Source organism: Pseudomonas sp. TMB3-21 (assembly GCF_054898145.1).
In genome coordinates this window covers 106,022-567,394 of the sequence record NZ_CM142718.1, presented here as the reverse complement: position 1 = coordinate 567,394, position 461,373 = coordinate 106,022, and the positions used below count along the sequence as shown (strand labels likewise).

Sequence of the window (461,373 nt, the reverse complement as noted above, 5' to 3'; positions counted from 1 at the left end):
GTGCGGATTCACATTGATGGAGTGCCGGAGGGCGTCCTGTTGGCGGCGGGAATTACGTGTACGGTGGTGGTGAAGCCGGGTGAGGGTGCGTAACCGGTGCACCGAGTCGTCGGCCTTCGCGAGCAAGCCCGCTCCCACAATTGACCGAAACCGGGCATGCATCCCCAATCTCCTGTGGGAGCGTGGCTTGCCCGCGAAGGCGTCACCTCGGTCTCACAGCTGCCCCTTCAACCCGAACCGCTTCATCAGCCCCGCTTGCAGCAAGCCCTTCGGCAGCAACGCCGCCATCAACGGCAACGCACGACTACCGTTGCCCAATCGAATCAGCCGCGGTGGCTGGCTTTGCTGCACAGCCTTGAGCAACCCCGCAGCAAATTCACTGGCCGGCGTCGGATTGTCCTGGGACGCTTTGGCCCGCGCGCGAATACCTTCACGTAGCGGAAACCAGGGCGATTGCTCGCTGATCAACTGCTCCGCCTCGTGCCCGGCATTCTTCGCGAAACTCGACGCGATGGCCCCCGGCTGCACTTCCATGACCTGAATGCCAAACGGTGCGAGCTCCATGCGCATGGCATCGCTCAAGGCATGCACCGCCGCTTTTGACGCACAGTAGGCGCCGGCAAATGGCGTGACCAGAACCCCGGAGACGCTGCCGATATTCACCACCAATCCTTTACCTCGACGCAACACCGGAAACATCGCCCGGGTCACCCCGACGATGGCGAACACATTGGTTTCAAACTGCCGCTGCATGGCCGGCACACCGCCATCGAGCAGTGGCCCCATCGCGCCATAACCGGCGTTATTGATCAGCACATCGAGGCCGCCCGTTTGCAGGTTGATCCGTTCGCTCAGTTGTTCGAGCGCAGCGCCGTCATTGACGTCCAGTTGCACCGCTGTGAATCCGACGGCGGCCAGTGCCGCCACATCTTCAGCCTTGCGGGCGCTGGCCCAGACTTCATAGCCGGCCGCTTTGAATGCATCAGCCAAGGCGCGGCCGATGCCGCTGGAACATCCAGTAATCAACGCAACGGGCATGGCGCGGTCCTTGTGCAAAAGAGGGAAAGGGATCAGTCGGAGAAACTACCCTGCAGTCGCTCAGCGCGAAACTCCAGGGTTTGCGGCCGATAACCGGGTCGTAGCGGAGGCACTGGTAAACAGTCTTGCCAATTGGCACCGGCCTGCAATTCACCGGGGCCGCGATAGCGTGGCGCGGTGTATTGATTGTCGGCCAGGTTCACGGTATCGCCGGGCGCGTAGGCGGCGATGCGCCAGCGCAGTTCGGTCAACGGCACGTCGTTGCCGTTGTTCATGGTCAATTGCAGCGGACGGTCGGCAGGGCATTGCTCGGGGGCATAAGTGATGCGCAGTTCCAGACGCGCGAGTTGCTTGACCTCGCGGTTGTCCATCCAGATCACCCAGGTTGCCACCAGGCCCAGGCCGATAGCGGCTGCCACGGAAACGGGCAAGGCCTTCGCCGGGTAACGCAGCAACAGGACTAACCAGGTGAAAACCAGCAGGACGCCGATGAACATGGAGCAGACCTCTGAACAGGGAGGAGGCCATCCTACCTGAAGTGGGGGATGAAGTTACGTCCTGCAGCCGAGATCAGTCAGGGGCTTGAGTAGAGCAAGTGCGCTATCGGGCGGCCGGTCCAGACTGTTCAGATGAAAGTTTTATGCATTTGTCGGCACTGTAACTTGTGACAGTAGTCCCGTCGCCAATTTGGGTGTTAGCTCATAAAAAGGGCGGAATAACTGATGCTGTATCTGCAGACCATACACGACAATACCCCGACTTTAGCGGCAATCGACCCGCGCGGGATGGTCGCGCGTGCTGTCCAATACGACTGTGCCGGTGCTGCTGGCACCGCGCAAACTCGAGTTGATCGCACCGTCCATGATGCGGCAGGGCATGCTGTTGAATTGTGGGATCCGCGCTTATTCGTGCTTGGGTCGGGCCCGTCTAATTTGAGCAATATCTACTCGCTGTCCGGCGCTATTTTGGCTTCGAACAGCGTGGACGCCGGGCTGCGGATCACTCTGTTTGGCGAGGCGGGTCAACCGGTGCTGGGTTGGGATGGTCGCGGTTCACAGTGCTGGATGCGATACGACGAACAACTGCGCCTCAGCGAGTTATTTGAGCAAGCCGCAGGAGGCGATTCGGTTTGCGCCGAGCGTTTGGCTTACGCGAGCAACGATCAGGCATTCGCCGACCATAACCAGTGCGGTCGACTGATACGTCATGAAGATCCAGCAGGTGTTTTGCTGTGCAACGATTATGGATTGAATGGCACGGTATCTGAGCAGGAGCGGCGTCTTTGCCCTCAAAAGATGGAGGGCTTCATTACGCACTCACAATTCAATCCACCCGGTAAGTTGATCTCCGTCACAGATGCCCGAGGTAACCAGCAGCGATTTCATCAAACCATCGATGGATCATTGCGCGCCGTGGATTTGCGCTTGAACGACACGCCCGAATGGTTGCCAATGGTGCGCACAGTCACCTATAACGCTCATGGCCAGGTCGAACAGGAAGTCGCGGGCAACGGCGTGATCACCACTCTCGAATATGGTCCCGAAGACGGGCGACTAAAACGTTTGCTGTCCCGCCTCGATACCAACGCTCCTCTGCAGGATCTGCATTACATCTACGACCCGGTCGGCAATGTACTGAGCATCGAAGATGCCGCGCTGCCCATCCGCTTTTTCGCCAATCAGCGCATCGAGCCGATCAGCCACTTTCTATACGACACGCTGTACCGATTAGTCCAAGCCACAGGTTGGGAGGCCGGTGCCGTGAAACATGGCCCGTCAGCATCTCAATCCGCCGATCCCGCAATGCCCTGCAACTACCGCCAAACCTACCGCTATGACGCCGGCAACAACCTGCTCGAACTGACCCATGTCGGCGCGCAGGATCCCGGCCACCGCCTGGTCGCCGAAATGCACAGCAATCGTTGTCTGCCGGTGCGTGATGGCGTTGAACCCTCGGAGCAGGATTTCCTGAACAGCTTCGACGCCAACGGTAACTTGCTTCAATTGCAGCCGGGGCAGACTTTGAGTTGGGACGTGCGCAATCAGTTACGAGAAGTGCGCCCGGTCGAACGCAACGGAGTCGACGACGATATCGAAAGGTATGAGTACGGCGCCGACGGCATGCGCGTGCGCAAAGTCGGTTCATCGAAAATGGGCTCACAAACCAACCTCATCGAAACCAGATATCTGCCCGGCCTGCAAATCCGCACTCACAGCGGCACCGGTGAGGAACTGCACGTCATTGAAGTGTTGACCGGGCGTGGCAGTGTTCGGGTGTTGCATTGGAAATCTGAACAACCGACAGGCATCCCCAATAACCAGCAAAGGTACAGCCTGACCGATCATTTGGAGTCGAGCACGCTGGAGCTGGATCAGGACGCCAACGTCATCACTCAGGAGCGCTATTACCCGTTTGGCGGCACGGCGTGGTCGAGCGGGGAGGCGGTGCAGGTTAGTTATAAAACGGCGCAGTATTCAGGGAAAGAGCAGGACGCGACGGGGCTTTATTACTACGGTCTGCGTTATTACATCGAGTGGAGGCAACGCTGGTTGAATCCGGATCCTGCCGGTTACGCGGCCGGTTCCAACCTCTTCGGGTTTGTACGTGGCAATCCGATGAAATACAGAGATCTTCACGGCCATGTCGAGATCGACGTGAACGCACTGACCCCGGAGCAGAGTGGTGCGGTAGGCCTGGATGGAGTGCAGGTGTCAGCCGCCGATAAATTATTTGATACAGCGGGCGGGGCCCGGCCATCCGGCAGGCTCATGCAAGTAGACGACAAGACGATGAGATCGCTCAAGGCGGCGCATGTAGCTAACCTGGTAACCAAAATGTTACTGGTGGATGGAGCTGCAAATCAGGCCGTCGATATATGGAGAGCACGCCAGGAGCCTCTAGAGGTGGCCCGGAAGCTTCGCGAGAGCCGCGGTCGCTGGTTTAACCGTGTACAAGGCGCTATTGACGGTGGGGTTGGTAATTGTCACGAACATTCGCGGATAAATTTCAATCTTCTGGCTAGCGTCAAAACCGAATATCCAGTTTTTCGGGTTTCAGCCGCCAAGGATGTGGATCACGCGTTTGTGGTCATAGGGGACCATCGTGAACTCCCTCTGGAGAAAATTGTGATCGCGGACGCGTGGCCAACATTTCCCGGCGCGCATACCGCAGAGGTAGGCAGATACGAAATTGGAGATACCTTGGAGTCAGCGACCGCCGGTTCTCACCGTTGGTACGCAATAGATGATGCAAAGCTGATTGAGCACAGTCAGATCGTATTTGAGGAAAACTGGTCACAGGCGCGTCTTAAAGACATTTGGAGAATGGACGCCCACACCGTTTACTTTTCTACTAATGAGGACTCGCTTGGCATTGATTATCATGGAGAGAGTTTTCCAAGTGGGCGATTTAATCAGCTGCCGATAACGTATGTTTTGGATCGCGTGGTGCAAATCAAAGCCTTGAACAGCATGGTGCAGATCACTAATAAGCCGTAATTGGTGGCTGCGCTCACCGACTCATCCATCGCAAGGCCTGTTCGACCAAAACAGCTATCGAAAGGCAAGCGATCCGATCTAACGGTCGGAACTGTAACTTATGGCAGTAGTCCCGCCGGCGATTTTGGTGTTAGCTCATAAAAAGGGTGGAATACCCGATGCTGAATCTGCAGACCATACACGACAATACCCCGACTTTAGCGGTGATCGACCCGCGCGGGATGGTCGCGCGCGCTGTGCAATACGACTGTGCCGGCGCTGCTGGCACCGCGCAACCTCGGGTTGATCGCACCGTCCATGATGCGGCAGGACGTGCGATTGAATTGTGGGATCCGCGGTTGTTGGTGCTTGGGTCGGGTCCGTCTAACTTGAGCAATATCTACTCGCTGTCCGGCGCTATTTTGGCTTCACGCAGCGTAGACGCCGGGCTGCGTATCAGCCTGTTTGGCGAGGCGGGGCAACCGGTCCAGGGTTGGGATGGTCGCGGCTCGCAGCGCTGGATGCGATACGACGAACAACTGCGCCTCAGCGAGTTATACGAGCAAGCCGCAGGAGGCGATGCGGTGATTGCCGAGCATTTGACTTACGGGGCAAACGATCAGGCATTCGCCGACCATAACCAGTGCGGTCGACTGATCCGTCATGAGGATCCAGCGGGTGTTTTGCTGTTCAATGATTATGGATTGAACGGCGCAGCAATTGAGCAGGAGCGGCGTTTTACCTCGCAAAAAACTGACCGTTATGTAACGCGCTCACGTTTCAGTCCATCAGGCGAATTGCGCGCTCAAACAGACGCCCGAGGCAATGAACAACGGTTTCATCAAACCCTCGATGGTACATTACGCGCTGTGGATTTGCGCTTGAACTACTCCCCCGAATTTCTGCCAATAGTGCGCACCACTGCCTACAACGCTCACGGCCTGGTCGAACAAGAAGTTGCCGGCAATGGCGTGATCACCACTCTTGAATATGGCCCCGAAGATGGACGGCTAAAACGTTTGCTGTCCCGCCTCGATGGCAATGCTCCCCTTCAGGATCTCCGTTACACCTACGACCCGGTCGGCAATGTACTGAGCATCGAAGACGCCGCGCTGCCAATCCGCTATTTCGCCAACCAGCGTATCGAGCCGATCAGTCGTTATCGTTACGACACGCTGTACCGATTGGTCGAAGCCACGGGTTGGGAGGCCAGCGCCGTCAAACATGGTCCGTCAGCATCCCAGACCGTCGATCCCGCAATGCCCTGCAACTACCGTCAAACCTACCGCTATGACGCCGGCAACAACCTGCTCGAACTGACCCAAGTCGGCGCGCAGGATCCCGGCCATCGCTTGGTTGCTGAGGCCCACAGCAATCGTTGTCTGCCGGTGCTTAACGGTGTTGAACCTACAGAAAACGATTTTCGAAACGGTTTCGATGCCAATGGAAACTTGCTTCAATTGCAGCCGGGGCAGACGTTGAATTGGAACATGCGCAACCAGTTGCGCGAAGTGCGCCCGGTGGAACGCAACGGTGTCGACGACGATATCGAAAGGTATGAATACGGTGCCGATGGCATGCGCGTGCGCAAAATCCGCTCACTGCAAACCCATACCCAAACCAACATTATCGAAACCCGTTATGTGCCCTGCCTGCAAATCCGCACTCACAGCGGCACCGGTGAGGAGCTGCACCTCATTGAAGTACAGACCGGGCGGGGCAGTGTTCGGGTGTTGTACTGGAAATCAGAACCACCAACAGGCATCCCCTACAACCAGCAACGCTACAACCTGACGGATCATTTGGGATCCAGCACGCTGGAGCTGGATCAGGGCGCTAACATCATCACTCAGGAACGTTATTACCCATTTGGCGGTACGGCTTGGTCGAATGGGGAAGCGGTGCAGGTTAGTTACAAAACGGCCAGGTATTCAGGGAAAGAGCAGGACGCGACAGGGTTTTATCACTACGGACTTAGGTATTACGCACAGTGGTTATGGCGATGGTTAAATCCTGACCCGGCCGGTTATAAAGATGGGGCAAACGTTTTTTCTTTTGTTAATGGCAATCCTCTGAGATATATCGATCATCGAGGTGCAAAAGGAATTGATATCAATGCGCTCACGTCTGACCAGCGTAAAACTATAGGGCTGGATGGGCCTCAGCGTGCGCCCGCTTTGGAATTGTACGAGGCCGGAATCGAGTTTGATACTGCACCTTTCACCGTTCATGAGGAGGTTGACGCAGATATTTTTGCTTCCTTGCAACACGCCCATACTACGAACTTGGTGACTAAAATGTTCATTGTGGACGGTGCTCCAAATCAGGTAATTGATCTTTGGAGGGCGCGTAAACCAACGGGATCTTTATTAAAAAGCCTCGGTGTGGTGCGACGTGTAAAATCAGAAAACAATCGGTTGGCTGCAATCCTGGTAGCGGGGGTGGGCAATTGTACTGAGCACTCTTGCGTAAGCTTTAATATTTTAGCAAGTGCTCAAACTAAGGAGCCGATATTCAGAGTAAGTGCCGGGCGTGGTGTCAATCATAAGTTTAATGTCATAGGTGACTATCGCGAGTTGTCACTGGACAAGCTGGTGATAGTCGATCCTTGGGCTGTTTTTCCGCAAGCTCACCTTGCAGACATCGGAGAATTTGAAATAGGGAATATTCTCGATAGTGCTTCTGCTGATGCGGACCCTAAATATCAGCTAGATGACCGGTTCCTTATAGTCAACTCTAAAGTCGTGTTTCCAGATACACCACCTGCAGAGAGAATGGCTGAGATAGTTGCTCGGCCCAAAATGTGGCTGCAGTCGTTTTCAACGCAGAGCGATTATCGAAGCATGGACTATATGTCGGAGGGGCGGAATGGCCACTTTAATGAGCTCCCGGAAAAATTTGTTCGGGATCGCGTTAAAAGTTACTCAGGCTACATAGCCGCATAACACAAGTGTAATTCAGAAAATAGCGGAACTCGCGATGCCAGATCAGTTGCAGGCTCACAGCGCTAGCCCGACGCTGACGGTAAGCGACCCGCGCGGTCTGATCGCGCGCTCAGTTCACTACTACCGGGCCGGTCCCGCTGACGATGCAGAAATTCGGGTTGATCGCACCGTTCATGACGCGGCCGGGCGGACACTTGAGCAGTGGGATCCCCGAGTGTTTGAGTGCGCGTCGGCCGCAGCTAATTTGATCAACATTTATTCGTTGTCAAAAGCGATCTTGGCATCGAACAGCGTAGACGCCGGAATGCGTTTGAGTCTGGCTGGCGAAGCAGGGCAATCAGCGCATGAATGGGATGGCCGGTGTTCGCAGCGCTGGATGCAATACGACAAGCAATTGCGCCTGTGCGAGTTATACGAGCAAGCCGCAGGAGGCGGTCCGGTAATTGCCGAGCGTTTGACTTACGCGGCCAACGATCAGGCATTTGCCGACCACAACCAGTGCGGCCGATTGATCCGTCATGAGGATTCAGCGGGTGTTTTGCTGTTTAACGATTATGGATTGAACGGCGCAGCAATTGAGCAGGAGCGGCGTTTTACCTCGCAAAAAACCGACGGTTTTGTAACGCACTCGCGCTTCAGTCCATCAGGCGAATTGCGCGCTCAAACAGACGCCCGAGGCAATGAAAAATGGTTTCATCAAACCCTCGATGGCACATTACGAGCTGTGGATTTGCGTTTGGAGGGCACGTTCGAATGGCTACCGATGGTGCGAGCAGTCACCTATAACGCTCATGGCCAGGTCGAAAAGGAAGTCGCCGGCAACGGCGTGATCACCACTCTCGAATATGGTCCCGAAGACGGGCGACTAAAACGTTTGCTTTCCTGCCTCGATACCAAAGCTACGCTGCAGAACCTGCGATACACCTACGACCCGGTCGGCAATGTACTGAGCATCGAAGACGCCGCGCTGCCGATTCGCTTTTTCGCCAACCAGCGTATCGAGCCGATCAGTCGTTATCGTTACGACACGCTGTACCGATTGGTCGAAGCCACGGGTTGGGAGGCCAGCGCCGTCAAACATGGTCCGTCAGCATCCCAGACCGTCGATCCCGCAATGCCCTGCAACTACCGTCAAACCTACCGCTATGACGCCGGCAACAACCTGCTCGAACTGACCCAAGTCGGCGCGCAGGATCCCGGCCATCGCTTGGTTGCTGAAGCCCACAGCAATCGTTGTCTGCCGGTGCGTGATGGCGTTGAACCCTCGGAGCAGGATTTCCTGAACAGCTTCGACGCCAACGGTAACTTGCTTCAATTGCAGCCGGGGCAGACTTTGAGTTGGGACGTGCGCAATCAGTTACGAGAAGTGCGCCCGGTCGAACGCAACGGAGTCGACGACGATATCGAAAGGTATGAGTACGGCGCCGACGGCATGCGTGTGCGCAAAGTTCGTTCGCTGCTAACGGGCTCACAAACCAACCTCATCGAAACCTGTTATCTGCCCGGCCTGCAAATCCGCACTCACAGCGGCACCAGTGAGGAACTGCACATCATTGAAGTGTCGATCGGGCGCGGCAGCGTTCGGGTGTTGCACTGGAAAGCAGGAAAACCGAAAGACATCCCCAACAACCAGCAACGCTACAGCCTGACTGATCACTTGGGGTCGAGCACGCTGGAGCTGGATCAGGACGCCAACGTTATCACTCAGGAACGGTATTACCCGTTTGGCGGCACGGCGTGGTCGAGCGGGGAGGCGGTGCAGGTTAGTTACAAGACAGTTCGATATTCAGGCAAAGAACAGGACGCGACAGGGCTTTATTACTATGGGTTCCGCTTTTACGTGCCTTGGGTGCAACGGTGGTTGAATCCAGATCCTGCTGGAACGATTGATGGTTTGAACGTCTTTGCTTTTATAAGCGGGAACCCATTGCGATTTATTGATGCTGATGGATTGGACGCAATTGATGTCGGTAATTTAACTAACTCCCAGGAAAATGCCTTGGGTCTCTACGGCGGATGGATCAGGCCGAGCAGAAATCCGGCCAGGTACCCCGATCCAAGGAAAAAATCCTCTAGGTTAGTGAATGTTTCAGATGAAATTTTTATAAGTCTCAAAGACGCCCAACTTTCGAATTTGATTACCAAGTCTATAATTTACAAGGGTTCAGAGAATCAAAGGCTCGACTTGTGGCGTACAGGTGAAAACTTGAATTTGGTAATGAGTTTGGTTCGGCCTGACCCTTCCGCTTACGCTTCTCTATCTTCGATTCAAGAATACGGTGTAGGTAATTGTGGTGAGCACGCTTCAGTCAATTTTCATTTGCTAGCAAGTACCGAGACGAAGAGGCCCGTTTTTCGGGTGGGCGCTGCTAATGACATAGATCATTCTTTTGTCGTGATTGGCGATCCTCGTGGTACACCAAGAAGTGAACTGGTTGTCGCGGACGCGTGGCCTTTCTTTCCTCTGGCTCATACGGCAGATCATGGGCAATTTGGCATAGGCACGATATTCGAGCAGGCGGGTGCAAACGCGGACCCGAAATACGCCGTTGACGGAGCTTTGTTGGAGCAACATAGTGCTATGACTTTTCCGGTTTTGAACAAGTCAAATCAGGAGGATCGCCAGTTTTTTGAGTGGATACAAAAAAAGCCTAAAACGTATGTCCAGGTATATTCGAGAGAAAATGAATATATAGGGGTGGACTACGTTAATGGAGAAGGGGCGCAGAGAGGAAGTCATCTTCTTCCTGAAAGTTATGTTGATGAGCGAATGGCCCACTACAAAAGTTATCTGAAGTGAGCGCGCCTTAAACTTCCCAGGCACACCGAGCAATTTCCTTGGGCAGAAAAAAGCCCCCACCCAAACCACTGCGGATGGGGGATCGCAATGGGCTGAGCAGGGGCTTCTTTTTTGCTTAACGCTTACTGCGCGATGGTTTTCACCGATACGCCACGTTCGATCGGCGTAGACCGGCCGTAGATATCTTCAAAGCGCTCGATATCGTCTTCACCGAGGTAGCTGCCCGACTGGACTTCAATGATTTCCAACGGGATCTTGCCCGGGTTGCGCAGACGGTGAACCGAAGCGATCGGAATGTACGTCGACTGGTTTTCACACAGCAGGAACACGTTTTCGTCGCAGGTTACTTCAGCGGTGCCGCTGACCACGATCCAGTGTTCGGCGCGGTGGTGGTGCATCTGCAGGGACAGGCACGCGCCCGGTTTTACCGAGATGTGCTTGACCTGGAAGCGGCCGCCCATGTCAACCGAGTCGTAGGAGCCCCACGGACGATAGACTTCGCAGTGGTTCTGGGTTTCGGTGCGGCCCATTTCGTTGAGGGTGTTGACCATCTGTTTCACGCCTTGGACCTTGTCCTTGTGCGCGATCATCATGGCGTCCTTGGTTTCAACGACGACGATGTTTTCCAGACCGATCACCGACACCAGTTTGCCGTTGCCGTGGATCATGCAGTTTTTGCTGTCCTGAATGATCACGTCGCCTTTGGTGACGTTGCCGTTTTCGTCTTTGGGGTTCACTTCCCACAGCGACGACCAGCAGCCGACATCGCTCCAGCCTGCAGTCAATGGCACAACGCAGGCGCGCTGGGTTTTTTCCATCACGGAATAGTCAATGGAGTTGTCCGGGCAGCAAGCGAAAGTCGCTTCGTCGATGGTCACCGTGTCGGCGTCCTGTTGGCTGCGCTCGAGCGTCAGCAGGCAGGTGTCGTAGATATCCGGATCGTGTTTTTTCAGCTCTTCGAGGAAGCGGCTGGCGCGGAACAGGAACATGCCGCTGTTCCAGAAGTAACCGCCAGACTGGACGTATTCAGTAGCGCGCTTCACGTCTGGTTTTTCAACGAAGTGGGAAACACGGCTGACGCCTTCCGGCAACAGCGAATCGTTGGTCGACTTGATGTAACCGTAACCGGTTTCCGGTTTGGTCGCCGGGACGCCGAACAGCACCATTTCGCCGTTTTCCGCAGCAACGGTGGCCAGGGCCAGCGCGCGTTGCAGAGCTTTCTGGTCTTCGAGAACGTGGTCAGCCGGCAGCACCAGCATCAGCTCGTCACGACCTTCGTTGACCAGCATCATCGCGGTCAGCGCGACGGCAGGCGCAGTGTTGCGACCGAACGGTTCCATCAGGATGCGCTGGGTCTGCAGTTTGCGGGCGCTCAGCTGCTCGTTGACGATGAACCGGTGGTCCTTGTTGCAGACCACGATGGGGGTGTCCATGCCTTCAAACACCAGGCGTTCCAGAGTTTGCTGGAACAGCGTGTGTTCGCCGGTCAGGGCGAGGAATTGCTTAGGGAATTGCTTACGGGAAAGCGGCCAAAGACGTGAGCCACTACCACCTGACAAGATCACCGGAATCATGTTTGTTACTCCTCGAAAATCATATGGGTTAGAGCTACTGCGTTCTGTCGTTTCACTCTTGTTTTTGTTTCGTCGCCCGACTGACACCTCAGCCCTTGTGGGAGCTAGCCAGCTAGCGATTGCATCACCTCGGTGCAGCTGTAAAATCGAGTTGCCTGCATCGCCGGCAGGCCGGCTCCCCTATGGAGCCGGGTCAACCGGGCAAATTTGTTAGCGCGTCGAAACCGGGCGTTTTACCCAGACTGGCGACAGGCTGCTGCCGGTGCCGGTAACGTAAAGCACGGCGGCCTCACCACGTTCCAGGGCAACTGGCTTCAGGTCGCTGACTTTTTTCTCGCCATCGTAAAGCGCCAGGCTGACCTTCACCGGGTTGATCTCACGCTCGCCACGGCCTTTGGCAGCGACGGTCTTGACCACTTCGGTCTTGCCATCTGCGGTCTTCAGTGTCAGTGCCTTGTCGCTCAGGTTCTGTACGCGAACCAGGGATTTCTGCTTGTTCCGGAACGGTGGCTCTTCGATCAGTTGCGGCGCGCCGCTGGCGTTGTTGACCAGGGTGTAATAGTGGTCGCCTGCGAGTTTCACCGGCAGGGTCTGGCTACCGACTTTGGCGCTGTAGTCGCCGCCCGGCATGAAGCTGAAGTCGGTGCTGGACAGCGGCGCGACGTCGGCCAGGTTGGTGCTGCCGACAGTAGCGCTGACTTCAGCGTTGGCAGCGTTGTAGACACGTACAAAGCTTGAGCCTTTCGGTGCGGTCGGGCCGTAAAGTGCTGCATCGCCGGCGAAGGCTTGCAGGGACAACACGCTCATGCCTGCAACGAGTGCGAAGGTCTTGGCGAGACGGCGAGGAGTAGTAGTGAAAGTCATGTAAGTACCTCTCTTTCAGTTTTGCGCCCGGTCGGGCGTCTCGGATTTTGTGTTTGCGGCTACGTTTTGTTGGCGCGCTCCAGCTTCTTTGAGCTCTGCGACCCAATTCGGGTCGGCGTCGCCGATATCGTTGTTCACAGGCAGATAACGTTCAGGGAACTCCCAGATCAGCACCTGTGGCGGGCTATTCTTGAAAGCATCGCTTTTCAGGTAACTGAGCATTGGCTGAATCGGGCCGTGGCCGTCTTCGGCGTAATTCACCACATCGCTGTGCAGCGCTTCTTTCAGCGCTCCGACGAAGTTCCAGTTCGGGTTGGCGCTGTAGCTTGTGCCGATCAGTGCTACGGGCACTTCGGTGTCGGCGAACATCGCGTCATCGCCAATGGCCTGACCCTCGGCAAGCACTGTGTTGCGCTTCTGCAACGGTTCGGTGGGCGGCATCATGTTTTCGAACAGCGGGTCCAGCGGCAGAAACAGACGCAGGTCACCTTTGTGAGTTACTTCCTCTACCTGCTCGGTGACAAAGCGTTGCGGCTCGCCACTGAGAGGGGTTTGTTCGGCAATGGTTTTAGCCAAGGTCTGAGCGGCGATTTGTGCGCCGTCCGGAGTCCAGTGAGTGTCGGTGCGCAGGAACACTTGCTGACCGTTGAGCTTGCCCTGTTGCAGCGGGACAAGCAGGTCAGGGGCGATGATCTTGTTGGCCGCCACATGAGCGTGGAAGTCTTGGTAAAGATTGGCGTGAATGCTCGAAGGCTTCACGTCGCCCAAGTGTTCCGGGTACAAGCGAGTCTTGGCCGGCAGGATCGCCATCACCAGTTTCACGCCTTTGTTTTTCAGTTCCTGACGGACGCCTTCTACGAGCGCGTAATTGCCTTGCAGGTTCAATTCTTCGTTAACAATCGGATCAAATTCTTCGTCGCTGAACAACCACTGATCGTGACCGAGCACGACGCCCGGACGACCTTCGTTGAACAGTTTGTAATCCAGCGCAGCCCAGAGGTTGGTGCCCAGACGTTTGATCGGAAACTCTTCGTCGTAATGCGTCTCGACGGCCTTGGCCCAGCGACCGTTGAGCACGGTCGCATCGGCGTTGGTGCTGAAGCCGAAGAAGCTGCGCGTCGACCACAGGCCGAGGACGACCAGCGTCACCATGAACAGTGCGATGTAGAAGAGGCGTAATGAGCGGGTCATGTTCAGATCCCTCAGAACTGGAAGTAAAGGAACGGCGAGAAGCTTTGCGCCGAGAGTTTGAAAATCGAGGCGATGAACAGCACCAGTACCAGCGTGCGCATCACATAACGCGACCAATCTGCAGTCCAGTAAGCCGGCTGCACGGTGGCTTCAACGCCAACGGTGTAGCCCGGTTCGTGGATGCTGGCCGGGTTGTCGCCCGGTACGGCTTTGATCATCCCAGGCGTCGCAGTGGCAGGGCCATCGGCCTCGACCTTGACGTCCGCGGTGCTCTTGGCCGGCGGCCGATTGCTGTAGAAATCACGAATGCCGAAGAACGCCAGGGTGGCGTACGCCACGAACATCGTCGCCACTTGCAGGCCGGTGAGGTTGGCCTGAGTGAGTTCCGACAGCGACCATTGGTCGAAGCTGAACATCGCGCCATACATGCGGCCGGCGACGTGCAGGTTTTCTGCGCGGAAGATTACCCAGCCCATCACCACCAAGAGGAAAGTGAAGGCCCAGCGGATCGGGTTGATGCTGCGCGGCGAGGTGTTCAGACCGACGGCTTTTTCAATCGCCAGCCACATGCCGTGCCAGGCGCCCCAGATCACATAAGTGATGTTCGCGCCATGCCACAGACCACCAAGCAACATGGTCAGGAACAGGTTGCGATAGGTCATCAGCGTCCCTTTACGGTTACCGCCCAGCGTGATGTACAGGTAGTCACGCAGCCAGGTGGAGAGGCTGATGTGCCAGCGACGCCAGAACTCGGTGATCGACTGGCTGATGTACGGCTGTTTGAAGTTTTCCATGAAACGGAAACCCATCATCAAGCCCAGGCCGATGGCCATGTCGCTGTAGCCGGAGAAGTCGAAATACAGTTGCGCGGTGTAGGCCAGGGCGCCCAGCCAGGCGTCGCCCGTGGTCGGGTTCTCCAGAGCGAAGCAATGGTCGGCCACCACCGCGAGGGTGTCGGCGATGAAGACCTTCTTGATGAAACCCTGCATGAACCGCGTGCAGCCCTCGGAGAACTTGTCGACGGTGTGGGTGCGGTTGTTGAACTGGTCGGCGAGGTCGCGGAAACGCAGAACCGGGCCGGCAATCAAGTGCGGGAAGATCGCGACGAATGCAGCGAAGTCGATCAGGTTGCGCGTTGCCGGCGTGTCACCGCGGTAGACGTCGATGATGTAGCTGATGGACTCGAAGATGTAGAACGAGATACCGATCGGCAACAGCACGTGAGTCAGGATGAACGGCGACAGGCCGACCGAGGTCATCATCGCGTTGATGCTGTCGACGCCGAAGTTGGCGTACTTGAAGTAGCCGAGAATGCACAGGTCGACGCCCACGCCGAGCAGCAGCCAGCGCTGTGCCGGTTTGGTCCGCACGCCAGCGGCGCCAACCTTCAGACCGATCCAGTAGTTCCACAGCGTGACGGCTGCGAACAGCGCAAGAAAGTCCACTCGCCACCAGGCGTAGAACACGTAGCTGGCCAGCAGCAGCAGCAGATTGCGATAGCGTATTCCGCTCAAGTAGTACATGCCGAGAAAGATCGGCAAGAACAGAAACAGGAACACGTTGGATGAAAATACCATCCCGATCTCTCCAGTTTTAACCAACAGTCAAGGGCCGCAGCCCCCCCAAACCCCCCACCGTAAAACCGGGGGGCTAACTCAAAAAACCCAAGACTTGCACTGACCCTGTGGGAGCGAGCCTGATCGCGATGGGGTGTATCAGTCGACATCATTGCTGGATATCAGACCGCAATCGCGAGCAGGCTCACTCCCACATGGGATCGTGTTCGGCGTCAGGAACCTTTGCCTTTCTCACTCGCCGGGTCGTAGACCTTGGTCAGGTCACCCCCCAGGCGGAAGGTTTTGAAGGGCTGCATCTCGTGTTTCATTTTCAGCACGTCCGGCGAGCAGGTGTAGAGCGTGCAGTACGGTTCGAGCCAGGAGAATTTAGAGTCGACTTTCAAGTCGGTCATGTCCTGTTTCTCGCCGTTTTTCTTCTCGAAATCATCCGGGTCTTCAACGCCGGAGAGCACACGCTCACCCAGACGTTTCAGTGCGCCGTTGTTTTCCTGACGCAGATCCACACCATTGACCTGAGCGAAACTGGCGATCATTGCCAGCGGCGGCAACGAGTAGTTGTGGTAGGCGAGGGCGCGTTGCTGGCGCTTCAATTCGTTCGGCAGGTAACCCTCGGCATCGACCTGATTGACGCCAACCTTGTATTCCTTCACGGCCCAGTCGAACAGGTCACGACGGTTGGTGGCGATCGACGTTGCCATCACCGACCAGGCGGCCCAGTACGAATGGTTGTTGGTTTTTTCCAACGGCAGGTTGTCCCAGTCGCTGACCACCTGATCGCCCATCTTGCTGAACCAGGCCTCGATCAGCTGCGATTCCTGCTGACGGTTCGCCAATGGATGCGATTCCGAAAACTTCAAGCGGATGTACGCAGACGCCATGCTGCCCAGCGCCCACTTGCGCATGGACTTGCCGGTGTGGTTGAACTCCTTGGACATCAACGCATCGGCCTTGGCCCAGGTGGTCAACCAGTTCAGCGTGCATTCGAGCTGTTCCGGGCGACCGTCGCGCATGAACTGCATGACGCGCTTGCTGGTGCCGCGCTCTATTTTGGTAATGTCGGCGGTGCTCTCGCGGAAGGCTTTTTCCGACTGCTTGTTCAGGGTCGAACGAGCCTTGTCGGAACCTTCGTATTTGCTGCGAAATTCCAGCGAACCGGTGTACGGCGTCGGCGTCGCGTCACAGCTGTCCTTGTGGTCGCCGGTTTTGACTTTCTCGATCGGCGCAAAGTAACCCTGTGGCGGGCGCAGTGGCGCGGCGGCCTGAGTGGCGCCGGCGAACATCGCCAGCGTCAGCAGGGAGGGCGCGAGCAATCTTTTCAAAGTTCGGGTTTGCATAGTTGCCTCATTGCCCGGCCTGAGCGGTTTTCAGCCCAGCGCCCGGGAATACGTTGCGTTTGCAGATTTTCGCTTCGACTTTCTGAGGTGCGGCACCCGGTTGCGGGCCCTGGATTTCGACAGCCAGCAGGTTCTGCGAGGCCCAGTCGGTGTCCGTACGCATCTCAAAGGCGAAACGCCCGTCAGTTTCGGAGGTTTCCGGTTTTTCCAGCTTGATGTCCTCATGGCGACCGTTCATGTACCAGAGGGTGGCTTGCAAGGTTTTCACCGATGTATCGGCGAAACGGATGTCGAGCTGATGATTGCCGTTTTGCAGGTTCAGGTTGTTGCTGTTGACCATCACTTCGTTCTTGCCCGGTTTCAAAGTCTTGCTGGCGGTCAGTTGAGCATCCTTACCCTCGCAGCCGTTATCCAGCAGCGCCATCACCTGGCGGTACATGTTTTCCTGGTCGAGGGGGTAAAGCGGCGAGAATTCCCAGATCAGAATCTTCGGCGGCTTGGTCTGGAATTCTTCACTGCCCAGGTACTGCAGCATCGAACCTGACAGGCCACCGCCGGGGAACGCCACGTTAAGGATGTCAGCGCCGATGGCCTCCTGGAGGAAACCGGCGAAGTTGTAGTTCTTGCCGCTGTGGCTGGTGCCGACCAGGGTGATTTCCGGATTGCCGGAATCACTGAACAGGTCGCCGTCGCCGGCCTCGCCTTTTGGTTCTGTGGTGAACTGGTCCATGTACTGGACCGCGTAGCTGGTGCCACAGAGTTGACCAGCCATGTTGTGCAATGTTCCGGTCTTGCCCATGCGACCCGACTTGTGGGTCTCGAATTCACGCTTGGGTATGTCAGCGAAAGCCGGAAGCTGTTTGACCTTTTCACCGACGATTTTCGCCGTGCGCTGAGCACCGTAAGGCGTCCAGTGCTGGTCGCCACGGAAGTAGAAGTCGTGGGCGGGCAGGGTTTCTGGCAGCGATTCGTTGGTCAACGGCGACAGGTCCGGCACGACATAACCCATGGCGGCCAAGCGGCCGAGCATGGTCTTGTAGTTCTTCAGTGCCTTGTCGAAATCAAAGGCAGCCTTGTCCTGAGGATTAAGCTTGTCGCGGTTCACCAGACCACGGGTCGGCTGGTAAACCAACACCAGTTCTACGCCTTTGCTCTTGAACGCATCGTGCAATTGCTGCATGCGTTTGAAGCCTTCAGGCGTGGTGTTGAACTCGGTGCGCAAGTCTTCCTGGGTACGGAACAGCCAGTCGCCCTGAGCCTGCACCAGCGTGGTGAAGTTCTGCTGATAACGCGTGGTGTAATTCTTCGCGTCGTGGGCGGCCGGGCACAGGTTGCAGCACGGCTCAGCCGTGAATTTCGGCGCCTGGACTTCATCCGCGCGAGCTCCGGTGCTGGCCGCGAGAATCCCGGCGGTCAGGGCCGACAGGCTGAGTAATTTGATCAAGTGTGGGTGCATAAAATTATCCTCAGTCCTGCAGGTCGGTCTGGCGTTCGACAGGGTCGATCAGCACGGCTTTCTGCTGGCGCACCAGCAGGTCAAGAATTTCGTCCTGACGCTCGCCAAGAATCCCGGTGAAGCTGATGCCACTGGATTTGGTCGGAGCGAGCATGGACACGCGATACAACTCGACACTCAAGGGTGAGTCGATGGACAGCGGGCCGCTGCCGTTGCCGGCCAGTTCGCCGCCAACGATGATCAACGACACCTGGGCATCGAACGGATCGAGCTTGAAGTCGCGGTCGGTGTCGCTCAGGTCTTTGATGTGGCCGTAGACGCCAGTCAGGCCGTTGGCCATGGAGAGGTTTTCGTAAAGGCGAATGTTTACGCTGTTACGAACCCGGATACCGTGGCGACGGTTGCTGATCACTTTGTTGCCGTACAGCAGGTTGTCACCACTCTCGTAGAGCGTGATGCCGTCCGTGTGGTTCTTGTAGATCTCGTTGTAGGCAATGATGTTGTTCACGCTGTTACGGTCGATCACCAGGCCCGACAACTTGTTGTCGTAGCTGCGGTTGTTGAAGATGAAGCTGTCGTTGACCTCACGGGAAATAATGATCCCGTGCTTCTTCTTGGTCCCGTAAACGGTGTTGTCGGCAATGATCAGACCGTGGGAACGGTCATGCGGGTCAATGCCATACACGATGTTGTCTTTGTAGGTGTTGCCCTTGACGATAAAGTCGCGGGTTTCGTAGCAGTAGAAGCCATACCACATGTCCGAGAACTCGGAATCGATGATCCAGCCGCTCGGGTCAGGACGCTTGAGCACCTTGGCCATGTTCGGCGTGTATTGGGAAATACTGACGCCGTAGGACTTACTGTTGGCGTAGCCGAAGCTGGCCATCTTGCTGTTGGAGATGTAGGTCTCGGTACCACCCCAGGACAGCAGAAACGGACGGAAAGCATTCGCCGACTTGAACGTCGCCGGGCCGTTGGCCTTTTCACGCCAGCCAGTGATTTTGGTATCACGCACAAACAGCTGGCCGTCGTTGACCAGGAATGAGCCGGCCTCTTCGGACAGGCGCAGTTCCTGAGTCTGCTTGTCGATTTCAAGGATACCTTTCTGGCCGACTACAATCGGCAACTTCGCCAGGAATACACCGGGCGAGGTTTCGCTGAGGTACTGCTTGGGCACCTTCTTTACGAGGTCCTTGAGGTTCATGTAGCCGTCGTCGATGAAGATCGCCTGCGGGATGCCGTGCTGACGCACTACCCATTCGGCCATCTTGTTGTCACCGCCGATGAAATCCTTGAGCGCGTTTTCCTGCATCATCCGACGCACACTGACCTTGCCGACCTTGGTGCGAACGATCTTCGCGGCGATGGCCTGGTCGGTGTAGCCCGTGATATCGGGCATGACCGGTTTCGCCAAGTCCAGCGGCGCAGTCGGAGCGCTGCTGACGGTGTACGTCTTGGCCTCTTGCAGTTCTTTTGCCATGGTAACCGGCTTCGCCGGCTCCACTTTGGCGAAGGCGGCCGAGCTTGCCAGCAGCATGGCGCCGGCCAGCAAGGTCAACGAGCCTCTCTTTGGTCTGTTCATGTGAGGAACTCCCTTCGCGGTTTGCATCAGAAGCGCCAAATCACGTCGACAAACGCGCGGTGCATGTACGAATCGACTTCTTTGCCATAAGCATCGCCCGGCTTGAACACACCGCCACGGAAGCGCACGAGGGCCGAAGGCTCATCGATCGACTGGCTCAATGCGGCTGGCAGCAGGCCTTGCTTGAAGTATTTGGTGACCACCAGGTCCACTTCCTGGCCGAGGTCTTTTTCGCCATCCTGCAGCGGCAGCGACGAGGTCGAGAGAATCGCGCCGGTTGGATCGGTGTTGTTCTCGACGGCGTTGATGCCATTGCTGCCGACCGGCTTGTTGCCGTCGACACGCCAGAACTTGTGGTAGACCAGGCTGGCGTCGTAATCGTCGTTGAGCATCCACGAACCGAACAGCGTCGCGGTTTGCATGTTGTTCATTTCGCCACGGAAGGCTTCGCCGAAACGGTGAACCCGCGAGCGAGTGCCGGTGTAGTTCGAGCGGTTGCTTTCCAGGCCGTTCTGTTGGTATTCAGCGCTGGCGCGGGCATAGGCAGCGCCGACTTGCCATTGCGGATCGAGGCGCAAACGTACGCCGATATCAGTGGCCCAGCCGTTGAGATCTTCACCACGTTTGGCTTCGGTCGGGCGCGTACCATCAGCGTTCAGCGCATTGACCGTATCGGTGTCACCACTCATGCCGGTGATGCTGCCCCAGTAATTGAGGGTGTTGGTGTTGCGGTAGTTGTAAGCATCGCTGTCGGCGGTGAGGCCGAGCCAGCTGATGTCACCGTTCTGTTTCTTGTCCAGCGAATCACCAGCAACACCCGGTTCCGGGTAGTCGAGCTTGCCGTCATCATAGGTTTGATGACCGCGAATGCCGACCCAATTGCCCGGCATCCATTGATAGGCGGCATCGGCGTAGAGGTGCAGGCGATCTTCGTCTTGCGGCGACAGCTCTTTGAGGTCTGTGCGGTATTCGCTGAAGCGTTCGGCAACACCGACGTTGGCGCGCAACAGGGTGGTGTCGAAGGTCCAGTTCAGGGCTTCGATGTTAGTGTCGCGCCATTGGCCGTCGTCATTGCGCAGGCGTTGGCGACCCAGCTTCAACTGCTCGCCCGGGTACGGGGTGAGGCCGCGATAGCCAATCCAGAATTCACGCATGGCCAAGTAGTTTTTCTTGGTCTCGCGATCGCTGTTTTGAGTGGCCTGGGTGGCACTGTCGTCAGACTGCTGCAAGGTGTCGGTTTCGATGATATCGGTCGACGTGACAGCCTGACCCATCGCGTAGGCGCTCCACGCACCACGTTCGCCGTAAATCCATGGACGCAGGTCAAGGCCGACGCCGCTGACGTCGCCGCCGCTGGCGGTGCCAAGGTCACGGTCGTCTTCGGACTGGCCGGTGATTTTCACATCCAGACCGAAATTTTTGGATTCGGTCAATGCCGCCAGGGTCGGGCACGACCACAGCAAAGCGCACGTCAGGCCGATACCGGCCTTCACAAATGGGTTCAACTTCATAGGGCTTCCTCGCCTTCTTCTTCTTTCAGGGCGTGCAGTTCCAGCGTGTTCTGGCTCGAGGTGCCACGAATGGCCTGTTCTTGTTTCAACAGGCGTTGGGCCTCGGCACGTTGGGCAGGCGGCAATTGGGCTTCAAGTGTTAGTGCAAGCTCGGTGGCCTGCGGGGTGTTCTTGGCCTTGGCCAATTGGCTGAAGACGTAGGCATTCAGCGGATTGGGCTTGGTGCCCCGGCCTTGGGAAAACAACTGGGCGAGAGCAAAGTCGGCGCTGTTCTGACCGTTGCGTGCAGCGGTCAGCAAATGATCCAGCGCTTTTTGCGGATAGACCTGACCCAGGTAACCGCGACGATAGATTTGGCCGAGGTAGTAGTCGGCGGCCACTTCGCGGCCAACGGCTTTCTGAAAATGAGCTACGGCCTGGTTGGCGTCCGCCGGTACCATTTTGCCTTCGTAGTACAGCTTGCCAAGCAACAGTTCAGCGCGCGGTTGGTCCGCAGCCCGGCCGTTGTCGAGGTACTTCATCATCTGATCGACATCGCCCAGTTCAGGGAAGTCGTAGAGCAATTGCGCCAGGCTCACCCACGAAGCGGGGTTACCCGGAGCAATGTCTTCCAGCAGCGCCTGGGCAGTTTTTTCGTCGGTCTTGCCCAGGGTGGCGTCGCCCAGCACGCGCGCGACACTGTCCACGCGTTGCGCGGAAACGGTGCCGCGGCTGTAGCCGGCCTGCATCTGCTTGATCAACTCGGCTTGCTGCTCCGGTTTGCCTTGTTTCTGGTAAACCGTGGCCAGTTCGACGTAGCAGATGTCGGTGCTGTTCAACGCGGCTTTGCAGATGGTTTCGACTTCGTCCAGATGCTGGTCGTAAGTGCCCTGGGTGCGATAGAGCAGCACCTGGGCCAGACCCGCTTCCGGCTTGCCTTCAGCGCGCCATTGGCTGATCTGCTGTTGTGCGTTGACGTTGGGGAAACTGTGTGGGTATTGCAGGTAGAGCATCGCCAGCGGGATCAGCGTGTTGCCTTCGCCTGCGGCCGAGGCTTTCTTCAACAGGCCTTCGGCTTCGTGCTGTTCGGCTTCGGTGGAACCGGGCTTGGCCACCAGCAGACGACCCAGGCGAGCCTGGGCCCGCGGCGAAACGCTGGCCGCAGCGCGGTAAGTCGCCTCAGCCTGTTTCATCTGCGCCGGGTCACGACTGTCGACCTGGATATCGGCGAGGCCCACTTGGGCCTCGCTGTAACCGAGGTCGGCCAGTTGCTGATAATTCTGCGCCGCCAGCGCGGTGTCGCCGCGCTTGAGGGCTTCGTTGGCCAGACGCTGGTCGGGCAGACCGGCGCAACCGGCCAGGCTGACGGCCAACGCCACTGCACACAACGCATAACCTTTGTGGACGCCAGTCTGCTGGCGATTCACGCGCGCAGATGCTTCAGACAGATCGCGCCGATCCCATCGCGAGCAGGCTCGCTCCCACAGGGATTGCGGTGTTCTGAGGATAAATGGAATCGTCACAGGCATGTCCTCGACTTAAAGACCGGAAGCCATGGCTTTGTCGATCAGCCAGTTCAGGTTAGGGCCGCGGTCGCTGTTCACTTCAACCGGGCGACCGGCGAACTTGCTGTCCAGTGGCTCGTCCGGCTGGATCAGGACGCGGATGTCGGAAGACAGGTCGGCGCTTTTCAGGCTGGTGCTGCTGACGATTTTGCCGGTGCGGACGGTGTCTTCGCCGGCGATCTGGAAGCTGACCGCAGAGCCTGGACGCACGTCGGCGAACTGACGGTAGGTGAAGCGGGCTTCAACGTTGGCTTCGCTGTTGCGCGGTACCAGTTGGAAGATCACGTCACCCTTGCTGGCGTATTGACCATCGGCGACCAGCTGCTGCGCCACGGTGCAATCGCACGGCGAAGTGAGGGTGCCGGTCATTTGCTTGCCGAACAGGTCTTCGACATTGGCTGGTTTCAACTGATCTTCGTTCAGATGGCCTTTGAGCACGTCGAGCATGCTGGTGCTGAAGGTCGCCAGCGGGGCGCCTTTGGCCGCAACGCCATCAGTTTTCACCAGGCTTTGCACGGTGCCGTCACGCGGCATGGTGATGTTCATGCCCGGCACGCTGACCAGACCGGCCTGAGCGTGGCTGACGAAGTACATGCCGTATACCGATTTGAAAATGAAGCCGAACGCCGCCAGACCGACCAGGAAAATCGCCAGGCTGAAGGTCACTGCACGCAGACGACCGAACGCGCTCATGCCGTGGCCGCCGTCCTTGACCTTGCGCGCTTTGGTGAAGTTGTCGCGCTGCAGAGTCGCCAGCACTTCACCCACGCTGACGACGTCGCCGGCCAGGTGCGAAGTGATCAGGTGACGCAGGGTCGAAATGTCCTGCGGCTCCAGGTTCTGGAACTGGCAACCGACACGACCGGTCGGGCGGTCAATGGAACGAACCTGCAATTCGACGTCCATGGCCAGGCCAAGGTTATCAATCACGAATTGCAGACGTGCCTTGTGCACATCGCCCTCTTTCAGCGGTAGCTGACCGGCGTTGAACGCCAGGCCACCGGCGGAAAGGTCGAGCACTTTGGCTTCAAGCGGCGTCCGGTCAGGACCGAAAAAACGCAGCTTGGCCGGAATTTTCACTCGGGCGTGCTGGCGCTGGGCTTCTGATTCGTGCACTACGTTAGCGTTGACGGCGGTATTCATAGGGGCAATTTCCTTGTTAATTCAATAAGGGGCGGTCAGACCATCATCAGCAGGACGGCGACAAAGATGCTGCCGGCGGAGAAGGTCATGGTCCGAGACGACCAGGTGTTGAACCAACGTTGAAAGCTGGCGAGATCACGGGTCAGGGTTGTGGGTTGGCGAGTCCATGATTGTTGGTCGAGGCGGAAGAACACGTAGATCTTCACCAGCGCGCCAACGATCTGGTTGTAATAGAGAATCGCCGGGTAGGCCGGGCCGATCGTGTGACCGGAGCAGGCCAGCAACAGGGTCAGGATCAGGCGGGTGATGCCGATCCACAGCAAGTAAACCAGGATGAACGCGGTGCCGTACTTGAAGGTGGCGATGATTGCCACAGTCAGGCCCAGCAGCGAGGTCCACATCGAAACGCGCTGATCGAACAGCACCACCGAGGTGAACATACCCAGACGTTTAACACCCAGGCCCAGCGCGCGAGCGTTCTGACGCAGGTTGTTGCCGTACCAGCGGAACATCAGTTTGCGACTGGCCTTGATGAAGCTTTTTTCCGGCGGGTGTTCCACGGTGTGGATCGCCGCGTCCGGCACGTAAAACGTGTCGTAGCCCAGGCGCATCAGACTGAACCAGCTCGACTTGTCGTCACCGGTCAGGAACTTGAAGCGGCCCAGGCGCCAGTGCTGCAGCGAGTCGCTCTCAACGTCGGCGATGAAGTCCGGATTGGTCACCACGGTAGCGCGGAATACCGACATCCGGCCGGTCATGGTCAGGACGCGTTTGGACAAAGCCATCGAGCACATGTTGATGTGGCGTTGAGCGAAGCGCAGTTTGTGCCACTCGCTCATGATGTAGCCGCCGCGTACTTCGCAGAACTCGTTGGTGGTCAGGCCGCCGACGTTGCCGAACATCTGGAACCACGGCACGGTCTTGAGCACGACGCCTTCAGCGAGCACGGTGTCGCCATCGACCACAGCCACAACAGCGCGGTCGTCGGGCATGTGCCGCGAGATCGCGCGGAAGCCGTAAGCCAGGCCATCGCGTTTGCCGGTGCCAGGAATGCGCACGAAGTCGAGCTTGACGCGCTCCGGTGGATTCATCCGCGACCACAGGCTTTTCACCAGCAGTTCATCGGACATTTCCACGATCGAGCACACCACCGTGGTTGGCAGGCCGCAATCGATCGCTTCACGAATCACCGAGCTGTACACCTGCGCGGTGGTCAGGGCATCGATACGGAAACTGGTGACCATCAGGAACACGTGCGACGGGTCCGCCGCTTTACCCAGCTTGCGCACTTTGCGCCGCAGGTGCGGGTAGACCACGTACAGAAACAGCATGCCGCGCAGAAAGTGCGTGGCACCCATCGAGTAGCGCCAGATACCGACGATACCGATCAGAAAAATGAAGTCCTTCGACTGAGAGTCGAACGTGGACATAGGCAACGCCATGGCGAGGCCCATTAACAAAATCAGGTAAAACAGCCAACCGGCGGCCTGTAGTAGGCCGTGCTTTAGCCTGTGCATAATCTGCATCCGTCTCGATCTCGGGCGAGCCTGTGGGGTGGCCCGATGGGGTTAAGGCAGGCGTAAAATGCCGAAGGTTGTGGCGTCCTTGGGGACGCTACCGCCCGCAAGCCGGCTCCTACAGAACCGAGTTGGTCTGTAGGAGCCGGCTCGCTGGCGATCAGCGCAAAGCGCTTACAACCTGCCGGTTACCAGCAGATGCCTTCAGTCCGGCCACTCACACTGGTGGCTTTAGACATGAAACCGACCAGGTCGATCACTTGCTTGCCTTCCGGAGCGTTCTGCGCCAGGGCGCGGAATTTCTCGTCCCGGTTGCCAAGGATGATCACGTCGGAGTTGTTGATCACTTCATCGAAGTTGGAGTTGAGCAAGGACGAGACGTGAGGAATCTTCGACTCGATGTAATCCTTGTTCGCACCGTGAACTCGGGCGTATTCAACGTTGGCGTCGTAGATGCTCAGGTCGTAGCCTTTGCCGATCAGCATTTCTGCCAGATCAACCAGCGGGCTTTCGCGCAGGTCATCGGTACCGGCCTTGAAGCTCAGGCCCAGCAGGGCAACTTTGCGCTTGTCGTGGCTGGAAACGATGTCGAACGCGTTCTGCACCTGGGATTCGTTGCTGCGCATCAGCGAGTTCAGCAGCGGCGATTCCACATCCAGAGCGCCAGCGCGGTAGGTCAGGGCGCGTACGTCTTTTGGCAGGCAAGAGCCGCCGAAGGCGAAACCAGGACGCATGTAGTACTGCGACAGGTTCAGTTGCTTGTCCTGGCAGACCACTTCCATCACTTCACGACCATCGACGCCGCAAGCTTTGGCGATGTTGCCGATCTCGTTGGCGAAGGTCACCTTGGTGGCGTGCCATACGTTGCAGGTGTACTTGATCATCTCTGCAACAGCGATGTCCTTGCGGATGACCGGTGCGTCGAGCTCTTCGTACAGCGCTTGCAGAACGTCACCGGATGCAGTGTCGAACTCGCCGATAACGGTCATCGGAGGATGATCGTAGTCAGCAATCGCGGTGCTTTCGCGCAGGAATTCAGGGTTGACGGCTACGCCGAAATCAACACCGGCCTTCTTGCCCGAGCAATCTTCGAGAATCGGGATGACGACGTTTGCGACGGTGCCCGGCAGCACGGTGCTGCGAACCACGATGGTGTGGCGGGTGGTCTTGTCACGCAGAACAAAACCGATCTCGCGGCACACGGCCTCGATGTAGTTCAGTTCCAGATCGCCGTTCTTCTTGCTCGGCGTACCAACGCAAATCATCGACACGTCGGTGTCGCGGATCGCTTCGGCGAAGTTGGTCGTACCGCGCAGTTTGCCGGTATCGATACCTTTCGCCAGAAGTTCGCCCAGACCCGGTTCAACGATTGGCGATTTGCCGGAGTTGATCATGTCGATCTTGTCTTTGGCAACATCCACGCCTACGACGTCATGGCCCCGAGCAGACAGGCAACCGGCACATACTGCACCCACGTAACCCAAACCAAATATGCTGATGCGCATCGCATTTACCTCTCGTTAATCGAAATCAAGACTGTTTTCAACAAGCCATTAGATGGCTGAAGTTATGGTGTCCAGTGGTCATAGCGCACTCGGAAGTGTGGCAAGCAAGCGCCACGGTGCCGTGTGCAGGCATCTAAGTTCCGAGTGTCCAAATAAATGCACTCAAGATGTGCGCAACTAGGCCTTATTGTTATGACTTGCCCTGTTATGCAGCTGGATCCTCTGGCCTGAGGTCCTTTGTGCAAAAATCCTGCTCGCTCGACGTCAGGCCCATCGCCCAAAAATCAAGCGGTTAGGTGCTCCGAAAAGCACGCTGTCAAAATGTCGCCTCGGCTGTGCAGGGGGTGACAATGGTGCAATCCTGCGAGTCAGCCGGCGGTGCCCGAGGCAGAGCTCATTTAGCCAAAGTTATTGTGACAACTTTGCTATGTGGGTTTCAGCCCTGCGTAAGTTATCTCGTACATGTTCAGAGATAATCGGTACCGGTGGTATGAGCTGCGAGTGTAGACATAGTTCCTGGCCGCCCATCGCGAAATTCGAAATTTTTTGAAATATTGAACTGTATGGCGGTGGTTTCAAAATGCTGGCACATCCGTCGCAGCCTTTGTAAACAGGGGTTTAGAGGTGTGAGATATTTTTGTGCCACTATCAAAAAAATTTTTTCGTGCCAGCACAAAAAAACTCGAAAGATGTCGAGTGAAATAAAAGTTAGATAAGTAGTTGTTGTTTAATTGGCGCCAAGAGCTTGGCAAACAGTAGCGGAAGTTGTTGGACAGTTTAACGAAGGCGCACTACCAAGTTTGAGTTGCAGTGCGCTAACAGGGTGCGCTACTCCGGTGCGCGGTCGCGCAGGAATACCAGGTTGTCCGGCGTGGAGTGCCCGGTGCTGTAGCGGTAGCCCTGAACATCGAACTGCTTGAGTCCCGCGTAGTCATCGATACGCTCGTCAATGACAAAGCGGCTCATCATGCCGCGAGCCTTTTTCGCGTAAAAGCTGATGATCTTGTATTGGCCGTTTTTCAGATCCTTGAACTCGGTATTAATGATGCGGGCCTTCAAGGCGCTGCGTTTGACGGCCGAGAAGTACTCGTTGGACGCCAGGTTCAGCAGCACGTTATCACCCTGATCGGCCAAGGCTTCGTTCAACCATTCGCTGATTCGCGTGCCCCAGAAGGCGTACAAATCCTTGCCGCGCGCGTTAGCCAGTTTGGTGCCCATTTCCAGACGATAGGGTTGCATCAGGTCGAGTGGGCGCAGCAGGCCGTAGAGTCCGGAGAGCATGCGCAAATGTTGTTGAGCGTAATCGAAGTCGGCTTCACTGAAGGTTTGCGCATTCAGCCCGGTGTAAACGTCGCCCTTGAAAGCGAGCAATGCCTGTTTGGCATTTTCCGGGGTGAAGGCGGGCGTCCAGCTGCCGAAACGCGCGGCGTTGAGGCCGCCGATCTTGTCGGAGACATGCATCAACTCGCTGATCTGCGCCGGGCTCAACTCGCGCAATTGCTGGATCAGCTCTTGGGAATGGTCAAGGTATTGCGGCTGAGTAAAGCGCTGGGTCGCCGGCGGTGTTTCGTAATCGAGGGTCTTGGCTGGGGAAATCACCATCAGCATGAAGTCGTCTCCTTTAAACGTGGTGGCGATTCTAGGGGGTAGAGCGTGTTGACTCCAGCTATGGGTTTCATAGGTGATCAGTGGTGTCATGCAAAAGATCGCAGCCTCGCGATGGAGGAACTCAACAGCTCCTACAGGGGCTCAAGTTTGTAGGAGCTGTCGTGCCCCCCACCGCGAGGCTGCGATCTTTTCATCTACCCGCGATATAGTGCCGCGCGGGTTTTGTTATGGAGACATCCCATTGCGTATTGTTCTTTTATTCTCGGCGTGGCTTCTAAGCTGCGGTGCCCTGGCGGCGCCGGGCGACGTGGCGACGCTTGATCGCAGCACCTGGCCGGAGCAGCTCAGCAGCCCGACGATGTTCGACGTCGCGTCGCGGGCGGAAATTCTCATGTTCGCGCGCATTCTGCTGGCCACCGAATCCCTGGATGAAACCAGCCTGGCCCAGCGCCTTAACCTGCGCACGGTCAACGTCGACTCGATCAACCGCCTGCGTCAGCGCATGTGGCAGCGTCTGCTGAGCAATTACAATTTCGCCCAACAGAGCTGCGATCAGGATGCCTCTTTCTGTTTCCTCGTCGAAGACATGGACACTTTGCGTCAGCAAGCCGCCAAGTTTCAGATCAGCGACGACAGCTATTACATCAAGTGGGCCGAACCGAGTCGTGTGTTCCACGTCCTGTACCTGGACGAACAGTTGCGTAAAGCCGCGCTGTTCCCGCAGACCAGCAGCGAAGTCGATCTTTTTGGCGACCATGAGCGCAACGGCGAGGCGATGCATGACCGGCTGTTTCTGCTGTCGTTCGACAGTGCCGCCAATGCCGCGCCGGACAATACCGCCTGGCTTGCGGATTACCTGCGCAAAGCCAACCTGAACGGCACCTTCTTCGTCCTCGGCAAGGACATTCAGGCGCGTTTGGCGCAAAGTTCGGTGGCCAGCCTGCAAGCGCTCTATTCAACGCAATGCATCGGCGTCCAAGGCTGGGAGTTCCGCTCCCACAGCCATTGGCAGGATTGGCAGGATTCGGTGCGGCGCAGCGTCGAACTGGTCAAAAGCAAATTGCCGGAGAACTTCGTGCCGCTGTTCCGTCCGCCCGATGGCCAGCGCCGTGCGGATGCTGAAGGCTTCTTCAAGGCCCAGGGTTTGCAGGTCGCGTTGTGGGACATCGATGCCCAGGACGGCGCTGGCAAGCTCAAGGCCGAGCAGAGCGCGCAACGCGTTCTGACCCTGATGCTGCTATGGCGCCACGGCGTGATCAATTTCAATGCGAAGCAGGACGGCGTGAAGACGGCAGTGCCCTGGCTGATGACGCAAACCGCGCACAGCGGAATCGGCTGGGAGGATTGTCAGGAGGCGTTTCGCTGAGTTCGACAAAGCCCGGGAACATTGGGCCAAAGGCGATTTTGAAGCAGCATTCGATGCAGGCGGACTTCCGACTTTAACGGGGTGATGGCCTACCGCCAAGTGTTATTGGTCACTCTGAAAAATAAACTTCAAAAAAACGTCAAAGTGCTTTTTCCTGTCACATGTTTTGGAGTATTACGAAAGCAGACCGCCGAAACCTGCAACACAGGTGGCGTCTCCCAAGACCCAGTTTGTGTGTGCAGTTCACTTGATCCCTTGCAGGTGAATTCGGCAGTCACTTCGAGGCGCAGCACCGCTCAGGTATTGCGTCTAATGGCTCCCACAAAGGTGACCGAGTATGGATGACCACGGACGTAGTTCTTCCTCCAACCAGCCAATCCTTTATGTACTCGATACCAACGTATTGATTCACGATCCAAACGCCCTGCTTAACTTCGAAGAACACCACGTCGCAATTCCGATGACCGTGCTGGAAGAGCTGGACAAGCTCAAGAGCGGGCATCACAGCGTGGCTGCGGAATGCCGTCAGGCGATTCGTCTGATTGACAAGACCCTGGGCGATGCCAGCCCGGAAGACGTCGAACTGGGCGTGCCGATTCAGCGCGGCAAAGGCGGGCCCAAAGGTTTGCTGTCGATTCTGATGAGCAAGCGCGCCGAGCCCAATATCATTCTGCCCGAACACCTGAACGACAACATCATCATCAACCAGTTGATCGACCTGCACGCTCGCGAGCCCAAGCTGCCCGTGGTGCTGGTCACCAAAGACATCAACATGCGCCTCAAGGCCCGCGCTTGCGGGATCGCGGCCGAGGACTACAGCACCGACCAACTGGTCGACGACGTGTCGCTGCTGCCCAATGGTTACCACAACATGGACGGGTCCTTCTGGGACCGTGTGAAGAATGTCGATACCCGTCAGGACCATGGCCGCACCTGGCACCAGGTGCAACTGATCGACAACCTGCCGGCGGTGCACATTAACGAGTTCATCATCGACGAGCAGGGGTTTGTCGGCTGGATCAAGGAAATCGAAGAAGACAGGCTGCTGATTCTCGACCTGCACCAGGAACCCTTGTTGCACCAGGAAGCCTGGGGTCTGAAACCGCGCGACATTTATCAGAGCCTGGCGTTGTACGCGCTGCTGGATCCGGACATTCACCTGGTCAACCTGACCGGCGCGGCGGGTTCCGGTAAAACCATCCTTGCCCTGGCCGCTGCGATCGAGCAGACCATGGTCAGCAAACGTTATCGCCGCATCATCGCCACGCGCAGCGTGCAGGGTCTGGACCAGGAAATCGGTTTCCTGCCCGGCACCGAAGCGGAAAAAATGGAGCCTTGGCTGGGCGCCATCACCGACAACCTCGAAGCCTTGCACATGGATGACGAGAACACCCATGGCAGCGTCGATTACATCCTCAGCAAAGTGCCGTTGCAGTTCAAATCCCTCAACTACATCCGGGGTCGCAGCTTCCAGCAGAGCCTGATTCTGATCGACGAATGCCAGAACCTCACGCCGCACCAGATGAAAACCATCATCACCCGTGCCGGCGCTGGCTCCAAAGTGGTGTGCCTGGGTAACCTGGCGCAGATAGACACTCCTTATCTGTCCGCGACCAGTTCCGGGCTGACCTACCTGACAGAGCGCTTCAAGGACTTCCCGAACGGCGTGCACATCACGTTGCAAGGGGTGCCTCGGTCGATTCTGGCTGAATACGCTGAATCGCATTTGTAACTGCATCACCCAAACCGGGTGGCCGTCACAGGTCGCCCGGTTTTTTTTGTGTTCAACACAAATCAAACTGTGGGAGCCAGCCTGCTGGCGAAGCGTAGTGTCAGCCAATATCTATGGCGACTGACACTCTGCAATCGCCAGCAGGCTGGCTCCCACAAGGGGATCTGCTGCGATCGGATAAACTTGCGTGCGGAAAATTGACCCGCAGGTTTACAATCGCCACTCCTGATCAGGAGTAACTCCGTGCTGACTCATCTCGATTCCCAAGGTCGCGCCAACATGGTCGACGTCACTGAAAAAGCCGTGACTTTCCGTGAGGCGACCGCGCAAGCGCTGGTGCGCATGCTTCCTGAAACCCTGCAGATGATTGTCAGCGGCGGTCATCCCAAGGGCGATGTGTTCGCCGTGGCGCGCATCGCCGGCATTCAGGCGGCGAAGAAAACCAGCGATCTGATTCCGCTGTGCCATCCGCTGATGCTTACCGGCGTCAAGGTCGAACTCAGCGCTGAGGGCGATGACACCGTGCGCATCGTCGCGCGTTGCAAACTGTCCGGGCAGACCGGCGTCGAGATGGAAGCGCTGACCGCCGCCAGTGTCGCGGCGCTGACGATCTACGACATGTGCAAGGCCGTCGACCGGGGCATGACCATCGAGAGCGTGCGCCTGTTGGAAAAAATCGGTGGCAAGAGCGGGCATTTTCAGGCGGATCAGGCATGAACATTACCGTGAGGTTTTTTGCCCGTTATCGTGAAGCGCTCGGTGTGGATTCACTGGAAGTTTCCGGCGATTTTGCCACCGTTGATGACGTGCGTGAGTTATTGGCCCGGCGTGACGGCGCCGTGGTGCTGACCGAGCAGAACCTGATGTGTGCGCGCAACGAAGACCTCTGCCAGCTGGGCGAACCGGTCAGCGACGGTGATGAAGTAGCGTTTTTTCCGACCGTAACCGGGGGCTGAGCCATGGCGATTCGCGTGCAACCCACGGCTTTCGACCCGGGTGCTGAAGTCAACGCCATGCATGCTGCCAATGTCGGGGTGGGTGCGGTGGTAAGTTTTGTTGGTTATGTGCGCGACTTCAATGACGGGCTCGATGTCGCCGGGATGTTTCTGGAACACTACCCGGGCATGACCGAAAAGGCCTTGGCCAGGATTGCCGCCGAGGCCGAACAGCGCTGGCCGCTGCTCAAGCTGGAAGTGCTGCATCGCATTGGCTCGCTCGAGCCGGGTGAACCGATCGTCTTCGTCGGCGCCGCCAGTGCCCATCGCCAGGCCGCGTTCGATGCCTGCGCCTTTGTCATGGATTACCTGAAAACCCGTGCGCCGTTCTGGAAAAAGGAAAACACCAGCGACGGGCCGCGTTGGGTCGAAGGTCGCGACAGTGATCATGCCGCGGCGGATCGCTGGAAGTAGATTTGCTCTGCTCTCAGGAATGCCATCGCGAGCAGGCTCACTCCTACAGGGTTCTTTATTGAACACCGAATCTGTGTTCACGCCGATCCGCTGTAGGAGTGAGCCTGCTCGCGATGAGGCCTTCACATCCACCGCTCAATCCTCCGACAACTGGCCAATCACCCAATTGACGATCAGTACGCAAAAGTCCAGTATGGAATTATAAGTACAAAAAAGATCGTCCCCCGCTTCAGCTCTTCTTCCATCTTGCCAAACCAACAACAAACCGCGAGAGAACGAACATGAAGAAACTCCCCCTCATCACCGGTCTGGCCTTCAGCCTGCTGACGTGCTCCAGCCTGTTCGCTGCTGAAAAACCGCTGCGCATCGGCGTCGAAGCCGCTTACCCGCCGTTCGCTTCGAAAACCGACAAGGGTGAAATCGTCGGCTTCGACTATGAAATCGGCAATGCGTTGTGCGCGCAGATGAAGGCGCAGTGTGTCTGGGTCGAAGGCGAATTCGACGGCCTGATCCCTTCGCTGAAGGTGAAGAAGATCGACATGGCGCTGTCGTCCATGACCATTAATGAAGACCGCAAAAAGTCGGTCGATTTCAGCCACAAATATTACTTCACCTCTTCGCGTCTGGTGATGAAGGAAGGCGCGTCCGTCGACGATCAGTACGCCAGCCTCAAAGGCAAATCCGTTGGCGTGCAACGTGCGACCACCACCGATCGTTTCGCCACCGAGGTGTTCGAGCCCAAAGGTGTCACCGTCAAGCGTTACAGCAACAACGAAGAGATCTATATGGATCTGGCTGCCGGGCGACTCGATGCCATTTTCGCCGACACCATCCCCTTGAACGACTTCCTGAGCATGCCGCGCGGCAAGGGCTATGCCTTTGTCGGGCCGGAACTCAAGGACCCGAAATACGTGGGCGAGGGCGCCGGGATTGCGGTGCGCAAGGGCAATACCGAACTGGTCAGCAAGCTGAACACGGCTATCGACGGTATTCGTGCCAGTGGTGAGTATCAGAAAATTTCCCAGAAGTATTTCAAGTCGGATATCTACGGCGACTGAGCCATCGCATCGCCAGCAGGCTGGCTCCCACAGGTAAGTGCATTCCAGAGTGGGAGCCTGCGGGCTACCCCTCGCTCAGCAATGCATCAACAGGCTGGTTCCCACTCGCGAATCCATTTAACTGTGGACCAGCCCCCGCCAGGTCTCGCCTTGGAACACGCTCAACTGTGGGAGCCAGCCTGCTGGCGATTCGATCGTGTGATCATGCAAATCTCAGGAAATAGCCCAAATTTAATCCCTTCTTAACCGCCCTGGCGTTTATTCCCCGTCATCCATTCCATGCGTCTCGGGCTCTCCAAGGTCTGGGCCAGCGTGTAAACTGGCGGGCATTCGAAATTCAGAAGGGAAACGCGATGAGCGAAGAAACAATGCGGTTGGGCCGTGAACGGCGCTATCTGGTGCTGTTGGGCATCATCTGCCTGGCGTTGATCGGCGGCGCCCTCTACATGCAAGTGGTATTGGGCGAGGCGCCGTGCCCGCTGTGCATTCTTCAACGCTACGCGCTGCTGCTGATCGCGATCTTCGCCTTCGTCGGCGCGGCCATGCGCACCCGCCGCAGCATTACCGTGCTCGAAACCCTGGTGGTGATATGCGCTATCGCCGGCGCTGCGGTCGCTGGTCATCACGTTTACACGCAATTCTATCCAGCGGTCAGCTGCGGCATCGATGTCCTGCAACCGATTGTCGACGGCCTGCCGTTGGCGAAAGTCTTCCCGCTCGGTTTCCAGGTTGATGGTTTCTGCTCCACGCCGTACCCGCCGATCCTCGGTCTGTCGCTGGCCCAGTGGGCGCTGGTCGCCTTCGTGTTGGTTATCGTGCTGGTGCCGTTGCTCACCTCGCGCAACCGCAAAGCCCTGCGCTGAGCTCAGTCGCCAAAACGGCCATCAGCTGCAAAAACGCCCCGGTCTTCGTAGAGAGCACCGGGGCGTTGTGCGTTTCAGAGCTCACGTAAAAAGTTTGTGATGTATGGCAATCGGAGGTGTGGCACATGTGCGACATGTTGTCACAGCGGTGCGGTCGTAGGGCGTTGCGAAGGCACGGATCTGTGACGACGCAGCAACCGAATCGGGTCATTCGCAGGCCTTGCGATTACAAACGTAACAATCCTGAACAGGCAGTTTTAACAGCCTTTGACAAATTGCCAGAGGCCTTGCCCGATAGGGGCTGCGGCGGTGTCGCAGGGGGCCGTAGAGCCGTGGATGCTGTCTGAATTGCGGGCGATACACCTACTGAATTTGGTGTTTTTATTGAGAATCGATTTCGATAACATGGGGTGCTTTTGCAATAACTGCGAATGATTGTTGCTGGAATGGATATAAATTATTTCGGGATGAGACGTGGTTTCTGCATCGCTACCTAACTACAATCGCCCGCACTGAATTCCCGGCACTGCTCACCTTTGAGCACTTAACAGGGCGTCGAGAAGCGCGTGTGCTTCGTGCGACTCCCGGTGTCGGTGCCTTCCCATTATCCGCACCAAATGGAATTGGTCTGTAACCAGGCCTTTGACCACGAATTCGAATAAGAACTCACCGCTGACCCAGGATTTGTCGAACAGCGTCTGACGCGCGACGGGCAGCCCTTATTCAATCAAGAGAAATGCCAACCCTTGGCAGGGTGAAGTGTTGGCGATCAAAACCCAACTGCATTGCGCAAGCTGCTTTAGAGGTCGTGAGATGAGTAAAAACAGGTACCCCAGACTACTAGGCTTATTGCCGCTGCTCAGCATGCTGTTGCTGGGAGGCTGCAACATGACCTTGCTCAATCCTACGGGCCAGGTTGGCCTGGAGCAGCGCAACCTGATCATCACCGCAACGTTGCTGATGCTGTTGGTTGTGGTCCCGGTCATCGTCATGACCTTCCTGTTCGCCTGGAAATACCGCGCGACCAACACCAACGCCGTGTACACGCCGAAGTGGTCGCACTCCACCAAGATTGAAATCGCGGTGTGGGCTGTTCCAGTGCTGATCATCATTGCCCTGGGTTACGTGACCTACGTGTCGACCCACGAACTTGACCCGTACCGTCCGCTGGAATCCGACGTCAAGCCGATCACCATCGAAGTGGTCTCGCTGGACTGGAAGTGGGTGTTCATCTACCCGGAACAGGGTATCGCCACGGTCAACAAGATCGTGTTCCCGACGAATACGCCGGTTAACTTCAAAGTGACGTCGGACTCCGTGATGAACTCGTTCTTCATCCCGGGCCTGGGCGGCCAGATCTACGCCATGGCCGGCATGCAGACCAAGTTGCACCTGATTGCCAACCGTGACGCTGAAATGGAAGGCATCTCTGCCAACTACAGCGGCGCAGGTTTCACCGGCATGAAATTCAAAGCGATCTCAACTTCTCAGGAGAATTTCGACGCCTGGGTAAGCGAAGTCAAAAAGGCACCTAAACAGCTGGAAAAAGCTGAGTACGAAGCCCTTACCAAACCAAGCCAGAACAACCCAGTCGAGCTCTACTCCTCGGTCACGCCGGGCCTGTTTCAGATCATCGTCGACAAGTACGAAGGCATGAAACCAGGCAAGCCGATGCACCACGAGAAGAAAGAGAAAGACGTGGCGCACAACATGGAAGGGATGGACATGAGTTCGCATTCAGCTGCCGGGGCAGAGGAGTAAACGATGTTTGGTAAATTAAGTTGGGAAGCGGTCCCGTTCCACGAACCGATCGTGATGATTACCATCGCCATGATCGCGCTCGGTGGCGTGGCGCTGTTCGCTGCGATCACTTACTTCAAGAAGTGGACGTACCTGTGGACTGAGTGGCTGACATCGGTCGACCACAAGAAAATCGGCGTGATGTACATCATTGTCGCCATGGTCATGCTGCTGCGCGGTTTTGCCGACGCCATCATGATGCGTACCCAGCTGGCCATGGCCACCGAGGGTTCGCCTGGCTACCTGCCGCCTGAACACTATGACCAGATCTTCACCGCTCACGGTGTGATCATGATCATCTTCATGGCGATGCCATTCTTCACCGGCCTGATGAACCTTGCAGTGCCGCTGCAGATCGGCGCGCGTGACGTTGCCTACCCGTTCCTGAACTCCTTGAGCTTCTGGCTCCTGGTGTCGGGCGTCGTGTTGATCAACCTGTCCCTGGGCGTCGGCGAATTCGCCAAGACCGGTTGGGTTGCCTATCCGCCGCTGTCGGGCCTGCAATACAGTCCGGGCGTGGGGATGGATTACTACATCTGGGCACTTCAGCTATCCGGGCTGGGTACGACGCTGACGGGGGTTAACTTCCTGGCCACCGTGCTGAAAATGCGTACCCCGGGCATGAAGCTGATGGACATGCCGATCTTCACCTGGACCTGCACCTGGGCCAACGTCCTGATCGTGGCTTCGTTCCCGATCCTGACCGCTACCCTGGCTTTGCTGACACTTGACCGTTACATGGATTTCCACATTTTCACCAATGAACTTGGTGGCAATCCAATGATGTACGTCAACCTGTTCTGGGCCTGGGGTCACCCCGAGGTGTACATCCTGATTCTGCCGGCGTTCGGGATCTTCTCCGAAGTCATCTCGACCTTCACCGGCAAGCGTCTGTTCGGTCACCACTCGATGGTCTACGCATCGGGTGCGATCTCGATCCTGGGCTTCATGGTCTGGCTGCACCACTTCTTCACCATGGGTTCGGGTGCGAGCGTCAACGCCTTCTTCGGTCTGGCGACGATGCTGATTTCGATCCCGACGGGGGTGAAGCTATTCAACTGGCTGTTCACCATTTACCAGGGCCGTCTGCGCTTCACCAGTCAGGTGATGTGGACCCTGGGCTTCATGGTCACCTTCGCCATCGGCGGCATGACCGGCGTACTGCTGGCCATTCCGGGTGCGGACTTCGTACTGCACAACAGCCTGTTCGTGATCGCTCACTTCCACAACGTGATCATCGGCGGCGCGGTATTCGGTTACATCGCAGGTTTCGCCTTCTACTTCCCGAAAGCGTTCGGCTTCAAGCTGCACGAAGGTTGGGGCAAGGCAGCGTTCTGGTTCTGGATCACCGGCTTCTTCGTCGCATTCATGCCGCTCTACGTTCTGGGCTTCATGGGCATGACCCGTCGTTTGAACGCCACCACCAACCCCGAGTGGGTGCCGTACCTGTACGTCGCCATGTTCGGTGCGGTGATGATCGCTGTGGGCATCGCCTGCCAGCTGATCCAGCTGTACGTCAGTGTGCGTGACCGCAACAAGCCGGAAAACATGTGCGAACACGGTGACCCGTGGAATGCCCATACGCTGGAATGGTCGACCTCGTCGCCACCACCGTTCTACAACTTCGCGGTACTGCCAAAAGCAGAAACCATCGATCCGTTCACCGAAGCCAAGGAAAACGGCACCGCGTACCAGGCTCCGGCCAAGTACGAGCCGATCCACATGCCAAACAACACCGCGACCGGTGTGGTCATGGGTGCTCTGTTGACCGTGTTCGGTTTCGCGATGATCTGGCACATCTGGTGGCTGGCGATCGTTAGCCTGGTGGGCACCGTGGTGTATTTCACCATCCATGCCGCCCGTGACGATCAGGGCTACATGGTGCCGGTGGATGTCATCGAGCGCATCGAAGCCGAGCAGCACAAACGTCTGGTAGCGGCCGGGAAAATTCCTGCCAATGCCACCCGTGTTGAAACCTCGTTGGAACAGGCTTAAACCATGTCGAACTTAGTGACCAATGCTGGACACACCCATGTCGATGGACATGGGCACGATGACCATCACCACGACTCGGGCGAGATCACCGTATTCGGTTTCTGGCTCTACCTGATGACCGACTGCATCCTGTTTGCGTCGATCTTCGCGGTGTACGCGGTACTGGTTAACAACGTAGCGGGCGGCCCGTCGGGCGCCGACATCTTCGAGCTGCCGTACGTACTGGGCGAAACCGCTCTGCTGCTGTTCAGCTCGATCACCTACGGCTTCGCCATGCTGGCGTTGTTCAAAGGCAAGAAGAGCCAGGTACTGGGCTGGCTGGGCATGACCTTCCTGCTCGGCGCCGGCTTCATCGCCATGGAGATCAACGAGTTTCACATCTTGATCGCCGAGGGCTACGGCCCTAGCCGCAGCGGCTTCCTGTCCGGGTTCTTCACCCTGGTCGGCACCCACGGTCTGCACGTGACCAGCGGTCTGATCTGGATGGCGATCATGATGTATCAGGTGCAGAAAAACGGCCTGACGGCGACCAACAAGACCCGTCTGAGCTGCCTGAGCCTGTTCTGGCACTTCCTGGACGTGGTGTGGATCTGCGTATTCACCGTTGTTTATCTGATGGGGACTATGTAAATGGCTAACGCTCATTCCCACGATAGCCACGACGCCGGCCACGGCAGCGTCAAGTCTTACGCTATCGGTTTCATTCTGTCGGTGATCCTGACCGTCATTCCGTTCGGCCTGGTGATGTACCCGACTCTGCCGAAAGCCATGACCCTGTGGATCGTACTGATCTTCGCAGTGGTCCAGGTGCTGGTGCACCTGGTGTACTTCCTCCATCTGGACCGCTCGGCCGCTCAGCGTAACAACGTGATCGCGTTTGTGTTCGCTGCGATCGTGATCGTCCTGTTGGTTGGCCTGTCGCTGTGGATCATGTTCAGCATCCACACCAACATGATGGCGCACTGAGGAAACTCCGAATGTCCTTTAAGCACTTTATCCAAATCACCAAACCGGGGATCATTTTCGGTAACGTGCTTTCAGTGGCAGGCGGATTTTTCCTGGCCTCCAAAGGGCATGTCGATCTGGCCATTTTCCTGGCCGCCATGATCGGCACGTCCCTGGTCGTTGCTTCCGGTTGTGTCTTCAACAACTGCATCGACCGCGACATCGACGTGAAGATGGAGCGCACCAAGAATCGCGTGCTGGTCCAGGGCCTGATCTCCCTGAAGCTGGCGCTGATCTATGCGACCGTCCTCGGCGTTGCCGGTGTTGTGCTGTTGTACAAGGTGGCCAACCCGTTGGCCGCTTTGTTCGCGGTGATCGGTTTCGTCATCTACGTCGGTTTCTACAGCCTTTACCTCAAGCGCAAGTCGGTGCACGGCACGCTGGTGGGCAGTCTTTCGGGCGCGATGCCGCCGGTGATCGGTTACGTCGCCGTCAGCAACTCGTTCGACATGGCTGCACTGACGCTGCTGGTGATGTTCAGCCTGTGGCAGATGCCGCATTCCTACGCTATTGCGATCTTCCGCTTCAACGATTACCTGGCCGCCTCCATTCCGGTGTTGCCCGTGAAGCGCGGCATCAAAGTTGCGAAGCGGCACATCCTGCTCTACATCCTGGCCTTCCTCGTGGCGACCTTGATGCTGACCTTCAGCGGCTACGCCGGCATGAGCTACCTCGCCGTCGCCGCCGCCATGGGCATGTACTGGTTGTACATGGCCTGGACCGGTTACAAGGCAGTGGATGACACGGTCTGGGCACGCAAGCTGTTCGTGTTCTCGATCTTCACCATTACCGCGTTGAGCGTGATGATGTCGCTGGATTTCAAAGTGCCGAGTGAGTTGTTGCTGACTTACGCGCCTTGAGATTGGGTTGCTGAATTGAAAAGCCCCGCCTTCGAGAGAAGAGCGGGGCTTTTTGTTGGATGATTTTTTGGAACCGGATGTTTCAGTCGCGTGCAGGCTGGCTGCCACAATTGACTCAGTGTCGCCGCGATTCTTGTGTTCGCCTCCATTCCTTTGGGAGCGAGCCTGCTCGCGATGGAAGTATTGAAGGGGGCGGAGCAGCTTGTCTGAGGGCTCATGCTGCAATTGCCAAGCTGTGAGCAAATTGCCTATAGTTTGGCCATGCAAACTGTCTTCTTTGAAACCACATCATTCACTGCCACAGTCGGCAATTATCTGACTGATGACGAGTATCGAACGCTGCAAAATCATATGCAGCTGAATCCACACGCTGGCGACGTCATGCCTCGGACGGGTGGCTTTCGCAAGCTGCGCTGGGCTGACGGTCGCAGAGGCAAAGGCAGGCGAGGTGGCTTGCGGGTAATCTATTATTGGCTTATGAATAATGGCCAATTCTGGATGTTTGCCATTTATGACAAAGACGAGCTTGAGAATCTGACGGCCGACCAGGAAAAGGCTCTCAAGAAAGCCATAGAAACAGAGTTGAAAGTACGAGGTACCCCATGAAAAAGCGCGACCTGTTTGCAGAATTGATGCAGGGCGTTGAAGAGATGGCAGCTCAACGCGAAGGCAAGATCACGCTGCGCAACACGTCGGTGGTAGATATTCCGCCTCCAGATGTTGGGGCACAAGAAATCGTCGCACTGCGGACCAAGCTACACATGTCTCAGGCTGTTTTTGCCAAGCGTATTCGGACCAGCCCGAGCACACTGAGAAACTGGGAGCAGGAAAAGTCGAAACCTAACGCCCAGGCTGCCTTGTTGATCAGGTTAGTGGAGAAGTTCCCTGACATGGTTGATCGACTGGCAACTGTATGAGCTGTATGAATGGATAGTCGAACTGCGTAGACGCACGCTCGCCGCTACGGGTCCTCGCGTTGCATGTCCAGCAACCGCAAAAACCGCTCCCGCACCTGGACGTTGTCGCTGTGCGCGACGTTGAAACGCAGGAACTGGCTGGCGTCCGGCGCTTTGCTCAGCAGGGTCCCGGGCGCCAGTACCAGGTCGATGTCCAGACCTTTCCTGGCCAGGGTTTCGGCATGAAAACCTTCCGGCAATCGCGTCCACAGAAATAACCCTTCGTGCGGCAGCGATGACAGTGAGCAGCCAGCTTCGAGAAGCCAATGGGTGACCCGGCTGCTCGACTCATAAAGGCGATCCACCGTGCGCCGGGTGTGTTTGGCATAGCTGCCGTCGCTGAGCATCGTGCAGATGATCTGCTCCGCCAGCTCCGACGTCATGCCACCGCAGGCCATTTTCAGGGTGATCATGCGGGCGGCCAGTGGCGGTGACAGCACCGCGAAGCTGACGCGGCTGTTGGCGGTCAGGGTTTTGGAGAAGCCGGAAACGTAGCTGACGTTGTCCAACCCGCCCGCAGCCAGGCGAGGGGTGCTGCGTTGTTGCAGGTCGCAATACAAATCATCTTCGACGATGTGGAAACCGTAGCGGTGGCTCAATTCCAGCAAGCGATACACCTGGGCCGGAGTGAATGAGTGCCCGGTCGGGTTGTGCAGTACGTTGTTGGTCATGTAGAGCACGGGCCGATGCACGATCAGCAATCGCTCGAAAGCCTCCAGGTCCATACCCTCCGAACCACGGGGAATGGTAATCACCTTGGCGCCGTGCAAGGCCAGATTGGTGTGCATGGTGAAATAGCACGGATCGTCGAGCAGCACCGTATCGCCGGGTTTGACCAGCAGGCGCATGAGCATATCAATGGCTTGCACCGTGTTGGCCGTGGTGACGATCTGGTCCACGGGCGCTTCGATGCCGATGGCTGCCAGTTTGACCTGCAACGCTTCGCGCAGCGGCACGTAACCGGCGGCTACGCCATATTCCCCCATGCGCAGGGAAGTCGCGCGCAAGGTGCCGCGCACGGCTTTGAGCAATTCATCGGCCGGCAGCCACGAAGAGGGCAGAAAACCCGCGCCGGGCCGTAACGCGCCGGTGTCCTGCAGCACCGCACGGCGCACCACGCTGAGGGTGTCCTGCGGTTGCAAGTCCGGGCCGGCGTCGGTTTTCAGCGTGGTGCTGGAGCGGTGCACGTAATGCCCCGAGCCCTGGCGTGAAACCACCAGGCCTTTGGCGCGTAAGCGGTCCAGCGCATCCACCACCGTCGACTTGCCCACATTCATCAGGTCAGAGAGCTCGCGAATCGGCGGCAGCTTCGCGCCGTGCGGCAACCCGCCCTGACTGATTGCCGTTGATAACTGATCGACGATCTGCTGCACCAGCGGCACTCCCGGCTGGAACTCGATCGCGGCGATCACTGCGCGCTGCACCTGCATTTTACTGGTCTCTCCGGCAGTAAACTTCGTTCGATTCTAATCAGATTTGCTCTGATCAGAACAAGCCTGTGTCTCTACCATCACCTTACAGACTTTCCCGATTGTTCGCGCTGGACGCCTGAACAATCGATGTTTCCAGAGGTGTTGCATGAGTGCTCCAACCACACTGGCGGTTGCCAAACCAGTGATCAACATCCGCCTGTTCACGATCCGGATGATCACCGCTGTTTCGCTGTTTGCAGTGCTGGGCAAGGCCAACGTCTGGCTCGATACGGCTACCAATAGCATCCTCGCCCTCGGCTATCGCGCCTTGCTGTTGTTGCTGCCGCTGACGTTGCTGGTGCTTGGCCGTCGCTCCCTGAGCGTCACGCTGATGTGCGCCGCGCTCGGGCTGGTGCTGCTGGCGGTCACGAGTAATCAGGGCATCGTCATGTTCGCTGCGGCCTTGTTCGCCTATGGCATCGCTATCGCCGGTTACCTGATCAAGAGTGAAGCCGCGCAGACCAAAGAGGGCGCCGCCTACAACCGCGTGGCCATGAACATGGGCAGCCTGGTGGCCGGGTTGATCCTTTTGTCGCCGCTGCTTACGCCAACCCTGTTCTTTCTCGGTGCCGCAGGGTTTGTCCTGCTCTGTCTGCCGATCGCCATGGGCGCGACGTTCACCACGCAGCCCTTGGTTGCCAATCCATCGAGCCATGATGGCAGCGGGTGGCGCAACAAACTGCCGTGGGTCATCGCCGGCCTGATCATGGGCATCAAGCTCTTCGGCGTGTTCTCGATTCTGCCCCAGGCGATCCTGCTGAAGACCGGCGAATTGCCCGCCTGGTATGGCTTGATGCTGATCCTCAACAGCGCGGTGGTGGTGTTCGCCCAGATGCCGGTCATGAAACTGATCGAGCGTACCGGTCGCTTCAAGGTGGTCGCGGTCATCGCCATCATCATCGGCGGCTTCCTCGTCCTTTCATCACCGGCCGCATTTCATGTGGACACACTGATCGGCGCGCTGATCTGGGTTGCATTGCTGTCCCTCGCCGAATGCGCGTTCAGCTACCTCGACTACTTCTCGGTCAAGCAGAACAACATGTTCGTCAAGGAAGTCTCGCTGGGCGTTGGCGCCGGGCTGACGGTGCTGATCATGCGCGTCGTTCCACCGCCCTACAACGCCTTGATCCTGGCCGCCATCGGTGCGGGCGGCATCCTCGCCTGGTACTGGCTCAACCGTAAGTCCAACGCGTCACTGCACGACTGAGTCATTGCGTTTGCGTTTTTACTCCATAGTTCGGAGGCTTCATGAACACCACGTCATGCGTAGTAGTGGTCGGTTACAACGGCAATCGGGTAGACGATATCCGCAAGCTGCGTGACCTCTGCAAGACACTGTACAACGCCCGGTTGATCCTGGTGGTCGATGGCATCCGGCCCGGCGACGATCAGGTAGCCGACCACGTCTGCAGCGCCTCGCTGGCGCCCGAAAGTGTGGTCGATTCCCTCGAATGGGTGGCGGGTTGCCTGAGTGCCGACTGCTGGAAGCTGATCGGTGTGTTGCCGTTTTCCGACCGTGGCGTGCTGCTCGGCGCGGCGCTGGCGACGCATTTCGGTTTGCCGGGGATCACGCCCGCCGAGGCTCGCGCGGGATTGGACAAACAGATATTTCGCCAGCTGGAAGCCCGCTCGATCAGCGCGCCGCAAGACTACCGGCCGGTATTCTCCGCGCGCGTCGAAAGCCTCGGCGAACTGCGCCAGCGAGTGGTCGAACTGGGCGGCAAAGCCTTCATCAAACCGGCGTGCGAAGGCGCGAGCCGAGGGTGCCGCGTCATCCATCATCCGTGCGAATGCGAAGAAGCCTGGCTGGCGCTCAAACCGTATCGCGCCGGCGGTATCGTCATTGAGGAGTTGATCCAGAACGCCCGCGAATACAGCTGGGATTTTGTCGCGGGCAGCACTTGGGTCACCGAGAAGACCACCACCGATGGCGCCTATCGCGCAGAAATCCAGCAGGTCGTACCGGCACCGTTGACGGCAGAGGTACAGGCGAGGCTCGCTGCGGCCGGGCAGCACATGTCGGCGCTGGTCTCGCTGGATAACGGCGCTTATCACAATGAAGTGTTCCTGCGCAGCGACGGCCTGACCTCGGCCGTCGAAACCAACATGCGCCCCGGCGGCATGCACATCTGGGACCTTGCGCGACAGGCGTTCGTCGATTTCGATCCTTGGGAGCACTGGGTCCGCTGGGCCGTGGAAGGTCAGCCGGCAGCTCATCAACCGGTGGCTCGCGGCTATTGCGGCATCCGTTTGCTGCGCGCCCCAGCCGGCGGCCTGTTGCGCGCCGCCCCCGACATTGAATTGCTCGCCCGGGAACTGGGTATCGAGCTGGTGGAAGCGGTGTACAGCCGACGCATCGGCGATTCGGTCAGCGCTGTGGTGAAAGACAACATGTCGTTCATCGGTCACATCGTCCTGTTCAACGAACACTACGCACAACTCAGCGACGACCTGCTGCGTTTGGCCGAAGCCGTTGAATCACGCATTGAAATCAACTGTCTTGCAGTACCGGCACGGGCAGCGGGCTAATTCTTCAGGAGTATGCGTCATGAGAGTACAAAGAATGTTTGCGCAAAAAATGTCCTGTGATGAACGCTTTATCGCCCTGGCGAAAGAGTTGCGTTACGACATCTACGGCGAGAACACCGCTGGCGGCCATTACGCGCCGCTCGTCAGGCATCACGATGAACTGTACATCAGCGGTATGGTGCCGCGCATGAATGGGGAAATTCAGTACCCGGGGCGAGTGGGCATGGAACTGACCCTGAGCGATGCCCAGACGGCTGCCAGTATCAGCGCCATGCGCGCGCTCGCACTGATCGTCGATGCGATCGGTTCGCTGGACAAGATCAAAGCGCTGCTGCGCGTTACCGTGTACGTCAAGTCCACGGCAGATTTTGTCGACCTCAGCGAAGTCGCCAACGGTGCGTCGGATGTGTTCAGTCATGTGCTCGGCGATGCGGGCAAACATACCCGTACCACCGTGGGCGTTTATCAGCTGCCGAAAAATGCTGCCGTCGAAGTGGATATGATTGTGGCGCTTCGCCCTTCGGCAATATGAAGGCAAGTGGCGTGACTTTAAAAGCGTTAGCTTTTGGCCCTGTGTCGAATGATCAAATGGATAATAAGCCGGTGTGTGTGCATGAATGATAGTAAAGGCGAATATTTTCCGTATCAGGAATTTCGCGAGAGTTTGAACCGGCCGCCACAAACTGCAAAAGTGTGGAGGTGTGATGAGCTTGCGCAAGTGCGCCAAAGCCTCGAGTCCAGCGATGTCGATATTGTCGCGCTGGCTCATCACAACAGCACCGATGGCTGTAACCTGATGCCAGGGATGGCGGTGTCCATGCAGTGGCTGAAGCCCGGCGGGACACTCAATGGCCATGCTCATGCCTGGTGGCACCTGTTCATCATTCAGTCCGGTAGCGGTGAGTTGACCTTAGGCGACGCCCAAGCGGTCAGCGTCAGCGTCAGCATCGGCGATGTGCTGCTTGTGCCGGCCTGGACCCGGCACGGATTCGTCAACAGCAGCGATCAGCCACTGGCGATGCTGAACATGAGCAACATGCCGCAAATGGCGCAACTCTGCAGTTCCGCCGAGGCAGTGGTTTGATCGTCCCGGAATAATTTCTCTTCGCTATAAAAAGGGAGTTTGCTTTGCAGACTCCCTTTTTTATTTCTGTCGCTTTTAATTTCTGTATCCGTCGAAACAAATAAATTCTGTATCTATTCAGCGAAAAGCCAACTCAATACGATCGTTCCCAAGCAACCTCTTGTGAGGTTAGAGCAAAGGAGCGTTCTATGGAAAGTACCAAGCTTGAGCTGTATCTAGGCGCCGATTATGTCAGCGCATTTGCAATGTCGGTATTTGTAGCGTTGAAGGAAAAACAACTTTCGTTTGAACTGGTCACGCTCGATTTAAAGGCACGCGAAAATTATCAGGCCAGTTATCGCGATATTTCCATGACGTGCAAAATTCCCACGCTGGTACATCAGGGTTTTGCCTTGTCGGAATCGTCGGCGATCGCTGAATACCTGGAAGAACTGGCGCCGGGGCACAACAAACTTTATCCGCTCGACATCCAGCAACGTGCTCGCGCCCGGCAGCTCCAGGCCTGGCTGCGCAGCGATCTGCTGGTAATTCGCAAGGAACGCCCCGCAGACCTCATCTACTTCGGCAAGAAAGACACCCCGCTGTCAGACGACGCCTTGGCGGCCGTGGGCAGACTGTTCTTCGTCGCCGATCGGCTGCTGGAAGAGGGCGCCGAGCATCTGTTCGGTGCCTGGAGCATTGCCGACACCGACCTGGCAATCATGCTCAACCGACTGCTCGCCAACGGCGACCCGATGCCCGCACGACTTGCCGACTATGTCCGCCGCCAGTGGGACCGCGACAGCGTTCGGGCATGGATGGACATCGAGCGCGCAGCGCCCCCCATTCAGTAGTCACCGCCACAACGATTCAGGAGCGTCGCTATGCAGGGACTGTCGGAGCACGAGAGATACAAGCCCTATAACTCGCGCACCATTCGCGAGACGCCTTACTGGAACAGGCTGACGCCAGCGTTGCAGGAAGCCATGAACGTCGTCGCCAGGGTCATGCCGTTTCGCACCAATGACTATGTCCTGAGCACGTTGATCGACTGGGACAATATCCCGGACGACCCGATTTTCCGCATGACCTTTCCGCACAAGGACATGCTGCTGCCGGACGAATACGCCTCGCTCAAGCAACTGATCGAGGCCGACGATGCGGTCGCGATCAAACGTCGGATCGAGGCCATCTGGCTGCGCATGAATCCGCATCCGGCCGGGCAGCTGACGCACAACGGCGCGATGTTTGAAGGAAAACTCCTGTCGGGCATTCAGCACAAGTACCGCGAGACCGTACTGTTTTTCCCAGGCGCCGGTCAGACGTGTCACGCCTATTGCACGTTCTGTTTCCGCTGGGCGCAATTCATCGGCGAGGAAGAGCTCAAGTTCAATGCGCGCGAATCGCAAGAGCTGGTGAGCTACTTGCGGGTGCACACCGAAGTCACCGACGTGCTGATCACCGGTGGCGATCCGATGATCATGAACACCCGTTCGCTGGCCGCTTACCTCGAGCCGTTGCTGTTGTTGCCTCATCTGAACAGCATCCGCATCGGCACCAAGTCCGTGGCGTACTGGCCGCAGCGCTTTGTCAGTGACAAGGACGCGCCGCAACTGTTGGCGCTGTTTAAACGGATTGTCGCGGCGGGCAAACACCTGTCGATCATGGGGCACTACAACCACCCGGTTGAGCTCCGCCAGGACATCGCCCGGCAGGCCGTCGAACGTATTCGTGCCACGGGAGCAACGCTGCGCATGCAGGCACCGGTGATTCGCCACATCAACGACAACCCGGGCGATTGGGCGGCGCTGTGGACGGAAGGGGTACGCCTCGGTGCGGTGCCTTATTACATGTTCGTCGAGCGCGACACCGGGCCCAGCCATTACTTCGCGCTGCCGCTGGCCCGTGCCTTCGAAATCTTTCAGGCGGCCTACCGCAGCGTCTCCGGGCTGGCGCGCACGGTGCGCGGGCCTTCCATGAGCACCTTCTACGGCAAGGTGTTGATCAACGGCATCGAAACCGTCGCCGGAGAAAAAGTCTTCGTGCTGCAGTTTTTGCAGGCGCGAAATCCGCAGTGGGTGTTGCGCACGTTTTATGCGCGTTTCGACCCTCACGCGACGTGGTTTGACGAGTTGCGTCCGGCCTTCGGCGAGCGGTGTTTTTTCTTTCAGACCGACTCAGTGGCAGCACCCGAATTGATACCGGTCCTGCTCGAAACGGCGTAGGACGATTCATCAGGAGATGGGGAATGAATGGCATCCCGTTTGATCAGCGAGAAGGTTTTATCTGGCTCGATGGCGAGTTCGTCGAGTGGTCGCAGGCGCGCCTGCATGTGTTGAGCCATGGTCTGCATTACGCGAGCACGGTGTATGAAGGTGAGCGCGTGTATAACGGCAAAATCTTCAAATTGCGTGAACACAGCCAGCGTCTGTATCGCTCGGCGCAACTGATGGATTTCGCCATTCCGTTCGAGCTTGCCGAGCTGGAAGAGGCGAGCCATGAACTGCTGCGGCGCAATCAGGTTGTCGACGGGTATCTGCGCCCTGTGGCGTGGCGCGGCAGTGAAATGATTGCCACCTCGGCGCGGTTTAATCGTGTGCACGTGGCCATCGCCTGCTGGCAGTGGCCGAGCTATTTCGACCCCGCCGGGCACATGGCCGGCATCCGTTTGAAAACCGCCGAGTGGCGCCGGCCGCCACCGAGCAGCAGCCCGTTCGAAGCCAAGGCTTCCGGGCATTATCAGATCGCCACACTGAGCAAACATGAAGCCGAGAACAACGGCTTTCACGATGCGCTGATGCTCGACTGGCGCGGCAACGTCGCCGAAGCCACCAGCGCCAATGTGTTCTTCGTCAAAGGCCGCGCGCTGCACACGCCGCTGCCCGATTGCTTCCTCAACGGCATCACCCGGCAAACCGTGATCCAGCTGGCCGAGGCGCTGGATTATCAAGTCGTCGAACGCACGATTCTTCCTACTGAGCTGGGCGACTTCGACGAGTGTTTTCTCACAGGCACTGCAGCCGAAATCACACCCGTGCAGAGCATTGATCATCAGCGCTATCAACCGGGCAGTGCCTGCCGCGACTTCATTGCCGCTTACACCACAACCGTCAACGCCTGATAACCGCCAGGAACTTCACCATGTCAGATCAAGGGATTGTTGCATCCAAGCCTTATGTTGCACTGGGCCACCGCCACGAAGAATTGGCGGCACAAGGCTGGGCGGTGTTGACGCCGGACGAGTTTGCCGATGATGTTGTAGGCACACTGCAAACGTTCGGTCAGATCATTCCGCAGTTCAACGGGCAAATTGCCTTCGCCATTACCCGCAAGCCGGGCTACGAAGAATTGCCGTATTCCCAGAGCATGAACGGCATCGGCCCGCACACCGAAGCGCCGGTGTACGGGCCGCCGCCGCGCTACCTGGCGTTGCATTGTCATCAACAGGCAACCTGCGGCGGCGGGCACACAGGGTTGGTCGACGGCTACCAGTTTCTACAGTTTCTGCAGCGCACCGAGCCCGCGTTGCGCGAGTGGCTTGATGACACGCCCGTGGAGTTCGTCGCTACTGCCAAACCCGGCGAGGCCGCGCAGCGTCGGGTCAAGGAGTACATCCTCACACCGACCGAGGACGGCGACATCTTCCGCTTCAGCTACAACCAGTTTCACTACGGCGATGTGAACCCGTCCAGGGCTGATTTGCAGCGCTCGAAGGTCGCTGGCAGCTCATCGCCGCTGGCTCGATTCGCGAAGCTGGGCGAAGCCTATTTTGTGCAGCACAACACGCCGGTGCTGATTCCTGATGGCTGCCTGCTGATCTGGGATAACTGGCGCATGATCCACGCCCGCAGTCGTTACACCGATCCGGCCCGGAACCTGACCCGCTATTGGCTGGCCTGATGTATCCGTCGTGCACTTTTCAATTGGCGTACCCCGTGCGGGTACGCGTCCTACAGGTAACGTGTCATGCAAACAGCAATCGAGATCGCCAAGGTCGATCATCAACTGGTCGTGCGGCTCAATCAGGCCTGGACCAAAAGGGCGACCGTGTGTTCGCCGGACAAGCTCGCAGTCAGCGAAGCATTCGATCCGGCGTTGGCGGACTACCCGGAATGCATGGTGCCGTTTTTCCACCATCCGACCTTCCAGGCGCTGAGCGATGAGCTCAAAAGCAGCGTGCTGACCTGGGGCTGGATCGGCTACAACCTGCGCACCGTCACTGCCGAGGAACATGTGGTCAACCCGGCCCTGAGCGTCATCGCCAATCAGTATCTGGGCAAGGACGACTGGCATTTTCGCGAGGCGATGCAACAGACGCTGATCGATGAGCACTACCACACGCTCATGCACCTGCGCGCCATCGAGCGAACCAGAGAGCAGCGGTCGCTTGATCAGGATCTGGACCTGCCGCCGTCGGTGACCTACCTGCGCCTGATCGCCTTGCGCGAAGAACTGCCGGAGCAATGGCAGCGTGATCTGGCGGCGATCACGTTTGCAGTGGTGGCCGAAATCAGCGTCAACGCGTACCTGGATTTGCTCGCGGATGACCACACTATCCAGCCGCAAAACCGTCGCGTGGCCGAGCTGCACAATCGCGATGAATATGCGCACAGCAAGATTCTCGCCGAGGTGGCCAAGGTCATGTACGCGAACATGCCTGACGTGCAACGCAGCTTTTTCGCACGCACCTTGTCGGTGGCGCTGAGTGCTTTTGTCGCCCAGGACTACTCGATGTGGGAAGCCATTCTGACGCAGCTTGGCGTCAAGGGCGCCGCGCAGATCATCGCTGACACGCGGGAGAGCAACAAGAACGCGACGATCATGCGTGACTACAGCGGCCTGCATCGTTTGGCGGAGGATCTGGACATTCTTGAGCAGATCGACTTCGATTTTCGACCGACCCTCAAAACCACTGCCGCAGCGTGAACCGGGAAGTGAAAATGACCATTCCTGTGTACGAAGTGTTCGCCATCCGTGTCGGCGCCAATGCCCAGCGCACCGCGCGGGAAAACTTTCTCTACGATGCCTGCTGCGGCGACCCTAACGCGTCGATGCCGCTGGATTATTACTTCTGGGTGATTCGCAACGAGCAGCGCGTCATCGTCGTGGACACCTGTTTTCAGCCGGCGACGGCGCAGCGGCGAGACCGTCAGATGTATCGCCTGCCGGAAGAATCCCTACGCTTGCTGGATATTGATCCGACGCAGGTTGATGATTTGATCCTGACGCATCTGCATTGGGATCACGCCGGTAATCTGGGCTTGTTTCCGAAAGCGACGGTGCATCTGCAGGAAGCGGAACTGCGTTTCTGCACCGGGCCGAAAATGGCCCATCGCACGGTAAACAAAACCTACGAGGTCGAGGACGTGATGTCGGCGTTGCCGCCGTTGTTCGAAGGGCGGATGCGTTTGCACAATGGCACGGTCGAGGTGCTTGCGGGCGTGTCGCTGCACTGTGTCGGCGGGCATACGCCCGGCAGCCAGGTGGTGCGTGTGCACACCGAGCGGGGCTGGATTGTGTTGGCCTCGGACGCAGCGCATTTGTGGGCGAACATCCGCCAGCGCAGCCCGTTTCCGATTCTCGATGACATGGCGCAGACGCTGGAAGGGTTCAGCCTGATCGACCGTCTGGCCGATGGCGAAAATCATGTGATCCCCGGCCACGACCCGCTGATCGCCGAGCTGTTTCCGCACTGGAACGACGATCCGCACATCATCTGCCTGCACCAGAACCCGAGCTGAAAATCACTCGAGCCCCGTGGGAGCAAAGCTTGCTCGCGAACAACGATCACGCGGTCCTTCTGAATGACCGCGTCATCGTTCATCGCGAGCAAGCTTGCTCCTACGGTTGGTGGTGATTAACGCTGGTGTTTCAGCAGTTGCCCCAACGTCGCCAGCGCTTCATCTACCTTCGGCGAATACGGTGCGCCGCAGCCGATACGTACGAAATGGTTGAAACGGTTGTCGTTGGAAAAGATATCCCCAGGCGAAATCTGGATACCGGCCTTTAACGCTTCATGAAACAGCGCCATGGACGAATACTCACGAGGCAGTTCCACCCACAGCAGCGTGCCGCCACCGGGGCGGGTGACACGGGTGCCTTCGGGAAAATACCGCAGGATTGCCGCGCTCATTTGCTCGCGTTGCCGGGTAAGCGTTTTCCGCAAACGTCGTAAGTAACGTTCGTAAGACGGCGTACTCATGAACGCACTCACGGCCAATTGCGCCAACGTCTCGCAACTGCGGGACTGCGTATGCTTGAGCATTTCCACCCGGGCATGCCACCGGCCCGCGCTGACCCAGCCCAGCCGCAGGCCTGGCGCGAGGGTTTTGTTCAGAGACGCGCAATAAATCACGTTGTCGGTGCGGTCCCAGTGCTTGAGCGTGGAACACGGCTGGTCGGTATCGACCAATTCACCGTAAGTGTCATCTTCGATCAGCACCGTGTTGTACGCCGCGCACAGTTGCACCAGCCGCGCCTTATGGGCGTCGGGCATGATGCTGCCCAGCGGATTCTGCAGGTTGGGCATAACGATCAGTGCCTTGATCCGTTCCGGGCCATTCAACAATTGTTCGAGGGCGAACAGATTGATCCCGGCGTGGGCGCTCGTCGGCACTTCCTTCACCCGCAGGTTCAGGCTTTCGATGATTTGCAGCAACCCGTGGAACGTCGGCGATTCCACCGCCACGATGTCGCCGGGCCGGGTGACCGCGCGCAACGCCAGGTTCATCGCTTCCGTCGCACCGTGGGTGATCACAATCTGCTCGGCGCTCAGGTGGGTTTTGGCGGTTAGCGCTCGTCGCGCGAGCACGGTGCGTAATGCGATGTGGCCAGCGGTTGTGCCCGTCGTGCCCAGCACTGCCGGCGCTCGGCGCAGGGCCTTGATCATGTGGTCCTGCAGGGTTTTCAACGGATAGAGTTCCGGCGCGCAGTAGGCGCTGGCGAAGTTGACCTTGATCGTCGCGCGCTGGCTCGCCCTGAGCACCAGCGACACTTGCTCGTGAATGCCCGCATAAATATCCCTGTCCAGCGGGGGAGGAGGGGCTGTCTTGGGTTTGATCAAGGTGTCGGGTTGGCGAATGTAATTGCCGGACCGCGGTCGGGCCTCCAGCACACCACAGTCCTCGAGCTCGCGGCACACCTGCACCGCCGTCGACAGGCTGACCGCGTGTTTTTCCATCATCAGCCTGATGGACGGGAACCGTTCACCGGTTTTCAAGGTGCCACTGCGGATCGCGTCGAGGTAGTGGTTGGCTAACTGACGGTATAAAGGGGTTGCGTGCATGATGACCTCAGCAATCGCACCACTGAAGTCTTGGGCTGGAAAGTGAGTTGACGCTCCCCGCAGGCGGACCCGTGGTGCTCAAGGGTTGGGGAAAGTAATTCTGGTGCCGTTACGGGACAGCGTAGCGGCGAGGATCAGAATTGACTGCTGAAGGATATGGCACTTTGCAACCACCTTTTGGCGGGTGCTTTAGGTGGTGGTTTCTGGAAAGCCTGAGGGCGCATCAAGCAGGCAATAAAAAGCCCCACGCTGCAGGGCAACGTGGGGCTTGGGTGTTTCTGCGTTATTGCGCGGTGATGCTGTACCCGTCGAACGCAGTCTGCTGCTGCAGCGCGGTGATGATGTTCTTGCGGTTGACCGCTTGCTCGGTCCCGGCATTGTCGAGGAAGGTATCGCCTTCCAGCTCTGCCTCATCGCCCTCGCCGACGAAGGTGAAGCCAAGGAACTCCAGCGCTTTACGGTCCACGTTCAATCGCGAGCGCGGCGTGCGCAGCGGCAACGTCACACTCTCGCCATCCTTGCTGATGGTGAACACTTCGGCGTCTTTCTTCGCGCGAGCCGCTTTGCTCTTGCCGCTGGTCGGGTTGCTGATCGCCTGGTGCGTTTGCTTCAACACCTTCAGCGCCAGCCCGTAAACGATTTCCTGAAACGCCGGGTCGTCCTTGAAGCTCGACAGAATGCGACTGATCGGGAACTTGCTGCTCAAGTCTTCCAGAGCGGCAATGTCCGCCGCTTCGGCGTCTTTGAGTTGCTTGAGTTCGCCCATCAACTCGTAGGCTTTATCGTCGTCGAAACCGTCATGCGCCTGACGGATGGCGGCGCGCAGTTCGCGGATCTGCTCGCTCTCACGGGTGGACTGGAACGCGTCCAGGACCATCTCGCTGATGGTCTTGGCCTGTGGCGCGTGCTGTGAAAGATTGATGGAGTTTTCGTATTCCGCTTTGGACGACAGGGTAACTACGGATTCGGCGGTATTGGAATCGGACATTGAAATTTCACTACTTCTTTTAACTTGAGTTGAGGCGAGAAAGCCTTGGGCCTTTTCAGGGCGCCTAATCTATTGGACCTTCGCGGCGTTGTCACGAATCAATGACCCTCACGCCGAAATCACATTCTTGCCCGCGACTTTCGATCGAAACAGCGCCTGATCGGCTCTGGCGAGCAGCCCGGATTGCTGTTCTTCGTCAAAGCGCTGGACCACGCCGAAGCTCAGGGTCAGGCGAAAATCACCCACCGCAGGCAGGCTTGCCAGGCAATGGCGTATTTCTTCAGCGAGCAGTCTGGCGTCGGCCAACGGCGTGTCGGGCAGAATCAGGATGAACTCGTCTCCGCCCCAGCGCGCCAGCAGATCGCCCTCGCGCACGCAGCGCCTGACGCTCTCGACCACTTGCACCAGGGCCGCATCGCCCAGGGCATGGCCGTAATGGTCGTTGATTGCCTTGAAGTCGTCGATGTCCATGGCGATCAGCGACAGTGGCTGGCGGAAACGCTGAGCACGGTCGCACTCCTGCGGCAGGGCTTTGCTCAAGAGGTAACGGTTGGCGATCGACGTCAGTGCATCGGTTTCCGCGAGTTTGCGGTTTTCTTCCAGTTGGATTTGTAACTGTTGATTAACCTGGGACAGCTCACGGGTACGTTCTTCGACGACGGCTTCAAGCGATCGATTGCGCAACTCCAGCGCCTCGAACAGACGCTTTTTGTCGTCGATGCTGCGATGCGCGCCGACCATCCGCGCCACCGAACCGTCAGGGTTGCGGGCCAGCACGTAACCACGGTCTTCGATCCAGATGTAACTGCCGTCCTGCATGCGGCAGCGGTATTCGGCTTGATAGCGGGGCACGCGCTCATTCAGATAATCATCGAAGACCGCCATCACCCGCGGGTAATCATCCGGGTGGATCACGCTTTCCCAGGTCAACACCGTGTTGTTCAGGGAGTGAGGAGGGTAGCCGAGCATCTCGTACCAGCCGGGATTGCGGTAAACGAACCCGGTGTTGGCGTTCCAGTCCCAAATCCCGTCGCTGACCAGCTCCAGAATGGTGTGCAGCATCCCTTCGTTCAGATCCGACAGATTGAGCTTCAGTGACTCAGTGTTCGAGGTCTGCACCATCACACTCTCCTTGTCGCCTTGATCACAGTGAGCTGCCAGTGGCGCAGATTAGTTCAAGGCGAGTCGGGCCCGCTAGTGGTCGCCCCATTTCTGCAGTGCAAAATCGACGAAACTGCGTAATTTTGGCAAACGGTAGCGATCCTGGGCGTACATCAAATGCATCGGCCGGCTCGGTGGCCGGTAATCTTCCATCAGGGCGACCAGTTTTCTGTCTTCGAGGTCTTGCTCCACCAAAGCATCGGGCAGCATCACGATTCCCATTCCGCTTCGCGCCGCTTGATGCAGGCCCGCCGAGCTGTTGATCAGCATCGGGCCGCTGACCGCCACGGTGACTTCACCTTCCGGCGCGTTCAGGCGCCATTCCTTCTCCATCGAATACCAGTCATCCCCGGCCGGGTAGGCGAAGGACAGGCAGTCGTGCAGTTGCAAATCGGCGGGTTGCTCGGGGATACCGCGGCGGGCCAGGTACGTCGGCGATGCGCACATGGTCAGGGTGTACGGCAGCAGCGGGCGGGCGATCAGGTTGGTCTGCTCGCTCACGCCCAGCCGAAACGCGACGTCGAAGCCGTGATCGAGCAGGTCGGGGCGGCGGTTGGTCAGCACCACGTCCAGTTTCACCCGCGGATGCAGCAGGGTGAATTCACTCAGCGCCGGCGCCAGTTTCTCGGTGCCGAAAGTCAGTGGCGCGGTGATCCGCAGCGTGCCGCTGGGTTCATCAAGTGCTTGCTCGGCGAGGCGCTCGGACTCGGCGACCAGCCCCAACACTTCGAGGCAGCGCTGATAGTAAGCGGTGCCAAATTCCGTCAAACGTTGACGGCGGGTCGTCCGGTTGAGCAGGCGCACGCCCAGGCGTTTCTCCAGTGCGCGCAGATGATTGCCCACCATGGTCGTGGACATTTCGCACGCTGCGGCGGCGCCGGTCATGCTTCCGGCTTCCACCACTTTGACGTAAACGGTCATTGCCTGGAACAGATTCATTATCAAGCTCTGCTTTTAAAAGATTGAAGTTATGCAGCGTTTATCCAGCTGAGGTGGCTAACCATACTGCAAATCACTGACCTGTGATGGAGCTTGATGTCATGACCGCCGCCTGCCTGATGAGCACTTACCAACCGCTGGCCCTGAGTTTCTGCAAAGGGCTGGGCACGCGCCTGTGGGATCAGGCCGGGCGCGAATACCTCGATGCGGTGGCCGGGGTGGCGGTGACCAATGTCGGTCATTCGCACCCCAAAATCGTCGCTGCGATCAGCGAACAGGCCGGTCTGTTACTGCACACTTCCAACCTTTACAGCATCGACTGGCAGCAACGCCTGGCGCACAAGCTGACGCAGCTGGCGGGTATGAACCGGGCGTTTTTCAACAACTCCGGCGCAGAAGCCAACGAGACTGCGTTAAAGCTGGCGCGGCTGTACGGCTGGCGCAAAGGGATCGAGCAGCCACTGGTGGTGGTCATGGAAAACGCTTTCCATGGCCGTACGCTCGGCACGTTGTCCGCCAGCGAGGGGCCGGCGGTTCGTTTGGGCTTCAGCAAACTGCCGGGGAATTTTGTCAAAGTGCCGTTCGGAGATTTGCCGGCGCTGGACCAAGTGCAGCAGGCGCACGGCTCGCGCATCGTAGCGATCATGATTGAACCGATTCAGGGCGAGAGCGGCGTGCACCTGGCTCCGCCCGGTTACCTCAAGGCCCTGCGTGAAAGGTGCACCCGGCACGGCTGGCTGTTGATGCTCGACGAAATCCAGACCGGAATCGGTCGCACCGGCGAGTGGTTTGCGTGCCAGCACGAAGGCATCGTCCCGGACGTCATGACCCTCGCTAAAGGTCTTGGCAATGGCATTCCCATCGGCGCCTGCCTGGCCCGAGGCAAAGCGGCCGAACTGTTCACCCCCGGCAGCCACGGCAGCACCTTTGGCGGCAATCCACTGGCGTGTCGCGTGGCCTGCACGGTGCTGGAGATCATCGAAGAACAGCAGCTGTTGGATAACGCCAGGCTTCAGGGCGAACGGCTGCTGGGCAGATTACGCAACGAACTGGCGGACAATCCGAATGTGCTGGCCATTCGAGGACAGGGCCTGATGATCGGCATCGAGCTCAAACAGCCCATCCGCGACCTGACCCTGATCGCCGCACGGGATCACGGCCTGTTGATCAACGTGACGCGCGGTAAAACCATCCGCCTGCTGCCGCCGCTGACGATAGATCAGCGGGAGGTCGAGCTGATTGTCAGAGGGGTTGGTCGGGCAGTCTGTGAGGGGTGATTAATTCAGTAATGGTATCTGCACAGCACCACCAGTATCTCTTCGTCCTGAACTGCATAAACCAATCGATGCTCGCCAGTAATTCGGCGTGACCAACAGCCGCTCAGGTTGTGTTTGAGCGGTTCAGGTTTTCCGATGCCTTCGAACGGCTCACGCTTAATGGCTTTGATCAGCAAATTGATTCGTTTAAGCCGTGCCTTATCGTTTTGTTGGAACCACAAATAGTCTTCCCAACCTTCAGTCGTGAACTGAATGTTCATTCTTCGATGAGTTGGCGAGTTTCAGTGTTCCCCGCACGCAGATTGGCCATCGATTTGATCAGGCGTTCAGCATTGGCGGGTGAGCGGAGCAAATAGGCGGTCTCTTCGAGCGCGTTATATTCCGCCAGGGACATCATCACGACCGGCTCGCCCTTCTGACGAGTTACCAATAACGGAGCACGGTCTTCGTTGACGCGATCCATGGTTTCGGCAAGGTGTGCACGTGCAGTGGTGTAGTTGATGGTTTGCATTGAATAGCCCTCGCTTGATGCAAGGAACGTACAGAAATGAGTACAGGATGACAAGGCGATACCTACGAGTGGTCGTTACGCAAACGGTGCATCTGCGTCTGGACTGAGTATCGTTGAAGATGCCCCGAGACGTTTCTGTGATTGTTGTAGTCCCCGCTCAACGCATCGGCGAACTGCCGCCATCCTCCTCAGGCGCGACCATCCGCGTCTTCGGCGAGCCGTCCGCATTCAACTGATAAATCTCCCGCGGCTGTCCCTTTTCATTAAAGAACACCTGCCCGACGCCTGCCGAATTCCACAACCGTTCACCTGCTTCAGCATGCTCGGGAACATGCGGAACGATGCGCATCCGCCGCCGTTTGGTCAGCCAGTTCAGTGGCGAGCGGGGCGAATACAGCCAGCGGTTCAGGCGGTCAAACCACTCCAGCAGGCTTGGCGGAAATTCGTTTTTGATGCCGCTGCTGGTCACCTGCCAGATTCTCGGGCCGGCCGTGCGGTGTCGGATCAGTACCTCGTAGACGAAGGAATAATGCACATCACCGGACAGCACCACGTAGTTCCCGGGCGTTCGCGAGTGTCGGAAAATGTTCAGGATCACCTGCGCTGCGCCGCGATGGGCCATCCAGTTTTCTGCGTCCACCAGTAACGGAAAACCGAACCAGCTGAACACCCGTTGCACGGTTTCAATCAGCTTGACGCCGAATACCGGCGCGGGCGAAACGATGATTGCCGACGGGTGATCGAGCAGCTCCTGCTGCAGTTCGCTGAGCGCTTCCCAGTCGAGCAAACCCGACGGTTGCTTCAACGTCATCTCACTGCGCCAGCGCCGGGTGCGGGTGTCGAGTACGACGACGGCCGGGCTAGTCGGCAGCACGTAATGCCAGCGCTGAAACTTCAGCAGATCATCGATCAGCTCGTCCTGCACCGGGCTATCCAGATACCGGTCGTCCCCGGTCGAAATCAGCCCGGCGGTCTTCTTCAGCAGCGTGCCGAACGCATCCGGATTGTTGCCCCAAGCCTGGCACAACATATAAGCAATCAGCGCGTTGCCGATGATGCGCTTTGAGAACGGATGGCCGTAGGCCGTTTCCTCCCATTGCGCGGAAAGATTCCAGTCGTCCGTAATATCGTGGTCATCGAAAATCATCAGACACGGGATGTGCGCAAAGGCCCGAGCCACGCCGGGCAGCCCGGCCTTGAAGTCGTCGATACGCGTCTGCTCCAGCGCATAACGCTTGCGCCGTTCGGGGATCAGTTTCGGCGGCTTCGGTGCGATCAGTGTCCACGGTGTCGGCGACCAAACCAAAAAGTACATGGCCATGACTTCGGCAAACGTCACCAAGTGATTGTCGGCGCTGCTGCTGGTGAAAATCGGCTTACGCGCGCCGCCGAAAAATCGCTCACGCAACGTCTCATTACCCTGCAGCGCGGGTAATAAATCCGCACGGTGGTAATAACTGGCGGCATGTTCGTAGAGCTTGGCGCTATCGCTGACCACGGCACCTTCAAGTTGCTCCTCGAACAGGCCAAGCCGCTCGATCAGGGCATGGATCGCGCGCAGCGTCGGGCCGGCGACATCGTCGGCGTACACCTGATCGCCGCTCATCATCAACAGCGCCGGGCGATCTTTCGCTTCGTGCTCCGCCGCCAACAGACGGTCCACACACAGCAAACCATCGGCCGCAGGGAAGTGCGGTTTGCGGCAGGAACCGTGCAGCAGCTGATCAATGTTTGAGCGAACAACCAGATTGGGCGACCGCGCCTCGCCGTACAACAGATGCGGCGCCCACTCGGCGATACCCGTCGCGGCGTCATCAATCAGCAGGTCGTATTCGATCAACGTATCGCAGGGCAGGGCGGTGTCCAGCGCCACGTCGATCAAATGAACAAACGCATGCGCGCCCACCGGAATGATCGTGCACTGCCCGGCATCCAGGCGCATATCGGCACGGTTTTGCAGACGCAACGTCAGCGACAACGCCCGCGACCCGACCAGCCACAACACCACCCGCGTTGGCTCAAGACGCCGCAACAGCGGGCCGACCAGGACGGGAGGGAGGGGGTGAGAGGCGTCGGGGAGTGGCGAAGGCATGGACATCCGATTCAAAAACCAAGTGCGAAGGCGCCAGATAATACCGCAGGTGGTGTCAACGAATTGTTGCCAATGTTGCTGGAACGCAGATGTCGGTCGTGGAAAGGGTGCAAGGTTAAATATTAAACAATTGTCTGGGGAAGCCAGCCTCATTCGGCAAGCCCAGCGCGGTGAATGGACAGCCAGGCACCTCCGGCTTGGAGTCGATGACGTCAGCTACTTGGGATATCCATTTTGAATTGGCGCCGATTGCTTTGACGAGATACCAAATAACTGCGATCAGCCCGTAGAGACGAGTGCGTGCATTTGCGTCCAGGGCGAGATGCTGAAAGTAAGGCTTCTCAGGCACGGTGGGCAGTGGGTTCGTCGAGACCTGATTCCAGATACGGCAGTGATGGGCGCAGCGGTTGCGGAGCGTGTTTATTTCCTGCAGCCATTCTTTGAGAACCTTTGCGTTCCTCAGGCCAAGCCGTTGGCTGATTCTGTTTCTATACGAGTCCTTGAGGATTTCGAAATACTTCGATGCGGTTCCGAAATCCCATGCCTCGACTACTACCCAGAAGGGCATCGCTTTACCGTGAAGTCGATGCCATTCGATGCTGTCATCGCGGCTGCGCCCTATCTGTTCTGTTTGGCGGCTGAGTCACTCATTCCAGATGTTACGCTGCCGGCCCTGCCTGTTACTAAACATCCGGGTCTGCGATGGATTGATGAATCTGCTGCTTTGGTACGCCAATGGATCGTGATAACCCACCTCGTGCGCGATCACTGAACGTACGTGCACCTCAATACGCTCTATGGCGTCAAGCATCAACTGGCGCAGTTTTTTATCAAAAAGGTAGATTTCAAACGCAGCATCAAAGTGGGTGCCTGGCGTGAAGATATTCTGTCGCAGAGGTTTTCTGCTGACATTACAGATGACCACTTGGTCATCAGCATCGCGCAAGAACTCTCGGCATGGGTACCAAAAACCGCTTAGTCGATAGTAGCCAACTTGACTGAGTTTGCGCTCGGCGCGCACTACATCGGTGATCTGCATTCCTCGCTTGATGAGGAGTGCAGAGAGTTCACGATAGGACCGGAACGGTTTCGGCGGGGCTGATTGCTGCAACATTCCATGTCCCAGAAAAAAGAAGGCCCGAACATAATGCCGGACTAGCCAGCACCAGAGGTCTGGGCGCGATTGCGGTGATTTTCGGCGACGGATCCCCTGGAGTCAATGCGATGAAGCGTGTTGGAGCGGCATTTAGGCTTAAAGTATGTAACCGGGTTTTGGCAATCATTTTCAACAATACATCATCGTCACTCGGTTCCCGATCTGACCACCTCCAACTCCCCATTCGCCACCAGCCACCGAAACACATCGCTCACCATCACCGTATGACTGCGCTCGATCCACCGCACCAGCGCCGGGCCGTAGTGTTCGGTGTAGCGGCTGAGCACCAGTTGGCGACAGTCCGGCGATAGACGCAGGGTGATTTCCCGGCAATGCAGGTTAGCCGGGTCCTGCCAGGCCACCCGTTGCTGCAGAATCAGACTTTGCTGTTCAGAAGCCATCGGCCGATGCTCCTATGCATTGCGGTTTGGTGTTATCCGGTGAGCCTTGCTTGCCATCGGCCACGAACGCCGCGCGATGCTCGGCCACCACGTTGCGCAAGGCGCTGTAATAGTCCGGCAGTTTTTGCAGGCTGTCGGTCAGCGGCAAGGCTTCTGCGCGACCGTCAATGATGCCGCCGACGGTGTTGATCGTGGACAGCGTCTCGACGGTGTCGCTGTTGCTGCCCAGGGGGTCGACCACAAAACTCAGCACTCGTCCGGCCGCATCGCGGCTGTTGGATGTGCCGAATAACGGCAACTCGAGAATCGGTCCGTTACCGATGCCCCACACGCCGAACGTCTGGCCGAAGTCTGCCTCGTGGCGCGGTATGCCGGCCATGCCCGAGACGTCGATCAAGCCGAGCACGCCGACCGTGGTGTTAAGCGCGAAGCGTCCCAGCGTGTTGACCGAACGCATTGGGTTGCCTTGCAGCACGTCGTTGATGAACACCTTTGGCTCACCGAAGTTTTCCACGAAGTTATGCACACCCGTCTGGAAAAAGTTCGGCAAGTAGCGATAGCCGCGAGCGATCGGTGCCAGGGCGTAATCGTCAACGACCCGGTTAAAGGCGAAGACCCCGCGATTGAGCGGTTCAACCGGGTCGTACACCGAATAGGCAATGTCGGCGCAATTGACCTGCGTATCCGCCGGCGACTGGCTGCTGCAACCCGCCAGTCCTGCAACCATCATGACAATCGAAGTGTTTCGGGCCAGCCAGGGAGCACAGTTGAAAGGCAGCATGGACGCAAGTCTCGGGTGGGAGGAAGTGGCCGTGATGCTGGGCCCCGAGGCTTGCGCGAAGATGTCTGGAATGTTGCGGCGCTGACGCTTTATTGCAGTGTTGAAATATATGACGCGACGCCGTTAATGGTTTTAGATGACGCTTCCATTCGGCCCTCAAGTGACCTTCGGTGAACAGCCTTTTAATTGTCGACGACGACCTCGAAGTTCTCGATCTGCTGAAAAAGTTTTTCGTGCAGCACGGCTACAGTGTCGCCGTCGCCACCGACGGCGCGTCGCTGTGGGCGGCCATCGAGGGCCAGCCGCCGGACCTGATCATTCTTGACGTGATGTTGCCCGGCGACAGCGGACTGGTCCTGTGCCAGCAATTGCGTATTCGCCACGCGATACCCGTAATCATGCTCACCGCCATGGGCGAGCTCAGTGATCGGGTCGTCGGCCTTGAACTCGGCGCCGACGATTACCTGACCAAACCTTTCGACGCCCGCGAACTGCTGGCCCGCGTGCGCGCCGTGTTGCGCCGCGTCGACGATCGTCGGCCGCTGACGCAGGAACGACCCCGGCCGCTGATCGACTTCGCCGACTGGCACCTGGACGTCACCCGCCGCGAATTACGCTCGCCCGACAACGTGATGATCCCGCTCTCGGCCGGCGAATTCGATTTGCTGCTGGTCTTCGTCGAACACCCCCAGCGCATCCTCACCCGCGAGCAACTGCTGGACCTGGCGCGCGGGCATTGCCACGACGCGTTCGATCGCAGCATCGACGTCCAGGTCAGCCGCTTGCGGCGCAAACTCGAATCCGACACCAAGCGCCCGGCGATGATTCGCACCGTGCGCAATGGCGGTTATCTGTTCACGCCCAGCGTGACCCGGCGATGAATTGGCTGAGGTGGATTCGCCGCGATACGGTGGCGCGCTGGATCGCTTTGACGATCCTCTTGGCGATGCTGATTTCGCTAGTGCTCAATGGCTTGTTTATCCAGCTGGCCGGCGTGTGGGCACGTCCTTCGCTGACGGAAATCGGCTTGCTGGAAAAGGCTGCGGCCGTCACTCGCATCATCGAAGCCGCCCCGGCAGCGTTGCGTGGCCAGTTGGCCCACGCTGCCAGCGAGGAGGGCTTCATCGTCAGTTGGCACCGTGATCGACAGGGTCTGAATCTGCCGCCCGTGGAGGACCAGATTTCCGAAGACGGCTCCAGAATTCTGCAACCCTTGCTCAATTCCGCGAACCGACGCATCGAAACCTACGAGCCCAGCGACTGGGCCGAGCCCTCGGCAGACGCGCGTTACGCGCTGCTGATAGAACTGACCGATGGCTCGTGGCTGATGTTCTCGCCGCCCGCCCGCAGTTGGGGCCTGGATGAAACGCCACGCGTGCTGATCATCATGTTGCTGGCGCTGATTTCCACGGCCCTGGTCGCACTGATTGCCACGCGCCGCCTCGCCACGCCCCTGCAACACTTTACCGAAGGCGCGCGCCGTTTCGGTGTCGACTTTCGTGCCCCACCCATCGAGCCGCTCGGCCCGCAGGAAATTCGTCAGGCCATCCTCGCCTTCAACGCCATGCAGGCCCAACTGCAACACTTCATCCGCGACCGCACGCAAATGCTCGCCGCCATCTCCCATGACCTGCGCGCGCCTTTGACGCGAATGCGACTGCGCGGCGAATTCATCGAAGATGCCGCGCAACAGCAGCGGCTTTTCAGCGACGTGGATGAAATGCAGGCGATGATCAATTCGGCGCTGGATTTTTTCCGCGACGATGCGCGACTGGAACCGGCCACCCACTTTGACCTGGCGGAACTGCTGCAAACGTTGCTGGATGATTACCGCGATCAAGGTGCCGACATTGCCTTTGAAGGGCCGGCGCGGCTGGTGTATTTCGGGCGGCCGTCCGGGCTCAAGCGCGTGATGACCAATCTGCTGGATAACGCGATCAAGTACGCCACTGAACCGGCGGTCGAACTGTTTCCCACTGCTGGGGAAGTGCGGATCAAAGTACTGGATTGTGGGCCGGGGATTCCGGAAGCCAGCCTTGAACAGGTTTTCGCACCGTTCTTCCGCCTGGAAGGCTCGCGAAACAAAAGCACCGGCGGTGTCGGTTTGGGATTATCCGCGGCGCGTGCGATTGTGTTGGAACACGGCGGCGAGTTGAGCCTGCGTAATCGGTCTATCGTTGGCCTGGAAGCGCTGGTGGTACTGCCCGTGCATTCGGCTTAGCTGTTCATTTGAAAACAGGGAATTGCAGATGATTGATTTCAACAACAAAGGCTTTTTCAAGCTCAAGCAAAACGACGAATACGCTGAGCGCGTCACCGCACTGTTGCTGGACGACGAGCGAGTTATCGACTCCTATAAATCCATGCGCGACGGCGTGGTGTTTACCAACAAGCGCATCATCGCGGTCAACGTGCAGGGCCTGACAGGCAGCAAGAAAGATTTTACTTCGCTGCCGTATAAAAACATCGTCGCGTACTCGGTCGAAACGTCCGGCACGTTTGATCTGGATTCAGAACTGGAGATCTATTTCTCGTCGCTGGGCAGAGTGAAGTTCGAGTTCACGGGCAGGACGTCGATGGTCGAGATCTCCAAATTGATCTCCCAGCATTTGCTCTGAGTCTTCTCAAACACAACCCCGGTAGGAGCGAGCCTGCTCGCGATGAGGCCAGCACATTCAACATCAATGTTGGCTGACTTGACGCCATCGCGAGCAGGCTCGCTCCCACAGTGTATGGATGCGTACTCTAGTTGGGGTTCGACCATGCCTATTGTGGTAGCGAGCCTGCTCGCGATGGGGGCATTCACCATTTCGGGTGGCTGATACAGCGTTATCGCGAGCAGGCTCACTCCCACAGGTTTCAGGCCAGGCTTGAGAGCGTCAAGCTCCCCAACCCGCCCCGCTGACTGCCTCCTGCGCCAGCGGATGCAACTCCGCGCCCTGATGCTCGGTCTGCCAGGCGAGCAATTCCTTGCGCATGCTCGGCGCCCAGAACATCTGCAGGTGATTGCGCACGCCGAGTACCGCCTGTTCATGGTCCGTCTGGCTGGCGAAGTAATTGGCGATCTGGTTGGCCATTTTGATCAGGTTGGCAGTGCTCATCGGCGTACCTCCGCTTTCGCCCCACGGGCCTGCCGGCGATCCTTGAGCAAACGGTCCTGTTCATCACTGAACGCCTGATAGCGTTTTTGCCACTCGGAAGGGTGGTAGACGCGGCTGACTTCCACAGCGGTGACCTTGTACTCGGGACAGTTGGTGGCCCAGTCGGAGTTGTCGGTGGTGATGACGTTGGCACCCGACTCCGGGAAGTGGAACGTGGTGTACACCACGCCCGGCGCGACCCGTTCGGTGATCCGCGCGCGAAGCACGGTCTGCCCGGCGCGGCTGCCGATGCCGACCCAGTCACCTTCATTGATGCCACGGCTTTCCGCATCGGTCGGGTGAATTTCCAGACGGTCTTCAGCGTGCCACGCGACGTTGTCGGTGCGCCGCGTCTGCGCGCCGACGTTGTACTGGCTGAGAATGCGCCCGGTGGTCAGCAACAGCGGATAGCGACCGTTGACCTTTTCCTCGGTGGGCACGTAGCCGGTGAGCATGAACCGTCCCTTGCCGCGCACGAATTGCTCGATGTGCATGGTCGGCGTGCCGTCTGGTGCGGCGGCGTTGCACGGCCATTGCAGGCTGCCGTGTCGCTCCAGTTCGGCGTAGCTGACGTTGCTGAAGGTCGGCGTCAGGCTGGCGATTTCATCCATGATTTGCGAAGGATGCTGGTAATTCATCGGGTAACCCAAGGCGTTGGCCAGCGCCACAGTGCCTTCCCAATCGGCCTTGCCGCCCAGCGGTTCCATGACTTTGCGCACCCGTGAAATGCGCCGCTCGGCGTTGGTGAACGTGCCGTCTTTTTCCAGAAACGAACTGCCCGGCAGAAACACGTGGGCGTACTTGGCGGTTTCGTTGAGGAAAATATCCTGCACCACCACGCATTCCATGGCCGACATCGCCGCGGTCACGTGCTGGGTATTCGGGTCGCTCTGGACGATGTCTTCGCCCTGGCAATACAAACCCTTGAAGCTGCCGCCCAGCGCTGCTTCGAACATGTTGGGAATGCGCAGCCCCGGCTCGGGTTGCAGGGTGACGTTCCACGCCTGTTCAAACTGCGTGCGCACCACCTCGTTGGAGATGTGCCGGTAGCCGGGCAACTCGTGCGGGAAGGAGCCCATGTCGCAGGAACCCTGCACGTTGTTCTGCCCGCGCAACGGGTTCACGCCGACGCCTTCGCGGCCGATGTTGCCGGTGGCCATCGCGAGGTTGGCGATGCCCATGACCGCGGTGCTGCCCTGACTGTGCTCGGTGATGCCCAGTCCGTAGTAGATCGCCGCATTGCCAGCGCCGGCATACAAACGGGCGGCGGCGCGAATGTCGGCGGGGTCGACGCCGCAGACCGGGCCGAGCATTTCCGGCGAGTTGTCGGCGCGGCTGACCATTTCACTCCAGCGAGCGAAATCGCTGCCCTCGCAGCGTTCATCAATGAAGGCCTGATTGAGCAGGCCTTCGGTGACGATGACGTGCGCCAACGCGTTGAGCATGGCGACGTTAGTGCCCGGCCGCAGCGCCAAATGCAGTTCGGCGCGGGCGTGCACCGAATCCACCAGATCAATGCGGCGTGGGTCGATGACGATCAGCCGCGCACCTTCACGCAAGCGCCGTTTCAATTGCGAAGCGAACACCGGGTGGGCGTCGCTGGGGTTGGCGCCCATCACCAGAATCACATCAGCCTGCATCACCGAGTCGAAACTCTGCGTACCGGCCGACTCGCCCAGGGTTTGTTTCAGGCCATAGCCGGTCGGCGAATGGCAGACCCGCGCACAGGTGTCGACGTTGTTGTTGCCGAACGCAGCGCGCACCAGTTTTTGCACCAGATAAGTTTCTTCATTGGTACAGCGGCTGGAGGTAATCCCACCAATCGAATCGCGACCGTAGGTTTGCTGCAGCCGACGGAATTCACTGGCGGCATAAGTCACCGCTTCGTCCCAACTGACTTCCTGCCACGGGTCGCTAATGTGTTTGCGGATCATCGGTTTGGTGATGCGATCCGGGTGAGTGGCGTAACCCCAGGCAAAGCGCCCCTTGACGCAAGAGTGGCCGTGGTTGGCCTGACCGTTTTTGTCCGGAACCATGCGCACCAGCGTGTCGCCTTTCATCTCGGCGCGGAACGAACAACCGACGCCGCAATACGCACAGGTGGTGATCACGCTGTGTTCCGGCTGACCCAGTTCCACCACGCTTTTTTCGATCAGCGTCGCGGTCGGGCAGGCTTGCACGCAGGCGCCGCAAGACACGCATTCTGACTCAAGGAAATTATCGCCACCGGCCGCCGCGATCCGCGATTCAAAACCGCGCCCGGTAATGGTCAGGGCAAACGTGCCCTGGGTTTCTTCACAGGCGCGTACGCAGCGGTTGCAGACGATGCACTTGCTCGGGTCGTAATCGAAATATGGGTTGGATGTGTCTTTGACATCGGCGAGATGGTTGTCGCCTTCGTAACCGTAACGCACCTCGCGCAAGCCAACCTGGCCGGCGACGGTTTGCAGCTCGCAGTTGCCGTTGGCCGAGCAGGTCAGGCAGTCCAGCGGGTGATCGGAGATGTACAACTCCATGACGTTGCGCCGCAGCGTCGCGAGCTTCGGCGTCTGGGTGCGCACGTTCATGCCTGCAACCACCGGCGTGGTGCAGGACGCCGGATAGCCGCGCATCCCGTCGATTTCCACCAGGCACATGCGGCAGGAACCGAACGCTTCCAGGCTGTCGGTGGCGCACAGTTTCGGAATGGTGGTGCCCATCAGAGCGGCGGCGCGCATCACCGAAGTGCCTTCGGGCACGCTGATGCTGCGGCCATCAATGTTCAACGTGATTTGCACCTGGCTGTCGCGCGCCGGAGTGCCGAGATCGATGTCGGTTTTCGGGTCGAAGAGCGTGATCATTGGTCGGCCTCCGAGGGCTGCAGACCGAAGTCGGCGGGAAAGTACTTGAGAGCGCTGGCCACCGGGAAAGGGGCCATGCCGCCCAAGGCACACAGCGAACCGTATTGCATGGTGTCGCACAGGTCCTTGAGGACCAGCGCCTGCTCGTCGCGAGCACTTTGTTCGGGCGTGGCGAGCAAGCGATCAATCACCTCGACGCCACGGGTCGAACCGATGCGGCAGGGCGTGCATTTGCCACAGGATTCCTCGGCGCAGAACTGCATCGCAAAGCGCGCCATCTGCGCCATGTCCAGACTGTCGTCCGCCACCACCACGCCGCCGTGGCCGAGCATTGCGCCGATGGCGGTGAACGCTTCGTAATCCAGCGGCGTATCGAATTGCGACGGCGGCACCCAGGTGCCGAGTGGGCCGCCGACTTGAGCAGCTTTCAGCGGACGACCACTGGCGGTGCCGCCGCCGTAGTCTTCCACCAGTTCCCGCAACGTCAGGCCGAAGGCGCGCTCCACCAGCCCGCCGTGCTTGATGTTGCCCGCGAGTTGGAAGGGCATCGTGCCCAGCGAACGGCCCATGCCGTAATCGCGATAGAACTGCGCGCCTTTGGCGAGAATCAGCGGCACCGAGGCCAGCGTTATCACGTTGTGCACCAGCGTTGGCAAACCGAACAAACCTTGCAATGCAGGAATCGGCGGCTTGGCGCGGACGATGCCGCGCTTGCCTTCGAGCGAATCCAGCAGTGCGGTTTCCTCACCGCAGATGTACGCGCCAGCACCGACGCGCACTTCCATGTCGAAGGCGTGGCCGCTGCCGCCTACGTTCGCGCCGAGATAACCGTTGGTTCGGGCGATGTGTAAAGCCTCGTTCAACGTGGCCACGGCTTGGGGATATTCCGAGCGCACGTAGATGTAGCCATAGCTGGCGCCGACGGTTATCCCCGCGATGGCCATGCCTTCGATCAGCAGGAATGGATCACCCTCCATCAGCATGCGGTCGGCGAAGGTGCCGGAGTCGCCTTCGTCGGCGTTGCACACGATGTACTTTTGCGCCGCCGGGGTAGCGCGCACCGTGCGCCATTTGATCCCCGCCGGGAACGCCGCACCGCCCCGGCCACGCAGGCCTGAATCGAAGACTTCAGTGGCGGTCTGTTCGCCGCCGATGTCGATGGCCCTTTTCAAACCCTCGAAACCTTTGTGTGCCAGGTAATCGTCCAGCGACAGAGGCCGGGTAACGCCGGCGCGGGCGAACAACAGGCGTTGTTGCGATTTGAGATACGGCAACTCTTCCACCAGACCCAGTGCCAAAGGATGCGCGGAAGGCTCGCTTTGCAACGCATCCAGCAGCGACGGCACATCGGCCGCCGTCAACGGCCCGAAGCCGATCCGGCCTTGCGGGGTGTCGACTTCCAGCAATGGCTCCAGCCAGTACAAACCGCGAGAACTGGTGCGCTGAAAGTCCAGCGGCAACTCGCGCTGCCCAGCCTGAGTGGCAAACGCCACGGCCACCTCATCGGCACCCACGGCCCGCGCAAGCGAATCACCGGGCAAATAGAAACGCGGCATCATGCGTCCTCCCGACAGGCGTCGAGCAACGCATCCAGACGCTCGGCACTCAGTCGCGCATGCACATGCCCATCCAGCTCCAACGCGGGCGAACACGCGCAAGCGCCTAGGCAATACACCGGCCGCAAACAGATGCTGCCATCGGCGCTGCTGCCGTGATCGTCCAGTTGCAAACGCTCGCGCAACTGCGCTGCCAACTGCTCGGCGCCGCGACTCTTGCACGACTCGGCGCGGCACAATCGCAGGATATGCCGGGCCGGCGGCGCAGTACGGAAGTCATGGTAAAAGCTGATCACCCCGCGAATCTCCGCCTGACTCTGATTCAGCGCGTGGGCAATTTCGGGGACGGCGGCAGCGGGGATGTAACCGATGCCCGCCTGAATCTCATGAAGAATGGGCAACAGCGCACCGGGGGCGCTTTTGTGACGCTCCAGCAGACTGCTGACCATCGGCAGGTGCAACATCTCATCAGGCATACAGCATTCCTCACGGTCACGGACAAACCAGGCGGTTGTCGTTCGTCCGAAAGTGTCGGCTGCGGCACTCACACCACGTCACGGTATCGTGGCAATTTCAGGCCGGTGGCCAGGGCACCCTGAACGGGCATCTTGTTGTGCCCGATGCGGTCTTCGCCGCACCTTGGTAAGGGCATTAAGGCAGCTTGCCATGGTGGTTTTGATTGAACGGCACCAAAGCGACGTGTTTGGTTCTGCTTGCGACTACGTATTGAGTCTAGATGAGACTGGCGGTCGGCGTTTGCTCGATGGGCTGGGGCGCTGCTCGCGTCTGGATGACCGACGTATACCCGCCATCCCAAGTGAGAAACAGCATCCGATTCGTGCGCAATCTTAGGAGCCGAGCGCTCAATGAACGCGCAGTCAATTACCGCCGCTCACCTCAAAATAACCCTGAAATTCCGGGCTACCCCCAAATGCCAGCCAACCCACAAATCCTCTGTAGGAGCTGGCTTGCCAGCGATAGCGCCCGCCCAGCCACCAGTGATCTCAAGGGTATCGCCACAACCCCTCAGCCCAACCACAGGCTCGATGCCAGCCACCGACCGACATCAACCCCATCCCACCATCATCAAACCGCTAAGCGCCAAACCCCTCCGCCGCCCACTCAGCCTTCGCCGCCGCAGAAACCCGATCCCGAGTAAGCACCTTCACCGCATCATCCACCAACGCCTTACTCAACCCCGTCAAATAATGCGCAGCCCAGGCGTGGCGGTCGGTGTCTTTGGCGTAGGCGGCATCTTCGGTGAGCTGTTTGGCGAGGGATAGGAAGTCGGAAGCCATTGATAATGCGTCGCCGAGAGGGACGCCGCGGGTGACGTGGAATAGGGCTTGATCACCGCAGTAGATAGCGGGGGTGAGGCCGATGGTTTTGAGGTCTGATTGATCGGTCACTTGCCACCTCCGATGAGGGAGATGTGGTGAGGGAGGGCGTTACGCGATTGGGGATTGCGCAGAGGGGAAAGGCAGATTTTGAGCGGATTTGTTCTGGTCATTGGCAAACTTCCTTGATTTGAGGAGCTGCCACGTTCGTTTCCACACGAATGGGTGACAGCTGTGCGCGGGGTGGAAAACCGGTAATCAAGGAAACCGGCACGCCCGAAGACGTCCCACGCACAGCCGCCATAACTCACGCTGCCGGCGTAAAAAAAGCGCCGGCAAACGTGATTGGGGCGCTGTTGCGCCTTGATTTGAGCGGGTTTCCACACCCGGTCGCTGAATTGGCAGCGACGGTGGGAGGTTATCGCGCAGCCGTCATCGCTGCAACTGCGCAATGTCAGCAAGCATTGCTCGCCGTGTCAGCATGCATAGTTTCGGTAACGGTCCTAATCTGCGCGCTGTTCTAGCTGCCGCAGGGCGGAACGATGCCAGATGCACCAATGGCACAAAAAAAATGAGGATGATGGGCAAGCTCGGTATTCTGGTGACTGCTGCTCTTGCTTCTTATCAAATCCTCAGTGCTGAAAACAAAACGAAAGAGACGGCGCGTCAAGGCATCATAATTGGAAGCGGTGCGGTGGGTGGTCTCCTTGCGGGGCTTGGAGTTAGCGCTCTCTGTGGTCCAGGTGCACCAATTTGCGCGTTTGCCGTTGTAATCGCAGGAACGATTGCTGGAGGCGTAGCAGGCGAAGCGGTAACGGACTCGCTCGATGAGGAATTAGACGAGTTTTCACATTGGGATATTCTTTGACTCAGCCTGAGTTGACAAACATCAGAGTCGCACTCTCGGACCCGTTTAATGATTTTCCGGTAGATTACGACTCAATCGCCAAGCAGGTAAGAGGCGTGGACCTTGAAACACTCTACGAAATACTTTACTCAGAAGTAGCTCCGGTTTGCTTCACCAATATTGCAGCTGCCGTTCCTACGGTATGGACGGGCTTCGATCCGGATTCCCTCAATGCCATGATTGAAGAGCGGCGGGTGGCTAGGGAGAACAATTGGTTTCGCAGGCAATTCGATAAGCTGCTTGTGCGTTGGCTGGAATATAACTACGGATATATTTGGAAGGAGATCGCTTCTAGGTTGGAAAAATAGACCTTTGCCTGTTTTTCTCAGAGATTGAATAAAACGATGCAGCGGTTGGAGGCAATGTAAAATCAATTTCCCGGGCGGTACCACTTCCCAACGACCAGAGCCGATATTTTCCGACCTGATCCGACCCTCTGAGGGAGCATTCATGTCCGTTGTAGACACGAAGATCGTCGATATAATTGCAATGCCCGAGTGGGAGCCAGACTCCGTCGTGCTCGTCATCACTGACCACCTAGAATGGGGCGACGCAGCGCAGCAAGGCGAGCACTTGCTGTTGCTTCAGGAGAAAATCAACACATACATCGCTTTCATTGAAAGCGGTGAATTGCTGGAAAGCTACTCGCCGGCCAAAGGTAAAAATCCGAAAATTCGTATTAATGGCCTGTACGCATTGCCCCAACAAGGCGAGTCCTTTATTGATCGCGTTACCGAAGTGTTGAAGGGGGCAGGTATCGAAATGGAGTTCGTGCTTAAGGCGGATGAAGCCATACGTAATATGTGATTCACGCAATTTCCGGTAGGGAGCCGGTCAAACTAGGCACCTGGCCGAGGACATCTTGCCCCGCGATCTGAAAGACCTGCTTGGCCAGATCGACCGCAAGCTTGCGCAGGCCGACACATCGTAGGAAGCACTGGAAGTGCTGAATCGCGAGGTGAAACGTAAATTCATCATCCCTAATACTTGCGAGCAGCTTAACGTTCCGTTTTTGAATACGTTTGAGTTGTTGCACAGGCTTGAAGCGCGGTTTGTTTTGCATGCATAGAATGTAAACCTAGGGAGATTCGAACTACTCCCTCGGCTGCCTCATCCCGCTGTCAGACCTGAAGCCTTAGCGTTGTGAGCAAGTGTGCTCGCGAAGGCCCTCAGGCCTCATGCCGATTCCCCAATGCACCACCACTGAACTGCGACCTCATCGTCGGGTTGAGTGACGTCATGCCCGTGCTCGATGAAATTCGCTGGTACGTGCAATGCGAGATCATGGCTGATCCGCTCTGGCATGAGCGCGTTAGCTTCACCGAGAAAACTCAGATAATAGTCTCGGTCATAGAAGACGGTTACTTCGCTCCCATAGACCCATGGCCACGTCAGCAGGCAAGCGACCCGATAGTAACCTTGTGAGTGGTCAGCGGCTTTGGACAGGTGATTAGCGGCTTCGAGGAGTTGCTGAATGCAAAAGGCCTGAACTTCGATCCTGGCTTGAGGGCCTTCGACCAAAGCCTCGTGCACCGCGATCTTCCAATGTGCGTAGCGCTCCATGCGCTCGGATCGCGGGTAAAACTCGTCGCGAAAGCTGGCGGCCCAGCGTTCCAGTGCGCGAAGGCGGCGGGGAATGCCCCTGAGTTGTTTGTTGCTGAGGGCGATCTGCCGCATTGGTACGTCCTTGTGATGCCGAATAGGTCTGTCGTTGCGGTCTGCTGACGCAATCAACAGCTGGACGGATATGTTTTCATATCCGCCAAGACCCTAGCCACTGGCTAGTCGGTGTAAAGGGTTACCAAACTTTCCATAACGTGATTATTCACTGAATAGCTTTCAAATAGTCCTTCAACGCGATCAGCGGAGCATCAAGCTGCTCCATCGTCTGCGCATTGCTGACATCAGCTGACAACCGTTGCAGTTCGCGCCCAAGCGGCGTATCAGCCCCGCCTATAGCGTCTAGAGCAATACCTGCGCAGTGCGCCACTCTAAACTGAATATTCTCGAGATCACCCCGGCGCACCAGCAAGCCAAATACCTCCCGCTCATAATCACTCATGATCGGATCATCCCGCAGAATCGGACTCGCCCCCTCCGTTTCGTAAGCGAGCTTGAGAGAGAAGAGGGCGACAGTTTCCAGCAGCAGTTCCATGGGGTGAATCCTTGAGAATTGTCGTACCAACCGAGAACGAGAAGATCAAAAGCATCGCCGGCAAGCCGGCTCCTACAGGTCGGCGGCGTGCCAGTCACTTTCCTACAGGCGAGAAAAAAGGCCTTGCAAAGCAAGACCTTTCTTAATTTTGGTGCCCGAGGGAGATTCGTGCAACCTATATAATCCGTGGCCTGCAGAGTGATTTCTCGTTCGTGATACACGCTGCTTCCTACTGGCTACCATTGGGATTCATCAAGCTACGGTAAGACTGCTACTAGCGCTTGGGATAAGTGATGATTGATAAGGGTCCCATTTCCCAGCGATCTACAAATCGAAATCCATTACGCCAGCCAGGTACCTGAATCCAGCCTAGGTGGGACTTGGTTATCGACTTCTGATAGGGTCGGTTTTCATAGATCATCATGACAAGGAGTCAGTTGTGGCAAAGCCTGCAGCACGTTTAACCGATCCGACCAGGTGCCCAATGCCTGGACATGGCGCCAAAGCTATTGCATCCGGTTCTTCTGACGTATTTTTCGATGGACTTGCCGCCGCTCGGGAGGGGGATACCTGCACATGCGGCAGCGCGTTGGTTTCAGGTGTTTCAGCGACCGTTTTCATCAATGGAAAAAACGCTGCACTCGTCGATAGCGTAGGAACACACGGTGACGTCGTAGTCGGCGGATCCGGCACCGTAATCATCGGGGATTCACATACGCCTGCTCCGTTCGTACCTCCGGTTCCTCTTGCGATCCAGAAGACCTACGGTCAAGCCTTCAGCATTACCGACAGCGAAACCGGTGCTCCGTTGGCTTTTCGCGACTTCGTGGCGAAAGTCAACGGCGTAGAGACCACGGGCGTAACCGATGCCAACGGTATTGCACACGTAAAGACGCCGACTCCCGACGCAAAGATTTCACTGCACGTCATGTTCAACGCTCCGGCTCGGACACTCCATGAACTGGCGGAGGGCGCGTAATGACTAATCCATTTGCAACTCAAGCCACCGCCCAGGAGATCAAGCCCGGCGAATTCATGTGTCCGATACCGATTACCGTGAATGATCGCGCCGCAACGCGCGAAGCGATAATCAAAAAGGTCCGTTCATTGAACACGACATTTGTAGAGCGATCATCGTGGGGAGCGGTGAAAGGCAAACCAGATATGGTGATGGATTGGGACTACGCCATGATCGCGCTGCATCACGCCGGCCGTAGCCACAGCTGTACGCCTGGTGCTGAGCAGATGCAGGAAATCCAGAAAGGCCACCTCAGCCAGAAGTACGACGATATCGGCTACCACTTCGGTATTGATTGCACAGGGCAAGTCTATGAAGGTCGCGACATTCGGCTTCAAGGTTCGAGCGTCTTGAAGTTCAATACAGGTTTGATAGGCATTGTATTGCTGGAGAACCTGACGACTCCAGAGGAGGGCGGGGATTGGGTCGCCAAGGGCCGTGCAGCGCTCGACAGCCTCGGATACAGCACTACCAACGTGATACCTGCTGCACAGATCACTGCGTTGATGCACCTGATTGATGCGTTGAAGAGTGTGTTTGTGATCAAGCATTTCGGCGGACACCGGGAATACCCAGGTCAAGCATCTGAAGGCAAGATCTGTCCCGGAAATATAGGCATGGAGTTGGTCAGGAATCTCAGGGCGAAGACACAACTACTCCCCCCTCCGGCGCCGCAAGAATGAAGAAGCTGATTGCCTCGATTGTTTTAGTTCTGGTGACTGTGCTCTACGTTGGGTATTACGAAGCGCTGGAAGATGGAGACATCGAAACCATCCTTTTCATCAAGAAGCATCCGACGTTTCAGATGAAGTTTTACAACATCCACGCCAATGACGGGGAGGTTCGTCAAGTCGAACGACTCACTGAGCAGGAGCGTAACTGGATCATCGATTACTGTAGGTATCGCCTCGGCATCGACACCGATCTGAAGGCGCATAACGACATTGAAAGTTGCAGGAAAAAATAGCTGATTGGGATAAAAAAGGGCCTCGGTTGAGGCCTTTTCTCATCGTGTGTTACTTCGCCAGCCAGCTTTGGCCGCATCGATAGCTGCAAGCGTCGTGTCTGCGAGAGGGCGGCGCTTGATGTCTGCGCGCTTCATCCTTGTATCCCAAAGTTCGGTATTTTTCTCAGGATACAAGCAGGGATACCACGGATACGGGGATGCAGGGGTAAATAGCCAGACACAAAAAAACCGGCTCAAGTGGCCGGTTTCTCTGGGTCTGAAAGTCTGGTAGAGACTTTCAGATACTGCTATATGGTGCCCCGAGGGAGACTCGAACTCCCACTTCTTGCGAAAACGGATTTTGAATCCGCCGCGTCTACCAATTCCGCCATCAGGGCTCAATGGCGGCGAAGTATAGAGATGAGATTACCGTCGGTCAATCAGGTACATAGAGAATTTTTGATATTTCCGCTAGACTTCCCGGCCCTGCTAGACGAACCCCATCATGCGCGTTGCTGACTTTACTTTCGAGCTCCCTGATTCGCTGATTGCTCGCCATCCTTTGGCCGAGCGTCGCAACAGTCGCCTGTTGACCCTTGATGGGGTCAGCGGCGCCCTGGCACACCGTCAATTCACTGATTTGCTTGAGCATTTACGCCCGGGCGATTTGATGGTGTTCAACAATACCCGGGTGATTCCGGCGCGGCTTTTTGGCCAGAAAGCTTCCGGCGGCAAGCTGGAAATTCTGGTCGAGCGGGTGCTCGACAGTCATCGCGTGCTGGCGCATGTGCGCTCCAGTAAGTCGCCGAAACCGGGGTCGAAGATCCTGATTGATGGCGGTGGCGAGGCCGAGATGCTGGCGCGTCACGATGCGTTGTTCGAACTGGGGTTTGCCGAAGAAGTGTTGCCGTTGCTCGACCGCGTCGGGCACATGCCGCTGCCTCCTTATATAGACCGCCCGGATGAAGGCTCGGATCGCGAGCGTTATCAAACCGTGTACGCCGAGCGCCTGGGCGCGGTGGCGGCGCCGACGGCGGGGCTGCATTTTGATCAGCCGCTGCTGGAGGCGATTGCCGCCAAGGGCGTCGAGACGGCGTTCGTTACGCTGCATGTCGGCGCGGGTACGTTCCAGCCGGTGCGCGTCGAGAAGCTCGAAGATCACCACATGCACACCGAATGGCTGGAAGTCGGCCAGGACGTGGTCGATGCCGTGGCCGCGTGCCGCGCTCGCGGCGGTCGCGTGGTGGCGGTGGGGACCACCAGCGTGCGTTCGCTGGAAAGTGCCGCGCGCGATGGCGTGCTCAAGCCGTTCAGTGGCGACACCGACATCTTTATCTACCCGGGCCGGCCGTTTCATGTGGTCGACGCCCTGGTCACCAACTTCCATTTGCCCGAATCCACGCTGTTGATGCTGGTTTCGGCGTTCGCCGGTTATCCCGAAGCCATGGCCGCTTATAAAGCCGCCGTGGAGAATGAATACCGCTTTTTCAGCTACGGTGATGCGATGTTTATCACCCGTAATCCCGCACCGCGTGGCCCTGAGGACAAAGAATGAGTCGCCAAAGTCGTATGTCGTTTGAGTTGCTTGCTACTGACGGCAAGGCTCGTCGCGGTCGTTTGACCTTCCCGCGCGGTACCGTCGAGACCCCGGCGTTCATGCCAGTGGGCACGTACGGCACGGTCAAGGGCATGCTGCCGCGGGACATCACCGCGACTGGCGCGGAAATGATTCTGGGCAACACGTTCCACCTGTGGCTGCGACCGGGCACCGAAGTGATCAAGAAGCATGGCGACCTGCACGATTTCATGCAGTGGAAAGGCCCGATTCTTACAGACTCCGGCGGCTTTCAGGTCTTCAGCCTGGGCGCGATGCGCAAGATCAAGGAGGAGGGCGTGACCTTCGCTTCTCCGGTCGACGGCGCCAAAGTGTTCATGGGCCCGGAAGAGTCGATGCAGGTCCAGCGCGATCTGGGCTCGGACATCGTGATGATTTTCGACGAATGCACGCCGTACCCGGCTGATGAAGACGTCGCGCGCATTTCCATGGAGTTGTCATTGCGTTGGGCCAAGCGCTCGAAAGAGGCGCATGGCGACAACACGGCGGCGCTGTTCGGCATCGTTCAGGGCGGCATGCACCAGGATTTGCGCATGCGTTCGCTGGAAGGCCTCGACAACATCGGCTTTGATGGCCTGGCCATTGGCGGTCTGTCGGTGGGCGAACCCAAGCATGAAATGATCAAGGTGCTGGATTACCTGCCGGGGCAAATGCCCGCTGACAAACCTCGTTACCTTATGGGCGTTGGCAAACCGGAAGATCTGGTTGAGGGTGTGCGCCGCGGTGTGGACATGTTCGATTGCGTGATGCCAACCCGTAATGCCCGCAATGGGCATCTGTTCATTGATACAGGCGTGCTGAAGATCCGAAACGCGTTCCATCGCCATGATGATTCGCCGCTCGATCCGACCTGCGATTGCTACACCTGCCAGAACTTCTCCCGCGCTTATCTGCATCACCTGGACAAGTGCGGCGAAATGCTGGGTAGCATGTTGAATACCATCCACAATTTGCGCCATTACCAGGTGCTTATGGCTGGTTTGCGCGAGTCTATTCAACAGGGTACATTGGCCGCCTTTGTCGATGCCTTCTACGCCAAACGCGGACTTCCCGTTCCGCCTTTGGACTGAGTTTTCTGACCCCAAGATTCAACATTTGCAACTGGAGTGCTAAATGAGCTTTTTTATCTCTAATGCCATGGCTGACGCCGCTGCACCTGCTGCTGCCGGCCCAATGGGTGGCGGTTTTGAGTGGATTTTCCTGGTCGGCTTCCTGGTCATCTTCTACCTGATGATCTGGCGTCCACAGGCCAAGCGCGCCAAAGAGCAGAAGAACCTGCTGAGCAGCCTGCAAAAAGGCGACGAAGTTGTGACCACCGGTGGTATCGCCGGCAAGATCACTAAAGTGGCTGACGACTTCGTGGTTCTGGAAGTTTCCGACACCGTCGAAATGAAATTCCAGAAAGGCGCCATCGCCGCCACGCTGCCAAAAGGCACGCTGAAAGCGATCTAAAGTTCCAACTTCTACTCAATCGACGGGGCGCGCAAGGCGCCCCGCGTCATAAGCGGGCGGCGTGATGCTGAACAAATACCCTCTGTGGAAATACATTCTGATCCTGGCAGTGCTGGCGGTCGGTCTGGTTTATTCCGCTCCCAATTTATACCCTGATGACCCGGCCATTCAGGTCAGCGGCGCAAGCACTGCGCTGCAGGTCAATCAGGCTGATCTGGACCGTGTGAGCGCAGCGCTCAAAGCGTCCGGGATCAACGTCAAGGCTGCCACGCTGGCAGAAGGCGGCAAGGGCGGTCTGATTCGCCTGACCAAGGCTGAAGACCAATTGCCAGCCAAGGATGTTGTGCGCAAGGCGTTGGGTGATGACTACGTCGTCGCACTGAACCTGGCACAAACCACGCCGCAATGGCTGCGCAGCCTCGGCGCGCACCCGATGAAGCTGGGTCTGGACTTGTCCGGTGGTGTGCACTTCCTGCTGGAAGTGGACATGGACAAAGCCCTCGACGCACGTTTGAAAGTCTACGAAGGCGACGTCAAGAGCCTGTTGCGTAAAGAGAAGCTGCGCTATCGCAGCCTGCCGCAACTCGATGGTGCCGTTCAGCTGGGCTTCACCGATGAAGCCGCTCGTGAGCAAGCACGTACGCTGATCCGCAAGAGCTTCACTGATTTCGACATTGTTCCGGCCGACCTCAATGGCCAACCGGTACTGCGTCTGGCGATGACCCCGGCCAAGCTGGCGGAAATCCGCGAATACTCCATCAAGCAGAACTTGACCACGGTACGTAACCGCGTCAACGAGCTGGGTGTTGCCGAGCCGATCGTTCAGCGTCAGGGTGCCAACCGCATCGTGGTTGAGCTGCCAGGCGTGCAGGACACTGCAGAAGCCAAGCGTATTCTCGGCAAGACGGCCAACCTCGAGTTCCGTCTGGCCGCCGAGCCAGGTGCTTCGAAAGCCACTTCCGAAAGCTTCGAGTTCCGCGAAGGCGGTCGCCCTGCGGCGCAGATCGAGCGTGGCCTGATCATCACCGGTGACCAGGTAACGGACGCCAAGGCTGGCTTCGGCGAGCAAGGCACGCCAGAAGTGAACATCCGTCTGGATGGTCACGGTGGCGAGCTGATGAACCGTGCGACGCGTAACAACGTCGGTCGCAGCATGGCGGTGATCTTCATCGAGCAACGCCCGGTGACGACTTACGTCAAGCAAGTGGTTAACGGCGTCGAGAAAGACGTTGCGGTGCAGACGTTCAAGGAAGAGAAGAAGATCATCAGCCTGGCGACCATCCAGTCGCCGCTCGGTGCTCAGTTCCGCATCACTGGCCTGAACGGTCAGGGTGAGTCGTCCGAACTGGCGCTGTTGTTGCGTGCCGGTGGTCTGGCGGCGCCGATGTACTTCGCTGAAGAGCGCACCATTGGCCCGAGCCTGGGTGCCGACAACATCACCAAGGGTATCGATGCATCGCTGTGGGGCATGCTGTTTGTCTCGCTGTTCATCATCGCCATCTACCGCTTCTTCGGCATCATTGCCACCGTCGCGCTGTCGGTGAACATGGTGTTGCTGCTGGCCCTGATGTCGCTGCTGGGTGCAACGCTGACCCTGCCGGGTATCGCCGGTATCGTCCTGACCATGGGTATGGCGGTCGACGCCAACGTGCTGATCTTTTCGCGGATTCGTGAAGAGATCGCCGCGGGCATGACCGTCCAGCGCGCCATTAACGAAGGCTTCGGCCGGGCATTCACCGCGATTCTCGACTCCAACCTGACCACATTGCTGGTCGGCGGGATTCTCTTTGCCATGGGCACCGGCCCGGTCAAAGGTTTTGCGGTGACCATGTCCCTCGGTATCTTTACCTCGATGTTCACGGCCATTCTGGTGACCCGCGCTATGGTCAACCTGATCTTCGGCGGTCGTGACTTCAAGAAGCTGTGGATTTAAGGGGCTGCCATGTTACGTACAATCAACTTTATGGGCGTTCGCAACGTTGCGTTCGGCGTCACCGTGCTCCTTACCCTGTTGGCGTTGTTCAGCTGGTTCACCAAAGGTCTGAACTACGGCCTGGACTTCACCGGCGGTACGCTCATCGAGCTGACCTACGAGCGTCCGGCCGATGTCACCAAGGTGCGCGAGCAGCTGGTTGCTTCGGGTTATCAGGACGCCGTGGTACAGAACTTCGGCGCGACCACCGATTTGCTGGTGCGCATGCCGGGTGAAGATCCGCAGCTGGGTCATCAGGTAGCGGAAGCGCTGCAGAAGGTCGGCGGCGATAACCCGGCCGTGGTCAAGCGCGTCGAGTTCGTTGGCCCGCAGGTCGGCGAAGAGCTGCGTGACCAGGGCGGCCTGGGCATGCTGATGGCGCTGGGCGGGATCATGATCTACCTCGCCTTCCGCTTTCAGTGGAAGTTCGCGGTCGGTGCCATCGTTTCGCTGATCCACGACGTGGTGGTGACGCTGGGTATCCTGTCGTTCTTCCAGATCACCTTCGACCTGACGGTTTTGGCGGCGGTGCTGGCGATCATCGGTTACTCGCTCAACGACACCATCGTCGTGTTCGACCGGGTTCGTGAGAACTTCCGCGTGCTGCGCAAGGCCACCCTGATCGAGAACATCAATATCTCGACCACGCAAACCCTGCTGCGGACCATGGCGACATCCATCTCCACATTACTGGCGATCGCTGCTCTGTTGTTCTTCGGTGGCGACAACCTGTTCGGTTTCTCGCTGGCGTTGTTCATCGGTGTTCTGGCGGGTACTTACTCGTCGATCTACATCGCCAACGTGGTGTTGATCTGGCTGAACCTGAGCACCGAGGATCTGATTCCCCCGGTGGTTGCCGATCAGGAAGTTGACGACCGCCCATAAAGGCGATTGTTTTCCAGTTGTCGGCCAAAAGGGCGCGAGTGTTGAACTCGCGCCTTTTTTTATGCTCCAAGGCTGGGAGAAGCGCGGGCTATCCCGCATGTGATGGTCAGGAGGTTCATGTGAACAAGTCGTTGCTGGTTGGTGCGGTATTGGGTGCTGTCGGTGTAACTGCCGGGGGTGCTGTTGCCACCTACAGCCTGGTTAATAGCGGCCCTGAGTATGCGCAAGTATTAGCCGTTGACCCGGTCAAGAAACAGATCAAGACGCCACGTGAAGTGTGCAAGGACGTAGCGGTGACCCGCCAGGCACCGGTCAAAGATCAACACCAGATTCTCGGCACCGCGCTTGGTGCGGTTGCGGGCGGTCTGTTGGGTAATCAAGTCGGCGGCGGCACGGGCAAGAAGATTGCCACGGTGGCGGGCGCAGTCGGCGGTGGTTACGCGGGCAACAAGGTGCAGGAGGGTATGCAGAATCGCGACACCTACACCACGACCCAGACACGCTGCAACACGGTGAATGACATCAGCGACAAGATTGTCGGCTACGACGTTCGTTATTCACTGGATGGCAAGGAAGGCAAAGTGCGGATGGATCGCGAGCCGGGTGACAAGATACCGGTCGACAAAGAAGGCAAGTTGATCCTGTCGCAGAACGAGCCGGCTCAGTAAGCCTCGATTCAAGGCATATAAAGAAGCACCCTGCGGGGTGCTTTTTTGTGTCCAGGATTTAAGCGACACAGCAAAACCCCCTGTAGGAGTGAGCCTGCTCGCGATAGCAATCCATCATTCGAAATAGGTGGTGACTGTTACATCGCTATCGCGAGCAGGCTCACTCCTACATTGGGTCTGTGGTGAGGCATGGGCAAATTTCAGGCATAAAAAAAGCACCCCGAAGGGTGCTTTTTTGTGCCCGCAAACTTAGCGTTTCAGCGAGGCCGGCAGGTGCGGCTGGATCGCCGTCAGCACTGCTTTGAAGCATTTGGTGTTGCCAGCAACGATGTGGCCCTTCTCAAGGAAATCGTGACCGCCGGTGAAGTCGCTCACCAAACCGCCGGCTTCCTGAATCAGCAGGGCGCCTGCAGCCATGTCCCACTCGGACAGGCCCGACTCCCAGAACGCATCGAAACGACCGGCTGCAACGTAAGCCAGGTCCAGGCTCGCCGAACCGGCGCGGCGGATGCCGGCGGTCTGGCCAACCAGGGCGCGGAACATGCCCAGGTAGTTGTCGAGGTTGTCCATCTGGTCGTCACGGAACGGGAAGCCGGTACCCAGCAGGGCGCCGTCAAGGCTGGTACGGCCGCTGACACGCAGACGACGACCGTTCAGTTGAGCGCCGCGACCACGGCTGGCGGTGAATTCTTCCTGGCGAACCGGGTCCAGAACAACAGCGTGTTCCAGGCGACCGCGGTATTTGCAGGCAATGCTGACAGCGAAGTGAGGAATGCCGCGCAGGAAGTTGGTGGTGCCGTCCAGTGGGTCGATGATCCACAGGTATTCTTCGCCTTCGATCCCGGTGCCGGCGTGCATGCCGGTTTCTTCACCCATGATCGAGTGATTCGGGTAAGCCTTGCGCAGCGCATCGATGATTTTCTGTTCAGCGGCGCGATCCACCTCGGATACGTAATCCTTGGCGTCTTTTTCGTCGACCTTGATGGTATCCAGGCGCTCGATGGAGCGGAAGATCAATTCACTGGCGCTGCGGGCGGCGCGCAGCGCGATATTCAGCATGGGCTGCATGGATGTGTCACCTAAGGTTGTTAAAGAAAGCCGGGCATTCTACTCAGAAAGTTTCTACAGGTGAAGGACGACGTTCGCTTTCATAGCTTAACGGTAGGTCTCGCTGTAAGATTCTGCTCCCCTTTATTGTGTTCGAGAGCGCCTCCCTTGCTGCATAACATTCGTGTCGTCCTGGTCAATACCAGCCACCCCGGCAATATCGGCGGGGTAGCGCGTGCCATGAAGAACATGGGCCTGACGCGGCTGGTGCTGGTCGAGCCGCGGTTGTTTCCGCACCACGAGGCCGATGCGCGAGCCTCGGGCGCCGGCGACATCCTTGAAAACGCTCAGGTCGTCGCCACCCTGGAAGATGCCTTGGTCGGCTGCAACCTGGTGCTCGGCACCAGCGCCCGCGACCGTCGCATTCCCTGGCCACTGCTTGATCCGCGTGAGTGCGGAACGAAAGTGGTCGAGGAAGCAGGGCAAGGCGCCGAAATTGCCTTGGTGTTCGGTCGTGAAGATTCCGGCCTGACCAATGAAGAGCTGCAGCGATGTCATTATCACGTGCACATCCCGTCAGACCCTGAGTTCAGCTCGCTGAACCTCGGGGCGGCGGTGCAGGTGTTGAGTTATGAAGTGCGCATGTCCTGGCTCGCGGCCCAAGGCCAGCCGAGCAAGGTTGAAAAGGAAGAAGTCGCCTCGACCAAGAGCGCCGAACTGGCGACCATGGACGAGCTGGAGCGATTCTATGAGCACCTGGAGCAAACCCTGGTGGCCATCGAATTCCTCGATCCGGAAAAACCCCGCCACTTGATGGCGCGCCTGCGCCGGTTGTACGGACGAAGCTCGGTCAGCCGGGCGGAAATGAACATATTGCGTGGCATCCTCACGGAAACCCAGAAAGCGGCCCGTGGCGAGCTTCTAAAGCGGAAGGATTAATAATGTTCGAGCGTTTGCGTGAAGATATCCAGAGCGTTTTCCATCGAGACCCGGCGGCGCGTAACGCTTTTGAAGTCCTGACTTGCTACCCGGGCATGCACGCCATCTGGATCCACCGATTGTCGGCGGCCCTGTGGCGCGCAGAGCTGAAGTGGCTGGCGCGGCTGGTGTCGAATTTCGGCCGCTGGTTGACCGGGATCGAGATCCATCCGGGCGCCAAGGTTGGCCGTCGGTTCTTTATCGATCACGGCATGGGCATCGTAATTGGTGAAACGGCCGAGATTGGCGACGACGTCACGCTTTATCAAGGTGTGACGCTTGGCGGCACCAGTTGGAACAAAGGCAAGCGTCACCCGACCCTGGAAGATGGCGTGGTGGTGGGTGCCGGCGCGAAAGTGCTTGGCCCGTTTACCGTGGGCGCGGGGGCGAAGGTTGGCTCGAACGCAGTCGTGACCAAGGCGGTGCCTGCCGGTGCGACCGTGGTCGGCATCCCGGGACGGATTATCGTCAAGCCTGACGAAGAGCAGGACGCCCGACGCAAAGCCATGGCAGAGAAGATCGGTTTCGATGCTTACGGCGTTGGCGAGGACATGCCTGATCCGGTGGCTCGGGCCATCAACCAATTGCTCGATCATCTGCAGGCAGTCGACGGGCGTCTGGAAGGCATGTGCGGCGCGTTGAAGGATCTGGGCAGCAATTACTGTGCGAAAGATCTGCCTGAGCTGCGCGAAGAAGACTTCGCCTGCGTGAAAGACAAGGATCAGAGCCAGGCCGGTTAACCGAGTCGACTTCATCGCGAGCAGGCTCACTCCTACATTTGAAATGCGTTTCCCTGTAGGAGTGAGCCTGCTCGCGATGAACGATAACGCGCAATCACTGGCTGCATCCCCTCGGCCTTTGCTATGATGCGGCCGCTCTTTTGCGGGTAAACCTGACTAAAGCACTAGGTCTTATAGTTGACTTAAATACTCGGGAATTGCATACTCGCCCCATTCCGAACTCCGTGGTAATTGTCCATGCGACTGACTACAAAAGGCCGATACGCCGTGACCGCCATGCTCGACCTGGCGTTGCACGCGCAGCACGGGCCGGTGTCCCTGGCCGATATCTCCGAGCGCCAAGGCATCTCCCTGTCCTACCTCGAACAGCTGTTCGCCAAGCTGCGCCGCAGCAACCTGGTTTCCAGCGTTCGCGGCCCCGGCGGCGGCTATCAGCTGTCGCGGGAAATGCAGGGCATCCAGGTGGCCCAGGTGATCGATGCAGTCAACGAATCGGTTGACGCCACCAAATGCCAGGGTCAGGGCGATTGCCATCAAGGCGACACCTGCCTGACGCACCACTTGTGGTGCGACCTGAGCCTGCAGATTCACGAATTTCTGAGCGGTATCAGCTTGGCTGATCTTGTCACTCGCCGTGAGGTGCAAGAAGTAGCCCAGCGTCAGGATCAGCGCCGTTGCAACAGCAAGGCGCCGCGCCTGGACAAGATTGAAGCGTCCGCCGTCGAATGACAGCCATAGAGCCAGCGGCACGCCAGCCAGCCTGATTTAGGAGAGAGTCCATGAAATTGCCGATTTACCTTGATTACTCTGCGACCACCCCGGTTGATCCGCGCGTCGCGCAAAAAATGAGTGAATGCCTGCTGGTCGACGGAAACTTCGGTAACCCGGCGTCCCGTTCCCACGTGTTTGGCTGGAAAGCTGAAGAGTCCGTCGAAAACGCTCGTCGTCAGGTGGCCGACCTGGTCAATGCCGACCCGCGTGAAATCGTCTGGACCTCCGGTGCCACCGAATCCGACAACCTGGCAATCAAGGGTGCGGCGCATTTCTATGCCACCAAAGGCAAGCACCTGATCACCACCAAGATTGAGCACAAGGCTGTCCTCGACACCATGCGCCAACTGGAGCGTGAAGGCTTCGAAGTCACCTACCTCGAGCCGCGCACCGATGGTCTGGTCACTCCAGAGATGATCGAAGCTGCCCTGCGTGACGACACCATTCTGGTCTCGGTCATGCACGTGAACAACGAAATCGGCACCATCAACGACATCGAAGCGATCGGCGAACTGTGCCGCTCCAAGGGCATCCTGTTCCACGTCGACGCCGCTCAGTCCACTGGCAAGGTCGACATCGACCTGCAGAAGCTGAAAGTCGACATGATGTCGTTCTCCGCCCACAAAACCTATGGCCCTAAAGGCATCGGCGCGCTGTACGTCAGCCGCAAGCCGCGTGTGCGCATCGAAGCGACCATGCACGGCGGCGGTCACGAGCGTGGCATGCGTTCCGGCACCCTGGCGACCCACCAGATCGTCGGCATGGGTGAAGCTTTCCGTGTAGCCAAGGAAGACATGGCGGCCGAGAACGTGCGCATCAAAGCCCTGAGCGACCGTTTCTTCAAGCAGGTCGAAGACCTCGAAGAGCTCTACGTCAACGGCAGCATGACCGCCCGCGTTCCACACAACCTGAACCTGAGCTTCAACTACGTTGAAGGCGAGTCGCTGATCATGGCGCTCAAGGATCTGGCGGTGTCGTCCGGTTCGGCCTGCACCTCGGCGTCGCTTGAGCCTTCTTACGTATTGCGCGCCCTGGGCCGCAACGACGAACTGGCACACAGCTCGATCCGCTTCACCTTCGGCCGTTTCACCACCGAAGAAGAAATCGACTACGCCGCGCAGAAAGTCTGCGAGGCCGTTACCAAGCTGCGCACCTTGTCGCCGCTGTGGGACATGTACAAAGACGGTGTCGACATTTCGAAAATCGAGTGGGCGGCACACTGATTTCAAGTCGCCGCAAACCGGCCCTGCCAGCCTCCGGGTGCAGGGCTCAAAGAGCGACTATCTGATGAGTGAGGATTAAGAATCATGGCTTACAGCGAAAAGGTCATCGACCACTACGAGAACCCGCGCAACGTCGGCAAGATGGACGCGGAAGATCCTGATGTCGGCACCGGCATGGTCGGCGCTCCGGCGTGCGGCGACGTGATGCGCCTGCAGATCAAGGTCAACGAAGCCGGCATCATCGAAGACGCCAAGTTCAAGACCTATGGCTGCGGTTCGGCAATCGCTTCCAGCTCCCTGGCGACCGAGTGGATGAAGGGCAAGACTCTGGATGAAGCAGAGACCATCAAGAACACTCAGCTGGCCGAAGAACTGGCTCTGCCGCCAGTGAAAATTCACTGCTCCGTGCTCGCGGAAGACGCTATCAAAGCGGCCGTTCGCGACTACAAGCAGAAGAAAGGCTTGATCTGAATTCCAGGATTTGGCGACGAGTAAGGAGTCACCGATGGCTATCAGCATGACAGAAGCGGCTGCTCGACACGTGCGGCGCTCCCTCGACGGGCGCGGCAAGGGTGAAGGGATTCGTCTGGGTGTTCGCACCACAGGCTGTTCCGGCCTTGCCTACGTGCTGGAGTTTGTCGACGAGGTGGTTGCAGAGGATCAGGTGTTCGAAAGTCACGGCGAAAAAGTGATTATCGACCCCAAGAGCCTGTCCTACCTGGACGGCACCGAGCTCGATTTCGTCAAGGAAGGGTTGAACGAAGGCTTCAAGTTCAACAACCCCAACGTACGCGGTGAGTGTGGCTGCGGCGAAAGCTTCAACATCTGAGGCTATTTGTGGGTACTCCTTGTCATTTCGCTTTATTTGAGCTGCAGCCGAGCTTCAATCTGGACCTCGACCAGCTGGCTACGCGCTACCGTGAGTTGGCGCGTGGCGTTCATCCTGACCGGTTTGCGGACGCTTCCGAGCGCGAGCAGCGGCTGGCGCTCGAGCAATCCGCGAGCCTCAACGAGGCCTACCAGACGCTCAAGAATCCCCCGAAACGCGCGCGATACCTGCTTGCGATGAATGGGGGCGAGTTGCCGCTGGAAGTTACGGTGCATGATCCGGAGTTTCTTCTGCAACAGATGGAATTGCGTGAAGAGCTCGAAGATCTGGCTGATCTGGACGGGGTTGCTGCGTTCAAGCGCCGCCTGAAGCTCGCCCAGGATGAACTCAACCAAAGTTTCGCAGCCTGTTGGGATGACGCAGCGCAACGTGAGCAGGCCGAACGCCTGATGCGACGCATGCAGTTCCTCGACAAGCTGACCTACGAAGTGCGCCAGTTAGAAGAGCGCCTCGACGATTAACCCAGTGCCGCTCCGGTCGCACGCCTGATATACAGATAAGTCCTGATCACGATGGCCCTACTGCAGATCGCCGAACCCGGCCAAAGTCCTCAACCGCACCAGCGTCGTCTGGCTGTGGGGATCGACTTGGGCACTACCAATTCGCTGGTCGCTGCGTTGCGCAGTGGTCTTTCCGAGCCTTTGGCCGACGCTGAAGGGCAGGTCATCCTGCCATCGGCTGTGCGCTATCACGCCGATCGCGTTGAGGTCGGCGAGTCCGCCAAACTGGCGGCCGCTGCCGATCCCTTGAACACTGTGCTGTCGGTCAAACGCTTGATGGGTCGTGGTTTGTCCGACGTCAAGCAATTGGGCGATCAACTGCCGTACCGCTTTGTCGGCGGTGAGTCGCACATGCCGTTCATCGACACCATTCAGGGGCCGAAAAGTCCGGTCGAAGTCTCCGCCGATATCCTCAAGGTGCTGCGTCAGCGCGCCGAAGCGGCATTGGGTGGCGAGCTGGTCGGTGCGGTGATTACCGTGCCGGCGTATTTCGACGACGCCCAGCGGCAAGCGACCAAGGACGCGGCGAAACTGGCCGGTTTGAACGTGCTGCGCTTGCTCAATGAGCCGACCGCTGCGGCAGTGGCTTATGGGCTGGATCAACATGCTGAAGGCCTCGTCGCGATTTACGACCTGGGTGGCGGCACCTTCGATATTTCGATTCTGCGCCTGACCGGCGGCGTTTTCGAAGTCCTGGCCACCGGTGGCGACAGTGCCCTGGGCGGCGATGATTTTGATCACGCCATTGCTGGCTGGATCATCGCCAGCGCCGGTTTGTCGGCCGACCTCGACCCTGGCGCGCAACGGCATCTGCTGCAAACCGCGTGTGCTGCCAAAGAAGCGCTGACCAATGCCGACTCTGTTGAAGTTATTTACGGCGACTGGAAGGCCCAGCTCACCCGCGAAGCCTTTAACGCGCTGATCGAGCCGATGGTCGCTCGCAGCCTGAAAGCCTGCCGCCGTGCGGTACGTGATTCCGGCATCGAGCTGGAAGAAGTCCACGCTGTGGTCATGGTCGGTGGTTCGACCCGTGTGCCGCGCGTTCGCGAAGCGGTGGCTGAAGCCTTCGGTCGCGAGCCGCTGACGGAAATCGATCCGGATCAAGTGGTGGCCATCGGGGCTGCGATCCAGGCTGATACGTTGGCAGGCAACAAACGCGATGGCGGCGAATTGCTTTTGCTCGATGTGATTCCGTTGTCCCTGGGACTTGAAACCATGGGCGGCCTGATGGAGAAGGTGATTCCGCGCAACACCACCATCCCCGTTGCCCGCGCCCAGGATTTCACCACGTACAAAGATGGCCAGTCGGCCATGGCGATCCACGTGTTGCAAGGCGAGCGTGAGTTGATCAGCGATTGCCGCTCTCTGGCCCGCTTCGAATTGCGCGGCATTCCGGCCATGGTGGCTGGCGCGGCGAAGATCCGTGTCACCTTCCAGGTCGATGCCGACGGTTTGCTCAGCGTTTCTGCCCGCGAGCTGGGTTCAGGCGTTGAAGCCAGCATTCAGGTCAAACCGTCTTACGGTCTGACCGACGGCGAAATCGCCAAGATGCTCAAGGATTCGTTCCAGCACGCCAACGACGACAAAGTCGCCCGTGTACTGCGCGAGCAGCAGGTCGATGCGCAGCGCTTGATCGAAGCGGTACAGGCGGCGCTCGATGTCGACGGCGAGCGCCTGCTCGACGCTGAAGAGCGCGTGGTCATCGAACTGCAGATGCAGGAACTGACCGAACTGATGAAAGGCACCGATGGTTTCGCCATCGAGCAGCAGACCAAGCGACTGTCGCAAGTGACTGATGCCTTTGCTGCCCGCCGTATGGATTTGACGGTGAAAGCCGCTCTGTCGGGGCGCAACCTGAATGAAATCGAGGATATCTGATGCCGCAGGTCATTTTTCTGCCCCACGACAAGTTTTGCCCGGAAGGCATGGTGGTCGAGGCTGAGCCCGGCACTTCCATTCTCGAACTGGCGCACGAGCACCACATCGAGATGGAAAGTGCCTGCGGCGGCGTCTGCGCCTGTACCACCTGTCACTGCATCGTACGCGAAGGGTTTGATTCGCTGGAAGAAGCGGACGAGCTGGAGGAAGATTTCCTTGATCGTGCCTGGGGTCTGGAGGCGCAATCGCGTCTGGCCTGCCAGGCGATCGTCGGGACTGAAGACCTGACCGTCGAAATTCCGAAGTACTCGCTCAACCATGCGGCCGAAGCGCCGCACTGATTCAAGGAAATGTCATGAGCCTGAAATGGGTTGATGTACAAGAAATCGCTATACAGCTTGCCGAGGAGCACCCGGAGGTTAATCCTCTGACGGTCAACTTCGTTAAACTGCGTAATCTGGTCATGGCGCTGCCCGAGTTCGACGATGTGCCGGACCGGGGCGGGGAGAAGGTTCTTGAAGCGATTCAGACCTTGTGGATCGAAGAAGCAGACTGACCCACCACCGCACGCAGTTAGGCAATACCCAAGAACCCGCGTATAATTCGCGGGTTTAATTTTTCACAAATTACCGTTTCTGGAGTTACACCATGGCTGTTCAACGTACTTTCTCCATCATCAAGCCTGACGCTGTTGCAAAAAACGTCATCGGCGAGATCACCACTCGTTTCGAAAAAGCTGGCCTGCGCGTTGTAGCTTCGAAACTCAAGCAACTGTCCAAAGCTGAAGCTGAAGGCTTCTACGCTGAGCACAGCGCTCGTGGTTTCTTCGGCGACCTGGTTGCTTTCATGATCTCCGGTCCTGTTGTCGTTCAGGTTCTGGAAGGCGAAAACGCTATCGCTCTGAACCGCGAGCTGATGGGCGCTACCAACCCTAAAGAAGCTGCTGCCGGCACCATCCGCGCTGACTTCGCTGATTCCATCGACGCCAACGCTGTGCACGGTTCGGACTCCGAAGCCGCTGCTGCTCGCGAAATCTCGTACTTCTTCGCAGCTACTGAAGTAACCACTCGCTAAGCATTGGCTTAAGAGTGAAGGTGAATCCATGACTACATCGACTGTAAAAACCAACCTGCTGGGTCTGACTCAACAGGAAATGGAAAAATTCTTCGACTCGATCGGGGAGAAGCGTTTCCGTGCCGGTCAGGTAATGAAATGGATTCACCACCTTGGCGTCGATGATTTCGACGCCATGACGAACGTCAGCAAGGCCTTGCGCGACAAGCTCAAGGCTATTGCCGAAGTTCGCGGTCCTGAAGTCGTCAGCGAGGACATCTCCACCGACGGCACCCGTAAATGGGTGGTGCGTGTGGCGTCCGGCAGCTGCGTCGAGACCGTTTACATTCCCCAGGGCAAACGCGGCACCTTGTGCGTTTCGTCCCAGGCAGGCTGTGCCCTGGATTGCAGTTTCTGCTCCACCGGCAAGCAAGGATTCAACAGCAACCTCACCGCCGCCGAAGTCATCGGTCAGGTGTGGATTGCCAATAAATCGTTCGGCAGCATCCCGGCGACCGCCGACCGTGCCATCACCAACGTGGTGATGATGGGCATGGGCGAGCCGCTGCTGAACTTCGACAACGTTGTTGCGGCCATGCACTTGATGATGGACGACCTCGGTTACGGCATTTCCAAGCGCCGTGTGACCCTGTCGACCTCCGGCGTGGTGCCGATGATCGATGAGCTGTCCAAGCACATCGACGTCTCCCTGGCGTTGTCTCTGCACGCACCAAACGACGCATTGCGTAACCAATTGGTGCCGATCAACAAGAAATATCCGCTTAAGATGCTGCTCGAGTCGTGCCAGCGCTACATGTCGTCCCTGGGCGAAAAACGCGTGCTGACCATCGAGTACACCTTGCTCAAAGACATCAACGACAAGGTCGAGCACGCGGTCGAAATGATCGAGCTGCTCAAGAACATCCCGTGCAAGATCAACCTGATTCCGTTCAACCCGTTCCCCCATTCCGGTTACGAGCGTCCGAGCAACAACGCAATCCGTCGGTTCCAGGATCAGCTTCACCATGCAGGCTTCAATGTCACCGTGCGCACCACGCGTGGTGAAGACATCGACGCTGCATGTGGTCAACTGGTAGGGCAGGTGCTGGATCGCACCCGTCGCAGCGAACGCTATATCGCCGTGCGCGAGTTGAGCGCCGAGAACGATCTGGCGCAGAACGCCGCAAACAACACGTAAGAGAGGATCTCTATGTCATTGCGCTTTGCGCTGCTTGTGCTGATGGCCAGTCTTTGTACTGGTTGTGTCCTGTCGGGCGATTTCAACCCGATGAAGACCAGCAAGGGCCGCGACGAAGCGCGTGCTGCTTACGTGCAGCTTGGCCTGGGGTACTTGCAACAAGGCATGACCGAGCGCGCCAAGGTTCCGCTGAAGAAAGCCCTGGACCTGGACAGCTCCGATCCCGACGCCAATGCCGCGCTTGGGCTGGTGTTTCAAGCGGAGATGGAACCGGAGCTGGCGGACGAGCATTTCCGCAAGGCGCTGTCTTCACGGTCCGGTGATGCACGGATTCTGAACAACTACGGCAGTTTTCTTTTCGAGCAGAAGCGTTATAAAGAAGCCTACGAGCGCTTCGAACAGGCTGCTGCCGATACCCTGTATCCCGAGCGTTCGCGAGTGTTCGAAAACCTCGGCATGACGGCTTCGAAGCTCGGTCAGCGAGATCTTGCCCAACAGCAACTGGAAAAAGCCTTGCGCTTGAACCGGCAACAGCCACGGGCATTGCTGGAAATGGCTGAGTTGTCTTATGAAGACAGGCATTATGTGCCAGCGCGTGACTATTACGACCGTTTTAGCCTGCTCACCGAACAAAATGCACGTAGTCTATTGCTCGGCGTTCGGCTGGCAAAAGTATTTGAAGATCGCGACAAGGCCGCCAGTTTTGGCCTGCAATTAAAACGACTCTATCCCGGTACGCCGGAATATCAGCAATACCTGTCGGAGCAATGATGAAAGCGGCGCATCCCGAAGTTGTAGCAGCGAATCGCGTTAACCCCGGTGAGACATTGCGCCAGGCCCGCGAAAGCAATGGCTGGTCGCTGGCCGAAGTGGCCCTCAAGCTCAACCTCACCGTCAATTCCCTGAGCAATCTGGAAGCCGGCGCTTTCGACAAGCTGCCGGGGCATACTTTCGCTCGCGGTTACATTCGCGCGTACGCCAAATTGCTCGGTATGGATCAGACCGTTCTGGTTCAGCAATTCGACCAGTCCACCGGTACCGACTCCCAGGGCAGCAGTGTTCACAGCCTGGGTCGTATCGAAGAGCCGGTTCGTGTTTCCCACACGATTCTGCGAATTGTCAGCCTGCTGTTGCTGATCGCGGTCATCGGCGGTGGTTTCTTCTGGTGGCAGGATCAAACCTCCCAGCGCGCCAAGGAAGTAACCACCCTGAGCCCGGAGCACGTTGAAGTCGAAGGCGCCGACGGCACTACCCAGATCCATCCGCTGGACGAGCCGGAAGACCAGGCCGTCGTGGAAGGTCAGGCTGAAGGCACCACTGAGCTGGCGTTGCCACAAGCCGAAACATCTGCTGAAACGCCAGCGGCTGCTGAAGCGGCCGTGCCTGTTGCGCCCACAGCACCGGCTCCGGCAGCGAGCACTGCGCCGGTTGTCGCGGCCCCGGTCACGCCAGCCCCGACTTCACCGACTGCCCCGGTCGTGCCAAACCCGCCGGCGAGCGCTTCGGTTACGCCGACCATTCCTGCTCAGGCCGCAACGGCTCCGGTTGCCGGTCAGGGCCAGGTGCAACTGCAGTTCACCGCCGATTGCTGGACGCAAGTCACCGACGGCACCGGCAAGGTGCTGTTGAGCGGCCTCAAGCGCAAAGGCGAAAACGTTTCCGTCAGCGGCAAGCCACCTTTTGCCGTGCGTCTGGGCTATGCCCGTGGCGCGCAGGTCAGCTACAACGGGCAAGTGGTTGATGTCGCTCCGTTCACCAGTGGCGAGACTGCTCGCCTGAAGTTGGGTCAATAAGTCATGCACGGCGAATCTCCAATCAAACGTCGCGAATCCCGCAAGATCTGGGTGGGTAACGTTCCTGTGGGCGGCGATGCGCCTATCGCTGTGCAGAGCATGACCAACAGCGACACCAACGATGTGGCCGCCACCGTCGCGCAGATCAACCGTCTGGAAGCCGCTGGCGTCGATATCGTTCGGATCTCCGTGCCGGACATGGACGCCGCAGAGGCGTTCGGCAAGATCAAGCAGTTGGTCAAAGTGCCGTTGGTTGCGGATATCCACTTTGACTACAAAATCGCTTTGCGAGTGGCCGAGCTGGGCGTTGATTGCTTGCGCATCAACCCGGGCAACATCGGTCGCGAAGACCGCGTTCGCGCGGTGGTAGACGCCGCCCGTGATCGCGGGATTCCAATCCGCATCGGCGTCAACGCCGGCTCCCTCGAAAAAGACCTGCAGAAGAAATACGGCGAGCCAACGCCGGCCGCATTGGTCGAGTCGGCCCTGCGCCATGTAGAGCACCTTGAGCGCCTGAATTTCCATGACTTCAAGGTCAGCGTGAAAGCTTCCGACGTGTTCATGGCCGTCGCCGCGTACCGCTTGCTGGCCAAGGAAATCGTCCAGCCGCTGCACCTGGGCATCACCGAAGCCGGTGGTCTGCGTTCAGGCACGGTGAAATCCGCCGTAGGCCTCGGTATGCTGCTCGCCGAAGGGATTGGCGATACTATCCGCATCTCGTTGGCGGCCGACCCGGTCGAGGAAGTGAAAGTCGGCTACGACATTCTCAAATCCCTGCACCTGCGTTCCCGTGGAATCAACTTCATCGCCTGCCCGAGCTGCTCGCGGCAGAACTTTGATGTGGTGAAAACCATGAACGAGCTGGAAGGGCGCCTCGAAGACCTGCTGGTGCCGCTGGATGTCGCGGTCATCGGATGCGTGGTCAACGGGCCGGGTGAAGCCAAGGAAGCCCATATCGGCTTGACCGGCGGCACGCCAAACCTGATTTATATCGACGGCAAGCCGTCGCAGAAACTGACGAATGACAATCTGGTGGATGAGCTTGAACGCTTGATCCGCCAGAAAGCGGCCGAGAAGGTCGAGGCCGACGCAGCAGTTATCGCGCGCGGCTGAGCCCTACTTAAGAGTCGAACGGCTGAAGAGCCGAACGAATAAGGATTTATAGTGAGCAAGTCTCTGCAAGCCATTCGTGGCATGAACGACATCCTGCCCGAACAGACGCCCCTGTGGCGTCACTTCGAAGGCACTGTTTCGCGTTTGCTGGATAACTACGGTTACAAGCAGATCCGCATGCCGATCGTGGAATTCACCGAGCTGTTCAAGCGCTCCATCGGTGAAGTGACCGACATCGTTGAAAAAGAGATGTACACCTTCGAGGACCGCAACGGTGATTCGCTGACCCTGCGTCCCGAAGGCACTGCCGCGTGCGTGCGTGCCGTACTCGAGCACGGCATCACCGGTGGTGGCCAGGTACAGAAACTGTGGTACATCGGGCCGATGTTCCGCCACGAACGTCCGCAGAAAGGCCGTTATCGCCAGTTTCACCAGATCGGTGTCGAGGTGTTCAACCTTGATGGTCCGGACATCGACGCCGAGCTGATCGTGCTGACCTGGCGCCTGTGGGGCGAGCTGGGCATCCGTGATGCGGTCAAGCTCGAACTCAACAGCCTGGGCACCAGCGAGTCCCGTGGCCGTTACCGCGAGGCTCTGGTCGAATTCCTGTCTGCTCACCTGGACAAGCTCGACGAGGATAGCCAGCGCCGTCTGAAAACCAACCCGCTGCGGGTATTGGACACCAAGAACGCTGACACTCAAGCGATCCTGGTCGACGCGCCGAAAATGGCCGATTACCTCGACGACGAATCCCGTGTTCATTTCGAGGGCCTCAAGGCGCGCCTTGATGCCGCGGGCATTCCTTACGTGATCAACCCGAAGCTGGTGCGCGGGCTGGATTACTACAGCAAGACCGTTTTCGAATGGGTCACCGACAAACTCGGCGCTCAAGGCACCGTGTGTGCTGGCGGCCGCTACGACGGTCTGGTAGAGCAGATGGGCGGCAAGCCGACCGCTGGCGTTGGTTTCGCCATGGGGATCGAGCGCCTGGTGCTGTTGCTGGAAACCCTGGAGCAGATCCCGCAAGAGATTTCCCGTCAGGTTGACGTCTATCTCTGTGCATTTGGCGAGGCCTCCGAGTTGGCTGCGCTGACGTTGAGCGAGAAAGTACGCGACGAATTGCCCAACCTGCGCCTGCAGATCAATGCCGGCGCCGGTAGCTTCAAAAGCCAGTTCAAGAAAGCCGACAAGAGCGGCGCGTTGTACGCGCTGATCCTCGGTGACGACGAAATGGCCCAGCAAGTGGTAGGTTTCAAACCCCTGCGTGGCCAGGGCGAACAACAAAGCATTGCCTGGGATGCGCTTGCTGCACACCTGGCCACCTGCGTCGTGCAGGGTTGAAGCTGTCAAACAGCCGATTTAGCGATTAAGGAGTATTGGGGTGTCGAATACCGAAGACGAACAGCTGGCGGATTTGAAGGACTGGTGGACACGCAACGGCAAGCCCCTGGTCACTGGCGGCCTGTTGGCGCTGGTCATCGTGTTCGGCTGGCAGGCTTGGCAGAAGTATCAGAGCAATCAGTCGCAGGGTGCGTCGATTCTCTATCAGCAGTTGCTGGAAACCACGCTGACGCCTGACGGCAAGCCTGACGCGGCCCGTGTTTCGGACCTGGCTGGCAAGCTCAACAGCGAGTTCGGCGGTACCGCGTACGCGCAGTACGGCAGCCTGTTCGTGGCGAAAGTTGCCGTCGACAGCGGCAAGCTGGACGACGCCGCCACCGAGCTGAAAGCCATTATCGCCAAACCGGCCAAACCGGCGCTGGGCGAGATCGCCCGTCAACGTCTAGCCCAGGTTCTGGCTGCACAAAGCAAGGCCGATGAAGCCCTGAAGCTGTTGGAAGGCGATGCCGACATAGCGTTCCTGGCCACTCGCGAAGAACTCAAGGGCGACCTGCTGGTGCAGTTGGGTCGTACCGACGAAGCAAACACCGCATATCAAAAAGCCAAGGCGGCACTGTCGGATGAAGCGGCGGTCGGCGGCTTACAAATCAAGCTGGACGATCTGGCCAAAGGGGATGCGTGACGTGATTCGTTGGAAACATGCAGCATTGCTGGCTCTGGCCATTTTGGCCGCGGGTTGCAGCAGCAACAGCAAAAAAGAACTGCCACCGGCCGAGCTGACCGACTTCAAAGAAGAAGTGGTTCTGCAAAAGCAGTGGAGTCGTTCGATCGGTGACGGTCAGGGCGAAACCTACAACATGCTGGTTCCGGCGATCGAGGGCGATACCATTTATGCCGCGGACGTCACCGGTGTGGTGATGGCGATGGATCGCAGCAATGGCGACGTCAAGTGGGAAAAAGATCTCGAACTGCCTGTTTCCGGCGCCGTTGGCGTGGGTTACGGTCTGGTCGTTTTCGGTACCACCAAAGGCGAGATCGTTGCGCTGGACTCCAGCAGCGGTGAAGAGAAGTGGCGCACGCGTGTGTCCAGTGAAGTACTTGCACCGCCGGCCAACAACGGTGACGTTGTCGTGGTTCAGACTCAGGACGATCGTCTGATCGGCCTGGACGCTGCCACCGGTGACCAGCGCTGGTTGTACGACAGCACGCCGGCTGTCCTGACCTTGCGTGGCACCAGTGCGCCGATCGTAACCAACCGCCTTGCGGTGGCTGGCCTGTCGACCGGTAAAGTGGTCGCGCTCGATATTTCCAACGGCGTGCCGGTGTGGGAACAGCGGGTTGCGATTCCACAAGGCCGTTCGGAACTGGAGCGTGTGGTCGATATCGACGGTGGCTTGCTGCTGTCCGGCGGTACGCTGTATGTCGCCAGCTATCAGGGTCGCGTTGCGGCACTGGACCTGGAAAGCGGTCGTCAGCTGTGGCAGCGTGATGCTTCCAGCTATGCCGGTGTTGCTCAGGGTTTCGGCAGTGTTTACGTGAGCTTGTCGTCAGGCACCGTTGAAGGTGTCGACGAGCGTTCCACCTCTGCATTGTGGAGCAATGATTCGCTGGCTCGCCGTCAGCTCTCGGCGCCGGAAGTGTTTTCCAGCTACGTAGCCGTTGGTGACATGGAAGGCTACCTGCACCTGCTGAGCCAGGTGGACGGTCGCTTCGTCGGCCGCGAACGCATCGACAGCGATGGCCTGCGTGCCCGACCGCTGGTGGTGGGTGACATGATTTATGTGTATGGCAACAGTGGCAAACTGGAAGCCCTGACCATCAAGTAAAGATTTGACTATGCTTGGGTTAAACCCCAAGCGGCTTCATCTGTGGTGATAAATGTGGGAGCGAGCCCTGCTCGCGATGGACGTCAACGATAACGTTGGCATCCTGAATAGACGCTGTGCCTTTGCGTTTTTTCGCTGGCGAACCAGCTCCCACAATTAAACACACAGTGATGCCCCGAGCACCAGCCGCTGCCTCGCAGCGGCTTTTGTATTTTCTGAAATAACGAAGTGGAGAGCCGCATGGTTCCCGTAATCGCCCTGGTGGGCCGACCGAACGTCGGCAAGTCCACCTTGTTCAACCGCCTGACCAGGACTCGTGACGCCATCGTTGGCGACTTGTCCGGTCTGACCCGTGATCGCCAATACGGTGAGGCCAAGTGGCAAGGGCGTTCCTACATTCTGGTCGACACCGGTGGTATCTCCGGTGACGAGCACGGTATGGACGAAAAAATGGCCGAGCAGTCGCTGCTGGCCATTGAAGAGGCCGATGTGGTTTTGTTTCTGGTAGATGCCAAGGCCGGTTTCACCGCCGCCGACCAGATGATCGCCGAGCATTTGCGCAAACGTAACAAGCGTTCTTACGTGGTTGCCAACAAGGTCGACAACATCGACCCTGAAATGGCCCGCGCCGAGTTCGCCCCGTTGGGCATGGGCCACGCGATTCCGATCGCCGGCGCCCACGGTCGTGGCATCACGCAGATGCTCGAAATTGCCCTGAGCACCTTCCCTAAAGACGAAGAAGAGCCAGAAGACGGCGAAGAAGAGATCGTTGCTGAAGGCGAGGAAGCCAAGCGCATTCCTGGCCCGAGCGAAAAAGACGGGATCAAGATCGCCATCATCGGCCGCCCGAACGTCGGCAAGTCGACCCTGGTCAACCGTATGCTCGGTGAAGACCGGGTCATCGTTTATGACGAGCCCGGCACCACCCGCGACAGTATCTACATCCCGTTCGAGCGTAACGACGAGAAGTACACGCTGATCGACACCGCGGGCGTGCGCAAGCGCGGCAAGATCCACGAAGAAGTTGAAAAATTCTCCGTGGTCAAAACCCTGCAGGCGATCAAAGACGCCAACGTGGTGATCTTCGTGATGGACGCCCGCGAAGGCGTGGTGGATCACGACCTCAACCTGCTGGGCTTTGCCATTGAAGCGGGTCGTGCGCTGGTTATCGCGATCAACAAGTGGGACGGCATGACGCCGGGCGAGCGAGACTTCGTCAAGGTCGAGCTGCAACGTCGACTGTTCTTCGTCGACTACGCTGACATCCACTTCATCTCGGCCCTGCACGGCACGGGCGTGGGCAACCTATACGCTTCCGTACAGAACTCGTTCAAGTCTGCGGTCACCCGCTGGCCAACCAACCGTCTGACCACGATTCTGGAAGATGCAGTTGGCGAACACGCGCCGCCGATGGTCAACAACCGCCGGATCAAGCTGCGTTATGCCCACTTGGGTGGCGCGAACCCGCCGATCATCGTGATTCACGGTAACCAGATCGAGAAGGTGCCGAAGTCTTACGTGCGTTATCTGGAAAACACTTACCGTCGTGTCCTGAAGCTGGTCGGTACGCCGATACGCATCGAGTTCAAGGGCGGCGAGAACCCGTACGAAGGCAACAAGAACTCGCTCACCGACCGTCAGGTCAACAAGAAGCGTCGCATGATGTCGCACCACAAGAAAGCCGACAAAAAGCGCCGAGATAAGCGCTGATCCACAGCCGCGCACGCCTTTGTGTGCGGGCTTTTTTGGCGAGGGAGCTTGCTCCCGTTGGGTGGCGCAGCCGCCCCAAAAATCATCCACTGCGGTTTTTCCAGATAAACCGCGGTGCAGATTTACGACTGCTGCGCAGCCGAGCGGGAGCAAGCTCCCTCGCCACAGGGTTATGGGTTGGTCGATAGTAAAAAGGGTGCCGGAAGGCGCCCTTTTTTTATGGGCGCCTGATGGGCTATCCTCAGGCTCTCCCGCGCCGCCGTTAGAGCCGGGTGTAGAGCAGGGAATCACCGATGATCACCAGTAAGCTGCCGAATGTCGGCATCACTATCTTCACGCAGATGTCTCAGCTCGCGGCGCAAACCGGCGCGATCAACCTGTCTCAGGGTTTCCCCGATTTCGATGCACCGCAGGCTCTGTGCGATGCTGTCGGTCGGCATATTGCCAGTGGCCACAACCAGTATTCACCGATGACCGGGCTGGCAGCGTTGCGTCAGCAGGTGTCGGCGAAGATTGCTCGCAGTTACGGCGTCAATGTTGACCCCGACCACGAAGTGACCATCACCCCCGGCGCGACCCAGGCGATTTTTTGCGCGATCCAGGCGGTTATCCACAGCGGCGACGAAGTGATCGTCTTCGATCCTTGCTACGACAGTTATGCACCAGCGACGGAACTGGCCGGTGGGCGCTGCGTGCACGTGCAGCTCGGTCTGGACGACTTTTCCATCGACTTCCAGAAGCTCGCCGACGCAGTCACCCCGCGCACGAAAATGATCGTCCTCAACAGCCCGCACAACCCGAGCGGTGCCCTGATCAGCCGTGCCGAACTTGATCAACTGGCGAATTTGATCCGTGATCGCGACATCTATCTGATCAGTGATGAAGTCTACGAACACCTGGTATTTGACGGCGTCGCGCACGTCAGCGTGCTGAACCACGAGGAGCTGTATCAGCGCGCGTTCGTGGTCAGCTCGTTCGGCAAGACTTACCACGTCACCGGTTGGAAAACCGGATATGTAGTCGCGCCACCGGCGCTCACGGCCGAACTGCGCAAGGTGCACCAGTACGTCAGCTTCTGCGGGGTGACGCCGCTGCAATACGCCTTGGCCGACTTCATGGCCGAGCACCCGGAACACGTTGAACAGCTGCCGGCGTTTTACCAGGCCAAGCGCGATCTGTTCTGCGATCTGCTGACACCGTCGCGCTTCAGCTTCAATCGCGTGGCCGGCACCTATTTCCAGTTGGTCGACTACTCGCAGATTCGCCCCGACCTCAACGACGTCGACATGGCGCTGTGGATGACCCGGGAACACGGCGTGGCAAGCATTCCGATTTCAGTATTTTATCAGTCGCCGCCCGAAGGCCAGCGGCTGGTGCGACTGTGCTTCGCCAAGCGCGAAGACACCCTGCGTGATGCGGCGGAGAAACTATGCGTGATCTGAGTGCACTGCCCAATCTCAAACTTGCACTGATTCAGACGACGCTGGCGTGGCATGACCGGCAGGCCAACCTCGAACATTTCGAATCCTTGCTGGAGCAGGCGCGCGGCGCCGATCTGATCATTTTGCCGGAGATGTTCACCACCGGTTTTTCCATGGAATCGCAGACGCTGGCAGAAGCTGAAAATGGCCCGACCAGCAAATGGCTGCGGGCACAGGCGGCGAAGCTGAATGCGGTGATCACCGGTAGTGTCATCGTGCAGGCCGCTGACGGCAGTCATCGCAATCGCTTGCTGTGGGCGCGGCCGGACGGTGAGGTGTTGCACTACGACAAGCGCCACCTGTTCCGCATGGCGGGCGAGCACAACCATTACACGCCGGGCGAGCGTCAGGTGCAGTTCGAGCTCAAGGGCTGGCGCGTGCGTCCGCTGATTTGCTACGACCTGCGTTTCCCGGTGTGGAGTCGCGATGCACAGGACACCGACCTGCTGCTGTACACCGCGAACTGGCCCGGTGCGCGGCGTCAGCACTGGAACCGTCTGTTGCCGGCGCGGGCCATCGAAAATCTGTGCTACGTGGCGGCGGTGAATCGCATTGGCACGGACGGCAAGGGGTTTGCGTATACCGGCGACAGCCAGGTGCTGGATTTCCAGGGTGAGACGTTGCTCAGCGCAGGGGAGGCGGACGGGGTGTTCGAGGTGGTTCTGGATGCGGCGGAACTGGCGGCGTATCGCACCCGGTTCCCGGCGAATCTGGATGCGGATACGTTTGAGTTCACCTGATATCTTCGCCGCCTGAGCGGACCCCATCGCGAGCAGGCTCGTTCCTGCAGTGGATTTGTGTTGGGAATACGATCAAATGTGGGAGCGAGCCTGCTCGCGATGGGGCCATACCGGTCAATACATAAACTACAGGCAAAAAAAGGCCCCGAGGTTCACACCCCGGGGCCTTTTGCATTTCAGCGATGGCTTACGCCGCTTTCGCTTCCGGTTGACTCAGCGAGCGGTTCAGCGCGCTGAACAGCGCTTTGAAGCTTGCGGTGGTGATGTTCTCGTCAATCCCCACACCGTGTACCGCACGCTGGCCGTCCACACGCAGTTCAATGTACGCCGCCGCTTTGGCATTCGTACCGGCGCCAATCGCGTGTTCGTTGTAGTCCATGATCTCCACCGGAATCGGCAGCCCGGCAACGAGTGCTTCCAGGGCACCGTTGCCTTTGCCACGCCAGTGCAGGTTGGTTTCGCCCTGGCCCTTGCTGGCCACTTCAACTTCGACGGCGCTGTTGCCGTTCTCTTCCTGCAGACGATGGCTGACCAGCGCGTACGGGGTGTTGGCCTGCAAGTACTCGCTGTGCAGCAAAGCGTGGATCTGCTGGGCCGTCATCTCGAGGCCCAGACGATCGGTTTCACGCTGCACCACCTGGCTGAATTCGATCTGCATGCGGCGTGGCAAGCTGATGCCATATTCCTGCTCCAGCAGGTAAGCGATACCGCCCTTGCCCGACTGGCTGTTGACGCGAATCACCGCCTCGTAGCTGCGGCCGATGTCGGCCGGGTCGATTGGCAAGTACGGCACTTCCCACAGGCCATCCGGTTTCTGCTGGGCGAAGCCCTTGCGGATCGCGTCCTGGTGCGAACCCGAGAACGCGGTATGCACCAGGTCGCCGACGTACGGATGGCGCGGGTGCACCTGGATCTGGTTGCACTCTTCGACGACTTTGCGCACACCGTCGATGTCGGAGAAATCCAGCTCAGGGTGAATGCCTTGGGTGTAGAGGTTCAACGCCACGGTCACCAGATCGACGTTGCCGGTACGTTCACCGTTGCCGAACAGGCAGCCTTCGACACGGTCGGCGCCGGCCATCAGGCCCAACTCGGTGGCAGCAACGCCAGTGCCACGGTCGTTATGGGTGTGCAGGCTGATGATCACGCTGTCACGACGGTTGATGTGACGTCCGAACCATTCGATCTGATCGGCATAGATGTTCGGGGTCGCGCACTCAACCGTAGCTGGGAGGTTGAGGATCATTTTGTGCTCGGGCGTCGGGTTCCACACTTCGATCACCGCGTCGCAGACTTCCTTGGCGAACTCCACTTCGGTGGCGCTGAAGGTCTCCGGCGAGTACTCGAAGGTCCACTCGGTGTCCGGCTGTTGCGCGGCGTATTTGACGAACAGTTTGGCCGCGTTCACGGCGATCGCTTTCACGCCTTCCTTGTCCTGATTGAAGACAATACGGCGGAAGGAAGGGGAGGTTGCGTTGTACAGGTGAACAATGGCTTTCTTCGCCCCGCGCAGGGATTCGAAAGTGCGCTCGATCAAGTCTTCACGACCCTGGGTCAGCACCTGAATGGTGGTGTCGTCCGGGATGTGGTTGCCTTCGATCAGCGTACGCACGAAGTCAAAATCGGTTTGCGAAGCGGCCGGGAACGAGGCTTCGATTTCTTTCACGCCGACTTGCACGAGGGTTTTCCAGAAGCGCAGCTTTTTCACCGCGTCCATCGGCTCGATCAGCGACTGGTTGCCGTCGCGAAGGTCGGAGCTGCACCAGATCGGCGCCGCGGTGATGGTCTTCGATGGCCATGTACGGTCCGGAATATCAATGGTCGGGAACGCGCGGTACTTCGAAGACGGGTCTTTGAGCATGCTCATCGGGAAATCCTTATTGTATTGGCCGAAAAAAGGCGGCCTGCCGGTGGATCAAATGTTCTTGGGGAAAAGCTCAGGACGAGGTACCGCGATTCAGCCCGGCAGTCGTGCACTGACGAGGCACAGACTGCGGTGCTGACGAAGCTGGATGAGGGTGTGAGAGGTTTTCATGCCTTCAACCCTAACCGCGAGGGTGAAGGTTGGCAAGCAGTCGAAAAAAATTGAGAGAAGTTCTGCTTTTATTAGTGTTTGCGAGATTTAATCGCGCGTATTTGTGCGTGATGCATTAATGATTGCGGTGATGGTTGAACGTCGGCAATTGAAGGATGGTAGTGATACGGCTGCCGCCTCCGTCGGAATGCCGCCCAGAGCAAGCTCGCTTCCACAGTGATGTGTGACACGCCGCAGACCACTGTAGGAGTGAGCCTGCTCGCGAAAAGTTCTTAAGCCTCACCAACACATTTACGGCTGAAAAGCGCCAATGAATATCGCCGGATCCACCCGCGCATCATTCAGGCTGATGTTCCAGTGCATGTGCGGCCCGGTCGCACGCCCGGTGGCACCGACTTTCCCGACCACGCCGCCTCGGGCCATCTGCTGGCCGACCTTCACGTCGATCTTCGACATGTGGCAAAACATGCTGATGAAGCCCTGGCCGTGGTCGACAAATACTGTGTTGCCATTGAAGAAATAGTTACCGATCAAAATGACTTTGCCCGCCGCCGGCGTCTTGATCGGCGTGCCTGCAGGTACGGCGAAATCCAGGCCCGAGTGCGGATTACGCTCTTCACCATTAAAGAAGCGGCGCACGCCGAACTTGCTCGACAGCGGCCCGTTGACCGGTTTGTCCAGCAGCAGGTTGCTCGGCGTGTTCGGGCTGAACAGACGGTAGGCCGCAATTTGCTCCGCCAACTCCTTCTCGATGCGCTTGAGATTGGCCGGATCAGGATTCACCTGCTGGGTGTTCTTCAGGGTAATGCGTTGCTCCGGGTACTTCTTGTTGCCCACCGTGAAACTCAGATTTCGCCCACCGCTGGTGACTTGTTGCGTGCCGGGCTTGACCGTCAGAGGTACGCCGACAATCGCCAGCCAGTTGTTCTGTTCCTTGACCACCAGCACCGGTTTGCCTTGATAGCTGGCTTTCGGCGCCTGCGCAGAAGCGCCGAGATCGACGACCGCTACACCGCCCGGCACCGGTTTGTTCAGCAGGCGAGTGATGTAACTGTCAGCGTGGGCATTGAACGTCAGGCACAGCAAGAACAACGGAGCAAGAAAACGCGGCATGGATCAATCCAGTAAAGAGAGGGTGACGGGCGTCAGGTGATTGTCTTCGACCCGAACGTGCAATTCGCCTTCGCCCAGGCGGGCTTTCAAACGCTGGCCGTTGTGGGTTTGCGCAGCGCTGCGGATCGCGTGACCGCGTTCATCAAGCAAAATGCTGTAGCCACGCGCCAATGTCGCCAGCGGGCTGACCACTTGCAGCGTCTGCACTTGACTCTGCAAGGCCAGCCGCCGCGATTTAAGCCTTTCGCGCATGGCGCGGGGCAAGCGCTCGCCGAGGCTGTCGAGGCGCTGACGAAGCATCGCCAGTTGCCGTCCCGGATGTTGCCCGGCGAGGCGGGTTTCCAGGCGGATCAGTCGTTCGCGCCGAGTGTTGAGGCTGCGCTCGAAAGCGCGGCGCATGCGCATGTCCAGATCGTCCAGACGTTGCGCCTGCTGGCGCAGACGTTCACCGGGATGCCGCAGACGTCGTGCCATGCCTTCCAGACGCAGGCGATCACGCATCAAACGGTCGCGGATGCGCATCACCAACCGGCGATGCAGGCTTTCGACCCGCCGAACCAGATCGCTGGAGTCCGGCGCGAGCAGTTCGGCGGCGGCGGACGGTGTGGGTGCGCGAACGTCGGCGACGAAATCGCTGATCGATACATCGGTTTCATGGCCCACAGCGCTGACAATCGGCGTCACGCAGGCATCCACCGCGCGGGCCACGGCTTCTTCGTTGAAACACCAAAGGTCTTCCAGCGAGCCGCCGCCACGGGCCAGGATCAGCGCATCGAAACCACGGGCATCGGCGAGTTTCAGCGCGCGGACAATCTGCGCGGTGGCTTCGCGGCCTTGCACGGCAGTCGGGATCAGCGTCAGCTGGACCTGCGGTGCCCGGCGGCGGAATACGCTGATGATGTCGCGAATCACCGCGCCAGTGGGCGAACTGATAATGCCGATGCGCTGCGGGTGCGCCGGCAGCGGCACTTTGCGTTCGGCACTGAACAGGCCTTCGGCGCTGAGCTTTTCTTTCAGCGCATCAAACGCCAGTCGCAAAGCGCCATCACCGGCAGGTTCGACGGTGTCGAGGATCAGTTGATAGTCACCGCGGCCTTCGAACAGCGAAACCTTGCCGCGAACCTTCACCGCCAGGCCGTCTTTCAGCGCCTGACGCACCCGCGCAGCGTTTTGTCGAAACAATGCGCAACGCACTTGGGCGCCGCTGTCCTTGAGCGTGAAGTACACGTGGCCGGACGCCGGGCGGGCGAGGTTGGAGATTTCGCCTTCGACCCATATATTGCTGAACACGTCTTCCAGCAACACCCGCGCGCGGCCGTTGAGCTGGCTGACGGTGAGCACTTCACGGTCCAGGCCGAGTCTTGCAAAGGGATCTTTAATCATGGGAGGCAGTTTAAAGGCATTTGGCGGTCAATCTCCATGAGCCAGCGCAAATCGCTCGCCGGTGCGGCCAAGACTTGACCCAGTTTCGTCAGCGATTAAGCTGCCGGCCGTTCTGACGCCTTCGCGAGCAGGCTCGCTCCCACAGGGGGTTGTGCCGACAGCAGACCCTGTGGGAGCGTGGCTTGCTCGCGAAGGCTTCAGACAGCGCGGCGCAGAACATCCATTTGACGTAGTAGGCTGCAGCATGAATTCGCAAAGCATCATCGTCCCGAAAATCTCCACGCTGCCGGTGCACGAGCCTCGGGCGCGGGCGATCGTGCGTTGGCTGGCGCGCAAGAACATCATCAAGGAAGAGCTGACCACTTGCGGGCGGACCGGCAATCGCATGGGCCACGCCATTGCTGACGGCGCGCGCGCGGTGGTGTTACATCCACAGGCGCTGCCGTTCGGCGAGCCGATCAATGGCCTGGAAATCATCACCAAGCGCTGCATCTATACGCCGGCCAAAGGGTTTCTGGGCGAGGCGGGCTGCGCCGAGTGCCGCAAGGAGGTCGGCGAGGCGTTGTTCGAAAGCCTGGAAGAGTGGATGCCGGGGCGCACCGACAACTTCACCTGCCCGGAATGCGGTCATGAAGATGACATCAACGGGTTTCTGTTTTTACAGGAATGCGGATTTTCCAATTTAGGCTTCATTTTCAACAACTGGGCCGAGGCGGGTTTCAAGCAGAGTTTTATCGACGAGTTTGCCGATTGGCTGGATCAGCCTGTGAGTTGGGTGAAAGTGGAGTTGTAGAAACGTGGTGCTGGTAGCAAGGAACACCCCCCTGTGGCGAGGGAGCTTGCTCCCGCCGGGCTGCGAAGTGGCCCCGGCCTTTTGGCGGTCGCTACGCAACCGAGCGGGAGCAAGCTCCCTCGCCACGTGTTCTGCGTTCGAATGGGGTGCGGTAGTTTTAGCCCCTCAATCAGTCCGGCAATAATAGACAGAGTTTTACATTGAACCCGAGGGGGTGTCTGACTATAATGGCGCGCTTCCAATTTCCCGCTCGGGAGCCCCCGCGATGCTGCGTATCAGCCAAGAAGCTCTGACATTCGACGACATTCTCCTAGTGCCCGGTTATTCCGAGGTGCTTCCTAACGAAGTCAGTCTCAAGACCCGCCTAACCCGTGGCATCGAGCTGAATATTCCTCTGGTTTCTGCCGCAATGGACACCGTCACTGAAGCCCGTCTGGCAATCGCCATGGCTCAGGAAGGTGGCATCGGCATCATCCACAAGAACATGACCATCGAGCAGCAAGCTGCCGAAGTGCGCAAGGTCAAGCGTTACGAAGCCGGCGTGGTCAAGGACCCGATCACCATCGAGGCAGATGCCACGGTGCGTGAACTGTTCGAACTGACCCGCCAGCACAACATCTCCGGCGTGCCGGTATTGCACGATGGCGACCTGGTCGGCATCGTCACCTCCCGCGACGTACGTTTCGAAAACCGTCTGGAAGCCACTGTCCGTGAAGTGATGACGCCTAAAGAGCGTCTGGTCACGGTCAAGGAGGGCGCCGACAAGAACGACGTCCGCGAGCTGTTGCACAAGAACCGCATCGAACGCGTCCTGATCGTCGACGACAAATTCGCCCTCAAAGGCATGATGACCGTCAACGACATCGAAAAAGCCAAGGCCTACCCGCTGGCCAGCAAGGACGATCAAGGTCGTCTGCGCGTCGGCGCTGCAGTCGGTACAGGTAAAGACACCGGCGACCGCGTTGCTGCACTGGTTAATGCCGGTGTTGACGTGGTGGTGGTGGACACCGCACACGGTCACTCCAAAGGCGTGATCGACCGCGTTCGCTGGGTCAAACAGAATTTCCCTGACGTACAAGTCATCGGCGGCAACATCGCCACCGGCGCTGCGGCCAAGGCCTTGGCCGAAGCGGGCGCTGACGCCGTCAAGGTCGGTATCGGCCCTGGCTCGATCTGCACCACCCGCATCGTCGCCGGTGTCGGCGTTCCGCAAATCAGTGCTATCGCCAATGTCGCCGCGGCCCTTGAAGGCACTGGCGTTCCGTTGATCGCCGATGGCGGCATCCGTTTCTCCGGTGACCTGTCCAAGGCCATCGTGGCCGGTGCTTCCTGCGTGATGATGGGCTCGATGTTTGCCGGTACTGAAGAAGCGCCAGGCGAAATCGAACTGTTCCAGGGTCGTTCGTACAAGGCTTATCGTGGCATGGGTTCGCTGGGCGCCATGTCCCAGGCTCAAGGTTCTTCCGACCGTTACTTCCAGGATTCGTCGGCCGGCGCCGAGAAACTCGTCCCGGAAGGCATCGAAGGCCGTGTTCCTTACAAGGGCACCCTGAGCGCCATCATCCATCAGCTGATGGGCGGCCTGCGTTCCTCGATGGGCTACACCGGCAGCGCCGACATCGAAGAAATGCGCACCAAGCCCGAGTTCGTGCGGATCACCGGTGCCGGCATGGCCGAATCCCACGTTCACGACGTGCAGATCACCAAAGAAGCGCCAAACTACCGCGTAGGTTGAGCCTTCAAGCAAATCGTTAAGCAACCGGGGCTGTGTTATTCAGCCCCGAGTTGTTTCTGAATCACGACTGTTTCTGAATTTCTAGACGAGACTGAATCATGGCCCTCGACATTCACGCCCACCGCATCCTGATCCTCGATTTCGGTTCCCAGTACACCCAGCTGATTGCCCGCCGCGTGCGTGAAATCGGCGTGTATTGCGAGCTGCATCCGTTCGACATGGACGACGAAGCGATCCGCGAATTCGCACCGAAAGGCGTCATCCTCGCCGGTGGTCCCGAGTCCGTGCACGAAGCCAACAGCCCTCGCTGCCCGCAAGCGGTGTTTGACCTCGGCGTACCGGTCTTCGGTATCTGCTACGGCATGCAGACCATGGCTGAACAGCTGGGTGGCAAGGTTGAAGGTTCCGAGCTGCGTGAATTCGGTTACGCCCGTGTCGATGTAGTGGGCAAGAGCCGCCTGCTGGACGGCATCGAGGACCACATCGACGCTGACGGCCTGTTCGGTCTCGACGTGTGGATGAGCCACGGCGACAAAGTCACTCGCATGCCGCAAGACTTCCACATCCTCGCCAGCACCCCGAGCTGCCCGATCGCCGGCATGTTCAGCGATGAGCGCCGCTACTACGGCGTGCAATTCCACCCGGAAGTGACCCACACCAAGCAGGGCGGCCGCATCCTGTCGCGTTTCATCCTCGACATCTGCGAGTGCGAAGCGCTGTGGACCCCGTCGAAAATCGCTGAAGACGCCATCGCCAACGTGCGCGCTCAGGTCGGTACCGACAACGTTCTGCTCGGCTTGTCCGGCGGCGTCGATTCCTCGGTGGTTGCCGCGCTGCTGCACAAAGCCATCGGCGACCAGTTGACCTGCGTCTTCGTCGACAACGGCCTGCTGCGTCTGCACGAAGGCGAGCAAGTGATGGCCATGTTCGCCGAGAACATGGGCGTCAAAGTGATCCGCGCGAATGCCGAAGACCAGTTCCTCGACAACCTGGCCGGCGAGTCCGACCCGGAGAAGAAGCGCAAGATCATCGGCCGTACCTTCATCGACGTATTCGATGCCCAGTCGAACAAACTGGACAACATCAAGTACCTCGCGCAAGGCACCATCTACCCGGACGTGATCGAGTCGGCTGGCGCGAAAAGCGGCAAGGCCCACGTGATCAAGTCGCACCACAACGTGGGCGGCCTGCCGGAAGAAATGAACCTCAAGCTGGTCGAACCACTGCGCGAGCTGTTCAAGGACGAAGTCCGTCGTCTGGGCCTGGAACTCGGCCTGCCGTACGACATGGTCTACCGTCACCCGTTCCCGGGCCCGGGCCTGGGTGTGCGGATCCTGGGTGAAGTGAAAAAGGAATACGCCGACCTGCTGCGTCGCGCCGACCACATCTTCATCGAAGAACTGCGCAAGGCTGACTGGTACCACAAAGTCAGCCAGGCCTTCGTGGTGTTCCAGCCGGTGAAATCGGTTGGCGTGGTAGGCGATGGCCGTCGTTACGCCTGGGTCGTGGCCCTGCGTGCGGTGGAAACCATCGACTTCATGACCGCACGCTGGGCACACCTGCCTTACGAATTGCTGGAAACTGTTTCCGGCCGCATCATCAATGAAATCGAAGGTATCTCGCGCGTTACTTATGACGTGTCGAGCAAGCCGCCTGCGACGATTGAGTGGGAATGACCCCGCACGCAGATTGATGACTGATTGAAATAACCCTGGCCCTGGCCAGGGTTTTTTTTCGTCCTCAGTATCCTGTTCACCTCAGCTCGGTAAGCGACTTTGTAAAGTCATACCTCGCCGTTCAAGCGCATGGGACAACATGTCCAGCGACGAGAACCGAACCTGATTGACATCGGTCCAGGACGGACGGTTGATCGAGTATCCGCCATCGGCCGAGTGTTCAACCCAAGTGCGGACGATCCCTCCGTGTTGACTACGATGGTGCAAAATAAATACATCGTCTGATTTCTCGAACAGGTACATGCCCGGGCGCGTCAGCAGTTTTTCGATTTCTAATTCGGTGCGAACCAGCAGTGGTGCTTCCATCTGAAGCAACAGATCGGCTTGCAGGGTATCGAAAGTGCCTCGCATCGGACTGGTCGCAGAGGGAACGGTAGTCACTTCCAAGCCGGGGTCTATTGCAATACGTTGCCCTTGGCCCGGGTTGACCTCTTCAATCCGTACGCCAATACCACCTTCCAGTTCGCTGATGCCGGCAAGGCCTCTGAATGTATTAGTGTTTTCAGCTCCGGTCAGCACAACCCACTTTCCATCTCCGTTGACCAGTCTGTCTGCGGCGAAAATTTCATTGGTCAAATGGTTCGCGGCCATTTGCTCCAGGTAGCCCGCTTCTGCCAGACCGGGATATTTAGAGACGGCCGCGCAGTTGGTCGCCTGAACGCGAATGCCGTGCTGCCTGGCCTCTATGACAATTTGCAGTTCATTGAATTGCCCTGAAGGATCGGTGCCGAGTGACGTCAGGTATTCCCCTAGATCGCCAGGCATAACGCCAGTCTCAAAAAACGAGTTCAGATCAGACTGAATGAAATCATTGACCAGACGGCGCATGTAAATAGTCTTCACTCCCTGCCTGGCCAGCGTCGGCAGGTTCTCGATCATGAACCGCATACTGCTGACTCGATCAAGACTTTCACCGACGACCAGCCCCGGAGCGCTCTCGAAAATCTGCTCGATAAGGCGAGACGTCGTGGTGAGTGGAGTTACTTGCGGGATGACTGGACGTGGCGGCAAGTTGGCCCAGACGAGATTCTTGTAAAAGAGTGCGGAGCCGCGCAGAAGCCTTTGTCGTACCAGGGCATAGTCCAAGCGGTAATGATCGACCGATATCAGCCGATTACTGATCGGGTCTACCCGAACCTCCACATGGGTTTGTCGCAGTCCCAGTGCCCATCTTTTCTGCGCCCATCTGGAACGAGCTGTATACGACGTAACCACAACGCGAACGTTGCGCGGGGTAGGTTCCACCTGCTCGACCTCTGCCGCTTCGCTTGCGTCGAGGTCCGCTTCCGGAATGCATGCCTTGCCTATGCACTGACCACCTGCCTTCAGCCCCAACCGAGGCATCCGTTCCCAGTCGCCTTCGGCATTCAGTCGCACCGGCAGTGAGTGTATGAATTGATTCGGTCTTGCCGGATCGACGATTGCCCAGTGTCCGCCTCCCTCAGCATCGGGGAAATAGTGAACGTTGTACGCGGTGTCGTTCATCATGATCGCGTAGGGGGGATCCGAGTCCAGCCTGTAGATACCCTGAAACTTTCCGGGCTCGTCGATCGGTGAATATCCGTCCAGCAGTTCATTAATCTGGTAGTGCCGCGCAACTTCCTCAGTTTGCGCAGTTTCAGGCGTTGTAGCGGGTAACCCTTCAATAATGGGCAGCCCTTCTTCCGGCTCTTCAGCTGTCATCAACTCCGCCGGTTGTTCTGGCGCTTCGGGTGTTTCCGGCAATTCGTTGGGTCCCAGCAAGTCAGCCATTTCAGCGGCTTCGACGGCATCGACGGATTCGCCGACTTCTGCCAATGAGCCAGTACCTTTCAAGAACGGAATATTAAACACGGCATCAATGCCGTTGAGCACCGCCCCGATAACGCCATTTTTACGCTCGGAGGCAGTCCTGCCATTCACGGCCTGATCAATGTTCAAGCCCATGTTGATCAGGCTGGCACCGATCACAGGCAACGCCACTGGCCAGCCGATCGCCGCCATCGGCCCGAATACCTTCAAACCTGCGCTCAAGTATCCGACCCACAATTTTTTTCGTAGATCGCCATTCGAGGTCAGGGACAAGTCAGCTTCCGCGAACATCGCGGTCTGGGTGGAATCGCGCAACCAGGTGAAAGCGTCGCCCGTGATGCTCTGGTCTTTTTGATTGATCAGGTGATGATCAGAGTGACCCCAGGTACTCACCAGACGATCCATCAGGTCGGAGATGTTTTCGCCGATGGCGTGGCGATCTGCCAGACGGAAATGATTCATGAAGGCTTGGCGCGGCGCTTCATCGTTCATGTGTTGCAAGGCCCACCAGTGCATATCCGCTGGTGTTTCGAGCACTTGAAACGGTTCGGCTTCACCCGGCGAATAAATGATCTGTCGACCCTTGGGGTCAACGATCCGCAGAATATTGGCCGAGACATAGCCAGCGATGTCCAGCGTGCAAATTCGCACCGCAGGATCAGCCGGGGTTTCTGCTTCAAGTTTCTGAAGGTTCACTGGCCAGGTCATCTCGCCAGTGACGGCATTGACGACAGTCTGGAAATCGTCTGTGGTCAACCGCCCGCTTTCGCAGGCGTCGATGGCTTTGCCGAGAAAATTGCACTTGGCCAACGTGCGAAAATCATCGGAAGAATCCTTCCAGAATGTTTGTAGCTTGGTGCGGTAAAGGTCGCTGAAGTTGATACTCCAGAAGTCCTTCAATACTTCATTGCCATGCAGGCGCACTTCATTGCTCTCGTTGAAATCGTCTGCCTGCGGTCCTGCGGTGTAGAACCCAGCGTAGAGGTCGAGGAGATCTGCGTTGTCCTGATCGGTAGCACGGAAGCGATGAATCACCAGTTGTGTCAGGGTCATGGACTCATAAGGTTTTTCGCGAAAGTGTTCCCAACCGGTGAAGGTCTTCGGGTTGCTTTGGGCGAGCCTGAACCGATGAAAATAAACCTGATCCGGGTCCAGGCCGGTGACCCCGTATTTTGTAAGGAGGCCGCTGGCCACTTCGTGGGCGGTGTCTTGCAGACTTGGGCAGGCCGTCACGATTCGGGCGGCGATTGCCTTCAACGTGGCTTTGTCGCTGGCATTGGGCATTGGTGCGGCGGTGATCGAGCTCATGTGTTCTCTATCCTTGAGAAATGGGCGCTCAAGATCGCCCGTTCGCTCAAGGAGTGTGCACTACATAGTTATGCCCAAAAACTGTTCTGAATCGGGTAGCCGATGGCCTGACAGGCTTTACAAAGCGCCGCGTGAAACCAGGTTTCTCGCGGCTTTTTTGTGGGTGCTTACAGCGGGCCCGTCCAGCCGGCCAGGGTCAAGCCGCTTTGGTCCAGCGCCTTGAGCAGGGCTTCGATGCTGGTGAAGCGCTTCTCATGCAGCGTGGGCCATGTCGGACGTTCGATGAAGAAACGCCCGGATTCGGCGTGAATGGTCGTGCTCACAATGAGATTGTCGCGACCGCGATGCATCAGTCGCGTGCCGCGCGGGTCGCGCTGGAGGGTGTACATGCCGGGACGGCTCAGCAATTTATCGATGTCCGGTGTTGTCTGAGCTGACCAAGGTGTTTCCATTTGCAGGCGCAGATCACTTTTAACCATCGCGGTCGGACTGTCATTGTCCTCGACATAGGTTCTGCCAGGGTCCGGTTCGGTCCCTGCGGATTTGCCCTGAGTCACATCTTCGAAGCGCAGGCCAAGGCCCTGCTCCAGCTCACTGACACCCGCCACACCGTCAAAGGTGTTGGCGTGTGAATTACCCACCAGCGCCACCCATTTGTGTGGGCCACTTGCAGACTGGTCGGCCTCGATGACCGTGTGGGCGAAGAAATTCATGATTTTCTGCCGGGATGTTTTCTGCAGGCCGCGCATGCCTTCGAGCCGGTAACTGGCCATGCAGTCGATGGCTTGAATGCGCACGCCTTGCCCGTTGGCTTCCTTGACCAGATTGAGGAAGGTGTAGCGGCCCAGCGGGTCGGTCATATGGCCCTGATCGAGGCTTTCAAGGTACAGCTCAAGATCGCGAGGCATCACTAAAGTTCTGGCGAAGTTGTCCAGCGCCGGTTGATGGAAGTCGGTGAACAGGTGCTCCATGTACAGGGTTTTCACGCCTTTGCGAGCCAGTGTCGGCATCTGCTCGATCAGCCATTGTTTGCTACCGATATCCGCATGACTTTCGCCGATCACCAAGCCATTGAATTGCTCCAGCGATTGCTCGATGAACGCCTCGGCGGTCGTAGTCGGGGCGATGGGCGAGAGGGGCGGGCGCGGCGCAAGCTGCAGCTCGGCGTAAAAGCGCGTGGTGTCTGCATGCAGTTGTTGGCGCAGGGCCTTGAATGTGTCGAGAGGCGTGTTGCCTTCAAGCGTCACGACGTTGTCCCACAGAGAACGGTCGCCTGGGCTGGATGCCCTGGCGCTAAGTTCGTTGCGAAGCTGCGATGGAATGTCGTAAGGCGAAGTAATTCGTGGCACGTCCGGAATCAACGGCGCAGGCACGGCATTGGTGTCGGGCACTGGCGCCACGGGTTCAACGGCCGTTTCACCCGGCTTGGCCGAAGGATCAATACGCACGCGCCTGAGGCTCAGGCCTTCATCCTCAAGTGCGGTGGCCAACTCATGAGCGCTGGCAAAATGACGGCCGCTGACCGTGGTCCAGCGTGGACGAACGATGAACAGGCCGCCGGCATCCTGCTGGATGTTGGTAGTGACTAGCGTCCCGTCACCGCTGCGGTGGATCAGCGTGGAGGGCTCCTGAAACAGAAACATGCCTCTTCTCGGTAAAGCCTCGTCGACGGTGCGAGCGGTGGCGGTCGCAGGCGAAGCTGTCACTTGCAGGCGCAGATCGCTTTTGATCAGGTCTACGGGGCGGCCGAACAGGTCCAGCACTTTTTTGCCGGGATCGGCCGACAGCCCGCTGGCTTTTCCCAAGGGAATTTCCTCGACGCGCAACGCCACGGCGCCCTGCCTCTCACTGATGCCGGCAACGCTATCCAGAGTACTGGCGCGTCCCTCATCCACCAGCGCTACCCAGCGATGAGTACCCCGCGCAGCCTGATCGGCGCGGATCGTCTTGTCGGAAAAATAGTTGAGCATCTTCTGGCTGCTGACCTCGGACGTTTGCTCCATGTGCGGGAAGCTGCGGCTGGCCATGCAGTCGATGGCTTGCACGCGCACATGGTTTTTCTGCGCGGTCTGCACCAGTTCGGTGTAGCTGTGGGGGCCGCTCGGGTCGGTTCCGAGCCGGGTGTCCAGGCTCTTGAGATAATCTTCCAGCGCTGGCGGCATCGTGCCGGTGGTGTGAAAGGTGTCGAGGTCCACCTGATGAAAATCAGTCAGCAGACGATCCAGATACAGGGTTCGGACTTTCTGTTTGTTTAGCACCTTGAGGTTATCGATCAGCAATTGTCGGGCGGCGATGGAGGCACTGTCCTGCCCGATCACCAGCCCCGGCGTCTCCTTGAGCAGCCGCTTGCTCGCCTCGGCGAACGGGGTGGCCGGTTTGAAGACCGGCACCGCCGGGCGCGGTGGCGTGGCGGACTCTGTGGGGGCCCTGATTGCGTCGTCGTACAGGCTGCGACGCAGTGTCTTGAAATCCTGATAAAGGCTGTCGCTGGTGGTGACGCTGTCCAGCGGGAAATCTTTGATCCTTGATTCGGCGACTGAGCGCAGTGCCTCCCTTGACGATTGCGCCACGTCATAAGGCATCGGTTGCGCCACCACCTCGGGCAAAGGATCGGCGGTGTGACCCCAGGGCCAATCGCCGAATATTTTCATCCCGCCCCGCAGACCTGGCCGGGCGGTGGGTTGCCATTTCAACGCTTCGTTCAGGCGTACCGGCACATTACGATGAAAGGAGTAAGGATTGGCCGGGTCGACGATCACCCATCCGCGCATCTGTTCAACGTAGCGCACCTGATAAAACCCGTCCGAGCCGGCGCGTCTCATGTAGATGTAAGTCCTGCCCGAGGGGGTCTGAAGGATTTCCTGAAACTGTGCACTGCCGGGTTCAATCCGCGAGTTTTCTTTGATCTCGGTCTTGAACGAGGCGAGAAAATCTTCCGGCGCGGCGGGCAATACCTGATGCGGTGCGATCTCTTCCAGGGTTGGCAACGGTGGGCGGGCAAGGGCGGCTTCGGCGAGTTTTTCTTCCTGCGCGACAAACGCCTCGGCCGCTACCTCGCCCTCGATTTCGGCAATTTCCGGTAGGTGTTCGCCGCCCTTGATGAACGTAGCGTTGAACAGCGTATCGATGGCCGCGAAAATCGCGCCGGTGACGGCTGCCTTGCGCGCCCCCGGCGTTTTGCCATTGACCGCCTGATCGATCTGCAGGCCGACGGTGGCCATGCCCGCGCCGACGACCGACAGCGCCACCGGCCAACCGACGGCAGCCATCGGGCCAAACATGCGGTTGAACGCATTGAGATAGCCGATCCACAGTTTTTTCCGCAGATCGCCGTTGGAATGCATCATGAATTCCGCATCACCGATCATGCGGATATGAAGAGCCTGAGCCAAGAAACTGAAGGCATCTCCCTCGATAGACGCGGCGGTGTGTTCGATCAGGGAATGGTCGGCGCTGTCCCAGGTACTCACGAGCAAGTCGAGCGTATGGCTGAGCCCGACGTTCTCGATATGCGGTTCGCGCGTCAGCTCGGCGATAACGCCCACGATCGGAATCAGGGCCAGCAGCCAGCGCTCTTTCGCAGCGTTGCGCCATGAGGTGTCCTCCATGATGTCGTGGTCGGACACCTGGAAATGCGCCATGAAACGTTTGCGGTCCGAGGGCTTTTTGATTTGCGACAGCACCCACCAGTGCAGATCACGTGCTGACTGCAGGGCATGCACGCCCCAGATTTCGCCGGGCACATAGAGAATTTTCCCACCTTTGCTGTCGACGATGCACAGGATGTCAGTGGCCACGAATCCGCCAATCTTAAGCAGCGTCACTTGCGGCGCCTGAGTGACCGGGCATTCGTCTTCGAGCATCTGCAGGGTCACCGGCCAGCTGACATTGCCGGCCACCGCGCGAACCACAGTCCTGAAATTGTCATCCGACAAACGACCGCTTTCACGGTCTTCCGTAGCCTTGGCCAGAAAGGTGCATTTGGCCAGCGAGCGGAACGTCTTGCCGTGCTTGCTCCAGAAAGCGCTGGTTTTCTTGCGGAAGCGATCAGCGAAATTGATCGCCCAAAATGCCTTCAGCACATCGCTGCTGTGCAGGCGCACTTCGTTGGTTTCGTTATAGGTGCCAGCGTCAGGCCCGGCGGTGTAGAAACCGGCATCGGAGTCGAGCAGGTCGGCATTGTCCTGGTCGTGCACGCTAAAACGCTGGATCACCAACTGCGGCAAGGTCATCGACTCGCGGGGTGATTCTTGCAGATGCTCCCAGCCGGTGAAGGTTTTCGAACTGCTCTGGGCCGCGTGAAACCGATGCCAGTGAACCAGTTCGGGATCCAGATGCTCGAAGCCGTGTGCGGTCAGAATTTCGCGAGCGACCGCGCAGGCCATTTCGTACATGTCGGGGCAGGCCTGAACCAGGGCGGGCACCAATGCCTTGAGTGCCAGTCGGTCGGCAGCATTGGGTAGTTCAGTGTTTTGCGGGGTGTCCACAGTCTCTCTCCTTGATCGTGGTGATGAAAATCCACGGCGATGATTTCAAGGATGAGCAGGATCGGTCTGTCAGACGGTCGGAAGAACAGCTGTGGTATCGGGCGACGGTCCGCATGGGAAAACACCCGCTGGCGGGGAATTTTTCGAACTCGTGCTCAACGCCGCGCGATATCCGAGAAGTAAAACTTGTCCAGCGTATGCCGCGACTCGGTGTATTCGAACTGCCGACCGTCCTGCAGGAAGGTCTGATTGCTGACCACAATCACGTGGCTCTGGCCGTCGAGGTCCAGGTGCTGGTGATCATCTTTGCTGCGCGGCACCGCTTCGATGGTGCGCTGTGCGTAGGCAATTTGCAGTTGCAGTTGCTGCTCGATAAAGGCATAGATCGAGTGTTCGGCAATATCCCGCGTCAGGCCCGGAATCACGTCGCTGACAAAATGGTTGATGTCGAGAATCACGCGTTTACCGTCGATCCGCCGCACCCGTTTGATCCGGGTGATCAAACTGCCTTCCTGCGCCTGAATGTGTTCGAGCAACGGGCCTTCGAGCGGCAGCTGTTCGAACTCGACCACTTCGGTGCTGACGTCATTGCCCAGCCCGGGTTCGGTTTCCTGAAAGCTGACGATGCCCCCCAGCTGAAATTCGATCGGGTTGGTCGACAGCACGAAGGTGCCTTTGCCGTGAATTTTTTGCGCGAAGCCGCGCTCCTGAAGTTGTTCGATGGCCTTGCGCACGGTGCCGCGACTCGCCTGATAGCTGTCCATCAGTTCGGTTTCGGAAGGCAACCGCGCGCCGCGTTCCAGACGTTCGGTCGTGATACTGGCAAGCAGATCGTTGTAGATCTGGTTGTATTTACTCATGGGAATGGCTCTGTGCCGGGATGCTCAAGGTGTCGAACCTTAAGGGCAGGGTAGGCAATTGTCCATGCGGGTTTTGGGTTCCTTCCCTTTTATTAGTAGGAAAAGTCATCGCGTGATTTACGCGTAATAAACAAAATCATACTCGTCTGTACCAGTTGTTGATTTAACTCGTACAGACGAGTACTTTTCACGTCGGCGTGCTGCCAATAACAAAAACCCATAGCGGAAGAACAAGCATGAGCCACGACTACCCGAACATCGTCACCGAACTGCTGCAAAGCCTCGGTGGCAGCGGCAACATCGAGCAGGCCGCGCACTGCGTCACGCGGCTTCGCCTGTCCCTCAAGGACCCGGGCCTGGTCAATAGCGCCACGCTGAACCAGGTCGATCTGGTGAAAGGGTCGTTCTTCACCGGCGGCCTGTATCAAGTGGTGATCGGCCCCGGTGAGGTGGAAAAGGTCTACGCCGAATTGCGCAGACAAACCGGTCTTGCAGCGGCGACCATTGCCGACGTCAAACAGAAGAGTGCCGACAAGATCAATGCGATGCAGCGTCTGGTGCGGGTGTTTTCCGATGTATTCATGCCGATCCTGCCCGCCCTGATCGTCGCCGGCTTGTTGATGGGCATCAACAATCTGATCGGGGCCAAGGGCATGTTCATTGACGGGCAGACCCTGCTTGAAGCCTACCCGTCGCTCGACGGGCTGTGGAGCCTGATCAACCTGATGGCCAATACTTCGTTCGTGTTTCTGCCGGCGCTGGTGGGCTGGTCGGCCGCCAAGCGCTTTGGCGGCAGTGAAATTCTCGGCATCGTTCTCGGCCTGATGCTGGTTCATCCGGATCTGCTCAACGCCTGGAACTACGGAAAGGCCGTGGCAGGGCTGGAGGGTCAGCAACTGCCGTACTTCGACATTCTGGGGCTGTTCCAGATCGAGAAGGTCGGTTATCAAGGGTAAATCCTTCCGATCCTGCTGGCCGCGTACGTCATGAGCGTCATAGAAAAATGGCTGCGGGCGCGGGTGCCGAACGCGGTCCAGTTGCTGGTGGTGCCGATTACCACCATCGTCGTCACGGGCGTGCTGGCGCTGGCCATCATTGGCCCGGTCACCCGGCATCTGGGCATTCTGATCACCGAAGGCCTGGTCACCCTGTTCGAATTGGCGCCAATGGTCGGTGGTGCGATTTTCGGTCTGTTATACGCACCGCTGGTGATCACCGGCATGCACCACATGTTCCTCGCCGTTGACCTGCAGCTTATTTCCACTGAGGGCGGGACGTTCATCTGGCCGATGATCGTGATGTCCAATCTCGCCCAGGGCAGTGCGGCACTGGCGGTGTTCTACATGGCCCGCAACGCGCGGGATAAAAGCATGGCATCGACGTCGGCGATATCCGCCTATTTCGGCATCACCGAACCGGCGATGTTCGGGGTCAACCTGCGCTACAAATTTCCGTTTTACGCAGCGCTGACCGGGTCTGCGCTGGGTTGCATTTTTCTGTCATTGAACAAGATCCAGGCGTCGGCCATTGGTGTCGGGGGCTTGCCGGGCTTCATTTCGATCATTCCTCAATACATCCCGATGTTCGTCATCGGCATGGTGATTGCCATGGTCGTACCGTTTGTACTGACCTGCGTGTTGAGCATGAAGATTGTCCGGCCCGGATACAGGGTTGCCTGAGACATCGCACTCACCCGTAGGGGTTGTGCCAAATTGAAGAAGGAATCGCGCCATGCAAGACTGGCAACGCTCGGTGATCTACCAGATCTACCCAAAGAGCTTTCACAGCCACGCCGGTAACCCCACGGGCGATCTGCTCGGCGTCGTCGCCAAACTCGATTACCTGAAGTGGCTCGGTGTCGACTGCCTGTGGCTCACACCCTTTCTGCGCTCACCGCAGCGCGATAACGGCTATGACATCAGCGACTACTACGCCATCGATCCGAGCTACGGCAGCATGGCCGATTGCGAGTTGCTGATCGCCGAGGCCGACAAGCGCGGGATCAAGCTGATGCTCGATATCGTGGTCAACCACACGTCCATCGAACATAGCTGGTTCCAGCAGGCGCGCAGCAGTCTCGACAACCCTTACCGCGACTTCTATATCTGGCGCGATCAGCCGAACAACTGGGAATCCAAGTTCGGCGGTTCGGCCTGGGAGTACGAAGCACAGACCGGTCAGTACTATCTGCATTTGTTTGATCACACCCAGGCCGACCTGAATTGGGAAAACCCGCAGGTACGCGCCGAAGTGTTCAGGATGATGCGGTTCTGGCGCGACAAAGGCGTCGGCGGTTTTCGTCTGGACGTGATCAACCTGATCTCGAAACCGATGGATTTTCCGGACGACGAAAGTGATGGCCGGCGCTTCTACACCGACGGCCCTAACGTCCATGAATATCTGCAGCAAATGCACCGCGAAGTCTTCGAAGGCCATGACCTGATCAATGTCGGCGAGATGTCATCGACCAGTCTTGAACATTGCATCCGGTATTCGCGGCCAGAGTCGAAAGAGTTGTCGATGACGTTCAACTTCCATCACTTGAAAGTCGATTATCCGAACCTGCAAAAGTGGGTTCGCGCTGACTTCGACTTTCTGGCCTTGAAGCGGATTTTCTCCGACTGGCAAACCGGTATGCAGGCTGGCGGCGGGTGGAATGCGTTGTTCTGGTGTAATCATGACCAGCCGCGCGTGGTTTCGCGTTTCGGTAACGACGGCGAGTACCGAGCACTCTCGGCGAAGATGCTCGCCACCGCGCTGCATTTCCTTCAGGGCACGCCGTTCGTTTATCAGGGTGAAGAGTTGGGCATGACCAATCCCGGTTTCGATCACATCGATCAATACCGCGATGTCGAGACGCTGAACATCTTTCGCCTCAAGCGCAACGCGGGGACCAGTGACGCCGACAACATGGCGGCGATCATGCAGAAATCCCGCGACAACGGCCGCACGCCGATGCACTGGAATGCCGAGGTGAACGCCGGTTTCAGCGTGGCGGAACCATGGATCGGCGTGCCGGCGAATGTCGCGCAGATCAACGTCGCGGCTCAACTCGATGACCCGGATTCGGTGCTGCATCACTATCGCCAATTGATCGCCTCGCGTCGCACCGAGACCCTGATGTCCGACGGCGTCTACCAGCAAATTTTGCCGGAGCACACGCAGATCTGGGCGTATGTGCGCGAGGGTCATGGAGAACGTTTGCTGGTACTGAATAATTTCTACGGCACACCTTGTGAAGTGCTACTGCCGCCTGACGTGCTCAGCGAAACGATGGCGCAACGGGTTGTCATCAGCAACTACCCGGACTGTCCACCACGTAAACGGCAGATCGTACTAAGGCCATATGAGTCTTTGGTCTTGCACATGACCGACTGATCCACCGCTAAAAAACAACAACTTCAAAAACACGCAGAACGCTGCGCGGGGGATTTTTGCGCGTCGATTTTGCTGCTGCACAGAATAAAAATAATGGAGTGGCTCATGAACAGAACAATAAAACTCGGCTTCGCTATTGCCGGCGTGTCCCTCGCAATGCCTTTTTCCGTCGAGGCGCTAGAGTTTGGCGGCTACTTGCGCAGTGGTGTCGGGACCTCCCTGAACAGCAGCAACCAGTCGTGTTTTCAACTGCCGGGGGCACAGACGAAATACCGATTGGGCAACGAATGCGAACAATACGGCGAACTCGAACTGCGCCAGGATTTATTCACCCTGGATGACGGTTCGACACTCAGCGTCGACGGAATGGCTTCGCTGTATAACCAATACGATCGCAACCTGACGTTCAAGGGCGATACCGGCTCGGTACGCATGCCGCAGTTGTTTGCGCAATGGTCAAACATGCCTGCTTTCAATGGCGGATCGTTGTGGGCCGGTCGGCGTTATTACAAGCGCAACGATATCCACATCTCCGACTTTTATTACTGGAATCAGAGCGGCACGGGTGGCGGTATCGAGGACGTACTGATCGGCGATCTGAAATACAGCTACGCCTTCTCTCGCAAGGACAACCTGTACCAGAAGGACTACATCAATCGCCACGATTTCAATGTGAGCGGTTTCGATACCAATGCCGGTGGAGAACTGGAGTTCGGCCTGAGCTACATCGACAAGCCTGACCGCCGCGATACACACCGTGGCTGGGCGATCAGCACTCAGCATGTGCAACAGGGATTTCTGGGTGGCAAGAACAAACTGGCTTTTCAATACGGCGAAGGGCCCGGCACCGGGCTGGGCTATACCGGTAATGTGCGACTGGATGACAGCAATAAGAGCTACCGGATTGTAGAGTTCTTCGATTGGCAGACAACGCCGCGATTCGGCGGACAGGTTCAGGCGGTCTATCAGAAAGACATTCGGGCGGGCGGTCGCGATCAGAACTGGATGTCCCTCGGCGTGCGTCCCACGTATGCGCTGACCGAGCAGTTCAAACTGGTCACCGAACTGGGTCATGATCAGGTCGAGGCCTCGGGTGGCACACGCAAGCTGAGCAAGTTCACCGTGGCGCCCACCTGGTCGCCAAAGGGGCCGGAATTCTGGGCGCGGCCCGAGGTACGGTTGTATTACACCTACGCCAGTTGGAACCAGGCAGCCAAGCGTGCGGCGAATGAACTGGCGAAAGGGTCGGCGTTGTCCGACACCGGCGCATTCGGCCGCGCGCGCCACGGTGCGAATGTCGGTTTGCAGGTCGAGTACTGGTGGAAATAATGACCCATCAATCAGACGCCCCGAGATCGCAAGTCTCTTCAAAGAACAGAACTCCAGGTGATGTCATGGCCATACCTCAACCCTTGCAACTGCTCGCACCATTGTCCGGCCTGCTCATGCCTCTCGACCAAGTGCCTGACCCGGTGTTCTCCGGTCGCGTGATCGGCGACGGGCTGTGCATCGATCCGACCTCGCAGACGTTGTGCGCCCCCTTGGCTGGCGTGATCAGCAATGCGCCGGCGAGTGGGCACGCCATCAGCATCACTGACGACAATGGCGTGCAGGTTTTGGTGCACGTCGGGCTCGACACGGTAAACCTGGCCGGCAACGGTTTCACGCGTCTGGTCGAGCAAGGTCAGCGGGTGAGGGCGGGCCAGGCGCTGATCGAATTTGACGCCGATTACATCGCCCTGAATGCGCGCAGCCTGCTGACCTTGATGCTGGTGGTCAGCGGCGAAGCGTTCACCTGGCTGACACCGGACGAGGGCCTGGTGGAATGTGGTCAGCCGCTGATCGGTTTGCAACCTGGGGAGCCAGTCACGCAGGTGACACTGCCGGAAGATGAAGGAGAACTGGCCTCGACACCGGTGACATTGCCCAACCCGAACGGTTTGCACGCCCGTCCGGCCGCCGTGTTCGCTCAAGCGGCGAAAGGTTTTTCAGGAAACGTCTACCTGCACAAAGGTCAACACAAGGCTAACGCCAAATCCCTGGTGGCGATCATGGCGCTGCAGACGGCTTTCAACGACATAGTGCACGTCAGCGCGATGGGGCCCGACGCCGATGTGGCCATCAAGACTCTGGTGGACCTGCTCGTTGCAGGGTGTGGTGAAGAGGCGGCCGCAGCACCGGTCGCGGTGGCGACACTCAAGGATTCATCGCCGACAGTTTTGCGCGGTATCTGTGCCTCAGCGGGTTCGGCGTTCGGCCACGTGGTGCAAATTACAGACAGTACGCTTGAGGTCAATGAGTTCGGCACAGACTTGCAGGCCGAGCGGGAGCATCTGTCCCGCGCCCTGATGGCTGCGGATATGGATTTGCAGCAGTTGGCGCAGGCAAAGACCGGAGAAGCTCAGGCCGATATTTTCAAGGCGCATCAGGAGTTGCTACAGGACCCGAGTCTGCTGGATCAGGCGCAGACCCTGATCGGCGAGGGCAAGAGCGCAGCGTTCGCCTGGCGTACGGCAACCGAGACGACGGCTGCATTGTTCATGAATCTCGGCAGCCCGTTGCTGGCCGAGCGCGCCGCCGATCTGTCGGATGTCGGTGAGCGTGTACTCAAGCTGATTCTCGGAGTGCAGGATTACGCACTGGACTTGCCGGACGGGGCGATCCTTATCGCCGAGCAACTGACACCGTCCCGGACGGCCGCACTCGACACAAGCAAAGTGCGAGGGTTCGCCACGGTCGGTGGTGGCGCCACCAGTCACGTCGCGATTCTCGCGCGGGCGGCTGGACTGCCGGCGATCTGCGGCTTGCCGGTGCACGTGCTGACGCTGGCCACCGGTACGCAAGTGTTGCTCGACGCCGACAAGGGCGAGCTGCATCTTGACCCGGAAATTGCGGCCATCGAGCAGCTTCAAGCCCAGCGTCAGCAACAACAGCAACGTCAGCAACAGGCGCTGGCCCATGCCTCGCTGCCGGCGTGTACCCGTGACGGTCATCGTATCGAAGTGACCGCCAACGTTACCTCGCTGAGCGAAACCGAACAGGCCGTCGCGCTGGGTGGTGAGGGCGTGGGTTTGTTGCGTTCGGAGTTTCTGTACCTGGACCGCAATCACGCGCCCAGCCATGCCGAACAAACTGCGACCTACGGCGCGATCGCCCGGGCATTGGGCCCGATGCGCAATCTGGTGGTGCGCACCCTGGACGTCGGCGGTGACAAGCCATTGGCCTACATGCCGATGGAGCGTGAAACCAATCCGTTTCTGGGGATGCGCGGGATTCGCCTGTGTCTTGAGCGCCCGCAGTTACTGCGTGATCAGTTCAGGGCAATCCTCGCCAGCACCCGTCTGGCCCGCTTACACATCATGTTGCCAATGATCACGCAGCTTTCGGAGCTGCGCATGGCTCGCCGGCTGCTGGAAGAGGAGGCCCAGGCGCTCGGCCTCGCGCAATTGCCGCAACTGGGGATCATGATCGAAGTACCCGCAGCCGCGCTGATGGCGGACCTGTTCGCGCCCGAAGTGGACTTCTTCTCGATCGGTACCAACGACCTGACCCAGTACACCCTGGCCATGGACCGCGATCATCCGCGCCTCGCGAGCCAGGCCGACAGTTTCCATCCCTCCGTACTGAGGTTGATCGCCGGTGCGGTAAAGGCTGCCCATGCTCACGGCAAGTGGGTGGGCGTGTGTGGCGCGCTCGCTTCGGAAACCCTGGCGACGCCGTTGTTGCTCGGGCTCGGGGTGGATGAGTTATCGGTGAGCGTGCCGCTGATTCCTGCGGTGAAAGCCGCCGTTCGCGAGGTGAATCTACTTGACTGTAAGGCTATCGCCGAGCAGGTGCTCGGCCTGGAAAGCGCCGAGCAGGTGCGCGAGGCGCTGCGGATTTATCACGAGGCAACGGTCGATACTTCACCGGTTCTGGAGGGCTGAAAATGTTCGAGAAAATGCAGCGGGCGTTCTGGAAGGCGTTGACGCCGGATCTGGTGGTGGATGAGTCGCAGGTGACCGCGCCGCCGATGTCTGGCCTCGCGCCGCAGATTGTGGCGGCGTTGGGGGGTGAAGATAACCTCAAGTCGCAGCAACCTGTGGCGCTGACCAGGGTTCGCGTGGAGTTGCGTGATGTGGCGCGGATGGATCGACAGGCTTTGAGTCTGGCCGGTGTGCCGGCAGTCATGGTGCTGAATGACGGCATTTTGCATCTGATCACCGGCCACGCGCACTGATCGTTATGCTGTGAACAGGTCTTGCTGTGGCTAAGAGGCTTGGCGAAACTTTGCAGCGTTGTGTTCGGCTGCTCGGCGGCTTGAAAACGGCTGACGCGGCTCGGCTGGAAGAATGCCGGGGGCGCTTCGCGCCCCAACGGGGGGGCAAGCCCCCTCGCCACAGTGGGTATACAGACCGATACCCTGCGGCCATCCGCCGCCCCACCCTTACTGTTTCTCAACCGCAGGTGTATCGTATTCGCCTTTTACAGGCCCTCGGGCCTGATGCTGATTCGTGAGGTAGTTGAGTTCATGTCCTTTACCCGTCGCCAAATCCTCGGTGGCCTGGCCGGTCTTGTTGTCGTTGGCGTCGGAGCGGGGGGCGCGTCGCGGTACTGGCTGGGCAAGATGGCCGATGCGGACGCCGGTCACGACTATGAACTGATCGCCGCACCGCTGGATGTCGAGCTGGTCGCCGGGCACAAGACTCCGGCATGGGCCTTCGGGCCGTCGGCGCCGGGCACCGAGTTGCGCGTGCGTCAGGGCGAATGGCTGCGGGTGCGGTTCATCAATCACCTGCCGGTCGCCACCACTATTCACTGGCACGGTATCCGCCTGCCGCTGGAAATGGACGGCGTGCCTTACGTCTCGCAGTTGCCGGTATTGCCCGGCGAATACTTTGATTACAAATTCCGCGTGCCGGACGCGGGCAGCTACTGGTATCACCCGCATGTGAACAGTAGTGAAGAACTCGGTCGCGGCTTGGTCGGCCCGTTGATCATCGAAGAGCGCGAGCCCACCGGTTTCAAGTACGAACAAACGCTGAGCCTGAAGAGCTGGCACGTCGATGAAGACGGCGCGTTTGTCGCGTTCAGCATTCCCCGTGAAGCAGCGCGGGGCGGTACGGCGGGGCGGCTGTCGACGATCAACGGTGTCTCGCAGGCGGTAATCGAATTGCCGGCCGGGCAGATCACTCGCGTTCGTTTGCTCAACCTCGACAATACCCTGACCTATCGCCTCAATATTCCCGGCGTCGAAGCGCAGATCTACGCGCTGGACGGCAACCCCGTCGAGCCGCGCCCGCTCGGCAAGGAGTACTGGCTCGGCCCCGGCATGCGCATTTGTCTGGCGATCAAGGCGCCGGCCGCTGGCGAGGAATTGTCTCTGCGTAATGGCCCGGTGCGCCTGGGTACGTTGCGCTCGGCAGCGAACAGCGATGCGCCAGCTCAATGGCCACCGGCGCTGCCGGCCAATCCCGTGGCCGAGCCGGACCTGGCCAATGCCGAGAAGCTCAACTTCAATTTCGAATGGGTCGGCTCGGTGTCGGTGAACGTCGATAACGGTCGGCCGCCGAGTCTGTGGCAGATCAACGGCCAGGCCTGGGATATCACCGACAAGACCTGCGCCGACCGCCCGATCGCTAAACTCGAGAAGGGTAAAAGCTACATTTTCGAATTGAAGAACATGACCCAGTATCAGCACCCGATTCACCTGCACGGCATGAGCTTCAAGGTCATCGCCTCGAACCGGCACAAGGTCATCCCGTATTTCACCGACACCTATTTGCTGGGCAAGAACGAGCGCGCCCAAGTCGCGTTGGTGGCGGATAACCCGGGCGTGTGGATGTTCCATTGCCATGTGATCGACCACATGGAAACCGGCCTGATGGCCGCCATCGAGGTGGCGTGATGCGGCAGATTCGACCCGCAGCGATCATTGACCGCAGCCGTGATCGCGACTTCATGCGCGAAGCGCTGGCGCTGGCGGCACAAGGCGCGGCGCTGGGCGAAGTACCGGTGGGTGCGGTGCTGGTGCAGGATGGCGAGATCATCGGTCGCGGCTTCAATTGCCCGATCAGCGGCCACGACCCGAGTGCCCATGCGGAAATGGTCGCGATTCGCGCCGCTGCGTTGGCCGCCAGCAATTACCGCCTGCCGGGCAGCACGCTCTACGTGACGCTTGAACCGTGCAGCATGTGCGCCGGGCTGATCGTGCATTCACGGATTGCGCGAGTGGTGTATGGCGCGCTGGAGCCCAAGGCCGGGATCGTGCAGAGTCAGGGGCAGTTTTTTGCCCAGGGCTTTTTGAACCACCGGGTGTTGTTTGAGGGTGGGGTGTTGGCGGAGGAGTGCGGGACGGTTTTGAGCGATTTCTTCAAGGCCCGGCGCGCCAGACCCGCAGACTAGACCTAAAACCCAATGTGGGAGCGAGCCTGCTCGCGATGCGGTGTGTCAGCCAACATTTTTGTTGGATGTGAAACAGTCATCGCGAGCAGGCTCGCTCCCACAGGGGAATCTCCATTGGTCTGGAACTCGGGGTTTACTTACGCGCCACGATCACCGCACGCATCGGCGCCGGCAAGCCCTCAATCGTCTTGCTGTGATCTTCAGGATCGAGAAAATCACTCAACGACTGAAACTTCATCCATTGCGTCCCGCGCTGTTCCTCGACCGTGGTCACGCTCACGTCGACACAGCGCACATCAGTAAACCCGGCGCGGCGCAGCCATAGCATCAGCGCCGGCACCGACGGCAGAAACCACACGTTACGCATCTGTGCATAACGGTCTTCCGGCACCAGCACCTGCTGTTGATCGCCTTCGATCACCAGGGTTTCCAGCACCAGTTCGCCGCCCTTGACCAGGCAATCCTTCAGCGCCAGCAAATGCTCGATCGGCGAACGACGGTGGTAAAACACGCCCATGGAAAACACCGTGTCGAAGCCTTCGAGTTCCGGCGGCAGGTCTTCGAACGGGAACGGCAAGTGCCAGGCGTTCGGTTCGGACAGGTAACGCTGAACCGCCTGGAACTGGCAGAAAAAAAGCCAGTTCGGATCGACGCCGATCACGCTGTCGGCCCCGGCGCCGAGCATGCGCCACATGTAATAACCGTTGCCGCAGCCGACATCGAGAATGCGTTTGCCCTGCAGATCCAGGTGCGGCGCGACGCGTGACCATTTCCAGTCCGAGCGCCATTCGGTGTCGACGTGCACGCCAAACAGATCGAACGGGCCCTTGCGCCACGGCGACAAGCCCATCAGCGCGCTGCGCATTTGCGCGCGGGTTTCATCGTCGCAATCGGTGTCCAGTGTCAGGCCGTTGAGCAGGTCGACTTCGCTTGGCTGGATCTTCGGCAGCGCGTCCAGCGCGCTTTGCCAGCGCTCCAGATCGCCGTGACCTTTTTCCATTTTTTTGTCGAGCTGCGCTTGCAGAGTGTTAGCCCAATCGGCCAGCGGTGTGCCGGCCAGACGGCGGGCGAGGGGAGACAGATCAATCATGGCAAGGCAATCAACGAGGCAAAGTTAAGACACTGGAACCACGGCACGACTTTCGAGAAACCGGCAGCCAGCAGGCGCTCGCGGTGTTCTTCTAGGCTGTCGGGTTTCATGACATTTTCGATGGCGCTGCGCTTCTGGGCAATTTCCAGTTCGCTGTAGCCGTTGGCGCGCTTGAACGCGACGTGCAGCTCGGTGAGCAGCGCCTGTTCTTCAGGGTCGGTGAAACGCAGTTTTTCCGAGAGAATCAGCGCGCCGCCGGGCAGCAGCGACTGACGGATACGCGCGAGCAACGCGGTGCGCTGATCCGGGGCGATGAATTGCAGGGTGAAATTGAGCGCCACCACCGAGGCTGGCTGGAACTGCAGGGCAAGGATGTCGCCCTCGATCACTTCAACCGGCAGCAACTCCTGGAACATCGAGTCCTGACCGTTGAGGTATTCGCGGCAGCGTTCGACCATCGCCGCCGAGTTATCCACAGCGATCACGCGGCAACCGTCGGTGCGCACGTGACGGCGCAAGGCCTGAGTCACCGCGCCCAAAGATGAACCGAGGTCGTACAGCACGCTGTTCGGCTGGGCGAATTGCGCGGCGAGCACGCCGAGGTTTTCTACGATGGTCGGGTAACCCGGCACCGAGCGTTTGATCATGTCCGGGAACACCCGCACCACGTCTTCGTTGAAGGCGAAGTCAGGCACCTGGGCCAAAGGCTGGGCGAAAAGGCGATCGGGTTCTTTGCTCACGGCGGTTCCGGCGGCGTTGGTGGAAAAGGCCGGCATTTTAGCCAAGTTGGCGCGGGGATGCGCGGGTTGTCTGATAAACCGATGGTGTCGCCCTCGTGATAACGGCGAAGTGCTGTTGTGGCGAGGGAGCTTGCTCCCGTCCGGCTGCGCAGCAGTCGTAGACCGGCCAATCAGGGATCAGATAGAACTCGTTAGCCTGGTTTTGGGCCTGCTTCGCAGCCCAGCGGGAGCAAGCTCCCTCGCCACAGGGGTTAAAGCGATTTCTGCTTGAACGCCGATGCTGCGATCGCCCATTGCCCCAACCAATAACTGAGGATTATCACGTAAGGCGCAGCATGAAACGGCGCAACAAAGCGGTCGATGCCGATCACACTGTCGGAAAATACAAATGCCAGTGCGCCCGCCGCTGCCAGCCACGCTGAACGCTTCGGCACGTCGGTGCCCAGCCGTGCCAGCGCCCGCCAGAGCATTGCGCTGATCGCCACTGCGTAAACAATCACCGGAACCAGCAATGGGCCGAGGTCATTGGCAATCAGGACACCCAGCAATAAAGCTCCGACGCCGGAAGCGATCATTAGCGGTAGCGGCGCAAGGCGCCGGCAATCACTCAAATAGGCTTTCAGGTAAGCCAGATGAGCGACCAGAAACGCTCCCAGCCCGAAGACGAATAGATCCCCCGGCCACGCCAGTAACACGTCACCCAGCAGGGAAAAGATCAGGCCGAGGCTGATCCAGCGCCGGTAATCGCTAGGCGGCGCGTCGTGCAACCAACCGAGCAATGCCAGCACCGGCAGCGGCTTTACCAGCAGGCAAAGCAGCGCGGCGTGCACGGTCAGGCCGTAGACAAAAGTCACCGCGCCCATCAACGCCAGGATCAGCCATCCCACGATCAGTTCACCGAAATGGCACAGTCGAATGTATCAACCGGCAACACTTCTGGCGCCCAGGGTTGCTGCGAGGTCAGGCGCAAACGACCGGTACCGGGGGCGAATGCCTGAAAGCGCCAGGTGGAAACCCCGGCAGCACCGACGACGCCGGCATCTTCCGGGTTGCGATAAACTTCGGGCCCCAAAGCGTGCAGCACGCCACCAGCAGAATCCTGAATAGCCCAGCGATAGCCCGTGGTCGGGTTGCTCGGCAGGGTCAGGATCAGGTTCTGACCGTTGCGCATTTTCAACGGGCAGGCGCTCTGTTTTTCCACGGTCAGGTTTTGTTTCGATTGCGAGGCACAACCCGCCAGCAAGACGAGGGCGAGGGGGACCAGCAGGCGGGTGGGGGACATGGGATCAGCGGCTCCGGATGTTCACGACGAACGGCGAGCATAACCGAAGATGAGACAAATTGTGACGGCACCTTGGTCAGGGGTGACCGCGCAGACGCCATCGCGGGCAAGCCCGGCTCCCAGAGGGATTGGCGGTGGTGGCCGTGCCCGTTTCAACTGTAGGAGCGAGCCTGCTCGCGAAAGCGGTGGGTCAGCCAATAATCAAAGCCTGATAAACCGCCATCGCGGGCAAGCCCGGCTCCCACAGGGATTGGCGGTGGAGGACCGTTCGCGTTTCAACTGTAGGAGCGAGCCTGGTCTGGGCGGCATTCCGACGAAAGCGGTGGGTCAGCCAGTAAACCAGAGCCTGACAAGCCGCCATCGCGGGCAAGCCCGGCTCCCACAGGGATTGGCGGTGGTGGCCGTTCGCGTTTCAACTGTAGGAGCGAGCCTGCTCGCGAAAGCGGTGGGTCAGCCAATAATCAAAGCCTGATAAACCGCCATCGCGGGCAAGCCCGGCTCCCACAGGGATTGGCGGTGGTGGCCGTGCCCGTTTCAACTGTAGGAGCGAGCCTGCTCGCGAAAGTGGTGGGTCAGGCAGTAAATCTGAGCCTGACAAGCCGCCATTGCGGGCAATCCCGGCTCCCACAGGGATTGGCGGTGGCGGACCATGCGCGTTTCAACTGTAGGAGCGAGCCTGGTCTGGGCGGCATTCCGACGAAAGCGGTGGGTCAGCCAATAATCAAAGCCTGACATGCCGCCATCGCGGGCAAGCCCGGCTCCCACAGGGATTGGCAGTGGCGGACCATGCGCGTTTCAACTGTAGGAGCGAGCCTGGTCTGGGCGGCATTCCGACGAAAGCTATCGAGCAGGCACTACATCACTGTCTGAACAATATCTTCGCCACATCCGCAAAGCGCTTGGCAAAGTGCACGGTTATCCCTTCCTTCAAATAATCCGGCAATTCATCAAAGCTGCCACGGTTCGGCTCCGGCAGTATTAATTCAAAGATCTTCTGCCGCCGCGCTGCAATCACTTTCTCGCGCACACCGCCAATCGGCAATACATGCCCGGTCAGCGTCAGTTCGCCCGTCATGGCCACGCCTTTTTTCGGCGCCTGGTTGCGGGCGAGGGAGAGCAGGGCGCTGGCCATGGTCACGCCGGCGCTCGGGCCGTCTTTCGGGGTGGCGCCTTCAGGAACGTGCAGGTGGACGAAGGCTTCGTCGAAGAACTTCGGATCGCCGCCGAACGATTTCAGGTTCGAGCTGACGTAGCTGTAGGCGATTTCCGCCGACTCTTTCATCACATCACCGAGTTGCCCGGTGAGCTTGAAGCCACGGTTCAAGGTGTGGATACGTGTTGCCTCGATTGGCAACGTCGCGCCGCCCATGCTGGTCCAGGCCAGACCGGTGATCACGCCGGTGCCCGACAGCACTTGCTCGTTGCGGAATACCGGGTGGCCGAGGGAGGCTTCGAGGTCTTTCGGCGCAATTTTGATCACGGCTTTCGGCTCGTCGATCAGCTTCACTACCGCTTTTCGCACCAGTTTGCCCAGCTGTTTCTCCAGCTGACGCACGCCGGCTTCACGGGCGTAACCATCGATCAAGGCTTTGAGTGCGCTGTCGCTGATTGCCAGACTGCCTTTCGAGACACCGGCTTTTTCAAGCTGCTTGGGCCACAGGTGGCGTTTGGCGATGGCGATCTTTTCTTCGGTGATGTAACCCGACAGGCGAATGATTTCCATCCGGTCGAGCAACGGCCCGGGGATCGAGTCGAGGGTGTTGGCGGTGCAGATGAACAGCACTTTCGACAGGTCCATGCGCAGGTCGAGGTAGTGGTCGAGGAATTCGACGTTCTGTTCCGGGTCGAGGGTTTCCAGCAGCGCCGAGGCCGGGTCACCCTGGTAGCTCTGGCCCATCTTGTCGATTTCGTCGAGCATGATCACCGGGTTCATCACTTCAACGTCTTTCAACGCCTGCACGAGTTTGCCCGGTTGCGCGCCGATGTAGGTGCGGCGGTGGCCCTTGATTTCGGCTTCATCGCGCATGCCGCCGAGGCTGAAGCGGTAGAACGGTCGGCCTAGGGATTCGGCGATGGACTTGCCGACGCTGGTTTTACCGACGCCAGGCGGGCCGACCAACAGCACGATGGAACCGCTGATTTCGCCTTTGTAAGCACCCACGGCAAGGAATTCAAGGATGCGGTCCTTGATGTCATCCAGGCCGGCGTGGTGTTTATCAAGCACTTTGCGCGCGTGCTTGAGGTCGAGTTTGTCGTCGCCGTAGACGCCCCACGGCACCGAGGTGGCCCAGTCGAGGTAGTTGCGGGTGACCGCGTACTCCGGGGATCCGGTTTCGAGGATCGACAGCTTGTTCTTTTCTTCTTCAATGCGTTTCTGTACCTGAGGCGACAGCACTTTACCTTCCAGGCGCTGCTCGAACTGCTCGATGTCGGCGCTGCGGTCGTCTTTGGTCAGGCCGAGCTCCTGCTGGATGACCTTAAGTTGCTCCTTGAGGAAGAATTCGCGCTGATGTTCGCCGATCTTGCGGTTCACTTCGGCGGAGATTTCTTTCTGCAGACGTGCGACTTCGACTTCCTTGCGCAGCATCGGCAAGACTTTTTCCATGCGCTTGAGCATCGGCACGCAGTCGAGCACTTCCTGCAGTTCGTTGCCGGTGGCCGAGGTGAGCGCGGCGGCGAAGTCGGTCAGCGGCGACGGATCGTTGGGGCTGAAGCGGTTGAGGTAATTCTTCAGCTCTTCGCTGTACAGCGGATTGAGCGGCAGCAGCTCCTTGATCGCGTTGATCAGCGCCATGCCGTAGGCCTTGACCTCATCGGTCGGCTCGGTGGGCTGATGAGGGTATTCGACTTCCACCAGGTACGGCGGGCGATGGTGTTTGAGCCAGGTGCGAATCCGCACGCGGGTCAGGCCCTGGGCGACGAATTGCAGTTTTCCGTTTTCGCGGCTGGCGTGGTGCACCTTGACCAGCGTGCCGTAGAGCGGCAGGGCGGAGGTGTCGAAATGGCGCGGGTCTTCCTGGGGGGTGTCCATGTAGAACAGGGCCAGGGAGTGGTGATCGGATTTGCTGACCAGGTCGAGGGTTTCGGCCCAGGGTTCTTCGTTGACGATGACCGGCAGGACCTGGGCCGGGAAGAACGGGCGATTGTGGATCGGGATGATGTAGACCTTGTCCGGCAGATTTTGGCCGGGGAGGGCCAGGCCTTTACCAGTGGAGGGATGTTCGGCGTTTTCGGGATCGGCGTATTCGCTCAGGTCTTCGGGCAATTCTTGCTGGTCGCTCATGGGGCACCTGCACAATGGAGTATGGCTCTTAGATGGGGCAGGTGGTGGGTGGTTTCAATGGCAGGGGTAATATCGATTGGTGAAGCTGGCCTTCAGCGGGCACAAAAAATGGGCGACCCCTTCACAGGAGTCGCCCATTTCAATATCTGCCGCTAAAACTTACTCCGACAGTTTGTACGCAATCACATAGTCACCTTGCTTGGTGCCCAGCGAACCATGACCGCCAGCCATGACGAGCACGTATTGCTTGCCGTCCTTGCCGGTGTAGGTCATTGGCGTGGTTTGCGCGCCGGCCGGCAGGCGGCCCTCCCAGAGTTGCTTGCCGTTTTTCATGTCGTAGGCGCGCAGGTACTGGTCGAGGGTGCCGCTGAGGAAGCCAACGCCGCTGGCGGTCATGATCGGGCCGCCCAGGCTTGGCACGCCCATGCTCAGCGGGATCGGGACTGGCGAGCTGTCACGCACGGTGCCGTTCTTGTGTTTCCACAGGACTTTCGACGTGGTCAGGTCGATGGCGGCTACGTAACCCCAGGCAGGTGCCTGGCACGGCAGGCCCATTGGCGAGAGCAGGGCTTCGAGGACGACGCCGTACGGCGCGCCTTTGTTTGGCTGCACGCCTTCGGTTTCACTTTTACGCGGACCTTGGGCGGCGATTTCGGCGGCCGGGATCATTTTCGATTTGAACGCCATGTAGCTCGGGTTCACGAAAGCGAGCTGGCGCACCGGGTCAACCGAGATGCCGCCCCAGTCGAACACACCGAAGTTGCCTGGGTAGACGATCGAACCCTGCAGCGATGGCGGCGTGAACGGGCCGTCGTAGCGCATGGATTTGAAGTCGATCCGGCAGATCAGTTGATCGAACGGGGTCACGCCCCACATGTCGCGTTCCTGCAACGGTGGCGGCATCAGGTGCAGATCGGATTTCGGTTGCGTAGGCGAGGTGTGGTCGCCTTCGACCGCGCCTTGTGGCACCGGCACTTCCTGAATCGGCACGATCGGCTGACCGTTGCTGCGGTCCAGCACGTAGATGCTGCCTTGCTTGGTGGACGCGAGCACCGCTGGCTTCACGCCGTCAGCGGTTTTCAGGTCCATCAGGGTTGGCTGGCCACCGACGTCCATGTCCCACAGGTCATGGTGGGTGAACTGCATGTGCCAGCGCACTTTGCCGGTACCGATGTCGAGGGCGGTCAGGCCGGCGGCATGCAGTTCCGATTCAGGGGTGCGCGCACCGCCGAACTGGTCCGGAGTCTGGTTGCCCATCGGCAGGTAGAGCATGCCGAGTTTTTCGTCGACGGCGAACATGGACCACATGTTCGGCGAATTGCGGGTGTAAACCTCGCCTTCGGCAATTGGCGCCGTGTCGTCCGGCTTGCCGCTGTCCCAGTTCCACACCAGTTGGCCAGTGTGCACGTCGAACGCGCGGATCACGCCGCTTGGCTCGTCGATGGAGACGTTGTCGGTGACGTGACCGCCGATCACGACCAGGTCTTTGGTGACGGCCGGTGGCGAGGTGGAGTAGTAACCACCGGCATTGAAGCCGCCGATGTTGGCGCTCAGGTCAACCTGGCCACCGTTGCCGAAGTCTTCGCACATCTTGCCGGTGTCGGCGTTCAGAGCGATCAGGCGAGTGTCGGCGGTGGGCAGGAAGATGCGACGCGGGCAAGCGTTGGCGGCCGGGGCCGGGCTGGCGGTGCCGGTCGGGCTTTGCTCGGAGGCGTAGACGGCGTCATCGTGGTACGACACGCCACGGCAGGTCATGTGCGCCCATCCCTTGAAGTTCGCCGCGTTCTGCGTGGAGAGCTTCGGATCGAAACGCCAGATTTCCTTGCCGGTGTCCGGGTCCAGTGCAATCACCTGGCTGTGCGGCGTGCACACGTAGAGCATGCCGTTGACTTTCAGCGGGGTGTTTTCGGCAGTGGTTTCGCCCGGATCGTTCGGCCCAGGGATGTCGCCGGTGCGATAGCTCCAGGCTTCCACCAGCTTGTGGGCGTTCTGCGGGGTGATCTGCGCCAGTGGCGAGTAACGATCACCGTGGGCGCTGCGGCCGTAGGAATTCCAGTCACCGTCCGCCATGGGCGGGGCGGTGTTGGTCATGCCCGGCACGCTGTCGCGGTCCAGTTGGCCCTTGATTTCGCCCGGGTTGGTGAACTGGCTGGCCAACGCGGTAACGCCGGCCAGTACCACGGCCACGCTCAGTGCGGCGGTGCCCATTTTCGCTTCGCCGCTGCGCAACAGCGGACGGCGGAACCACGGCAACAACATGACGAGGCCCAGCGCAAACAACAACGCCAGACGCGGCACCAGTTGCCACCAGTCGAGGCCGACTTCCCACAATGCCCACACCGTACTGGCGAACAGCACAATGGCGTACAGGCCCAGCGCAGCTCGGCGCGCGGCGATCAGCAGCGCACCGGTCAGCGTCAGGCCGATACCGGCCAGCAGGTAGTACAACGAGCCGCCAAGCATGCTCAGCTTGATTCCCCCGGCCAGCATGGCCAGGCCCATTAGCAGAAGCAAAATGCCGAGCAATGTCGGCAATAGACGGCTTCGACTCAAAGCACCATCAGTGCTCATAGTGTGGTTCTCCGTGACGTTTTAAGTGTTCCCGCAAAGGTTCACTGTAGATGACGATCCTGTGCGGGCATGGTTCAGATAAAAAAAGTGAAACTGTCCGCGGTCCCTGCCAACGGCCTGGAACACCGCTGGCCTGTGGGAGCAAAGCTTGCTCGCGAAGGCGTTTAGTCATTCACAGTCGTTGTCGACTGACACACCGCCATCGCGAGCAAGCTTTGCTCCTACGGGCCCGGCGGTCAGAACGACGACTGGATTTTGATCCCGCCAATCAGCGCGTCATCGACCTTGTCCACGCCACCAGGGTGGCGGATGTATTGCAGGTTCGGGCGCACGGTCAGCCAGTTCGTCACGTGCACGCCGTAATAAAGTTCAGCGCTGTATTCGGTGTCCTGCGGCGGCAGGAAGCTCGGGTCATCGTAGTCGTACACCGCGCGCGCCTGATTGGTCGCTTCTGCGTTTTTACGGAATGCCGGGTTGACGTGCACGCGAGCCATGGCGAAACCGATGTCGTCCTTGGCACGAGCATCGAACAGGCCTTTGTAAACCACCCCGGCCTGCACGTAGTTGTCGATGGCGTTGGTCTTCTTGTCGTGCATCGTCGCGTTGGCGAACACGCTCAAGCCCCGCGAGTTATCGCTGGCGCGGCTGGTCAGTTGTTGCTGCACGCCGAGCCACATGCCGTGCTTGCTCGATGCACTGCGATAAGCCTCGCCACTGAGCGCGGCGGGCTGACCATTGCTGTCTTTGTAGGCATCCGTGGCTTTCGCATTGCTGTAGTAATAACCGGCGCGGTATTCGCCCGGCAGGCCGTTGAACTTGGGCGACCAGACCAGTTCGACCGGCAGAATCGCGCCCTGAGTGCCGCTGCCGCTGAGCTTGAACCCGTTGTTGCGATCAAGGTTGGAAGGGTTTTGCTCATACACACCGACCTGCGCATACAACTCTGGCGTCAGGTGATATTTGACGCGCATTGCCCACTGGCTGACCGGCCAGTTGTACCAGATGCCACCGACCCAGTTGCCGACCTGCGAGCCGCAAAACGCCAGGTTCTGGAAGTCGCACGGGAAGCTGTTGAAGTCTTCGCCTTCGCCGAAGCGGCCGATCTTGATGTCGAGTTTCTGATCGAAGAATTTCTGCTGATACCACATCTGCGTCAGTCGCCAGGTCTGCCCGCGACCCCAGACTTCCTGGGCCGACGTGAAGCCACCGACGCGCGGGTCGTTGATGCGGTCATTGCTGATGTTGTTGCCGCTGCGCTCGGTGATCGTCAGCTGAAACTCGGCATCGTCCCAGCCGAGAATCTTCTGCAGGTCCAGGTGCGTACCCAAGCCGAACTGGTCGCTATAGCGCGCCGTACGATCGTGGTCGTAGCCACCGTGCAGATTACTGCCCATTTCGCCGGTGTAATCGAGTTTGAAGTCGTAGCCTTTTTCCGAGAGTTCGCTGCGCGTGCCGTTCCAGTCACCCAGCATCCATGGCGAGTCGCTGTCGAACGCGGGGGCCGCCTGTGCGCAGGCGGAGCAACCCAACGCGGCGAGCCCGCCGATCAGGTTGAAAGTGTTTCGACTGGCAACAGTCGTGCGGACAGCGCTGTCTCGCGAAAATGGAAAATAAGGCATAGGGAAATTAATTCTTGATCTTTTATGGGAGATGAACTGGAGCGGCGCTTTGTCGCGGGCAGAAGAAGCGTTTCAGCTTGACGGGCGCAAGGATAATGTTCTGTTACAAATAGCGAAAGCCCTTTTGCCGAGATGGATACTTTCAGATTCGGTAACAGTGCGGAGGGGGATCGATATCTGAGGCGCGAGCGATGCGGCGACCCGACTTGCCGGCGGAGGCCATTTCATCGCCGCGAAAAGATCGCAGCCTTCGGCAGCTCCTACAGAAAAACGCTTTCCAGCGTAGGAGCTGCCGAAGGCTGCGATCTTTTCAAGCTCACCTACATTTACAACAGCACTACAGATCACTTCCCCCCAACGAAGCCCTCGGCTAAGGTGCGCGGCTTCCAATCCCCACAACGCTTGAAGGCCCGGCATGACCGAACACCATGACAACCCGCTGCACGGCGTGACGCTTGAGCAGATTCTCAACGCCCTGGTTGAACATTACGAATGGTCGGGGCTGGCCGAGCGCATCGATATCCGCTGCTTCAAGAGCGACCCGAGCATCAAGTCGAGCCTGACCTTTTTGCGCAAAACCCCGTGGGCACGGGAAAAGGTCGAGCGCCTGTACGTGAAGTTGATGCGCACCAAGCGACCGGTCTGAGCATGCTCATTCAGTCGGCGGCGCGTAGTCGTTTTGTCGCCGTGGCGGCCTTTCTCGCCTGGGCAGGATTGATCATTCAGCTGTATCTGATTCTGTATTCGCGTTGGAGTATCGAGGCGAGTCTGCTCGGTGGGCTGATGAGTTTTTTCAGCTATTTCACCGTACTGAGCAACACCCTGGTGGCGACGGTACTGAGCTTTGAACTCACGGCCCGTCAATCAGCTGCGCGACGCTGGTTCTTGCAGCCTTCGGTCAGCAGTGGCATCGCCGTCAGTATCGCAGTGGTCGGCCTCGGCTATAACGTGTTGCTGCGGCATTTATGGCAACCGGAAGGCTGGCAGCGGCTGGCCGATGAATTGATGCACGTTGTCACGCCGCTGCTGTTTCTGGGCTATTGGTGGTGGTGCGTGCACAAAGGCCTTTTGCGCATCCGGCATATCGCGCTGTGGGCGATTTATCCGCTGGTGTATTTCGCCTATTCGCTGGTGCGCGGGCATGAGCTGGCGGTTTATCCGTACCCGTTCATTGATGTCGACAAGCTGGGTTATCCACAGGTGTTTATCAATGCGCTCGGCTTGCTGGTGGGGTTTGTGCTGATTGCATTGTTGGTGATCGGCGTGGATAGATGGCGCGGGAATCGGCGCCAGTAGAGTTGCTTCATTGTGGCGAGGGAGCTTGCTCCCGCTGCGCTGCGAAGCGGCGCTAAAGGGTTCAGGACTGCTCCGCAGCCCAGCGGGAGCAAGCTCCCTCGCCACATAAAGCCCAAATGTTTGCGCAATTCGAACTTCACCGTCGGTGCGGGCGTGGCTCACTCCTCGTCACTGTCATCCAGCCGCCAATAGCCGGCCGCTTTGACAAATTGCTCATCCAGCCCGTGCTCATCGAGCAACACCCGCCGGATCTGCCGCGACACTTTACTCTCGGTCGCCACCCACGCGTACAGATTGCCACTGGGGATCTGCACTTGGCGCACGGTGGTCAGCAGGTGATCCTTGCCGCCCTCACGCAGCACCCAGATCACATCGACTTCAGCAGCACTGTGCAGCACCTGCTGTTCCTTGCCGTTCTCCACTTCGACAATCACCAGCGCCCGCCGGTTGGCCGCCAGGCCTTCCAGTCGTCTTGCGATGGCGGGCAGGGCCGTTTCGTCGCCAATCAGCAGATAACTGTCGAAGATATCCGGCACGACCATCGAGCCCCGTGGCCCGCCGATGTGCAGAAACTGCCCGGGTCTGGCCTGCTCAGCCCAGGTCGAGGCAGGGCCATCGCCGTGCAACACAAAGTCGATGTCCAGCTCCAGCGTGTCCAAATCATAGCGGCGTGGCGTGTAGTCGCGCATCGCTGGCTTCGGCCCGTCGTCTTTACCCGCGCCGAGCACCAGCGTTTCCAGAGCGGCCTGTTCCGCCGCGTTCTGCGGGAACAGCAATTTTAAGTGATCGTCGGTGCCGAGACTGACGAAGCCCGCCAGCTCAGGGCCGCCCAGCGTGATGCGGCGCATGCGTGGCGTCAGGTCGACCACGCGCAGCACTTCCAGGCGACGGCGTTTGATTTCATGCATCACGCGGTGGATGGTGTGCTCGATCATTTCGGTCATTCGGCTTTCTCCTGAACAGGTTGCACCGCCGGACCGTCGACGATGGCTCTGGCGGTGTTGTTGAGCAAATCGCGGACCCGCAGGATTTCGTCCGGGCTCCAGCGACCGTGGTGCATCTGCAAGGCATGCCGCAGGTTGTGCACCGCTTCGTGAATTTCGGCGGGGCGATCATGGCCGCGCAATGAACGCTTGCTGACGTCAATCCGCATGCGCACGCCGTCCAGCGCAATCGCTTGCTCACTCAAGGAAAGACGACCGGCATCGGTCACGCTGTAACGTTTTTTGCCTCCGTCGGCGTCGCCCTGGATCATTTCGCTTTCTTCCAGAAAGGTCAGGGTGGGATAGATCACGCCGGGGCTGGGGCTGTAGGCGCCGTCGAACATGCTTTCAATCTGGCGGATCAGGTCATAGCCGTGGCAGGGCTGCTCGGCGATCAGCGCCAACAGCAACAATTTCAGATCACCGGGGGCGAATACACGGGGGCCGCGGCCGCCGCGCTCTCTGCCTTGACGCTTTTCGAAGGCGTCTCGGCTATCGCCGTGATCGCGGTGGGGGGAATGGGGGTCTCTCATTTTTTCTCTCTCTTGTCGTGTTTAGATACAACTTAAGATATATCTTGCGAAGAGATCAAGGCGTTTTTTGTCTTTGACCTGGCTGATCGGACGAGTGGGTTACGAGTGATCCAGGTGATTCCGGGGTATTTGGGTCTGACTTTTTTCAGCTCTGGAATTAGAGCTATCACACTAATATTAGTTGAGTATATATTCTAAATTCTCCCAAGTGCCCGGTTTTAAAAGTCGCTTTGACTGTATGGTTTTTTTATAAAAACTGTATGTAAGGCGCAACTTACAGGCATAGTTTGCCAGTTTGATTATTTGCACTTTTTTCCGTATTGCCTGGAGGTCATTGAACTACGCACTCATCGGAAGTTGCCTGCTTACTTTCCAGAGCGAACACTTGATCATGTCCCGGCGTTGAAAGTGCAAATAAAACGACCTGTCATCAGGCGTTATTTGTATTTTCAATGAACCGACCCTTTAAAGAAAACAGGTACTCAACGATGTTCAAGAAATTCGCAATCGCTGCCCCTCTGGCCGTCCTGGCGCTGGGTTCGTCTGCGGTGTTCGCCGCTGGCGAAGCTGCTCACTCCATCAGCATTGTTGCTCATGTGCCCTCCAAAAGCTTCTACGTGCTGCCTGTCGATCCTGACCTTGTGACCAAGGATCAGGACATGAGCTATGTAGAGTCGACCAACTCAATGAAGACAATTAACAGTTTCTTCGACCTTCATAACAGCAACGGCTCAGTACATAGCAGCCTGGCTTATATGCCAAAACTGTATGCGGGTGCCTCGGTTATCCCACTCAAAGTTGAAATGAATGGCGTCGAACTCTCGCTCACTCCGCAACAGATCGTGGGCGAAGAGGAATCCAATACCAACTATCGCGCGCCATTTAAGATCAGTGCCGTAGGTACCACATTCAATCCGGGTGATTACACCGGCACCGTGGCCATGACCTTCGATGCCGTGCTGCCAGTCGGGCCTTGATCGAGCAATTGCGCACTAAGCGCTGACGGTCCAGTTAGCGATCACCGGTGGGGCAGAGAGTTGTTTGCCCCACCGGACTTCACGTGTTCGACCCAAGAGTAAGACTTCATGTTCCCGATGACACCCATCGCGGCGGCGCTTGCGCTGCTGTTTTGTGCCAGTGCCGCGGCGGCTCCCGCTTCTTCCGCGGGTACGACACCGCGAAGTCTGCTGGCCCAGGCCAAAGGTCTGCCGGCGGATTTCGAGGAGCATTTTTTTGATGTGCCTCTGGCTGTTCGGGTAGAACTCGATCAACAGCCGCTGGGGGAGGCCATGGTGGTGTTATCGCGCGATGATCGCATCACCCTGCTCGAATTTACCGACACCAGCGAAAACCGTTTTGGCCCTGCCGAGCGAGAAAAATGGGCGAGTTTCCTCAAACCGGGCGTGCTGCTGGGCAGCTGCACTGGATCGTGTCCGGACCAGGTCCTGGCCGTGCATTACAACCTGGAGAATTCGCTGGTCTCGATCCTCACGGAAAATGCCGAGCGCGATGTCCAAGCCAAACGTTACTTCGAGCAGCCCGAGGGTGGCAGCAGTGGCCTGATGGTGCGCAACCAGCTCAACCTCAACGGTGGCCAGGACCAGGATCTCGGCGGACGCTATGGCCTGGAAGCCAGCGCCAGCCTCGGCAACTGGAGCCAGACATTCAACATGCAAATGGCCCGCCTCGGCGGCCCGGATACGCAGCTCTATCATGCAGTACATGAGCTTTACACCCAGCGCGAACTGCAAGGCAGTTTCTTCCGTCTGGGCTATTTCACCCCCAATTCCGAAGGGCTGACACGCCAACCCCGCGCGTTTGGTTCCAGCCCCGACACCGCCGTCGGCGTCATGTATGGCAGCTCGGACAGTTTGGCTATCAACACTCCGATGCCGAGCGTCTATCCGATCTATGTCACGGCCAATCGCCAAGGCTCGGTGGAGATTTACCGCGACGGCCTGCTGATCAATACCCAATCGGTGCCCGCCGGTTTGCAAACGCTGGACACCCGACCGCTGCCCGGTGGCATTTACGAGGTGGAAGTGCGTTTGGTGGAGGACGGTCAGATCACCTCTACCACCCAAGAGCTGGTGTACAAACCCGCCAATTGGCGCAACCTCGACGAGCGCTGGCGCTACAACGTGTTTGCCGGAGAAGAAAGCAAACTCTGGAGCAACTGGGACCAGCAGGCCAGCGGCAGCCTGACCGCAGGCGCCGCGGTCAATTACCTGATGCATCCGCGGGTCATTCTCGGGCTGTCGGCACGTCAGGTTCGCGAAACACTGCAGTACGGCACGTCCATCGACTGGACGCTCGCCAATCAACTCAGCCTGTACGCCAATGCCTACCAGACTCAGGACCACGGCACCGGCCTGGACCTGCAGAGCCTCTATAACTACGGCTCCGGCAGCCTGGTTATCAGCCACAACCGCAGCTGGCTGGACACCACCAATCTCTATGAAACATTGCCGGACGGGACGCGGGTGCGGCAACGCAATGTGTATATCGGCAAGACCAGCAACTCATCGCTGGCGCTCAATCACAGGATCAGCAACAAGAATTCGATCACCGCCCGGGTGTCGCACAGTGAAGGCAACGTCGAGGGTGTGGCGCTCGACCTCGGGTGGAACCAGCGCACTACCCTGTTCGGCAGCAATGGAAACTGGCGGCTGTCGTTGTTCGACCGGCCGGGCAGTTACAGCAGTGGTAATGCGCGCAACCGCGGGGTCGACCTGAGCATCAATCTGGCACTCGGCGCGCCGGGTCAGCAGATCACCGGCAGCATCGGCTCTCGTACGGCCCGAGACGGTGGCCGCGATAACAATGCTTCCCTCGGCTGGCGTCAGGACTTCAAAGATCATGTGCTGCAAAACGTCTCGGTCACTGGATTGACTGATACGTACGGGATCGGTGTGTCGAGCCTGGCTAATTTCCGCACCGATGCCATCAATGGCGATGGTTTCGTTCAGCGTTCCTCGTACAACGGTAACTTCAGCGGCGGCCTCAACCTGGACAGCACGCTGGTCCTGGGCGGTCAGCAGATGCTGCTGACCAGTCAGCATGAAATGCGCGGCGCCGGGATGATCGTCGACGTGGAGTCGGACATCGATGACATCGCTCTGCGCGCCGACGACTACAGCGGCGGCAGTGCGGCGCTCAAGCCGGGGCGCAACTTCATTCCCATCACCGCCTACCAGAACAGTTCGGTGAGTTTCGACTTTCAAGGCAATAACGTGCCGGCGGCCACCATCGAGCCGGCACGGACCCGCTATCACCTGAACAAGGGCGGTGTGGAGTACCGCAAGATCCGCGTGATGAAAACCCTGACCGTGCTCGGGCGGCTGGTCGATGAGCACGGCCGACCGCTCAAAGGGCATCACGTAATCAATCACGCCAGCCGCGGCGTTACCGAAGTCGACGGGTTCTTCTCGATGGAAATGAACGCGGGCTCGCCGACGCTCGAGGTGCGCCAAGGCAATCAGTTGCTCTGCCAGTTCCGTCTGGAGGCTAGCCGCCATCGCCTTGAAAACAATGTACTGATGATCGGTGATCTGCGGTGCACACCGGACACTTTGGCCGACGTCACCTTTACCGACCAGAAGGCGGGTTAACCATGAAGAAGTACATGTGCTGGCTGGGTCTGTTGGCGGTGTTGATCGCACCCCCGGCGCACGCGGTCAACCAGGAAATCCGCGCACTGTTCCGGCCGGACCCGGCGCAACCGAACAAGAACGTGTTTGTGAACCAGACCCCCAACAGCGGGTACTGCGCAGATTATCCCGGCGAGTGTGCCAGCAACGGTATGTTCAGTATCCAGTTGCCGCTTAGCTTTACGTCCAGTCGGCCACTCAATCTGGGCGCCGGTGTTTTGATATTGGTGCCGGTCAGCTGGAAATCGCTGACGGTGACCAATGTCGAGACGCTGAAAACCGAAACCGTCGAGGTGCGTTTTGTCGGCGTCGGCTCCACATATGTACTGAGTGATTCCGCTGTCAGTCTGACAGGCGCGGCGAATGATCGCGAAGGCCACCAGAAACTATGGATCGGCAGCAGCTGGAATTACGCGCCTGCCCCTTGTCAGTACAGTGGAATGGGGGCTTTTAGCGCCAATACGTACCGGTTTTTCTGGAAGACGCCGCAGCACGCACATTGCGGCAAGCGGAACTACGTGACCATTCCGGGCATCTCTTTCGAGAACCTCGACTTCGCGTATGAATTGCGCACGCCCAATCCGTTGGGCATGAGAAACGGCCTTTACAAAGGCTCGTTGACCTACAGCGTCGCGCATGGCGGTGACATCGATCTGGGACCGGTATTGGTGCCCAGTGACAGCAGCCTGACCCTGGACTTCGTCCTTGAAGTTCAGCACACCCTCAAGGTCGAGCTGCCACCCGGCGGCAACAGAGTGGTGCTTGAGCCTGCAGGTGGATGGCAGCCGTGGATCGAAGGCGGACGCAAACCTGACAGGATTTATCGGGCAGCGCCGTTCTACATTTCAGCGTCGACACCCTTCAAAGTCAGCATGCTCTGCGAGTCCTCCAGCAGCAGTCGTTGCAATTTACGCAGCCCGAGCGGGAACGTCACTCAGGTCGGCGTCAAAATCAGAATGCCACCCGGGTTCGGCTTGCCAGACGACTATGAACAGCCGTTGGCGATCCACGCCTGGTTCAATTATTGGCCTTCCCAGTACGTGGACAGACAAGAAGGCGCGGTGATTTTCGAGATGCCCAAGGACGTTATCGACAAGCTTTTGGTGCCTGGATTCAGTGACACGTTCTACGGCGATATCACCATTATCTGGGACTCGGAAGCATGAGCTCCGGGGCCGTCCATTTTCATTTTTCATTGGGGTTGAGGACGATGAACCGTCTGTTTTTACTAGTGCTGTTGTGCATGTCTGGCGTTCCGGTTCAAGCCGGACCGCAAATCAATGTCGGCACGGTGTACGACTATCTGGATGCCGATAAAAGTACCTACTTGAAGCGAGTATTCAACAGTGGCGACAGCACCGCGTTCGTCAAGGTCAATGTGCTGGAAATCGTCTATGACAGCGACGGTAAGTCGCAGGAAATCCCGGTTGTCGCTGCCGCCAACGGTGTGTCGCGCAACGGCCTGATGGCCAGCCCTGCCCGGTTGATCGTGCCGGCTCAGGGCATGCAGGGTACACGGCTGCTGTACATGGGCGCGCGAGATCGGGAACGCTACTTTCGCGTGCGTTTTGTGCCTGTGGTGCCGGAAAAGGAAGATGAGTTTGCGGTTTCCGTTGATGAACGCGAGGACTACAAAAAGAACCTGTCGGCCGGGGTCAACGTGATGACCGGTTTCGGCACGATCTTTTTCGTACGACCCAAGGACGCTCGTTTCGAGACAGCCATCAATGAATCCGACAGCCGTTACGAGCTGCGCAATAACGGCAACACGGTCATCGTCATTGACGAGTTCAAAAACTGCTCATTGACTGACGAGACCGATTGCGGTGCGACCCTCAAACACCACGTCATGGCGGGCAAGACGTTTGGCTTTGATAAGGACAAAGGACGCGAATACCGTTTCAAACTGATTGAAGGCGAGCAGAAAAAAGACCTGAAAGTCGTGAGCCGATAAGCGAGATTTCCATTGACGCGGTGGGTAGTAAACATGATCAAGCAATGCGCCATCGTCGCCATGATGGCTATCACTTTATTGACGGGCGCAATGGTCTGGGCCGCCCGCGAAGAACACACCTTCGAAGTGTCCCTGACTGTTCCCAATCGCTCCTTTTATCTGTTGCCGACAGAGCCTGGCTGGATTCACCAGGCTCAGCAACTCGAGTGGGATTATCCTACATCGACCCTGGGTAGCCTTCGGAAAAGCTTCGACGTTCGGCACGATACCAGTGCGATCGAAGCGCGCATGGAGACATCCCCTTATTTGTCCAATGGCAAGCCTGCCGGCATCATTGAACTTTGGGTGCGCTTCAATGGGGTGACGCTGATCGGGGGCATGCCTGCACGGGAAGTGGTGTCGGCGGAGGACGCGACGGTCGGCAAGCGCGTGTGGCTCGAGATTACGCCGTTAAAACCAATCCATGGCTATCAACCGGGGGATTACAGCGGCAACGTGCTGTTGGTGTTCAATGCAAAGGCACCGGGGGCTTGAGTGCTCGCCCATGTGACCAGTACGCCCTGAAGACTGCCCACCCGGCCAGTCTTCAGGGTCGCTTCGATTACAGGCCGGCTCTCGCTAACGCTTCACGCGTCAGCCTTCGAGCCAGGTCATCGCGCTGATAACCCAGTTCCGATACCCTATGGTCGTAGTTCTCTTTGCTCATTTCTTCGCCGCTGAACACTTCGCTTTGTGCAACATTCAATTTGCCGGCCAGGTCTTCCATCTTGCGTTTGAGCGGGCCCAGGTCCTTGACGTTTTTGGTTGTGGCCCACTCTTTCTGAGCATCACGCAAGTCTTCAAGCCACTCCAGCTTCTGCTCAAAAACGCGATAGTTTTCGGCAAATTCCGCTGGGTAGATGGTGCGCAGGTAGTGGTCCCAAAACGGAACTTCAACCAGGCCGAGCATTCTGTTGGCCAGTCCATCACCTTTTTCACGATCGATCACTGTCTCGAAAGCGGTGTCGATCTTGGCATCGGTGACCCCCGATCGTGGTCGGTACAGTTGCCTGTCGGAATGCCACGGCAAATCCAGCCGCTCGCCAAGTCCCGTCTCGAAAGCCAGGTGCACAACGATGTCATCGGGTGGGTTTTTCAACGGATCGGCCTGGTGAGCTTTCCTCTGGCTGATAATCTCCTCCCTGGCAATGTCCCCCACAATTTCCAGACGCGCCGCGCCACGTGCAAGTTTGACCAGCGTGCTTTCCAGTTGAACCGCATTGGCTGATTCTATCGGAGCCCGCGCCACCAAGACCCTCAAGCCCATGTTATTGAACCGTTGCGCGCCGGCGTCCGCGCAGGTCTGTGGTTCTCTGGCCCGTTCGAACAGTTCCTGGCGCAACTCGGTGTCCAGGGCGGCGGCCTCGATCATTTGCCAGACGCGGCTGGTCAGTTGGCGGCGCGCTTCGGCGTTCTGAAAATCCGCGGTTTGCCGCTGTTGGCGAATGACTTTGAAAAAATCACCCGAACCGGGTTCCGCCATCAAATCCTGCCAAAATTCTTCCCGGTCCAGGGTGTATTTTGCCGAGGGACTGAACACCGACCGCTGATCATCCGGAGCCTGCGGCCAGTGACGGATCTCGTCTGCCGCTGCCGGAAGGAAGACCTGCTCACGGGCCAAACCGACGGACTCGCGATAGTCGCCGAAACGAATCTTGTCGGCTGCCGACAACGCGGTCGTGCTCATACGAGCGCGAGCCACAATGAAGGCCTGATCGGAACCCGCAGTCACCTCGGGCAGGTTTTTAATCGGACAGTCGCGCAGATCGAGATAAAAATCACGAGGGCGACGTTTCGCTCCAGCACTGTCGCTGACCAGGCCGGCCGGCCAGTCTTCGAGACCGGTATTGGCCAGGCGCAGTACGGTCAGATTGGGCAACGCGCTGACATCCGGGGGATGGCTCAGTGGATTGCCGTCCAGTCTCAGGGTTTTCAACCGGCTCAAGTCCTTCCACGGGTCAGCGGAGTCAGCCGTCAGGCGAATGTTGTTGTCGGTCAGGCTCAGCGATTCCAGCGCGTGCATTTTGCCGATGCCGGGCGGCACCTCGGTCAGCCCGCTGCTGACGATCGACAACTTGCGCAGGTTCGCGAAGTCGCTCAACAGGCCTTCGGTATCCGGCGTGAAACGAGCGTTATCCAGATGCAGTGTGCTGATTTGATCGAGGTATTTTTCCATCGCAGGATAGTCCCGCAGATCCTCCCACCACCTGTCGAGGTCTGGCCCCAGCAAGTCCGAAGACAGGTTCAGCGTGTAGCCACCATCGGGGTGATTGTCGCCCCCTTCGAATCCCTGACTTTTGCGCTGGAAGCAATCAAGGAGTCGCTCTTTGATGAAGCTTCCACCGTTTTGCAGGAAATCGAATCGGTCGTCGAGAGCGCTGGAGTCGTCCGAATCTCCATCGGGAAACTGGTTCTCCTCCCAGGCATTCAGCGTTGCTCGCAAGCCGTCGAGTTCTTCCTCCAGCACTTTGATGCCTTGCTCCAGATCGCCTTTGGCGCGCAGGGCTTCGACAAAGCGTTCCACCTCCACATCACTCAGCTGCGGATACAGGTTTCGAATCCTGCCTTCCGGGGTCTTCGGTGCCTTGGATAACATCGGGCCGCGTAACAAAGTGAGGGTTTCAATGCTGGCCGCAGGGCGAACGGGTGGTTCTGCCAGCAATGTCCGCCGTTCGCCCGCAGGCGCGCTGAGTTCCATGATCCACAGTTTGAGCAGGCTGCCTTGACCGTGTTGATAGCCCAGTTGCGCACGTTTCTCTTCGGGCAGGCTGCGCAGAATCGCTTCATAAAAATCGCCGGCCTTATGCAGCTGCTTGTTGTCGCCATCGAGCACTTCGTACAGGCCATGTTCATTCCTGATCAGCCGCCGAACCGTCGAGGCGTTCTCCGCGCCGACTCCGCAGCGCAGCGTGCCGTCATGGGTGCCGTCACGCGTTTCAATGCGCAGGTCAGCGAACGTGTCGGTGTAGAGTCTCAGCGTTTTGAGCGCCAGCCGCTCTGTGTCCGGAACCACGCTTTGATCTCGATAAAAACCGTCGTAGGCCCGAGCGGCGCCCGCTTCGAAATCCAGTTCTCTTGCCTGGGTCTTCATCCGTAACGGCAGGCGATTTTCATCGTTCATTATTTTAAGTTCGTCAGACTTGGCGTTGCTCAGGACTTTTTCAGTGAGCGCGAGGGGTATGTCCGGGAATGTCTGTTTCAGCAAATGCACTTGCGCTTTGTCTGAACGCTCTGTTGCCTGATAAATGCGAAGGGATATTTCGCCCTGTCGCTCTTCGACGGTGTCCGCGAGCAAATTGCGTAAAAGCTGGACGCGTTCTGCGGCGGGTGCATCGCGACCGAGCAAGGTCGCCAGTTCGGCGTCGTTCAAAAAGGCCACGGTGCGGTCAGGTAATTGGCCAGACGTGATGTCGGCAATGCTTATGCTCAGCGTGTCAGCCGCCGTTGCATTGGCATTGCCGTAAGTGCGCGAAGATCCCGTCAAATCAGCCTTTTCATAGACTTTCACCGCCCGTTCGGCAGGCCAGCCGGGGAGCCCGGTCAATATCGGTTCAAACCAGACCGATGTCGCGTCTATCGCTCGCCCGGTGCGGATATTTGCACTCGCCAGTTTGACCTCGTCATAGGCCCTGAAACGCTTGATCGTGTCGGCAAGCAGGGGCGGGGTCGGCGCATTCTCAACGTACATGCGGCGCAGCGCATCCTCCTGCGTACCGCTGCTTATACGGATATGTTCAAGCTCAATGGTCTCGAAACGATCAACGCTGTGGCCGAGGCGTTGCATCAACGTTGCGCCTTCCCAGTTCGCCGGGTTCTCCGCTTCGTGCACCCAGGCCCCGCTACCGTTGTGTTCGACCTTGGGCCAGTAGGCGTTGGGGCGGGAAGGGTGCTTGACCCGATGGGTGCGCGAGGTCGGCTGTTTCGACGCTTTTTCGACGGCGTAAAGTTTGCCTTCCAGACGCAAAATGTTCTGGTCAGCGTGTCGGTGCAGGCCCTGTTCATCGGGTCTGGCATCCGTCGCCAGGGTGAGATTTTTTTGTTGGTAAGGTTCGAGGTCGGGATGCCACAGCGTCTTTCTGCCATCGGCCAGTTTAACCGGCTTCATGCCCTCGACCAGCTGCGACACTTTCAGTCGAAACAGCTCGCCAATGTCGGTGCCCGCTTTGAACGCCACCAGTTGAATGACATCCGTGACCACGCTGAACACATGCTCGGCCGCTTGCTGACCCAGGCCTTCAGCCAGATCGACGAGGCCTTCGATCACATCGCTGGTCAGTTGGTAAACGGTGTAAGCCATCATCAGCTCACCCAGTCCGGGCACGAACGGTGTTGCGACCAACAGGGCGACGTTGAAGATATCCGAGACGATTTTCTTGAAATTGTCCCACCAGGCCCAGCGCTCCTTGGTGTCGGTATCCGCGGTGGACACGGCGATGACGCGTGCATCGTTGAGGATCTTGTTAAGTTGTTGCTGGTAGGCGTGCTTCCAGTAATCCACAGGCACCGACAATCGCTCGAATTGCAGGTGAGGGTTGGTACGGGGTTCCTTGCGCCAGGTTGGACGCTGATCGGTGGGATCATCTTTTGTATGGTGTTTTGTCTCGAAAAGACGACTTTCCAGCTCCGCGAAAAAATGCCCGCGCTGCTGATGGTCGACGAACTGACTGAAGAACTGCCGATAACTTTGCTGGGTCGATGCGCCGACTTTGTCCTCGCGCAACTGCCGCGCCAGTTCCGTCATGAACGCATTCGGCGACTCGTACTCCTTCAACGGGTGATCCGGATCATGCGGCACATACACGATAATTCTGCCGATGCCTTTGGCGTCCAGTTTCATCGGCGCAACCAGCATGATGCCGGTCAACTCGGTAGCCATCATGGACAGGCCGCCGCAGCCCATTGTCTTTCCATTCAGCAGCAGCTCAGGTTTGCCTTCGATCAGCGCGAGTATCAATTTGTAGGCGTCGTACTGGAGATTGCCGGTGGTCAACGCCAGTTGCGCGGCGACCGCGAGCGCGTCTTTCTGGCTGGTGACGACTTTCTGTTCCAGTACGGCTTTGACCACCGGTTCGTCGGATAACAAATGGCTGTCGAGGTGCTGTTTGTACAGCGCGCCGATATCCAGTTCACGGCAAAGTGTCTGGAATTGCTGGATGCTCATTTTGTCTTTGATCGGCACGACGTCGAAGTGCTGGCGCTCGTCGGGGTGGGTGATGTATTGCGAGTTGGCATGCGCCTGTTCGCTCTTCGCGAAGTTGTGCAGTGCCGCGTCCAGAAGCGAAACAGTTCGGGACGAGAAACCCGGCAAGTTCTCACGCGCATACCAGGGCAATTCCTTGGGCATGTACAGGCGCAGGTAAGTGGTCTTTACGTCATCTTCGACGCCGTATTCATCCTTGAGTTTTTTCTGCAGCAGAGGTGCGGCAAACGAATGAACGTCTTGCAGGTCTTTGAGGTGTTCGTCGACCTGATTCTGTGAAGTCCAGGCCTTGAGGTTGGCTGCTTTGAGTTTGTCGTGGTGAGCATCGGCGGCAGTTGCGTACCACGGTTCAATCTTCAGTTTAGCGGCCGCCAGAGATTGGCCTCGGCGAACGGAGGCGTTTTTGAACGGGTCGCTGAGGGTGTCCTTGATGAACGCGTAGTGCCGGCCTTTATCGGCATCTTCGGCAGGCGTGGAGGGGGCAGACATGATCATCATCCTTGATTGATTTAAGAATGATCAGCCTACCTGTAGGGGTTCAAAACAAAAGCCTGAATATCATCGCTGAATCGGTGTTTTTGCCGGTTAAACCTTTGGATATTCGAATCGGAAAAATAACTAAATACCACCTGCTGCAGGAAACTTCTGCAGCGCTATATGGATTTGGCTGTTGCCAGCGATGTACGTTCTACCGGGTGGCATTGTGTGGTGCTGCCCGGTTGCAGATATGGGGTCAGAATCGGCGCCATGCCCTTGAGTACCTGTACCGGCAATGCCGAGGTAAATTTGAAGGTTTCTGCGGAGCGACCGGGCACGAACGCGGTCATGGTGCCGAAGTGGGTATCGCCAATGAAGAACACGAACGTTGCCGTGCGGTTGATCGATTTCGAACTGAGGATCCGGCCACCCGAGCCCACGGCTTCGATACGGTTGTCGCCGGTACCGGTCTTGCCACCCATGGCCAAAGGGTGGCCATCGGGGGTGATGAAACTGCCCGACACGCGCTTCGCAGTGCCGGCATCAACCACCTGCGACAGAGCTTCGCGCATGGCCGTGGCGACTTCGGATGGCATCACCCGTTTGCCGACATCCGGGTCGTTCACAAGGCGGGTTTCATAGGGGGTATTTGCCGCGAAGTGCAGGGTGTCGATGCGCAAGGTCGGCATGCGCACGCCGTCATTCAGAATGGTGCCGATCAGTTCCGCGAGGGCTGCCGGGCGATCACCCGAACTGCCAATGGCGGTGGCCAATGACGGGACCAGGTGATCGAACGGGTAGCCGACTTTCTGCCAGCGTTGATGGATGTCGAGGAATGCTTCGATCTCGAGCATGGTGCGGATGCGGCTGTCGCGAGCGCCTTTGTGCCGGCTTTTGAACAGCCAGCTGTAGACTTCCTGACGTTCGAAACGGCTGGCTTTGACCACCTGGCTGAACTTGGCGTCGGGGTTGTTCAGCAGGTAGCCGATCAGCCACAGGTCCAGCGGGTGAACCTTGGCGATGAAGCCTTGATCGGGCAGGTCGTAGGCGCCTGGACGGTAATTTTCATAGAGCCGTTCGAGGCGTTCATCCGTGAGTTTTTCGCTGAGCTTGGCGCCCTTGAGGTGCGAGCGCACGAAGGTATTGAAGCTTTCCTGGCTGGCCTGAGGCAGTAAATAGCGATGCACTGCAGCGAGGCGAATCGGTGTCGGCCGCATGCCGTCGAGGAAGGTTTCGAGCCGCGCCTGGGTGTCCTTGGTTTTGTACTTTTTCCAGAATTTGAGCAGGAACGAGGTGCCTTCGCGGTCGGCGAACGAAGCGAGGTATTCCTGGCGTCGCGGGTCGCGATCATCCTTGAGCAGCTCGGCACTGTTGCTGGGCCCGGAGTAGGTGGTGTAGCGAACAATGTCGCGCATCAGCCGAATGAACGGCAGGTTGATCGACTCGCGCAGGGAATCGCGCAGGGTCGGCAAGCGACCGTTGTCTTCCTTGCGAAAGTTGACGAAGGTGTGCAGCCCGCCGCCGGTGAAAAAGGCTTCACCGGGGCTCGCCGAGTATTTGCGATCGAGTGCGGCACCGAGCATGGGTTGCAGATTGCGATCCTTGTTCTGAATCAGGTAATCCACGGCCCAGCGGCTGAGGCGGTCCTGATCCGGGACGTCGACTTTTTTCAATTCGGGGACGGTCATCCCGGCGTACTTTTCATGCAGCTCGGCGATGATTTGCAGGTAGGTGGTCATCACGCGCATTTTCGCGGTAGAGCCCAGTTCCAGTTTGCTGCCTTCGTTTATGTCGAACGGCTGATCGGTGCTGTCGGTTTGCACCCGCACGCGCGCGCCGTCCGGGGTGCGCTCGAACAGCGTGAAGCTGTAACGCACCTGAGCCGTGCTGGTTGGGGTCAGCAAGCGTTCGCCCATCAGACCGATCTGCGTCGCGAACGCCGGGTCGGCCAGTTGCTTGAGGTAATCGGTGGCCTGGGTTTGCAGTTCGCCTTGCAAGGTACTGGTGGCCGAGAGGTCGAGACGGTCGAGGTCGTACAGCGGGCGATTGAGCAATCCGGCCAGACGACTGCGCGCGACGCTGATGCCCTTGTTGGTTTCGATCGGCTGGATGGTCGGCTGAGTCGCCCAGTCGCGATAGGTCACTTTGCTGGCCAATGACGCGGCGGCGAGAGGCGCGTCGATGATACCGTTTTGCGCGAGCAGGCGAATGTGGCTGTCGGTCAGGCTGGCCAGTTCATCTCGGCCTTTGGTCAGGTAGTGGGAAGGGCGGCGCTGGGCGATCATCAGCGAGAGCATTTCTCGCAGGGCCAGACCTTTGTCTGCCATGGTTTTCGCATCTGTCTGCGGGCTGGCCAGACGTTCATTGGCCTTGTTGAAATCGGCGCCGTACCAGACGCGTAAACCTTCGGCCATGCCATGCACTTCACCGTGGCCGGGCACGGCGGACAACGGCACGCTGTTGAGGTAATCGCGCACGACATTCTGCCGCGCCACAAGCGTGTCCGGCCCGGCCTGATAAGCGCGGACGGTGGCGGAGAACATCTGCCGCAGTTTCTCTGCGCCTGACACGGTGAGGCCGTCCGGGGAGTGCCGATATTTTTCCAGTTGCGTCGCCAGGGTGCTGCCACCGGCGGACTGGCCGGGCAAATGCAGCAGCTTGGCCACTTGCGACCACGCCGCCATGCCGAATCGCGGCCAGTCTACTGCAGGGTTGGCCTGGGGTTGCCTGGGGTCGAGCAGGAAACGGTTCTCGATGAACAACAGGCTTTTTACAACGACTGGCGGGATCGAATTGAAGTCTGAATAAAGCTGCTGCGGGTAGTGAAACTGATACAGCGGCGCCGCTCGGCAATCGGTGATTGACAGGCCGGCCTGGATCTTCTCGGCGTAGGGCACGAAAAAACCGTTGTCGTTGTAGTCCATCAGGCCTTTCGAGAAGCGTGTCTGTGCCGCAATCACGTAGTCGCGCTTGAGCAGGCGCGGCAGGAATTCGTCCATCGAGCTGTAACCCAGACGCAAATCGAAAGGCCCGGCGCCGGGGTATCGAATGGCGTCGCTGGGGCCGGGTTGCATGTCGTAGGTCAGGGTGGCGGCGAACTTGCTGATTTCCCGGGATTGAAACTGCGCGGTACGCATTTCCTTGGCAGCCGCCAGCCCCACGACAATCGCGATAATCACCAGCAACAACCAGAACGCGCCCCAGCCGTGCCGGGAACGACCAGGTTTTTCAGGTAAAGGCGCTTCATCCACTCGTTCAGTCGGAACCACAATTTTACTCGAATCGGTTTGCCACAAAGCGCCCATAGTCGATTGATCCATTCACGCAGATTGATCGGACTTGTTTGAAGCTTAGCCGGTGGTTGGGTTTGGTGAAAAAATTGTGAAGAGGGAATTGCCTCTTTTCTTGTGCGGCGAAACTTTTACTGTGGTGAGAGGATTCATCTGTGGTGAGGAGGTTTATCTGTGGTGAGGAGGTTTATCTGTGGTGAGGAGGTTTATCTGTGGTGAGGGGATTTATCCCCGTTCGGCTGCGCAGCAGCCGTAATACCTGCGCACGCGGTGCAGCAGAAAGAACGCGGTCACTAAATCAGGGCGGCTGCGCCCCCCAACGGGGATAAATCCCCTCACCACAATCAGAGTCAGGCGCTACATCCAGCAGGTATCCAACGGGGATAAATCCCCTCACCACAATCAGAGTCAGGCGCTACATCCAGCAGGTATCCAAAGGGGATAAATCTCCTAACACAATCGGTGTTTGGCACTACAGCCAGCAGGCATCCCACAATGGGTAATCGCCGATTTTTTCCACCAATCCTGCGCGCAGAGGGTTGGCAACAATGTACCGCGCGAACGGCAGAAGGTCTTCGCCATCACGTATTGCCCGATCGTGGAACCCCGTTTGCCACAATGGGCCGTGCCGACCGGTGAGTTTGTTAATAGCGTGGCTGCAGCGTGCCTTGGTGGCGCCGATGACCCTGCCAAGGTTGCTGCCCTGAAGTTGCATCAACCAATGAAAGTGGTCAGGCATCACCACCCAGGCGATTGAGTCCACAGATCCCTCTTCCTGAGCGCGCCGAAATTCTGAAACCAGCAGACGTCCCATTCGCCAGTCGGAAAATATGGGCTGGCGGTTGTGAACGACAGCGGTGACGAGATAAGCGCGACCGGGCTCGGAATGTCGGCCAAAGCGCAGACGGTGGGAGTTAGGTTGAGTTGGCAATCCATTGCTTCCTTGCAAGGGGTTAATTGATGCTTTCAGGCTAGTAGGCAGTGACCTTCAAGGATGCTAAGACTGTTGAGTGAAATGTCTGATTCCTGTGCAAGATCCAGCGAAGTGACCAGCAGAGGCGTTTCCGCGAAGGCATGCCAGTGGCGAGGGGACCTTTGTGCCAAGCGGGCTTGATGTGGCGAGGGGGCTTGCCCCCGTTGGATTGCGCAGCAGTCCCCCCTCAAAACTGCGACGTTGAGCAAGACGTCTGCTGCGCAGCCGTACGGGGGCAAGCCCCCTCGCCACAGAAAGCCCAGTCACCACATGAAGCCCTCTCCCCACAAAACTCCAACCGCGTGCTACCAGCCATTACCAATCCCTCCACACACCCATGACGATGCACCAATGCTGTGCAATAATCCGCGCCGTTTCAACTGCGAAAAATCCTACGCGTCACAGGTAATGCCCCTCCGCAAACCGCTGTTTCCCCGAGACTTCTCGCTGAATGTTGTGGTTTATAGAGTGAAAAACCCTGTGCGAAGCTTTTTATACTGCTCGCCCCGCTGATCTTGCAGGCTTTGTCCTACAAGACGGTGCTGCCCACGAAGCAGCACCGGTTTCACACAGGCACATGGCTTACCGGCCTGCACCTGGACACTCGGTGGTCATATCCAATAACAAGACGAGGTTGTACCCCTATGCCAGTCGGCAATCATCTGCCCCAAGGCGAGACCGCTCAGGGCGGCCCGCTTAAACGCGAACTCGGCGAACGGCATATACGCTTGATGGCGCTTGGTGCCTGTATCGGTGTCGGTCTGTTTCTGGGTTCGGCCAAAGCCATCGAAATGGCCGGCCCGGCCATCATGCTGTCCTACATCATCGGCGGTCTGGCGATCCTGGTGATCATGCGCGCCCTCGGCGAAATGGCCGTGCACAATCCGGTCGCCGGCTCGTTCAGCCGTTACGCTCAAGACTACCTCGGCCCTTTGGCCGGTTTCCTCACCGGCTGGAATTACTGGTTCCTGTGGCTGGTGACATGTGTCGCCGAGATCACGGCAGTCGCGGTGTACATGGGCGTGTGGTTCCCCGATGTGCCGCGCTGGATCTGGGCACTCGCCGCCTTGATCAGCATGGGCTCGATCAACCTGATCGCGGTAAAGGCCTTCGGTGAGTTCGAATTCTGGTTCGCCCTGATCAAAATCGTCACTATCATTGCGATGGTCATCGGTGGTATCGGCGTGATCGCATTCGGCTTCGGCAACGACGGTGTTGCCTTGGGGATTTCCAACCTCTGGGCCCACGGCGGCTTCATGCCCAACGGCGTGCAAGGCATATTGATGTCCCTGCAAATGGTTATGTTCGCCTACCTCGGCGTCGAAATGATCGGCCTGACCGCCGGTGAAGCAAAGAATCCGCAGAAAACCATCCCGAACGCTATCGGCTCGGTGTTCTGGCGGATTCTGTTGTTCTATGTCGGCGCGCTGTTTGTCATTCTTTCGATCTATCCGTGGAACGAGATCGGCACCTCCGGCAGTCCGTTCGTGATGACCTTCGAACGTCTGGGCATCAAGACCGCGGCCGGCATCATCAACTTCGTGGTGATCACGGCTGCACTGTCTTCCTGCAACGGCGGCATTTTCAGCACCGGGCGCATGCTTTACAGCCTGGCGCAAAACGGCCAGGCCCCAGCCGGTTTTGCCACGACTTCCAGCAATGGCGTACCACGTCGCGCACTCCTGCTGTCGATTGGCGCCCTGCTGCTGGGCGTGCTGCTCAACTATCTGGTCCCGGAAAAAGTCTTCGTCTGGGTGACTGCAATCGCCACCTTCGGCGCGATCTGGACCTGGGTGATGATCCTGCTCGCCCAGCTCAAATTCCGCAAAGGCCTTAGCGCCAGTGAACGTGCCGGCCTCACCTATAAGATGTGGCTCTACCCGGTCAGCTCGTATCTGGCGCTGGCGTTCCTGGTGGTAGTGGTTGGCCTGATGGCGTACTTCCCGGACACCCGTGTGGCGCTGTATGTCGGCCCCGGTTTCCTGGTGCTGCTGACAGTGTTGTTTTACGTGTTCAAGTTGCAGCCGACCAATGTTGCGCAAGGTGCGGTGCGTTCGGCTTCGTAAATTGAAGTGTTGAAATGCAAAAAGCCCCGGTCGTCGTGACCGGGGCTTTTGTGTTTCTAGCGGGGGGAGGTGTGGTGTGACGAAGGGTTCAACCCGTTCTTATGGGTACTTACGCTTGTCCGGCGCCGGCGGGAAATACTGATACAACCAGGTTTCGCTCAGCGTCCGGTCATTGGTGCGGATGAACAGGCGCATTTCCACCGGCTCGACGCTGTCGCTGGTCGGGTACCAGTCGAACAGAATCCGGTAGCCCTTGATGTCATCGAGCACCAGTACGCTGAAATCCTTGACCTCGCCGTGGGAGCAGGTCACCACCGGTTCAATGCCCGTACCCTCCGGCAGGCGGTCCAGACCACCGCCATTGAAATCGACGGCAAAGCGGCGCGCCCAGACCGGCGGATAATGCTCGCCCGGGGCCCAACCTTCGATAAAGCCGCCCATCCCGGAACGGGTAGCGTTGACTCGGGCCAGCGGTGTACTGACCGGCGGCAACGCGCTCCAGTAAAGCTTGTAACCGTAGTTCAGGGAATCGCCTGCGGCGACCGGTTTCTTCGGCGTCCAGAACGCGACAATGTTATCCATCGTCTCGCCGGTTGTAGGAATTTCCAGCAAATCGATAGAGCCTTCGCCCCACGCGGTTGTAGGTTCTACCCACAGGCTCGGACGTTTGCTGTACCAGTCGACCGTGTCCTGATAACTGGCGAATTCGTGATCGGTCTGCACCAGACCGAAACCTTTAGGGTCGGTGTCGGCGAAGGCGTTGAATTGCAGGGTGGCCGGGTTGTTCAGCGGGCGGCAGATCCACTCACCGTTGCCGCGCCACATCGCCAGACGATCCGAGTCGTGGATCTGCGGGTGAATCGTGTCGCACATGCGCCGTTCGTGCGTGCCGCAACTGAACATACTGGTCATCGGCGCAATGCCCAATTGATCGATCGCGGTACGCGCATTGATGTGGGCGTCGATGGCCATGACCACCTGGCTGGCCTGGCAATCGATATCGAAACGGTAAGCGCCGGTCGCGCTCGGTGAGTCGAGCAAGGCATATACGACAAAACGGGTGCTGTCCTTGTCCGGGGTCTCGAACCAGAACTTGGTGAAGTCGGGGAATTCCTCACGCTTTTTGGCGTACGTGTCGATCGCCAGACCACGGGCCGACAGGCCATATTGGCCAGTGGCATCGACTGCCCGGAAATAACTCGCGCCGAGGAAGGACAGCACATCATGCCGGTCCAGCTCCGGGGCCTTGAACAGCTTGAACCCGGCAAAACCCAGGTCACCCTTGAGCTGTTTGGTGTCGACTGTGGTTTTTTCATAATTGAACAGGGAAGGGCGAAAGTGCACTTCGCGAGACTGACGCGTCTTCGGATCGACGCTGTACATGCGCACCGGCTGCTTGAAGCCCATGCCGACGTGGAAAAACTGCACATCCAGCTGACCTTTCAAATCCTTCCACAGGGAGTGATTGCCGTCGTAGCGAATCGCGTTGAAGTTCTGCGGCGTCATGGTTGCCAGCGTCGGCGGCAACACCTGCTTGGTGTCCAGATAACCCTTGCCGGCAAGCTCCTTGGCCTGGGACTTGAGCGTTTCGAAGTCAAACAAATGCGCCTCGCCATCGGCGGTTTTATCACCGGCCCAAGCGCGTGCTGCAAGCAGGCCGGAGGCCGACAAACCGGTGTAGGCAGCGATGGCCATGGAAGCTTTGAGCAAATTCCTGCGGTGCATAAGTACAACCTGTCGTGAACAATCCCGCGCCGTTCCTGGCACGTGCTGGATCAGAAATGGAGGTTCGGACATGCCTTCGGCCAAACGCAACGGACTTTAAACAGATGCCAAATAGCTTAAACGGTTCGCTTGGGGAGAAAAATTGGTTGATGGCTGGATGATAGCGTAGCAATGAAACAAGACATTTCCGGGTAACGTTTCTGACAGCCTCTTCTGATTTTGAGGGCATTTCTGCTTTTTTTGACTAATTACTCTAAAAACTCCTTTTCAGCGCTGGGATAGTTCCTATTCTATGGGCATGACCGGTTTCTGCCCTCAGACCGGTGGGGTTCAGTTGGCACGAGGTCGCTGCTGAAAAATGGAAGGGCGATGCGGTATTGGAAGTCATCTTTAACGGATAGAAGGACATCGTCCATGTCAAAAGTACAAGGCTTCACCCAGATGTTAGGAATTTTGCCCTGCCTGGCGACCGCTCGGCGAAGGCGCAGTTTGAATTCAGAGGAAGCGAAGCTGCTTGAGCGCTATCGCGAGTTATCGGAGAGCGACCAGATAGCGATGCGCTATCTGGTCGACGCAATGCGCAGTGTTTCGCGCTTCTGAGGCGTAAAGGGCACTGGCCGCGACGAGCGTCGCGGCCAACACTTGAAATGGCGCTTGCTGCGTCAGCCGATCTCTCCGACCGCGCGATACGCTTCATCGATTGCTGCATGCGCATACGCGCTCCACGCGGCATCCGAGTTGGCAATGCTCACGCGCCCAACCGGCTTACGCGCCAGGTTCATCAATCTTTCGCTTTCATCGGAGTCGTCGTACAGGCTGTTGGAAAAGTACGCATAGCCGTGCGACCAGCGGTTGACCGTAATAGCCAGAATGTCGGTTTCGTGTTTGAAGCCGCCAGGGCCGAGCATCCGTTGCAACTGGTCGCGCAGTTGCGCTTCCAGCTGTTCAAAGGACTGACCGTAAAGGCGACCACGTCCGGCACGGGCCTGATCGCGGGCGTTCATGCCGCTGTTAGGGCTGGTCGGCACGTAAACCATGTGCAAGCCGATTGGCTGTTTCGGATCACGCGGGTGATCGTAACCGCCCATGCTCACCGGATAGTCGAGCTTGATGCGGCTGTACGGCTGGGTCGCCGCGTAGATCTCGTGAACGCCCAGTTTCTGGAACGACTCCCAGTTACGGATCACCACTTTGGTGTACACCAGCGGGAATTTCACGTTCTGGCTCAGAGCATGGGACTGCTCGGCGGACAGGTCGCGCAGCAGGTACGGGATGATCATGTTGTAGCAAGCCATGATGCAGTGTTTGCCGCGCACTTGGCTGAGCTGGCCGCCACGGCTGTAGCCGACGTTTACGCCGCTGCCGACGTTGCGCACGCTGACCGCGGTGCTGTTAAGGCGGATGCGCACGGGCGCATTCGGCTGATCCAGCCTGGCGTAATCGAATGCAGCGAGCACGACATCGTCCATCGTGTGCCCCGGTGCCACCGACGGGATCAGGCTGCGCACCAACAGGCGAGCGAGCGAGGCATTGCCGTCGGGGAAGTGGTAGATGTAGGGCTCTTCCATTTCTGCCCGGGCTTCTTCACTGATCGGCTCCAGATTCATCGCACTGAAGCCTGGGAAACCGAACGAATAAGCGTCGGCCGCGGCGACGGCATCAATGCTCAGCGCCATGAAGTCATTGGTACGGCTTTGAAAATACTTCACGGCCTGAGCCGAAAGTCCTACGTCCTTGAGCAGGAAGTCCTGGTAACTGGTGGACTCCAGGTGAGTGTTTTTTTCCTCGATGGTTTTGCCGGCGAGGTAATCCTTGGGCGCGGTGTGCAATGCGATCAGGGCAGCGCGATCGCTTTGCGGCAACGGGAAATCGTTGATGAAATCGGTGATCGAGCGAGCGTGCAGTTGATCGGGTGCGATGTCGTCAGCCACCATCAGCGTGGGGTCGCCGCTGACGAGTTTGTCTTCGCCGAAGTTTTCTTTGTCGAAGAATACTGCGCGCGACAGGCCCAGGTCGGGGTAGAACTGGCGGTCGAAGGCCGTCTCGAAGCGGTTGATGTTGACGCCGAGATTTTTCAGCAGGCCGTTCACTTCTTTGCTGAAAAGATGAGTCGGTGACTGAAAGGCTTCACTGCCGCCGTAGCCGATGATCGTGCGGCCGCCGGCAGAGAATTCGTTGCGCTTGGCATGACCGCCGAAATCGTCATGGTTTTCCAGAATCAGAATGCGCGCTTTCGGGTGTTTCTCACGGTAAAACCAGGCGGCTGACAAACCGCTGAGACCGCCGCCGACCACCACCAGGTCATATTCATCACTGATTGGCAGCTTGTCGGTATCAAAGACCTTCTTTTCCCAGCCGAGCTGGTGAGAGATTTCGAACGAGCCGACGTGGCTGCCACGCAAGCCGGTGAGCGCGGGTGGGTAATAACGCCCATCGGGCGCGGCCTGAAGAATCTGCAGCGGGGTCATGCCCGCAGCGATGGTGACTGCAACGCCGTTGAGGAAGTCGCGGCGGGTGATATCCATGTTCAATCCTTGTGGGTGTCTTGGGTCGCTTTGGTGCCGGAGGGACGCCATCGCCGGCAAGCCGGCTCCTACAGGTGCGGAGTCGAATAGCAATCATCTGAACGACACCAACCCTGTGGGAGCGAGCTTGCTGTGGGAGCTGAGCTTGCTCCGGGCGGCGTTCCGACGATGCTGTTGCTTTCTTGCAGCTCAACACTTGCCGCTTGCAGCTTTCTTCAATGCTTGAACATCACATGCCGAACCACGGTGTAATCCTCCAGCCCATACATCGACATGTCCTTCCCGTACCCGGAAGATTTCTGACCGCCGTGGGGCATTTCGCTGACCAGCATGAAATGCGTATTCACCCACGTGCAACCATACTGCAGCCGCGCCGACAGGCGATGCGCGCGACCGACATCGGCGGTCCACACCGACGACGCCAGGCCGTAATCGGAATCGTTGGCCCAGCCCAGCACCTGCGCTTCATCGTTGAACCTGGTCACCGACACCACCGGCCCGAACACTTCGCGGCGAACGATTTCGTCGTCCTGCTGCGCATCCGCCAGCACGGTTGGTTCGAAGAAAAACCCGTTGCCTTCGACCGCTTTGCCGCCAGTTACCAGACGGATGTGAGACTGCGCCACGGCGCGTTCGACAAACCCGGCCACACGGTCGCGGTGTTGCGCGGTGATCAACGGACCAAGCTCGGTGGTCGGGTCGTCCTGCAAACCGTATTTGATGCTGCTGACCGCTTCACCCAGTTTCTCGACGAATTTCTCGTAGATACCAGCCTGCGCGTAGATGCGGCATGCGGCGGTGCAATCCTGCCCGGCGTTGTAGAAACCAAAGACGCAGGGCGGTCAGCGGGGTTTGTTCCGACGATAGATTCGCTCAAGTGTATATCTTTTTATTCGAACGACTGGCCCCCACCTTTATTAGCTATCAAGGAACGAGCAACATCTGGAAGCACACTCGACGGCAGCGTCAGGGCACTTCGCACTAGGCTGATGGCCTGATGATCCAGTTACCTTTCGTGGAGACAGCAAAATGAATACGCGTGGCTTGCTTGATCAACTGCTTAAATCCGGCCAGGACCTGTTGCAGAACAAGGCCGGCGGCTCACAGAACAAATCCTCCAGCAGCGGCCTCGGCGGGTTGCTCGGCGGCGTCGGCAAATCCGGTGGCTTGGGCGGACTGCTTTCCGGCGCGGGTGGGGGTGCGCTGTCGGCCGGTGCTATCGGTCTGCTACTGGGCAACAAAAAGGCGCGCAAGATGGGCGGCAAGGTCGCCATCTACGGCGGCCTCGCGGCGCTGGGCGTGATTGCCTACAAGGCGTACGGCAACTGGCAGGCTCAGCAAGGCAACGTCTCGAACATCGAACCTCAAACTGTCGACCGTCTGCCACCGGCCCAGGTTGAAGAGCACAGTCAGGCGATTCTCAAGGCGCTGGTCGCAGCGGCCAAGGCTGATGGCCACGTCGATGAGCGCGAGCGCGAATTGATCGAAGGCGAGTTCACCAAACTCGACAACGATCAGGAATTGAAGCAATGGCTGCACGCTGAACTCAACAAGCCGCTCGACCCTGCCGATGTCGCGCGCGCCGCCAGCACCCCGGAAATGGCTGCCGAAATGTACATCGCCAGCGTGATGCTGGTGGACGAAGAGAACTTCATGGAAAAGTCCTATCTGGATGAGCTGGCGCGCCAGTTGAAGCTCGAGCCAGGGTTGAAGGCCGAGCTGGAGAAGCAGGTTCGTCAGGCCTCCGTTTAAGGCAGGAAATCGCTATCGCGAGCAAGCTTGCTCCTACGATTTTGGGTCGATCACACATTTCGTGATCCACTCCTGTAGGCGCCGAGCTTGCTTGCGATGGCACCATCCCTCACACCACTCATCTTCAGGCCAGCCCAAATTTTCCGCCAAAGATGAGACCTGCCCCACATCCGCTCTAAATTTGAAACACGCCCCTCGGCTATACTCCCCAGCATTTGAAACAGCCCCGAGGATTGACTGTGAAGAACTGGACGTTGCGCCAACGGATTTTGGCGAGCTTTGCGGTGATCATCGCCATCATGCTGCTGATGGTCGTTGCGTCTTATTCGCGGCTGTTGAAGATAGAAGAAAACGAAACCAGCGTTCGTGAAGATGCGTTGCCGGGGCTTTATTACAGCTCAATGCTTCGCAGCGCCTGGGTTGACACTTACCTGCACACTCAGGAAATGCTCGGACTGAAAGAAGGGCAAGGGTTCAGCGCCGAAGAGGCCGAAAGCTTCAAAGGGTATGCCCAGCGCGTGCAAGAGCAGATGGCCAACTACCAGCACACGGTGACCACCGAAGAAGATCGGGTCGAATACGCGCTCTTCGAGAAGATTCACGAGCAATACAACAAGGTCCTCGCGTCGGTGCTCGACCTGCGCAAACAGAATCAGGACGCCGAAGCGATCAAGTTGTTCCATGAACAACTCACGCCGGCCTGGACCGCCGGGCGCATGAAGCTCAATGACATCACGCGAGTAAATAAAGCAGTCGCGGATCAGGATGTCACGGCCATCTTTGACGCAGTCATCTCCGCCAAAGCCGTCATGGGCGTGTCTCTGCTGGTTGCGGTGCTGGCCGCAGGTCTCTGTGGTCTGCTACTGATGCGCGCGATCATGGCGCCGATGAACCGCATCGTGGAAATCCTCGAGATCATGCGCACCGGCGACCTCAGCGGTCGCTTGAATCTGGAGCGCAAGGACGAATTTGGCGCCGTTGAAACCGGCTTCAACGACATGATGGCCGAGTTGACTTCACTGGTTTCGCAAGCGCAGCGCTCCTCGGTGCAGGTCACCACCTCCGTCACCGAAATCGCCGCCACCTCCAAACAGCAGCAGGCCACCGCTACCGAAACCGCTGCCACCACCACGGAAATCGGCGCGACGTCCCGTGAGATCGCCGCCACTTCCCGTGACCTTGTGCGCACCATGATTGAAGTCTCCACCGCTGCCGACCAGGCCTCGGTCGCCGCCGGCTCAGGGCAACAGGGCCTTGCGCGGATGGAAGAGACCATGCATTCGGTGATGGGCGCAGCGGACCTGGTCAACGCCAAACTGGCGATCCTCAACGAAAAGGCCGGCAACATTAATCAGGTGGTGGTGACCATCGTCAAAGTTGCCGACCAGACCAATCTGTTGTCACTGAACGCCGCCATCGAGGCCGAGAAGGCCGGTGAATACGGTCGCGGTTTTGCCGTGGTCGCCACCGAAGTGCGACGTCTGGCCGATCAGACCGCCGTCGCCACTTACGACATTGAGCAGATGGTGCGCGAGATCCAGTCGGCCGTGTCGGCCGGGGTCATGGGCATGGACAAGTTCTCCGAAGAAGTGCGTCGTGGCATGTCGGAAGTGCAGCAGGTCGGCGAGCAGCTGTCGCAGATCATTCACCAGGTCCAGGCGCTGGCACCGCGCGTGTTGATGGTCAACGAAGGCATGCAGGCGCAGGCTACCGGCGCCGAGCAGATCAACCACGCGCTGGTGCAGTTGGGTGATGCCAGCAGCCAGACCGTCGAATCCTTGCGCCAGGCCAGTTTTGCCATCGACGAATTGAGCCAGGTCGCCGTAGGGCTGCGTGGCGGCGTTTCGCGATTCAAAGTCTGATGAGCGAGATCACCCTCAAGCGCAGTGCCGTGAAGTCGGCTATGCAGGTGTTGTTTCTGCTGTTTCGCATCGGCAAAGAGCGCTACGCCTTGCCGGCCACCGAAGTGGCGGAAGTGCTGCCGCGGTTACCGCTGAAACCGATCGCCCACGCGCCGGATTGGGTCGCGGGGGTGTTCGCCTACCGAGGCGTCGTGGTGCCCGTCATCGACCTCGGCGCATTGACCTTTGGCGAGCCGGCGCAGGCGCGCACCAGCACGCGTCTGGTGTTGGTGCATTACCGTCCGGCCCCCACCGGGAAGGCGCAATTGCTCGGGCTGATTCTTGAACAGGCCACCGACACGCTGCGCTGCAATCCTTCGGAATTTCAGCCGTATGGCCTGGACAATCGCCAGGCACGTTACCTTGGTCCCGTGCGTGAAGATGCCCATGGGCTGCTGCAATGGGTGCGCGTAGCCGATTTGCTCGATGAGCAGGTTCGCGGGCTGTTGTTCCCCTCACCGCCACGGGATCCTGCGTCGCTCGAGGAGCGCCCATGAGCAGTGATCAGCGTTTTTTCGATTTCCTCAAAGAGCGCATTGGCCTGGACGTGACGTCGGTCGGCCCGGCGATCATCGAGCGCGCCGTGCGCCAGCGCTCGACCGCATCACAGGCACAAACGGCGGATGAGTACTGGCATACGCTGCAAGGTTCGTCCGATGAGCAGCAGGCGCTGATCGAAGCGGTGATCGTTCCCGAGACCTGGTTTTTTCGCTACCCGGAGTCGTTCGCCACCCTGACGAAACTGGCTGCGAAGCGCCTCGACGACATCAACCACTTGCGCGCGCTGCGCATCCTCAGCCTGCCGTGTTCCACCGGTGAAGAACCCTATTCGATAGCGATGGCGTTGCTCGATGGCGGTTTCAAACCGCATCAGTTCAAGGTCGACGGCATGGACGTCAGCCCGCTCTCGGTGGAAAAGGCCAGGCGAGCGCTGTACGGCAAGAATTCATTTCGCGGTCAGGACCTCAGCTTTCGCGAGCGTTACTTCAGCGCCGAAGGTGACGGCTATCGGCTCAGCGAACGCGTGCTTGAGCAAGTGCGATTGCAGGTCGGCAATCTGCTCGATCCGACCTTGCTTGCGAACGAGCCACCGTACGACTTTGTGTTCTGCCGCAACCTGCTGATCTATTTCGATCAGCCAACCCAGCAGCAAGTTTTCGCAGTGCTCAAGCGCCTGACCCATGTCGACGGTGTACTGTTTATCGGCCCGGCAGAGGGCAGTTTGCTTGGGCTTCTGGGCATGCGTTCAATCGGCATCGCGCAGTCTTTCGCGTTCAGTCGGCAGCGTGCGCCCGAACCTGTTGCGGCGTTCGCTGCAACGCCGCTGCCGGTGCGCCAGCCGTTGCCGGCAAAACCTTTCGCCAGCAGTGCGCCACCTACCGTGCGCCGACCCTTCGCACCGGTCACGCCGCTGCCGCGGGCGAAAAAAGCCGCCAGCCCGGACGCGGCCACGTTACTGGCGAACATTGCCGCGCTGGCCAACGAAGGCAAAAGTGCCGAGGCCCGTGTGGCGTGTGAGCAATACTTGCGTAGCCACGAACCCGTGGCCCAAGTGTTTTACTGGCTGGGATTGCTCAGCGATGTCGCCGGCAGCACCCTCGAAGCCCAGGGTTTTTACCGCAAGGCGTTGTACCTCGACCCGCAACATGGCGAAGCACTGATGCATTTGGCGGCTTTGTTGCAGTCGCAGGGCAACGCGGCCGGAGCCCGACGTTTGCAAGAGCGCGCAGCGCGCACCGCCGACAGCGAGCGTAAACGATGACTGGGGCCGACAGCTTTAGCCTGATTCATGAAGATGCCCAGGCCATCGACGATTGCTGGAACCGCATCGGCATCCATGGCGACAAATCCTGCCCGTTGCTGGGCGAGCACATTCATTGCCGCAATTGCGCGGTGTACGGCGCCGCGGCCACGCGCCTGCTCGATCGCTACGCCTTGCAGCAGGAGGACCGCGGGCAGATCGCGGTCGAACTGCAAAGCGACGTCAAAACCCGTTCACTGTTGATGTTTCGTCTCGGCGAAGAATGGCTCGCTCTGGCCACGCGCAGCCTGGTCGAAGTGGCACCCCTGCAGGCCATTCACTCGCTGCCGCATCAGCGCTCGCGAGCCTTGCTCGGCGTGGCGAACGTGCGCGGCGCGCTGGTGGCGTGCCTGTCATTGGCCGATCTTCTGGGCCTGGACAGTGCGAGCAGCGTCACACCCGGAGCGCGCGTGACGCCACGCATGCTGATCATCGCCGCGCAGGGCGGGCCGGTGGTGGTGCCGGTGGACGAGGTGGATGGCATTCACGCCATCGACGAACGCCTGCTCGACGCGGCGTCCCGCTCGGGCAGCCACGCCAGCGCCAGATTCACCCGGGGCGTGTTGTCATTCAAGGGCCGCAGCCTGCGTTGGCTGGATGAAGAACAACTGTTGTCCGCCGTGTCCCGGAGCCTCACATGACCCCCGAGCAAATGCGCGACGCCTCGTTGTTCGAGCTGTTCAGCCTGGAAGCCGAGGCCCAGACACAGGTGCTCAGTGCTGGTCTGCTGGCGCTGGAGCGCGATCCGACTCAAGCCAATCATCTTGAATCGTGTATGCGCGCAGCCCATTCACTCAAAGGCGCCGCGCGGATCGTCGGGGTCGAGGCCGGTGTCAGCGTCGCCCATGTGATGGAAGATTGCCTGGTCAGTGCGCAGGAAGGGCGCCTGTACCTGCGGCCCGAGCACATCGACGCGTTGCTGCAGGGCACCGATATGTTGATGCGCATCGCCACGCCGAACGCTGCGCCGACGCCTGCCGACATCGAACACTATGTGGCGCTGATGGCAAAGTTGCTGGACCCTCTGGCACTGGCGGCGCCGATCAGCACGCCGATCGCGCCATTTATGGCCGAGTCGCAAGAGGCGGTGATCGAAGTGCCGGTGCCCGTAGTCGAGCCGCCGACTGTCGCGCCGGTCGTTCCTGTCGATCCGCCGCGCAAAACCAGACGCACTACCGAAAATGGCGAGCGTGTATTGCGCGTTACGGCCGAGCGCTTGAACAGCCTGCTCGATCTGTCGAGCAAGTCGCTGGTGGAAACCCTGCGGCTCAAACCGCACCTGGCGACCATGCAGCGTTTGAAGCGCATGCAGGGCAACGGTCTGCGCGCACTGGAAAATCTCAACGTGCAGCTCAAGGAAATGACCTTGAGCCTGGAGGCGCGGGAAGCCCTCGAAGATGCGCGCCGTCTGCTGACGGAATCCCAGCAGTTGCTGGTGGAGAAAAATGCCGAGCTGGATGAGTTTGCCTGGCAGGCCAGCCAGCGCGCGCAGGTGCTCTACGATACGGCGCTGGCCTGTCGCATGCGCCCGTTTGCCGATGTGTTGAGCGGACAGGTGCGCATGGTTCGCGACCTCGGTCGCAGTCTCGGCAAACAGGTGCGCCTGGAGATTGAGGGCGAGAAAACCCAGGTTGATCGCGACGTCCTTGAAAAGCTCGAAGCGCCGCTCACGCACCTGTTGCGCAATGCTGTGGATCACGGCATCGAATCTTCCGAGCAACGGCTGCTGGCCGGCAAACCCGCCGAGGGCGTGATTCGCCTGCGTGCCTCACATCAGGCAGGCCTGCTGGTGCTGGAATTGAGCGATGACGGCCAGGGTGTCGATCTGGAGAAGGTGCGCCGCAGCGTCATCGAACGTCAGCTGTCCCCCGCCGAAACAGCTGCGCAGTTGAGCGAAGATGAACTCCTGACGTTTCTGTTTCTGCCGGGTTTCAGCCTGCGCGACAAGGTCACAGAAGTGTCCGGTCGCGGCGTCGGCCTGGACGCAGTCCAGCACATGGTGCGGCAACTGCGCGGCGCGGTGGTGCTGGAACAGACGGCGGGCGAGGGCAGCCGCTTCCATCTCGAAGTACCGCTGACACTGTCGGTGGTGCGCAGCCTGGTGGTAGAGGTCGGCGACGAGGCGTATGCCTTTCCGCTGGCGCACATCGAACGCATGTGCGATCTCGAACCTGCAGACATTGTTCAGCTCGAGGGCCGGCAGCATTTCTGGTACGAAGGCCGGCATGTTGGCCTGGTGGCCGCGAGCCAGCTGCTGCAACGCCCGGCGAGCCAGCATAACCAGCCCACGCTCAAAGTCGTGGTGATCCGCGAGCGCGAGGCGATTTACGGTGTGGCGGTGGAGCGCTTCATTGGCGAACGCACGCTGGTAGTCTTGCCGTTGGACGAGCGTCTGGGCAAAGTGCAGGACATCTCCGCCGGTGCGCTGCTCGACGACGGCTCGGTGGTGTTGATCGTCGATGTTGAAGACATGCTGCGTTCGGTCGATAAGCTACTCAATACCGGGCGCCTCGAACGGATCGCACGGCACAGCAATCAAGCGGTGGAAGCGGCGCGCAAACGGATTCTGGTGGTGGACGATTCGCTCACTGTGCGCGAATTGCAGCGCAAGCTGTTGCTCAATCGCGGTTATGACGTGGCCGTCGCGGTGGACGGTATGGATGGCTGGAACGCGCTGCGTTCGGAGGATTTCGACCTGTTGATCACCGACATTGATATGCCGCGCATGGACGGTATCGAGCTGGTATCGCTATTGCGCCGCGACAACCGCCTGCAATCGCTGCCGGTGATGGTCGTGTCCTACAAGGACCGCGAGGAAGATCGGCGGCGTGGCCTGGACGCCGGCGCCGACTATTATCTGGCCAAAGCCAGTTTTCATGACGACGCCCTGCTTGATGCAGTGGTCGAGCTAATTGGAGGCCCGCGCTCATGAAAATCGCCATCGTCAACGACATGCCCATGGCGGTCGAGGCTTTGCGCCGCGCCGTGGCATTCGAGCCGGCACACGAAGTGGTCTGGGTCGCCGTCAATGGCGCCGAGGCGGTGCAGCGTTGCGCCGAGAACACCCCGGATCTGATCCTGATGGACCTGATCATGCCAGTCATGGATGGCATCGAAGCGACGCGGCGCATCATGGCTGAGACTCCGTGCGCCATCGTCATCGTCACTGTCGACCGTCAGCAGAACGTGCACCGGGTGTTCGAGGCCATGGGCCACGGTGCGCTGGATGTGGTCGACACGCCGGCACTGGGTGCCGGCAACGCTCAGGAAGCTGCCGCGCCGCTGTTGCGCAAAATCATGAACATCGGCTGGCTGATCGGCGACCGTGCTCAGCGCGAGCGGCCCGCGCCCAGCTCTCTGCGCAGTTCCGCTTCGCGTCAGCGGCTGATTGCCATCGGCTCGTCCGCTGGCGGACCGGCGGCGCTGGAAGTCCTGCTCAAGGGTTTGCCACGGGATTTTTCCGCAGCCATCGTGTTGGTGCAGCATGTTGATCAGGTGTTCGCTGCCGGCATGGCCGAGTGGCTCGCCAGCGCCAGCGGCCTCGACGTGCGTCTGGCCCGGGAAGGCGAGCCGCCGCAACCCGGCACGGTCCTGCTGGCTGGCACCAATCACCACATCCGTTTGTTGAAGAACGGCACGCTGGCCTACACCGCCGAGCCGATCAACGAAATTTATCGACCGTCGATCGACGTGTTTTTCGACAGCATAGCCCATCACTGGAACGGCGATGCCGTTGGCGTTTTGCTTACGGGCATGGGCCGGGACGGTGCGCAGGGGCTCAAACTCATGCGCCAACGGGGTTACCTGACCATCGCTCAGGATCAACAAAGCAGTGCGGTATATGGCATGCCGAAAGCGGCTGCGGCCATCGACGCCGCCATGGAGATTCGCCCACTGGACAAGATCGCACCACGATTGCTGGAGATTCTCGGCCAATGACTACTTTAGGCAGCAATCCTGGCCCAAGCACCACTCAGGTGATCGCACATGAATGATCTGCAATTCGACGGCATCAAGACTGACGAAAACGCCGCCATGGTGTTGCTGGTGGACGACCAGGCCATGATCGGCGAAGCGGTGCGCCGCGGGCTGGCGAGCGAAGCCAATATCGATTTCCATTTTTGCGCTGATCCGCATCAGGCGGTGGCGCAGGCGATTCGCATCAAGCCGACGGTGATTCTGCAAGACCTGGTGATGCCCGGGCTCGATGGCCTGAGCCTGGTGCGCGAGTACCGCAACCACCCGGCGACCAAGGACATTCCGATCATCGTTCTGTCGACCAAGGAAGACCCGCTGATCAAGAGCGCGGCGTTCTCGTCCGGGGCCAATGATTATCTGGTTAAACTGCCGGACAACATCGAGCTGGTGGCGCGCATCCGTTATCACTCGCGTTCCTACATGACCCTTTTGCAGCGAGATGCGGCTTACCGCGCGTTGCGGGTCAGCCAGCAGCAGTTGCTCGACACCAATCTGGTGCTGCAACGCCTGATGAACTCGGATGGCCTGACCGGGCTGTCGAACCGCCGGCATTTCGACGAATACCTGGAGCTGGAATGGCGCCGCGCCTTGCGCGACCAGAGTCAGTTGTCATTGCTGATGATCGACGTGGATTATTTCAAATCCTATAACGACAGTTTTGGCCATCTCGAAGGCGATGAGGCGTTACGTAAAGTGGCGACCGCCATTCGCGACGCCAGCGCACGGCCGTCGGATTTGCCGGCGCGTTATGGCGGCGAAGAGTTTGCGCTGGTCTTGCCCAATACCTCGCCGGGTGGCGCCCGGTTGGTGGCTGAGAAGTTACGCCAGTCGGTGGCGGCGCTGAAGATTCCGCATATTTCGCCGATTGAAGGATCCAGCCTGACCATCAGCATCGGCCTCTCGACGATCGTCCCGCAACAGGGCAGCGACTGCCGGCAGCTGATTTCGGCGGCGGACAAGGGGCTGTACCTGGCCAAGCATAATGGGCGCAATCAGGTGGGCATTGCCTAAGGCACTTGGAATGCGCCTTTGAACGCGCCCTTGTGAATGCGCATTTGTGAATGCGCCCGTATGTAGCAGCTGCCGAGCCTGCGAGGCTGCGTTCGAGGACGCAGTCCTCGCCAATCCTGTACACGCGGTTTGCCTGGGAGACCGTAGTGTCTGGTTTTACGACTGCTTCGCAGCCGACGCAGCCTCGCGGGCTCGGCAGCTGCTACAAGTTGAACGCAGCCTCGCGGGCTCGGCAGCTGCTACAAGAGCATCGTCGCTCGCTCGAATCCATTCGCTGGTAAAGCCGCCAGGCGGGCTGCCGTGACAGCTTGATTACGGTATACTCGCCGGCTTTCAAAAGTTCGCCAACGAGTGCTGCCCGCCATGGAAATCAACCCGATCCTTAACAGTATCAAGGACCTGTCCGAGCGCTCCGAAACTATTCGGGGGTATCTTTGACTACGATCAAAAGCATGAGCGTCTGACTGAAGTCAATCGCGAGCTTGAAGATCCGGCTGTCTGGAACAACCCGTCGTACGCTCAGGAACTGGGCCGCGAGCGGTCGCTGCTGGCACAGATCGTCGATACCCTCGACGAAATGCACAGCGGTCTGGCCGACGCCAAAGATTTGCTGCTGATGTCCGCCGAAGAAGAAGACCAGGCCGCCGTCGATGACGTCGCTGCCGAAGTCGAACGTCTGCGCGAGTCGCTGGAAAAACTCGAATTCCGGCGCATGTTCAGCGGCGAGATGGACGCCAACAACGCCTACCTGGACATCCAGGCCGGCTCTGGCGGTACCGAGGCTCAGGACTGGGCCAACATCCTGTTGCGCATGTATTTGCGCTGGGCTGACAAACGCGGTTTTGACGCGACCATCATGGAACTGTCGGCCGGTGAAGTCGCCGGTATCAAAGGCGCCACCGTGCACATCAAGGGCGAGTACGCCTTTGGCTGGCTGCGTACCGAAATCGGCGTGCACCGTCTGGTCCGCAAGAGTCCGTTCGACTCCGGCAACCGTCGTCACACCTCGTTCTCGGCCGTTTTCGTGTCGCCGGAAATCGATGACAACATCGAAATCGACATCAACCCGTCGGACCTGCGCATCGACACCTACCGCTCCTCCGGTGCCGGTGGTCAGCACGTAAACACCACCGACTCGGCCGTACGGATCACCCACGTACCGACCAACACCGTGGTCAGCTGCCAGAACGAACGCTCCCAGCACGCCAACAAAGACACCGCGATGAAAATGTTGCGGGCGCGCCTGTTCGAGCAGGAAGTGCAGAAACGCAACGCCGCCTCGCAAGCGCTGGAAGACACCAAGTCGGACATCGGCTGGGGTCACCAGATCCGTTCGTACGTGCTTGATGCCTCGCGGATCAAGGATCTGCGCACCAACATCGAACGCAGCGACTGTGACAAGGTGCTCGACGGCGATATCGACGAATACCTGGTGGCAAGCCTGAAACAAGGCCTGTAACCCACACATCGATCCCCCCTGTAGGAGCCGGCTTGCTGGCGATCCCCGGCCACAGGCCGGGGACAACGAACCTGATGGATATTTAAAGACATGAGCGACCTAGAACTCGACCCGCAAGCCCTGCAACAGGAAGAAAACTCCCTGATCGCCCTGCGCAAGGAAAAGCTGGCTGCCGAGCGCGCCAAGGGCAATGCCTTCCCGAACGACTTCCGCCGCGAAAACTACTGCAGTCAGTTGCAGAAACAGTACGCGGACAAGACCAAGGAAGAGCTTGCGGAAGCTGCAATCCCGGTCAAGGTTGCCGGTCGCATCATGCTCAACCGTGGCTCGTTCATGGTGATCCAGGACATGACCGGGCGCATCCAGGTTTACGTCAACCGCAAGACCCTGTCCGAAGAAACCCTGGCCTCGGTGAAAACCTGGGACATGGGCGACATCATTGCCGCCGAAGGCACTCTGGCGCGCTCCGGCAAGGGCGACCTGTACGTTGAAATGACCAACGTGCGCCTGCTGACCAAATCCCTGCGCCCGTTGCCGGACAAGCACCACGGCCTGACCGACACCGAACAGCGCTACCGCCAGCGTTACGTCGACCTGATCGTCAACGAAGACGTGCGTCAGACTTTCCGCGTCCGTTCGCAAGTCATCGCCCACATCCGCAGCTTCCTGATGCAGCGCGACTTCCTCGAAGTCGAAACACCGATGCTGCAGACCATCCCCGGTGGCGCGGCGGCCAAGCCGTTCGAGACTCACCACAACGCGCTGGACATGGAAATGTTCCTGCGCATCGCGCCTGAGCTGTACCTCAAGCGGCTTGTGGTTGGCGGTTTTGAAAAAGTGTTCGAGATCAACCGCAACTTCCGTAACGAAGGCGTTTCGACTCGTCACAACCCTGAATTCACCATGTTGGAGTTCTATCAGGCGTACGCCGATTATGAAGACAACATGGACCTCACCGAAGAACTGTTCCGTGAACTGGCGCAGCTGGTGTTGGGCAGCACCGACGTGCCTTACGGCGACAAAGTGTTCCACTTCGGCGAGCCGTTCGTGCGTCTGTCGGTGTTCGACTCGATCCTCAAGTACAACCCTGAGCTTACCGCCGACGACCTGACTGACATCGACAAGGCTCGCGCCATCGCCAAGAAGGCCGGCGCCAAGGTGCTGGGCTTCGAAGGTCTGGGCAAATTGCAGGTGATGATTTTCGAAGAACTGGTCGAGCACAAACTCGAGCAGCCGCACTTCATCACCCAGTACCCATTCGAAGTGTCGCCATTGGCGCGCCGCAACGACGAGAACCCGAACGTCACCGACCGCTTCGAGTTGTTCATCGGCGGCCGTGAAATCGCCAACGCCTACTCCGAGTTGAACGACGCGGAAGATCAGGCAGAACGCTTCATGGCGCAGGTGGCCGACAAGGATGCCGGTGATGACGAGGCGATGCACTACGACGCCGATTTCGTCCGCGCACTCGAATACGGCATGCCGCCAACCGCCGGTGAAGGCATCGGCATCGACCGTCTGGTAATGCTGCTGACCAACTCCCCGTCGATTCGCGACGTGATCCTGTTCCCGCACATGCGGCCGCAAGCGTAAGTGTTTCAAACAAAAAGCCGCCTATAACAGGCGGCTTTTTATTGCGCGTCTGGTACAAACGTATCAATTGGTTACTTTTGAAGTTGAGAGAGGGATAGCGGTCGTGAACCTTGCAATTGCTCAAGAAGGTGCAGCAGGCATCGCCACTGCGGTCGCTGAAAGTGTTCAGTACCAGGGTCGCAAGGCCAGCCGACAGGGCAGCGAGCAGCGGCGACAGGATATTCTCGATGCCGCCATGCGGATCGTCGTGCGTGATGGCGTGCGCGCCGTGCGCCACCGTGCGGTAGCTGCCGAAGCCGCTGTGCCGCTGTCGGCAACGACTTACTATTTCAAGGATATCGATGACTTGCTCACCGATACCTTCGCCCAATATGTTGAGCGCAGCGCAGCCTATATGGCCAAGTTGTGGGTGAACAACGAAGGCCTGCTGCGCGAGATGGTGGTCAGCGGCGATGGCAGCCCCGAGTCGCGGTCGCGTTTGGCGGACGACATTGCGCAGCTGATGGCGGACTATGTGCACCGGCAGTTGATCAGCCGGCGCGAGCACTTGATGGCCGAACAGGCGTTCCGTCAGGAAGCGCTGCTGAACCCGCGTCTGGCACTGTTGGTGCGTTCACATCAGCAAATTTTGCTGCAGGGCACGTGTCAGCTGTTTCAGGTATTGGGCTCCCGGGAGCCACAACAGGATGCCAAGGTGTTGACGGCGATAATCGGTCGGATGGAATATCAGGGCCTGCTCAATGACGCCGAGCCTGGGGCCGAAGCGGAAATGCTCGGCACTCTCACGCGTTATATGCACCTGGTGCTGGCGTCGGTATAAGTTGAGCGAGATCCATGTAGCAGCTGCCGAAGGCTGCGTTCGGCCGCGCTGCGGTCGCAATCTGAATATTGGATCAACCAGCGCGGACGCAGGTTTATGACGACTTCGTCGCCGAACGCAGCCTTCGGCAGTTGCTACAGGTTCATGTGAGTTGGCGTCGTGTTCATAGGGAGTAAAGAATGAAAACCTGGCGTGTCGCTGTGATCGCCCTGTCGTTCCTGCTGCTCAGTGGCTGTCTGGTGACCTTTCGCGAGCCGTTGCCCGCCAGCGACCCCGCGCCCAAAGGTTTGCTCGGCCAGTGGACCAGCACCAACGCCTGGGGCGAGCCGATGAATCTTGAACTGACGCGCACTGGCGACAATCGCTACCAGGCCGTCAGTTACTTCAGAGCCAAACCCAAAGAGCGCGAAGCCTATCCCTTCACCGTTTCGCGCCACGGCAATCGCTGGTATCTGTCGGCGAAGGTTCCGGCGCAGTTCGGCGGGCACTTCACGATTGCCGGTTTCGAACTCACTGACAAGCAGGAACTGGTGGTCTACAACCTCGACCTCGAGCAGATCAATCAGGCCATGGGGCAGAACGTCCTCAGCGGCGAAGGCTTTCAGACCGACGACGGCGACGGCGTACTGGTCAACACCGCGATGGATCAGGTTTTCGCGTACCTCGACAACCCGGCCAATTCCGACGTGTTCGTTGAAGCCGTGCGCTATCAGCGCCAGACCAAAGCCAAATAACGGTTTTTCTACAGGAGTTTCGGGTGGACGATTACCAGCAGACGATACGCATTTTGTCCGATCGCATTGTGCTGGCACAGACGCCGATACGCGTCCTCGACGCGGTCAAATGGGATGACAGCATCCGCAAGGGTTTCCTCAAGGCCAAGGGCAAGGAAATGCCGGCTGTCGACCGCGATTACTACCTCAACCGTCCTCTGGCGTTCGACTCCAGCAAAGTGAAACTGGAATTTCAGAACATCGAGCGTGACATCACCCGTCAGCTTGGCCAGTTTAACCCGGTCGGCCAGATCATGCGGCGCATGTGCAAGGAATACCGGATGGTGGTGCGCATGCTCGAAGCGCGCGGCACGGAAGATTTCGGCCTGATCTCTCAAGAGTTGTACGGCGCTGCTTCCGATGCGTTTCATGCCGGCGATCCGACGCTGTCCGACCTGGGCCTGATGCTTTCCGATTACCTCAATAACATCGACGGTCGCGGCGATTTGAAGGACGAGCCGAAAATCCTCACTGCCAAGGACGCCGTGAATATGTTGCAGACCCGCTTGAGTAGGGTGTTCGGGGAGGCGGAAGAGACCATTCGCGTGTTCGAGTCTGACGGTATCGTCGCCGACGCGGCGGCCGGTGCCGACTACATCAAGATTCGCACCGACGCGATGTTCAACGAGCGCGACGTCCGCGCCCTCGAAGTCCACGAAGGGCTGGTGCATGTCGGCACCACGCTGAACGGTTTGAATCAACCGATCTGCACCTTCCTGTCCAAAGGGCCGCCATCCTCGACGGTGACCCAGGAAGGCCTGGCCATCCTGATGGAAATCATCACCTTCGCCTCGTACCCGAGTCGCTTGCGCAAACTCACCAACCGCACCCGCGCCATTCACATGGTCGAGGAGGGCGCAGACTTCCTGCAGATCTTCGAATTCTTCCGCGAGCAGGGTTTTGAAATGGCGGAAAGCTACGGAAACGCCAGTCGGGTTTTCCGCGGTTCGGTGCCGACCGGTCTGCCATTCACCAAAGACTTGTCCTACCTCAAAGGCTTTATCATGGTTTACAACTACATTCAGTTGGCCGTACGTAAGGGCAAACTGGAGCAGGTGCCGCTGCTGTTCTGCGGCAAGACCACACTGGAAGACATGCGCACGTTGCGCCAGTTGGTCGATGAAGGTCTGGTGGTGGCGCCCAAGTACCTGCCGGAACAATTCCGCGACATGAACGCGCTGTCGGCGTGGATGTGCTTCTCCAACTTCCTCAACCACCTGAGCCTGGACCGGATCGAAGCGGATTATTCCAACATTTTGTAAAACACAAATCACCCTGTAGGAGCGAGCCTGCTCGCGATAGCGGACTGACATTCAATATTGATGTTGCCTGATACACCGCTATCGCGAGCAGGCTCGCTCCTACAGGGAGTTGTATTTCAGTTCATCTTCTTGCGAGGTTTCACCGGATGAGAATCCTCGGCATCCTCTGCCTATTCCTGACCTTGAGCGGCTGCAGCTCGCTGCTGTTCTACCCCGAGCCCGGCCAACTCTTCACTCCCGCGAAAGCCAAACTCGAATACCGCGAAGTCACCCTGATCACCGCTGACGGCCTCAAGCTCAACGCCTGGTGGCTGCCAGCCAAACAAGGCGTCGACGTCAAAGGCACGGTCCTGCACCTGCACGGCAACGGCGGTAATCTGCCGATGCACCTGGGCGGCAGTGGGTGGTTGCCGGAAGAAGGCTATCAGGTGTTGCTGATTGATTATCGCGGTTACGGTTTGTCCGAAGGCCAACCGAGCTTGCCGGCGATTTATCAGGACATCGACGCGGCCTTCAAATGGCTCGATGAGGCGCCGCAGGTCAAAGGCAAACCGCTGATCCTGCTCGGCCAGAGCCTTGGCGGTTCGATGGCCGTGCACTACCTGGTGCAGCACCCGCAACGGCAAAAGCAACTCAAGGCGTTCGTGCTCGATGGCGTCCCGGCCAGTTACCGCAGCATCGGTCGTTTCGCCCTGAGCAATTCCTGGCTGACCTGGCCACTGCAAGTGCCGCTGTCCTGGCTGGTGCCGGACGGCGACAGCGCGATCAATTCCATGGCGCAGCTCAACGGCGTGCCGAAACTGATCTACCACAGCATCGACGATCCGATCGTGCCCCTTTCCAATGGCATCCGTCTGTATCAAGCTGCGCCGCCCCCGCGAGTGCTGCAACTGACCCGTGGCGGTCATGTGCAAACATTCGCCGACCCGGTCTGGCGCAAAGTCATGCTGCGTTATCTCGACGATCCGCAGCACTTCGACGGTTTGCGCCGACTGGGTGAAATCCCCAATTACCCGGCGCCATCGAATCCTGTAAACGAATCACCAGAGAGTCCGCAATGACTGAAGAACGCAACGCCATCCCGCTGATCATCACCGGTATCTGCAGCATCCTCGGCACCGTCGGTGCCCTGTGGTTTTACGGTTACCTGCACTTTGCCAAGCCTGAAGACGCGCTGTTGCTCAGCGACTTCACCATGCTCAAGACCGTGCCGGGCGAAGACTACAAAGTATCTGTGGAGCCGGCGGCACAAGTGGCGCAATGCGTCGATGGCGTGCTGGTGATGTTCGACACTGAACAGAAAGGGCTGAGCGGCGTGTTGATCAACAACAAGAAAAGAGCCGTGCGCTGCATGGGCGAAGAAACCCCGCAGAAGTTGCAACCCTAGCGCGGCCGAAAAGATCGCAGCCTCGTTTCACTCGACAGCTCCTACAGGAGAACGCAATCCAATGTAGGAGCTGTCGAGTGAAACGAGGCTGCGATCTTTTGATCATGACAAAAAGCCCCGCCTGATCGACTCAGGCGGGGCTTTTGTGTTCCAGCGTGGAGCTTAGTTCGAGCTAACAGACGAACGCGGCGCCACGGGCTGGTTGTCGTTGGAAATGGTCACTTCTACACGACGGTTCATTGCACGACCCGAAACGCTGCTGTTTTCAGCAACCGGGTATTCCTTGCCGTAACCCTGAGCAACGATGCGCGCTGGATCAACGCCCATTTTCACCAGAGCCATGCGCACGGAGTTTGCGCGGCGCTCAGACAGCGACTGGTTGTACGAAGCCGCGCCGGTGCTGTCGGTATAGCCTTCGACAATCACTTTGCGGTCCGGGTTTTCCTGAAGGAATTGCGCCAGTTTGTTGATATTCACCAGACCGCTGGATTTCAGGTCAGCCTTGTTGGTGGCGAACAGTACGTCACCGAAAGTCACCACGGTACCGCGATCGGTCTGCTTGGCGTTCAGACTGTCCTGCAGCTGCTTGATCTGCTGATCACGAGCGTCCAGACGCGCCTGGGCACGTTGCGCCGATGCATCCTTCAAGTTGGCTTCTGCGGTGCGCAGGGCGATGGTCTGTTTCGCCACTTCTACGCGCTGATTGGTCAGATAAGCCAGTTGATCAACTTTGTACTCGTCTTCTTTGTTCAGATAAGCCTTGTCGGCCTTGTCCAGATAATCGCTGGCATCTTTGGTTTCCAGCGCCGCAACTTTGCTCGCCTGCGGGTTGGCTTGCAGACCGCTGTAGTTGGTACGGGCCTGTTCCAGATTCTGGTTAGGCGGCGTCGAGCAGGCAGCCAGTGCAACACTTGCGGCCAGCAGGGCAGGGATCATCAATTGTTTACGCATGTTGGTTTCGTCCTTTTAAGTCGAATAAGAAGTACGTCGCAGCAGAGCGCTTATTGCACGGTGCGCTGGCTTTCCTGACGCAGTTCCTGAACCCCTTTCTGGGAATCCTTCACAGCCTGTTCGGCTTTCATCGCTTGAGCTTTGCGCTCGGCAACGCGAGCGTCCCACTCAGCCTGTTCGGCCAGAATGCGCGCTTGTTCGTAATCCTTGTCGTGCATGGCCAGTTCGGCCTGCTTGAGTTTGTCCTGAGCGGATTTCATTTCCACCGCTGCAAACTCGGTACCGCCAGCGCTGACGGCGCTGTTGACTGCCGATTGGGTGACAGCGTATTGCTCGCTCGGCGGGTTGCCGGCGCAACCGGCCAGTACGAAGGTGCTGCCGAGTGCCAAGGCTGCCAGCTTCAAACCGCGCAGTGAAGTAAACGAGGATTTGGCAGTTGGGGTCTTCATGGTTTTCAACTCCATTGTGATAACTCCTGAAAAACAAAAAATCCATCCTGGGTGTGGAGCCGCAACCGTTATTTTCCGGGGTATTTTGAAACGGTCGTCCCAGGCGTGGTTAATGGCTGTGACCCGAGACGTTTTTCAAAAGTTCAGCAAGTATGGCCAATCGCCTGAAAAAAATTCCGACCAACTGGACAAGGCCCTATGTCGGGAACTTTGACGATGGGAAGGGGTACGCGCGGGGAAATTCGAGTGAGATTTTTGGGCGATCACACACCCCTGCAGGAGCAAGCTCGCTCCTACAATTGAGGTCGGACGCAATCAGTGCTTCTAATCGTCCCCCGACACCAAATCATGCAGATGCCGACGGGACAGCGCGAGAAAACGCGGCGTCGGACCGACGTCTTCGTACAGCGGATCGCCTTCCTCATCAGTGGCTACAACCGTCGAACCCTTCACATACGGAAAGCTTTTTTCCAGCTCTTCCAGCGCCGCGCCGATCAATTCGCCGAGCAGTTCTTCCGGGTGTCGCTTGGGGTACATCTCGGTAATGGCCGCCAGCCGGGCAGCCGCTTCCATGTCCAGATGAATCGTGTACCCGGTGTCGGTCAATCGACCCTTGGCGTTTTCTTCCCAATGCTGGGCAAGTTCGCGGATTTTCATAATGACCTCATGGCGCTCCTGCTCGTGGCAGGCCCTGTGAATGTCCGGCATCTGGCCGGCTAAAGCCGTTGTGTGGCTTACCCTTGAGACTAGCTTTAACGCCAAGGGTTTAAAGTCCCTTCGTCGTTTGCTTGTAAGAAGCGGCCCGGGACGGCACTCTTTGAGGTCTTGGCTGACCGGATTTTTCGCTGGAGAACTGCTGATGACCGATATTGACGCACGCTTGCGCGAGGACGTTCACCTGCTGGGTGAGCTGTTGGGCAATACCATTCGTGAACAGTACGGGGATGGCTTTCTCGACAAGATCGAGCAGATCCGCAAGGGCGCCAAGGCGGACCGTCGTGGTTCGATGGACGCGGAGCTGAGCGCCAGCCTCAATCAACTGAGCGAGGAAGAATTGCTGCCGGTCGCGCGTGCGTTCAACCAGTTCCTCAACCTGGCCAATATCGCCGAGCAGTATCAATTGATTCACCGGCGCGAAGAGTCGCAGCCGGCGCCGTTCGAAACGCGCGTGTTGCCGGAGCTGCTCGCGCGTCTGCTGGCCGAGGGGCATAAACCCGAGTCGCTGGCCCGGCAATTGGGGCGACTGGAAATCGACCTGGTGCTGACTGCGCATCCGACTGAAGTGGCGCGTCGCACGCTGATCCAGAAATATGACGCCATCGCCGCGCAACTCGCCGCGCAGGATCATCGCGACCTCACCAGCGCCGAACGCGAGCAGATCCAGACAAAGCTGCAGCGCTTGATTGCAGAAGCGTGGCACACCGAAGAAATCCGCCGCACCCGGCCGACTCCGGTCGATGAAGCCAAATGGGGTTTTGCGGTGATCGAGCATTCGTTGTGGCAGGCGATCCCGAACTATTTGCGCAAGGCCGACAAGGCCCTGCACGACGCTACCGGTCTGCACTTGCCCATGGAGGCGGCGCCGATTCGCTTTGCCTCGTGGATGGGCGGCGACCGTGACGGCAACCCGAACGTGACTGCTGCCGTTACCCGTGAAGTCCTGCTGCTGGCGCGGTGGATGTCCGCCGATTTGTTCGTGCGCGATATCGATCACCTGGCGGCCGAATTATCGATGCAGCAGGCCAGCGACGCGCTCAAAGCCAAGGCCGGGGACAGCGCCGAGCCCTACCGCGCGGTACTCAAACAGCTGCGCGAACGCCTGCGCGCCACGCGTAGCTGGGCTCACGCCTCCCTGAGCACAGCCACCGCCGTCAGCGCCGATGTGCTGCAAGACAATCGCGACCTGCTTGATCCACTCGAGCTGTGTTACCAGTCGCTGCACGAATGCGGCATGGGCGTGATCGCGGACGGACCGCTGCTCGATTGCTTGCGTCGGGCTGTGACGTTTGGCCTGTTCCTGGTGCGCCTCGATGTGCGCCAGGATTCGACTCGACACTGCGCCGCCATGACCGAAATCACCGACTATCTGGGGCTGGGTCGCTACGAAGACTGGAGCGAAGAGCAGCGCATCGACTTCCTATCGCGCGAACTGAATAACCGTCGGCCATTGCTGCCGGCGTATTTCAAACCGTCTGCCGATACCGCGGAAGTGCTCGCCACCTGCCGCGAAATCGCAGCGGCACCCGCTGCATCGCTGGGTTCCTACGTGATTTCCATGGCGGGCGCCGCTTCCGATGTGCTGGCCGTGCAACTGCTGCTCAAAGAGTCCGGCGTATTGCGACCGATGCGCGTGGTGCCATTGTTCGAGACCCTCGCCGACCTCGATAACGCGGGCCCGGTTATCGAGAAACTGTTGCTGCTGCCGGGGTATCGCACGCGTCTGCAGGGGCCGCAGGAAGTGATGATCGGTTACTCGGATTCGGCCAAGGACGCCGGCACCACGGCGGCGGCGTGGGCGCAGTACCGGGCGCAGGAGCGTCTGGTCGATATTTGCCGCGAGCAGCAAGTCGAACTGCTGCTGTTCCACGGTCGCGGCGGCACCGTGGGTCGTGGTGGCGGTCCGGCACACGCGGCGATTCTGTCGCAGCCACCGGGTTCGGTCGCGGGGCGTTTCCGCACCACCGAGCAAGGGGAAATGATTCGTTTCAAATTTGGCCTGCCGGACATCGCCGAGCAGAACCTCAATCTTTACCTGGCGGCCGTCCTTGAAGCGACGCTCTTGCCGCCGCCGCCACCCGAGCCGGAATGGCGGCATCTGATGGACGAATTGGCGGCAGACGGTGTCAGCGCTTACCGCGCCGTGGTGCGGGAAAATTCGCAATTCGTCGAGTATTTCCGCCAGTCGACGCCCGAGCAGGAGTTGGGGCGCTTGCCACTTGGCAGTCGTCCGGCGAAGCGTCGCGCGGGCGGCATCGAGAGCTTGCGGGCGATCCCGTGGATTTTCGGCTGGACCCAGACTCGCTTGATGCTGCCGGCCTGGCTCGGCTGGGAAGCGGCGCTGAGCAAGGCGCTGGACCGCGGTGAAGGCGAACTGCTGGGGCAGATGCGCGAGCAGTGGCCGTTCTTCCGCACGCGCATCGACATGCTGGAAATGGTCCTGGCCAAAGCCGACGCCGATATCGCACAGTCCTACGATGAGCGTCTGGTCGAGCCGGAACTGCTGCCTTTAGGTGCGCATTTACGCGACCTATTGTCGCAGGCGTGCGCTGTCGTGCTTGGGCTGACTGGCCAGTCGCAACTGCTCGCGCACAGTCCCGACACCCTGGAATTCATCCGCCTGCGCAACACCTACCTCGACCCGCTTCATCTATTGCAGGCTGAGTTGCTGGCGCGGTCGCGGCAGCAGGAAGTCGCGCAGGGCAGCCCCGTGGAACAGGCGTTGCTGGTGTCTGTGGCGGGGATTGCCGCTGGATTGCGAAATACCGGCTAAGGTTTCGCTGGGCGCGCGCGGCACTCGGTAATGGGCTCAAGTGCCGTTTTCAATTGGCGCGGGAAGTACTGCCAAGCGACAGTTAATGATGGGGTTGCGACTTGGTGCACCCCCTCGCAAGGTCACGCAAGGCGCGGGTTTCTCCGACTTTCGGCGGCTTGTGTGGTCCGGGCCTGCTGTGTATCTTGATCAGCCTTTGGCCGTTTGGGCGGTCACGACCCTGTTTTTTTAGATTCGCCCCACGAGGCGAATCCGTTGTTATCTATATAAAAATTTGAGGAGCACATCGATGCGCGTCATTCTGCTGGGAGCTCCCGGGGCCGGAAAAGGTACTCAGGCAAAGTTCATCACCGAAAAGTTCGGCATCCCGCAAATCTCCACCGGCGACATGCTGCGTGCTGCGGTCAAGAACGGCACCGAGCTGGGCATCAAGGCCAAGAGCATCATGGATGCCGGTGGTCTGGTCTCCGACGATCTGATCATTGCACTGGTCAAGGACCGTATCGCTCAGTCCGACTGCGCCAATGGTTTCCTCTTCGACGGTTTCCCGCGCACCATTCCGCAGGCCGAAGCGCTGGTTGATGCCGGTGTGGAGCTGGACCACGTTGTCGAAATCGCCGTCGATGACGAAGAAATCGTTCAGCGCATCGCCGGTCGTCGTGTGCACGAAGCCAGCGGTCGCGTTTACCATACCGTCTACAACCCGCCGAAACTGGCCGGCAAAGACGACATCACGGGTGAAGCACTGGTGCAGCGCAAGGACGACACTGAAGAAACCGTGCGTCATCGCTTGTCGGTCTATCACTCGCAGACCAAACCGCTGGTTGAGTTCTACCAGAAGCTCTCCGCTGCGACTGATGGCAAGCCGAAGTACAGCCACATTGCAGGCGTCGGCTCCGTTGAAGCGATCACCGGCAAGGTGCTCGAAGCGCTGAGCTGAATATCGCTTGATCTTCTACGGCCCGCTTGCGGGCCGTAGTTGTTTATACTGGCGCACTTTTTCTGACCTTTCTTGTGGAAACATCGATGAGCACCTTGCTGGCCCTGGACACCGCGACTGAAGCTTGCTCCGTTGCCTTGCTGCATGACGGCAAGGTTACGAGCCATTACGAGGTGATCCCGCGCCTGCACGCGCAGAAGTTGTTGCCGATGATCCAGCAACTGCTCGCCGACGCTGGCACCACATTGCAGGCGGTGGATGCGATTGCATTCGGCCGTGGACCGGGCGCGTTTACCGGGGTGCGAATTGCGGTTGGCGTGGTGCAAGGGCTGGCGTTCGCGCTGGATCGTCCGGTTCTTCCGGTATCAAACCTTGCCGTGCTGGCGCAGCGGGCTTATCGCGAACACGGTGTCAGCCAGGTCGCTGCCGCCATCGATGCGCGCATGGATGAAGTGTATTGGGGCTGCTACCGCGAAACGGACGGGGAAATGCGTCTGGTCGGCAATGAAGCAGTGTTGCCACCGGAAGCGGCAGGACTGCCCGCCGATACCAGCGGCGAATGGTTCGGTGCGGGCACCGGTTGGGGGTATGCCGAACGCATCGCCGTCAATCTGAGTGGCCAGGATGCAGCGATGTTGCCGCATGCCGAAGACTTGCTGACCCTGGCGCGATTTGCCTGGGAGCGCGGCGAAGCGATCGTCGCAGATGACGCTCAGCCGGTTTATCTGCGCGATAAAGTGGCAACCCCGAAAGCGCGTTGATCTGGCAGACCGAGTCGGCCCCATCGCGGGCAAGCCCGCTCCCACAGGTTTCGAGTCGACCGCAAATTGGTGAACGACACAGACCTTGTGGGAGCGGGCTTGCCCGCGATGGCGGACTCACATCCAACGCCAATCGTCAGTTTCTCCCCCCGTTTTTAAACCTTTTCGTATTTCTGTGTTCTAGTTATCACTCGGCTGTTTGCGAAGTGTGCTGCGCGCCACTAAACTGCCATCATTGATACCGAGCCTTGACGTTATGCGTATAGACGGCCTTTCCTCCCAGTCCTACCCCATCAAGCGCAAGCCTGCCAGAGGGCGTGTGGTCGAGGACGACTCCATTGATATCGATGGCGAACTGGAATTTCCCTCCGAAGAGCAAATGGCCGCTCGTGCCGCCAAGGCTTCCGCGCAACGCCTGAGCAACCTCCCGGCCCGTCAGCAAGACATGCTTTATCACCGCGCCATGAGCAAGAGCGTCGCGATGGCACTGGCCAGCTACCTCAGCACCGCCGGTTTTGTCGATTGGGATGCGGATGTGCTGGGTCTCGACCTGTACATCTGACGGTGCTGCCTTACTTCCTCGGCTGCCCGTCGTGGAGTGAAAACGCATGGCGTGATTACCTTTATCCGCCTGATGCAAAGCCTGCAGAATTCCTCGGTTTCTATTCGCAAATATTCAATGCCGTGGAAGGCAATACGACTTTCTACGCGAGCCCGGCTGCGTCCACCGTGCAGCGTTGGGCCGAGGTCATGCCGGAGCATTTTCGCTTTACCGCCAAGTTTCCCCGCGACATCAGCCACGGCGGAGATTTGCGCGAACAAATGACCGCCGCCGAAACATTCCTTAACTTGCTCAGTCCACTGGGCGCTCGCGTGTCGCCGCTGTGGTTGCAGCTGTCGAAAGGCTTCACGCCGCAACGCTTGCCCGAACTGGCGGCGTTCATCGAAGCCGTTGACCGACCCCTGGCCGTCGAAGTACGCCACGATGAATTTTTCGCCAAGGGTGACGCCGAGCGCGCGCTAAATCGGCTGTTGCTTGAGCGTGGCGTCGAACGCATTTGCCTGGACCCGCGCGCACTGTTCAGCTGCACATCGACCGACGCCGCCGTGCTGCACGCGCAATCACAGAAACCCCGAGTGCCGCCACGTCCGGCGGCCTTCACGCAGTTTCCGCAGGTGCGCTTCATCGGCCATCCGCAGCTGGAAGCCAATGATCCATTCCTCGAGCCCTGGCTGCAGAAATTCGCCGAATGGATCGAAGAGGGGCGCACGCCTTACATCTTCCTGCACACCTCCGACAATCTGTTCGCAGCGAAACTCGCGCAACGTTTCCACGCACAACTGATGCTGCGTTTGCCTGGCCTGCCGCCGCTGCCTGAGTTATACAGAGAGCCCGCCGCCGAACAACTTGGCTTGCTCTGAGGCGTCCCCGTCCCTTCTTCAGGAGCCTGCCAATGGATGCGCAAACCCTTCGAGCCCAAGCGTTCAAAGCCCTGCACGAGCGCGACGGGGCATTTGTCATTCCCAACCCGTGGGACGCCGGCTCGGCAAAAATGCTCGCCAGCCTTGGCTTCGAGGCATTGGCGACCACTAGCGCCGGCTACGCCTTTTCTCAGGGCAGACCAGATGGCGGCCTGACGCTGGACGACACGTTGGCCAATGTTCGGGCCATCGTCGCCGCCACCGATCTGCCGGTGGCAGTCGATCTGGAAAACGGCTTCGCCGATGACCCGGCGCAATGCGCACAGAGTATCTTGCGCGTTGCGGATGCAGGGGCCGTTGGCGGTTCGATCGAAGACGCCACGGGCCGCGAAGACGCACCGATCTACTGTTTCGAGCACGCCGTTGCGCGCATCGAAGCCGCCGTCGCCGCCGCCCGCAGCTTGCCATTGCCCTTTACGCTAACGGCGCGGGCCGAGAATTTCCTGCACGGCAATCCTGATCTGGACGACACCATTCGCCGCTTGCTGGCATTTGCCGACGCCGGCGCTGATGTGTTGTACGCGCCGGGGCTGCGAAGTGCTGAAGATGTTTTGGCGGTCGTGCGTGCCGTGGCACCCAAACCGGTCAACGTGCTGATGTCCGGCGGGCTGAAACTGACGGTCGAGCAGTTGAGTGAAATGGGCGTCAAACGAATCAGCGTCGGGTCTGCGTTTGCGCTGGCCGCGTATGGCGAGTTCTTTCGCGCCGCCCAAGAGGTCAAGACGTCCGGCACCTTCGGCTTCACCTCGCGCTCAATGCCTTTCGCGCAGGCCAATCAATTGTTCAAGGGCTGAAGATGCGGTTTCGTTGGGGCCTATGGCTGATGGTATTGATCATTGGCGGCGCAACATTGAGCGTCTGGCGAGGCTGGGTCACGCTGCCGCCGCAGTGGAATCCGTGGGCACCGCTGGACGTCAGGGCGGATCCTAACTTTCTGACGCGCTACAAATTGATGCGGCTGCGCGCCGACCCGCAACTGTGCGATCAGGTCCTGAGCACGGCCGGGTTACGCGTGTCCCGTCAGGCCGACAGCCCTGACGCGAAATGCCCGTTGATTAACACGTTGCGCGTGCAGGGAGGCGAGGTCGGGCTGAGCAGCAGCTTCCTTGCCAGCTGCCGCCTGGCGGTGTCGTTTGCGCTGTTCGAACGTCACGCCCTGCAACCGGCGGCTCAAGCTGTTTACGGCCAATCGGTGAGCCGTGTCGATCATCTGGGCAGCTTCGCCTGCCGCAACGTTTACGGTCGTGAGAACGGCCGGCGCAGTCAGCATGCCAGCGCGGACGCATTGGACATCGCCGGTTTTCGCCTGGCCGACGGCCGCGTTATCAATGTGCTGAAGGACTGGCCGAAGGATAATCAGGACGCGAAGTTTCTACGCCAGGTTCGCCAAGGCGCCTGTGACACGTTCAGTGTGGTGCTGAGCCCGGATTACAACGCCGCTCATCGCAATCACTTTCATCTCGATGTCGGGCCGTGGTCGGTCTGTCGTTGAGGTTCAGGCGGCGATGCGCAGGTTCTGCAGCACGATCGGGCGCGCCCAGCCGATGTCGAAATCGAAGTTCTTCTGTTGTTCCACCAGTTCTTCGGACGAGAACGGCGGGAACGGCTTGTCGAGCAGATCCAGTTCGAATTCTGCGATCGGCAGGTGCAGCGAACGTGGTTGCGGTGCCGCGCCAGGTACTGGCATTGGCTGGCCGTGAGTGAGCACGATCGGGCGAACCCAGCTGCTTTCGAAGTCCTGTTGCTTCTGTTGAGCAACGATCTCGTCGGCCGGGAACGGTGGGAAAGGCTTGTCGGCCAGGTCCATCTCAAATTCGGCAATTGGCAGGAACAACGGCTCAGGCGGCTTGACCGGGGTTTCGGTCACGTTACATTCGCGTTGCGAAACGATATGCGCCAGCAACTCGCTGCCGACGGTGGGTTCTTGCGGACTTTCAACATCAACGGGCGGAAAGTTCAGCGATTTGGGCAGCACATCCCCCGACTGCTCGGCCAGCGCCCGGGCAAAGAAATCTTGCCACAGGTGACTGACACCGCTCAGTGCTTGGGTATTTCGCAGGCTGTAATCGCCGTAGGGCGAAATGAAGCCTGTGAATGTTGGTTGAATGTCTGACATTTTTATCGGTCGACGCCCAGCTCTGGCAAAATGCTCGTTAGTTTTGTTATCGGCCGTTTTTGCCGATCATTAATTTTTTGAGCGTGTTTTCCCATGATTGAGCAACCGGCGGCTTGCCGCATCCATGTCGAAGCCCTGAGCGCGGCATTTCAGCCCCAGGCCGAGCAGTGGGCCGCGTGCCTGAATCTGCCGCTGCAGGTCGCCGATAGCGAATTTGCCTTGCAGGTGGGTGAGCAGGGTTTGCAACTGCAGCAACTGGGACCGGACGCCCCGGGGCCGGTGCGGGTGGACTTCGTCGAGGGTGGCGCGGCGCATCGACGATTGTTCGGCGGTGGCACCGGGCAGATGATTGCCAAAGCTGTCGGCATCGCGCAGGGCGTGCGTCCAAGGGTGCTGGATGCTACGGCGGGGCTAGGCAAAGATGCGTTCGTGCTGGCGAGTCTCGGTTGCGAGATGAGCCTGATCGAGCGTCAGCCACTGATCGGTGCTTTGCTCGAAGACGGGTTGGCGCGCGGCGCCGAAGATTTCGAGGTGGCGTCGATCGTGGCGCGGATGCGTTTGCTCAAGGGCAATTCGATCGAGGTGATGCGCAACTGGCAAGGGGAGCCGCCGCAGGTGATCTACCTCGATCCGATGTTCCCGCACCGTGAGAAAACTGCGCTGGTGAAGAAGGAAATGCGCCTGTTTCGACCGCTGGTGGGCGATGACCCGGACGCGCCGGCCTTGCTTGAAGCTGCGCTGGCGCTGGCCAGCCACCGAGTGGTAGTCAAGCGACCGCGCAAGGCGCCGTGCATTGCCGGGCCGAAACCGAGCCATGCGCTGGATGGCAAATCCAGTCGGTATGATATTTATCCGAAGAAGGCGCTGAAGCCCTGAGACCGCGTCGCCTCCCTCGTCGGAACGCCGCCCGGAGCAGGCTCGCTCCCACACTGGATGTGTGTCGAGTGAAGATCAAATGTGGGAGCGAGCCTGCTCGCGAAGGGGCCAGCCGGGACGACCGAAAGTTATTAGGCTGACGCTGGTCGATAAGCCCGCATAAACAACCACACCACTTCCTGTACATGGCTCTCGGCCGCCGCCCCGGTCAACGGTTCGCCGCAGCCATACAACAAGCGAAAATTCGCCGCACCCTTGAGCAGGCAAAAGAAATGTTCGGCAGCGTTGTGCGGCTTGTCGATGCTCAGCGCGCCAATCTGATCAACCTTGCTCAGTAGCCGCTCCATGCCCTGCAGCATGCGCTGGGGCCCCGCCTCGAAAAAAATCTGCGACAGCTTCGGATCCTGGCTACCCAAGGCCATCATCAACCGATGCAGGTTCACCGATTCGTCGCTGTTGATCAGCTGGTGAAAGCCTCGGGCGATATTGATCAGCACCGCTTCCACGCTGATCCCGTCGGGCAATTCGAAGAACAACTTAGGCAATTGCTCCTCGCACTTGGCAACAACTGCGGCTGAGAACAAGGTCTCCTTGTCGTTGAAATGGCTGTAGACGGTCAGCTTCGACACGCCGGCCTCGGCGGCGACGGCATCCATGCTGGTGCTCGCATAACCCTTGGTCAGAAAGAGAATTTTCGCCGCATCGAGGATCGCCTGGCGCTTGGCCAGATCCTTGGGGCGTCCCGGACCATTCGAGGTTGGAAGATTGTTCGACATTATTCGCTTTTAATACTGGACTGGTGAGTTTGCTATTAATAACATACTGGCCAGTATAATTATTCCAAGCACCATTAGCGAAAGGTCCGTCACCATGTTCCGCTATGCCTCGCCCCTCGCGTTGCCAGTCGGTCTGGCTTTTTTATTGTCTGCGTGCGGGCATGAGGAGGCACCTCAGGTCAGCGTCCGACCGGCAATGGTGGTGCAACCGGAGCCGTCCGCCCAGGCGATGGAAAGTTTCCCCGGTGAAGTGCGAGCGCGCTATGAGCCGGAACTGGCCTTCCGCATCGGTGGCAAAGTAAGCCGACGGCTGGTCGAAGAGGGGCAACGGGTAAAGGCCGATCAGCCGTTGGCCGAACTCGATCCGCAGGACGTACGCCTGCAACTGGAAGCGACCCGTGCGCAGGTCACCGCTGCCGAAGCCAACTTGAGCCTGGTGCGGGCCGAGCGGGACCGTTATAAAACGCTGATGGACCGTCAGATGGTCAGCCGTTCGCTGTACGACAATGCCGAAAACCTTTACCGCTCCGGTGAAGCGCGCCTCAAGCAAATCAAAGCCGAATTCAATGTCTCGACCAACCAGGCCAGTTACGCCGTGCTGCGTGCCCCTCAGGACGGTGTGGTGGCCAAACGTGCGGTTGAAGTCGGGCAAGTGGTGGCCGCCGGGCAAACGGTGTTTACCTTGGCCACCGACGGTGAGCGTGAAGTGCTGATCAGTTTGCCGGAGCAGAGTTTCGGTCGCTTCAAAGTCGGCCAGGCAGTCACTGTGGAATTGTGGACGCAACCTGATCAGCGCTTCGCCGGGCGCATCCGCGAGTTGTCGCCCGCGGCCGATCCGAAGTCGCGCACGTTCGCTGCGCGTATCACCTTCACCGCCGGCAAGGTGCCTGCCGAGCTCGGTCAGAGCGCTCGGGTTTTCATCCAGACCGCCGAGGTGATTGCCCTCTCGGTTCCGCTATCCGCCGTTACCGCTGAAAACGGTGCCACTTTTGTCTGGGTGCTCGGGGCCAACAACACGTTGAAGAAAGTCCCGGTTCGGGTCGGTGCCTTCGGCGAAAAAACCGTGCCGGTGCTCGAAGGCCTGAACGCCAGTGACTGGGTGGTAGCCGCCGGGGTTCATGTGCTTCTCGAAGGACAACAGGTGCGACCGGTGGATCGCTCCAACCGCGTGGTCAATCTGGCGGACAAGGAGTAATTCCCGATGGGTTTCAATCTTTCCGAATGGGCGCTACGTAATCGCCAGATTGTACTGTTCCTGATGATCCTGCTCGCGGTTGTTGGCGCACTTTCCTACACCAAGCTTGGACAAAGTGAAGATCCGCCGTTCACCTTCAAAGCCATGGTCGTGCGCACGATCTGGCCGGGGGCGACCGCGGAAGAAGTCTCGCGGCAGGTCACCGAGCGCATCGAAAAGAAGCTGATGGAAACCGGCGAGTACGAACGCATTGTCTCGTTCTCGCGCCCCGGTGAATCGCAAGTGACGTTTATTGCCCGCGATTCCATGCATTCGGTGGACATCCCCGAGCTCTGGTATCAGGTCCGCAAGAAGGTCAGCGACATCCGTCACACCCTGCCGCCCGGGGTGCAAGGGCCGTTTTTCAACGATGAATTCGGCACCACGTTCGGCAACATCTACGCGTTGACCGGCGACGGTTTTGACTACGCCGTGCTCAAGGACTACGCCGACCGAGTGCAGATCCAGCTGCAACGGGTGAAGGATGTCGGCAAGGTCGACCTGTTGGGGCTGCAGGACGAGAAGATCTGGGTCGAACTGTCCAACGTCAAACTGGCCACCCTTGGTTTGCCACTGGCGGCAGTGCAGCAGGCGCTGCAGGAACAGAATGCAGTGTCGACGGCGGGCTTTTTCGAAACCACCAGCGAACGATTGCAGCTACGGGTGTCGGGCAATTTTCAGACAGTTGAAGAGATAAAAAACTTCCCGATCCGCGTCGGCGATCGCACGTTCCGTATCTCCGATGTCGCCAATGTGCGGCGCGGTTTCAACGATCCCCCTGCGCCACGCATGCGTTTCATGGCAGAGGACGCGATCGGTCTGGCCGTCGCCATGAAGGACGGTGGCGACATTCTGGTACTGGGCAAGGCGCTGGAAGTCGAGTTCGCGCGGATCCAGAAAAACCTGCCGGCGGGCATGCAACTGCGCAAAGTCTCCGATCAGCCGGCGGCGGTGAAAACCGGAGTCGGAGAATTCGTCCAGGTGCTGGTGGAGGCCTTGGCGATTGTGTTGCTGGTGAGCTTCTTCTCACTCGGCGTGCGCACCGGCATGGTGGTGGCGCTGGCGATTCCGCTGGTGCTGGCGATGACCTTTGCCTGCATGTATTACCTCGGCATCGGCCTGCACAAGATTTCTCTCGGCGCGCTGGTGCTGGCGTTGGGGTTGCTGGTGGACGACGCGATCATTGCGGTGGAAATGATGGCGATCAAAATGGAGCAGGGCTTCGACCGGGTGAAAGCCGCGAGTTACGCCTGGACCAGCACCGCGTTTCCGATGCTCACCGGTACGCTGATCACTGCCGCCGGTTTCCTGCCGATCGCCACTGCGCAGTCGGGCACCGGGGAATACACCCGTTCGATCTTCCAGGTGGTGACCATCGCGCTGCTGGCATCGTGGGTGGCAGCGGTGGTTTTTGTACCGTATCTGGGGGAAAAACTCCTGCCCGATCTGGCGAAAATTCACGCCGCCAAACACGGTACCGCCAACGGCGAGTTCGACCCTTATGGCACGCCGTTTTATCAGCGTGTGAGGCGACTGGTGGAGTGGTGCGTGCGACGCCGCAAAACCGTGATCGTGCTGACCGTTGCGTTGTTCGTTGCGTCGGTCGTGCTGTTCCGGTTTGTCCCACAACAGTTCTTCCCGGCATCCGGTCGTCTTGAATTGATGGTTGACTTGAAACTGGCCGAGGGCGCGTCCCTGAGCAACACCGCCGTTGAGGTCAAGCGCCTGGAAGCGCTGCTCAAGGACCATGCCGGCATCGACAACTATGTGGCCTATGTCGGCACCGGTTCTCCGCGATTTTACCTACCGCTCGATCAGCAACTTCCTGCGGCGAGCTTCGCCCAGTTTGTCGTCCTGGCCAAAACCATCGAAGAGCGCGAGACGCTGCGCCTGTGGCTGATCGAAACGCTCAATGAGCAATTCCCGACCCTGCGTTCGCGGGTCACTCGACTAGAGAACGGCCCGCCCGTGGGGTATCCGGTGCAGTTTCGGGTGACCGGTGAGCACATCGAGGAAGTGCGCGCGCTGGCAAGAAAAGTCGCCGCCAAGGTTCGCGAGAATCCGCATGTGGTCAATGTCCACCTCGATTGGGAAGAACCGAGCAAGGTCGTCTATCTGAATGTCGATCAGGACCGCGCGCGGGCGCTCGGCGTGAGCACGGCGAACCTGGCGAAGTTTCTTCAGAGTTCGCTCACGGGGTCGAGCGTCAGTCAGTATCGCGAAGACAACGAGTTGATCGAGATTCTGCTGCGCGGCACCCTGCATGAGCGCACCGAATTATCGTTGCTGCCGAGTCTCGCGGTGCCCACTGACAACGGTCGCAGCGTGGCCTTGTCGCAAATCGCCACGCTCGAATATGGCTTTGAAGAGGGCATCATCTGGCATCGCAATCGGCTGCCTAACGTCACGGTCCGCGCCGATATTTATGGCAAGCAGCAACCGGCGACGCTGGTGCAGCAGATCATGCCGACGCTGGATCCGATTCGCGCGCAACTGCCGGATGGCTATTTGCTGGACGTGGGTGGCACGGTGGAGGACTCGGCGCGCGGGCAGAATTCGGTGAAGGCCGGGGTGCCGCTGTTTATCGTGGTGGTGCTGACGTTGCTGATGCTGCAACTGCGAAGTTTCTCACGCACGGTGATGGTGTTTCTGACGGCGCCACTGGGGTTGATCGGGGTGACGTTGTTTCTGATGGTGTTTCGTCAACCTTTCGGGTTCGTGGCGATGCTGGGGACGATTGCGCTGTCGGGGATGATCATGCGTAATTCGGTGATTCTGGTGGATCAGATCGAGCAGGACATCGCGGCGGGGCTGAAGCCTTGGCAGGCGATTATCGAGGCGACAGTGCGACGCTTCCGCCCGATCGTTTTGACGGCGCTGGCGGCTGTGCTGGCGATGATTCCGCTGTCACGCAGCGTGTTTTTCGGGCCGATGGCGGTGGCGATCATGGGCGGGTTGATCGTGGCCACCGCGTTGACGTTGTTGTTTTTGCCGGCGTTGTATGCGGCCTGGTTTCGGGTTCAGCGGGAAGCGTAGTGTTGAAAGAAGAGGGCTTTACGCGTGACATACGTATCGCCCTCGAGACTGCGACCAGTCCTGACTCCTACAAAATTTTCGGACCTGTCCGATATTGAGTGAGGCCCCCGTGGATGCTGTACTCATAGCTCATTTCCAGAAAATTTCTTATGAGAAAGCCTCCATCACTGACGGGCAGATCCGACCCGGTGTTTGACCTGTTGATAAGGTCGCCGCACAAAGAGCGGCTTGCGGATTATCTCGCGCTGTTGAAGCCGCTGGATGACCAGGGCCGCTACCTGCCGTTCGATAAATTGCGTTTTCGGTGGGGTTCCGGGCTGGATCCGCATTTGTGTTGGGCAATGGTCAGGAAAGCACGAACTGCGCAGCACCTGAGTCTTCTGCCTCTGGGAGAACCGCTTCAGTGGGGACGGTTCATGTGGACTCCACTGGCGCAGAAAGCCATTTCTGCAGTGGATCGGCAGACGACCACAGCGGCACTCGAGTACATGACGGGCCAGATCGGCGAGCGTGCCCATTTCAGCTATCTGTTGAATGATCTGATCGAAGACGAAGCCATCAGCAGCAGTCAGCTTGAAGGCGCGGCTACCACCACGCGGGTAGCCAAGGACATGCTCAAACGTCATCGGCTGCCACGCACCCCCGATGAGCGGATGGTCATCGGTAATTTCAAAATGATGACTTTTGCTTGGGAGCAGCGCTACGAACCCTTGAGTCCAGAGCTGATTACTGCGATGCATCGCGTGGGTGTAGAAGGTATAGACGATGCGCAGTATTCGCCCGGAACATTGCGGTGCAATGATGAAGTGGTGGTTCAGGATCACGAGGGCAATACCGTGCACATGCCGCCTCCCGCTGCCGGGGTCCGCTCACGGCTGAAGTTGCTGGCAGACTGGATCAATCAGTCTCATGGCGACCCGGCTCAAGCCAGTTACCTTCATCCACTGATCAAGGCCATTGCCTTGCATTTTGCGCTGGGCTACGAACATCCGTTCCGCGATGGCAACGGTCGAGTGGCGCGGGCGCTGTTCTACTGGTTCATGTTCAAGAACGATTACTCAGCGTTTCGCTACATCGCGATCAGCATCCTGCTGCGCAATGCCCCGGTGAAATACGCGCGCTCTTATCTGGATAGCGAAGCAGATGATCTGGATCTGACGTATTTCATCGATTTCCAGTGCTCAGTGGTGCTGCGCGCCGTGGGGGGATTTACCGAGGTCTACCGCAGAAGTCTGGCGGAGGTGGACCGCTTTGACCGGTGGCTGCTGGCATCCGGTTTTCTTGATCGCCTTACAGAGAAACAACGAGCCGTGTTTCAGGTGGCGAAGAGTGGCATGGCGAAAGAGTTTACGGCGAGCAATGTGCAGGAGAACCTGGGCTGCTCCTACAACACCGCGTCGGCAACACTGAATGGACTGGTGGCCGTCAATGTGTTCGAGAAACGCAAGATGGGCCGTGAATGGGTGTACTTCCTGCGGGCGCAAAGCCCCGATTTGTAGGAGCAGAGCTTGCTCGCGAAGGCGGCGCACCCGTCATGAACGTGTGTTCTGACACCCCGCCATCGCGAGCAAGCTTTGCGCCTACCGCAGAATCAAAGCGTACCGAACACTTTCTTCGCCAGACTGGTCGCTGCAGCCGCCGGGTTCTGGCGGATGGTTTCTTCCTGTTTGCCGATCATTTCAAACAGGCCATTCAGCGCCTGTTCCGTCACATAACCTTCAATATTGGCGCTCTTCGTATCGACGACACCAAAGGCGGCCGCCTGTCCGGCAAACGAGTTGTACTGCCTGGCCAGACCGACCTGATCAGTGGCTTTTTTGACGATCGGCAGGAATTTCAGGCGGATCTGTTCACGGCTGGTCTGGCTCAGGTATTGCGTAGCCGAGTCGTTGCCGCCGCTGAGGATGCCTTTGGCATCTTCTACGGTCATTTTTTTCACCGCGTCGACGAGGATTGGCTGGGCCTGAATCACGGCGGCCTCGGCGGCCTTGTTCATACTGGTTTCCAGTTGATCGACTTGAGCGCCCATGCCGAACGCTTTCATCTTGCTGGCGACTTTGCCCAGTTTGCCCGGCAGTTCGATTTTCACCTCGGGATTGTTGCTGAAGCCGCCCGGTGCGCCGAGTTGTTTGACGGCCAGTTGTGCACTTTGCGTCAGTGCATCTTTCAATCCGCCGGTAGCATCCTTTTGCGACAGGTCATTGAGCGACAGTGCAAGCGCGCTGGCGGAAATCATCAGGCCTGCGCACAGGCCGGCAAAGCGTAGGGTAGGGCGGAGCATGGCGGCTTCCTCTCAACAAAAACGGATGGGGCAGCGGTTGTACACCGCTGCTTTTGAATCAGGCCTCGGGCGGTACGGCGGGCAGGTCCGCCGCATCTTCACTGCGATGCAGCGCCACCTGACGGATCGACAAACGAATTTCCGCCGGCAGTACCCGTTTGGCCGCACCCTCGGCGAGTTCGCCAAGCAACGGGTGATAACTCAACTTGCCCGCTTCATCGCGCCGGAGCACATCGAGGTCGAGCAGCGTCTGGATGAAGTGGCGGAACAGGCTCTTGTCGAAAAATTCCGGTGCGTTCAGACCATGCAGGATCGACAGGCGCTGGGCCATGACCGTGCACAAGTCTTCCAGTTCTTCGGCGCTGAGGCTGTTCTGGCCGCTGTTGAGCAGCAGCGACACGGTCATGTAGAAGCGCTGCAAGGTTTGCGCAATGCTTTTCGAGAGCAGCGTCAGCAACACGAAATGCCGCGAGCTTGGCGCCGGACGCAAATAGACATCGTTTTCGAAACGCAGCAGGCCTTGTTCGACGAAAGCTTCGAGCCACTGATCGACCACCGCATCCAGTTCGTCCAGCGACCAGCGAATGAACAGCTCCGATTGCAGGTACGGATACAGCGCCCGGGTGTACCGCAGGATCTGTTCACGGCTCATGCGCGACGTGCTCTGGAAGAAGCTCGCCAGCAGCGCGGGCAACGCGAAAATGTGCAGCACGTTGTTGCGGTAATACGTCATCAGGACCGCATTCTGCTCATCCAGATACAGAATCTTGCCCAGGGCATCGTTCTGTTCAGACAGCAGATCCATGTCCTTCACGTGTTCTATCAATGCTCGGCCATCACCCTCCGGCAGCGTGGTGTGCGGCGAGTACGGCACCTTGCGCAGCAGCGCCAGGTAGAGATCGAGCACCCGCGCCATGGCGCGATCATCCAGGGCCAGACGCGTGGTGGACAACAGCGCCAGCGCGACCAGATTGACCGGGTTGATCGCCGCCGCTTCGTTCAGATGCTGCGCGACTTTCTCGCCCAAGCGGTTGGTGGTTTCGTTGAGCCAGGCCGGTTTGAACTGCGGGCCGAGTTCCTGCTGGCGCCAGTCGGGCTGTTCGCTGTCGAGGAATTCAGCCAGCTTGATCGGCTCGCCGAAGTTCACCGCGACTTGACCAAAACGCTGCTTCAACGCGCCGATGACTTTGAAGATGTCGAAGATCGATTCTTTCTTCTTGGTGGCGCCGCGCAGTTCGCCGAGATAAGTCCGCCCTTCAAGCACGCGTTCATAACCGATATATACCGGGATGAACACAATCGGCATCCGCGAGGAGCGCAAGAAGCTGCGCAGGGTGATCGCCAGCATCCCGGTTTTCGGTTGCAGCATGCGCCCGGTGCGCGAGCGGCCACCCTCGACGAAGTACTCGACCGGAAAACCTTTGGTGAACAGGGTGTGCAGGTATTCGTTGAACACCGAGGTGTACAGCGGATTGCCCTTGAAGGTGCGACGCATGAAGAACGCACCGCCGCGCCGCAGCAGGCTGCCGATCACCGGCATGTTGAGGTTGATGCCGGCGGCAATGTGCGGCGGTGTCAGGCCGTTGCGGAACAGCAGATAGGACAGCAGCAGGTAGTCGATGTGGCTGCGGTGACACGGTACATAGATGACCTCGTGACCCTGGGCGACCTTCTGCACGCCTTCGATGTGGTTGACCTTGATCCCGTCGTAAATCTTGTTCCAGAACCAGCTCAACACCACTTCGAGAAAGCGGATCGCGGTGTAGGTGTAATCCGATGCGATTTCGTTGCCATAGCGCAGCGCCTGGGCCTTGGCTTTCTCGGGGGAAATGTTCTCGCGCTCGGCCTCATCAAGGATCGCTTGCCTGACCAGCGGTTGATTGAGCAGACCTTTGACCAGGTTGCGACGGTGAGAAATGTCGGGGCCGATCACGGCGGCTTTGAGGTTGCGGAAGTGTACGCGCAGGATGCGCTGGGCCATGCGCACGGTGCGCTCGTGGCCCTTGTTGTGATCGATCAGCTCGCGCAGATGGATCGGCGCGGAGAACTGCACGCGGGTCTTGCGCCCCAGCACGATGATGCTGAGCAACCGGCGCAACCGCCCGGTGACCGCCCAGCTGTCGGCGAAGAGCAGTTTCCACGGGCTCGATTCGCTGTCGGGCGACTGGCCCCAGAACACGCTGACCGGGATGATCTGCGCATCTTCGGCGGCGTTCTGGCTCAGGGCGCTGACCAGACGGGTCAGGGTCGGCGGTGCGCCGCGTTTGTCCTGACGACCGAGCCAGTCGGGCTCGGGCGTCAGGTAGAAAAACGCAGCGGGTTCGAGCAGTGTCCCCACTGACACCGGCAATACCGGCCGGGGCAGGCCGGCCTTGGTGCATTCGGTATCGACCACGGCAAGGTCGGTCATTGAAGGGTTTTGCAGGACGTAGAACACCGGGCGGCTGCGGTCGAGGTTGAGGGTGAACGACGACTGATTGATCGTCTCCGAGCGAACCCAGAGGTACAACAGCCGGCGCAGGGTGCCAAACACAAGACGACGGAACGGGGAGCGGGTCATACGGCTTCTGCGTGAGTGAATAAAACCGAGCGTTTGCTCGGGGTGCGACAGTGTGCCGTATTCGCCGAAAATCGGCAAAAAAGCGCGGAAGTAAAGTTGAGTTGAGAGATTACGGGGCTGACCTATACTCGCCCGCTCAACAATAAAAACAAGGGGCAGCAACTTATGGCTACGCGCGTAACCGGCAATGTGAAGTGGTTCAACGATGCCAAGGGCTATGGCTTCATTCAGCGTGATGACGGGGTGGACGTGTTTGTGCATTACCGCGCGATCCGCGGTGAAGGGCATCGCTCGCTGGCTGAGGGTCAGCAGGTTGAGTACGCTGTGGTGACGGGGGAGAAGGGGTTGCAGGCTGAGGATGTTGTGGGTTTGTAACTCACTCCTCAGATCACCCATAACACCTGTAGGAGCGAGCCTGCTCGCGATGACTGACCGGCATTCAACATTGATGTTGACTGAAAGGGCGCTATCGCGAGCAGGCTCACTCCTACAGTTGATCGGGGTACAGCCTTTATGCAGTTTTCCAGGTGATCTCTTCTTCACCATCAGCACTGATCCGCATCCAGCGATCGGCTGTTTCTTCACCTTCTTCCTCGACCCAACTCCCCGGCGCGCAACGCACTTCGACATTCAGTGCGGCAAACGCGGCGCGGGCGCAGGCGATGTCGTCTTCCCACGGCGTCTGGTCGCTTTCCAGGTACAGGCTGTTCCATTTTCCTACAGCCTTGGGCAGCCAGGTCACCGGCACGCTACCCGCCTTGCATTTGTACGTTTGGCCTTTCTGCACCCAGTCAGTGCACGGACCCAACGCGGTGCTGAGCCAGGCTGCGACGGCCTTGTAGTCGGCGTCGGCGTCTTTCAGGTAAATCTCGATATCGGGTTGGCGCATGGATGTCCTCACTGCGGGTCTGAAAAATCCATTCGCGGATTTAGCCGGCTTCAAGCGGTCGCTCAAGGCCATAAATTATTGAAGTACGAAGTAATCGTAACGCATCGACACGGTCACCTCGAACGGCTCCGCCTGCTCGATCACCGCCGCCCGTCGTTCGGCACTGGCGCGCCAGCCGTGAGGCGTCATCGCCAGCAGGTTGGCGCGATCCTGGCCGCTTGCCAGCGTCAGTTTGAATTCAAGCGTCTCGCTGTGTTGCAACGCCATGCCTTCGGGCACCAGCGCCAAATGCTTGTCATCCGTGTACTCACGCACTTCGTCGTAAAGACGTTCGCGCAATTCCATCAAATGGCCGCTGGTGGGACCGACTTTCATCAGGCCGCCACCGGGGCTGAGCAGACGTTTGGCTTCTTCCCAGTCCAGAGGGCTGAAGACGCTGGCGAGAAACTGGCAACTGCCGGACGCCAATGGCACGCGCGCCATGCTGGCGATCAACCAGGTCAGCTGCGGATCACGTTTGCAGGCGCGTTTGACCGCTTCCCGCGAGATGTCCAGCGCGTAGCCATCCGCCTGCGGCAAGGCTTCGGCGATTTGCGCCGTGTAGTAACCCTCGCCACAACCGATGTCGAGCCAGCGTTGCGGCGCGTATCCGGCCGCCAGTTCGGCGAGACGTTTGGCCACCGGTGCGTAGTGCCCGGCGTTCAGAAAGTCACGGCGGGCTTCGACCATCGCCAGGTTATCCCCAGGGTCGCGGCTGTTTTTGTGCTGCACCGGCAGCAGGTTCAGATAACCCTGACGCGCGCGGTCGAAACGATGCCCGGCGGGGCAGGCCACGCCATTGTCGACCGCATTCAGCGGTTCACTGCAGATCGGGCAAGCGAGCATCAGGCGAGCAACTTGATCAGGGTCTGGTAGTAGATTTCGGTCAGCACATCGAGGTCTGCAGCGAGGACGCGTTCGTTGACCTGATGGATCGTCGCGTTGACCGGGCCCAGTTCGACCACTTGCGTGCCCATGGTCGCGATGAAGCGTCCGTCAGACGTGCCGCCGCTGGTGGATGCTTTGGTTTCCCGCCCGGTGATGTCCTTGATGCTCGACGCCACGGCGTCCAGCAAGGCGCCCGGCTCGGTCAGAAACGGCAGCCCGGACAGCGCCCAGTCGATGTGCCAGTCCAAACCATGTTTATCGAGGATGTCGGCGACGCGTTTCTGCAGACCTTCCACCGTGGATTCAGTGGAGAAACGGAAGTTGAACACCGCCACCAGATCACCCGGGATCACGTTGGTTGCGCCGGTGCCGGAATTGACGTTGGAGATCTGGAAACTGGTCGGCGGGAAGAAATCGTTGCCGTGGTCCCAGTGTTCGGCGGCGAGTTCGGTCAGCGCCGGGGCGGCGAGGTGGATCGGGTTTTTCGCCAGGTGCGGGTAGGCCACATGGCCCTGGATACCGCGCACGGTCAGTTTGGCCCCGAGCGATCCGCGACGCCCGTTCTTGACCACATCGCCCACCAGGGTGGTGCTCGACGGCTCGCCGACGATGCACCAGTCCAGACGTTCCTTGCGCGCAGCGAGACGTTCGATCACCGCTTTGGTGCCGTGGTGCGCCGGGCCTTCTTCGTCGCTGGTGATCAGGAAAGCGACCTTGCCCTTGTGGTCCGGGTAGTCGGTGACGAAGCGTTCGGCGGCCACGGTCATCGACGCGAGACTGCCTTTCATGTCCGCGGCGCCACGGCCGCAGAGCATGCCGTGTTCGTCGATGACCGCGTTGAACGGGTCGATTTGCCATGCCGTAACGGGACCGGTCGGGACCACATCGGTGTGACCGGCGAAGCACAGCACCGGACCGTCATGTTTGCCGTGGGTCGCCCAGAAGTTATCCACATCTTCGATGCGCATCGGCTCGAGCTGAAAGCCGGCATCGCCCAGGCGCTGCATCATCTGCTTCTGGCAATCGGCGTCGACCGGCGTCACGGAGGGACGGCGGATCAGGTCGATGGCGAGTTGAAGGGTCGGCGAAAGGTCGGCGTGGGCCGTCATGGAAAACTCCGGAAATCATGAATGTGGGCGCGGACTAATTGTGGGAGCCAGCCTGCTGGCGATGGCGGTGAGGCAGTCAACATAAACCGGGATTGTTACGTTGCCATCGCGAGCAGGCTCGCCCCCACAGGGATGGATATCACGCCAAGCCCTGCAAAATGGCGGTTATCTTAAAGCAAAACGGCGACCATTGGCCGCCGTTTAGTGCATCTGTACAGATTTAGACTGCCGGTGCCGTCTGCGCTTCGAGTGCCGGTTTCGGCAGCGAAGACAGGAACGCCATGATCAGCGCCGCCAGATACGGCAGCGACTGCACCAGCAACATGATGACCCAGAAGCGCATGTCATTGCTTGGCATGCCGTTCACCAGATAAATCCCCAGCGCCGCGCCCCACAGCAGCAGCATGATGAACACTTCTTCGCGGGCCTCCGAGATCGCCACCCAGAAACCGTGGTTATCGGCGTTCTTCGGTGTGCGGAAAAACGGAATGCTCGTGGTGAAGAAACCGTACAGCACCGCTTTGGCGATGGTGTGCGACAACGCCAGACCGGCGAGTGCGGCGCAGAAAGCATCTTTCAGATTGACGCCCACCGCGCGACGGTACAAGAAGATGATCTTGCCGACCTTGAACACGAACAGCGCCAGCGGCGGGATTGCGAAGATCAGCAACGGCGGATCGACCCGCTGCGGCACGATGATCATCGCCGCCGACCACAACAGTGCGCCGACGGTAAAGAAGATGTTCATGCCATCGGCGACCCACGGCAACCAGCCCGCGAGGAAGTGATAGCGCTGGCCACGGGTGAGCTCCGAACCCTTGCCGCGCAACAGGCTCGCAGTGTGACGCTTGATGATCTGAATCGCCCCGTAGGCCCAGCGGAATCGCTGTTTCTTGAAGTCGATAAACGTATCGGGCATCAGGCCTTTGCCATAACTGGTGTGGTAGTACGCAGCCGACAGACCTTTCTCGAACACACGCAATCCCAGCTCCGCATCTTCACAGATGCACCAGTCGGCCCAGCCGAGTTCCTCGAGCACTGAGCGACGGGTCATCGTCATGGTGCCGTGCTGGATGATTGCGTCGCGGTCGTTGCGGGTGACCATGCCGATGTGGAAGAAGCCTTTGTATTCCGCATAGCAGAGCTTTTTGAAGGTGCTTTCGTTCTGGTCGCGATAGTCCTGCGGCGACTGCACCACGGCGATTTTCGGATCGGCGAAGTGCGGCACCATGTGCTTCAGCCAGTTTGGATCGACGCAGTAGTCCGAGTCGATCACGGCAATGACTTCGGCATCCTTGGCGGTGTGCGGAATCAGGTAATTCAACGCGCCACCCTTGAAACCTGCCAGCGGTGCGACGTGGAAGAACTTGAAGCGCGGGCCGAGGGTTTCGCAATAATCGCGCACCGGTTCCCAGACCGCCGGGTCCTTGGTGTTGTTGTCGATGATCAGGACTTCGAAGTCCGGATAGTCAAGCTTGGCCAGCGCGTTGAGAGTCTGTTTAACCATCTCCGGCGGCTCGTTGTAACAAGGCACGTGAATCGATACTTTTGGCCTGTAGTCTGAATCGCCCTCCACGGGCAGGAATTCCCGACGCCGCTTGTGGGTCCAGACCGCTTCGGCCAGTTCATGTGCCTCGGTCAGCAGGACGATAAATACCCCGAGTGCACCAAGGGCCAGCAGTATTCCTACAGTCAGGCTGAACCAGGTGCTGTATTGCAGGCTGTAGTCATAACCGATCCACACCAGGACCGAACCGCAAAGAAACGCGATAAAGGTCAGGAAGGTGCGGCCACGTTGACGCAGGGCAGAGCCGTCGATCATCAGCAGGGTCAGCGACAGCAGCGCCAGCACCACAGAACCGACCGCCAGTACGCGCCATTGCGGAATGGCCACGACTGGCCCTTCGAAATTGAATTTCTGCTGGCGTGCAGCGTTGAACACGCCCCAATAAGCGCCCACCGAACCTTCATCGCTGGCCTTCCACGGCTGGTCAAACGCTTCGATCACGAAGTAGTTGAAGCCTTGGCGATTGAGCTTGTTAACCAGCGTGCGCAGGTAGATCGCCTGATCGGCTGGCGACGCATCCGCACCACCGCGCATGCGACCGTTGCTCGGCCAGCCGACCTCCGACAGCAGCAGGGGCTTTTTCGGGAACATTTTCTTCAGATCGCGAGCGCGATCGAGGACGAATTGGCCCGATTGCTCCATGGGCACGTGTTCCCAGTAAGGCAGCACGTGGGCAGCGATCAGGTCAACGTGCTTGGCCAGGCTCGGGTTCTCTTCCCAGATGTGCCACTGCTCGGACGTGGTCACCGGCACTTTCACGGCGGCGCGAACGCGGTCGAGAATGATGCTGAGCTCGGCAGCGGTAATTTCCTTACGGAAAATCGCCTCGTTGCCTACAACCACGCGAACCACACTACGTGAGCTGTTGGCAATTTCGATGGCTTTGAGGATTTCCCGTTCGTTGCGCTCCTCGTCCGGGCTGATCCAGATGCCCAGTGTTACCCGCAGACCGAATTCTTCAGCCAGTTTGGGGATGTTGCCCAACGGGCCGTCGACCGAGTAAGTCCGGATGTTGTCCGTGAGCTTGCTCATGATCTCCAGGTCGCGACGCATTTCATCGTCACTCGGGTACTGATCTTTTTGCGGGTATTGGCCTTGCTGAAAAGGCGAATAGGAAAAGCCGGAGATTTGTTCAGGCCAATTGGGGGCGGTGACCGGGCGATTGATCAGCGCCCAGAAGCCGGTAAACAAGGCAGCGATGGCGAGCACCACGACCAGGTTGAGTCCAAATTTACGCGATGACATAACTTTTTCGGGTTCCAGGGGCTGCTGAACGAAGGAACGGTCGGCGGCTGACTGCCTAGGGGCATGGGGCGCGCATCCTACACTGGGCGTTCACTGACCGTACAGCGGACAGGGAAAAGCCCGACATTGGGCACTCGAACTTACCGTAAGTTCTTAGCTTGGACCTTGTAGGACAATTCTTGGTTCTGTCTTGCCTGAATAAAGCCGTTCATACACCAAAGATGCTCTTGGCCGCTGACGGCCCTATAATGCGCGCCGGTTTTTTAGGTAATGGTCATGAGCACAGAAGATCCGCGGTTTGCAGGCATCGCCCGGTTGTACGGCATCGAAGGTCTAGAACGCTTGCGCGCCGCGCACGTGGCGATCGTCGGTGTCGGCGGCGTTGGTTCCTGGGCGGCGGAAGCCATCGCACGGTGTGGTGTGGGCGAAATTTCGCTATTCGATCTGGACGATGTCTGCGTCAGTAACGCCAACCGTCAGTTGCACGCGTTGGACAGCACCGTCGGCAAACCCAAGGTCGAAGTCATGGCCGAGCGCTTGCGCGGCATCAATCCAGACTGCACGGTGCACGCGGTGGCGGATTTCGTCACGCGCGAGACCATGGCCGAGTACATCACGACGAACATTGATTGCGTGATTGACTGCATCGACAGCGTCAATGCCAAGGCCGCGCTGATCGCCTGGTGCAAACGCCGCAAGATTCAGATCATCACCACCGGCGGCGCGGGCGGCCAGATCGACCCGACACTGATCCAGGTCTGCGATCTGAACCGAACGTTCAACGATCCGCTGGCCTCGAAAGTGCGCTCGACCTTGCGCCGCGATTACAACTTCTCTCGCACCGTGACTCGCCACTACAGTGTGCCCTGCGTTTTTTCCACCGAACAACTGCGCTACCCGAAACCGGATGGCAGCATTTGTTTGCAGAAGAGTTTTGTCGGTGATGGTGTGAAGCTTGACTGCGCCGGCGGGTTTGGCGCGGTGATGATGGTGACGGCGACCTTCGGCATGGTCGCGGCGACCAAGGCTGTGGATAAGATTGTGGCAGGCGTGCGGCGGCCGGCAGATCGGGTCAAGCCGGCGGTTTAATGATTGTGGCAGCAGACGCCATCGCGAGCAGGCTCGCTCCCACATTTGGAATGCGTTTCACCTGTGGGAGTGAGCCTGCTCGCGATGGCGATCAACCCGCCAACTCATTCATCCGCTGAAGCACCGCATTCAGCCCATTACTGCGCGAAGGCGACAACTGCCGACTCAGCCCCAATTGGCTAAACCATTCCGGCAAATCCACCGCACGCAATTCGCTCGCCGACAACCCGTTGACCCGCACCAGCAACAACGCCACCAATCCGCGAATCAACCGCGCGTCGCTACTGGCGGCGAATTGCCAATGTCCATCCGTCAGCGAGCCGATGAGCCACACCTGACTTTCACAGCCATGCACGCGATTGGCTTCAACCTTGTCGGCGTCGCTTAACGCTGGCAGCCGATCCCCCCACTGCATCAGCAGGCGCGCGCGTTGTTCCCAACCCGCCGCATTCTGAAATACATCCAGTGCCGCAACCGCCTCGGCAGGCAAACTCATCGCAACAGCTCCAGGGCCTGATCCAGCGCTTCAAAAAATCGTTCGAGGTCTTGCGAATCGTTGTACAACGCCAGCGACACCCGAATCGCTCCCGCCAGTTCGAAGCTTTTCAGTAATGGCATGGCGCAGTGATGACCGGCACGCACGGCGATGCCTTGTTCGGTCAGCAAGTGTGCAAGATCGGAGTTATGCACACCCTCGACGACAAAGCTGACCAACGCCAAACGCGGTTTGCCTAATAAGCGGATGCCGTTGCGCGCCCGAAGGCCCTTGAGCAGGTAGTCGTGCAGCGCTGCTTCATGGGAAGACACGGCGTCCTGATCCAGTCCCGCCAGATAATCCAGCGTCGCACCAAACCCGATCGCACTGGCAATCGGCGGCGTGCCGGCCTCGAACCCCAGCGGCGCCGGGCGGAAGCGAGCGCTGTGATAGTCCGCGTCCAGCACCATTTCGCCGCCGAACTGCCAATGATGCAATTCCTTCAGGGCCTCATTGCGAGCGAACACCACGCCCAGCCCATCCGGCCCGTACAGCTTATGGCTGGAAAACACATAGAAGTCACACCCCAGCGCCTGCACGTCGTGCCGCCCGTGGACCACTCCTTGCGCGCCATCAACCACGCTCAGTGCGTCATGAGCTTTGGCCATCGCCAGCAGTGCCGGCAGAGGTTGCCACGCGCCGAGCACGTTGGATAGCTGACTGACTGCCAGTAAACGGGTGCGCGGCCCGATCAACGCTGCGGCAGAATCAAGGTCGATCAAGCCGTCGGGATCCAGCGGCAGAATCACCAGTTTCACGTCGCGACGGTGGGCCAGTTGCTGCCATGGCAGCAGGTTGGCGTGATGCTCCAGGGCGCTGATGGCGATTTCATCGCCCGGATTGAATAAATGCTCCAGGCCGTAGGCGAGGAGATTCAGTGCAGAGGTCGCGCCGTGGGTAAAGATGATCTGCCCGCTTTCGCCTGCATTCAACCATTGTGCGACTTTGCTCCGGCTGTTCTCGAACGCTTGAGTCGCATGGGCGCCGGGCAAGTGCTGCGCCCGGTGCACGTTGGCTGCGCCATTGGCGTAGTAGTGCGTGAGCGCATCTATCAGGGCTTGCGGTTTTTGCGTGGTGGCGGCGTTGTCCAGATAGGTCTGGTCTTGCCGTTGCAGCGCGGCGATAGCTGGAAAATCGGCGCGCCAGGGGGAGGGAATCATCATGGAATGCGGCCCTGGTGAACATGGGCGAGGGGAACGCCTGACCTTGACCTTGTGGGAGCGAAGCTTGCTCGCGAAGCTTTTGGCGGCCTCAAGGGCCCCTTCGCGAGCAAGCTTCGCTCCTACAGGTGATCGTGTGACGCTGTCAGCAGCAAACTGTGCTTAGTTGTGAGCGTGAAGCGCTTCGTTCAGTTCGATAGCCGATTTGTGGGTTTTGCATTCCACCGCACCGGTCTCCGAATTGCGACGGAACAGCAGGTCCGGCTGACCGGCCAGCTCACGCGCCTTGACCACTTTGACCAGCGCATTGTTTTCGTCCAGCAGCGCGACTTTGGTGCCGGCGGTGACGTACAGGCCCGACTCGACGGTGTTGCGGTCGCCCAATGGGATGCCGATACCCGCGTTGGCACCGATCAGGCAGCCTTCGCCGACCTTGATCACAATGTTGCCGCCGCCCGACAGGGTGCCCATGGTCGAGCAGCCGCCGCCCAGGTCCGAACCCTTGCCGACGAACACGCCCGCAGACACACGGCCTTCGATCATGCCAGGGCCTTCGGTGCCGGCGTTGAAGTTGACGAAACCTTCGTGCATCACGGTGGTGCCTTCACCCACGTAAGCGCCCAGGCGCAGACGGGCAGCATCGGCGATACGCACGCCGGCCGGGACCACGTAGTCGGTCATTTTCGGGAATTTGTCGACCGAGAACACTTCCAGCAGATCGCCACGCAGACGAGCTTCCAGTTGACGCTCGGCGACCTCGGCCAGGTCTATCGCACCCTGGCTGGTCCAGGCGACGTTCGGCAGCAAAGGGAAAATCCCGGCGAGGTTCAGGCCGTGCGGCTTGACCAGACGATGGGACAGCAGGTGCAGTTTGAGGTAAGCCTCTGGGGTCGACGACAATTGCGCGTCATCAGCCAGCAAAGTCGCGACCAGCGGCTTGTGGCTTTCGGCCAGGCGGGTCAGCAGCGCGGCCTGAACGGAGTCGACGCCTTTCAGCGCGTCAGCCATCTGCGAGGCCTGGGTGGTGGTGAACGTGATGGCCTGGTTGCCTTCGCTGTAACCCAGAACAGGCGCTACGGCCGCAACCAATTCGGCCGACGGATTGAGCAGTGGCTGCGCGTAAAACACTTCCAGCCATGCGCCTTGACGGTTTTGCGTGCCGACACCAAAGGCCAGGCTGAACAGGGTAGTGGACATGTGAATACCTCTAACAAATTGAACGGGCTGCTTACTTGAGGGCGGCCGCGTAGATATCTGGCTTGAAGCCAATCAGGGTTCGGTCACCGAGATCAAGTACCGGGCGCTTGATCATCGAGGGTTGGGCGAGCATCAACTCGATGGCTTTCGACTGGTCGAGATCGGCTTTGCGTTCGTCTTCGAGCTTGCGAAAGGTCGTGCCTGCACGGTTCAACACCACTTGCCAGCCGTGCTCGTTGCACCATTGGATCAAGTGTTGACGGTCGATTCCGGCCGTTTTGTAATCATGAAAGTCATAGCTGACAGCGTGTTCATCGAGCCAGGTGCGCGCCTTTTTCATGGTGTCGCAAGCTTTGATGCCGAAAAGGTGCAACGTTTTGCTTGAAACGGTCAAGGAATTGCCCCCTTTACAGGTGCTGAAAAAAAAGGTGAAGGATTATGCCATGGCCTGCCGGTTAGCGGATAAAACCTGTGCCAGCCGGTTTGCTCGCGACAGCGAAAATTCAGTCAGCCTGGGCGCTGGCTAACACATCGCCTTCGCGAGGAGGCTCGCTCCCACCGGGGTCTTGGCTGCGTGCGACATTGGTGTAAAGGCCAGTGAGCAGTGTAAGCGGCTAATATGGCACTTCATGTTGCCGACACTGCGGAACCTCGCTTTATGCAAACTGCCTACACCGTCCTGATTCTGTTGATGCTGGTCAGCGTCTCGCGTTTGGTCGGACGAGTGATTCCGTTGCCGTTGCCGCTGGTGCAGATTGCGGCGGGCGCGTTGCTCGCGTGGCCGACCTTGGGCCTGCATGTTGCCCTCGATCCGGAACTGTTCCTTTTCCTGTTCCTGCCACCGCTGCTGTTTTCCGATGGCTGGCGCATGCCCAAGCGCGAATTGTGGCGTCTGCGCGGGCCGATCCTGACGCTCGCGGTAGGGCTTGTGCTGTTCACGGTGGTCGGCGCCGGGTATTTCATTCACTGGCTGATTCCGAGCATTCCGCTGCCGGTGGCGTTTGCTCTGGCGGCGGTGTTGTCGCCAACGGATGCCGTGGCCTTATCGGCGATTTCGCAAAACCGTCTGCCGACCCCGCTGATGCACATGCTGCAGGGCGAGGCCTTGATGAACGACGCCTCGGGCCTGGTGACTTTCAAATTTGCCTTGGCGGCCGCGGTCACCGGGGTGTTTTCTCTGGCCAATGCCAGCGTGACGTTCGTGCTGGTGGCCGTCGGCGGTCTGGCGGTTGGGGTTGTGTTGAGCTGGCTGGTCGGGCGCTTGCGCTCGTGGATGGTTGCGCGCGGCTGGGACGATCCGGCGACCCACGTAGTGTTCATGTTGCTGCTCCCGTTTGCCGCCTATGTGCTGGCCGAACGCCTCGGCGCCTCCGGCATTCTTTCAGCCGTCGCCGCCGGCATGATGCAGAGCTGGCTCGATTTGCTGCCGCGTCAGACCAGCACCCGACTACTGAATCGCAGCGTCTGGTCGCTGCTGGAATTCGCTTTCAACGGCCTTATCTTCCTGCTGCTGGGCCTGCAATTACCGGACATCATCAAAGCGGTGGTCAGCCACGAAACGTCCTTGTGGCCGACATTGCTCCACCGCTGCCTGGATGTGGTGGCGATTTTTCTAGTGCTGCTGGTATTGCGATTCGTCTGGGTGCAAAGCATCTGGCGCCTCTCGGGGCTGCTGCGACGCCTGCGTGGCAAGGGGCAGATGACCCAAGTGCCGACTGCGCGCTCGTGCTGGTTGCTGACCGTGGGCGGCGTGCGCGGAGCGGTGACGTTGGCCGGCGTCTTGTCGGTGCCGATGTTGATGGGCGGCGCTGCGTTTCCTGAACGTGATTTGCTGATTTTCATCGCAGCCGGAGTGATTCTGCTGTCCTTGATTGCGGCCTGTATCGCGTTGCCGCTGTTGCTGCGCGGCATCCAGAAAAGCCCGGACGACCAGCGGCGCGGTGAAGTGCGCGATGCCTGGCGCAAGACTGCCGAAGCTGCGATTCATGCATTGGAAGCCGAGGAGGCCAAACCCCAGGATGCCGCCGAGGCCGCGTTGGCCACAGAACTCAAGGCTCGGATCATGTCCGAATATCGGCATCAACTGGAGGTGTTCAACGATTCGGCCGAAGCCCAGGCGCTGGCGTTCCAGATGGATTTGCTGGAACGGCGCCTGCGACTCAAAGCGCTGCGGGCGCAGCGCCTGGAGTTATACAAACTCAGCCGACTCCATCAGATTGGTGATGATGTGTTAAGGGAAGTGTTGGGTGAACTTGATTTGAGCGAGGCGAATTTGGGGGCGGTCAAATAATCGCGAGTTGATTGCCTGCAGCCGAATCAATCGCTCTCCGTTGGAGGGTAAGGATAAACCTCCGCCATAAAGGCTTTGTCCTTATCACTGAGTACCCAGTTAAGGTCGACTTTGAAGTCGCCATGCGTCCATTCCTGCCGGACAACATAATGCATGATCGACCGAGGATCGTAGGGCGAGTTTTTTACTTCATTTGCGTCAAGCAGGTTGAAATAACGATCGTCCACAGTTTGACGAGTGAGACTATCCTGGCCGGTATCTTCGTCAGGATCTTCGGGCAGCCAATGCGATGCATAAACAGCTGGCTTGTTCCAGGGGATATTTGCCGCAGGATTTAGTTGTTCATGTTGCGCCCCAAGTACATGGCCAAATTCGTGCGTGGCATTGGCGACGAAGTATTTTTTTGAATGTTGATAGTCCGTTGCCAAGGCCATGGTTGGAAGGCTTTGATCTGTCACTGTCAAAGCGTCGGTGCCAATGTAGGACCAATAAACTCCCTGCTGACACCTGATGCGAATATCGCCTTCTGTTCCTTCAACAAACTCTAAGTTCAAATTGATATGGGGCTGCCAGTTTTCAACAGCACTCTTGACGGCTTCCTTGAATTCTTGATCGCCGTTCAGAAATGCAACGCGCAACGTGCGACCTGGTGCCCAGAAGCGAGCGTGTTTGCCAACGGCGCGTTTTTTGCGGCCGGGTGCGGAGTCAGAGCGATTGGCAGGGTTCTCGGCGATGGCCACTTGGTAAGCAGCATCAGGGTCCAGCGGGGTTTTAACTTGGCAGCATGATTCAATGTCCATAAAAAACATCCATTGTTTTTATCGTTTAAATTAGTGTTTTTAAGTTTGTGCGCGAACTTTATAAAAGTGTAGATGCGCAATTAAGAATAAGCTCATTGCTCGCCGAAAGTGAAGTCGGAAGTAAGTTGGTGATATTACTTTATGTTTGTTGGTGCCGCACAGCATTGCGCCGTGCGGCTATTCAATTTCAGAGACGTTGGCGAATGATATATTCGCGTATACGTTCTGCCGCCTCAACACATTCCGCCAACGGTGCAACCAGCGCCAGGCGCACGCGGCCGGCACCGGGGTTAAACCCGTCAACTTCGCGGGAGAGGTAAGAGCCCGGCACGACCGTCACATGTTCTTCAACAAACAGATCACGGCAAAACGCTTCGTCATCGCCATTCACATTCGGCCATAGATAAAAACCGCCGTCCGGTCGCTGCACGTCCATCACCGGGCTGAGAATTTCCAGCACGGCGTCGTATTTCTCGCGGTACAGGTCACGGTTGGCGCGCACGTGTTCTTCATCATTCCACGCGGCCACGCTGGCCAGTTGCGTCTGCACTGGCATCGCGCAGCCGTGGTAGGTGCGGTAAAGCAGGAAGCCTTTGAGAATGTCGGCATCGCCTGCAACAAAGCCCGAGCGCAGGCCCGGCAGGTTGGAGCGCTTGGACAGGCTGTGAAACACCACGCAACGCTTGAAGTCCTTGCGACCCAGTTCCACGCAGGCGCTGAGCAGGCCCGGCGGCGGCGTTTGTTCGTCGAAGTACAGCTCGCTATAGCATTCGTCGGCGGCGATCACGAAGTCATATTCGTCAGCCAGCGCGATGAGTTTTTTCAGTGTGTCGAGCGGAATCAGCGCGCCTGTCGGGTTGCCTGGCGAGCACAGGAACAGGATCTGGCAACGTTTCCAGATGTCTGGTGAAACGGCGTCGAAATCCGGGTTGAAACCGTTTTCATCCAGGCACGGCAGGTAGTGCGGCTTGGCCCCGGCCAGGAACGCGGCACCTTCGTAGATCTGGTAGAACGGATTCGGGCTGACCACCAGCGCGTCGTCGCCACGGTTGACCACGGTTTGAGTGAAGGCGAACAGCGCCTCACGTGTGCCGTTGACCGGCAGCACATTGCGCGCCGGATCAAGCCAGCCGGTTGGGACATCGAAGCGACGTTCGCACCACGCAGCGATGGCTTCACGCAAAGCCGGAACGCCGAGGGTGGTCGGGTAGACGGCCATCTGATCCAGATTGTTCGCCAACGCTTCAGCGACGAAGCTTGGCGAACGATGCTTGGGCTCGCCGATGGACAGCGCGATCGGGCGCTTGTCCGGGTTAGGCGTGACACTGCCGAGCAGGGCGCGGAGCTTCTCGAACGGGTAGGGCTGCAACTGGTTTAAAGCGTTGTTCATCGGTAAATCTCGTTCGGAGTGGAGATCCTGTAGGAGCCGGCTTGCTGGCGATGGAATCGCTGCGGTGTGTCAGATGCACCGGGGGGAAGCGTTCGCCAGCAAGCCGGCTCCTACAGAATGCGAGTCTTCACAGGTTTAAATACTGATCCGCGACAAATTGATTTCGGACTCCTGGTTGACCGTCAGCTGTTCAACGATCGCATCCTGCAAACGGCTGCACAGCAACGGGTCGGACAGCTGCTGATTGTTGGCGTCGGTGATGAAGAACACGTCTTCCACGCGCTCGCCCAGCGTGGCGATCTTGGCATTTTGCAGTGACAGGTCGAACTCGAGGAAAATCGTCCCGATCCGCGCGAGCAGGCCCGGGCGATCCGGCGCGCTGAGTTCCAGCACGGTCACCGGGCGTTGGGCGTCGTTGTGAATGGTCACCTGCGGCGCAAACGCGAAATGCTTGAGCTGACGCGGCACTCGACGCTGGATGATCGTCGGGTAATCGTCCGGGTTGCGCAGGGCCTCGGTCAGCCCTTCGCGGATCTGTTTGACTCGCGTCGGATTGTCGCCGATCGAGTCGCCGTCCGTGTCGAGCACGATATAGGTGTCGAGGGTGAACTGGCTGCTCGAGGTGATGACGCGCGCGTCGTGAATGTTCAGGTTGAGCTGATCCATGGCGGCCACCGTCACCGCGAAGAAGTCGTGCTGGTCCGGCGCATAGATGAAGATCTGCGTGCCGCCCTCGAATTCGCGCTGAGTGGTTTCCTTGATCAGCACCAGCGGGCCGCCATCGGCCGGCTGCTGCAGGATGGCGTCGGTATGCCAGGCGACATCGCCGGCCGTGTGGCGCAGGAAATAGTCATCGCCCAGTTGCGACCACAACTGTTCGACGTCGTCTGGATCCGTGCCGCCGCGCACCAGAATGTCCAGCGCGGCGCTCTGCGTCTGACGGATCTGCATTTCCCGATCCACGGGGTTTTCCAGACCGCGGCGCAAGGCTCGCTTGGTCTCGGTATACAGCTGGCGCAACAGGCTCGCACGCCAGGAGTTCCACAGTGTCGGGTTGGTCGCATTGATATCGGCGACGGTCAGCACATACAGATAATCAAGGTGCGTTTCATCGCCGACGATCTGGGCGAAGTCGTGGATCACCTGCGGGTCGGACAAGTCCTTGCGCTGAGCGGTGGTCGACATCACCAGATGGTTTTGCACCAGCCAGACAATCAGGCGGCTGTCCCACACCGGCAACTGATGGCGCTGGCAAAAAGCTTCTGCGTCCACCGCGCCGATTTCCGAGTGATCACCGTGCCGGCCCTTGCCGATGTCGTGATAAAGCCCGGCGAGGTAAATCAGCTCCGGTTTTGGCAGCTTGGCCATGAGCTTGCTGGCCAGCGGGAATTTCTCCGACACCTGGGTGTACTGCAACTTACGCAAATGTTTGATCAGATTCAGCGTGTGCGCATCGACGGTATAAATGTGGAACAGATCATGCTGCATCTGTCCGACGATAAACCCGAACTCCGGCAGATAACGCCCGAGGATGCCGTAACGATTCATCCGGCGCAGGTTGCGGTGGATGCCGATCTTGCATTTGAACAGTTCGATGAACAGGCTGGTATTACGAATATCGTTGCGGAAATCGTCGTCGATCAGATGACGATTTTCCCGCAGCAGGCGAATGGTGTCGGCGCGCACGCCTTTGATGTCAGGCTGCTGGGCCATCAGCACGAAGATCTCGAGCATGGCGAACGGCGTGCGGCGGAACACGTTGTCGTTGCGCGCTTCGATGTAGCCGTCATGCAGCTGGAACCGTGAGTTGATCGGCGTCGGCGGCGCTTCGTCCTCCGGTGCGAGGATCACTTCTTCGAAATGCTGGATGATCAGGTCGCTGAGCTGGGCAATGCTCATGACCACCCGATAATACTGTTGCATGAAGTTTTCAATGGCTTGTTTGGCGTCGTCGCCTTCGAACCCCAGCAGCCCGGCGATGGAGCGCTGATGATCGAACAACAAGCGGTCTTCGGAACGACCGGCGAGCATGTGCAGGGCGTAACGCACCTTCCACAGGAACTCCTGCGACGAAGCCAGCAGGGCGTTTTCGCTCTCGACCAGAAAACCTTCGCCGGCCAGTGCCCGCAGATTCAGGGTGCCGTATTGACGACGTGCCACCCACAGAATCGTCTGAATATCCCGCAGGCCGCCGGGCGAGCCTTTGACGTTGGGTTCCAGGTTGTATTCAGTGTCGTTGTACTTGTGGTGACGGGCCTTCTGCTCGGCGCGTTTGGCCAGGAAGAATTCCTTGCTCGGCCACATCTGCGCGGTACTGGTGACATCCAGCATGCGCTGGCGCAAACGCTCGGGCCCGGCAATGGTTCGGCTTTCCATCAGGTTGGTGATCACCGTCAGGTCGGCGCGGGCTTCAATCGCACATTCGTCCACCGAGCGAACGCTCTGACCGACTTCCAGGCCGATGTCCCACAACAGCGTCAGAAAACGCTCGATAGAGTCACGAAAAATCTCGTGGTCGGCGCTGTCCAGCAGGATCAGCAAGTCAATATCGGAGTAAGGGTGCAACTCGCCGCGACCGTAGCCACCGACCGCGACCAGCGCGATGTCGGCGTCCTCGCTCCAATCGAACTGCTCCCAGGCCTTTTGCAGGATGTTGTCGACGAACCAGGCGCGATCCTCGATCAGCCGGCGAATGTCCCGGCCGCTGCGAAAGCGCTCATCGAGAACCTCGCGGGCCTGGCGGATCGCTTTCTTGAAAGCCGCGATCGGGCTGGCCTTCAGGGCCAGTTCAGCCTGAAACTGGCCACGGTCGAAGAGTTCGGGATCCACCTGCGGCATTGATTGGCTTTCCTGTCTATAAGGCTGGGAGCAGTGAAACTGTATCAGGCCGAGAGGCGCGCAATGGTGTCGTCGGCCCGCAAAGTGAAGATCTCGTAACCGGTTTCGGTGACCAGCAGGGTGTGTTCCCACTGTGCCGACAGTTTGCGGTCCTTGGTAATCGCGGTCCAGCCGTCGCCCAGTACCTTGGTGTCGGCCTTGCCCTGGTTGATCATCGGCTCGATGGTGAAGGTCATGCCGGCTTGCAGTTCCATGCCGGTGCCCGCGCGGCCGTAGTGCAGGATCTGCGGTTCTTCGTGAAACACCTTGCCGATGCCGTGGCCGCAGAATTCGCGGACCACCGAAAAGCCGTTCTTTTCCGCGTGCTTCTGGATCACTTCACCGATATCGCCCAAGCGGCAGCCGGGTTTGACCAGTTCAATCGCCTTGTACATGCATTCCTGTGTGACCTGCGAAAGGCGCTCGGCCCAGACCGGAACCATGCCGACGTGGAACATGCGGCTGGTGTCGCCGTGGTAACCGTCCTTGATCACGGTGACGTCGATGTTCAGCGTGTCGCCATCTTTCAACGGTTTTTCGTTGGGAATGCCGTGGCAAACCACGTGATTGATCGAGGTGCAGATCGACTTCGGGTAGCCCTTGTAGTTGAGCGGGGCAGGGATGGCTTTCTGCTCGTTGACAATGTAGTCATGGCAGATGCGGTCCAGTTCTTCGGTGGTGACACCGGGTTTGACATGTTCGGCAATCATTTCCAGCACATCGGCGGCCAGTTTGCCGGCGACACGCATTTTTGCGATGTCCTCCGGGGTTTTGAGGGTGACGGTCATACAGGCTCTCTCTGCGCTCGAGGGCGCTTGCTAAAACGAAGCGGGCAAAATGCGATTGATCCTCGCCGCCCGGAAAAACGCGATTCTAACAGACGACAGGGGCAAATCTGAGCCTCTGTACGTCGCTTCTTCTTATAGATAGGCGCATTCTTGAGCGATTCCAAGGGCACCTGCGAACACGCGCATCGGGAATCGAGAATCCGGGTTCCGTTTTTTACAGCCCTGTGATATAAAATGCGCCGCTTTCCGGGGATACCTCGGAAGGCTTAAATCCACACACGTGTCGACACGATGACCTGGGTGCCTTCAGCTGATGCTGCTGGTTGGTCATTGGGATACGTGGAGGCCAAACCCGACTTATTAAGGAACTATCATGTCCCAAGTCAACATGCGCGATATGCTGAAGGCCGGTGTGCACTTCGGTCACCAGACCCGTTACTGGAACCCGAAAATGGGTAAGTACATTTTCGGCGCGCGCAACAAGATCCACATTATCAACCTTGAAAAAACCCTGCCAATGTTCAACGAAGCTCTGACTTTCGTAGAGCGTCTGGCCCAGGGCAAAAACAAGATTCTGTTCGTCGGCACCAAGCGTTCCGCTGGCAAGATCGTTGCTGAAGAAGCAGCACGTTGCGGTTCGCCGTACGTCGATCACCGCTGGTTGGGCGGCATGCTGACCAACTTCAAAACCATCCGTGCTTCCATCAAGCGTCTGCGTGACCTTGAAGTGCAGGCCGAAGACGGTACTTTCGCCAAGCTGACCAAGAAAGAAGCGCTGATGCGCACTCGCGATCTTGAGAAGCTCGATCGTTCCCTGGGTGGTATCAAGGACATGGGCGGTCTGCCAGACGCTTTGTTCGTTATCGACGTTGATCACGAGCGCATCGCGATCACCGAAGCCAACAAGCTGGGCATCCCGGTTATCGGCGTAGTCGATACCAACAGCAGCCCGGAAGGCGTTGACTACATCATCCCAGGCAACGATGACGCAATCCGCGCTATCCAGTTGTACATGGGTTCGATGGCTGACGCAGTTATCCGCGGTCGCAACCACGTTGCTGGCGGCACCGAGCAGTTCGTTGAAGAAGCTCCGGCAGCTGCAGCTGAGTAATTGACGCCCTGGCGTTGACTCAGTAAGCAAAAAGGGGGCTTGGCCCCCTTTTTGCCACCTCGAAAACCATTTGTCCGGTGGCGCAATTACAGCATTTGTAACTTGCAGCTGCTAACAAGGGTGGTTGGGGAAGAATTGATCGCCCGATCGATCGGGTGGAATGGTTGAAAACCTATCCAAGAGGATTTTGAAATGGCAGAGATTACTGCAGCGTTGGTCAAAGAACTGCGCGAGCGTACTGGCGAAGGCATGATGGATTGCAAAAAAGCCTTGACCAAGGCTGGCGGCGACATCGAAAAAGCCATTGATGACATGCGTGCTTCGGGCGCCATCAAGGCTGCCAAGAAAGCAGGCAACGTTGCTGCTGAAGGCGCAATCGCTCTTAAAGAAGACGGCAAGTCCGCCGTTCTGCTGGAAGTGAACTCGCAGACCGACTTCCTGGCTCTGCAGGACGACTTCAAGGCATTCGTCGCTTCCAGCGTTGAAAAAGCCTTCGCTGACAAGTTGACTGACGTCGCTCCGCTGATCGAAGCTCAAGAAGCTGATCGCCTGGTACTGGTCGGCAAGGTTGGCGAAAACGTCAACATCCGTCGTCTGGCTCGCGTAGAAGGTGATGTTGTTGGTGGTTACCTGCACGGCAACAAGATCGGTGTTGCGGTTGTTCTGAAGGGCGGCGACGTTGAGCTGGCCAAAGACATCGCTATGCACGTAGCGGCTACCAACCCGGAATTCCTGCTGCCATCGGAAGTTTCCGCTGAAGCAGTAGAGCGCGAGAAAGGCGTGTTCCTGACCCTCAACGCTGACAAGATCGCTGGCAAGCCAGAGAACATCGTTGAAAACATGGTCAAAGGCCGTATCAGCAAGTTCCTGGCTGAAGCGAGCCTGGTTGAGCAGGCGTTCGTCAAGAACCCTGAAATCAAGGTCGGTGAACTGGCCAAGAAAGCCGGTGCTGAAATCGTTTCCTTCACCTACTTCAAAGTAGGCGAAGGCATCGAGAAGCCGGTCGACAACTTCGCTGAAGAAGTTGCTGCCCAGCTGGCTGCCGCCAAGCAATAAGACAGTTTTCAACTGTCGCCCTGAAGAGGCTGCCCGCTAACGCGCGCAGCCTCTTTTCAAATGGGGTGCCAATTTTGTATTGGTTTCCTTGAGGGACTGGCTTACAAAGCCATGTTCCGATGGCGCTGAAGCAGCGCCAAGCTAGAGTGAACGCCAGCTGTAAACAGCTCGCAAAGAATTTTTAAAATACGCCGCAGGAGAGATTCGCAATGGCTCAGCAGGGCAGTGGTTATCAGGCTCGCTATAAACGCATTCTACTCAAGCTTAGCGGCGAGGCCCTGATGGGCTCGGAAGAGTTCGGGATCGACCCGAAAGTCCTGGATCGCATGGCGCTGGAAGTTGGCCAACTGGTCGGCATCGGCGTTCAGGTGGGTCTGGTGATTGGCGGCGGCAACCTGTTCCGCGGTGCCGCGCTGAGCGCAGCCGGCATGGATCGGGTGACCGGGGATCACATGGGCATGCTGGCCACTGTGATGAACGCCCTGGCCATGCGCGATGCGCTGGAACGTGCCAATATCTCGGCCATCGTGATGTCGGCCATTTCCATGGTCGGCGTGACTGATCATTACGATCGTCGCAAAGCCATGCGTCATCTGAACGCCAAGGAAGTCGTGATTTTCGCAGCCGGTACCGGTAATCCGTTCTTTACTACGGATTCGGCAGCCTGCCTGCGTGCAATCGAAATCGACGCCGATGTCGTGCTCAAGGCGACCAAGGTCGATGGCGTCTACACCGCTGACCCATTCAAAGACCCGCATGCCGAGAAGTTCGATCATCTGACTTATGATGAAGTGCTGGATCGCAAGCTGGGCGTGATGGATCTAACGGCCATTTGCCTGTGCCGCGATCACAAGATGCCATTGCGCGTATTTAACATGAACAAGCCCGGCGCCCTGCTGAACATCGTACATGGCGGCGCTGAAGGGACCCTGATCGAGGAAGGCCAACAATGATCAACGACATCAAGAAAGACGCTCAAGAGCGCATGCAAAAATCCCTGGAATCTCTGTCCCACGCGTTTGGCCAGATCCGCACCGGCAAGGCTCACCCGAGCATCCTGGGTAGCGTAATGGTGCCTTACTATGGCGCGGACACTCCGTTGAGCGGCGTTGCCAACGTCACCGTAAAAGACTCCCGCACCCTTCAGGTCGTGGCGTTCGAGCGCAATATGCTGGCTGCCGTCGACAAGGCGATCCAGAGCGCTGGTTTGAACCTCAACCCGACCAACCTGGGTGAGTTGTTGCTGATCTCCATGCCCGCCCTGACAGAAGAAACCCGCAAAGGCTTCACCAAGCAGGCTCGTAGCGCCGCCGAAGACGCCCGGGTTGCCGTGCGCAACATCCGTCGCGATGCATTGAGTGAACTGAAAAAACTGGTCAAGGACAAGGAAATCAGCGAAGACGAAGAGCGTCGTGCTGCTGCCGATATCCAGAAGCTCACCGACAAGGCTGAGGCCGATATCGACGCGGCGACCAAGCAAAAAGAAGCGGACCTGATGGCCGTATAAGGGTCGCGTTTACATGGAAAAGACCAAGCAGGCTGCGCCGTCCGCGGTGCCGCGCCACGTCGCGATCATCATGGATGGTAACAATCGCTGGGCGAAGAAACGCTTTATGCCGGGTGTCGCCGGGCATAAAGCGGGTGTGGATGCCGTTCGTGCAGTGATCGAGGTGTGTGCCGAGGCCAAGGTCGAAGTGTTGACCCTGTTTGCCTTCTCCAGCGAGAACTGGCAGCGTCCGGCCGATGAAGTCAGCGCCCTGATGGACCTGTTCTTCAAGGCGTTGCGTCGGGAGGCCAAGCGCCTCAACGACAACAACATCTGTCTGCGCATCATTGGTGACCGTTCGCGCTTCCATCCGGAGTTGCAGGTCGCCATGCGGGAGGCCGAGGCCATGACGGCGGGCTCCAACCGCTTTGTCCTGCAGATCGCCGCCAACTACGGTGGCCAGTGGGACATCGCGCAGGCCGCACAGCGTCTGGCGCGGGAAGTTCAGGCCGGCCACCTGCGTCCGGAAGACATCACACCGGAACTGCTGCAAACCTGTCTGGCAACCGGCGATCTGCCGTTGCCGGATTTGTGCATCCGTACCGGTGGTGAACACCGCATCAGTAACTTCCTGCTGTGGCAGCTGGCATACGCCGAGTTGTACTTCTCCGACCTGTTCTGGCCGGACTTCAAACACGACGCCATGCGCACCGCGCTGGCCGATTTCGCATCTCGCCAGCGTCGCTTCGGTAAAACGAGCGAGCAGGTCGAGGCTGGAGCCCGGGTTTAATGCTTAAACAACGAATCATCACTGCACTGATCCTGCTGCCGATTGCCTTGTGCGGCTTTTTCCTGCTTGAGGGTACCGGGTTTGCCCTGTTTATCGGGCTGGTAGTGACGCTCGGCGCCTGGGAATGGGCGCGCCTCGCAGGCTTCACTGCGCAGTCGGCTCGCGTGGGCTACGCTGCGGTGGTCGCGTTGATGTTGTTTTTCATGCATCTCCTGCCGGGCCTTGCCCCCTGGGTGCTGGGGGCAGCAGTGCTCTGGTGGGCGGTGGCGACGTATCTGGTGCTCACTTATCCAGGTTCCGCCGCGCACTGGTCGAGTGCCGCCTGCAAACTGGTGATCGGCCTGTTGATCCTGCTGCCGGCCTGGCAAGGTCTGGTCCAGATCAAGCAGGCGCCGTTGGGCAACTGGCTGATCATGGCGGTGATGGTTCTGGTCTGGGGCGCCGACATCGGTGCGTACTTCTCCGGTCGCAAATTTGGTAAACGCAAGCTCGCACCGCACGTCAGTCCCGGCAAAAGCTGGGAAGGTGTGTACGGCGGCCTCGCGCTGAGCCTGGTGCTGACCGCAATCGTCGGTGTGGTTCGTGACTGGAGCTTGGGCCAGATCCTGATCGGTCTGCTCGGCGCGGCCATCATCGTGTTCATCTCGGTGGTCGGCGACCTTACTGAAAGCATGTTCAAGCGTCAGTCCGGCATCAAGGACAGCAGTAATCTGCTGCCCGGTCACGGCGGCGTGCTGGATCGCATCGACAGCCTGACGGCGGCGATTCCGATCTTCGCGGTGTTGTTGTGGATGGCGGCACCATGAGTCGCCCCCAGCAGGTTACGGTCCTGGGGGCGACCGGTTCGATCGGTCTGAGCACCCTCGATGTCATTGCGCGTCACCCCGATCGTTATCAGGTGTTCGCCCTGACCGGCTTCACTCGCTTGAGTGAGCTGCTGGCGTTGTGCGTACGCCATGCGCCGCGCTTTGCGGTGGTGCCGGAGATGGCTGCTGCTCGCACTCTCCAAGACGATTTGCGCGCTGCCGGCCTTCCGACCCGCGTATTGGTCGGGGAAGCAGGCCTGTGTCAGGTGGCTTGCGCTCCGGAAGTCGATACGGTCATGGCGGCCATCGTCGGTGCGGCAGGTTTGCGTCCGACATTGGCGGCGGTCGAGGCCGGTAAGAAAATCCTGCTGGCCAATAAAGAAGCGCTGGTAATGTCCGGTGCCTTGTTCATGCAGGCCGTGCGCAAGAGCGGCTCGGTATTGCTGCCGATCGACAGCGAGCACAATGCAATTTTTCAATGCATGCCGCAGGACTTTTCCCGCGGCCTTGGTGCGGTGGGTGTTCGGCGGATTTTGCTGACAGCCTCGGGTGGTCCGTTCCGGCAGACGCCGTTGGCCGAACTGGGGCATGTTTCCCCCGAGCAGGCATGCGCGCATCCGACCTGGTCCATGGGCCGCAAGATTTCGGTCGATTCGGCGAGCATGATGAACAAGGGTCTGGAGCTCATCGAAGCCTGCTGGCTGTTCGATGCAAAGCCGTCGCAGGTCGAGGTGGTGATTCATCCGCAAAGCGTGATTCATTCGTTGGTCGACTATATCGACGGCTCGGTTCTGGCGCAGTTGGGTAACCCCGACATGCGCACACCTATTTCCAATGCGCTGGCTTGGCCGGAGCGTATTGATTCGGGGGTGGCGCCGCTGGATCTGTTCGCCATCGCCCGTCTGGATTTCCAGGCGCCGGACGAGCAGCGTTTCCCATGCTTGCGTTTGGCGCGGCAGGCTGCCGAGGCGGGCGACAGTGCCCCGGCGATGCTCAATGCTGCGAACGAGGTCGCGGTCGCCGCGTTTCTCGACGGGCGGGTTCGCTACCTGGAAATCGCGAGTATCATCGAGGAAGTCTTGAATCTCGAGCCGGTGGTTACGGTGGATGATCTCGAGGCAGTGTTTACGGCCGACGCGAAAGCGCGGGTTCTTGCCGGACAATGGTTGAGTCGCCACGGGCGATAGCATGCAGCACTCGACAAGAATGCGGAGAAAGTAGATGAGCGCGCTCTATATGATTGTCGGCACCCTGATAGCCTTGGGCGTGCTGGTTACCTTCCACGAGTTCGGCCATTTTTGGGTCGCACGTCGCTGCGGAGTCAAAGTGCTGCGTTTCTCCGTAGGTTTCGGCATGCCGTTGCTGCGCTGGCACGACAAGCAAGGCACCGAGTTCGTGGTCGCAGCCATTCCACTGGGCGGCTACGTAAAAATGCTCGACGAACGAGAGGGTGACGTCCCGCTCGATCAGCTCGACCAATCCTTCAATCGCAAGTCGGTGCGACAGCGTATTGCCATTGTCGCGGCCGGTCCGATTGCCAACTTTTTACTGGCCCTGTTCTTTTTCTGGGTACTGGCAATGCTCGGCAGCGAGCAGGTGCGTCCCGTCATCGGCGCCGTCGAGTCCAGCAGCATCGCCGCCAAGGCGGGTTTGACCGCGGGCCAGGAAATCGTTTCCATCGACGGCGAGGCGACCACTGGCTGGAGTGCGGTCAATCTGCAACTGGTTCGCCGGCTCGGCGAGAGTGGTTCGCTGCAAGTTCTGGTACGCGAACAAGGCTCAACGGCGGACACCCCTCGCGAGCTGGTGCTGAATGAATGGCTTAAGGGCGCCGACGACCCTGACCCTATTCGCTCATTGGGGATACGTCCGTGGCGTCCGGCATTGCCGCCGGTCCTTGCTGAGCTCGACCCGAAAGGTCCGGCCCAGGCGGCTGGGCTGAAAACCGGTGATCGCTTGCTGGCGCTCGACGGCAAGGCTGTGGATGACTGGCAGCAAGTGGTCGACACGGTGCGGATGCATCCAGATACCAAAATCATGCTGCGGGTCGAGCGCGACAGTGCTCAAATCGATGTTTCTGTGATGTTGGCCGCTCGCGGCGAGAGCAAAGCACCGAGTGGTTATCTGGGCGCTGGCGTCAAAGCGATCGACTGGCCGCCGGAGATGATTCGCGAGGTCAGTTACGGTCCGTTGGCCGCAATTGGCGAAGGAGCTAAACGCACCTGGACCATGAGCATCCTGACGCTCGATTCGCTCAAGAAAATGTTGTTCGGCGAGCTCTCGGTAAAAAACTTGAGTGGACCGATAACCATTGCTAAAGTGGCGGGCGCTTCTGCCCAGTCGGGTGTCGCTGATTTCCTGAATTTCCTTGCTTATCTGAGTATTAGCCTGGGTGTTCTGAATTTGCTGCCCATTCCAGTACTGGATGGGGGGCATTTGTTGTTTTATCTGATCGAATGGGCGCGTGGTCGTCCCTTGTCGGATCGGGTGCAGGGTTGGGGGATACAGATCGGTATCAGTTTGGTGGTCGGGGTGATGTTACTTGCTCTGGTCAATGATCTGGGTCGACTGTAACGCTTCGCTGAATTGCGAATCTGCCGCATTTTGCGGCAGTTTGTTTATTGCCAGTTGGAATAAGAAAGGACTTCATGAAACGTCTGCTGCTAACTGCGGTTCTCACCGTATTGATGATCGCCGAAGTTCACGCCGAGTCCTTCACTATCTCTGATATTCGCGTCAATGGCCTCCAGCGGGTCTCCGCGGGTAGCGTCTTTGGTGCCTTGCCGTTGAACGTCGGTGAACAGGCGGATGATCGTCGCCTGGTGGAATCCACTCGTGCGTTGTTCAAAACCGGGTTCTTTCAAGATATCCAGCTGGGCCGCGATGGCAACGTCCTGGTCATCACGGTTGTCGAGCGTCCGTCCGTCGCCAGTATCGAGATCGAAGGTAACAAGGCGATCTCTACTGAGGACCTGATGAAGGGTCTCAAACAATCCGGTCTGGCCGAAGGCGAGATCTTCCAGCGTGCCACGCTCGAAGGTGTTCGTAACGAACTGCAGCGTCAATACGTCGCTCAAGGTCGTTACTCTGCGACCGTCGATACCGAAGTGGTGTCGCAGCCGCGTAACCGCGTGGCGCTGAAGGTCAACATCAACGAAGGCACCGTTGCCGCTATCCAGCACATCAACGTGGTGGGCAACACGGTTTTCCCGGATGACGACCTGATCGATCTGTTCGAACTCAAGACCACCAACTGGTTGTCGTTCTTCAAGAACGATGACAAGTATGCGCGTGAAAAGCTGTCTGGTGACCTGGAGCGTCTGCGCTCCTACTACCTGGACCGTGGCTATATCAACATGGATATCGCTTCGACCCAGGTTTCCATCACCCCGGACAAGAAACACGTTTACATCACTGTCAACGTCAACGAAGGCGAGAAGTACACCGTTCGTGACGTCAAGCTCAGTGGTGACCTGAAAGTCCCTGAGGACCAGGTCAAATCTTTGCTGCTGGTGCAGAAAGGCCAGGTGTTCTCGCGCAAGCTGATGACCACTACGTCCGAACTGATCACCCGCCGACTGGGTAACGAGGGCTACACCTTCGCCAACGTAAACGGCGTGCCTCAGCCTCATGATGAAGACAACACCGTCGATATCACTTTTGCTGTCGATCCGGGCAAACGTGCTTACGTCAACCGCATCAACTTCCGTGGCAACACCAAGTCGGAAGACGAAGTTCTGCGCCGTGAAATGCGTCAGATGGAAGGTGGCTGGGCATCGACCTATTTGATTGACCAGTCCAAGACCCGTCTTGAGCGTCTGGGCTTCTTCAAGGAAGTCAACGTCGAAACGCCAGCGGTGCCAGGCGTCGATGACCAGGTTGATGTGAATTACAGCGTTGAAGAGCAGGCATCCGGTTCGATTACCGCGAGCGTCGGTTTCGCTCAGAGTGCCGGTCTGATTCTTGGTGGCTCGATCACCCAGAACAACTTCCTCGGTACTGGTAACAAGGTCAGCGTCGGCCTGACCCGTAGTGAATACCAGAGCCGCTATAACTTCGGTTATGTCGACCCGTACTGGACAGTTGACGGTGTGAGCCTGGGTTACAACGCGTTCTATCGCACCACTGACTACGATGATCTCGAAACCGATATCGCCAGCTATGCTGTCGACAGTCTGGGTGCGGGCGTCAATGTCGGTTACCCGATCAGCGAGACCTCGCGTCTGACCTTCGGCCTGACAGCACAACAGGACACTATCAAAACCGGCGTTTACACCGTCGACGAGATTTTCGACTTCGTGAACAAGGAAGGCGACAAGTACCTGAACTTCAAGGCTTCGGCCGGTTGGTCCGAGTCGACGTTGAACAAAGGTGTGCTGGCCACACGTGGTCGCTCCCAGAGCCTGGTGCTGGAAACCACGACGCCAGGCAGCGACCTGTCGTTCTTCAAGCTTGATTACCGTGGCCAGTTGTTCCAGCCGTTGTCCGAAAATTACACCATGCGCTTGCACACCGAGCTGGGTTACGGCGACGGATACGGTTCGACCGACGGCTTGCCTTTCTACGAGAACTACTACGCCGGTGGTTTCAACTCGGTTCGTGGCTTCAAAGACAGCACGCTGGGTCCGCGCAGTACGCCAAGTAAGGGTACAAACCCTGGCACGGCGGAGGACCCTGACCAGGATCCGCTGCCGTTTGGTGGTAACGTCCTGATCCAGGGTGGTGTAGAGCTTCTGTTTCCTCTGCCGTTCGTCAAGGATCAACGTTCCCTGCGCACTTCGGTATTCTGGGATGTGGGTAACGTTTTCGACTCGTCTTGCTCGGATACCACCAATACCGATGGCACGAAGTCCAATACCAAGTGCAACGAAATCAGCCTGAGCAACATGGCCAGCTCCGTCGGTGTGGGTGTGACATGGGTCACCGCACTGGGTCCTTTGAGTTTCGCGTTGGCAATGCCGATCAAGAAACCGGATGAGGCTGAAACACAAGTGTTCCAATTCTCCCTCGGCCAGACGTTCTAAGCGTCTGACCCAAGATAACGACAATGGATTTTGTAGGAGTGCATCGTGCGTAAGTTGACTCAATTGGTTCTCCTGGCAACCGTACTGGTAGCAGGCCCGGCTTTTGCCGACATGAAAATCGCCGTCCTGAATTATCAGATGGCCCTGCTGGAATCTAACGCGGCGAAGAAATACGCTGTGGATGCCGAGAAAAAATTCGGGCCTCAGCTGAGCAAGCTCAAGACACTGGAAAGCAGTGCCAAAGGCATTCAGGACCGTCTGATGGCGGGCGGCGACAAAATGCAGCAAGGCGAGCGCGAGCGTCTCGAGCTTGAATTCAAGCAAAAGGCCCGTGACTTCCAGTTCCAGTCCAAAGAACTGAACGAAGCCAAAGCCGTTGCCGACCGTGAGATGCTGAAGCAGTTGAAGCCGAAACTGGACAGCGCTGTGGAAGAAGTCATCAAGAAAGGTGCTTTCGACCTGGTTTTCGAGCGTGGCGCAGTGATTGATGTCAAGCCTCAGTACGACATCACCCGCCAAGTCATCGAGCGCATGAATCAGCTGAAGTAATCCATGACAGCGACTATGAAACTCGGCCAGTTGGCCGAGTTCCTCGGCGCCACCTTGCGTGGCGACGCGGAGAAGGAAATCACTGGGCTAGCCACTTTGCAAGAGGCTGGCCCAGCTCAGTTGAGCTTTCTGGCAAATCCTCAATACCGTAAATACCTGGTGGACTGCCGGGCCGCCGCGTTGTTGCTGAAGGCCGCAGATGCCGAAGGGTATGTAGGTGATGTGCTGATCGTTCCCGATCCGTACCTTGCGTACGCCCGGATTTCTCATCTATTCGATCCCAAACCCAAGGCAGCCACCGGCATACACCCGACTGCGGTTGTGGCTGACGACGCCGTGGTGGATCCGGCGGCCAGTATTGGTGCCTTTGCCGTCATTGAAAGCAAAGCGCTTATCGGCGCAGGCGTGACCATTGGCGCGCACTGTTTTATCGGTGCGCGCAGCCAGATAGGCAGGGGTGGTTGGCTCGCCCCCAGAGTCACGTTGTATCACGACGTGCGCATTGGCAAGCGGGTGGTGATTCAGTCCGGTGCAGTGCTCGGTGGTGAAGGCTTCGGCTTTGCCAACGAGAAAGGCATCTGGCAGAAAATCGCCCAGATCGGTGGTGTGCTGGTCGGCGACGATGTGGAGATTGGCGTCAATACCGCCATCGACCGTGGTGCGCTGGCGGATACGGTCATTGGTAATGGCGTCAAGCTCGACAATCAGATCCAGATTGCCCATAACGTGCAGATCGGTGATCACACCGCCATGGCTGCGTGTGTGGGCATCTCCGGCAGCACCAAAATCGGCAAGCACTGCATGCTCGCCGGTGGCGTCGGTCTGGTGGGGCATATCGAGATTTGCGACAAGGTTTTCATCACCGGGATGACCATGGTGACCCACTCGATTACCGAGCCAGGTTCCTATTCTTCCGGCACGGCCATGCAGCCGGCTGCCGAATGGCGCAAAAGCGCGGCGCGACTGCGTCAGCTCGATGACATTGCTCGACGGTTACGACAGCTGGAAAAGCGAGTAGGGGAAGTGACCCCTGACGGTAATGCTTCATCAGATGGCTGATACCATTTCCATATCAAGTGTGCACAGCCGCTAGACTGCCTCCTTGATTTGCTAGAGGGGCGCGCGTCAGTCGCGCGCTCCCAATCTTTACATAGGCTTCCCCCCGAAATGATGGACATCAACGAGATTCGCGAATACCTGCCTCACCGTTACCCGTTCCTGCTGGTGGACCGGGTCGTGGATCTGGATGTGGAAGGCAAGCGCATTCGCGCCTACAAGAATGTCAGCATCAACGAACCGTTCTTCAATGGTCACTTCCCTGCGCATCCGATCATGCCGGGCGTATTGATCATCGAAGCGATGGCTCAGGCTGCCGGGATCCTTGGTTTCAAAATGCTCGACGTGAAGCCGGCTGATGGCACGCTTTACTACTTCGTTGGCTCCGACAAGCTGCGTTTCCGTCAGCCGGTTCTGCCGGGCGATCAGTTGATCCTCGAAGCCAAGTTCCTGAGCTGCAAGCGTCAGATCTGGAAGTTCGAATGCCAGGCTTCGGTCGACGGCAAGCCAGTCTGCTCCGCTGAAATCATCTGCGCGGAACGCAAACTATGAGTTTGATTGACCCTCGCGCAATCATCGATCCGACGGCCGTTCTGGCCGCCGACGTCGAGGTTGGCCCATGGTCGATCGTCGGCGCAGGTGTGGAAATCGGCGAGGGAACAGTGATCGGGCCGCATGTAATTCTCAAAGGCCCGACTCGAATTGGTAAGCACAACCGTATCTACCAGTTTTCTTCAGTGGGCGAAGACACGCCGGACCTGAAGTACAAAGGCGAAGAAACCCGCCTGGTCATCGGTGATCACAACGTCATTCGCGAAGGCGTGACGATTCATCGCGGGACTGTTCAGGACCGTTCGGAAACGACCCTGGGCGATCACAACCTGATCATGGCATACGCCCACATCGGGCACGACAGCGTCATCGGCAATCACTGCATTCTGGTCAACAACACGGCGTTGGCCGGCCACGTGCACGTTGCCGACTGGGCGATCCTGTCCGGTTTTACCCTGGTTCATCAGTATTGCCACATTGGTGCCCACAGCTTTTCCGGCATGGGCACGGCCATTGGCAAGGACGTTCCGGCGTACGTCACGGTATTCGGCAACCCGGCCGAAGCGCGCAGCATGAACTTCGAAGGCATGCGCCGTCGGGGTTTCAGCGAAGAAGCGATCCATGCATTGCGTCGCGCCTACAAGGTGGTTTACCGCCAGGGCCTGACGGTCGAGCAGGCGCTCGGCGAGCTGGCTGAATCGTCGGCACAGTTTCCGGAAGTCGCGGTGTTTCGTGACTCCATCCAGTCTTCGACCCGCGGCATCACGCGTTAATCATGGCTAATCTGCGTATTGCGCTGGTGGCGGGTGAGGCTTCCGGTGACATTCTGGGCGCCGGTCTCATGCGTGCGCTCAAGGTCCGGCACCCGGCAGTCGAGTTCATCGGCGTTGGCGGCCCGTTGATGCAGGCTGAAGGGCTGACCTCGTATTTCCCGATGGAACGTCTTTCGGTCATGGGCCTGGTGGAAGTGCTCGGCCGGCTGCGCGAGTTGCTCAAACGCCGCAAGAAGCTGATCGCCGACCTGATCGCCGAGAAGCCGGATGTGTTCATCGGCATCGATGCTCCAGACTTCACCCTCAATATCGAACTCAAACTCCGTCAGGCCGGCATCAAGACCGTGCATTACGTCAGCCCTTCCGTCTGGGCATGGCGGCAGAAGCGTGTGCTGAAGATTCGCGAAGGCTGCGACCTGATGCTGACGCTGTTTCCGTTTGAAGCAAAATTTTATGAAGAGAAGGGCGTGCCGGTGCGGTTTGTCGGGCACTCCCTTGCGGACGCGATTCCGCTCCAAGCTGATCGCGCCGCCGCGCGCGCCGAGCTCGGTTTGCCTGACGGGCCGCTGGTCGCCCTGATGCCCGGCAGTCGTGGGGGTGAAGTCGGGCGCCTCGGTGCTCTGTTCCTCGATACCGCTCAACGTTTGCGCGCTATGCGTCCCGGCGTCCGGTTCGTCATGCCGTGCGCCAGCCCTGAGCGGCGCAAGCAGCTTGAAGAATTGCTGGTTGGTCGAGACCTGCCGCTGACCCTGCTGGATGGCAAATCGCATCTGGCCCTCGCCGCATGCGATGCGGTGCTGATTGCCTCCGGAACGGCTACGCTTGAAGCGTTGTTGTACAAACGGCCGATGGTGGTGGCCTATCGTTTGGCGCCACTGACGTTCTGGATTCTCAAGCGCATGGTCAAGAGCCCCTATGTGTCGTTGCCGAACCTCTTGGCCCAGCGTCTGTTGGTGCCGGAGTTGTTGCAGGACGATGCAACGGTCGAGGCGCTGGCACAGACGTTGTCGCCCCTGATCGAAGGTGGCGAGGAACAGACTCGCGGCTTCGATGAAATTCACCGGACGTTGCGTCTGGATGCCTCCAATCAGGCGGCGGACGCGGTGTTGAAATTGATTGGCGAAACAAAATGACAAAAAACAGCGTGCAGATGGGGCTGGATTTCACCTTGGTCGCCGAGCTCGAAGACATGGTTGCCGGTGTCGACGAAGTCGGTCGCGGCCCGCTCTGTGGCGCAGTCGTCACGGCGGCGGTCATTCTCGATCCAAAGCGGCCGATTCTGGGCCTTAATGATTCGAAGAAACTGACCGAAGCCCGCCGTGAAAAGCTTTATGACGAAATTTGCGAAAAAGCGCTCAGCTGGAGCATTGCACGAGCGGAAGTCGATGAAATCGATCAGCTGAACATCCTGCACGCCACCATGCTGGCCATGCAGCGCGCCATCGAAGGTCTGCACATCCAGCCTAAACTGGCGATGATCGACGGTAACCGTTGCCCGAAGTTGTCCATGCGCGCCGAAGCGGTGATTCAGGGCGATGGCAAGGTTCCGGCCATCGCCGCGGCGTCGATTCTGGCCAAGGTCAGCCGCGACCGCGAGATGGCTGCCTTCGAACTGATTTACCCGGGCTACGGAATCGGCGGCCACAAGGGTTACCCGACCCCTGCACATCTTGAGGCGTTGGCGCGTCTGGGCCCAACCCCGATTCACCGGCGTTCGTTTGCGCCTGTTCGCATGGCGTATGAAGCGCGGGAAATCCTGATCGAGGGTTAGTCGCAAGGCTGATGTTTTCGCCAAGGCCCGGTACAATCCGGGCCTTGTTGTTTTCATGCTCACAGACAGGATCACCATGCCGGCTTCATTCGTTCATCTACGCCTGCACTCTGAATACTCCCTGGTCGACGGTCTGGTGCGGATCAAACCGCTGGTCAAGACCCTGGTCGGCATGAACATGCCCGCCGTGGCGGTCACTGACCAGAACAACATGTGTTCTCTGGTCAAATTTTATAAAGCGGCCATGGGCGCAGGGATCAAGCCGATCTGCGGCGCTGACCTGTGGCTGTCGAACAAGGATCCGGACAACGCCCTCAGCCGGATCAGCCTGCTGGCGATGAACGCCGTGGGCTATCGCAACCTGACTGAACTGATCTCCCGTGGCTTCATTGACGGCCAGCGCAATGGCTCGATCATCATCGAGCGCGAGTGGGTGGCCGAGGCCAGCGAAGGCCTGATCATGTTGTCGGCGGCGAAGGAAGGCGAAATCGGCCTGGCACTGCTCGGCGGCAATCCTGCTGAAGCGGAAACCCTCGCCCGCGAATGGATGGCGGTGTTCCCGGACCGCTTCTATCTGGAAATCCAGCGCACCAGCCGCCCGAACGATGAAGAACAATTGCACGCTGCCGTGGCCCTGGCCGAGAAAATCGGCGCGCCGCTGGTGGCGACCAACGATGTGCGCTTCATCAAGCAGGAAGATTTCGAGGCCCACGAGACCCGCGTCTGCATCGGTGAGGGCCGCGCCCTCGACGATCCGCGGCGGTCGAAGAATTACAGCGATCAGCAGTATCTCAAAAGCGCCGAGGAAATGGCCGAGCTGTTCAGCGACATTCCCGAGGCGCTGCAGAACACCGTCGAGATCGCCAAGCGATGCAATATCGAAGTGAAGCTGGGCAAGCACTTTTTGCCTAACTTCCCGATTCCCGATGGCATGACCATCGACGAGTATTTCCGCAAGGTGTCGTTCGATGGTCTGGAAGACCGCCTGAGTGTTCTGCTGCCCAAAGACACCACCGAAGACTACGAAGCCAAGCGGCAGGTGTACGTCGATCGGCTGAATTTCGAGCTGGATATCATTATCCAGATGGGCTTCCCGGGTTACTTCCTGATCGTGATGGACTTCATCCAGTGGGCCAAGAGCAATGGCGTGCCGGTCGGTCCCGGACGGGGGTCGGGTGCCGGTTCGCTGGTAGCCTATGTGCAGAAGATCACCGACCTCGATCCGCTGGAATATGACCTGCTGTTCGAACGTTTCCTTAACCCGGAACGGGTTTCCATGCCCGACTTCGACGTCGACTTCTGCATGGACGGCCGTGACCGCGTGATCGACTACGTGGCCGAAAAGTACGGCCGTAACGCGGTGAGCCAGATCATCACCTTCGGTTCCATGGCGGCCAAAGCTGTGGTGCGTGACGTGGCTCGCGTGCAGGGCAAGTCCTACGGCCTGGCGGATCGTCTGTCGAAGATGATCCCGTTCGAAGTCGGCATGACCCTGGAAAAAGCTTACGAGCAGGAAGAGATCCTGCGCGACTTCATCAAGGTCGATGAGGAAGCTGCGGAAATCTGGGAGATGGCGCGCAAGCTCGAAGGCGTGGTGCGTAACGTCGGCAAGCACGCCGGTGGCGTGGTCATCGCGCCGACCAAGCTGACCGACTTCTCGCCGATCTATTGCGACGAAGCCGGCGATGGCCTGGTAACCCAGTTCGACAAGGATGACGTTGAAGCCGCCGGCCTGGTGAAATTCGACTTCCTCGGCTTGCGTACCCTCACAGTCATCGACTGGGCGTTGAAAACCATCAACCGCGACCGTGCCAAGGTCGATGAGCCGCCGCTCGACATCGCTTTTATTCCGCTCGACGACAAACCGACCTATCAGTTGCTGCAAAAAGCCGAAACCACGGCGGTGTTCCAGCTCGAGTCGCGGGGCATGAAGGAGCTGATCAAAAAGCTCAAGCCCGACTGCCTCGAAGACTTGATCGCACTGGTGGCCCTGTTCCGTCCCGGCCCGCTGCAGTCGGGCATGGTTGACGACTTTATCAACCGTAAGCACGGGCGTGCCGAACTGGCGTACCCGCACTCAGACTATCAGTACGAAGGCCTCAAGCCGGTGCTGGCGCCGACCTACGGCATCATCCTGTATCAGGAACAGGTGATGCAGATTGCCCAGGTCATGGCCGGTTACACCCTCGGCGGTGCGGACATGCTGCGTCGGGCCATGGGTAAGAAAAAGCCTGAAGAAATGGCCAAGCAGCGCGGCGGTTTCATTGAAGGTTGCGCGACCAACAACATTGATGCCGACCTGGCCGGTAACATTTTCGACCTGGTGGAAAAATTCGCCGGTTACGGCTTCAACAAGTCTCACTCCGCCGCATACGGGCTGGTGTCGTATCAGACCGCATGGCTGAAGACCCACTACCCGGCGCCGTTCATGGCGGCGGTGTTGTCGGCGGACATGCACAACACCGACAAGGTCGTGACCTTGATCGAAGAAATTCGCACCATGAAGCTGCGTCTCGACGCGCCGGATGTGAATACCTCCGAGTTCAAATTCACGGTGAACGACGAGGGCCGGATCATTTACGGTCTCGGCGCAATCAAAGGTGTGGGTGAAGGCCCGGTCGAGGCCATTACCGAGGCGCGCCAGGACGGGCCGTTCAAGGACCTGTTCGATTTTTGCGCGCGCGTCGACCTCAAGCGAATCAACAAGCGAACGCTGGATGGCCTGATCCGCAGTGGTGCGCTGGATCGTCTCGGGCCGTGCTTCCACGACGAGCCGAAGGCCTATCAAGCCAGCATCGACCAGAACCGTGCCATCTTGCTGACGGCCATGGAAGGCGCGATCAAGGCCGCCGAACAAACCGCGCGCACCCACGACAGTGGCCACGCCGACCTGTTTGGCGGGCTGTTCGTCGAAGCGGACGCGGATGTCTACGCCAATCACCGCAAGGCGAAAGAGCTGACGTTGAAGGAACGCCTCAAAGGCGAAAAAGACACCCTTGGCCTGTACCTGACCGGTCACCCCATCGACGAATACGAAGGTGAGATCCGTCGGTTTGCCCGTCAGCGCATCATCGACCTGAAGCCTGCGCGCGACACGCAGACCGTCGCCGGCATGATCATCGCGTTGCGCGTGATGAAGAACAAAAAGGGCGACAAGATGGGCTTCATCACCCTTGATGACCGTTCCGGGCGGATCGAGGCCTCATTGTTCGCCGAGGCTTTCCATTCGGCACAGTCGCTGTTGCAGACCGACGCAATGGTGGTGGTCGAAGGCGAGGTCAGCAACGATGATTTCTCCGGCGGTTTGCGCCTGCGAGTCAAACGCGTGATGAGCATGGAAGACGCGCGCACCAATCTTGCCGAAAGCCTGCGTCTGAAGCTGCAGTCCAAAGACCTCAAGGGCGATCAGCTACGCTGGTTGGGTGAGCTGTTCAAGCGCCACCGCGGCGCGTGCCCGATCACCATGGAATACACGAGCCCCGATGCCAAGGCCTTGCTGCAGTTCGGCGAGACCTGGCGAATCGACCCGGCGGATACGCTGATTCAAGCCCTGCGTGACCAGTTCGGGCGAGACAACGTCTTCCTCCAATACCGTTGACGGTCAGGCTTCATTCTTTGCCATGAAGAGCGGAGGCTGATCTCGACCACATTTTTTAATCTCGACCTGAACGCGCCTGTCCCTTAAGGTAGGGCGCGAATAGACAACCGGCCGGCCCAAGCTCTCTTGGACGTCGACCCTAGACGGACGCCTATGAACCCGAATTTTCTAGATTTCGAACAGCCGATCGCCGACCTGCAAGCCAAGATCGAAGAATTGCGCTTGGTCGGTAACGACAATTCGCTGAATATCGGCGATGAGATCTCCCGCCTGCAGGAAAAAAGCAGCATGCTCACCGAAGACATCTTCGGCAAGCTGACCAGCTGGCAGATCGCGCGTCTGGCGCGTCACCCGAAACGCCCTTACACCCTGGACTATATCGAACACATCTTCACCGAGTTCGATGAGCTGCACGGCGACCGTCACTTCTCCGACGACGCTGCGATCGTTGGCGGCGTTGCCCGTCTCGACGACCAGCCGGTGATGATCATCGGTCACCAGAAGGGCCGCGAAGTGCGCGAAAAAGTTCGTCGCAACTTCGGCATGCCACGTCCGGAAGGCTATCGCAAAGCGTGCCGCCTGATGGAAATGGCCGAGCGTTTCAAAATGCCGATCCTGACCTTCATCGACACCCCTGGCGCTTACCCTGGCATCGACGCCGAAGAGCGCAACCAGAGCGAAGCGATCGCCTGGAACCTGCGTGTCATGGCTCGCCTGAAAACCCCAATCATCGCCACCGTGATCGGTGAGGGTGGTTCCGGTGGTGCGCTGGCCATCGGCGTTTGCGACCAGTTGAACATGCTGCAGTACTCGACCTATGCGGTGATTTCGCCGGAAGGCTGTGCCTCGATTCTGTGGAAGACCGCCGAGAAAGCGCCGGATGCCGCAGAAGCCATGGGCATTACCGCGGAGCGTTTGAAAGGTTTGGGCATCGTCGACAAAGTGATCGGCGAACCGCTGGGCGGCGCTCATCGCAATCCTGCCGTTGCCGCAGCCTCGATCCGCGCGGAATTGAGCTCGCAATTGGCGATGCTCAAGGAATTCGACACCGAAGCGCTGTTGACCCGTCGTTACGAGCGCCTGATGAGCTACGGTCTCTAAGCCGAGCGCGCAGTACCCATGTGGGAGCGGGCTTGCTCGCGAAAGCGGTTTAACACTCAACGGATTGGTTGACTGTTCGACCGCCATCGCGAGCAGGCTCGCTCCCACATTTGATTTGTGCAAAGGGAAAGATATGGATCGGCCCACGATTGATTTGCCTTCCCGGCTTTTGATGAGTCTGAAACCGTGGCGCGAAGCAACGACGTGGCGCGTCGCTTTCTCCGGTGGCTTCGATTCAACCGTCCTGCTGCATTTGCTAGTACACCTCGCAGAAACCACATTCCTCCCCAAACTCGAAGCCATCCACGTTCACCACGGTCTTCAGGCGGCGGCGGATGCGTGGCCGCAACATTGTCAGTCGGTCTGTGACGCATTGGGCGTGCCGTTGCAGGTGATCCGCGTGCAGGTTCAGCCAGGCGCCAGCCTCGAACGTGCAGCGCGAGATGCGCGGTATGACGCTTTCAACGCAGCCACCCAGGCCGGTGACGTATTGCTCACCGGTCAACATCGCGACGATCAGGCGGAAACCTTGTTGTTCCGTTTGCTGCGTGGGGCAGGGGTGAGAGGGTTGGCAGGAATGCCGCGTCAGCGTTCGTTGGGCAGCGGGCATTTGCTGCGTCCGTTGCTGGAGGTCACGCGCGCACAGCTGCAAGCCTATGCCACCGAGCACGGGCTGAGCTGGATCGAGGATCCATCAAACGAGGACCGTCGATTCTCGCGCAACTATCTTCGCCATCAGGTCTTCCCGGCGTTGACTGAGCGTTGGCCCCAAGCTGCGTCGAACATGGCCCGCAGCGCGGCGCACCTGCGTGAGGCGCAGGTATTGCTCGATGAGCTGGCGCGGATTGATCTGGCCTCCGCGCACATCGCCAGCGAATTCGACTGGCTGGGTGTGCCTTCCCTGGAACTGACACCGCTCGCAATGCTGTCCGCCGCTCGCCAGCGTAATGCGCTCAGTCACTGGCTCTCGCCATTGACCAGCTTGCCCGACAGCGACCATTGGTCGGGCTGGGAGAACTTGCGCGATGCCACAGGCGACGCCCGACCGATCTGGCGGCTGTCGCAGGGCGAGCTGCATCGGGCTGGTGGGCGAGTCTGGTGGCTGTCCGGCGCCTGGTTGCTCCATCCACTTGCTTCAACCCAATGGCTGGAGCCAGCAAAAGCCCTGACGTTGCCGGATAACGGCGTGCTGACGATCAGCGGAAGCGCCCCGAATGGACCGTTGCAGGTGCGCTATCGTGAAGGTGGCGAAGTCATGTATCTGCCCGGGCGTGGGCATCGCGATCTCAAGCGCTTGCTCAATGAAAGTGCGGTTCCCGGGTTCGTCCGTGGCAGATTGCCGCTGCTGTATCAGGGTGAGCAATTGCTGGCGGTGGCCAACCTGCGGGGCTTGAATGGCAGCGGGCCGCACGGCTGGAATTTGCATTGGCAGCCGCCGAGCGAAGATCAAGGTTTGAGCTGATAGGGGCTTTCCGGTAGACTACGCTCCCTTCTTGATACAACTTCTGTGGATTCGCCTGAATTGCAGGAGTTGCCGATTACCAAGCAGTCTTTGCTGGGCGATTCCAAAAAATGTGTAGCGAGCAACGTACCGGTGTTTCATTTTCCGGTCTGTCCCAACGCGGCGGTTTTTTCGAAGGTTGCACTGTGATTAATGCAGGTGATCGGGGGCTTCGGCCTTCCTTCGCTTTCCCCGGCGGCTCGGACCGCTTTAACGCAGACTTCTAGGGTTTTTCATGACGCGCTACATATTCGTCACGGGCGGTGTTGTTTCTTCATTGGGGAAAGGCATTGCCTCGGCTTCATTGGCGGCCATCCTGGAGGCGCGGGGACTTAAGGTCACCATGCTGAAGCTGGACCCGTACATCAACGTTGACCCGGGCACCATGAGCCCGTTCCAGCACGGTGAAGTGTTCGTCACCCACGACGGCGCCGAGACCGACCTGGACCTGGGTCACTACGAGCGGTTCATCCGCACGACCATGACCCAGAACAACAACTTCACCACCGGCCGGGTCTACGAACACGTGCTGCGCAAAGAACGCCGTGGTGATTATCTGGGTGCGACCATTCAGGTCATCCCGCACATCACCGACGAGATCAAGCGCCGGATCATCAAGGGCGCCGGCGATGCCGACGTGGCGATGGTCGAGATCGGTGGCACCGTGGGTGACATCGAATCGCAACCGTTCCTCGAGGCGATTCGCCAGTTGCGTTTCGAAGTCGGCGCCAAGCGCGCGATGCTGATGCACCTGACGCTGGTGCCGTACATCGCCACCGCCGGCGAAACCAAAACCAAGCCAACCCAGCACTCGGTCAAGGAACTGCGTTCCATCGGCCTGCAACCTGACGTGCTGGTGTGCCGCTCCGATCATCCGATCGACATTTCCTCGCGCCGCAAGATCGCACAATTCACCAACGTTGAAGAGCGTGCGGTGATCGCGCTGGAAGACGCCGACACCATCTACAAGATCCCGGGCATCCTGCATTCGCAGGGTCTGGACGATTTTGTGGTCGAGCGTTTCGGCCTGCAGTGTGGCGGTGCCGATCTGTCCGAGTGGGAAGCGGTGGTTGACGCCAAGCTCAACCCTGAACACGAAGTGACCATCGCGATGGTCGGCAAGTACATGGAGCTGCTGGACGCTTACAAGTCGTTGATCGAAGCGATGAGTCACGCCGGCATCAGCAACCGTACCAAGGTCAACCTGCGCTACATCGATTCCGAAGACATCGAAAACCAGGGCACTGCGCTGCTGGAAGGTGTCGACGCGATCCTCGTACCAGGCGGCTTCGGCCTGCGCGGCGTGGAAGGCAAAATTACTGCTGTTCAGTTCGCTCGCGAAAACAAGGTGCCTTACCTCGGCATCTGCCTGGGCATGCAAGTGGCCGTGATCGAGTTCGCGCGTAACGTGCTGGGCTGGAAAGACGCCAACTCCACCGAGTTCGATCGCGCCAGCGGTCACCCGGTCGTGGGTCTGATCACCGAGTGGGAAGATGCCACCGGCGCCGTTGAAACCCGTACCGAAACGTCCGACCTGGGCGGGACCATGCGCCTCGGCGCACAGGACTGCCTGCTGGAACCGGGTTCGCTGGTGCACGACTGCTACGCCAAAGACGTGATCGTCGAGCGCCACCGCCATCGTTACGAAGTGAACAACAACCTGCTGCCGCAGATCATGGAAGCCGGCCTGAAAATCTCCGGTCGCTCCGGTGATGGCGCGCTGGTCGAAGTGGTTGAAGCGCCGGATCATCCATGGTTCGTCGCATGCCAGTTCCACCCTGAGTTCACCTCGACGCCACGCGACGGTCACCCGTTGTTCAGCGGTTTCGTCAAAGCTGCTTTGGCTCAACACCAGAAGAAGGCGTAACTCCAATGGCGCAGAAGATCATCCGTGTAGGCGATATCGAAATTGCCAACGACAAGCCAATGGTGCTGTTCGGTGGCATGAACGTGCTGGAAAGTCGCGACATGGCCATGCAGGTTTGCGAAGAGTACGTAAAGGTTACCGAAAAGCTCGGTATCCCTTACGTGTTCAAGGCCAGCTTCGACAAGGCCAACCGTTCTTCCGTGACCTCTTACCGTGGCCCCGGCCTGGAAGAGGGCATGCGGATTTTCCAGGACATCAAGCAAGCCTTCGGCGTGCCGATCATCACGGACGTCCACGAACCGGACCAGGCTGCGGTCGTTGCTGAAGTCTGCGACATCATCCAGTTGCCGGCTTTCCTGTCTCGCCAGACCGATCTCGTGGTTGCGATGGCCAAGACCGGCGCAGTCATCAACATCAAGAAAGCCCAGTTCCTCGCTCCTCAGGAAATGAAACACATCCTGAGCAAATGCGTTGAAGCGGGTAACGACCAGTTGATTCTCTGCGAACGCGGTTCAAGCTTCGGCTACAACAACCTGGTCGTCGACATGCTCGGTTTCGGCATCATGAAGCAGTTCGAATACCCGGTGTTTTTCGACGTGACCCACGCGCTGCAAATGCCGGGTGGTCGTGCCGATTCCGCTGGCGGTCGTCGCGCTCAAGTCCTCGATCTGGCGAAAGCCGGCATGAGTCAGTCGCTTGCCGGTCTGTTCCTTGAAGCGCATCCGGATCCGGACAACGCCAAGTGCGACGGTCCTTGCGCGTTGCGCCTGGACAAACTGGAGCCATTCCTGGCCCAACTCAAAGCCCTGGACGAACTGGTGAAGAGTTTTCCGGTCGTAGAAACCGCGTAACAGCGAATTCCCACCGTAGGAGCCAGCTTGCTGGCGATGGCGATCTTGAACACGCCATCGCCAGCAAGCCGGCTCCTACAGAATTATGTGATCCAAAAGTATAAATCGATCGGTACAGAGCGTTTTCGTCAACTTTGGAGTGTTTACAACAATGGCAAAAATAGTCGACATCAAAGGTCGTGAAGTTCTCGACTCCCGGGGCAATCCCACCGTGGAAGCGGACGTGCTTCTCGATAACGGCATCATCGGCAGTGCTTGCGCGCCGTCCGGTGCTTCCACTGGCTCGCGTGAAGCACTCGAGCTGCGTGATGGCGACAAGAGCCGTTACCTGGGCAAGGGCGTTCTGAAAGCTGTCGCCAACATCAACGGTCCGATCCGCGACCTGCTGTTGGGCACTGATCCAAGCGACCAGAAAGCGCTGGATCACGCGATGATCAAGCTGGACGGTACCGAAAACAAAGCGACCCTGGGCGCCAACGCGATCCTCGCCGTTTCCCTGGCCGCCGCCAAGGCAGCTGCGCAGGACCAGGACCTGCCGCTGTACGCTCACATCGCCAACCTGAACCGCACGCCGGGTGTGTACTCGATGCCGGTGCCGATGATGAATATCATCAACGGTGGCGAGCACGCCGATAACAACGTCGACATCCAGGAATTCATGGTGCAGCCGGTTGGCGCCAAGTCTTTCTCGGAAGGTCTGCGCATGGGCACCGAGATTTTCCATCACCTCAAAGCCGTGCTGAAGGCCCGTGGCCTGAGCACTGCAGTGGGTGACGAAGGTGGTTTCGCGCCGAACCTGGCTTCCAACGAAGACGCGCTGAAAGTCATTTCCGAAGCCGTGGCCAACGCCGGGTACACGCTGGGCACCGACGTGACCCTGGCTCTGGACTGCGCCGCCAGCGAGTTCTACGAAGACGGTAAATACAACCTGTCCGGCGAAGGCCAGGTCTTCACCGCTGAAGGTTTCGCCGATTACCTCAAAGGCCTGACCGAGCGTTACCCGATCATCTCCATTGAAGATGGCCTGGACGAGTCCGACTGGGCAGGCTGGAAAATCCTCACCGACAAGATCGGCGAGAAGGTTCAGCTGGTAGGCGACGACCTGTTCGTCACCAACACCAAGATCCTGAAAGAAGGCATCGATAAAAAGATCGCCAACTCGATCCTGATCAAGTTCAACCAGATCGGCACATTGACCGAAACTCTGGAAGCCATCCAGATGGCCAAGGCCGCTGGTTACACCGCTGTGATCTCGCACCGCTCCGGCGAAACCGAAGACTCGACCATTGCCGACCTGGCAGTGGGCACTGCGGCTGGCCAGATCAAGACAGGCTCGCTGTGCCGTTCGGATCGCGTGTCCAAGTACAACCAACTGCTGCGTATCGAAGAGCAGTTGAACGGCAAAGCCAAGTACAACGGCCGTAGCGAGTTCCGCGGTTAAGCGTTGACTGTTAAAAAGTCAGCGGATAGTGTCGGAAAAATCGCGACAGCGATGGATTTGCCACTAATCTGATGCCTTATCAGCACAAGCCTGGGTTTTCCAGGCTTCGTGCTATCAGATGCTTCAAAGTTTGGCATGGCTGTCTTTTTTCACTGGATACCCGATATTCGATGCGCAGTCCCAATTGGTTGTTCCTCGTTTTGCTCCTGCTGCTGGCGGGCCTGCAATACCGCCTGTGGGTCGGTAATGGCAGCCTTGCGCAAGTGGCCGAGCTGACTCAGCAAATCGCCGAGCAGCACGCTGAGAACGAAGGCTTGCTGGAGCGCAATCGGGTGATGGACGCCGAAGTCAGTGAGCTGAAAAAAGGCATGGAGACCGTGGAAGAGCGGGCTCGTCATGAATTGGGCATGGTCAAGGACGGTGAAACCCTTTACCAGCTCGCACAATGAATTCCTCGATACCGGCCTTCTGGGCCGTAGTTCCTGCCGCGGGCGTCGGTGCCCGTATGGCTGCGGACCGTCCCAAGCAATATCTGCAATTGGGCGGGCGCACAATTCTCGAACACAGCCTCGGCTGTTTCCTTGAGCATCCTGCCCTGAAGGGGTTGGTGGTGAGTCTGGCGGTGGATGATCCTTACTGGCCCGGTTTGCCCTGTGCTTCCGATTCGCGCATTCAGCGGGTAGATGGCGGCGCCGAGCGTTCCGGGTCAGTGCTCAATGCCTTGTTGCATTTACATGCGTTGGGCGCTGACGATGACGACTGGGTGCTGGTGCACGATGCAGCGCGGCCCAATCTGAGCCGCGATGATCTGGACAAGCTACTCAGTGAGCTGGCTGATGATCCGGTTGGCGGGCTGTTGGCGGTACCGGCTCGCGATACCTTAAAGCGCATCGACAAACATGGCCGCGTGGTTGAAACCGTGGATCGCAGCGTGATCTGGCAAGCGTACACCCCGCAGATGTTTCGCCTCGGCCCGCTGCATCGGGCGCTGGCTGACAGTCTGGTGGCTGATGCGCTGATTACCGATGAGGCGTCGGCGATAGAGTGGGCAGGTCTGGCGCCACGCTTGATCGAAGGTCGCTCGGATAACCTCAAGGTCACGCGGCCTGAAGATCTTGAATGGCTGCGGCAGCGTTGGGCTAATCGGCCTTGATTGATTAGGTGTCTGTTATACCGTCATCGCGAGCAGGCTCACTCCCACAGCGTTTTGTGTGTTCACCCAGTGAGTGCCTGCTAAAGATCCACTGTAGGAGTGAGCCTGCTCGCGATAGCGGTGCTCAAAGCAGCACAACTGTCAGCTCCGATACTCCGGCCTTAACGCCAACCCTTCCTTCAAATAATCCACCAACTTTCTCACCTTCGGCGACAGATGCCGTTGCTGCGGATACAGCGCCCAAACCGCTGTATTGGGTGGCTGATGCGCTTCCAGCAGCGAAATCAGCGCACCGCTGCGCAAATGTTCCAGCACGTAGTAATCCGGCAACTGACACAACCCGACCCCTTGTAGCGCCGCCTCCAGTACCGCTTGCCCACTATTGCATCGCCAGTTTCCCTGCACTCGTTGGGAAAACTCCTTGCCGTTCTGTTCCAACTGCCAGACATCCGTACTGCCGATCAGGCAATTGTGCCGGCTCAATTCCGACAAGCTGTGTGGCCGACCGTACCGCTCGACGTAGGAAGGTGACGCGCACAGATACATACGTCGTGGGGCCAGACGCGTCGCTACCAGTCTTGAATCCTGCAAGCGACCGAGGCGAATCGCCAGGTCCAGGCCTTCGTGTACCAGGTCCAGCTGACGGTTGCTCAGTTCGATATCGACGCGAAGCTGCGGATAAATCCCCATGAACCGAGTCACCAGCGGCACGATAAAGCGCTCGCCATACGCCACGGCACAGGTCATGCGCAGCATGCCTTTGGGTTCGCTCGTCAGGTCGCCGACTGCGCGCAAGGCTTCTTCGCGACCATCCTGCAAACGCTGACAGTGCTGCAGAAATGTCTGCCCGGCTTCGGTGAGCGTAACCCGGCGAGTGCTGCGGTACAGCAATCGTGTCTGAAGACGCTCTTCGAGGCGTACGATCTGACGACTGATATGAGAGGAAGAAACGCCAAGGCGCTCAGCGGCTGCGGTGAATTGGCTGCATTCGGCCACGGCGACAAACTCGTCGATGCCTTCCCAGCGGTTCTCTGACATCAATGATTATCCCTGTACGGCAATAATGTTTTGCTTTTGACCGGATTATTCACCTTTGAGCGTCGTATTACACTCTCCTTCTCGCTTATATCCACTGGAGATACACATGATCAAGTCGCGCGCCGCCGTTGCCTTCGAGGCTAAAAAACCGCTCGAGATCGTTGAAGTCGATGTTGCCATGCCCAAGGCCGGTGAAGTGCTGTTGCGTGTGGTCGCCTCCGGTGTCTGCCATACCGATGCCTACACGCTGTCGGGCGCGGATCCGGAAGGCATCTTCCCGTCGATTCTCGGTCACGAAGGTGGCGCGGTAGTTGAAGCGATCGGTGAAGGTGTGACCTCGGTTGCCGTTGGCGATCACGTTATTCCGCTGTACACCCCGGAATGCCGCCAGTGCAAATTCTGCCTGTCGGGCAAGACCAACCTCTGCCAGGCCATTCGTTCGACTCAGGGCAAAGGCCTGATGCCAGACGGCACCACGCGCTTTTCCTACAAGGGTCAGCCGATTTTCCACTACATGGGTACTTCGACTTTCTCCGAATACACCGTGCTGCCGGAGATTTCCGTCGCCAAGATTCAGAAAGAAGCGCCACTGGAAAAAGTGTGCCTGCTGGGCTGCGGCGTCACCACCGGCATCGGCGCTGTGCTCAACACTGCCAAGGTGAAACCAGGTGATACCGTGGCCATTTTCGGCCTCGGCGGTATTGGTCTGTCGGCTGTCATCGGCGCAGTGAAGGCCAAGGCTGCACGGATCATTGCGATCGACATCAATCCGGCCAAATTCGAAATCGCCAAGCAGTTGGGTGCAACCGATTGTGTGAACCCGAAGGGTTTCGATCGCCCGATCCAGGAAGTCATCGTCGACATGACCGATGGCGGCGTCGATTTTTCCTTTGAGTGCATCGGCAATGTTCAACTGATGCGCGCTGCACTTGAGTGCTGCCACAAAGGTTGGGGCGAATCGGTGATTATCGGCGTCGCCGGTGCCGGTCAGGAAATCGCCACCCGCCCATTCCAGTTGGTCACCGGGCGCGTCTGGCGTGGTTCAGCGTTCGGCGGCGTGCGTGGTCGCACCGAGTTGCCAAGCTATGTCGAGATGGCCGAGACCGGTGAAATCCCGCTCGATACCTTCATCACCCACACCATGGGTCTGGAAGATATCAACAAGGCGTTTGACCTGATGCATGAAGGCAAGAGCATCCGTTCCGTCATTCATTTCTGAGGTCGGTCATGAGCCTGGAAAATATCTCCTGCCAGAAAAGTTTCGGCGGCTGGCATAAACGTTACAAGCACCGTTCCGACGTGCTCGGCTGCGACATGGTGTTCGCCGTGTACCTGCCGCCGCAAGCAGAGCAGGGCGGCAAATTGCCGGTGTTGTACTGGTTGTCCGGCCTGACCTGCACCGACGAAAACTTTATGCACAAGGCCGGCGCGATGCGCATGGCGGCTGAGCTCGGGTTGATCATCGTTGCGCCCGACACCAGCCCTCGCGGTTCCGACGTGCCGGATGATCCGGAGGGCGCCTGGGACTTCGGCCTCGGCGCAGGTTTCTATCTGAATGCCACGCAGGAACCGTGGTCCCGGCACTATCGGATGCATGATTACGTGGTGCAGGAATTGCCGGCATTGGTCGAAGCCCATTTCCCGGCATCCACCAGGCGTGGCATCAGCGGCCATTCCATGGGCGGTCACGGCGCGCTGGTCTGTGCGTTGCGCAATCCGGGGCGTTATCAGTCGGTGTCGGCGTTCTCGCCGATCAACAATCCGATGGATTGCCCGTGGGGCCAGAATGCCTTTTCCCGTTATCTGGGCGAAGACCGTTCCAAGTGGCGCGAGTGGGATGCCTGCGCATTGATTGCCGACGCTGAAAAGAAACTGCCCCTGCTGGTCGACCAGGGTGATCGTGATGATTTCCTTGCTACCCAGCTCAAACCCGAAGCCTTGCAGCAAGCGGCGAAACAGGCCGGTCACCCGCTGACTTTGCGCGTGCAACCGGGCTACGACCACAGTTATTTCTTCATCGCCAGTTTCATCGACGACCACTTGCAACATCACGGGCGTGCTCTAAACGCCTAATACTCGCCAAAGCAGGTAGAATCACGCCCTGACAAAAATCGGGGCGTTTTTTTATGCGTATTGGCCACGGCTACGATGTGCACCGTTTCGCTGAAGGCGATTTCATTACTCTGGGCGGCGTGCGTATCGCACACGGCTTCGGGCTGCTCGCTCACTCCGACGGTGACGTCCTGCTGCACGCCTTGAGCGATGCCTTGCTTGGCGCGGCCGCGTTGGGTGATATCGGCAAACATTTCCCCGACACCGACCCGACATTCAAGGGTGCCGACAGCCGCGTGCTGTTACGCCATGTTGTCGCGCTGATCCACGCCAAAGGCTGGAAAATCGGCAACGTTGACAACACCATCGTCGCCCAAGCGCCGAAAATGGCCCCGCATATCGAATCGATGCGCGCGCTGATTGCCGCGGATCTCCACGTTGAGTTGGATCAAGTGAACGTGAAAGCTACCACCACCGAGAAGCTTGGTTTTGTCGGTCGCGAAGAAGGCATTGCCGTGCACTCCGTTGCCTTGTTGCTGCGCGCATGAATGACGCGCAACTGCTCGGCCCGCGCGCCTACGGTCAGGCACTGGGCACCGCGGTATTAAAAGCGACTGCAGAAGATTTCCAGGTCGACGAGGTACTCGATATTCCCCTCAGTGGCGATGGCGAGCACCTGTGGATCTGGGTGGAAAAACGCGGCCTTAACACTGAAGAAGCGGCCCGGCGAATTGCCAAGGCAGCGGGCGTGCCGTTGCGTACGGTCAGCTATGCCGGTCTCAAGGATCGCCAGGCACTTACGCGTCAGTGGTTCAGTGTGCAACTGCCGGGCAAGGCGGATCCGGATCTGACGGCAGCGGAAAACGAAACGCTGAAAATCCTCAAGACCGGTCGGCACAGACGCAAATTGCAACGCGGCGCTCATTCTGCCAATGGTTTCACCTTGCGTCTGACGCACTTTGCCGGCGACAAAGCGACTATCGAAGAACGTCTGCAGTTGATCGCCAAACAAGGTATTCCCAATTATTTCGGCGCTCAACGTTTTGGCTTTGACGGCGGTAATGTCGTCGATGCCCGTGCCTGGGCGGCCCGCAAGGCGTTGCCGGAGCAGCGCAATGTACGCTCGCGTTTGCTATCCACGGCGCGCAGTTTCCTGTTCAACCAAGTGTTGGCCGCACGGGTTGCCGATGGCACCTGGCAGCGTGCTCAAGTGGGCGACCTGCTGGCCTTCACCGACAGCCGCAGTTTTTTCCCGGCCGGTGAGGCCGAGTGCAGCGACCCGCGCCTGGCCATTCTCGACCTGCACCCGACCGGCCCGCAGTGGGGCGAAGGTGACTCGCCGGCCACGGGCGCTGTCCATGAACTGGAGCAGGCGATCGCCGCGCGCGAAGCAGACCTTCGCGATTGGTTGATCAACGCCGGTATGAGCCACGAACGTCGCATCCTGCGACTGCCCATTGCCGGGTTGACGTGGCATTATCCCGAGCCTGACATTCTGCAACTGGAATTCGTCCTGCCGGCCGGATGCTTTGCCACCGTACTGGTGCGCGAACTAGTCGATCTGGTGCCGGTGGGGCAGACGGACAGCCCATGCGTATTCTGATTTCTAACGACGATGGGGTAGCCGCACCCGGTCTCGCCGCGCTTCATGCTGCGCTGGCGGATTACACCGAGTGCGTGGTTATCGCCCCGGACCAGGACAAAAGTGGCGCCAGCAGTTCGCTGACGCTCGACCGTCCGTTGCACCCGCAAATCCTTGCCAACGGCTTTATCAGCCTCAATGGCACGCCGACCGATTGCGTGCACCTGGGGCTCAACGGGCTGCTGGAAGTGGTGCCGGACATGGTGGTTTCCGGCATTAACCTGGGCGCCAACCTGGGCGACGACGTGCTTTATTCCGGTACCGTGGCAGCGGCCCTCGAGGGGCGTTTTCTTGATCGTCCTTCGTTTGCGTTTTCGCTGGTCTCACGGCAGGTCGACAACCTTCCCACGGCCGCCCATTTTGCGCGCAAACTCGTGGAGGCTCATGCCGACCTCGACCTACCGCCGCGTACAGTGCTGAACGTGAACATTCCCAATCTGCCGCTGGACCATATCCGCGGGATCCAACTGACCCGTCTGGGCCATCGCGCCCGTGCGGCGGCACCGATGAAGGTGGTCGACCCTCGCGGCAAATCCGGTTACTGGATTGCCGCTGCGGGAGACGCTGAAGATGGCGGCCCGGGCACCGACTTCCATGCAGTGATGCAGGGTTATGTGTCAATCACGCCATTGCAGCTGGACCGCACCTTCAATGATGCTTTCAGAAGTCTCGATGGCTGGCTGGAGGGACTTCGATAATGGCCCGTGAACAAGACCACATGCTGCATCGCGGCATTGGAATGACTTCTCAAAGAACCCGTGAACGGCTGATCCAGCGGTTATACGAGGAAGGTATTTCCAACGCCAAGGTGCTGGAAGTGATCCGCCGGACGCCGCGTCATCTTTTCGTCGACGAGGCGCTGGCCCATCGCGCTTACGAAGATACGGCGCTGCCGATCGGCAACAACCAGACAATTTCCCAGCCCTACATGGTGGCGCGCATGAGCGAGCTGCTGCTGGAGGCGGGGCCGCTGGACAAGGTGATGGAGATCGGCACCGGTTCGGGCTACCAGACTGCGATTCTGTCGCAGTTGGTGGAGCGGGTTTTTTCGGTCGAGCGAATCAAGGTCTTGCAGGACCGCGCCAAGGAACGACTGATCGATCTGAACCTGCGCAACGTGGTGTTTCGTTGGGGTGATGGCTGGGAAGGCTGGCCGGCGCTCGCGCCCTACAACGGCATCATCGTGACGGCTGTAGCGACCGACGTGCCGCAGGCATTGCTCGATCAGCTCGCGCCAGGCGGGCGTCTGGTGATACCTGTAGGGTCTGGGGAAGTGCAGCAACTGATGCTGATCATTCGTGAAGAGCACGGGTTTTCCCGGCGAGTGCTGGGCTCTGTACGATTTGTTCCCTTACTGAATGGGCCTCTGGCCTGAGCTTTTAACGCATCACGCTGAATTCTATTTGATCGGCTTTGTCTTACAGCGGCGTCGGTCAGTTAAACGGATTGGATCGTCGGGGCGCAAACGTGTGCCCTGCACGATTAAAAACAGAGGCTGCACGGCCCGTATACTTGCGACATTTCATGCCGAATTTCGGCAACCCTATTTTCAGCCACCACAAAGGGAGCGGCGGGTGAGTCTCACAGTCATTGCGCAGCGAATGGGTACAACGAGCTTTCAGCGCCTGGTGACTGGCCTTGTCTTGAGCACCTTGCTGGTTGGTTGTTCCAGCAACAAATCCAGCGACGTGCGCGTCGTTGATCGCAACAAGGCCGCGGCGCAGCGCCCGGCAGTGACCACGGGTCAGTACGTGGTCCGTCCAAAAGACACTTTGTTTTCGATCGCTTTCCGCTACGGCTGGGACTACAAGGCGCTGGCGGCACGGAACAATATTCCTGCGCCATACACTATCCGTCCGGGCCAGACGATTCGCTTCGATGGACGCACTGGTTCAACACCAACTACGGTGACCAGTTCAACAACTTCAACGCCTTCATCGTCGAGTAAAACCACAGTGTTTCGCCGCCCGGCAGCAGGTGCGACCGGGGGCAGTACGGCGGTTATACCGTCCGTCGCAAACAAGCCGTCTGCTGCTCCATTGCCTCCTGCAGGCCCGGCCCCGACCGGCTGGGGATGGCCTTCCAATGGCATTCTGATTGGAAAATTCTCTTCAAACGGCAGTTTGAATAAAGGAATTGATATCGCCGGAGATTTGGGACAGCCTGTTTTAGCTGCGTCTGATGGGACGGTGGTATACGCCGGGAGTGGCTTAAGGGGCTACGGCGAATTAGTCATCATCAAACACAGCGATACCTACGTCAGTGCCTACGGACATAACCGCAGGCTGTTGGTTCGGGAGGGGCAGCAGGTCAAGGTCGGGCAAACAATTGCCGAAATGGGGTCAACGGGTACAGACCGGGTGAAACTGCATTTTGAGATTCGCCGACAAGGTAAACCTGTAGATCCGCTGCAATTCCTGCCGCGTCGTTGATTGCTTTCCAGCCTGTTCCGTCGCGTAGAGGGGACAGGCTCAGCGTTGCCAAGGATCAAGGCGTCGCTTGAGCTTGAGGTCGAACTCACCAAAGGACTATAACAATGGCTCTCAGTAAAGAAGTGCCGGAGTTTGACATCGGCGATGAGGTTCTCCTTATGGAGGCCGATATCGATACGGATTCGATGTCGAATGATGAAGGGGCTGCTCCACCTTCCGTTCGTGCCAAATCCAAAAACTCCACTTCGTTGAAGCAACACAAATACATTGATTACACGCGCGCTCTCGACGCCACGCAGCTGTACCTCAATGAAATCGGCTTTTCCCCTCTACTGTCCCCGGAAGAAGAAGTTCACTTTGCACGTTTGTCGCAAAGTGGTGATCCGGCCGGGCGCAAACGCATGATTGAAAGCAACCTGCGGCTGGTGGTGAAAATTGCCAGGCGCTATGTCAATCGCGGATTATCGCTGCTGGATCTCATCGAGGAAGGGAACCTCGGGCTGATTCGCGCCGTGGAAAAATTCGATCCTGAACGTGGCTTCCGATTTTCTACCTATGCGACATGGTGGATTCGTCAGACCATCGAGCGCGCGATCATGAATCAGACCCGCACTATCCGGTTACCTATTCATGTCGTCAAGGAACTCAACGTGTACCTGCGGGCTGCGCGCGAGCTCACGCAGAAGCTCGATCACGAACCCTCACCGGAAGAAATTGCTAACCTGCTGGAAAAACCGGTTGCAGAGGTCAAGCGAATGCTGGGCCTGAACGAGCGGGTTTCTTCAGTCGATGTCTCGCTGGGCCCGGACTCGGATAAAACCTTGCTGGATACCCTTACCGATGACCGTCCGACCGATCCATGCGAGTTGCTGCAGGATGACGACCTGTCGCAGAGCATTGATCAATGGCTCTCGGAACTGACCGACAAGCAACGTGAGGTGGTGGTACGCCGCTTCGGCCTGCGCGGGCACGAGAGCAGCACGCTTGAGGATGTGGGCCTGGAAATTGGCCTGACCCGTGAGCGGGTCAGACAGATTCAGGTCGAGGGGCTTAAACGCCTTCGGGAAATTCTCGAGAAGAATGGTTTGTCGAGCGAGTCGTTGTTTCAATAAATGCGCTCTGCAACTACAGAACGCCCCGACTGGTTTGGGGCTTTTTGTTGCCTGAAATTCCAGTCAATGAGTGCTGGGACTTGTAGCCTCAAGCTGTAAGCCTTGGATTACTCTCTTGTAAGTGTTCGTAATCTTTACACATCGGTGCACTGCCATCAGACCAGGCGAGTATCGTCCAAACTGCTGATTAATATGAATATATTAGAGTTCGCGTGAAGTTTTACCTGTCAACATCCGTCCGCTACCCCGATTGCTCTTGTTTGAAAACCCTCTAGTATCAGGGTTGTGCCGACGGACAGGCACGACCTTCAGGGATGAGGGTAAAGGACATTGCAGGACGCAATTCATCAGGACGATGCAAAGGAACACAGGGAATAGGGAAAAATGTGGGCGGGTCAAACCGCCCCTTTTTTTTGCCTGCAGAAAAGTAAAAAGGCCCGCAGGGGGCCTTTTCGGAACGCGGTAAAATCAGCGTTCGAGGTGTTCGATCTTGCCTTTCTTGCCATCCCATGCCGCAGAATCGGGCAGTGGATCTTTACGCTCAGTGATGTTCGGCCAGATCTCAGCCAGCTCGACGTTCAACTGAATGAAGTTCTCCATGCCTGCAGGCACTTCATCTTCCGAGAAGATGGCTACGGCAGGGCATTCCGGTTCGCACAGTGCGCAGTCGATGCACTCATCCGGGTGAATCACCAGGAAGTTCGGGCCTTCGTAAAAGCAGTCCACCGGACAGACTTCTACGCAGTCGGTGTACTTGCACTTGATGCAGTTGTCGGTGACGACGAAGGTCATTTCTAATTCTCTCCTCAGGCGGCTGCAGCGGAGCCCCTTCACGTTGGGGTCGCCGGGTTTGGGAGCGATAGTCTGCAAGCCAGGCTGTAGCCTGCAGCATCCCAAACCGCGCGAGATTCTAACAGCTTGCAGGCAAGTGCGTTAGATCCGTGTCTTTAGTGCATAGAGCATTTCCAACGCACGGCGCGGGGTCATGTCATCCAGGTCGAGTTTAGCCAGGTCATCCAGCACCGGATGCGGCAGGCTGGCGAACATGTCGCTCTGCTGTGGCGCGGCCGGTTTGCCTTTGACCGGCTTCGGCACCTCATGCGGCAGGGCTGTCGCTTCCAGCCGGCCGAGGTGCTCGCGGGCTCGCACGATCACTTCGCTTGGCACACCGGCCAGTTGCGCAACCGCCAAGCCATAACTCTGGCTGGCCGGTCCCGGCAATACGTGGTGAAGGAAGACAATGCGCTCGTTGTGTTCGGTCGCATTAAGGTGCACGTTGGCTACCAACGGCTGGGCTTCCGGCAATACCGTCAGCTCAAAATAATGGGTGGCGAACAACGTATAAGCACGTAGATGCGCCAGACGTTCAGCTGCCGCCCATGCCAGGGACAGGCCGTCGAAGGTGCTGGTGCCGCGTCCGACTTCGTCCATCAGCACCAGACTGCGCTCGGTTGCATTGTGGAGAATGTTCGCGGTTTCGCTCATCTCGACCATGAACGTCGAGCGCCCGCCCGCGAGGTCGTCGCTGGAGCCGATCCGGGTGAAAATCCGGTCGACCAGCGACAATTCGCAACTCGCCGCCGGGACAAAGCTGCCGATGTGCGCGAGCAGCACGATTAGCGCCGTCTGCCGCATGTAAGTGGATTTACCGCCCATGTTCGGACCGGTGATGACCAGCATGCGGGTGTTGTCGTCGAGGCTCAGATCGTTAGCCACGAACGGGGTGGTCAGCACTTGCTCGACCACCGGGTGGCGCCCCTGATTGATACGCATGCACGGTTCATCGACGAAGCGTGGGCAGTTCAGGTCCAGGTTCAGTGCGCGCTCGGCGAGGTTGCTCAGAACATCCAGCTCGGCCAACGCAGCAGCGGTGTCCTGCAGCGGAGGCAATTGGCCAATCAGGTCTTCGAGCAGCGCCTCATACAACATCTTCTCGCGGGCCAGCGCTCGGCTTTTCGCCGACAGGGCCTTGTCTTCGAACGCTTTCAGTTCCGGCGTGATGAAGCGCTCGGCACCTTTGAGCGTCTGTCGCCGAATGTAATCGGCCGGCGCGGATTCAGCTTGTTTGCTCGGCAGTTCGATGAAGTAGCCGTGAATACGGTTGTAACCGACCTTCAAATGCGACAGACCAGTGCGTGCCTTCTCGCGCGCCTCCAGGTCGATCAGGAACTGTCCGGCGTTTTCACTCAACGATTGCAGGTCATCGAGTTCGCTGTCGTAACCGGTTTTCAACACGCCGCCATCGCGGATCACTGCGGGCGGGTTGTCGACGATGGCTTTTTCCAGCAGCGCCGCCAGTTCCGGATAGGTGCTGGTGGTCGTCGCCAGTTGAATGATGTGCGGAGCTTCCAGCTCGGTCATCGCCTGTTGCAACTCGGGCAGCGCGCCCAAGGCATCGCGCAGCCGTGCGAGGTCACGCGGGCGGGCATTGCGCAAACCGATCCGCGCCAGAATCCGCTCGATGTCGCCGATCTCCTTGAGCTGCGGTTGCAGCTTTTCGAACCGATAACGGTCGAGCAGGCACGTGATCGAAGTCTGCCGTGCCAGTAGCACCGTCAGATCCCGCAGCGGCCGGTTCAGCCAGCGCGTCAGTAAGCGGCTGCCCATGGCGGTCTGGCAGCGATCGACCACCGATTGCAGGGTGTTTTCGCGGCCACCGGCCAAGTTAGTGTCCAGCTCCAGATTGCGCCGACTTGCACCGTCCAGCACGACCGTGTCGTCCAGGCGCTCATGGCGCAGACTGCGCAAATGGGGCAGGGCGGTGCGCTGGGTTTCCTTGGCATAGCTGAGCAGGCAACCGGCAGCACCGATCGCAAGGGTCAGGTTCTCGCAGCCAAACCCTTTGAGGTCTTGCGTCGAGAACTGCTGGCAGAGACTTTTCAGCGCCGAGTCGCGCTCGAAATCCCACGGCGCACGACGCCGAACCCCACGACGTTTTTCCGCGGGCAGATCTTTCGGCCAGTCATCCGGGATCATCAGCTCCACCGGATTGACCCGCTCCAGTTCCGCCAACAGGTTTTCCCAGCCCTTGATCTCCAGCACGGTGAAGTTGCCACTGGTGATGTCCAGCACCGCCAGACCAAACAGGCGCTCGTCACCCAACACCGCTGCAATCAGGTTGTCGCGGCGTTCATCGAGCAAGGCCTCATCACTGACCGTACCGGGAGTGATGATCCGCACTACCTGCCGGTCGACCGGGCCTTTACTGGTTGCCGGATCGCCGACCTGTTCACAGATCACCACTGACTCGCCGAGTTTGACCAGTTTCGCCAGATAACCTTCTGCCGCGTGGTAAGGAATCCCACACATCGGAATCGCCTGACCGGCAGATTGCCCGCGTGCAGTCAGGGTGATGTCCAGCAATTTGGCGGCTTTCTTTGCGTCTTCGTAGAAGATCTCGTAGAAATCGCCCATGCGATAGAACATGAGTTGGTCGGGGTGCTGGTTCTTCAGGCGCCAATATTGCTGCATCATCGGCGTGTGAGAGGACAGGTCGGCAGAGAGTGCTTTATTCATCGGATATCAGGCAATTCGTTGAAAGGTGTAGGGCAAAGGAGGGACGTTGGCCCGGCTTTTCCGCGATGGGCGCAAGGTTACCATGGGCAGTCGGAGTGACGCAGGCATCAAAGGCCGCCAAGCGCAAAGCCCTCGCTTAAGTGAGACCTGATGATGCGGCTGATCGGTGAGAACTCCCGGTTTCTGCAGGTCCTGCACCCTGCGTTCTTCCCGCTAACATTTTGATCGACCCTGTGCCTTGCAAGCGCAATTTGCTCGTGTACGGTAGATCGCAATTCCGCTCGCTCTGGAGATGACCGTGAAAGAAATCACTCAGCTCGCCGCTGAACTTGGCAGACGCCTGCAGGTTCTCAACGCTCATGTCACCGCAGCGGAGTCCTGTACAGGGGGCGGGATATCGGAGGCGATCACTCGCATTCCGGGGAGTTCGGCGTGGTTTGAAGCCGGCTATGTCACGTATTCCAATCGGCAGAAAACCGAGCAGCTGAATGTCCCGCCCGAGTTATTTGCGACGGTGGGAGCTGTCAGTGGCGAGGTGGTGGAGGCGATGGTGCGAGGCGCCCAGGAGAAAAGCCGTGCACATTTCGCCGTTGCAGTCAGCGGTGTCGCCGGCCCGGATGGAGGCTCGCCAAACAAGCCGGTGGGCACCGTATGGCTGGGCTGGGGCGTGGGCGAGCGGGTATTTAGCGAGGTTCAGCATTTCCCTGGCAACCGTGACGAAGTTCGCCGACAAACGGTGAAGGCCGCGCTAGAGGGGCTGCTGCGCCACGCGATGGGAGAAATCTCAAATCAGGGGTAGGCGATCTTGAAGTGCTGTGGAATAATACTGTCTACTTATACAGGTGTTGGCCGTCAGGCCTTATTGATTACGTGAGGACTTTAATGGACGACAACAAGAAGAAAGCCTTGGCTGCGGCCCTGGGTCAGATCGAACGTCAATTCGGCAAGGGTGCCGTAATGCGTATGGGCGATCAGGACCGTCAGGCGATCCCATCCATCTCTACTGGCTCTCTGGGTCTGGACATTGCGCTGGGCATTGGCGGCCTGCCAAAAGGCCGTATCGTTGAAATCTACGGTCCAGAATCCTCCGGTAAAACCACACTGACACTGTCCGTGATCGCCCAGGCTCAAAAAGCCGGCGCGACCTGTGCGTTCGTCGATGCTGAACACGCCCTAGACCCGGAATACGCTCTCAAGCTTGGCGTTAACGTCGATGACCTGCTGGTTTCTCAGCCGGACACTGGCGAGCAAGCCCTGGAAATCACGGACATGCTGGTGCGTTCCAACGCGGTTGACGTGATCATTGTCGACTCCGTGGCAGCGCTGGTGCCAAAGGCTGAAATCGAAGGCGAAATGGGTGACATGCACGTGGGCCTGCAGGCTCGTCTGATGTCCCAGGCGCTGCGTAAAATCACCGGTAACATCAAGAACGCCAACTGCCTGGTTATCTTCATCAACCAGATCCGTATGAAAATCGGCGTGATGTTCGGCAGCCCGGAAACCACCACCGGTGGTAACGCACTGAAGTTCTACGCATCGGTTCGTCTGGATATCCGCCGTACTGGCGCGGTGAAAGAAGGTGACGAAGTCGTTGGTAGCGAAACCCGCGTCAAGGTCGTGAAGAACAAGGTTGCTTCGCCATTCCGTCAGGCCGAATTCCAGATTCTTTACGGCAAGGGCATCTACCTTAATGGTGAGATGATCGACTTGGGTGTGCTTCATGGCTTCGTCGAGAAGTCCGGTGCCTGGTATGCCTATGAAGGTACCAAGATCGGTCAAGGCAAGGCCAACTCGGCCAAGTTCCTGGCAGACAATCCGGAAATCGCCACCAAGCTTGAGAAGCAACTGCGCGACAAGTTGCTGACGCCCGCCCCGGACGTTAAAGCGTCGGCAGACCGAGTCAAAGCTGAAGATCTGGTTGATGTGGATGTTTGATTGATCCGATGACCGCCGTACTCGATACACCCGTCGCAGTGCGGCGGACCGCAATGGACCTGCTCGCGCGACGCGAGCACGGTCGAGTCGAGCTGACGCGTAAACTGCGTCAGCGCGGCGCACTCCCCGAGATGATTGACGCAGCACTCGACCGTTTGACGGAGGAGGGCTTGCTCTCCGAATCCCGATACCTCGAAAGCTTTGTTTCCTATCGGGCCCGCTCCGGTCACGGCCCTTTGCGTATTCGCGAAGAGTTAGGCCAGCGCGGTCTACAGCGTACAGATATCGAACTCGCTATCCGCGAGAGCGGTATCAACTGGCAGGAGCAACTGGAGGATACCTGGCGACGCAAGTTCTCCGGGCACCTACCGATAGATGCACGGGAACGCGCCAAGCAAGGCCGCTTCCTGAGTTATCGAGGTTATTCCATGGAGATGATCAGCCGCTTGTTCAGTGGTCGAGGAATGGACGATTAATCCAAACGGCCCGCTATTTGAATAGCGGGCCGTTTTTTTTTGCTTCACGTAACGTGTATCGGTTCCCGCGAATGCTGCTGGGCACCGGGTTTGGTCGTCGCCCAATTTTCCGGCAGGTTGATAAAGTCCACCAGTTCGCGCAGGCGTCCATGATTGCGAGCGTTGAAGGTAAAAGCCAAACGCGCCAGATGGCTGAACTGCTGCTCGTCATGTTCTTCACCGTTATAGGCGTGCTGATGAAAATGATCGCTCAGGCACAGGTCGGCAAAGCTTTCCTGCATCTGATTAAGCGCATCGTCGCTTAGCTTGTGGTTCATGCGAATCACGAATTGATGCTTGAGCCAGCGGCTCGAGTGGAAGTTGCTGTAGAACTGGTTGATTTGCTCGACTGCCTCTTCGGCGCTGTAAACCAGGCTGACAAGCTTCATGTCGGTCGGCAGAATGTAACGGTTTTCTTCCAGTTGATTGCGAATGAAATCCAGCGCGCTTGACCAGAAATTACCGCCAGGTGCATCCAGCAGCACCACCGGCACCAGCGGACTTTTACCGGTTTGGATCAGCGTCAGAACTTCGAGCGCTTCATCCAGCGTGCCAAAGCCGCCGGGGCACAAAACCAGCGCGTCGGCTTCCTTCACGAAGAACAACTTACGGGTGAAGAAGAAGTGGAAGGGCAGCAGGTTGCTGGTGCCATTGACGGTAGGATTGGCATGTTGCTCGAACGGCAGAGTGATATTGAACCCAAGGCTGTGTTCGCGTCCCGCACCTTCGTGGGCCGCGGCCATGATGCCGCCTCCGGCACCGGTGATGACCATCAGGTCGGAGCGCGCCAGCGCAGTACCGAGTTCTCGGGCCATTGCATACAGCGGATGCTCGATCGGTGTTCGGGCCGAACCAAAAACGGTGACCTTGCGTCGTCCGCGAAACTTTTCGAGCACGCGGAAGGCTTGCTCGAGTTCGCGCAGGGCCTGCAGGGTGATTTTGGCGTTCCAGCGGTTGTGATCTTCCTGGGCCATGCGCAGCACGGTCAGGATCATGTCGCGGTAGATCGGGATGTTCTGGCTGTTGGGTGAAACTAGCTTGAGTTGATCTTCAACCTTGCTGATGAGGTCGTGGCCGCTTTCTTCGAAATGACGGCTGAGGAGGTCATTCGGTTGGTAAGGCATTCAACTTCTCCTTCTGCACAAAGCCCTTGGCTCCGACGAGGCAGTTATCGGAGCCGCAATACCTGGTGTGTCCCTGTCAGCCCGGACTGGCGCCTGGACGGTCCAGCTAGGGCGCAAATCCGGAACCTCGTGTTGATAGTCGCTGCAATGATCATTGCGCCGCAAAGTCTTTCCTGGCAACTGCTTATTGACGTTTTCAAGGGGAGTTCACCGCTCGTCTGACGGCGTACCGCCAGCCCCACACTCTGATTTACTGAATCAAGGACGTTACACGACATCTTTGGGTCCTGCGGGACGCACAGTACAAGCGGGTAAAGGATTTTTCGCTCAAGCGAGGGCGACGAGCAGGGAGCCGAAGTGATGGCCAGAGTCATTCTGGAGATCGATACGCAACTGTATCGATTGCTCAAATCATCAGCCGAGACCAATAACCTGAGTCTTGAAGAGGAGTGCTGCCGACGTCTGGAGGGCACCGATCGGCGCTCCAGATATCTGCAGGCGTTGTTGGCAGAACTGCGCGCCGAGGATGAACAGCGACGCGCTAATGCCCGATTGCGTTAATTACTTCTTTTTGGCGGGCGTTGCCTTGGGGCAATCCGATTCCTGATAGCTGGCCGAGCCGACCGAACGGTTGGTCTTCACCTCAGTGAAGTCGTAACGCATGACCGCCCCTTTGGCCATCAGCTTGCGGAATGACGGGTTGTTGCAAACAGAGGCGCCCAGCTGGAAGTACACGGCTTTGGGATCGGCGCGCATCTTGTCGGCATGGCTGCTCTGCACGCTCAGGTGATTGATCAGCACGTTGCCTTCGGCGGTGTAGCCCTGATCAAGAATGTCTTCATTGATTGCCCGTGGAGTGCCAGCACTGCTTTGTGCGGCGACGTTTCGCAGCTCCCGGTTTAGATTCTGCTCACTCAAGGAAGCAGCCTGAGCGCTGAAAGACGATGCCAGCAAAATGGCAGCGGTGGGAACGATAAGGCGCAGCATGAAACTCTCCTGATTCAGTGACGGGTGCTCAGTGACAGGTGGTTCGACCCTTCACATGACTGTGCGTTCAGTGGCGGCAAATTATAGGGGACGGGGCCTGGACGGTACAGGCTTGCGCCGGCTGCTCTGATAAACTGCTGGCACTTTCTGCCCATCCGAGTGTGTTTTGTGTCGATTTTCCTTCCCCGCAGGACGTGCCTGCGATGAGCCAGCCCTTTGCATCGAACGCCGTCGCCCGCCTGCGCGACCAGCGCGAGGAAGAGGGCATCAAGCCGATTCAGGCCCGTGGCTGGCGTGCGCCGCGATGCCGCGCCTGTCGTGTGATCGAGAGTCATTGCCTGTGTGCCTGGCGTCCGCAGGTCGAGACCCACGCCGGCGTGTGCCTGATCATGACCAACAAGGAAGTGTTCAAACCCAGCAACACTGGCTGGTTGATTGCCGATGTGGTGCGCGATAACCACGCGTTCATCTGGTCGCGGACAGAAGTCGATCCACGGCTGGTGGCGTTGCTTGCCGACCCTAAGTGGCAACCGTATCTGGTATTTCCCGGCGAATACGTTGAGCCGGAGCGAGTGACGCACAGTGTTGACACGTGCAACACCAAGCGGCCGCTGTTCATTTTGCTGGACGCGACCTGGACCGAAGCACGCAAGATTTTCCGCAAGAGTCCTTATTTCGACAAGTTGCCGATTCTCAGCCTGCTACCGGAAAAACTGTCCCGCTATCGTTTACGCCGGTCGACCCGCAGCGAGCATCTGTGCACTGCGGAAGTGGCCGCGTTATGCCTCGATCTGGCCGGCGACAACGCGGCGGCATCGGCACTGGACGCGTATTTCGATGTGTTCAGCCAGCATTACCTGGATGCCAAGCATCAGCTCGACATGGACGTGTCCACCCCGGCACATGCCGAGCTTAAGCCCTTTGTACAAAACTCGGGCGCCGTCATCTGCTGATTGTCGCCCATACTGCAAAAGTGTGTACCGAGCACGTCGCTTGACCACCCTGTCTTCGCTGGGCATGCTTGGCGCCGATTAGGGCGCGGCCGCAGTTTGAAACGCCGTTTTTTGACGTGATTGGCGTTGATCGTGCTCTGTTGGTGCAGTTGCGTGGCTGCACCTACAGTTGTTTGAAAAACAGGATCATTAGAACAATGGCCACATACGAAATCCTGATTGCCGATGACCATCCGCTTTTTCGTTCCGCGTTGCATCAGGCGTTAACTCTGGGCCTTGGCCCTGAAGTTCGTTTGGTGGAAGTGGCGAGCATTGCCGAGCTGGAGACCCGTCTGGACGAAAAGGCCGACTGGGATCTGGTATTGCTGGATTTGAACATGCCCGGCGCCTACGGTTTTTCCGGGCTGGTGCTGTTACGCGGGCAGTATCCGCAGATTCCGGTCGTCATGATTTCTGCCCAGGAAGAGGCGACGATCATGGTGAAGTCCCGTGAGTTCGGGGCCAGCGGTTTCATTCCCAAGTCGAGCGACCTGAGTGTCATTCAAAAAGCCGTGCGTGCAGTGCTCGATGGCGACGTGTTCTGGCCACCGCAAGCCTTTGAAGCTGTCAGTGTTTCCGCCGAAGCAAAAGCCGCCAGTGAAGGCCTTGCCAGTCTGACGCCGCAACAGTTTCGAGTACTGACCATGGTGTGTGAAGGCTTGCTGAACAAGCAGATCGCTTATGAGCTGAGCGTTTCCGAAGCAACCATCAAAGCTCACGTCACGGCGATATTTCGCAAGCTCAATGTGCGGACCCGCACTCAGGCTGCTTTACTGCTGCAACAGCTTGAGTCAATTTCCAGCCATTAGGGCTGGGCGTCTTCACGCTTTTTTGACTTTGGTTCATCTAGCTTCCCCACTCTCTTTTGGTCAGTTGCCCAATCTATGTCTCCTTTCAAAGGCCAGACCGGCCTGAAACGCATCCTCAATGCCTCCGGTTATTCACTGGATGGGCTGCGCGCCGCCTTCACCGGTGAAGCTGCTTTTCGACAATTGGTGTTGCTCAACGTCGTTTTGATTCCGCTGTCGTTTTTTTTGAATGTCAGCCGCGTCGAGCAGGCGCTGCTGATCGCCGTGTGTCTTCTGGCCTTGATCGTGGAGCTGCTCAACTCAGCGGTCGAAGCGGCGATCGACCGTATCTCGCTGGAATTACACCCACTGTCGAAAAACGCCAAGGACATGGGCAGCGCCGCGCAGTTTGTGGCACTGACCATGATCGGTCTGGTGTGGGCATTGATTCTGCTTTAAGCAATATTAGGCAATACGATCTCGTCGCTGCGCTGCACCCCGGCGGTGAAGGCGCGGCAGAGGTCGAGGAATTCGCGCATTGCCGAGGTCTGGTATTTCTGTTTGTGCCAGATGAAGTAGAACTGCCGGGCGAGGTCCAGATCCGGCGTTTCCACCGGCACCAAGCTGCCACGGCGAAATGCGTCGCGTAGCGCCAGTCGTGATATGCAACCAATCCCCAAGCCTGATTCCACCGCGCGTTTGATCGCTTCGGTGTGCTCCAGCTCGAGACGAATATTCAACCCGCTGCGGTGATGACGCATGGCCTGGTCGAAGGTCAGTCGCGTGCCTGAGCCCTGTTCGCGCAAGATCCACGCTTCCTGGCTAAGTTCGTCCATCGTCGCTGCGCCGCGCTTGGCCAGCGGATGTTGCGGCGCGCAGAACACCACCAGCTCATCTTCGACCCAGCTCTGCACTTCGATGTCCGGGTGGCTGCAATCGCCCTCAATCAGACCCAGATCAATTTCGTAGTGGGCGACTTGTTGCACGATGTTGGCCGTGTTCTGAACGTGCAGCTTCACCTGGCTTTCCGGGTGGCGCTGCATGAAACTGCCAATCAACAAGGTCGCCAGGTAATTGCCGATGGTCAGGGTGGCGCCTACCGCCAGCGAGCCGAAACCGGACTTGCCGGCGAGCAGGTCTTCGATCTCCTTGGCCTGATCGAGTAACGCCACAGCTTGTGGCAACAGCTGTTTACCGAGGGCGTTGAGGCTAAGCCGTTTACCGGCGCGATCAAACAGCTGGCAGCTGGACTGGCGCTCCAGTTCGGTGATCGAGGTGCTCGCCGCCGATTGTGAGAGGTTGAGAAAGCCCGCAGCACGGGATACGCTTTCCTGCTGGGCGACGGCGACGAATACTTGAAGTTGACGGAGAGTAAATCGCATATCTATATAACCGATAACCCTTATCTTAATAATCCATTTAACAGATATTGTTACTGCTATTAGAATGCGATGCAATTGCGCGCAACTGTTTTTCAAGCAGCAGGCGCCCAGCACGCGCAGACCAAATTCCCAGGAGTCCCACGTACATGAGCAACATGAACCACGAGCGTGTCCTCAGTGTTCATCACTGGAACGACACTCTGTTCAGCTTCAAGTGCACCCGCGATCCGGGCCTGCGCTTCGAGAACGGTCAGTTCGTGATGATCGGCCTGCAACAGCCCAACGGCCGGCCGCTCATGCGCGCCTACTCGATTGCCAGCCCCAATTGGGAAGAGCATCTCGAGTTTTTCAGCATCAAGGTCCCTGATGGCCCGCTGACTTCCCAGTTGCAGCATCTTAAGGAAGGCGACGAGATCATTATCAGCAAGAAGCCTACCGGTACGCTGGTTCTGGATGACTTGAAGCCTGGCAAGCATTTGTACCTGCTCAGCACCGGTACCGGTCTGGCGCCGTTCATGAGCGTTATCCAGGACCCGGAGACCTACGAGCGTTTCGAGAAAGTGATCCTGTGCCACGGCGTGCGTTACGTCAACGAAGTCGCTTACCGCGAGTTCATCACCGAGCACCTGCCGCAGAACGAGTTCTTCGGCGAGTCCCTGCGTGACAAGTTGATCTACTACCCAACCGTGACCCGTGAGCCGTTCGAGAACGAAGGGCGTCTGACCGACCTGATGCGCAGCGGCAAACTGTTCAGCGACATCGGTCTGCCACCGATCAACCCGCAAGACGACCGCGCCATGCTGTGCGGCAGCCCGAGCATGCTCGACGAGACCAGCGAAGTGTTGAACAGCTTCGGCCTGAAAGTTTCGCCACGTATGCGCGAGCCGGGTGATTACCTGATCGAGCGAGCGTTCGTCGAGAAGTGACCCCTCTGCATCACCCAAAAAAGCCCCCAGTGCCCTAACCGGCGCGGGGGCTTTTTCATGTTCGGCGCAAAACTTTGTAGGAGCTGTCGAGTGAAACGAGGCTGCGATCTTTTGATCTTGTTTTAAATGCACCATCAAAAAGATCGCAGCTTCGTTTCACTCGACGCTACGGGTCCGAGGCCGGAATAACTTCGAGGACCCGGATCAGACCCGCCTCGGGGTAATGCCAACGCACATCCACATTCCACAATTGTGCGCCGTATTCGCGCTCCGGCACCGGCGTTTGATACGCAGGGCGCGGATCTTGCGCCAGGCATTGCTCAATCAGGGCTACCAAGGGCTCGTCAAGGCGCTGAGCATGCTCGTGAGCCTGGATCAGCGCCGCGTCCGTCCACTGCACAGGAATCAGCTGCGGCGCTGCGCTGGCGATGGTGTTGGTGGCCGATTCGATGATGTCGGCGTAGGGCACGTACGGCTTGATGTCGAGAATCGGCGTGCCGTCGAGCAGGTCGATTCCTGATATCCACAGCCGATCAGCAGCCACCTTGTCCAGTTTGACCACGGATTGGCCAATACCATTGGGCCGATGGGTCGCACGGGTGGCGAAGACGCCCATGGATTTGTTGCCGCCGAGGCGAGGAGGGCGGACTTTCAGGCGCGGCTTTTCCTCCAGCGCCTGATGAAACAGGAACAGCAGCCAGACATGGCTGACCTGCTCGAGCCCTTGCACGGCATCGCTCTGATCGAAAGGCGCGACCAGTTCCAGGACACCGCGAGCGGCCGGGGCCAGTTGTGGCTGGCGCGGGATGGCGAACTTCTCCTTGAAGCAGGAGCGCACGAAGCCGATCGGGGAAACGCTGTAGGTCATGGTCTGGAGTCGAGGCGGGAATCAGGGCGGGCATGATAACCCGATCAACTTGAATTCAGTGCTGCCGGTGCCGGCCCCTTCGCGAGCAGGCTCGCTCCCACAGGTGATCTATGGTGCAAAGGAGATCCAGTGTGGGAGCGAGCCTGCTCGCGATGGCCGCAACGCGGATTACAGACTGAACCCACCATCCAGCGGAATAATATTCCCGGTCATATACGCTCCGGCCGTGCTCGCCAGACTGATCGCCAGCGCCGCCATCTCTTCCTCGCGCCCCCAGCGCTTCATCGGGATCAGCGCGGAATCCTCCGCGAGCGCCTGCTCATCGTTGCCAATATGCTGGGTCATCTTGCTCGGGAAACGTCCCGGTGCGATCACGTTGACGTTGATGTGCTGACTGACCAGCTCCCGCGCCAGAATTCGCGACAATTGATGCAGCGCTGCCTTGCTCGGCCCATACGCGTAAGCCTGTTCGCCGAAGGACGAGATCGCCGCCACCGAGCCGATGTTGATGATCCGCGCCGGATTCGCGGCCGAGCCGGCCTTGCGCAGCAGCGGCAGGAACTGCTGGATGCAGTTGAACACCGAGGTCACGTTGAGCTGCATGACCTTCTCCCAGCCCTTCACCGGATAACTTTCCAGGGGTGCACCCCATGTGGTACCGGCGTTGTTGACCAGGATGTCGAGATGCGTGATCTGTTGGCTCAACCGCGTGGCGAGTTGCTGAACGCCTTCTTCGGTAGCGAGGTTGGCTGCGACACCGTGGCATCTACCGAGCGCGCTGAGTTCGTCAGCCGTTTGCTGGCAGGCCTCGGCATCGCGCGAGCAGACGTAGACGATGGCGCCGGCCTCGACGTAGGCCTTGGCAATCATTTTGCCGATGCCACGGGTGCCGCCGGTCACCAGAGCGGTCCGGCCTTGCAGGGAAAAGTATGAGTGCATGGCGAATCCTGAGAGCTGAGGGTAATTACACCCTAGTCGTCAGCCGCGTGAAGCGGAGCCATTATTTTTGCGGGGAATGGGGGTTCATACAGAACCCGACTTTGTAGGAGCCGGCTTGCCGGCGATGGCCATTCTTGAAACGCCATCGCGAGCGAGCTTGCCCCTACGGGGCCGCAGCGTTCTGGAAATCGCCAGTGCCGGCGGCTATTACTGCGGGCGAACGCGCAGGGTCAGGCCCTTTAGGAAGTTGCGCAGCAACTGGTCGCCGCACGGGCGATAGTTGGTGTGGCCGAACTTGCGGAACAGTGCGCTCAGTTCTGGCTTGGACACCGGGAACTCGGAGGCTTTGAGGATGGCGTGCATGTCGTCCTCCTTCAGCTCGAAGGCCACACGCAGTTTCTTCAGGATGATGTTGTTGGTCACCGGGGTTTCGATCGGCTGCGGCGGACGGCTTTCGTCCTTGCCACGTTTGAAAATCACCAGGCCATCAAGGAAATGCGCCATGACCTCGTCCGGGCAACGTACGAAACCTTCTTCGTCTTCCTCTTTCTTGTCGAGGTAGGTCAGCAAGTCTTCGAGGCTCACGTCCATGCCGCCGATCTTAATGATCTCGATGACTTTCTTGTCGCTGATGTCGAGCATGTAGCGCACGCTGCGCAGTACGTCGTTATGAATCATGTTGTGCAATCCTGATATTCAGCAGTGGGCGCCGCTTACACAGCGACGCCGAAAAAGTGGGGCGGCGTGACAAGTCTTAGAACTTCTCTTTGCCGGACAGGTAGCGCCATTGGCCCAGTGGTACTTTGCCAATGGACACGCCACCGATGCGGATGCGACGGATGGCAACGACCTTCAGGCCTACGGCCTGGCAGAACAGGGCGATGACCCCCGGTTGCGGGTTCTTCATCGCAAAGCGCAGACGGTTTTCGTTCTGCCAGCTGGCTTTCACCGCCGGCAGCTCCTTGCCCTTGTACGTCAGACCGTGATTCAGGCGGTTGAGGCCGTGAGCCACCATCTCGCCTTCAACTTCGACCACGTATTCCTGCTCGATTTTCGCGGCATCGGCGGTGAGCTTGCGCAGGATCTTCCAGTCCTGAGTGAACACCAGCAAGCCGCTGGCATTGGCCTGCAAGTCGGTGCTGGCGGTCAGGCGCAGGAAGTGGCCCTTGAGCGGACGTTTGCTGAAGCGATGTTCTTCGCTCAGGGTTTCGGCGCTGATGGTGGCCATGGCCGTTTCCGCGTCCATGTCTGCGGGGACGTTGAACAGGATGGTCACTGGCTCCGGTGCCGTGGCCTTGGCTTCAGGGTCGAGCTCGACTTTGTGCGTATCGACCTTGAATTGCGGCTCGTCAATGACTTCACCGTCCACGGTGACCCAGCCGCCCTCAATGAACAGCTCAGCCTCCCGACGGGAACAGCCGACGAGTTCGATGAGGCGTTTGGAGAGACGAATCGGGTCAGTCATGACAGGGCCGTAACAAAAAAGGGGTGAGCATTGTACCTGCCTGGCGCCGGTTAATCGCGGGTCCATTTCAGTACGGCTGAATTTCCTGTGGGAGCTGGCCTGCCAGCGATTGCATCACCTCGGTGTATCTGACAAACCGTAGCGTCTGCATCGCTGGCAGGCCAGCTCCCACAGGGGTTCTATGGTGTCAGGCATGTTGTGAGCGCTGCTGATTTTGGCGCATCCGCATATGCAGCAACGGATATGGCTGATCCATCCCGTCCACCTCCGAGCGGCCGACCACCTCAAAACCCTGCTTGAGGTAGAACGCCAGCGCCTGCGTATTCTGCTCGTTGACGTCCAGCTGATCAGCGTTGAACTGCTCCATGGCGTAGCGCAGCAATTGTTTGCCCAGGCCTTGGCCACGATGCGCCGGATCGATGAACAGCATTTCAATCTTGCCCGCAGCAACTCCGGCAAAACCGGTGATGCGCTGCCGCGCGTCTTTGGTGCAGACCAGCATCACCGCATCAAGGTAGCGGGTCAGGACCAGATTTTTCAGCAGTTCAATGTAGCTGTCCGGCAGAAAATCATGGGTGGCACGCACCGAGGCTTCCCATACCTGCGTGAGTTCCTCGTAGTCGCGCTGTCTCGGCGTGTGAATGACCGAATGTCCGCGCATGGTCGGGGCTCCTTGAATCGTTGATGTCATGCGTCCTTTTTCACCCTCAAACGATAGACCTAAAAAAGCCCCGCATCTCGCCAGGAGAGCAGGGCTTTCATATTTTTTGCGTTTAGATCTGTTCAGCCCACAGGTCGTATTCGTCAGCGTCGGTCACTTTGCACCAGACTTTATCGCCCGGTTTCAGGTTGCTGCCGTTATCGATGAACACGTTGCCGTCGATTTCCGGGGCATCGAAGAAGCAGCGGCCGACCGCGCCTTGCTCGTCGACTTCATCGACCAGCACTTCGATTTCACGGCCGACGCGCATTTGCAGGCGTGCCGAGCTGATCGCTTGCTGGTGCGCCATGAAGCGGTCCCAGCGATCTTGCTTGACGTCGTCCGGTACGATGTCCAGGTCCAGCAGATTGGCCGGCGCGCCTTCAACCGGCGAGTACTGGAAGCAGCCGACGCGGTCGAGCTGGGCTTCGGTCAGCCAGTTCAGCAGGTACTGGAAATCTTCTTCGGTTTCGCCGGGGAAGCCGACGATGAAGGTCGACCGGATGATCAGGTCCGGGCAGATCTCGCGCCAGTTCTTGATGCGCGCCAGGGTCTTGTCTTCAAACGCCGGGCGTTTCATCGCCTTGAGGACTTTCGGGCTGGCGTGCTGGAACGGGATATCCAGATACGGCAGGATTTTCCCGGCAGCCATCAGCGGAATCAGCTCGTCGACGTGCGGGTACGGGTAAACGTAGTGCAGGCGCACCCACACGCCGAGCGTGCTTAATGCTTCGCACAGTTCGGTCATGCGGGTTTTCACCGGCATGCCGTTCCAGAAACCGGTGCGGTATTTCACGTCGACGCCGTAAGCGCTGGTGTCTTGCGAAATCACCAGCAGCTCTTTGACGCCGGCCTTGACCAGGCGCTGGGCCTCGTCGAGCACGTCGCCGACCGGACGGCTGACCAGTTTGCCGCGCATCGAGGGGATGATGCAGAAGCTGCAGCTGTGGTTGCAGCCTTCGGAAATCTTCAGGTAGGCGTAGTGACGCGGGGTCAGCTTGATCCCTTGCGGCGGCACCAGATCGATCAGCGGGTTGTGATCCTGACGCGGCGGCACGGCGTCATGCACGGCGTTGACCACTTGCTCGTACTGCTGCGGACCGGTCACGGACAGCACGCTTGGGTGAATCTTGCGAATGTTGCCTTCTTCCACACCCATGCAGCCGGTGACGATGACCTTGCCGTTTTCCTTGATCGCTTCGCCAATCACTTCCAGCGACTCGGCCTTGGCCGAATCGATGAAACCGCAGGTGTTGACCACCACGACGTCGGCGTCCTGGTAAGTGGACACGACGTCATAGCCTTCCATGCGCAGCTGGGTAAGGATGCGCTCGGAGTCGACCAGTGCTTTGGGGCAACCCAGGGATACGAAGCCAACCTTTGGATTGGCCGGCGCGGGAGCTGTGGACATGTCTAACCTCGGTATTTGTGACGCCTGATGCCGAGGGCGGCAAGGCGGCTGACGGGCACTTGGCATGCCTCTGATCAAAAAGTGCGCAATTCTAGCGATGAGGCGCGCACTTGACCAGCTTTATGCAGGGAAATACGACGAGTGCTGCGCTATGCTTCGCGGTTTTGAGCTTTATCGATTTTTCGCAGTCAACAAAACGTCTGTAACAGCAAGTAAAACAGCGCATGCTGCGCAGCAAAGCATAGTGCTTCTTCCGAAGAAGTCCGGTCTGGGTATCAGGAGTGTGGGATGGGTCAGGCAAGTAGTCAGACGGCGGGCGCGGAACATTCGGCGGCGAAGCCGATCGGCATGTTGGTCGCAGCGGTCGGGGTAGTTTATGGCGACATCGGCACAAGCCCGCTGTACACCCTCAAGGAAGTGTTTTCCGGAGGTTACGGCGTGCCCGTCAACCATGATGGCGTGCTGGGGATTCTGGCGCTGATTTTCTGGTCGCTGATCTGGGTGGTCTCGATCAAATACATGATGTTCGTGCTGCGCGCCGACAACCAAGGCGAGGGTGGCATCATGGCCTTGACCGCGCTGGCACGGCGCGCAGCGGCGGGCCATGCCAGGTTGCGCAGCCTTCTGGTGGTTTGCGGTCTGATCGGCGCGGCGCTGTTTTACGGCGACAGCATGATCACCCCGGCGATTTCTGTGCTGTCGGCGGTAGAGGGCCTGGGTTTGGCGTTCGAGGGCATCGACCATTGGGTGGTGCCATTGTCGCTGATCGTGCTGGTCGCGCTGTTTTTGATTCAGCGCCACGGCACTGCGCGAATCGGCATCCTGTTCGGACCGATCATGGTCACCTGGTTTTTGGTGCTGGGCGCGCTGGGGGTCTACGGCATCCAGCAACACCCGGAAGTATTGCAAGCGATGAACCCGGTCTGGGCCGTGCGCTTTTTTGTCGTGCATCCAGGCATGGGCGTGGCGATCCTTGGCGCCGTGGTGCTGGCATTGACCGGCGCCGAGGCACTGTACGCCGACATGGGACACTTCGGCCGCAAGCCGATTGCCCGCGCCTGGTTCATCCTCGTGTTGCCGGCGCTGATGCTGAATTACTTCGGGCAGGGCGCACTGCTGCTCGGCGACCCGGAAGCGGCGCGCAACCCGTTCTATCTGCTGGCGCCAAGCTGGGCGCTGATTCCATTGGTCGGCCTGTCGACCATGGCCACAGTGATTGCCTCGCAAGCGGTGATCTCCGGTGCGTTTTCCCTGACGCGTCAGGCGATCCAGCTCGGCTACATTCCGCGCATGCACATCCAGCACACTTCCAGCGCCGAACAGGGCCAGATCTACATCGGTGCGGTGAACTGGTCGCTGATGGTCGGCGTGATCCTGCTGGTGCTGGGCTTCGAGTCCTCCGGCGCGCTGGCCTCGGCGTACGGCGTGGCCGTGACCGGCACCATGCTGATGACCACCATCCTGGTGTCGGCGGTGATTCTGCTGCTGTGGAAATGGCCACCCATTCTCGCGGTCCCACTGTTGCTCGGTTTCCTGCTGGTGGACGGTCTGTACTTCGCCGCCAACGTGCCGAAAATCATTCAGGGCGGCGCGTTCCCGGTGATCGCCGGTATCGCACTGTTCGTCCTGATGACCACCTGGAAACGCGGCAAACAGTTGCTGGTCGAGCGCATGGACGAAGGTGGGCTGCCGCTGCCGATTTTCATCAGCAGTATCGCCGTGCAACCGCCGCACCGCGTTCAGGGTACCGCCGTGTTCCTCACTGCGCGCCCGGACGCTGTGCCCCACGCGTTGCTGCACAACCTATTGCATAACCAGGTGTTGCACGAACAAGTGGTGCTGCTGACGGTGGTATACGAAGACATCCCGCGCGTACCGCCGACCCGTCGCTTCGAGGTCGAGTCCCACGGTGAAGGCTTCTTCCGGGTGATCCTGCACTTCGGCTTCGTCGACGAGCCGGATGTGCCGCAAGCGCTGACATTGTGTCACCTGAGCGACCTCGATTTCAGCCCGATGCGTACCACCTACTTCCTCAGCCGCGAAACGGTCATCGCCTCCAAACTCGAGGGCATGGCCCGCTGGCGCGAGGCGTTGTTCGCGTTCATGTTGAAGAATGCCAATGGCAATTTGCGTTTCTTCAATCTGCCGCTGAATCGGGTGATTGAGTTGGGGACGCAGGTGGAGATGTAAGGCTGCGGCATCAAAAAGCCCCCATTGCCGTGAAGGTGGTGGGGGCTTTTTTGTGCGCGGGCGTTGACAGGCGGTCGCTCATGCTCGGCTGGTGGTTGCTGAATGTCTAATTCAACGCGATACTTTGCGTAGAACTCTGTGTTCTATTTTGCATTTCTATGTAGAGAGGTGAGTATGACGGCATTACTAGAGCGTGCTGACCAAGCGATATCTGTAACAGCGATGGTCAGGGGCTTCAGCGCGAGGCTTAAGGAGATTTCCAGTCGCGCCACTGAGCGATTGGTCATTTTCAAAGACAATCAACCAGCAGCCGTGATTCTGAATGTCGACGCCTATCAGGAAATGCTCGACGAGCTGGATGACCTTAGGATTGAAGTCGCCGCTCGGGAACGCTTGACCGGTTTTGATGAGGCTCGGGCAGTCAGCCATGACGATATGCGGGCACGGTACGCCAGGAAAGACTAAAGGAGCTGCGGATGGTTTGGGGCGTGATCTATCACCCGGATGTTCAGAAGGATCTGGATCTACTGGGAGCTGTTGCGGCAAATCGCATTCTGGATGTGATCGAAGAGCGGATTATCAACGGTGAGCCAGGCAAGAGCGGTAAACCACTGAGAGCGAGCCTCGCAGGTTGTAGACGAATTCGAACTGGCGACACGCGGATTGTTTATCGAGTTAACGGGAAGGCGATCCAGGTATTGATTGTTGCGGTCGGTGCTCGACGTGACGCAGAGGTTTATGACGCCGCAGAGCGTCGATTGTAAGCAAAAGCCCTCGTTGCCTTCACGGTAGCGGGGGCTTTTTGTTTGCGGCTCAGATCACTCTTGAGCGACTTTGCCCTGCCGCTTCTCGATCACATCCACCAACCGCTTGGCCAGCGCCGGGTAGTTCTCGTCGAAGTGATGACCGCCCGGCAGCTTGATTGCTTCGCCCACAGCCGTCTTGTCGGTGCAGCCGCTTTCATCGGTTTCCTCTTCGCCGTAGATACACACCACTTTCACAGCAGGCAATTTGGCCATTGCCGGGCCGGTGGCGGCTTCTTTGCCGGCGTTGCCGAGCCAGCCCTGAACTTCAATTTCGAAGCTGCCGGTGCGGGCGAAGGCGAGCAGGATGATGGCGTCGATGCGCTGCTGCTCTGCCGTTTCCAGACGGTTGTAGATCGCCGGAAGGACATCGGCGCCGAAGGAGTAGCCAGTCAGGATGAAGCGTTTGGCGCCCCATTTTTGCCGGTAGTGCTGCATCAACTCGGTCAGGTCCAGCGCGCTTTGCTCGGGGCTCTTGTGCTGCCAGTAGTAGCGCAGGGTGTCGATGCCGACGACTGAATAGCCGATCTTGGCCATTTCACCTGCGACGTCTTTATCGAGATCCCGCCAGCCGCCGTCACCGGAGAGGAACAGGGTGACGGTGTCCTTGGGCTGACCCGCCGGCACTTCCACGACCGGGATCTGCAAGCCGCCAGCGGCCTCGTCACCACCGACGAGAAGCTTGCGCAGTTCATTGTTCAGCACCTGCGACAGATTGATGTCGTAGTCGCTGATGCTGGTTTCGGCATTCGGTTGGTCGCGTACGAAACCGGCGCTGGTGTCGTCCGGGTTGTCATTCCAGGCAACCAGCCAGTGGCCATGGGTCGCGCTTTTAGGCAGCAAGTGGGTGCAGCCGGGTTTTTCCAGGGCCAGGTCGACCGAGACAGCCTGAGCCTTGTTGTCCTTTTGCTCGGACAACCAGCGCCAGGCCAGCACAGCGCCCGGGCCGATACCACTGACCAGCGTCGCCGGGCTGTTCAGCGCTCGCAGACCGGTTTGCAGGGCACGACTTTGCAGTAGGCAGTCTGTCGGCAGGATGACCTGGACGATCTGCGCCGAGCCTGAGCGGCTCAGCGTCATCAATTGTTTGTCGCTGAGCTTCTGCTCGGCACTCACTGCCACCAGCACTTGCGCGCGCGGTGTGTTTCCGGGGATGACGCGGGTCATGGCAGGGCCGTCGGCCGCGGTCAGCGTTTCGAGTGTCGGTTCGGGTGCAGGGCGGTTCATGTACCAGTAAGTACCACCGACAATCAGGGCCAGCATCACCAGCGTGGCCAATACATAGCGCAAGGAGCGTCGAATCATCAGCGTTTCACCAATCCAGTCAGGCCGCCGGCAATCAGGGCGGCAGTGTCGGCCAGCGCAACCAGCGGATCGAGTCCGGCGGGTACGGCCATATAACGGGGTTCCCAGTCTGGCTGGAACTTGTCTTTGAAGCGGCGCAAGCCCTGGAAGTTGTAGAGCTGCTCACCACGGCGGAACACCATCGAGCCCAGGCGCTGAGTCAGTGGTGCGCCACGCCGGGGCTGCAACCCCGACAGCGGCACCATGCCCAGGCTGAAGCGTGCGTAGCCATGACTCTTATAATGTTGAAGCAGGCCGACCATCATGAATTCCATGGTCAGCTTGGGGGCTTGCGGGTGTGCGCGCATCAGGTCAAGGCTGGCCAGATCGTGACTGTAGGTCTCAAGCAGGTTGGCGAACGCCACCGGACGCCCTTCGAAGCGAATCACCGCGATGCGGAAATGTTTGAGGTAGGCGTCGCTGAAGCGGCCGAGCGAGAAGCCCTTCTCGCGCACATTCTTGCCGGTGAGCCAGGCATCGGAAATCACCCTGAGCTCATCCATCGGCGCTTGCCCGGGTTCATGGATCTCCAGCGACAGGCCGTCGCGAGTGCCACGATTCCAGGTGTACCGAAGGTCTTTCATCTCTTTGCCTTTGGCTTCGAGATCAAAACGCAGCAAATCGACCCGTGCCTCTTCGCCGAGTTTGATCGCCGTGAGACCGATGTCCATGTAGTAAGGGAGGTTCTCGGCGCGCACTTGATAGAACACGGGACGGGCGTGGTGCAGGTCGCACAGGTCACGGAACTGCCAGATCATTTCTGCGCGTTGCAGGCCGGGACCGATCGGATCGTATAAGGCCACCAGGCTGCGCCCCCGCCGCGCATACATCAGAAAGGCTTCGTCGTTGGGATGAAACAGTAGCGCCTTGTCACCGGCCAGGGCCAGGCCACCATCCGGTTGCGCAGAAGCCATCAGGATTTTTGCCGCCCGATCCAGTTCATCCGGTGTCGGCAGGTGGATGACCGGGCGTGCAGTGCGCAGCAGCCAGGTCAGCGAGACCACCAGCAACAGCACGGCCGCTCCCAGTAGCGAGCGCAAACCGCGCGGCGCATCGGCGTCCAGGGTGAACTGCCACCACAACTGATGGCTGTAAGGAACATCTTGATACGCAAACAGCAACAGCCAGATCGATGCCCCGATGACGCACAGGCTCGACACCAGATACAGCGGCGAAAAAGGCAGTTCAGTCAGGCGGCTGGGGCGATAGAACGAGCGCCGAAAAACGCCCAGCAAACTCGCCGTCAGCGTCATCAGGCAGGCTTCTTCCCAGTCAAAACCTTTGAGCAGGGAGAGCAGGGCGCCGACCAGCAGCAAAATGGTGGTTAGCATCCACGCGGCCGACAAGCGTCGGCGCAAGCCCTGAGCCAGTAGCAAGCACAGCACACCGACCAGACTGGCGCCGAAGTGCGAAGCGTCGACCAGTCGATGCGGGATTAGAAATCCGATGTGTTCCAGGCGGGTGTCTATCTCCGGAGTCACACCGGAAAACAACAGCACCACACCGGACAGGAACACCAGCAACGCAAGGATCGGCGCGGCCATACCGGACGCTGCGCGAAGGCTTTGACGTGTCTGGAACAGACGCTGGCCTTCGTTGATCAGCAGCAGCAAACAGGCGACCAGCAGCGGCAGCACCACATAAATCAGCCGATAGAGCAGAAGCGCAGCAGCAAGCGGAGCGGCGCCAAGCTTATCGGCGAAGGCGGCCAGCAGAATGGCTTCGAAGACGCCCACTCCACCGGGCACATGGCTGAGTACGCCCGCGGCCAGGGCCAGCAGGTACACCAACAGGAATGCGCCGAACGGTGGCGCTTCCGGCAGCAACAAATAAAGCACGGTCGCAGCGGCTGCAACATCGAGAGCGGTAATGATCAGTTGCAGCAAGGTCAGGCGGCGACCTGGAAGACGCAAGGTGCGGCGCCCGGCCTTGACCAGCAGATTGTCCGGGTAAGGCTGCTCCGGCAGGCGACGACGGTAGATACCGATGGCCAAGGCAGCGAACAGCGCCAGCACAGCGGCAGCGACTGTCCCTAGCAGTGTTTGCGAAAAACCCAGCGCAGCGGAAGCGGCGGGAAGGCTGCTCAGTGTTGCCAGTGCCGCCAGCGGGGGCAGGGCGCAACCGAGCGAGAGGCTGGCAAACACCGTCATGTGCGCGACTTCCGACGCTCCCAGGCCATGACGTGCGTATAGACGGTAACGAACCGAGCCACCTGACAGCATCGAAAGCCCGATGGCATTGCCGATCGCGTAGGCGGTGAACCCGCCCAGCGCGAGAGTGCGCGGTGCCAGTGTCACGCGGGCATAGCGGCTGGCCGACCATTCGTATCCGAGCAGGATGATGAAACCGACAACAGTCGCCGCTATTGCACCGACCAACGCCGGTTTGGGTACGTTGAGAATCGAGTCGTGCAGCGCGTACAAATCGAGTTCGCTGAGCAAATGACGACAGGCAATCAGCGCGATAGCGAATAACAGCAGCGTGACCGCCAGGCCGATGGGCTGACGGTATTTGCTGACACGATCGAGCAAGCGCAAACGCTCGGCTTTGATCGGTTGTGTCGCGGTGACGGAGTCATGTGAATCAGACGAGTTGGCGCGCATCAATCACCTCTTGGATCGTGCGCGACAGAATGGGGGTATCCAGCCAAGTTACCAATCCCTGCAAGAAAAAATAATTCAAAATATTACGCTGCTCGCTGTCTATCGGCGATGGCGATGAAGCCTCGAGCGGGTGTCTTGTACAGGTATCAGCGTAGTTTCTGCTTGGAAAATTGCTCCCCAGGGCAGTGTGTCGAAGCGTGACATGTCATTGTTGCGGAACGACATTTTCAGCGGACACAAAAAAGGCCACTCTTTCGAGTAGCCTTTTTTGATGTTTGGTTGCGGGAGCCGGATTTGAACCGACGACCTTCGGGTTATGAGCCCGACGAGCTACCAGACTGCTCCATCCCGCGTCTGTGTGGCGGCATTCTACAGACCAGCGGCGAGGTGTCAACCGCTAATACTTAATAAGCGTCAATTACTTACGTATCGCGTCAAACGGTCGCAGGGGAGGGGGCAGTTTGGAATACTGCTAATTCTTGCGGGCAAGGTGGGATCTTCGAACAAGCCTTCTACAAAACAGGCGCGCACAAAAAAGGCCACTCTTTCGAGTAGCCTTTTTTGATGTTTGGTTGCGGGAGCCGGATTTGAACCGACGACCTTCGGGTTATGAGCCCGACGAGCTACCAGACTGCTCCATCCCGCGTCTGTGTGTCGGCATTCTACAGAGGATCGCCGGGCTGTCAACCTACGATTTAGATAAAACTGTTCAGGTTCAAGCGCTTAGCAAAAATTCATTCTGGGGCGGCCGGGCTCAAAGGCGCGTATGGCAAGGGCTGCAGCTCTATTAGCCTGTGCGTGTCGATTGAGAAAATAAATTCATCGGTTACGCTTCCTACGCAGTACAAAGAAGATTCGCAGTACTGGTGCTATATACAGGTGTCAGTGAGATACTGCGCAGCCTACGCACTTTAACTCCGTTTCCGCCTGATGAATGCTGCTTGATATGACACAGCGAAAAATCATTCACGTCGACTGCGACTGCTTTTATGCGGCCATCGAAATGCGTGACGACCCTCAGTTGGCCGGGAAACCGCTGGCGGTGGGCGGCTCGGCGGATCGCCGGGGGGTTATCGCTACCTGTAACTATGAAGCGCGGGCCTATGGCGTCCGTTCTGCGATGTCTTCGGGGCACGCGTTAAAACTGTGCCCGGACCTGACCATCGTCAAGCCGCGCATGGACGCATACAGAGAAGCATCGAAGGAAATCCACACGATCTTCCGCGATTACACCGAGTTGATCGAACCGCTCTCCCTTGATGAGGCTTACCTCGATGTTTCCGACAGTGCGCATTTCGGCGGCAGCGCCACGCGCATCGCTCAGGAGATCCGACGGCGCGTGTCCAACCAGTTGCACATCACCGTTTCAGCTGGCGTCGCGCCGAACAAATTTCTCGCCAAGATCGCCAGCGACTGGAAGAAGCCCAACGGCCTGTTCGTCATCACGCCCGATCAGGTCGAGGATTTCGTCAGCGGTCTGCCAGTCAGCAAGCTGCACGGCGTCGGCAAAGTCACCGCGGACAAACTGAGCAGGCTCGGCATCGTCGACTGCTCGCATCTGCGTGAGTGGAACAAGCTGGCGCTGGTGCGTGAATTCGGCAGCTTTGGCGAAAGACTCTGGAGTCTGGCCCGTGGGATCGATGACCGGCTGGTGCATAACGACAGCCGTCGGCAGTCCATCAGTGTCGAAAACACTTACGACGTCGATTTGCCGGATCTGGTCAGTTGCCTGGATAAATTGCCGGAGCTACTGGAAACCCTGGCGGGGCGAATGGCGCGCATCGATAGCAGCTACCGGCCGGGCAAGCCGTTCGTCAAAGTGAAATTTCACGACTTTACCCAGACCACGCTGGAGCAGGCCGGGGCAGGGCGGGATCTGGGGAGTTACCAGCTGCTGTTGACTCAGGCATTCAATCGCGGCGGGAAACCGGTGCGGTTGCTCGGGGTCGGGGTGAGGCTGGAGGATTTGCGCGGCGGGTTTGAGCAGATGGAGTTGTTTGAGCGGTGACAGCCAGAAACAAAAGATCGCAGCCTGCGGCAGCTCCTACGGGGAAACGCATTCCGATGTAGGAGTTGCCGCAGGCTGCGATCTTTTACAAATGTTAATTCGGACCCGGATCCGCGACCAATCGTCCAGCATCTTTGGTCAATGACTTCAGAAACTCGGTCTGCAACTCAGGATCATTGCGGGTCAGCTCGATGAGGCTCTGCTCCAGCTCGCTGGCTTCTTCCTCCAGGCCCAACTCCGACAGACGTTTGACCCGGTGCACCCATTGGCTCACTTCGTCATCTTCAAGATCGTCGTAAATCAGTCCGTGTGCCTCGACCAATTTGCCGCGCAGCGTACTGCTCAATGCCAGAGTGGAGTCGGAATGCACATCGTCCTGGCTGTCGGTGACGATGATCTGCAGTTTGCCCAGATGATTGAGATCATGTTCGGCAAACGGGGTGTCCAGCAGATTGATGCGCAGGACGCCATTCTTGTCCGTGGTCAGCTCGAACGTTTCCTTGCCGGCTTTGACCTCAACCGGGCGCTCGCTCCATGGCAGGCTCGAGTACTCAGTGCGCGTTTCGAGCTGCATTTCGTCGATGCCAGCCAGGTTCTGCTGCGCGCGGCCGTTGGACTGCGCGTTCATGAACGGGTTGAGCCCGGCGAAACCGTAACTGAACCATTCGCGGGTCACGCTATCCGGAAGGTTGCCGAGGGCGAACACGTTGACCACGTTGGCGCCAACGCCACCCAGCACCGCCACTGCGCCCAGCGGGATCTCGTAGACTTCACGCCAGGGTTGGTATGGGGTGTAACGGTCGTAGTGGCGAGTGACTTCGAACTCGGTGACCTCGAACGTTTTCTGCTCGTGGATTTTGACCCGACGTTGCGGCAGCTCAAGCACCTTGGGCTCGCCGACGTCAATCTGCAGGCTGTGGTTGAGCAATTTTCGCTCGACGCGTGCCTCGTGTTCGCTGCGTTGCGACATCTGATTGGCGCAGCCGCTGACCAGCAGGGTGCCGCACAAGGCGGCACCACCGAGGCCTAAGGTGTTTCGCTTGAACATGACGTCTCTATCTGGTGTCAGCGGCGGATACGGGCCTGGAGGAAGGACAGCACGTCGGCAACCGCCAGCGCTTGCGCTTCAGGTTCGGTGCGGCTCTTGTATTCCAGGTTGCCTTCGGCGAGGCCGCGGTCACTGACCACGATCCGGTGAGGGATGCCGATCAGTTCCATGTCGGCGAACTTGATGCCCGGGCTGGTTTTCTTGTCGCGATCGTCCAGCAGCACTTCGAAGCCGGCGGCAGTCAATTCTGCGTAGAGCTTGTCGGTGGCTTCGCGAACCTGTTCGGTTTCGTAGCGCAGCGGCACCAATGCGATCTGGAACGGCGCGAGGGTGTCGCTCCAGATAATCCCGTTGGCGTCGTTGTTCTGCTCGATGGCAGCAGCCACCACGCGGGAAACGCCGATGCCGTAGCAGCCCATTTGCAGGGTGACCGGCTTGCCGTTCTCGCCCAGCACTTCGCACTTCATCGCTTTGCTGTATTTGTTGCCCAGCTGGAACACGTGGCCGACTTCGATGCCACGTTTGATTTCCAGCGTGCCTTTGCCGTCCGGGCTCGGATCGCCGGCCACAACGTTACGCAGGTCGGCAACGGTAGGCACTGGCAAGTCGCGCTCCCAGTTGACGCCGAAGTAGTGCTTGTCGTCGATGTTGGCGCCGATGCCGAAGTCGCTCATCAGCTCGACCGAGCGGTCGATGATGATCGGCAGGGGCAGGTTCAGCGGGCCAAGAGAGCCGGCGCCGGCACCGATGGCGTCGCGCAGTTCCGCTTCGGATGCCATGACCAGCGGGCTGGCGACGCCTGGCTGGTTGGCCGCCTTGATTTCGTTCAGCTCGTGGTCGCCACGAATGATCAGCGCAATCAGCTTGCCTGCTTCTTCAGCGTGAACCACGAGGGTCTTGATGGTTTTTTCGATCGGCAGGTTGAAGCCTTCAACCAGTTGCGCGATGGTCTTGGCATTAGGCGTGTCGACCAGACGCAATTCCTCGGCCGCAGCGGCGCGAGAAGTTTCGCGGGGCACGGCTTCGGCTTTTTCGATATTGGCGGCGTAGTCGGAACCGTTGCTGAAGACGATGTCGTCTTCACCGGATTCAGCCAGCACGTGAAATTCGTGGGAGCCGGCGCCGCCAATCGAGCCGTTGTCGGCTTCGACCGGACGGAAATTCAGGCCCAGACGCGTAAAGATGTTGCAGTACGCCTGGTGCATGCGGTCGTAGGTGATCTGCAACGAAGCCTGGTCCGCATGGAACGAGTAGGCGTCCTTCATGATGAATTCACGGCCGCGCATCAAACCGAAGCGTGGGCGGATTTCGTCACGGAATTTGGTCTGGATCTGATACAGGTTGATCGGCAGCTGTTTATAGCTGCTCAACTCGTTGCGCATCAGGTCGGTGATCACTTCTTCGTGGGTCGGGCCGGCGCAGAAATCGCGACCGTGACGATCCTTGAAGCGCAGCAACTCAGGGCCGTATTCTTCCCAGCGACCGGATTCCTGCCACAGCTCGGCCGGCTGGGTGCTCGGCATCAACACTTCGAGAGAACCGGCGGCGTTCATTTCTTCACGAACGATGGCTTCGACCTTGCGCATTACCCGCAAGCCCATCGGCAGCCAGGTGTACAGGCCCGAGGCGAGTTTGCGGATCATGCCGGCGCGCAGCATCAACTGATGGCTGATGACGACCGCGTCCGAAGGTGTTTCTTTCTGTGTGGCGAGCAAAAATTGACTGGTGCGCATGGTTGGCCGTTGTCGGTTGCTGATGACGAGAAATGACGGAGCATTGTACGGGCGAGATCTGCTGGCGTACAGGCGCGCGGTCGACGGTGTGGCGGCAGGGCGGGAATCTCCGCGCCCTTCGAATTCTTACGGGTTCAAGCGCCTACGATTCTTCCACAACCTGGGTTGGCGTTGCTTCAGGCTTGGGCGTCAGGCGCTCGCGACGATTCTCCTGATACCAGTGCAGGGCGATCAGTACCAGCGTCGGAACTCCCAGCAGCGCAGTAATCAGGAAAAAATTGTGGTAACCGTATTTTTCCACCATGACCCCTGAGTAGCCGCCGATCAAACGCGGCAACAGGAGCATGATCGAACTGAGCAAGGCGTATTGAGTCGCGGAGAACTTGAGGTTGGTCAGGCTCGACAGGTAAGCGACGAAGGCCGACGTCGCCAGTCCGGAACTGAAGTTGTCTAGGGAAATGGTACCGATCAACATGTTCAGGTTGGCGCCCATGTCGGCGAGCATCAGGAACAGCAAATTGGTGCCGGCCGACGTGACACCGCCGATGAACAGGATCGGCAGAATACCGAAGCGCACGATCAGCAGGCCGCCCATGCCCGCGCCCACCAGCGTCATGATCAGGCCGAAGATTTTGCTGACACTGGCGATCTGATCCTTGGTGAAACCCTGGTCGATGTAAAACACGTTGGCCATCACGCCCATGACCGTGTCCGACATCCGATAGGTAGCGATCAGCCCGAGCAGCAGCAGCGCTTGCCAGCGATAACGCAGGATGAAGTCATTGATCGGCGTGAGCACCGGCGCCAGGCCGCGGCGGCCGACCGCGGACAGGCACACGGCAGTCAGCGTGATGTAGAGAATCGCCCGCAGGAAGGCGCGGTCTTCGAGCAGCAGGTCCAGCAGGCTCATGTCGCCGAACAGCACGCTCGCAAAGTCGGTGTTGTAGAGCTGGGTAAACATGGCCGGTACGGAGACCAGCAATACGATCAGGACGAACACCGAGGCCAGTTGATGGACAAAGCTGTAGCGTCCGGCTTGCAGCTGCGTGCGCAGCGGCACCGGTGGTTCGCGCATGAAAAAAGAGGTCAGCAGCGCTGGAATCATTAATGCGCCGAAGAGGATATAGGTGCCGGCCCATGCCGAATGCTTATAGTTGAAACCCGTGGAGCCAAAGCCTTCGGCGAAGAACAGCGCGCCGGCGGTGGCCAGCAGTGCGGCAATTCGGTAACCGGACATGTAGCTGGCGGCGAGTGCGGCTTGTCGGCTGTCGTCGGCGATTTCCAGGCGATAGGCGTCAACTGCGATGTCTTGCGTTGCCGACGCGAAGGCAACGACCACAGCGATAGCGATCAGCCAGGAAAGATGTTTTTGCGGGTCGCAGAAACCCATCCCGATCAGGCCGAGTATCACCAGCGCCTGTGAAAGCACCAGCCAGGAACGTCGACGGCCGAGCTTGCCCAGCAATGGCAGGCGCCATTGGTCAAGCAGTGGCGACCAGACCCATTTAAAGGCATAGGCCAGACCGATCAGGCTCGCATAGCCAATGGTTTCGCGAGCCACGCCGGCTTCACGCAGCCAGACCGAAAGTGTCGAGAACACCAGCATGTAGGGCAGGCCGGCAGCGAAACCGAGCAACAACAGCACAAGTGTCGAAGGGCTGGCATAGGCGGCGAGCGCGGCGCGCCAGGTTTTACGGGGCATGGGCTGAAGTCTGCCTCAAGGTTGCGGAAACAAAGCGCGCACTCTAACCGCTGTGCTCTACCGGGCGCCAGCCATGACGCTGAATATCAACACGATTATTCAGGATACTGACACCTTCGGAGCGCAATCTCGCCCGTTGTTCATCGCCTGAAGGGCTGCCCAGTGGCAGGCTGATCCGACCGCCGGCCCCGAGTACCCGGTGCCAGGGCAGCTTGCTGTCGCCGGGAAGCTGACTGAGTGTGCGGCCAACCCAGCGAGCGGCGCGGCCCAATCCGGCAAGCTCGGCGAGTTGGCCATAACTCACGACTTTGCCTTCGGGCACCTGGGCCAAAGTGAGGTATAGCGCCGCGCGTCGGATTTGCGCGGCGCTTTCGTTTTCAGCGGTGGGATCGTTCACGGGCTGGGCCTTGGGTTGTTCGCATTACCGTTTGTAGAGTAATCCCCAAATACGGGGATGAGAAAGGAACTCAATAGAATTAGTTGAGTCAGTGCATGCTAGGGTCTTATTCCTCCGGATAATTCCGACTTTTTTTCGCAATCTTGAGCCTGTATTTGCTTATGGTGTCCAGAACTCTGCTGTGCCTCGCTGTCCTCAGCGCTTCCACTCCTTTGCTCGCTGATACCGTCTGGTTGAAGAACGGTGACAAGTTGAGCGGCAAGATCACCTTGTTCGACGGCGGCAAACTCCTGATCCAGACCGAATACGCCGGCGCCGTGCCGATCGACTGGAAGCAGGTCAAAACGCTGGAGAGTGATCAGGAATTGCTGGTCAAGCAGGATGCCTACACCGGCGAGAAGGCCAAGTCGCTGCAAGCGGCAGACGATGGCAAGGTGACGCTGGAAAACGGCGATGCACCGAAGACTGTCGAGTTGGCGAGTATCCAGCAGATCCTCAAGCCCAAACCGGTGGTCGAAGACCTGGTGTGGAAGGGCAATGTCGACATGGCGCTGGATTATGAGCGAGCCGAGAAAGACACCGACGATTACGATATCGACTTCAAGACTTCTGCCCGTCATGGCAAATGGCGGCACACCGCGGAAGGCGAGTACAACCGCGAATTCCAGGATGACGTGGTTACCACTGATAACTGGCGCGGCGAATACTCGCTCGACCGCTTCCTGACCGAAAAATGGTTCTGGCAAGGTCGCGCCGTCTATAAGCGCGACAAGGTTGAAGACCTGGCCCGCCAGCGCACCGTCGGTACCGGTCCGGGTTACCAGTTCTGGGATGACGAGTTGGGCGCATTTTCTCTGGGCTCGCTGCTCAATCGCACGGATTACGAGTACGCGGACGGCGGCAAAGAGAACTTCTACTCCTTGGCCATGAAGTGGGACTACAACCGTTACCTGATTGGCAAGCAGGTTGAGTTCTTCACCAACGGCGAGGTGGGCAAGCCGCTGTCGGGCGTGGCGGATTACGCGCTGGATGCCGAGGTCGGCCTGCGCTACAAGGTCACCGAGTGGGCATCGCTTAACCTGAAGGCCGAGCGAGACGTCATCAGCGGCACCAATGATGCTGATCTGGAGAAGACCCGTTACACCGCTGGGTTTGGTGTGGCCTGGTAAGCAGGTAAGGCTTTATAGCTGTTAGATCAAAAGATCGCAGCCTTCGGCAGCTCCTACAGGACGAATATGCCTGGTAGGAGCTGCCGAAGGCTGCGATCTTTTTTTGTGCCTGGCAAAAACCTGCAGGCACAAAAAAGCCCCGCTTTTGAGGGCGGGGCCTTTTACTAAAGCAAGTACAAGTTAGATAACTTGAACTTCTTCAGCTTGCATGCCTTTCTGACCGCGGGTAGCGATGAAAGAGACCTGTTGGCCTTCTTTCAGGCTTTTGAAGCCGTCGGATTGGATGGCTTTGAAGTGAACGAACAGGTCGTCACCGGATTGTGGAGTGATGAAGCCGAAGCCTTTTTCATCGTTGAACCACTTAACGGTACCAGTTTGGCGATTAGACATGGTGTAACTCCTTGAACAAAGATAACTGCGACGCAGGAAGAACCCTGGCCGAGACTGAGTGCAAAGAGCATGAAAAATTCTTGTAGATGGTTGGATCGAAATTCAACATATCGTGTAGAGATTCTCTGTGACACAAGCAGTTCAGTGGCGCCACCTTAACCCTTTTTCCGGAGTGTGCCAATGCTTCTTGCGAAGGTTTCTCTGATTTCGTGACTGGCGGTGCTTCGTATTGGCGCCAAGTCCCGGAATTTACGGGGGATCGACGAGAATGCTGCCGCAGAACTTTGAACCGGCCGCGCGCCCCGGTAAGATGCCGGACAGATATTTTCACCTTCGCTATTCAGGACACCCGCCATGAGCATCAAATCGGACAAGTGGATTCGCCGCATGGCGCAAGAGCACGGCATGATCGAACCTTTCGTTGAACGCCAGGTGCGTGGCGAAGGCGCCGAGCGAGTGATTTCCTACGGTGTATCGAGCTACGGCTACGATGTGCGCTGCGCTGATGAATTCAAAGTGTTCACCAACATCAATTCGGCGACCGTCGATCCGAAGAACTTCGACGAAAAAAGCTTCGTCGACGTAAAGAGCGACGTCTGCATCATCCCGCCCAACTCGTTCGCTCTGGCGCGCACCGTGGAGTTTTTCCGCATCCCGCGCAACGTTCTGACCATCTGCCTGGGTAAAAGTACCTACGCGCGTTGCGGCATCATCGTCAACGTGACGCCGCTTGAACCGGAGTGGGAAGGCCACGTCACTCTGGAGTTCTCCAACACCACCACATTGCCGGCGAAGATCTATGCCAATGAAGGTGTCGCACAGATGCTGTTCTTTGAATCCGACGAAGAGTGCGAAGTCTCCTATAAGGACCGTGGCGGCAAGTATCAGGGTCAACGCGGCGTCACTTTGCCCCGCACTTGATCGGATCTTCCGACGGGGCTTGGGAATTCTTCTGCGCGGAAACACTCTATTGGGTGTACTGCCCGGTTAGCGCACAGCTAACCGGGCCAATGCTCAGGAGTGCTTTATGAAGATCGACCCGCGAATAAGTGCCGAACTGGCAAGGCTTGAGCCCAATCAGGTTGGCGTCATGGCCTGGTCCTTGTTGGCACATCCACCACTCAGCATGGCAGGGGGCATTCCCGGCCAGCCTGATCCTGATACCCCAAATGAACAACCGAGTGAACCGGGCGTACCTACCCTTCCGGACGAGCCGCCACCGGCGCCGGTTGCCTGACAGATTTGTCATACCGCCGGTCGCATGACCGGCGGATTTCTGTAGGAGCAAGCTTGCTCGCGATTGCGTTGTATCAGTCACTAGGTTGCTGACCGATTTACCGCATTCGCGAGCAATCTTCGCTCCTACAGGATGCTGAACTTCAACTGACCGGCCATATCTGGTTATCCCCGATCACGAAAATCCTGCAGCTCTCATCCCGCTCGACCTGATATCCACCTGTAAACGCCCCAAACGCAGGCAGTAGGCTGATCTTCCCGCCAAACTTGAAACATGCCAATCGCAGACTCTGTCGCCCGCGTCCATGCAACCGGTAAACGGGATGCACGTGCCCAGCCAAAACGTGGCGACTTGGGTGCGTGTCAGGCTCGTGCTGCAGCGCGAACGGTCCCAACAGCAGCGGCTCCGGCACCACGCGAATGTTCAGGGAAGCGGGTGGGTCGCCGGCGCGTTTGTCATGGTTGCCGCGAATCAGCGTCATCGGCAGGTCACGATGCTGCTCTCGCCACTCGGCCAGAGCGGCCAGTGTGGCTTTCGCGTGAGATCCGGGGCCGTGCAGGAAGTCCCCGAGGAAAATCAGCTGGCGGCAGGGCAGAGTGCTCAGGAGCGTGTTCAGCACAGCGATATTGCTCGCAGTCGTGCCTTGAGGCACCGGTTGGCCAAGACTTCTATAAGCAGCGGCCTTGCCGAAATGCACATCGGCGATCAGCAACGCCTCCTGCTCTGGCCAGTAGATGGCTTTTTCCGGGAGCAACCAAAGCTCTTCACCCGCCAGCTTTATTGGATACGGCGTGCTCATCAATCCTTCCCTGTTTCGGCAGTTTTCTCGAGATCGCTGACCATGCGCCTGATGCGGTCGGCGAGTTTTTCCGAACTCATGCTTTCGCGCATGCGCTCGACCAACAGCGGAAACCCCAAGGGGGTAGGACGTTTGATGAGGTGCAAGTCCATTTTCAATGTGTTGAGCCGCTCCAGTGTCTGCTCCAGGCGATGAATATCCAGTTCTTCTCGCAGGACTTCTTCCCCGGCCTGCGCCAGCAGAAGATTGCCTGCGTCGTACTGTTTGAACACCTGAAAAAACAACCCGCTCGACGCCTGAACCTGGCGCGTACTTTTCGGCGCGCCCGGGTAGCCGGCGAACACCAGCCCGGCGATGCGCGCAATTTCGCGAAAACGTCGCAAGGCAAGTTCGCCGGCGTTCAAGCTGGCGAGTACATCCCTCAACAGAAATTCGGGACTCAACAACTCTGCATTCAAATGTTCGGACCAATCGATGTACGTAGCGCTGAGCAATTCCAGACCGTAATCGTTGACCGCAATGGAAAACGTCACCGCCACGCGCTGACTCACCCGCCAGGCCAACAAACTCGCCAGGCCTAAATGCACCTGGCGACCGGCGAAGGGGTAGAGAAACAAATGCCAGCCTTCGCGAGACTTCAGTGCTTCGGCCAGCAGGCTGTTTTCGGTCGGTAATCCTGACCACTGTTGTTGTACTTCAAGCAGGGGGCGCAGAGCGCGCATTTCCGGACCCATGAATTCGCCCCGCGCGGCTGCACCGAAGCGTACGACCACGGCATGGGCGAGCTCGTTGGATAAGGGCATGCGTCCGCCATTCCAGCGCGGCACGGCGGCTTTCTTCGCGGTGCTGCGTTTGACGTACGCCGTCATGTTTTCCACCCGCACCAATTCCAGCAAGCGACCGGCAAACAAAAAGCCGTCACCCGGTTTAAGTCGCGCGATAAACCCTTCCTCGACGCTGCCCAGCTGTTTACCGCCGCCACCCTTGCTCCAGAACTTCAAGTTGATACTTGCGTCGCTGACGATGGTGCCCACGCTCATGCGATGACGTCGGGCCAGTCGCGCATCAGGTACGCGCCAGACGCCGTGCTCGTCCGGCTCGACCCGGCGATAATCCGGATACGCTGTCAGCGAAAGCCCGCCGTGACGTACGAACGCCAGCGCCCAGAGCCAGTCCTCAGGCGTGAGATCACGGTAAGCCCAGGCGCCACGCACTTCTTCATACAAATCATCGGGCAAAAAACCACCGCCCAGGGCCATGCTGACCAAATGCTGAACCAACACGTCCAACGGTTTGTGCGGTGAGGCGCGCGGCTCGATGCGTCGTTGCGCGACGGCGTCTTGCGCGGCAACAGCTTCAATCAACTCCAGGCTGTGGGTCGGCACCAGCGTCACCCGCGATACCCGTCCCGGTGCGTGACCGGAACGCCCGGCCCTTTGCATCAACCGCGCCACGCCTTTGGCGGAGCCAATTTGCAGAACACGTTCCACCGGCAGGAAATCCACCCCAAGGTCCAGGCTCGAGGTGCACACGACAGCCTTGAGCTGACCGTCCTTGAGTGCGCGTTCGACCCAGTCGCGGGTCTCGCGCGAAAGCGACCCATGGTGCAAGGCAATGATGCCTGCCCAGTCCGGGCGAGCGTCGAGCAAGGCCTGATACCAGATCTCGGACTGCGCACGGGTGTTGGTAAACACCAGGCAACTGGGGCTGGAGTCCACCTCGGCGACCACTTGCGGCAGCATCTTCAAACCGATATGTCCCGCCCAGGGAAACCGCTCGGTAGCCGGCGGCAATAAGGTGTCGACGCGCAGATCCTTGCTCGACTTCCCCTGCACGCTGATCCCGCCACCCTGCGGGATCAGCACCTGTTCGGCGTGAGCCTGATTACCCAACGTCGCGGAAACACCCCAGACGATCAGTTCCGGGTTCCATCGACGTAAGCGCGCCAGCGCCAGCTGCAATTGCACGCCGCGTTTGTTGCCAAGCAATTCATGCCATTCATCGACCACTATCATGCGCAGGGTCGATAACACGGTGTGCGCGTCAGCGCGGGCGAGCATCAGGGTGAGGCTTTCGGGTGTGGTGATCAGTGTGGTGGGCGCGCGACGGCTTTGCCGGGCACGCTCACTGCTGCTGGTGTCGCCGGTACGCACGCCGACGCTCCACGGGATCTGTAAATCAAGTAGTGGCGCTTCGAGTGCGCGTGCAGTATCTGCGGCGAGGGCGCGCATGGGGGTTATCCACAGCACCGTCAGCGGTTCGGCGACCGCTTTGCGTTTGTGTGGTTTTTCAACGGGAGGAGTCAGGCGCGCGAAGCGATTGAGCGCTGCGAACCACACTGCATAGGTTTTACCGGCGCCGGTGCTGGCATGCAGCAAACCGGACTGACCGTTTTTGACAGCTGACCACACCTGTTTCTGAAAGGCGAAAGGCTGCCAGCCACGAGCGCTGAACCATTGTTTTGCGAAGTTGGGGGTTTTTCCCATGCCGGCCGTGTGCGCTCTGAAAGTGTTCTTTCAGTGACCACGGCGAGCCATGAAAGGTTTAAAGACTAATGCGATCCTGTAGGAGCCGGCTTGCTGGCGAAGCTGTGTCAGTCACCGACTATGTGTCTGAACCATCTTCGCCAGCAAGCCGGCTCCTACAGGTGTGGTATTTACTTAAGGTTGCCGCTGAGGAATTGCTGCAAGCGTTCGCTTTTCGGATTACCCAGCACGTCTTCCGGCGCGCCTTCTTCTTCGACCAGTCCCTGGTGCAGAAACAGCACCTGACTCGACACCTTGCGTGCAAAGCTCATTTCGTGGGTGACCATGATCATCGTCCGGCCTTCTTCTGCCAGGCCCTGAATCACCTTAAGCACTTCGCCGACCAGCTCTGGATCAAGCGCCGAAGTCGGTTCGTCGAACAGCATGACTTCCGGTTCCATCGCCAGTGCGCGGGCGATCGCCACGCGCTGCTGCTGACCGCCGGACAGAAACGCCGGGTACTGATCCGCCACGCGAGACGCCAGGCCAACCTTGTCGAGATAGCGTCTGGCGCGGTCTTCAGCTTCTTTTTTGTCACAGCCCAGTACGCGGCGAGGGGCCATGGTGATGTTTTCCAGCACCGTCATGTGGCTCCATAAATTGAAGTGCTGGAACACCATTGCCAGGCGTGTGCGGATGCGCTGCAACTCGTCGGCATCAGCCACATGAATGCCGTGGCGATCCTTGACCATGCGGATGTCTTTGCCATCCAGGCTCATGGTGCCTTCGTTGGGTTGTTCGAGAAAATTGATGCAGCGCAGGAAGGTACTCTTGCCGGAACCGCTGGCGCCGATCAGGCTGATCACGTCGCCGGTGTTGGCCTTGAGCGAAACGCCTTTGAGCACATGGTGGTCGCCATAGCTCTTGTGCAGGCCTTCGATGGTCAGTTTGTACATGGGACGTGCATCCTCAAGGCGAAAGTAGGTAGCCGCTGCGATAGGCTTCGGTGCCCGCGACGTGGGCGATCACCATGCCGGCAGTGGCCATGCGCCGCAGCGAGCGGGCGTACATCAACCCGGCGGCGGTGCAATGAATGGGGGTGACGCGGTTCAGGATCGGGTCAATGATTTCCGCGATCAATTGCCCGGCCTGCAGGTACTCGCCGGGCTGCGCGGTGAACACCAGCAGGCCGCCCACGGGCGTAGCGACGGGTTCGACGGCGGCGAGCGGAGTCGCGGGGTAGGGCAGGTCCGGCAGCGGCCGCAGCTCGCCGGCGATGGCGCCAAAATGAATCAGGTAGTCGATCAGCGCCTGACAGTCGAGGCTGGCCAACGGGTGATTGACGTCCCCTTGCCCGCGCAATTCGACAGTCACCGAAAAGCTGCCCATTGGAATCTTGAACTGTTCGCCAAAACGTTCGCTCAGTTGCCACCACAGCAGGGTGAAGCACTCATCGAACGACTGGCCGCCGGAATCGGTCGCCAGCAGACTCGCCTCGGCGCGGATGTAGCGGGCCAGCGGTTCGACTTGAGGCCAGGCCTGCGGCGTGGTGTAGAGGTGCGCAACCGCTTCGAAATCGCAGTGCAAGTCCAGCACCACATCGGCATCACAGGCCAATCGTTGCAGGATCAGTCGTTGGGATTGCAACTGAGTGCCGGCGGTCTGCCGCGCCAACGCATGGCGCAGGCTGGTGCGGATCAATTCGAGGTTGCGCTGCGGATCGTCGCCGAGCTGGCCTTCGATCTCATTGCCGACCTCTTCACTGAGGTCGACGAACCAGCGATTGAAGTTTTGCCCGCTCTCCAGATCGTAGCGACCCAGCGGTACGTCCATCAGCACTTGCTCGAGACCGACCGGGTTGGCCACCGGCACCAGCACGATTTCACTGCGCAGGCGGCCGGCAGCTTCCAGCTCTGTCAGGCGCTGTTTGAGGTGCCAGGCCACCAGCATGCCGGGCATTTCATCGGCGTGCAGAGACGCCTGGATGTAGATTTTGCCTTTTGCCGAGGTCGGGCCGAAGTGGAAGCTGTGGATCTGTCGCGCGGTCCCCGGCAGCGGGGCCAGCAAGTCATGAATCTGGTGGCGCATGTTTCTTTATTCCTGAAGCGGGTCTTAGTGGGTCGGCCCGAGAAAGGCCAGCCATCGGCGTTCGGCGAGGCGAAACAAGCCAACCAGCGCAAAGGTAATGGTCAGGTAGATCAGTGCGGCAATGCCGAACGACTGAAACGTCAGGAAGGTCGCCGAGTTGGCGTCCCGCGCGACTTTCAAGATGTCCGGTATGGTTGCAGTGAATGCCACGGTGGTCGAGTGCAGCATCAGGATCACTTCGTTGCTGTAATAAGGCAACGAGCGACGCAAGGCTGACGGCATGATCACGTAGGCATACAACTTCCAGCCTGTAAGACCGTAAACCTTGGCCGCCTCGACTTCACCGTGGTTCATGTTGCGAATCGCCCCGGCGAAAATTTCCGTGGTGTAGGCGCAGGTGTTGAGGGCGAAGGCGAGAATCGTGCAGTTCATCGCATCGCGAAAGAACGCATCCAGTATTGGCTGCTCACGTACGGCCGCCAGGCTGTAGATACCGGTGTAGCAGATCAGCAACTGTATATAGAGCGGCGTACCGCGAAACAGGTAGGTGTAGAACTGCACCGGCCAGCGGATGTAGAAGTGTGGCGATACGCGGGCGATGGACAACGGAATCGACACCACAAAACCGATCAGGATCGAGATGCTCAGCAGCCACATCGTCATGGCCAGGCCGGTGATGTTGTAGCCGTCGCTATAAAGGAAGGGTTTCCAGTATTCCTGCAGGAGTTCCATCATCGTACGGCCTCCCGGGAACCGGCGGCGTAACGGCGTTCGAGCCAGCGCAGGATCAAGTTGGAAGCACTGGTGATCAGCAAGTAGATCAACGCGGCCAGCACCAGAAAGTAAAACAGTTGATAGGTGCTTTTGCCCGCGTCCTGAGCGGCTTTGACCAGGTCGGCGAGGCCGATGATCGACACCAGCGCGGTGGCCTTGAGCATCACCATCCAGTTGTTACCAATGCCGGGCAGAGCGAATCGCATCATCTGCGGAAACACAATGATCCAGAAGCGCTGGCCGCGCTTTAGGCCATAGGCGGTGGCTGCTTCGACCTGACCACGGGGAACCGCAAGGATCGCGCCGCGAAAGGTTTCGGTGAAATACGCGCCATAGATGAAGCCCAGGGTCAGCACGCCGGCACTGAACGGGTTGATCTCGATGTATTCCCATTCCATGAAGTCGGTGAAGGTGGTCAGCCATGTTTGCAGGCTGTAGAAAATCAGCAGCATCAGCACCAGGTCCGGTACGCCGCGGATCAACGTGGTGTAGAGCTGTGCCGGCAAACGCACGAGTTTGACTTTGGACAGTTTGGCACTGGCGCCCAGCAGGCCGAGCATCACGGCCACCAGCAGCGACAACGCCGATAGTTTGATGGTCATCCAGGTGCCTTGCATCAGCAACGGGCCGAAGCCCTGCAGGCTGAAAGCGGAGAGCCCCAGATTTTCCAGGAGGTTTTCGAACATGGAAACAGCAACCTGATCAGGAGAAAAAAGCGCCCATCGGGAGATGGGCGCCGGGGCATTATTTGCCGCTGTAGAGATTCAGATCGCCGAAGTGTTTCTTCTGGATGGTGGCGTAGGTGCCATCATCATGTAACGCTTTGATACCTTTATCCAAAAGCGCTTTCAGCTCGGTGTTACCTTTACGGATGCCGATCGCGGTTTTCGAGGGCAGCAATTCGCTGTCGACCGGTTGGCTGACTTCATAGCCTTCACCTTTTGGCGACTTCAAAAAGCCCAGTTCGGCTTGCAGCATGTCCTGGATGGCGCCGTCGAGACGACCCGAAGTCAGGTCCGAATACACCTGATCCTGGTTCTGGTAGGCCTGGGTTTTCACCCCGGCCTTGTCCAGAACAGCCTTGGCGTAAGCTTCCTGAATGGTGCCTTGCTCGTAGCCGACGGTTTTGCCTTTCAGCGAAGCGGGGTCTGCGCTCAGGCCGGAACCCTTCTTGAACACGTAAGCGGTAGGGCCGGAGAACAACTCGTTGGAGAAGTCGATGACTTTTTCGCGGGCCGGGGTGACGGTCATCGAGGAGATCACGCCGTCGAATTTGTTGGCCTTGAGGCCGGGAATCATGCCGTCGAAATCGCTTTCAACCCATTTGCATTTGACCTTCAGCTCGGCGCAGATCGCGTTCCCCAGATCGATGTCGAACCCTACCAGATTGCCGTCAGCCGCTTTCGACTCGAATGGCGCATAGGACGGGTCAACACCAAAACGCAATTCCTTGTATTCCTTGGCCAGCGCGGAGCCGGCGGCCACGCACAATGCCAGTGCAGAAAGGGTCAGCAATGCTTTTTTCATTATTTAATCCCTAAGAACCAATATGAGCGCTTGTGGCGCAGAATTATTGTTACTGCAAAGCGTAAGACCCGTTGGAGGTAGCAATTTCCGAACCACAGTCCCGAACAAGTGTTTTAAAAGGTGATTCAAGAAGTGGCAAGGAGAAAATGGTGCGTGGAGATGTTCGCGCGGAAATTGCTGCACCAAATCAGTTCAAGACACTGAGATACCTGTAGGAGTGAGCCTGCTCGCGATTGCGATCTGTCCGCTACATTTGTATTGGCTGACACACCGCTTTCGCGAGCAGGCTCGCTCCTACAGGAGTTTTTGTTAGCCCAGCAGATCCTGCAGCGTTGCCAGGTTGTCGGCTTCTTCGACAGTCTTGTCCTGGCGCCAACGCAACATCCGCGGGAAGCGCACGGCAATTCCGCTTTTATGCCGCTTGGACAAGGCAATCCCTTCAAAGCCCAGTTCAAACACCAGGCTCGGCTTCACGCTGCTGACCGGTCCGAATTTCTCAACCGTGGTTTTGCGTACGATGCTGTCGACCTGACGCATCTCGGCATCGGTCAGCCCGGAGTAAGCCTTGGCGAACGGCACCAGCGTGCGCTCGCTGGATTCCAGAGGCCCGTCCCACACGGCGAAGGTGTAATCGCTGTAGAGACTGGCGCGTCGTCCATGTCCGCGTTGCGCATAGATCAGCACGGCATCGACGCTGAACGGGTCGACCTTCCATTTCCACCACACGCCCATGTCTTTGGTGCGGCCGACGCCGTACAGCGAGTCGCGCGCTTTTAGCATCATGCCTTCAACGCCCAGGCTGCGTGACGCTTCGCGCTGGCGTGCGAGATCGAGCCAGTCTTCACCGGCCAGTACGGGCGAGGTCAGCAGCACCGGGTTGGCGCAGTCGGCGATCAACTGATCCAGTCGTTCACGGCGCTTGGCTTGAGGCTGATTGCGCCAGTCTTCGCCCTGCCATTCCAGCAAGTCGTAACCGAGTACGACAACAGGCACATCCTCAAGGATTTTTTTGCCCAGGGTTTTACGGCCGATGCGCTGTTGCAATAAAGCGAACGGTTGTACAGAGGGGACGGCCGGCGCCTGAGGATCAAAAGCGTCTTCGGTGTTCGGCGACGGCGCTTTCCAGACGACGATTTCTCCGTCGATCACGGTACCGTCCGGCAGGCAGTGGACCAGACTGTCGAGTTCCGGAAAACGCTCGGTCACCAGCTCCTCGCCACGGGACCAGACCCACAGGCGGCCGTCGCGTTTGACCACCTGTGCGCGAATGCCGTCCCACTTCCACTCCACTTGCCAATCGCTGGCCGGGCCGAGCAACGCTTCGAATTGTTCGACCGGTTGCGACAGCGCGTGAGCGAGAAAAAACGGATACGGCTGGCCGCCGCGCTGGGCATGCTCGTCGGACGATTCCGCAGCGATCAGCTTGAGATAACTGGCCGCGTTCGGCCGATTGGACAGGTCGGTGTAGCCCACCAGTCTCTGAGCAACCCGTTTGCTGTCGAGTTGAGCCATGGCGGCCAGCGCGCGGGTCACCAGCAGTTTGGAAACGCCAACGCGAAAGCTGCCGGTGATCAATTTGATGCACAGCATCAGGCTGTGACGGTCCAGCTGTGCCCACAATTCTGGCAGTCGCTCGCCCAATACTTCGGGTGATTCGCCGCGCAACGGCAGCAATTTTTCTTCGATCCACGTGGCCAGGCCGTCGGTGGAACTGTGCAGGGCCTCGGGCAGTACCAGCGAGATAGTCTCTGCCAAATCGCCGACCGCTTGATAGCTTTCTTCGAACAGCCAGGTCGACAGTCCTGAATATTCAACAGCCAGTTCCCGGAGGATTTTGGCCGGCACCAGTTGCCGCGGACGTCCCCCGGACAAAAAGTACACAGCCCACGCGGCATCTTCGGGCTCGGCCTGGGCGAAGTAGCGCTGCATCGCTGCCAGTTTGGCGTTGCTGGAGGTGGTGGCGTCGAGATCAGCGTACAGCTCGGCGAAAGCCTTCATGCCTGCACCTCGGCGCTTTCGATGACTCCGTTCTCTTCGTCTTCATCACCGTATTCGGTATTGAAGCCTTGAGCATCGAGGCCTTTTTCGCGCAGGTGGCGCACCAGCACGCCGATCGAGCCGTGGGTGACCATGACGCGTTCGGCACCGGTCTGCTCGACGGCCCACAGCAAGCCCGGCCAATCGGCGTGATCGGACAGGACGAAACCACGGTCGACGCCACGCCGCCGTCGGGTACCGCGCAAACGCATCCAGCCGCTGGCGAAGGCGTCGCTGTAGTCACCGAAGCGCCGCATCCAGGTGCTGCCGCCGGCGGACGGTGGGGCGATGACCAAAGCTTTACGCATCATCGGGTCGGTTTTTTTGACGTCGCCCGCATAGATCGTCGGCGGGATATGGATGCCGCCCTCGCGATACACCCGGTTCAGCGGCTCGACCGCACCGTGAGACAGAATCGGCCCGATGCTGGCGTCGATGCCGTGGAGAATCCGCTGGGCCTTGCCGAACGAATAGCAGAACAGCACGCTGGCCTTATCCACAGCCGCATTGGCTTGCCACCACTGATTGATTTCGTCGAACACCTGCGCCTGAGGCTGCCAGCGATAGATCGGCAGGCCGAAGGTCGATTCGGTGATGAAGGTGTGGCAGCGCACCGGTTCAAACGGCGCGCAGGTTCCATCGGGCTCAATCTTGTAATCGCCGGAAGCAACCCAGACTTCACCACCGTATTCCAGCCGCACCTGGGCCGAACCGAGGACATGGCCGGCGGGATGGAAACTCAGGGTGACGCCGTGGTGCAGCAAGCGTTCGCCGTAGGGCAGGGTTTGCAGGTTGATGTCCTGACCGAGTCGCGACCGCAGGATCCCTTCGCCGGGTGCGGCGGCGAGGTAATGCTGGTTACCGCCCCGGGCATGATCGCCGTGGGCATGGGTAATCACCGACCGTTCGACCGGGCGCCACGGGTCGATATAAAAATCTCCGGCGGGGCAGTACAAACCTTCGGGGCGAGCGATAACAAGATCCATGGGCTGACCAAATGGATGGATTTGTTAGGTATGAGGTGGAGGCGAGGGGAGAAGTTCTATCGAGATATCTGCAGCGTGGCGCAGCCCCTGTGGGAGCCAGCTTGCTGGCGATGGCGGCGTGTCATTCACCAAAAAAGTGTCAGACAGTTCCTCATCGCTAGCAGGCTAGCTCCCACAGTAGGGTGGATTATTTGCCGGGAGTCAGGGTCAAGCGCTTGTTGCCATAGGCCTTGTCGAAGTTCTGCGGCTGCATCGGCAAGCTCATGTACTTGCCCTTGAGCCACGGATCAACGCTATCGAGGTAATTGGGGCTGGCAGGATTATCCGATTGCCCCGTGCCGTTCTGCCCCATCAGCGGCTCGGCCTGGCCGAAGTCGACGATGAAACGCATAGCCGGTGCCAACGTGGTGTTGAAGTCCTTGGCCCAGGCGAACGCAGCGGTATTGAGCGTCGTGTGATCGCCGCCCGCTGCTAGCGGACCGCGCACGGTCTGGCCACTGCTGTTTTTCCATTCGTAGCGGTGCAGTTTGCCCCATTGCCAGGCTTTGTGATCGCCGCCCAACTGGCTGTCGCCAGCGGTTATCGCGGCCGCGAGGGCGCGTGCGAGGATTACCGGTTTGTCCTCTTTTTGCGGCGTGCGCAGGTCATCCCAGAATGGGCTGTCTTCGCGACTGAGCAAGTGATCGGCCTGTGCAGAGTAGGACAATTCCCCGCTTGCGATAAACGCTTTCCACGCCGGACCGCTGTCCGAACCCAGTTCGTCGAGGAACGTCTGTCGCGCACTTTCCTGCAGGAATAACTCATAAATCGCCGCATCTGCGGACGTCGCCGCGAGTCTGCCGTCGAACGCCATTAAGCGAGCCAGTGCCTCGCGAGCCTTGGGCTGATCGCCTGTCGGCAACGCTGCAATGGCCTGTTTGAGCGGTTGCACCATGCCCGGCGCGGCGAACATTTTCTTCAGTTTGGCGGCGAACGTGGTGGTCTGATCGTATTGCATGGCGATCACGCTGCGGGTGTCGTGCTTGCCCCCACCGGCCAGCTCCGCCATGCGTTCGCCACGTTCCGGCGCCGACCAGGAATTGGACAGTTGCATACCGTAGCCATCAGGAATGACTCGCTGGTTAGCGGTGCCTAACCAGCCCTGCGCCGGGTCCTGATCGTAGGGGTGCAGCATCGGATCGGCATAACCGTCCCAATCGTATCGACCTTCCCAGCCCGGCGATGGCAGCAAGCCTTCGCCTTCACGGCGATTCGGGTAGCGACCGGTGACTTGCCAGCCAATGTTGCTGGCGTCGGCGAACACCAGGTTCAGGGTCATGGCGCGAATTTCACGGCTGGCGTCTGACGCTTTCTCGACGTTCTGCGCCCGGGACAGGTCGAAAAACGCGTCCAGCGATTTGTCATCGGTGAAGTTCGGCGTTTGCAGGGCCAGACCGAGGCTGTTGCCGAGCGCGGTGCCCTGGGCACTGTTGAGAAGCGGGCCGTGGCGGGTTTCGTACACCGCTTCGCGAATCGAGCGCTGACCTTTGACGAAATAGGTTTCGTTGCGCACGATCACCGGCTGCCATTTGCCGTTGACCTCGTAAGACAAACCATTGCCCTGGCGTCGGATTTTTTCCAGGAACAGGTCCTGGTTGTCGCCCATGACCGACGTCATGCTCCACGCCACTTTGCCGTTGAAACCGCCCAGCACCATCGGCAGCCCGGCGATGGTGACGCCGGCGGCCTGATATTTCGGCGCTCGGATTTGCACATAACTGAACAACGACGGCACACCCAATGGTGCGTGGCTGTCGCTGGCCAGCAGGCTTTTGCCACTGCGGCTGCGTTGCGGCGAGATCGCCCAGTTATTCGATGAAGTGGCGCCCAGCAAATTCATATCTGCCAGTTGCCCGGTGGCTTTACTGATTTCAGCAAGACCGGCAATCGCGCCATTGAGCTTGATGCCCTGAAGTTTCTCGGCTTCTCCAACCGGCAGCTTTTCATCAGGCGCGGACGGCGCCAGCCAGGCAAGTTTGTCGGTGGAGACCGTCTGCGCGAGCACCAGCGAGGAAATCTCCTCCGGCAGGTTCGCCGACTGGCTGAAATTGAGCAGGCAGAAGATCAGCGCCGAATCTTCCGGCTTCCAGTATTCGGGCTTGTAACCGGTGGCCGCGAGGTCGGCCGGGAGTTTGTCGCGATAGCGGAACAGATAGGCATTGACCCCGCGCGCATAGACTTCGAAGAAGCGTTTCAGGCGTGGTGAAGAGGCCTTGTAGAGCTCGCCGGCGTTCTTCTTCAGGTTGACGGCGCGCATGTAGCGGTCGGAATCAAGCAGGTCGGCACCATACATCTCCGACAAACGGCCCTGCGCCAACAGGCGCAGGGTAGCCATTTGCGTCATGCGGTCGGTGGCGTGCACATAACCGAGGGCGAACAACGCGTCGTGAAAGTTGCTGCTTTCGATCAACGGCATGCCCATGGGATTGCGGCGCACCGAAACGTTTTGCGCCAGACCTTTGAGCGGCTGCACGCCAATGGTGGGCGGGAGGGTGTCCTGAGTGTTCCAGGTCTGACAACCGGTCAGGCTCAAAACACCGGCCACTGCTGCGGCAACGCCGAACCGGGGAAGAAAATGTAAGAGGGCTGGCGAGGCCATGGCGAAGCTCCTGCGGGGGTAAAGGCGCAATAAAGCCGCTACGTTAGAGAGCAGGAGGTGGCCGCGCAAGCGGGGTTTCAGGTTATTTCAGGATTTGCCCGCCGAACCGCAATAGATCGCAGGCTGCGCCAGCTTTTGTAGGAGCTGGCTTGCCAGCGATGGGGCCAGCAAATCCAACTTCTAACCGCCAGCCCCATCGCCATCGCGGGCAAGCCCGGCTCCCACAGGTCTGGCATATACTGGGATCGTTCGCGCGAACCCTTGTAGGAGCTGGCGCAGCCTGCGATCTTTTGATCTTCTTCTAGGGCTTCGGCGGATTCACTTTGGCCACCAGTTCATACGCCTTCACCGTCGCCGGGCGGTTCTGGATATGGTTGAACCAGCGCAGAACATTCGGAAAATCCTCAAGGTTCTGGCTCTGCCACTTGTGGGAAACGATCCACGGATAGATCGCCATGTCGGCGATGCTGTATTCACTGCCCGCGACAAAATCATTGTTGGCCAGCTGCTTGTCGAGCACGCCATAAAGCCTGGCCGTCTCGTCGATGTAGCGCTTGATCGCGTAAGGAATTTTCTCCGGTGCGAACTGGCTGAAGTGATGATTCTGCCCGGCCATTGGCCCCAGTCCGCCCATCTGCCAGAACAACCATTGCAGCGCCTGCTGACGACCACGCAAATCCTTGGGCAGGAACCGGCCGGTTTTCTCCGCAAGGTACAAAAGGATGGCGCCCGACTCGAACAGCGCCAGCGGTTCGCCGCCATCAACCGGCTGATGATCGACAATCGCCGGGATTTTGTTGTTCGGCGAGATCTTCAAAAACTCAGGCTTGAACTGGTCGTTCTGACTGATGTTGATCGGGTGAACGTTGTAAGGCAGGCCGGCTTCTTCCAGGAAAATAGAGATTTTGTGGCCGTTGGGGGTGGTCCAGTAATACAGGTCGATCATGAAATACTCCAAATCAAGGGACGTCATTACTTTCGGACAGCAAATGCCGGCATCAGGTCGTCCTGTTTGCCTTGCCTGTAGGAGGAGGTGATGCTGAAGTGTGGAAAATTCAATGACACTGCGTGAGAAAAGTCGGCATGGAGCTTCAGAAAAGTGCGGCCCTGATCATCATCGATCAGCAAAAAGGCATCCTTCACCCCCGACTGGGTCGCCGAAACAATCCTCAGGCCGAGGAGCGAATCGTGGAGTTGCTGGCGTTTTGGCGGCGAACCGGGCGGCCGGTGATTCACGTGCAGCACCTGTCCCGTTCGCCGGACTCGGTGTTCTGGCCAGAGCAATCGGGAGTGGAGTTTCAGGAGCGATTTTCCCCCCGGGCCGGTGAGCACCTGATTCAGAAGCAGGTGCCGGATGCATTTTGTGCGACGGGGCTGGAGACCAGTTTGCGCGAGGCGGGGACCGAGCAGCTGGTGATCGTCGGCGTCGCTACCCACAACTCGGTGGAGTCGACCGCGCGCACGGCCGGCAATCTCGGTTTTGCAACGTGGGTGGCGGAGGATGCGTGTTTTACCTTCGACAAGGCCGATTACTTTGGCAACCCGCACTCAGCTGAAGTGGTGCACGCCATTTCGCTGGGGAATCTGCACGGGGAGTACGCCACGGTCGTCGCCAGCGCAGATATTCTGAGGGCCAGGTGAAATTCTTGTGGGAGCGGGCTTGCTCGCGAAAGCGTTGTCATTGAAAAGTTGATGGTGAACAGGCTCACGCCATCGCGAGCAGGCTCGCTCCCACATGTGATTCATATAACGGCGTAGATCCTCTGCGGACCTGCCCACGTGGGCGATTCAACGGGCGGAGACAACCTCCGCCCCAAGCATCAAGCGCCGTGGCACTTCTTGAATTTCTTGCCGTTACCGCATGGGCAAGGGTCGTTGCGGCCGACGTCTTTCAAAGCGTTGCGCACCGGTTCCTGGTGAGCGTGGCCGCAGTTCGGACCGTGCACATGGCCATGGTCGTGATCATGGCCGTGATTATGCTGCTCTTGATGGTCATGATCGTGGTTGCAGTCAGGGCCATGAACGTGAGGTTGCTGGGTCATCGGGTTTGCTCCGGAATAAAATCGGCGGGGATTATCACGCCATTACGCTCCAGGTGCACGTAGTGCGCGATGAATAGGCCGGTTTCCATTTCGCCTTCCAGACGATAGGGAATTGGCTGGTCGGATTTTTTCAGCAGTTTCACCAGCTCCCGCACCTTGGGCCACAGGTTGGTGCGAATAGGCACCTTGAAATAGGCGCTGCGCTTTGGCCCTACCGTAAACCAGTGTTCATGTTCGCCTTCGGTCAGAAGGATGTTGCCCAGATGAATCCGGTATTCCAGGCCTCGCACGGTCAGGTCGCTGTCGTTGGGATTGTCGACGCGAAAATGCAGCAGGAAACGTTGCTGCATCAGTTTGGCCTGAACGACTTCAACCCTGACCAGATGCACCTGCGGCTCCGGCCGGTCGTCGTCAAACCATGAAGCGCAGCCGCTGAGCCCTGATATCAAGAGCAGGCCGAATAGATAAAGTGCACATCGCTGGGTGATCATGGCTTTGTTCTCCCTTGAACCCCAGTTTAGCCCGCAAAGAATCGCAGCCTTCGGCAGCAATGTGAACCGAACGCAGGCTTCGCCAGCTGCTACAGGGCGCTAACTGCCGAAATACCCTGCGCAGCACTTCTTGAATTTCTGCCCGCTGGCGCAAGGGCACGCATCGTTGCGCCCGGCCTTGAGTTGCACGGTCGGGTCGATGAAGTACCAGCGTCCGCTGTTCTGCACAAATGAGGAACGTTCGCGGTGGCTGTGCTCGCCACTGCCGTCGTGCCAGCGTGCAGTGAAGGTCACGAAGGCATGCTCCGGCTGACCGCCCAACACTTCGGAACCCTCCACTTCAAGCCCCAACCAGGTGCTGCGGGCACTCCAGTCGCTGATCGACTGACGGTCCAGCCCTTGCTGTTGCGCCGGCAGAGTAGTCACCACCAGGTAGTCAACCAGTCCCAATACGTAGGCGCTGTAGCGCGAGCGCATCAACGCCTCGGCGCACGGTGCGGGGTGCCCTGCATGGTAATGGCCACAGCAGGCGTCGAGCAGGGTGCCGCTGCCGCACGGGCAAATGGATGTACTCATTGCGTTACCACCAATATTTCCCAAAGTTTTCCGGATTGGCCCAGAAGCGTGAATTGAGCCAGTCGGGTACCTGTTTGTAATCCAGCAAATCATAAGTGAACAGGGTCAGCACCTGGTCGTCGCGCTGAAAACGTTCGCTGGCTTGCAGTGCCAGCGAGAAAAAATCAGTCTCCTGCCAGCCGCTGGCCTCAAGGTCCGCCAGCACCGCGATGCGACTCGCGTTGAGATTGCGGATCCCGCCTAATAAATTAAGGCCATCGCGCTTGGGCAAATGTTCCAGGCAATCGACCGCCAGCGCAAGGTCGAACCGGCGCGCGGCCAGCTCGGCGGGCAGCGGGCCGGGTGCGGCATGCGCGACACAGGTGCCCGGGTGCGCGAGCTTGAACGCCTCGAGTGCGGGGAATTCGCTGGCGCCGATCAGCAACAGTTGCGTCGGGGCATAACGTTCCAGCAGCGCGGCCACAGCCTGCTGTGGCGTGCGCGAAGAAATACCTGCAGTCATCGAAGATCCTCAATCAGAATCTCAAGACTAGCCTGCCCGAAGGTCCAGACATAGAGCCATCTCGCAGCAAAAGAAGCGATCCACCGCAAACGCGGGGCAAATCAGCAGTGGCCTAGTGCTGGCGGAGATTAAAACTCGGGTCTTTACTCCCTGAATCGGTTTCAAGCCGATCCTCAAGGAGAAAACTAGATGAACATAGTTCGGACAGCACTACCCCTGGTTCTGCTAACCAGTGTGTTGACTGGTTGCGCAGGTTTGCAGAAGACAGACTGGCCGACCTGTGCGGCGGTCGGTGGTGTCATCGGTGCCGGCCTCGGCGCGACCGAGGCATCATCATGGGCAGGTTATGGCGCACTGCTGGTCGGCGGTACGGCAGCGGCCTATTGCTGGGTTCACGGTGACGCGGATGAAGACGGCGATGGTGTGCCGGACAGCCGCGACAAGTGCCCGGGTACGCCTAAAGGCGTGCAGGTCGACGCCGATGGTTGCCCTCCGCCTGTACCTGCACCTGTGGTCGAGGAGGTGGTCGTGGTTGAGGAAGAAACCATCGTCATCCGCGATGTTCACTTCCAGTTCGACAAAGCCACCCTCACACCGTCTGACAAAGAAGTCCTCAACACCATCGCAACTCGCCTGAAACAGGAAGCTGCCAGTGCTCAACTGACTGTGGTCGGTCATACCGACAGCGTCGGCAGCGACGCCTATAACCAGCGCCTGTCGGACAAACGTGCACACTCGGTGGTCGACTATCTCGTTCAGAGCGGAGTGCCGCGCGCCAGTTTCGTCTCTGTGGCCGGTGCCGGCGAAAGCCAGCCGGTAGCTGATAACAAAACGGCTGACGGCCGAGCGATGAACCGTCGTACGGAAATCAAGATCAAGCGTTAAGCGCCTCGCACACCGCACTCCGCGCTTGTGTTGGCGCGGATGCGGGTCTTTAATCCTGTGTAACCGGCATCGGCCGGTAACACAGGAGTTTTCACTATGAGCGTTCTCACGAGGACCGTCTTGCCGGTTCTGCTATTTGGCAGCTTGTTGACCGGTTGCGCTACCCACAGCGATGGCACTGCCCCCCTCAATCAACGGACCTGGCCGGTTTGCAGTGTGCTCGGCGGCTTGGTCGGAGGAGGCTTGGGTGCTCTGCAAAGTGGGGGCTGGGCGGCCGGCGGAGCGGCGCTTGGGATTGTCACAGGAGGCTTGATCTGTTTCGCCCAGGATGGCGACGAAGACGACGACGGTGTCTTTGACCGGCGCGACCGCTGCCCTGATACACCCGCCAACACACCCGTCGAACACCACGGTTGTCCGCTGCCGCAATATCCGGCCAGGGTGAAACCCGAACCTGCACCTGCGCCTTCCGAAGTCGTCACGTTGAGCGATGCCAACGACGTGCTGTTCGCCTACAACAAATCTGACGTGACACCCTCAGCCCGCAGCGAACTCGATTCGTTGATGGCGAAATTGCAAAACGCCGATGTGGTGAGCATCAAGGTAATCGGTCACACCGACAGCGTCGGCAGCGATGCTTACAATCAGGGTCTCTCGGAACGTCGCGCCAGCAGTGTCGCTGGCTATCTGTTGAGCCAGGGCCTTGCGCCGAACAAACTCACCAGCGAAGGACGCGGTGAAAGCGAGCCGATAGCAGATAACAATACCGATGAAGGTCGCGCGAAAAACCGTCGCGTGGAACTGCACATCAACCGCTGAACCACGAAATAGAGCCGTCGCGCAGCGATGACTGCCGCTGCGACGGCCATTCGGCGGCCCTCATGAAGAATTTTCATTGCCCTCTGGCTTATCCCGCGTGGAAGCCGTTACTGTGCGCGCAAAGAATAATTCTCCACGGGGGAGCGTATGAAGGTCTTTTGGGGATTGGGCAAACTGTTGACCCTGCTGTTCTGGTTGGTAGTACTGGTCAACCTGCTGTCGCCGTTCGTGTATCCACTGCACCAGCTGATCAATGCGGCGGGCGCTGGGCTGGCGGTCCTTCATCTGCTGGAAGCAGTGTTTTGTTTACGCAGCCTTCGTGGTCGCCCTCATCCGTGGCGTGACCGTTTGAACATCCTCTTTTTTGGTGTTTTCCACCTGCAAACCCTCCCGGCTCCGACCGCATCGAAGGCTCCCCATGCGTAAACTCTGTCTGCTCGCTGCACTCATCAGTCCGTTGGCTTGCGCCCAAGTGGTCAGTGTCGAAACCAACTCGCTGATGCGCCTGCCCAACACCACCAGCACCTTGCAGCTCGAACGCCTGGATGTGGCCGATTACGGCACGTTGCTGATTCCTTCGAACGTGACCGAGGTGTCCGTGGGTGAATTGCACTTGGGTAAGGATGCGCGGATCGCCATCGTGCCAGGTGAACAGGCACTGGCGTTGACGGTCAGCCGTGCGCAGTTGTCCGAAGGCAGTCAGATCACCGCTCGGGGGGCGCCGGGCACTTATCTGAAGGCCGCACGTGCGGGGCGCAATCTGAATCTGCAGATAAAGGCGCTTGACGCACCGCAGTTGTCGATCGATGCGCGCGGCGGTGCGGGTGCGCCGGGTTTTGTCGGTCTTGACGGCGCCAACGGTCAGGCACCGGGTTGCACCTGGGGTCAGGCGGGGCGCGGTGCCAACGGCAGCGACGGCAGCGATGGCCAGCCGGGGGCGCCGGGCGGCCTGGTTCGTCTGGAAGTGCCGCGCGATTACCCGGTCGAACAGATCAAGGTTCAAGTCGCTGGCGGCGCCGGTGGTCTGGCAGGACCCGGCGGCAAGCCGGGGGCAGGCGGCAAGGCCAAGGGCTGCTTCGTTTACAAGGCAGATGGCGGCAAGAGTGGGCGTCCCGGGCTCGACGGGCAGCCAGGGCCTGCCGGCGCAGAAGGCGCGGTGACCCTCCAGCGGATGTAAGGGCACTGCTTTCCTGTGGCGAGGGGACTTGTCCCCGTCGTGCTGCGAAGCGGCACCCAGATGGCGTCAGCGGCGCATGGATTGCGACTGCTTAGGGGCCGCTTCGCGGCCCAACGGGGATAAATCCCCTCGCCACAGGGGGCTGCGCACCGTCTTAAAACATTGGCCTGGCCGCAGCAATCGCCACCAGCACCAACCCGACTATCAAATTAACCCCCACCAACCGACGAATCCGCCCCAGCACCGCAGCGCCCGCTGGCCAATCCTTAGCCACGACCGCTGTGCGTAATTCCGGCAACATCAACGCTTGAATGCGAATGAACAGCGCCGTCATCACCACATACAACCCCATCATCACCTGCACGTAACGCGGCGCGGCTTCGAAGCCGGCGTACTGCAGATGAATCATGCCCACACCGCTGATCGGCAAAAGCACCACCGCCACCCACACCCAGCGAAAGAAACCCTGAAACACTTCCACCCATAGCGTTAACCGCGCAGGGCCTTCCAGCGCCTTCATCGCCGCGGGCCGCAGGACCATCCAGGCGAAAAACATGCCGCCGACCCAGACCAGGGCCGAGAGGACATGCAGGGTATAAACGATGCCAAAAGGTGTCATTGAGGTACTCCGTTCTGCGCGGGATTAATTAGCGCGGTATGATAGCCGCCAATCCAAACCACTGAAAATTTATCCAGCGTTTTTGCGCCCGACAATTCATGATCAGCACCGAACTCAAAACCACGATCCAGGGCGCTTATACGCGTTTTCTTGAAGCCAAGAGCCTCAAGCCGCGCTACGGGCAACGCCTGATGATCGCCGAAATTGCCAAAGTCCTCGGGGCCATCGACACCGACGACGAAGGCCGGCGCAGTGGCGACCCCGCAATTGTTGCGGTGGAAGCCGGCACCGGTACCGGTAAAACCGTGGCCTACAGCATGGCGGCGATTCCCACGGCCAAGGCCGCTGGCAAACGTCTGGTGATCGCAACGGCCACCGTCGCCCTGCAGGAGCAGATCGTCTACAAGGATTTGCCCGACCTGATGCGCAACAGCGGGCTGAGCTTTACCTTCGCCTTGGCCAAGGGCCGCGGTCGCTACATGTGCCTGTCCAAACTCGACATGTTGCTGCAGGAAGGCCACGCCCAAACGGCTACCGCCCAACTGTTCGAAGAAGAAGGCTTCAAGATCGAGGTCGACGAGGCCAGTCAGAAACTGTTCACCAGCATGATCGAGAAGCTGGCCGGCAACAAATGGGACGGCGATCGCGACAGCTGGTCCACCGCCCTCGAAGACGCCGATTGGGCGCGCCTGACCACCGATCACAGCCAGTGCACCAACCGTCACTGCCCCAACTTCGGCCAGTGCGCCTTTTACAAGGCCCGCGAAGGCATGGGCAAGGTCGATGTGATTGTCACCAACCACGATATGGTGCTGGCTGACCTGGCCCTCGGCGGCGGCGCTGTGTTGCCCGATCCGCGCGACACCATTTATGTGTTCGACGAAGGCCATCACCTGCCGGACAAGGCTATCGGCCACTTCGCCCACTACACGCGCCTGCGTTCCACGGCCGACTGGCTGGAAACCACCGCAAAAAACCTCACCAAACTGCTCGCCCAGCACCCGCTGCCGGGCGATCTGGGCAAATTGATCGAGCAGGTGCCGGAGCTGGCCCGCGAGATCAAGACCCAGCAGCAATTCATGTTCAGCGCCTGCGAGCAGGTTGCCGATTTCAAGCCCGGCGAAGACGTCGAAGGTCGCGAGCGGCCGCGCCATCGCTTTGTCGGCGGGGTCATTCCCGAGCACATGCGTGAGATGGGCGTCGAGCTGAAGAAAGCCTTTGCCCGTCTAACCGACCTGTTCACCCGGCTCACCGAATTGCTCAAGGAAGGCATGGACGGCGAGGTCAATATCGGTATCGCAAGCAATCAGGCCGAAGAGTGGTATCCACTGTTTGGCAGCCTGTTGTCGCGCTCCTCGGGCAACTGGGAATTGTGGACCGCCTTCACCGCCGAAGACCCGGAAGACAACCCGCCCATGGCCCGCTGGCTGACGCTGGCAGAGAGCGGTTCGCTGTTCGATATCGAGGTCAATGCCAGCCCGATCCTCGCCGCAGAAATGCTCCGTCGCAATTTATGGAACGTGGCATACGGCGCGCTGGTGACCTCGGCGACTCTGACTGCGCTGGGTACGTTCGACCGTTTCCGCATGCGCGCCGGTTTGCCGAAAAAAGCCGTCACTGCTGTGGTACCGAGCCCGTTCCACCACGCCGATGCCGGTGTGCTGCGGGTGCCGGACCTCAAAGCCGATCCGCGGGATGCGCCGGCGCACACTGCCGCGATCATCCGCGATCTGCCGCAACTGGTCGAAGGTTCGCGCGGCACCCTGGTGCTGTTCTCTTCCCGCAAGCAAATGCAGGACGTGTTCGACGGGCTCGACCGCGACTGGCGCAAGCAAGTGTTCATTCAAGGCAACCTGTCGAAACAGGAAACCCTGAACAAGCACAAGGCGCGCGTCGATGGCGGCGATTCCAGCGTGCTGTTCGGTCTGGCGAGTTTTGCTGAAGGGGTCGACTTGCCCGGCGCGTACTGCGAGCACGTGGTCATCGCCAAGATTCCGTTTTCTGTCCCGGATGATCCGGTCGAAGCGGCGCTGGCCGAGTGGATCGAGGCGCGGGGTGGCAATCCATTCATGGAAATCTCGGTGCCGGACGCCTCGCTGAAACTGGTCCAGGCCTGTGGCCGCTTGCTGCGTACCGAAGAGGACCGCGGCACGATTACCTTGCTCGACCGACGATTGGTGACCCAGCGTTACGGCAAGGCAATCCTCAACGCATTGCCGCCATTTCGTCGCGAAATTTCCTGATACAGCGGTGGGCCATTTCGCCCGCCGCGTTGTCTATCCTTCTGTCATCGCATTTCCACTGGCCCATTGAAGGTCGTTAGGGAGAACTTCGTTCTTATGATCCGCCGTTCGTTGCCCGCTGTTTTCGCTCTGATGTTCGCAGCCCCTGTGCTGGCCGCGCCTGCCGGTCAGCAAACGCTGTTCAACTTTGTGCGCCCCGCCGATGTCGTTCAGGTGGCGACTCAGGACGCCAGCCTGCCGCAGTCCAACGCGGAGCAAACGGCCGAAGGCGAAGTATTGCGCCGGGTGACCTTCAATCCGGTGGCTGAACCGACCTTGCGCCTGACTCCGCAAACGGGAGCCTGGGACTGGTCACAGTCCGGGGTGATGAGTTTGCGCATTCAGAGCGCAATGAATTGGGCCGTCACGCTGTACGTGAAAATCCAGAGCAATGACGGCAAGACCCTGATCAGTCGGGTCGACTTGCCGGCCGGCCCCGCGCAAACCCTGTTGGTGCCGCTGCAGCCGAGCTCTCCGCTGGGCATGGGCATGAAGGCTGGTCCGCCGATGCCGATGACGTTTGACGGCCAGCGCGTATTGCTGGCCAGCAGCGCCGGCGAACTGGATCGCAGCCAGGTAGTGTCGGTGACCCTGTCGATGGATCAGCCGAAGGTGGCACAAAGCATTTTGCTGGAGCGCTTCGGTGTGCAAAACGCCGAGGCGGTCACTCAGGCCGCTTATGGCGGACTCGTCGACGCTTACGGCCAATCGACCCGTACCAAATGGCCGGAAAAGGTCAGCAGTGACGAGCAGTTGAAAAGCGCCGCAGCCAAGGAACAGCAACAGCTGAAAACCTGGCTGGCGGAACGTCAGAAGGGCTCGCTGGACAAGTACGGCGGCTGGACTCAAGGCCCGGCCTTCAAGGCCAGCGGTTTCTTTCGCAGCGAAAAACGCGACGGCCGTTGGTATCTGGTGACACCGGAAGGGCACCCGTTCTATTCGCTTGGCGTTAACACCGTGTCGCCGAACGTCAATCAAACCTACGTTGCCGGGCGCGAGTGGATGTTTGAATCCTTGCCTAAGCCGGACGACGCGTTGGCCACTCATTACGGCGAAGGCGATAACCGCGGCGGCAACGGCGCCGACAAGGGAAGGGGTTACAACAGCGGACGCTGGTACGATTTTTACGGCGCCAATTTGCAGCGTCTGTATGGCGATCCCTGCTCGCTGGGAAGCGATACCAAGGCCGGGGTCGCGGAGGCGGCCAAGGCGGATGCGGTCGAAGCCACAGTCGAAAAAGCCACTGAGCAACCCGTCGCCCCTCCGTCAGAAGCGAAGGCCGGTGTCGCCGAAGCGGCGAAGACTGACGCGGTCGATGCAACCGTTGAGACGGCGGCCGCGCAAACGGCCTCGGAAACCTGCAAAACCGTGGTCGATGAGAAAAAGTGGGCTCATCACACACTTGATCGCCTCCAGGCTTGGGGTTTCAACACCATAGGCAACTGGAGCGCGCCCGTGTTCGACAACCTCGATAGGGTGCCCTACACCTTGCCTTTATCAATTGTCGGCGATTACGCCAGCATCAGCACCGGCACCGACTGGTGGGGCGGCATGCCTGACCCGTTTGACCCACGGTTTGCCATGGCCACTGAACGCGCCGTGGCCATTGCCGCCCGCGACCATCGCGACGATCCTTGGCTGATCGGTTACTACGCCGACAATGAACTGGCCTGGGCCGGCCCCGGCAATGATCAAAAAGCTCGCTACGCCCTGGCCTACGGTACGCTGAAAATGACCACCGACGTGCCGGCCAAGCGCGCGTTTCTCAAGCAACTTCGCGACAAATATCGCAACCAGGCTGGTCTTTCCAAGGCCTGGGGCATCGACTTACCGGCCTGGGAGTTGATGGAAGACCCCGGTTTTGTGCCGCCACTGCCAAGCGCGGAGTACCCGGAAATAGAGGCCGACTTCAAATACTTCCAGAAGGTGTTTGCCGACACTTACTTCAAGACCATCGCCGATTCGCTGAAATGGCACGCGCCAAACCAGCTGTTGCTGGGTGGGCGTTTCGCCGTAAGCACGCCTGAAGCCGTCAACTCCTGTGCTCAATACTGCGACGTGCTGAGTTTCAACATGTACACGTTGCAGCCGCAGGACGGCTATGACTTTGCAATATTGCGGAACCTGGACAAGCCTGTGCTGATCACGGAATTCAACTTCGGTTCGGCTGATCGCGGCCCGTTCTGGGGCGGCGTGACGCAGCTGGCCAAGGAAGAAGATCGCGGTGCGGCTTATGCCAACTTCCTCAAACAGGCCATCAGCGAGCCATCGATTGTCGGCGTGCACTGGTTCCAATACCTCGATCAGCCGGTAACCGGTCGTTTGCTGGACGGTGAGAATGGTCACTTCGGGCTGGTGGGCATTACCGATCTGCCGTTCCAGGGTTTTGTCGAGACTGTGCGTAAAAGCAACTTGCAGGCGGTTGACGGGCTCGTCAACGCAACAGAGAAAGCCAAGGCTGAACCAGAGAAGGCCAGCCAGACTGGCGACGCCCGCTGAGCCTTGCTACCCCGCGTAGGGTTTTTCGCGAGCGGGCTTGCTCCTGCATGAGATCGTTTATACGAAGATCCATTGTGGGAGCGAGCCTGCTCGCGATGGCGTCCGTCAGCTCACTAATTGTTCAAATCCTGCACATGGGCAAACAACCGCCCGGCTCAACCCTGTTCCCAAAACCGCCAATGGCTGGAACAATGCGGGCCACAGCGTAGAGCGTTCAACCGAGGAAGTTGCGGGTGCAGATTCAGGGTCATTACGAGCTTAAGTTCGAAGCGGTACGTGAAGCTTTTGCGGCGTTATTCGACGATCCTCAGGAGCGCGGCGCAGCGTTGTGTATTCAGATCGGTGGGGAAACCGTGGTCGACCTCTGGGCCGGCACCGCCGACAAGGACGGCAGCGAAGCCTGGCACAGCGATACCATTGCCAATCTGTTCTCCTGTACCAAGACGTTTACCGCGGTCACTGCGCTGCAACTGGTTGCCGAAGGCAGGTTGCAACTGGACGCGCCAGTTGCTCGCTATTGGCCCGAGTTTGCCGCTGCCGGCAAGGAATCAGTCACGTTGCGTCAGTTGCTCTGCCATCAGGCAGGGTTGCCGGCGCTACGCGAATTGCTCGCCCCCGAGGCGCTTTACGACTGGCAAACCATGGTCGATGCTTTGGCCGCCGAGTCGCCCTGGTGGACGCCGGGTCAGGGCCACGGCTATGCCGCCATTACTTATGGCTGGCTGGTTGGTGAATTGTTGCGGCGCGTCGATGGCCGCGGCCCGGGTGAGTCCATTGTGGCCCGCGTGGCCAAGCCTTTGGGGCTGGACTTCCATGTCGGTCTGGCGGATGAAGAGTTTCACCGCGTGGCGCACATCGCTCGGGGCAAGGGTAATGCCGGCGATGCCGCTGCCCAGCGTCTGCTTCAAGTCACCCTGCGCGAACCCACCGCCATGACGACCCGGGCATTCACCAATCCGCCTTCGGTACTAACCAGCACCAACAAACCTGAATGGCGGCGAATGCAACAGCCGGCCGCCAATGGTCATGGCAATGCGCGCAGCCTCGCAGGTTTTTACGCCGGCCTGCTGGATGGCAGCCTGCTCGAAAGCGAGATGCTTGATGAGTTGACCCGCGAACACAGCATTGGCGAAGACAAGACTTTATTGACGCGGACCCGTTTCGGTCTGGGTTGCATGCTCGATCAACCGGATGTGCCCAACGCCACTTATGGCTTGGGCTCGCGCGCGTTCGGTCATCCGGGGGCAGGCGGCTCCATCGGGTTTGCCGACCCTGAGCACGATGTAGCGTTCGGCTTCGTCACCAATACGCTGGGGCCTTACGTTTTGATGGATCCGCGCGCGCAGAAGCTGGCCCGGGTGATGGCCACTTGTCTGTAAAATGCGCCGATGGGTTCCAGGGCCGGAACCCAAGTGCCTTAATGGTTTCAAATTGCCTGTTTATCCGGTTCATGCCGGCCTGATTTTTTTATGACTTCATCTTTGTGGATATCCAATGTCATCTAACAAAACTTTCGCCTTGGCCCTGTGTTTCGCCATTACCGGTTGCGCACAGACTCCGCAAAATGATGCCGATGGCAGTAGCTGGTGGCCGTTTGGTTCCTCTGACAAGGTCGCCGCAAAGGAACCGACTCCGGCTCCGGCACCGCTGAAACCTGCTGCAACTGCCCCGGTCGCCAAGGCTGAGAGCGCCAATCCATGGTATTGGCCATTCGGTTCTGAAGAAGTGCTCGACAAAAAACCTGAGATCAAACCTGAAGCCAAACCGGTCGAAGTGGCCAAGGCTGAAGCCGCAGCGGGTGGCAAATGGTGGTGGCCTTTCGGTGGTAAGGATCAGCCGACCGTCAAGGCTGTGCCACTGCCGGATCCGAAGGTGACCCAAGCCTGGCTTGACGATTACGAACCACGCCTGCGTACCGCAATCAAGGACAGCAACTTGCAACTTGAGCGTCGTGAGAACGTATTGGTAGTGACCGCACCGGTTGAAGGCTCGTTCAACCCTGACCGTCCTTCCATGCTGCTGCCGGTCACACTGGGCCCGTTCACCCGTGTCGCGAAAATTCTTGAACTCGATCCAAAGACTGCAGTGTTGGTACTCGGCCACAGTGATACGTCTGGCGCTAATCCGGCCAATGTCAAACTCAGCCAGGAACGCGCACAGGCCGTTGCCTCGATTTTCCGTCTCAGCGGTTTGCAGCGTGATCGTCTGATGCTGCGTGGCATGGGCAGCGAAGCCCCGCGCGCCGCCAACGACAGCGTTGAAGGCCGTGCCTTGAACCGTCGCGTGGAACTGTTGGTGACGCCGCAGAACACCATGGTCGCACTCCTAAGCAAGTACAACATGCCGGCACCGGCGCCAATCCGCATGGTCGCCGCGCAGGATGTCAAACCAGCCGTGGTGCCGGTTGCCCCAGCGCCTGCCGCAAAGAAAGTCGCCCCTGCACCTGCCGCGAAGAAAGCTCCGGCGAAGAAAGCGGCTGCCAAGGCTCCAGCGAAAAAAGCGCCTGCCAAGGCTGCGACCCCGGCGAAGAAAACGGCGCCGGCCAAAGCCAAGGCCCCAGCCACCGACAAGAAAGTCGCAGCTGCTGACGCTGCGAAGAAGTGATTCGTTAACCACAAGGAATGCGCCATGACCCAGGGCCTGGCTGATATGCGTCGCGACTACACCCGTGATGGCCTGACCGAGGCGCAAGCCCCGGCCGAGCCTTTCGCACTGTTCCACCAGTGGTTCGCCGACGCGGTGAAAACCGAGCAGGCGCCGGTGGAAGCCAACGCCATGACCCTGGCCACCGTCGACAAGGACGGTCGGCCGCATTGCCGCATTCTGCTGCTCAAAGGCCTCGACGAGCAGGGTTTTACGTTTTTCACCAATTACGACAGTGCCAAAGGCCAGCAGCTTGCCGCGAACCCGTTCGCGGCAATGACGTTCTTCTGGCCAGCCCTGGAGCGCCAGGTGCGGATTGAAGGTCGGGTCGTGAAAGTCACGCCTGCTGAATCCGATGCTTATTACCAGGTTCGTCCGCTGGGCAGCCGCCTGGGAGCCTGGGCTTCACCTCAAAGCCGGGTGATTGCCGACCGTGACGAACTTGAAGGGTTGCTGAAGAACACCGAGCAACGATTCAGCGAAACGCAGCCGCATTGCCCTGAGCACTGGGGTGGCTATCGCCTTCTACCTGAACGCATCGAATTCTGGCAGGGCCGACCGAGCCGTCTGCACGATCGCCTCAATTACCGTCTACAGAGCGCAAACTGGATTCTTGAACGTCTGGCACCCTGAGTAGTCTACCGAGCGGGATAGCTGACCCTTCAAGTCTGCGGCGCAGAAGACGCCATTTGGCGCTACTGTGTGGTGAATTCGCGAGACGTCTGTACCGGAACTGAATGAAACCAATTTTATCCGGGCGATACCGTGACAGGCGTCAAGCTGCGGAGTTTAATGGATACCTGTCTTTTTGGAGTTGATGCTATGCGTAAGTCTGTTCTGTTGGTTGCTTCCTTTTCCACGATGGCAATGTTGCTCACTGGCTGCCAATCGAACCTGACCGGTGACTCCTATTCCCGTGACGAAGCGCGTCGCGTGCAGACGGTTCGCATGGGCACCATCGAAGCGCTGCGACCGGTGAAAATCGAAGGCACGAAAACCCCTATCGGCGGCGCAGCGGGTGCCGTTGTGGGCGGTGTCGGCGGTAGCGCCATCGGCGGCGGTCGTGGCAGCATCGTTGCCGCAGTGATCGGCGCAGTCGCCGGCGGCCTGCTGGGCTCCGCCACAGAAGAAGGTCTGACTCGCACCCAAGGTGTTGAAATCACCGTTCGCGAAGACGACGGCAGCATGCGCGCCTATGTGCAGCAGGTTCAGGAGAACGAAGTGTTCCGTGTCGGCGAACGTGTGCGAATCGCCACGGTGGATGGCACGAGCCGCGTTTCGCACTAAGCGGGAACGAGCGGAAAAAGAAAACCCCGATCAGGTGACTGGTCGGGGTTTTTTACCAGTGGTCTCTATAGATGAATAAGATCTAGTAGTTGTGAGTGGCGGACTGGATCGATGTTGAAACAATGGGCCCGCCTAACGTGCATCGAAGAAGTGACGCTTATCGCACGCTCACCCAGCGCAGGTGCCCATGTAGAACTCCAATCCTTCAGGAAACGAAACACCCAAAAGCTTGGCAAGATCCGAAACTTGTTCGTCAGTTAAAAGCAATTCCCCAGGTTCAAGGTCTTTCAGCGCTTTTCCTTCAATCAGTTGGGCAACTCGTTCGTTGAGTTCGCTGCCGTGAATGTCTAGGTCAAACTGCAGGCTGTCGTCTTGTTTCTCGTCTGGATAAAACCCAGTGATCAGTAAGTAGCGCATCGAATAATCCTGTATCTTGAGGTTTTTCTGCCAGGCTTGGCCGGTTTCGTCTGGTCGCCGGTGATATGGTTGTACTCTCCCAGATGATTTCCCAACTTGTCATATTTCTCTACTGCATTGCTCTCGTAATCCCATTCATATATTCGCCCTTTCCGGTCGACCCAACGTGCGCGTTGCTTACCGCCGCCTCGAACAGATGATTTTGACTTTACCCGCTTGGCATCAGTGAACGCAGGCAGATATTTAGGATGATTGTGGTAGTCATGATCTCCATTTTGATTCATGACAACATAAACCGGCCGAACCCCCGATCCCACCGGAAACACAAGAATGAAATCCTTGTACTCCGGCGGATACACCGGGTTCACGATGATGCCGTCTGCCTGCTTGGTCGGCGGGTACACCCAGATGTGTGGCGCCTGCGGTGCGGCTTCCAGCGCAGGGATGCCGAGGGTGTCTGAACCGTCCACGGCCGGCGTCCAGATCAGTTCAACGCCCTCGCCAAGGTCCGCGACATATTGACTGCCCCGCGCAGTGAACTGCACGACGTCGACCATTTCCCAGTCGCGATTTTTACCTGTGTAAAAACCGTATCCCTTCTGGCTGCCATTAGCGTCCTGCTCGATATGCAGACGCATACGCGTCCTGGCTTTCTCCAAGGCACGCAATTGATCTTCGGTATAGAGCGCGCTGTCGCCAAGGCTGGGTGACCAGACCATGGCCACCACCGCGGCCAATACGGCAGTTCCCGTGGCGCCGATGGCCGCAATTGGCACGGCGAGCGCCGGGGTCGTCAGTGCAAATCGGCCAATGCCGAGCGCGACGGTGCTGGCGCTGATGGTTTCGAGATTGAGCAGACCGTCGTCGTCTGCAGCGCGGGCGCCGAGCCAGGCGACTTCGCCGTAATCCTTGAGACTGTCGGTCGGCACCATTCCCGAAGGATTCGAGTAATCGATGATGGCGTCCGGCAGCTTGCAGGACTTGGCGAAGACGCATCCCGCACGGATCGTTGGGTCTTTCGCTGCGGTGACCTCACGGCCGTGCTCAAAGGTCTCTTGCCGCGCGAGCATGGCATCGTAAGCACTTTGTCGTGCATCGCGCTCGGCCAGTTCAGTGGCCGTCATCAGGCGGTCCGTGACGATATGCCCGTCGCCTGAAGGTGGGTTGCGAACCCGGGGAATGTCCTTATTGCCAGCCACTGATCATCCTTGCGTTCGTACGTCGCCGGCCCCGGTGCGGGGTGGAGCGACGTTAACGAACGAGGTTGATCGTGGCTGTAGGACGCGTCTCTAAAGACGGGAAGATTTGTCTCGGTTTATCAGGATTGCAGGGCCGCGGGTTTGCGACTGGCGGCCGCCGTCACTGCATAGCCAATCAACGCCGCCAATATCGAACCGGTCAGAATCCCCATCCTGTCCATCCCGGCGTATTCACTCACCCCCGGCACGAATGCCAGCGAACCGACAAACAGGCTCATGGTGAAACCGATCCCGCACAGGATCGCCACGCCCAACACCTGGCCCCAATTGGCACCTTGGGGCAGGGTGGCTATGCCGATTTTCACCGCGAGCCAGGTCAGGCCGAAAACGCCCACCATCTTGCCCAGCAACAGACCGACCGCAATGCCCATCGGCACGTCGTGGGTGAAGCTTTCGACAGTCACACCGCTCAGGGACAGACCGGCGTTGGCGAAGGCGAACAGCGGCAGAATGCCGTAAGCCACCCACGGATGCAGGCCGTGTTCGAGGGTCAGCAGGGGCGAAGGCTCCGCATTCTTCGTGCGTAGCGGAATACAGAAGGCGAGGGTGACGCCGGCCAGCGTGGCGTGAACACCGCTTTTGAGTACGCAGACCCACAGAATCAAACCAATGATCATGTACGGTCCGAGTTTCACCACGCCGAGCCGGTTCATGCCGATCAGTGCCGCAATACAGGCCGCGGCCAGTGCCAGCGAGAGAGTGGAGAGCGCGCCGGAATAGAAGATCGCGATGATGATGATCGCGCCAAGGTCATCGATGATCGCTAGCGTCATCAGGAACAGCTTCAGCGAGACTGGAACACGCTTGCCCAGCAGCGCCAGCACACCGAGTGCGAAGGCGATGTCGGTGGCGGTGGGGATCGCCCAGCCGTCCAGTGCTGGCGGGTTGTCGCGGTTGAGAAACCAGTAGATCAGCGCCGGCACGACCATGCCGCCAATCGCCGCCGCGCCGGGCAGGACGATCTGCGAGGGCTTCGACAATTGACCGTCGAGCACTTCACGCTTCACTTCCAGCCCGATCAGGAGGAAAAACATGGCCATCAGGCCATCGTTGATCCATAGCAGCAAGGGCTTGGCGATTTTGAGCGCGCCAATCTGGGCCACCACAGGGGTGTCCAGCAGACCGTTGTAGAGCCAGGACAGCGCCGAGTTGTTAATGATTAAGGCCAGAACGGCTGCAGCGATCAACAACAGGCCGCTGGCCGCTTCCAGCTGAAAGAAACGCGTGAACGTGCTACGCAGAGGCAAGGTCGCTCTCCATCGATGAATTCAAAAGGTGGTCCACCCTAACCCGTACGGTTAGTTGTTAAAACAAAAGTTATATTCTTTTTTGTTATATACCGTTACAAGCATGCAGGCCTTGGAAGAATTGAGCCTAGCACTTGCCAGACTTATTCAGACTCAGCTGTATCTGTGCGTGTTGTAGGTTTTTTCCTAAGCTTGTGGACTGAGCCTTGCGACAAGGCCGACTCAACGAGAAAAACACATGAGCGACAACCGACAGTGGGCCCGCGAAGCGATCCGTATCATTGAAGCAGACTTCCAGCGCAGCGCCGATACGCACCTGATTCCCTTGCCGCTACCGGGCTTTCCCGGCATCGAATTGTATTTCAAGGACGAGTCGAGTCACCCCACCGGCAGCCTCAAGCATCGTCTGGCGCGCTCTCTGTTTCTCTACGCTTTGTGCAACGGCTGGCTCAAGCCTGGGGCGCCCGTGATTGAAGCGTCGAGCGGTTCGACGGCGATTTCCGAAGCCTACTTCGCCCGCCTGCTGGGTGTTCCGTTTATTGCAGTGATGCCGGCGACCACCTCCAGGGAGAAGATCGCGCAGATTGAGTTCTATGGCGGCAAGAGCCATCTGGTGGAGGACCCGACGCAGATCTACGCCGAATCCGAGCGACTGGCGCGTGAGCATGATGGTCACTTCATCGACCAGTTCACCTACGCTGAACGCGCCACTGACTGGCGGGCGAACAACAATATCGCCGAATCGATTTTCCAGCAGATGCGTTTCGAGTTGCATCCCGAGCCGAGCTGGCTCATCTCCAGCCCCGGCACCGGCGGAACCACCGCGACGCTGGGCCGTTACGTGCGTTATCGCCAGCATTGCACACGCGTGCTGTGTGCCGATGCCGAGCGTTCGGTGTTCTTCGATTACTACCTGACCGGTGATGCCAGCCTGACGCTGGCACACGGGTCGCGCATCGAAGGCATCGGTAGGCCACGGGTAGAAGCGTCGTTCCTGCCCAAGGTGATCGATGCGATGGTCAAGGTGCCGGACGCTCTGTCACTGGCGGCCATGCATTATCTGGCGCAGCACCTGGGGCGCAGGGTCGGCGGATCGAGTGGGACCAATTTGATCGGTGCCTTGATGGCGGCGCAGCAAATGGCAACGGCGGGGGAGTCGGGGTCAATCGTGGCGATTTTGTGCGACGGCGGCGAGCGTTATGAGACCAGTTATTACAATCAGGACTGGCTCAAGGCACAGGGCTATGAGCTGAATGAGGTGATGGGAATTGTCGCGGCCTGCGTCGAGCGCGGTGAGGCGCTGCCGGCCAGCGTGTTGCGCGCGAATATCTAAAATTTTTCAGACACTGATACTTCTGTGGGAGCGAGCCTGCTCGCGAAAGCGGTTAAGCATTCAAGAAAGATGCTGAATGATCTACCGCTTTCGCGAGCAGGCTCGCTCCCACAGGGGATTTGTATCAGGCCTCGAGTCCGAGAATATCTCGCGCCACCGCCTCGGCAATCCTAATCCCGTCGACACCCGCCGACAGAATCCCGCCCGCATAACCTGCGCCTTCACCGGCCGGGAACAGCCCCTTCACATTCACGCTCTGCATCGACTCATTGCGGGTAATCCGCAGTGGCGAAGACGTACGCGTCTCGATCCCGGTCAGCACCGCGTCATGCAGCGAATAGCCGCGAATCTGCTTCTCGAACGCCGGCAATGCTTCGCGAATGGCTTCGATTGCAAATGCCGGCAAGGCCAGGGCCAAATCGCCCAAGGCAACGCCCGGCTTGTAGGACGGTTCAACACTGCCCAATTCGGTCGACGGCTTGCCGGCAATGAAATCGCCAACCAGTTGCGCCGGCGCTTCGTAATTGCTGCCGCCCAGCACAAATGCGTGAGACTCAAGACGTTCCTGCAGCTCGATACCCGCCAGCGGACCGCCCGGATAATCAACCTCAGGGGTGATCCCGACGACGATGCCCGAGTTGGCGTTACGCTCGTTGCGCGAATATTGGCTCATGCCGTTGGTGACCACGCGGTTCGGCTCGGAAGTCGCGGCGACCACCGTGCCTCCCGGGCACATGCAAAAGCTGTACACCGAGCGGCCATTCCTGGCGTGGTGCACCAGTTTGTAATCGGCGGCCCCGAGCTTCGGGTGCCCGGCGTATTTGCCGAGGCGCGCGCGGTCGATCAGCGACTGCGGGTGCTCAATGCGAAAACCCACCGAGAACGGCTTGGCTTCCATGAACACGCCACGCCCGTGGAGCATGCGGAAGGTGTCCCGGGCGCTGTGGCCGAGCGCGAGAATCACGTGCCTGGAGTGAATTTGTTCGCCGCCATCGAGCTCGACGCCGACCAGTTGGCCGTCCTCGATCAGTACATCGGTGACACGCTGCTGAAAGCGCACTTCGCCGCCCAATGCGCGAATCTGCTCACGCATGTTTTCCACTACACCCGTCAGACGGAACGTACCAATGTGCGGTTTGCTGACGTAGAGAATTTCGTCCGGCGCGCCGGCTTTGACGAACTCGTGCAGGACTTTGCGACCGATGAACTTCGGATCCTTGATCTGGCTGTAAAGCTTGCCGTCGGAGAATGTCCCGGCGCCACCTTCACCAAATTGCACGTTGGACTCGGGATTGAGCACGTTTTTACGCCACAGGCCCCACGTGTCCTTGGTGCGCTGACGCACTTCGGTGCCGCGTTCGAGGATGATCGGCTTGAAGCCCATCTGCGCCAGCAGCAACCCGGCGAAGATCCCGCACGGCCCGAACCCTACGACTACCGGGCGCTGTGCCAGGTCGGCTGGTGCCTGGCCAACCGGCTTATAGCTGACATCTGGCGCTACGTTGACGTTGCGGTCGTCGGCGAACCTGTGCAGCAACACCGCCTCGTCGCGAACGTTGAGATCAATGGTGTAGATAAAGCACAGCTCGGAGGATTTTTTGCGTGCATCGTAGCTGCGTTTGAACAAGGTGAAGTCGAGCAGATCATCGCTGGCGATGCCCAGGCGCTGCACGATGGCAGGGCGCAGGTCTTCTTCGGGATGGTCGATAGGCAGCTTGAGTTCAGTGATTCGTAACATGACGGGATCCGGTTCGCGGGGCGCACAACTGCGCCAAGGCGTTTGAAGGCGGCGATTATAAGCCGCAACCGCCGCATCCCGTGAGGCTAAAACGATCAGTCGTCGCGCGAGCCGCCGAAATACCCGCAGCCGCGCTGCACCTGACCATCGATGCGCAATTCGGCGCTCATGTGTTGAACACTGCCGGTGCTGCTGTCGACGCAACGTTGCGGCGCCACCCACAGTTCGATGTGCTGATTATTGATTTCGGTGCTGAGGTTGAAGCGGCCATCGCCCAGTTGTTCCTCGACGTAAGGCACGGCCAAGGGTGGTTGACCGGCGCGGTCGATGATCATGCCTTTGCCACTGACTTGGACATTCCACTCCGGACCATGGCCGGCAGCCCGCAGGATCAGTTGTTTGAAGTTCGGATCGTTGCACGCTGCGCCTGAACGTTCGACACGGTAGAGTTGTGCCAGATCGATTCGGCTTTCATTGCCGCTGCTGACCACTCGCCCGCGCACATCGGCGAACAGCTTGCCTTGAGCATCGGCCAGGGTCGCGGCCTCTTGCAGAACGCTGGTGCCAGCGGTGTCGTTGACCACATAGCTGCGCTGCTCGCCGCACGGCTGGAACAGCAATTTGCCGTCGGCGGCGGTCAGTTGACCCTGCAGGCGGGTCTGGCCCACATGCGAGGCGCTTTCCCGCTGGCCATCAAACAGCTGACAGGCAGCGAACAGCGGCAGCAGGGTAACAAGGACTAAGGAACGGGCAACGCGCATCTTTGGCTCTCCTGACAAGTGCCGCCACGTTACTGAGCCTGGCCGTTCATCACAACCCCGGCGATGTCCGATCTCAATCGTAGGAATCCCCGTGGGAGCAAAGCTTGCTCGCGAAGGCGATTTCAAAAACCCCATCGCGAGCGAGCTTTGCTCCTACGATTGTGTTGATTTTAACTTACATGAAACGTCTGACCCGTCTGCAGGCCTTCAACACTTTTCGCGTAGGCCAACGCCACATCGGCTGCCGGAACCGGTTTGTAGCCGCGGAAGTACGGCGCGTACTTGCCCATGGCTTCGAGCAATACTGTCGGGCTCACCGAGTTAACGCGCAAGCCGCGAGGCAGCTCAGTGGCCGCAGCACGCACGAAGCTGTCGATGGCGCCGTTGACCAGCGCTGCCGAGGCGCCAGTGCGAATCGGGTCATGACTGAGCACGCCGGTGGTGAAGGTGAACGAGCCGCCATCATTGGCAAATTCCCGCCCAATCAGCAGCAAATTGACTTGGCCCATCAGCTTGTCTTTCAGCCCCAGCGCAAAACTGTCTTCAGTCATTTCGCCCAAGGGCGCGAAGGTCACGTTGCCTGCCGCGCAGATCAGTGCGTCGAATTTGCCGGTCTGTTCGAACAGCTTGCGAATCGAAGCGCTGTCGCTGATATCCACCCGATAGTCCCCGCTATTGCGGCCGATGCGGATGATCTCATGGCGTTCGGCAAGCTCTTTGTCGATGGCTGAGCCGATAGTGCCTGTGGCGCCAATCAAAAGAATCTTCATGTTGCTGTTCCTCGTAGTGAATAAACGAGTCGTCAGTCTAGGGTGATTTTTTCTGCGGATAAGTGCACTAATGGGCAACCTTTGGTTTTCAAATGGAAACAATCCATGAGCGAGATGGATGACCTGGCGGCGTTTGCTGTGCTGATCGACGCCGGCAGTTTCACCTTGGCGGCGCAGCAGTTGGGTTGCAGCAAGAGCCTGCTGTCAAAACGCATCAGTTTGTTGGAAGCACGGTTCTCTGTCGTCTTGCTGCAACGGACCACCCGCCGACTCAGCCTCACCGCGGCGGGCGCGGCCCTGCTGCCGCAAGCACAAGCGCTAGTGGTTCAGGTGGGAAGGGCGCGTCAGGCTTTGGCACGCTTGAAGGACGACATGGCCGGGCCGGTGCGTATGACGGTTCCAGTCTCGCTGGGTGAAACCTTCTTCGACGGTCTGTTGCTGGAGTTTTCTAAGCAATACCCGGACGTGCAGATCGAGCTCGACCTTGCCAACAGCTATCGTGACCTGTCCCGTGACGGCTTCGATCTGGCGGTTCGCTCAGAGGTTGGCAATGACGAGCGCCTCGTGGCCAAGCCGCTGCTCGCCTGGCATGAGATGACCTGCGCCAGCCCTGCGTATCTTGAACAATACGGCGAGCCATCCAGCCCGCACGACCTGGCCGAGCATCGCTGCCTGCTTAACAGCCATTACAGCGGGCGTGAAGAATGGCTTTATCACCAGCAACACGAACTGGTGCGGGTACGGGTCTCAGGGCCGTTCTCCAGCAACCATTACAGCCTGTTGAAAAAAGCGGCATTAGCCGGTGCTGGAATTGCGCGCTTGCCTTCGTACCTGCTGCAAACGGAACTGGCTGACGGCCGATTGCGCTGGCTCCTGCGTGATTATCAGACGCGGACCATGCCGATGTACCTCGTGCACCCGTATCAAGGCGGGTTGCCAAAACGCACGCAGGTGTTGGCGGATTATCTGATTGGGTGGTTCAAGCGCAGTGGCGAGGCGTTGGACAAACTCTGACACGGCACACACCCCCTGTAGGAGCTGGCTTGCCAGCGATCACGTTCTAGCATTCAAAAAACACGTTGAATGACACATCGCTATCGCTGGCAAGCCAGCTCCTACAGGGTTTTGGGTGTTCTGGGGGTGTGGGCGCGCACAAAAAAACGGCCCGAGGGCCGTTTTCTTTTTACCGCAAAGACTCAACCGCCGAGATACGCTTCGCGCACTTTCGGATCAGTCAGCAGCGACTCACCCGTACCCTGCATCACCACGCGGCCGTTCTCCAGAACGTACGCGCGGTCAGCGATTTTCAGCGCCTGGTTGGCGTTCTGCTCGACCAGGAACACCGTCACACCGTCCTTGCGCAGCTGTTCGATGATGTCGAAAATCTGCTGGATGATGATCGGTGCCAAGCCCAGCGATGGCTCGTCGAGCAGCAGCAGCTTCGGCTTGCTCATCAGTGCACGGCCGATGGCGAGCATTTGCTGTTCGCCGCCGGACATGGTGCCGCCGCGTTGGGCAAAGCGTTCTTTCAGGCGTGGGAAAAGTTCGAGAACCTTGTCCATCTGTTCCTGATAATCGCCTTTGTCAGTGAAAAATCCGCCCATGGCGAGGTTTTCTTCGACGGTCAGGCGAGCGAATACCCGTCGACCTTCCGGCACGACCGCAATGCTTTTGCGCATGATCTGCGACGAGTCCAGGCCAACAAGTTCTTCACCCATGTAACGGATGCTGCCGCTGTGGGCTTGCGGCGAACCGCAAAGCGTCATCAGCAAGGTCGACTTGCCGGCGCCGTTGGCGCCGATCAGCGTGACAATTTCGCCCTGACGGACTTCAACGTTGACGTCGTGCAGGGCCTGAATCTTGCCGTAGAAGGTGGAAACGTTTTCAAATTGCAGCATTTACGCTTCCCCCAGGTAGGCTTTGATCACTTCAGGATTGTCGCGGATCTGTTCCGGCGTGCCGTCTGCCAATGGTGTGCCCTGGTTGATCACGACAATGCGGTCGGAAATGCTCATGACCAGCTTCATGTCGTGTTCGATCAGCAGCACGGTGACGTTGTGCTCTTCGCGCAACATGCTGATCAGTGCTTTCAGGTCCTCGGTTTCCTTCGGGTTCAGGCCGGCGGCCGGTTCGTCGAGCATAAGGATCCGCGGGCGGGTCATCATGCAGCGAGCGATTTCCAGCCGACGTTGCTGACCGTAGGCCAGCGTGCCGGCCGGACGGTTGGCGAACGCTGTGAGGTTGACCTTGTCGAGCCAGTACTCGGCAAATTCCATTGCCTCGCGCTCACTCTTGCGGAAGGCTGGCGTCTTGAACAGACCGGACAGGAAGTTGGTGTTCAGGTGACGGTGCTGCGCGATCAACAAATTCTCGACCGCCGTCATGTCCTTGAACAGCCGCACGTTCTGGAAGGTGCGCACCACGCCTTTGAGAGCAATCTTGTGGCCGGGCAGACCTTGGATTGGCTCGCCGTCCAGCAGGATGCTGCCACCGCTCGGCTTGTAGAAACCGGTCAGGCAGTTGAACACGGTGGTCTTGCCGGCACCGTTAGGGCCGATCAGGGCAACGACCTGTTTTTCCTTGACGGTCAGGGCGACGCCGTTGACCGCCAGCAAGCCGCCGAAGCGCATGCTCAGATTTTCGACTTTAAGGATCTCGCGACTCATTTACGCAGCTCCATGTGTGGACGTTGCATAGGCAGCAGGCCTTGAGGACGCCAGATCATCATCAGCACCATCAAGGCGCCGAACATCAACATGCGGTACTCACTGAATTCACGCATCATTTCAGGCAGCAGGATCATCACCACGGCAGCCAGGATCACGCCCAGTTGCGAGCCCATGCCACCCAGTACGACGATGGCGAGAATGATCGCCGACTCGATGAAGGTGAAGGACTCCGGCGTCACCAGACCCTGACGGGCGGCGAAGAAGCTGCCGGCGAAACCGGCGAAGGCAGCGCCCAGGGTGAAGGCCGACAGCTTGATCACTGTAGGATTGAGACCCAGCGCACGGCAGGCGATCTCGTCTTCACGCAACGCTTCCCAGGCCCGGCCGATCGGCATGCGCAGCAAACGGTTGATCACGAACAATGCAGCCAGGGCCAGCAACAGCGCAACCAGGTACAGGAAAATCACCTTGTTGATCGAGTTATAGGCCAGGCCGAAGTACTCGTGGAACGTCTGCATGCCTTCTGCCGCTTTGCGCTCGAAGGTGAGCCCGAAGAACGTCGGCTTCTCGATGTTGCTGATGCCGTTCGGGCCACCCGTAATGTCGGTGAGGTTACGCAGGAACAGACGAATGATTTCGCCGAAGCCCAGGGTCACGATTGCCAGGTAATCGCCGCGTAGACGCAGTACCGGGAAGCCGAGCAGGAAGCCAAAGGTGGCCGCCATCAGGCCGGCGATCGGCAGACAGATCCAGAAGCCCAGACCCAGATAGTGCGACAGCAATGCATAGCTGTACGCCCCGACGGCATAGAAACCGACGTAACCCAGATCGAGCAGACCGGCGAGACCGACCACGATGTTCAGGCCAAGACCGAGCATCACGTAGATCAGCACCAGCGTGGCGATATCCACCGCACCGCGAGAACCGAAGAACGGCCACACCAGCGCGCCGGCAACCAGCGCAATGATGATCCAGCGCTGAGTGTTTGGCAGGGTCAGGAAGTTGCTGGCCTTGGCCGGGATTAACGGCATGTTGGGCGAGGAACGCCAGGCCGAGCTGATCTGCTGGTCAAACAGCACCCGCAGGAACATCAGCACCGAGCACACCGCGATCGTGATCAAAGTGGCGCTGCTGGCGCCGTGTACTTCCAGGTGGATGCCGACGATGGTCAATTTCAGACCCAGTACCGGGTAAGCCACGGCCCACACCAGCAAGGCACTGAACAGTGCCTGTTTAAGATTCCTAGTCATACTTTTTCAACCTCCGGACGGCCCAGGATGCCGGTCGGCCGGAACAACAGAACCAGAACCAACAAGCCGAAAGCCACGACGTCCTTGTACTGGTCGCCGAAGATATCGGCACCAAAGGCTTCCGCCACCCCTAAGACCAGCCCGCCGAGCATGGCGCCGGGGATGCTGCCGATACCGCCCAGTACCGCTGCGGTGAACGCCTTGAGTCCAACGAGGAAACCGGCGTTCGGGTTGATCACACCGTATTGCATGCTCAACAGGACGGCTGCGATGGCTGCCAGAGCTGCACCGATGACGAAGGTCAGGGCAATGATGTTGTTGGTATTGATACCCAGCAAGTTGGCCATCTTGATGTCTTCGGCGCAGGCGCGGCAGGCACGTCCGAGGCGAGAGCGGGAGATGAACATTGTCAGGCCGAGCATGGCGACGAAGGTCACCACGAATACCACGATTTGCATGTAGGAAATCAGCACTTCCTGTGCACCACCTGGCCCGAAGGTAAAATTGCCCGGGATCAGGTTGGCGATGGATTTGTCCTTGGAGTCTTGCGCCAGCAGAACCGTGTTCTGCAGGAAGATCGACATGCCGATGGCGGAAATCAGCGGGATCAGACGGTTACTGCCGCGCAAGGGGCGGTAGGCGACGCGTTCGATGCTGTAACCGTAGGCACTGGTCACGACGATGGTCGCGATGAAAGCAGCGGTGATCAACAGCGGCACGCTGTCGAGTCCCAGCATGGCCAGCCCGGCGATGGCGATGAAGGCCACGTAAGAGCCGATCATGTACACCTCGCCGTGGGCGAAGTTGATCATTCCAATGATGCCGTAAACCATCGTATAGCCGATGGCAATCAGGGCATACGTACTGCCAATGGTCAGGCCATTAACCAGCTGTTGGAGGAAGTGATAGATGTCAGGCATTACAGCGCTCCTAAAAACCTGATACGCATTTCACTGGTGGAGTCATTTTCCTGCTCGAGCCCCGTGGATCTGCACCCACTTCGAACGCGAGGTTTGCCAGCGAACCGCTGATGACGGTTTTGAGATTTTCAGGTGGGGAGACTGGCGGATCACGCCAGCACGGCCCAATACGTTCGTAAAACAAAGCCCACGGCACGCCGTGGGCTTTATTGGCAGTCAGTCAGGCAAGGCCTTACTGAGGCGAAGCTTCAGTTTTTGGTTTACCGAAGTGCCACTCGTAAACCACAAATTTGAAGTCTTTCAGGTCGCCCTTGGCGTCGAAGCTCAGGTCGCCAGTCGGGGTCTTGAAGGTACCGGCGTGAATGGCTTCAGCCACCTTCGCAGCGTCTTCGCTCTTCGCAGCCTTGATGCCTTCTGCAATCACGGTTACCGCCGAGTAGGACGGGAACACGAACGGACCGCTTGGATCTTCTTTCTTGGCTTTGAATGCGTCAGCCAAGGCAATGTTGGCTGGATCCTGATCGAAGGATTTCGGCAGGGTCACCAGCAGACCTTCGGAGGCCTTCTGAGCGATCTGCGAGATCGAGTCGTTGCCCACGCCTTCCGGACCCATGAACTTGGCTTTCAGGCCTTTTTCATCAGCCTGACGCAGGATCAGGCCCAGCTCAGGGTGGTAGCCGCCGTAGTAGACGAAGTCAACGTTGGCTTGTTTGAGTTTCTGGATGATCGAGGAGAAATCCTTGTCGCCGGCGTTGATGCCTTCGAACACGGCAACCTTGGTGCCTTTGGTCTCAAGCGTTTGCTTGACGGCGGTAGCGATGCCTTCACCGTATTGTTGCTTGTCGTGCAGCACAGCAACGATTTTCGGTTTGACGTGATCGGCAATGTAGTTACCGGCTGCAGGGCCCTGCGCGCTGTCCAGACCGATGGTACGGAAGACCATTTTGTAACCGCGGGAGGTGATGTCCGGGCTGGTAGCAGCCGGGGTGATCATGATCACGCCTTCGTCTTCGTAAATGTCCGAAGCCGGTTGAGTGGAGCTGGAGCACAGGTGACCGACCACGAACTTGACGCCGTCGTTGACGACTTTGTTCGCAACAGCCACGGCTTGTTTCGGATCGCAGGCATCGTCGTATTCAACGGCTTCGAGTTTCTTGCCGTCGACGCCGCCCTTGGCGTTGATTTGCTCGATGGCCATTTTAGCGCCACTGAACTGCATGTCGCCGTATTGGGCTACAGGACCGGTCTTGGGGCCGGCGATGCCGATCTTGATCGTGTCAGCTGCGAACGAATGGCTGGCAACCCCTGCCAGAACCATTGCGGCAAACAGTTTGGAAATCTGCTTAGTAGCCTTAGTCATAGTGCTCCACTCTTACTGTTGTAGTTTTTATAGTCCTGGCGCCGTAGCAGCAGAACCGGGTCAGATATCTTGGATATCCTCCGGAAAATGCCCCCGACAACTGTACCGGTACAGTGTAGAGCGCCGATTGTTAGCCTGGGAAGCTGGCGCCGGGGGGCAAAACCTGAGGGTGTCGCGTATTTGAAAGAAAAAGACAGAATGGCGGCGGGGTTATAGCTGACCTGTCAGCAATCCTTGGCTTTCCTGCACTTCTCAATCGGTGACTCAATTGCATCCGGGTTTTTCTGACGGACCACCGACGTTATCATTCACGCCGATTTCTTCTCCGGACAGGACCCATGACTCAAGAACCTAGCACCCTCTATGCCAAGCTGCTTGGCGAGACCGCAGCAATTACCTGGAAAGAGCTAGAACCGTTCTTTGCCAAGGGTGCCCTGTTATGGGTCGATCCGGCTCTCGATTTGATTGCAGCCGCCGAGGCAGTGGCCACGGACGACGGTCAGAAAGTCGCTGCCTGGTTGACTGCCGACGAGGTTGCCAAGCTGTCTGAAACACGGGCGCTGGATCTGTTCGAGCGCGATCCGGAATTGTGGGCAGTTGTAGTTTCGCCGTGGATCCTGATCCAGGAAAGGGCGACGAAATGAAGCTTGCACCGGTTTGGTGCTGGCGGTTTGTCGTGAGAAGTGTGTAGCCGAGTAGCGTGATGGCACGTTGCCGTGGAGAAAGGCCACAGGCCCGATTGGCATAACGGTGACGTAAACGTAACGGGCACAGTTGATGAGGTAACCGATAGGCTGCTTAATTGTTTCTGGATATTAAGTTTACGTTGTATGCATTGTCCCCATCGCGAGCAGGCTCGCTTCCACATTGGATCGCCTCCTTTCCAAAGCAATGCGATCCTTGTGGGAGCGAGCCTGCTCGCGATGGGGGCAACACTAGTTCAGGCCGAAAACGTCTTGCCCGTATGGTTGTTCAACGAAATAACCTTGGTCTTGCCAATGCGATGACGGTAAATCTCGCGCAGGTATTTGATTGATTTCTTCACGCAATCTCGCGACAGGCGAATGTCGTTGATCGAGACAAACTTGTCCTTGTCGTTGATCAACTCGCGGTACTTCTTCTCGTACATCGGCTTGATCGCATACCAGTTGGTGTCGAGAATCTTCGCCGGGTTTTCAAACTCGTTGAGTAGTTCATTGATCCGGTCTTCGTCGAAGTCTTCATTGATGATGAAGTCGAGGATCGAGTTGTCCAGCGTGTCATCGAAGCGGTACGGCGTTTTCGCGAAGCAGCGCTTGATGAACGCCACGATCAACGTCAGGAAATCGTCCGACAGGCAAGGGCTTTTGGCAATCAACGTGGTCAGCGACAAGTTGGCCGACGCGCCGATCACCAGCGCATAACGCTTGAGCGTAGTGTTCGGGAACAGGCTGTTGAGGTGCGTCTTCAACCGGTTCAGGTCCATGTAGGACAGCTTGTAATCTTTGGGCAGCGAAACGATCGACACCACCGACGAGCAGTTCTTGAAAAAGTGCAGGTCGTGCAGCGCGGCCGCGTCATAGCCGGAATTCTTGTATTGCTCCAGCGAGGCGCGATAACGCTTGGATTCAATCGGCAACAGGCTGATGCCTTCGATTGCCTGAGTCACTTTGTTGAAGTGCGGCAAATCGATCGAGCGGAAGAACAGGTCATCGATGTTCAGGCGCTGCGGCTCTTTCTCGAAGACTTTGAACTTGTCATTGCTCGGCGGCGGGGTTTCCGGCACGACGGACTCGGCGTAGGCAATCGCCACTGGTCCGGCCAGACTCATGAACAGGTCATTGGCGTCGAGGCGGATGGTTTCGCCGATGTCGATGCCGGCGCGACGGAAATAGTTCTGGTCGTAGTCAGTCGTGACTGCCTGCGCTGTCAGAATGTTGAAAATCTGTTGTGAGATGTATTGGTTGGCGTGCTTTTCCATCGCGTTGACGTCGATGTTCTGGATGTTGCCGTCATCGCTTTCTTCGGCGTACCGCATGATGTCGTTGGAGATCAGCATCATCGCATTCCACGGGCGGATACGACCCATGACGCTGGCTTCGCTGCTGTCTTCATTGGCAAAGTTGTAGGAGAAGTCCCACTCTTCAGACAGGTACTTGCACAGCAGGCGTCCAGCGTTGATGTGCAGCGCCTCGGACATTTCGCTGCGGTGATCGGAGATGTTCGGCAGCACGCAGATGCCGCTGGTGAAGATCGGTTCGAAGACGAAGGAATGGCCGCTCTTGCCGTCGTGTTCATCCATCGGTTTGGTGTCGAACGTTTTGTTCATGTACGAATGTTGCTGGGCCAGGCCAAACTCCGAAGCCATGCCCGAACCGGTACCGCCGCCGGCACTGAAAATCGAGAAATACAGGCGCGACTGGTTGGCCTTGATCCCGCAGCTGTCGATCAGGTACGAGTGAATCATCTTCCAGTCCGGGCTGGAAAAACGCTGGGTGTCCTTGTTCAGGATGATCTTCGCCAGGTACTGGCCGAGGATCGGTGCGTTGCCGGCGCCACCCGCATGGACTTCCGACAAGTCCATGATTTTCATCTTGCTGTAGTCGCGCAGAAAACCGCTTTTTTCGCCCTTGCGCGAGAAACGAATGCGCCCGGCGATGTCCTTGTCGAGGTCGCCGAGCATCACCAGTGGTTCCACCAGAAACACCGGTTTGGCAGCCTTGTTCGAACCCAGGCGCAAGTTGTTGCGAATCCACTGGGCCGGGCTGTAGCCTTTTTCGGCGTAATGTTTGTCTGGCGAAGAGCGGTCTTCGTTGTTGAATTCGTTGAGGTAGAACTTGCGGGCGTTGTACACCAGTTCGGCAACGTCCAGCGCAATGTTCGAACCGCAGCGACCCAGGCCGATCAAGCACACCGACGGGAATTCCTGAGCACTGTGCTGCTCGCTGTCGCCTTCCAGATGGGCCGGGCGCGGGAACACCATATCCCGCAGTCCGTCGAGGTTGTCGAGGATGCGGTCGGTGTTGGTTTCGGTGAAGTACAGGTATTGCTGGCTGGCCAACGGTCGCGCCTGACTCGCCGGTTTCGGAGATGAGGGGCTGTTCGCCGCAGGGCTGAGAGTCAGGTCGGGTATCGCGGTGGCCGGATTATTTTTGGAGGTCATTGTGCGCCATGTACCTGGACTGGGAGGCCGGCGACCTGTGTCGTCGAACCATCACGGATAGGGTCTCGCGTCTGTTTTCAGCGAGTGTTTGGCCCAAGCGTCAGGGCCTGAGCCTGGATGTCACTTGGGGGAATCCTTTCCTTGGTCTCGATGAATCGGCCACTATTCAGCGATCTTTAATCAAAAGGAGGCGAAATGATGTCAACCATACCTTCGTTGGGATTTGCCGGAATCGGTCTGATGGGCCTGTCGATGTGCCAGCGTTTATTGGCTGCGGGCTATCCGTTGACGGTGTGGAACCGCAACCCGGACAAATGCGCACCCTTGGTTGAAGCGGGCGCACGGCAAGTCGCAACGCCGGCCGAGCTGTGCCAGCACGCCGACGTGGTGATGTTATGTCTGGCCGACACTTCGGTGGTGCGTGAGGTGGTATTCGGTTCGGGTGGGGTTGCCGAAGGTGCGAAAAGCGGCCAGTTACTCGTGGATTTTTCTAGCCTGGAGCCGACTGCCACGCGGGAAATGTCCGCGCAGCTCGCCAGCCAAACCGGCATGAGCTGGCTCGATGCGCCGGTGTCTGGCGGAGTGGTCGGCGCCGAGGCGGGAAGCCTGGCGATCATGGTCGGTGGCGATCCGGCCGATCTTGCCCGTGTGAAGCCCGCGTTACTGGCACTCGGTCAGCGCGTCACGCACATGGGTGGCGTCGGCGCGGGCCAGGTGACCAAGGCCTGCAATCAGATGATCGTTGCCTGCAATGCGTTGGTGATTGCGGAAGTGGTGGCCTTGGCCGAACGTTCCGGCGTTGAAGCCGGGCTGATCGCCGAAGCGTTGGCAGGTGGCTTTGCCGATTCAAAACCCTTGCAGATCCTCGCTCCGCAAATGGCACGCAGTCAGTTCGAACCGGTGAAATGGCATGTGCGAACCTTGCTCAAGGACCTCGATAGCGCAGTAAAATTTTCCCGTGAACAAGGTTCGGCTACACCAATCAGCGGATTGGCCGCACAACTGATGCGCCTGCATGGAGGCCAGGGCTTTTTGCAAAAGGACCCGTCAACGTTAGTGCAGCTGTACCGCCAGCCAGACTCAACAGACTGACCGCCCGGAAGGGTTTGCGCTGATCGATGTCGGTCAGTGCCGAGTGTAATTCCGCCAGCGGCACGGGTCGGCTGAGCAGGTAGCCCTGAACGAAATCGCAGCCGTTACGCTCGAGAAACTCGAACTGCTCGATCGTTTCGACACCTTCCGTGACAACTCTCAGATTGAGGGTGTGGGCCATGGCGATAATCGCCTGGACGATTTCCATGTCCTGAGTCGCTCCGGGAATGTCTTGAATGAACGAGCGATCAATTTTCAGCGTGTTCAACGGCAGGCGTTTGAGGTAAGCCAGGGATGAGTAACCGGTGCCGAAGTCGTCGATCGACAACGACACGCCAAGGGCGCGAATCTGCCGCAACAACACCAGCGTGTTGGCAATGTTGCCCATCAATGCGTTTTCAGTGACCTCCAGCTCCAGGCGGTGCGGCGGCATGCCGGTGCGCCGCAATGCCTGCTCGATTTCATCGGTCAGTTCTTCCCGAGCCAGGCTCAGGGGCGAACAGTTGACGGCGATGATCAGATCGTCGCGGCCCTGACGCGACAGTTGCGCAAGGTCTTCACAGGCTTGGCGAAGTACCCAATTGTCCAGTTCGGCAATCAGGCCATTGGCCTCAGCGATGTTAATGAAACGGTCCGGCATCAGCAGCCCGTGAACCGGGTGCTGCCAGCGAACCAGTGCTTCGAGTTTGCTGACCCGCGCGGTTTCCAGGTCGTAGATCGGTTGGTAGCAGAGCATCAGCCCGCTGTTTTCACGCAGGGCATGGCGCAGTTCTTCTTCCAGTTGCAGCTCCAGCGTGGCGCGGGTTTTTAGGTGGGCGCTGAAGAAATTCAAACCGTTTCGACCACTGCCTTTGGATTGATAGAGCGCCAGATCGGCGTGCTTCAGCAGTTCCTCGCAGGTATTGCCGTCTTCTGGAAACAGGCTGATGCCGATGCTGGTGGTCATGACCATGCGCCGCCCGGCCAACTCGATCGGCTCCTTCAGGTTCGACATGATGCGCTGCGCCAGGTGGCGCGCTTCTTCAGGCTCGTGCAAGCCGATCAGCAGGCAGAATTCGTCGCCGCCGAAACGCGCCACCACATTCTCCTGACTGCGCACCGAAGCCTTGATGTGGCCGGCGATGACCTTGAGCAGTTCATCGCCAGCGTCATGCCCGAGGCTGTCGTTGATCCGCTTGAAGTGGTCGATGTCGAGAAACATCACCGCCAGTCTGCCGCCGTCGCGGGTTTTTTCGCTGAGTTTCTCGGCAAAAATCTGATTGAAACCGCGGCGGTTGAAGAGGTTGGTGAGGGCGTCGTAATGCGCCACCTGTTGCAGTGACAAGCGCGCCTGGTCGAGTTGGCCGAGCAGGGTATTGACCCGCTGCAGATCGCGCTCCTTGTGCTGAAGTTTTTTATCCGCCAGTGCCGCGCTGATGCTGCTGCCGATAATCAGCAGCGTCATCGTCGCCACCGTCAGCGCCAGTTGCAGGTGATTGTTGTCGCCGGGCAGTGTCTGTGCACTGTCGGTCGGCAGCACCAGACTGAGCGCGGCCATACCGGTGAAGTGCATGCTGATGATGCCGGCCCCGAGAATCAGGCTGGCGCTGTACTTCAACAATTGGTGAATGAGGCCGCTGCCGTTGCGTAAATGACTCGACAGCAGCAGCGCCGCAAGGCTGGCGCCGATGGCAATCGCAATAGAGAGCGCAAACAACCCGGGTTGGTAATAGGCCTGCGCATTCGAGCGCATTGCCGCCATGCCCACGTAATGCATCGCAGCAATGCCCAGCCCGATGCACACGGCCGCCTGAACGTATTGCCACAGGTTGAGATCGGGGTCACTGAGCGTGTGCATTGCCAGCCATGAAGCGAGCAGCGCAATCAACAGTGAGAGCAGAGTGACAGGCATTTCGTAGTGGATTTCAATGGGCGCCTGGAATGCCAGCATGCCGATAAAATGCATGGCCCAGATGCCGCCTGCCAGGCATGCCGCGCCGACGCCACGCCAGAGCCACTGGGAGGTGGGCTTGTCCGTATGCCGCAGCCGTTCGGCCATGTCCAGCGTGGCAAAGCCTCCCGCGCACGCCACCAGATAGGCCAATAGCACGAGAGAATAGTCGTGTGTGCAATTGAGTATTACCTGCCCGTCGATCGGTAGCTCGGTAATAAAATGAAAACCAAGCCACTCCATAGCATGCCCGTCCATCTTTCTGTTTAGCGCCGTAACACCGGGCGATTTCTTGGGAGTATAGGAAGAGTGCAAGCAATAGTGGCACTTTGGTGTCATTTTTTTTTGGAATGAGGGTTAGCGCGTTACGAAATTAAAAAGCTACGTGGCCCCTGCGACGCGCCATGGTTGGATATCAGCTTTACGAATAATTACAGACAGCGTGCACGAGCGTGACTAGATTGCATGCTCCGGGCTCGGATGCATTGGCAGTGAAGCCCCAATAACAATAAACGAGACGGACCCATGCAGAACTCGACCCAAGCGGCGAATGCCTGGCGCATTCTGTTCCTGCTGTTCCTGGCCAACCTGTTCAACTTTTTCGACCGCACCATCCCGGCCATCATCATCGAGCCGATTCGCATGGAATGGTCCCTCAGTGATTTTCAGCTGGGGATCATCGGCACGGCATTCACCATCGTTTATGCGATCGCCGGCCTGCCCCTGGGGCGCATGGCCGATACCGGCTCGCGCGCCAAACTCATGGGCTGGGGCCTGGCGGCCTGGAGCGGGCTGACGGCGGTCAACGGACTGGTCGGCAGTTTCTGGACGTTCCTGATCGTGCGCATGGGCATCGGCATCGGCGAAGCCAGTTACGCACCGGCCGCCAACTCGCTGATCGGCGATCTGTTCCCGGCTCACCGCCGCGCGAGGGCGATGGGCATCTTCATGCTCGGTCTGCCATTGGGCCTGTTGCTGGCGTTCTTCACCATCGGCTGGATGGTCAAGGTGTTCGACAGCTGGCGCGCACCTTTCTTCATCGCTGCGGTGCCAGGGCTGATCCTGGCCGTCTTCATGTTCTTCATCAAAGAACCCAAGCGCGGCGCTGCGGAAGCGGTGCAGGTGTCGCAAGAGCGTGTCGACCGGCCGATCCGCCGTGTGCTCGCGGTGCCGACCTTCCTCTGGCTGGTGATGGCGGGGTTGTGCTTCAACTTCGCCACCTACGCTTGCAACTCATTTCTGGTGCCGATGCTGCAGCGCTATTTTCTGATGCCTTTGCATGAAGCGGCAGTGGCCACCGGCATCATCGTCGGCGTGACCGGGCTGTTCGGCCTGACCTTGGGTGGCTGGGTCGCGGACAAGATTCATCAGCGAGTTGCCAATGGCCGGCTGCTGTTCGCCGCGTTTAGCCTGATCATCTCGACCGTCTGCACCGCTTGGGCACTGCATGCCGGGCGCATTGAAATCGGCCTGTTTGTCGGTGTGTTCAGTCTGGGCTGGTTATTCGCTTACAACTTCTACACCTGCGTTTACACCGCTATTCAAGACGTGGTCGAACCGCGCCTGCGGGCCACGGCCGTGGCATTGTTCTTCGCCGGGCTGTATTTGCTGGGCGGTGGTTTGGGTCCGGTGGTGGTGGGTGCTTTGTCCGATCACTTCGCTCACACGGCGATGCTGGCTGCAGGCGCCGGGCAGATGACCGAAGCGTTCAAGGCCGTGGGCTTGCACGACGCGATGTACCTGATTCCGGTGGCGCTGCTGCTGACCATGGTGTTTCTGTTCATGGCATCGCGCACTTTTGTGCGCGATGCCCAGCGGATGAAGGATGGGATGGTGGCGGTGGTTGAGCCTGCAGGTTCAGCGGCGACGGCTTGATTCCCGCGAAGAGGCCGTCTGCATCACCTCGGCAATTAAGCGCACAAAAAAAGGCCCGCATCGCTGCGGGCCTTCTTTTTTTACCGGTGGAGCAGGGCGGTTAACCCGCGACCAACACCCGAATCGCTTCCAGTCGCAACGCCGCTTTGTCTAGCATCGCCAGACCTTGCTCGCGCTGTTGGCGCAGGGCCACCAGCTCGCTGTCGCGCACCGTCGGGTTGACGGCTTGCAACGCGGTCAGGCGCGCCAGTTCTTCATCGGTGTCGGCAGCCAGACGACGCTGTGCTTCAGCGACACGTTCGGCGTGACGCGGGAAGATTTTCTCTTCACCGGCATTGATCCGCGGCGTCAGCTGGTCGCGCTGAGCCTGGATGAACTTGTTGGCGCTGGCACGCGGCACGCTTTCGAGCTGATCGTTCAGCGTCTCGAAGGCTACCCGCGCCGACAGGTCGTTGCCGTTGGCATCCAGCAGGCAACGCAGTGCAGCCGGCGGCAGATAACGACCCAGTTGCAACGAACGCGGTGCAACTACTTCACTGACGTAAAGCAGTTCGAGCAACACGGTGCCGGGCTTGAGCGCCTTGTTCTTGATCAGCGCCACAGCGGTGTTGCCCATCGATCCGGACAGGACCAGGTCCATGCCGCCCTGAACCATCGGGTGCTCCCAGGTGATGAATTGCATGTCTTCGCGAGACAGCGCCTGATTGCGGTCGTAAGTAATGGTCACGCCTTCGTCGTCGCCCAGCGGGAAACTGGCGTCGAGCATTTTTTCGCTCGGCTTGAGGATCAGGGCATTTTCCGAATGGTCTTCGCTGTCGATGCCGAACGCATCGAACAGGGTTTCCATGTAGATCGGCAGGGCGAACTGGTCGTCTTGCTCAAGAATGTCTTCTACCAGTGCATCGCCTTCGCCAGCGCCGCCGGAGTTGAGCTCCAGCAAACGGTCGCGTCCGGTGTGCAGTTCGGCTTCCAGACGCACGCGTTCGTCGCGGGCTTCGTCGATCAGCGCTTGCCACTCGCCGTCATCGGCGTTTTCCAGCAGGGGCAGCAGGCGTGCACCGAACTGGTGTTGCAAGGCGTTGCCGGTCGGGCAGGTATTGAGGAAGGCGTTCAACGCTTCGTGGTACCACTGGAACAGTCGCTCTTGCGGGCTGGTTTCCAAGTACGGCACATGCAGTTCGATGATGTGCTTCTGACCGATCCGGTCAAGACGCCCGATACGCTGTTCCAGCAGGTCCGGGTGCGACGGCAGATCGAACAGCACCAAGTGATGAGAGAACTGGAAGTTGCGGCCTTCACTGCCGATTTCCGAGCAGATAAGCACCTGCGCACCAAATTCTTCATCGGCAAAGTAGGCGGCAGCGCGGTCACGCTCAAGGATGTTCATGCCTTCGTGGAAGACCGTGGCCGGGATGCCGGAACGCACGCGCAGGGCGTCTTCCAGGTCCATGGCGGTTTCGGCGTGGGCACAGATCACCAGCACTTTGGTGCGCTTGAGCATCTTCAGCGTGTCGATCAGCCATTCGACGCGCGGGTCGAATTTCCACCAGCGTTCTTCTTCGCTGGCCTCCGGCTGGGCCTGGAAACTGACTTCCGGGTACAACTCGGCGTGCTCGCCCAGTGGCAGTTCGAGGTACTCGTCCGGGCATGGCAGTGGGTAGGGGTGCAGTTTGCGTTCCGGAAAACCCTGCACCGCCGCGCGAGTGTTGCGGAACAACACACGGCCAGTGCCGTGACGGTCCAGCAACTCACGCACCAGACGCGCGCTGGCTTCGGTGTCGCCATCGTTGACGGCGGTCAGCAGCGCCTCGCCTTCATTACCGAGGAAACCGTGGATAGTCTTGTGCGCTTCGGGGGACAGACGTCCCTTGTCCATCAGCTCCTGAACGGCTTCGGCCACCGGGCGATAGTTTTCGCTCTCGGCGCGGAAGGCGTGCAGGTCATGGAAACGATTGGGATCGAGCAGGCGCAGACGCGCGAAGTGGCTGTCCTGACCGAGCTGTTCCGGGGTCGCGGTAAGCAGCAAAACACCCGGAATCACTTCAGCGAGTTGTTCGACCAGCGAATATTCCTTGCTGGCCTTTTCTTCGTGCCAGACAAGGTGGTGGGCTTCGTCGACGACCATCAGGTCCCAACCGGCGGCGAACAGCGCGTCTTGCGCCTTCTCGTCGTCGACCAGCCACTCCAGCGCAACCAGGGCGAGTTGAGTGTCTTCAAACGGGTTGGTGGCATCGCTTTCGATGAAGCGTTCTTCGTCGAACAGCGCAACCTGCAGGTTGAAGCGGCGGCGCATCTCGACCAGCCACTGGTGCTGGAGGTTTTCCGGAACCAGAATCAGCACGCGGCTGGCGCGGCCCGAGAGCAATTGACGGTGGATCACCAGGCCAGCTTCGATGGTCTTGCCCAGACCCACTTCGTCCGCCAGCAACACCCGCGGTGCAATGCGGTCGGCGACTTCACGGGCAATGTGCAATTGGTGCGCGATCGGTTGCGCACGCACGCCGCCCAGTCCCCACAGCGAAGACTGCAATTGGCGGCTGGTGTGTTCCAGCGTGTGATAGCGCAGCGAGAACCAGGCCAGCGGGTCGATCTGCCCGGCGAACAGGCGATCGCTGGCCAGACGGAACTGAATGAAGTTGGACAGTTGGGTTTCAGGCAGCGTGACGACTTCGTTCTGTGCGTTGAGGCCGTGATAGACCAGCAGGCCATCGACGTCGTCGACTTGCTGGACCGTCAGCTTCCAGCCTTCGAAATGCGTGATCGAGTCGCCCGGCGAAAACCGGACACGGGTGAGTGGCGCGTTCCGTAGCGCGTACTGGCGAGTGTCGCCAGTGGCCGGATAGAGCACGGTCAACAAGCGGCCGTCCTGTGCCAGAACGGTGCCCAAACCCAGCTCGGCTTCGCTGTCACTGATCCAGCGTTGCCCCGGTTGATACTGCTGCGCCATGCTGCCTGACTCCCACCTTGAAAAAGCGGGCTATCTTAACGGAATGCTGGCTTGAGGGCCAAAGGACTCTCATAAAAACTGACGTGTTTACGATAGTTGAACAATGCAAGTGGCGTCGATCGGGCACCAATGAGTGCCAATCAGGTCACAGTTTGCGACCGATGGCTCAAGTCGCCATCCGCGCAGCCGACAGACTGCTGACAGGAGACTAATCATTATGTTGCCACCCATGCTCCCTTTGAGCGCCGTGCCCATCACCTCACAAACGGATCCGGTGCGCCAGCGCCCCGAGATTCCGCCCGTTGTGCCAGTGCAGGAAAGCTCCAGCGAAAGCACCATCGACCTGCAGCAACGGGACGCGGAAGAAGCGGCTTACCAACTGCGCGAGGAACAGCGGCGCAAGCAGGAGCGAGAGAAGCGTCGCCATGAAGCTGATGAAGATCCCGAACAACATCTGCCGATCCCCGGCCACGTGCTGAACGCTGACAACACGGTGCCGGTTGCGCCGCTGATCGATAACGAAGAGCGCCAGGGGCTTTGGGTTGATATACAGGTTTGAGCCAGTGACTGTTCAACGCTGTCGCCAGACCGCATTATTGTGACAACCCTGCCAAGCGACGCACCGAACGCCATGAGCCAAGACGACAAACTGATCGACCTCAACACCGAACGCGCAAAGCGTGTTCATGACCTCAACGACAAACGCCTGAACGAAGTGCGCCAGGCTTTTGAGCAGGCCATGCCGTTGGGTAAAGCCAGGAAAAAACCGAAGAACAAACCGAAAAAGCGTTAAATCGCCTGAATTGTTTGATGCAGGTCAGTTTTACCCCTCCTTTACGCCCATTCTCGGGCGACATTGATCCCGGTCAATTTTCTCTCCTGCCTGATTGGTTAACTTAGCCCTATCGCAACAGGGCAAGTGCTGGAGGCCAGTCATGTTTTTCGACAACGTGGTGATCGCCGGAGTGCTGACCGTCAGCCTCATGGTTGTGTTTTTCGCAGGGTTTGGATTTTTTATCTGGAAAGATTCGCACAAGCGCAAGCCGTAGGTCTTTCTGGATGTAGTGAGCACGCAAGGCATTTTGGGCAACTTCGGTTGCCCTTTTTTTTTGTCCGCGATTTTGTGGGAGCCGAGCTTGCTCGCGATGAGGCCATTGCATTCAACATTTGCATTGACTGAAAGCCCGCTATCGCGAGCAAGCTCGGCTCCCACACGATGTGGTGTTCGTGGGATATCCATCAGCCACAAAAAAGGCGCGAACCTCACGGAACGCGCCTTCATCATTGCAGCAACGTATCAGCTGCCCAGCGCCTTCGACGCCAGCCAGAACAGGCCGGCCGATAGCGCCACGGTGGCCGGCAGGGTCAGGACCCAGGCCAGCAGGATGGTTCTCACGGTGCCGCCTTGCAGGCCGCTTTTGTTGGCGACCATGGTGCCGGCCACGCCCGACGACAGCACGTGAGTGGTGGACACCGGCAAGCTGAAGATGTTGGCCATGCCGATCAGGCTGGCGGTGGTGATCTGCGCCGACATGCCTTGGGAATAGGTCATGCCTTGCTTGCCGATTTTCTCGCCAATGGTCAGCACCACGCGTTTCCAGCCGACCATGGTGCCCAGGCCCAAGGCCAGTGCGACCGCCAGAATCACCCAGAACGGCGCGTATTCAGTGGTGGCTGTCAGGTCTTTGCGCAGCTTGTCCAGGTCAGCCTTTTCACGGGCTGCCAAGGTAGGCAGCTTGCCGACTTTCTTCGCGGTGTCGTCCAGGCAGAGCAGGTAGCGACGTACCTCAATGCGGCTGTCCGCAGGCAACGAACGGTAGTCCGCGACACCTTTGAGGGTGTCCAGCAAAGCAGCGATGGTCGGTTCGGTCTGTTGCGTGTTGCAACGGAATTTCTCCGGCAGATCGCCTTCCACGCTTTTGCCAAGGGCCAGGTACTCGCCCAGGGTGTCGGCGTTACGCTTGTAGAACTGACTCAGGTGCAGGGTCGCATCGCGGGTCCGTTCGATCTGGTAAGTCGAGCTGCCCAGGTCCAGTACGAACTGCGCAGGGACGATACCGATCAGTACCAGCATGATCAGGCCGATACCTTTCTGACCGTCGTTGGAACCGTGCACGAAGCTCACCGCCATGGCCGAGATCACCAGTACCAGGCGATTCCAGAACGGTGGATGCTTTTTATCGTCGATCTTGCGGCGTTGTTCCGGCGTCTTGTGCATCTTCGACAGCGGACGCCACCATTTAAGGCCGATCAGAATCAGCGCAGCGACCAGGAAACCGGCCATCGGCGAGAATACGAGAGAGGCACCGATATCGATCGCCTTCTGCCAGTTCACGCCATCGGCCAACGGAATGTCGTTGATCAACGCGTTGGCCAGGCCGACGCCGAGGATCGAGCCGATCAGCGTGTGGGAGCTGGAGGCCGGGATACCGAAGTACCAGGTGCCCAGGTTCCAGGTGATGGCGGCGGCGAGCAGCGAGAACACCATGGCCAGTCCGTGACCGGTGTTCACATTGATCAGCAGTTCCACCGGCAGCAGGTGGACGATGGCATAGGCTACGCCAACACCGCCCAGCAGCACGCCGAGAAAGTTGAACACGCCGGAAAAGAATACTGCCAGATGTGGCGGCATGGCCTTGGTGTAAATAACGGTGGCCACCGCGTTAGCGGTGTCATGAAAGCCGTTGATGAACTCGAAGGCGAGGACAAAGGCGAGGGCGAGCAAGAGGCTCACAAGCACCCAAGCATCCAGTCCGCTGAATAAATCGATCATGAAGGTTTTCTGACCCGGTCGTAAGGGGGCGCGATTATGCCAGAAAAGTGTGAAAATCGATGCATTGAGTGCTCATCGGTAACATCCTTCAACGAATTAATTGGTCACGGCGCCCTATAACCCAGCGGTTCGGCGGGTTTGGCAAGTCGTTGAATTTATTTCAAAAGCAAACAGGCAGGAGCGTTTTGCTCGCGTTTGCAAGAAGCTTCGCAGCTTGTGAGAAATTTCTGAGAAGCGGGCCGGATATGAGTCATTCGCCTCATCCTATAGATGAGTTGGCCGCGGCCGCTCATGGCTGGCGCGGATGGCTCCGTCGCTGCTTCCCGCTTTTAGCGAGAGCAGTCGCCGACCCTTGGAGGAAGTCAGGCCGAGGCTTCAAGGCTCTTCGGCTTTGAGTTCCTTTTCCATCTTCTGCAATTCCTGGGTAAAAGCCTGATCCTGAACGGTGGCGCGTTTACGCCAGGGTTTGCGTTCCGGTTCGGGCTGTGCGGCGTAGGTGGTGACTTCCCCGCCGTAAACTTCCTTGTAACGTTGTTCCTGGCGCTCAAGTTCCGCGCGCAGTTCGTCTTTCGTCACAGTGCTACCTGATAGGTTGAGATTTAAATTCTGGTTATACGCGCTGCAACAAACGTATCGGTCGCATTCGCCAAAGGTCGACGCCGATAAAGACCTCGATCAGCAGTAATACGATTAAATACTTCCATGTTGCAGGCGCGGCCACGGCACCAGAGCAAACAGCTGACGTAGCATCAGTATCCTGTTTCAGCGCGCGCTGTGAAGCAGGTGAAAAGGGCAACAACGCGCGAGCTGAAGGCAACGGCGATGGACCATCGCGCTACCGGGCGGCACAACCGACAAATTAACCGGATGACCTGAATTGCATTATAGCGGCCGATTACGAGAACACTATCTCCAATCAGTTAAAAATGGATCTTGATGTGTGATTTGCTTCTTACTTGTAAGTTTCATCAAGCGATGACTTTCTGGCGTCATTAAGTCGGACAAACTTGGCTGTTAAATGGGGGCTTTTATCTGCGTTTCAAGCGTAGGCTGAAACTTGTTCGGCTTCGGCGCAAACGACGATGTACCTCGACGCTCAAGGCAGCGACGATTTGCGATAATCGGGCGGGCGTTCGATAATCGCCCGACGTACCTGCTGTTGATTTTTTGATAAGGGTTCTGACATGAACGATCAGATGCGCAATTCCTTCGCTTCAGTGGCACCACCCATTGTAGCGTCGCCCGCCAAGCGTATTCAGGCCCTGACCGGTGATCCGGACTTCATGACGTCCCTGGCCCGCGGTCTTGCCGTGGTGCAAGCCTTTCAGGAGCGCAAGCGGCACCTGACCATTGCGCAGATCAGTCACCGCACGGAAATTCCCCGCGCTGCTGTGCGCCGTTGCCTACATACGCTGATCAAGCTTGGCTACGCGACCACCGACGGTCGTACTTATTCGCTATTACCCAAAGTACTGACGCTTGGCCATGCCTATCTGTCCTCGACGCCGCTGGCAGTTTCCGCACAACCGTACCTCGACCGCATGAGTGAGCAACTGCATGAGGCCTGCAACATGGCCACCCTCGAAGGCGATGACATTTTATACATCGCGCGCTCGGCGACTACTCAGCGCCTGATTTCGGTCGACCTGTCCGTGGGCGGCCGCCTGCCGGCTTATTGCACCTCGATGGGCAGGATTCTTCTCGCCGCGCTGGACGACACGTCTTTGCGCGAATACCTCGATCATGCCGATATGCAAGCCAAGACCAGCAGGACCTTGCACACGCCGCAAGCCTTGCTCGAATGCCTGCAGGAAGTGCGTCGGCAGGGTTGGTGCATTGTTGATCAGGAACTGGAGCAAGGCCTGCGTTCAATTGCCGTTCCGGTGTACGACGCTTCCGGGCAAGTGGTCGCGGCGCTGAATGTCAGTACCCATGCCGGTCGGGTTAGTCGCAATGAACTCGAACAGCGTTTCCTGCCTGGGCTGCTGGACGCGAGTCGCAACCTTAGTTCGCAGCTGTTCGCTTAAGCTGTTCGATAACCGCACAGACTTGCGTTTATCGAATTGACGGTCTTTCCCCATGATCACTAATGTCGCGGCAGCGTCAGCCTTGGCTGACACCGTCCCGACTGCGTTCTCGTGTGGAATAAGAATAATGAACCAGCCTCAGTCTGCTGTAGGAAACTGCCTCGACGTGCAGTCCTTCATCAATGCTCAACCCATTTCGCGCTACCAATGGCGGGTGGTGATTTTGTGTTTTCTGATTGTCTTCCTTGACGGCCTCGACACCGCAGCGATGGGCTTCATCGCCCCGGCGTTGTCCCAGGACTGGGGCATTGACCGCGCCAGCCTGGGCCCGGTAATGAGTGCCGCGCTAATCGGCATGGTCTTTGGTGCACTGGGCTCCGGCCCTTTGGCTGACCGCTTCGGACGAAAAATCGTACTGGTTGGCGCGGTCCTGTTGTTCGGCGCGTTCAGCCTCGCATCCGCGTATGCGACCAACGTCGATCAACTGCTGCTCTTGCGTTTTCTCACAGGCCTGGGCCTTGGCGCCGGCATGCCCAACGCCACCACATTGCTCTCGGAATACACCCCTGAGCGGAAAAAATCGCTGCTGGTGACCAGCATGTTCTGCGGCTTCAACCTGGGCATGGCCGCCGGCGGATTCATTTCGGCAAAGCTGATCCCTGCGTACGGCTGGCATAGCCTGCTGCTGATTGGTGGGATTTTGCCGTTGATCCTCGCGGTCGTACTGCTGTTCTGGTTGCCGGAATCGGCGCGCTACCTTGTAGTCCGCAACCGTGGCACTGAGAAAGTGCGCAAAACTCTGTCGCCGATTGATCCAGTTGTCGTCGCCCAAGCGTCCAGCTTCAGCGTGCCGGAACAGACATCCGTGAAGGCGCGCAACGTCTTCGCCGTGATTTTCTCCGGCACTTACAGCGCCGGCACCTTGCTGTTGTGGCTGACCTATTTCATGGGCCTGGTGATTGTTTACCTGCTGACCAGTTGGCTGCCGACGCTGATGCGTGACAGCGGCGCGAGCATGGAGCAGTCAGCCTTTATTGGCGCGTTGTTCCAGTTCGGCGGTGTCCTGAGCGCAGTCGGTGTCGGCTGGGCGATGGACCGGTTCAACCCGCACAAGGTCATCGGCATTTTCTACCTGCTGGCAGGGGTGTTTGCCTACGCCGTGGGGCAGAGCCTGGGCAACATCACGTTGTTGGCCACTCTGGTGCTGGTGGCAGGGATGTGCGTCAACGGCGCGCAATCGGCAATGCCATCTCTGGCGGCGCGGTTTTATCCGACGCAGGGCAGGGCGACGGGTGTTTCGTGGATGCTCGGGATTGGCAGGTTCGGCGCGATCCTTGGGGCATGGATGGGCGCGACGTTGCTGGGATTGGGCTGGAATTTCGAACAGGTGCTGACCGCGTTGGTGATACCGGCGGCGTTGGCGACCACGGCCGTGGTGATCAAGGGCATGGTCAGTCATGCGGATGCGACCTGATCCAGCTCTGAAACAAATTGCGGAAAAGATCGCAGCCTTCGGCAGCTCCTACGGACGTGATCGTTCCCACGCGCGTGGGAGCGATCGGGTCGACTCGTCTGTAGGAGCGAGGCTTGCCCGCGAAGCTTTTTCTAATCATTAGCCAAGCGACAATATGTTCGATAAACGAACACTTAGTCGATTATCGGATTGTTTGGTGATTTTCATCAGCTTAACCTTCAGTCATTCCGGTGCTCAACCTCGCGCCTTTTTATCCACAGTCGGTTAATAAAAAACGGGAGCCTGCCCCATGGCTGAAATCATTTCGCTGCACGACGCGGTGAAGCAATTCGTCAACGATGGCGATACCGTCGCGCTCGAAGGCTTCACCCATTTGATTCCTACGGCCGCCGGGCATGAAATCATTCGTCAGGGCAAGAAAGATCTGACGCTGGTGCGCATGACGCCTGACCTGATCTACGACCAGTTGATCGGCGCCGGTTGTGCGCGCAAATTGATTTTTTCCTGGGGCGGCAATCCAGGCGTCGGTTCCCTGCACCGCCTGCGTGACGCCGTCGAGAAGCAGTGGCCGCATGCGCTGGAAATCGAAGAACACAGCCACGCCGACCTGGCCAACGCCTATGTGGCTGGCGCTTCCGGCCTCCCGTTCGCGGTGCTGCGTGCCTACGCCGGCTCGGACCTGCCGAAGGTCAACCCACTGATCAAGACGGTCACGTGTCCGTTCACCGGCGAAGTATTGGCCGCCGTGCCTTCGGTACGTCCGGACATCACCGTGATCCACGCACAAAAGGCCGACCGCAAAGGCAACGTGCTGCTGTGGGGCATTCTCGGCGTGCAGAAAGAGGCAGCGCTGGCGGCCAAGCGTTGCATCGTCACCGTCGAAGAAATCGTCGACGACCTCAACGCGCCGATGAACGCCTGCGTATTGCCGACCTGGGCCCTGAGTGCGGTCTGCCACGTCCCGGGCGGTGCACATCCGTCCTACGCGCACGGTTACACCGAACGTGACAACCGTTTCTATCAAGCCTGGGACCCGATTGCCCGCGACCGTGAAACGTTCACCGCGTGGATCAACGAGTACATCCATGGCTGCGCTGACTTCAGCGAGTTCCGGGCCAAGCTGGCTAACGCTTCGGAGGCGAAGTAATGACGTACACCACCAATGAAATGATGACCGTCGCCGCCGCTCGCCGTCTGAAAAACGGTTCCGTGTGCTTTGTCGGCATCGGCCTGCCGTCAAAAGCGGCCAACCTGGCCCGGCTGACGTCGTCGCCGGATGTAGTCCTGATCTACGAATCGGGTCCGATCGGTGCCAAGCCGAGCGTACTGCCGCTTTCGATTGGTGACGGTGAACTGGCCGAGACTGCCGACACTGTCGTTCCAACCGGTGAGATTTTTCGCTATTGGCTGCAGGGCGGCCGCATCGACGTCGGGTTCCTCGGTGCTGCGCAAGTTGACCGCTTCGGTAATATCAACACCACCGTCGTCGGCGATTATCACCAGCCGAAGGTACGTCTGCCAGGTGCCGGTGGCGCGCCGGAAATTGCCGGTTCGGCGAAAAGCGTGCTGATCATCCTCAAGCAATCGGCGCGCTCCTTTGTCGACAAACTCGACTTCATTACTTCGGTTGGGCACGGCGAGGGCGGCGATTCGCGTCAGCGTCTGGGGCTGCCGGGGGCTGGCCCGGTTGGCATCATTACCGACCTGTGCATCATGGAACCGGAGGTTGATACTCATGAATTTGTGGTCACTGCTCTGCACCCAGGCGTGACCCGTGAGCAAGTAGTGGCAGCCACCGGTTGGGCGATCCGCTTTGCCGATCATGTTGAGCACACGGCAGAGCCGACCGAGGTTGAACTGAAGGCGCTAAGGGATCTGGAAGCCCGCACCGCCGCGGCCCATGGCCAAGCACCCGGAGAAGCGTGATGCGTGATGTGTATATCTGCGACGCGATTCGCACACCGATCGGCCGCTTCGGTGGCGGCCTGTCGGCAGTCCGCGCCGACGATCTGGCTGCGGTGCCGATCAAGGCATTGATGGAACGTAATCCCTCGGTCGACTGGAGCGCGGTGGACGAGGTATTCCTCGGCTGCGCCAACCAGGCCGGCGAAGACAACCGCAACGTGGCGCGCATGGCGTTGTTGCTGGCGGGCCTGCCGGAGACCATTCCCGGCGTGACCCTCAATCGCCTGTGCGCTTCGGGCATGGATGCCATCGGCACTGCGTTCCGCGCCATTGCCAGCGGCGAAATGGAGCTGACGATTGCCGGTGGCGTCGAGTCGATGTCCCGCGCGCCGTTCGTGATGGGCAAGGCGGATGCGGCGTTCTCGCGCAACATGAAGCTGGAAGACACCACCATCGGCTGGCGTTTCATCAACCCGCTGATGAAAGCGCAGTACGGCGTCGACGCAATGCCGCAGACTGCCGACAACGTTGCGGACGATTACCAAATATCCCGGGAAGATCAGGACGCTTTCGCTCTGCGCAGTCAGCAACGTACTGCCGCTGCGCAGGCTGCAGGATTTTTCGCTGAAGAAATCGTTGAAGTGCGGATTGCCCACAAGAAGGGTGAAACCGTGGTCAGCCAGGATGAGCATCCTCGCGCCGATACATCGCTGGAAACCCTGGCCAAGCTGAAACCGGTCAACGGCCCGGACAAAACCGTCACCGCTGGCAATGCATCGGGCGTCAACGACGGTGCCGCCGCGATGATTCTCGCCTCCGCCGAAGCGGTGAAAAAGCATGGTCTGACCGCCCGTGCGAAAGTGTTGGGCATGGCCAGCGCCGGTGTAGCGCCGCGGGTCATGGGTATCGGCCCGGTGCCGGCAGTGCGCAAGCTGACCGAGCGCCTCGGTCTCGCGGTCAGCGATTTCGATGTGATCGAACTCAACGAAGCGTTTGCCAGCCAGGGTTTGGCGGTGCTGCGAGAACTGGGCATGGCTGACGACGCGGCTCAGGTCAATCCGAACGGTGGCGCCATTGCCTTGGGGCATCCGTTGGGCATGAGCGGTGCGCGTCTGGTGTTGACCGCTTTGCACCAGCTGGAAAAAACCGGTGGCAAGAAAGGTCTGGCGACCATGTGCGTCGGCGTCGGTCAGGGTCTGGCCCTGGCGATCGAACGCGTCTGACGCGCAGCAGTGACAATAAGAACAGAGGAAAGCGAAATGACTGACAAGCCTGGTTATCGTCGCCCGCAAGAGGGCACCCAGCCGGAATACCTGCACCCGGCCTATCAATCCACCAATCGGCGTTCGCCGTCCAAGCCGTTGGTGTTTTTGCCACATTCGTTGTCGGAAATTACTGGCCCGACCATCGGCGCTGACCGTGTCGACGAGAAGGACAACGACCTGACCGCCCAGCATCAAGGCCAGCCGCAAGGCGAGCGAATCATCGTCCACGGCCGCGTGCTGGATGAAGACGGCCTGCCGGTGCCGGGCATTCTGGTGGAGATCTGGCAAGCCAATGCGGCCGGCCGCTACAACCATGACCGCGACCTGCATGATGCGCCACTCGATCCGAATTTCACCGGCACCGGCCGTACCGTGACCGACGCCGATGGCTGGTATCAATTCCAGACCATCAAGCCCGGCGCCTATCCGTGGGGCAACCACCACAACGCCTGGCGCCCGGCGCACATCCACTTCTCGTTGTTCGGGCCGAGCATTTTGACGCGCCTGGTCACGCAGATGTATTTCCCCGGCGATCCGTTACTGGCTTTCGACCCCATCTATAACTGCGTGCCGGACACCCGCGCCAAAGAACGTCTGATCGCCAGTTTCGACCTGGAAAAAACCGTCCCTTCCTACGCCCTCGGTTATCGCTGGGACATCGTCTTGCGCGGCCGCGATGCCACGCCGATGGAGAAATAAGATGACGCTGAACGCGACCACGTCCCACACCGTCGGGCCGTATTACCACATCGGCATGACTTGGCTGAACCGCGAAGACCTGACCGTCGAACACACCCTGGGCGAGCGCGTGGCGATCACCGGGCAAGTCGTCGACGGCAACGGCGATGTCGTCAACGATGCGATGCTCGAAATCTGGCAGGCCAACGCTGCCGGCAAATACGACCATCCCGAAGACGACCAGGACAAACCGCTGGACCCGAACTTTGAAGGTTTCGGCCGGGTGCCGGTGGACGCCGAAGGGCGCTTCCGATTCACCACGATCAAACCGGGCACCGTGCAAGGCCTGAAGGGCACGACCCAGGCGCCGCATCTGGTGGTGTTGGTGTTTGCGCGCGGGCTGGTCAAGCACTTGCTGACGCGGATCTACTTCGATGGCGAAACGGCGAATGTCGACGACCCGCTGCTGGAGTGTGTACCGGCCGAACGTCGCCAGACGTTGCTGGCGAAGCAGGATGCGTCCGGTGTTTACCAGTGGAATGTGATTCTGCAGGGCGCTGACGCCGAGACGGTGTTTTTTGATTATTGAGTGAGCACCGTATCTGTGGCGACAAGCTTTTGTGGCGAGGGGGCTTGCCCCCGTTTCGGCTGCCAAGCAGCCCCAAAACATAGATCCGATGCGTTCAGGGGTATCGCGGTTAAACGGTTTTGCGACTGCTTCGCACTCGGACGGGGATAAATCCCCTCACCACAGGAGTGCTCTCAGGTTCATACGCTTCTGTGGAACGGGAGTGTTGCAAAGTGTGTCTAGACACTCACCGGTCCCCAAAGAGTGAAAACCCATGACAACCACAACCTCTCATTACACCGGCGAAGAGCGCAAGAAGCGCATCTTCGCGATTGTCGGTGCTTCGTCAGGTAACCTCGTCGAATGGTTCGACTTCTACGTTTACGCCTTCTGCGCGATCTATTTCGCCCCGGCGTTTTTCCCCTCTGATAACCCGACTGTGCAGTTGGTGAATACCGCAGGCGTATTCGCCGCCGGTTTCCTGATGCGTCCTATCGGCGGCTGGATATTCGGCCGTGTGGCGGACAAGCACGGGCGCAAGAATTCGATGCTGATTTCGATTCTGATGATGTGCTTCGGCTCACTGCTGATCGCCTGTCTGCCAACCTATAAGGATATCGGCGTCTGGGCGCCGATCATGCTGTTGTTCGCACGCTTGCTGCAGGGCCTGTCGGTCGGCGGCGAGTACGGCACCACCGCGACCTACATGAGTGAAGTCGCCCTCAAAGGTCAGCGCGGTTTCTTTGCTTCGTTTCAGTACGTGACATTGATTGGCGGGCAGCTGCTGGCGGTGTCGCTGGTGGTCGTGCTGCAGCAATTTCTCAGCGAAGATGAACTGCGTGCCTACGGCTGGCGGATCCCGTTTGTCGTGGGTGCCGTGGCCGCATTGATTTCGCTGTTCCTGCGTCGCTCGCTGAAAGAAACTACCAGCAAAGAGATGCGTGAGAACAAGGACGCCGGCAGCATCGTCGCCCTGTTTCGCGACCACAAAGCGGCGTTCATCACCGTGCTCGGTTACACCGCCGGTGGCTCGCTGATTTTCTACACCTTCACCACGTACATGCAGAAATACCTGGTGAATACGGCAGGCATGCACGCGAAAACGGCGAGTTACATCATGACCGGCGCGCTGTTTCTTTATATGTGCATGCAGCCGCTGTTCGGCATGCTCGCGGACAAGATCGGGCGCCGAAACTCGATGCTCTGGTTCGGCGGCCTCGGCACCTTGTGCACCGTGCCGATCCTGCTGAGCCTGAAAAGCGTCGGCAGTCCGTTTCTCGCGTTTGTGCTGATTACCCTGGCGCTGGCGATCGTGAGTTTCTATACCTCGATCAGCGGCCTGGTCAAAGCCGAGATGTTCCCGCCGGAAGTGCGCGCGCTGGGTGTTGGTCTGGCGTACGCGGTGGCGAACGCGATCTTCGGCGGTTCTGCGGAATACGTGGCCCTGAGCCTGAAGGCCGCGGGTATGGAAAACTCGTTTTATTGGTACGTGACGGTGATGATGGCGGTAGCGTTCCTGTTCAGCCTGCGTCTGCCGAAGCAGGCCAAATACCTGCACCACGACCTTTGACCCACCCCGCGTGGGCCACACCGGCCCACGCTTGCAAGGACCGTTTATGAACCAGCTGTTCGATGCCTACTTCACTGCCCGTGACATGCGTGAAGTGTTCTGCGATCACGGCCGGATTCAGGCCATGCTCGATTTCGAAGCGGCGCTGGCCCGGGCAGAAGCGCGGGTCGGATTGATCCCGCACAGCGTCGTCGTGCCCATCGAAGCCGCGTGTCGCGCCGAGCATTATGATTTCGTCGCGCTCGGGGATGCGATCGCGACCGCGGGCAATTCGGCGATTCCGTTGGTCAAGGCCTTGGGCAAACGGCTGGCGGCAACTGATGCCGACGCCGAGCGTTATGTGCACCTGGGCGCGACCAGTCAGGACGTGATGGACACGGGGCTGGTGCTGCAAATTCGCCAGGCGCTGGTGTTGATCGAGCAGGAACTGGCGCAGCTCGGTGAGATTCTCGCGACGCAAGCGCTGCGCTATGTCGCCACGCCCCTGGCCGGGCGAACCTGGTTGCAGCACGCGACGCCGGTGACGTTGGGGATGAAGATTGCTGGCTGGCTGGGCGCGGTGACGCGCAGTCGGCAACGTCTGCAACAACTCAAGCCGCGCTTGCTGGTCCTGCAATTTGGTGGTGCTTCCGGAACGCTTGCGGCCTTGGGCGACCGGGCCATGCCGATTGCCGAAGCGTTGGCCGAGGAACTGCAACTGACGTTGCCTGATCAGCCGTGGCACACCCAGCGTGATCGTCTGGTGGAATTCGGCGCGGTGCTCGGCTTGATCGCCGGCAGCCTCGGCAAACTGGGTCGCGACATCAGTCTGTTGATGCAAACCGAGGCGGGCGAAGTGTTCGAGCCCTCGGCGCCGGGCAAGGGCGGCTCCTCGACCATGCCGCACAAACGCAATCCGGTAGGTGCGGCGGTGCTGATTGGCGCGGCGACGCGGGTGCCTGGTTTGCTCTCGACGTTATTCAGCGCGATGCCACAGGAACACGAACGCAGCCTCGGCCTATGGCACGCCGAGTGGGAAACCCTGCCGGAGATTTGCTGCCTGGTCTCGGGTGCGTTGCAGCAAGCGCTGCTGGTCGCCGATGGATTAGAGGTGGATGCCGAGCGTATGGCCCGCAATCTTGACCTGACTCAGGGGCTGGTGCTGGCTGAAGCGGTGAGCATCGTCCTCGCGCAACGGGTCGGCCGCGACACCGCGCACCATCTGCTCGAACAATGCTGTAAACGCGCGGTGGCCGAGCAGCGGCATTTGCGTGCAGTCCTCGGCGACGAGCCGGAGGTCACCGCTGAGTTATCTGTCGCTGAGCTCGATCAACTGCTGGACCCCGCGCACTACCTCGGTCAGGCCCACACGTGGGTCGAGCGCGCGGTGGCCGAACATTCTGCAATGACTGCTTGAAGGAGATTGCTGTGGCTTTCGTACAACTCGCCGAGGGCGAACTGCACTACCAAATCCAAGGGCCGCAGTTCGATGGCCCCGAGGATGCACCGGTGTTGGTGCTGTCGAATTCTTTGGGCACCGATTTGCACATGTGGGACAAGCAAATCGCCGCGTTCAGCCAGCACTTTCGCGTGCTGCGTTTCGACACCCGAGGGCATGGTCAATCGCTGGTGACGCCGGGGCCTTACAGCATTGAGCAACTGGGGCGTGACGTACTGGCGTTGCTGGATGCGTTGCAGATTGAACGTGCGCATTTCTGCGGTTTATCGATGGGCGGCCTGATCGGTCAATGGCTGGGGATCAACGCCGGTGATCGTTTGAACAAGCTGGTGGTGTGCAATACCGCAGCCAAGATCGGCGATCCATCGGTATGGGACCCGCGCATCGAAACCGTGCTGCGCGACGGTACGGCGGCCATGGTGGCGCTGCGCGACGCGTCGATTGCCCGCTGGTTCACGGCGGATTTTTCTGAAGCCAATCCGGCGGCGGCGAAGAAGATCACCGACATGCTGGCGGCGACTTCTCCCGAGGGCTATGCGGCCAACTGCGCAGCGGTACGCGATGCCGATTTCCGCGATCAACTGTCGTCGATCAAGGTGCCGCTGCTGGTGATTGCCGGCAGCGAGGACGCGGTTACGCCGCCGTCGGGCGGGCACTTTATTCAGCAGCACGTGCAGGGCGCCGAGTACGCTGAGTTCTACGCCGCGCACCTGTCCAACGTGCAGGCCGACAAGGCGTTCAGCGAGCGTGTTGTGGCATTCCTTTTGGGCCGTTGAGGAGTTACCCGTGGACGAGAAACAGCGTTACGAAGAAGGCATGACCGTGCGCCGCGCAGTGCTTGGCGACGCCCATGTCGATCGCAGCCTGAATGCGTTGACCGAGTTCAACTCGGAGTTTCAGGAAATGATCACCCGGCACGCCTGGGGTGACATCTGGACCCGCCCGGGCCTGGAACGCCACACCCGCAGCCTGATCACCATCGCCATGCTGATCGGCATGAACCGCAGCGAAGAACTCAAACTGCACCTGCGCGCCGCCGCCAACAATGGCGTCAGCCGTGGCGAGATCAAGGAAGTGATCATGCAGAGTGCGATCTACTGCGGGATTCCGGCGGCCAACGCCACGTTCCATCTGGCGGAGTCGGTGTGGGATGAATTGGGGGTTGAATCGCGGGAGTGATTCGCTGGTTTAGCGGCGCCTGACCGCGCCCCATCGCGAGCAGGCTCGCTCCCACAATAATCCAGTGCGAACGCCAAGTTTGTGGTCTTCGAAGATCCTCTGTGGGAGCGAGCCTGCTCGCGAAAGCGGTGCGCCAGTCGCTATTGAGATTGACTGACCCGGCCCCATCGCGAGCAGGCTCGCTCCCACAGGTTTTGCGGATAGAGCAAGTTTGCGGTTCTGCCACGGATTCTGTGGGTGCGAGCCTGCTCGCGATAGGCCAGACCAGATACCTCGGCTTTCCCGCAGCCAACAAAAAGCCCACCAAAAGGTGGGCTTCGTGTTTACAACATCATCAGAACAACTTCAGTTCCGGCGCTTGTTCTTTCTGGCGCTGGACCTGGGCGGTCTGCTCGTTCCAGCCGCCGCCCAGTGCCTTGTACAGATTGACGGCACTGTTCAGCTGCGCCAGACGGTCGGTGATCAGTGATTGCTGGGCACTGAACAGCTGACGCTGGGCATCGAGGAAGGTCAGGTTGCTGTCGACACCGATGCGGTAACGACGCTCGGCCAGACGGTAGTAATCCTGGTTGGCCTGGACGAAATCACGCTGAGCCTGCAACTGATCGGTGTAGGTCTTACGTGCGGCCAGGCCGTCGGCGACTTCCTGGAAGGCCGTTTGAATGGACTTCTCGTAGTTCGCCACGCTGATTTCTTTCTGGATTTTCGAGTAATCCAGGCTGGCGCGCAGGCTGCCGGCGTTAAAGATCGGCAGGTTGATCTGCGGCTGGAACAGCCACGTGCCCGAACCACCCTTGAACAGGCCGGACAGGTCCGGGCTGAGGGTGCCGGCATTGGCAGTCAGGCTGATGCTCGGGAAGAACGCCGCCCGTGCCGCGCCGATGTTGGCGTTGGCCGCTTTCAGGTTGTACTCGGCCTGAAGAATGTCCGGACGACGCTGCAGCAGATCCGACGGCAGGCCGGGCGGTACTTCGCTCAGCAAGTCATCCGAGAGTGGCTTGGCCGGTTGCAGATTGGCCGGGATCCCGGTACCGAGCAGCAACACCAGACTGTTTTCATCCTGAGCCACCTGACGCGTGTAGCGGGCCAGTTGCGCGCGGGCGTTTTCCACCGACGTGCGCGACTGCGCCAGATCCAGCGCCGAGGCGACACCGACTTCGTTGCTGCGCGAAGTGAGCTTCAAGCTCTCTTCAAACGCACCCAGCGTATCTTGCGTCAGCTTGAGCAGCTCTTTGTCTGCCTGCCAGGTCATGTAGGCATTGGCGACGTTGGCGACCAGACTGATCTGCGTACTGCGGCGGCCTTCTTCAGTGGCGAAGTATTGTTGCAGCGCTTCCTCACTGAGGCTGCGAACCCGACCGAACAGGTCGAGTTCATAGGCGCTGATGCCGACGGTCGCCGAGTAGGAACTGACGATGCCGGCTTCACCGGTCTGCGAAGCATTCGCCGGAACCCGCTGGCGGCTGCCACTGCCATTGGCCGAAACGGCCGGGAACAGGTCAGCTCGCTGGATGCGGTACTGCGCCGCGAAAGCATCGATGTTCAGCGCCGCGACACGCAGGTCACGGTTGTTTTCCAGCGCGACCTTGATCAGCTGCTGCAACGCCGGGTCATGGAAAAACTGCTTCCAGCCCTGTTCGGCAGCGGCCTGGCTCGGCGCCTGGGCCGGCGAGTAGGCCGGCCCCTGTGGATATTGCTGCGCCACCGGTGCGGCGGGCTGCTGATAATCAGGTATCAGCGAGCACCCACTCAGCACGAAGGCGGCGACGGCGAGGGAGAGTAGCGACTTGCTCATTGGCCAGCCTCTTTTGGAGTTTCAGTAGCATCATCCTGATCGGCTTTTTTGCGCTGGCCGATGGACGACACGGTGACAAAGAACAGGGGTACCCAGAAGATCGCCAGGACCGTCGCCGTGATCATACCGCCAATAACGCCGGTACCGATCGCATGTTGGCTACCCGAACCTGCGCCGGTGGAAATCGCCAATGGCACCACACCGAGCACGAAGGCGAGCGAGGTCATGATGATCGGACGCAGACGCATCCGGCACGCTTCAATCGCAGCATCGCGCAGGCTTCGCCCTTGCTCATGCAGTTCCTTGGCGAATTCGACGATCAGGATGGCGTTTTTCGCTGCCAGCCCGATGGTCGTCAACAGGCCCACCTGGAAGTAAACGTCGTTGGACAGGCCGCGCAGGCTGGTCGCCAGCAGCGCACCGATGATCCCCAAAGGCACCACCAGCATCACCGCAATCGGGATCGACCAGCTTTCATACAACGCTGCCAGACACAGGAACACCATCAGCAGCGACAACGCGTACAACGCTGGCGCTTGCGAACCGGACAAGCGTTCTTCGTACGACAGACCTGTCCAGGAAATACCGACACCGGCCGGCAGTTTCTTCGCCAGCGCCTCGACTTCGGCCATGGCTTCACCGGTGGAATAACCCGGCGCCGCAGCCCCGAGGATTTCCATCGCTTCTACGCCGTTGTAACGCGACAGTTTCGGTGCACCGTAAATCCACTCTCCCTTGGCGAAGGCCGTGAAGGGCACCATGGTCCCGGCGCTGTTACGCACATACCACTTCTTCACGTCTTCAGGGCTCATGCGCGCATCAGGCTGGCCTTGCACGTACACCTTTTTCACCCGACCGCGGTCGATGAAGTCGTTCACATAGCTACTGCCCAAGGCGATCGACAAGGTGTTGTTGATGTCGGTGAGCGTCACGCCGAGGGCGCTGGCTTTTTCGTCATCAATTTCCAACTGGTATTGCGGCTCGTCGTTCAGGCCGTTCGGACGCACTTGCGAGAGCACTTTGCTTTGCGCCGCCATGCCGAGGAACTGGTTACGCGCTTCCATCAGTTTTTCGTGACCGATACCGGCGCGGTCCTGCAGGAACACGTCGAAACCGGTGGCGTTACCCAGTTCGAGTACGGCCGGCGGCGCAAAGGCAAACACCATCGCATCACGGAACGTGAAGAAGTGCTGCTGGGCCCGGGCCGCCAGACTCGACACGCTGTTTTCAGCGTTACGCTCATCCCACGGTTTGAGCATGATGAACGCCATACCCGAACTCTGACCACGGCCGGCGAAGTTGAAGCCGGTCACGGTAAACACCGAGGCCACCGCATCGCCTTCACCGCCATCCTTGGACGGACGCAGCAGGAATTCCCGCATTTCGTCCACGACCACCTGGGTGCGCTCGGCACTGGAACCGGCGGGGGTTTGCACCTGGGCAAACAGAACGCCCTGGTCTTCTTCCGGCAGGAATGCCGTTGGAATGCGGGTGAACAGCCAGATCATGCCGACCACGATGATCAGGTAAGCCAACAGGTACGGCGCCTTGTGCGTGAGCATGTTGCCGACGCCGCGCTCGTAACTTCTGACGCCACGGTCGAAGCTGCGGTTGAACCAGCCGAAGAAGCCGCGTTTCGGCGTGCCGTGCTCGCCTTTCGGAATCGGCTTGAGCATGGTCGCGCAGAGCGCCGGGGTGAAGATCAATGCAACCAATACCGACAGCGCCATGGCCGAAACGATGGTGATCGAGAACTGCTTGTAGATCACACCGGTGGAACCGCTGAAGAACGCCATCGGCAACAGAACCGCAGACAGCACCAGGGCGATACCCACCAGTGCACCCTGGATCTGCCCCATGGATTTCTTCGTGGCCTCTTTGGGTGACAGGCCTTCTTCGCTCATGACCCGTTCGACGTTTTCCACCACAACGATGGCGTCGTCCACCAGCAAGCCGATGGCGAGCACCATGCCGAACATGGTCAGGGTGTTGATGCTGAAACCGAACGCCGCGAGGATCCCGAATGTACCCAGCAATACCACTGGCACGGTCATCGTGGTGATAACGGTGGCGCGGAAGTTTTGCAGGAACAGGAACATCACCAGGAACACCAGCACGATCGCTTCGACCAGGGTTTCGACCACGCCCTTGATCGACTCGGTCACGACCGGAGTGGTGTCATACGGGAACACCACTTCCATGCCTTCCGGGAAGAAAGGCTTGAGCGTTTCGATGGTGTTGCGCAGGGCTTTTGCCGTGTCGAGGGCGTTGGCACCGTTGGCCAGTTTCACCGCCAGACCGGACGCCGGGCTGCCGTTGAACTGCGCGCTGATCGAGTAGTTCTCACCGCCCAGACCGACATCGGCAACGTCACCGACACGCACTTGCGAACCGTCGCTGTTGACCTTCAACAGAATCGCCTTGAACTGCTCGGCAGTCTGCAGACGGGTCTTGCCGATGATCGTTGCGTTCAACTGTTGGCCTTGCACGGCAGGCAAGCCACCGAGCTGACCGGACGAGACCTGGACGTTCTGCGCGGCGATGGCGTTTTTCACGTCAACCGGCGTCAGGTTGAAGTTATTCAGCTTGGCCGGATCGAGCCAGATACGCATCGCGTACTGGGCACCGAAGACCTGGAAGTCACCGACACCGGCGGTCCGCGAGATCGGGTCCTGCATGTTCGACACGATGTAGTTGGACAGGTCGTCCTTGGTCATGCTGCCGTCGCGCGAAACCACGCCGATCACCATCAGGAAGTTTTTCACTGCCTTGGTGACGCGGATCCCTTGTTGCTGCACTTCTTGCGGCAGCAGCGGGGTGGCCAGGTTCAGCTTGTTCTGCACCTGAACCTGCGCGGTGTCAGAGTTGGTGCCCTGCTCGAAGGTGGCGGTGATGGTCATGTTGCCGTCGGAGTTACTCTCCGAAGACACATAACGCAGGTTGTCGATGCCGTTGAGTTGCTGTTCGATCACCTGAACCACGGTGTCCTGCACGGTTTGTGCAGACGCGCCCGGGTAGGTTACGGAAATGGCGATCGCCGGAGGCGCAATGCTCGGGTATTGGTTGATCGGCAACTTGAGGATCGAGAGTGCCCCGACCAGCATGATCACCAGGGCAATTACCCAAGCGAAAATCGGACGGTCGATAAAAAATTTCGACATGGTTTACTCCCCTTTGCCGCTGGAAGCCTTGTCAGCTGCCTGTGCGGGGGCCGGGTTCTTGGTGCCGACGTTGGTCGCTTCAGTGGCTTTCACTTCCGCTCCTGGTTTGACGTATTGCAGCCCTTCAGTGATCAGTCGATCGCCGGCCTTCAAGCCGTCTTCGATCAACCACTGGCTGCCAACCGTGCGGCTGGCCTTGAGCTGACGCAGTTCAACTTTGTTGTCCGGGCCGACGACCAGTGCGGTCGGGGCGCCTTTGAGGTCGCGGGTTACGCCTTGTTGCGGCGCCAAAATGGCTGCCGTGTTCACGCCGGCCTGCAACTGTGCATGCACGAACATACCTGGCAACAAAGTGTGATCCGGGTTCGGGAACACGGCGCGCAGCGTCACGGAGCCGGTGGTCTGATCCACCGACACTTCGGAGAATTCGAGCTTGCCCACTTGTTTGTATTCGCTGCCATCTTCGAGGGTCAGCTTTACCGCGGCGGCGGTGTCGCCAGCCTTTTGCAGGCGACCGCTTTCCAGCTCGCGGCGCAGCTCCAGCAGTTCCACCGACGATTGGGTCACATCGACGTAAATCGGGTCGAGCTGCTGAATGACCGCCATGGCGTCGGTCTGACCGTTGGTCACCAGGGCGCCTTCGGTGAACGAAGAACGACCGATGCGCCCGGAGATAGGCGCATAAACCTTGGTGTAACGCACGTTGATCTGCGCGCTCTGCAGGCTGGCTTCCGATTGCATGCGGTTGGCCAGTGCGGTGTCGTATTCCTGACGGCTCACTGCCTGCTCATCGACCAGTTGCTTGTAGCGATCAGAGATCGACTTGGTCTGCTGGAAGTTGGCCTGGGCGCTTTTCAGCGTGGCTTCATACACGGCCGGATCGATCTGATACAGCTGCTGGCCGGCCTTGACGTCGCCGCCTTCCTTGAACAGACGCTTGAGAATGATGCCGTTGACCTGTGGGCGAACTTCGGCGATGCGGAACGCGCTGGTGCGGCCCGGAAGTTCGGATGTCAGGGTGAAGGCTTGAGGTTGCAGGGTAACAACGCCGACCTGAGGAGGCGGTGCGGCAGGCGCCGCTTCTTCCTTTTTACATCCGCTGAGCAGCGATGCCAGGGCGACGGCAGTAACCAAAGCGGTAACAGCTGGCTTGAATTGCATGAAAATCCTCGGGTCAGGCGCGCTGTGTGCGCACTCGAAATGTGAAAGGGTGAAAAATGTGCGCTGAGTGGATAAGTAGCTTGCTAAGAAATATACTTACGTTCATGGTTGTTTGTAAATACCTTTGCTGCGTATCCTTCTCGTTACAAAAGCCGTGCAAAGGTTCGAATTGTAGGCCGGGGACAACGCCCAAGAGCGCTCGCTCCACTTTTATTCAGCTGATATTCAGACATCACTGAAGCACCCTGATTGAGGTTGTACTGCCATGGTCCGTCGTACCAAAGAGGAAGCCCAGGAAACACGTAGCCAGATACTCGAAGCGGCAGAGAAAGCCTTCTTCGAGCGAGGTGTGGCGCGCACGACGCTGGCGGATATCGCCACCCTCGCTGGCGTGACGCGCGGTGCCATCTACTGGCATTTCAGCAACAAGGCCGACCTGGTGCAGGCCATGCTCGATACGTTGCATGAGCCGCTGGATGAAATGGCCAAAGCCAGTGAGAGCGAAGATGAACTCGACCCGCTGGGGTGCATGCGCAATCTGCTGATTCATTTGTTTCAACAAGTTGCTCTGGACCCGAAGACCCGGCGCATCAATGAAATTTTGTTCCATAAGTGCGAGTTCACCGATGAAATGTGCGATCTGCGCCAGCAGCGACAGACGGTCAGTCTCGATTGCAATGTACGCATCGCTCTGGCCCTCACCAATGCGGTGAATCGCGGCCAGTTGCCAGAAAATCTCGACACGACCCGCGCGGCCATCAGCCTGCACGCGTACATCGACGGTATGCTCTATCAGTGGCTGCTGGCCCCGGAGAGCTTCCAGTTGCACATCGACGCCGAACGGTGGGTCGACACGGGCCTGGACATGCTGCGCCTGAGCCCGAGCCTGCGCAAATGAAACAAACTGCAAAATGCTGGAGGAAAGCTCAAGCGCCTGAACCGATTAATTCGCGCTTGATGTAGCAGCTGACGAAGCTTGCGTCCGACTGATGCGGTCTCCCTGACGCGCACAAGGATGCTTTTATATACGCACGTCCCCCCCGATGACAGGGCGCGGCCCCGGTATTTTGTAGGAATTTTGTGTCGTTTGTGTGAGTGCAGGTTAGCCGCAGACAGCGAAATAACCCGTCAAAGCGTCAGGCTCATGCGCCGCTCATAGCCAATCCTGCCCCTGTAGGCTTCGCCGCGATCCACCCAGCCGAAGCTTGCATACAGCGCAATGGCCGCTTCGTTATCGGCATCCACCGACAATTCCAGTGCGCTGATTTCCGGAAACGTCTGACGCGCCTGCTCGGGCAATGCCTGCAGGCAGGCTTTGCCATACCCGTTGCCCTGAGCGCGCTGATCAACTTGTAACGCATGCAGGGTCGCGCTGTGCTCATCGGCCCAGGCGGGCAGGGCGGGCGGACGTTTAAGCAGCAGGAAAGCGACCGGAATATCCTCGACCAACAAGGCAAAGCCTTTGACCCCGGGTCCTGGCTTGGACAGCAAGGTGTGCAGCGCACCGTGAATATCGCCGCTGAATTTCAATTGTGCCTGATGAACTTCAATCGTCTCGACCTGCTGGCGCTGCAGCGCGTTCAAGCTTTCGTAAGGCGTGAGTCTGGCCGTCACTGGACTGTCCTTTTTCCTACATGAATGAGCCTCGGATTCTAACGAGTTTGCGTCCATGGATTATTGTTAATTTGATTGTCGATCCGGCTCCTCGCCAGACGACTAAGGGTGTCTTCATACAAAAACAACGGAGAACCTCCATGAACGCTACCCACGAAATCGAAAGCTTGATCGACACTTATCGACAGGCCGTGATCGCCAAGGATGTCGAGCAGCTGATGACCCTGTATGGCGACGACATCGTTTCCTACGACGCGGTCAAGGCGCTGCAATTTCGCGGCAAGGCGGCCTACCGCGCGCACTGGCTCGAATGCATGGAAATGTGCCAGGGTGCGCACAAGATTGACTTCGACCAAGTCAACATCGTCGTCGACGAACACATCGCCTTCGCCCACTGGCTGGCGCATTGCGGCGGCACCAATGAGCAGGGCGAAACCCAGGCCTGCTGGATGCGCGTGACTGCGTGCTATCGGCGCGACGCCGGGCAGTGGCGCATCGTCCACGAGCACTGGTCGGCGCCGTTCGACATGATGAGCGGCACAGCGCTGTTCGACCTGCAACCGTGATCGTTTATCGGGAAGCGGCGCCAAATCGCCGATCTGAGCCATAGTTGATCAGTTGGATTGCGGAGGTCACATGAAGTACTTATGCCTGGTCTACAGCAATGAACAGGAGTTGCATGCGCTGCCTGAGAGCCCCAAGGACGCCGAGTGCATGGCCTACGCCGAATCGATTCAGGGCAGCGGCCGCATGCTCGCCGCCGAGGCGCTGGAGTCCGTGCAGACTGCAACCACTGTGCGCATGCGCAACGGCAAAATGTCGATCACCGACGGGCCGTTCGCCGAAACCAAGGAGCAGTTGGCCGGCTTCTACCTGATCGATGCCAAAGACCTCAACGAGGCCCTCCAGGTCGCCGGCAATATTCCGGCGGCGCGAGTCGGCAGTGTCGAGGTGCGACCCGTTCGCCAGTTGAATCCCTGAATAACAAGCACAACACAGGAGTTCCCCATGAGCCCGCCACCCGTGTCACTCACACCCGCGACATTCGAGTTATCCATCAGTCGTCTGATCGACGCACCGCGCAGGCGACTCTTCCGCGCCTGGACCGAGCCGGCGTTGCTCGCGCAATGGTGGGGGCCTCATGGCATGACCACGCCCGAGTGCGAAATGGACCTGTGGGTTGGCGGCCAGTTTCGTACGCTGATGCGTGCACCCGATGGCGCCGAGTACCCGACCATGGGCGTTTTTCTTGAGATCGTTGCGCCTGAGCGACTGGTGTTCACCGATGCCTTTATTCCCGGGTGGATACCGTCGGGCAAACCGTTCATGGCGGCCGAAGTGACGCTGCAGGAACAGGGCGGCCAGACGCTGTACACCGCCCGCGCCATGCACTGGTCGGAACAGGATCGGCAGGCCCACGAAGCGATGGGCTTTCACGACGGCTGGGGGCAGAGCCTGGATCGGCTGGAAACCCTGGTGACCCAAGGCATGCCGGACTGATGACCGGCGCGTTGGTCTCGGCTCGGGTCGAACAGATATATCGGGAAGAATCGCGGCGGATTCTGGCGACGTTGATCCGTTTGCTCGGTGATTTCGACCTTGCTGAAGAGGCCTTGCACGAGGCCTTTTTTATCGCGGTCGAGCGTTGGCAGCGCGATGGCGTACCGGACAACCCGCGGGCGTGGCTGGTCTCCACGGGGCGGTTCAAGGCGATCGATGTACTGCGGCGGCGCGCCCGTTTTACGGCATCGCGGCCGCTGTTGATCGCGCAACTCGAGGCGCTGGAGCAGGCCGACTGGAGTGACGAGGACGTGGAAGACGATCGCCTGCGCCTGATCTTCACCTGCTGTCACCCGGCACTCGCGGCGGATGCGCAAGTGCCGCTGACGTTGCGCGAAGTGTGCGACCTGACCACAGAAGAAATCGCCCGGGCCTTCCTCTCCGCGCCCAGCGCAATTGCCCAGCGCATCGTGCGCGCCAAGGCGAAAATCCGCGACGCGAAAATCCCCTACCAGGTGCCCACTCTGGCGGAATTGCCCGAACGCCTCGACAGTGTTTTGCGGGTGATTTATCTGGTGTTCAACGAAGGCTATTCGGCCTCTGTCGGCACAGAGTTGACCCGCGAGGATTTGACTCGTGAGGCGATTCGTCTGGGCCGTTTGCTGATGGAGTTGTTGCCGGAGCCGGAGGTGATGGGGCTGTTGGCGCTGATGCTGCTGCACGAATCGCGGCGACCGGCCCGGACGTCTGCCAGCGGAGAGCTGGTGGTGCTGGATGAGCAGGACCGTTCGCTGTGGGATGGCCGGATGATCGCTGAAGGCACCCTGCTGGTGGAACGGGCGCTGAGCCAGGGGCGCTTCGGGCCTTATTGCCTGCAAGCGGCGATCGCGGCGGTGCATGCGGAAGCGCCAGCGGCGGGGGAGACGGACTGGGTGCAGATCGTCGGCCTGTATGACGTTTTGCTGCGCGCGGTGCCGTCGCCGGTGATCGAGCTGAATCGCGCCGCGGCCATATCCCGGCGGGATGGGCCATTGGCGGGGCTGACGTTGATTGAAGGGATTCTGGCGCGCGGAGAGTTGCTCGATTATCACTTGGCGCATTCCGCGCGGGCTGATTTCTGCCGGCAGTTGGGGCGTAACGACGAGGCGCGGGCAGCCTATGAAAGAGCGCTGGAACTGACCCAGCAAATACCGGAACGACGGTTTATCGAGGCACGGATCAAGGCGTTGCGCTGAGGTGTACCGGCACGCAAAACCCTGTAGGAGCGAGCCTGCTCGCGAAGCGGTGTGTCAGTTATCGCATCTTCACTTGTTGCACCGCATCGCGAGCAGGCTCGCTCCCACAGATTATTCGATGGTTAGAATTTTTTTGATCTCAGTAATCCTGCCGCTTGCGAAACGCCCAACGCCCGCCAACCAAGGTGAACGTCGCCACCAGCGCGACCAGAATCCAGAAGCCATGCGCATCCCCTGCCAGCGGTACACCACCCACGTTCATGCCAAAAAAACCGGCAATGATGTTGATCGGCAGCGCCAGTACCGTGACCACGGTGAGAGTGAACAGCGTGCGGTTGCTCTGTTCGTTGAGATTGGCAGCGATTTCTTCCTGCAACAATTTGATCCGCTCACCCAGCGCCGTGAGGTCGTTGATGATCAGCGCAAACTCTTCGGTGGATTTGCGCAGCTCTTTCACGTCCTCCTTCTGCAACCACTGCGGCGGGCGATTGAGCAGGCGCAGCAACGAGCCCGGCTCCAGCGCCAGCAGGCGTTGCAGGCGCACCAGCACCCGGCGATTGGCGCCCAGTTCGGCGCGGTTGGTCGACAGGCGCGAGGACAATAATTGATCTTCGATCTGATCAACGCTGAGGCTGGTTTTGCGCACGATCTGCGTCAGCACCTCGCCCTGATCGCGCAGCAAATGCACGAGCAACTCCAGCGGCGAGCGAAAGCGCTCACCGGCCTTCACCGATGAACGCAACTTGTCCACCGAGTGCAGCGGCTGCAGACGCGCGCTTACGATCAGCCGACTGCGTGCGCAGACCCACAGCGTCGACACGTCCGAAGAGATCATGCTACTGAGGTTGAACACCACATCGTTGACCACCGCCAGCAGCGCGGAATCAACGTGCTCGATGCGCGTTGAACGCGAGCCCTCGTGCAACGCTTCGAAAAATTCTTCAGGCAATTGCAGATGGTTTTTCATCCACCGCTCGCACGCGGCGTGGGCGAGGTTGAGGTGCAGCCAGAGAAATTCATCGCTGTCGTCCGATTGTTGCAGACACTGCAGCGCCTGCGCCGAATCGATCTCGCGACCACGCTCGCCAGGACGAAAGCGGAAACCGTACAGCAGACCGAAGAGGTCCGGGTCGCGATGACTTTGGTCGATGCTGTGGTTCATGGGTTCTCGCAATAGGCAGGCGCGCTTGTCAGCGGTTTTGCCGAATATTTCAGGTTCACGTGAGCCGCATGATCGCAATTGCCCATGACGTTTTTGTGACAAAAAAATAACTGTTCTGACACTGCTACCGACGGTCGGATTTGCCTCAAGAACCGCTCTGGCACGCCGATTCCGCTTAGGTTAAGTTGCGCGGCGTCGGCCCTGGTTGCCGGCGTTGAAGACAGGGACGTTCTGACATTTCTCACGCCTTTTTCAGGCGTGCCTCACTTCTGTCATGAGTACCGTCCATGTTTTTGCAAAAGTCGTTGAGAGCGCAAATTCTCGCCCTGTTGAGTGGCAGTCTGTTAGCGATACTGTTGATCGCGCTGGCCTGCTTTCATTTCCTTTCCCAAGGCGTGCAGAGCTACGCCAACCTGATCCAGGGGCCGCTGCGCACCTCGCAACTGATCGATGAAGCCAACCTGCAATTCAAGGTGCAGGTGCAGGAATGGAAAAACGTTTTGCTGCGCGGCAAGCAACCGGCGGATCTGGACAAATACTGGAAACAATTCGAAGACCGCCAGCGCGATGTGCAGGGCATCCTCGGCGAACTGGCCGGTCAGAAGGGCATCGAGGCGCAACTGAAGACCCGCATCGAACGCTTGCGTGACGAACACCGTCAGTTAGGCGCGGCCTATCAGAAAGGCCGCGACGCCTACGTCGCGGCGGGCGGTGATCCGACAGCGGGTGACACCGCAGTGAAGGGCGTTGACCGCGCGACCAGCGAGCAGATGAGCGCGTTGGTCAGCGAGTTGCGTCAGCAGGGCAGCGAGCAGTCGAAGCTGATCAGCGCCAGTGCCGATCGCACGGTGTTTCTCGGGATTATCGTCATGCTGGTCTCGGGCCTGTTGATCGGGTTGTTCAGCCTGTGGCTGGTCAACCGCAACCTGGTCGAGCCGATTCGTCGGCTGATCGAATACGTCGCGCAACTCAGCCAAGGCAAGTTCGCCGAGCGTGTGGCCAGCAGCCGTCAGGATGAACTCGGCAAACTGGCGATCGCCGCCAACACCCTGCGTGATTTCCTCGCCGAGACCTTCAGCCGTTTGCAGGCCAGTGCCAAGGATCTGGACAGCGCCAGCGGTGAACTGAAATCGATTGCCGGGCTCATGGCCAGCGGCACCAACGAGCAATTCAGCCGCACCGATCAGGTGGCCACTGCGATGAACGAAATGTCTGCCACTGCGCAGGAAGTCGCGCGTCATGCCGCCGACGCAGCACGCGCTGCCGATGATGCCGACCAGTCCGCGCAGCAGGGCGAAAAGGTCATGCAAGGCACCATCCACACCATCACGCAGATGCGCGCTGAAATCGCCAACACCGCCACCGTGATTCGTCGTCTGGAAACGGACAGTGGGCGTATCGGCAAGGTGCTGGAAGTGATTCGCGGCATCGCTGAACAAACCAATCTGCTGGCGCTGAACGCCGCTATCGAAGCCGCCCGGGCCGGTGAGGCCGGGCGCGGTTTTGCCGTGGTCGCGGATGAAGTGCGCAGCCTCGCGCAACGCACGGCGGCGTCGATCATCGAGATCAATCAGATCATTCAAACCGTGCAGACCGGTGCAGTGGATGCAGCGCAGGCCATTGAGAGCGGGCAGTCGCGCAGCGAAGAAAGTGTTGAACAAGTGACTCAGGCTGGGGCCATGCTCGAGCGCATCACCCATGCGGTGGAAGCGATCCGCGACATGAACCGGCAGATCGCCACGGCGGCCGAGGAGCAGACCTCCGTGGCCGAGGACATCTCGCGCAACCTCACTGAAATCACCAGCATTGCCAGCACCAACCTGGACAACGTGCAACGCACCGAAGCGGCCAGCCACAATCTGCACGGTTTGTCCGGGCAGTTGAACGAGGTGACGGCTCGCCTCAGCGCTTAATGGCGTGACCAACTGAAAGTGCCGGGCACAAAAAAGCCGCACGATTCGAAGATCGTGCGGCTTGTTGTGTGATGTATCAGGTGTCTTGTTTGTCGCTCAGTACTTTGCCAGTGGTGGCATCGAAGTCCACATCAAATTCTTTGCCGTCGGCAGTTTTCAATTCCACTTCGTACTCATAGTTATTGAAGTGGTTATCCAGATCCGTATCGGTGATGGTCGCACCTGGGTGCAATTTCAAAGCCGCCTGGTTCATTTCTTCCAGTGGCTTGATCTTCCCGCTTTTGACCAGCTCAGGGATCTGGTCGACGCGAACATCAGCCTGCGCCAAGCCTGCGGTGAGAGTCAGGGCAGCAGCGGTAAAGAGGGCAGTTAATGTTTTCATCGGTTCATTCCTTGGGTTGCTGTTTAAGTGAGTCCACAGTAACTGGGGCAACTTAATCCATCCTTAATTCCCAAAAACCTTAGATTCGATGATCTTGGACTTGTGGGAGCAAGGCTTGCCCGCGATGCAGTCACCCCTGTTTCAATCAATACCCATTATTCGTCAGCACTTGCGCCACACTCGCCGCCGCCGGGCGTTTATAGAACTTGAGCAACTCGCTGGCGCGGTTGGTAAAGATGCCATCGACCCCGGCATTCATGACTTTCTGATAATCCACGGCATCGTCAACCGTATAGACGTGCACCAGCAGGCCCTGATCGTGGGTGTATTGATTCATCCACGGTTTCACCAGGTCCGAATAACTTTGATCGCCACCCTTTGTCAGCGCTGCAGACGGTCCGGTGCCGATGGCGCCCTGGGCCTTGGCATAGTCGACCCAGCGCTGAAATTCGGCTTTATCTATCGGCTCCTGTTTGGCGTAGTAAGTTGCCTTGTCCTTGTCACCAGACTCGGCAAACTTCACCTTGGACTTTGGCTCGATGCTGCCTTCGCCCACCCACAGCAGGAGGATTTTCGGCACTTGCGGCATCTCTTTCTGCAGCAATTCGAGGCTGCTTTTCTCGAACGTTTGCAGCACGACCTTGCCTTTGCCCTGGCCGACGCCGAGGGCGCTCTTGGCCAGTTTTGAACCGGTCGGGCTCAACCAGCCGCGATCATGCAGCTTTTCCTTGAGGTCGCGTTCGAGCCCGGGAAACTGCTTCGCTTCTTTGGTTTCGATGTACAGGCCGGGTTTGTGCAGCGGGTTGCCCTGAGCGATGTCGATGATTTCATCGAGGGTCAGGACTTTCAGGCCCACGTACGAAGGGCGCGCGCGATCCGGGTACGCCGTGTTGAACCAGCTGCCGGCATCCAGGGTTTTCAGTTCGGCCATGGTGAATGCGTTAGCCGGGCTGTCCTTGCGCTCGGGGAATTTGCTCGCGACGTCGGTGGTGCGTTGCAGGTTGTCGTCATGCAGCGCGAACAGCACGCCGTCCTTGCTGCGTTGCAGGTCCAGTTCGAGATAATCGGCGCCGAGGTCGCGCGCCAGTTTGTAGGCAGGCGCGGTGGATTCCGGAGCATCGAAAGACGCGCCGCGATGAGCAATCACCGCCGGGTGCGGTATGCCGGAACGGGTGGCCAGCGCGGTCGGGCTCGGCTCGTTGGCGGCGTGGGCGTGGCCGATGCCGAGCAGCACGCTCAGCAGGAGGGCGCTCTTGGTGAAGGAGACAGGCATGGTCGAGATCCTTTCGCAGAGATTTTCGAAGACGTCCCTTTTAACAATTGATGGCGGCAAGCGCTATCGCCAGACCGACATTAAGCATGTCACAAGAGAATTTTCCGGTCCTTTTGTGCGGTGCTTTGCAGTACTCTTCGACCTGGCAGTTTCCCCGGCAGAGGGAAAGCCCCCATCACTTGCGTGTAAACCCAAGATCACTTTTCTGTGAGGTTTATCATGCGCATCACGTCCCAACTCATTTGCCAGGCCGCTGACCAGCTCAAGGGCTTCGTTGGCCTTAATCGCAAGACCGGCCACTACATTGTGCGCTTCAGCGAAGATTCATTCGGCATGGACATTGCGGATGACGGCATCATCCCGACCAGCGAATTCGTTTGGGCAGCAGGCCCGGGTGAGGCAATGACGCTTAAGCGTGAGCGGGTCCAGTTGCTGCTGGATCAGAATATAGATGACCGGATCAACATTACCGAGCCGTTGCGGGTGTACATGACTCGACAGGAGGTGCCGGAGATTTCGGCGGTGCGCAGTCTTGTGCAGGGTTGAGCTTGCACGCAACGCTCTTGGCAGGGCTGCGAGACTGATCGTCTCTATAGCCCTGCGCGCGAGCGGCGTAGCTGAATCAAGGTTGAGGCGTTACCCGCTTCAACCTGGCAGACGCTCGTTGGCGAACATGCTCACCGCCTGCACAGCGTTGCTCGCACCATCGCGTATCTGCAGGATCACCGTACCGGCCTGATTGGCCAGTTCGACACCTTCTGCCGCCCGATCACGAGTGCCGTCCATGCTCTTGATTGCCTGGCGGGTTTCACTCTGGATCAACCCGATCATGCTGGAAATCTCCGCCGTAGAGCCACTGGTGCGAGCGGCCAGCTGGCGCACCTCGTCGGCCACCACGGCGAAGCCACGCCCTTGTTCCCCGGCACGCGCCGCTTCGATGGCCGCATTGAGCGCTAGCAGGTTGGTCTGGTCGGCGATGCCGCGGATGGTGTTGACGATGGCGGTAATCTGCTCCGAGCGCTCGCCCAGTTGCGCAATCAATGTCGACGACTGTTCGATGTTGGCGGAGATTTCGCGCATTTCACTGGCCGCCTGCTGAATCACCTGCGTGCCTTGCTCGGCGATTTTGCGCGTCTCTACCGAGATGTGATACGCCTCGCTGGCACTGCGGGCATCCCGGTCATGTTGCTCAACCCGCGCCGTCACGTCGGATGCGAACTTGACCACTTTGCACAAACGCCCGCTAGCGTCGTACACCGGGTTGTAGTTGGCCTCCAGCCAGACACTTTGCCCGCGCTTATCGACTCGCTGGAACTGGCCGTGGAAAAACTCACCGTGATTGAGTCGGCGCCAGAAGTCCTCATACGCGCTGCTGTTGATCAGCTCGGCCGTACAGAACAGGCGATGATGTTTACCTTTGAGCTCGGTGAGGGTGTAACCCATGCGTGTCAGAAAATTCTGATTAGCGCTGATGATAGTGCCGTCGAGGTTGAACTCGATCACCGCCATGGCGCGGTCGATCGCCTGCAACCGGGCAGCGGATTCGCTTTCGTGCTGCACTCTGGCGGTCACGTCCATTGCATATTTGACCACCTTCACGACGTTGCCCACCGCGTTAATGATCGGGTTGTAACTGGCCTCCAGCCAGATCGCTCGCCCGTCGCCGCCCACCCGTTCATACGTCCCCGACTCGAATTGGCCGCTCTTAAGTCGCGCCCACAGCTGCGAATACTGCTGGCTGCGCGCGTACTCGGGTGGGCAAAACTGCCGATGAGGTTGCCCCAGCACTTGATCACGCCGATAGCCCATGGTCTGAAGAAAGTTGTCGTTGGCGCGCAGCACGACGCCATCGAGATCGAATTCGATCACTGCCATGGAGCGATCAATCGCTTCCAGCAGGGCATTTTGGCGGTCCAGGTTTTGCTGAAGGGCGTCGACGGTGGATTTATGGCGAGTAAATAGCATGGCTGCAATGCTCGGGAGGATGAAAAACACGGGGTCGTCCCTGTTCCTGCGCCTGCTAACCGAAGGCAAGGCAGCCTTCGGTGTTGTCTGCTCAATGTCAGCGGTCCATGACTGACAGGGAAATACTTATACAAAAATACAAATACTTGTACAAGGTTTGTATTTTTTTGATCTCTTTGTATAAGTTTTTTTCGGCGAGCAGCCGTGTTTCATTGCCCGTGATTGAGAGCAGGATTTGCCATTCGATGATGTGGGCGCGGCCAGCAATGCGTTCAGCGTTGGTAGCAGGCGAGGAACATGTCTAGCGCAGACTCGACGACGGTGCTTTGCATCTCGGGCGCGAGGGCAGGCAGCCCCATGGAAATCTGTGGCCAGAACGCGAAGGATTTGAGCATCCCGTGAACCTGTTGCGCGGCGAAGGCGGGGTCGGCCGGCTTCAAGCGCCCATCCGCCTGAGCGGCGCGAAGCCACACGGTCAGGCCTTCTTCGCGTTCGCCCATTCTCTCGACCATATTCTGCGCACGCTCCGGGGAATGGATGGTTGCCGCGATGGCTACCCGTGCCAGATCGAGAAAATTATCATCGGCCATCATCTGCATTTTTGCCATCAGCATGACGCGCATCTGGTCACGCAACGGCAGGTCTGCGCGGTAGCTGATTTGCTGCTCTGCCGTCACCCGCGCCCATAGCTGGTTGAGAATCTCGGAGAACAACTCTTCCTTGCTTGGGAAGTGGTTGTACACCGTGCGCTTCGACGCGCCCGCAGTAGCGGCAATCTTGTCCATGCTGGTGACGTCGAATCCGTGGGCACGGAATTCAGCGATCGCCGCTTGAATAATGGCTGCGCGTTTACGGTCGGTGAGGCGCTGTGGGGCAGTCATAAATACGCTTCGGCAGAAAGAAGTGGAGAATTACACTTGGCAGTTTACTTGTGATCAGCTTTGATGCAACCTTGAAACTACACTGTGCAGTGTAATGTTTCGTTAATGCTGTGCAGCCAACATTAGAGTCTCGGGCTGATGCGTGCGTGCTTTGGCCAATTATCATCCTACCGCTGAAACCGGGCATCCTGCGGTTTCCTGGAGTCATTCAGTCATGGTCACTGCCAAAAACATCGCTGAGCCTGAAGCTTCTCGTCAGGTAGAAGGGCAATTCAAAAACCATGCGCCGGTGCAACGTGAAGGTGTTCGAAAAATGCTCCGGATAATGTGGAACATGATCTTTCACAAACCGCGAAGCACTCGGCCGAGCGCACCTGTTCCGGTGCAACGCCTGACTCGCGATGCCTTGATCGCCGCACCAAACCATAGCGTTTATCGTCTCGGCCACTCCACCGTATTACTGAAACTACGGGACAAATTTTTCATCACCGATCCGGTCTTCGCCGAGCGCGCCTCGCCGGTGCAGTGGGCCGGACCGAAGCGCTTTCACCAGCCACCGATCAGCCTGAAGGACTTGCCGCCGATCGAGGCGGTGATCCTGTCTCACGATCACTATGATCACCTCGATTATCAGGCTGTTCTGGCATTGGCGGAGAAGACTCAGTATTTCCTCACCCCGTTGGGCGTTGGCGATACGTTGATCAAATGGGGCATCGATGCCAGCAAAGTGCGGCAACTGGATTGGTGGCAAGGCACAGAGGTTGCCGGCATCCAGTTCGTTGCCACGCCATCGCAGCACTTTTCCGGTCGCGGGCTGTTCGATGGCAACAGCACGCTGTGGGCGTCTTGGGTGATTCTCGATGACGCCACGCGAATTTTCTTCAGTGGCGACACCGGCTACTTCGACGGCTTCAAACGCATCGGCGAACAGTACGGCCCGTTCGACCTGACGCTGATGGAAACCGGCGCGTACAACGTGGAGTGGCCGCACGTGCACATGCAGCCTGAGCAAACCCTGCAAGCGCACATCGACCTTAAAGGTCGCTGGCTATTGCCCATCCACAACGGCACGTTCGATTTGTCGATGCACGCCTGGTACGAACCGTTTGACCGCATTCTGGCACTGGCCTGGGAGCGCAGTGTGTCGATTACTACGCCGCAAATGGGGGAGGCGTTTAATGTGATTCATCCGCAGCGGGGTGAGGCTTGGTGGATGGAGGTGGAAGGTACGGCCGGCGAGATGGCCGCTCAAAACACCTAATATTCAGCTACTCGCCTAGCTGAATACCACTTCAATGCGCCCCTCTTTCCTTGACCGAGGGGCCGACTTGACGACGATTTGAATGTCTCGTCCAAGCAAGGAAAGGCACTCCATCATCTTCACTTCGCTGATGCCTCGAAACTTTCCGCGCAACATTTCTGAAAGTTTCGGTTGGGACATACCGAGAATTTCGGAGGCCTGAACTTGAGTCAGGTGTCGAGCCTTGATGATTTCGCCAATTTTTGCGGCCAGTTGCGACTTGACCCGCATTTCATTGGCGTTTGGTGTCGAAAGGTCTTCATAGACGTTCCCGGAGCTTTCCTCGATTTCAATCATTTCCTGGTCCTCTCGCATGGTTTTGCGCCGCTTGGAACCTCTTGCGGATTACATCGATGTCGGACTGCGCGGTTTTGATACCTGAAGCCGACTTTTTCTGGAAACAGTGCAGAACGTAAATGGCATTGCTAAACCGGACTGTGTAAACCGCCCGATAGGTGTTGGTGTCGAAATTTTCCACCACCTCAAGCATTCCAGCGCTGCCATACCCTTTCAGCGGCTTAGCGTCAGGATGTTTAGCACCACTTTGTGCCAAATCCAGTGCGTACCCAAAAACGTCCTGTACGTCAGCGGGCATCTGTTTGAGATCTTTTTTACTGCTGCAGATCCACCAGAGTGACTTCCTTGTACTCATGCGAAAATATACCTATATGGGAATAATCGTCAATCGGTGAGTTTATTCACTCACCCATCGCATAATCCGTACGCCCACCCGAATCAACCGCCGACCCTTTCCCGCTCATCCCACGCCCCGGCGCAAAGCCCGGGAAGAACACCAGTCCTTCAGACTCGAACCGGTACGCCAGCGCCAGCCGATCTGCATCCGGCACGTCGCGCTTGGCCTCAAACCGCTCAACTGCATCTACCGAAACGCCAGACTCTCGCGAAAGCTGCTCGACGCTCCAACCCACCATCGCTCGCGCCTGAGCGCAGTGAGCCGGGGTGAACTGGAAGAGGGCAATACGCTCCAGGGTGATTTTCATCGCATAAGAAGCCATGGTGTTCTCCGGGCTCAAGAGTGCTAATTCGAAAAGTACTGTGATTTTGTACAGTTGTTTTGCGCCCGGATCAAATGGATTTTTTAATTTCTGTTAGGTTGCCCCGGCCATCCAGACGGACGGTGCATGTCCCAACACGCGACGAAACATTGTCGAGAACGCAGCCGGGCTGTCGTAGCCGAAATCCAGGGCAATTCGCGTCACCGGTTCGCCTGCGGCCAATCGCGCGAGGGCCAGCACCACGCAGGCACGCTGGCGCCATTGACTGAAGCTCAGGTCCGTCTGCTGGCGGAACAGTCGGTTGAACGTGCGCAAACTGATATGCAAATGATCGGCCCATTGCTGCGGCGACTGGTGCACATCGGGCCGCTTCAGAAAGCCCTGACACAGCGTCAGCAGCCGTGCGTCTTCGGGCAACGGAATGTGCAGCGGCAAATGCGCACTGCGCGCCAGTTCGTACAGTAAAAGGGTTATCAACGCCCCATCGCGTCCGGCCTCTTCGTACGCCGGCGGAATCTCCACGGCCTCCATCAGCAAGTGCCGCATCAGCGGCGACACACTGATGACCTGACAACGGCTGCCCACATCTACCGCGCCGGGCTCGATATACAAACTCCGCGTGCTCACCCCCAGCATCAGCACCTCATGCGCCACCCCGGGCGGAATCCACACCGCCCGCTGCGGCGGTACCACCCAATTGCCGTCGTGCGTGCTGACCTGCATGACCCCGGTGGCCCCATACAACAACTGCGCCCGCCGGTGCGTATGACGGGGCAACACCTGGCCGTAGGAATAATCCGAACCGATTGCCACCACCGAGCGTGGCGTTTCATCCAGTTGATTGATCGAAACATTGCGCATCGTGGTGCTCTCAGCAGTTGGCGTAAACGCGAATATTATTGGCTGACTTACTGAGGCGGGCCAAGTGGGTTCGCTCTAATGTCGACTGCTCTTAACCCACGGACGACGCACCATGTTCTATCTCTTGCTCACACTCTTCGGCTGCATGACCGGCGTCACGGCAGTGCTGTTCGGTTTTGGCGGCGGGTTTGTCGTGGTGCCATTGCTGTACCAAATGCTCATTGCCAGCCACGGTGCAGACGACCCGATTGTGCAATCAGCGATGCATATTGCAGTGGCCACCTCGACCTGCGTGATGATCGTCAATGCGTTGGTCTCCACCGGAAAACACCACCGCGCCGGTAATCTGATTCGCCATTACCTGTGGCCTTTAGGTGGCTTCATTGGCATGGGCGCTGTGATCGGCGCCATGGCCGCGATGTGGGCCACTGGCGAAGTGATTCGCTATGCGTTCATCGTTTACCTGGGTGTGACGATTATAGATTGCCTGTTCAGACGCGGATTTCTTACGCACAACGACAACAAAATCCCACGACGACTGGGTAGGGTGGAAGTGTCGGGGGGAGGCGTAGGAATCGGTGCAATCGCTACATTTCTCGGTGTAGGCGGCAGCGTCATGACCGTGCCGTTGTTGCGCCGTTGTGGGCTGAGCATGAGTCAAGCGACGTCCATGGCCAATCCGCTAAGTGTGCCGGTGGCAGTGGCCGGGACGCTGACATACATGGCAATGGCCGGGTTTACCGAATTTGATCTGGGCGCCTGGTTTATTGGGTATGTGGATTTGCTGGCGTTTGCGGTTTTAACGATGGGGTCGCTGGTGGGCATTCGGTTGGCTACACCGTGGATTGGGCGGATTCCGGATCGGACGCATGCGTGGGTTTATATTGGATTGCTGATAGTGGTAATGGTGAGCATGTGGCTTGGCTGACCGTTATCACACTGGATTTTATCGATTCTTAAACGCCGGTTCGCCATAATCGGTTTTTTCCTGCGAGCAAATACTCGCTGCATTTAAGGACGATTTGATGTGTAAGGGACTGTTCTGTCTGGCCGGTGCTCTTGTATGGGTGTGTTTGACGTTTTCTGGGATGTTATGGGCTGACAGCGGCAAACAGGTCTACACCGGGACTCTGGGCAAAATGCCAATTGTGCTGGAGGTAAGCGCTGATGGAAGTGAAGGGCGTTACTTTTACGAAAAATACCACAAGGACTTGATGCTCAGTGGCTCGCAGGCAGGCGACACGCTTGTACTGCAAGAGGGGGCCCAGAGTTATGGAGAGGACAGACCTCTTCCGATCATTCACTTACGACCCAAGTCCGATGGTTGGTTCGGACAATGGTCCAGCCCGGATGGCAAAATTTCGAAGGTCGAATTGCAGCTGGCGAAACTTCCTCCGGTTCCCGCCGACACGTTGCCCTATCTGGTCAGACTTCACGACAAGGCGCCCTACGAATACTTGCGATTAAAAGGCATGAAACTCACTCAAGGCAGGACCGAGACCTTCATGGGATACACGCTGCAATGGTGGAGCGAGCCACAGTCCAACGCCGAATTGTTTGAAGTGGTTTCGGGCTACAGTGCGGACGAGCGTAAGCGCATTAATCAGCAATTGATGGGCCGTTTGTGGCAGGAGGTCGTTGGGTACTATGGGTGCTTCGCCAATTACGCTGATGCCTTCTACTCCCAGACCAGTCAGCCTCTGTGGATGACGCCTAACGTCATGAGTGTCCGTGTCTCCACCGAGTATTTCTGTGGTGGGGCTTATCCGGATCAAATTAATGCCTCGCTCAACCTCGACACCAAAACAGGAAAATCTTTGACACTGGATGATGTGCTCTGGGTGGGACAGGGAAAACCGCTGCATTACGAGGAAAACTACGACGCCTATATTTCCTCGCCTGGGTCATCCGATGCGTATTCGGAGTACCGCACTAAGGAGCTGGCGCCTTGGCTAGTAGCGCAATTGCTCACGCTCTATCCCAAGCAAATGAATGAAGCGGCCGAGGGGGAAAACGACTGCGAATACGGTGAGGAAGATCGCTGGAGTTTCCCCTCCTGGTATTTCACGAAACAGGGAATCAAATTGGATCCTGCCTTTCCTCACGTCGCGGCGGTGTGCGCCAATGTTAGCTGGGGTGTCTTGCCGTATAGCCTGATCAAGCAACATCCTGGCGGCGTAGCGCTCCAGTTGCCCTAGCGGTTTATTACGTACTCAATAACCCCGGTGCCTCACGAATAATAAAGTGATCCAGGTTCTCAATATTCGCACTGAACACCCCGAACGTTTGCTCGGGGTTTTTCTTGCTTGGCACTTGCTTCAACTCCGGCGTCACGCCGTAGAAAAAACAGAACAGCTCTTTGTCACTGTCGACGGCGTGTTTGATCTCTTCCAGAAACGCTTTGCGTTTGCGGTAGTTCTCGATCAACTTCTTGCTCAAGTAAACGTTAACTGAGTAAGGCTTCTTCTTCGGCTCATCCGCCTGCTTGAACCAGATCTTTTGCTCGAAATCGATGCGAAAGCTCTGGGTGTAATCCTTGATCTCCTTGATCTTTCCCCAGTAAATCAGCCCCTTGTTGTCCGTCAGGTATTCGATCTTTTTAAAGAACGAGGAGTACGGCGCCGAGTGCTCGCCGATCTTCAATGGCATGCGCTTGAGCAGGTCTTTGTCTTCGAAGTTGGAAACAAAGCACTCCACTGGATGAGCGAACACGGTGGTCTTATCGGGCGCTGTTTCAGGGCCTGAATGCGCAGCGTCATTGTTCGTTACAGTGGTTGTTGGGAATTCTCGAGTTGCATTCTCTGCGGCCGCTCGATCCGATGGCTTACGCACATACTGACGCCGAGTCAGCAACAACTCCGACGGAAAATGCTCCTCACGACTGTCATCTGTTTCCGCACCGTCCGCGTCCACACCGGACGCCGGCGTTTTGATACTGACGTAAGGGCAGTCCGTTACATGCCGCGTGCTAGGCGTGTTCTTGAAGTGCGGTGTGCGAACGTAATTGACGTTTTTGGCGTTGAACGTCGTCAACACATTCGCGGCCTCGAAGGCGGATCTGCAAGCGTCATTGGGACATCGGAAGTGTTCCTTGGCGGAATCGAACTCGATCGTCTCGTCGAAATTGAGATCGCGTACGTCGTAGATCGACAGTTTGGTGTCGAGGCTGAGGCAGTAGGCGAGGTCGAATTTCATGGTGGGCTTCGGTCCTTGCATGGGAAGGGTATTAATAGCGGGAGGCGGGGCGGGTTGCACTGAAAGTTTTCAACGCAGTGCAAATTTTTCGCAGGGCACGCTGAGGAGTCGTAGCGGTGCTCTATGAAGGCTTGCTAAGGCAACTGTGTTCACAATCGGCAAATCTTCAAATACGATCGGGATCCGACATGGTAGTTATTTTCAGCGTTTTGCTTCTTTTTTATGCTTTTGAAATTCGCTTTAAAGTCTGAATTTGTCGACGTCAACTGTCAGAAATGACAGTAGACGTTCGTTGTTTTTTGCAGGACCTTTACAGCTAGATGGTTCACGCGCCCCTCAGAGTAGAGGAAGGAAGTTCGCGTCTAGTGTGTAGCTTTTTTCCTTCCTGGGGCATGGCGCGCAGCGCAATGTGTTGCGCAGTGCCTGGTTGCAATTCATGGAAGGGCATTGTGAAGAAAATTATTGTATCCGGTGTGCTTGGTATTTTGTTCGGCCATCCTGCTTTCGCTGAAGTGCTACCGAGTACCAGCCCCAAAGAAAAATTTGTTGAGCACTTGCTTGAACAAATGACGGTAGAAGAAAAAGTTGGCCAACTACGGCTGATCGCTATTGATGACAACATGACACCCGAAAGGATCCGTCAAGAGATCACCGCCGGGCGAATTGGAGGGACATTCGGCTCTGTGACCCGTTACCAAAATCGCCCTATGCAGGACGCGGCTCAACGTAGCCGCCTGAAGATACCGATGTTTTTCGGCTGGGACGTGTTACACGGTCATCGAACCATATTTCCCATTGGCCTGGCTTTAGCCTCCAGTTGGGATATGGCCGCTATTGAGTTGAGCGGTCGGACGGCGGCAAAAGAAGCCAGTGCAGACGCTATCGATTTGACCTTCGCACCGACAATAGATATTGCCCGTGATCCTCGTTGGGGGCGCACCTCCGAAGGCTTCGGTGAGGACACCTACCTGGTTTCACGTATTGCCAAAGTGATGGTTCAGGCATACCAAGGCAAAAGCCCAAATGAACCGGACAGCATCATGGCCAGTGCCAAACACTTTGCGTTGTATGGTGCTGTAGAGGGTGGGCGCGACTACAACAGCGTCGACATGGGCATGGTCAAGATGTATCAGGACTACCTGCCACCTTATCGTTCGGCGATTGATGGGGGAGCGGGAGCCGTGATGGTGGCTCTTACTACAATAAATGGTGTGCCAGCAGCGTCCAATACATGGTTGATGCAAGACCTGCTTCGCAAGACGTGGGGCTTCAAGGGACTGGTCATCGGCGACCATAATGCAATCTCCGATCTGGTTCAGCATGGTGTTGCGAAGGATCATCGCGAAGCTGCCATGCTCGCAATCAGGGCTGGCATTAATATGAGTATGAACGACTCATCTTATGGTCAAGAGCTATCGGGGCTGCTTGCAACAGGATCTATTGCTCAGAGCAATATTGATAACGCGGTGCGGGAAGTACTGGGTGCCAAGTACGATATGGGACTGTTCGAAGATCCTTATCGGCGCATTGGCATGCCCGGTGAAGACCCCGCTGACAATAATGCCGAAAACCGTCTACATAGAGCTCAGGCCCGTGATGTGGCCCGCAAGACATTGGTGCTGTTGAAAAATGAAAACCGGCTCTTGCCGCTAAAAAAAGAGGGCGTGATTGCGCTCATAGGTCCATTAGCAACAAGTTCCGTGGACATCATGGGCAGTTGGTCTGCGAGCGGTGTGGCCGCGCAGTCGGTAACGATCTACGACGGACTGAAAAACGCGATGAACCAAGGCTCACTGATCTATGCCCGAGGGGTCAATCTCACAGAGGATCTTGAGGTTATTAAATACTTGGGAATGTCCGAAGTTGACAATGACCCTCGTGCGGCAGCAGATATGATTGACGAAGCGGTCAAGGTTGCACAGCAGGCCGATGTCGTCATTGCAGTGGTGGGCGAACCCCGCAGCATGTCCCATGAAGCAGCCAGTCGAACCAGCCTCGATCTCCCTGGGCGTCAGAGTGAGTTGATCACAGCGCTGGAAGCCACCGGCAAGCCGTTGGTGCTGGTATTGATGAACGGCCGGCCTCTCTCCATCGGCAAGGAGCAGAAGCAGGTCGATGCGATTCTGGAAACCTGGTATAGCGGTACCGAAGGAGGTAATGCAGTCGCCGATGTGTTGTTCGGTGACTACAACCCGTCCGGCAAATTACCCATCACCTTTCCACGCTCCGTCGGGCAAATCCCAAATTACTACAGCCACTTGAACACTGGCCGGCCCTACCTGCCGGATGGACCTCGCATCTACACGTCTCAATATTTCGATCAATCCCATGGCCCGCTTTACCCCTTCGGCTATGGGCTGAGTTACACCGATTTCAGCCTGTCTGAAATCACACTCTCAACTCAAACGCTTAAGAGCAGAGGCAACATCAATGCCAGCGTCACCGTTCGAAATATTGGCCAGCGCGATGGCGAAACGGTGGTTCAGCTTTATATCCGCGATGTCGTCGCATCCATCAGCCGCCCAGTTAAAGAATTGAAGGACTTTCAAAAAATCATGCTCAAGGCTGGAGAGGAGAAAGAGGTTCATTTCAGCATCGATGAGAGCGACTTGAAGTTCTTCAACGCGCAATTGAAGTATGTCGCCGAGCCGGGCGAGTTTCGTGTGCAAATCGGCCTGGATTCCCAGAATGTCAGAGAGCAAAGTTTCGAGCTGTTGTAGGGTGGGCGCAAGCGTCTGATGGTGATCTCTGGCCGAAGGACGGAAGCGGCTTAAGTCGGTGCCAGCAACATATCATCTGCAGAAAAATCGGAAAAAAATGTGTAGTGTTTCGTGTTCTCTATGAGCCAGAACGCTTGTGTATCGAGGGTCGTAGGCCGAAAAAACCTGATAATAAATGTGCGGCTATACGATCTTTGTGGCCAACTCCGATGAGTTTAGCTGCGCTCATTATGTGTCTGCCCTGCACAAAAGGAGCGAAGCTTGCTCGCGAATGATCCTGAGTACAGCCCTCGGCATCACATCGTATGTATTTTCAGTCCCAACACTTTGCCGCCTGTTAATTCTTCACCGACGGCTCGCCGACGTCTTGCCAAAAAATTTAGTCTGGCTTAGTCTAGCTTAGCTAACGGTTTTTCGAGGTCTCGTATGAACGAAGTGGTGCAAGTAAACATGCATGAAGCGAAATCCCAACTCTCCCAGCTCGCGGAGCGCGTATGGCATGGCGACAAGGTGGTGATCGCCAAAGCCGGCAAGCCCTATCTGGACCTGCTTCCTCATGTCGATACACCTCGGACGCGTAAGCCTGGGCGGTTGAAGGGGAAAATTCGGATTTCTGCGGATTTCGACAAGACGCCTGAAGACATCATCGCAGGATTTGAGGGCACTCTATGAGGCGCTTGTTACTGGATACCCATGCGTTTCTTTGGTGGCTGTCCGATGATCCTGCGTTGGGCGCAGATGCTCGGCAGATGATTGAAGAGCCACGTAATCAGGTGCTGGTGAGTGCCGCTTCAATTTGGGAAATTTCGATCAAGCAGGCCAAAGGAATGCTAGAGGCCCCAGAGGATCTTGAGGCGTTGGTTGAAGACGAGGGCTTCACCAAGCTGCCTATTTCTCTTTTCCACGGACAGCAGGCGGGCAAATTGCCGGAGATTCATCGCGATCCGTTTGATCGGATGTTGATTGCCCAGGCTCAGGCAGAAGGCCTGGAGTTGGTGACAGCGGACGGGATTATTCCGCAGTACGGAGTACGGGTCGTACCAGCAAGGTTATGAAGGGGGGCAGACCACGGACTTTCCAATCCTGCCGCCGATCCCGGAAGCGAATCTGCTCACGATTCGTAAAGATCGCGAGTTTTCGTTTCTCACCAAACGAAGAAAACGCGTAATAAACCCGATCAGGAGATTGCTCGGTTTTTTTGAATCTTCATTCCGCTATCACTTCGAGTGCCACTTGTCTCGATAGACGAACGCCACTTGGTAATCATAAGAGTGCAGCTGGATGACATGGTGGAAGTGGAGCTGAAGAATGCTTGCCCAGTCGCGGGAGACGTTGAAACCGCCGTTGTTCACATTGTTTTCAATCGGCATGCCCAACGCTTCAATAACAGACCCATCATCGCCAAGGTCTTCCGACAATTCCTCGCCTTCGCCCATCTCGGTTTGTTTGTCATACCATTCCAGCCTGATTTTCAGTCCCATAACATCCTCATAAATATTTTTTGATGCTTCGATTTGTTCCGGTGGGTCAAGCTGTTCGCCTGTTTCGTGATTGTCAGTCAGTTGCTCGACCCTCAGGCGAACGCGGGTACGGGCCTGTTTGAGCGCACGGAGTTGGTCTTCGGTATAAAGCGAGCTGTCGCCCAGACTCGATGGTGTGATCAGTGCAACGAGGCCAACCAGCGTCGCTGTTACTGCGCTCGCCGCAGCGACGGGAGCAGCGGCGAATGCCGAGCCGGCGAGAGCCAGGGAGCCAAGACCGACGGGAATCGCTGTGCCACTGATCTTCTTCAGTGGCACAGCGCCTGATTCATCTGCTTCGCGAGCTCCCAGCAGAATCAGGTCACCGTAGTCTTTGAGATTATCGGTCGGCACCATCCCTGAGGGATTCGTGTAATCGATGATGGCGTCCGGCAGTTTTCAGGACTTGGCGAAGACACATCCGGCTTGAGTGGGCCTGTGCTTTTCCGCTATGACCTGATGGCTGCGTTCGAAGGCTTCTTGCCTGGCCAGCATGGCCTCGTAGGCGTCTTGTCTGGCGTCCCGCTCGGCCAATTCGGTGGCGGTCATGAAGCGGTGAGTGACGTGATGCCCATCACCGGAGGGCGGATTCTTAATCCGCGGAATGTCCTTGTTGCCAGCCACTGATCATCCTTTCGTTCATCCGTCGGCAGCCCCGGAAAAGGGGCAACGCGACGTTAACGAACGTGGTTAATCGAAGCTGTAGGACGAGTCTTGAATAACTCGAAGCGTTTTCGCTATTTTCCGTACGCCGAACAATCCACGGCAGCCACAAAACCTGTGGGAGCGAGCCTGCTCGCGAAAAACCTCAGAGCACCTCCGTCTAACAGATTCACCCAACTCCAAACAAAGCCGCTTAAGATGACCAAACCCAAAATGGACCCTCTCAACCAAAGGACTGGACACCCATGCAAATCCCCCTCTCTCAACGCCTGCACAATCGCCGCTTCACCGTAGCCGGCAACACCCACGGCTTATCCGGTACAGGCACCGTGTTTCATTACCAGGTTGAAGGCGATGCCATTTCGAGCACCTACCAAGGCGGCCGAATTCGCACGGGTCATCAAGTTGGCCGCGTGACCGGCGCCGATACAATCGAGCTGCTTTATCACTGCATCACCACCGAGGGCGAGATCCTGGCCGGCTGGTCGCGTGGCACGGTGGGTGTTGATGAGGCAGGGCGTACGACGCTGGCGTTTGTATGGGGTTGGTTGTCGGGGGCGGAGGGCGGTGGGGAGTCGAGTTATGTTGAGTTGATTGCGTAGTGACTGAGGATTTTTGATCTGCGCGGTAGCAACTCTGAAATATCAAACGTCCCCCGCGTCAGCTAAAAAAAATCCGCTACTTGAAAATTCAAGCAGCGGATCGGTTGGCCCGTTTGAGCAGTCAGAATCCGCGCAACACCCGCGACGCCTTCCGCCACCAAGAACCACGCTGATTGAATGGATCATCCGCCAACACATAAGGCATATCCCGCAATCGAATCCACGGTTCATCCTGCCAGTGCAACATGCACAGAGACATCTTCGGCCAATCCAGCACACTCAACGTCGGACGCTCAATCGACCTGGATGGGCGCGCATCACGCAGCGCTGGAACGACCAAATGAGTCAGCCATTCCCGCAGCAGCCGATACTCAGGGCAATAGTGATAAACCAGCAATGCGTAGACGCCGGACTCGCTGATCATCAGTCGTTCTTCCACCGTGCCGTGAGCCTGCAGAAGCATCATCCGGCGCTGGTCGGGATCGAGCTTGCGAGACATGCGTTCATCGAGATACTTGCCCATCAATCGACCAAGGTCGTGAGCGCAGAACCAGGCCTGGTTTTCCACGAGCAGCGCATGAAGATGGCTGCCGTGACGAGTGAATACGGTTGGGACAAGGCAATCAGGCATGGTGTACCTCCAGATTCGGAGGTGAGCAATGGAGTGTTCGGGTACGAAGATTCACCTTCTTCATGAAGGTCGGATAGTCAGGCATTTCCTTTACCTCTGGCTGCTTTCTTAGGGCATTCGTTATGGGTGTCGGGAGCTAAGAAACCCACCAGAGACGGGCCGGACATATTCCCCTTTCGGGTCTTGTATTCGCCCACTCCCGACATAACGGGGATTTTCTCGCAGGCGTAGAGAAACCGCAGACGAAAAAAAGCCGCATGACTGTCGGGTGCGGATGACCGCTCTGGTTTGAAGAGTTTCTTAGGCTCGGAGACGAGGGTAGGTGGATCAGAGGCAGTCGTCAATCAGCGACTTTTCCTACTTCTCAGGAAACAAAACGAAATCTGGACAACGGCAGAGAGTAAATTATGCTGTGTTTATATCCAGTGTTTATGCCACCTATTTCTTGCCTTGTCTTAACCCCGTGCGCCACCCCCATGTCACGGATCCGGAGAAATTTCATTTACTTTGAGGTTTCTAGGGCTAGAATGGTGACCAATCGTCACAGCTTTGACCCAGAGGAATTTCGGGCTCATGAATCTTTTTGAAACGCCATCTTTTGAATCTCTGAGCGAAATGACTTCAGGCTCGTATGAGCCAGACACTCATCCTGTGACCGATCTTGCCCTGCTCCATAAGTTGCTGGAGATCTACGACCAGGGGCAGCTTGCCGAGATTCTCAACGATGTGAGCCCAACCCATTGGTGTCGTGAAACGATCAATCGCTGGGTCAAAGGCAAGGCTTCGCCGAAGCTTTCCCACATTGAATTCACTCGCCTGGAAGCGCTGCTCCCCAAGCGTTTGAATCACAAACCCTCTTTTACCTTCATCGATCTATTCGCAGGCATTGGCGGCATCCGAAAAGGTTTTGAAGCCATCGGTGGCGAATGCCTTTTCACATCCGAGTGGAACAAGTACGCGGTCAAAACCTACAAGGCCAACCACTTTTGTGATCCAGTTCGCCATCGTTTCAACCTCGATATTCGCTCGGTTACGCTTTCCGACAAACCAGAAATCAGCGACGAAGAAGCTTACGAAAACATCAGGCGCGAGATTCCTGATCACGATGTCCTCTTGGCAGGCTTCCCGTGCCAGCCATTCTCCCTTGCCGGTGTTTCCAAGAAAAACTCCTTAGGGCGTAAACATGGTTTCGAATGTGAGACCCAAGGCACTCTGTTCTTCGACGTAGCCCGCATCATTGCCGCGAAAAGGCCTGCCGCATTCCTGCTTGAAAATGTGAAAAACCTGAAAAGCCATGACAAGGGCAACACGTTCCGGATCATTTGCGAAGCGCTGGATGAGCTGGGCTATGAGGTCGCAGATGTAAACGCGCCGAAGGGTTCAGACCCCAAGGTCATCGATGCCAAGCATTTCGTTCCGCAGCATCGTGAGCGAATTGTGCTGGTAGGTTTCCGTCGTGACCTGAATGTTCACCAAGGTTTCACGTTGCGTGACATCAGCAAACTGATACCAAAGCAGCGGCCTAGCTTTGGCGATTTGCTTGATAAGGATGTGGATGAAAAATACATCCTCACGCCGAAGCTTTGGGACTACCTCTATCGCTATGCCGCAAAGCACCGTGAGAAGGGCAATGGTTTTGGCTTTGGCTTGACCCGTCCAAACGACGTGGCTCGCACCCTCTCAGCGAGATACCACAAGGACGGCTCGGAAATTTTGGTTGACCGTGGGTTTGTGGAAACCTTGGACTTCAACAGTGAGCTGAATCATCTCAATCGTCCTCGACGACTGACGCCTCACGAATGTTCTCGCCTGATGGGATTCGACAAACCGGGTGAAAGTACCTTCGTCATACCTGTATCCGACACCCAGGCATACCGCCAATTTGGTAACTCGGTAGCGGTCCCGGTTTTTGAAGCAGTTGCTCGTCTGATGAAGGAGCGTATTTTGGCGGCAAAGGAAAAGACAGCTGACGCAGAGCGACCCCAGCTTGAGTTTGCGCTGCCTGACTGAGGGATGTGTTTAGCTCCATCCATAGAACCGGCGCGTACACGCGCCGGCACTCCTAGACGCATTAGAAAACTCAAATCCAACCTTGAGAGCGGTGCGGCTCAAGGTATACAAGGGAGTTGAGCTTTCGCAGACATTAGGGGTGGATCTTGGTCGACGTCGTAGATGTAGCTACACGCTCTAGAATGATGTCCGGTATTCAGGGTAAAAATACAACACCAGAGATTTTGGTCCGTAGAGCGCTGCATGCGCGTGGCTTTCGCTTCCGTCTGCACGTTAAACACCTTCCCGGTAAGCCTGATCTGGTTTTACCAAAATACAATGCAGTGGTATTTGTTCACGGCTGCTTTTGGCATGGACACACCTGTCGATACTTCAAGATTCCCCAGACACGACCCGATTTTTGGCTTGAGAAGATAGGTAAAAATCAGATCAGGGACAGCGTTCAGGAGGCTTCTCTGTTGGGCCAAGGGTGGAGAGTGCTTGTCGTCTGGGAGTGTGCGGTAAGGTCAATGAAAAGAGAGAAATCGCTTTTATTGGTTGACCTCATAGCTGAGTGGCTGATAAACGGTAATGAACATTTACAAATCGATGAGAACTCATGTTCAGCGACCGCATTAGCGATTACTTTGAAGGTGTAGCTGCCAAATATCTGAGCGCAGTGGATGCTGATCCCGCCCGTTCTCATCAACATGAAATTGGCGGCCTGCCTGCTGCGGGATTCAAGCAGTACCTAGGTACCCCCGGGAAGAGCGAGGAGTATCGATTTAAAGCAAAGCAAATTTATATCACGGATGAGTCTGTTGCGCCGGACATCAGCGAGGGTCTGGTCACTTGGTACGACTGTCGGCGAAAGCAGCCTCATCGAAGTGCTGAATTTCGTCTCTATTACAATAAGAATGCGGTGACTGAGCTGCTCGAAGAGGGAGATTTCCATCTTGTAGCGAAAATGCGTGACGGTTCATTGCTAATGATATTTACGCCAGCAGGTAGCACGATTGAAAGCCAGTTGCGGCTTCTGTTCGGTCTGAATCACGTAGACGAAAGATTCACATCGGGAACGCTGGACTCTGTTCAGTTGCTTTTACCATTACGGTTAATGTTAGAGGAGTTGGGTATTGAGTTAAGTCCCGTTGAAACGGGCGATGGCGTTTGGCTTGAGCAGCTCATTAATTTGTTTGGCGGGAAGGCTTTTCCAACAACATCTGAGTTCTCGGTTTATGCGAGAAAATCTATTGAAGAGATTGTCGACCCTATAGCTTGCTCTGATCAGACCATTGTTGATTGGATGGAGCATGAAGAAAAACTTTTTCGTATCTACGAGCGGCATTTGGTTCAGGAGCAACTTCGCAGTGGCTTCGGCGAGGCGGGTGACGATGTTGATGAGTTCATCAGTTTCTCTTTGAGCGTGCAAAACCGTCGAAAATCTAGGGTGGGCCACGCGTTTGAGGGGCATCTAGACGAAATTTTCCGATTGCACGGTTTGCGCTTTCAACAGGGTCGAGGTAAAGGGTCCGTGACCGAGAATAATTCTAGACCTGATTTTATTTTTCCAGGTTTTTCTGAGTATCGTGACCCTGAGTTTCCCGATGGGAAACTAATAATGCTAGGGGCTAAGACAACATGTAAAGATCGGTGGCGGCAAGTATTGTCCGAGGCTAACAGAATTCCCGTGAAACACTTGATTACTATGGAGTCGGCGATTAGTGAACATCAGACTATGGAGATGCAATCTCATCGTTTAAACCTAGTAGTGCCAGAAAAAATTAAAGCAACATATACTGGCACGCAAAAAAAGTGGTTGCTAGGTCTTGGCGAGTTTGTAGAGTTGGTTAAGCAGACTTCAGTGTAAGAATTATTCATATCGGTTTTATGAAAACTCTTCCATACATCAAAAAACGGCTGGTGAACGATCCCGGCTCGGTAACCTTTGTGTTCAACGCGCACGCCCTTGTTGGCAAGTCTCCACCTGAAAAGCTAACGTCTTGATCAATGCCCTTTAGAAAGCAGCTCAACGATTATCCATGAAAGATTGAGTCGAAGATCTGAATTTTTTCGTCATTCGACACTGTCACCGTAGCCAGAATTTTCTCTGTGCCACTCTAGGGCTCTCAGGTCTGGCTCAAGTTTTCGTACTGTTGGTGTGGAGATTTTCCGAGTATGAAGCCTGGTAATGTCTTTATTTTCTTTCATTTCTCTAATTATCTGCGGTACATGTATTTCTCGTTTTTCATCAATCCAGAAAAGTCCTCTGTCGAATGCCCAGTGATGAGCTTTGCAGAGCGCTATTCCATTTCGTGCGTCATTCGCTCCTGCGTAGCTCCTAGGAATAATATGAGCAGCGTCGACTTCTCTTAGTCCAGTAGGGCAAGTGAGTCCTTTGCGGCAGGCTGCACATTTATAGTTATAAAGTTTAAGCACTTTTTCCCGGAAAGCTTTGTCTCTGCAATATTCGGTAATGATGGATCGTGATGTATTGGGGTTCTTTTCTACAGGATGAAAATCATTTTTTTCTAAGATTTCTTCTAGTTTTTTAGCTTCCTCTGCATGTTTCGTAAAAGACTCTGGTGGGGTTTTATCGTAGATTGGGCCTATAGGAGCGTTCTTGGTGGTTCTTATTAGTTTTTTGAATAGAGGATTTTTTTTGGTTATTAAAGTAAAACGGTAGTCTGTCGTAGAATTTTGCCGGCGTTGCATCACCAGAAAATCACCTTGTGACGCGTTTTCAAAAAGCTCGTTCATATTTCTTGTTATTCGTTTTTCCTGCTTGAACTCACCGTTTCTCTTTATCTTTTTAGGCCATGACTGTATTTGATATCTTACAGACACCCTATTTAGCTGGAGATCGCCATTCCAGAGCTCTGCATTTAGTGGGATAGATACAGCAGACTTGAGGTCGGTAGGCTTGGCTTGGATTGGAGGCAGGAATTCTTGAATTTCGATATTTATTAGAGGGCCTGATTGATTGCTGTCATGGCCCGTATCGTTTTTTGAGAGTCTTTTGAAGAAGCCGTAATCCCATACATCATTTGCCTTAAACATATCGCTCCTTCTAGTTTGGCTCCATGGAAAGCTTCATATGGGAAGTCATAACTCAAGATAGACCGTGGCGGCGTTGCCGCCACGGTAAAATCTTAATCCCAGCTCAAAGCCCCACCAGTCTGATACTCAATAACTCTCGTCTCAAAGAAATTCTTCTCTTTCTTCAAGTCCATAATCTCGCTCATCCAAGGGAACGGATTCGTAGTCCCCGGATACTCTTCTTTCAGACCAATCTGCGACAAACGACGATTAGCAATAAACTTCAGATAATCCTCCATCATCGCCGCATTCATCCCCAACACCCCACGAGGCATGGTGTCGCGGGCGTATTCGATCTCCAGCTGAGTGCCTTGCAGAATCATCTGCGAAGCTTCTTCCTTCATCTCGGCATCCCACAAGTGCGGGTTTTCGATTTTGATCTGGTTGATCACGTCGATGCCGAAGTTCAGGTGCATGGATTCGTCGCGCAGGATGTATTGGAACTGCTCGGCGACGCCGGTCATTTTGTTGCGGCGGCCCATGGAAAGGATCTGGGTGAAGCCGCAGTAGAAGAAGATGCCTTCCAGAACGCAGTAGTAGGCGATCAGGTTGCGCAGCAACTCTTTGTCGGTTTCGACGGTGCCGGTTTCGAACTTCGGATCGGAGATCGAGCGGGTGTATTTGAGGCCCCAGGTGGCTTTTTTCGCGACCGACGGGATCTCGTGGTACATGTTGAAGATCTCGCCTTCATCCATGGCCAACGATTCAATGCAGTACTGGTAGGCGTGGGTGTGGATCGCTTCTTCGAAGGCTTGGCGCAGGATGTACTGGCGGCATTCCGGGTTGGTGATCAAGCGATAGACAGCCAGCACAAGGTTGTTGGCAACCAGGGAGTCGGCGGTGGAGAAGAAGCCGAGGTTGCGCATGACGATGCGGCGCTCGTCGTCGGTCAGGCCTTCCGGGTCTTTCCAGAGGGCGATGTCGGCGGTCATGTTGACTTCTTGCGGCATCCAGTGGTTTGCGCAACCGTCCAGGTATTTCTGCCAGGCCCAGTCGTACTTGAAGGGCACGAGTTGGTTGAGGTCGGCGCGGCAGTTGATCATGCGCTTTTCGTCAACGGCGACACGGGCGGAGGCGCCTTCGAGTTCGGCCAGGCCTTCGGCGATGTCGAGGTTGTCCAGTGCAGCCTTGGCGCGAGCGATGGCGGCGGAGTCAGACGCGGTGACAGCGCGAGCTTCTTGGGCAGCAACGCCACCGGCGGTGTCGAGGCGGTCCATGTTGGCTTCAGTCGCGTGGCCGGCGTTGGCGCCTTTGACCACGGTTTCAGCGCTGTCTTCTTTGTCGAATTCGTCCCAGCTCAGCATGACGTGTCGTCTCCTGCGTGAGGGCCAGATGCCCATGTGATGGTGATTCACACGGTCGGTCTGGCCGCGTTGGATAAAGGTCGTTTTTCAGCAGCTATACGCAGGCATCAAACAGAATTTTGTACGGGGTTCCGAGAGCCTCTGATAGCGCAGGCTGCGACGGACGCGGCTGCGGGGCTTCAGACTGGCTTTTCGTCCCTGTAAGGGAATATTGCGGGCCCGTTTAGGCGGCATTATAAGGAAGTTTTTGCCGGCGTGGTGCGGCGAATCGGCTCATGGAGGGGCCGAGAGGGAGGGTTTTCCGAGCAAAGCGAGGTAATACAGGGCTTTGGCTGATGCAAAAATTTTTTCGCTGATTTGGACGCTGAACAGATGTTGTTCAAAAAACATCCAAAAATGCCGTTTTTCACTACATCTTGTGTTTTGCAATGACTTTTTGCGCTTCTCAACACAACTGAGCCCGGCCGGAGCCGGGCTGGAATCGACCTGCAGCGACGCGCTAAAAAGGCTCGATTGCGGGCAGTCTTGGTCAGCCGTTGGAGCAGCCGTTGCCCATGACGGTGTAGCGCATGATATGGCGTTGGCCTTTGGAGTCGTCGTATTCCATTGTCACCGGCACAACTTCACACACATTGGGGATATCGCTCATGGAGATAACTTTGGCGATGTCCGGGTGACTTGAGTAAGTGTATTGCTCGACGATCGGTTGTTGCTGGGCGACATCAGTCGGGACCTCGTCTGCCATGGCGGTGGCGCACAGGCTGGAGAGGGCCAGAACTAATAGAGCTTTCATTTCAGATTTACCTTTTTGAGGTCGAATGGGGTCACGCAATCTTTTTGGGATTGCGTGTGGAACTGGATATGGAGTTTTTTTGATTAACTGCCTTCGTGGGGGCTGCAACCTGGTTAATCAGGGTTTGCCGTGTTGGCGGGACAGATTCTAAGCGTGGGGGAGGCATTCATATAGGTGGGGTTTTGATAAACACTTTTGACAGATTTTGTAACAATCATCGAATAACTCAGCTGTCGCGCGGTTTTTGTAGCAACTGCCGAGCCTGCGAGGCTGCGTTCGGCTGCGCAGCAGTCGCCGATCGGCAAAACGCTATTTGCTGAAAGACCGCGTCGACGGATCTTGCGACTGCTGCGCAGTCGGACGCAGGCTTCGCCAGTTGCTACAAATTCGCGGTGGCGGCTGCTATCCACGACAATTTGTAGGGCCTTGTTACTACCATCGTCGAATGGTTCTATAGGCCCGGCCCCGTTACAACTGGGCCCATACAAAAACAACTATTCCACCGAGGTAAGAAAGATGAGTGCGGCTTCTCTGTATCCCGTTCGTCCCGAGGTAGCAGCCAACACGCTGACCGACGAGGCAACCTACAAAGCCATGTACCAGCAGTCGGTCGTCAACCCCGATGGATTCTGGCGCGAGCAAGCCAAGCGCCTCGACTGGATCAAACCTTTCACCGCGGTAAAACAGACGTCTTTCGACGATCACCACGTCGACATCAAGTGGTTTGCCGATGGCACCTTGAACGTTTCCTACAACTGCCTCGACCGTCATCTGGCCGAGCGCGGCGATCAAATCGCAATTATCTGGGAAGGGGATGACCCTTCCGAAAGCCGCAACATCACCTACCGCGAGCTGCACGAACAAGTCTGCAAGTTCGCCAACGCCTTGCGCGGCCAGGATGTGCACCGCGGCGACGTGGTGACGATCTATATGCCGATGATCCCCGAAGCCGTGGTCGCCATGCTGGCCTGCACCCGGATCGGCGCGATTCACTCGGTGGTGTTCGGTGGTTTCTCACCGGAAGCCCTGGCCGGTCGCATCATCGACTGCCGCTCGAAAGTGGTGATCACCGCCGACGAAGGCATTCGTGCCGGCAAGAAGATCCCGCTGAAGACCAACGTCGACGATGCGCTGACCAATCCGGAAACCAGCAGCATTCAGAAAGTCATCGTGTGCAAGCGCACCGGTGGCGACATCAAGTGGAACCAGCATCGCGACATCTGGTACGAAGACCTGATGAAAGTGGCGGGCAGCGTTTGCGCGCCGAAAGAAATGGGCGCCGAAGAAGCGCTGTTCATCCTTTATACCTCCGGTTCGACCGGCAAGCCTAAAGGCGTGCAGCACACCACCGGCGGTTATCTGCTTTACGCCGCGCTGACCCACGAGCGCGTGTTCGACTACCGCCCGGGCGAAATCTACTGGTGCACCGCCGACGTCGGCTGGGTCACCGGCCACACTTACATCGTCTACGGCCCCTTGGCCAATGGCGCGACCACGCTGCTGTTCGAAGGCGTGCCGAACTATCCGGACATTACCCGGGTGGCGAAGATCGTCGACAAGCACAAGGTCAACATCCTCTACACCGCACCGACCGCGATCCGCGCGATGATGGCGTCGGGTCAAGCGGCGGTTGAAGGCGCTGACGGCAGCAGCCTGCGCCTGCTCGGTTCGGTCGGTGAGCCGATCAACCCGGAAGCGTGGGACTGGTACTACAAGAACGTCGGAAAATCCCGTTGCCCGATCGTCGATACCTGGTGGCAGACCGAAACCGGCGGCAACATGATGAGCCCGTTGCCGGGCGCTCATGCCTTGAAACCGGGTTCCGCCGCGCGGCCGTTCTTCGGCGTGGTGCCGGCGTTGGTCGACAACCTGGGCAACATCATCGAAGGCGTCGCCGAGGGCAATCTGGTGATTCTTGATTCGTGGCCAGGTCAGGCACGTACGCTGTATCGCGATCATGACCGCTTCGTCGATACGTACTTCAAAACCTTTCGCGGCATGTACTTCACCGGTGACGGCGCCCGTCGCGATGAAGACGGTTATTACTGGATCACCGGTCGTGTGGACGACGTGCTGAACGTGTCCGGCCACCGCATGGGCACTGCCGAAATCGAAAGCGCGATGGTTGCGCACCCGAAAGTCGCCGAAGCGGCTGTGGTGGGCGTGCCGCACGACATCAAAGGGCAGGGCATTTATGTCTACGTCACCTTGATCGGCGGCGAAGAGCCGAGCGAGCAACTGCGTATCGAGTTGAAGAATTGGGTGCGTAAAGAGATTGGGCCGATTGCTTCGCCGGACGTCATCCAGTGGGCACCGGGGCTGCCGAAGACCCGTTCGGGCAAGATCATGCGCCGCATCCTGCGCAAGATCGCCACGGCTGAATACGATGGGCTGGGCGATATTTCGACCCTGGCGGATCCGAGCGTGGTGCAGCATTTGATAGATACGCACAAGACGATGAATGTGGCGTAAACCCTATTCATGAGTCATTGAAACCCCGTCTGGCGGCGAGCCTGACGGGGTTTTTTCTTGCCTGGGTTTCATGTTGGTCAGGCCGGCCTCATCGCGAGCAGGCTCACTCCCACAGTTGAGCTGCAGCGAACCCAGAATGTCCGCCTGACTCAACTCCCCTGTAGGAGCCAGCCTGCTGGCGATGGCCATCTGTCAGACACCGAATAAACACCAGCCAATAATTATCGACATACCCTGTAGTCCATTTCCCTCTGTTACCCGCTGCCCTTCAAGTAACCAAATGTGTAACCACCCGCGCCGATACGGGGCGATGGGAAACGCAATGCCTCGCTCCAGAGCACCCTTTCCCTCAATAAAAAATTTGAATCAACGCCAAGCTTGCCGGATTAGAAGGCTTTGCCAATAATAGGCCCGCAATTTGCAGCATAGATCGGTTTAATCTCTTTTGGTCTTGCATGAAATTGCAGGGCTGTCAACGTGCCCAAACGGCTTTCTCGGTGCTTCTGTAATTTGTTGTCGCATTGAAGAAATATCGACTTCGGGCCTGTCGTTAGAATGCCGATCACTCGCTCGTCGTTGCGTGTGTTGAAAACAACGTACGCTTGGCATGACGCAGCAACCGCTTTCCGGTTCCACTCACTCGCATATTGGGCTGTCGCTCACTCTGCCGTTTTTGCCCTTTACCGATGGAGTCCAAAGATGAAGAAACTCGTGCTGCTTGGCGCCTTGGCACTGTCCGTGCTGTCTCTGCCAACCTTCGCTGATGACAAGCCTGTAAAGATTGGTATCGAAGCGGCGTACCCGCCGTTCGCTTCCAAAGCTCCAGACGGCAGCATCGTTGGTTTCGACTACGACATCGGCAACGCCCTGTGTGAAGAAATGAAGGTCAAGTGCGTTTGGGTCGAGCAAGAATTCGACGGCCTGATTCCGGCCCTCAAAGTGCGCAAGATCGACGCCATCCTGTCCTCGATGTCGATCACTGAAGACCGCAAGAAGTCTGTCGACTTCACCAACAAGTACTACAACACGCCGGCACGTCTGGTGATGAAATCGGGCGTTCAGGTCAGCGACAGCCTGGCTGAGCTCAAAGGCAAGAACATCGGCGTGCAGCGCGGTTCGATCCACGAGCGTTTCGCCCGCGAAGTCCTGGCTCCGCTGGGTGCCGAGATCAAGCCGTACGGTTCGCAGAACGAAATCTACCTCGACGTGGCTGCCGGTCGCCTCGACGGTACCGTGGCAGACGCCACCTTGCTGGATGACGGTTTCCTGAAAACCGACGCCGGCAAAGGTTACGCCTTCGTTGGCCCGGCCTTCACCGACGTCAAATACTTCGGCGATGGCGTAGGTATCGCCGTTCGCAAAGGTGACGCGCTGAAAGAAAAAATCAACACCGCGATCACTGCCATTCGCGAGAACGGCAAATACAAGCAAATCCAGGACAAGTACTTCGCCTTCGATATCTACGGCAAGTAATAACGTCCCGGCGACAGTCCGAAATGGCGCAAGCAACAGGATCTCTGAGGTTTGCGCCATTTTTTCATCCGAACATTCGAGGACCTGAATCATGTTGAAAGGCTACGGGGCTGTCATCCTCGATGGCGCATGGCTGACGCTTCAGCTCGCCTTGTCGTCCATGGCCCTGGCCATCCTTCTGGGTCTGATCGGCGTGGCATTGCGGCTGTCGCCGGTGCGCTGGCTGGCCTGGCTGGGCGACCTGTATTCCACGGTCATCCGCGGCATTCCCGATCTGGTGTTGATCCTGCTGATTTTCTACGGTGGTCAGGACTTGCTCAACCGCGTGGCGCCGATGCTCGGTTATGACGACTACATCGACCTGAATCCACTGGCGGCCGGTATTGGCACCTTGGGTTTCATTTTCGGTGCCTACCTGTCGGAGACTTTCCGCGGCGCGTTCATGGCCATTCCCAAAGGCCAGGCCGAAGCGGGCATGGCGTATGGCATGAGCAGTTTTCAGGTGTTCTTCCGGGTGTTGGTGCCGCAGATGATTCGTCTGGCGATTCCGGGTTTCACCAACAACTGGCTGGTTTTGACCAAGGCGACCGCGCTGATTTCGGTGGTCGGTCTGCAAGACATGATGTTCAAGGCGAAGCAGGCGGCAGATGCCACCCGCGAACCTTTCACCTTCTTCCTCGCAGTGGCGGCCATGTACCTGGTGATCACCAGCGTCTCGTTGCTGATACTGCGTCAACTTGAGAAGCGCTACTCGGTAGGCGTAAGGGCGGCTGATCTATGATCTTCGACTACAACGTCATTTGGGAGGCCCTGCCGCTGTACTTTGGCGGTTTGCTGACGACCCTCAAATTGCTCGCGATTTCGCTGTTTTTTGGTCTGCTGGCGGCCTTGCCGCTGGGGCTGATGCGCGTCTCGAAAAACGCCGTGGTCAATATGTCGGCGTGGCTGTTCACCTACGTGATTCGCGGCACGCCGATGCTGGTGCAGCTGTTTTTGATTTACTACGGGCTGGCGCAATTCCAAGCGGTGCGTGAGAGCTTCATGTGGCCGTGGCTGTCCAGCGCGACGTTCTGTGCGTGCCTGGCATTCGCGATCAACACCAGCGCCTACACCGCCGAAATCATCGCAGGCAGCCTGCGCGCGACGCCGAACGGCGAGATCGAAGCGGCCAAGGCGATGGGGATGTCGCGCTTCAAAATGTACAAGCGCATCCTGCTGCCATCGGCCTTGCGCCGGGCACTGCCGCAGTACAGCAACGAAGTGATCATGATGCTGCAGACCACCAGTCTGGCGTCCATCGTCACGCTGATCGACATCACCGGCGCCGCGCGCACCGTCAACGCGCAGTACTACCTGCCGTTCGAGGCGTACATCACGGCGGGCGTGTTCTACCTGTGCCTAACCTTCATTCTGGTGCGCCTGTTCAAACTGGCCGAGCGCCGCTGGCTGGGCTATCTGGCCCCACGGAAGCACTGATATGGAACGCATCGATCATGCATTGCCGTGGAACAACCTGGGCAGCGAACGGCAGATTTCGGTGTTCCGCTTCGGCAGGGGCGAGCGCAAGGCCTACATTCAGGCCAGCCTGCACGCCGATGAATTGCCGGGCATGCGCGTCGCCTGGGAGCTTAAAAAGCGCCTGAGCGAACTCGAAGCTCAAGGTTTGCTCAACGGTGTGATCGAACTGGTGCCGGTCGCCAATCCACTGGGCCTGGGGCAACTGCTGCAAGGCAATCACCAAGGTCGTTTCGAGGCGGGCAGCGGCAAGAATTTCAACCGCGATTTCGTCGAGCTGAGCGCCCCGGTGGCGGCTGCGCTGGACGGACGCCTGGGTGATGACCCGCAGGCCAATATCCGCTTGATCCGCCAGGCCATGAGTGATGTGCTCGACGCGTTGCCGCCCGCTGCCAGCCAGTTGCAAGGCATGCAGCGCATCTTGCTCGGGCATGCCTGCACCGCCGACGTGGTGCTGGACTTGCATTGCGATACCGACGCCGCGCTGCACATGTACGCCTTGCCGCAGCACTGGCCGCAATGGCGCTCGCTCGCCGCGCACCTGGGTGTGAAGGTCGGCCTGCTGGCGGAAGATTCCGGTGGCAGCTCGTTCGACGAAGCGTGTTCGCTGCCATGGCTGCGCCTTTCGCGGCTGTTCCCGGAAGCGCAGATATCACTGGCGTGTCTGGCGACGACCATCGAGCTGGCCGGCCAGGCCGACACTGATCGGGCTGATGCCGAAGCCTGGGCCGAGGGCATCCTCGCGTTTCTTGCCGAGCAGGGCTTGATCAGCGGCGACTGGCCGACACCTGCGCAAGACGCTTGCGAAGGCCTGCCGTTCGAGGGCACCGAGTTGCTGTTTGCGCCGCATCCGGGCGTGATCAGTTTCCTGCGTAAACCCGGCGAGTGGGTGGAGGCCGGTGACGAAATTTTCGAAGTGATCGATCCGTTGGCGGATCGCGTCAGCACGGTGTGTGCTGGTACGTCCGGGGTGCTGTTTGCCATTGAACGGCTGCGCTACGCCCAACCGGGTTTCTGGCTGGCCAAGGTGGCGGGGCGCGAAGCGCTGCGTCACGGGCGCTTGCTCAACGACTGACTGACTGTTTTTGTGAGAACCGACCGCATGTACAAACTTGAAGTCCAAGACCTGCATAAACGCTATGGCAGTCACGAAGTGCTCAAGGGCGTGTCCCTGAAAGCGGCGGCCGGCGATGTGATCAGCATCATCGGCTCCAGTGGCTCCGGCAAGAGTACGTTCCTGCGCTGCATCAACCTGCTCGAACAGCCGCACGCGGGCAAGATTCTGCTCAACAACGAAGAGCTGAAACTGGTGGCGAACAAGGACGGCGCGCTGAAGGCCGCCGACCCGAAACAGTTGCAGCGCATGCGTTCGCGCCTGTCGATGGTGTTCCAGCATTTCAATCTGTGGTCGCACATGACCGCGCTGGAAAACATCATGGAAGCGCCGGTCCACGTGCTCGGCATGTCCAAGGCCGAAGCCCGCGAGAAAGCCGAGCATTACCTGAACAAGGTGGGCGTGGCGCACCGCAAGGACGCCTACCCGGGCCATATGTCCGGCGGCGAGCAGCAGCGTGTGGCGATTGCCCGTGCGTTGGCGATGGAACCGGAAGTGATGCTGTTCGACGAACCGACCTCGGCACTTGACCCGGAACTGGTCGGTGACGTGTTGAAGGTCATGCAGGCCCTGGCGCTGGAAGGCCGGACCATGGTGGTGGTCACCCACGAAATGGGCTTCGCCCGTGAAGTGTCGAACCAGTTGGTGTTCCTGCACAAAGGTATCGTTGAGGAAAGCGGCAACCCGCGTGAAGTGCTGGTCAATCCACAGTCCGAACGCCTGCAACAATTCCTCTCGGGCAGCCTCAAGTAAACCGAACGCCCGTTGCGCACCGGGATAGTGCATGCTTCGCAAATCAGGAGCTGACCCCGCTCCCCTGTAGGAGCGAGCCTGCTCGCGAAGCGTTGTGACATCCAGCATGGATGTTGGCTGATCCACCGCTTTCGCGAGCAGGCTCGCTCCCACAATGGATCTTTGTTGGTTTCAAGATTTGCATTCACTTTCGGGCTAGCATTGGCCCATGCCTTCATCACTGTTTGAGTTTCGGATTGCCCGCCATGCCTGCCCATCGAATTGGTTTCCTGATTTGGCCCAGCACTAAAGCACTGACGCTTGCGCTGGCTGAGGAGGCCTTGCGCGTTGCTCAGCGTGTGCATCCGGACGTGGTTTACGAACTGTCGTTTCTGCAGGCCGAACCGCCAACCGACGGCGCTTGGCAATTGCCGGGTGAGCCGTGGGCCGGCAAGCTGGAAAACTTCCAGAAACTGTTCCTGCTGGCGGATGAGCCGCCGACGAGTCTGGCGCCAGCGCTCAGCAGTTCTTTGAAACAACTGGTGCGCGCCGGTTGTGTGATCGGCGGCTTGTCGGCCGGTGTCTATCCGTTGGCACAACTCGGTTTGCTCGACGGTTACCGTGCCGCGGTGCACTGGCGCTGGCAGGACGATTTCGCCGAGCGTTTTCCGAAAGTCATTGCCACCAGTCATCTGTTCGACTGGGATCGTGATCGTCTGACCGCGTGCGGTGGTTTATCCGTACTCGATCTGTTGCTGGCCGTGCTGGCCCGTGATCACGGCGCCGAACTGGCCGGTGCGGTGTCCGAAGAACTGGTGGTCGAACGCATCCGTGAAGGCGGCGAACGTCAGCGTATTCCCCTGCAAAACCGCCTTGGCTCAAGCCATCCGAAACTCACGCAAGCCGTGTTGCTCATGGAAGCCAACATCGAAGAACCGCTGACTACCGACGAAATTGCCCAGCACGTGTGCGTGTCCCGTCGGCAGCTGGAGCGGATCTTCAAGCAATACCTCAACCGCGTGCCAAGCCAGTATTACCTCGAGCTGCGGCTGAACAAGGCCCGGCAGATGTTGATGCAAACCAGCAAGTCGATCATTCAGATCGGCCTGTCGTGCGGTTTCTCTTCGGGGCCGCATTTCTCCAGCGCCTATCGCAATTTCTTCGGCGCCACGCCGCGGGAAGATCGTAACCAGCGGCGCAGCAGCAGCCCGTTTGAATTGTCGTCGGTGCCTTCCGAGCGCGGCTGACGCTATCCTCGCGGCCACGGGAAAATCTTGTCCCATGGCCGGAGGGCGTTCTCGTCACCAACCCGCCATTTCTTACATCAGTCTTTCCTCACTGGCCAACAGGCTTTGCCTTCTGGCGTTGTATATCACCAGATTCAGCTGGCTCGGCGGGGACAGCGGATTACCGCTGAAATCCAGCTCTGCGGTATTGGTGGGGTTAGCGGTCAGCAAAGCTTCCGGCAATTCGATGATGGAATTACCCGACAGATCCGCTTTTCGCAAACGGCCATGGCTGAACAAGCCCTGCGGTACTTCGGTAAGCCCGGCGTTGCTCACATTCAACGTCGTCAGCTCGCGCAGCGGGCTCAGGGCAGGTATCTGGCCCAGTGGATTGTTCCGCAGATCAAGCACTTTGAGTTGGTCGAGGGCAGCCATGGCATCGATGGCCAGCGGTGTCAGAGTGATCTGGCAATCAACGAGGCTCAAGCTGGTCAAGTCACGCATAGCGGTGATTGCTTCAGGCAAATCCGCCACTTGATAACCCTGCACACTCAGATTTTGCAGGTTGGGAAAACGCTCCAGAAAGCGCCCCAGCCTGGGAGCGATCCTCTCGGTACTGACCAGGTTCAACTCCTGAACGTGTCCGAAGTCTGCGGTCAGCGTCGGGAGTTCGCCGGCCATCGAGAGGTTGAACTCGAAGCGCTGGCGGCTGGTTAACCCGTCAGTCGACATTCGGCGCCAGCACTGCTCCAGGCTATCTTTGAAGACGTTTCTTTTTTGCAGCTCCTCCAGCAGACGTTGCCCACTAAGCGGCTCGCCCGCGTTCGAATGCGCCGGCACATCCGCCGTCCACGCTTCAAGGTCGGCTTTCAGTGTCGCGAGCTCGACTTGCCGACGGGCCACTTCGGCGCGGCCATCGACCAGCGTGCCAGGCAATTGATAAATGAATTTACTGGCCTCTTCGTTGGTGCATTCCGGATACAGGGTTTTCAACTCATCGATATCGTTTTGCTCGGCGAGTACTCCCAGATCTTCGCCGGTTCGCTGGTAGTAGTCTTTGACCTGTTCCCGGGTTGCATCGGATAGCGGGTTGATGCCGAAATCGAAGCCGGCACTGTCCTCGGCATGCATGCTGAAGATTTCGGACGGCAGTTCGGTGATGCGGTTGTGGCTCAGCAGGGCAAATTCGAGTCTTGGATGACTGGCGAGGCCGGCGGGGACCTGATCGAGACCGGTGCTGGAAAGGTCGATAAACACTAGCGACGGCAGGGCTGCCACATCCGGAGACTGGTCCAGCCGGTTGGAGAAAAGATCCAGCGCCTCCAAACGAGTCAGCGAGGAAAGTGCGGCTTGCCCTTGCGCATCCAGCACAACACCACTGTTGCTCAGCGTCAGCCTTTTCAGGGAAGGCATAGCGGTGATCGCCTCCGGTACGCGACCCAAGGAAAAGTGGCGCAGCTCCAGATGTTCCAGGCCGGTAAAACGCGTTAGAAACCCGGAAGAGATATTCAGGCTTTCATTACCCTGCAGACCCAGCGCCGAGACATGGCTGAAGTCGGCTGTCAGCGCGGGCAGATCACCTGTGAAACCCAGGTTCGACATGAACTTGTCTGCCCTGATTTCCGGTTCATTGTCGAGGCGCTTGCGCCAGAACGCCTGAAGTTGTTCGCTGAAATCGACTCTTGCGACGTTCTCTGCGATTTGTTCGACCACGCTTAAGGCGGCCCCGGTCGAGGGGTGATGCGTGGGGCCATCGTTGGCCCAAGCGGTCAGGTCCGCGCCGAGTTGAGTGATTTCCGCCTCCCAAAGTGTTAGCTGCGTGCGGCCGTTTGCCAGTGTGCCCGGCAGCTTATAGATCAGGCGACTGGCCTGTTCGCTACCCAGTCCGGGAAACAAAAGCAGCGCTCGTGCCATATCGGCGGGTTCGGCCAACACGGCGAAGTCCCTGTTGTAACTGGCGTAGTAAGTTTTTATCCGGTCTCGACTGATTTCGGAAAGAGGGTTGTTGGCAAGGTTAACTCCCTCGGCGAAATCCGGGTCCAGCTCAAAGAAGTTTGCGGGAAGTTCGCTGATCAGATTGCCATTGAGCAGAGCGGTCCTCAGGTGCGGATGACCGGTGAGACCGACCGGTACTTCGGTGAGGCCGGTGTTGGAAAGCCTGACGTCGTTCAGGTCCGGCATGGCCGTCAAGTCAGGGGCTATCCCCAGCGGGTTATCGCTCAGGTTCAACGAGTGCAGGCCGGTTAACGACGACAGTGTGGCCTGACCTTCCGCCGTGAGGGTGATTCGACAATTGTTGAGTGCCAGTCGCCCAAGGCTTGGCATACGGAGGACGGCCTGAGGCACTTGATCGAGGTTGAAGTTGCGCATTTCCAGACTGCGCACGGTCGGAAACAGATCAAGGAATGGCCCGGTCGCGCTGATTCCGGCGTTGCCGTTGAGGGTGAGGCTGGAGACATGTTTGAAATCGGCGGCGAGCATCGGAATATCGCCTGTGAAACTCAGATCTGCCGCAAAGTGCTGATCTCGCAGGCGGGAGATACCCGGCCGGGCGCGCCAGAAGCGTTCGAGTTTTTGCTTGAATGCGGCTCTGGCTGTTTGCTCGGTACTCGCCTGCTCGGCAGTAAACGGGCGACCGGTGTCAGGATGCAGATCCGGAATCTGCGTTTGCCACCTCGTCAGCGTTTCGCTCAGTTGCGCAAATTCCGTTTCCCAGCGCTGCAGCTGTGCGCGGGCGTCCGGCAGCGTCCCCGGCAGGTCGTAAATCACATCGCTGGCGTCCTGCCAGTCCAGAGCGGGAAACAATGCCTTGGCGCGTTCGACATCGGCTTTATCCGCCTGCACGCTGAAATCTTGTCGTTGTTCGCGAAAGTAGTTTTTTATCTGCTCGCGAGTGGCCGATGAAAGCGGATTGTCATTCAAATCAAAACCGGCAGTGCGACCCCCGGGAAGATTGAACAGGGCATCGGGCAGTTCGGTGATGCGGTTGCCGGTCAAAATGGCGGTTGTCAGCTTTGGATGTTCGGCCACCCCAACGGGAACGCTGGTGAGGCCACTGTTGGACAGGTCGAGGTACGTCAGTTGTGGCAGCGTGGACACGTCCGGGGCGACGCCTAACGGATTGTCGATCAGTTCCAGCGTCTGCAGGTGCGTGAGAGCGCCGAGTACGGCATGGTTCTCAGGTGTCATCACTACGCCGCAATCGTCCAGAACCAAAGTCCTGAGCTCGGGCATGTGCGTGAGTTGCTCTGGCAAATCACGGAGGGCAAAGTCGCGCAGGTCCAGACGACGCAAAGCCGGGAAGCGTTGCAGCAACGGATCGACCGCGGAAAGGGCGGTGTTGCCCGTCAGGTTCAGGCTGACGATATGGCTGAAGTCCACGCCAGGGTCGGGCACCTCCCCGATGAAGCCTGTTGAAGCGACAAATTGCTCACTCTTTCTGCTGCGCCATGCGGCTTCGAGTTTGCGCCGGAAATCGGCTCGTGATTCGCGCTCGTAAAGCCGCTCCTGGTTATCCAGCGGCAGTCCCGTCGTTGGGTGATGTTCTGGAATCTCGTTGGCCCATTGCGCCATTCGCGTATTCAGTTGAACAGCGTCTGCCTCCCATTTCGCCAGTTGCAGCCGACTATGCTCAAGTGTTCCGTGCACGCGATAGAGCAGGTCAGTCGCTTGAACCGCGTCGAGGTCTGGAAACAGTGCAATCGTGCGCTGGATGTCCGCCGGGTCAGCCAAAATCCCAAAATGTTTTCGCGTCCTGCTGTAGTGCGCTTTGACCTTTTCTCGGGCGGATGCGGAGAGCGGATTGTTGGAAAAATCGAATCCGTCACTGATTGAGGTCAACACGCTGAACAGTGCATCCGGCAATTCGGTAATGCGGTTGCCGTCGAACCTGCCAATGACTAACTCAGGATGAACAACGAGGCCCGCAGGCAGTGTGGAAATCCCGGTATTCGCCAGATTGAGCCGGCGCAGTGCTGGCATCGCCAGAATGTTGGGTGGCGATGACAGCGGATTGTCTTGAAGGTCCAGCCAGGCGAGGTCGGGGAGTGAAGCAAGCGTCTGCTGATTGGCAGCAGACAGCGTGAGGCCGCAGTCGCGCACGATCAATTGCCGCAGCAACGGCATCGAATCGATCGAGGACGGCAGATTGGACAGAGGAACATTCTTCACTTCCAGCAACAGCAGGCCTGTGAAGCGCTGTAAAAACGGCTCGATCGCCCGGGTGCTGGCGCTGCCATGGATCGACAAACCGCTCACATGTGCGAAGCTCGCCCGCATTGTCGGCAAATCTCCGATCAACCCTTCAGGGATGTGCAGCAGGTAGCCCGAGGCTCCGCCTGTTTCTCTGCGCCAACATTTGATGATTTCATCCTTCAAAATCCTCCGGTCTCGCCACGCCGCTCGTTGTTGGATCGGTGTCAGCGCCCGGCCGTTGGCAGGGTCTATGCGCGGTATGTCGTTGGTCCAGCGGCGCAGGTCGTCGACCAGGCCCACGTATTCATTGGTCAGGCGCAACAGCCCGTTTTCCAGCCCGTCCGGATGCGCCCTCAGCGTGGCAATCAACGCCCGAGCTTCCGCTGCGGTGTACGCGGGATAGACTTCTCGCACCCGGTCTTCAAGGGTGATGTCTTGCACGGGGTCCAGCGGCTGGAAGACGTCAACGACGCCGGTGACCGGAGTGTGTTGCGGGATGGCCGGGTCTTCGAAAAAGCCCGGCGCGTCAGGGTCGGGCATGGGTCGCCCGGCAGGTCGATAGCGCGCATTGCCGACCAGTCGCAGGGTATCGGCCGCTGGATCGAGCGGCGCAGCCGACATCGCCAGCCGCAACTCGCTGCGCTGCACCGGCTGCTCACGAATCGCTTTTTTCAGCTGCTCACCCTGACCGATGTGGAGGTTCAGCGAATCGCGCTCCGCGTCGGGCAGTGCGCGCAGCACGCTGGAATAAAAGTCGCCCGCCGAATGCAGTTCCTGGCCACGTTCATCGAAAGGTTGCCAGGTATCATCGGCGCGTCGCACCAGGACTTTCTGAATCGGTGCCTCGGCCGCTCCGGTGCTGTCGAGCAACGGACCGTCGACATCACCGTCACGGATTTCGAAGCGAACGTAGCCGGTCCAGCCCGGCAGATTTTTCAGGCTGTGCAGCGCCAGAGTGTCGCTGTCCGGGTTGCTCACAGACGCCAGCTCCAGCCCTTCATAAGCGCGGGTGAGGCGCACTTCCTGATCGGCCAGTTGCATGAGTTGCTGCTGTCGCGCGGGCAGCTGTCCTTCGCTGATCTGCAACAGTTCAGAGCCGCTGGCGGTGTCGAGCAATTCACGGGTCACGCTGGCGGGTAACTGGGGATCGTATTGCGAGAGGCGATCCGCCAGCGGGTCTTCGTTACGCTCAAGTGCCTGGTAACGCGCCTCGAACATCGACGTCCGTTGTTGCCCGGCCAGCTCCACCAGTTGTTTTCGCAGGGTCCGGGTGCGCAGTTCGAGACTGGGCGTGGGGCCGCCGAAGGCTTCGCCGAGCAATGCCTTGCTGTCCTGTTCATCCAGCGAACGCAGCAGCGTTTTGAGGACATCGCCATCGATCAGGCGGTCACCGCGAATGTCCGTCACGGGCAAGCTTTGGTCGACGGAGGATTGCCAGTTGATCTCGCCCTCATTGCCCACAAAGCGCAGGTTTTTGCGCGATGGCCAGCGTCCGTGTTCGGCCAGGATCTGCAGCTGCGTCAGCGGGTCGGCGCGCAGATATTCGTTGGGCACATCGCTGTCCAGCCGCTCGGCAAATTGCTGGAGTTGCTGATCGATTCTGAACCGCTTGATGCTGTCGGCCAGCAACGGTGGCAGCGATTCCTGATTGACGTGCATCCGCCGCAACGCGCCTTCGTTATAGCCGCTGACTTTCAGAATGGTTTCGCGCTGAACGGGCGAAAACGATTCGACAGCGTGGCCGATGCGACGCAGTAATGTGGCTTTGTCCCACTCAAGTGGCCGCTCAAGTTCGGTGTGCCAGGCGCCATCGCCGTTGTGTCGCAACTGTGGCTTGTAGGCGTCCGCTCGGGTTGGATGGTCGATCTGGTAATCGCCCGGATGCGCGCCTTCGCTGACGGCAAAATGCGCATCTTCCAGAGGCAACAACTGTTTCCCTTCGTGCTGGTGCAGGCCCTTGTCGTTGGGCCTGGAATGTTCGGGCGGGGCGCCTTCTTGTTGGTAACGGCTCAGCTCCGGATCCCAGTAGCGGGTTTGTCCGTTGGCCAATTGCACAGGTTTGTAGCGGTCGATGAATGCCACCACTTCGGCGGGCAATACCTTGCGGAACTCACCGGCAACAATCGCGCCACCCACTGCGAACATACCCAGCTGGATCATGGATTCCACAGTCCCCATCAGGTGCTCGAACGCTTCAGTGGTTCGCCCTTGCGCCCATTCGACGATGCCATCGAAAGTCTGGTCGAGCATCTGATAAGCCATGTAAGCCATCATCGCTTCACCCAGCACGGGCACGAACGGCGCGATCACGAACGCCGCCGTTTCGAGAATCGTCGAGGCAATTTTCACCAGCGAATCCCAGACCGCCCAGCGCGCCGCTCGATCGACCGCGGCAGTCGGCACGGCCTGCACCGCCGCATCGTTGAGGATCTTGTTGAGCTTGGTTTGATAAAGGTGCCGCCAAAGATCGCCGGTAATGGGTGAGACAGCGAACTGCAGATTCGGGTTGTCGACCGGCGCTTCCCGCCACGGTGGCCGGGAGTCGCCCGGCACCGGTGGATGCCATTTTATTTTGCTCAGACGTTCATTCAGGTTGGCGAAGAAAAAACCGCGGTGGTCATGGTTCACAAAACGGCTGAAAAAACGCTGGTAATCGTTGGAGCGCAATTGCCGGGTCAGTTCAACGGCCATTTCGGCGGTCGATGCGTATTCCTTGATCGGGTGCTCCGGGTCATCCGGCACGTAGGCCACAACCCTGACAGTCTTGCGCGCGCTTTCAGGGTTGGGCGCAAAGATAACGATGCCCGTCAGCGAGGCCGACATCATCGTCAGGTCATGGCAGGCCAACGCCTCGCCGTCCACGCGAATGCCTTGCAGACCATCGAGCAACCCGTTGATCAACAGAAAAGAAGTTTCGCGAATGTCGCGTTTCAGGCGGGCCATCTGCAGGGCGGCTTTCAACGCGGCTTTTTGGCTCTGGTCAATCTTGTCCCGCAATGTCTTCGCGGTGCTCGCATCGGAAATGCCGAGGTGGTCTTCGAGGTAAGTTTTGTACTGGCCGCCGATGTCCAGTTCTCGGCACATTTTGATGAAGGTCGGGATCGGCACTGTTTTCTTCAGGGCAGGCAGGGTGTCGAACTGGCCGGTAGTTGAAGGCGCGGTGATGAAGGTCGAGTCGGCCTCGTAGGCCGTGTCGGCGCTTTCATCCTTGTCGAAGTTATGCAAAGCCGCATCCAGCAGCGACACGGTCCAGGCACGGGCGCCGGTCTTGATCGGAAACAGCGCAGTGCTCAGCGGTACGTAAAGACGCAGAAAAGTGCTCTTCACGTCCAGTTCCAGGCCGTAGCGGCTTTTCAGTGCTTCTTTGAGCAAGGGTTCGGCGAAAGCACTGGCGTCCTGAAAGTGCTCGAGCTGCTGGTCGACGTCATCCTGTGCCGCCCAGTGCTCGGCGTTGAGTGCCACCAGCGCTTGATGTTGTGCCTCGGTCGCGCTTTTCAACGCTGGGTGAAGGTCGGGCTGAATGTTCTTCAGCGCCGCGCGTCTGGTCGATGAGGTGTTGCCCAACCATTGCGGGATGGCTTGCTGAAGATGTTGATAGTGATTGTCTGGGCGTGCGACCGTTCGAGGGTTTTTGCGCGGCTGATCTACTGGGGGTTGCATCGGGCCAATCCTTGGACATTAAAAGAATGCCCAGCAGATCAGTTACCGATGGCGGCGGTGCGGTACATAGTTATGGCGCGGGTTTATGGCGCGGGCAGGCCTGCGAAATCTAATCCCGACAATCCTGCCGCTGAAGCGGTGCGCAGTTTAAACTGCGCCTTTGCGACGCTATATGTCGCATTGCCGTAAACCCGGCTGAAACCGGGGTTGGCGCTATAAGAAGTTGTCGCTTGGCGGCAAGGCCGGGCTGAAAACTGTCCTTACAATCCCCCCATCGCTCGCCAGTTTCCGGCGAGTGTTCCTCTTCAGGAGACTCCGATGTCCGTTGAGCACGCTGCGGTAGAACGCGCCGATTTCGACCAGGTAATGGTTCCCAACTATGCGCCTGCCGCCTTCATCCCTGTGCGTGGCGCCGGTTCCCGCGTGTGGGACCAGTCTGGCCGCGAGCTGATCGACTTCGCCGGCGGCATCGCCGTCAACGTATTGGGCCATGCGCACCCGGCGCTGGTCGGTGCCTTGACCGAGCAAGCGAACAAGCTGTGGCACGTGTCCAACGTGTTTACCAACGAGCCTGCGCTGCGCCTGGCGCACAAGCTGATCGACGCGACTTTTGCCGAGCGTGCGTTCTTCTGCAACTCCGGCGCCGAAGCCAACGAGGCCGCGTTCAAGCTGGCCCGTCGCGTCGGTTTCGACCGGTTCGGCAGCGAGAAGTACGAAATCATCGCCGCGCTCAACAGCTTCCACGGTCGTACCTTGTTCACCGTGAACGTGGGCGGCCAGTCGAAATATTCCGACGGCTTCGGCCCGAAAATCACCGGCATCACCCACGTGCCGTTCAACGATCTGGCGGCGCTGAAAGCGGCCATTTCCGACAAGACCTGCGCCGTTGTGCTTGAGCCGATTCAGGGCGAAAGCGGCGTGATTCCTGCCGAACTCGACTACCTGCAAGGCGCCCGCGACCTGTGCACCGCGCACAACGCGCTGCTGATTTTCGACGAAGTGCAAACCGGTATGGGCCGCAGCGGCAAGCTGTTCGCTTACCAGCATTACGGCGTGACTCCGGACATCCTGACCAGCGCCAAGAGCCTGGGCGGCGGTTTCCCGATCGCGGCGATGCTGACCACCGAAGACCTGGCCAAACATTTGGTCGTCGGCACCCACGGCACCACGTACGGCGGTAACCCGCTGGCGTGCGCAGTCGCAGAAGCGGTGATCGATGTGGTCAATACGCCTGAAGTGCTGGCCGGTGTGAACGCCAAGCACGACAAGTTCAAGGCGCGCCTTGAACAGATCGGCGAGAAATACGGCATGTTCACTCAGGTTCGCGGCATGGGCCTGTTGATCGGCTGCGTGCTGAACGACGCCTGGAAAGGCAAGGCCAAAGACATCTTCAACGCCGCCGAGCGTGAAGGCCTGATGATTCTGCAAGCCGGCCCCGACGTGGTGCGTTTTGCCCCAAGCCTGGTAGTTGAAGATGCCGACATTGATGAAGGCCTTAACCGTTTCGAACGCGCTGCGGCGAAATTGAGCCAAGCTTGATAGACCGTTCGACGCCTGACTTTTTCACGCGTCGAACCCAATTGTTACGCCGGACCCGCTTCTCTGTAGGAGTGAGCCTGCTCGCGATGGTGTGTCAGTCGACATCAATGTTGCTGATCCACCATCGCGAGCAGGCTCACTCCTACAAGGGTTCGGCTTATTTCCCTCAAGAGTATGAATAAGGAGTGACACCATGCTGGTGATGCGCCCCGCGCAAATGGCTGATCTGGGCGAGGTACAGCGCCTGGCTGCGGACAGCCCGATTGGTGTCACTTCCTTGCCGGATGATGTCGAGCGCCTGAGCGACAAGATCGCCGCAAGCGAAGCTTCGTTTGCCGCTGAGGTCAGCTTCAACGGTGAAGAAAGCTACTTCTTCGTCCTCGAAGACAGCGCCACCGGCAAACTGGCCGGCTGCTCGGCTATCGTTGCCTCGGCCGGTTATTCCGAGCCGTTCTACAGCTTCCGCAACGAAACGTTCGTGCACGCTTCCCGCGAGCTGAAGATCCACAACAAGATCCACGTGCTTTCGCAGTGCCACGACCTGACCGGCAACAGCCTGCTGACCAGTTTCTACGTGCTGCCGGAGCTGGTGGGTTCGGCCTGGTCGGAGCTCAACTCGCGCGGGCGCCTGCTGTTCGTCGCCAGCCATCCGGAACGCTTCGCTGATTCGGTTGTGACCGAAATCGTCGGCTACAGCGACGAGAATGGCGACTCGCCGTTCTGGGACGCGATCGGGCGCAACTTCTTCGACCTCAACTACGCCGCTGCCGAGCGTCTGTGCGGGCTGAAGAGCCGCACCTTCCTCGCCGAACTGATGCCGCATTATCCTATCTACGTGCCGTTGCTGCCGGACACCGCGCAAGAAGCGATGGGCCAGGTGCATCCGCGTGCGCAGATCACGTTCGACATTTTGATGCGCGAAGGCTTCGAGACCGATCATTACATCGATATTTTCGACGGCGGCCCGACCCTGCATGCACGTGTGTCGGGGATCCGTTCGATCGCCCAGAGCCGCGTGGTGCCGGTGAAAATCGGCGAGACGGTCAAAGGCGTCGGCCGGCAATACCTGGTGGCCAACGCGCAGTTGCAGGATTACCGCGCGGTGTTGCTCGAGCTGGATTACGCGCCGGGCAAACCGGTGGTTCTGGACCTGGAAGCGGCCGAAGCCCTGGGCGTCGGTGAAGGTGCCAGCGTGCGCCTGGTCGCGGTTTAACGCCTGCTGTAAAGAATGCTGAAAAGCAGCGAGTTTCACGGGTGGCGCAAGCGGCCCGTTTGAGGAGATAGCATGATCGTTCGTCCCGTACGCAGCAGCGACTTACCCGCTCTGATCACCCTGGCGCGCAGCACCGGCACCGGCCTGACCACGTTGCCGGCCAACGAAGAGCGTCTGGCCCACCGGGTTGGCTGGGCTGAAAAGACCTTTCGCGGCGAAGCCGGGCGGGGCGATGCGGACTACCTGTTCGTGCTCGAAGACGATGAAGGTCGCGTGGTCGGTATTTCCGCCATTGCCGGCGCCGTCGGCCTGCGTGAGCCTTGGTACAACTTCCGTGTCGGCCTGACAGTCAGCGCTTCGCAGGAACTGAACATCTACCGCGAAATTCCGACGCTGTTTCTGGCCAACGACCTGACCGGCAATTCCGAACTGTGCTCGCTGTTCCTGCACGCCGATTACCGCAACGGCCTCAACGGTCGCATGCTGGCCAAGGCGCGCATGTTGTTCATTGCCGAATTTCCGCAGTTGTTTGGCAACAAGATCATCGCCGAGATGCGCGGCGTGTCCGACGAAGCCGGGCGTTCGCCGTTCTGGGAAAGCCTGGGTCGGCATTTCTTCAAGATGGAATTCAGCCAGGCCGATTACCTGACGGGCGTAGGCAACAAGGCATTCATCGCCGAACTGATGCCGAAATTCCCGTTGTACACCTGCTTCCTGTCCCCGGATGCGCGCAACGTGATCGGTCAGGTTCACCCGGACACCGAACCGGCGCTGTCGATGCTCAAGAGCGAAGGCTTCAGCTATCAGGGCTACGTCGACATCTTCGACGCCGGCCCGGCGGTGGAATGCGAAACCGGCAAGATCCGCGCCGTGCGCGACAGCCAGGCATTAGTGCTGGCCATCGGCACACCGGGTGACGACGCCACGCCGTTCCTGATTCACAACCGCAAGCGCGAAGACTGCCGGATCACCGCAGCTCCCGCCCGCTTTGCCGCCGGTACGCTGGTGGTCGATCCACTGACCGCCAAACGTCTTCAACTCAACGCCGGCGATCAAGTGCGCGCCGTTCCGTTGTCCGCAGCACGGGAGTCGAAATAATGAATTCGCTATACATCGCAGGTGAATGGCTGGCCGGGCAGGGCGACGCGTTTCAGTCGCTGAATCCGGTGACCCAGCAAGTGCTGTGGGCCGGTGAAGGGGCGACGGCCGCTCAGGTCGAATCGGCCGTACAAGCCGCGCGTCAGGCGTTTCCGGGCTGGGCGCGACGCACGCTGGACGAGCGCATCGCGGTGCTGGAAGCCTTCGCCGCCGCGCTGAAAAATCACGCTGACGAACTGGCCCGTACCATCGGTGAGGAAACCGGCAAACCCCTGTGGGAATCGGCCACCGAAGTCACCAGCATGATCAACAAGATCGCGATTTCCGTGCAGAGCTACCGCGAGCGTACCGGCGAGAAGAGCGGCCCGTTGGGCGACGCCACCGCCGTCTTGCGTCACAAGCCGCATGGCGTGGTTGCTGTGTTTGGCCCGTACAACTTTCCCGGTCACTTGCCCAACGGCCACATCGTCCCGGCATTGCTCGCGGGTAACAGCGTGCTGTTCAAGCCGAGCGAGCTGACGCCGAAAGTCGCCGAGCTAACGGTCAAATGCTGGATCGAAGCAGGCCTGCCAGCGGGCGTGTTGAACCTGCTGCAAGGCGCTCGTGAAACCGGTATTGCCCTGGCGGCGAACCCGGGTATCGACGGGTTGTTCTTCACTGGATCGAGCCGAACCGGCAATCATCTGCACCAGCAATTCGCCGGCCGCCCGGACAAGATCCTCGCGCTGGAGATGGGCGGCAACAACCCGCTGGTGGTCGATGAAGTGGCGGATCTCGACGCCGCTGTTTACACGATCATTCAGTCGGCGTTCATTTCCGCCGGTCAGCGCTGCACCTGCGCACGTCGCCTGCTGGTGCCGCAAGGCGCCTGGGGTGATTCGCTGCTAGCGCGTCTGGTCGCTGTCAGCTCGACGATTGAAGTCGGCGCGTTCGATCAGCAACCGGCGCCGTTCATGGGCTCGGTGATTTCCCTAGGCGCAGCAAAGGCCTTGGTGGATGCACAGGAACACTTGCTGGCCAATGGCGCGGTGGCGTTGCTGGAAATGACTCAGCCACAGGCGCAAGCCGCGTTGCTGACGCCTGGCATCATCGACGTCACGGCCGTGGCTGATCGTCCTGACGAAGAGCTGTTCGGCCCGCTGCTGCAAGTGATCCGCTACGCTGATTTTGAAGCGGCGATCGCTGAAGCCAATGACACTGAATATGGTCTGGCGGCTGGATTGCTGTCGGATTCCGAAGCGCGTTATCAGCAGTTCTGGCTGGAAAGCCGCGCCGGTATCGTCAACTGGAACAAACAGCTGACCGGCGCCGCGAGCAGCGCGCCATTCGGTGGCGTCGGCGCCTCGGGCAACCATCGCGCCAGTGCCTATTACGCCGCAGATTACTGCGCGTACCCGGTGGCCTCGCTGGAAACCCCGAGCCTGGTGATGCCGGCTGCTTTAACGCCTGGCGTGCGAATGGCGTAACGGCCATTCGCGAGCAGGCTCGCTCCCACAGGTTCAGTGGTCGTCACACATTTTGTGTCCGACGCAACCCCTGTGGGAGCGAGCCTGCTCGCGAAGGCCGCGCCGCGGTCCAAAAGAATAGTAACTGAAGCCATACACCCGATTCCCGTGGAGCCTCGCTGATGAAATCCTGTGAAGTCAATTTTGACGGTCTAGTGGGGCCGACCCATAACTACGGCGGTTTGTCTTACGGCAACGTCGCCTCCCAGAGCAACAGCCAGCAATCTTCGAACCCGAAGGAAGCTGCGCTGCAAGGCCTGGCCAAAATGAAAGCGCTGATGGAAATGGGCTTTCAACAAGGTGTGCTCGCGCCGCAGGAACGCCCCGACGTCGCCGCGCTGCGCCGCCTCGGCTTCAGCGGCAGCGACGCTCAGGTGATCGAAAAAGCCGCGAAGGAGGCGATGCCGTTGCTGGTTGCCAGTTGCTCGGCGTCGAGCATGTGGGTGGCCAACGCCGCCACTGTCAGCCCGAGTGCCGACACCGCCGATGGCCGCGTGCATTTCACCGCCGCCAACCTCAATTGCAAATACCACCGCAGCATCGAACACCCGACCACCAGTCGCGTGCTCGGCGCGATGTTCGCTGATCAAAAACACTTCGCCCACCACGCCGCATTGCCGGCAGTGGCGCAGTTTGGTGACGAAGGCGCGGCCAACCACACGCGTTTCTGCCGGGATTATGGCGAAGCGGGCGTCGAGTTTTTCGTGTTCGGTCGCAGTGCCTTCGACAACCGTTATCCGGCGCCGCAGAAATACCCGGCGCGCCAGACGCTCGAAGCTTCGCAAGCAGTGGCCCGTCTGCACGGCCTGAGCGAAGACGGCGTGGTCTACGGTCAGCAGAATCCGTCGGTGATCGATCAGGGCGTGTTTCACAACGACGTGATCGCGGTGGGCAACGGCGAGGTGTTGTTCTATCACGAGGACGCTTTCCTCGACACCGAACAGATGCTGGATGAATTGGCACACAAACTCGCCAAAGTCGGTGGGAAATTTCAGTCTGTGTGCGTACCGCGTTCCGCCGTGACCGTGGACGACGCGGTTCGCTCCTACCTGTTCAATAGCCAGTTGCTGTCACGTCCTGACGGCTCGATGCTGTTGATCGTGCCGGAAGAATGCCGTGGCAACGAACGTGTCTGGCAATACCTGCAGGGTTTGACCAGCACCGGCGGGCTGATTCGCGAAGTGAAGGTTTTCGATCTCAAGCAAAGCATGCAGAACGGCGGTGGCCCTGCTTGCCTGAGGTTGCGCGTGGCCCTGAATGAAACCGAACTGGCGGCCGTCAACCCAGGGGTTATCATGACAGCACCGTTGTACGGCACGCTGACCGAATGGGTCGACAAGCACTACCGCGACCGCATGGCCGAAACCGATCTTGCGGACCCGCAATTGCTGCTTGAATGCCGGACGGCACTGGATGAACTGACGCAAATCCTTAAACTTGGCGCGGTTTATCCATTCCAGATCAATTGAAAACCGGCGCGCGCTGCTTTTCCTGCGCGCCGATTTATCCCCAGATGAGAGCTTAAAAACATGAGCGATACCCTGCAGCTGATCCTTGAAGACACCGACGGCACGCAACTGGAAACCTCCTGCACCCGCGTCGCGGTCATGTGGCAAGGCAAAGAGCTGTGGATTCAGCAAGACGGTCGCGGCCAGCTGCTGATCGGTGTGGACGTTGAAGAAGGTGACGCTGAATACGCCAACCTGCTGCTGCGCCCATTGGCGACTAATCTGGTAAGTCTGCAACTGGAAATGGAACCGGCCGACGTCGGCGACGACGAGGACCACGTGCACGGCCCGGATTGCAACCACGACCATTAAGGAATCGCTCTATGCTCGCCCTCGGCAAACTGCTTGAACTGACCCTCGCCGGCCGCGAACCGGCGGAGAAGACTCAACTGACTGTCGAAGGCGTGCGGATGCGCTGGTTGAGCGAAGGTGCGCTTGAAGTCCGGCCACCGCAAGCTCGCGACAATGGCCTGGACCTGCTGCTGTCAGCCGGCATCCACGGTAACGAAACGGCGCCGATCGAGTTGCTCGATCGCCTGTTGCATGACATCGCTCGCGGGGATTTGAAGCCGCGTGCACGCATTCTGTTTCTGTTCGGCAACCCGGAAGCGATTCGCAAAGGCGAGCGCTTCATCGAGCAGGACGTCAATCGGCTGTTCAACGGCCGTCACGAGCAAACCAGCGGTTTCGAAGCGTTGCGCGCTTGTGAACTGGAGCGGCTGGCGGCGAGTTTCTTCAGCCTGCCTGACCGCGAGCGTCTGCACTACGATTTGCATACGGCCATTCGCGGTTCGAAAATCGAGCAATTCGCCTTGTATCCCTGGGCCGAAGGTCGCCAGCATTCCCGCCAGCAATTGAGCCGCTTGCGCGATGCCGGGATGGAAGCGGTATTGCTGCAGAACAAACCCTCTATCGTTTTCAGCTCGTACACCTACGACAAACTGGGTGCCGAGTCTTTCACCCTGGAACTGGGCAAGGCGCGGCCGTTCGGGCAAAACGACGGGGTTAATGTCGATCTGCTGGAAACCAGAATCAAGCAGATCATTGACGGCACCGAGCCGCCAGGTGAGGAGCATCTGGACGGTTTGCAGCTGTTCAGCGTGGCCCGGGAAATCATCAAGCACAGCGACAGTTTCCGTCTGAACCTGCCAGCGGACATCGAGAATTTTTCCGAATTGGAGAGGGGTTACGTGCTGGCCGAAGACATCGCCCAGACGCGCTGGATCATCGAGGAAGAGGGCGCCCGTATCATTTTCCCCAACCCCAAGGTCAAGAACGGCCTGCGCGCGGGCATCCTGATCGTGCCGGCCACCGATGAAAACCTTGCCTGAACCCGTTCTGCATACGGCATGAATCCTCTGTAGGAGCCGGCTTGCTGGCGATAGGGCCAGAACAGTTGATGATGAGTCGCCTGTTCGATTGCAATCGCCAGCAAGCCGGCTCCTACAGATTCGGTGACTACACGGCTACCGCGCGTGGCTCGCTGCGACGCAATGCCCGCACCTTCTGCAACGTATCCGCACACGTCTTCGCCGCTTCCTGTCCCTTGTGCACAAAGTGCTCGAAGAAGAACTTCTGATGCTCTTCGCCGGCATGGAAATGATGCGGGGTCAGCACCACCGAGAACACGGGCACTTCGGTTTCCAGCTGAACCTGCATCAGGGCGCTGATCACCGATTGGGCAACGAATTCGTGCCGGTAGATCCCGCCGTCGACCACCAGACCTGCCGCGACAATCCCGGCGTAGCGGCCGGATTTGGCCAGCAGCTTGGCGTGCAGCGGAATTTCAAACGCGCCGCCGACTTCGAAGAAATCGATCTCCGATTCCTGATACCCCTGAGCGATCATTTCGGTAACGAAGCCCTGGCGACTCTGGTCAACGATTTCCTTGTGCCAGCAGGCCTGGATAAACGCGACGCGCTCGCCCTGATGGTTTTTGCTTTTGCTGTCGATTGCGGTGGGTTGCATGTTCTGACTCCTGTTTATGTAAAAAACAGGGCATATGAATCGAAGGGGATTCAAGGGTGCGCACGGCACGCACGAATGCGCGCGGACGGCCCTCTGGTGTCAATCCCGTTCTCTCTTCATCCGGACTATGACCGTCGGCCCCGGGATCACACCGGGTCTGCTGACCTTGCCGCCCGACACCGCCAAAACCGTGTCTGCCGCCAAGCGCTCGCGGGCTATACGCATTGCGCGCAATTACCGCCGGTGGGGAGTTGCACCCCGCCCTGAGAACGTTTTTGCCGCCGGAAAGTGTGGCGGCGAAGCGTTTTTAACACATATTTCTCACGCCTGCATTGCGCCTGTTTGATGATTGCTATCGCCTTTTCTGCTGAATCAATCCGCTCTTTCCTACGGCGAGGGTTGATTAATCGACGGCAAGGCCGCAGTAATTCCATCCTGAAAAGAAACTCCTAAATTTCAAAGAGGCCGGATTCATGAGCGTTATTGATCTTCGCAGCGACACCGTCACCCAACCTTCCGCCGCAATGCTCGACGCAATGGCCGCAGCGGCCACCGGTGACGACGTGTATGGCGAAGATCCGACGGTCAATCGGCTGGAAGCGGAGTTGGCCAAGCGCCTGGGGTTTGCCGCCGCGTTGTTTGTGCCGACGGGCACCATGAGCAACCTGCTCGGGCTGATGGCGCACTGCGAGCGCGGAGACGAATACATCGTCGGTCAGCAGGCGCACACCTACAAATACGAGGGCGGTGGCGCGGCGGTGCTCGGATCGATCCAGCCGCAACCGCTGGAAGTGCAGGCCGACGGTTCGCTGGACCTGGCGCACGTCGCCGCGGCAATCAAGCCCGACGACTTCCATTTCGCCCGCACCCGCTTGCTGGCACTGGAAAACACCATGCAGGGCAAAGTGCTGCCACTGGAGTATCTGGCCGAGGCGCGACATTTCACCCACGCGCACGGTTTGGCCCTGCATCTGGATGGCGCGCGGTTGTACAACGCAGCGGTCAGACTCGGGGTGGACGCCCGCGAGATCGCGCAGCACTTCGATTCGGTGTCGGTTTGCCTGTCCAAAGGCCTCGGCGCGCCAATCGGTTCGGTGTTGTGCGGTTCGGCCGACTTGATTGGCAAGGCCCGGCGCCTGCGCAAAATGGTCGGTGGTGGCATGCGTCAGGCGGGTATTCTGGCTGCGGCGGGCCTGTACGCGCTCGATCACAACGTTCAGCGCCTGGCCGATGACCACGCCAATGCCGAACGGCTGGCCGAAGGTTTGCGTGCTGCCGGTTATGAAGTAGAGCCAGTGCAGACCAACATGGTTTACGTGCAGATGGGCGACAGGGCAGAAGCGATCAAGGCTTTCGCCGCTGAACGCGGGATCAGGTTGAGTGCGGCCGGTCGTCTGCGCATGGTCACGCACATGGACGTCAGCCGCGCGCAAATCGAGCAGGTCGTCGCGACATTCGTCGAGTTTTCCCGCAACTGATCGCGTTAGCCGTCCAATTGACCGTTTCTATCGTATAAACACGCTGTACCCCGCGCGCAGGGCCGATATAATGCGGCCCTTTGCCGTCGCTTCGTCTGTTGACGTTTCGCACAGGCCTTTGGCCGCAGCCTCCGTGGAAGAACCTATGAAAAGCGCAGAAATCCGTGAAGCCTTCCTTCGCTTCTTCGAAGAGCAAGGCCACACCCGTGTAGCCTCCAGCTCTTTGATTCCAGGCAACGATCCAACCCTGCTGTTCACTAACGCGGGGATGAACCAGTTCAAGGACTGCTTCCTGGGCCAGGAAAAGCGCGCGTACACCCGCGCCGTTTCGAGTCAGAAATGCGTGCGCGCTGGCGGCAAGCACAACGACCTGGAAAACGTCGGTTACACCGCCCGCCACCACACGTTCTTCGAAATGCTGGGCAACTTCAGTTTCGGCGACTATTTCAAGCGCGACGCGATCAGCTACGCCTGGAACTTCCTGACCTCGGACAAGTGGCTGAACCTGCCTAAGGAAAAGCTCTGGGTCACCGTTTACGCCAGCGATGACGAGGCGTACGACATCTGGACCAAGGAAATCGGCGTCCCGGCTGAACGCATGGTTCGCATCGGCGACAACAAGGGCGCGCCCTACGCCTCCGACAACTTCTGGACCATGGGCGACACCGGTCCGTGCGGCCCTTGCACCGAGATTTTCTACGATCACGGCGCCGACATCTGGGGCGGCCCACCGGGCTCGCCGGAAGAAGACGGCGACCGTTACATCGAAATCTGGAACAACGTCTTCATGCAGTTCAACCGCACCGCTGACGGCGTGTTGCACCCGTTGCCAGCGCCATCGGTGGATACCGGCATGGGCCTGGAGCGCATCAGTGCCGTGCTGCAGCACGTGCATTCGAACTATGAAATCGACCTGTTCCAGAGCCTGCTGACCGCCTCGGCCAATGCCATCGGCTGCACCAACGACAATCAGGCTTCGCTGAAAGTCGTGGCTGACCACATTCGTTCGTGCGGCTTTCTGGTGGCCGACGGCGTGCTGCCGTCCAACGAAGGTCGTGGCTACGTGTTGCGCCGGATCATTCGTCGCGCCTGCCGTCACGGCAACAAACTGGGCGCCAAGGGCAGCTTCTTCTATCAGATCGTCGGCGCGCTGGTTGCCGAGATGGGCGAAGCTTTCCCTGAGCTGAAGTCCCAGCAAGCGCACATCGAGCGCGTGCTGAAGGCGGAAGAAGAGCAGTTCGCCAAGACCCTGGAACAAGGTCTGAAAATCCTCGAGCAGGATCTCGCCGAGCTCAAAGGCGACGTGGTGCCAGGCGACGTGGTGTTCAAACTCTACGACACCTACGGTTTCCCAATGGACCTGACCGGCGACATCGCTCGCGAGCGCAACCTGACGCTCGACGAAGCGGGCTTCGAGCGTGAAATGGAAGCCCAGCGCGTCCGTGCCCGTTCCGCCAGCTCCTTCGGCATGGACTACAACAGCCTGGTCAAGGTTGATGTGGCCACCGAGTTCACCGGTTACAAAGCCACCAGCGGTTCGGCGAAAGTGGTTGGCCTCTATAAAGAAGGTCGGGCGGTCGACGTATTGAGTGAAGGCGAAGAGGGCGTGGTCGTTCTCGATCAAACCCCTTTCTACGCCGAATCCGGCGGTCAGATTGGCGACAGTGGTTACCTGCAAGCCAGCGGCGGTCGTTTCGATGTGCGTGACACCACCAAGACCGGTGGCGCGTTCCTGCACCACGGCGTGTTGGCATCGGGCAGCCTGACCATCGGGGCGCCGGTTGAGACTCATGTGGAAGCGGAAGTCCGTAACGCGACGGCGCTCAACCACTCGGCGACGCACTTGCTGCACGCCGCTTTGCGCAAAGTGCTGGGCGAGCATGTTCAGCAGAAAGGCTCCTTGGTTGACAGTCAGCGCCTGCGCTTCGACTTCAGCCACTTCGAAGCCATCAAGCCGGAGCAACTGAAAGCACTGGAAGACATCGTCAACGCCGAGATTCGCAAGAACTCTCCGGTTGAAACCGAAGAAACCGACATCGAAACCGCCAAGCAGAAAGGCGCCATGGCGCTGTTCGGCGAGAAGTACGGCGACAGCGTGCGTGTGCTGAGCATGGGCGATTTCTCGGTCGAACTGTGCGGCGGTATCCACGCCAATCGTACCGGCGACATCGGCCTGCTGAAAATCATCAGCGAAGGCGGTGTGGCTTCTGGCGTGCGTCGTATCGAGGCTGTCACCGGCGCTGCGGCACTGGCGTACCTGAATGCTGCAGAAGAACAACTCAAGGAAGCGGCCAACCTGGTCAAGGGCAGCCGCGAAAACCTGATCGACAAGCTGTCGGCTGTGCTGGAGCGCAACCGTCTGCTGGAGAAGCAACTCGAGCAGTTGCAGGCCAAGGCCGCCAGCGCGGCGGGCGACGATCTGTCGGCCTCCGCGCTGGATGTCAAAGGTGTGAAAGTGCTGGCCGTGCGTCTGGACGGTCAGGACGGCAAGGCGCTGCTGGCGCTGGTCGATCAACTGAAAAACAAACTCGGCCGCGCAGTGATCCTGCTCGGCAGTGTCCATGAGGAAAAGGTCGTTCTGGTTGCAGGTGTAACCAAAGACCTGACTGGCCAACTCAAAGCCGGTGATTTGATGAAGCAAGCCGCTGCGGCAGTGGGCGGGAAGGGCGGTGGTCGTCCAGACATGGCGCAGGGCGGCGGTATTGACGCTGGCGCACTGGATGCCGCATTGGCCCTGACCGTTCCATTTGTAGAGCAGGGTCTATAAGGCAGCGTTTCCGGCCCGCGGTCCAGTGCGGGCCGGAACGTTGTTTGATTGATTATTTGGGCGCCCTTCATGGGCTGAGGCGGCTTTGAAATGGCTTTGATCGTACAGAAATTTGGAGGCACCTCGGTCGGCACTGTCGAGAGAATCGAGCAGGTCGCCGACAAGGTTAAGAAATTCCGCGATGCCGGCGATGACCTGGTGGTCGTGCTGTCTGCAATGAGCGGCGAGACCAACCGTCTGATCGATCTGGCCAAGCAAATTAGTGGTGACGACCAGCCGGTTCCGCGTGAACTGGATGTCATCGTTTCCACCGGCGAGCAGGTGACGATTGCACTGTTGGCCATGGCGCTGATCAAGCGCGGTGTGCCGGCGGTGTCTTACACCGGCAATCAGGTGCGGATTCTGACGGACAGCGCGCACAACAAAGCGCGTATCTTGCAGATTGACGATCAGAAAATTCGCGGTGACCTGAAGGCCGGTCGTGTCGTAGTCGTCGCCGGTTTCCAGGGCGTCGACGAGCACGGCAACATCACCACCCTCGGTCGTGGCGGTTCCGACACTACCGGCGTGGCGCTGGCGGCAGCCTTGAAGGCTGACGAATGCCAGATCTACACCGATGTCGATGGCGTCTACACCACCGACCCGCGCGTGGTTTCCGTGGCTCAGCGTCTGGACAAGATTACCTTTGAAGAGATGCTGGAAATGGCCAGCCTCGGTTCCAAGGTGTTGCAGATCCGTGCGGTGGAATTCGCCGGCAAGTACAACGTACCGCTGCGCGTTCTGCACAGCTTCAAGGAGGGTCCGGGCACCCTCATTACTATTGATGAAGAGGAAACCATGGAACAGCCGATCATTTCCGGCATCGCTTTCAATCGCGATGAAGCCAAGCTGACCATCCGTGGCGTGCCAGACACCCCGGGTGTTGCGTTCAAGATTCTCGGCCCGATCAGTGCCGCGAACATCGAAGTGGACATGATCGTGCAGAACGTTGCGCACGATAACACCACCGACTTCACCTTCACCGTGCACCGTAACGACTACCAGGCCGCCGAAGCCGTGCTGAAAAAGACGGCTGATGAAATCGGTGCTCGTGAAGTGGTTGGTGATACCAAGATCGCCAAGGTCTCGATCGTCGGCGTCGGCATGCGCTCGCACGCAGGCGTGGCCAGTCGCATGTTCGAATCCCTGGCGAAAGAAAGCATCAACATCCAGATGATCTCGACTTCGGAAATCAAGGTTTCCGTGGTCATCGAAGAGAAGTACCTGGAGCTGGCTGTGCGCGCCCTGCACACGGCTTTCGAACTGGACGCTCCGGCCCGACAGGGCGAGTGATGCGTTTGCCGAAGGGCGCGGTCTAACCGCGCCCTTTTGTTTTCTTGAATGGCGCGGCGAACCTGTTCTTTTGCCTGCGCTGGTCAATACTCAGGCATGTAGGGCTGCGACCGCTCAAGGTTGTGGGTCGAGTGCCTTTTTTTTGCAGACTGTTGTCCCTGAAATGAAATGCGTGAGGAGAAAGGTATGCTGATTCTGACTCGTCGGTCCGCAGAAAGCCTGATTATTGGTGATGGCGAAATCACCGTGACCGTGCTCGGCGTTAAAGGAAATCAAGTGCGCATCGGTGTCAACGCCCCGAAAGAGGTTGCGGTCCACCGTGAGGAAATTTACCTGCGTATAAAGAAAGAGAAGGACGAAGAACCAAGCCATTAATTTTTATCGTTTTTTATGTTTGCAAACGGGGAAGAAGCTGGTTAATATACGCCCCGTGTTGCGGAGAGCTGGCCGAGTGGCCGAAGGCGCTCCCCTGCTAAGGGAGTACACCTCAAAAGGGTGTCGGGGGTTCGAATCCCCCGTTCTCCGCCATTATTTGCGTAGTACGTTGTAATCTGGCTTCTCCGGTAAGTGGTTGAAATTACTAGAAAAAGCGCTTTACAAAAAGATTCGACGGCCTATAATGCGCGGCAACAAATGCACTCGTAGCTCAGCTGGATAGAGTACTCGGCTACGAACCGAGCGGTCACAGGTTCGAATCCTGTCGAGTGCACCATTTAAGAGTTGTTTGCAGTAACGCAAATGACTTGGCTTCAACCAGTTGTGATCTGGTATAAAACCACATATGCACTCGTAGCTCAGCTGGATAGAGTACTCGGCTACGAACCGAGCGGTCACAGGTTCGAATCCTGTCGAGTGCACCAAACACCAAAAAGCCTGCGTCTAACGCGGGCTTTTTGCTGTCCGGGATTTGGCTTTTTCCCTGGTGCATCCTCTCTCGTCAAATTCGATATGCGCGCTGCGTCCTCGCTTCGTGTCGTACCGATAACTTGTAGCGGAATTGCGAATGCTGACCTTGTCAGGTTTGCCCAATGCGCTTTCCACATCTTGCAGGCTCATACCAGCGACAATCCGCTGGTTGATGATTGCTTCGCGCCGTTCCCTGGCGCTGATCAAGGTGCCGCACTTGTCTTCGCTACGGCCGACGACAGTTGGTTCTCTCCTTTTGATTGTCATACCTGATGTTTCGCGTGACTCTGCCTCCGGCATCATTCCCACGATGGATCCCGGCGTAAAGGTGCGCACCTCCTGAACCAAAAAACTTTCCCCGGCTGCGCAGCTCAGTGTCGTGAACGTGACGCGCCCGTCGCTGGCTTCGCATCGGTGCACAGTGCTCGCACTGACTGCGAACGGCAGGCAGGGCAGGGCGATCAGCAAAAAGCAGCGAATAAGCAGTGACATTCAAGCGTCCTCCATGACGGTTTGCTGCAAAGCGTAGCTGCTTCATTTTTGAATGCGGGTGTGTTTTCTTTTCAGGATGAGTCGTCGCATTTGCAGGCATCAGACCGCTGCTCAGGTTTGTCTCGCAAGCGCTTGTTTCAGCCGCGATTTTTTAACGTTAAAAACCGTCGGGCGGTGTATCATTGCGCCCGTCAGCCCCGCCGGGGCTTGTGGAATACCTCCATGGACTTACCCAGTAGTTACTCAGTAAACCGTTTTTCCAATCATGAATTGACTGATTGATCCTTCCGGCGTGCCCCGCTGCTGGGAGTGGAGTTCGCCTATGTCTGAAGTTGAAGTAAAGAAAACACAAGAAAGCCTACAGGACCGCCTCGCTCAAGTTGTTGAGCTGTTGCAGCGTCAGCGCGTGGTCGAAGACCTGACGCATCGTCAGGAAGGCCCGAATCACGACCGTATCGAGAACCTGGTTCATCGGCAGAACCTGGTCGAGCTGCAACGCAAGCTCGATGACCTGCACTCCGCCGACGTCGCCTACATCCTAGAAGCCCTGCCGCTGGACGATCGCCTGACGCTGTGGCAGCTGGTCAAAGCTGATCGCGATGGCGACATCCTGCTTGAAGTGTCCGACTCGGTGCGTGAAACGCTGATCGCCGACATGGATGATCATGAGCTTCTGGCCGCCGCCAAAGACATGGACGCCGATGAACTCGCTGATCTGGCCTCCGAGCTGCCGCGAGATGTCGTCCATGAGCTCATGGAAACCCTCGATAGCCAGCAGCGCGAACGCGTTCGCTCGGCCTTGTCCTATGACGAGGAACAGGTCGGTGCGCTGATGGACTTCGAGATGGTGACGATCCGTGAGGATGTCAGTCTCGAAGTCGTTTTGCGGTACCTGCGCCGCCTCAAGGAATTGCCGGGGCATACCGACAAGTTGTTTGTGGTCGATTACGACGGTGTGCTCAAGGGCGTGCTGCCGATCAAGCGTCTGTTGGTCAACGACCCGGAGAAACAGGTGGCCGAGGTCATGGCCAGCGACCCGGTGAGTTTCCATCCCGACGAAGATGCCTACGATGCGGCACAGGCATTCGAACGTTACGACTTGATCTCGGCTCCTGTCGTCGACAAGAACGGCAAGCTCATCGGCCGTCTGACCATCGATGAAATGGTCGACCTGATTCGTGAAGAGAGCGAAAACGAAGTTCTCAACATGGCGGGTCTGCGTGAAGAGGAAGATATTTTCGCCTCGGTCTGGAAGTCCCTGCGTAACCGTTGGGCCTGGCTGGCGGTCAATCTGGTCACTGCGTTTATTGCTTCTCGAGTCATCGGTCTGTTTGAGGGCTCGATCGAAAAACTGGTGGCGTTAGCGGCGTTGATGCCGATCGTGGCCGGTATCGGCGGAAACTCGGGTAACCAGACCATCACCATGATTGTTCGGGCCATGGCGCTGGATCAGGTGAGCACCGGCAATACATCACGCCTGATGCGCAAGGAGCTGGCAGTCGGTTTGATCAATGGTCTGGTCTGGGGTGGGGTGATCGGTATCGTTGCCTATCTGCTCTATGACAGCTGGTCTCTCGGTGTGGTGATGACCGCAGCCATGACGCTCAACTTGTTGCTTGCCGCTTTGATGGGCGTGTTGATCCCCATGACTCTGGTGCGGCTGGGTCGCGATCCGGCGATGGGCGCCAGTGTGATGATCACCGCCATGACCGACAGTGGCGGCTTCTTCATCTTCCTGGGGCTGGCGACGATCTTCCTGCTCTGATTTTAAATGCCAAAAAACCCGCCAGATCGGCGGGTTTTTTTTGCCTGAATTTCGGACAAAAAAAAGCCGGCAATCAAGCCGGCCTTAAGTGTTCGGGTGTATCAGGAAGCGTCTGCGGCCAATTCTGCGTCATGAGCAATCAGCGACACCAGAGCATTCTGCTGGCGGTGCGAAAGCTGACGGAAACGTTGCAGCAGTTCACGTTCGTGGAGTGACAGCTCAGGGCTGTCCAGGCGCATGCTCAGTTCTTCGCCCAGTGCGCCTTCCTGAATCAGGCTTTGCTCAAGGCGCGCGATGATTTCGGAGTTCATGCTGCGATGATGATTGCGAGCCACCTCGGCAATGCGTTCACGCATTCCGTCTGGCAGACGTACGACGAACTTGTCAGCCGTACGGCTGGAATAAATTGCCTGTTTCAATGGGCGCATATATTTAACCGGTTAGTTCAGGGGAGCGGTTCTCGGGATTGGCCGCAGGATGTCTGATAGGACAAGAGCTCTGGCCAAATGTTCAACCTGGATTGATAAGGGCTCGCATCATGCCTTAAAGCAGCCAGTTCATTGGCGTCAATTCTGTGACAAATATTGAACTGAATAGAGGCTTTGTGCCAGCACCAATTGTCAGAAATGCGGACTGGTTGGAAAACTCAAAACATCCACATCACCGCCGCGTCCGATTGCACCCCGCGAACGCCAGAGACGTCTAAAGGTGCAAGATCTGCGGATTCAACCACCGTTCCCTACGGTATGGAGGATAGTGGCAATTGGCCGATTTACTAGTGGCATTTTGACAAAGGCTGCAAATCACGATGGACGGCAGTGCGGCACACTCAGAATAGGGCGTGACGATGTGTTGAGGGCAAATCTGAGGGAAAGATCGGGAAGGTAGCCGTAGCGATATCAGCGCAGCACCGGATCAAATTTGAACTTGCGCCCGGCTATTAGCGCCAGAAGGAAGAATGTCGAGAAAATGCCGCAGGCAATCAGGGGCAGGGTCAGCTCCGCAGTCTTCACGACGGTGAAATGGATCACGCCGCTCAATAGGGCCAAAATGAAAAAACCTGCTGCTGATTTCGACATGCTGCACTCCTGAAAAAATGAATCAAAATACCAAACGGTCGGAAGTTGGTGCGACTGGCAGCGGACTATGCTGACTGACTTCCTGGCCAACGAATCCACGTTGGTCACTCATGACAGCCAGTTGCGGCGCCTTTTGTACCTGGAGGTAATGCGGCATGTGCTGGGCTACTGGATTGGTGCTTTTATCCTGGGCAAAGTGAAACCCCACCAAAACTGCCAGTGCGACCGCATTCGAGAGTAAAAGGGCGCTGTTCATGAGCCTGCCTCCGTTGTTCTTGTGAACAGCAGAAGCAGCCTCCGTGCCAAGAGTCTAAAGCCTATTAATTCCTTTAAAAACAGTAAATTAGAGGATTTTCGGTAGGCTGGCACATTGCGTTTTGCATGGCAACGATTCCGGGGTCATGCAATTTGCACGGCGGGCGAATTCCAGGTGGATGCGTACCGCTTGCCTACACTTAAAAGGCCCCACGGACTACATGACAAAAACGGGCTTGGCCGTTACCATGCACGGCGTCCATCGCTGCTCGCTTTGCAGCTGCGATTTGTGTCTCAGTAGCTCAATTGGATAGAGCATCCCCCTCCTAAGGGGAAGGTTGCAGGTTCGAACCCCGCCTGGGACACCAACTACTTCTCGCCTCTCAAGGCTTCCCCCTTACCGATCGATTAGCGGTAGCGGCAGGGCGGCAGCATCAGGCAAAAGAAAGCCCCGCCGGGTCATACTCGTGCGGGGCTTTTTTATAGCTAATATCTGAAAGCCACTATTTCAAATACCACCCCCACGGCTGGTCACCGATGTACTCGGTCACCTGTTTGACCTCCAGGTAATTGTGCAATCCCCACTCGCCGAGTTCTCGGCCGATGCCGCTGTGTTTCATCCCGCCCCACGGCGCCTCGACGAAGGTCGGTTGCGAGCAGTTGATCCAGACAATCCCCGCCCTCAGTTGGTTGGCCACACGTGCGGTGCGTTGCAGATCCGCGCTCATGACCGCTGCAGCAAGACCGAAGCGGCTGGCATTGGCCATTTGCACGGCTTGCTCTTCGGTCTTGAAGCGTTTGATGCACAGCACCGGGCCGAACACCTCTTCGCGCCAGAGAATGCTGCTGTGTCCCGGTTCGTCGAAGATCGCCGGTTCGATGAAATAGCCTTCAGGCAGATGCGGCGGCCGCCGGCCGCCAGTGAGCAGGCGGGCGCCACTGGCAAGGCCCTGATCAATGAAACCGAGAACTTTATCGTGTTGGCCTTGGCTGACCAGCGGGCCAAGCAATACGCCCGTTTCCATCCCCGGACCTATGGTGATCTTGCGGGTTTCTTCGACCAGTTTTTCGATCAATCGCGAGGCGATGTTTTCCTGCACCAACAAACGTGAAGTAGCGCTGCACACCTGGCCCTGGTTCCAGAAAATGCCGAACAGAATCCACTCAACTGCGGCGTCGATGTCGGCGTCGTCGAACACAATGAACGCAGACTTGCCGCCCAGTTCGAGGCTGAGGTTCTTGATGTCGCGCGCGGCTGCCGACATGATTTTTTGCCCGGTGGGCACGCTGCCGGTGAAGGCCAGTTTGTCCACACCGGGATGCTCGGTCAGCGGACTGCCGGCATCGGCACCGAGCCCTGTCACCACGTTCAGCACCCCGGCCGGTAAACCGACGCGGTCAGCGGCCGCCGCCAGTTCCAGCGCGCAGAGCGATGTCAGCTCTGAGGGTTTGAGCACCAGCGTGGCGCCGGCGGCCAGGGCCGGCGCGACTTTCCAGGCGGCCATCAGCAGCGGGTAGTTCCATGGAATGATCTGCCCTGCAACGCCAATCGGTTCATGGCGAATGCGGCAGCGAAAGCGTGCGTCCGGCAATGCCAGCGGTCGATCCTGCTGCTGATCCAGTTCGCGGGCCAGGCGAGCGTAGTAGCGAAAGCAGCCGATGGCATCGCCGACATCCCACTGGGCTTCGGGCAATGGCTTGCCGTTGTCGCGCACTTCCAGTTCGGCCAGTACCTGCTGGCTGCTTTCCAGTTCGTCGGCCAATGCTTCCAGCCATTGCGCGCGCTCGGCACCGGTGGTTTGGCTCCAGCCGTTATCGAACGCGCGTCGGGCGGCGCGCACCGCGTGATCGATGTCTTCTTCGGTGCCCGCCGCCACCCGATGGAAAACCTGTTCGGTGGCCGGGTCGATGACATCCAGATAGCCACCCAGATCCGGGCTGACCCACTCTCCGTTGATGTAAAGCTGATCACGCATGGTCTGACTCCTGAACGCCGGTGCGGCGGTTTTGCAGCGAGCGGGAAGTGAATAGCAGCGCCAGTGAAGCGCAGATGATGACGGTCGAGACCGCGTTGATTTCGGGTGTCACACCGCGGCGGATCGATGAGAAAATGTAAATCGGCAAGGTCGTTTCCGAGCCAGCGACGAAAAACGCGATGATGAAATCGTCGAAGCTGAAGGTGAACGCGAGCAGGAATCCGGCCATGATCGCCGGGCTGATCTGCGGCAGGGTGACCCGCCAGAACGTTTGCATCGGCGGCGCGTACAGGTCCGCCGAAGCTTCGAGCAAGGCCTTGTCCAGGGAGTCGACACGGGTGCGCACGATCACCATCACTAGGGCCATGGTGAACAATGAATGCGCGGCGATCACGGTGAAGAAGCCCATGTTCAAGCGCGGCACGCTCGGTAGCCAGGTCATCAGCATCGGGTTGATCAAGTCGAACAGCGTGATGAACGCAATCAGTGTCGAGATGCCGATGACGATGCCCGGCACGATGATCGCGCAGTAGGTCAGCGCATCGAACAACAGGCGCACTTTCTTGCCTGCACGTTGCAGCCCGAATACTGCCAACGTCCCGAACAGGGTGGCGATGACCGCCGACGTGAAGGCAATGAACGCGCTATTGCCCAGCGCTTCCATGATGAACGGGTTGCCGAAGGCGCGACCAAACCACTGCACCGAACAGCATTCAAACGCCAGGCCACTGCGCCCGGCGTTGAAGCTGAACAGCACGATCAAGGCAATCGGTGCGTAGAGAAAAAGGTAGAGCGAAGTCGAATAGCTGCGCAGCCACATGTCACACACCTCCATCGGCAGGGCGGCCGCCGTAGCGCGCCACCAGTTTCAGATACACACCGATGATCAGCAGCATCATCGCCACCAGGGTCATTGCCAACGCGCTGCCGAAAGGCCAGTTGCGCGATTGCAGGAATAGATCGACCAATGCATTGCCGACGAAGAACACTTTGCCGCCACCGAGAATCGCCGGGATCAGGAATTCACCCATCAGCAAAATGAACACCAGCATCACCCCGGTAATGATCCCAGGCGCGGACAGCGGCAGAGTGATCCGCCGAAAGCTTTCGAACGCGCTGGCACCGAGGTCGGCCGAGGCTTCGAGCAGGCATTTGTCGAGTTTTTCCAGGCTGACGTAAATCGGGAACACCATCAGCGGCAAGTAGCCGTAGACGATGCCGATCAGCACCGCCCATGGCGTGTTGATCAGCCGCACGTCTTCCAGGCCCAGGCTGGCGAGCAAAGCCGGAATGCCTTTGCCGCTGAGGATGAAGATCCACGCGTACGTGCGGATCAGGAAACTCGTCCAGAACGGCACGATCACCAGTGTCAGCAACAGCGAGCGGTTGCGGGTGACCTTGACCGCCAGAAAGTACGCCAGCGGGTAGGCGGCCACCAGGCACACCAGCGTGCCCAGCGGCGCCAGCATCAGCGTGTTGCTGAACGCTGCGCCACGGGAGCCAAGGTTTAAATAATTGGCCAGGGTGAAGCCACCGGCGTAACCGCCCACGGCGCTGCGCTCGCCGAAACTGAAGACCAGGATGATCACCAGCGGCATCAGCAACAGCAGCAGGAACCACAAGGTAGAAGGCAGGAGCATCAGCAGGGTGATCCGTCGGCCGAGGCTGCGCCGCTGGCGAACCCCAACTGACAGGACATGGCCCGGCGACACCGTTTGCGGGTGGGCGGCGGTGTTCATGGGTGACTCCTCATTGGCCATGATCAGGCGGACTTGAAGCGCGCCATCAGTTCGGCGCGTGCCGGGCTGGTCAGCGTGGCGGCGGCGCCGAACTCCAGCGGGCTGAGCGCTTCGGCGGCCGGGTACATGATCGGATCGTCGAGCATCGCGGCGGGCAGCAAGGCATCGACGCGTTTGTCGCCGCTCGGGTAGCCGTGGCTCAACACTTCGAGCTTGTTGTGCTGCGGATCGAGCAGATAATTGATGAACGCGTAAGCCGCGTCCTTGTGCTCCGAGCTTTTCGGGATGGCGAAGAAATCACTCCACAACTCGCCGCCTTCCTTGCCCAGTGCGAACTGCATCTTCGCGTTGTCGCGATGCAATTGGGAGGCATCGCCGGTCCAGGACATCGCCAGCCAGGCATCGCCACTGCGCATGGACGGTTGGATATCGGAGTTGATCGCAAACAGGTGCGGCTTGACGTCGATCAGCAGTTTTTCGGCATCGGCCAGTTCTTTCGGGTCGAGAGAATTGAAGCTGTAGCCGAAGCTTTTCAGGGCGTTACCGATGGCGGTCAACTGGTAATCGTGAACGATCGTCCTGCCGCTGGCAGGGCCTTGCGCGGCCGCCCAGAACTCTTTCCAGCTGGCAGGGCCGTTCTTCAGTTTGCCGCTGTCGTAGAGCATGCCCGTGGTGCCCCAGTTTTTTGGCACCGCGTAAACCTTACCGTCCACTGTGCCTTGGGCCATGAACTTTTGTTGGAACGCCGACGCATCGAAATTGGGAATGCGCGACAGATCCAGCGGCTCGATCAATCCCAGGCCCACGTAGGTGCTGATGGTGTAGTTGGTGGGCACCAGCACGTCCCAGCCGCTGCCACCGGCCTGCAACTTGGCGAGCATCTCTTCGTTGGACCCGAACACGCTCATGGAGACGCGGGCGCCGGTGGTTTTGGCGAAGGCGTCGAGGTTTTCCTGACTGTGGTAGTTCGGCCACGTCGCCAGCGACAGGCGATCACCCAGCTTGGCCTGCTCGGCCGCTTGCGCACTGGACATCAGCAGGCCGGGCACGTTGACCGCGACCACCGCTGCGGCAATCCCCAGGCCCGTACGGCCAAGGAAATCGCGGCGGCTGATCGAGCCGTTCTGCCAACTGCGCAGGGTTTTGATAAAGGTCTTCTGGTCCATAACGCGCTCCACATCCGGTTGATGAATCGAGTCGATGATTTACAACGCCATGGCCAGGCCGTTGGCGTGATCCCAGCCGACGCTCACTGCCGCGCCGTGTTCGAATGCATGACTGCCGTGATCCTGCTGGCGCGGCACTCGCACGCACACCACGCCAAAGGCTTCGGTGCGTACGCGGTATTCGGTGGAATTACCGAGGTAGATGCGGTCTTCCACACAGCCGTGCAGTTTCACCTCGCGGGCCAGGTCGGCATTGGCGCCTGCGATGCTGATCAACTCCGGGCGCACGGCAATGCAACCGGCGGCGTCGGCGCTCAAGGCTTTGCCGGTGGGCGTCAACGGGCTGGTCAGTTCCAGGCCGTGTTCGGTACGCAGCACTACCGAATTGCCGTGCAGGTGGCGGACGGTGCCATTGAACAGATTGGATTCACCGATGAAGTCGGCGACGTAACGGCTGGCCGGGGCTTCGTAAAGCTGTTCCGGGGTGGCGGTCTGGATGATCGAACCGTTGTGCATCACGCTGATGCTGTCACTCATCGACAAGGCTTCTTCCTGGTCGTGGGTGACCAGCACAAACGTGATGCCGACCTCGCGTTGCAGACGCAGCAATTCCGATTGCATTTCCTTGCGCAACTTGCGATCAAGCGCTGCCAGTGGCTCGTCGAGCAGCAATACGGTCGGCTTGTTGACCAGCGCCCGCGCGAGGGCGACGCGTTGTTGCTGACCACCGGACAGCTCACTGGGCTTGCGTTGGCCGAAGCCGCTGAGCCGCACCATCTCCAGTGCTTCATCGGCCATGCGCAGCTGGGTTTTCTTGTCCGGCCGTGGCGTGCGATAGCGCAGGCCATAGGCGATGTTCTGCGCCACCGTCAGGTGCGGGAACAGGGCGTAATGCTGGAACACCATGTTCACCGGTCGCTCGAATGCCGGTACACCGGCGACGCTTTTGCCGGCCAGGCGCACTTCACCGCTGGTGGGTTGTTCGAAGCCGGCGATCATGCGCAGGGTGGTGGTTTTGCCGCAGCCCGAACCGCCGAGGAAGGAATGGAACGAGCCACGGCGTACCGCGAAGTTCAGGCCATCGACGGCCGACACCTCGCCATAACGTTTGACCACGTTGCAGAATTCGATATCGCTTGGCGGGTTGTCATTCACGGTGCGGGCTCCCTTGCAGTGATGAATCATCGCGTCGGGAATCAAACTAGCAATCGTGGTTTTGCGCTGTATATATCCCTTGGGGGATAGAGTCGCTTTCAGGTGTCAGGCTTCGACAAGGAGCTCCTGGCCGGTGAGGTCGCGGATAAACAAGCCGAGCAATTCGGACTGGCTGCAGATGCCGAGTTTGGCGTAGATGTGCTTGCGGTGAATCTTCACCGTGCCGGGGCTGATGCTCAGTTGTTCGGCCACCGAGGCACTGGAGTGGCCACGCAGCAGCAGCTGGACAATCTCCTGTTCACGGCCGGTGAGGATGTGCGCGCCGAACTGATCGAAAGCTTCGCGGATTTTGAAATCGAGGTCGTGCGCCGGACGCGGTTCTTGCGCCTGACGCAAGCGCCAGGCCTCGTTGATCACCTGTTCGACGACCGTTTGCGCACACTCGATCAGTTGCATTTCCTCACGGCTGAACGCGCAGCTGGCCGAGGAGCGCATCAACGACAGGACGGCCATGGCACCGCCGCCGAGTTCGACGAAAAACGCTACCTCTTCGGCAAGACCGGTCTGCTGGTAATAGGTCAGGTAGTACTCGCCAAGGTAGAAGTGATCGGGCGCGAACTGACGCAATCGCCACAGCCCGGGCGCCTGCCCGCGAATGCAGGCGAGGTAGAAAGGATCGAGCAGATACGGCCCACACTGATAATCATCGACGTACACCGCACGCTTGTCGGCGGCAAAGGTATCGAACAATGCCAACGGCCGATGATTGCCTTCATAGACGAACAGGACGAAATGGTCGACCGGGCACACCTGGCGCAACCAATGGGTTAACGCCGCTAAGCGTGCATGTCCCGCAGGCAGGTCAAGCAGATGGGCGACACCGGTGATCCACAGTTTGAGTTCCTTGGGGCGCATGGCGATTTCAGGCAAGAGTGGAGTGGGTTGAGATGCACAAATTACGCCATGGTTGTATGCGCCTTTGCAGGGCGGGGCGGGCCAGAGTGCGTCGCTGAAAAGACGCACCCTGATAGCGCCGAATGTTACCGAGTGCTACATGGGTGGTAGCAGAATTGGTGCATTGAGATGAACGGCTCGGCGGGTCGCGCAGAGCCGGGACCTCAGCGCAGCTTTTCCAGCATCTGGTAATACCACATGCCTGCCGCCAGCATCGGGTTGCCGAAGACGTCGCCGAACGGCACCTTGATGTGCTTGCAGCTGGCGAAGGTATCGAAGCGGCCGAGGCTGCCGGTGATCGCTTCGGCCATGATTTCGCCCATGATATGGCTGGTGGCGATGCCGTGCCCCGAATAACCCTGGCAGTACCAGACGTTGCTCGACAGCTTGCCAAGCTGTGGAATGCGGTTGACCACGATGCCCATGGCGCAGCTCCACTGGTACTCGATGTCCACACCCTTGAGCTGTGGAAATGTACGTTCGATACAGGGACGCAGTTCGCCGGCAATGTCCCGTGAGTCACGTCCGGAATAGTTGGCGCCGCCACCGAACAGCAAGCGGCCGTCGGCGGTCATGCGGTAGTAGTCGAGGACAAAACGACAGTCATAAACTGCCAAATCGTAGGGGTTGAGTTGTCGGGCCAGGACACCCAGAGGCGCGGTGGTCACGATGCCGCCCATCGCCGGGAAGATTTTGCCCTTGAGCTGCTTGGGTTCGAGCGCGTGATAAACGTCACCGGCCAGCATCACTTGTGTTGCATTGACTCGACCCTGTGCGGTGATGACAGCCGGACGGTCGCCGTGGACGATCCCCAGCACCTCGGAGTGCTCGTAGATCTGCACACCCAGACTCTCTGCCGCGCGTGCCTCGCCGATGCACAGGTTGAGCGGGTGCAGGTGCAGATTTCGGGTGTTCTTCAGCGCGCCCAAATACTGCTCGCTTGCCAGGTGGTTTCGTATTTCGGCGCGGTCCAGCAAGGTGACGCTGTCACCCAGGCCGCGACGTTGCGCTTCATCATGGAAGCTGCGCAGCTCGTTCATATGAGCGGGTTTCATCGCTGCATGCAGATGACCGTGCTTGAGGTCGCAGTCGATGCCGTACCTGGCGACGCGGGACTCGATAATTTCCTGGCCGCGCCAGCGCAGGCACCAGATAAAGTCGTCCACTTGCGTGCCGAGCGACTCGCGCATCTGCTTGCGCATGGCCTCGTCGCCAGACAGGCTGCTGGTGACCTGACCGCCGTTGCGACCGCTCGCCCCCCAGCCGATTTTGTGAGTTTCGATCAGGGCGACTTTGAGGCCGCGCTCGGCCAGTTCCACCGCGCTGGCAACGCCCGTAAAACCACCGCCGATGATGACGACGTCAACACTCACTTCACCCTGCAAGGTCGGGTAGTCGGTCTCATGCTTAAGGGTTGCGCTGTAATAGGAATTCGTCCGCTCGGCGGCGGGGATGACGGCATTATTCATGGCGGTCATGGGTTCGCTCTTCATTGGATTGTGTTCGGCCGTGTTCGGCAACGGTTTCACATGAATGCGAGGGCTGTGTCTGGTGGGCGCGCATGACGGCAGTGCCACAGGGTGCAAAAAGCCAGAATGATATGGAGCAGGAGATCTTGCCACGGACGGGCTCGCACCTTCGGGAAGGAAGGGCGAGGATGGCGATGGATCAAGCACAGGAGCGAAATCATGGTCCGCGATGCTCCTACCCTTTGAATGTTCGTTAAATCAGTATTTGTGAACCTTTAGTTATTGCCCGATTAAACAACCGCGGCGACCTGCTGACCACCGCGGCTGAACGTAAAGAATCAGAACGCCAGCGATGCGCCGTCTTCCGGAATATCTACGCGACTCTCGATACCCTGCTTCTTGACATAGGTGCGCAATTCTTCACGGGTCAGGGACATATGGTTGATGGCGTCCATGTGCACGGCGACGATTTTCGCGTCTTTGGCGGCCTTTGAAGCGCGCAGAACGTCCTCTTCACCCATGATGATCGCACCCTCAAAGCCGGTCATTTTTGCTTTCCCGGCATTGAGCACGATGACCTCGGGGTGATATTTCTCGATGGTCTGGTCGACCTCTTTACGCCAGATAGTGTCACCGGCGAGGTAGAGCGTCTTGTAGCCTGGCGCTTGAAAAACCACGCCCATGGCTTCGCCCAGAGGTTTCGCAAGCGCGGGTACGGCATACATTTCGTCGGTGCCATGCTGACCACCGGTCTTGGTGATTTTGACGCCGCCGAATTCAGCTTCACCAGTCAATACCCGCACATTCTTGAAACCCTGGGAGCGAATCAGCTGTGCATCTTCTTCATGTTGAGCGAACAGTGGGATGTCTTTGGGCAGCGCTTTTTGTGCAGCATCGTCCCAGTGGTCAAGGTGCGTATGCGTGACGATGACGGCGTCGACGCCGGCGATCACTTCTGCGGGCGATTCGGTCAGATCAACCAGCGGATTGCGCAGGTTGCTGCGGTAGGTATTTTCAAACCCTGGGTAGGCTCCCTTTTTGGCCAGCATCGGGTCGATCAGGAAGGTCGTGCCGCCGTAGGTGATTTTCACCGTGGCATTACGAACTTGCTGCAACTCCACCTTATGGGATGCATCTGGCGCATTGGAGACGTTTGAGCCTGCAAATGCGGGTGTGGCGGCAGCCGCGCAAGCAAGGCTGAGAGCAAGAGGAAGCGTTCTGAAGTTCATTTGATTAATCCTGTTGATACGTCGAGAACACCATTCTTGCCGAATACTTTGAAGCCTGACAGTGGCCCGAGTGACATATTGCGATATAATCGGGCCAACTGACGAATCTTCCCTGAGGCTGCCTGATGCAATCCATACGTGTTGCCGTGCTGGCTTTTAACGGCGTGAGCCTGTTCCATCTTTCTGTGCCGGGAGTGGTGCTGGGGACTGCTCAATCCGCGCAGGATGAACCTCAATATGAGGTCAGTTACTGTGCGGAAACGCCGGGCATGGTGAGTTGCGACCAAGGCATTGGCCTGGAGGTCACTCAAGGTCTGGAGCTGATGAAGACCGCTGAGGTCATTGTCATTCCAGCGTGGGGTGATCAATCGGTTGCTGCATCTGCAACGCTTGTTCAGGCGCTCCAGCAGGCTAATGCCGAGGGAAAGCTCATCGTCGGGCTATGTTTGGGCGCATTTGTGCTCGGAGATGCCGGGTTACTCGACGGGAAAGAGGCAACCACTCACTGGGCCGTCCGGGACGAGTTTGCGCGACGTTTCCCTGCGGTTCGCTTCAGGCCCGAGGTGCTCTACGTCAGCGATGGCAATATCGTGACCTCTGCAGGAACCGTGGCGGCGATCGATTGTTGCCTTCATCTGGTCCGCCAGCGACTGGGTGCTGATGTGGCGAATCGCACAGCGAAGATGCTGGTGACACCGCCGTACAGGCAGGGCGGACAAGCTCAATACGTTGAGCATCCCGTGCCGCAACTGTCCAGCGAGACTCATCTGTCGGATGTGCTGATATGGGCCCGGATGAATCTTGCCAGTGATCTGTCGCTCGACGTCCTGGCGGACAGGGCGAAAATGAGCAGGCGCACGTTCACTCGCAAGTTCAAGGAGGCGACGGGCAGTACCGTCTCGCAATGGTTGAACGCTGAGCGCGTTGTCAGAGCGCAAGAACTCCTGGAAACGACTGACTTGCCGATTGAATGTGTTGCCAGTGAAGCGGGTTTTGGAACTCCCTTGTCGTTGAGGCAGCAATTCGGCCTTCACCTCGGCACGTCACCTTCTGAATATCGGCGAACGTTTTTTCGCGAGATCAAACCTGCCCGGAAAGCGAGCGGCAGTGAGGGTACGGCCTGATCGCTCTCAAAAATGCCTCGTAGGATCAATCCTCACGGGGCTTTTTTGCGCCTGCAATTAACACCTTACTCACCACCAACCCAGTCAACATCCGCACGCAAAATCTCACCCCCGCGCCTTCAATAAATGCCCCCGCTGGCCGATAACCCGAACAGTCATGACCTCTCCAATAAATTGTCTGGAAATCCTCGATGCTGTCGTATCACCAAAAGCGTTTTCTGATCGTCGATGATTTCTCGGATTTCCGCAGTTCCGTGCGTTCGATGCTGCGCGAGTTGGGCGTGAAGGATGTGGACACTGCTGATACTGGCGAGCAGGCGCTGCGCATGTGTTCACAGAAGGCCTACGATTTCATCCTGCAGGATTTCCACCTGGGCGATGGCAAGAAGAACGGGCAGCAGGTGCTTGAAGACCTGATGATCGAAAAGCTGATCAGCCATGAAGCGGTGTTCGTCATGGTCACGGCCGAAACCAGTCAGGCGATGGTACTCAGTGCCCTGGAACACGAGCCCGATGCTTACCTGACCAAGCCGTTCAACCGTGCAGGTCTGGCGCAACGGCTGGAGCGACTGGAGCAGCGCAAGACGTTGCTCAAGCCGATCCTGCAAGCGCTGGATCGCGGCAAACCGGTGGAGGTATTGAATGCGTGTATTGCCCTGTGCAAACAGGACGCGCGCTATTCGCCGTTGTGTCTGCGCTACCGCGCCGATGCGTTGCGTGATCTCAACCAGAACGAAGCGCTGGAACGTCTCTATGACAGCATCATCGCTGATCGACCGCAGCCTTGGGCGTTCGCGGGTTTGGGTAAATTGCTGCACAAGCGCGGCCAGATCAGCCAGGCCAAAGGCGTCTACGAGAAAGCCCTGAAAGTGTTCCCGATGATGCCGGCGCTGTACGACGGCATGGCCGATGTGCTGATAGCCGAAGGTGACAGCAAGGCTGCGCAGGAGATTCTCGAGGAGGCGATTCGCCTGTCACCGCTGGCGGTGCGTCGTCAGGCACTGCTGGGCAAACTGGCGATGGCCAACGAAGATTTCGAGACCGCTTCCAAAGCCTATCGGCAGGCCGTGAGCCAAGGCGCGCAATCGCGTTTCAAGGATGCAGAAAGCAACCTTGGCCTGGCCCACGCGCTGATCAGCAAAGGCAGTGACAAGGGCCTGGATACGCGCACCCGGCTGGAGATCAACACCACGCTGAGTGCAGTGGCCAAGGACAACCCGACCGATCCGGGCCTGCAAATCCGGGCTCGATTGATGAAAGCCACCAGCCTGCTGCTCAACGACGCCGAAACCGCCGAGAAGCTCACGGAGCAGGCGATGCAGCGACTCGATGGCATGGAGCAGTTCATGAGCGCCGAAGCCGCGCTGTTGGTGGCCAAGCAGTTGCAGGTGCTTGGCCAGCCTGAAGCCGGTAATTCGATGCTGAAAAACTGCGCGGAAATTTACGGTGACGACCCCGCGGTGATGCAGGGCATTGCCAAGCTGACCGACGACCCGAGCATCCTCAATTCCGGTAACGCGGCAGCCGACCTCAACCGGCAGGGCGTGCGGGTGTACAAAACCGGCAATCTGGTGGAAGCGCGTGAGGTATTCCGCAAAGCCCTGGCGCTGCAGCCGAAGAACATCAGCATCGCGCTGAACATGGCCCAGTCGCTGCTGCACGGCACCGATACCAGTGTGCCGTCGGCGGAGCTCGAGGAATGCCGGGCCTGCCTCAAAACAGTGGGCCTGATGCCTGATACCGACGCGCGTCATGCGCGCTTCCAGAAACTGAAACAAAAGGCATTCGGCGAATGAATCACGACGACCCGGCACTCGATTTTTCCACGGTGATCGCCTCCACCGTGCACGACATGAAGAATTCCTTGGCGATGTTGATGCAGGCCCATAGCCAATGGCTGACGCGCTTGCCCGACTCCGCGCGCAATACGCCGGAGCAAGGCGTGATCGACTTCGAATTCGCCCACCTCAACAGTATGCTGGTGCAACTGCTGGGGTTGTACAAACTCGGCGTTAATCAGATGCCATTGCAACCGGCATATCACGAGCTGGACGACTTCATCGAAGCGCAACTCGCCTGCCATCAGGACGTATTTGCCAGTCGCGGGATCATGGCCACCTATGAGGTCGATCCGCTGTGCCCGCTGGGTTTTTTCGACCGCGAATTGATCGCCTCAGTGCTGGCCAACACCATCAACAACGCCATTCGTTTCGCGCGCCATGCGCTGCTGATCAGCGTCAGCGATGAAGCCGGTCAGTTGGTATTGACCGTCAACGACGACGGTGACGGTTACCCGCCAGAAATGATCGAGCGCCAGGCCGATTACGTGCAAGGCATCAATCACAGCAGCGGCAGCACAGGGTTGGGCTTGTATTTTGCCGGCCGCATTGCCGCGTTACATCAGCGCAATGGCATTGGCGGGCACACCGAGATCAGCAATGGCGGAGCCTTGGGCGGCGGCGTGTTCCGCCTGTGTCTGCCTTGATATTTCTTTTTGTTTTAGCTGCTTGATATTCTGAACACGCGGAGCCTATTTTGTGCAGGTCGCCGTTCGCGGCTCGTACAACAACAAGGATTGCGTCATGACAACCGATGGCCAGGGTTCACTCGCGCAGCGATTGGCCGGCATTGATGAGATTGAATGTGTCACGCCGGATTTGAACGGCGTACCACGCGGTAAGGTAATGACCGCCGAGGGTTTCCTCGAAGGACGACGTTTGCAGCTGGCGCGGGGCGTATTGCTGCAATGCATCATGGGCGGATATCCGCCGGCACGGTTCTACGGCAGCGATGACGGCGACCTCGCGTTGATCGCCGACCCTGCACAGATCCACCGCTTGCCCTGGAGCAAGCAACCACGCGCCCTGGCCATCTGCGACGCCGATGAGCTGACCGGCGAAAGCTCCAACCTGTCGACCCGTGGCCAGCTCAAAGCGGTCATCGCCCGTTACGCGGCGCTGGGCCTGGCGCCGGTGGTGGCGACCGAGCTGGAATTTTTTGTCTTTGCGCCGAACACCGATCCCAACCAACCCTTTCAGCCGCCGGTGGGTCTGGACGGCCGACGCGAAGACGGTCATTCGGCGTTCAGCATCAGCTCCAACAACGGCTTGCGTCCCTTCTTCAGTGAAGTCTATGAATGCATGGCGGCCCTTGATTTGCCCCGCGACACGTTCATGCACGAAATGGGCGTCAGCCAGTTCGAGATCAACTTGCTGCACGGCGATCCGCTGTTGCTGGCCGACCAGACATTCCTTTTCAAACATCTGCTCAAAGAAGTTGCGCTCAAGCATGGCCTGACCGTGGTCTGCATGGCCAAGCCGCTGGCGCACACCCCGGGCAGCTCGATGCACATTCATCAGAGCATCGTCGAGATCGGCAGCGGGCGTAATGTGTTCAGCGACGATAAAGGAGAACCGACCGCGACCTTCCGTCACTTTATCGGCGGTAAGCAGGCCGGCATGGCCGACTTTACCGCGTTGTTTGCGCCGAACGTCAACTCGTACCAGCGCCTGTGCCATCCCTTCGCATCGCCGAATAATGCCTGCTGGTCACACGACAACCGCGCCGCCGGACTGCGCATTCCGGCCAGTTCGCCGGCCGCTCGTCGGGTCGAAAATCGCTTGCCGGGGGCCGATGCCAATCCATACCTGGCCATCGCCGCGAGCCTGGCCGCCGGTTTATATGGCATCGAGCACAAGCTGGAGCCCAGCGAGGCGATTCAGGGCGTATTCGAGGTGCCGGACAATCTTTCGTTACCGTGTACCTTGCACGCCGCTCTCGAGCGTCTGAAGCGTAGTCAATTGGCGAAGGAACTGTTCGGCACGGAGTTCATCGAAGGCTACGTCGCTTCGAAGTCCATGGAATTGACCAGCTTCTTCGATGAAATTACTCCCTGGGAGCGCCGTGTTCTGGCCGCCCAGGCCTGACGATTCGTCGTCATCAGGCTATCTTTTCGGATAGCCCGAACTCCATTTCTGCAGGAGCGAGGCTTGCCTGCGAAGACGTTGGTACATTCAACATTCATGTTGACTGACACACCGTCATCGCGGGCAAGCCTTGCTCCCACAGAGTGACTCACTGCAAGGAGCCGCTCGGAACGCCGATGCGCCAAATCTGGAAACCTTTTCGAGCGCTGTATTTCTCCTCGCTGATGATGCTGATCGGCTCTGGTTTGCTCAGCACTTACCTTGCCCTGCGCCTGGCTGCCGACAATGTCGACAGCCTGTGGGTCGGCGCGTTGATGGCGGCCAACTATTTTGGCCTGGTACTGGGCGGCAAGATCGGCCATCGGTTGATCGCCCGGGTCGGGCATATTCGAGCGTACTCGGCCTGCGCCGGGATCGTCGGCGCGGCGGTGCTGGGCCATGGTCTGGTGGACTGGCTGCCGGCGTGGATATTCCTGCGGGTCATCGTCGGCCTCGGCATGATGTGCCAATACATGGTCATCGAAAGCTGGCTGAACGAGCAGGCTGAAGCGTCGCAACGCGGGGCGGTGTTCAGCGGCTACATGATTGCTTCTTATCTGGGGCTGGTGCTGGGTCAGCTGATTCTGGTCATGCATCCGGGCCTCGGTCCGGAACTGCTGATGCTGGTCGCGCTGTGCTTCGCCCTGTGCCTGGTGCCGGTGACGTTGACCCAGCGGATTCACCCGGCGGCACTGCATCCGGCCCCCATGGAACCGCGGTTCTTTATGAAACGCGTGCCGCAGTCATTGAGCACGGTGATGGGCGCGGGGTTGATCATCGGCTCGTTCTACGGTCTGGCGCCACTGTATGCCTCGCAACAGGGGCTGAGCACCGAACAGGTCGGTCTGTTCATGGGTAGCTGCATTTTTGCCGGGCTACTGGTGCAGTGGCCGTTGGGCTGGCTGTCGGACCGTTATGACCGGGCGCTGTTGATTCGCTGTTTTGCGCTGGTGCTGGCAGTGGCGGCGTTGCCGCTGGCAATCATGAAAGATGTGCCGCTGGAGGTGTTGTTCGTCACTGGCTTCATTTGTTCATTGGTAAAATTTTGCCTGTATCCACTGGCGGTGGCGTTTTCCAATGACCATGTCGAGGCAGATCGCCGGGTATCGCTGACGGCCATGCTGCTGGTGACTTACGGCATCGGCGCGAGCATCGGACCGTTGGTGGCCGGTGTATTGATGAAAGTGTTGGGCAGTCAGATGCTCTATGCGTTCTTCAGTTTCTTTGCCTTGGTGCTGGTCTGGCGGATCCGTCCGAAAGCGGTCACTAACCTGCATCAGGTGGAGGATGCGCCGCTGCATCACGTCGCCATGCCGGACAGCATGTCGAGTTCGCCGCTGGTGGCCTGCCTCGACCCGCGGGTTGATGAGCAAGTGGTGCACGAGCAGATGCATAACCCTGTTGAGCCGGAACCAGAGCCGGAGCCAGAGCCGGAACCTGCGCCCGAGACAGAAACGCCGCCGGAAGACCCGGACGCGGGGCGCGAGCAGAGTTTTACCGAGGCCAGGCCTTAACCTGCTGGCGTGATAAAAGCGAAGGCATAAAAAAACGGGCAGTCACCGCAAGGGACTGCCCGTTTTTGATGGAGCTGCGTATCAGAAGTCGTCTTTGTCGAAGCGTCGTGCTTCACGCTGCAACTGGTAGACGAAACGCTCGACTTGACGCTGCACCAGGCCGCTCATGTTATGAAAACGGATGCCGGCGAAGGTGGTGGAGATTTTTTCTTCAAAGTGCAGATAACGCAACTCGACCGGAGCACTCATCTTGCCAAACGGCAGGTCAACGGCGAAGCGGTCGTAAACCTGACCAAGCTGCAAACTGCTGGTGATGTCACCCTCGAAACGCAACTTGCAACCGGTAGCCGAGATGTCGAGCAGCTTGCCGCTGATGGGTTTCTTCAGCTTCTCGCCGTCCAGATCGACGCTCACCAATTGCGCGAGTTTCAACGCTGCGCGAAACGCATTGCGACGTTGGTGGTAAACCACCTCGTCAGGCAAAGGCCCGCGGTAGCAGCGACTGTCGCCCGATTCATCGAGGCTCAAGGGGCCGTTGCTGTCCCAGGCGATGCGCACACCGTCGTGAAAACCTTCGACCTTGAACGGTTCGCCGGCCAGCAAAAAGCGTTCGCCATCACGCGGGATCATTTCATCGAAAGCGATGGTGCCACTGTCCCGGTCAACATCAACCAGATAGCTCTGGAAGCGATGGGTACGCTCCAGAAAGGTGATGATCAACGGGTCATGACTGTCTTGCAGCTGGCGCAGGTTGCCGGAGATTTCCAACGGTGTGCTAAGCACCTTGGGTGGCTGCGGCGCATCTTCCGCGTTGAGGGCATTGGACACGGTTCATCAATCTCCAGACAGAATAAGACTACGGCTGGCCAGTATATTGCCAGCAAGTGTCGCGTCTTGATAGGGCGAGGGCAATAGCAGCTTCAAGCCTGGCTGAGCGGCCGAGGCTTCGACAGCTTGGCGGTAGATCCACGGGCATCATAAAGTGCTGGCGGTTCACCGCCGGTGAGGATTTTCAGCTGATTGGCGGTCGCCGCCTGCTGGACCAGAATCGATTGGCCGTTGTTGCCGTTTGCGGCCTGGCATTGAGCCAGAAGATCCGTCAACACGTCACTCTGCGCCAATAACTGATCGCCGATGCTCGACTGGCTGGCGAGTTGCTCCAGACCACTGCGATCGGTCGGCAGGTTGAGACTGGCGAGGAGTTCACTGCGCTTGCGGCCATGCTGTTCAAGCAGAATGATCATTGCCTGCTTCTGCGCCAGAATTTCTTCGAGCAAAGGCATGTCGCGACCGTGCAAGGCGATGGATTCGGTTTGCAATAACTCCAGCAAATGTTGCGCTGGAGCAAAGTCGTCGGTGATCAGTTGCAGTAGATTAGTGTCGTGCATGGCTGGCCTTGGGGTTTAAGCGTCCAAAAGCCTGGCGCAGGCGGTGGCCTAGCGCTGGGCTTCGAAGTTGAGCAGTTTGCTGGCTACACGGTTGCTGTCGACTTTATAGCTGCCATCGGCAATCGCGGCTTTCAACTCGGCCACACGGGCTTTGTCTACGGCGGGCTGATCGCGCAGCTTGTCAGTGACCTTCTGCAACTGTTGAGCCTCATTGCTGAGGTGTACCGATTCCCCGCTCTTGGTGGCATTGGCCTGTTCGGCCGGGGTAGTCAGCGGCGCGGATTTGCCTGCTTCGGCAACGTCCTTGGTGGCGCTGGTACGTGTAGTGCCCGTTAGTGGCGAGGAGCTGTTTAAACGGCTGAAATCAATGACCATGATCGTAAAAACCTCTAGGTATTTGGACGCTTGCCATGTTTTCGGCTCTCCCTTGGAAAACTTTAGGCCCATTTTTCAAGAAATGAGCCCGCACGCGCCAGCAATTCTCTGCATAGGCACAGTTTAGGGAACAGCCTCGGGCAACGCCACTTTTCACCGGCAGAGAATCCTACATGGACACTTCCACTTGGCCAGGCGCGGTGACCTGCGCCTTGATGACTCGCTTGGAGTTGAGGTTTTTTACGCGAATCTGCTCGCTCATGCCACCGTTGGCCATGGCCTCGCCGGGCATGCGCACGCTGAGCGTGCCGCTGCGGGCGGTGATCACTACCTGATCGCCTTTGCGAATGACTTCGGCCTGCTCCAGGTGGACCAGCGTAATGACCTGATCGGCGACCATTGGTCGGGTCAATCGTTGCCCGATCGCCTGGTCCAGCGTGGTCAGGTAGCCCTGACTGATCAGGCTGATGTCGCGTTCACGCATCCCGACATCTTCGGGCTGAACAATATCGGCACGTCTTAACGGACGAGTGGTCGTCACAATCTCTCGAAACAGGCGGACTTGAGCGGGTACGAACACCGTCCAGGGCGAGGCACCCTCGCAGCGAACCTTGACCGTTACCCGTCCCAGTGGCTTCGCCGGACTCTCCAGAGACGCTGTCAATTCCTTGTCGCACATGGGCATGCGCAACCTTGGATCAAGCTGGTTGACCTGTATCTCGTAGCGGCCTTCCGTTTGACTGGTTGCCAGATAGTCCTCTACGGTGAATTCAAGAAAGCCCTGGGTCACGCCGATAAGCATATCAGGCAAGGTAACCGCGTCAGCATGGGCAGGGCTGCCAGCGTTGAACAGGCAGACGGCCGACATCGCACAGAGCAATCTGCGCAAGGTTGATGTCAGGCGTCGGAAAAATGTCGGTTCTGAGTTCATACGGGTTAAAAAGCAAGCGCCGTGCCGTTTAGTGATGAATGTGCGTCGCAACACACTTAGAGCGTTGATGTAGGAGTCTGGGCATGGCTGGGGTAATGGATTCAGTAAACCAGCGCACGCAACTGGTGGGGCAGAATCGCCTTGAGCTGTTGTTGTTCCGTCTGGACGGGCAGCAGCTGTACGGGATCAACGTGTTCAAGGTTCGCGAGGTGCTGCAATGCCCCAAGCTGACCCTGATGCCCAAGTCCAGTCCCGTCGTGTGCGGTGTGGCCAGTATCCGGGGGGCGACCATTCCGATCCTCGATCTGGCGATGGCGACCGGTTCGGGTGCACTGAAAGATCAAAGCAATCCGTTCGTGATCATCACGGAATACAACACCAAGACGCAGGGTTTCCTGGTGCGCTCGGTGGAACGTATCGTCAACATGAACTGGGAAGAGATCCATCCGCCGCCCAAGGGCACCGGGCGCGATCACTACCTGACGGCGGTGACTCGGGTCGACAATCAGTTGGTCGAAATCATCGACGTCGAAAAGGTGCTGGCCGAAGTAGCGCCAACGCCGGAAGCGATTTCGGTGGGTGTGGTCGATGTCGAAACCCAGCACAAGGCGTTGTCGTTGCGGGTATTGACGGTCGATGACTCTTCAGTGGCACGAAAGCAGGTCACGCGTTGTCTGCAGACAGTCGGTGTCGAAGTGGTGGCGCTGAACGACGGTCGGCAAGCGCTGGATTACCTGCGCAAGCTGGTTGACGAGGGCAAGAAGCCGGAAGAAGAGTTCCTGATGATGATTTCCGACATCGAGATGCCGGAAATGGACGGGTACACACTCACGGCTGAAATCCGCAGCGACCCACGCATGCAAAAATTGCACATCATCCTGCACACTTCGTTGTCGGGCGTGTTCAATCAGGCGATGGTCAAGAAAGTCGGAGCCGATGACTTTCTCGCCAAGTTCCGTCCTGATGACCTGGCATCCCGGGTAGTCAACCGGATCAAAGCAGCAGATAACAGCTAGGGACCTTCTGTCCCTGGCGGTCAACACGATTTAAGAGGCGGCATCTTTGTCTACGGGTAATTTGGATTTCGAACAGTTCCGGGTCTTCCTGGAAAAAGCCTGTGGCATTCTGCTCGGTGAAAACAAGCAGTATCTGGTCTCGAGCCGTCTCAACAAACTGATGGAGCAGCAAGGCATCAAGTCGTTGGGTGAGTTGGTTCAACGCATCCAGACCCAGCCGCGCAGCGGTTTGCGCGAGATGGTGGTGGACGCCATGACGACCAACGAAACCCTGTGGTTTCGTGACACCTATCCGTTTGAAGTGTTGAAGAACAAGGTGCTGCCGGAAGCGATCAAGGCCGCTCCGGGCCAGCGTCTGCGTATCTGGTCGGCGGCGTGTTCGTCGGGGCAGGAACCGTATTCGCTGTCGATGTCGATCGATGAGTTCGAGCGGGTCAACATGGGTCAGCTGAAGTCAGGTGTGCAAATCGTTGCCACTGATTTGTCCGGCACCATGCTGACCAACTGCAAGACCGGCGAGTACGACAGCCTGGCGCTCGGCCGTGGTTTGTCGCCCGAGCGTCTGCAGCGTTACTTCGACCCGAAAGGGGCGGGACGCTGGGCGATCAAGGCGCCGATCAAGAGCCGCGTGGAGTTCCGCTCGTTCAACCTGCTGGACAGCTATGCGAGCCTCGGCAAGTTCGACATCGTGTTCTGCCGCAACGTGTTGATCTACTTCTCTGCCGAGGTGAAGAAGGACATTCTGTTGCGTATCCACAGTACGTTGAAGCGTGGTGGTTATCTGTTCCTTGGCGCATCCGAAGCGCTGAACGGTTTGCCGGATCATTACCAGATGGTCCAGTGCAGCCCGGGGATTATCTACCAGGCGAAGTGATGGTTGGCGGTACGAAAAACGGGAGTCCTCAGCGGCTCCCGTTTTTTTTTTGCCTGCCAACCACCTCCCTGGCACCGCTGCCACTGTAGGAGTGAGCCTGCTCGCGATGGCGTCGTGTCAGTCGACATGTTATCGGCTGTAACTCCGCGATCGCGAGCAGGCTCACTCCTACAAGGGGCAGGTCGTGTTCTTTGGAGGGTGATAAGCGGCAGAAAAGCGGCGGGCGGCGGACATCCGTTGCCGCTTTTCTGGCATTGCCGCTTCGCCGCTCCCCGCAAAGCCCCGGTTTCCGGGCGTTTTCAAATTGGCACGCAGCTTGCTATGTCTCACTTACGAAAATTCAGGTCACCCAAAGGTTTCCCGACATGAGCATCAGCTTCGATAAAGCGCTCGGTATCCATGAAAAAGCCCTAGGCTTCCGCGCTCAGCGTGCCGAAGTCCTGGCCAACAACATCGCCAACGCCGACACCCCGAACTACAAGGCTCGGGATCTGGACTTCTCCAAAGTGCTTGCCGCACAGAACGAGAAAACCAAGACCGGCTCTTTCGCCTTGAACATGACTAATAACCGTCATATCGAAGCCGAAGGCCTGGGCAATGGCGACGAGTCGCTGATGTATCGCACGCCGATGCAGCCGTCGATCGACCAGAACACCGTGGACGCGCAAATCGAGCAGTCGAACTACGCCGAAAACGCGGTCAACTTTCAGGCCAGCTTCACCCTGCTCAACAGCAAATTCAAAGGGCTGGTTTCCGCCCTTCGTGGAGAATAATTCATGTCCCTCGCCAGCGTTTTCAACATTGCCGGTAGCGGCATGAGTGCCCAGACCACTCGCCTGAACACCGTCGCCAGTAATATCGCCAACGCAGAGACGGTCTCGTCGAGCATCGACCAGACCTACCGCGCGCGTCATCCGGTATTCGCCACCATGTTCCAGGGCGGCCAGACCGGCGGCAGCGATTCGCTGTTTCAGAACCAGGACGCTGCAGGGCAGGGTGTGCAGGTGCTGGGCGTGGTCGAAGACCAGAGCAATCTGGATGCGCGTTACGAGCCGAACCATCCATCGGCCGATGCCAAGGGTTACGTCTACTACCCCAACGTCAATGTGGTGGAAGAGATGGCTGACATGATTTCTGCGAGCCGTTCTTTCCAGACCAACGCCGAAATGATGAACACCGCCAAAGCCATGATGCAGAAGGTCCTGACCCTCGGTCAGTGATAAGGGGCGACTCAGATGAGTGTTACCGATTCCACCAGTGGCTTCAGCCTCAACGACATCCTGGCCAATTCGTCGATCAAGACCAACACCACAGACGATAGCCTGGCGTCGGCCACCGGCACCGCCACGGGCAAGAAGGAACTGGGCAAGGATGCGTTCCTGCAATTGCTGGTGACGCAATTGAAAAACCAGAACCCGCTGGAGCCGCAGGACAACGGCGAGTTCGTTGCCCAGTTGGCGCAGTTCAGCAGCCTGGAAGGCATCACCACGCTGAACGACACGGTTTCCGGGATTGCCGGCAACTACAACTCGTCTCAGGCATTGCAGGCGTCGTCGCTGGTCGGACGTTCCGTCATCGCGCCGGGCGACAAGGCCGTGGTCGATACCTCCAAGAGCCTGAACGGCACCGTTGCCGTGCCGGTCTCGCTGGATGCGGTGACGCTGAAGATCACCAACACCGAAGGCAAGGTTATCCGCACCATCGACATGGGCAGCCAGTCGGCGGGCAACGCCAGCTTTATTTGGGACGGCAAGACTGATGCGGGCGAAGTGGCACCGGCGGGTACTTATACCTTTGCGGCCACTGCCAACATCGACAACAAGGCGACCTCGCTGATAACCAATCTGCCAGCGACTGTCAGCAGCGTAACGATCAGCCAGACGGGCGGCGAATTGATGCTCAATCTGGCCGGGCTGGGCAGCATTGCCCTGTCCAAAGTTCAAACCATTGGTATATAGAGCCGACTAACCCGGCAAAAGGAGTGGAATATGTCTTTCAATATCGGCCTTAGCGGTCTCTATGCAGCCAATAAACAACTGGACGTGACCGGCAACAACATCGCCAACGTGGCGACCACCGGTTTCAAATCGTCCCGTGCAGAATTCGAAGATGTCTACTCGGCGACCAAGCTGGGTTCGGGCAGCAAGACCGTCGGCAGTGGCGTGCGCCTGGCCAACGTGGCCCAGCAATTCACCCAGGGTGACATCAACAACACCGGCAACGTGCTGGACATGGGCATCAATGGCTCCGGTTTCTTCGTGCTGAACGACAGCGGTTCGTTGTCTTACACCCGTTCCGGCACGTTCAAGGTCGACAAGGAAGGTTACGTGACCAACAGCGACGGCTCTGCGCGTCTGCAGGGTTACGGCGTGGATGCCAATGGCAAGATCCAGAACGGCATCCTCACCGACCTGCGCATCGATACGTCGAACCTCGCGCCGAAATCCACCAGCGTGGTGTCGTCGACGATCAACCTGAACTCCACCGCGGCGGTGATCGATCAGGCCGTTGTCACCAACAAGTTCGATCCGACCAAGACCGAGACCTTCACCAAGCAGTTCAGTACGCCGGTATTCGACAGCCAGGGCAATCAGCACCAGATGGACCAGTACATGGTCAAGACGGGCGCGAACACTTGGGACACTTACACCCTGATCGATGGCCGCAACCCTGACGGCAGTGATCCTAAAGTGACCGGTCCAGTGCCGTCGACCATGGTCTTCGACACCTCGGGTAAACTGGTTTCCGTCACCACGCCAGCTACCCCGGCCCCGATCGTCAGCCCTGATCTGAAAGTCACCGGTTGGGTCCCAGGCACTGTTACTGACGGTGTGTGGACGGCCAACGGCGCAGCGGCGAACCCGGACGGTGTGACCATTTCGATGAGCAACACCACCCAGTTCAATGCCGACACCGCGCGTTCGATCCCGGCGCAGAACGGTTACGCCACTGGCCAGATCACCAACCTGACCATCGACGGCAGCGGTGTGATGCTGGCCAACTTCAGCAACTACCAGACCAAGCCGATTGGTCAGATCTCGCTCGCCAGCTTCACCAATGAGCAAGGCTTGCAAGCGGTGGGCGGCACCAGCTGGAAAGAAACTTACTCGTCGGGCATCCCGGGCTACGATGCGCCGGAAACCGGCACCCTGGGCCAGATCCGCTCCAACGCGCTGGAAGAGTCCAACGTCAATCTGACCAGCGAACTGGTCGACCTGATCAAGGCGCAGAGCAACTACCAGGCGAACGCCAAGACCATCTCCACCCAGAGCACCATCATGCAGACCATCATTCAGATGGCTTGATGCGGGTGGGTTGAAAATGCTGCACAAGGAGCCCCTCGAGAGAGGGGCTTTTTTGTGGGCGGGATTTTTATGGCTGGGGCAGGATTTTGTGTGGTCGGGGAGGGCCTCTTCGCGGGCAAGCCATGCTCCCACAGGATTTGTGGTGCTCACACATCCATCAAACGATATGAATCCTGTGGGAGCGTGGCTTGCCCGCGATGGCGTCGTACCGGCCAGCACATTTCCATGGGCAAAAGAAAACCCCCGACCATCAACAAGACTGATCGGGGGGTTCGAGGTCAGCGCCTTGCAGCGCCTACCGGCTCAGCTTATTGGCAAGCTTCGCAATCCGGCTCGTCGATGGCGCAAGCCTTCGGCACTGGAGCAGGGCCGGCTGGCGCTGCCAGGACCGAATCGTCACCGTGGTTGCCGCCGCTGGAAACAGCGTTCAGCTTGCCGGTGTTGATGGTCGACTTCTCGGTGCTGGTCGCGGCCAGGGCACGGAGGTAGTAAGTGGTTTTCAGGCCACGGTACCAGGCCATGCGGTAGGTCACGTCGAGCTTCTTGCCCGAAGCGCCGGCGATGTACAGGTTCAGCGACTGAGCCTGGTCGATCCACTTCTGACGACGGCTGGCCGCGTCAACGATCCACTTGGTGTCCACTTCGAACGCAGTCGCGTAGAGCTCTTTGAGTTCTTGCGGGATGCGCTCGATCTGCTGCACCGAACCGTCGTAGTACTTGAGGTCGTTGATCATGACCGAGTCCCACAGACCGCGAGCCTTCAGGTCGCGAACCAGGTACGGGTTGATCACGGTGAATTCGCCCGACAGGTTCGATTTCACGTAGAGGTTCTGGTAAGTCGGTTCGATCGACTGCGAAACGCCAGTGATGTTGGCGATGGTCGCGGTCGGTGCGATGGCCATGATGTTGGAGTTACGAATGCCTTTCTGCACACGGGCGCGAACCGGTGCCCAGTCGAGGGATTCGTTGAGGTCAACGTCGATGTACTTCTGGCCACGTTGCTCGATCAGGATCTGTTGCGAATCCAGCGGCAGGATGCCCTTGGACCACAGCGAACCCTGGAACGTCTCGTAAGCGCCACGCTCGTCGGCCAGGTCGCACGAAGCCTGGATCGCGTAGTAGCTGACCGCTTCCATCGACTTGTCGGCGAACTCGACGGCAGCGTCGGAACCGTAAGGAATGTGCTGCAGGTACAGCGCATCCTGGAAGCCCATGATGCCCAGACCGACCGGACGGTGCTTGAAGTTGGAGTTCTTCGCTTGCGGCACCGAGTAGTAGTTGATGTCGATCACGTTATCGAGCATCCGTACGGCGGTGTTCACGGTGCGTTCCAGCTTGGCGGTGTCCAGCTTGCCGTTGACGATGTGGTTCGGCAGGTTGATCGAGCCCAGGTTGCAAACGGCGATCTCGTCCTTGTTGGTGTTCAAGGTGATCTCGGTGCACAGGTTCGAGCTGTGAACCACGCCGACGTGCTGCTGCGGGCTGCGCAGGTTGCACGGGTCTTTGAAGGTCAGCCATGGGTGGCCGGTTTCAAACAGCATGGACAGCATTTTGCGCCACAGGTCTTTGGCCTGGATGGTCTTGAACAGCTTGATCTTGCCCGGGTACTGGGACAGGGCTTCGTAGTATTCGTAGCGCTCTTCGAAGGCTTTGCCGGTCAGATCGTGCAGGTCCGGCACTTCGGATGGCGAGAACAGAGTCCACTGGCCGTCATCGAAGACGCGCTTCATGAACAGGTCAGGGATCCAGTTGGCGGTGTTCATGTCGTGGGTACGACGACGATCATCACCGGTGTTCTTGCGCAGCTCGATGAACTCTTCAATGTCCATGTGCCAGGTTTCCAGGTAGGCACACACAGCGCCTTTGCGCTTGCCACCCTGGTTAACGGCGACGGCGGTGTCGTTCACCACTTTCAGGAACGGCACGACGCCCTGGGATTTGCCGTTGGTGCCCTTGATGTACGAACCCAAGGCACGAACCGGCGTCCAGTCGTTGCCCAGGCCGCCAGCAAATTTCGACAACATGGCGTTGTCGTGAATCGCGTGGTAAATGCCCGACAGGTCATCCGGCACGGTGGTCAGGTAGCAGCTCGACAACTGTGGACGCAGGGTGCCGGCGTTGAACAGGGTCGGGGTCGAGGACATGTAGTCGAAGGACGACAACAGGTTGTAGAACTCGATCGCACGGTCTTCCTTGTTCTTCTCTTCGATCGCCAGGCCCATGGCCACACGCATGAAGAAGATCTGCGGCAGTTCGAAGCGGATACCGTCCTTGTGGATGAAGTAACGGTCGTACAGGGTTTGCAGGCCCAGGTAGGTGAACTGCTGATCGCGCTCGTGGTTGATGGCCTTGCCGAGTTTTTCCAGGTCAAAAGTGGCCAGGATCGGGTTCAGCAATTCGAATTCGATACCCTTGGCGATGTAAGCAGGCAAGGCCTTGGCGTACAGGTCGACCATTTCGTGGTGGGTCGCGCTTTCGGCAACGTTGAGGAAATTCAGGCCTTCGGCACGCAGGGTGTCCATCAGCAGGCGGGCGGTGACGAACGAGTAGTTCGGCTCACGCTCGACCAGGGTGCGGGCGGTCATCACCAAAGCGGTGTTGACGTCGGTCAGGGCCACGCCGTCGTAGAGGTTTTTCAGGGTTTCGCGCTGGATCAGGTCGCCGTCGACTTCTTCCAGGCCTTCGCACGCTTCGGTAACGATGGTGTTCAGGCGACCCATGTCCAGAGGCGCAAAAGTGCCATCGGCGCGAGTGATGCGGATCGACGGGTGAGCGTTGACCGCTTCCTCGGCCGGCGCGTGGGCAGCGCGTTCTTTCGAACGACCGTCACGGTAGATCACGTAGTCGCGCGCCACTTTCTGCTCGCCGGCACGCATCAGGGCCAGTTCGACCTGGTCCTGGATTTCTTCGATGTGGATGGTGCCGCCCGATGGCATGCGACGCTTGAACGTTGCGGTGACCTGTTCGGTCAGGCGCGCCACGGTGTCATGGATTCGCGACGAAGCGGCAGCGGTGCCGCCCTCAACTGCGAGAAACGCTTTGGTGATCGCGACGGTGATTTTGTCGTCGGTATAAGGAACGACAGTGCCGTTACGCTTGATCACGCGCAGCTGGCCAGGCGCGGTGGCGGACAGATCCGAATTCGAATCAGCGGCCTGCGGCAAGGTGCCCTGCGGGTTCTCGCGAGTTGTGTCGGTTTGCATGGGGGGTTGTCTCCACATTCTCTATGTTTGTTTGGGCACCATCACGGTGCCCACCGTTCTGTCCTGAAGCACTACAACCGACGGGCGTCGGGCATAACCACTTCGGGACAGTAGGAAAAAGCTAATGATGCCGCTTCCGTGCCGAAGTCTTTGGTGCCGAGCCTGGGCCCGAAACCGGATTCCTTTCAGGGTGTGAGTCTTACTGCAACACCCGTACCGTTTCGGCAATTTTTGGCCTGAAAAACGGTGCCATCCGCAGAGGCGGTATGGGCTTGAAAAATCACGCTGGTCAACCCTAAACAGGCAATTAAAGCGCTTGA

General features: G+C 58.6%; 396 protein-coding genes, 7 tRNA genes, 6 pseudogenes and 1 riboswitch (1 of these 410 running past the window's edge). Of the genes and pseudogenes, 243 read left to right on the top strand and 166 right to left on the bottom strand.

The features are described from left to right. A protein-coding gene (locus ACYZTS_RS02715; RefSeq protein ID WP_461993833.1) for an efflux RND transporter periplasmic adaptor subunit crosses the window boundary here: on the top strand, positions 1 to 93 show its 3' portion. Its footprint begins 771 nt before the window's first position; only the last 93 of its 864 coding nucleotides appear in the window; its start codon lies beyond the left edge, outside the window; the stop codon is at positions 91 to 93. Positions 94 to 213: 120 nt separating this feature from the next. On the opposite strand, the gene ACYZTS_RS02710 is transcribed toward ACYZTS_RS02715, so the two are convergent. Together ACYZTS_RS02710 and ACYZTS_RS02705 are read right to left on the bottom strand one after the other, a co-directional pair. Then, the gene (locus tag ACYZTS_RS02710) at positions 214 to 1,038 is read right to left on the bottom strand and encodes an SDR family oxidoreductase (protein WP_028623386.1); all 825 of its coding nucleotides are present in this window, start codon (positions 1,036 to 1,038) and stop codon (positions 214 to 216) included. Positions 1,039 to 1,070: 32 nt separating this feature from the next. Beyond that, entirely contained in the window at positions 1,071 to 1,535 is a 465-nt protein-coding gene (locus tag ACYZTS_RS02705) for a hypothetical protein (RefSeq protein ID WP_028623385.1), read from the bottom strand. Between the two features lie 225 nt (positions 1,536 to 1,760). On the opposite strand from ACYZTS_RS02705, the gene ACYZTS_RS02700 reads away from it, so the two are divergent. The 3 genes from ACYZTS_RS02700 to ACYZTS_RS02690 all read left to right on the top strand — a co-directional run bounded on the left by ACYZTS_RS02700 (position 1,761) and on the right by ACYZTS_RS02690 (position 10,259). Beyond that, on the top strand, positions 1,761 to 4,535 hold the full coding sequence (locus tag ACYZTS_RS02700) for an RHS repeat domain-containing protein (protein WP_461993831.1): 2,775 nt from the start codon (positions 1,761 to 1,763) through the stop codon (positions 4,533 to 4,535). 158 nt (positions 4,536 to 4,693) lie between these two features. Continuing rightward, positions 4,694 to 7,459, top strand: coding sequence for an RHS repeat-associated core domain-containing protein (locus ACYZTS_RS02695; RefSeq protein ID WP_461993829.1), 2,766 nt, complete (start codon positions 4,694 to 4,696; stop codon positions 7,457 to 7,459). A 34-nt stretch (positions 7,460 to 7,493) separates the two neighbouring features. Then, positions 7,494 to 10,259: an RHS repeat domain-containing protein gene (locus ACYZTS_RS02690; protein ID WP_461993827.1), complete on the top strand. Its 2,766-nt coding sequence runs from the start codon at positions 7,494 to 7,496 to the stop codon at positions 10,257 to 10,259. 122 nt (positions 10,260 to 10,381) lie between these two features. On the opposite strand, the gene ACYZTS_RS02685 is transcribed toward ACYZTS_RS02690, so the two are convergent. From ACYZTS_RS02685 to yaaA, 13 genes are all read right to left on the bottom strand, one after another. Further along, a complete protein-coding gene (locus tag ACYZTS_RS02685; RefSeq protein WP_028623556.1) occupies positions 10,382 to 11,833 on the bottom strand; it encodes a mannose-1-phosphate guanylyltransferase/mannose-6-phosphate isomerase in 1,452 nt (483 codons plus the stop codon). A 210-nt stretch (positions 11,834 to 12,043) separates the two neighbouring features. Then, entirely contained in the window at positions 12,044 to 12,697 is a 654-nt protein-coding gene (locus ACYZTS_RS02680; RefSeq protein WP_028623555.1) for an alginate O-acetyltransferase AlgF, read from the bottom strand. 15 nt (positions 12,698 to 12,712) lie between these two features. Beyond that, complete coding sequence (locus ACYZTS_RS02675; RefSeq protein WP_461993824.1) at positions 12,713 to 13,888, bottom strand: alginate O-acetyltransferase; 1,176 nt, start codon at positions 13,886 to 13,888, stop codon at positions 12,713 to 12,715. Between the two features lie 11 nt (positions 13,889 to 13,899). Beyond that, entirely contained in the window at positions 13,900 to 15,465 is a 1,566-nt protein-coding gene (locus ACYZTS_RS02670) for an MBOAT family O-acyltransferase (protein ID WP_461993822.1), read from the bottom strand. Between the two features lie 212 nt (positions 15,466 to 15,677). Continuing rightward, on the bottom strand, positions 15,678 to 16,799 hold the full coding sequence (locus tag ACYZTS_RS02665) for a mannuronate-specific alginate lyase (protein ID WP_028623552.1): 1,122 nt from the start codon (positions 16,797 to 16,799) through the stop codon (positions 15,678 to 15,680). A 7-nt stretch (positions 16,800 to 16,806) separates the two neighbouring features. Continuing rightward, positions 16,807 to 18,255 carry an alginate O-acetyltransferase gene (locus ACYZTS_RS02660; protein WP_461993820.1) on the bottom strand — a complete coding sequence of 483 codons (1,449 nt, stop codon included), beginning with the start codon at positions 18,253 to 18,255 and terminating at the stop codon, positions 16,807 to 16,809. A gap of 10 nt (positions 18,256 to 18,265) precedes the next feature. Then, on the bottom strand, positions 18,266 to 19,837 hold the full coding sequence (gene algG, locus ACYZTS_RS02655; RefSeq protein ID WP_028623550.1) for a mannuronan 5-epimerase AlgG: 1,572 nt from the start codon (positions 19,835 to 19,837) through the stop codon (positions 18,266 to 18,268). Between the two features lie 26 nt (positions 19,838 to 19,863). Next, positions 19,864 to 21,348 (bottom strand): alginate export family protein, encoded by a 1,485-nt coding sequence (locus tag ACYZTS_RS02650; RefSeq protein ID WP_461993817.1) that lies wholly within the window; start codon positions 21,346 to 21,348, stop codon positions 19,864 to 19,866. Further along, positions 21,345 to 22,850, bottom strand: a complete 1,506-nt coding sequence (gene algK, locus ACYZTS_RS02645; RefSeq protein WP_028623548.1) for an alginate biosynthesis TPR repeat lipoprotein AlgK — start codon at positions 22,848 to 22,850, stop codon at positions 21,345 to 21,347. The genes ACYZTS_RS02650 and algK overlap by 4 nt, the downstream gene beginning before the upstream one ends. A gap of 15 nt (positions 22,851 to 22,865) precedes the next feature. Next, positions 22,866 to 24,035 (bottom strand): alginate biosynthesis protein Alg44, encoded by a 1,170-nt coding sequence (locus tag ACYZTS_RS02640; protein WP_028623547.1) that lies wholly within the window; start codon positions 24,033 to 24,035, stop codon positions 22,866 to 22,868. Positions 24,036 to 24,070: 35 nt separating this feature from the next. Next, complete coding sequence (gene alg8 / locus ACYZTS_RS02635; protein ID WP_442961322.1) at positions 24,071 to 25,552, bottom strand: mannuronan synthase; 1,482 nt, start codon at positions 25,550 to 25,552, stop codon at positions 24,071 to 24,073. Positions 25,553 to 25,740: 188 nt separating this feature from the next. Further along, entirely contained in the window at positions 25,741 to 27,057 is a 1,317-nt protein-coding gene (locus ACYZTS_RS02630) for a nucleotide sugar dehydrogenase (RefSeq protein WP_461993814.1), read from the bottom strand. An 828-nt stretch (positions 27,058 to 27,885) separates the two neighbouring features. Further along, entirely contained in the window at positions 27,886 to 28,665 is a 780-nt protein-coding gene (gene yaaA, locus ACYZTS_RS02625) for a peroxide stress protein YaaA (protein ID WP_461993812.1), read from the bottom strand. Positions 28,666 to 28,906: 241 nt separating this feature from the next. On the opposite strand from yaaA, the gene ACYZTS_RS02620 reads away from it, so the two are divergent. From ACYZTS_RS02620 to ACYZTS_RS02555, 14 genes are all read left to right on the top strand, one after another. Further along, positions 28,907 to 30,031, top strand: coding sequence for a polysaccharide deacetylase family protein (locus ACYZTS_RS02620; RefSeq protein WP_028623543.1), 1,125 nt, complete (start codon positions 28,907 to 28,909; stop codon positions 30,029 to 30,031). 337 nt (positions 30,032 to 30,368) lie between these two features. Further along, complete coding sequence (locus ACYZTS_RS02615) at positions 30,369 to 31,763, top strand: PhoH family protein (protein ID WP_028623542.1); 1,395 nt, start codon at positions 30,369 to 30,371, stop codon at positions 31,761 to 31,763. Between the two features lie 243 nt (positions 31,764 to 32,006). Next, positions 32,007 to 32,480, top strand: a complete 474-nt coding sequence (moaC, locus tag ACYZTS_RS02610; RefSeq protein ID WP_461993809.1) for a cyclic pyranopterin monophosphate synthase MoaC — start codon at positions 32,007 to 32,009, stop codon at positions 32,478 to 32,480. Further along, positions 32,477 to 32,719 (top strand): molybdopterin converting factor subunit 1, encoded by a 243-nt coding sequence (moaD, locus tag ACYZTS_RS02605; RefSeq protein WP_461993807.1) that lies wholly within the window; start codon positions 32,477 to 32,479, stop codon positions 32,717 to 32,719. The genes moaC and moaD overlap by 4 nt, the downstream gene beginning before the upstream one ends. A 3-nt stretch (positions 32,720 to 32,722) precedes the next feature. After that, entirely contained in the window at positions 32,723 to 33,172 is a 450-nt protein-coding gene (gene moaE / locus ACYZTS_RS02600) for a molybdopterin synthase catalytic subunit MoaE (protein ID WP_461993805.1), read from the top strand. 281 nt (positions 33,173 to 33,453) lie between these two features. Further along, on the top strand, positions 33,454 to 34,230 hold the full coding sequence (locus ACYZTS_RS02595) for an ABC transporter substrate-binding protein (protein WP_461993803.1): 777 nt from the start codon (positions 33,454 to 33,456) through the stop codon (positions 34,228 to 34,230). A gap of 353 nt (positions 34,231 to 34,583) precedes the next feature. Further along, on the top strand, positions 34,584 to 35,093 hold the full coding sequence (locus tag ACYZTS_RS02590; protein ID WP_028623537.1) for a disulfide bond formation protein B: 510 nt from the start codon (positions 34,584 to 34,586) through the stop codon (positions 35,091 to 35,093). A gap of 813 nt (positions 35,094 to 35,906) precedes the next feature. Next, positions 35,907 to 36,854, top strand: a complete 948-nt coding sequence (gene cyoA / locus ACYZTS_RS02585) for a ubiquinol oxidase subunit II (RefSeq protein WP_028623536.1) — start codon at positions 35,907 to 35,909, stop codon at positions 36,852 to 36,854. A gap of 3 nt (positions 36,855 to 36,857) precedes the next feature. Beyond that, positions 36,858 to 38,888, top strand: a complete 2,031-nt coding sequence (gene cyoB / locus ACYZTS_RS02580) for a cytochrome o ubiquinol oxidase subunit I (protein WP_028623535.1) — start codon at positions 36,858 to 36,860, stop codon at positions 38,886 to 38,888. Between the two features lie 3 nt (positions 38,889 to 38,891). Next, positions 38,892 to 39,518 carry a cytochrome o ubiquinol oxidase subunit III gene (locus ACYZTS_RS02575; RefSeq protein WP_461993800.1) on the top strand — a complete coding sequence of 209 codons (627 nt, stop codon included), beginning with the start codon at positions 38,892 to 38,894 and terminating at the stop codon, positions 39,516 to 39,518. Further along, positions 39,519 to 39,854, top strand: coding sequence for a cytochrome o ubiquinol oxidase subunit IV (gene cyoD, locus ACYZTS_RS02570; protein ID WP_028623533.1), 336 nt, complete (start codon positions 39,519 to 39,521; stop codon positions 39,852 to 39,854). An 11-nt stretch (positions 39,855 to 39,865) separates the two neighbouring features. Next, the gene (gene cyoE, locus ACYZTS_RS02565) at positions 39,866 to 40,753 is read left to right on the top strand and encodes a heme o synthase (RefSeq protein ID WP_461993797.1); all 888 of its coding nucleotides are present in this window, start codon (positions 39,866 to 39,868) and stop codon (positions 40,751 to 40,753) included. A 261-nt stretch (positions 40,754 to 41,014) separates the two neighbouring features. Then, on the top strand, positions 41,015 to 41,359 hold the full coding sequence (locus ACYZTS_RS02560; RefSeq protein ID WP_028623531.1) for a hypothetical protein: 345 nt from the start codon (positions 41,015 to 41,017) through the stop codon (positions 41,357 to 41,359). Further along, a complete protein-coding gene (locus tag ACYZTS_RS02555) occupies positions 41,356 to 41,670 on the top strand; it encodes a helix-turn-helix domain-containing protein (RefSeq protein WP_028623530.1) in 315 nt (104 codons plus the stop codon). Before ACYZTS_RS02560 ends, ACYZTS_RS02555 begins: the two co-directional genes overlap by 4 nt. A gap of 44 nt (positions 41,671 to 41,714) precedes the next feature. Here ACYZTS_RS02555 and ACYZTS_RS02550 read toward each other — a convergent pair whose 3' ends face one another. After that, positions 41,715 to 43,139: an aminotransferase-like domain-containing protein gene (locus tag ACYZTS_RS02550; protein WP_028623529.1), complete on the bottom strand. Its 1,425-nt coding sequence runs from the start codon at positions 43,137 to 43,139 to the stop codon at positions 41,715 to 41,717. Positions 43,140 to 43,287: 148 nt separating this feature from the next. Here ACYZTS_RS02550 and ACYZTS_RS02545 point away from each other — a divergent pair, with 148 nt between their 5' ends. From ACYZTS_RS02545 to ACYZTS_RS02500, 10 genes are all read left to right on the top strand, one after another. After that, entirely contained in the window at positions 43,288 to 44,388 is a 1,101-nt protein-coding gene (locus tag ACYZTS_RS02545; protein ID WP_028623528.1) for a hypothetical protein, read from the top strand. A gap of 41 nt (positions 44,389 to 44,429) precedes the next feature. Then, a complete protein-coding gene (locus tag ACYZTS_RS02540) occupies positions 44,430 to 45,710 on the top strand; it encodes an ATP-grasp domain-containing protein (protein ID WP_461993795.1) in 1,281 nt (426 codons plus the stop codon). Positions 45,711 to 45,744: 34 nt separating this feature from the next. After that, the gene (locus ACYZTS_RS02535; protein WP_028623526.1) at positions 45,745 to 46,242 is read left to right on the top strand and encodes a RidA family protein; all 498 of its coding nucleotides are present in this window, start codon (positions 45,745 to 45,747) and stop codon (positions 46,240 to 46,242) included. 81 nt (positions 46,243 to 46,323) lie between these two features. Beyond that, complete coding sequence (locus tag ACYZTS_RS02530) at positions 46,324 to 46,794, top strand: cupin domain-containing protein (RefSeq protein ID WP_461993793.1); 471 nt, start codon at positions 46,324 to 46,326, stop codon at positions 46,792 to 46,794. A 188-nt stretch (positions 46,795 to 46,982) separates the two neighbouring features. Then, positions 46,983 to 47,627, top strand: a complete 645-nt coding sequence (gene yfcF, locus ACYZTS_RS02525) for a glutathione transferase (protein ID WP_461993792.1) — start codon at positions 46,983 to 46,985, stop codon at positions 47,625 to 47,627. A 30-nt stretch (positions 47,628 to 47,657) separates the two neighbouring features. Next, positions 47,658 to 48,998, top strand: coding sequence for a KamA family radical SAM protein (locus ACYZTS_RS02520; RefSeq protein ID WP_461993790.1), 1,341 nt, complete (start codon positions 47,658 to 47,660; stop codon positions 48,996 to 48,998). 23 nt (positions 48,999 to 49,021) lie between these two features. Continuing rightward, positions 49,022 to 49,894 (top strand): branched-chain amino acid aminotransferase, encoded by an 873-nt coding sequence (locus ACYZTS_RS02515; RefSeq protein WP_461993788.1) that lies wholly within the window; start codon positions 49,022 to 49,024, stop codon positions 49,892 to 49,894. Between the two features lie 20 nt (positions 49,895 to 49,914). Then, complete coding sequence (locus ACYZTS_RS02510; RefSeq protein WP_461993787.1) at positions 49,915 to 50,673, top strand: TauD/TfdA family dioxygenase; 759 nt, start codon at positions 49,915 to 49,917, stop codon at positions 50,671 to 50,673. 66 nt (positions 50,674 to 50,739) lie between these two features. Then, positions 50,740 to 51,699, top strand: coding sequence for a diiron oxygenase (locus tag ACYZTS_RS02505; RefSeq protein WP_461993785.1), 960 nt, complete (start codon positions 50,740 to 50,742; stop codon positions 51,697 to 51,699). A 14-nt stretch (positions 51,700 to 51,713) separates the two neighbouring features. After that, a complete protein-coding gene (locus tag ACYZTS_RS02500; protein ID WP_461993783.1) occupies positions 51,714 to 52,514 on the top strand; it encodes an N-acyl homoserine lactonase family protein in 801 nt (266 codons plus the stop codon). Between the two features lie 116 nt (positions 52,515 to 52,630). On the opposite strand, the gene ACYZTS_RS02495 is transcribed toward ACYZTS_RS02500, so the two are convergent. The 4 genes from ACYZTS_RS02495 to ACYZTS_RS02480 form a co-directional block, all read right to left on the bottom strand. Continuing rightward, positions 52,631 to 54,058 (bottom strand): aminotransferase-like domain-containing protein, encoded by a 1,428-nt coding sequence (locus tag ACYZTS_RS02495; RefSeq protein ID WP_461993782.1) that lies wholly within the window; start codon positions 54,056 to 54,058, stop codon positions 52,631 to 52,633. Between the two features lie 283 nt (positions 54,059 to 54,341). Continuing rightward, positions 54,342 to 55,046, bottom strand: coding sequence for a hypothetical protein (locus ACYZTS_RS02490; protein ID WP_461993780.1), 705 nt, complete (start codon positions 55,044 to 55,046; stop codon positions 54,342 to 54,344). A 108-nt stretch (positions 55,047 to 55,154) separates the two neighbouring features. Continuing rightward, positions 55,155 to 56,168, bottom strand: coding sequence for a sensor domain-containing diguanylate cyclase (locus ACYZTS_RS02485; RefSeq protein ID WP_461993778.1), 1,014 nt, complete (start codon positions 56,166 to 56,168; stop codon positions 55,155 to 55,157). 72 nt (positions 56,169 to 56,240) lie between these two features. Then, positions 56,241 to 57,146: a LysR family transcriptional regulator gene (locus tag ACYZTS_RS02480; protein ID WP_461993776.1), complete on the bottom strand. Its 906-nt coding sequence runs from the start codon at positions 57,144 to 57,146 to the stop codon at positions 56,241 to 56,243. 101 nt (positions 57,147 to 57,247) lie between these two features. On the opposite strand from ACYZTS_RS02480, the gene ACYZTS_RS02475 reads away from it, so the two are divergent. Further along, complete coding sequence (locus tag ACYZTS_RS02475; protein WP_461993775.1) at positions 57,248 to 58,423, top strand: acetylornithine/succinylornithine family transaminase; 1,176 nt, start codon at positions 57,248 to 57,250, stop codon at positions 58,421 to 58,423. A 5-nt stretch (positions 58,424 to 58,428) separates the two neighbouring features. Here the strand turns inward: ACYZTS_RS02475 and ACYZTS_RS02470 are convergent, their stop codons facing one another. The 6 genes and pseudogenes from ACYZTS_RS02470 to ACYZTS_RS02445 form a co-directional block, all read right to left on the bottom strand. Further along, the gene (locus ACYZTS_RS02470; RefSeq protein WP_461993773.1) at positions 58,429 to 58,683 is read right to left on the bottom strand and encodes a Txe/YoeB family addiction module toxin; all 255 of its coding nucleotides are present in this window, start codon (positions 58,681 to 58,683) and stop codon (positions 58,429 to 58,431) included. After that, entirely contained in the window at positions 58,680 to 58,934 is a 255-nt protein-coding gene (locus ACYZTS_RS02465) for a type II toxin-antitoxin system prevent-host-death family antitoxin (protein WP_461993771.1), read from the bottom strand. The genes ACYZTS_RS02470 and ACYZTS_RS02465 overlap by 4 nt, the downstream gene beginning before the upstream one ends. Before the next feature lie 157 nt (positions 58,935 to 59,091). Then, positions 59,092 to 61,032, bottom strand: a complete 1,941-nt coding sequence (locus ACYZTS_RS02460; protein ID WP_461993769.1) for an alkaline phosphatase D family protein — start codon at positions 61,030 to 61,032, stop codon at positions 59,092 to 59,094. A 109-nt stretch (positions 61,033 to 61,141) separates the two neighbouring features. Further along, positions 61,142 to 62,065: pseudogene (locus tag ACYZTS_RS02455) on the bottom strand (Abi family protein). A gap of 263 nt (positions 62,066 to 62,328) precedes the next feature. Further along, entirely contained in the window at positions 62,329 to 62,583 is a 255-nt protein-coding gene (locus ACYZTS_RS02450; protein ID WP_461993767.1) for a hypothetical protein, read from the bottom strand. Then, the gene (locus ACYZTS_RS02445; protein WP_461993765.1) at positions 62,573 to 63,364 is read right to left on the bottom strand and encodes an MlaA family lipoprotein; all 792 of its coding nucleotides are present in this window, start codon (positions 63,362 to 63,364) and stop codon (positions 62,573 to 62,575) included. Before ACYZTS_RS02445 ends, ACYZTS_RS02450 begins: the two co-directional genes overlap by 11 nt. A 170-nt stretch (positions 63,365 to 63,534) precedes the next feature. On the opposite strand from ACYZTS_RS02445, the gene ACYZTS_RS02440 reads away from it, so the two are divergent. Genes ACYZTS_RS02440 through ACYZTS_RS02430 form a run of 3 tightly spaced genes read left to right on the top strand, consistent with a single transcriptional unit; the run spans position 63,535 to position 65,982 of the window. Next, on the top strand, positions 63,535 to 64,245 hold the full coding sequence (locus tag ACYZTS_RS02440; RefSeq protein ID WP_028623508.1) for a response regulator: 711 nt from the start codon (positions 63,535 to 63,537) through the stop codon (positions 64,243 to 64,245). Further along, positions 64,242 to 65,585 (top strand): sensor histidine kinase, encoded by a 1,344-nt coding sequence (locus tag ACYZTS_RS02435; RefSeq protein ID WP_461993763.1) that lies wholly within the window; start codon positions 64,242 to 64,244, stop codon positions 65,583 to 65,585. Before ACYZTS_RS02440 ends, ACYZTS_RS02435 begins: the two co-directional genes overlap by 4 nt. 28 nt (positions 65,586 to 65,613) lie before the next feature. Then, positions 65,614 to 65,982 (top strand): PH domain-containing protein, encoded by a 369-nt coding sequence (locus ACYZTS_RS02430; RefSeq protein ID WP_028623506.1) that lies wholly within the window; start codon positions 65,614 to 65,616, stop codon positions 65,980 to 65,982. Between the two features lie 261 nt (positions 65,983 to 66,243). Here the strand turns inward: ACYZTS_RS02430 and ACYZTS_RS02425 are convergent, their stop codons facing one another. The 5 genes from ACYZTS_RS02425 to ACYZTS_RS02405 form a co-directional block, all read right to left on the bottom strand. Then, positions 66,244 to 66,465, bottom strand: coding sequence for a formate dehydrogenase subunit delta (locus ACYZTS_RS02425; protein WP_028623504.1), 222 nt, complete (start codon positions 66,463 to 66,465; stop codon positions 66,244 to 66,246). After that, positions 66,462 to 69,344: a formate dehydrogenase subunit alpha gene (fdhF, locus tag ACYZTS_RS02420; protein WP_461993760.1), complete on the bottom strand. Its 2,883-nt coding sequence runs from the start codon at positions 69,342 to 69,344 to the stop codon at positions 66,462 to 66,464. The genes ACYZTS_RS02425 and fdhF overlap by 4 nt, the downstream gene beginning before the upstream one ends. Beyond that, entirely contained in the window at positions 69,341 to 70,903 is a 1,563-nt protein-coding gene (locus ACYZTS_RS02415; protein WP_461993758.1) for a formate dehydrogenase beta subunit, read from the bottom strand. Before ACYZTS_RS02415 ends, fdhF begins: the two co-directional genes overlap by 4 nt. After that, on the bottom strand, positions 70,900 to 71,376 hold the full coding sequence (locus ACYZTS_RS02410) for a formate dehydrogenase subunit gamma (RefSeq protein WP_461993756.1): 477 nt from the start codon (positions 71,374 to 71,376) through the stop codon (positions 70,900 to 70,902). The genes ACYZTS_RS02415 and ACYZTS_RS02410 overlap by 4 nt, the downstream gene beginning before the upstream one ends. Before the next feature lie 618 nt (positions 71,377 to 71,994). After that, complete coding sequence (locus tag ACYZTS_RS02405) at positions 71,995 to 72,309, bottom strand: DUF3077 domain-containing protein (protein WP_461993754.1); 315 nt, start codon at positions 72,307 to 72,309, stop codon at positions 71,995 to 71,997. A gap of 478 nt (positions 72,310 to 72,787) precedes the next feature. Between ACYZTS_RS02405 and ACYZTS_RS02400 the strand changes: the two are divergent. From ACYZTS_RS02400 to ACYZTS_RS02385, 4 genes and pseudogenes are all read left to right on the top strand, one after another. Next, a pseudogene (locus ACYZTS_RS02400) lies at positions 72,788 to 73,105 on the top strand (hypothetical protein); the annotation flags it as partial. Then, positions 73,090 to 73,452 (top strand): DUF7079 family protein, encoded by a 363-nt coding sequence (locus ACYZTS_RS02395; RefSeq protein ID WP_461993752.1) that lies wholly within the window; start codon positions 73,090 to 73,092, stop codon positions 73,450 to 73,452. The pseudogene ACYZTS_RS02400 and the gene ACYZTS_RS02395, both read left to right, overlap by 16 nt. 142 nt (positions 73,453 to 73,594) lie before the next feature. After that, complete coding sequence (locus ACYZTS_RS02390) at positions 73,595 to 73,951, top strand: DUF6572 domain-containing protein (protein WP_461993750.1); 357 nt, start codon at positions 73,595 to 73,597, stop codon at positions 73,949 to 73,951. A gap of 133 nt (positions 73,952 to 74,084) precedes the next feature. Then, positions 74,085 to 74,213, top strand: a pseudogene (locus ACYZTS_RS02385) (DUF4411 family protein); the annotation flags it as partial. Positions 74,214 to 74,320: 107 nt separating this feature from the next. Here the strand turns inward: ACYZTS_RS02385 and ACYZTS_RS02380 are convergent. Continuing rightward, on the bottom strand, positions 74,321 to 74,821 hold the full coding sequence (locus tag ACYZTS_RS02380) for a DUF3916 domain-containing protein (protein ID WP_461993748.1): 501 nt from the start codon (positions 74,819 to 74,821) through the stop codon (positions 74,321 to 74,323). A gap of 148 nt (positions 74,822 to 74,969) precedes the next feature. Continuing rightward, on the bottom strand, positions 74,970 to 75,299 hold the full coding sequence (locus ACYZTS_RS02375; RefSeq protein WP_461993746.1) for a hypothetical protein: 330 nt from the start codon (positions 75,297 to 75,299) through the stop codon (positions 74,970 to 74,972). Between the two features lie 412 nt (positions 75,300 to 75,711). Between ACYZTS_RS02375 and ACYZTS_RS02370 the strand changes: the two genes are divergently transcribed. The 3 genes from ACYZTS_RS02370 to ACYZTS_RS02360 are packed head-to-tail and all read left to right on the top strand — an operon-like array spanning position 75,712 to position 77,284. Beyond that, on the top strand, positions 75,712 to 76,278 hold the full coding sequence (locus ACYZTS_RS02370; RefSeq protein WP_461996333.1) for a PAAR domain-containing protein: 567 nt from the start codon (positions 75,712 to 75,714) through the stop codon (positions 76,276 to 76,278). Beyond that, positions 76,278 to 77,000: an N-acetylmuramoyl-L-alanine amidase gene (locus tag ACYZTS_RS02365; protein ID WP_461993744.1), complete on the top strand. Its 723-nt coding sequence runs from the start codon at positions 76,278 to 76,280 to the stop codon at positions 76,998 to 77,000. The genes ACYZTS_RS02370 and ACYZTS_RS02365 overlap by 1 nt, the downstream gene beginning before the upstream one ends. Then, a complete protein-coding gene (locus ACYZTS_RS02360) occupies positions 76,997 to 77,284 on the top strand; it encodes a hypothetical protein (protein ID WP_461993742.1) in 288 nt (95 codons plus the stop codon). Before ACYZTS_RS02365 ends, ACYZTS_RS02360 begins: the two co-directional genes overlap by 4 nt. A gap of 292 nt (positions 77,285 to 77,576) precedes the next feature. Here the strand turns inward: ACYZTS_RS02360 and ACYZTS_RS02355 are convergent. Then, positions 77,577 to 77,661 (bottom strand) — tRNA-Leu (locus ACYZTS_RS02355). Positions 77,662 to 77,768: 107 nt separating this feature from the next. On the opposite strand from ACYZTS_RS02355, the gene queA reads away from it, so the two are divergent. The 6 genes from queA (at position 77,769) to ACYZTS_RS02325 (ending at position 83,855) form a co-directional block, all read left to right on the top strand. Further along, on the top strand, positions 77,769 to 78,818 hold the full coding sequence (gene queA, locus ACYZTS_RS02350) for a tRNA preQ1(34) S-adenosylmethionine ribosyltransferase-isomerase QueA (protein ID WP_461993740.1): 1,050 nt from the start codon (positions 77,769 to 77,771) through the stop codon (positions 78,816 to 78,818). 14 nt (positions 78,819 to 78,832) lie between these two features. Next, positions 78,833 to 79,948 carry a tRNA guanosine(34) transglycosylase Tgt gene (tgt, locus tag ACYZTS_RS02345; RefSeq protein ID WP_461996331.1) on the top strand — a complete coding sequence of 372 codons (1,116 nt, stop codon included), beginning with the start codon at positions 78,833 to 78,835 and terminating at the stop codon, positions 79,946 to 79,948. A 43-nt stretch (positions 79,949 to 79,991) separates the two neighbouring features. Beyond that, entirely contained in the window at positions 79,992 to 80,330 is a 339-nt protein-coding gene (yajC, locus tag ACYZTS_RS02340; protein WP_007916913.1) for a preprotein translocase subunit YajC, read from the top strand. A 64-nt stretch (positions 80,331 to 80,394) separates the two neighbouring features. Next, positions 80,395 to 82,263 (top strand): protein translocase subunit SecD, encoded by a 1,869-nt coding sequence (gene secD, locus ACYZTS_RS02335; protein ID WP_461993738.1) that lies wholly within the window; start codon positions 80,395 to 80,397, stop codon positions 82,261 to 82,263. Positions 82,264 to 82,272: 9 nt separating this feature from the next. Further along, on the top strand, positions 82,273 to 83,187 hold the full coding sequence (gene secF / locus ACYZTS_RS02330) for a protein translocase subunit SecF (RefSeq protein ID WP_028624195.1): 915 nt from the start codon (positions 82,273 to 82,275) through the stop codon (positions 83,185 to 83,187). 119 nt (positions 83,188 to 83,306) lie between these two features. Continuing rightward, on the top strand, positions 83,307 to 83,855 hold the full coding sequence (locus ACYZTS_RS02325; protein ID WP_028624194.1) for a glycine zipper 2TM domain-containing protein: 549 nt from the start codon (positions 83,307 to 83,309) through the stop codon (positions 83,853 to 83,855). Positions 83,856 to 84,104: 249 nt separating this feature from the next. Here ACYZTS_RS02325 and suhB read toward each other — a convergent pair whose 3' ends face one another. Next, positions 84,105 to 84,923, bottom strand: a complete 819-nt coding sequence (suhB, locus tag ACYZTS_RS02320; protein ID WP_008014726.1) for a type III secretion system regulator SuhB — start codon at positions 84,921 to 84,923, stop codon at positions 84,105 to 84,107. 147 nt (positions 84,924 to 85,070) lie between these two features. On the opposite strand from suhB, the gene trmJ reads away from it, so the two are divergent. The 21 genes from trmJ (at position 85,071) to ACYZTS_RS02215 (ending at position 104,136) form a co-directional block, all read left to right on the top strand. After that, entirely contained in the window at positions 85,071 to 85,841 is a 771-nt protein-coding gene (trmJ, locus tag ACYZTS_RS02315) for a tRNA (cytosine(32)/uridine(32)-2'-O)-methyltransferase TrmJ (RefSeq protein WP_461993735.1), read from the top strand. Between the two features lie 2 nt (positions 85,842 to 85,843). Then, positions 85,844 to 86,620 carry a serine O-acetyltransferase gene (gene cysE / locus ACYZTS_RS02310; RefSeq protein WP_461993733.1) on the top strand — a complete coding sequence of 259 codons (777 nt, stop codon included), beginning with the start codon at positions 85,844 to 85,846 and terminating at the stop codon, positions 86,618 to 86,620. Between the two features lie 237 nt (positions 86,621 to 86,857). Next, positions 86,858 to 87,349: a Fe-S cluster assembly transcriptional regulator IscR gene (gene iscR / locus ACYZTS_RS02305; protein ID WP_028620150.1), complete on the top strand. Its 492-nt coding sequence runs from the start codon at positions 86,858 to 86,860 to the stop codon at positions 87,347 to 87,349. Positions 87,350 to 87,399: 50 nt separating this feature from the next. Beyond that, positions 87,400 to 88,614, top strand: a complete 1,215-nt coding sequence (locus ACYZTS_RS02300; RefSeq protein WP_461993731.1) for an IscS subfamily cysteine desulfurase — start codon at positions 87,400 to 87,402, stop codon at positions 88,612 to 88,614. 84 nt (positions 88,615 to 88,698) lie between these two features. Next, positions 88,699 to 89,085: a Fe-S cluster assembly scaffold IscU gene (gene iscU, locus ACYZTS_RS02295; protein WP_028620148.1), complete on the top strand. Its 387-nt coding sequence runs from the start codon at positions 88,699 to 88,701 to the stop codon at positions 89,083 to 89,085. Between the two features lie 34 nt (positions 89,086 to 89,119). Further along, a complete protein-coding gene (iscA, locus tag ACYZTS_RS02290) occupies positions 89,120 to 89,443 on the top strand; it encodes an iron-sulfur cluster assembly protein IscA (RefSeq protein ID WP_028620147.1) in 324 nt (107 codons plus the stop codon). A gap of 8 nt (positions 89,444 to 89,451) precedes the next feature. Next, positions 89,452 to 89,964 (top strand): co-chaperone HscB, encoded by a 513-nt coding sequence (gene hscB / locus ACYZTS_RS02285; protein ID WP_461993728.1) that lies wholly within the window; start codon positions 89,452 to 89,454, stop codon positions 89,962 to 89,964. A 51-nt stretch (positions 89,965 to 90,015) separates the two neighbouring features. Beyond that, a complete protein-coding gene (gene hscA, locus ACYZTS_RS02280) occupies positions 90,016 to 91,881 on the top strand; it encodes a Fe-S protein assembly chaperone HscA (protein ID WP_461993726.1) in 1,866 nt (621 codons plus the stop codon). Beyond that, positions 91,881 to 92,222: an ISC system 2Fe-2S type ferredoxin gene (fdx, locus tag ACYZTS_RS02275; protein WP_461993724.1), complete on the top strand. Its 342-nt coding sequence runs from the start codon at positions 91,881 to 91,883 to the stop codon at positions 92,220 to 92,222. The genes hscA and fdx overlap by 1 nt, the downstream gene beginning before the upstream one ends. Positions 92,223 to 92,236: 14 nt before the next feature. Continuing rightward, positions 92,237 to 92,437, top strand: a complete 201-nt coding sequence (gene iscX / locus ACYZTS_RS02270; RefSeq protein WP_461993722.1) for a Fe-S cluster assembly protein IscX — start codon at positions 92,237 to 92,239, stop codon at positions 92,435 to 92,437. 92 nt (positions 92,438 to 92,529) lie between these two features. After that, positions 92,530 to 92,955: a nucleoside-diphosphate kinase gene (ndk, locus tag ACYZTS_RS02265; protein ID WP_007916882.1), complete on the top strand. Its 426-nt coding sequence runs from the start codon at positions 92,530 to 92,532 to the stop codon at positions 92,953 to 92,955. A 28-nt stretch (positions 92,956 to 92,983) separates the two neighbouring features. Next, positions 92,984 to 94,132 carry a dual-specificity RNA methyltransferase RlmN gene (gene rlmN / locus ACYZTS_RS02260; protein WP_028620142.1) on the top strand — a complete coding sequence of 383 codons (1,149 nt, stop codon included), beginning with the start codon at positions 92,984 to 92,986 and terminating at the stop codon, positions 94,130 to 94,132. Positions 94,133 to 94,144: 12 nt separating this feature from the next. After that, positions 94,145 to 94,903 (top strand): type IV pilus biogenesis/stability protein PilW, encoded by a 759-nt coding sequence (gene pilW / locus ACYZTS_RS02255; protein ID WP_461993719.1) that lies wholly within the window; start codon positions 94,145 to 94,147, stop codon positions 94,901 to 94,903. After that, positions 94,903 to 95,925: a RodZ domain-containing protein gene (locus ACYZTS_RS02250; RefSeq protein ID WP_028620140.1), complete on the top strand. Its 1,023-nt coding sequence runs from the start codon at positions 94,903 to 94,905 to the stop codon at positions 95,923 to 95,925. Before pilW ends, ACYZTS_RS02250 begins: the two co-directional genes overlap by 1 nt. Positions 95,926 to 95,928: 3 nt before the next feature. After that, positions 95,929 to 97,038 carry a flavodoxin-dependent (E)-4-hydroxy-3-methylbut-2-enyl-diphosphate synthase gene (gene ispG / locus ACYZTS_RS02245; RefSeq protein WP_028620139.1) on the top strand — a complete coding sequence of 370 codons (1,110 nt, stop codon included), beginning with the start codon at positions 95,929 to 95,931 and terminating at the stop codon, positions 97,036 to 97,038. Between the two features lie 51 nt (positions 97,039 to 97,089). Then, entirely contained in the window at positions 97,090 to 98,379 is a 1,290-nt protein-coding gene (hisS, locus tag ACYZTS_RS02240) for a histidine--tRNA ligase (protein WP_461993716.1), read from the top strand. A gap of 40 nt (positions 98,380 to 98,419) precedes the next feature. Then, a complete protein-coding gene (locus tag ACYZTS_RS02235) occupies positions 98,420 to 99,061 on the top strand; it encodes a tetratricopeptide repeat protein (RefSeq protein WP_461993714.1) in 642 nt (213 codons plus the stop codon). Next, entirely contained in the window at positions 99,054 to 100,205 is a 1,152-nt protein-coding gene (gene bamB / locus ACYZTS_RS02230; RefSeq protein WP_028620136.1) for an outer membrane protein assembly factor BamB, read from the top strand. The genes ACYZTS_RS02235 and bamB overlap by 8 nt, the downstream gene beginning before the upstream one ends. 240 nt (positions 100,206 to 100,445) lie before the next feature. Beyond that, positions 100,446 to 101,915, top strand: coding sequence for a ribosome biogenesis GTPase Der (der, locus tag ACYZTS_RS02225; RefSeq protein WP_028620135.1), 1,470 nt, complete (start codon positions 100,446 to 100,448; stop codon positions 101,913 to 101,915). A 293-nt stretch (positions 101,916 to 102,208) separates the two neighbouring features. Further along, a complete protein-coding gene (locus ACYZTS_RS02220; protein ID WP_461993711.1) occupies positions 102,209 to 103,357 on the top strand; it encodes a pyridoxal phosphate-dependent aminotransferase in 1,149 nt (382 codons plus the stop codon). Then, positions 103,345 to 104,136: an amidohydrolase gene (locus ACYZTS_RS02215; protein ID WP_461993708.1), complete on the top strand. Its 792-nt coding sequence runs from the start codon at positions 103,345 to 103,347 to the stop codon at positions 104,134 to 104,136. Before ACYZTS_RS02220 ends, ACYZTS_RS02215 begins: the two co-directional genes overlap by 13 nt. A gap of 187 nt (positions 104,137 to 104,323) precedes the next feature. On the opposite strand, the gene leuA is transcribed toward ACYZTS_RS02215, so the two are convergent. From leuA to xseA, 3 genes are all read right to left on the bottom strand, one after another. Beyond that, a complete protein-coding gene (gene leuA / locus ACYZTS_RS02210; RefSeq protein ID WP_461993706.1) occupies positions 104,324 to 106,003 on the bottom strand; it encodes a 2-isopropylmalate synthase in 1,680 nt (559 codons plus the stop codon). 459 nt (positions 106,004 to 106,462) lie between these two features. Then, the gene (locus ACYZTS_RS02205; protein ID WP_461993704.1) at positions 106,463 to 107,284 is read right to left on the bottom strand and encodes a peptidoglycan DD-metalloendopeptidase family protein; all 822 of its coding nucleotides are present in this window, start codon (positions 107,282 to 107,284) and stop codon (positions 106,463 to 106,465) included. Between the two features lie 3 nt (positions 107,285 to 107,287). Next, entirely contained in the window at positions 107,288 to 108,667 is a 1,380-nt protein-coding gene (xseA, locus tag ACYZTS_RS02200; protein WP_461993702.1) for an exodeoxyribonuclease VII large subunit, read from the bottom strand. 244 nt (positions 108,668 to 108,911) lie between these two features. Between xseA and ACYZTS_RS02195 the strand changes: the two genes are divergently transcribed. From ACYZTS_RS02195 to guaA, 3 genes are all read left to right on the top strand, one after another. Beyond that, positions 108,912 to 109,460, top strand: a complete 549-nt coding sequence (locus tag ACYZTS_RS02195; RefSeq protein ID WP_028620128.1) for a hypothetical protein — start codon at positions 108,912 to 108,914, stop codon at positions 109,458 to 109,460. Between the two features lie 265 nt (positions 109,461 to 109,725). Then, positions 109,726 to 111,195 (top strand): IMP dehydrogenase, encoded by a 1,470-nt coding sequence (gene guaB / locus ACYZTS_RS02190; RefSeq protein WP_028624385.1) that lies wholly within the window; start codon positions 109,726 to 109,728, stop codon positions 111,193 to 111,195. Between the two features lie 98 nt (positions 111,196 to 111,293). Then, on the top strand, positions 111,294 to 112,871 hold the full coding sequence (gene guaA / locus ACYZTS_RS02185; protein WP_028624386.1) for a glutamine-hydrolyzing GMP synthase: 1,578 nt from the start codon (positions 111,294 to 111,296) through the stop codon (positions 112,869 to 112,871). Between the two features lie 81 nt (positions 112,872 to 112,952). Here the strand turns inward: guaA and ACYZTS_RS02180 are convergent, their stop codons facing one another. The 3 genes from ACYZTS_RS02180 to treR form a co-directional block, all read right to left on the bottom strand. After that, positions 112,953 to 116,030 carry a membrane-targeted effector domain-containing toxin gene (locus tag ACYZTS_RS02180; protein ID WP_028624387.1) on the bottom strand — a complete coding sequence of 1,026 codons (3,078 nt, stop codon included), beginning with the start codon at positions 116,028 to 116,030 and terminating at the stop codon, positions 112,953 to 112,955. A gap of 167 nt (positions 116,031 to 116,197) precedes the next feature. Next, positions 116,198 to 120,517, bottom strand: coding sequence for a membrane-targeted effector domain-containing toxin (locus ACYZTS_RS02175; protein ID WP_461993699.1), 4,320 nt, complete (start codon positions 120,515 to 120,517; stop codon positions 116,198 to 116,200). A gap of 155 nt (positions 120,518 to 120,672) precedes the next feature. After that, complete coding sequence (treR, locus tag ACYZTS_RS02170; protein WP_461993697.1) at positions 120,673 to 121,377, bottom strand: trehalose operon repressor; 705 nt, start codon at positions 121,375 to 121,377, stop codon at positions 120,673 to 120,675. 236 nt (positions 121,378 to 121,613) lie between these two features. Here treR and treP point away from each other — a divergent pair. The 7 genes and pseudogenes from treP (at position 121,614) to tadA (ending at position 131,139) form a co-directional block, all read left to right on the top strand. Continuing rightward, positions 121,614 to 123,056, top strand: a pseudogene (treP, locus tag ACYZTS_RS02165) (PTS system trehalose-specific EIIBC component). Positions 123,057 to 123,108: 52 nt separating this feature from the next. Beyond that, on the top strand, positions 123,109 to 124,755 hold the full coding sequence (treC, locus tag ACYZTS_RS02160) for an alpha,alpha-phosphotrehalase (RefSeq protein ID WP_461993695.1): 1,647 nt from the start codon (positions 123,109 to 123,111) through the stop codon (positions 124,753 to 124,755). Between the two features lie 105 nt (positions 124,756 to 124,860). Next, complete coding sequence (locus ACYZTS_RS02155) at positions 124,861 to 126,084, top strand: carbohydrate porin (RefSeq protein WP_461993694.1); 1,224 nt, start codon at positions 124,861 to 124,863, stop codon at positions 126,082 to 126,084. A 65-nt stretch (positions 126,085 to 126,149) separates the two neighbouring features. Next, positions 126,150 to 128,681 carry a phosphoenolpyruvate--protein phosphotransferase gene (gene ptsP, locus ACYZTS_RS02150; RefSeq protein WP_461993692.1) on the top strand — a complete coding sequence of 844 codons (2,532 nt, stop codon included), beginning with the start codon at positions 126,150 to 126,152 and terminating at the stop codon, positions 128,679 to 128,681. Between the two features lie 2 nt (positions 128,682 to 128,683). Next, positions 128,684 to 128,974, top strand: a complete 291-nt coding sequence (locus ACYZTS_RS02145) for a PTS transporter subunit EIIB (RefSeq protein ID WP_461993690.1) — start codon at positions 128,684 to 128,686, stop codon at positions 128,972 to 128,974. A gap of 291 nt (positions 128,975 to 129,265) precedes the next feature. After that, positions 129,266 to 130,642, top strand: coding sequence for a multicopper oxidase family protein (locus ACYZTS_RS02140; RefSeq protein ID WP_461993688.1), 1,377 nt, complete (start codon positions 129,266 to 129,268; stop codon positions 130,640 to 130,642). Then, positions 130,642 to 131,139: a tRNA adenosine(34) deaminase TadA gene (gene tadA / locus ACYZTS_RS02135; protein ID WP_028624395.1), complete on the top strand. Its 498-nt coding sequence runs from the start codon at positions 130,642 to 130,644 to the stop codon at positions 131,137 to 131,139. The genes ACYZTS_RS02140 and tadA overlap by 1 nt, the downstream gene beginning before the upstream one ends. 133 nt (positions 131,140 to 131,272) lie before the next feature. On the opposite strand, the gene cmoB is transcribed toward tadA, so the two are convergent. From cmoB to ACYZTS_RS02100, 7 genes are all read right to left on the bottom strand, one after another. After that, the gene (gene cmoB / locus ACYZTS_RS02130) at positions 131,273 to 132,229 is read right to left on the bottom strand and encodes a tRNA 5-methoxyuridine(34)/uridine 5-oxyacetic acid(34) synthase CmoB (protein WP_461993686.1); all 957 of its coding nucleotides are present in this window, start codon (positions 132,227 to 132,229) and stop codon (positions 131,273 to 131,275) included. After that, complete coding sequence (cmoA, locus tag ACYZTS_RS02125; protein WP_028624397.1) at positions 132,226 to 132,969, bottom strand: carboxy-S-adenosyl-L-methionine synthase CmoA; 744 nt, start codon at positions 132,967 to 132,969, stop codon at positions 132,226 to 132,228. Before cmoA ends, cmoB begins: the two co-directional genes overlap by 4 nt. A 251-nt stretch (positions 132,970 to 133,220) precedes the next feature. Beyond that, a complete protein-coding gene (locus tag ACYZTS_RS02120; RefSeq protein ID WP_461993684.1) occupies positions 133,221 to 133,856 on the bottom strand; it encodes a lysoplasmalogenase in 636 nt (211 codons plus the stop codon). Positions 133,857 to 133,858: 2 nt separating this feature from the next. After that, a complete protein-coding gene (locus ACYZTS_RS02115) occupies positions 133,859 to 134,251 on the bottom strand; it encodes a protease inhibitor I42 family protein (RefSeq protein ID WP_461993682.1) in 393 nt (130 codons plus the stop codon). Positions 134,252 to 135,110: 859 nt separating this feature from the next. Beyond that, the gene (gene lon, locus ACYZTS_RS02110; RefSeq protein WP_461993680.1) at positions 135,111 to 137,534 is read right to left on the bottom strand and encodes an endopeptidase La; all 2,424 of its coding nucleotides are present in this window, start codon (positions 137,532 to 137,534) and stop codon (positions 135,111 to 135,113) included. 159 nt (positions 137,535 to 137,693) lie between these two features. Then, positions 137,694 to 140,105, bottom strand: coding sequence for a glucose/quinate/shikimate family membrane-bound PQQ-dependent dehydrogenase (locus ACYZTS_RS02105; protein WP_461993678.1), 2,412 nt, complete (start codon positions 140,103 to 140,105; stop codon positions 137,694 to 137,696). Between the two features lie 236 nt (positions 140,106 to 140,341). Continuing rightward, a complete protein-coding gene (locus tag ACYZTS_RS02100) occupies positions 140,342 to 141,724 on the bottom strand; it encodes a carbohydrate porin (protein WP_461993676.1) in 1,383 nt (460 codons plus the stop codon). Between the two features lie 415 nt (positions 141,725 to 142,139). Here ACYZTS_RS02100 and ACYZTS_RS02095 point away from each other — a divergent pair, with 415 nt between their 5' ends. Beyond that, complete coding sequence (locus ACYZTS_RS02095; RefSeq protein WP_461993674.1) at positions 142,140 to 142,370, top strand: VF530 family protein; 231 nt, start codon at positions 142,140 to 142,142, stop codon at positions 142,368 to 142,370. A gap of 2 nt (positions 142,371 to 142,372) precedes the next feature. Further along, positions 142,373 to 143,020: a Pr6Pr family membrane protein gene (locus tag ACYZTS_RS02090; RefSeq protein ID WP_028624624.1), complete on the top strand. Its 648-nt coding sequence runs from the start codon at positions 142,373 to 142,375 to the stop codon at positions 143,018 to 143,020. 158 nt (positions 143,021 to 143,178) lie between these two features. Here the strand turns inward: ACYZTS_RS02090 and ACYZTS_RS02085 are convergent, their stop codons facing one another. After that, positions 143,179 to 143,964, bottom strand: a complete 786-nt coding sequence (locus tag ACYZTS_RS02085; RefSeq protein ID WP_461993672.1) for a siderophore-interacting protein — start codon at positions 143,962 to 143,964, stop codon at positions 143,179 to 143,181. Further along, the gene (locus ACYZTS_RS02080) at positions 143,961 to 144,536 is read right to left on the bottom strand and encodes a PadR family transcriptional regulator (RefSeq protein ID WP_461993670.1); all 576 of its coding nucleotides are present in this window, start codon (positions 144,534 to 144,536) and stop codon (positions 143,961 to 143,963) included. Before ACYZTS_RS02080 ends, ACYZTS_RS02085 begins: the two co-directional genes overlap by 4 nt. A gap of 488 nt (positions 144,537 to 145,024) precedes the next feature. Here ACYZTS_RS02080 and ACYZTS_RS02075 point away from each other — a divergent pair, with 488 nt between their 5' ends. The 5 genes from ACYZTS_RS02075 to ACYZTS_RS02055 all read left to right on the top strand — a co-directional run bounded on the left by ACYZTS_RS02075 (position 145,025) and on the right by ACYZTS_RS02055 (position 150,674). Further along, positions 145,025 to 145,513 carry a CS1 type fimbrial major subunit gene (locus ACYZTS_RS02075; protein WP_028620869.1) on the top strand — a complete coding sequence of 163 codons (489 nt, stop codon included), beginning with the start codon at positions 145,025 to 145,027 and terminating at the stop codon, positions 145,511 to 145,513. A gap of 108 nt (positions 145,514 to 145,621) precedes the next feature. Next, on the top strand, positions 145,622 to 148,147 hold the full coding sequence (locus ACYZTS_RS02070; RefSeq protein WP_461993668.1) for a CS1-pili formation C-terminal domain-containing protein: 2,526 nt from the start codon (positions 145,622 to 145,624) through the stop codon (positions 148,145 to 148,147). 2 nt (positions 148,148 to 148,149) lie between these two features. Continuing rightward, positions 148,150 to 149,352: a hypothetical protein gene (locus ACYZTS_RS02065; protein ID WP_461993666.1), complete on the top strand. Its 1,203-nt coding sequence runs from the start codon at positions 148,150 to 148,152 to the stop codon at positions 149,350 to 149,352. Positions 149,353 to 149,396: 44 nt separating this feature from the next. Then, on the top strand, positions 149,397 to 150,140 hold the full coding sequence (locus ACYZTS_RS02060) for a molecular chaperone (RefSeq protein WP_461993664.1): 744 nt from the start codon (positions 149,397 to 149,399) through the stop codon (positions 150,138 to 150,140). A 33-nt stretch (positions 150,141 to 150,173) separates the two neighbouring features. Continuing rightward, complete coding sequence (locus ACYZTS_RS02055) at positions 150,174 to 150,674, top strand: CS1 type fimbrial major subunit (protein ID WP_461993662.1); 501 nt, start codon at positions 150,174 to 150,176, stop codon at positions 150,672 to 150,674. 67 nt (positions 150,675 to 150,741) lie between these two features. Here the strand turns inward: ACYZTS_RS02055 and ACYZTS_RS02050 are convergent, their stop codons facing one another. The 3 genes from ACYZTS_RS02050 to ACYZTS_RS02040 all read right to left on the bottom strand — a co-directional run bounded on the left by ACYZTS_RS02050 (position 150,742) and on the right by ACYZTS_RS02040 (position 160,077). Further along, positions 150,742 to 155,868: an NEL-type E3 ubiquitin ligase domain-containing protein gene (locus tag ACYZTS_RS02050; RefSeq protein WP_461993660.1), complete on the bottom strand. Its 5,127-nt coding sequence runs from the start codon at positions 155,866 to 155,868 to the stop codon at positions 150,742 to 150,744. A 164-nt stretch (positions 155,869 to 156,032) separates the two neighbouring features. After that, positions 156,033 to 159,161: a transglycosylase domain-containing protein gene (locus tag ACYZTS_RS02045; protein WP_461993658.1), complete on the bottom strand. Its 3,129-nt coding sequence runs from the start codon at positions 159,159 to 159,161 to the stop codon at positions 156,033 to 156,035. Between the two features lie 457 nt (positions 159,162 to 159,618). Continuing rightward, positions 159,619 to 160,077, bottom strand: coding sequence for an REP-associated tyrosine transposase (locus tag ACYZTS_RS02040; RefSeq protein ID WP_461993656.1), 459 nt, complete (start codon positions 160,075 to 160,077; stop codon positions 159,619 to 159,621). A gap of 686 nt (positions 160,078 to 160,763) precedes the next feature. Between ACYZTS_RS02040 and ACYZTS_RS02035 the strand changes: the two genes are divergently transcribed. Further along, complete coding sequence (locus tag ACYZTS_RS02035; protein WP_461993654.1) at positions 160,764 to 162,185, top strand: amino acid permease; 1,422 nt, start codon at positions 160,764 to 160,766, stop codon at positions 162,183 to 162,185. A 99-nt stretch (positions 162,186 to 162,284) separates the two neighbouring features. On the opposite strand, the gene ACYZTS_RS02030 is transcribed toward ACYZTS_RS02035, so the two are convergent. After that, positions 162,285 to 163,910: a glucan biosynthesis protein D gene (locus ACYZTS_RS02030; RefSeq protein ID WP_461993652.1), complete on the bottom strand. Its 1,626-nt coding sequence runs from the start codon at positions 163,908 to 163,910 to the stop codon at positions 162,285 to 162,287. A gap of 414 nt (positions 163,911 to 164,324) precedes the next feature. Here ACYZTS_RS02030 and ACYZTS_RS02025 point away from each other — a divergent pair, with 414 nt between their 5' ends. Further along, positions 164,325 to 164,510, top strand: a complete 186-nt coding sequence (locus ACYZTS_RS02025) for a hypothetical protein (protein WP_461993650.1) — start codon at positions 164,325 to 164,327, stop codon at positions 164,508 to 164,510. Between the two features lie 62 nt (positions 164,511 to 164,572). Here ACYZTS_RS02025 and ACYZTS_RS02020 read toward each other — a convergent pair whose 3' ends face one another. Together ACYZTS_RS02020 and ACYZTS_RS02015 are read right to left on the bottom strand one after the other, a co-directional pair. Next, positions 164,573 to 166,435, bottom strand: a complete 1,863-nt coding sequence (locus tag ACYZTS_RS02020; protein WP_461993648.1) for an NAD(P)/FAD-dependent oxidoreductase — start codon at positions 166,433 to 166,435, stop codon at positions 164,573 to 164,575. A 215-nt stretch (positions 166,436 to 166,650) separates the two neighbouring features. Beyond that, positions 166,651 to 167,265, bottom strand: a pseudogene (locus ACYZTS_RS02015) (aldehyde dehydrogenase family protein); the annotation flags it as partial. 199 nt (positions 167,266 to 167,464) lie between these two features. Here ACYZTS_RS02015 and ACYZTS_RS02010 point away from each other — a divergent pair. The 15 genes from ACYZTS_RS02010 (at position 167,465) to ACYZTS_RS01940 (ending at position 184,172) form a co-directional block, all read left to right on the top strand. Further along, a complete protein-coding gene (locus ACYZTS_RS02010) occupies positions 167,465 to 168,187 on the top strand; it encodes a tellurite resistance TerB family protein (protein WP_028622603.1) in 723 nt (240 codons plus the stop codon). 239 nt (positions 168,188 to 168,426) lie between these two features. Beyond that, on the top strand, positions 168,427 to 170,049 hold the full coding sequence (locus ACYZTS_RS02005) for a methyl-accepting chemotaxis protein (protein WP_461993646.1): 1,623 nt from the start codon (positions 168,427 to 168,429) through the stop codon (positions 170,047 to 170,049). Then, entirely contained in the window at positions 170,049 to 170,585 is a 537-nt protein-coding gene (locus ACYZTS_RS02000; RefSeq protein WP_461993644.1) for a chemotaxis protein CheW, read from the top strand. The genes ACYZTS_RS02005 and ACYZTS_RS02000 overlap by 1 nt, the downstream gene beginning before the upstream one ends. Then, positions 170,582 to 171,850 carry a CheR family methyltransferase gene (locus ACYZTS_RS01995; RefSeq protein ID WP_461993642.1) on the top strand — a complete coding sequence of 423 codons (1,269 nt, stop codon included), beginning with the start codon at positions 170,582 to 170,584 and terminating at the stop codon, positions 171,848 to 171,850. Before ACYZTS_RS02000 ends, ACYZTS_RS01995 begins: the two co-directional genes overlap by 4 nt. Then, positions 171,847 to 172,530 (top strand): chemotaxis protein CheW, encoded by a 684-nt coding sequence (locus ACYZTS_RS01990; protein ID WP_461993640.1) that lies wholly within the window; start codon positions 171,847 to 171,849, stop codon positions 172,528 to 172,530. Before ACYZTS_RS01995 ends, ACYZTS_RS01990 begins: the two co-directional genes overlap by 4 nt. Next, complete coding sequence (locus ACYZTS_RS01985) at positions 172,527 to 174,821, top strand: response regulator (protein WP_461993638.1); 2,295 nt, start codon at positions 172,527 to 172,529, stop codon at positions 174,819 to 174,821. The genes ACYZTS_RS01990 and ACYZTS_RS01985 overlap by 4 nt, the downstream gene beginning before the upstream one ends. Beyond that, a complete protein-coding gene (cheB, locus tag ACYZTS_RS01980; RefSeq protein ID WP_461993636.1) occupies positions 174,818 to 175,828 on the top strand; it encodes a chemotaxis-specific protein-glutamate methyltransferase CheB in 1,011 nt (336 codons plus the stop codon). The genes ACYZTS_RS01985 and cheB overlap by 4 nt, the downstream gene beginning before the upstream one ends. A gap of 48 nt (positions 175,829 to 175,876) precedes the next feature. After that, a complete protein-coding gene (locus ACYZTS_RS01975) occupies positions 175,877 to 176,878 on the top strand; it encodes a response regulator (protein WP_028622596.1) in 1,002 nt (333 codons plus the stop codon). A gap of 363 nt (positions 176,879 to 177,241) precedes the next feature. Further along, a protein-coding gene (gene prfB / locus ACYZTS_RS01970; protein ID WP_461993634.1) for a peptide chain release factor 2 occupies positions 177,242 to 178,337 on the top strand; the annotation gives its coding sequence in 2 pieces (ribosomal slippage) (positions 177,242 to 177,313 and positions 177,315 to 178,337; 1,095 coding nt in all). A gap of 90 nt (positions 178,338 to 178,427) precedes the next feature. Continuing rightward, positions 178,428 to 179,930, top strand: coding sequence for a lysine--tRNA ligase (lysS, locus tag ACYZTS_RS01965; protein WP_028622594.1), 1,503 nt, complete (start codon positions 178,428 to 178,430; stop codon positions 179,928 to 179,930). A gap of 115 nt (positions 179,931 to 180,045) precedes the next feature. Further along, on the top strand, positions 180,046 to 180,750 hold the full coding sequence (locus tag ACYZTS_RS01960; RefSeq protein ID WP_081832500.1) for a TetR/AcrR family transcriptional regulator: 705 nt from the start codon (positions 180,046 to 180,048) through the stop codon (positions 180,748 to 180,750). Between the two features lie 179 nt (positions 180,751 to 180,929). Beyond that, the gene (locus ACYZTS_RS01955) at positions 180,930 to 181,484 is read left to right on the top strand and encodes a hypothetical protein (protein ID WP_461993632.1); all 555 of its coding nucleotides are present in this window, start codon (positions 180,930 to 180,932) and stop codon (positions 181,482 to 181,484) included. Positions 181,485 to 181,507: 23 nt separating this feature from the next. Then, a complete protein-coding gene (locus ACYZTS_RS01950) occupies positions 181,508 to 182,785 on the top strand; it encodes a flavohemoglobin expression-modulating QEGLA motif protein (protein WP_028622591.1) in 1,278 nt (425 codons plus the stop codon). 146 nt (positions 182,786 to 182,931) lie between these two features. Further along, positions 182,932 to 183,846 carry an alpha/beta hydrolase gene (locus tag ACYZTS_RS01945; RefSeq protein WP_461993630.1) on the top strand — a complete coding sequence of 305 codons (915 nt, stop codon included), beginning with the start codon at positions 182,932 to 182,934 and terminating at the stop codon, positions 183,844 to 183,846. Continuing rightward, positions 183,843 to 184,172, top strand: a complete 330-nt coding sequence (locus tag ACYZTS_RS01940) for a hypothetical protein (RefSeq protein WP_461993628.1) — start codon at positions 183,843 to 183,845, stop codon at positions 184,170 to 184,172. Before ACYZTS_RS01945 ends, ACYZTS_RS01940 begins: the two co-directional genes overlap by 4 nt. Positions 184,173 to 184,334: 162 nt before the next feature. Here ACYZTS_RS01940 and ACYZTS_RS01935 read toward each other — a convergent pair whose 3' ends face one another. From ACYZTS_RS01935 to ACYZTS_RS01925, 3 genes are all read right to left on the bottom strand, one after another. Then, complete coding sequence (locus ACYZTS_RS01935; RefSeq protein WP_028622588.1) at positions 184,335 to 185,123, bottom strand: OmpA family protein; 789 nt, start codon at positions 185,121 to 185,123, stop codon at positions 184,335 to 184,337. A 50-nt stretch (positions 185,124 to 185,173) separates the two neighbouring features. Next, a complete protein-coding gene (locus ACYZTS_RS01930; RefSeq protein ID WP_461993626.1) occupies positions 185,174 to 185,587 on the bottom strand; it encodes a DUF4398 domain-containing protein in 414 nt (137 codons plus the stop codon). Between the two features lie 309 nt (positions 185,588 to 185,896). Beyond that, complete coding sequence (locus ACYZTS_RS01925; protein WP_028622586.1) at positions 185,897 to 186,229, bottom strand: hypothetical protein; 333 nt, start codon at positions 186,227 to 186,229, stop codon at positions 185,897 to 185,899. Between the two features lie 202 nt (positions 186,230 to 186,431). Between ACYZTS_RS01925 and ppc the strand changes: the two genes are divergently transcribed. The 7 genes from ppc (at position 186,432) to ACYZTS_RS01890 (ending at position 193,737) form a co-directional block, all read left to right on the top strand. Continuing rightward, positions 186,432 to 189,062 carry a phosphoenolpyruvate carboxylase gene (ppc, locus tag ACYZTS_RS01920; protein ID WP_461993624.1) on the top strand — a complete coding sequence of 877 codons (2,631 nt, stop codon included), beginning with the start codon at positions 186,432 to 186,434 and terminating at the stop codon, positions 189,060 to 189,062. Positions 189,063 to 189,351: 289 nt separating this feature from the next. Next, positions 189,352 to 190,002 (top strand): adenylate kinase, encoded by a 651-nt coding sequence (gene adk, locus ACYZTS_RS01915; protein ID WP_028622584.1) that lies wholly within the window; start codon positions 189,352 to 189,354, stop codon positions 190,000 to 190,002. An 86-nt stretch (positions 190,003 to 190,088) separates the two neighbouring features. Continuing rightward, entirely contained in the window at positions 190,089 to 190,763 is a 675-nt protein-coding gene (gene tsaB, locus ACYZTS_RS01910) for a tRNA (adenosine(37)-N6)-threonylcarbamoyltransferase complex dimerization subunit type 1 TsaB (RefSeq protein ID WP_461993622.1), read from the top strand. A 256-nt stretch (positions 190,764 to 191,019) separates the two neighbouring features. Continuing rightward, entirely contained in the window at positions 191,020 to 191,325 is a 306-nt protein-coding gene (locus tag ACYZTS_RS01905; RefSeq protein WP_028622582.1) for a hypothetical protein, read from the top strand. 2 nt (positions 191,326 to 191,327) lie between these two features. Further along, complete coding sequence (locus ACYZTS_RS01900) at positions 191,328 to 192,185, top strand: DUF72 domain-containing protein (protein WP_461993620.1); 858 nt, start codon at positions 191,328 to 191,330, stop codon at positions 192,183 to 192,185. A gap of 32 nt (positions 192,186 to 192,217) precedes the next feature. Further along, positions 192,218 to 193,039 carry an isocitrate lyase/PEP mutase family protein gene (locus tag ACYZTS_RS01895; RefSeq protein ID WP_461993618.1) on the top strand — a complete coding sequence of 274 codons (822 nt, stop codon included), beginning with the start codon at positions 192,218 to 192,220 and terminating at the stop codon, positions 193,037 to 193,039. 2 nt (positions 193,040 to 193,041) lie between these two features. Then, complete coding sequence (locus tag ACYZTS_RS01890) at positions 193,042 to 193,737, top strand: extensin-like domain-containing protein (RefSeq protein ID WP_461993616.1); 696 nt, start codon at positions 193,042 to 193,044, stop codon at positions 193,735 to 193,737. 3 nt (positions 193,738 to 193,740) lie between these two features. Here ACYZTS_RS01890 and ACYZTS_RS01885 read toward each other — a convergent pair whose 3' ends face one another. Next, a complete protein-coding gene (locus tag ACYZTS_RS01885) occupies positions 193,741 to 194,361 on the bottom strand; it encodes an energy transducer TonB (protein ID WP_461993614.1) in 621 nt (206 codons plus the stop codon). A gap of 93 nt (positions 194,362 to 194,454) precedes the next feature. Between ACYZTS_RS01885 and ACYZTS_RS01880 the strand changes: the two genes are divergently transcribed. Continuing rightward, positions 194,455 to 195,237, top strand: coding sequence for a class I SAM-dependent methyltransferase (locus ACYZTS_RS01880; RefSeq protein ID WP_461993612.1), 783 nt, complete (start codon positions 194,455 to 194,457; stop codon positions 195,235 to 195,237). A gap of 131 nt (positions 195,238 to 195,368) precedes the next feature. Here the strand turns inward: ACYZTS_RS01880 and ACYZTS_RS01875 are convergent, their stop codons facing one another. After that, positions 195,369 to 196,013 carry a TetR/AcrR family transcriptional regulator gene (locus ACYZTS_RS01875; RefSeq protein WP_461993610.1) on the bottom strand — a complete coding sequence of 215 codons (645 nt, stop codon included), beginning with the start codon at positions 196,011 to 196,013 and terminating at the stop codon, positions 195,369 to 195,371. Positions 196,014 to 196,107: 94 nt separating this feature from the next. Between ACYZTS_RS01875 and ACYZTS_RS01870 the strand changes: the two genes are divergently transcribed. From ACYZTS_RS01870 to ACYZTS_RS01860, 3 genes are all read left to right on the top strand, one after another. Continuing rightward, positions 196,108 to 197,208, top strand: coding sequence for an efflux RND transporter periplasmic adaptor subunit (locus tag ACYZTS_RS01870; RefSeq protein WP_461993608.1), 1,101 nt, complete (start codon positions 196,108 to 196,110; stop codon positions 197,206 to 197,208). 6 nt (positions 197,209 to 197,214) lie between these two features. Beyond that, a complete protein-coding gene (locus ACYZTS_RS01865; protein ID WP_461993606.1) occupies positions 197,215 to 200,283 on the top strand; it encodes an efflux RND transporter permease subunit in 3,069 nt (1,022 codons plus the stop codon). A 149-nt stretch (positions 200,284 to 200,432) separates the two neighbouring features. Continuing rightward, positions 200,433 to 201,782 (top strand): Fic family protein, encoded by a 1,350-nt coding sequence (locus ACYZTS_RS01860; protein ID WP_461993604.1) that lies wholly within the window; start codon positions 200,433 to 200,435, stop codon positions 201,780 to 201,782. Positions 201,783 to 201,874: 92 nt separating this feature from the next. Here the strand turns inward: ACYZTS_RS01860 and ACYZTS_RS01855 are convergent, their stop codons facing one another. Beyond that, complete coding sequence (locus tag ACYZTS_RS01855; RefSeq protein WP_461993602.1) at positions 201,875 to 202,564, bottom strand: DUF4197 domain-containing protein; 690 nt, start codon at positions 202,562 to 202,564, stop codon at positions 201,875 to 201,877. Positions 202,565 to 202,622: 58 nt separating this feature from the next. Further along, positions 202,623 to 205,124 (bottom strand): glycerol-3-phosphate 1-O-acyltransferase PlsB, encoded by a 2,502-nt coding sequence (gene plsB / locus ACYZTS_RS01850; RefSeq protein ID WP_461993600.1) that lies wholly within the window; start codon positions 205,122 to 205,124, stop codon positions 202,623 to 202,625. A 165-nt stretch (positions 205,125 to 205,289) separates the two neighbouring features. Here plsB and ACYZTS_RS01845 point away from each other — a divergent pair, with 165 nt between their 5' ends. Beyond that, positions 205,290 to 205,499, top strand: coding sequence for a cold-shock protein (locus tag ACYZTS_RS01845; protein ID WP_028622571.1), 210 nt, complete (start codon positions 205,290 to 205,292; stop codon positions 205,497 to 205,499). A 136-nt stretch (positions 205,500 to 205,635) separates the two neighbouring features. Here ACYZTS_RS01845 and ACYZTS_RS01840 read toward each other — a convergent pair whose 3' ends face one another. The 4 genes from ACYZTS_RS01840 to ACYZTS_RS01825 all read right to left on the bottom strand — a co-directional run bounded on the left by ACYZTS_RS01840 (position 205,636) and on the right by ACYZTS_RS01825 (position 210,861). Beyond that, a complete protein-coding gene (locus tag ACYZTS_RS01840) occupies positions 205,636 to 206,013 on the bottom strand; it encodes a hypothetical protein (protein ID WP_028622570.1) in 378 nt (125 codons plus the stop codon). Positions 206,014 to 206,088: 75 nt separating this feature from the next. Continuing rightward, positions 206,089 to 206,898: a putative RNA methyltransferase gene (locus ACYZTS_RS01835; RefSeq protein ID WP_461993598.1), complete on the bottom strand. Its 810-nt coding sequence runs from the start codon at positions 206,896 to 206,898 to the stop codon at positions 206,089 to 206,091. After that, the gene (gene dapE, locus ACYZTS_RS01830; protein ID WP_461993596.1) at positions 206,898 to 208,049 is read right to left on the bottom strand and encodes a succinyl-diaminopimelate desuccinylase; all 1,152 of its coding nucleotides are present in this window, start codon (positions 208,047 to 208,049) and stop codon (positions 206,898 to 206,900) included. The genes ACYZTS_RS01835 and dapE overlap by 1 nt, the downstream gene beginning before the upstream one ends. A 220-nt stretch (positions 208,050 to 208,269) precedes the next feature. Further along, a complete protein-coding gene (locus ACYZTS_RS01825) occupies positions 208,270 to 210,861 on the bottom strand; it encodes a glycosyltransferase (protein ID WP_028622567.1) in 2,592 nt (863 codons plus the stop codon). Between the two features lie 276 nt (positions 210,862 to 211,137). On the opposite strand from ACYZTS_RS01825, the gene tcdA reads away from it, so the two are divergent. Next, positions 211,138 to 211,950, top strand: coding sequence for a tRNA cyclic N6-threonylcarbamoyladenosine(37) synthase TcdA (gene tcdA / locus ACYZTS_RS01820; RefSeq protein WP_461993594.1), 813 nt, complete (start codon positions 211,138 to 211,140; stop codon positions 211,948 to 211,950). Positions 211,951 to 212,041: 91 nt separating this feature from the next. Here the strand turns inward: tcdA and ACYZTS_RS01815 are convergent, their stop codons facing one another. The 4 genes from ACYZTS_RS01815 to ACYZTS_RS01800 form a co-directional block, all read right to left on the bottom strand. Beyond that, the gene (locus tag ACYZTS_RS01815) at positions 212,042 to 212,446 is read right to left on the bottom strand and encodes a SufE family protein (protein WP_461993592.1); all 405 of its coding nucleotides are present in this window, start codon (positions 212,444 to 212,446) and stop codon (positions 212,042 to 212,044) included. Further along, the gene (locus tag ACYZTS_RS01810) at positions 212,443 to 213,648 is read right to left on the bottom strand and encodes an aminotransferase class V-fold PLP-dependent enzyme (RefSeq protein WP_461993590.1); all 1,206 of its coding nucleotides are present in this window, start codon (positions 213,646 to 213,648) and stop codon (positions 212,443 to 212,445) included. Before ACYZTS_RS01810 ends, ACYZTS_RS01815 begins: the two co-directional genes overlap by 4 nt. A gap of 159 nt (positions 213,649 to 213,807) precedes the next feature. Further along, the gene (gene dapD / locus ACYZTS_RS01805) at positions 213,808 to 214,842 is read right to left on the bottom strand and encodes a 2,3,4,5-tetrahydropyridine-2,6-dicarboxylate N-succinyltransferase (protein WP_028622563.1); all 1,035 of its coding nucleotides are present in this window, start codon (positions 214,840 to 214,842) and stop codon (positions 213,808 to 213,810) included. Between the two features lie 31 nt (positions 214,843 to 214,873). Beyond that, positions 214,874 to 215,236, bottom strand: a complete 363-nt coding sequence (locus ACYZTS_RS01800) for an ArsC family reductase (RefSeq protein WP_461993588.1) — start codon at positions 215,234 to 215,236, stop codon at positions 214,874 to 214,876. On the opposite strand from ACYZTS_RS01800, the gene ACYZTS_RS01795 reads away from it, so the two are divergent. Continuing rightward, complete coding sequence (locus ACYZTS_RS01795; RefSeq protein WP_461993586.1) at positions 215,220 to 215,369, top strand: hypothetical protein; 150 nt, start codon at positions 215,220 to 215,222, stop codon at positions 215,367 to 215,369. The genes ACYZTS_RS01800 and ACYZTS_RS01795 overlap by 17 nt on opposite strands. Positions 215,370 to 215,500: 131 nt before the next feature. After that, entirely contained in the window at positions 215,501 to 217,132 is a 1,632-nt protein-coding gene (locus tag ACYZTS_RS01790; protein ID WP_461993585.1) for a Na+/H+ antiporter, read from the top strand. A gap of 26 nt (positions 217,133 to 217,158) precedes the next feature. Here the strand turns inward: ACYZTS_RS01790 and ACYZTS_RS01785 are convergent, their stop codons facing one another. The 4 genes from ACYZTS_RS01785 to map form a co-directional block, all read right to left on the bottom strand. Beyond that, complete coding sequence (locus tag ACYZTS_RS01785) at positions 217,159 to 217,932, bottom strand: zinc metalloprotease (protein WP_461993583.1); 774 nt, start codon at positions 217,930 to 217,932, stop codon at positions 217,159 to 217,161. Between the two features lie 187 nt (positions 217,933 to 218,119). Further along, positions 218,120 to 219,322 (bottom strand): succinyldiaminopimelate transaminase, encoded by a 1,203-nt coding sequence (dapC, locus tag ACYZTS_RS01780; protein ID WP_461993581.1) that lies wholly within the window; start codon positions 219,320 to 219,322, stop codon positions 218,120 to 218,122. A 135-nt stretch (positions 219,323 to 219,457) separates the two neighbouring features. After that, the gene (locus ACYZTS_RS01775) at positions 219,458 to 222,160 is read right to left on the bottom strand and encodes a [protein-PII] uridylyltransferase (RefSeq protein WP_461993579.1); all 2,703 of its coding nucleotides are present in this window, start codon (positions 222,158 to 222,160) and stop codon (positions 219,458 to 219,460) included. Between the two features lie 44 nt (positions 222,161 to 222,204). After that, on the bottom strand, positions 222,205 to 222,987 hold the full coding sequence (gene map, locus ACYZTS_RS01770) for a type I methionyl aminopeptidase (protein WP_461993577.1): 783 nt from the start codon (positions 222,985 to 222,987) through the stop codon (positions 222,205 to 222,207). Between the two features lie 373 nt (positions 222,988 to 223,360). Here map and rpsB point away from each other — a divergent pair, with 373 nt between their 5' ends. The 23 genes from rpsB (at position 223,361) to ispD (ending at position 249,473) form a co-directional block, all read left to right on the top strand. Continuing rightward, positions 223,361 to 224,098: a 30S ribosomal protein S2 gene (gene rpsB, locus ACYZTS_RS01765; RefSeq protein WP_007907989.1), complete on the top strand. Its 738-nt coding sequence runs from the start codon at positions 223,361 to 223,363 to the stop codon at positions 224,096 to 224,098. Positions 224,099 to 224,290: 192 nt separating this feature from the next. After that, complete coding sequence (gene tsf, locus ACYZTS_RS01760) at positions 224,291 to 225,154, top strand: translation elongation factor Ts (protein ID WP_028622556.1); 864 nt, start codon at positions 224,291 to 224,293, stop codon at positions 225,152 to 225,154. Positions 225,155 to 225,363: 209 nt separating this feature from the next. Beyond that, positions 225,364 to 226,107 (top strand): UMP kinase, encoded by a 744-nt coding sequence (gene pyrH / locus ACYZTS_RS01755; protein WP_003172271.1) that lies wholly within the window; start codon positions 225,364 to 225,366, stop codon positions 226,105 to 226,107. Beyond that, positions 226,104 to 226,661, top strand: a complete 558-nt coding sequence (frr, locus tag ACYZTS_RS01750) for a ribosome recycling factor (protein ID WP_461993575.1) — start codon at positions 226,104 to 226,106, stop codon at positions 226,659 to 226,661. The genes pyrH and frr overlap by 4 nt, the downstream gene beginning before the upstream one ends. 13 nt (positions 226,662 to 226,674) lie before the next feature. Further along, a complete protein-coding gene (gene uppS, locus ACYZTS_RS01745) occupies positions 226,675 to 227,430 on the top strand; it encodes a polyprenyl diphosphate synthase (RefSeq protein WP_028622554.1) in 756 nt (251 codons plus the stop codon). After that, positions 227,430 to 228,236, top strand: coding sequence for a phosphatidate cytidylyltransferase (locus ACYZTS_RS01740; protein WP_028622553.1), 807 nt, complete (start codon positions 227,430 to 227,432; stop codon positions 228,234 to 228,236). Before uppS ends, ACYZTS_RS01740 begins: the two co-directional genes overlap by 1 nt. Continuing rightward, positions 228,233 to 229,423, top strand: coding sequence for a 1-deoxy-D-xylulose-5-phosphate reductoisomerase (ispC, locus tag ACYZTS_RS01735; protein WP_461993572.1), 1,191 nt, complete (start codon positions 228,233 to 228,235; stop codon positions 229,421 to 229,423). Before ACYZTS_RS01740 ends, ispC begins: the two co-directional genes overlap by 4 nt. 34 nt (positions 229,424 to 229,457) lie before the next feature. Further along, positions 229,458 to 230,810 (top strand): sigma E protease regulator RseP, encoded by a 1,353-nt coding sequence (gene rseP, locus ACYZTS_RS01730; RefSeq protein ID WP_461993570.1) that lies wholly within the window; start codon positions 229,458 to 229,460, stop codon positions 230,808 to 230,810. A gap of 74 nt (positions 230,811 to 230,884) precedes the next feature. Further along, positions 230,885 to 233,260 (top strand): outer membrane protein assembly factor BamA, encoded by a 2,376-nt coding sequence (gene bamA, locus ACYZTS_RS01725; RefSeq protein WP_461993568.1) that lies wholly within the window; start codon positions 230,885 to 230,887, stop codon positions 233,258 to 233,260. 45 nt (positions 233,261 to 233,305) lie between these two features. Further along, positions 233,306 to 233,809, top strand: coding sequence for an OmpH/Skp family outer membrane protein (locus ACYZTS_RS01720; protein WP_028622549.1), 504 nt, complete (start codon positions 233,306 to 233,308; stop codon positions 233,807 to 233,809). Positions 233,810 to 233,812: 3 nt separating this feature from the next. Continuing rightward, positions 233,813 to 234,868, top strand: a complete 1,056-nt coding sequence (gene lpxD / locus ACYZTS_RS01715) for a UDP-3-O-(3-hydroxymyristoyl)glucosamine N-acyltransferase (RefSeq protein ID WP_461993566.1) — start codon at positions 233,813 to 233,815, stop codon at positions 234,866 to 234,868. A gap of 108 nt (positions 234,869 to 234,976) precedes the next feature. Further along, the gene (gene fabZ, locus ACYZTS_RS01710; protein ID WP_007907157.1) at positions 234,977 to 235,417 is read left to right on the top strand and encodes a 3-hydroxyacyl-ACP dehydratase FabZ; all 441 of its coding nucleotides are present in this window, start codon (positions 234,977 to 234,979) and stop codon (positions 235,415 to 235,417) included. Further along, a complete protein-coding gene (gene lpxA, locus ACYZTS_RS01705; RefSeq protein ID WP_461993564.1) occupies positions 235,414 to 236,190 on the top strand; it encodes an acyl-ACP--UDP-N-acetylglucosamine O-acyltransferase in 777 nt (258 codons plus the stop codon). The genes fabZ and lpxA overlap by 4 nt, the downstream gene beginning before the upstream one ends. A gap of 2 nt (positions 236,191 to 236,192) precedes the next feature. After that, positions 236,193 to 237,323: a lipid-A-disaccharide synthase gene (gene lpxB / locus ACYZTS_RS01700; protein WP_461993562.1), complete on the top strand. Its 1,131-nt coding sequence runs from the start codon at positions 236,193 to 236,195 to the stop codon at positions 237,321 to 237,323. A gap of 11 nt (positions 237,324 to 237,334) precedes the next feature. Beyond that, entirely contained in the window at positions 237,335 to 237,961 is a 627-nt protein-coding gene (gene rnhB / locus ACYZTS_RS01695; RefSeq protein ID WP_461996328.1) for a ribonuclease HII, read from the top strand. Between the two features lie 76 nt (positions 237,962 to 238,037). Further along, entirely contained in the window at positions 238,038 to 241,559 is a 3,522-nt protein-coding gene (dnaE, locus tag ACYZTS_RS01690) for a DNA polymerase III subunit alpha (protein ID WP_461993560.1), read from the top strand. Positions 241,560 to 241,712: 153 nt separating this feature from the next. Further along, positions 241,713 to 242,660: an acetyl-CoA carboxylase carboxyltransferase subunit alpha gene (locus tag ACYZTS_RS01685; protein WP_461993558.1), complete on the top strand. Its 948-nt coding sequence runs from the start codon at positions 241,713 to 241,715 to the stop codon at positions 242,658 to 242,660. 133 nt (positions 242,661 to 242,793) lie between these two features. Next, positions 242,794 to 244,122, top strand: a complete 1,329-nt coding sequence (gene tilS / locus ACYZTS_RS01680; RefSeq protein WP_461993556.1) for a tRNA lysidine(34) synthetase TilS — start codon at positions 242,794 to 242,796, stop codon at positions 244,120 to 244,122. A 274-nt stretch (positions 244,123 to 244,396) separates the two neighbouring features. Continuing rightward, a complete protein-coding gene (locus tag ACYZTS_RS01675; RefSeq protein ID WP_028622541.1) occupies positions 244,397 to 246,028 on the top strand; it encodes a CTP synthase in 1,632 nt (543 codons plus the stop codon). Positions 246,029 to 246,033: 5 nt separating this feature from the next. Further along, the gene (gene kdsA / locus ACYZTS_RS01670) at positions 246,034 to 246,879 is read left to right on the top strand and encodes a 3-deoxy-8-phosphooctulonate synthase (protein WP_028622540.1); all 846 of its coding nucleotides are present in this window, start codon (positions 246,034 to 246,036) and stop codon (positions 246,877 to 246,879) included. Between the two features lie 151 nt (positions 246,880 to 247,030). After that, positions 247,031 to 248,320, top strand: coding sequence for a phosphopyruvate hydratase (gene eno / locus ACYZTS_RS01665; protein WP_461993553.1), 1,290 nt, complete (start codon positions 247,031 to 247,033; stop codon positions 248,318 to 248,320). A 170-nt stretch (positions 248,321 to 248,490) separates the two neighbouring features. Further along, positions 248,491 to 248,769 carry a cell division protein FtsB gene (gene ftsB, locus ACYZTS_RS01660; RefSeq protein WP_028622538.1) on the top strand — a complete coding sequence of 93 codons (279 nt, stop codon included), beginning with the start codon at positions 248,491 to 248,493 and terminating at the stop codon, positions 248,767 to 248,769. Beyond that, a complete protein-coding gene (gene ispD / locus ACYZTS_RS01655) occupies positions 248,766 to 249,473 on the top strand; it encodes a 2-C-methyl-D-erythritol 4-phosphate cytidylyltransferase (RefSeq protein WP_461993550.1) in 708 nt (235 codons plus the stop codon). The genes ftsB and ispD overlap by 4 nt, the downstream gene beginning before the upstream one ends. A 141-nt stretch (positions 249,474 to 249,614) precedes the next feature. On the opposite strand, the gene ACYZTS_RS01650 is transcribed toward ispD, so the two are convergent. Further along, positions 249,615 to 250,511 (bottom strand): LysR substrate-binding domain-containing protein, encoded by an 897-nt coding sequence (locus ACYZTS_RS01650; protein WP_461993548.1) that lies wholly within the window; start codon positions 250,509 to 250,511, stop codon positions 249,615 to 249,617. 106 nt (positions 250,512 to 250,617) lie between these two features. Between ACYZTS_RS01650 and ACYZTS_RS01645 the strand changes: the two genes are divergently transcribed. From ACYZTS_RS01645 to rpoS, 8 genes are all read left to right on the top strand, one after another. Then, complete coding sequence (locus ACYZTS_RS01645) at positions 250,618 to 251,730, top strand: S-(hydroxymethyl)glutathione dehydrogenase/class III alcohol dehydrogenase (RefSeq protein ID WP_461993546.1); 1,113 nt, start codon at positions 250,618 to 250,620, stop codon at positions 251,728 to 251,730. Between the two features lie 8 nt (positions 251,731 to 251,738). Beyond that, on the top strand, positions 251,739 to 252,584 hold the full coding sequence (fghA, locus tag ACYZTS_RS01640) for an S-formylglutathione hydrolase (RefSeq protein WP_461993544.1): 846 nt from the start codon (positions 251,739 to 251,741) through the stop codon (positions 252,582 to 252,584). A gap of 53 nt (positions 252,585 to 252,637) precedes the next feature. Beyond that, positions 252,638 to 253,111, top strand: coding sequence for a 2-C-methyl-D-erythritol 2,4-cyclodiphosphate synthase (gene ispF / locus ACYZTS_RS01635; RefSeq protein WP_461993542.1), 474 nt, complete (start codon positions 252,638 to 252,640; stop codon positions 253,109 to 253,111). Further along, positions 253,108 to 254,166 carry a tRNA pseudouridine(13) synthase TruD gene (gene truD, locus ACYZTS_RS01630; RefSeq protein ID WP_461993540.1) on the top strand — a complete coding sequence of 353 codons (1,059 nt, stop codon included), beginning with the start codon at positions 253,108 to 253,110 and terminating at the stop codon, positions 254,164 to 254,166. Before ispF ends, truD begins: the two co-directional genes overlap by 4 nt. Beyond that, positions 254,154 to 254,903 carry a 5'/3'-nucleotidase SurE gene (gene surE, locus ACYZTS_RS01625; protein ID WP_461993538.1) on the top strand — a complete coding sequence of 250 codons (750 nt, stop codon included), beginning with the start codon at positions 254,154 to 254,156 and terminating at the stop codon, positions 254,901 to 254,903. Before truD ends, surE begins: the two co-directional genes overlap by 13 nt. Positions 254,904 to 254,944: 41 nt before the next feature. Further along, positions 254,945 to 255,580: a protein-L-isoaspartate(D-aspartate) O-methyltransferase gene (locus ACYZTS_RS01620; protein WP_177326966.1), complete on the top strand. Its 636-nt coding sequence runs from the start codon at positions 254,945 to 254,947 to the stop codon at positions 255,578 to 255,580. A gap of 199 nt (positions 255,581 to 255,779) precedes the next feature. Then, positions 255,780 to 256,637 carry a peptidoglycan DD-metalloendopeptidase family protein gene (locus ACYZTS_RS01615; protein ID WP_028622529.1) on the top strand — a complete coding sequence of 286 codons (858 nt, stop codon included), beginning with the start codon at positions 255,780 to 255,782 and terminating at the stop codon, positions 256,635 to 256,637. A gap of 104 nt (positions 256,638 to 256,741) precedes the next feature. Further along, entirely contained in the window at positions 256,742 to 257,749 is a 1,008-nt protein-coding gene (rpoS, locus tag ACYZTS_RS01610) for an RNA polymerase sigma factor RpoS (protein WP_028622528.1), read from the top strand. A gap of 468 nt (positions 257,750 to 258,217) precedes the next feature. Here the strand turns inward: rpoS and fdxA are convergent, their stop codons facing one another. Next, positions 258,218 to 258,541 (bottom strand): ferredoxin FdxA, encoded by a 324-nt coding sequence (fdxA, locus tag ACYZTS_RS01605; protein WP_461993535.1) that lies wholly within the window; start codon positions 258,539 to 258,541, stop codon positions 258,218 to 258,220. A gap of 141 nt (positions 258,542 to 258,682) precedes the next feature. Continuing rightward, a complete protein-coding gene (gene mutS / locus ACYZTS_RS01600; RefSeq protein ID WP_461993533.1) occupies positions 258,683 to 261,265 on the bottom strand; it encodes a DNA mismatch repair protein MutS in 2,583 nt (860 codons plus the stop codon). 298 nt (positions 261,266 to 261,563) lie between these two features. On the opposite strand from mutS, the gene ACYZTS_RS01595 reads away from it, so the two are divergent. The 3 genes from ACYZTS_RS01595 to recX all read left to right on the top strand — a co-directional run bounded on the left by ACYZTS_RS01595 (position 261,564) and on the right by recX (position 263,676). Next, positions 261,564 to 262,064: a CinA family protein gene (locus ACYZTS_RS01595; protein WP_461993531.1), complete on the top strand. Its 501-nt coding sequence runs from the start codon at positions 261,564 to 261,566 to the stop codon at positions 262,062 to 262,064. 83 nt (positions 262,065 to 262,147) lie between these two features. Next, positions 262,148 to 263,200, top strand: coding sequence for a recombinase RecA (recA, locus tag ACYZTS_RS01590; protein ID WP_461993529.1), 1,053 nt, complete (start codon positions 262,148 to 262,150; stop codon positions 263,198 to 263,200). An 8-nt stretch (positions 263,201 to 263,208) separates the two neighbouring features. Beyond that, positions 263,209 to 263,676, top strand: coding sequence for a recombination regulator RecX (gene recX, locus ACYZTS_RS01585; RefSeq protein ID WP_461993527.1), 468 nt, complete (start codon positions 263,209 to 263,211; stop codon positions 263,674 to 263,676). Positions 263,677 to 263,720: 44 nt separating this feature from the next. Here recX and ACYZTS_RS01580 read toward each other — a convergent pair whose 3' ends face one another. Continuing rightward, positions 263,721 to 264,839 (bottom strand): LOG family protein, encoded by a 1,119-nt coding sequence (locus ACYZTS_RS01580; RefSeq protein WP_461993525.1) that lies wholly within the window; start codon positions 264,837 to 264,839, stop codon positions 263,721 to 263,723. Between the two features lie 360 nt (positions 264,840 to 265,199). Between ACYZTS_RS01580 and ACYZTS_RS01575 the strand changes: the two genes are divergently transcribed. Continuing rightward, positions 265,200 to 265,400 (top strand): hypothetical protein, encoded by a 201-nt coding sequence (locus ACYZTS_RS01575; RefSeq protein ID WP_461993523.1) that lies wholly within the window; start codon positions 265,200 to 265,202, stop codon positions 265,398 to 265,400. Here the strand turns inward: ACYZTS_RS01575 and ACYZTS_RS01570 are convergent, their stop codons facing one another. Next, positions 265,401 to 265,826, bottom strand: a complete 426-nt coding sequence (locus ACYZTS_RS01570) for a PA3611 family quorum-sensing-regulated virulence factor (RefSeq protein ID WP_028622520.1) — start codon at positions 265,824 to 265,826, stop codon at positions 265,401 to 265,403. It abuts the gene before it with no gap. Positions 265,827 to 266,029: 203 nt separating this feature from the next. Here ACYZTS_RS01570 and ACYZTS_RS01565 point away from each other — a divergent pair, with 203 nt between their 5' ends. The 3 genes from ACYZTS_RS01565 to ACYZTS_RS01555 all read left to right on the top strand — a co-directional run bounded on the left by ACYZTS_RS01565 (position 266,030) and on the right by ACYZTS_RS01555 (position 268,065). Further along, on the top strand, positions 266,030 to 266,779 hold the full coding sequence (locus tag ACYZTS_RS01565) for a tRNA-uridine aminocarboxypropyltransferase (RefSeq protein ID WP_461993521.1): 750 nt from the start codon (positions 266,030 to 266,032) through the stop codon (positions 266,777 to 266,779). A gap of 197 nt (positions 266,780 to 266,976) precedes the next feature. Next, positions 266,977 to 267,627, top strand: coding sequence for a response regulator transcription factor ErdR (gene erdR / locus ACYZTS_RS01560; protein ID WP_028622518.1), 651 nt, complete (start codon positions 266,977 to 266,979; stop codon positions 267,625 to 267,627). Between the two features lie 75 nt (positions 267,628 to 267,702). Further along, on the top strand, positions 267,703 to 268,065 hold the full coding sequence (locus ACYZTS_RS01555) for a diacylglycerol kinase (protein ID WP_028622517.1): 363 nt from the start codon (positions 267,703 to 267,705) through the stop codon (positions 268,063 to 268,065). On the opposite strand, the gene ACYZTS_RS01550 is transcribed toward ACYZTS_RS01555, so the two are convergent. Next, positions 268,062 to 268,988 (bottom strand): LysR family transcriptional regulator, encoded by a 927-nt coding sequence (locus ACYZTS_RS01550; protein WP_028622516.1) that lies wholly within the window; start codon positions 268,986 to 268,988, stop codon positions 268,062 to 268,064. The two genes, ACYZTS_RS01555 and ACYZTS_RS01550, sit on opposite strands and share 4 nt — an antisense overlap. A gap of 146 nt (positions 268,989 to 269,134) precedes the next feature. On the opposite strand from ACYZTS_RS01550, the gene fpr reads away from it, so the two are divergent. Continuing rightward, positions 269,135 to 269,914 (top strand): ferredoxin-NADP reductase, encoded by a 780-nt coding sequence (gene fpr / locus ACYZTS_RS01545; protein ID WP_007947184.1) that lies wholly within the window; start codon positions 269,135 to 269,137, stop codon positions 269,912 to 269,914. Positions 269,915 to 270,080: 166 nt separating this feature from the next. On the opposite strand, the gene tsaA is transcribed toward fpr, so the two are convergent. The 6 genes from tsaA to rimO all read right to left on the bottom strand — a co-directional run bounded on the left by tsaA (position 270,081) and on the right by rimO (position 275,297). Then, on the bottom strand, positions 270,081 to 270,782 hold the full coding sequence (tsaA, locus tag ACYZTS_RS01540) for a tRNA (N6-threonylcarbamoyladenosine(37)-N6)-methyltransferase TrmO (protein ID WP_461993517.1): 702 nt from the start codon (positions 270,780 to 270,782) through the stop codon (positions 270,081 to 270,083). 168 nt (positions 270,783 to 270,950) lie between these two features. Then, a complete protein-coding gene (locus tag ACYZTS_RS01535; protein WP_461993515.1) occupies positions 270,951 to 271,721 on the bottom strand; it encodes an SDR family oxidoreductase in 771 nt (256 codons plus the stop codon). A 207-nt stretch (positions 271,722 to 271,928) separates the two neighbouring features. Further along, positions 271,929 to 272,399 (bottom strand): YehS family protein, encoded by a 471-nt coding sequence (locus ACYZTS_RS01530; RefSeq protein WP_461993513.1) that lies wholly within the window; start codon positions 272,397 to 272,399, stop codon positions 271,929 to 271,931. A gap of 76 nt (positions 272,400 to 272,475) precedes the next feature. Beyond that, on the bottom strand, positions 272,476 to 273,186 hold the full coding sequence (locus tag ACYZTS_RS01525; protein WP_461993511.1) for an rRNA pseudouridine synthase: 711 nt from the start codon (positions 273,184 to 273,186) through the stop codon (positions 272,476 to 272,478). A gap of 187 nt (positions 273,187 to 273,373) precedes the next feature. Beyond that, positions 273,374 to 273,847, bottom strand: a complete 474-nt coding sequence (locus ACYZTS_RS01520) for a GNAT family N-acetyltransferase (RefSeq protein WP_461993509.1) — start codon at positions 273,845 to 273,847, stop codon at positions 273,374 to 273,376. Between the two features lie 112 nt (positions 273,848 to 273,959). After that, positions 273,960 to 275,297, bottom strand: coding sequence for a 30S ribosomal protein S12 methylthiotransferase RimO (rimO, locus tag ACYZTS_RS01515; RefSeq protein ID WP_461993507.1), 1,338 nt, complete (start codon positions 275,295 to 275,297; stop codon positions 273,960 to 273,962). 288 nt (positions 275,298 to 275,585) lie between these two features. Here rimO and ACYZTS_RS01510 point away from each other — a divergent pair, with 288 nt between their 5' ends. From ACYZTS_RS01510 to ACYZTS_RS01500, 3 genes are all read left to right on the top strand, one after another. Further along, positions 275,586 to 277,487, top strand: coding sequence for a potassium transporter Kup (locus ACYZTS_RS01510; RefSeq protein WP_461993505.1), 1,902 nt, complete (start codon positions 275,586 to 275,588; stop codon positions 277,485 to 277,487). A gap of 174 nt (positions 277,488 to 277,661) precedes the next feature. After that, positions 277,662 to 277,952, top strand: a complete 291-nt coding sequence (locus tag ACYZTS_RS01505; protein ID WP_461993503.1) for a type II toxin-antitoxin system Phd/YefM family antitoxin — start codon at positions 277,662 to 277,664, stop codon at positions 277,950 to 277,952. Positions 277,953 to 277,963: 11 nt separating this feature from the next. Continuing rightward, positions 277,964 to 278,251: a type II toxin-antitoxin system RelE family toxin gene (locus ACYZTS_RS01500; RefSeq protein WP_461993501.1), complete on the top strand. Its 288-nt coding sequence runs from the start codon at positions 277,964 to 277,966 to the stop codon at positions 278,249 to 278,251. 54 nt (positions 278,252 to 278,305) lie between these two features. On the opposite strand, the gene ACYZTS_RS01495 is transcribed toward ACYZTS_RS01500, so the two are convergent. The 4 genes from ACYZTS_RS01495 to ACYZTS_RS01480 form a co-directional block, all read right to left on the bottom strand. Next, a complete protein-coding gene (locus ACYZTS_RS01495) occupies positions 278,306 to 279,595 on the bottom strand; it encodes a virulence factor family protein (RefSeq protein WP_461993499.1) in 1,290 nt (429 codons plus the stop codon). After that, the gene (gene mprF, locus ACYZTS_RS01490; protein ID WP_461993497.1) at positions 279,595 to 282,237 is read right to left on the bottom strand and encodes a bifunctional lysylphosphatidylglycerol flippase/synthetase MprF; all 2,643 of its coding nucleotides are present in this window, start codon (positions 282,235 to 282,237) and stop codon (positions 279,595 to 279,597) included. The genes ACYZTS_RS01495 and mprF overlap by 1 nt, the downstream gene beginning before the upstream one ends. A gap of 276 nt (positions 282,238 to 282,513) precedes the next feature. Continuing rightward, positions 282,514 to 282,590 (bottom strand) — tRNA-Met (locus ACYZTS_RS01485). A gap of 216 nt (positions 282,591 to 282,806) precedes the next feature. Next, positions 282,807 to 282,883: transfer RNA gene (locus ACYZTS_RS01480), tRNA-Met, on the bottom strand. Positions 282,884 to 283,183: 300 nt separating this feature from the next. On the opposite strand from ACYZTS_RS01480, the gene dinB reads away from it, so the two are divergent. Then, positions 283,184 to 284,245, top strand: a complete 1,062-nt coding sequence (gene dinB / locus ACYZTS_RS01475) for a DNA polymerase IV (protein ID WP_028622504.1) — start codon at positions 283,184 to 283,186, stop codon at positions 284,243 to 284,245. A gap of 94 nt (positions 284,246 to 284,339) precedes the next feature. Here dinB and ACYZTS_RS01470 read toward each other — a convergent pair whose 3' ends face one another. The 4 genes from ACYZTS_RS01470 to ACYZTS_RS01455 form a co-directional block, all read right to left on the bottom strand. After that, a complete protein-coding gene (locus ACYZTS_RS01470; protein WP_461993495.1) occupies positions 284,340 to 285,293 on the bottom strand; it encodes a hypothetical protein in 954 nt (317 codons plus the stop codon). A 17-nt stretch (positions 285,294 to 285,310) separates the two neighbouring features. Further along, positions 285,311 to 287,026, bottom strand: a complete 1,716-nt coding sequence (locus ACYZTS_RS01465; RefSeq protein ID WP_461993493.1) for a proline--tRNA ligase — start codon at positions 287,024 to 287,026, stop codon at positions 285,311 to 285,313. A 142-nt stretch (positions 287,027 to 287,168) separates the two neighbouring features. Further along, complete coding sequence (locus tag ACYZTS_RS01460; RefSeq protein ID WP_461993491.1) at positions 287,169 to 288,728, bottom strand: AmpG family muropeptide MFS transporter; 1,560 nt, start codon at positions 288,726 to 288,728, stop codon at positions 287,169 to 287,171. A gap of 43 nt (positions 288,729 to 288,771) precedes the next feature. Next, the gene (locus ACYZTS_RS01455) at positions 288,772 to 289,125 is read right to left on the bottom strand and encodes an MGMT family protein (protein ID WP_028622500.1); all 354 of its coding nucleotides are present in this window, start codon (positions 289,123 to 289,125) and stop codon (positions 288,772 to 288,774) included. A gap of 161 nt (positions 289,126 to 289,286) precedes the next feature. Here ACYZTS_RS01455 and ACYZTS_RS01450 point away from each other — a divergent pair, with 161 nt between their 5' ends. Then, positions 289,287 to 290,294 (top strand): DUF481 domain-containing protein, encoded by a 1,008-nt coding sequence (locus ACYZTS_RS01450; protein WP_028622499.1) that lies wholly within the window; start codon positions 289,287 to 289,289, stop codon positions 290,292 to 290,294. A 180-nt stretch (positions 290,295 to 290,474) separates the two neighbouring features. Here ACYZTS_RS01450 and ACYZTS_RS01445 read toward each other — a convergent pair whose 3' ends face one another. Continuing rightward, positions 290,475 to 290,684: a cold-shock protein gene (locus ACYZTS_RS01445; RefSeq protein WP_002554837.1), complete on the bottom strand. Its 210-nt coding sequence runs from the start codon at positions 290,682 to 290,684 to the stop codon at positions 290,475 to 290,477. Positions 290,685 to 291,038: 354 nt separating this feature from the next. On the opposite strand from ACYZTS_RS01445, the gene dcd reads away from it, so the two are divergent. Both dcd and ACYZTS_RS01435 read left to right on the top strand, forming a co-directional pair. Then, positions 291,039 to 291,605 (top strand): dCTP deaminase, encoded by a 567-nt coding sequence (dcd, locus tag ACYZTS_RS01440; RefSeq protein WP_028622498.1) that lies wholly within the window; start codon positions 291,039 to 291,041, stop codon positions 291,603 to 291,605. Between the two features lie 106 nt (positions 291,606 to 291,711). Next, complete coding sequence (locus tag ACYZTS_RS01435; RefSeq protein WP_081832498.1) at positions 291,712 to 291,921, top strand: hypothetical protein; 210 nt, start codon at positions 291,712 to 291,714, stop codon at positions 291,919 to 291,921. 142 nt (positions 291,922 to 292,063) lie between these two features. On the opposite strand, the gene pdeM is transcribed toward ACYZTS_RS01435, so the two are convergent. The 11 genes from pdeM to ACYZTS_RS01380 all read right to left on the bottom strand — a co-directional run bounded on the left by pdeM (position 292,064) and on the right by ACYZTS_RS01380 (position 306,181). Then, positions 292,064 to 292,720 carry a ligase-associated DNA damage response endonuclease PdeM gene (gene pdeM / locus ACYZTS_RS01430; protein ID WP_461993488.1) on the bottom strand — a complete coding sequence of 219 codons (657 nt, stop codon included), beginning with the start codon at positions 292,718 to 292,720 and terminating at the stop codon, positions 292,064 to 292,066. Continuing rightward, positions 292,720 to 295,206 (bottom strand): ligase-associated DNA damage response DEXH box helicase, encoded by a 2,487-nt coding sequence (locus ACYZTS_RS01425; RefSeq protein ID WP_461993486.1) that lies wholly within the window; start codon positions 295,204 to 295,206, stop codon positions 292,720 to 292,722. The genes pdeM and ACYZTS_RS01425 overlap by 1 nt, the downstream gene beginning before the upstream one ends. A gap of 170 nt (positions 295,207 to 295,376) precedes the next feature. Further along, a complete protein-coding gene (locus ACYZTS_RS01420; RefSeq protein WP_461993484.1) occupies positions 295,377 to 296,141 on the bottom strand; it encodes an ABC transporter ATP-binding protein in 765 nt (254 codons plus the stop codon). Positions 296,142 to 296,154: 13 nt separating this feature from the next. Then, positions 296,155 to 297,273 (bottom strand): succinylglutamate desuccinylase/aspartoacylase family protein, encoded by a 1,119-nt coding sequence (locus tag ACYZTS_RS01415; protein ID WP_461993482.1) that lies wholly within the window; start codon positions 297,271 to 297,273, stop codon positions 296,155 to 296,157. A gap of 24 nt (positions 297,274 to 297,297) precedes the next feature. Next, complete coding sequence (locus tag ACYZTS_RS01410; RefSeq protein ID WP_461993480.1) at positions 297,298 to 298,008, bottom strand: ABC transporter permease; 711 nt, start codon at positions 298,006 to 298,008, stop codon at positions 297,298 to 297,300. Beyond that, positions 298,005 to 298,733 carry an ABC transporter permease gene (locus ACYZTS_RS01405; protein ID WP_028622492.1) on the bottom strand — a complete coding sequence of 243 codons (729 nt, stop codon included), beginning with the start codon at positions 298,731 to 298,733 and terminating at the stop codon, positions 298,005 to 298,007. Before ACYZTS_RS01405 ends, ACYZTS_RS01410 begins: the two co-directional genes overlap by 4 nt. 58 nt (positions 298,734 to 298,791) lie before the next feature. Beyond that, positions 298,792 to 299,574 (bottom strand): transporter substrate-binding domain-containing protein, encoded by a 783-nt coding sequence (locus tag ACYZTS_RS01400; RefSeq protein WP_028622491.1) that lies wholly within the window; start codon positions 299,572 to 299,574, stop codon positions 298,792 to 298,794. A gap of 309 nt (positions 299,575 to 299,883) precedes the next feature. Next, a complete protein-coding gene (locus tag ACYZTS_RS01395; protein WP_461993477.1) occupies positions 299,884 to 301,572 on the bottom strand; it encodes an ATP-dependent DNA ligase in 1,689 nt (562 codons plus the stop codon). Then, complete coding sequence (locus ACYZTS_RS01390) at positions 301,569 to 302,597, bottom strand: ligase-associated DNA damage response exonuclease (protein WP_028622489.1); 1,029 nt, start codon at positions 302,595 to 302,597, stop codon at positions 301,569 to 301,571. The genes ACYZTS_RS01395 and ACYZTS_RS01390 overlap by 4 nt, the downstream gene beginning before the upstream one ends. 187 nt (positions 302,598 to 302,784) lie before the next feature. Continuing rightward, entirely contained in the window at positions 302,785 to 305,235 is a 2,451-nt protein-coding gene (locus tag ACYZTS_RS01385) for a penicillin acylase family protein (protein WP_461993474.1), read from the bottom strand. Positions 305,236 to 305,536: 301 nt separating this feature from the next. Beyond that, positions 305,537 to 306,181: a glutathione binding-like protein gene (locus ACYZTS_RS01380; RefSeq protein ID WP_028622487.1), complete on the bottom strand. Its 645-nt coding sequence runs from the start codon at positions 306,179 to 306,181 to the stop codon at positions 305,537 to 305,539. Positions 306,182 to 306,318: 137 nt separating this feature from the next. Between ACYZTS_RS01380 and ACYZTS_RS01375 the strand changes: the two genes are divergently transcribed. Then, positions 306,319 to 306,876, top strand: a complete 558-nt coding sequence (locus tag ACYZTS_RS01375) for a cysteine hydrolase family protein (RefSeq protein ID WP_461993471.1) — start codon at positions 306,319 to 306,321, stop codon at positions 306,874 to 306,876. Positions 306,877 to 307,055: 179 nt separating this feature from the next. Here the strand turns inward: ACYZTS_RS01375 and ACYZTS_RS01370 are convergent, their stop codons facing one another. From ACYZTS_RS01370 to ACYZTS_RS01355, 4 genes are all read right to left on the bottom strand, one after another. After that, positions 307,056 to 307,277: an SEC-C metal-binding domain-containing protein gene (locus tag ACYZTS_RS01370; protein WP_461993469.1), complete on the bottom strand. Its 222-nt coding sequence runs from the start codon at positions 307,275 to 307,277 to the stop codon at positions 307,056 to 307,058. Continuing rightward, positions 307,274 to 307,768, bottom strand: coding sequence for an LEA/WHy family protein (locus tag ACYZTS_RS01365; RefSeq protein ID WP_461993467.1), 495 nt, complete (start codon positions 307,766 to 307,768; stop codon positions 307,274 to 307,276). The genes ACYZTS_RS01370 and ACYZTS_RS01365 overlap by 4 nt, the downstream gene beginning before the upstream one ends. 99 nt (positions 307,769 to 307,867) lie before the next feature. Then, positions 307,868 to 308,344 (bottom strand): YchJ family protein, encoded by a 477-nt coding sequence (locus ACYZTS_RS01360; RefSeq protein WP_028622484.1) that lies wholly within the window; start codon positions 308,342 to 308,344, stop codon positions 307,868 to 307,870. Positions 308,345 to 308,348: 4 nt separating this feature from the next. Continuing rightward, positions 308,349 to 308,846 carry a DUF6231 family protein gene (locus ACYZTS_RS01355; protein WP_028622483.1) on the bottom strand — a complete coding sequence of 166 codons (498 nt, stop codon included), beginning with the start codon at positions 308,844 to 308,846 and terminating at the stop codon, positions 308,349 to 308,351. Positions 308,847 to 309,035: 189 nt separating this feature from the next. On the opposite strand from ACYZTS_RS01355, the gene ACYZTS_RS01350 reads away from it, so the two are divergent. From ACYZTS_RS01350 to ACYZTS_RS01335, 4 genes are all read left to right on the top strand, one after another. After that, complete coding sequence (locus tag ACYZTS_RS01350) at positions 309,036 to 309,731, top strand: OmpA family protein (protein ID WP_461993464.1); 696 nt, start codon at positions 309,036 to 309,038, stop codon at positions 309,729 to 309,731. A 96-nt stretch (positions 309,732 to 309,827) separates the two neighbouring features. After that, entirely contained in the window at positions 309,828 to 310,550 is a 723-nt protein-coding gene (locus ACYZTS_RS01345; protein ID WP_461993462.1) for an OmpA family protein, read from the top strand. Positions 310,551 to 310,697: 147 nt separating this feature from the next. Further along, entirely contained in the window at positions 310,698 to 310,976 is a 279-nt protein-coding gene (locus ACYZTS_RS01340; RefSeq protein WP_461993460.1) for a DUF1145 domain-containing protein, read from the top strand. Further along, on the top strand, positions 310,969 to 311,727 hold the full coding sequence (locus ACYZTS_RS01335) for a collagen-like protein (protein WP_461993458.1): 759 nt from the start codon (positions 310,969 to 310,971) through the stop codon (positions 311,725 to 311,727). Before ACYZTS_RS01340 ends, ACYZTS_RS01335 begins: the two co-directional genes overlap by 8 nt. A 154-nt stretch (positions 311,728 to 311,881) precedes the next feature. Here the strand turns inward: ACYZTS_RS01335 and ACYZTS_RS01330 are convergent, their stop codons facing one another. After that, positions 311,882 to 312,346, bottom strand: coding sequence for a CopD family protein (locus ACYZTS_RS01330; protein ID WP_461993456.1), 465 nt, complete (start codon positions 312,344 to 312,346; stop codon positions 311,882 to 311,884). A gap of 98 nt (positions 312,347 to 312,444) precedes the next feature. Here ACYZTS_RS01330 and dinG point away from each other — a divergent pair, with 98 nt between their 5' ends. From dinG to ACYZTS_RS01300, 6 genes are all read left to right on the top strand, one after another. Beyond that, entirely contained in the window at positions 312,445 to 314,589 is a 2,145-nt protein-coding gene (gene dinG, locus ACYZTS_RS01325) for an ATP-dependent DNA helicase DinG (protein ID WP_461993449.1), read from the top strand. A 96-nt stretch (positions 314,590 to 314,685) separates the two neighbouring features. Then, positions 314,686 to 317,127 (top strand): beta-agarase, encoded by a 2,442-nt coding sequence (locus ACYZTS_RS01320; protein ID WP_461993446.1) that lies wholly within the window; start codon positions 314,686 to 314,688, stop codon positions 317,125 to 317,127. A gap of 233 nt (positions 317,128 to 317,360) precedes the next feature. Beyond that, entirely contained in the window at positions 317,361 to 318,506 is a 1,146-nt protein-coding gene (locus tag ACYZTS_RS01315; protein WP_461993444.1) for a serine hydrolase domain-containing protein, read from the top strand. 115 nt (positions 318,507 to 318,621) lie between these two features. Beyond that, positions 318,622 to 319,731: an OmpA family protein gene (locus ACYZTS_RS01310; RefSeq protein ID WP_028622475.1), complete on the top strand. Its 1,110-nt coding sequence runs from the start codon at positions 318,622 to 318,624 to the stop codon at positions 319,729 to 319,731. 24 nt (positions 319,732 to 319,755) lie between these two features. After that, positions 319,756 to 320,403, top strand: a complete 648-nt coding sequence (pdxH, locus tag ACYZTS_RS01305; protein WP_461993442.1) for a pyridoxamine 5'-phosphate oxidase — start codon at positions 319,756 to 319,758, stop codon at positions 320,401 to 320,403. Positions 320,404 to 320,592: 189 nt separating this feature from the next. Further along, positions 320,593 to 321,057 (top strand): outer membrane lipoprotein, encoded by a 465-nt coding sequence (locus ACYZTS_RS01300; protein WP_028622473.1) that lies wholly within the window; start codon positions 320,593 to 320,595, stop codon positions 321,055 to 321,057. A gap of 168 nt (positions 321,058 to 321,225) precedes the next feature. Here ACYZTS_RS01300 and ACYZTS_RS01295 read toward each other — a convergent pair whose 3' ends face one another. The 3 genes from ACYZTS_RS01295 to nhaA all read right to left on the bottom strand — a co-directional run bounded on the left by ACYZTS_RS01295 (position 321,226) and on the right by nhaA (position 323,980). Further along, positions 321,226 to 321,474, bottom strand: coding sequence for a pyocin S6 family toxin immunity protein (locus ACYZTS_RS01295; protein WP_028622472.1), 249 nt, complete (start codon positions 321,472 to 321,474; stop codon positions 321,226 to 321,228). Beyond that, a complete protein-coding gene (locus tag ACYZTS_RS01290) occupies positions 321,459 to 322,673 on the bottom strand; it encodes an S-type pyocin domain-containing protein (protein ID WP_461993440.1) in 1,215 nt (404 codons plus the stop codon). The genes ACYZTS_RS01295 and ACYZTS_RS01290 overlap by 16 nt, the downstream gene beginning before the upstream one ends. 119 nt (positions 322,674 to 322,792) lie before the next feature. Beyond that, positions 322,793 to 323,980: a Na+/H+ antiporter NhaA gene (gene nhaA, locus ACYZTS_RS01285; RefSeq protein ID WP_461993438.1), complete on the bottom strand. Its 1,188-nt coding sequence runs from the start codon at positions 323,978 to 323,980 to the stop codon at positions 322,793 to 322,795. A gap of 238 nt (positions 323,981 to 324,218) precedes the next feature. Between nhaA and ACYZTS_RS01280 the strand changes: the two genes are divergently transcribed. After that, on the top strand, positions 324,219 to 325,313 hold the full coding sequence (locus ACYZTS_RS01280) for a PLP-dependent cysteine synthase family protein (protein ID WP_461993436.1): 1,095 nt from the start codon (positions 324,219 to 324,221) through the stop codon (positions 325,311 to 325,313). Positions 325,314 to 325,437: 124 nt separating this feature from the next. On the opposite strand, the gene ACYZTS_RS01275 is transcribed toward ACYZTS_RS01280, so the two are convergent. From ACYZTS_RS01275 to ACYZTS_RS01265, 3 genes are all read right to left on the bottom strand, one after another. Then, positions 325,438 to 327,051: an NAD(P)/FAD-dependent oxidoreductase gene (locus ACYZTS_RS01275; RefSeq protein WP_461993434.1), complete on the bottom strand. Its 1,614-nt coding sequence runs from the start codon at positions 327,049 to 327,051 to the stop codon at positions 325,438 to 325,440. A gap of 95 nt (positions 327,052 to 327,146) precedes the next feature. Continuing rightward, positions 327,147 to 327,812: a COG3650 family protein gene (locus ACYZTS_RS01270; protein WP_461993432.1), complete on the bottom strand. Its 666-nt coding sequence runs from the start codon at positions 327,810 to 327,812 to the stop codon at positions 327,147 to 327,149. Between the two features lie 170 nt (positions 327,813 to 327,982). After that, a complete protein-coding gene (locus ACYZTS_RS01265; protein WP_461993430.1) occupies positions 327,983 to 328,582 on the bottom strand; it encodes a short chain dehydrogenase in 600 nt (199 codons plus the stop codon). Positions 328,583 to 328,687: 105 nt separating this feature from the next. Here ACYZTS_RS01265 and ACYZTS_RS01260 point away from each other — a divergent pair, with 105 nt between their 5' ends. Then, on the top strand, positions 328,688 to 329,596 hold the full coding sequence (locus ACYZTS_RS01260; RefSeq protein WP_461993428.1) for a LysR family transcriptional regulator: 909 nt from the start codon (positions 328,688 to 328,690) through the stop codon (positions 329,594 to 329,596). Positions 329,597 to 329,778: 182 nt separating this feature from the next. On the opposite strand, the gene ACYZTS_RS01255 is transcribed toward ACYZTS_RS01260, so the two are convergent. The 5 genes from ACYZTS_RS01255 to ACYZTS_RS01235 form a co-directional block, all read right to left on the bottom strand. Further along, on the bottom strand, positions 329,779 to 330,480 hold the full coding sequence (locus tag ACYZTS_RS01255) for an ABC transporter ATP-binding protein (RefSeq protein ID WP_028622464.1): 702 nt from the start codon (positions 330,478 to 330,480) through the stop codon (positions 329,779 to 329,781). After that, positions 330,481 to 331,248, bottom strand: a complete 768-nt coding sequence (livG, locus tag ACYZTS_RS01250; protein ID WP_461993426.1) for a high-affinity branched-chain amino acid ABC transporter ATP-binding protein LivG — start codon at positions 331,246 to 331,248, stop codon at positions 330,481 to 330,483. Further along, positions 331,245 to 332,501, bottom strand: a complete 1,257-nt coding sequence (locus ACYZTS_RS01245) for a high-affinity branched-chain amino acid ABC transporter permease LivM (protein WP_461993424.1) — start codon at positions 332,499 to 332,501, stop codon at positions 331,245 to 331,247. Before ACYZTS_RS01245 ends, livG begins: the two co-directional genes overlap by 4 nt. Further along, a complete protein-coding gene (gene livH, locus ACYZTS_RS01240; RefSeq protein ID WP_028622461.1) occupies positions 332,498 to 333,421 on the bottom strand; it encodes a high-affinity branched-chain amino acid ABC transporter permease LivH in 924 nt (307 codons plus the stop codon). Before livH ends, ACYZTS_RS01245 begins: the two co-directional genes overlap by 4 nt. 232 nt (positions 333,422 to 333,653) lie before the next feature. Next, positions 333,654 to 334,781: a branched-chain amino acid ABC transporter substrate-binding protein gene (locus ACYZTS_RS01235; RefSeq protein WP_461993422.1), complete on the bottom strand. Its 1,128-nt coding sequence runs from the start codon at positions 334,779 to 334,781 to the stop codon at positions 333,654 to 333,656. Positions 334,782 to 335,119: 338 nt separating this feature from the next. Here ACYZTS_RS01235 and ACYZTS_RS01230 point away from each other — a divergent pair, with 338 nt between their 5' ends. Beyond that, a complete protein-coding gene (locus ACYZTS_RS01230) occupies positions 335,120 to 335,425 on the top strand; it encodes a DUF2288 domain-containing protein (RefSeq protein WP_028622459.1) in 306 nt (101 codons plus the stop codon). A 296-nt stretch (positions 335,426 to 335,721) separates the two neighbouring features. On the opposite strand, the gene ACYZTS_RS01225 is transcribed toward ACYZTS_RS01230, so the two are convergent. Next, complete coding sequence (locus tag ACYZTS_RS01225; RefSeq protein ID WP_461993420.1) at positions 335,722 to 337,923, bottom strand: hypothetical protein; 2,202 nt, start codon at positions 337,921 to 337,923, stop codon at positions 335,722 to 335,724. 195 nt (positions 337,924 to 338,118) lie between these two features. Here ACYZTS_RS01225 and ACYZTS_RS01220 point away from each other — a divergent pair, with 195 nt between their 5' ends. Continuing rightward, positions 338,119 to 339,015: an NAD(P)-dependent oxidoreductase gene (locus ACYZTS_RS01220; RefSeq protein WP_461993418.1), complete on the top strand. Its 897-nt coding sequence runs from the start codon at positions 338,119 to 338,121 to the stop codon at positions 339,013 to 339,015. On the opposite strand, the gene ACYZTS_RS01215 is transcribed toward ACYZTS_RS01220, so the two are convergent. Continuing rightward, positions 338,906 to 341,188: a putative bifunctional diguanylate cyclase/phosphodiesterase gene (locus ACYZTS_RS01215; RefSeq protein WP_461993416.1), complete on the bottom strand. Its 2,283-nt coding sequence runs from the start codon at positions 341,186 to 341,188 to the stop codon at positions 338,906 to 338,908. The genes ACYZTS_RS01220 and ACYZTS_RS01215 overlap by 110 nt on opposite strands. Before the next feature lie 282 nt (positions 341,189 to 341,470). Here ACYZTS_RS01215 and ACYZTS_RS01210 point away from each other — a divergent pair, with 282 nt between their 5' ends. Next, positions 341,471 to 342,820, top strand: coding sequence for a spinster family MFS transporter (locus ACYZTS_RS01210; protein WP_028622456.1), 1,350 nt, complete (start codon positions 341,471 to 341,473; stop codon positions 342,818 to 342,820). Positions 342,821 to 342,920: 100 nt separating this feature from the next. Here ACYZTS_RS01210 and rapA read toward each other — a convergent pair whose 3' ends face one another. Beyond that, on the bottom strand, positions 342,921 to 345,767 hold the full coding sequence (rapA, locus tag ACYZTS_RS01205) for an RNA polymerase-associated protein RapA (protein WP_461993414.1): 2,847 nt from the start codon (positions 345,765 to 345,767) through the stop codon (positions 342,921 to 342,923). Positions 345,768 to 345,984: 217 nt separating this feature from the next. On the opposite strand from rapA, the gene ACYZTS_RS01200 reads away from it, so the two are divergent. From ACYZTS_RS01200 to ccoM, 3 genes are all read left to right on the top strand, one after another. Beyond that, a complete protein-coding gene (locus ACYZTS_RS01200) occupies positions 345,985 to 346,326 on the top strand; it encodes a hypothetical protein (RefSeq protein WP_028622454.1) in 342 nt (113 codons plus the stop codon). Positions 346,327 to 346,398: 72 nt separating this feature from the next. After that, positions 346,399 to 346,560, top strand: a complete 162-nt coding sequence (locus ACYZTS_RS01195; protein ID WP_177326965.1) for a hypothetical protein — start codon at positions 346,399 to 346,401, stop codon at positions 346,558 to 346,560. Positions 346,561 to 346,702: 142 nt separating this feature from the next. Then, the gene (gene ccoM, locus ACYZTS_RS01190; RefSeq protein WP_028622453.1) at positions 346,703 to 346,816 is read left to right on the top strand and encodes a cytochrome c oxidase subunit CcoM; all 114 of its coding nucleotides are present in this window, start codon (positions 346,703 to 346,705) and stop codon (positions 346,814 to 346,816) included. A gap of 248 nt (positions 346,817 to 347,064) precedes the next feature. On the opposite strand, the gene ACYZTS_RS01185 is transcribed toward ccoM, so the two are convergent. Together ACYZTS_RS01185 and ACYZTS_RS01180 are read right to left on the bottom strand one after the other, a co-directional pair. Further along, positions 347,065 to 348,540 carry an inorganic phosphate transporter gene (locus ACYZTS_RS01185; RefSeq protein WP_461993411.1) on the bottom strand — a complete coding sequence of 492 codons (1,476 nt, stop codon included), beginning with the start codon at positions 348,538 to 348,540 and terminating at the stop codon, positions 347,065 to 347,067. A 375-nt stretch (positions 348,541 to 348,915) separates the two neighbouring features. Beyond that, positions 348,916 to 349,116: a hypothetical protein gene (locus tag ACYZTS_RS01180; RefSeq protein WP_007935837.1), complete on the bottom strand. Its 201-nt coding sequence runs from the start codon at positions 349,114 to 349,116 to the stop codon at positions 348,916 to 348,918. 608 nt (positions 349,117 to 349,724) lie between these two features. Here ACYZTS_RS01180 and pcaR point away from each other — a divergent pair. The 11 genes from pcaR (at position 349,725) to pcaC (ending at position 360,644) form a co-directional block, all read left to right on the top strand. Further along, positions 349,725 to 350,567 carry a pca regulon transcriptional regulator PcaR gene (gene pcaR, locus ACYZTS_RS01175; protein ID WP_028622451.1) on the top strand — a complete coding sequence of 281 codons (843 nt, stop codon included), beginning with the start codon at positions 349,725 to 349,727 and terminating at the stop codon, positions 350,565 to 350,567. Positions 350,568 to 350,694: 127 nt separating this feature from the next. After that, the gene (locus tag ACYZTS_RS01170; RefSeq protein ID WP_461993409.1) at positions 350,695 to 352,041 is read left to right on the top strand and encodes an aromatic acid/H+ symport family MFS transporter; all 1,347 of its coding nucleotides are present in this window, start codon (positions 350,695 to 350,697) and stop codon (positions 352,039 to 352,041) included. 289 nt (positions 352,042 to 352,330) lie between these two features. After that, positions 352,331 to 353,188, top strand: a complete 858-nt coding sequence (locus ACYZTS_RS01165; protein WP_028622449.1) for a CoA transferase subunit A — start codon at positions 352,331 to 352,333, stop codon at positions 353,186 to 353,188. After that, positions 353,188 to 353,967 carry a CoA-transferase subunit beta gene (locus tag ACYZTS_RS01160; RefSeq protein ID WP_028622448.1) on the top strand — a complete coding sequence of 260 codons (780 nt, stop codon included), beginning with the start codon at positions 353,188 to 353,190 and terminating at the stop codon, positions 353,965 to 353,967. The genes ACYZTS_RS01165 and ACYZTS_RS01160 overlap by 1 nt, the downstream gene beginning before the upstream one ends. Continuing rightward, complete coding sequence (gene pcaF, locus ACYZTS_RS01155; protein WP_461993407.1) at positions 353,964 to 355,169, top strand: 3-oxoadipyl-CoA thiolase; 1,206 nt, start codon at positions 353,964 to 353,966, stop codon at positions 355,167 to 355,169. Before ACYZTS_RS01160 ends, pcaF begins: the two co-directional genes overlap by 4 nt. A gap of 36 nt (positions 355,170 to 355,205) precedes the next feature. Continuing rightward, a complete protein-coding gene (pcaH, locus tag ACYZTS_RS01150) occupies positions 355,206 to 355,910 on the top strand; it encodes a protocatechuate 3,4-dioxygenase subunit beta (protein ID WP_028622446.1) in 705 nt (234 codons plus the stop codon). Position 355,911: 1 nt separating this feature from the next. Next, complete coding sequence (gene pcaG / locus ACYZTS_RS01145) at positions 355,912 to 356,478, top strand: protocatechuate 3,4-dioxygenase subunit alpha (RefSeq protein WP_461993404.1); 567 nt, start codon at positions 355,912 to 355,914, stop codon at positions 356,476 to 356,478. A 253-nt stretch (positions 356,479 to 356,731) separates the two neighbouring features. Further along, positions 356,732 to 358,027: an MFS family transporter gene (locus ACYZTS_RS01140; RefSeq protein WP_028622444.1), complete on the top strand. Its 1,296-nt coding sequence runs from the start codon at positions 356,732 to 356,734 to the stop codon at positions 358,025 to 358,027. A 46-nt stretch (positions 358,028 to 358,073) separates the two neighbouring features. Next, on the top strand, positions 358,074 to 359,423 hold the full coding sequence (locus ACYZTS_RS01135) for a 3-carboxy-cis,cis-muconate cycloisomerase (RefSeq protein ID WP_461993402.1): 1,350 nt from the start codon (positions 358,074 to 358,076) through the stop codon (positions 359,421 to 359,423). Between the two features lie 11 nt (positions 359,424 to 359,434). After that, positions 359,435 to 360,241: a 3-oxoadipate enol-lactonase gene (gene pcaD, locus ACYZTS_RS01130; protein ID WP_461993400.1), complete on the top strand. Its 807-nt coding sequence runs from the start codon at positions 359,435 to 359,437 to the stop codon at positions 360,239 to 360,241. Positions 360,242 to 360,251: 10 nt separating this feature from the next. Further along, the gene (gene pcaC, locus ACYZTS_RS01125; protein WP_028622441.1) at positions 360,252 to 360,644 is read left to right on the top strand and encodes a 4-carboxymuconolactone decarboxylase; all 393 of its coding nucleotides are present in this window, start codon (positions 360,252 to 360,254) and stop codon (positions 360,642 to 360,644) included. 334 nt (positions 360,645 to 360,978) lie between these two features. On the opposite strand, the gene emhC is transcribed toward pcaC, so the two are convergent. Genes emhC through ACYZTS_RS01110 form a run of 3 tightly spaced genes read right to left on the bottom strand, consistent with a single transcriptional unit; the run spans position 360,979 to position 366,761 of the window. Then, complete coding sequence (emhC, locus tag ACYZTS_RS01120) at positions 360,979 to 362,439, bottom strand: efflux RND transporter outer membrane subunit EmhC (RefSeq protein WP_461993397.1); 1,461 nt, start codon at positions 362,437 to 362,439, stop codon at positions 360,979 to 360,981. Further along, a complete protein-coding gene (gene emhB / locus ACYZTS_RS01115) occupies positions 362,436 to 365,600 on the bottom strand; it encodes an efflux RND transporter permease subunit EmhB (protein ID WP_461993395.1) in 3,165 nt (1,054 codons plus the stop codon). The genes emhC and emhB overlap by 4 nt, the downstream gene beginning before the upstream one ends. A gap of 3 nt (positions 365,601 to 365,603) precedes the next feature. Next, the gene (locus tag ACYZTS_RS01110; protein ID WP_461993393.1) at positions 365,604 to 366,761 is read right to left on the bottom strand and encodes an efflux RND transporter periplasmic adaptor subunit; all 1,158 of its coding nucleotides are present in this window, start codon (positions 366,759 to 366,761) and stop codon (positions 365,604 to 365,606) included. A 265-nt stretch (positions 366,762 to 367,026) separates the two neighbouring features. Here ACYZTS_RS01110 and emhR point away from each other — a divergent pair, with 265 nt between their 5' ends. Then, on the top strand, positions 367,027 to 367,659 hold the full coding sequence (emhR, locus tag ACYZTS_RS01105; protein WP_461993391.1) for an efflux system transcriptional repressor EmhR: 633 nt from the start codon (positions 367,027 to 367,029) through the stop codon (positions 367,657 to 367,659). A 230-nt stretch (positions 367,660 to 367,889) separates the two neighbouring features. Here the strand turns inward: emhR and ACYZTS_RS01100 are convergent, their stop codons facing one another. After that, on the bottom strand, positions 367,890 to 368,375 hold the full coding sequence (locus ACYZTS_RS01100; protein WP_461993389.1) for a GNAT family N-acetyltransferase: 486 nt from the start codon (positions 368,373 to 368,375) through the stop codon (positions 367,890 to 367,892). A gap of 140 nt (positions 368,376 to 368,515) precedes the next feature. Here ACYZTS_RS01100 and ACYZTS_RS01095 point away from each other — a divergent pair, with 140 nt between their 5' ends. From ACYZTS_RS01095 to ACYZTS_RS01080, 4 genes are all read left to right on the top strand, one after another. Beyond that, the gene (locus tag ACYZTS_RS01095; protein WP_461993387.1) at positions 368,516 to 368,941 is read left to right on the top strand and encodes a YybH family protein; all 426 of its coding nucleotides are present in this window, start codon (positions 368,516 to 368,518) and stop codon (positions 368,939 to 368,941) included. Between the two features lie 70 nt (positions 368,942 to 369,011). Next, the gene (locus ACYZTS_RS01090) at positions 369,012 to 369,356 is read left to right on the top strand and encodes a YciI family protein (protein WP_461993385.1); all 345 of its coding nucleotides are present in this window, start codon (positions 369,012 to 369,014) and stop codon (positions 369,354 to 369,356) included. A gap of 27 nt (positions 369,357 to 369,383) precedes the next feature. Then, positions 369,384 to 369,875 carry an SRPBCC family protein gene (locus tag ACYZTS_RS01085; protein WP_461993383.1) on the top strand — a complete coding sequence of 164 codons (492 nt, stop codon included), beginning with the start codon at positions 369,384 to 369,386 and terminating at the stop codon, positions 369,873 to 369,875. Then, positions 369,875 to 371,110, top strand: coding sequence for an RNA polymerase sigma factor (locus ACYZTS_RS01080; RefSeq protein WP_461993381.1), 1,236 nt, complete (start codon positions 369,875 to 369,877; stop codon positions 371,108 to 371,110). The genes ACYZTS_RS01085 and ACYZTS_RS01080 overlap by 1 nt, the downstream gene beginning before the upstream one ends. Positions 371,111 to 371,249: 139 nt before the next feature. Here the strand turns inward: ACYZTS_RS01080 and ACYZTS_RS01075 are convergent, their stop codons facing one another. After that, positions 371,250 to 372,272, bottom strand: coding sequence for a transporter (locus ACYZTS_RS01075; protein WP_461993379.1), 1,023 nt, complete (start codon positions 372,270 to 372,272; stop codon positions 371,250 to 371,252). Positions 372,273 to 372,559: 287 nt separating this feature from the next. Between ACYZTS_RS01075 and ACYZTS_RS01070 the strand changes: the two genes are divergently transcribed. After that, positions 372,560 to 374,185 carry a methyl-accepting chemotaxis protein gene (locus ACYZTS_RS01070; RefSeq protein WP_461993377.1) on the top strand — a complete coding sequence of 542 codons (1,626 nt, stop codon included), beginning with the start codon at positions 372,560 to 372,562 and terminating at the stop codon, positions 374,183 to 374,185. A 76-nt stretch (positions 374,186 to 374,261) separates the two neighbouring features. On the opposite strand, the gene ACYZTS_RS01065 is transcribed toward ACYZTS_RS01070, so the two are convergent. Beyond that, positions 374,262 to 374,567 carry a PepSY domain-containing protein gene (locus ACYZTS_RS01065; protein WP_010457288.1) on the bottom strand — a complete coding sequence of 102 codons (306 nt, stop codon included), beginning with the start codon at positions 374,565 to 374,567 and terminating at the stop codon, positions 374,262 to 374,264. A gap of 145 nt (positions 374,568 to 374,712) precedes the next feature. Further along, on the bottom strand, positions 374,713 to 375,840 hold the full coding sequence (locus tag ACYZTS_RS01060; protein ID WP_461993375.1) for a glycerophosphodiester phosphodiesterase: 1,128 nt from the start codon (positions 375,838 to 375,840) through the stop codon (positions 374,713 to 374,715). On the opposite strand from ACYZTS_RS01060, the gene ACYZTS_RS01055 reads away from it, so the two are divergent. Both ACYZTS_RS01055 and ACYZTS_RS01050 read left to right on the top strand, forming a co-directional pair. Then, complete coding sequence (locus ACYZTS_RS01055; protein ID WP_461993373.1) at positions 375,839 to 376,051, top strand: hypothetical protein; 213 nt, start codon at positions 375,839 to 375,841, stop codon at positions 376,049 to 376,051. The genes ACYZTS_RS01060 and ACYZTS_RS01055 overlap by 2 nt on opposite strands. Before the next feature lie 8 nt (positions 376,052 to 376,059). Continuing rightward, positions 376,060 to 376,386, top strand: coding sequence for a DUF2025 family protein (locus tag ACYZTS_RS01050; RefSeq protein WP_461993371.1), 327 nt, complete (start codon positions 376,060 to 376,062; stop codon positions 376,384 to 376,386). A 99-nt stretch (positions 376,387 to 376,485) separates the two neighbouring features. On the opposite strand, the gene ACYZTS_RS01045 is transcribed toward ACYZTS_RS01050, so the two are convergent. Both ACYZTS_RS01045 and ACYZTS_RS01040 read right to left on the bottom strand, forming a co-directional pair. Next, positions 376,486 to 377,805, bottom strand: a complete 1,320-nt coding sequence (locus tag ACYZTS_RS01045; protein ID WP_461996327.1) for a methyl-accepting chemotaxis protein — start codon at positions 377,803 to 377,805, stop codon at positions 376,486 to 376,488. A gap of 272 nt (positions 377,806 to 378,077) precedes the next feature. Beyond that, positions 378,078 to 378,686 carry a TetR/AcrR family transcriptional regulator gene (locus tag ACYZTS_RS01040; protein WP_461993369.1) on the bottom strand — a complete coding sequence of 203 codons (609 nt, stop codon included), beginning with the start codon at positions 378,684 to 378,686 and terminating at the stop codon, positions 378,078 to 378,080. 214 nt (positions 378,687 to 378,900) lie between these two features. Here ACYZTS_RS01040 and ACYZTS_RS01035 point away from each other — a divergent pair, with 214 nt between their 5' ends. Then, on the top strand, positions 378,901 to 379,947 hold the full coding sequence (locus ACYZTS_RS01035; RefSeq protein ID WP_461993367.1) for an MBL fold metallo-hydrolase: 1,047 nt from the start codon (positions 378,901 to 378,903) through the stop codon (positions 379,945 to 379,947). Positions 379,948 to 379,962: 15 nt separating this feature from the next. Here the strand turns inward: ACYZTS_RS01035 and ACYZTS_RS01030 are convergent, their stop codons facing one another. The 4 genes from ACYZTS_RS01030 to ACYZTS_RS01015 form a co-directional block, all read right to left on the bottom strand. Then, entirely contained in the window at positions 379,963 to 380,283 is a 321-nt protein-coding gene (locus tag ACYZTS_RS01030) for a helix-turn-helix domain-containing protein (protein WP_461993365.1), read from the bottom strand. Continuing rightward, positions 380,276 to 380,638: a type II toxin-antitoxin system RelE/ParE family toxin gene (locus ACYZTS_RS01025; RefSeq protein ID WP_461993363.1), complete on the bottom strand. Its 363-nt coding sequence runs from the start codon at positions 380,636 to 380,638 to the stop codon at positions 380,276 to 380,278. The genes ACYZTS_RS01030 and ACYZTS_RS01025 overlap by 8 nt, the downstream gene beginning before the upstream one ends. 46 nt (positions 380,639 to 380,684) lie before the next feature. Beyond that, on the bottom strand, positions 380,685 to 381,002 hold the full coding sequence (locus ACYZTS_RS01020; protein ID WP_461993361.1) for a helix-turn-helix domain-containing protein: 318 nt from the start codon (positions 381,000 to 381,002) through the stop codon (positions 380,685 to 380,687). Positions 381,003 to 381,095: 93 nt separating this feature from the next. Further along, positions 381,096 to 381,863, bottom strand: coding sequence for an AraC family transcriptional regulator (locus ACYZTS_RS01015; protein ID WP_461993359.1), 768 nt, complete (start codon positions 381,861 to 381,863; stop codon positions 381,096 to 381,098). Positions 381,864 to 381,975: 112 nt separating this feature from the next. On the opposite strand from ACYZTS_RS01015, the gene ACYZTS_RS01010 reads away from it, so the two are divergent. Together ACYZTS_RS01010 and ACYZTS_RS01005 are read left to right on the top strand one after the other, a co-directional pair. Continuing rightward, positions 381,976 to 382,791: a sulfite exporter TauE/SafE family protein gene (locus tag ACYZTS_RS01010; RefSeq protein WP_461993357.1), complete on the top strand. Its 816-nt coding sequence runs from the start codon at positions 381,976 to 381,978 to the stop codon at positions 382,789 to 382,791. A 97-nt stretch (positions 382,792 to 382,888) separates the two neighbouring features. After that, positions 382,889 to 384,061, top strand: coding sequence for a hypothetical protein (locus ACYZTS_RS01005; RefSeq protein ID WP_461993355.1), 1,173 nt, complete (start codon positions 382,889 to 382,891; stop codon positions 384,059 to 384,061). A gap of 7 nt (positions 384,062 to 384,068) precedes the next feature. Here ACYZTS_RS01005 and ACYZTS_RS01000 read toward each other — a convergent pair whose 3' ends face one another. Next, positions 384,069 to 385,058: a hypothetical protein gene (locus tag ACYZTS_RS01000; protein ID WP_461993353.1), complete on the bottom strand. Its 990-nt coding sequence runs from the start codon at positions 385,056 to 385,058 to the stop codon at positions 384,069 to 384,071. A 449-nt stretch (positions 385,059 to 385,507) separates the two neighbouring features. Here ACYZTS_RS01000 and bglX point away from each other — a divergent pair, with 449 nt between their 5' ends. The 3 genes from bglX to ACYZTS_RS00985 all read left to right on the top strand — a co-directional run bounded on the left by bglX (position 385,508) and on the right by ACYZTS_RS00985 (position 388,833). After that, a complete protein-coding gene (gene bglX, locus ACYZTS_RS00995) occupies positions 385,508 to 387,778 on the top strand; it encodes a beta-glucosidase BglX (RefSeq protein WP_461993351.1) in 2,271 nt (756 codons plus the stop codon). 426 nt (positions 387,779 to 388,204) lie between these two features. Next, a complete protein-coding gene (locus ACYZTS_RS00990) occupies positions 388,205 to 388,450 on the top strand; it encodes a type II toxin-antitoxin system Phd/YefM family antitoxin (RefSeq protein WP_461993349.1) in 246 nt (81 codons plus the stop codon). After that, on the top strand, positions 388,447 to 388,833 hold the full coding sequence (locus ACYZTS_RS00985; protein ID WP_461993347.1) for a type II toxin-antitoxin system VapC family toxin: 387 nt from the start codon (positions 388,447 to 388,449) through the stop codon (positions 388,831 to 388,833). The genes ACYZTS_RS00990 and ACYZTS_RS00985 overlap by 4 nt, the downstream gene beginning before the upstream one ends. Before the next feature lie 162 nt (positions 388,834 to 388,995). Here the strand turns inward: ACYZTS_RS00985 and ACYZTS_RS00980 are convergent. Beyond that, positions 388,996 to 389,922 (bottom strand): annotated as a pseudogene (locus ACYZTS_RS00980) (colicin E3-like toxin immunity protein). 284 nt (positions 389,923 to 390,206) lie between these two features. Between ACYZTS_RS00980 and ACYZTS_RS00975 the strand changes: the two are divergent. Further along, on the top strand, positions 390,207 to 390,563 hold the full coding sequence (locus tag ACYZTS_RS00975; protein WP_461993345.1) for a hypothetical protein: 357 nt from the start codon (positions 390,207 to 390,209) through the stop codon (positions 390,561 to 390,563). A 121-nt stretch (positions 390,564 to 390,684) separates the two neighbouring features. Here ACYZTS_RS00975 and ACYZTS_RS00970 read toward each other — a convergent pair whose 3' ends face one another. Then, the gene (locus tag ACYZTS_RS00970) at positions 390,685 to 391,194 is read right to left on the bottom strand and encodes a BRO-N domain-containing protein (protein ID WP_461993344.1); all 510 of its coding nucleotides are present in this window, start codon (positions 391,192 to 391,194) and stop codon (positions 390,685 to 390,687) included. A gap of 573 nt (positions 391,195 to 391,767) precedes the next feature. Between ACYZTS_RS00970 and dcm the strand changes: the two genes are divergently transcribed. The 3 genes from dcm (at position 391,768) to ACYZTS_RS00955 (ending at position 395,053) form a co-directional block, all read left to right on the top strand. Beyond that, positions 391,768 to 393,204 carry a DNA (cytosine-5-)-methyltransferase gene (gene dcm, locus ACYZTS_RS00965; RefSeq protein WP_461993342.1) on the top strand — a complete coding sequence of 479 codons (1,437 nt, stop codon included), beginning with the start codon at positions 391,768 to 391,770 and terminating at the stop codon, positions 393,202 to 393,204. 146 nt (positions 393,205 to 393,350) lie between these two features. Further along, a complete protein-coding gene (locus ACYZTS_RS00960) occupies positions 393,351 to 393,842 on the top strand; it encodes a very short patch repair endonuclease (protein WP_461993340.1) in 492 nt (163 codons plus the stop codon). Continuing rightward, on the top strand, positions 393,803 to 395,053 hold the full coding sequence (locus ACYZTS_RS00955; RefSeq protein WP_461993339.1) for a type II restriction endonuclease: 1,251 nt from the start codon (positions 393,803 to 393,805) through the stop codon (positions 395,051 to 395,053). Before ACYZTS_RS00960 ends, ACYZTS_RS00955 begins: the two co-directional genes overlap by 40 nt. Positions 395,054 to 395,259: 206 nt before the next feature. Here ACYZTS_RS00955 and ACYZTS_RS00950 read toward each other — a convergent pair whose 3' ends face one another. From ACYZTS_RS00950 to ACYZTS_RS00940, 3 genes are all read right to left on the bottom strand, one after another. After that, complete coding sequence (locus ACYZTS_RS00950; protein WP_461993337.1) at positions 395,260 to 396,243, bottom strand: HNH endonuclease; 984 nt, start codon at positions 396,241 to 396,243, stop codon at positions 395,260 to 395,262. A gap of 92 nt (positions 396,244 to 396,335) precedes the next feature. Then, complete coding sequence (locus tag ACYZTS_RS00945; RefSeq protein ID WP_028622416.1) at positions 396,336 to 397,586, bottom strand: ribonucleotide-diphosphate reductase subunit beta; 1,251 nt, start codon at positions 397,584 to 397,586, stop codon at positions 396,336 to 396,338. A 529-nt stretch (positions 397,587 to 398,115) separates the two neighbouring features. Continuing rightward, on the bottom strand, positions 398,116 to 398,379 hold the full coding sequence (locus ACYZTS_RS00940) for a DUF2790 domain-containing protein (RefSeq protein WP_028622415.1): 264 nt from the start codon (positions 398,377 to 398,379) through the stop codon (positions 398,116 to 398,118). A gap of 516 nt (positions 398,380 to 398,895) precedes the next feature. Here ACYZTS_RS00940 and acs point away from each other — a divergent pair. From acs to ACYZTS_RS00905, 7 genes are all read left to right on the top strand, one after another. After that, complete coding sequence (gene acs, locus ACYZTS_RS00935) at positions 398,896 to 400,851, top strand: acetate--CoA ligase (RefSeq protein WP_028620575.1); 1,956 nt, start codon at positions 398,896 to 398,898, stop codon at positions 400,849 to 400,851. Between the two features lie 699 nt (positions 400,852 to 401,550). Further along, positions 401,551 to 402,324 (top strand): ABC transporter substrate-binding protein, encoded by a 774-nt coding sequence (locus ACYZTS_RS00930; RefSeq protein WP_028620574.1) that lies wholly within the window; start codon positions 401,551 to 401,553, stop codon positions 402,322 to 402,324. Between the two features lie 91 nt (positions 402,325 to 402,415). Next, complete coding sequence (locus tag ACYZTS_RS00925; RefSeq protein ID WP_028620573.1) at positions 402,416 to 403,105, top strand: ABC transporter permease; 690 nt, start codon at positions 402,416 to 402,418, stop codon at positions 403,103 to 403,105. Next, positions 403,102 to 403,800: an ABC transporter permease gene (locus ACYZTS_RS00920; protein ID WP_028620572.1), complete on the top strand. Its 699-nt coding sequence runs from the start codon at positions 403,102 to 403,104 to the stop codon at positions 403,798 to 403,800. Before ACYZTS_RS00925 ends, ACYZTS_RS00920 begins: the two co-directional genes overlap by 4 nt. 1 nt (position 403,801) lies before the next feature. Next, positions 403,802 to 404,914, top strand: a complete 1,113-nt coding sequence (locus ACYZTS_RS00915) for a M14 family metallopeptidase (protein ID WP_461993333.1) — start codon at positions 403,802 to 403,804, stop codon at positions 404,912 to 404,914. 27 nt (positions 404,915 to 404,941) lie between these two features. Beyond that, positions 404,942 to 405,706, top strand: a complete 765-nt coding sequence (locus ACYZTS_RS00910; protein WP_010457249.1) for an ABC transporter ATP-binding protein — start codon at positions 404,942 to 404,944, stop codon at positions 405,704 to 405,706. Between the two features lie 236 nt (positions 405,707 to 405,942). Further along, on the top strand, positions 405,943 to 406,932 hold the full coding sequence (locus ACYZTS_RS00905; protein WP_461993331.1) for a GlxA family transcriptional regulator: 990 nt from the start codon (positions 405,943 to 405,945) through the stop codon (positions 406,930 to 406,932). Between the two features lie 72 nt (positions 406,933 to 407,004). Here ACYZTS_RS00905 and ACYZTS_RS00900 read toward each other — a convergent pair whose 3' ends face one another. Continuing rightward, a complete protein-coding gene (locus ACYZTS_RS00900) occupies positions 407,005 to 414,765 on the bottom strand; it encodes a dermonecrotic toxin domain-containing protein (protein ID WP_461993329.1) in 7,761 nt (2,586 codons plus the stop codon). A gap of 318 nt (positions 414,766 to 415,083) precedes the next feature. Between ACYZTS_RS00900 and ACYZTS_RS00895 the strand changes: the two genes are divergently transcribed. From ACYZTS_RS00895 to astE, 7 genes are all read left to right on the top strand, one after another. Continuing rightward, positions 415,084 to 416,304 carry an aspartate aminotransferase family protein gene (locus tag ACYZTS_RS00895; RefSeq protein ID WP_461993327.1) on the top strand — a complete coding sequence of 407 codons (1,221 nt, stop codon included), beginning with the start codon at positions 415,084 to 415,086 and terminating at the stop codon, positions 416,302 to 416,304. Between the two features lie 193 nt (positions 416,305 to 416,497). Further along, a complete protein-coding gene (gene aruF / locus ACYZTS_RS00890; RefSeq protein WP_028620568.1) occupies positions 416,498 to 417,517 on the top strand; it encodes an arginine/ornithine succinyltransferase subunit alpha in 1,020 nt (339 codons plus the stop codon). A gap of 72 nt (positions 417,518 to 417,589) precedes the next feature. Beyond that, a complete protein-coding gene (gene astA, locus ACYZTS_RS00885) occupies positions 417,590 to 418,615 on the top strand; it encodes an arginine N-succinyltransferase (protein WP_461993325.1) in 1,026 nt (341 codons plus the stop codon). Further along, positions 418,612 to 420,081 (top strand): succinylglutamate-semialdehyde dehydrogenase, encoded by a 1,470-nt coding sequence (gene astD / locus ACYZTS_RS00880; protein WP_461996325.1) that lies wholly within the window; start codon positions 418,612 to 418,614, stop codon positions 420,079 to 420,081. Before astA ends, astD begins: the two co-directional genes overlap by 4 nt. A gap of 161 nt (positions 420,082 to 420,242) precedes the next feature. After that, on the top strand, positions 420,243 to 421,589 hold the full coding sequence (gene astB / locus ACYZTS_RS00875; RefSeq protein WP_461993323.1) for an N-succinylarginine dihydrolase: 1,347 nt from the start codon (positions 420,243 to 420,245) through the stop codon (positions 421,587 to 421,589). A gap of 60 nt (positions 421,590 to 421,649) precedes the next feature. Next, positions 421,650 to 421,940 (top strand): hypothetical protein, encoded by a 291-nt coding sequence (locus ACYZTS_RS00870; protein ID WP_007904718.1) that lies wholly within the window; start codon positions 421,650 to 421,652, stop codon positions 421,938 to 421,940. An 11-nt stretch (positions 421,941 to 421,951) separates the two neighbouring features. Further along, positions 421,952 to 422,959: a succinylglutamate desuccinylase gene (gene astE, locus ACYZTS_RS00865; RefSeq protein WP_461993321.1), complete on the top strand. Its 1,008-nt coding sequence runs from the start codon at positions 421,952 to 421,954 to the stop codon at positions 422,957 to 422,959. 127 nt (positions 422,960 to 423,086) lie between these two features. On the opposite strand, the gene ACYZTS_RS00860 is transcribed toward astE, so the two are convergent. Further along, complete coding sequence (locus ACYZTS_RS00860) at positions 423,087 to 423,596, bottom strand: 6,7-dimethyl-8-ribityllumazine synthase (RefSeq protein WP_461993319.1); 510 nt, start codon at positions 423,594 to 423,596, stop codon at positions 423,087 to 423,089. 103 nt (positions 423,597 to 423,699) lie between these two features. Beyond that, a riboswitch (FMN riboswitch) is annotated at positions 423,700 to 423,871 on the bottom strand. Positions 423,872 to 424,069: 198 nt separating this feature from the next. Here ACYZTS_RS00860 and ltaE point away from each other — a divergent pair. The 7 genes from ltaE to ACYZTS_RS00825 all read left to right on the top strand — a co-directional run bounded on the left by ltaE (position 424,070) and on the right by ACYZTS_RS00825 (position 430,033). After that, the gene (gene ltaE, locus ACYZTS_RS00855) at positions 424,070 to 425,074 is read left to right on the top strand and encodes a low-specificity L-threonine aldolase (protein ID WP_461993317.1); all 1,005 of its coding nucleotides are present in this window, start codon (positions 424,070 to 424,072) and stop codon (positions 425,072 to 425,074) included. A gap of 145 nt (positions 425,075 to 425,219) precedes the next feature. Beyond that, the gene (gene alaS / locus ACYZTS_RS00850) at positions 425,220 to 427,841 is read left to right on the top strand and encodes an alanine--tRNA ligase (protein WP_461993315.1); all 2,622 of its coding nucleotides are present in this window, start codon (positions 425,220 to 425,222) and stop codon (positions 427,839 to 427,841) included. Between the two features lie 90 nt (positions 427,842 to 427,931). Further along, positions 427,932 to 429,173, top strand: a complete 1,242-nt coding sequence (locus ACYZTS_RS00845) for an aspartate kinase (protein WP_028620560.1) — start codon at positions 427,932 to 427,934, stop codon at positions 429,171 to 429,173. Positions 429,174 to 429,359: 186 nt separating this feature from the next. Then, positions 429,360 to 429,548, top strand: a complete 189-nt coding sequence (csrA, locus tag ACYZTS_RS00840; RefSeq protein WP_461993313.1) for a carbon storage regulator CsrA — start codon at positions 429,360 to 429,362, stop codon at positions 429,546 to 429,548. A gap of 62 nt (positions 429,549 to 429,610) precedes the next feature. Further along, positions 429,611 to 429,701: transfer RNA gene (locus tag ACYZTS_RS00835), tRNA-Ser, on the top strand. 107 nt (positions 429,702 to 429,808) lie between these two features. Further along, positions 429,809 to 429,885 (top strand) — tRNA-Arg (locus ACYZTS_RS00830). 71 nt (positions 429,886 to 429,956) lie between these two features. Next, a tRNA-Arg gene (locus ACYZTS_RS00825) sits at positions 429,957 to 430,033 on the top strand. A gap of 19 nt (positions 430,034 to 430,052) precedes the next feature. On the opposite strand, the gene ACYZTS_RS00820 is transcribed toward ACYZTS_RS00825, so the two are convergent. After that, positions 430,053 to 430,571: a hypothetical protein gene (locus ACYZTS_RS00820; protein ID WP_028620559.1), complete on the bottom strand. Its 519-nt coding sequence runs from the start codon at positions 430,569 to 430,571 to the stop codon at positions 430,053 to 430,055. Between the two features lie 322 nt (positions 430,572 to 430,893). On the opposite strand from ACYZTS_RS00820, the gene mgtE reads away from it, so the two are divergent. Then, positions 430,894 to 432,336 (top strand): magnesium transporter, encoded by a 1,443-nt coding sequence (mgtE, locus tag ACYZTS_RS00815; RefSeq protein WP_028620558.1) that lies wholly within the window; start codon positions 430,894 to 430,896, stop codon positions 432,334 to 432,336. Between the two features lie 101 nt (positions 432,337 to 432,437). On the opposite strand, the gene ACYZTS_RS00810 is transcribed toward mgtE, so the two are convergent. The 3 genes from ACYZTS_RS00810 to ACYZTS_RS00800 form a co-directional block, all read right to left on the bottom strand. Then, the gene (locus ACYZTS_RS00810) at positions 432,438 to 432,764 is read right to left on the bottom strand and encodes an Arc family DNA-binding protein (RefSeq protein ID WP_028620557.1); all 327 of its coding nucleotides are present in this window, start codon (positions 432,762 to 432,764) and stop codon (positions 432,438 to 432,440) included. Positions 432,765 to 433,235: 471 nt separating this feature from the next. After that, positions 433,236 to 433,415 carry a PA3371 family protein gene (locus ACYZTS_RS00805; protein WP_028620556.1) on the bottom strand — a complete coding sequence of 60 codons (180 nt, stop codon included), beginning with the start codon at positions 433,413 to 433,415 and terminating at the stop codon, positions 433,236 to 433,238. Between the two features lie 22 nt (positions 433,416 to 433,437). After that, the gene (locus ACYZTS_RS00800) at positions 433,438 to 433,671 is read right to left on the bottom strand and encodes a hypothetical protein (RefSeq protein ID WP_081832431.1); all 234 of its coding nucleotides are present in this window, start codon (positions 433,669 to 433,671) and stop codon (positions 433,438 to 433,440) included. 290 nt (positions 433,672 to 433,961) lie between these two features. Here ACYZTS_RS00800 and ACYZTS_RS00795 point away from each other — a divergent pair. Next, positions 433,962 to 434,038 (top strand) — tRNA-Arg (locus ACYZTS_RS00795). Positions 434,039 to 434,173: 135 nt separating this feature from the next. Here the strand turns inward: ACYZTS_RS00795 and ACYZTS_RS00790 are convergent. The 8 genes from ACYZTS_RS00790 to ACYZTS_RS00755 form a co-directional block, all read right to left on the bottom strand. Then, complete coding sequence (locus tag ACYZTS_RS00790; protein WP_461993310.1) at positions 434,174 to 435,646, bottom strand: aldehyde dehydrogenase family protein; 1,473 nt, start codon at positions 435,644 to 435,646, stop codon at positions 434,174 to 434,176. After that, the gene (locus tag ACYZTS_RS00785) at positions 435,639 to 436,466 is read right to left on the bottom strand and encodes an ABC transporter permease (RefSeq protein ID WP_461993308.1); all 828 of its coding nucleotides are present in this window, start codon (positions 436,464 to 436,466) and stop codon (positions 435,639 to 435,641) included. The genes ACYZTS_RS00790 and ACYZTS_RS00785 overlap by 8 nt, the downstream gene beginning before the upstream one ends. A 1-nt stretch (position 436,467) precedes the next feature. Beyond that, entirely contained in the window at positions 436,468 to 437,385 is a 918-nt protein-coding gene (locus ACYZTS_RS00780; protein ID WP_461993306.1) for an ABC transporter permease, read from the bottom strand. A gap of 23 nt (positions 437,386 to 437,408) precedes the next feature. Beyond that, positions 437,409 to 438,551 (bottom strand): ABC transporter substrate-binding protein, encoded by a 1,143-nt coding sequence (locus ACYZTS_RS00775; RefSeq protein WP_461993304.1) that lies wholly within the window; start codon positions 438,549 to 438,551, stop codon positions 437,409 to 437,411. 39 nt (positions 438,552 to 438,590) lie between these two features. After that, positions 438,591 to 439,736 carry an ABC transporter ATP-binding protein gene (locus ACYZTS_RS00770; protein ID WP_461996556.1) on the bottom strand — a complete coding sequence of 382 codons (1,146 nt, stop codon included), beginning with the start codon at positions 439,734 to 439,736 and terminating at the stop codon, positions 438,591 to 438,593. Between the two features lie 75 nt (positions 439,737 to 439,811). After that, positions 439,812 to 440,621 (bottom strand): response regulator transcription factor, encoded by an 810-nt coding sequence (locus ACYZTS_RS00765; protein WP_461993302.1) that lies wholly within the window; start codon positions 440,619 to 440,621, stop codon positions 439,812 to 439,814. A 203-nt stretch (positions 440,622 to 440,824) separates the two neighbouring features. Next, on the bottom strand, positions 440,825 to 442,129 hold the full coding sequence (locus ACYZTS_RS00760; RefSeq protein WP_461996554.1) for an NAD(P)/FAD-dependent oxidoreductase: 1,305 nt from the start codon (positions 442,127 to 442,129) through the stop codon (positions 440,825 to 440,827). 338 nt (positions 442,130 to 442,467) lie between these two features. Next, on the bottom strand, positions 442,468 to 443,358 hold the full coding sequence (locus ACYZTS_RS00755) for an MBL fold metallo-hydrolase (RefSeq protein WP_028622182.1): 891 nt from the start codon (positions 443,356 to 443,358) through the stop codon (positions 442,468 to 442,470). Between the two features lie 125 nt (positions 443,359 to 443,483). Between ACYZTS_RS00755 and ACYZTS_RS00750 the strand changes: the two genes are divergently transcribed. The 5 genes from ACYZTS_RS00750 (at position 443,484) to ACYZTS_RS00730 (ending at position 449,961) form a co-directional block, all read left to right on the top strand. Continuing rightward, positions 443,484 to 444,482, top strand: coding sequence for a GlxA family transcriptional regulator (locus tag ACYZTS_RS00750; protein WP_461993300.1), 999 nt, complete (start codon positions 443,484 to 443,486; stop codon positions 444,480 to 444,482). 191 nt (positions 444,483 to 444,673) lie between these two features. Then, complete coding sequence (locus ACYZTS_RS00745; protein ID WP_461993298.1) at positions 444,674 to 446,278, top strand: response regulator; 1,605 nt, start codon at positions 444,674 to 444,676, stop codon at positions 446,276 to 446,278. Further along, positions 446,275 to 446,967 (top strand): sensor histidine kinase, encoded by a 693-nt coding sequence (locus ACYZTS_RS00740; RefSeq protein ID WP_461993296.1) that lies wholly within the window; start codon positions 446,275 to 446,277, stop codon positions 446,965 to 446,967. Before ACYZTS_RS00745 ends, ACYZTS_RS00740 begins: the two co-directional genes overlap by 4 nt. A gap of 199 nt (positions 446,968 to 447,166) precedes the next feature. Further along, a complete protein-coding gene (locus tag ACYZTS_RS00735; protein ID WP_461996553.1) occupies positions 447,167 to 448,408 on the top strand; it encodes a glutamine synthetase family protein in 1,242 nt (413 codons plus the stop codon). Between the two features lie 176 nt (positions 448,409 to 448,584). Beyond that, on the top strand, positions 448,585 to 449,961 hold the full coding sequence (locus ACYZTS_RS00730; RefSeq protein ID WP_461993294.1) for an MFS transporter: 1,377 nt from the start codon (positions 448,585 to 448,587) through the stop codon (positions 449,959 to 449,961). 81 nt (positions 449,962 to 450,042) lie between these two features. Here the strand turns inward: ACYZTS_RS00730 and ACYZTS_RS00725 are convergent, their stop codons facing one another. From ACYZTS_RS00725 to flgA, 4 genes are all read right to left on the bottom strand, one after another. Continuing rightward, positions 450,043 to 450,789, bottom strand: coding sequence for a flagellar brake protein (locus ACYZTS_RS00725; RefSeq protein WP_461993292.1), 747 nt, complete (start codon positions 450,787 to 450,789; stop codon positions 450,043 to 450,045). Between the two features lie 92 nt (positions 450,790 to 450,881). After that, positions 450,882 to 451,349: a flagella synthesis protein FlgN gene (locus ACYZTS_RS00720; protein ID WP_461993290.1), complete on the bottom strand. Its 468-nt coding sequence runs from the start codon at positions 451,347 to 451,349 to the stop codon at positions 450,882 to 450,884. A gap of 48 nt (positions 451,350 to 451,397) precedes the next feature. Continuing rightward, positions 451,398 to 451,724, bottom strand: a complete 327-nt coding sequence (flgM, locus tag ACYZTS_RS00715; RefSeq protein WP_028622190.1) for a flagellar biosynthesis anti-sigma factor FlgM — start codon at positions 451,722 to 451,724, stop codon at positions 451,398 to 451,400. A 169-nt stretch (positions 451,725 to 451,893) separates the two neighbouring features. Next, a complete protein-coding gene (flgA, locus tag ACYZTS_RS00710; RefSeq protein ID WP_028622191.1) occupies positions 451,894 to 452,655 on the bottom strand; it encodes a flagellar basal body P-ring formation chaperone FlgA in 762 nt (253 codons plus the stop codon). A gap of 83 nt (positions 452,656 to 452,738) precedes the next feature. Here flgA and ACYZTS_RS00705 point away from each other — a divergent pair, with 83 nt between their 5' ends. The 6 genes from ACYZTS_RS00705 (at position 452,739) to flgE (ending at position 457,850) form a co-directional block, all read left to right on the top strand. Continuing rightward, entirely contained in the window at positions 452,739 to 453,671 is a 933-nt protein-coding gene (locus ACYZTS_RS00705; RefSeq protein WP_028622192.1) for a chemotaxis protein CheV, read from the top strand. A gap of 46 nt (positions 453,672 to 453,717) precedes the next feature. After that, positions 453,718 to 454,545, top strand: a complete 828-nt coding sequence (gene cheR, locus ACYZTS_RS00700) for a protein-glutamate O-methyltransferase CheR (RefSeq protein WP_461993287.1) — start codon at positions 453,718 to 453,720, stop codon at positions 454,543 to 454,545. Between the two features lie 365 nt (positions 454,546 to 454,910). Beyond that, entirely contained in the window at positions 454,911 to 455,318 is a 408-nt protein-coding gene (gene flgB, locus ACYZTS_RS00695) for a flagellar basal body rod protein FlgB (protein WP_028622194.1), read from the top strand. Positions 455,319 to 455,321: 3 nt separating this feature from the next. After that, on the top strand, positions 455,322 to 455,765 hold the full coding sequence (gene flgC, locus ACYZTS_RS00690; RefSeq protein ID WP_028622195.1) for a flagellar basal body rod protein FlgC: 444 nt from the start codon (positions 455,322 to 455,324) through the stop codon (positions 455,763 to 455,765). 15 nt (positions 455,766 to 455,780) lie between these two features. Beyond that, on the top strand, positions 455,781 to 456,503 hold the full coding sequence (flgD, locus tag ACYZTS_RS00685; RefSeq protein WP_028622196.1) for a flagellar hook assembly protein FlgD: 723 nt from the start codon (positions 455,781 to 455,783) through the stop codon (positions 456,501 to 456,503). A 30-nt stretch (positions 456,504 to 456,533) separates the two neighbouring features. After that, positions 456,534 to 457,850 (top strand): flagellar hook protein FlgE, encoded by a 1,317-nt coding sequence (gene flgE, locus ACYZTS_RS00680; RefSeq protein ID WP_461993284.1) that lies wholly within the window; start codon positions 456,534 to 456,536, stop codon positions 457,848 to 457,850. A 308-nt stretch (positions 457,851 to 458,158) separates the two neighbouring features. Here the strand turns inward: flgE and ACYZTS_RS00675 are convergent, their stop codons facing one another. Further along, positions 458,159 to 461,053 (bottom strand): ribonucleoside-diphosphate reductase subunit alpha, encoded by a 2,895-nt coding sequence (locus tag ACYZTS_RS00675; protein WP_461993282.1) that lies wholly within the window; start codon positions 461,051 to 461,053, stop codon positions 458,159 to 458,161. Positions 461,054 to 461,373: the final 320 nt, after the last annotated feature.

Coding starts and splice junctions, on each gene's coding strand:
- ACYZTS_RS02710 (WP_028623386.1), bottom strand. CDS start 1,038: ATGCCCGTTGCGTTGATTACTGGATGTTCCAGCGGCATCGGCCGCGCC.
- ACYZTS_RS02705 (WP_028623385.1), bottom strand. CDS start 1,535: ATGTTCATCGGCGTCCTGCTGGTTTTCACCTGGTTAGTCCTGTTGCTG.
- ACYZTS_RS02700 (WP_461993831.1), top strand. CDS start 1,761: ATGCTGTATCTGCAGACCATACACGACAATACCCCGACTTTAGCGGCA.
- ACYZTS_RS02695 (WP_461993829.1), top strand. CDS start 4,694: ATGCTGAATCTGCAGACCATACACGACAATACCCCGACTTTAGCGGTG.
- ACYZTS_RS02690 (WP_461993827.1), top strand. CDS start 7,494: ATGCCAGATCAGTTGCAGGCTCACAGCGCTAGCCCGACGCTGACGGTA.
- ACYZTS_RS02685 (WP_028623556.1), bottom strand. CDS start 11,833: ATGATTCCGGTGATCTTGTCAGGTGGTAGTGGCTCACGTCTTTGGCCG.
- ACYZTS_RS02680 (WP_028623555.1), bottom strand. CDS start 12,697: ATGACTTTCACTACTACTCCTCGCCGTCTCGCCAAGACCTTCGCACTC.
- ACYZTS_RS02675 (WP_461993824.1), bottom strand. CDS start 13,888: ATGACCCGCTCATTACGCCTCTTCTACATCGCACTGTTCATGGTGACG.
- ACYZTS_RS02670 (WP_461993822.1), bottom strand. CDS start 15,465: ATGGTATTTTCATCCAACGTGTTCCTGTTTCTGTTCTTGCCGATCTTT.
- ACYZTS_RS02665 (WP_028623552.1), bottom strand. CDS start 16,799: ATGCAAACCCGAACTTTGAAAAGATTGCTCGCGCCCTCCCTGCTGACG.
- ACYZTS_RS02660 (WP_461993820.1), bottom strand. CDS start 18,255: ATGCACCCACACTTGATCAAATTACTCAGCCTGTCGGCCCTGACCGCC.
- algG (WP_028623550.1), bottom strand. CDS start 19,837: ATGAACAGACCAAAGAGAGGCTCGTTGACCTTGCTGGCCGGCGCCATG.
- ACYZTS_RS02650 (WP_461993817.1), bottom strand. CDS start 21,348: ATGAAGTTGAACCCATTTGTGAAGGCCGGTATCGGCCTGACGTGCGCT.
- ACYZTS_RS02640 (WP_028623547.1), bottom strand. CDS start 24,035: ATGAATACCGCCGTCAACGCTAACGTAGTGCACGAATCAGAAGCCCAG.
- alg8 (WP_442961322.1), bottom strand. CDS start 25,552: ATGCACAGGCTAAAGCACGGCCTACTACAGGCCGCCGGTTGGCTGTTT.
- ACYZTS_RS02630 (WP_461993814.1), bottom strand. CDS start 27,057: ATGCGCATCAGCATATTTGGTTTGGGTTACGTGGGTGCAGTATGTGCC.
- yaaA (WP_461993812.1), bottom strand. CDS start 28,665: ATGCTGATGGTGATTTCCCCAGCCAAGACCCTCGATTACGAAACACCG.
- ACYZTS_RS02615 (WP_028623542.1), top strand. CDS start 30,369: ATGGATGACCACGGACGTAGTTCTTCCTCCAACCAGCCAATCCTTTAT.
- moaD (WP_461993807.1), top strand. CDS start 32,477: ATGAACATTACCGTGAGGTTTTTTGCCCGTTATCGTGAAGCGCTCGGT.
- moaE (WP_461993805.1), top strand. CDS start 32,723: ATGGCGATTCGCGTGCAACCCACGGCTTTCGACCCGGGTGCTGAAGTC.
- ACYZTS_RS02595 (WP_461993803.1), top strand. CDS start 33,454: ATGAAGAAACTCCCCCTCATCACCGGTCTGGCCTTCAGCCTGCTGACG.
- ACYZTS_RS02590 (WP_028623537.1), top strand. CDS start 34,584: ATGAGCGAAGAAACAATGCGGTTGGGCCGTGAACGGCGCTATCTGGTG.
- cyoA (WP_028623536.1), top strand. CDS start 35,907: ATGAGTAAAAACAGGTACCCCAGACTACTAGGCTTATTGCCGCTGCTC.
- cyoB (WP_028623535.1), top strand. CDS start 36,858: ATGTTTGGTAAATTAAGTTGGGAAGCGGTCCCGTTCCACGAACCGATC.
- ACYZTS_RS02575 (WP_461993800.1), top strand. CDS start 38,892: ATGTCGAACTTAGTGACCAATGCTGGACACACCCATGTCGATGGACAT.
- cyoD (WP_028623533.1), top strand. CDS start 39,519: ATGGCTAACGCTCATTCCCACGATAGCCACGACGCCGGCCACGGCAGC.
- cyoE (WP_461993797.1), top strand. CDS start 39,866: ATGTCCTTTAAGCACTTTATCCAAATCACCAAACCGGGGATCATTTTC.
- ACYZTS_RS02560 (WP_028623531.1), top strand. CDS start 41,015: ATGCAAACTGTCTTCTTTGAAACCACATCATTCACTGCCACAGTCGGC.
- ACYZTS_RS02555 (WP_028623530.1), top strand. CDS start 41,356: ATGAAAAAGCGCGACCTGTTTGCAGAATTGATGCAGGGCGTTGAAGAG.
- ACYZTS_RS02550 (WP_028623529.1), bottom strand. CDS start 43,139: ATGCAGGTGCAGCGCGCAGTGATCGCCGCGATCGAGTTCCAGCCGGGA.
- ACYZTS_RS02545 (WP_028623528.1), top strand. CDS start 43,288: ATGAGTGCTCCAACCACACTGGCGGTTGCCAAACCAGTGATCAACATC.
- ACYZTS_RS02540 (WP_461993795.1), top strand. CDS start 44,430: ATGAACACCACGTCATGCGTAGTAGTGGTCGGTTACAACGGCAATCGG.
- ACYZTS_RS02535 (WP_028623526.1), top strand. CDS start 45,745: ATGTTTGCGCAAAAAATGTCCTGTGATGAACGCTTTATCGCCCTGGCG.
- ACYZTS_RS02530 (WP_461993793.1), top strand. CDS start 46,324: ATGAATGATAGTAAAGGCGAATATTTTCCGTATCAGGAATTTCGCGAG.
- yfcF (WP_461993792.1), top strand. CDS start 46,983: ATGGAAAGTACCAAGCTTGAGCTGTATCTAGGCGCCGATTATGTCAGC.
- ACYZTS_RS02520 (WP_461993790.1), top strand. CDS start 47,658: ATGCAGGGACTGTCGGAGCACGAGAGATACAAGCCCTATAACTCGCGC.
- ACYZTS_RS02515 (WP_461993788.1), top strand. CDS start 49,022: ATGAATGGCATCCCGTTTGATCAGCGAGAAGGTTTTATCTGGCTCGAT.
- ACYZTS_RS02510 (WP_461993787.1), top strand. CDS start 49,915: ATGTCAGATCAAGGGATTGTTGCATCCAAGCCTTATGTTGCACTGGGC.
- ACYZTS_RS02505 (WP_461993785.1), top strand. CDS start 50,740: ATGCAAACAGCAATCGAGATCGCCAAGGTCGATCATCAACTGGTCGTG.
- ACYZTS_RS02500 (WP_461993783.1), top strand. CDS start 51,714: ATGACCATTCCTGTGTACGAAGTGTTCGCCATCCGTGTCGGCGCCAAT.
- ACYZTS_RS02495 (WP_461993782.1), bottom strand. CDS start 54,058: ATGCACGCAACCCCTTTATACCGTCAGTTAGCCAACCACTACCTCGAC.
- ACYZTS_RS02490 (WP_461993780.1), bottom strand. CDS start 55,046: ATGTCCGATTCCAATACCGCCGAATCCGTAGTTACCCTGTCGTCCAAA.
- ACYZTS_RS02485 (WP_461993778.1), bottom strand. CDS start 56,168: ATGGTGCAGACCTCGAACACTGAGTCACTGAAGCTCAATCTGTCGGAT.
- ACYZTS_RS02480 (WP_461993776.1), bottom strand. CDS start 57,146: ATGAATCTGTTCCAGGCAATGACCGTTTACGTCAAAGTGGTGGAAGCC.
- ACYZTS_RS02475 (WP_461993775.1), top strand. CDS start 57,248: ATGACCGCCGCCTGCCTGATGAGCACTTACCAACCGCTGGCCCTGAGT.
- ACYZTS_RS02470 (WP_461993773.1), bottom strand. CDS start 58,683: ATGAACATTCAGTTCACGACTGAAGGTTGGGAAGACTATTTGTGGTTC.
- ACYZTS_RS02465 (WP_461993771.1), bottom strand. CDS start 58,934: ATGCAAACCATCAACTACACCACTGCACGTGCACACCTTGCCGAAACC.
- ACYZTS_RS02460 (WP_461993769.1), bottom strand. CDS start 61,032: ATGTCCATGCCTTCGCCACTCCCCGACGCCTCTCACCCCCTCCCTCCC.
- ACYZTS_RS02450 (WP_461993767.1), bottom strand. CDS start 62,583: ATGGCTTCTGAACAGCAAAGTCTGATTCTGCAGCAACGGGTGGCCTGG.
- ACYZTS_RS02445 (WP_461993765.1), bottom strand. CDS start 63,364: ATGCTGCCTTTCAACTGTGCTCCCTGGCTGGCCCGAAACACTTCGATT.
- ACYZTS_RS02435 (WP_461993763.1), top strand. CDS start 64,242: ATGAATTGGCTGAGGTGGATTCGCCGCGATACGGTGGCGCGCTGGATC.
- ACYZTS_RS02430 (WP_028623506.1), top strand. CDS start 65,614: ATGATTGATTTCAACAACAAAGGCTTTTTCAAGCTCAAGCAAAACGAC.
- ACYZTS_RS02425 (WP_028623504.1), bottom strand. CDS start 66,465: ATGAGCACTGCCAACCTGATCAAAATGGCCAACCAGATCGCCAATTAC.
- fdhF (WP_461993760.1), bottom strand. CDS start 69,344: ATGATCACGCTCTTCGACCCGAAAACCGACATCGATCTCGGCACTCCG.
- ACYZTS_RS02415 (WP_461993758.1), bottom strand. CDS start 70,903: ATGATGCCGCGTTTCTATTTGCCCGGTGATTCGCTTGCGCGGGCCGTG.
- ACYZTS_RS02410 (WP_461993756.1), bottom strand. CDS start 71,376: ATGCCTGATGAGATGTTGCACCTGCCGATGGTCAGCAGTCTGCTGGAG.
- ACYZTS_RS02390 (WP_461993750.1), top strand. CDS start 73,595: ATGTCCGTTGTAGACACGAAGATCGTCGATATAATTGCAATGCCCGAG.
- ACYZTS_RS02380 (WP_461993748.1), bottom strand. CDS start 74,821: ATGCGGCAGATCGCCCTCAGCAACAAACAACTCAGGGGCATTCCCCGC.
- ACYZTS_RS02375 (WP_461993746.1), bottom strand. CDS start 75,299: ATGGAACTGCTGCTGGAAACTGTCGCCCTCTTCTCTCTCAAGCTCGCT.
- ACYZTS_RS02365 (WP_461993744.1), top strand. CDS start 76,278: ATGACTAATCCATTTGCAACTCAAGCCACCGCCCAGGAGATCAAGCCC.
- ACYZTS_RS02360 (WP_461993742.1), top strand. CDS start 76,997: ATGAAGAAGCTGATTGCCTCGATTGTTTTAGTTCTGGTGACTGTGCTC.
- queA (WP_461993740.1), top strand. CDS start 77,769: ATGCGCGTTGCTGACTTTACTTTCGAGCTCCCTGATTCGCTGATTGCT.
- tgt (WP_461996331.1), top strand. CDS start 78,833: ATGTCGTTTGAGTTGCTTGCTACTGACGGCAAGGCTCGTCGCGGTCGT.
- yajC (WP_007916913.1), top strand. CDS start 79,992: ATGAGCTTTTTTATCTCTAATGCCATGGCTGACGCCGCTGCACCTGCT.
- secD (WP_461993738.1), top strand. CDS start 80,395: ATGCTGAACAAATACCCTCTGTGGAAATACATTCTGATCCTGGCAGTG.
- secF (WP_028624195.1), top strand. CDS start 82,273: ATGTTACGTACAATCAACTTTATGGGCGTTCGCAACGTTGCGTTCGGC.
- suhB (WP_008014726.1), bottom strand. CDS start 84,923: ATGCAGCCCATGCTGAATATCGCGCTGCGCGCCGCCCGCAGCGCCAGT.
- cysE (WP_461993733.1), top strand. CDS start 85,844: ATGTTCGAGCGTTTGCGTGAAGATATCCAGAGCGTTTTCCATCGAGAC.
- iscR (WP_028620150.1), top strand. CDS start 86,858: ATGCGACTGACTACAAAAGGCCGATACGCCGTGACCGCCATGCTCGAC.
- ACYZTS_RS02300 (WP_461993731.1), top strand. CDS start 87,400: ATGAAATTGCCGATTTACCTTGATTACTCTGCGACCACCCCGGTTGAT.
- iscU (WP_028620148.1), top strand. CDS start 88,699: ATGGCTTACAGCGAAAAGGTCATCGACCACTACGAGAACCCGCGCAAC.
- iscA (WP_028620147.1), top strand. CDS start 89,120: ATGGCTATCAGCATGACAGAAGCGGCTGCTCGACACGTGCGGCGCTCC.
- hscA (WP_461993726.1), top strand. CDS start 90,016: ATGGCCCTACTGCAGATCGCCGAACCCGGCCAAAGTCCTCAACCGCAC.
- fdx (WP_461993724.1), top strand. CDS start 91,881: ATGCCGCAGGTCATTTTTCTGCCCCACGACAAGTTTTGCCCGGAAGGC.
- iscX (WP_461993722.1), top strand. CDS start 92,237: ATGAGCCTGAAATGGGTTGATGTACAAGAAATCGCTATACAGCTTGCC.
- ndk (WP_007916882.1), top strand. CDS start 92,530: ATGGCTGTTCAACGTACTTTCTCCATCATCAAGCCTGACGCTGTTGCA.
- rlmN (WP_028620142.1), top strand. CDS start 92,984: ATGACTACATCGACTGTAAAAACCAACCTGCTGGGTCTGACTCAACAG.
- pilW (WP_461993719.1), top strand. CDS start 94,145: ATGTCATTGCGCTTTGCGCTGCTTGTGCTGATGGCCAGTCTTTGTACT.
- ACYZTS_RS02250 (WP_028620140.1), top strand. CDS start 94,903: ATGAAAGCGGCGCATCCCGAAGTTGTAGCAGCGAATCGCGTTAACCCC.
- ispG (WP_028620139.1), top strand. CDS start 95,929: ATGCACGGCGAATCTCCAATCAAACGTCGCGAATCCCGCAAGATCTGG.
- bamB (WP_028620136.1), top strand. CDS start 99,054: ATGCGTGACGTGATTCGTTGGAAACATGCAGCATTGCTGGCTCTGGCC.
- der (WP_028620135.1), top strand. CDS start 100,446: ATGGTTCCCGTAATCGCCCTGGTGGGCCGACCGAACGTCGGCAAGTCC.
- ACYZTS_RS02220 (WP_461993711.1), top strand. CDS start 102,209: ATGATCACCAGTAAGCTGCCGAATGTCGGCATCACTATCTTCACGCAG.
- ACYZTS_RS02215 (WP_461993708.1), top strand. CDS start 103,345: ATGCGTGATCTGAGTGCACTGCCCAATCTCAAACTTGCACTGATTCAG.
- leuA (WP_461993706.1), bottom strand. CDS start 106,003: ATGAGCATGCTCAAAGACCCGTCTTCGAAGTACCGCGCGTTCCCGACC.
- ACYZTS_RS02205 (WP_461993704.1), bottom strand. CDS start 107,284: ATGCCGCGTTTTCTTGCTCCGTTGTTCTTGCTGTGCCTGACGTTCAAT.
- xseA (WP_461993702.1), bottom strand. CDS start 108,667: ATGATTAAAGATCCCTTTGCAAGACTCGGCCTGGACCGTGAAGTGCTC.
- ACYZTS_RS02195 (WP_028620128.1), top strand. CDS start 108,912: ATGAATTCGCAAAGCATCATCGTCCCGAAAATCTCCACGCTGCCGGTG.
- guaB (WP_028624385.1), top strand. CDS start 109,726: ATGCTGCGTATCAGCCAAGAAGCTCTGACATTCGACGACATTCTCCTA.
- guaA (WP_028624386.1), top strand. CDS start 111,294: ATGGCCCTCGACATTCACGCCCACCGCATCCTGATCCTCGATTTCGGT.
- ACYZTS_RS02180 (WP_028624387.1), bottom strand. CDS start 116,030: ATGAGCTCGATCACCGCCGCACCAATGCCCAATGCCAGCGACAAAGCC.
- treR (WP_461993697.1), bottom strand. CDS start 121,377: ATGAGTAAATACAACCAGATCTACAACGATCTGCTTGCCAGTATCACG.
- treC (WP_461993695.1), top strand. CDS start 123,109: ATGCAAGACTGGCAACGCTCGGTGATCTACCAGATCTACCCAAAGAGC.
- ACYZTS_RS02155 (WP_461993694.1), top strand. CDS start 124,861: ATGAACAGAACAATAAAACTCGGCTTCGCTATTGCCGGCGTGTCCCTC.
- ptsP (WP_461993692.1), top strand. CDS start 126,150: ATGGCCATACCTCAACCCTTGCAACTGCTCGCACCATTGTCCGGCCTG.
- ACYZTS_RS02145 (WP_461993690.1), top strand. CDS start 128,684: ATGTTCGAGAAAATGCAGCGGGCGTTCTGGAAGGCGTTGACGCCGGAT.
- ACYZTS_RS02140 (WP_461993688.1), top strand. CDS start 129,266: ATGTCCTTTACCCGTCGCCAAATCCTCGGTGGCCTGGCCGGTCTTGTT.
- tadA (WP_028624395.1), top strand. CDS start 130,642: ATGCGGCAGATTCGACCCGCAGCGATCATTGACCGCAGCCGTGATCGC.
- cmoB (WP_461993686.1), bottom strand. CDS start 132,229: ATGATTGATCTGTCTCCCCTCGCCCGCCGTCTGGCCGGCACACCGCTG.
- ACYZTS_RS02115 (WP_461993682.1), bottom strand. CDS start 134,251: ATGTCCCCCACCCGCCTGCTGGTCCCCCTCGCCCTCGTCTTGCTGGCG.
- lon (WP_461993680.1), bottom strand. CDS start 137,534: ATGAGCGACCAGCAAGAATTGCCCGAAGACCTGAGCGAATACGCCGAT.
- ACYZTS_RS02105 (WP_461993678.1), bottom strand. CDS start 140,105: ATGAGCACTGATGGTGCTTTGAGTCGAAGCCGTCTATTGCCGACATTG.
- ACYZTS_RS02100 (WP_461993676.1), bottom strand. CDS start 141,724: ATGCCTTATTTTCCATTTTCGCGAGACAGCGCTGTCCGCACGACTGTT.
- ACYZTS_RS02095 (WP_461993674.1), top strand. CDS start 142,140: ATGACCGAACACCATGACAACCCGCTGCACGGCGTGACGCTTGAGCAG.
- ACYZTS_RS02090 (WP_028624624.1), top strand. CDS start 142,373: ATGCTCATTCAGTCGGCGGCGCGTAGTCGTTTTGTCGCCGTGGCGGCC.
- ACYZTS_RS02085 (WP_461993672.1), bottom strand. CDS start 143,964: ATGACCGAAATGATCGAGCACACCATCCACCGCGTGATGCATGAAATC.
- ACYZTS_RS02080 (WP_461993670.1), bottom strand. CDS start 144,536: ATGAGAGACCCCCATTCCCCCCACCGCGATCACGGCGATAGCCGAGAC.
- ACYZTS_RS02075 (WP_028620869.1), top strand. CDS start 145,025: ATGTTCAAGAAATTCGCAATCGCTGCCCCTCTGGCCGTCCTGGCGCTG.
- ACYZTS_RS02070 (WP_461993668.1), top strand. CDS start 145,622: ATGTTCCCGATGACACCCATCGCGGCGGCGCTTGCGCTGCTGTTTTGT.
- ACYZTS_RS02065 (WP_461993666.1), top strand. CDS start 148,150: ATGAAGAAGTACATGTGCTGGCTGGGTCTGTTGGCGGTGTTGATCGCA.
- ACYZTS_RS02060 (WP_461993664.1), top strand. CDS start 149,397: ATGAACCGTCTGTTTTTACTAGTGCTGTTGTGCATGTCTGGCGTTCCG.
- ACYZTS_RS02055 (WP_461993662.1), top strand. CDS start 150,174: ATGATCAAGCAATGCGCCATCGTCGCCATGATGGCTATCACTTTATTG.
- ACYZTS_RS02050 (WP_461993660.1), bottom strand. CDS start 155,868: ATGTCTGCCCCCTCCACGCCTGCCGAAGATGCCGATAAAGGCCGGCAC.
- ACYZTS_RS02045 (WP_461993658.1), bottom strand. CDS start 159,161: ATGGGCGCTTTGTGGCAAACCGATTCGAGTAAAATTGTGGTTCCGACT.
- ACYZTS_RS02035 (WP_461993654.1), top strand. CDS start 160,764: ATGCCAGTCGGCAATCATCTGCCCCAAGGCGAGACCGCTCAGGGCGGC.
- ACYZTS_RS02030 (WP_461993652.1), bottom strand. CDS start 163,910: ATGCACCGCAGGAATTTGCTCAAAGCTTCCATGGCCATCGCTGCCTAC.
- ACYZTS_RS02025 (WP_461993650.1), top strand. CDS start 164,325: ATGTCAAAAGTACAAGGCTTCACCCAGATGTTAGGAATTTTGCCCTGC.
- ACYZTS_RS02020 (WP_461993648.1), bottom strand. CDS start 166,435: ATGGATATCACCCGCCGCGACTTCCTCAACGGCGTTGCAGTCACCATC.
- ACYZTS_RS02010 (WP_028622603.1), top strand. CDS start 167,465: ATGAATACGCGTGGCTTGCTTGATCAACTGCTTAAATCCGGCCAGGAC.
- ACYZTS_RS02000 (WP_461993644.1), top strand. CDS start 170,049: ATGAGCGAGATCACCCTCAAGCGCAGTGCCGTGAAGTCGGCTATGCAG.
- ACYZTS_RS01995 (WP_461993642.1), top strand. CDS start 170,582: ATGAGCAGTGATCAGCGTTTTTTCGATTTCCTCAAAGAGCGCATTGGC.
- ACYZTS_RS01990 (WP_461993640.1), top strand. CDS start 171,847: ATGACTGGGGCCGACAGCTTTAGCCTGATTCATGAAGATGCCCAGGCC.
- ACYZTS_RS01985 (WP_461993638.1), top strand. CDS start 172,527: ATGACCCCCGAGCAAATGCGCGACGCCTCGTTGTTCGAGCTGTTCAGC.
- cheB (WP_461993636.1), top strand. CDS start 174,818: ATGAAAATCGCCATCGTCAACGACATGCCCATGGCGGTCGAGGCTTTG.
- ACYZTS_RS01975 (WP_028622596.1), top strand. CDS start 175,877: ATGAATGATCTGCAATTCGACGGCATCAAGACTGACGAAAACGCCGCC.
- lysS (WP_028622594.1), top strand. CDS start 178,428: ATGAGCGACCTAGAACTCGACCCGCAAGCCCTGCAACAGGAAGAAAAC.
- ACYZTS_RS01955 (WP_461993632.1), top strand. CDS start 180,930: ATGAAAACCTGGCGTGTCGCTGTGATCGCCCTGTCGTTCCTGCTGCTC.
- ACYZTS_RS01945 (WP_461993630.1), top strand. CDS start 182,932: ATGAGAATCCTCGGCATCCTCTGCCTATTCCTGACCTTGAGCGGCTGC.
- ACYZTS_RS01940 (WP_461993628.1), top strand. CDS start 183,843: ATGACTGAAGAACGCAACGCCATCCCGCTGATCATCACCGGTATCTGC.
- ACYZTS_RS01935 (WP_028622588.1), bottom strand. CDS start 185,123: ATGCGTAAACAATTGATGATCCCTGCCCTGCTGGCCGCAAGTGTTGCA.
- ACYZTS_RS01930 (WP_461993626.1), bottom strand. CDS start 185,587: ATGGAGTTGAAAACCATGAAGACCCCAACTGCCAAATCCTCGTTTACT.
- ACYZTS_RS01925 (WP_028622586.1), bottom strand. CDS start 186,229: ATGAAAATCCGCGAACTTGCCCAGCATTGGGAAGAAAACGCCAAGGGT.
- ppc (WP_461993624.1), top strand. CDS start 186,432: ATGACCGATATTGACGCACGCTTGCGCGAGGACGTTCACCTGCTGGGT.
- adk (WP_028622584.1), top strand. CDS start 189,352: ATGCGCGTCATTCTGCTGGGAGCTCCCGGGGCCGGAAAAGGTACTCAG.
- tsaB (WP_461993622.1), top strand. CDS start 190,089: ATGAGCACCTTGCTGGCCCTGGACACCGCGACTGAAGCTTGCTCCGTT.
- ACYZTS_RS01905 (WP_028622582.1), top strand. CDS start 191,020: ATGCGTATAGACGGCCTTTCCTCCCAGTCCTACCCCATCAAGCGCAAG.
- ACYZTS_RS01895 (WP_461993618.1), top strand. CDS start 192,218: ATGGATGCGCAAACCCTTCGAGCCCAAGCGTTCAAAGCCCTGCACGAG.
- ACYZTS_RS01890 (WP_461993616.1), top strand. CDS start 193,042: ATGCGGTTTCGTTGGGGCCTATGGCTGATGGTATTGATCATTGGCGGC.
- ACYZTS_RS01885 (WP_461993614.1), bottom strand. CDS start 194,361: ATGTCAGACATTCAACCAACATTCACAGGCTTCATTTCGCCCTACGGC.
- ACYZTS_RS01880 (WP_461993612.1), top strand. CDS start 194,455: ATGATTGAGCAACCGGCGGCTTGCCGCATCCATGTCGAAGCCCTGAGC.
- ACYZTS_RS01875 (WP_461993610.1), bottom strand. CDS start 196,013: ATGTCGAACAATCTTCCAACCTCGAATGGTCCGGGACGCCCCAAGGAT.
- ACYZTS_RS01870 (WP_461993608.1), top strand. CDS start 196,108: ATGTTCCGCTATGCCTCGCCCCTCGCGTTGCCAGTCGGTCTGGCTTTT.
- ACYZTS_RS01865 (WP_461993606.1), top strand. CDS start 197,215: ATGGGTTTCAATCTTTCCGAATGGGCGCTACGTAATCGCCAGATTGTA.
- ACYZTS_RS01860 (WP_461993604.1), top strand. CDS start 200,433: ATGAGAAAGCCTCCATCACTGACGGGCAGATCCGACCCGGTGTTTGAC.
- ACYZTS_RS01855 (WP_461993602.1), bottom strand. CDS start 202,564: ATGCTCCGCCCTACCCTACGCTTTGCCGGCCTGTGCGCAGGCCTGATG.
- plsB (WP_461993600.1), bottom strand. CDS start 205,124: ATGACCCGCTCCCCGTTCCGTCGTCTTGTGTTTGGCACCCTGCGCCGG.
- ACYZTS_RS01845 (WP_028622571.1), top strand. CDS start 205,290: ATGGCTACGCGCGTAACCGGCAATGTGAAGTGGTTCAACGATGCCAAG.
- ACYZTS_RS01840 (WP_028622570.1), bottom strand. CDS start 206,013: ATGCGCCAACCCGATATCGAGATTTACCTGAAAGACGCCGACGCCGAC.
- ACYZTS_RS01835 (WP_461993598.1), bottom strand. CDS start 206,898: ATGCTCGCTTGCCCGATCTGCAGTGAACCGCTGAATGCGGTCGACAAT.
- dapE (WP_461993596.1), bottom strand. CDS start 208,049: ATGACGGCCCACGCCGACCTTTCGCCGACCCTTCAACTCGCCATCGAC.
- ACYZTS_RS01825 (WP_028622567.1), bottom strand. CDS start 210,861: ATGTCATCGCGTAAATTTGGACTCAACCTGGTCGTGGTGCTCGCCATC.
- tcdA (WP_461993594.1), top strand. CDS start 211,138: ATGAGCACAGAAGATCCGCGGTTTGCAGGCATCGCCCGGTTGTACGGC.
- ACYZTS_RS01815 (WP_461993592.1), bottom strand. CDS start 212,446: ATGAGTTTGCCTGCCGAGGCGGTTGCGGCACTGGATGTATTTCAGAAT.
- ACYZTS_RS01810 (WP_461993590.1), bottom strand. CDS start 213,648: ATGATGATTCCCTCCCCCTGGCGCGCCGATTTTCCAGCTATCGCCGCG.
- dapD (WP_028622563.1), bottom strand. CDS start 214,842: ATGTCCACTACCCTGTTCAGCCTGGCCTTTGGTGTCGGCACGCAAAAC.
- ACYZTS_RS01790 (WP_461993585.1), top strand. CDS start 215,501: ATGCAAACTGCCTACACCGTCCTGATTCTGTTGATGCTGGTCAGCGTC.
- ACYZTS_RS01785 (WP_461993583.1), bottom strand. CDS start 217,932: ATGGACATTGAATCATGCTGCCAAGTTAAAACCCCGCTGGACCCTGAT.
- dapC (WP_461993581.1), bottom strand. CDS start 219,322: ATGAACAACGCTTTAAACCAGTTGCAGCCCTACCCGTTCGAGAAGCTC.
- ACYZTS_RS01775 (WP_461993579.1), bottom strand. CDS start 222,160: ATGCCGCAGGTGGATCCCGAACTCTTCGACCGTGGCCAGTTTCAGGCT.
- map (WP_461993577.1), bottom strand. CDS start 222,987: ATGACCGTCACCCTCAAAACCCCGGAGGACATCGCAAAAATGCGTGTC.
- rpsB (WP_007907989.1), top strand. CDS start 223,361: ATGTCCCAAGTCAACATGCGCGATATGCTGAAGGCCGGTGTGCACTTC.
- tsf (WP_028622556.1), top strand. CDS start 224,291: ATGGCAGAGATTACTGCAGCGTTGGTCAAAGAACTGCGCGAGCGTACT.
- pyrH (WP_003172271.1), top strand. CDS start 225,364: ATGGCTCAGCAGGGCAGTGGTTATCAGGCTCGCTATAAACGCATTCTA.
- frr (WP_461993575.1), top strand. CDS start 226,104: ATGATCAACGACATCAAGAAAGACGCTCAAGAGCGCATGCAAAAATCC.
- uppS (WP_028622554.1), top strand. CDS start 226,675: ATGGAAAAGACCAAGCAGGCTGCGCCGTCCGCGGTGCCGCGCCACGTC.
- ACYZTS_RS01740 (WP_028622553.1), top strand. CDS start 227,430: ATGCTTAAACAACGAATCATCACTGCACTGATCCTGCTGCCGATTGCC.
- ispC (WP_461993572.1), top strand. CDS start 228,233: ATGAGTCGCCCCCAGCAGGTTACGGTCCTGGGGGCGACCGGTTCGATC.
- rseP (WP_461993570.1), top strand. CDS start 229,458: ATGAGCGCGCTCTATATGATTGTCGGCACCCTGATAGCCTTGGGCGTG.
- bamA (WP_461993568.1), top strand. CDS start 230,885: ATGAAACGTCTGCTGCTAACTGCGGTTCTCACCGTATTGATGATCGCC.
- lpxD (WP_461993566.1), top strand. CDS start 233,813: ATGACAGCGACTATGAAACTCGGCCAGTTGGCCGAGTTCCTCGGCGCC.
- fabZ (WP_007907157.1), top strand. CDS start 234,977: ATGATGGACATCAACGAGATTCGCGAATACCTGCCTCACCGTTACCCG.
- lpxA (WP_461993564.1), top strand. CDS start 235,414: ATGAGTTTGATTGACCCTCGCGCAATCATCGATCCGACGGCCGTTCTG.
- lpxB (WP_461993562.1), top strand. CDS start 236,193: ATGGCTAATCTGCGTATTGCGCTGGTGGCGGGTGAGGCTTCCGGTGAC.
- dnaE (WP_461993560.1), top strand. CDS start 238,038: ATGCCGGCTTCATTCGTTCATCTACGCCTGCACTCTGAATACTCCCTG.
- ACYZTS_RS01685 (WP_461993558.1), top strand. CDS start 241,713: ATGAACCCGAATTTTCTAGATTTCGAACAGCCGATCGCCGACCTGCAA.
- tilS (WP_461993556.1), top strand. CDS start 242,794: ATGGATCGGCCCACGATTGATTTGCCTTCCCGGCTTTTGATGAGTCTG.
- ACYZTS_RS01675 (WP_028622541.1), top strand. CDS start 244,397: ATGACGCGCTACATATTCGTCACGGGCGGTGTTGTTTCTTCATTGGGG.
- kdsA (WP_028622540.1), top strand. CDS start 246,034: ATGGCGCAGAAGATCATCCGTGTAGGCGATATCGAAATTGCCAACGAC.
- eno (WP_461993553.1), top strand. CDS start 247,031: ATGGCAAAAATAGTCGACATCAAAGGTCGTGAAGTTCTCGACTCCCGG.
- ftsB (WP_028622538.1), top strand. CDS start 248,491: ATGCGCAGTCCCAATTGGTTGTTCCTCGTTTTGCTCCTGCTGCTGGCG.
- ispD (WP_461993550.1), top strand. CDS start 248,766: ATGAATTCCTCGATACCGGCCTTCTGGGCCGTAGTTCCTGCCGCGGGC.
- ACYZTS_RS01650 (WP_461993548.1), bottom strand. CDS start 250,511: ATGTCAGAGAACCGCTGGGAAGGCATCGACGAGTTTGTCGCCGTGGCC.
- ACYZTS_RS01645 (WP_461993546.1), top strand. CDS start 250,618: ATGATCAAGTCGCGCGCCGCCGTTGCCTTCGAGGCTAAAAAACCGCTC.
- fghA (WP_461993544.1), top strand. CDS start 251,739: ATGAGCCTGGAAAATATCTCCTGCCAGAAAAGTTTCGGCGGCTGGCAT.
- ispF (WP_461993542.1), top strand. CDS start 252,638: ATGCGTATTGGCCACGGCTACGATGTGCACCGTTTCGCTGAAGGCGAT.
- truD (WP_461993540.1), top strand. CDS start 253,108: ATGAATGACGCGCAACTGCTCGGCCCGCGCGCCTACGGTCAGGCACTG.
- surE (WP_461993538.1), top strand. CDS start 254,154: ATGCGTATTCTGATTTCTAACGACGATGGGGTAGCCGCACCCGGTCTC.
- ACYZTS_RS01620 (WP_177326966.1), top strand. CDS start 254,945: ATGACTTCTCAAAGAACCCGTGAACGGCTGATCCAGCGGTTATACGAG.
- rpoS (WP_028622528.1), top strand. CDS start 256,742: ATGGCTCTCAGTAAAGAAGTGCCGGAGTTTGACATCGGCGATGAGGTT.
- fdxA (WP_461993535.1), bottom strand. CDS start 258,541: ATGACCTTCGTCGTCACCGACAACTGCATCAAGTGCAAGTACACCGAC.
- mutS (WP_461993533.1), bottom strand. CDS start 261,265: ATGAATAAAGCACTCTCTGCCGACCTGTCCTCTCACACGCCGATGATG.
- recA (WP_461993529.1), top strand. CDS start 262,148: ATGGACGACAACAAGAAGAAAGCCTTGGCTGCGGCCCTGGGTCAGATC.
- recX (WP_461993527.1), top strand. CDS start 263,209: ATGACCGCCGTACTCGATACACCCGTCGCAGTGCGGCGGACCGCAATG.
- ACYZTS_RS01580 (WP_461993525.1), bottom strand. CDS start 264,839: ATGCCTTACCAACCGAATGACCTCCTCAGCCGTCATTTCGAAGAAAGC.
- ACYZTS_RS01575 (WP_461993523.1), top strand. CDS start 265,200: ATGGCCAGAGTCATTCTGGAGATCGATACGCAACTGTATCGATTGCTC.
- ACYZTS_RS01570 (WP_028622520.1), bottom strand. CDS start 265,826: ATGCTGCGCCTTATCGTTCCCACCGCTGCCATTTTGCTGGCATCGTCT.
- ACYZTS_RS01565 (WP_461993521.1), top strand. CDS start 266,030: ATGAGCCAGCCCTTTGCATCGAACGCCGTCGCCCGCCTGCGCGACCAG.
- erdR (WP_028622518.1), top strand. CDS start 266,977: ATGGCCACATACGAAATCCTGATTGCCGATGACCATCCGCTTTTTCGT.
- ACYZTS_RS01555 (WP_028622517.1), top strand. CDS start 267,703: ATGTCTCCTTTCAAAGGCCAGACCGGCCTGAAACGCATCCTCAATGCC.
- ACYZTS_RS01550 (WP_028622516.1), bottom strand. CDS start 268,988: ATGCGATTTACTCTCCGTCAACTTCAAGTATTCGTCGCCGTCGCCCAG.
- fpr (WP_007947184.1), top strand. CDS start 269,135: ATGAGCAACATGAACCACGAGCGTGTCCTCAGTGTTCATCACTGGAAC.
- tsaA (WP_461993517.1), bottom strand. CDS start 270,782: ATGACCTACAGCGTTTCCCCGATCGGCTTCGTGCGCTCCTGCTTCAAG.
- ACYZTS_RS01535 (WP_461993515.1), bottom strand. CDS start 271,721: ATGCACTCATACTTTTCCCTGCAAGGCCGGACCGCTCTGGTGACCGGC.
- ACYZTS_RS01530 (WP_461993513.1), bottom strand. CDS start 272,399: ATGATTCATAACGACGTACTGCGCAGCGTGCGCTACATGCTCGACATC.
- ACYZTS_RS01525 (WP_461993511.1), bottom strand. CDS start 273,186: ATGACTGACCCGATTCGTCTCTCCAAACGCCTCATCGAACTCGTCGGC.
- ACYZTS_RS01520 (WP_461993509.1), bottom strand. CDS start 273,847: ATGCGCGGACATTCGGTCATTCACACGCCGAGACAGCGCGACTACGAG.
- rimO (WP_461993507.1), bottom strand. CDS start 275,297: ATGTCCACAGCTCCCGCGCCGGCCAATCCAAAGGTTGGCTTCGTATCC.
- ACYZTS_RS01510 (WP_461993505.1), top strand. CDS start 275,586: ATGGGTCAGGCAAGTAGTCAGACGGCGGGCGCGGAACATTCGGCGGCG.
- ACYZTS_RS01505 (WP_461993503.1), top strand. CDS start 277,662: ATGACGGCATTACTAGAGCGTGCTGACCAAGCGATATCTGTAACAGCG.
- ACYZTS_RS01500 (WP_461993501.1), top strand. CDS start 277,964: ATGGTTTGGGGCGTGATCTATCACCCGGATGTTCAGAAGGATCTGGAT.
- ACYZTS_RS01495 (WP_461993499.1), bottom strand. CDS start 279,595: ATGATTCGACGCTCCTTGCGCTATGTATTGGCCACGCTGGTGATGCTG.
- mprF (WP_461993497.1), bottom strand. CDS start 282,237: ATGCGCGCCAACTCGTCTGATTCACATGACTCCGTCACCGCGACACAA.
- dinB (WP_028622504.1), top strand. CDS start 283,184: ATGACACAGCGAAAAATCATTCACGTCGACTGCGACTGCTTTTATGCG.
- ACYZTS_RS01470 (WP_461993495.1), bottom strand. CDS start 285,293: ATGTTCAAGCGAAACACCTTAGGCCTCGGTGGTGCCGCCTTGTGCGGC.
- ACYZTS_RS01465 (WP_461993493.1), bottom strand. CDS start 287,026: ATGCGCACCAGTCAATTTTTGCTCGCCACACAGAAAGAAACACCTTCG.
- ACYZTS_RS01460 (WP_461993491.1), bottom strand. CDS start 288,728: ATGCCCCGTAAAACCTGGCGCGCCGCGCTCGCCGCCTATGCCAGCCCT.
- ACYZTS_RS01450 (WP_028622499.1), top strand. CDS start 289,287: ATGGTGTCCAGAACTCTGCTGTGCCTCGCTGTCCTCAGCGCTTCCACT.
- ACYZTS_RS01445 (WP_002554837.1), bottom strand. CDS start 290,684: ATGTCTAATCGCCAAACTGGTACCGTTAAGTGGTTCAACGATGAAAAA.
- dcd (WP_028622498.1), top strand. CDS start 291,039: ATGAGCATCAAATCGGACAAGTGGATTCGCCGCATGGCGCAAGAGCAC.
- ACYZTS_RS01435 (WP_081832498.1), top strand. CDS start 291,712: ATGAAGATCGACCCGCGAATAAGTGCCGAACTGGCAAGGCTTGAGCCC.
- pdeM (WP_461993488.1), bottom strand. CDS start 292,720: ATGAGCACGCCGTATCCAATAAAGCTGGCGGGTGAAGAGCTTTGGTTG.
- ACYZTS_RS01425 (WP_461993486.1), bottom strand. CDS start 295,206: ATGGGAAAAACCCCCAACTTCGCAAAACAATGGTTCAGCGCTCGTGGC.
- ACYZTS_RS01420 (WP_461993484.1), bottom strand. CDS start 296,141: ATGTACAAACTGACCATCGAAGGCCTGCACAAGAGCTATGGCGACCAC.
- ACYZTS_RS01415 (WP_461993482.1), bottom strand. CDS start 297,273: ATGCGCCACCAGATTCATGACTTGCTGGCCCCGCTGCCGGGGACCGCG.
- ACYZTS_RS01410 (WP_461993480.1), bottom strand. CDS start 298,008: ATGATGGAACTCCTGCAGGAATACTGGAAACCCTTCCTTTATAGCGAC.
- ACYZTS_RS01405 (WP_028622492.1), bottom strand. CDS start 298,733: ATGTTCGAAAACCTCCTGGAAAATCTGGGGCTCTCCGCTTTCAGCCTG.
- ACYZTS_RS01400 (WP_028622491.1), bottom strand. CDS start 299,574: ATGAAAAAAGCATTGCTGACCCTTTCTGCACTGGCATTGTGCGTGGCC.
- ACYZTS_RS01395 (WP_461993477.1), bottom strand. CDS start 301,572: ATGAAGGCTTTCGCCGAGCTGTACGCTGATCTCGACGCCACCACCTCC.
- ACYZTS_RS01390 (WP_028622489.1), bottom strand. CDS start 302,597: ATGGATCTTGTTATCGCTCGCCCCGAAGGTTTGTACTGCCCCGCCGGA.
- ACYZTS_RS01385 (WP_461993474.1), bottom strand. CDS start 305,235: ATGGCCTCGCCAGCCCTCTTACATTTTCTTCCCCGGTTCGGCGTTGCC.
- ACYZTS_RS01380 (WP_028622487.1), bottom strand. CDS start 306,181: ATGATCGACCTGTATTACTGGACCACCCCCAACGGCCACAAAATCTCT.
- ACYZTS_RS01375 (WP_461993471.1), top strand. CDS start 306,319: ATGGAGCTTCAGAAAAGTGCGGCCCTGATCATCATCGATCAGCAAAAA.
- ACYZTS_RS01370 (WP_461993469.1), bottom strand. CDS start 307,277: ATGACCCAGCAACCTCACGTTCATGGCCCTGACTGCAACCACGATCAT.
- ACYZTS_RS01365 (WP_461993467.1), bottom strand. CDS start 307,768: ATGATCACCCAGCGATGTGCACTTTATCTATTCGGCCTGCTCTTGATA.
- ACYZTS_RS01360 (WP_028622484.1), bottom strand. CDS start 308,344: ATGAGTACATCCATTTGCCCGTGCGGCAGCGGCACCCTGCTCGACGCC.
- ACYZTS_RS01355 (WP_028622483.1), bottom strand. CDS start 308,846: ATGACTGCAGGTATTTCTTCGCGCACGCCACAGCAGGCTGTGGCCGCG.
- ACYZTS_RS01350 (WP_461993464.1), top strand. CDS start 309,036: ATGAACATAGTTCGGACAGCACTACCCCTGGTTCTGCTAACCAGTGTG.
- ACYZTS_RS01345 (WP_461993462.1), top strand. CDS start 309,828: ATGAGCGTTCTCACGAGGACCGTCTTGCCGGTTCTGCTATTTGGCAGC.
- ACYZTS_RS01340 (WP_461993460.1), top strand. CDS start 310,698: ATGAAGGTCTTTTGGGGATTGGGCAAACTGTTGACCCTGCTGTTCTGG.
- ACYZTS_RS01335 (WP_461993458.1), top strand. CDS start 310,969: ATGCGTAAACTCTGTCTGCTCGCTGCACTCATCAGTCCGTTGGCTTGC.
- ACYZTS_RS01330 (WP_461993456.1), bottom strand. CDS start 312,346: ATGACACCTTTTGGCATCGTTTATACCCTGCATGTCCTCTCGGCCCTG.
- dinG (WP_461993449.1), top strand. CDS start 312,445: ATGATCAGCACCGAACTCAAAACCACGATCCAGGGCGCTTATACGCGT.
- ACYZTS_RS01320 (WP_461993446.1), top strand. CDS start 314,686: ATGATCCGCCGTTCGTTGCCCGCTGTTTTCGCTCTGATGTTCGCAGCC.
- ACYZTS_RS01310 (WP_028622475.1), top strand. CDS start 318,622: ATGTCATCTAACAAAACTTTCGCCTTGGCCCTGTGTTTCGCCATTACC.
- pdxH (WP_461993442.1), top strand. CDS start 319,756: ATGACCCAGGGCCTGGCTGATATGCGTCGCGACTACACCCGTGATGGC.
- ACYZTS_RS01300 (WP_028622473.1), top strand. CDS start 320,593: ATGCGTAAGTCTGTTCTGTTGGTTGCTTCCTTTTCCACGATGGCAATG.
- ACYZTS_RS01295 (WP_028622472.1), bottom strand. CDS start 321,474: ATGCGCTACTTACTGATCACTGGGTTTTATCCAGACGAGAAACAAGAC.
- ACYZTS_RS01280 (WP_461993436.1), top strand. CDS start 324,219: ATGAGCGACAACCGACAGTGGGCCCGCGAAGCGATCCGTATCATTGAA.
- ACYZTS_RS01275 (WP_461993434.1), bottom strand. CDS start 327,051: ATGTTACGAATCACTGAACTCAAGCTGCCTATCGACCATCCCGAAGAA.
- ACYZTS_RS01270 (WP_461993432.1), bottom strand. CDS start 327,812: ATGCGCGTTGCCCGTTCCTTAGTCCTTGTTACCCTGCTGCCGCTGTTC.
- ACYZTS_RS01265 (WP_461993430.1), bottom strand. CDS start 328,582: ATGAAGATTCTTTTGATTGGCGCCACAGGCACTATCGGCTCAGCCATC.
- ACYZTS_RS01260 (WP_461993428.1), top strand. CDS start 328,688: ATGAGCGAGATGGATGACCTGGCGGCGTTTGCTGTGCTGATCGACGCC.
- ACYZTS_RS01255 (WP_028622464.1), bottom strand. CDS start 330,480: ATGCTGCAATTTGAAAACGTTTCCACCTTCTACGGCAAGATTCAGGCC.
- livG (WP_461993426.1), bottom strand. CDS start 331,248: ATGAGTCGCGAGATCCTTAAAGTCGAAAATCTGAGCATGCGCTTCGGC.
- ACYZTS_RS01245 (WP_461993424.1), bottom strand. CDS start 332,501: ATGACTAGGAATCTTAAACAGGCACTGTTCAGTGCCTTGCTGGTGTGG.
- livH (WP_028622461.1), bottom strand. CDS start 333,421: ATGCCTGACATCTATCACTTCCTCCAACAGCTGGTTAATGGCCTGACC.
- ACYZTS_RS01235 (WP_461993422.1), bottom strand. CDS start 334,781: ATGACTAAGGCTACTAAGCAGATTTCCAAACTGTTTGCCGCAATGGTT.
- ACYZTS_RS01230 (WP_028622459.1), top strand. CDS start 335,120: ATGACTCAAGAACCTAGCACCCTCTATGCCAAGCTGCTTGGCGAGACC.
- ACYZTS_RS01225 (WP_461993420.1), bottom strand. CDS start 337,923: ATGACCTCCAAAAATAATCCGGCCACCGCGATACCCGACCTGACTCTC.
- ACYZTS_RS01220 (WP_461993418.1), top strand. CDS start 338,119: ATGATGTCAACCATACCTTCGTTGGGATTTGCCGGAATCGGTCTGATG.
- ACYZTS_RS01215 (WP_461993416.1), bottom strand. CDS start 341,188: ATGGAGTGGCTTGGTTTTCATTTTATTACCGAGCTACCGATCGACGGG.
- ACYZTS_RS01210 (WP_028622456.1), top strand. CDS start 341,471: ATGCAGAACTCGACCCAAGCGGCGAATGCCTGGCGCATTCTGTTCCTG.
- rapA (WP_461993414.1), bottom strand. CDS start 345,767: ATGGCGCAGCAGTATCAACCGGGGCAACGCTGGATCAGTGACAGCGAA.
- ACYZTS_RS01200 (WP_028622454.1), top strand. CDS start 345,985: ATGTTGCCACCCATGCTCCCTTTGAGCGCCGTGCCCATCACCTCACAA.
- ACYZTS_RS01195 (WP_177326965.1), top strand. CDS start 346,399: ATGAGCCAAGACGACAAACTGATCGACCTCAACACCGAACGCGCAAAG.
- ccoM (WP_028622453.1), top strand. CDS start 346,703: ATGTTTTTCGACAACGTGGTGATCGCCGGAGTGCTGACCGTCAGCCTC.
- ACYZTS_RS01185 (WP_461993411.1), bottom strand. CDS start 348,540: ATGATCGATTTATTCAGCGGACTGGATGCTTGGGTGCTTGTGAGCCTC.
- pcaR (WP_028622451.1), top strand. CDS start 349,725: ATGAACGATCAGATGCGCAATTCCTTCGCTTCAGTGGCACCACCCATT.
- ACYZTS_RS01170 (WP_461993409.1), top strand. CDS start 350,695: ATGAACCAGCCTCAGTCTGCTGTAGGAAACTGCCTCGACGTGCAGTCC.
- ACYZTS_RS01165 (WP_028622449.1), top strand. CDS start 352,331: ATGGCTGAAATCATTTCGCTGCACGACGCGGTGAAGCAATTCGTCAAC.
- ACYZTS_RS01160 (WP_028622448.1), top strand. CDS start 353,188: ATGACGTACACCACCAATGAAATGATGACCGTCGCCGCCGCTCGCCGT.
- pcaH (WP_028622446.1), top strand. CDS start 355,206: ATGACTGACAAGCCTGGTTATCGTCGCCCGCAAGAGGGCACCCAGCCG.
- pcaG (WP_461993404.1), top strand. CDS start 355,912: ATGACGCTGAACGCGACCACGTCCCACACCGTCGGGCCGTATTACCAC.
- ACYZTS_RS01140 (WP_028622444.1), top strand. CDS start 356,732: ATGACAACCACAACCTCTCATTACACCGGCGAAGAGCGCAAGAAGCGC.
- ACYZTS_RS01135 (WP_461993402.1), top strand. CDS start 358,074: ATGAACCAGCTGTTCGATGCCTACTTCACTGCCCGTGACATGCGTGAA.
- emhC (WP_461993397.1), bottom strand. CDS start 362,439: ATGAGCAAGTCGCTACTCTCCCTCGCCGTCGCCGCCTTCGTGCTGAGT.
- emhB (WP_461993395.1), bottom strand. CDS start 365,600: ATGTCGAAATTTTTTATCGACCGTCCGATTTTCGCTTGGGTAATTGCC.
- ACYZTS_RS01110 (WP_461993393.1), bottom strand. CDS start 366,761: ATGCAATTCAAGCCAGCTGTTACCGCTTTGGTTACTGCCGTCGCCCTG.
- emhR (WP_461993391.1), top strand. CDS start 367,027: ATGGTCCGTCGTACCAAAGAGGAAGCCCAGGAAACACGTAGCCAGATA.
- ACYZTS_RS01095 (WP_461993387.1), top strand. CDS start 368,516: ATGAACGCTACCCACGAAATCGAAAGCTTGATCGACACTTATCGACAG.
- ACYZTS_RS01090 (WP_461993385.1), top strand. CDS start 369,012: ATGAAGTACTTATGCCTGGTCTACAGCAATGAACAGGAGTTGCATGCG.
- ACYZTS_RS01085 (WP_461993383.1), top strand. CDS start 369,384: ATGAGCCCGCCACCCGTGTCACTCACACCCGCGACATTCGAGTTATCC.
- ACYZTS_RS01080 (WP_461993381.1), top strand. CDS start 369,875: ATGACCGGCGCGTTGGTCTCGGCTCGGGTCGAACAGATATATCGGGAA.
- ACYZTS_RS01075 (WP_461993379.1), bottom strand. CDS start 372,272: ATGAACCACAGCATCGACCAAAGTCATCGCGACCCGGACCTCTTCGGT.
- ACYZTS_RS01070 (WP_461993377.1), top strand. CDS start 372,560: ATGTTTTTGCAAAAGTCGTTGAGAGCGCAAATTCTCGCCCTGTTGAGT.
- ACYZTS_RS01065 (WP_010457288.1), bottom strand. CDS start 374,567: ATGAAAACATTAACTGCCCTCTTTACCGCTGCTGCCCTGACTCTCACC.
- ACYZTS_RS01055 (WP_461993373.1), top strand. CDS start 375,839: ATGGTCGAGATCCTTTCGCAGAGATTTTCGAAGACGTCCCTTTTAACA.
- ACYZTS_RS01060 (WP_461993375.1), bottom strand. CDS start 375,840: ATGCCTGTCTCCTTCACCAAGAGCGCCCTCCTGCTGAGCGTGCTGCTC.
- ACYZTS_RS01050 (WP_461993371.1), top strand. CDS start 376,060: ATGCGCATCACGTCCCAACTCATTTGCCAGGCCGCTGACCAGCTCAAG.
- ACYZTS_RS01045 (WP_461996327.1), bottom strand. CDS start 377,805: ATGCTATTTACTCGCCATAAATCCACCGTCGACGCCCTTCAGCAAAAC.
- ACYZTS_RS01040 (WP_461993369.1), bottom strand. CDS start 378,686: ATGACTGCCCCACAGCGCCTCACCGACCGTAAACGCGCAGCCATTATT.
- ACYZTS_RS01035 (WP_461993367.1), top strand. CDS start 378,901: ATGGTCACTGCCAAAAACATCGCTGAGCCTGAAGCTTCTCGTCAGGTA.
- ACYZTS_RS01030 (WP_461993365.1), bottom strand. CDS start 380,283: ATGATTGAAATCGAGGAAAGCTCCGGGAACGTCTATGAAGACCTTTCG.
- ACYZTS_RS01025 (WP_461993363.1), bottom strand. CDS start 380,638: ATGAGTACAAGGAAGTCACTCTGGTGGATCTGCAGCAGTAAAAAAGAT.
- ACYZTS_RS01020 (WP_461993361.1), bottom strand. CDS start 381,002: ATGGCTTCTTATGCGATGAAAATCACCCTGGAGCGTATTGCCCTCTTC.
- ACYZTS_RS01015 (WP_461993359.1), bottom strand. CDS start 381,863: ATGCGCAATGTTTCGATCAATCAACTGGATGAAACGCCACGCTCGGTG.
- ACYZTS_RS01010 (WP_461993357.1), top strand. CDS start 381,976: ATGTTCTATCTCTTGCTCACACTCTTCGGCTGCATGACCGGCGTCACG.
- ACYZTS_RS01005 (WP_461993355.1), top strand. CDS start 382,889: ATGTGTAAGGGACTGTTCTGTCTGGCCGGTGCTCTTGTATGGGTGTGT.
- ACYZTS_RS01000 (WP_461993353.1), bottom strand. CDS start 385,058: ATGAAATTCGACCTCGCCTACTGCCTCAGCCTCGACACCAAACTGTCG.
- ACYZTS_RS00990 (WP_461993349.1), top strand. CDS start 388,205: ATGAACGAAGTGGTGCAAGTAAACATGCATGAAGCGAAATCCCAACTC.
- ACYZTS_RS00985 (WP_461993347.1), top strand. CDS start 388,447: ATGAGGCGCTTGTTACTGGATACCCATGCGTTTCTTTGGTGGCTGTCC.
- ACYZTS_RS00975 (WP_461993345.1), top strand. CDS start 390,207: ATGCAAATCCCCCTCTCTCAACGCCTGCACAATCGCCGCTTCACCGTA.
- ACYZTS_RS00970 (WP_461993344.1), bottom strand. CDS start 391,194: ATGCCTGATTGCCTTGTCCCAACCGTATTCACTCGTCACGGCAGCCAT.
- dcm (WP_461993342.1), top strand. CDS start 391,768: ATGAATCTTTTTGAAACGCCATCTTTTGAATCTCTGAGCGAAATGACT.
- ACYZTS_RS00955 (WP_461993339.1), top strand. CDS start 393,803: ATGTTCAGCGACCGCATTAGCGATTACTTTGAAGGTGTAGCTGCCAAA.
- ACYZTS_RS00950 (WP_461993337.1), bottom strand. CDS start 396,243: ATGTTTAAGGCAAATGATGTATGGGATTACGGCTTCTTCAAAAGACTC.
- ACYZTS_RS00945 (WP_028622416.1), bottom strand. CDS start 397,586: ATGCTGAGCTGGGACGAATTCGACAAAGAAGACAGCGCTGAAACCGTG.
- ACYZTS_RS00940 (WP_028622415.1), bottom strand. CDS start 398,379: ATGAAAGCTCTATTAGTTCTGGCCCTCTCCAGCCTGTGCGCCACCGCC.
- acs (WP_028620575.1), top strand. CDS start 398,896: ATGAGTGCGGCTTCTCTGTATCCCGTTCGTCCCGAGGTAGCAGCCAAC.
- ACYZTS_RS00930 (WP_028620574.1), top strand. CDS start 401,551: ATGAAGAAACTCGTGCTGCTTGGCGCCTTGGCACTGTCCGTGCTGTCT.
- ACYZTS_RS00925 (WP_028620573.1), top strand. CDS start 402,416: ATGTTGAAAGGCTACGGGGCTGTCATCCTCGATGGCGCATGGCTGACG.
- ACYZTS_RS00920 (WP_028620572.1), top strand. CDS start 403,102: ATGATCTTCGACTACAACGTCATTTGGGAGGCCCTGCCGCTGTACTTT.
- ACYZTS_RS00915 (WP_461993333.1), top strand. CDS start 403,802: ATGGAACGCATCGATCATGCATTGCCGTGGAACAACCTGGGCAGCGAA.
- ACYZTS_RS00910 (WP_010457249.1), top strand. CDS start 404,942: ATGTACAAACTTGAAGTCCAAGACCTGCATAAACGCTATGGCAGTCAC.
- ACYZTS_RS00900 (WP_461993329.1), bottom strand. CDS start 414,765: ATGCAACCCCCAGTAGATCAGCCGCGCAAAAACCCTCGAACGGTCGCA.
- ACYZTS_RS00895 (WP_461993327.1), top strand. CDS start 415,084: ATGTCCGTTGAGCACGCTGCGGTAGAACGCGCCGATTTCGACCAGGTA.
- aruF (WP_028620568.1), top strand. CDS start 416,498: ATGCTGGTGATGCGCCCCGCGCAAATGGCTGATCTGGGCGAGGTACAG.
- astA (WP_461993325.1), top strand. CDS start 417,590: ATGATCGTTCGTCCCGTACGCAGCAGCGACTTACCCGCTCTGATCACC.
- astB (WP_461993323.1), top strand. CDS start 420,243: ATGAAATCCTGTGAAGTCAATTTTGACGGTCTAGTGGGGCCGACCCAT.
- ACYZTS_RS00870 (WP_007904718.1), top strand. CDS start 421,650: ATGAGCGATACCCTGCAGCTGATCCTTGAAGACACCGACGGCACGCAA.
- astE (WP_461993321.1), top strand. CDS start 421,952: ATGCTCGCCCTCGGCAAACTGCTTGAACTGACCCTCGCCGGCCGCGAA.
- ACYZTS_RS00860 (WP_461993319.1), bottom strand. CDS start 423,596: ATGCAACCCACCGCAATCGACAGCAAAAGCAAAAACCATCAGGGCGAG.
- ltaE (WP_461993317.1), top strand. CDS start 424,070: ATGAGCGTTATTGATCTTCGCAGCGACACCGTCACCCAACCTTCCGCC.
- alaS (WP_461993315.1), top strand. CDS start 425,220: ATGAAAAGCGCAGAAATCCGTGAAGCCTTCCTTCGCTTCTTCGAAGAG.
- ACYZTS_RS00845 (WP_028620560.1), top strand. CDS start 427,932: ATGGCTTTGATCGTACAGAAATTTGGAGGCACCTCGGTCGGCACTGTC.
- csrA (WP_461993313.1), top strand. CDS start 429,360: ATGCTGATTCTGACTCGTCGGTCCGCAGAAAGCCTGATTATTGGTGAT.
- ACYZTS_RS00820 (WP_028620559.1), bottom strand. CDS start 430,571: ATGTCACTGCTTATTCGCTGCTTTTTGCTGATCGCCCTGCCCTGCCTG.
- mgtE (WP_028620558.1), top strand. CDS start 430,894: ATGTCTGAAGTTGAAGTAAAGAAAACACAAGAAAGCCTACAGGACCGC.
- ACYZTS_RS00810 (WP_028620557.1), bottom strand. CDS start 432,764: ATGCGCCCATTGAAACAGGCAATTTATTCCAGCCGTACGGCTGACAAG.
- ACYZTS_RS00805 (WP_028620556.1), bottom strand. CDS start 433,415: ATGTCGAAATCAGCAGCAGGTTTTTTCATTTTGGCCCTATTGAGCGGC.
- ACYZTS_RS00800 (WP_081832431.1), bottom strand. CDS start 433,671: ATGAACAGCGCCCTTTTACTCTCGAATGCGGTCGCACTGGCAGTTTTG.
- ACYZTS_RS00790 (WP_461993310.1), bottom strand. CDS start 435,646: ATGCGTGATCAGCTTTACATCAACGGAGAGTGGGTCAGCCCGGATCTG.
- ACYZTS_RS00785 (WP_461993308.1), bottom strand. CDS start 436,466: ATGTGGCTGCGCAGCTATTCGACTTCGCTCTACCTTTTTCTCTACGCA.
- ACYZTS_RS00780 (WP_461993306.1), bottom strand. CDS start 437,385: ATGAACACCGCCGCCCACCCGCAAACGGTGTCGCCGGGCCATGTCCTG.
- ACYZTS_RS00775 (WP_461993304.1), bottom strand. CDS start 438,551: ATGGACCAGAAGACCTTTATCAAAACCCTGCGCAGTTGGCAGAACGGC.
- ACYZTS_RS00770 (WP_461996556.1), bottom strand. CDS start 439,736: ATGATTCATCACTGCAAGGGAGCCCGCACCGTGAATGACAACCCGCCA.
- ACYZTS_RS00765 (WP_461993302.1), bottom strand. CDS start 440,621: ATGCGCCCCAAGGAACTCAAACTGTGGATCACCGGTGTCGCCCATCTG.
- ACYZTS_RS00760 (WP_461996554.1), bottom strand. CDS start 442,129: ATGAATAATGCCGTCATCCCCGCCGCCGAGCGGACGAATTCCTATTAC.
- ACYZTS_RS00755 (WP_028622182.1), bottom strand. CDS start 443,358: ATGAACTTCAGAACGCTTCCTCTTGCTCTCAGCCTTGCTTGCGCGGCT.
- ACYZTS_RS00750 (WP_461993300.1), top strand. CDS start 443,484: ATGCAATCCATACGTGTTGCCGTGCTGGCTTTTAACGGCGTGAGCCTG.
- ACYZTS_RS00745 (WP_461993298.1), top strand. CDS start 444,674: ATGCTGTCGTATCACCAAAAGCGTTTTCTGATCGTCGATGATTTCTCG.
- ACYZTS_RS00740 (WP_461993296.1), top strand. CDS start 446,275: ATGAATCACGACGACCCGGCACTCGATTTTTCCACGGTGATCGCCTCC.
- ACYZTS_RS00735 (WP_461996553.1), top strand. CDS start 447,167: ATGACCGCCGAGGGTTTCCTCGAAGGACGACGTTTGCAGCTGGCGCGG.
- ACYZTS_RS00730 (WP_461993294.1), top strand. CDS start 448,585: ATGCGCCAAATCTGGAAACCTTTTCGAGCGCTGTATTTCTCCTCGCTG.
- ACYZTS_RS00720 (WP_461993290.1), bottom strand. CDS start 451,349: ATGCACGACACTAATCTACTGCAACTGATCACCGACGACTTTGCTCCA.
- flgM (WP_028622190.1), bottom strand. CDS start 451,724: ATGGTCATTGATTTCAGCCGTTTAAACAGCTCCTCGCCACTAACGGGC.
- flgA (WP_028622191.1), bottom strand. CDS start 452,655: ATGAACTCAGAACCGACATTTTTCCGACGCCTGACATCAACCTTGCGC.
- ACYZTS_RS00705 (WP_028622192.1), top strand. CDS start 452,739: ATGGCTGGGGTAATGGATTCAGTAAACCAGCGCACGCAACTGGTGGGG.
- flgB (WP_028622194.1), top strand. CDS start 454,911: ATGAGCATCAGCTTCGATAAAGCGCTCGGTATCCATGAAAAAGCCCTA.
- flgC (WP_028622195.1), top strand. CDS start 455,322: ATGTCCCTCGCCAGCGTTTTCAACATTGCCGGTAGCGGCATGAGTGCC.
- flgD (WP_028622196.1), top strand. CDS start 455,781: ATGAGTGTTACCGATTCCACCAGTGGCTTCAGCCTCAACGACATCCTG.
- flgE (WP_461993284.1), top strand. CDS start 456,534: ATGTCTTTCAATATCGGCCTTAGCGGTCTCTATGCAGCCAATAAACAA.
- ACYZTS_RS00675 (WP_461993282.1), bottom strand. CDS start 461,053: ATGCAAACCGACACAACTCGCGAGAACCCGCAGGGCACCTTGCCGCAG.